The sequence below is a fragment of the Streptomyces hamibioticus genome, assembly GCF_047946815.1.
Lineage (GTDB): Bacteria > Actinomycetota > Actinomycetes > Streptomycetales > Streptomycetaceae > Streptomyces.
In genome coordinates, this window is sequence record NZ_JBKKQY010000001.1 from 6,183,358 (window position 1) to 6,632,303 (window position 448,946).

General features: G+C 72.7%; 413 protein-coding genes, 7 tRNA genes, 3 rRNA genes, 15 pseudogenes and 2 riboswitches (2 of these 440 only partly in view). Of the genes and pseudogenes, 263 read left to right on the forward strand and 175 right to left on the reverse strand.

Features of this window, described 5'->3' with window-relative positions; all coding sequences use genetic code 11:
- Both ACLGIH_RS28045 and ACLGIH_RS28050 read left to right on the forward strand, forming a co-directional pair.
- Positions 1-771 carry the 3' portion of an NsdA family TPR-like regulatory protein gene (locus tag ACLGIH_RS28045; protein WP_416528066.1) on the forward strand. It extends 570 nt beyond the left edge of the window, so 771 of the gene's 1,341 nt are visible here — the last part of the coding sequence; its start codon lies off the left edge, out of view; it ends in the stop codon at positions 769-771.
- 127 nt (positions 772-898) lie between these two features.
- On the forward strand, positions 899-1,450 hold the full coding sequence (locus ACLGIH_RS28050) for an NUDIX hydrolase (protein WP_416528067.1): 552 nt from the start codon (positions 899-901) through the stop codon (positions 1,448-1,450).
- On the opposite strand, the gene ACLGIH_RS28055 is transcribed toward ACLGIH_RS28050, so the two are convergent.
- On the reverse strand, positions 1,447-1,704 hold the full coding sequence (locus tag ACLGIH_RS28055; RefSeq protein WP_416528068.1) for a hypothetical protein: 258 nt from the start codon (positions 1,702-1,704) through the stop codon (positions 1,447-1,449). The two genes, ACLGIH_RS28050 and ACLGIH_RS28055, sit on opposite strands and share 4 nt — an antisense overlap.
- A 184-nt stretch (positions 1,705-1,888) precedes the next feature.
- Positions 1,889-2,761 (reverse strand): 3-hydroxybutyryl-CoA dehydrogenase, encoded by an 873-nt coding sequence (locus tag ACLGIH_RS28060; protein WP_416528069.1) that lies wholly within the window; start codon positions 2,759-2,761, stop codon positions 1,889-1,891.
- 173 nt (positions 2,762-2,934) lie between these two features.
- Here ACLGIH_RS28060 and ACLGIH_RS28065 point away from each other — a divergent pair, with 173 nt between their 5' ends.
- Entirely contained in the window at positions 2,935-4,242 is a 1,308-nt protein-coding gene (locus ACLGIH_RS28065) for a glycoside hydrolase family 10-like protein (protein WP_416528070.1), read from the forward strand.
- 21 nt (positions 4,243-4,263) lie between these two features.
- Here ACLGIH_RS28065 and ACLGIH_RS28070 read toward each other — a convergent pair whose 3' ends face one another.
- Together ACLGIH_RS28070 and ACLGIH_RS28075 are read right to left on the reverse strand one after the other, a co-directional pair.
- Positions 4,264-4,461, reverse strand: coding sequence for a DUF1918 domain-containing protein (locus ACLGIH_RS28070; protein ID WP_416528071.1), 198 nt, complete (start codon positions 4,459-4,461; stop codon positions 4,264-4,266).
- Between the two features lie 94 nt (positions 4,462-4,555).
- Positions 4,556-5,506: a DMT family transporter gene (locus tag ACLGIH_RS28075; protein WP_416528072.1), complete on the reverse strand. Its 951-nt coding sequence runs from the start codon at positions 5,504-5,506 to the stop codon at positions 4,556-4,558.
- On the opposite strand from ACLGIH_RS28075, the gene ACLGIH_RS28080 reads away from it, so the two are divergent.
- The 3 genes from ACLGIH_RS28080 to ACLGIH_RS28090 all read left to right on the forward strand — a co-directional run bounded on the left by ACLGIH_RS28080 (position 5,505) and on the right by ACLGIH_RS28090 (position 8,197).
- A complete protein-coding gene (locus ACLGIH_RS28080; protein ID WP_416528073.1) occupies positions 5,505-6,971 on the forward strand; it encodes an aminotransferase-like domain-containing protein in 1,467 nt (488 codons plus the stop codon). The genes ACLGIH_RS28075 and ACLGIH_RS28080 overlap by 2 nt on opposite strands.
- A 65-nt stretch (positions 6,972-7,036) precedes the next feature.
- Positions 7,037-7,513 carry a GNAT family N-acetyltransferase gene (locus ACLGIH_RS28085; protein ID WP_416528074.1) on the forward strand — a complete coding sequence of 159 codons (477 nt, stop codon included), beginning with the start codon at positions 7,037-7,039 and terminating at the stop codon, positions 7,511-7,513.
- A 90-nt stretch (positions 7,514-7,603) separates the two neighbouring features.
- The gene (locus ACLGIH_RS28090; RefSeq protein ID WP_416528075.1) at positions 7,604-8,197 is read left to right on the forward strand and encodes a histidine phosphatase family protein; all 594 of its coding nucleotides are present in this window, start codon (positions 7,604-7,606) and stop codon (positions 8,195-8,197) included.
- Here ACLGIH_RS28090 and ACLGIH_RS28095 read toward each other — a convergent pair.
- Positions 8,179-8,625 carry a DUF6314 family protein gene (locus ACLGIH_RS28095; protein WP_416528076.1) on the reverse strand — a complete coding sequence of 149 codons (447 nt, stop codon included), beginning with the start codon at positions 8,623-8,625 and terminating at the stop codon, positions 8,179-8,181. The two genes, ACLGIH_RS28090 and ACLGIH_RS28095, sit on opposite strands and share 19 nt — an antisense overlap.
- Positions 8,626-8,809: 184 nt before the next feature.
- Between ACLGIH_RS28095 and ACLGIH_RS28100 the strand changes: the two genes are divergently transcribed.
- The gene (locus ACLGIH_RS28100; RefSeq protein WP_416528077.1) at positions 8,810-11,284 is read left to right on the forward strand and encodes an alpha-L-arabinofuranosidase C-terminal domain-containing protein; all 2,475 of its coding nucleotides are present in this window, start codon (positions 8,810-8,812) and stop codon (positions 11,282-11,284) included.
- Between the two features lie 141 nt (positions 11,285-11,425).
- Here the strand turns inward: ACLGIH_RS28100 and ACLGIH_RS28105 are convergent, their stop codons facing one another.
- Positions 11,426-11,908, reverse strand: coding sequence for a hypothetical protein (locus ACLGIH_RS28105; RefSeq protein WP_416528078.1), 483 nt, complete (start codon positions 11,906-11,908; stop codon positions 11,426-11,428).
- 87 nt (positions 11,909-11,995) lie between these two features.
- On the opposite strand from ACLGIH_RS28105, the pseudogene ACLGIH_RS28110 reads away from it, so the two are divergent.
- Positions 11,996-12,472 (forward strand): annotated as a pseudogene (locus tag ACLGIH_RS28110) (wax ester/triacylglycerol synthase domain-containing protein); the annotation flags it as partial.
- 267 nt (positions 12,473-12,739) lie between these two features.
- Positions 12,740-13,243 (forward strand): WS/DGAT domain-containing protein, encoded by a 504-nt coding sequence (locus tag ACLGIH_RS28115; protein ID WP_416529500.1) that lies wholly within the window; start codon positions 12,740-12,742, stop codon positions 13,241-13,243.
- 36 nt (positions 13,244-13,279) lie between these two features.
- Here ACLGIH_RS28115 and ACLGIH_RS28120 read toward each other — a convergent pair whose 3' ends face one another.
- Entirely contained in the window at positions 13,280-14,017 is a 738-nt protein-coding gene (locus ACLGIH_RS28120) for a VOC family protein (RefSeq protein WP_416528079.1), read from the reverse strand.
- Positions 14,018-14,129: 112 nt separating this feature from the next.
- On the opposite strand from ACLGIH_RS28120, the gene argC reads away from it, so the two are divergent.
- From argC to ACLGIH_RS28145, 5 genes are read left to right on the forward strand one after another with little or no spacing between them, the layout of a single operon-like run.
- A complete protein-coding gene (gene argC, locus ACLGIH_RS28125) occupies positions 14,130-15,158 on the forward strand; it encodes an N-acetyl-gamma-glutamyl-phosphate reductase (RefSeq protein ID WP_416528080.1) in 1,029 nt (342 codons plus the stop codon).
- Entirely contained in the window at positions 15,155-16,306 is a 1,152-nt protein-coding gene (gene argJ, locus ACLGIH_RS28130) for a bifunctional glutamate N-acetyltransferase/amino-acid acetyltransferase ArgJ (RefSeq protein WP_416528081.1), read from the forward strand. Before argC ends, argJ begins: the two co-directional genes overlap by 4 nt.
- A complete protein-coding gene (gene argB / locus ACLGIH_RS28135) occupies positions 16,303-17,211 on the forward strand; it encodes an acetylglutamate kinase (RefSeq protein ID WP_416528082.1) in 909 nt (302 codons plus the stop codon). The genes argJ and argB overlap by 4 nt, the downstream gene beginning before the upstream one ends.
- The gene (locus ACLGIH_RS28140) at positions 17,208-18,416 is read left to right on the forward strand and encodes an acetylornithine transaminase (protein WP_416528083.1); all 1,209 of its coding nucleotides are present in this window, start codon (positions 17,208-17,210) and stop codon (positions 18,414-18,416) included. Before argB ends, ACLGIH_RS28140 begins: the two co-directional genes overlap by 4 nt.
- A gap of 7 nt (positions 18,417-18,423) precedes the next feature.
- A complete protein-coding gene (locus tag ACLGIH_RS28145; protein ID WP_416528084.1) occupies positions 18,424-18,969 on the forward strand; it encodes an arginine repressor in 546 nt (181 codons plus the stop codon).
- Between the two features lie 187 nt (positions 18,970-19,156).
- Here ACLGIH_RS28145 and ACLGIH_RS28150 read toward each other — a convergent pair whose 3' ends face one another.
- From ACLGIH_RS28150 to ACLGIH_RS28170, 5 genes and pseudogenes are all read right to left on the reverse strand, one after another.
- Positions 19,157-19,957 (reverse strand): FAD:protein FMN transferase, encoded by an 801-nt coding sequence (locus ACLGIH_RS28150; RefSeq protein WP_416528085.1) that lies wholly within the window; start codon positions 19,955-19,957, stop codon positions 19,157-19,159.
- 1 nt (position 19,958) lies between these two features.
- A pseudogene (locus ACLGIH_RS28155) lies at positions 19,959-20,396 on the reverse strand (FMN-binding protein); the annotation flags it as partial.
- Positions 20,397-20,420: 24 nt separating this feature from the next.
- The gene (locus ACLGIH_RS28160; protein WP_416528086.1) at positions 20,421-21,803 is read right to left on the reverse strand and encodes a ferredoxin reductase family protein; all 1,383 of its coding nucleotides are present in this window, start codon (positions 21,801-21,803) and stop codon (positions 20,421-20,423) included.
- A gap of 75 nt (positions 21,804-21,878) precedes the next feature.
- Positions 21,879-22,586 (reverse strand): L,D-transpeptidase family protein, encoded by a 708-nt coding sequence (locus ACLGIH_RS28165; protein ID WP_416528087.1) that lies wholly within the window; start codon positions 22,584-22,586, stop codon positions 21,879-21,881.
- Between the two features lie 3 nt (positions 22,587-22,589).
- Positions 22,590-23,177: a pyridoxamine 5'-phosphate oxidase family protein gene (locus ACLGIH_RS28170; RefSeq protein WP_416528088.1), complete on the reverse strand. Its 588-nt coding sequence runs from the start codon at positions 23,175-23,177 to the stop codon at positions 22,590-22,592.
- Between the two features lie 226 nt (positions 23,178-23,403).
- Here ACLGIH_RS28170 and ACLGIH_RS28175 point away from each other — a divergent pair, with 226 nt between their 5' ends.
- The 5 genes from ACLGIH_RS28175 (at position 23,404) to ACLGIH_RS28195 (ending at position 29,430) form a co-directional block, all read left to right on the forward strand.
- Positions 23,404-24,606: an argininosuccinate synthase gene (locus ACLGIH_RS28175; protein ID WP_416528089.1), complete on the forward strand. Its 1,203-nt coding sequence runs from the start codon at positions 23,404-23,406 to the stop codon at positions 24,604-24,606.
- A 121-nt stretch (positions 24,607-24,727) separates the two neighbouring features.
- Positions 24,728-26,161 (forward strand): argininosuccinate lyase, encoded by a 1,434-nt coding sequence (argH, locus tag ACLGIH_RS28180; RefSeq protein ID WP_416528090.1) that lies wholly within the window; start codon positions 24,728-24,730, stop codon positions 26,159-26,161.
- A gap of 111 nt (positions 26,162-26,272) precedes the next feature.
- Positions 26,273-27,244, forward strand: a complete 972-nt coding sequence (locus ACLGIH_RS28185) for an aldo/keto reductase (RefSeq protein ID WP_416528091.1) — start codon at positions 26,273-26,275, stop codon at positions 27,242-27,244.
- Between the two features lie 102 nt (positions 27,245-27,346).
- A complete protein-coding gene (locus ACLGIH_RS28190; protein WP_416528092.1) occupies positions 27,347-27,898 on the forward strand; it encodes a TetR/AcrR family transcriptional regulator in 552 nt (183 codons plus the stop codon).
- Positions 27,895-29,430, forward strand: a complete 1,536-nt coding sequence (locus ACLGIH_RS28195) for an MFS transporter (protein ID WP_416528093.1) — start codon at positions 27,895-27,897, stop codon at positions 29,428-29,430. Before ACLGIH_RS28190 ends, ACLGIH_RS28195 begins: the two co-directional genes overlap by 4 nt.
- Positions 29,431-29,518: 88 nt before the next feature.
- Here the strand turns inward: ACLGIH_RS28195 and ACLGIH_RS28200 are convergent, their stop codons facing one another.
- Positions 29,519-30,193, reverse strand: a complete 675-nt coding sequence (locus tag ACLGIH_RS28200) for a lysophospholipid acyltransferase family protein (protein WP_416529501.1) — start codon at positions 30,191-30,193, stop codon at positions 29,519-29,521.
- A 359-nt stretch (positions 30,194-30,552) separates the two neighbouring features.
- Here ACLGIH_RS28200 and ACLGIH_RS28205 point away from each other — a divergent pair, with 359 nt between their 5' ends.
- The 3 genes from ACLGIH_RS28205 to ACLGIH_RS28215 all read left to right on the forward strand — a co-directional run bounded on the left by ACLGIH_RS28205 (position 30,553) and on the right by ACLGIH_RS28215 (position 32,850).
- Positions 30,553-31,725, forward strand: a complete 1,173-nt coding sequence (locus ACLGIH_RS28205; protein ID WP_416528094.1) for a glycerophosphodiester phosphodiesterase — start codon at positions 30,553-30,555, stop codon at positions 31,723-31,725.
- Between the two features lie 75 nt (positions 31,726-31,800).
- Complete coding sequence (locus ACLGIH_RS28210; protein WP_416528095.1) at positions 31,801-32,295, forward strand: RNA polymerase sigma factor; 495 nt, start codon at positions 31,801-31,803, stop codon at positions 32,293-32,295.
- Positions 32,296-32,352: 57 nt separating this feature from the next.
- Complete coding sequence (locus ACLGIH_RS28215) at positions 32,353-32,850, forward strand: GNAT family N-acetyltransferase (protein ID WP_416529502.1); 498 nt, start codon at positions 32,353-32,355, stop codon at positions 32,848-32,850.
- A 93-nt stretch (positions 32,851-32,943) separates the two neighbouring features.
- Here the strand turns inward: ACLGIH_RS28215 and ACLGIH_RS28220 are convergent, their stop codons facing one another.
- Together ACLGIH_RS28220 and ACLGIH_RS28225 are read right to left on the reverse strand one after the other, a co-directional pair.
- On the reverse strand, positions 32,944-33,399 hold the full coding sequence (locus ACLGIH_RS28220; RefSeq protein ID WP_416528096.1) for a hypothetical protein: 456 nt from the start codon (positions 33,397-33,399) through the stop codon (positions 32,944-32,946).
- On the reverse strand, positions 33,380-33,739 hold the full coding sequence (locus ACLGIH_RS28225) for a hypothetical protein (RefSeq protein WP_416528097.1): 360 nt from the start codon (positions 33,737-33,739) through the stop codon (positions 33,380-33,382). The genes ACLGIH_RS28220 and ACLGIH_RS28225 overlap by 20 nt, the downstream gene beginning before the upstream one ends.
- 599 nt (positions 33,740-34,338) lie before the next feature.
- Here ACLGIH_RS28225 and ACLGIH_RS28230 point away from each other — a divergent pair.
- The 8 genes from ACLGIH_RS28230 to ACLGIH_RS28265 all read left to right on the forward strand — a co-directional run bounded on the left by ACLGIH_RS28230 (position 34,339) and on the right by ACLGIH_RS28265 (position 45,478).
- The gene (locus tag ACLGIH_RS28230; protein WP_416528098.1) at positions 34,339-35,382 is read left to right on the forward strand and encodes a methionine ABC transporter ATP-binding protein; all 1,044 of its coding nucleotides are present in this window, start codon (positions 34,339-34,341) and stop codon (positions 35,380-35,382) included.
- Positions 35,379-36,116 (forward strand): methionine ABC transporter permease, encoded by a 738-nt coding sequence (locus tag ACLGIH_RS28235; protein ID WP_416528099.1) that lies wholly within the window; start codon positions 35,379-35,381, stop codon positions 36,114-36,116. Before ACLGIH_RS28230 ends, ACLGIH_RS28235 begins: the two co-directional genes overlap by 4 nt.
- Positions 36,117-36,193: 77 nt before the next feature.
- Positions 36,194-37,030, forward strand: coding sequence for a MetQ/NlpA family ABC transporter substrate-binding protein (locus ACLGIH_RS28240; RefSeq protein ID WP_416528100.1), 837 nt, complete (start codon positions 36,194-36,196; stop codon positions 37,028-37,030).
- 157 nt (positions 37,031-37,187) lie between these two features.
- Positions 37,188-37,820, forward strand: a complete 633-nt coding sequence (locus ACLGIH_RS28245) for a GNAT family N-acetyltransferase (RefSeq protein ID WP_416528101.1) — start codon at positions 37,188-37,190, stop codon at positions 37,818-37,820.
- Positions 37,821-37,944: 124 nt separating this feature from the next.
- Positions 37,945-39,165 (forward strand): precorrin-6y C5,15-methyltransferase (decarboxylating) subunit CbiE, encoded by a 1,221-nt coding sequence (cbiE, locus tag ACLGIH_RS28250; protein ID WP_416528102.1) that lies wholly within the window; start codon positions 37,945-37,947, stop codon positions 39,163-39,165.
- 349 nt (positions 39,166-39,514) lie between these two features.
- Positions 39,515-43,120, forward strand: a complete 3,606-nt coding sequence (cobT, locus tag ACLGIH_RS28255) for a nicotinate-nucleotide--dimethylbenzimidazole phosphoribosyltransferase (RefSeq protein ID WP_416528103.1) — start codon at positions 39,515-39,517, stop codon at positions 43,118-43,120.
- Between the two features lie 202 nt (positions 43,121-43,322).
- The gene (gene cobA / locus ACLGIH_RS28260) at positions 43,323-44,555 is read left to right on the forward strand and encodes a uroporphyrinogen-III C-methyltransferase (protein WP_416528104.1); all 1,233 of its coding nucleotides are present in this window, start codon (positions 43,323-43,325) and stop codon (positions 44,553-44,555) included.
- Positions 44,556-44,659: 104 nt separating this feature from the next.
- Positions 44,660-45,478, forward strand: coding sequence for a TrmH family RNA methyltransferase (locus tag ACLGIH_RS28265; RefSeq protein WP_416528105.1), 819 nt, complete (start codon positions 44,660-44,662; stop codon positions 45,476-45,478).
- Here the strand turns inward: ACLGIH_RS28265 and ACLGIH_RS28270 are convergent.
- Positions 45,445-46,974: a serine/threonine protein kinase gene (locus tag ACLGIH_RS28270; protein WP_416529503.1), complete on the reverse strand. Its 1,530-nt coding sequence runs from the start codon at positions 46,972-46,974 to the stop codon at positions 45,445-45,447. The two genes, ACLGIH_RS28265 and ACLGIH_RS28270, sit on opposite strands and share 34 nt — an antisense overlap.
- Before the next feature lie 196 nt (positions 46,975-47,170).
- On the opposite strand from ACLGIH_RS28270, the gene ACLGIH_RS28275 reads away from it, so the two are divergent.
- Both ACLGIH_RS28275 and ACLGIH_RS28280 read left to right on the forward strand, forming a co-directional pair.
- On the forward strand, positions 47,171-47,446 hold the full coding sequence (locus ACLGIH_RS28275; RefSeq protein WP_416528106.1) for a hypothetical protein: 276 nt from the start codon (positions 47,171-47,173) through the stop codon (positions 47,444-47,446).
- Between the two features lie 202 nt (positions 47,447-47,648).
- Positions 47,649-47,858, forward strand: a complete 210-nt coding sequence (locus ACLGIH_RS28280; protein ID WP_416528107.1) for a hypothetical protein — start codon at positions 47,649-47,651, stop codon at positions 47,856-47,858.
- Positions 47,859-48,091: 233 nt separating this feature from the next.
- Here ACLGIH_RS28280 and ACLGIH_RS28285 read toward each other — a convergent pair.
- From ACLGIH_RS28285 to ACLGIH_RS28305, 5 genes are all read right to left on the reverse strand, one after another.
- A tRNA-Val gene (locus tag ACLGIH_RS28285) sits at positions 48,092-48,163 on the reverse strand.
- A gap of 30 nt (positions 48,164-48,193) precedes the next feature.
- A tRNA-Val gene (locus ACLGIH_RS28290) sits at positions 48,194-48,265 on the reverse strand.
- Between the two features lie 35 nt (positions 48,266-48,300).
- Positions 48,301-48,372: transfer RNA gene (locus ACLGIH_RS28295), tRNA-Val, on the reverse strand.
- Position 48,373: 1 nt separating this feature from the next.
- Positions 48,374-48,447 (reverse strand) — tRNA-Cys (locus ACLGIH_RS28300).
- A gap of 38 nt (positions 48,448-48,485) precedes the next feature.
- A tRNA-Gly gene (locus tag ACLGIH_RS28305) sits at positions 48,486-48,558 on the reverse strand.
- Between the two features lie 178 nt (positions 48,559-48,736).
- Between ACLGIH_RS28305 and ACLGIH_RS28310 the strand changes: the two genes are divergently transcribed.
- The 3 genes from ACLGIH_RS28310 to ACLGIH_RS28320 all read left to right on the forward strand — a co-directional run bounded on the left by ACLGIH_RS28310 (position 48,737) and on the right by ACLGIH_RS28320 (position 51,508).
- On the forward strand, positions 48,737-49,792 hold the full coding sequence (locus ACLGIH_RS28310) for a chorismate-binding protein (RefSeq protein WP_416528108.1): 1,056 nt from the start codon (positions 48,737-48,739) through the stop codon (positions 49,790-49,792).
- Positions 49,789-50,610, forward strand: a complete 822-nt coding sequence (locus ACLGIH_RS28315) for an aminotransferase class IV (protein ID WP_416528109.1) — start codon at positions 49,789-49,791, stop codon at positions 50,608-50,610. The genes ACLGIH_RS28310 and ACLGIH_RS28315 overlap by 4 nt, the downstream gene beginning before the upstream one ends.
- 73 nt (positions 50,611-50,683) lie before the next feature.
- On the forward strand, positions 50,684-51,508 hold the full coding sequence (locus tag ACLGIH_RS28320; RefSeq protein ID WP_416528110.1) for a GNAT family N-acetyltransferase: 825 nt from the start codon (positions 50,684-50,686) through the stop codon (positions 51,506-51,508).
- A gap of 27 nt (positions 51,509-51,535) precedes the next feature.
- Here the strand turns inward: ACLGIH_RS28320 and ACLGIH_RS28325 are convergent, their stop codons facing one another.
- The gene (locus tag ACLGIH_RS28325) at positions 51,536-52,057 is read right to left on the reverse strand and encodes a DsbA family protein (RefSeq protein ID WP_416528111.1); all 522 of its coding nucleotides are present in this window, start codon (positions 52,055-52,057) and stop codon (positions 51,536-51,538) included.
- Positions 52,058-52,264: 207 nt separating this feature from the next.
- Here ACLGIH_RS28325 and ACLGIH_RS28330 point away from each other — a divergent pair, with 207 nt between their 5' ends.
- Both ACLGIH_RS28330 and ACLGIH_RS28335 read left to right on the forward strand, forming a co-directional pair.
- On the forward strand, positions 52,265-52,714 hold the full coding sequence (locus tag ACLGIH_RS28330) for a hypothetical protein (RefSeq protein ID WP_416528112.1): 450 nt from the start codon (positions 52,265-52,267) through the stop codon (positions 52,712-52,714).
- A gap of 151 nt (positions 52,715-52,865) precedes the next feature.
- Entirely contained in the window at positions 52,866-53,033 is a 168-nt protein-coding gene (locus ACLGIH_RS28335) for a hypothetical protein (protein ID WP_416528113.1), read from the forward strand.
- A gap of 93 nt (positions 53,034-53,126) precedes the next feature.
- Here the strand turns inward: ACLGIH_RS28335 and ACLGIH_RS28340 are convergent, their stop codons facing one another.
- Positions 53,127-53,687, reverse strand: a complete 561-nt coding sequence (locus ACLGIH_RS28340; RefSeq protein WP_416528114.1) for a CGNR zinc finger domain-containing protein — start codon at positions 53,685-53,687, stop codon at positions 53,127-53,129.
- 308 nt (positions 53,688-53,995) lie between these two features.
- A complete protein-coding gene (locus ACLGIH_RS28345; protein WP_004002642.1) occupies positions 53,996-54,409 on the reverse strand; it encodes an SsgA family sporulation/cell division regulator in 414 nt (137 codons plus the stop codon).
- A gap of 191 nt (positions 54,410-54,600) precedes the next feature.
- On the opposite strand from ACLGIH_RS28345, the gene ACLGIH_RS28350 reads away from it, so the two are divergent.
- From ACLGIH_RS28350 to ACLGIH_RS28390, 9 genes are all read left to right on the forward strand, one after another.
- Positions 54,601-55,062 (forward strand): TIGR02611 family protein, encoded by a 462-nt coding sequence (locus tag ACLGIH_RS28350; RefSeq protein WP_416528115.1) that lies wholly within the window; start codon positions 54,601-54,603, stop codon positions 55,060-55,062.
- Between the two features lie 1,140 nt (positions 55,063-56,202).
- A tRNA-Val gene (locus tag ACLGIH_RS28355) sits at positions 56,203-56,274 on the forward strand.
- A gap of 370 nt (positions 56,275-56,644) precedes the next feature.
- The gene (locus ACLGIH_RS28360; protein ID WP_416528116.1) at positions 56,645-57,931 is read left to right on the forward strand and encodes an ABC transporter substrate-binding protein; all 1,287 of its coding nucleotides are present in this window, start codon (positions 56,645-56,647) and stop codon (positions 57,929-57,931) included.
- Between the two features lie 10 nt (positions 57,932-57,941).
- On the forward strand, positions 57,942-58,898 hold the full coding sequence (locus tag ACLGIH_RS28365) for a carbohydrate ABC transporter permease (RefSeq protein ID WP_416528117.1): 957 nt from the start codon (positions 57,942-57,944) through the stop codon (positions 58,896-58,898).
- Complete coding sequence (locus ACLGIH_RS28370; RefSeq protein WP_416528118.1) at positions 58,895-59,785, forward strand: carbohydrate ABC transporter permease; 891 nt, start codon at positions 58,895-58,897, stop codon at positions 59,783-59,785. The genes ACLGIH_RS28365 and ACLGIH_RS28370 overlap by 4 nt, the downstream gene beginning before the upstream one ends.
- Positions 59,786-59,794: 9 nt before the next feature.
- Complete coding sequence (locus ACLGIH_RS28375) at positions 59,795-60,385, forward strand: hypothetical protein (RefSeq protein ID WP_416528119.1); 591 nt, start codon at positions 59,795-59,797, stop codon at positions 60,383-60,385.
- Between the two features lie 119 nt (positions 60,386-60,504).
- Complete coding sequence (locus ACLGIH_RS28380; RefSeq protein WP_416528120.1) at positions 60,505-63,240, forward strand: exo-rhamnogalacturonan lyase family protein; 2,736 nt, start codon at positions 60,505-60,507, stop codon at positions 63,238-63,240.
- A gap of 39 nt (positions 63,241-63,279) precedes the next feature.
- A complete protein-coding gene (locus tag ACLGIH_RS28385) occupies positions 63,280-63,726 on the forward strand; it encodes an SRPBCC family protein (protein WP_416528121.1) in 447 nt (148 codons plus the stop codon).
- Positions 63,727-63,765: 39 nt separating this feature from the next.
- Positions 63,766-63,837, forward strand: a tRNA-Val gene (locus tag ACLGIH_RS28390).
- 56 nt (positions 63,838-63,893) lie between these two features.
- Here the strand turns inward: ACLGIH_RS28390 and ACLGIH_RS28395 are convergent.
- Complete coding sequence (locus ACLGIH_RS28395) at positions 63,894-64,622, reverse strand: 3'-5' exonuclease (RefSeq protein ID WP_416528122.1); 729 nt, start codon at positions 64,620-64,622, stop codon at positions 63,894-63,896.
- A gap of 169 nt (positions 64,623-64,791) precedes the next feature.
- Here ACLGIH_RS28395 and ACLGIH_RS28400 point away from each other — a divergent pair, with 169 nt between their 5' ends.
- The 4 genes from ACLGIH_RS28400 (at position 64,792) to ACLGIH_RS28415 (ending at position 69,336) form a co-directional block, all read left to right on the forward strand.
- Complete coding sequence (locus ACLGIH_RS28400; RefSeq protein ID WP_416528123.1) at positions 64,792-65,358, forward strand: DUF4365 domain-containing protein; 567 nt, start codon at positions 64,792-64,794, stop codon at positions 65,356-65,358.
- Positions 65,355-66,584: a hypothetical protein gene (locus ACLGIH_RS28405; RefSeq protein WP_416528124.1), complete on the forward strand. Its 1,230-nt coding sequence runs from the start codon at positions 65,355-65,357 to the stop codon at positions 66,582-66,584. The genes ACLGIH_RS28400 and ACLGIH_RS28405 overlap by 4 nt, the downstream gene beginning before the upstream one ends.
- 120 nt (positions 66,585-66,704) lie before the next feature.
- Complete coding sequence (thrS, locus tag ACLGIH_RS28410; RefSeq protein ID WP_416528125.1) at positions 66,705-68,681, forward strand: threonine--tRNA ligase; 1,977 nt, start codon at positions 66,705-66,707, stop codon at positions 68,679-68,681.
- Positions 68,682-68,787: 106 nt separating this feature from the next.
- Positions 68,788-69,336, forward strand: coding sequence for an HIT family protein (locus ACLGIH_RS28415; protein ID WP_416528126.1), 549 nt, complete (start codon positions 68,788-68,790; stop codon positions 69,334-69,336).
- A 132-nt stretch (positions 69,337-69,468) separates the two neighbouring features.
- Here ACLGIH_RS28415 and ACLGIH_RS28420 read toward each other — a convergent pair whose 3' ends face one another.
- Both ACLGIH_RS28420 and ACLGIH_RS28425 read right to left on the reverse strand, forming a co-directional pair.
- Positions 69,469-71,130, reverse strand: a complete 1,662-nt coding sequence (locus tag ACLGIH_RS28420) for a hypothetical protein (protein WP_416528127.1) — start codon at positions 71,128-71,130, stop codon at positions 69,469-69,471.
- 174 nt (positions 71,131-71,304) lie between these two features.
- Entirely contained in the window at positions 71,305-73,503 is a 2,199-nt protein-coding gene (locus ACLGIH_RS28425; RefSeq protein WP_416528128.1) for an elongation factor G-like protein EF-G2, read from the reverse strand.
- A gap of 278 nt (positions 73,504-73,781) precedes the next feature.
- Here ACLGIH_RS28425 and pgsA point away from each other — a divergent pair, with 278 nt between their 5' ends.
- The 16 genes from pgsA to ACLGIH_RS28505 all read left to right on the forward strand — a co-directional run bounded on the left by pgsA (position 73,782) and on the right by ACLGIH_RS28505 (position 89,361).
- Positions 73,782-74,453: a phosphatidylinositol phosphate synthase gene (gene pgsA, locus ACLGIH_RS28430; RefSeq protein ID WP_416528129.1), complete on the forward strand. Its 672-nt coding sequence runs from the start codon at positions 73,782-73,784 to the stop codon at positions 74,451-74,453.
- Positions 74,450-75,382, forward strand: coding sequence for a phosphatidylinositol mannoside acyltransferase (locus ACLGIH_RS28435; protein WP_416528130.1), 933 nt, complete (start codon positions 74,450-74,452; stop codon positions 75,380-75,382). The genes pgsA and ACLGIH_RS28435 overlap by 4 nt, the downstream gene beginning before the upstream one ends.
- On the forward strand, positions 75,379-76,542 hold the full coding sequence (locus ACLGIH_RS28440) for a glycosyltransferase family 4 protein (RefSeq protein WP_416528131.1): 1,164 nt from the start codon (positions 75,379-75,381) through the stop codon (positions 76,540-76,542). The genes ACLGIH_RS28435 and ACLGIH_RS28440 overlap by 4 nt, the downstream gene beginning before the upstream one ends.
- A 156-nt stretch (positions 76,543-76,698) precedes the next feature.
- Entirely contained in the window at positions 76,699-77,241 is a 543-nt protein-coding gene (locus tag ACLGIH_RS28445; protein WP_416528132.1) for a LemA family protein, read from the forward strand.
- A 113-nt stretch (positions 77,242-77,354) separates the two neighbouring features.
- Positions 77,355-78,266 (forward strand): pyridoxal 5'-phosphate synthase lyase subunit PdxS, encoded by a 912-nt coding sequence (gene pdxS, locus ACLGIH_RS28450; RefSeq protein ID WP_416528133.1) that lies wholly within the window; start codon positions 77,355-77,357, stop codon positions 78,264-78,266.
- A 7-nt stretch (positions 78,267-78,273) separates the two neighbouring features.
- On the forward strand, positions 78,274-78,885 hold the full coding sequence (gene pdxT, locus ACLGIH_RS28455; protein ID WP_416528134.1) for a pyridoxal 5'-phosphate synthase glutaminase subunit PdxT: 612 nt from the start codon (positions 78,274-78,276) through the stop codon (positions 78,883-78,885).
- Between the two features lie 47 nt (positions 78,886-78,932).
- A complete protein-coding gene (locus tag ACLGIH_RS28460; RefSeq protein WP_416528135.1) occupies positions 78,933-79,685 on the forward strand; it encodes a YebC/PmpR family DNA-binding transcriptional regulator in 753 nt (250 codons plus the stop codon).
- 105 nt (positions 79,686-79,790) lie between these two features.
- Positions 79,791-80,339: a crossover junction endodeoxyribonuclease RuvC gene (gene ruvC, locus ACLGIH_RS28465; protein ID WP_416528136.1), complete on the forward strand. Its 549-nt coding sequence runs from the start codon at positions 79,791-79,793 to the stop codon at positions 80,337-80,339.
- On the forward strand, positions 80,336-80,941 hold the full coding sequence (gene ruvA, locus ACLGIH_RS28470) for a Holliday junction branch migration protein RuvA (RefSeq protein ID WP_416528137.1): 606 nt from the start codon (positions 80,336-80,338) through the stop codon (positions 80,939-80,941). The genes ruvC and ruvA overlap by 4 nt, the downstream gene beginning before the upstream one ends.
- Before the next feature lie 18 nt (positions 80,942-80,959).
- A complete protein-coding gene (ruvB, locus tag ACLGIH_RS28475) occupies positions 80,960-82,030 on the forward strand; it encodes a Holliday junction branch migration DNA helicase RuvB (protein WP_416528138.1) in 1,071 nt (356 codons plus the stop codon).
- A 176-nt stretch (positions 82,031-82,206) separates the two neighbouring features.
- On the forward strand, positions 82,207-82,692 hold the full coding sequence (gene yajC, locus ACLGIH_RS28480; RefSeq protein WP_416528139.1) for a preprotein translocase subunit YajC: 486 nt from the start codon (positions 82,207-82,209) through the stop codon (positions 82,690-82,692).
- A gap of 135 nt (positions 82,693-82,827) precedes the next feature.
- Positions 82,828-84,606: a protein translocase subunit SecD gene (secD, locus tag ACLGIH_RS28485; RefSeq protein WP_416528140.1), complete on the forward strand. Its 1,779-nt coding sequence runs from the start codon at positions 82,828-82,830 to the stop codon at positions 84,604-84,606.
- Position 84,607: 1 nt separating this feature from the next.
- The gene (gene secF / locus ACLGIH_RS28490; RefSeq protein WP_416528141.1) at positions 84,608-85,729 is read left to right on the forward strand and encodes a protein translocase subunit SecF; all 1,122 of its coding nucleotides are present in this window, start codon (positions 84,608-84,610) and stop codon (positions 85,727-85,729) included.
- Positions 85,726-86,265, forward strand: a complete 540-nt coding sequence (locus ACLGIH_RS28495) for an adenine phosphoribosyltransferase (RefSeq protein WP_416528142.1) — start codon at positions 85,726-85,728, stop codon at positions 86,263-86,265. The genes secF and ACLGIH_RS28495 overlap by 4 nt, the downstream gene beginning before the upstream one ends.
- A 193-nt stretch (positions 86,266-86,458) precedes the next feature.
- Entirely contained in the window at positions 86,459-89,008 is a 2,550-nt protein-coding gene (relA, locus tag ACLGIH_RS28500) for a GTP pyrophosphokinase (RefSeq protein ID WP_416528143.1), read from the forward strand.
- A gap of 83 nt (positions 89,009-89,091) precedes the next feature.
- Entirely contained in the window at positions 89,092-89,361 is a 270-nt protein-coding gene (locus ACLGIH_RS28505; RefSeq protein ID WP_416528144.1) for a hypothetical protein, read from the forward strand.
- Between the two features lie 421 nt (positions 89,362-89,782).
- Here the strand turns inward: ACLGIH_RS28505 and ACLGIH_RS28510 are convergent, their stop codons facing one another.
- Together ACLGIH_RS28510 and ACLGIH_RS28515 are read right to left on the reverse strand one after the other, a co-directional pair.
- A complete protein-coding gene (locus tag ACLGIH_RS28510; RefSeq protein ID WP_416528145.1) occupies positions 89,783-91,012 on the reverse strand; it encodes a DUF349 domain-containing protein in 1,230 nt (409 codons plus the stop codon).
- Positions 91,013-91,148: 136 nt separating this feature from the next.
- Positions 91,149-91,976, reverse strand: a complete 828-nt coding sequence (locus ACLGIH_RS28515; RefSeq protein ID WP_416528146.1) for a peptidylprolyl isomerase — start codon at positions 91,974-91,976, stop codon at positions 91,149-91,151.
- 191 nt (positions 91,977-92,167) lie between these two features.
- Here ACLGIH_RS28515 and ACLGIH_RS28520 point away from each other — a divergent pair, with 191 nt between their 5' ends.
- The 5 genes from ACLGIH_RS28520 (at position 92,168) to rpsD (ending at position 97,328) form a co-directional block, all read left to right on the forward strand.
- On the forward strand, positions 92,168-92,884 hold the full coding sequence (locus tag ACLGIH_RS28520; protein ID WP_416528147.1) for an MBL fold metallo-hydrolase: 717 nt from the start codon (positions 92,168-92,170) through the stop codon (positions 92,882-92,884).
- A 14-nt stretch (positions 92,885-92,898) separates the two neighbouring features.
- Entirely contained in the window at positions 92,899-94,161 is a 1,263-nt protein-coding gene (gene hisS / locus ACLGIH_RS28525; RefSeq protein WP_416528148.1) for a histidine--tRNA ligase, read from the forward strand.
- Positions 94,162-94,326: 165 nt separating this feature from the next.
- The gene (locus ACLGIH_RS28530) at positions 94,327-94,983 is read left to right on the forward strand and encodes a vitamin K epoxide reductase family protein (RefSeq protein WP_416528149.1); all 657 of its coding nucleotides are present in this window, start codon (positions 94,327-94,329) and stop codon (positions 94,981-94,983) included.
- Between the two features lie 44 nt (positions 94,984-95,027).
- Positions 95,028-96,383: a replication-associated recombination protein A gene (locus tag ACLGIH_RS28535; protein ID WP_416528150.1), complete on the forward strand. Its 1,356-nt coding sequence runs from the start codon at positions 95,028-95,030 to the stop codon at positions 96,381-96,383.
- Positions 96,384-96,713: 330 nt separating this feature from the next.
- The gene (gene rpsD, locus ACLGIH_RS28540; protein ID WP_416528151.1) at positions 96,714-97,328 is read left to right on the forward strand and encodes a 30S ribosomal protein S4; all 615 of its coding nucleotides are present in this window, start codon (positions 96,714-96,716) and stop codon (positions 97,326-97,328) included.
- Positions 97,329-97,359: 31 nt separating this feature from the next.
- Here rpsD and ACLGIH_RS28545 read toward each other — a convergent pair whose 3' ends face one another.
- Positions 97,360-99,528 (reverse strand): ATP-binding protein, encoded by a 2,169-nt coding sequence (locus ACLGIH_RS28545; protein ID WP_416528152.1) that lies wholly within the window; start codon positions 99,526-99,528, stop codon positions 97,360-97,362.
- Positions 99,529-99,690: 162 nt separating this feature from the next.
- On the opposite strand from ACLGIH_RS28545, the gene ACLGIH_RS28550 reads away from it, so the two are divergent.
- From ACLGIH_RS28550 to nusB, 13 genes are all read left to right on the forward strand, one after another.
- The gene (locus ACLGIH_RS28550) at positions 99,691-100,134 is read left to right on the forward strand and encodes a DUF948 domain-containing protein (protein ID WP_416528153.1); all 444 of its coding nucleotides are present in this window, start codon (positions 99,691-99,693) and stop codon (positions 100,132-100,134) included.
- A gap of 7 nt (positions 100,135-100,141) precedes the next feature.
- A complete protein-coding gene (locus ACLGIH_RS28555) occupies positions 100,142-100,510 on the forward strand; it encodes a hypothetical protein (protein WP_416528154.1) in 369 nt (122 codons plus the stop codon).
- Positions 100,510-103,182, forward strand: a complete 2,673-nt coding sequence (gene alaS, locus ACLGIH_RS28560; RefSeq protein ID WP_416528155.1) for an alanine--tRNA ligase — start codon at positions 100,510-100,512, stop codon at positions 103,180-103,182. Before ACLGIH_RS28555 ends, alaS begins: the two co-directional genes overlap by 1 nt.
- On the forward strand, positions 103,182-103,646 hold the full coding sequence (gene ruvX / locus ACLGIH_RS28565; RefSeq protein WP_416528156.1) for a Holliday junction resolvase RuvX: 465 nt from the start codon (positions 103,182-103,184) through the stop codon (positions 103,644-103,646). Before alaS ends, ruvX begins: the two co-directional genes overlap by 1 nt.
- Positions 103,647-103,768: 122 nt before the next feature.
- Positions 103,769-105,475: an endolytic transglycosylase MltG gene (gene mltG, locus ACLGIH_RS28570; RefSeq protein WP_416528157.1), complete on the forward strand. Its 1,707-nt coding sequence runs from the start codon at positions 103,769-103,771 to the stop codon at positions 105,473-105,475.
- Positions 105,456-106,295: a shikimate dehydrogenase gene (locus tag ACLGIH_RS28575; RefSeq protein ID WP_416528158.1), complete on the forward strand. Its 840-nt coding sequence runs from the start codon at positions 105,456-105,458 to the stop codon at positions 106,293-106,295. The genes mltG (ACLGIH_RS28570) and ACLGIH_RS28575 overlap by 20 nt, the downstream gene beginning before the upstream one ends.
- A gap of 178 nt (positions 106,296-106,473) precedes the next feature.
- Positions 106,474-107,658 carry a chorismate synthase gene (gene aroC / locus ACLGIH_RS28580; protein ID WP_416528159.1) on the forward strand — a complete coding sequence of 395 codons (1,185 nt, stop codon included), beginning with the start codon at positions 106,474-106,476 and terminating at the stop codon, positions 107,656-107,658.
- Entirely contained in the window at positions 107,655-108,170 is a 516-nt protein-coding gene (locus ACLGIH_RS28585; protein WP_416528160.1) for a shikimate kinase, read from the forward strand. The genes aroC and ACLGIH_RS28585 overlap by 4 nt, the downstream gene beginning before the upstream one ends.
- Positions 108,167-109,258, forward strand: coding sequence for a 3-dehydroquinate synthase (aroB, locus tag ACLGIH_RS28590; protein ID WP_416528161.1), 1,092 nt, complete (start codon positions 108,167-108,169; stop codon positions 109,256-109,258). The genes ACLGIH_RS28585 and aroB overlap by 4 nt, the downstream gene beginning before the upstream one ends.
- Positions 109,259-109,392: 134 nt before the next feature.
- On the forward strand, positions 109,393-110,247 hold the full coding sequence (locus ACLGIH_RS28595; RefSeq protein WP_416528162.1) for a Pro-rich N-terminal domain-containing protein: 855 nt from the start codon (positions 109,393-109,395) through the stop codon (positions 110,245-110,247).
- 180 nt (positions 110,248-110,427) lie between these two features.
- Positions 110,428-111,540, forward strand: coding sequence for an aminopeptidase P family protein (locus ACLGIH_RS28600; protein ID WP_416528163.1), 1,113 nt, complete (start codon positions 110,428-110,430; stop codon positions 111,538-111,540).
- A 69-nt stretch (positions 111,541-111,609) separates the two neighbouring features.
- Positions 111,610-112,176 carry an elongation factor P gene (efp, locus tag ACLGIH_RS28605; RefSeq protein ID WP_416528164.1) on the forward strand — a complete coding sequence of 189 codons (567 nt, stop codon included), beginning with the start codon at positions 111,610-111,612 and terminating at the stop codon, positions 112,174-112,176.
- Between the two features lie 2 nt (positions 112,177-112,178).
- Entirely contained in the window at positions 112,179-112,613 is a 435-nt protein-coding gene (nusB, locus tag ACLGIH_RS28610; protein ID WP_416528165.1) for a transcription antitermination factor NusB, read from the forward strand.
- Between the two features lie 133 nt (positions 112,614-112,746).
- On the opposite strand, the gene bldD is transcribed toward nusB, so the two are convergent.
- Positions 112,747-113,250, reverse strand: a complete 504-nt coding sequence (gene bldD, locus ACLGIH_RS28615; protein WP_018570201.1) for a transcriptional regulator BldD — start codon at positions 113,248-113,250, stop codon at positions 112,747-112,749.
- Between the two features lie 287 nt (positions 113,251-113,537).
- Here bldD and pyrR point away from each other — a divergent pair, with 287 nt between their 5' ends.
- From pyrR to ACLGIH_RS28685, 14 genes are all read left to right on the forward strand, one after another.
- Positions 113,538-114,116 (forward strand): bifunctional pyr operon transcriptional regulator/uracil phosphoribosyltransferase PyrR, encoded by a 579-nt coding sequence (gene pyrR / locus ACLGIH_RS28620; RefSeq protein ID WP_416528166.1) that lies wholly within the window; start codon positions 113,538-113,540, stop codon positions 114,114-114,116.
- Between the two features lie 113 nt (positions 114,117-114,229).
- A complete protein-coding gene (locus ACLGIH_RS28625; RefSeq protein WP_416528167.1) occupies positions 114,230-115,210 on the forward strand; it encodes an aspartate carbamoyltransferase catalytic subunit in 981 nt (326 codons plus the stop codon).
- A 5-nt stretch (positions 115,211-115,215) separates the two neighbouring features.
- Complete coding sequence (locus tag ACLGIH_RS28630; RefSeq protein WP_416528168.1) at positions 115,216-116,502, forward strand: dihydroorotase; 1,287 nt, start codon at positions 115,216-115,218, stop codon at positions 116,500-116,502.
- Positions 116,499-117,065 carry a PH-like domain-containing protein gene (locus ACLGIH_RS28635; protein WP_416528169.1) on the forward strand — a complete coding sequence of 189 codons (567 nt, stop codon included), beginning with the start codon at positions 116,499-116,501 and terminating at the stop codon, positions 117,063-117,065. The genes ACLGIH_RS28630 and ACLGIH_RS28635 overlap by 4 nt, the downstream gene beginning before the upstream one ends.
- On the forward strand, positions 117,062-118,204 hold the full coding sequence (gene carA / locus ACLGIH_RS28640) for a glutamine-hydrolyzing carbamoyl-phosphate synthase small subunit (RefSeq protein ID WP_416528170.1): 1,143 nt from the start codon (positions 117,062-117,064) through the stop codon (positions 118,202-118,204). Before ACLGIH_RS28635 ends, carA begins: the two co-directional genes overlap by 4 nt.
- Positions 118,197-121,505 (forward strand): carbamoyl-phosphate synthase large subunit, encoded by a 3,309-nt coding sequence (carB, locus tag ACLGIH_RS28645; RefSeq protein ID WP_416528171.1) that lies wholly within the window; start codon positions 118,197-118,199, stop codon positions 121,503-121,505. Before carA ends, carB begins: the two co-directional genes overlap by 8 nt.
- Positions 121,506-121,586: 81 nt before the next feature.
- Complete coding sequence (locus ACLGIH_RS28650; protein ID WP_416528172.1) at positions 121,587-122,699, forward strand: quinone-dependent dihydroorotate dehydrogenase; 1,113 nt, start codon at positions 121,587-121,589, stop codon at positions 122,697-122,699.
- Positions 122,692-123,531, forward strand: coding sequence for an orotidine-5'-phosphate decarboxylase (gene pyrF / locus ACLGIH_RS28655; protein ID WP_416528173.1), 840 nt, complete (start codon positions 122,692-122,694; stop codon positions 123,529-123,531). Before ACLGIH_RS28650 ends, pyrF begins: the two co-directional genes overlap by 8 nt.
- 256 nt (positions 123,532-123,787) lie before the next feature.
- The gene (locus ACLGIH_RS28660) at positions 123,788-124,111 is read left to right on the forward strand and encodes an integration host factor (protein WP_190206445.1); all 324 of its coding nucleotides are present in this window, start codon (positions 123,788-123,790) and stop codon (positions 124,109-124,111) included.
- Positions 124,112-124,148: 37 nt separating this feature from the next.
- Positions 124,149-124,706, forward strand: a complete 558-nt coding sequence (gmk, locus tag ACLGIH_RS28665) for a guanylate kinase (RefSeq protein WP_416528174.1) — start codon at positions 124,149-124,151, stop codon at positions 124,704-124,706.
- Positions 124,707-124,764: 58 nt separating this feature from the next.
- On the forward strand, positions 124,765-125,037 hold the full coding sequence (rpoZ, locus tag ACLGIH_RS28670; protein WP_416528175.1) for a DNA-directed RNA polymerase subunit omega: 273 nt from the start codon (positions 124,765-124,767) through the stop codon (positions 125,035-125,037).
- Between the two features lie 104 nt (positions 125,038-125,141).
- Entirely contained in the window at positions 125,142-126,344 is a 1,203-nt protein-coding gene (gene coaBC, locus ACLGIH_RS28675) for a bifunctional phosphopantothenoylcysteine decarboxylase/phosphopantothenate--cysteine ligase CoaBC (protein WP_416528176.1), read from the forward strand.
- A 240-nt stretch (positions 126,345-126,584) separates the two neighbouring features.
- A complete protein-coding gene (gene metK / locus ACLGIH_RS28680) occupies positions 126,585-127,793 on the forward strand; it encodes a methionine adenosyltransferase (protein WP_416528177.1) in 1,209 nt (402 codons plus the stop codon).
- A gap of 378 nt (positions 127,794-128,171) precedes the next feature.
- Positions 128,172-130,373, forward strand: coding sequence for a primosomal protein N' (locus ACLGIH_RS28685; protein WP_416528178.1), 2,202 nt, complete (start codon positions 128,172-128,174; stop codon positions 130,371-130,373).
- Positions 130,374-130,452: 79 nt separating this feature from the next.
- On the opposite strand, the gene ACLGIH_RS28690 is transcribed toward ACLGIH_RS28685, so the two are convergent.
- Complete coding sequence (locus ACLGIH_RS28690; protein ID WP_416528179.1) at positions 130,453-131,019, reverse strand: hypothetical protein; 567 nt, start codon at positions 131,017-131,019, stop codon at positions 130,453-130,455.
- Positions 131,020-131,531: 512 nt separating this feature from the next.
- Here ACLGIH_RS28690 and fmt point away from each other — a divergent pair.
- From fmt to ACLGIH_RS28735, 9 genes are all read left to right on the forward strand, one after another.
- Complete coding sequence (gene fmt, locus ACLGIH_RS28695; protein WP_416528180.1) at positions 131,532-132,464, forward strand: methionyl-tRNA formyltransferase; 933 nt, start codon at positions 131,532-131,534, stop codon at positions 132,462-132,464.
- Between the two features lie 133 nt (positions 132,465-132,597).
- Positions 132,598-134,016: an RsmB/NOP family class I SAM-dependent RNA methyltransferase gene (locus tag ACLGIH_RS28700; RefSeq protein WP_416528181.1), complete on the forward strand. Its 1,419-nt coding sequence runs from the start codon at positions 132,598-132,600 to the stop codon at positions 134,014-134,016.
- A gap of 174 nt (positions 134,017-134,190) precedes the next feature.
- A complete protein-coding gene (rpe, locus tag ACLGIH_RS28705) occupies positions 134,191-134,877 on the forward strand; it encodes a ribulose-phosphate 3-epimerase (protein ID WP_416528182.1) in 687 nt (228 codons plus the stop codon).
- Positions 134,878-135,029: 152 nt separating this feature from the next.
- Positions 135,030-136,019 carry a sugar-binding transcriptional regulator gene (locus ACLGIH_RS28710; protein WP_416529504.1) on the forward strand — a complete coding sequence of 330 codons (990 nt, stop codon included), beginning with the start codon at positions 135,030-135,032 and terminating at the stop codon, positions 136,017-136,019.
- Between the two features lie 224 nt (positions 136,020-136,243).
- Positions 136,244-136,570 (forward strand): barstar family protein, encoded by a 327-nt coding sequence (locus ACLGIH_RS28715; protein WP_416528183.1) that lies wholly within the window; start codon positions 136,244-136,246, stop codon positions 136,568-136,570.
- Positions 136,571-136,711: 141 nt separating this feature from the next.
- Positions 136,712-138,154: a GuaB1 family IMP dehydrogenase-related protein gene (locus ACLGIH_RS28720; RefSeq protein ID WP_416528184.1), complete on the forward strand. Its 1,443-nt coding sequence runs from the start codon at positions 136,712-136,714 to the stop codon at positions 138,152-138,154.
- Positions 138,155-138,520: 366 nt separating this feature from the next.
- Positions 138,521-140,011: an amino acid permease gene (locus tag ACLGIH_RS28725; RefSeq protein WP_416528185.1), complete on the forward strand. Its 1,491-nt coding sequence runs from the start codon at positions 138,521-138,523 to the stop codon at positions 140,009-140,011.
- Positions 140,012-140,021: 10 nt separating this feature from the next.
- A complete protein-coding gene (locus ACLGIH_RS28730) occupies positions 140,022-140,474 on the forward strand; it encodes an Lrp/AsnC family transcriptional regulator (RefSeq protein ID WP_416528186.1) in 453 nt (150 codons plus the stop codon).
- Between the two features lie 132 nt (positions 140,475-140,606).
- Positions 140,607-141,818: an MFS transporter gene (locus ACLGIH_RS28735; protein ID WP_416528187.1), complete on the forward strand. Its 1,212-nt coding sequence runs from the start codon at positions 140,607-140,609 to the stop codon at positions 141,816-141,818.
- On the opposite strand, the pseudogene ACLGIH_RS28740 reads toward ACLGIH_RS28735, so the two are convergent.
- Positions 141,790-142,194 (reverse strand): annotated as a pseudogene (locus ACLGIH_RS28740) (Repetin); the annotation flags it as partial. The gene ACLGIH_RS28735 and the pseudogene ACLGIH_RS28740 sit on opposite strands and share 29 nt — an antisense overlap.
- Here ACLGIH_RS28740 and ACLGIH_RS28745 point away from each other — a divergent pair.
- The 3 genes from ACLGIH_RS28745 to ACLGIH_RS28755 all read left to right on the forward strand — a co-directional run bounded on the left by ACLGIH_RS28745 (position 142,169) and on the right by ACLGIH_RS28755 (position 145,187).
- Complete coding sequence (locus ACLGIH_RS28745; RefSeq protein ID WP_416528188.1) at positions 142,169-142,363, forward strand: hypothetical protein; 195 nt, start codon at positions 142,169-142,171, stop codon at positions 142,361-142,363. The pseudogene ACLGIH_RS28740 and the gene ACLGIH_RS28745 overlap by 26 nt on opposite strands.
- A gap of 275 nt (positions 142,364-142,638) precedes the next feature.
- A complete protein-coding gene (locus ACLGIH_RS28750; protein ID WP_416528189.1) occupies positions 142,639-143,427 on the forward strand; it encodes a carbon-nitrogen hydrolase family protein in 789 nt (262 codons plus the stop codon).
- Positions 143,428-143,480: 53 nt separating this feature from the next.
- Positions 143,481-145,187, forward strand: a complete 1,707-nt coding sequence (locus ACLGIH_RS28755; RefSeq protein ID WP_416528190.1) for a flavin monoamine oxidase family protein — start codon at positions 143,481-143,483, stop codon at positions 145,185-145,187.
- A gap of 55 nt (positions 145,188-145,242) precedes the next feature.
- Here ACLGIH_RS28755 and ACLGIH_RS28760 read toward each other — a convergent pair whose 3' ends face one another.
- Positions 145,243-146,172 carry an LLM class F420-dependent oxidoreductase gene (locus tag ACLGIH_RS28760; RefSeq protein WP_416528191.1) on the reverse strand — a complete coding sequence of 310 codons (930 nt, stop codon included), beginning with the start codon at positions 146,170-146,172 and terminating at the stop codon, positions 145,243-145,245.
- Positions 146,173-146,261: 89 nt separating this feature from the next.
- On the reverse strand, positions 146,262-146,957 hold the full coding sequence (locus ACLGIH_RS28765) for a DUF5995 family protein (protein WP_416528192.1): 696 nt from the start codon (positions 146,955-146,957) through the stop codon (positions 146,262-146,264).
- Positions 146,958-147,127: 170 nt separating this feature from the next.
- Here ACLGIH_RS28765 and ACLGIH_RS28770 point away from each other — a divergent pair.
- Positions 147,128-148,279: pseudogene (locus ACLGIH_RS28770) on the forward strand (glycoside hydrolase family 6 protein).
- On the opposite strand, the gene ACLGIH_RS28775 reads toward ACLGIH_RS28770, so the two are convergent.
- Positions 148,261-149,685: a uracil-xanthine permease family protein gene (locus tag ACLGIH_RS28775; protein WP_416528193.1), complete on the reverse strand. Its 1,425-nt coding sequence runs from the start codon at positions 149,683-149,685 to the stop codon at positions 148,261-148,263. The pseudogene ACLGIH_RS28770 and the gene ACLGIH_RS28775 overlap by 19 nt on opposite strands.
- A gap of 235 nt (positions 149,686-149,920) precedes the next feature.
- Here ACLGIH_RS28775 and ACLGIH_RS28780 point away from each other — a divergent pair, with 235 nt between their 5' ends.
- Complete coding sequence (locus tag ACLGIH_RS28780) at positions 149,921-150,379, forward strand: acyl-CoA thioesterase (protein ID WP_416528194.1); 459 nt, start codon at positions 149,921-149,923, stop codon at positions 150,377-150,379.
- Here ACLGIH_RS28780 and ACLGIH_RS28785 read toward each other — a convergent pair.
- The gene (locus ACLGIH_RS28785) at positions 150,339-151,550 is read right to left on the reverse strand and encodes an MFS transporter (RefSeq protein ID WP_416528195.1); all 1,212 of its coding nucleotides are present in this window, start codon (positions 151,548-151,550) and stop codon (positions 150,339-150,341) included. The two genes, ACLGIH_RS28780 and ACLGIH_RS28785, sit on opposite strands and share 41 nt — an antisense overlap.
- Positions 151,551-151,733: 183 nt before the next feature.
- Here ACLGIH_RS28785 and ACLGIH_RS28790 point away from each other — a divergent pair, with 183 nt between their 5' ends.
- On the forward strand, positions 151,734-152,927 hold the full coding sequence (locus tag ACLGIH_RS28790) for an ROK family transcriptional regulator (RefSeq protein ID WP_416528196.1): 1,194 nt from the start codon (positions 151,734-151,736) through the stop codon (positions 152,925-152,927).
- Positions 152,928-152,969: 42 nt separating this feature from the next.
- On the opposite strand, the gene ACLGIH_RS28795 is transcribed toward ACLGIH_RS28790, so the two are convergent.
- The 3 genes from ACLGIH_RS28795 to ACLGIH_RS28805 all read right to left on the reverse strand — a co-directional run bounded on the left by ACLGIH_RS28795 (position 152,970) and on the right by ACLGIH_RS28805 (position 156,734).
- The gene (locus ACLGIH_RS28795; RefSeq protein WP_416528197.1) at positions 152,970-153,284 is read right to left on the reverse strand and encodes a hypothetical protein; all 315 of its coding nucleotides are present in this window, start codon (positions 153,282-153,284) and stop codon (positions 152,970-152,972) included.
- Positions 153,285-153,440: 156 nt separating this feature from the next.
- Positions 153,441-154,193: an SDR family oxidoreductase gene (locus tag ACLGIH_RS28800; protein ID WP_416529505.1), complete on the reverse strand. Its 753-nt coding sequence runs from the start codon at positions 154,191-154,193 to the stop codon at positions 153,441-153,443.
- A gap of 177 nt (positions 154,194-154,370) precedes the next feature.
- Entirely contained in the window at positions 154,371-156,734 is a 2,364-nt protein-coding gene (locus ACLGIH_RS28805; RefSeq protein ID WP_416528198.1) for a chitinase C-terminal domain-containing protein, read from the reverse strand.
- 215 nt (positions 156,735-156,949) lie between these two features.
- Positions 156,950-157,080: riboswitch (FMN riboswitch) on the forward strand.
- A gap of 161 nt (positions 157,081-157,241) precedes the next feature.
- On the opposite strand from ACLGIH_RS28805, the gene ACLGIH_RS28810 reads away from it, so the two are divergent.
- From ACLGIH_RS28810 to ACLGIH_RS28850, 9 genes are all read left to right on the forward strand, one after another.
- Positions 157,242-157,892: a riboflavin synthase gene (locus ACLGIH_RS28810; RefSeq protein WP_416528199.1), complete on the forward strand. Its 651-nt coding sequence runs from the start codon at positions 157,242-157,244 to the stop codon at positions 157,890-157,892.
- Positions 157,889-158,533, forward strand: a complete 645-nt coding sequence (locus ACLGIH_RS28815; protein WP_416528200.1) for a nicotinamide mononucleotide transporter family protein — start codon at positions 157,889-157,891, stop codon at positions 158,531-158,533. Before ACLGIH_RS28810 ends, ACLGIH_RS28815 begins: the two co-directional genes overlap by 4 nt.
- Positions 158,530-159,819 carry a bifunctional 3,4-dihydroxy-2-butanone-4-phosphate synthase/GTP cyclohydrolase II gene (locus ACLGIH_RS28820; protein WP_416528201.1) on the forward strand — a complete coding sequence of 430 codons (1,290 nt, stop codon included), beginning with the start codon at positions 158,530-158,532 and terminating at the stop codon, positions 159,817-159,819. The genes ACLGIH_RS28815 and ACLGIH_RS28820 overlap by 4 nt, the downstream gene beginning before the upstream one ends.
- A 37-nt stretch (positions 159,820-159,856) precedes the next feature.
- Positions 159,857-160,342, forward strand: coding sequence for a 6,7-dimethyl-8-ribityllumazine synthase (gene ribH / locus ACLGIH_RS28825; protein WP_416528202.1), 486 nt, complete (start codon positions 159,857-159,859; stop codon positions 160,340-160,342).
- Positions 160,343-160,376: 34 nt separating this feature from the next.
- Positions 160,377-160,649, forward strand: coding sequence for a phosphoribosyl-ATP diphosphatase (locus ACLGIH_RS28830; protein ID WP_416528203.1), 273 nt, complete (start codon positions 160,377-160,379; stop codon positions 160,647-160,649).
- A 59-nt stretch (positions 160,650-160,708) separates the two neighbouring features.
- Positions 160,709-161,557, forward strand: a complete 849-nt coding sequence (gene hisG, locus ACLGIH_RS28835; protein ID WP_416528204.1) for an ATP phosphoribosyltransferase — start codon at positions 160,709-160,711, stop codon at positions 161,555-161,557.
- A 51-nt stretch (positions 161,558-161,608) separates the two neighbouring features.
- Entirely contained in the window at positions 161,609-162,073 is a 465-nt protein-coding gene (locus ACLGIH_RS28840) for a PH domain-containing protein (protein ID WP_416528205.1), read from the forward strand.
- Between the two features lie 247 nt (positions 162,074-162,320).
- Positions 162,321-163,652, forward strand: coding sequence for a hemolysin family protein (locus tag ACLGIH_RS28845; RefSeq protein WP_416528206.1), 1,332 nt, complete (start codon positions 162,321-162,323; stop codon positions 163,650-163,652).
- Entirely contained in the window at positions 163,649-164,686 is a 1,038-nt protein-coding gene (locus ACLGIH_RS28850) for a hemolysin family protein (protein WP_416528207.1), read from the forward strand. Before ACLGIH_RS28845 ends, ACLGIH_RS28850 begins: the two co-directional genes overlap by 4 nt.
- A 43-nt stretch (positions 164,687-164,729) precedes the next feature.
- On the opposite strand, the gene ACLGIH_RS28855 is transcribed toward ACLGIH_RS28850, so the two are convergent.
- Both ACLGIH_RS28855 and ACLGIH_RS28860 read right to left on the reverse strand, forming a co-directional pair.
- Positions 164,730-166,607: an AAA family ATPase gene (locus ACLGIH_RS28855; RefSeq protein WP_416528208.1), complete on the reverse strand. Its 1,878-nt coding sequence runs from the start codon at positions 166,605-166,607 to the stop codon at positions 164,730-164,732.
- Between the two features lie 513 nt (positions 166,608-167,120).
- Positions 167,121-167,717: a uridine kinase family protein gene (locus ACLGIH_RS28860; protein ID WP_416528209.1), complete on the reverse strand. Its 597-nt coding sequence runs from the start codon at positions 167,715-167,717 to the stop codon at positions 167,121-167,123.
- Between the two features lie 408 nt (positions 167,718-168,125).
- Between ACLGIH_RS28860 and ACLGIH_RS28865 the strand changes: the two genes are divergently transcribed.
- The 4 genes from ACLGIH_RS28865 (at position 168,126) to ACLGIH_RS28880 (ending at position 171,919) form a co-directional block, all read left to right on the forward strand.
- Positions 168,126-169,493 carry a peptidase C39 family protein gene (locus tag ACLGIH_RS28865; protein ID WP_416528210.1) on the forward strand — a complete coding sequence of 456 codons (1,368 nt, stop codon included), beginning with the start codon at positions 168,126-168,128 and terminating at the stop codon, positions 169,491-169,493.
- A gap of 100 nt (positions 169,494-169,593) precedes the next feature.
- Positions 169,594-169,734 carry an SCO1431 family membrane protein gene (locus tag ACLGIH_RS28870; protein WP_416528211.1) on the forward strand — a complete coding sequence of 47 codons (141 nt, stop codon included), beginning with the start codon at positions 169,594-169,596 and terminating at the stop codon, positions 169,732-169,734.
- A gap of 65 nt (positions 169,735-169,799) precedes the next feature.
- Entirely contained in the window at positions 169,800-170,462 is a 663-nt protein-coding gene (locus ACLGIH_RS28875) for a TetR/AcrR family transcriptional regulator (RefSeq protein WP_416529506.1), read from the forward strand.
- Positions 170,463-170,746: 284 nt separating this feature from the next.
- Positions 170,747-171,919, forward strand: a complete 1,173-nt coding sequence (locus ACLGIH_RS28880) for an acyl-CoA dehydrogenase family protein (protein WP_416528212.1) — start codon at positions 170,747-170,749, stop codon at positions 171,917-171,919.
- 507 nt (positions 171,920-172,426) lie between these two features.
- Here ACLGIH_RS28880 and ACLGIH_RS28885 read toward each other — a convergent pair.
- Positions 172,427-172,864, reverse strand: coding sequence for a hypothetical protein (locus ACLGIH_RS28885; protein ID WP_416528213.1), 438 nt, complete (start codon positions 172,862-172,864; stop codon positions 172,427-172,429).
- Positions 172,865-173,078: 214 nt separating this feature from the next.
- On the opposite strand from ACLGIH_RS28885, the gene ACLGIH_RS28890 reads away from it, so the two are divergent.
- From ACLGIH_RS28890 to fxsA, 4 genes are all read left to right on the forward strand, one after another.
- Positions 173,079-173,519 (forward strand): Lrp/AsnC family transcriptional regulator, encoded by a 441-nt coding sequence (locus tag ACLGIH_RS28890; protein WP_030867874.1) that lies wholly within the window; start codon positions 173,079-173,081, stop codon positions 173,517-173,519.
- A gap of 68 nt (positions 173,520-173,587) precedes the next feature.
- Positions 173,588-175,192: an amidohydrolase gene (locus tag ACLGIH_RS28895; protein ID WP_416528214.1), complete on the forward strand. Its 1,605-nt coding sequence runs from the start codon at positions 173,588-173,590 to the stop codon at positions 175,190-175,192.
- A gap of 536 nt (positions 175,193-175,728) precedes the next feature.
- Positions 175,729-176,523 carry a polyprenol monophosphomannose synthase gene (locus ACLGIH_RS28900; protein ID WP_416528215.1) on the forward strand — a complete coding sequence of 265 codons (795 nt, stop codon included), beginning with the start codon at positions 175,729-175,731 and terminating at the stop codon, positions 176,521-176,523.
- Positions 176,524-176,570: 47 nt separating this feature from the next.
- Positions 176,571-177,149 carry an FxsA family membrane protein gene (fxsA, locus tag ACLGIH_RS28905; protein ID WP_416528216.1) on the forward strand — a complete coding sequence of 193 codons (579 nt, stop codon included), beginning with the start codon at positions 176,571-176,573 and terminating at the stop codon, positions 177,147-177,149.
- Positions 177,150-177,274: 125 nt separating this feature from the next.
- On the opposite strand, the gene ACLGIH_RS28910 is transcribed toward fxsA, so the two are convergent.
- The 4 genes from ACLGIH_RS28910 to yczE all read right to left on the reverse strand — a co-directional run bounded on the left by ACLGIH_RS28910 (position 177,275) and on the right by yczE (position 180,864).
- Entirely contained in the window at positions 177,275-177,649 is a 375-nt protein-coding gene (locus ACLGIH_RS28910; RefSeq protein WP_003977404.1) for an RNA polymerase-binding protein RbpA, read from the reverse strand.
- Between the two features lie 278 nt (positions 177,650-177,927).
- Positions 177,928-179,298 (reverse strand): MFS transporter, encoded by a 1,371-nt coding sequence (locus ACLGIH_RS28915; protein ID WP_416528217.1) that lies wholly within the window; start codon positions 179,296-179,298, stop codon positions 177,928-177,930.
- Positions 179,299-179,350: 52 nt separating this feature from the next.
- A complete protein-coding gene (locus ACLGIH_RS28920) occupies positions 179,351-180,118 on the reverse strand; it encodes a glycerophosphodiester phosphodiesterase family protein (protein ID WP_416528218.1) in 768 nt (255 codons plus the stop codon).
- Positions 180,115-180,864 (reverse strand): membrane protein YczE, encoded by a 750-nt coding sequence (gene yczE, locus ACLGIH_RS28925; protein WP_416529507.1) that lies wholly within the window; start codon positions 180,862-180,864, stop codon positions 180,115-180,117. Before yczE ends, ACLGIH_RS28920 begins: the two co-directional genes overlap by 4 nt.
- A gap of 30 nt (positions 180,865-180,894) precedes the next feature.
- Here yczE and ACLGIH_RS28930 point away from each other — a divergent pair, with 30 nt between their 5' ends.
- The gene (locus ACLGIH_RS28930; RefSeq protein WP_416528219.1) at positions 180,895-182,394 is read left to right on the forward strand and encodes an SCO1417 family PLP biosynthesis transcription factor; all 1,500 of its coding nucleotides are present in this window, start codon (positions 180,895-180,897) and stop codon (positions 182,392-182,394) included.
- Positions 182,395-182,450: 56 nt separating this feature from the next.
- On the opposite strand, the gene ACLGIH_RS28935 is transcribed toward ACLGIH_RS28930, so the two are convergent.
- Positions 182,451-184,370 carry a hypothetical protein gene (locus tag ACLGIH_RS28935; RefSeq protein WP_416528220.1) on the reverse strand — a complete coding sequence of 640 codons (1,920 nt, stop codon included), beginning with the start codon at positions 184,368-184,370 and terminating at the stop codon, positions 182,451-182,453.
- 37 nt (positions 184,371-184,407) lie between these two features.
- Positions 184,408-184,602, reverse strand: a complete 195-nt coding sequence (locus ACLGIH_RS28940; RefSeq protein ID WP_030843336.1) for a hypothetical protein — start codon at positions 184,600-184,602, stop codon at positions 184,408-184,410.
- A 310-nt stretch (positions 184,603-184,912) separates the two neighbouring features.
- Between ACLGIH_RS28940 and ACLGIH_RS28945 the strand changes: the two genes are divergently transcribed.
- From ACLGIH_RS28945 to ACLGIH_RS28965, 5 genes are all read left to right on the forward strand, one after another.
- Positions 184,913-185,305: an ankyrin repeat domain-containing protein gene (locus ACLGIH_RS28945; RefSeq protein ID WP_416528221.1), complete on the forward strand. Its 393-nt coding sequence runs from the start codon at positions 184,913-184,915 to the stop codon at positions 185,303-185,305.
- Between the two features lie 333 nt (positions 185,306-185,638).
- Positions 185,639-187,057 carry a HEAT repeat domain-containing protein gene (locus ACLGIH_RS28950; RefSeq protein WP_416528222.1) on the forward strand — a complete coding sequence of 473 codons (1,419 nt, stop codon included), beginning with the start codon at positions 185,639-185,641 and terminating at the stop codon, positions 187,055-187,057.
- Between the two features lie 391 nt (positions 187,058-187,448).
- Positions 187,449-188,600, forward strand: a complete 1,152-nt coding sequence (locus ACLGIH_RS28955) for a glycosyltransferase family 4 protein (RefSeq protein WP_416528223.1) — start codon at positions 187,449-187,451, stop codon at positions 188,598-188,600.
- A complete protein-coding gene (locus ACLGIH_RS28960) occupies positions 188,597-189,760 on the forward strand; it encodes a glycosyltransferase (protein WP_416528224.1) in 1,164 nt (387 codons plus the stop codon). The genes ACLGIH_RS28955 and ACLGIH_RS28960 overlap by 4 nt, the downstream gene beginning before the upstream one ends.
- Before the next feature lie 299 nt (positions 189,761-190,059).
- Complete coding sequence (locus tag ACLGIH_RS28965; protein WP_416528225.1) at positions 190,060-190,830, forward strand: SGNH/GDSL hydrolase family protein; 771 nt, start codon at positions 190,060-190,062, stop codon at positions 190,828-190,830.
- 25 nt (positions 190,831-190,855) lie between these two features.
- Here the strand turns inward: ACLGIH_RS28965 and ACLGIH_RS28970 are convergent, their stop codons facing one another.
- The 5 genes from ACLGIH_RS28970 to ACLGIH_RS28990 are packed head-to-tail and all read right to left on the reverse strand — an operon-like array spanning position 190,856 to position 195,313.
- Positions 190,856-191,725 carry a 5-oxoprolinase subunit C family protein gene (locus ACLGIH_RS28970; protein ID WP_416528226.1) on the reverse strand — a complete coding sequence of 290 codons (870 nt, stop codon included), beginning with the start codon at positions 191,723-191,725 and terminating at the stop codon, positions 190,856-190,858.
- The gene (gene pxpB / locus ACLGIH_RS28975) at positions 191,722-192,357 is read right to left on the reverse strand and encodes a 5-oxoprolinase subunit PxpB (protein WP_416528227.1); all 636 of its coding nucleotides are present in this window, start codon (positions 192,355-192,357) and stop codon (positions 191,722-191,724) included. The genes ACLGIH_RS28970 and pxpB overlap by 4 nt, the downstream gene beginning before the upstream one ends.
- Complete coding sequence (locus ACLGIH_RS28980; protein ID WP_416528228.1) at positions 192,354-193,112, reverse strand: LamB/YcsF family protein; 759 nt, start codon at positions 193,110-193,112, stop codon at positions 192,354-192,356. The genes pxpB and ACLGIH_RS28980 overlap by 4 nt, the downstream gene beginning before the upstream one ends.
- A gap of 51 nt (positions 193,113-193,163) precedes the next feature.
- The gene (locus ACLGIH_RS28985) at positions 193,164-193,997 is read right to left on the reverse strand and encodes a putative hydro-lyase (protein WP_416528229.1); all 834 of its coding nucleotides are present in this window, start codon (positions 193,995-193,997) and stop codon (positions 193,164-193,166) included.
- Positions 193,994-195,313, reverse strand: coding sequence for an MFS transporter (locus ACLGIH_RS28990; protein WP_416528230.1), 1,320 nt, complete (start codon positions 195,311-195,313; stop codon positions 193,994-193,996). Before ACLGIH_RS28990 ends, ACLGIH_RS28985 begins: the two co-directional genes overlap by 4 nt.
- Before the next feature lie 171 nt (positions 195,314-195,484).
- Between ACLGIH_RS28990 and ACLGIH_RS28995 the strand changes: the two genes are divergently transcribed.
- From ACLGIH_RS28995 to ACLGIH_RS29010, 4 genes are all read left to right on the forward strand, one after another.
- On the forward strand, positions 195,485-196,180 hold the full coding sequence (locus tag ACLGIH_RS28995) for a GntR family transcriptional regulator (RefSeq protein ID WP_416528231.1): 696 nt from the start codon (positions 195,485-195,487) through the stop codon (positions 196,178-196,180).
- A 231-nt stretch (positions 196,181-196,411) separates the two neighbouring features.
- Positions 196,412-197,938, forward strand: coding sequence for a hypothetical protein (locus tag ACLGIH_RS29000; protein ID WP_416528232.1), 1,527 nt, complete (start codon positions 196,412-196,414; stop codon positions 197,936-197,938).
- 229 nt (positions 197,939-198,167) lie between these two features.
- A complete protein-coding gene (locus ACLGIH_RS29005) occupies positions 198,168-199,052 on the forward strand; it encodes a hypothetical protein (protein WP_416528233.1) in 885 nt (294 codons plus the stop codon).
- A gap of 68 nt (positions 199,053-199,120) precedes the next feature.
- Positions 199,121-203,809 carry a coiled-coil domain-containing protein gene (locus ACLGIH_RS29010; protein ID WP_416528234.1) on the forward strand — a complete coding sequence of 1,563 codons (4,689 nt, stop codon included), beginning with the start codon at positions 199,121-199,123 and terminating at the stop codon, positions 203,807-203,809.
- Positions 203,810-203,812: 3 nt separating this feature from the next.
- Here the strand turns inward: ACLGIH_RS29010 and ACLGIH_RS29015 are convergent.
- A pseudogene (locus ACLGIH_RS29015) lies at positions 203,813-203,984 on the reverse strand (SRPBCC family protein); the annotation flags it as partial.
- Positions 203,985-203,986: 2 nt separating this feature from the next.
- Here ACLGIH_RS29015 and ACLGIH_RS29020 point away from each other — a divergent pair.
- Positions 203,987-204,301, forward strand: a pseudogene (locus tag ACLGIH_RS29020) (bifunctional 3-phenylpropionate/cinnamic acid dioxygenase ferredoxin subunit); the annotation flags it as partial.
- Positions 204,298-205,512 carry an NAD(P)/FAD-dependent oxidoreductase gene (locus tag ACLGIH_RS29025; RefSeq protein WP_416528235.1) on the forward strand — a complete coding sequence of 405 codons (1,215 nt, stop codon included), beginning with the start codon at positions 204,298-204,300 and terminating at the stop codon, positions 205,510-205,512. The pseudogene ACLGIH_RS29020 and the gene ACLGIH_RS29025, both read left to right, overlap by 4 nt.
- 123 nt (positions 205,513-205,635) lie before the next feature.
- Here ACLGIH_RS29025 and ACLGIH_RS29030 read toward each other — a convergent pair whose 3' ends face one another.
- On the reverse strand, positions 205,636-206,127 hold the full coding sequence (locus tag ACLGIH_RS29030; protein ID WP_416529508.1) for a hypothetical protein: 492 nt from the start codon (positions 206,125-206,127) through the stop codon (positions 205,636-205,638).
- Between the two features lie 687 nt (positions 206,128-206,814).
- On the opposite strand from ACLGIH_RS29030, the gene ACLGIH_RS29035 reads away from it, so the two are divergent.
- The 4 genes from ACLGIH_RS29035 (at position 206,815) to ACLGIH_RS29050 (ending at position 211,335) form a co-directional block, all read left to right on the forward strand.
- Entirely contained in the window at positions 206,815-209,811 is a 2,997-nt protein-coding gene (locus ACLGIH_RS29035) for a nitrate- and nitrite sensing domain-containing protein (protein WP_416528236.1), read from the forward strand.
- Positions 209,808-210,242: a roadblock/LC7 domain-containing protein gene (locus tag ACLGIH_RS29040; protein WP_416528237.1), complete on the forward strand. Its 435-nt coding sequence runs from the start codon at positions 209,808-209,810 to the stop codon at positions 210,240-210,242. Before ACLGIH_RS29035 ends, ACLGIH_RS29040 begins: the two co-directional genes overlap by 4 nt.
- Positions 210,243-210,251: 9 nt before the next feature.
- Positions 210,252-210,647, forward strand: coding sequence for a DUF742 domain-containing protein (locus tag ACLGIH_RS29045; protein ID WP_416528238.1), 396 nt, complete (start codon positions 210,252-210,254; stop codon positions 210,645-210,647).
- Between the two features lie 85 nt (positions 210,648-210,732).
- Complete coding sequence (locus ACLGIH_RS29050) at positions 210,733-211,335, forward strand: GTP-binding protein (RefSeq protein WP_416528239.1); 603 nt, start codon at positions 210,733-210,735, stop codon at positions 211,333-211,335.
- Between the two features lie 157 nt (positions 211,336-211,492).
- On the opposite strand, the gene glpK is transcribed toward ACLGIH_RS29050, so the two are convergent.
- The 3 genes from glpK to ACLGIH_RS29065 form a co-directional block, all read right to left on the reverse strand.
- Positions 211,493-213,013 (reverse strand): glycerol kinase GlpK, encoded by a 1,521-nt coding sequence (glpK, locus tag ACLGIH_RS29055; protein ID WP_416528240.1) that lies wholly within the window; start codon positions 213,011-213,013, stop codon positions 211,493-211,495.
- Positions 213,014-213,085: 72 nt separating this feature from the next.
- Positions 213,086-213,835 carry an MIP/aquaporin family protein gene (locus ACLGIH_RS29060; RefSeq protein WP_416528241.1) on the reverse strand — a complete coding sequence of 250 codons (750 nt, stop codon included), beginning with the start codon at positions 213,833-213,835 and terminating at the stop codon, positions 213,086-213,088.
- An 829-nt stretch (positions 213,836-214,664) separates the two neighbouring features.
- Entirely contained in the window at positions 214,665-216,323 is a 1,659-nt protein-coding gene (locus tag ACLGIH_RS29065; protein WP_416528242.1) for an EAL domain-containing protein, read from the reverse strand.
- Between the two features lie 178 nt (positions 216,324-216,501).
- Here ACLGIH_RS29065 and ACLGIH_RS29070 point away from each other — a divergent pair, with 178 nt between their 5' ends.
- Together ACLGIH_RS29070 and ACLGIH_RS29075 are read left to right on the forward strand one after the other, a co-directional pair.
- A complete protein-coding gene (locus tag ACLGIH_RS29070) occupies positions 216,502-217,317 on the forward strand; it encodes a M15 family metallopeptidase (protein ID WP_416528243.1) in 816 nt (271 codons plus the stop codon).
- A gap of 70 nt (positions 217,318-217,387) precedes the next feature.
- A complete protein-coding gene (locus tag ACLGIH_RS29075; protein ID WP_416528244.1) occupies positions 217,388-217,924 on the forward strand; it encodes an NUDIX domain-containing protein in 537 nt (178 codons plus the stop codon).
- 80 nt (positions 217,925-218,004) lie between these two features.
- On the opposite strand, the gene ACLGIH_RS29080 is transcribed toward ACLGIH_RS29075, so the two are convergent.
- Positions 218,005-220,371, reverse strand: coding sequence for a glycoside hydrolase family 31 protein (locus ACLGIH_RS29080; protein ID WP_416528245.1), 2,367 nt, complete (start codon positions 220,369-220,371; stop codon positions 218,005-218,007).
- 212 nt (positions 220,372-220,583) lie between these two features.
- On the opposite strand from ACLGIH_RS29080, the gene ACLGIH_RS29085 reads away from it, so the two are divergent.
- Both ACLGIH_RS29085 and ACLGIH_RS29090 read left to right on the forward strand, forming a co-directional pair.
- Positions 220,584-222,551, forward strand: coding sequence for an acetoacetate--CoA ligase (locus tag ACLGIH_RS29085; RefSeq protein WP_416528246.1), 1,968 nt, complete (start codon positions 220,584-220,586; stop codon positions 222,549-222,551).
- A gap of 106 nt (positions 222,552-222,657) precedes the next feature.
- On the forward strand, positions 222,658-223,548 hold the full coding sequence (locus tag ACLGIH_RS29090; RefSeq protein WP_416528247.1) for a hypothetical protein: 891 nt from the start codon (positions 222,658-222,660) through the stop codon (positions 223,546-223,548).
- 73 nt (positions 223,549-223,621) lie between these two features.
- Here the strand turns inward: ACLGIH_RS29090 and ptsP are convergent, their stop codons facing one another.
- Together ptsP and ACLGIH_RS29100 are read right to left on the reverse strand one after the other, a co-directional pair.
- A complete protein-coding gene (gene ptsP / locus ACLGIH_RS29095; protein WP_416528248.1) occupies positions 223,622-225,292 on the reverse strand; it encodes a phosphoenolpyruvate--protein phosphotransferase in 1,671 nt (556 codons plus the stop codon).
- 115 nt (positions 225,293-225,407) lie between these two features.
- Entirely contained in the window at positions 225,408-225,857 is a 450-nt protein-coding gene (locus ACLGIH_RS29100) for a PTS sugar transporter subunit IIA (protein ID WP_416528249.1), read from the reverse strand.
- A 552-nt stretch (positions 225,858-226,409) separates the two neighbouring features.
- On the opposite strand from ACLGIH_RS29100, the gene ACLGIH_RS29105 reads away from it, so the two are divergent.
- From ACLGIH_RS29105 to ACLGIH_RS29165, 13 genes are all read left to right on the forward strand, one after another.
- A 16S ribosomal RNA gene (locus ACLGIH_RS29105) occupies positions 226,410-227,939 on the forward strand.
- Between the two features lie 312 nt (positions 227,940-228,251).
- A 23S ribosomal RNA gene (locus ACLGIH_RS29110) occupies positions 228,252-231,373 on the forward strand.
- An 87-nt stretch (positions 231,374-231,460) separates the two neighbouring features.
- A 5S ribosomal RNA gene (rrf, locus tag ACLGIH_RS29115) occupies positions 231,461-231,577 on the forward strand.
- Together the 16S, 23S and 5S rRNA genes form the textbook arrangement of a ribosomal RNA operon.
- Before the next feature lie 113 nt (positions 231,578-231,690).
- Positions 231,691-232,299, forward strand: a complete 609-nt coding sequence (locus ACLGIH_RS29120) for a cardiolipin synthase ClsA (protein ID WP_416528250.1) — start codon at positions 231,691-231,693, stop codon at positions 232,297-232,299.
- A 114-nt stretch (positions 232,300-232,413) separates the two neighbouring features.
- Positions 232,414-234,909 carry a sugar phosphate nucleotidyltransferase gene (locus ACLGIH_RS29125; protein WP_416528251.1) on the forward strand — a complete coding sequence of 832 codons (2,496 nt, stop codon included), beginning with the start codon at positions 232,414-232,416 and terminating at the stop codon, positions 234,907-234,909.
- 167 nt (positions 234,910-235,076) lie between these two features.
- Complete coding sequence (locus ACLGIH_RS29130; RefSeq protein ID WP_416528252.1) at positions 235,077-235,913, forward strand: DUF881 domain-containing protein; 837 nt, start codon at positions 235,077-235,079, stop codon at positions 235,911-235,913.
- Complete coding sequence (locus tag ACLGIH_RS29135) at positions 235,910-236,242, forward strand: small basic family protein (RefSeq protein WP_360225068.1); 333 nt, start codon at positions 235,910-235,912, stop codon at positions 236,240-236,242. Before ACLGIH_RS29130 ends, ACLGIH_RS29135 begins: the two co-directional genes overlap by 4 nt.
- A gap of 5 nt (positions 236,243-236,247) precedes the next feature.
- A complete protein-coding gene (locus tag ACLGIH_RS29140; RefSeq protein ID WP_416528253.1) occupies positions 236,248-237,105 on the forward strand; it encodes a DUF881 domain-containing protein in 858 nt (285 codons plus the stop codon).
- A gap of 148 nt (positions 237,106-237,253) precedes the next feature.
- Positions 237,254-238,126, forward strand: coding sequence for an FHA domain-containing protein (locus ACLGIH_RS29145; RefSeq protein WP_416529509.1), 873 nt, complete (start codon positions 237,254-237,256; stop codon positions 238,124-238,126).
- A 42-nt stretch (positions 238,127-238,168) separates the two neighbouring features.
- Positions 238,169-238,906 (forward strand): transcriptional regulator FtsR, encoded by a 738-nt coding sequence (gene ftsR, locus ACLGIH_RS29150; protein WP_416528254.1) that lies wholly within the window; start codon positions 238,169-238,171, stop codon positions 238,904-238,906.
- Positions 238,907-238,990: 84 nt separating this feature from the next.
- Entirely contained in the window at positions 238,991-239,464 is a 474-nt protein-coding gene (locus ACLGIH_RS29155) for a bifunctional nuclease family protein (RefSeq protein ID WP_030833746.1), read from the forward strand.
- 158 nt (positions 239,465-239,622) lie between these two features.
- On the forward strand, positions 239,623-240,267 hold the full coding sequence (locus ACLGIH_RS29160; RefSeq protein WP_416528255.1) for a MerR family transcriptional regulator: 645 nt from the start codon (positions 239,623-239,625) through the stop codon (positions 240,265-240,267).
- Between the two features lie 93 nt (positions 240,268-240,360).
- Entirely contained in the window at positions 240,361-241,824 is a 1,464-nt protein-coding gene (locus ACLGIH_RS29165) for a DNA polymerase IV (RefSeq protein ID WP_416528256.1), read from the forward strand.
- On the opposite strand, the gene ACLGIH_RS29170 is transcribed toward ACLGIH_RS29165, so the two are convergent.
- Complete coding sequence (locus ACLGIH_RS29170) at positions 241,746-242,117, reverse strand: PRC-barrel domain-containing protein (RefSeq protein ID WP_416528257.1); 372 nt, start codon at positions 242,115-242,117, stop codon at positions 241,746-241,748. The genes ACLGIH_RS29165 and ACLGIH_RS29170 overlap by 79 nt on opposite strands.
- A 125-nt stretch (positions 242,118-242,242) precedes the next feature.
- A riboswitch (glycine riboswitch) is annotated at positions 242,243-242,338 on the forward strand.
- A gap of 174 nt (positions 242,339-242,512) precedes the next feature.
- Between ACLGIH_RS29170 and gcvP the strand changes: the two genes are divergently transcribed.
- Positions 242,513-245,398 carry an aminomethyl-transferring glycine dehydrogenase gene (gene gcvP, locus ACLGIH_RS29175; RefSeq protein WP_416528258.1) on the forward strand — a complete coding sequence of 962 codons (2,886 nt, stop codon included), beginning with the start codon at positions 242,513-242,515 and terminating at the stop codon, positions 245,396-245,398.
- 46 nt (positions 245,399-245,444) lie between these two features.
- On the opposite strand, the gene ACLGIH_RS29180 is transcribed toward gcvP, so the two are convergent.
- From ACLGIH_RS29180 to ACLGIH_RS29200, 5 genes are all read right to left on the reverse strand, one after another.
- Complete coding sequence (locus tag ACLGIH_RS29180; protein WP_416528259.1) at positions 245,445-245,864, reverse strand: TOBE domain-containing protein; 420 nt, start codon at positions 245,862-245,864, stop codon at positions 245,445-245,447.
- A gap of 36 nt (positions 245,865-245,900) precedes the next feature.
- On the reverse strand, positions 245,901-246,992 hold the full coding sequence (locus ACLGIH_RS29185; protein WP_416528260.1) for an ABC transporter ATP-binding protein: 1,092 nt from the start codon (positions 246,990-246,992) through the stop codon (positions 245,901-245,903).
- Positions 246,989-247,780: an ABC transporter permease gene (locus tag ACLGIH_RS29190; protein ID WP_416528261.1), complete on the reverse strand. Its 792-nt coding sequence runs from the start codon at positions 247,778-247,780 to the stop codon at positions 246,989-246,991. Before ACLGIH_RS29190 ends, ACLGIH_RS29185 begins: the two co-directional genes overlap by 4 nt.
- A gap of 50 nt (positions 247,781-247,830) precedes the next feature.
- Positions 247,831-248,661, reverse strand: coding sequence for a molybdate ABC transporter substrate-binding protein (gene modA, locus ACLGIH_RS29195; RefSeq protein WP_416528262.1), 831 nt, complete (start codon positions 248,659-248,661; stop codon positions 247,831-247,833).
- Between the two features lie 199 nt (positions 248,662-248,860).
- Positions 248,861-249,253, reverse strand: a complete 393-nt coding sequence (locus ACLGIH_RS29200) for a TOBE domain-containing protein (protein ID WP_416528263.1) — start codon at positions 249,251-249,253, stop codon at positions 248,861-248,863.
- Positions 249,254-249,557: 304 nt separating this feature from the next.
- Here ACLGIH_RS29200 and ACLGIH_RS29205 point away from each other — a divergent pair, with 304 nt between their 5' ends.
- The 3 genes from ACLGIH_RS29205 to ACLGIH_RS29215 all read left to right on the forward strand — a co-directional run bounded on the left by ACLGIH_RS29205 (position 249,558) and on the right by ACLGIH_RS29215 (position 252,703).
- Positions 249,558-250,850, forward strand: a complete 1,293-nt coding sequence (locus ACLGIH_RS29205; RefSeq protein WP_416528264.1) for an extracellular solute-binding protein — start codon at positions 249,558-249,560, stop codon at positions 250,848-250,850.
- A 6-nt stretch (positions 250,851-250,856) separates the two neighbouring features.
- The gene (locus ACLGIH_RS29210) at positions 250,857-251,855 is read left to right on the forward strand and encodes a carbohydrate ABC transporter permease (protein ID WP_416528265.1); all 999 of its coding nucleotides are present in this window, start codon (positions 250,857-250,859) and stop codon (positions 251,853-251,855) included.
- 83 nt (positions 251,856-251,938) lie between these two features.
- On the forward strand, positions 251,939-252,703 hold the full coding sequence (locus tag ACLGIH_RS29215; RefSeq protein WP_416529510.1) for a carbohydrate ABC transporter permease: 765 nt from the start codon (positions 251,939-251,941) through the stop codon (positions 252,701-252,703).
- Positions 252,704-252,832: 129 nt separating this feature from the next.
- On the opposite strand, the gene ACLGIH_RS29220 is transcribed toward ACLGIH_RS29215, so the two are convergent.
- Together ACLGIH_RS29220 and ACLGIH_RS29225 are read right to left on the reverse strand one after the other, a co-directional pair.
- Positions 252,833-253,039 (reverse strand): DUF5999 family protein, encoded by a 207-nt coding sequence (locus ACLGIH_RS29220; RefSeq protein WP_416528266.1) that lies wholly within the window; start codon positions 253,037-253,039, stop codon positions 252,833-252,835.
- A 288-nt stretch (positions 253,040-253,327) separates the two neighbouring features.
- Positions 253,328-253,912, reverse strand: coding sequence for a hypothetical protein (locus ACLGIH_RS29225; RefSeq protein ID WP_416528267.1), 585 nt, complete (start codon positions 253,910-253,912; stop codon positions 253,328-253,330).
- Positions 253,913-254,469: 557 nt separating this feature from the next.
- Here ACLGIH_RS29225 and ACLGIH_RS29230 point away from each other — a divergent pair.
- Together ACLGIH_RS29230 and ACLGIH_RS29235 are read left to right on the forward strand one after the other, a co-directional pair.
- On the forward strand, positions 254,470-255,987 hold the full coding sequence (locus ACLGIH_RS29230) for a glutamate-cysteine ligase family protein (RefSeq protein WP_416528268.1): 1,518 nt from the start codon (positions 254,470-254,472) through the stop codon (positions 255,985-255,987).
- Between the two features lie 421 nt (positions 255,988-256,408).
- Positions 256,409-257,218, forward strand: a complete 810-nt coding sequence (locus ACLGIH_RS29235; RefSeq protein ID WP_416529511.1) for a CPBP family intramembrane glutamic endopeptidase — start codon at positions 256,409-256,411, stop codon at positions 257,216-257,218.
- 9 nt (positions 257,219-257,227) lie between these two features.
- Here ACLGIH_RS29235 and ACLGIH_RS29240 read toward each other — a convergent pair whose 3' ends face one another.
- Positions 257,228-258,037 (reverse strand): PhzF family phenazine biosynthesis protein, encoded by an 810-nt coding sequence (locus tag ACLGIH_RS29240; protein ID WP_416528269.1) that lies wholly within the window; start codon positions 258,035-258,037, stop codon positions 257,228-257,230.
- A gap of 115 nt (positions 258,038-258,152) precedes the next feature.
- Positions 258,153-258,293, reverse strand: a pseudogene (locus tag ACLGIH_RS29245) (VOC family protein); the annotation flags it as partial.
- A 244-nt stretch (positions 258,294-258,537) separates the two neighbouring features.
- Here ACLGIH_RS29245 and ACLGIH_RS29250 point away from each other — a divergent pair.
- Together ACLGIH_RS29250 and ACLGIH_RS29255 are read left to right on the forward strand one after the other, a co-directional pair.
- Positions 258,538-259,122, forward strand: coding sequence for a DUF3291 domain-containing protein (locus tag ACLGIH_RS29250; RefSeq protein ID WP_416528270.1), 585 nt, complete (start codon positions 258,538-258,540; stop codon positions 259,120-259,122).
- Between the two features lie 197 nt (positions 259,123-259,319).
- Positions 259,320-259,967 (forward strand): PadR family transcriptional regulator, encoded by a 648-nt coding sequence (locus ACLGIH_RS29255; RefSeq protein WP_416528271.1) that lies wholly within the window; start codon positions 259,320-259,322, stop codon positions 259,965-259,967.
- 129 nt (positions 259,968-260,096) lie between these two features.
- Here the strand turns inward: ACLGIH_RS29255 and ACLGIH_RS29260 are convergent, their stop codons facing one another.
- Positions 260,097-260,285: a hypothetical protein gene (locus ACLGIH_RS29260; protein ID WP_416529576.1), complete on the reverse strand. Its 189-nt coding sequence runs from the start codon at positions 260,283-260,285 to the stop codon at positions 260,097-260,099.
- Between the two features lie 198 nt (positions 260,286-260,483).
- Here ACLGIH_RS29260 and ACLGIH_RS29265 point away from each other — a divergent pair, with 198 nt between their 5' ends.
- From ACLGIH_RS29265 to ACLGIH_RS29275, 3 genes are all read left to right on the forward strand, one after another.
- Complete coding sequence (locus ACLGIH_RS29265; RefSeq protein WP_416528272.1) at positions 260,484-261,131, forward strand: Clp protease N-terminal domain-containing protein; 648 nt, start codon at positions 260,484-260,486, stop codon at positions 261,129-261,131.
- Between the two features lie 82 nt (positions 261,132-261,213).
- The gene (locus tag ACLGIH_RS29270; RefSeq protein ID WP_416528273.1) at positions 261,214-262,218 is read left to right on the forward strand and encodes an EamA family transporter; all 1,005 of its coding nucleotides are present in this window, start codon (positions 261,214-261,216) and stop codon (positions 262,216-262,218) included.
- A 196-nt stretch (positions 262,219-262,414) separates the two neighbouring features.
- Positions 262,415-263,371 (forward strand): DMT family transporter, encoded by a 957-nt coding sequence (locus tag ACLGIH_RS29275; RefSeq protein WP_416528274.1) that lies wholly within the window; start codon positions 262,415-262,417, stop codon positions 263,369-263,371.
- A 175-nt stretch (positions 263,372-263,546) separates the two neighbouring features.
- Here ACLGIH_RS29275 and ACLGIH_RS29280 read toward each other — a convergent pair whose 3' ends face one another.
- A complete protein-coding gene (locus ACLGIH_RS29280) occupies positions 263,547-264,233 on the reverse strand; it encodes a pyridoxamine 5'-phosphate oxidase family protein (RefSeq protein WP_416528275.1) in 687 nt (228 codons plus the stop codon).
- A 35-nt stretch (positions 264,234-264,268) separates the two neighbouring features.
- Here ACLGIH_RS29280 and ACLGIH_RS29285 point away from each other — a divergent pair, with 35 nt between their 5' ends.
- A complete protein-coding gene (locus ACLGIH_RS29285; protein WP_416528276.1) occupies positions 264,269-265,600 on the forward strand; it encodes an aminotransferase class I/II-fold pyridoxal phosphate-dependent enzyme in 1,332 nt (443 codons plus the stop codon).
- On the opposite strand, the gene ACLGIH_RS29290 is transcribed toward ACLGIH_RS29285, so the two are convergent.
- Positions 265,591-266,577 carry a DMT family transporter gene (locus ACLGIH_RS29290; protein ID WP_416528277.1) on the reverse strand — a complete coding sequence of 329 codons (987 nt, stop codon included), beginning with the start codon at positions 266,575-266,577 and terminating at the stop codon, positions 265,591-265,593. The two genes, ACLGIH_RS29285 and ACLGIH_RS29290, sit on opposite strands and share 10 nt — an antisense overlap.
- Before the next feature lie 75 nt (positions 266,578-266,652).
- Here ACLGIH_RS29290 and ACLGIH_RS29295 point away from each other — a divergent pair, with 75 nt between their 5' ends.
- The gene (locus ACLGIH_RS29295) at positions 266,653-267,555 is read left to right on the forward strand and encodes a LysR family transcriptional regulator (protein WP_416528278.1); all 903 of its coding nucleotides are present in this window, start codon (positions 266,653-266,655) and stop codon (positions 267,553-267,555) included.
- A 13-nt stretch (positions 267,556-267,568) separates the two neighbouring features.
- On the opposite strand, the gene ACLGIH_RS29300 is transcribed toward ACLGIH_RS29295, so the two are convergent.
- Both ACLGIH_RS29300 and ACLGIH_RS29305 read right to left on the reverse strand, forming a co-directional pair.
- Positions 267,569-268,036 carry a pyridoxamine 5'-phosphate oxidase family protein gene (locus ACLGIH_RS29300; protein ID WP_416528279.1) on the reverse strand — a complete coding sequence of 156 codons (468 nt, stop codon included), beginning with the start codon at positions 268,034-268,036 and terminating at the stop codon, positions 267,569-267,571.
- Positions 268,037-268,185: 149 nt separating this feature from the next.
- Positions 268,186-268,698: a Rieske (2Fe-2S) protein gene (locus ACLGIH_RS29305; RefSeq protein WP_416528280.1), complete on the reverse strand. Its 513-nt coding sequence runs from the start codon at positions 268,696-268,698 to the stop codon at positions 268,186-268,188.
- A gap of 147 nt (positions 268,699-268,845) precedes the next feature.
- On the opposite strand from ACLGIH_RS29305, the gene ACLGIH_RS29310 reads away from it, so the two are divergent.
- Positions 268,846-269,601 carry a HipA family kinase gene (locus ACLGIH_RS29310; RefSeq protein WP_416528281.1) on the forward strand — a complete coding sequence of 252 codons (756 nt, stop codon included), beginning with the start codon at positions 268,846-268,848 and terminating at the stop codon, positions 269,599-269,601.
- Positions 269,598-269,981, forward strand: coding sequence for a DUF3037 domain-containing protein (locus ACLGIH_RS29315; protein WP_416528282.1), 384 nt, complete (start codon positions 269,598-269,600; stop codon positions 269,979-269,981). Before ACLGIH_RS29310 ends, ACLGIH_RS29315 begins: the two co-directional genes overlap by 4 nt.
- Before the next feature lie 11 nt (positions 269,982-269,992).
- On the opposite strand, the gene ACLGIH_RS29320 is transcribed toward ACLGIH_RS29315, so the two are convergent.
- A complete protein-coding gene (locus ACLGIH_RS29320; RefSeq protein WP_416528283.1) occupies positions 269,993-270,364 on the reverse strand; it encodes an excalibur calcium-binding protein in 372 nt (123 codons plus the stop codon).
- Positions 270,365-270,624: 260 nt separating this feature from the next.
- Here ACLGIH_RS29320 and fabG point away from each other — a divergent pair, with 260 nt between their 5' ends.
- The 5 genes from fabG to ACLGIH_RS29345 all read left to right on the forward strand — a co-directional run bounded on the left by fabG (position 270,625) and on the right by ACLGIH_RS29345 (position 275,452).
- Complete coding sequence (gene fabG, locus ACLGIH_RS29325) at positions 270,625-271,386, forward strand: 3-oxoacyl-ACP reductase FabG (protein WP_416528284.1); 762 nt, start codon at positions 270,625-270,627, stop codon at positions 271,384-271,386.
- A gap of 21 nt (positions 271,387-271,407) precedes the next feature.
- Entirely contained in the window at positions 271,408-272,175 is a 768-nt protein-coding gene (locus ACLGIH_RS29330) for an SDR family oxidoreductase (protein ID WP_416528285.1), read from the forward strand.
- Between the two features lie 188 nt (positions 272,176-272,363).
- Entirely contained in the window at positions 272,364-273,950 is a 1,587-nt protein-coding gene (locus ACLGIH_RS29335; RefSeq protein WP_416528286.1) for an ABC transporter substrate-binding protein, read from the forward strand.
- Positions 273,951-274,055: 105 nt separating this feature from the next.
- Positions 274,056-274,739, forward strand: a complete 684-nt coding sequence (gene ung / locus ACLGIH_RS29340; protein WP_416528287.1) for a uracil-DNA glycosylase — start codon at positions 274,056-274,058, stop codon at positions 274,737-274,739.
- A 116-nt stretch (positions 274,740-274,855) separates the two neighbouring features.
- Positions 274,856-275,452, forward strand: coding sequence for a hypothetical protein (locus ACLGIH_RS29345; RefSeq protein ID WP_416528288.1), 597 nt, complete (start codon positions 274,856-274,858; stop codon positions 275,450-275,452).
- 16 nt (positions 275,453-275,468) lie between these two features.
- Here the strand turns inward: ACLGIH_RS29345 and ACLGIH_RS29350 are convergent, their stop codons facing one another.
- From ACLGIH_RS29350 to ACLGIH_RS29360, 3 genes are all read right to left on the reverse strand, one after another.
- Positions 275,469-275,993: a hypothetical protein gene (locus tag ACLGIH_RS29350; protein WP_416528289.1), complete on the reverse strand. Its 525-nt coding sequence runs from the start codon at positions 275,991-275,993 to the stop codon at positions 275,469-275,471.
- A gap of 107 nt (positions 275,994-276,100) precedes the next feature.
- A complete protein-coding gene (locus ACLGIH_RS29355; RefSeq protein ID WP_416528290.1) occupies positions 276,101-276,613 on the reverse strand; it encodes a DinB family protein in 513 nt (170 codons plus the stop codon).
- A 44-nt stretch (positions 276,614-276,657) separates the two neighbouring features.
- A complete protein-coding gene (locus ACLGIH_RS29360) occupies positions 276,658-277,245 on the reverse strand; it encodes a TetR/AcrR family transcriptional regulator (protein ID WP_416528291.1) in 588 nt (195 codons plus the stop codon).
- Between the two features lie 96 nt (positions 277,246-277,341).
- Between ACLGIH_RS29360 and ACLGIH_RS29365 the strand changes: the two genes are divergently transcribed.
- Together ACLGIH_RS29365 and ACLGIH_RS29370 are read left to right on the forward strand one after the other, a co-directional pair.
- Positions 277,342-278,526 carry an FAD-dependent monooxygenase gene (locus tag ACLGIH_RS29365; protein ID WP_416528292.1) on the forward strand — a complete coding sequence of 395 codons (1,185 nt, stop codon included), beginning with the start codon at positions 277,342-277,344 and terminating at the stop codon, positions 278,524-278,526.
- 11 nt (positions 278,527-278,537) lie between these two features.
- Positions 278,538-279,443, forward strand: a complete 906-nt coding sequence (locus ACLGIH_RS29370) for a Gfo/Idh/MocA family protein (protein WP_416528293.1) — start codon at positions 278,538-278,540, stop codon at positions 279,441-279,443.
- Here ACLGIH_RS29370 and lnt read toward each other — a convergent pair.
- The gene (gene lnt, locus ACLGIH_RS29375) at positions 279,367-280,941 is read right to left on the reverse strand and encodes an apolipoprotein N-acyltransferase (RefSeq protein ID WP_416528294.1); all 1,575 of its coding nucleotides are present in this window, start codon (positions 280,939-280,941) and stop codon (positions 279,367-279,369) included. The genes ACLGIH_RS29370 and lnt overlap by 77 nt on opposite strands.
- A gap of 315 nt (positions 280,942-281,256) precedes the next feature.
- Between lnt and ACLGIH_RS29380 the strand changes: the two genes are divergently transcribed.
- Complete coding sequence (locus tag ACLGIH_RS29380; RefSeq protein WP_416528295.1) at positions 281,257-282,003, forward strand: SDR family oxidoreductase; 747 nt, start codon at positions 281,257-281,259, stop codon at positions 282,001-282,003.
- A gap of 21 nt (positions 282,004-282,024) precedes the next feature.
- Here the strand turns inward: ACLGIH_RS29380 and ACLGIH_RS29385 are convergent, their stop codons facing one another.
- The 4 genes from ACLGIH_RS29385 to ACLGIH_RS29400 all read right to left on the reverse strand — a co-directional run bounded on the left by ACLGIH_RS29385 (position 282,025) and on the right by ACLGIH_RS29400 (position 284,387).
- Positions 282,025-282,594 (reverse strand): chloramphenicol phosphotransferase CPT family protein, encoded by a 570-nt coding sequence (locus tag ACLGIH_RS29385; RefSeq protein ID WP_416528296.1) that lies wholly within the window; start codon positions 282,592-282,594, stop codon positions 282,025-282,027.
- A 38-nt stretch (positions 282,595-282,632) separates the two neighbouring features.
- Positions 282,633-282,812, reverse strand: a complete 180-nt coding sequence (locus ACLGIH_RS29390) for a hypothetical protein (protein ID WP_416528297.1) — start codon at positions 282,810-282,812, stop codon at positions 282,633-282,635.
- A gap of 83 nt (positions 282,813-282,895) precedes the next feature.
- Positions 282,896-283,771, reverse strand: coding sequence for an undecaprenyl-diphosphate phosphatase (locus tag ACLGIH_RS29395; RefSeq protein WP_416528298.1), 876 nt, complete (start codon positions 283,769-283,771; stop codon positions 282,896-282,898).
- 139 nt (positions 283,772-283,910) lie between these two features.
- The gene (locus tag ACLGIH_RS29400) at positions 283,911-284,387 is read right to left on the reverse strand and encodes a winged helix-turn-helix transcriptional regulator (RefSeq protein ID WP_416528299.1); all 477 of its coding nucleotides are present in this window, start codon (positions 284,385-284,387) and stop codon (positions 283,911-283,913) included.
- Between the two features lie 167 nt (positions 284,388-284,554).
- Between ACLGIH_RS29400 and ACLGIH_RS29405 the strand changes: the two genes are divergently transcribed.
- Positions 284,555-285,724, forward strand: coding sequence for a thiolase family protein (locus tag ACLGIH_RS29405; protein ID WP_416528300.1), 1,170 nt, complete (start codon positions 284,555-284,557; stop codon positions 285,722-285,724).
- 116 nt (positions 285,725-285,840) lie between these two features.
- Here the strand turns inward: ACLGIH_RS29405 and ACLGIH_RS29410 are convergent, their stop codons facing one another.
- A complete protein-coding gene (locus ACLGIH_RS29410; RefSeq protein ID WP_416528301.1) occupies positions 285,841-286,626 on the reverse strand; it encodes a TVP38/TMEM64 family protein in 786 nt (261 codons plus the stop codon).
- 418 nt (positions 286,627-287,044) lie between these two features.
- Here ACLGIH_RS29410 and tuf point away from each other — a divergent pair, with 418 nt between their 5' ends.
- The gene (tuf, locus tag ACLGIH_RS29415; protein WP_416528302.1) at positions 287,045-288,223 is read left to right on the forward strand and encodes an elongation factor Tu; all 1,179 of its coding nucleotides are present in this window, start codon (positions 287,045-287,047) and stop codon (positions 288,221-288,223) included.
- A gap of 43 nt (positions 288,224-288,266) precedes the next feature.
- Here tuf and ACLGIH_RS29420 read toward each other — a convergent pair whose 3' ends face one another.
- Positions 288,267-289,892, reverse strand: coding sequence for an amidohydrolase (locus ACLGIH_RS29420; RefSeq protein WP_416528303.1), 1,626 nt, complete (start codon positions 289,890-289,892; stop codon positions 288,267-288,269).
- An 8-nt stretch (positions 289,893-289,900) separates the two neighbouring features.
- Positions 289,901-290,596 carry a TetR/AcrR family transcriptional regulator gene (locus tag ACLGIH_RS29425; protein WP_416528304.1) on the reverse strand — a complete coding sequence of 232 codons (696 nt, stop codon included), beginning with the start codon at positions 290,594-290,596 and terminating at the stop codon, positions 289,901-289,903.
- Between the two features lie 69 nt (positions 290,597-290,665).
- Here ACLGIH_RS29425 and ACLGIH_RS29430 point away from each other — a divergent pair, with 69 nt between their 5' ends.
- Together ACLGIH_RS29430 and ACLGIH_RS29435 are read left to right on the forward strand one after the other, a co-directional pair.
- Positions 290,666-292,117: a purine-cytosine permease family protein gene (locus ACLGIH_RS29430; RefSeq protein WP_416528305.1), complete on the forward strand. Its 1,452-nt coding sequence runs from the start codon at positions 290,666-290,668 to the stop codon at positions 292,115-292,117.
- 34 nt (positions 292,118-292,151) lie between these two features.
- Positions 292,152-292,997 carry a spermidine synthase gene (locus ACLGIH_RS29435; RefSeq protein WP_416528306.1) on the forward strand — a complete coding sequence of 282 codons (846 nt, stop codon included), beginning with the start codon at positions 292,152-292,154 and terminating at the stop codon, positions 292,995-292,997.
- Positions 292,998-293,015: 18 nt separating this feature from the next.
- On the opposite strand, the gene ACLGIH_RS29440 is transcribed toward ACLGIH_RS29435, so the two are convergent.
- Positions 293,016-294,038: a DUF8017 domain-containing protein gene (locus ACLGIH_RS29440; protein ID WP_416528307.1), complete on the reverse strand. Its 1,023-nt coding sequence runs from the start codon at positions 294,036-294,038 to the stop codon at positions 293,016-293,018.
- Positions 294,039-294,604: 566 nt separating this feature from the next.
- On the opposite strand from ACLGIH_RS29440, the pseudogene ACLGIH_RS29445 reads away from it, so the two are divergent.
- From ACLGIH_RS29445 to ACLGIH_RS29455, 3 genes and pseudogenes are all read left to right on the forward strand, one after another.
- Positions 294,605-295,041, forward strand: a pseudogene (locus ACLGIH_RS29445) (DUF4442 domain-containing protein).
- 218 nt (positions 295,042-295,259) lie between these two features.
- Positions 295,260-297,749 carry a beta-glucosidase family protein gene (locus ACLGIH_RS29450; RefSeq protein WP_416528308.1) on the forward strand — a complete coding sequence of 830 codons (2,490 nt, stop codon included), beginning with the start codon at positions 295,260-295,262 and terminating at the stop codon, positions 297,747-297,749.
- Between the two features lie 75 nt (positions 297,750-297,824).
- Complete coding sequence (locus ACLGIH_RS29455; RefSeq protein WP_416528309.1) at positions 297,825-298,448, forward strand: DedA family protein; 624 nt, start codon at positions 297,825-297,827, stop codon at positions 298,446-298,448.
- A 75-nt stretch (positions 298,449-298,523) separates the two neighbouring features.
- Here the strand turns inward: ACLGIH_RS29455 and ACLGIH_RS29460 are convergent, their stop codons facing one another.
- Positions 298,524-299,054, reverse strand: coding sequence for a gamma carbonic anhydrase family protein (locus ACLGIH_RS29460; protein ID WP_416528310.1), 531 nt, complete (start codon positions 299,052-299,054; stop codon positions 298,524-298,526).
- Between the two features lie 107 nt (positions 299,055-299,161).
- Here ACLGIH_RS29460 and ACLGIH_RS29465 point away from each other — a divergent pair, with 107 nt between their 5' ends.
- The 3 genes from ACLGIH_RS29465 (at position 299,162) to ACLGIH_RS29475 (ending at position 301,281) form a co-directional block, all read left to right on the forward strand.
- Positions 299,162-299,926, forward strand: a complete 765-nt coding sequence (locus ACLGIH_RS29465; protein WP_416528311.1) for an acyltransferase — start codon at positions 299,162-299,164, stop codon at positions 299,924-299,926.
- A gap of 181 nt (positions 299,927-300,107) precedes the next feature.
- Complete coding sequence (locus ACLGIH_RS29470; RefSeq protein ID WP_416528312.1) at positions 300,108-300,680, forward strand: helix-turn-helix domain-containing protein; 573 nt, start codon at positions 300,108-300,110, stop codon at positions 300,678-300,680.
- Positions 300,681-300,723: 43 nt separating this feature from the next.
- On the forward strand, positions 300,724-301,281 hold the full coding sequence (locus ACLGIH_RS29475; protein WP_416528313.1) for a YbaK/EbsC family protein: 558 nt from the start codon (positions 300,724-300,726) through the stop codon (positions 301,279-301,281).
- Positions 301,282-301,296: 15 nt separating this feature from the next.
- Here ACLGIH_RS29475 and ACLGIH_RS29480 read toward each other — a convergent pair whose 3' ends face one another.
- Positions 301,297-302,322, reverse strand: a complete 1,026-nt coding sequence (locus ACLGIH_RS29480; RefSeq protein WP_416528314.1) for a cation diffusion facilitator family transporter — start codon at positions 302,320-302,322, stop codon at positions 301,297-301,299.
- A gap of 90 nt (positions 302,323-302,412) precedes the next feature.
- On the opposite strand from ACLGIH_RS29480, the gene ACLGIH_RS29485 reads away from it, so the two are divergent.
- Entirely contained in the window at positions 302,413-302,772 is a 360-nt protein-coding gene (locus ACLGIH_RS29485) for an ArsR/SmtB family transcription factor (protein ID WP_416528315.1), read from the forward strand.
- A gap of 214 nt (positions 302,773-302,986) precedes the next feature.
- On the opposite strand, the gene ACLGIH_RS29490 is transcribed toward ACLGIH_RS29485, so the two are convergent.
- Positions 302,987-303,394: a CoA-binding protein gene (locus tag ACLGIH_RS29490; RefSeq protein WP_416528316.1), complete on the reverse strand. Its 408-nt coding sequence runs from the start codon at positions 303,392-303,394 to the stop codon at positions 302,987-302,989.
- Between the two features lie 208 nt (positions 303,395-303,602).
- Here ACLGIH_RS29490 and ACLGIH_RS29495 point away from each other — a divergent pair, with 208 nt between their 5' ends.
- From ACLGIH_RS29495 to ACLGIH_RS29520, 6 genes are all read left to right on the forward strand, one after another.
- Complete coding sequence (locus tag ACLGIH_RS29495) at positions 303,603-304,145, forward strand: SixA phosphatase family protein (RefSeq protein ID WP_416528317.1); 543 nt, start codon at positions 303,603-303,605, stop codon at positions 304,143-304,145.
- 80 nt (positions 304,146-304,225) lie between these two features.
- Positions 304,226-304,627: a hypothetical protein gene (locus ACLGIH_RS29500; RefSeq protein WP_416528318.1), complete on the forward strand. Its 402-nt coding sequence runs from the start codon at positions 304,226-304,228 to the stop codon at positions 304,625-304,627.
- Positions 304,624-304,944 carry a hypothetical protein gene (locus ACLGIH_RS29505; protein ID WP_416528319.1) on the forward strand — a complete coding sequence of 107 codons (321 nt, stop codon included), beginning with the start codon at positions 304,624-304,626 and terminating at the stop codon, positions 304,942-304,944. The genes ACLGIH_RS29500 and ACLGIH_RS29505 overlap by 4 nt, the downstream gene beginning before the upstream one ends.
- 20 nt (positions 304,945-304,964) lie before the next feature.
- Positions 304,965-305,591, forward strand: a complete 627-nt coding sequence (locus ACLGIH_RS29510; protein WP_416528320.1) for a YigZ family protein — start codon at positions 304,965-304,967, stop codon at positions 305,589-305,591.
- A gap of 115 nt (positions 305,592-305,706) precedes the next feature.
- Positions 305,707-306,870 (forward strand): exonuclease SbcCD subunit D, encoded by a 1,164-nt coding sequence (locus tag ACLGIH_RS29515; protein WP_416528321.1) that lies wholly within the window; start codon positions 305,707-305,709, stop codon positions 306,868-306,870.
- A gap of 34 nt (positions 306,871-306,904) precedes the next feature.
- On the forward strand, positions 306,905-309,910 hold the full coding sequence (locus tag ACLGIH_RS29520) for an AAA family ATPase (protein ID WP_416528322.1): 3,006 nt from the start codon (positions 306,905-306,907) through the stop codon (positions 309,908-309,910).
- 6 nt (positions 309,911-309,916) lie between these two features.
- Here the strand turns inward: ACLGIH_RS29520 and ACLGIH_RS29525 are convergent, their stop codons facing one another.
- Positions 309,917-310,363 carry an Lrp/AsnC family transcriptional regulator gene (locus ACLGIH_RS29525; RefSeq protein ID WP_416528323.1) on the reverse strand — a complete coding sequence of 149 codons (447 nt, stop codon included), beginning with the start codon at positions 310,361-310,363 and terminating at the stop codon, positions 309,917-309,919.
- Positions 310,364-310,485: 122 nt separating this feature from the next.
- Here ACLGIH_RS29525 and ACLGIH_RS29530 point away from each other — a divergent pair, with 122 nt between their 5' ends.
- The 3 genes from ACLGIH_RS29530 to ACLGIH_RS29540 all read left to right on the forward strand — a co-directional run bounded on the left by ACLGIH_RS29530 (position 310,486) and on the right by ACLGIH_RS29540 (position 312,436).
- Positions 310,486-310,962, forward strand: a complete 477-nt coding sequence (locus ACLGIH_RS29530) for a rhodanese-like domain-containing protein (protein WP_416528324.1) — start codon at positions 310,486-310,488, stop codon at positions 310,960-310,962.
- Between the two features lie 21 nt (positions 310,963-310,983).
- Positions 310,984-311,502 carry an immunity 21 family protein gene (locus ACLGIH_RS29535; RefSeq protein ID WP_416528325.1) on the forward strand — a complete coding sequence of 173 codons (519 nt, stop codon included), beginning with the start codon at positions 310,984-310,986 and terminating at the stop codon, positions 311,500-311,502.
- Between the two features lie 88 nt (positions 311,503-311,590).
- Complete coding sequence (locus ACLGIH_RS29540; RefSeq protein WP_416528326.1) at positions 311,591-312,436, forward strand: SDR family oxidoreductase; 846 nt, start codon at positions 311,591-311,593, stop codon at positions 312,434-312,436.
- Between the two features lie 30 nt (positions 312,437-312,466).
- On the opposite strand, the gene ACLGIH_RS29545 is transcribed toward ACLGIH_RS29540, so the two are convergent.
- Both ACLGIH_RS29545 and ACLGIH_RS29550 read right to left on the reverse strand, forming a co-directional pair.
- Positions 312,467-314,155 (reverse strand): DUF885 domain-containing protein, encoded by a 1,689-nt coding sequence (locus ACLGIH_RS29545; RefSeq protein ID WP_416528327.1) that lies wholly within the window; start codon positions 314,153-314,155, stop codon positions 312,467-312,469.
- A 78-nt stretch (positions 314,156-314,233) separates the two neighbouring features.
- Positions 314,234-314,716: an Lrp/AsnC family transcriptional regulator gene (locus ACLGIH_RS29550; protein ID WP_416528328.1), complete on the reverse strand. Its 483-nt coding sequence runs from the start codon at positions 314,714-314,716 to the stop codon at positions 314,234-314,236.
- Positions 314,717-314,776: 60 nt separating this feature from the next.
- Here ACLGIH_RS29550 and ACLGIH_RS29555 point away from each other — a divergent pair, with 60 nt between their 5' ends.
- Positions 314,777-316,006 (forward strand): trans-sulfuration enzyme family protein, encoded by a 1,230-nt coding sequence (locus ACLGIH_RS29555; RefSeq protein WP_416528329.1) that lies wholly within the window; start codon positions 314,777-314,779, stop codon positions 316,004-316,006.
- Positions 316,007-316,248: 242 nt separating this feature from the next.
- On the opposite strand, the gene ACLGIH_RS29560 is transcribed toward ACLGIH_RS29555, so the two are convergent.
- The 5 genes and pseudogenes from ACLGIH_RS29560 to pdxR all read right to left on the reverse strand — a co-directional run bounded on the left by ACLGIH_RS29560 (position 316,249) and on the right by pdxR (position 323,183).
- Positions 316,249-317,496: a GNAT family N-acetyltransferase gene (locus ACLGIH_RS29560; RefSeq protein ID WP_416528330.1), complete on the reverse strand. Its 1,248-nt coding sequence runs from the start codon at positions 317,494-317,496 to the stop codon at positions 316,249-316,251.
- A gap of 133 nt (positions 317,497-317,629) precedes the next feature.
- Positions 317,630-318,937, reverse strand: coding sequence for a DUF7825 domain-containing protein (locus tag ACLGIH_RS29565; RefSeq protein ID WP_416528331.1), 1,308 nt, complete (start codon positions 318,935-318,937; stop codon positions 317,630-317,632).
- 52 nt (positions 318,938-318,989) lie between these two features.
- Positions 318,990-319,842 (reverse strand): annotated as a pseudogene (locus ACLGIH_RS29570) (SWIM zinc finger family protein); the annotation flags it as partial.
- 162 nt (positions 319,843-320,004) lie between these two features.
- On the reverse strand, positions 320,005-321,591 hold the full coding sequence (locus tag ACLGIH_RS29575; RefSeq protein ID WP_416528332.1) for an alkaline phosphatase D family protein: 1,587 nt from the start codon (positions 321,589-321,591) through the stop codon (positions 320,005-320,007).
- Between the two features lie 137 nt (positions 321,592-321,728).
- Positions 321,729-323,183 carry a MocR-like pyridoxine biosynthesis transcription factor PdxR gene (gene pdxR / locus ACLGIH_RS29580; RefSeq protein ID WP_416528333.1) on the reverse strand — a complete coding sequence of 485 codons (1,455 nt, stop codon included), beginning with the start codon at positions 323,181-323,183 and terminating at the stop codon, positions 321,729-321,731.
- A gap of 194 nt (positions 323,184-323,377) precedes the next feature.
- Between pdxR and ACLGIH_RS29585 the strand changes: the two genes are divergently transcribed.
- The 5 genes and pseudogenes from ACLGIH_RS29585 to ACLGIH_RS29605 all read left to right on the forward strand — a co-directional run.
- The gene (locus tag ACLGIH_RS29585; protein ID WP_416528334.1) at positions 323,378-323,887 is read left to right on the forward strand and encodes a hypothetical protein; all 510 of its coding nucleotides are present in this window, start codon (positions 323,378-323,380) and stop codon (positions 323,885-323,887) included.
- The gene (locus ACLGIH_RS29590; RefSeq protein ID WP_416528335.1) at positions 323,871-324,833 is read left to right on the forward strand and encodes a bifunctional lysylphosphatidylglycerol flippase/synthetase MprF; all 963 of its coding nucleotides are present in this window, start codon (positions 323,871-323,873) and stop codon (positions 324,831-324,833) included. Before ACLGIH_RS29585 ends, ACLGIH_RS29590 begins: the two co-directional genes overlap by 17 nt.
- A 107-nt stretch (positions 324,834-324,940) precedes the next feature.
- The gene (locus tag ACLGIH_RS29595; RefSeq protein WP_416528336.1) at positions 324,941-326,074 is read left to right on the forward strand and encodes an acyl-CoA dehydrogenase; all 1,134 of its coding nucleotides are present in this window, start codon (positions 324,941-324,943) and stop codon (positions 326,072-326,074) included.
- A 59-nt stretch (positions 326,075-326,133) separates the two neighbouring features.
- Positions 326,134-327,252, forward strand: coding sequence for an SDR family oxidoreductase (locus ACLGIH_RS29600; RefSeq protein WP_416528337.1), 1,119 nt, complete (start codon positions 326,134-326,136; stop codon positions 327,250-327,252).
- Positions 327,249-328,118, forward strand: a pseudogene (locus ACLGIH_RS29605) (aspartate aminotransferase family protein); the annotation flags it as partial. The gene ACLGIH_RS29600 and the pseudogene ACLGIH_RS29605, both read left to right, overlap by 4 nt.
- On the opposite strand, the gene ACLGIH_RS29610 reads toward ACLGIH_RS29605, so the two are convergent.
- Entirely contained in the window at positions 328,045-328,320 is a 276-nt protein-coding gene (locus ACLGIH_RS29610; protein ID WP_416528338.1) for an FAD-dependent monooxygenase, read from the reverse strand. The pseudogene ACLGIH_RS29605 and the gene ACLGIH_RS29610 sit on opposite strands and share 74 nt — an antisense overlap.
- A gap of 47 nt (positions 328,321-328,367) precedes the next feature.
- The gene (locus tag ACLGIH_RS29615; protein ID WP_416528339.1) at positions 328,368-329,018 is read right to left on the reverse strand and encodes a hypothetical protein; all 651 of its coding nucleotides are present in this window, start codon (positions 329,016-329,018) and stop codon (positions 328,368-328,370) included.
- 376 nt (positions 329,019-329,394) lie between these two features.
- Here ACLGIH_RS29615 and ACLGIH_RS29620 point away from each other — a divergent pair, with 376 nt between their 5' ends.
- From ACLGIH_RS29620 to ACLGIH_RS29630, 3 genes are all read left to right on the forward strand, one after another.
- A complete protein-coding gene (locus ACLGIH_RS29620) occupies positions 329,395-329,961 on the forward strand; it encodes an SRPBCC family protein (RefSeq protein ID WP_416529512.1) in 567 nt (188 codons plus the stop codon).
- A gap of 145 nt (positions 329,962-330,106) precedes the next feature.
- Positions 330,107-330,760: an esterase/lipase family protein gene (locus ACLGIH_RS29625; protein ID WP_416528340.1), complete on the forward strand. Its 654-nt coding sequence runs from the start codon at positions 330,107-330,109 to the stop codon at positions 330,758-330,760.
- Positions 330,700-330,975, forward strand: coding sequence for a hypothetical protein (locus ACLGIH_RS29630; protein ID WP_416528341.1), 276 nt, complete (start codon positions 330,700-330,702; stop codon positions 330,973-330,975). The genes ACLGIH_RS29625 and ACLGIH_RS29630 overlap by 61 nt, the downstream gene beginning before the upstream one ends.
- Here ACLGIH_RS29630 and ACLGIH_RS29635 read toward each other — a convergent pair.
- A complete protein-coding gene (locus tag ACLGIH_RS29635) occupies positions 330,927-331,811 on the reverse strand; it encodes an alpha/beta fold hydrolase (protein ID WP_416528342.1) in 885 nt (294 codons plus the stop codon). The genes ACLGIH_RS29630 and ACLGIH_RS29635 overlap by 49 nt on opposite strands.
- A gap of 155 nt (positions 331,812-331,966) precedes the next feature.
- On the opposite strand from ACLGIH_RS29635, the gene ACLGIH_RS29640 reads away from it, so the two are divergent.
- Positions 331,967-332,848: an RNA polymerase sigma-70 factor gene (locus ACLGIH_RS29640; RefSeq protein WP_416528343.1), complete on the forward strand. Its 882-nt coding sequence runs from the start codon at positions 331,967-331,969 to the stop codon at positions 332,846-332,848.
- A 277-nt stretch (positions 332,849-333,125) separates the two neighbouring features.
- Positions 333,126-333,887, forward strand: coding sequence for a GntR family transcriptional regulator (locus ACLGIH_RS29645; protein ID WP_416528344.1), 762 nt, complete (start codon positions 333,126-333,128; stop codon positions 333,885-333,887).
- A 193-nt stretch (positions 333,888-334,080) separates the two neighbouring features.
- On the opposite strand, the gene ACLGIH_RS29650 is transcribed toward ACLGIH_RS29645, so the two are convergent.
- From ACLGIH_RS29650 to ACLGIH_RS29660, 3 genes are all read right to left on the reverse strand, one after another.
- The gene (locus tag ACLGIH_RS29650; RefSeq protein WP_416528345.1) at positions 334,081-335,235 is read right to left on the reverse strand and encodes an ROK family transcriptional regulator; all 1,155 of its coding nucleotides are present in this window, start codon (positions 335,233-335,235) and stop codon (positions 334,081-334,083) included.
- 133 nt (positions 335,236-335,368) lie between these two features.
- Positions 335,369-336,031 (reverse strand): response regulator transcription factor, encoded by a 663-nt coding sequence (locus tag ACLGIH_RS29655; RefSeq protein WP_416528346.1) that lies wholly within the window; start codon positions 336,029-336,031, stop codon positions 335,369-335,371.
- Positions 336,032-336,057: 26 nt separating this feature from the next.
- The gene (locus ACLGIH_RS29660) at positions 336,058-337,212 is read right to left on the reverse strand and encodes a sensor histidine kinase (protein WP_416528347.1); all 1,155 of its coding nucleotides are present in this window, start codon (positions 337,210-337,212) and stop codon (positions 336,058-336,060) included.
- Between the two features lie 106 nt (positions 337,213-337,318).
- Between ACLGIH_RS29660 and ACLGIH_RS29665 the strand changes: the two genes are divergently transcribed.
- Genes ACLGIH_RS29665 through ACLGIH_RS29675 form a run of 3 tightly spaced genes read left to right on the forward strand, consistent with a single transcriptional unit; the run spans position 337,319 to position 339,465 of the window.
- Positions 337,319-338,239 carry an ABC transporter ATP-binding protein gene (locus tag ACLGIH_RS29665; RefSeq protein ID WP_416528348.1) on the forward strand — a complete coding sequence of 307 codons (921 nt, stop codon included), beginning with the start codon at positions 337,319-337,321 and terminating at the stop codon, positions 338,237-338,239.
- Positions 338,240-338,241: 2 nt separating this feature from the next.
- Positions 338,242-338,967, forward strand: coding sequence for an ABC transporter permease (locus ACLGIH_RS29670; RefSeq protein WP_416528349.1), 726 nt, complete (start codon positions 338,242-338,244; stop codon positions 338,965-338,967).
- Positions 338,968-339,024: 57 nt separating this feature from the next.
- Complete coding sequence (locus tag ACLGIH_RS29675) at positions 339,025-339,465, forward strand: hypothetical protein (protein WP_416528350.1); 441 nt, start codon at positions 339,025-339,027, stop codon at positions 339,463-339,465.
- Positions 339,466-339,510: 45 nt separating this feature from the next.
- Here ACLGIH_RS29675 and mug read toward each other — a convergent pair whose 3' ends face one another.
- The 7 genes from mug to ACLGIH_RS29710 all read right to left on the reverse strand — a co-directional run bounded on the left by mug (position 339,511) and on the right by ACLGIH_RS29710 (position 345,626).
- Positions 339,511-340,056 (reverse strand): G/U mismatch-specific DNA glycosylase, encoded by a 546-nt coding sequence (gene mug, locus ACLGIH_RS29680; protein ID WP_416528351.1) that lies wholly within the window; start codon positions 340,054-340,056, stop codon positions 339,511-339,513.
- A gap of 14 nt (positions 340,057-340,070) precedes the next feature.
- The gene (gene purB / locus ACLGIH_RS29685) at positions 340,071-341,513 is read right to left on the reverse strand and encodes an adenylosuccinate lyase (protein WP_416528352.1); all 1,443 of its coding nucleotides are present in this window, start codon (positions 341,511-341,513) and stop codon (positions 340,071-340,073) included.
- Positions 341,514-341,648: 135 nt separating this feature from the next.
- Complete coding sequence (locus ACLGIH_RS29690; protein WP_416528353.1) at positions 341,649-341,897, reverse strand: hypothetical protein; 249 nt, start codon at positions 341,895-341,897, stop codon at positions 341,649-341,651.
- A 21-nt stretch (positions 341,898-341,918) separates the two neighbouring features.
- Positions 341,919-342,692, reverse strand: a complete 774-nt coding sequence (locus ACLGIH_RS29695) for an SGNH/GDSL hydrolase family protein (RefSeq protein WP_416528354.1) — start codon at positions 342,690-342,692, stop codon at positions 341,919-341,921.
- Positions 342,693-342,756: 64 nt separating this feature from the next.
- Positions 342,757-343,770, reverse strand: a complete 1,014-nt coding sequence (locus ACLGIH_RS29700; protein ID WP_416528355.1) for a hemolysin family protein — start codon at positions 343,768-343,770, stop codon at positions 342,757-342,759.
- Positions 343,767-345,113: a hemolysin family protein gene (locus tag ACLGIH_RS29705; RefSeq protein WP_416528356.1), complete on the reverse strand. Its 1,347-nt coding sequence runs from the start codon at positions 345,111-345,113 to the stop codon at positions 343,767-343,769. The genes ACLGIH_RS29700 and ACLGIH_RS29705 overlap by 4 nt, the downstream gene beginning before the upstream one ends.
- Positions 345,114-345,197: 84 nt before the next feature.
- The gene (locus ACLGIH_RS29710; RefSeq protein WP_416528357.1) at positions 345,198-345,626 is read right to left on the reverse strand and encodes a GNAT family N-acetyltransferase; all 429 of its coding nucleotides are present in this window, start codon (positions 345,624-345,626) and stop codon (positions 345,198-345,200) included.
- 651 nt (positions 345,627-346,277) lie between these two features.
- Here ACLGIH_RS29710 and ACLGIH_RS29715 point away from each other — a divergent pair.
- Positions 346,278-347,018 carry a peptidoglycan recognition protein family protein gene (locus ACLGIH_RS29715; protein WP_416528358.1) on the forward strand — a complete coding sequence of 247 codons (741 nt, stop codon included), beginning with the start codon at positions 346,278-346,280 and terminating at the stop codon, positions 347,016-347,018.
- A 377-nt stretch (positions 347,019-347,395) separates the two neighbouring features.
- On the opposite strand, the gene ACLGIH_RS29720 is transcribed toward ACLGIH_RS29715, so the two are convergent.
- From ACLGIH_RS29720 to bioB, 4 genes are all read right to left on the reverse strand, one after another.
- On the reverse strand, positions 347,396-348,082 hold the full coding sequence (locus ACLGIH_RS29720) for a class I SAM-dependent methyltransferase (protein WP_416528359.1): 687 nt from the start codon (positions 348,080-348,082) through the stop codon (positions 347,396-347,398).
- 273 nt (positions 348,083-348,355) lie between these two features.
- Positions 348,356-349,072, reverse strand: a complete 717-nt coding sequence (gene bioD / locus ACLGIH_RS29725; protein ID WP_416528360.1) for a dethiobiotin synthase — start codon at positions 349,070-349,072, stop codon at positions 348,356-348,358.
- 1 nt (position 349,073) lies between these two features.
- Positions 349,074-350,360, reverse strand: a complete 1,287-nt coding sequence (locus tag ACLGIH_RS29730) for an adenosylmethionine--8-amino-7-oxononanoate transaminase (protein ID WP_416528361.1) — start codon at positions 350,358-350,360, stop codon at positions 349,074-349,076.
- A complete protein-coding gene (bioB, locus tag ACLGIH_RS29735) occupies positions 350,353-351,552 on the reverse strand; it encodes a biotin synthase BioB (protein ID WP_416528362.1) in 1,200 nt (399 codons plus the stop codon). The genes ACLGIH_RS29730 and bioB overlap by 8 nt, the downstream gene beginning before the upstream one ends.
- Before the next feature lie 169 nt (positions 351,553-351,721).
- On the opposite strand from bioB, the gene ACLGIH_RS29740 reads away from it, so the two are divergent.
- A complete protein-coding gene (locus tag ACLGIH_RS29740) occupies positions 351,722-352,849 on the forward strand; it encodes an 8-amino-7-oxononanoate synthase (protein ID WP_416528363.1) in 1,128 nt (375 codons plus the stop codon).
- A 42-nt stretch (positions 352,850-352,891) separates the two neighbouring features.
- On the opposite strand, the gene ACLGIH_RS29745 is transcribed toward ACLGIH_RS29740, so the two are convergent.
- Together ACLGIH_RS29745 and ACLGIH_RS29750 are read right to left on the reverse strand one after the other, a co-directional pair.
- Entirely contained in the window at positions 352,892-353,131 is a 240-nt protein-coding gene (locus ACLGIH_RS29745) for a DUF397 domain-containing protein (RefSeq protein ID WP_416528364.1), read from the reverse strand.
- Between the two features lie 10 nt (positions 353,132-353,141).
- Positions 353,142-354,002: a helix-turn-helix domain-containing protein gene (locus ACLGIH_RS29750; RefSeq protein ID WP_416528365.1), complete on the reverse strand. Its 861-nt coding sequence runs from the start codon at positions 354,000-354,002 to the stop codon at positions 353,142-353,144.
- Between the two features lie 214 nt (positions 354,003-354,216).
- On the opposite strand from ACLGIH_RS29750, the gene ACLGIH_RS29755 reads away from it, so the two are divergent.
- Positions 354,217-354,681: an ATP-binding protein gene (locus ACLGIH_RS29755; protein WP_416528366.1), complete on the forward strand. Its 465-nt coding sequence runs from the start codon at positions 354,217-354,219 to the stop codon at positions 354,679-354,681.
- Positions 354,682-354,718: 37 nt separating this feature from the next.
- Here the strand turns inward: ACLGIH_RS29755 and ACLGIH_RS29760 are convergent, their stop codons facing one another.
- The 5 genes from ACLGIH_RS29760 to ACLGIH_RS29780 form a co-directional block, all read right to left on the reverse strand.
- A complete protein-coding gene (locus ACLGIH_RS29760; RefSeq protein WP_416528367.1) occupies positions 354,719-355,192 on the reverse strand; it encodes a C40 family peptidase in 474 nt (157 codons plus the stop codon).
- Between the two features lie 555 nt (positions 355,193-355,747).
- Positions 355,748-356,056, reverse strand: coding sequence for a hypothetical protein (locus ACLGIH_RS29765; protein ID WP_416528368.1), 309 nt, complete (start codon positions 356,054-356,056; stop codon positions 355,748-355,750).
- Positions 356,057-356,063: 7 nt separating this feature from the next.
- The gene (locus ACLGIH_RS29770) at positions 356,064-356,699 is read right to left on the reverse strand and encodes an ATP-dependent Clp protease proteolytic subunit (RefSeq protein ID WP_416528369.1); all 636 of its coding nucleotides are present in this window, start codon (positions 356,697-356,699) and stop codon (positions 356,064-356,066) included.
- A 114-nt stretch (positions 356,700-356,813) separates the two neighbouring features.
- Positions 356,814-357,035, reverse strand: coding sequence for a VOC family protein (locus tag ACLGIH_RS29775; RefSeq protein ID WP_416528370.1), 222 nt, complete (start codon positions 357,033-357,035; stop codon positions 356,814-356,816).
- Between the two features lie 63 nt (positions 357,036-357,098).
- A complete protein-coding gene (locus ACLGIH_RS29780) occupies positions 357,099-357,227 on the reverse strand; it encodes a hypothetical protein (RefSeq protein WP_416528371.1) in 129 nt (42 codons plus the stop codon).
- A gap of 62 nt (positions 357,228-357,289) precedes the next feature.
- Here ACLGIH_RS29780 and ACLGIH_RS29785 point away from each other — a divergent pair, with 62 nt between their 5' ends.
- Complete coding sequence (locus tag ACLGIH_RS29785) at positions 357,290-357,577, forward strand: type II toxin-antitoxin system Phd/YefM family antitoxin (RefSeq protein WP_416528372.1); 288 nt, start codon at positions 357,290-357,292, stop codon at positions 357,575-357,577.
- An 87-nt stretch (positions 357,578-357,664) separates the two neighbouring features.
- On the opposite strand, the gene ACLGIH_RS29790 is transcribed toward ACLGIH_RS29785, so the two are convergent.
- Positions 357,665-358,693, reverse strand: a complete 1,029-nt coding sequence (locus ACLGIH_RS29790) for an ABC transporter permease (protein WP_416528373.1) — start codon at positions 358,691-358,693, stop codon at positions 357,665-357,667.
- Between the two features lie 103 nt (positions 358,694-358,796).
- On the opposite strand from ACLGIH_RS29790, the gene ACLGIH_RS29795 reads away from it, so the two are divergent.
- From ACLGIH_RS29795 to ACLGIH_RS29830, 8 genes and pseudogenes are all read left to right on the forward strand, one after another.
- Positions 358,797-359,438 (forward strand): TetR/AcrR family transcriptional regulator, encoded by a 642-nt coding sequence (locus ACLGIH_RS29795; RefSeq protein ID WP_416528374.1) that lies wholly within the window; start codon positions 358,797-358,799, stop codon positions 359,436-359,438.
- Positions 359,439-359,570: 132 nt separating this feature from the next.
- Positions 359,571-359,873, forward strand: a complete 303-nt coding sequence (locus ACLGIH_RS29800) for an urease subunit gamma (RefSeq protein ID WP_416528375.1) — start codon at positions 359,571-359,573, stop codon at positions 359,871-359,873.
- Positions 359,874-359,886: 13 nt separating this feature from the next.
- Positions 359,887-360,198: an urease subunit beta gene (locus ACLGIH_RS29805; RefSeq protein ID WP_416528376.1), complete on the forward strand. Its 312-nt coding sequence runs from the start codon at positions 359,887-359,889 to the stop codon at positions 360,196-360,198.
- Entirely contained in the window at positions 360,191-361,912 is a 1,722-nt protein-coding gene (locus tag ACLGIH_RS29810) for an urease subunit alpha (protein ID WP_416528377.1), read from the forward strand. Before ACLGIH_RS29805 ends, ACLGIH_RS29810 begins: the two co-directional genes overlap by 8 nt.
- Positions 361,912-362,586, forward strand: a complete 675-nt coding sequence (locus ACLGIH_RS29815; RefSeq protein ID WP_416528378.1) for an urease accessory protein UreF — start codon at positions 361,912-361,914, stop codon at positions 362,584-362,586. The genes ACLGIH_RS29810 and ACLGIH_RS29815 overlap by 1 nt, the downstream gene beginning before the upstream one ends.
- Positions 362,587-362,590: 4 nt before the next feature.
- Positions 362,591-362,727, forward strand: a pseudogene (locus ACLGIH_RS29820) (FHA domain-containing protein); the annotation flags it as partial.
- 105 nt (positions 362,728-362,832) lie between these two features.
- Positions 362,833-363,510 carry an urease accessory protein UreG gene (gene ureG / locus ACLGIH_RS29825; RefSeq protein ID WP_416529513.1) on the forward strand — a complete coding sequence of 226 codons (678 nt, stop codon included), beginning with the start codon at positions 362,833-362,835 and terminating at the stop codon, positions 363,508-363,510.
- Complete coding sequence (locus ACLGIH_RS29830) at positions 363,507-364,283, forward strand: urease accessory protein UreD (protein ID WP_416528379.1); 777 nt, start codon at positions 363,507-363,509, stop codon at positions 364,281-364,283. Before ureG ends, ACLGIH_RS29830 begins: the two co-directional genes overlap by 4 nt.
- A gap of 181 nt (positions 364,284-364,464) precedes the next feature.
- Here ACLGIH_RS29830 and ACLGIH_RS29835 read toward each other — a convergent pair whose 3' ends face one another.
- From ACLGIH_RS29835 to proP, 3 genes are all read right to left on the reverse strand, one after another.
- Positions 364,465-365,187 carry a lysophospholipid acyltransferase family protein gene (locus ACLGIH_RS29835; RefSeq protein WP_416528380.1) on the reverse strand — a complete coding sequence of 241 codons (723 nt, stop codon included), beginning with the start codon at positions 365,185-365,187 and terminating at the stop codon, positions 364,465-364,467.
- A 152-nt stretch (positions 365,188-365,339) separates the two neighbouring features.
- A complete protein-coding gene (locus tag ACLGIH_RS29840) occupies positions 365,340-366,914 on the reverse strand; it encodes a pectate lyase family protein (protein WP_416528381.1) in 1,575 nt (524 codons plus the stop codon).
- Positions 366,915-367,285: 371 nt separating this feature from the next.
- Entirely contained in the window at positions 367,286-368,806 is a 1,521-nt protein-coding gene (proP, locus tag ACLGIH_RS29845; RefSeq protein ID WP_416528382.1) for a glycine betaine/L-proline transporter ProP, read from the reverse strand.
- A gap of 116 nt (positions 368,807-368,922) precedes the next feature.
- Here proP and ACLGIH_RS29850 point away from each other — a divergent pair, with 116 nt between their 5' ends.
- Entirely contained in the window at positions 368,923-369,381 is a 459-nt protein-coding gene (locus ACLGIH_RS29850) for an RpiB/LacA/LacB family sugar-phosphate isomerase (protein WP_416528383.1), read from the forward strand.
- A gap of 22 nt (positions 369,382-369,403) precedes the next feature.
- Here the strand turns inward: ACLGIH_RS29850 and rocD are convergent, their stop codons facing one another.
- From rocD to ACLGIH_RS29865, 3 genes are all read right to left on the reverse strand, one after another.
- Positions 369,404-370,624, reverse strand: coding sequence for an ornithine--oxo-acid transaminase (gene rocD, locus ACLGIH_RS29855; protein ID WP_416528384.1), 1,221 nt, complete (start codon positions 370,622-370,624; stop codon positions 369,404-369,406).
- Positions 370,621-371,451: a dimethylargininase gene (gene ddaH, locus ACLGIH_RS29860; protein ID WP_416528385.1), complete on the reverse strand. Its 831-nt coding sequence runs from the start codon at positions 371,449-371,451 to the stop codon at positions 370,621-370,623. Before ddaH ends, rocD begins: the two co-directional genes overlap by 4 nt.
- A gap of 127 nt (positions 371,452-371,578) precedes the next feature.
- Positions 371,579-372,094, reverse strand: coding sequence for an Lrp/AsnC family transcriptional regulator (locus ACLGIH_RS29865; protein WP_416528386.1), 516 nt, complete (start codon positions 372,092-372,094; stop codon positions 371,579-371,581).
- Between the two features lie 76 nt (positions 372,095-372,170).
- Between ACLGIH_RS29865 and ACLGIH_RS29870 the strand changes: the two genes are divergently transcribed.
- Genes ACLGIH_RS29870 through ACLGIH_RS29885 form a run of 4 tightly spaced genes read left to right on the forward strand, consistent with a single transcriptional unit; the run spans position 372,171 to position 376,257 of the window.
- Positions 372,171-372,935 carry a LytR/AlgR family response regulator transcription factor gene (locus tag ACLGIH_RS29870; RefSeq protein ID WP_416528387.1) on the forward strand — a complete coding sequence of 255 codons (765 nt, stop codon included), beginning with the start codon at positions 372,171-372,173 and terminating at the stop codon, positions 372,933-372,935.
- Position 372,936: 1 nt separating this feature from the next.
- Entirely contained in the window at positions 372,937-373,293 is a 357-nt protein-coding gene (locus ACLGIH_RS29875) for a DUF485 domain-containing protein (protein ID WP_416528388.1), read from the forward strand.
- A gap of 34 nt (positions 373,294-373,327) precedes the next feature.
- On the forward strand, positions 373,328-375,055 hold the full coding sequence (locus ACLGIH_RS29880; RefSeq protein ID WP_416528389.1) for a sodium/solute symporter: 1,728 nt from the start codon (positions 373,328-373,330) through the stop codon (positions 375,053-375,055).
- Positions 375,052-376,257 carry a sensor histidine kinase gene (locus ACLGIH_RS29885; protein WP_416528390.1) on the forward strand — a complete coding sequence of 402 codons (1,206 nt, stop codon included), beginning with the start codon at positions 375,052-375,054 and terminating at the stop codon, positions 376,255-376,257. Before ACLGIH_RS29880 ends, ACLGIH_RS29885 begins: the two co-directional genes overlap by 4 nt.
- Positions 376,258-376,260: 3 nt before the next feature.
- Here the strand turns inward: ACLGIH_RS29885 and ACLGIH_RS29890 are convergent, their stop codons facing one another.
- The 5 genes from ACLGIH_RS29890 to ACLGIH_RS29910 form a co-directional block, all read right to left on the reverse strand.
- The gene (locus ACLGIH_RS29890) at positions 376,261-376,395 is read right to left on the reverse strand and encodes a hypothetical protein (protein WP_416529577.1); all 135 of its coding nucleotides are present in this window, start codon (positions 376,393-376,395) and stop codon (positions 376,261-376,263) included.
- Between the two features lie 148 nt (positions 376,396-376,543).
- A complete protein-coding gene (locus tag ACLGIH_RS29895; protein ID WP_416528391.1) occupies positions 376,544-377,494 on the reverse strand; it encodes a cytochrome c oxidase assembly protein in 951 nt (316 codons plus the stop codon).
- A gap of 128 nt (positions 377,495-377,622) precedes the next feature.
- Positions 377,623-378,648: a 6-phosphofructokinase gene (locus ACLGIH_RS29900; protein ID WP_416528392.1), complete on the reverse strand. Its 1,026-nt coding sequence runs from the start codon at positions 378,646-378,648 to the stop codon at positions 377,623-377,625.
- A 179-nt stretch (positions 378,649-378,827) separates the two neighbouring features.
- A complete protein-coding gene (locus ACLGIH_RS29905) occupies positions 378,828-379,556 on the reverse strand; it encodes a type 1 glutamine amidotransferase (RefSeq protein WP_416528393.1) in 729 nt (242 codons plus the stop codon).
- 23 nt (positions 379,557-379,579) lie between these two features.
- A complete protein-coding gene (locus ACLGIH_RS29910; protein ID WP_416528394.1) occupies positions 379,580-380,818 on the reverse strand; it encodes a MurT ligase domain-containing protein in 1,239 nt (412 codons plus the stop codon).
- A gap of 177 nt (positions 380,819-380,995) precedes the next feature.
- Between ACLGIH_RS29910 and def the strand changes: the two genes are divergently transcribed.
- On the forward strand, positions 380,996-381,535 hold the full coding sequence (def, locus tag ACLGIH_RS29915; RefSeq protein WP_416528395.1) for a peptide deformylase: 540 nt from the start codon (positions 380,996-380,998) through the stop codon (positions 381,533-381,535).
- 69 nt (positions 381,536-381,604) lie between these two features.
- Here def and ACLGIH_RS29920 read toward each other — a convergent pair whose 3' ends face one another.
- Positions 381,605-382,249, reverse strand: coding sequence for a TetR/AcrR family transcriptional regulator (locus ACLGIH_RS29920; RefSeq protein WP_416528396.1), 645 nt, complete (start codon positions 382,247-382,249; stop codon positions 381,605-381,607).
- A 170-nt stretch (positions 382,250-382,419) separates the two neighbouring features.
- Between ACLGIH_RS29920 and ACLGIH_RS29925 the strand changes: the two genes are divergently transcribed.
- Positions 382,420-383,646, forward strand: a complete 1,227-nt coding sequence (locus tag ACLGIH_RS29925; protein WP_416528397.1) for an acyl-CoA dehydrogenase family protein — start codon at positions 382,420-382,422, stop codon at positions 383,644-383,646.
- Between the two features lie 49 nt (positions 383,647-383,695).
- Here ACLGIH_RS29925 and ACLGIH_RS29930 read toward each other — a convergent pair whose 3' ends face one another.
- The 3 genes and pseudogenes from ACLGIH_RS29930 to ACLGIH_RS29940 all read right to left on the reverse strand — a co-directional run.
- Entirely contained in the window at positions 383,696-384,217 is a 522-nt protein-coding gene (locus ACLGIH_RS29930; protein ID WP_416528398.1) for a cupin domain-containing protein, read from the reverse strand.
- Positions 384,218-384,224: 7 nt separating this feature from the next.
- Complete coding sequence (locus ACLGIH_RS29935; protein WP_416528399.1) at positions 384,225-385,466, reverse strand: cytochrome P450; 1,242 nt, start codon at positions 385,464-385,466, stop codon at positions 384,225-384,227.
- Positions 385,463-386,542, reverse strand: a pseudogene (locus ACLGIH_RS29940) (type III polyketide synthase); the annotation flags it as partial. The gene ACLGIH_RS29935 and the pseudogene ACLGIH_RS29940, both read right to left, overlap by 4 nt.
- A gap of 176 nt (positions 386,543-386,718) precedes the next feature.
- On the opposite strand from ACLGIH_RS29940, the gene ACLGIH_RS29945 reads away from it, so the two are divergent.
- A complete protein-coding gene (locus ACLGIH_RS29945) occupies positions 386,719-387,405 on the forward strand; it encodes a thiaminase II/PqqC family protein (protein ID WP_416528400.1) in 687 nt (228 codons plus the stop codon).
- Here ACLGIH_RS29945 and ACLGIH_RS29950 read toward each other — a convergent pair.
- The 5 genes from ACLGIH_RS29950 to ACLGIH_RS29970 form a co-directional block, all read right to left on the reverse strand.
- On the reverse strand, positions 387,393-387,629 hold the full coding sequence (locus ACLGIH_RS29950; RefSeq protein ID WP_416528401.1) for a DUF6213 family protein: 237 nt from the start codon (positions 387,627-387,629) through the stop codon (positions 387,393-387,395). The two genes, ACLGIH_RS29945 and ACLGIH_RS29950, sit on opposite strands and share 13 nt — an antisense overlap.
- A 26-nt stretch (positions 387,630-387,655) precedes the next feature.
- Positions 387,656-389,041, reverse strand: a complete 1,386-nt coding sequence (locus ACLGIH_RS29955; protein ID WP_416528402.1) for an NADP-dependent succinic semialdehyde dehydrogenase — start codon at positions 389,039-389,041, stop codon at positions 387,656-387,658.
- 77 nt (positions 389,042-389,118) lie between these two features.
- Complete coding sequence (locus ACLGIH_RS29960) at positions 389,119-389,580, reverse strand: NUDIX hydrolase (RefSeq protein WP_416528403.1); 462 nt, start codon at positions 389,578-389,580, stop codon at positions 389,119-389,121.
- Positions 389,577-391,115 (reverse strand): ATP-dependent DNA ligase, encoded by a 1,539-nt coding sequence (locus ACLGIH_RS29965; protein ID WP_416528404.1) that lies wholly within the window; start codon positions 391,113-391,115, stop codon positions 389,577-389,579. The genes ACLGIH_RS29960 and ACLGIH_RS29965 overlap by 4 nt, the downstream gene beginning before the upstream one ends.
- Before the next feature lie 170 nt (positions 391,116-391,285).
- Positions 391,286-392,278: an NAD(P)/FAD-dependent oxidoreductase gene (locus ACLGIH_RS29970; RefSeq protein WP_416528405.1), complete on the reverse strand. Its 993-nt coding sequence runs from the start codon at positions 392,276-392,278 to the stop codon at positions 391,286-391,288.
- Positions 392,279-392,355: 77 nt separating this feature from the next.
- On the opposite strand from ACLGIH_RS29970, the gene ACLGIH_RS29975 reads away from it, so the two are divergent.
- The 6 genes from ACLGIH_RS29975 (at position 392,356) to ACLGIH_RS30000 (ending at position 397,707) form a co-directional block, all read left to right on the forward strand.
- Positions 392,356-392,931, forward strand: coding sequence for a helix-turn-helix domain-containing protein (locus ACLGIH_RS29975; RefSeq protein WP_416528406.1), 576 nt, complete (start codon positions 392,356-392,358; stop codon positions 392,929-392,931).
- Between the two features lie 94 nt (positions 392,932-393,025).
- Complete coding sequence (locus ACLGIH_RS29980) at positions 393,026-393,997, forward strand: NADPH:quinone oxidoreductase family protein (RefSeq protein WP_416528407.1); 972 nt, start codon at positions 393,026-393,028, stop codon at positions 393,995-393,997.
- Entirely contained in the window at positions 393,994-395,193 is a 1,200-nt protein-coding gene (locus ACLGIH_RS29985; RefSeq protein ID WP_416528408.1) for an acyl-CoA dehydrogenase family protein, read from the forward strand. The genes ACLGIH_RS29980 and ACLGIH_RS29985 overlap by 4 nt, the downstream gene beginning before the upstream one ends.
- Positions 395,190-396,275, forward strand: a complete 1,086-nt coding sequence (locus ACLGIH_RS29990) for an acyl-CoA dehydrogenase family protein (protein WP_416528409.1) — start codon at positions 395,190-395,192, stop codon at positions 396,273-396,275. Before ACLGIH_RS29985 ends, ACLGIH_RS29990 begins: the two co-directional genes overlap by 4 nt.
- A 248-nt stretch (positions 396,276-396,523) precedes the next feature.
- Entirely contained in the window at positions 396,524-397,387 is an 864-nt protein-coding gene (locus ACLGIH_RS29995) for a phosphatidylinositol-specific phospholipase C/glycerophosphodiester phosphodiesterase family protein (protein ID WP_416528410.1), read from the forward strand.
- A 125-nt stretch (positions 397,388-397,512) separates the two neighbouring features.
- Positions 397,513-397,707 (forward strand): hypothetical protein, encoded by a 195-nt coding sequence (locus ACLGIH_RS30000; RefSeq protein ID WP_416528411.1) that lies wholly within the window; start codon positions 397,513-397,515, stop codon positions 397,705-397,707.
- A 20-nt stretch (positions 397,708-397,727) separates the two neighbouring features.
- Here the strand turns inward: ACLGIH_RS30000 and ACLGIH_RS30005 are convergent, their stop codons facing one another.
- Positions 397,728-398,948 (reverse strand): phosphodiester glycosidase family protein, encoded by a 1,221-nt coding sequence (locus ACLGIH_RS30005; protein ID WP_416528412.1) that lies wholly within the window; start codon positions 398,946-398,948, stop codon positions 397,728-397,730.
- 73 nt (positions 398,949-399,021) lie between these two features.
- Entirely contained in the window at positions 399,022-399,390 is a 369-nt protein-coding gene (locus ACLGIH_RS30010) for a DUF779 domain-containing protein (RefSeq protein WP_416528413.1), read from the reverse strand.
- 106 nt (positions 399,391-399,496) lie between these two features.
- Here ACLGIH_RS30010 and ACLGIH_RS30015 point away from each other — a divergent pair, with 106 nt between their 5' ends.
- Together ACLGIH_RS30015 and ACLGIH_RS30020 are read left to right on the forward strand one after the other, a co-directional pair.
- Positions 399,497-399,970, forward strand: coding sequence for a MarR family winged helix-turn-helix transcriptional regulator (locus ACLGIH_RS30015; protein WP_416528414.1), 474 nt, complete (start codon positions 399,497-399,499; stop codon positions 399,968-399,970).
- 103 nt (positions 399,971-400,073) lie between these two features.
- Entirely contained in the window at positions 400,074-401,675 is a 1,602-nt protein-coding gene (locus ACLGIH_RS30020; protein WP_416528415.1) for an MFS transporter, read from the forward strand.
- Between the two features lie 49 nt (positions 401,676-401,724).
- On the opposite strand, the gene ACLGIH_RS30025 is transcribed toward ACLGIH_RS30020, so the two are convergent.
- The 4 genes from ACLGIH_RS30025 to ACLGIH_RS30040 all read right to left on the reverse strand — a co-directional run bounded on the left by ACLGIH_RS30025 (position 401,725) and on the right by ACLGIH_RS30040 (position 406,019).
- The gene (locus ACLGIH_RS30025) at positions 401,725-402,114 is read right to left on the reverse strand and encodes a luciferase domain-containing protein (RefSeq protein ID WP_416528416.1); all 390 of its coding nucleotides are present in this window, start codon (positions 402,112-402,114) and stop codon (positions 401,725-401,727) included.
- A 131-nt stretch (positions 402,115-402,245) separates the two neighbouring features.
- Positions 402,246-403,328 carry a lytic polysaccharide monooxygenase gene (locus tag ACLGIH_RS30030; protein WP_416528417.1) on the reverse strand — a complete coding sequence of 361 codons (1,083 nt, stop codon included), beginning with the start codon at positions 403,326-403,328 and terminating at the stop codon, positions 402,246-402,248.
- 330 nt (positions 403,329-403,658) lie between these two features.
- Positions 403,659-404,702, reverse strand: a complete 1,044-nt coding sequence (locus tag ACLGIH_RS30035) for a LacI family DNA-binding transcriptional regulator (protein WP_416528418.1) — start codon at positions 404,700-404,702, stop codon at positions 403,659-403,661.
- Positions 404,703-404,846: 144 nt separating this feature from the next.
- Positions 404,847-406,019: a DNA polymerase III subunit beta family protein gene (locus ACLGIH_RS30040; protein ID WP_416528419.1), complete on the reverse strand. Its 1,173-nt coding sequence runs from the start codon at positions 406,017-406,019 to the stop codon at positions 404,847-404,849.
- Positions 406,020-406,308: 289 nt separating this feature from the next.
- Here ACLGIH_RS30040 and ACLGIH_RS30045 point away from each other — a divergent pair, with 289 nt between their 5' ends.
- Both ACLGIH_RS30045 and ACLGIH_RS30050 read left to right on the forward strand, forming a co-directional pair.
- Positions 406,309-407,496, forward strand: a complete 1,188-nt coding sequence (locus ACLGIH_RS30045; protein WP_416528420.1) for an MFS transporter — start codon at positions 406,309-406,311, stop codon at positions 407,494-407,496.
- A gap of 72 nt (positions 407,497-407,568) precedes the next feature.
- Entirely contained in the window at positions 407,569-407,829 is a 261-nt protein-coding gene (locus ACLGIH_RS30050; protein ID WP_416529514.1) for an ABC transporter permease family protein, read from the forward strand.
- Here the strand turns inward: ACLGIH_RS30050 and ACLGIH_RS30055 are convergent.
- The 5 genes and pseudogenes from ACLGIH_RS30055 to xylB form a co-directional block, all read right to left on the reverse strand.
- A pseudogene (locus ACLGIH_RS30055) lies at positions 407,768-407,971 on the reverse strand (aldehyde dehydrogenase); the annotation flags it as partial. The gene ACLGIH_RS30050 and the pseudogene ACLGIH_RS30055 overlap by 62 nt on opposite strands.
- A 271-nt stretch (positions 407,972-408,242) precedes the next feature.
- Complete coding sequence (locus ACLGIH_RS30060; protein WP_416529515.1) at positions 408,243-409,577, reverse strand: GAF domain-containing protein; 1,335 nt, start codon at positions 409,575-409,577, stop codon at positions 408,243-408,245.
- A 107-nt stretch (positions 409,578-409,684) separates the two neighbouring features.
- Positions 409,685-410,284 carry an N-acetylmuramoyl-L-alanine amidase gene (locus ACLGIH_RS30065; protein WP_416528421.1) on the reverse strand — a complete coding sequence of 200 codons (600 nt, stop codon included), beginning with the start codon at positions 410,282-410,284 and terminating at the stop codon, positions 409,685-409,687.
- Between the two features lie 279 nt (positions 410,285-410,563).
- A complete protein-coding gene (locus ACLGIH_RS30070) occupies positions 410,564-411,808 on the reverse strand; it encodes an ROK family protein (RefSeq protein ID WP_416528422.1) in 1,245 nt (414 codons plus the stop codon).
- A gap of 181 nt (positions 411,809-411,989) precedes the next feature.
- The gene (gene xylB / locus ACLGIH_RS30075; protein WP_416528423.1) at positions 411,990-413,435 is read right to left on the reverse strand and encodes a xylulokinase; all 1,446 of its coding nucleotides are present in this window, start codon (positions 413,433-413,435) and stop codon (positions 411,990-411,992) included.
- Positions 413,436-413,616: 181 nt separating this feature from the next.
- Between xylB and xylA the strand changes: the two genes are divergently transcribed.
- Positions 413,617-414,783 (forward strand): xylose isomerase, encoded by a 1,167-nt coding sequence (gene xylA / locus ACLGIH_RS30080; RefSeq protein WP_416528424.1) that lies wholly within the window; start codon positions 413,617-413,619, stop codon positions 414,781-414,783.
- A gap of 114 nt (positions 414,784-414,897) precedes the next feature.
- Here xylA and ACLGIH_RS30085 read toward each other — a convergent pair whose 3' ends face one another.
- Together ACLGIH_RS30085 and ACLGIH_RS30090 are read right to left on the reverse strand one after the other, a co-directional pair.
- The gene (locus tag ACLGIH_RS30085; RefSeq protein WP_416528425.1) at positions 414,898-416,166 is read right to left on the reverse strand and encodes an SWIM zinc finger family protein; all 1,269 of its coding nucleotides are present in this window, start codon (positions 416,164-416,166) and stop codon (positions 414,898-414,900) included.
- Positions 416,163-419,042 carry a DEAD/DEAH box helicase gene (locus ACLGIH_RS30090; RefSeq protein ID WP_416529516.1) on the reverse strand — a complete coding sequence of 960 codons (2,880 nt, stop codon included), beginning with the start codon at positions 419,040-419,042 and terminating at the stop codon, positions 416,163-416,165. Before ACLGIH_RS30090 ends, ACLGIH_RS30085 begins: the two co-directional genes overlap by 4 nt.
- A gap of 288 nt (positions 419,043-419,330) precedes the next feature.
- Between ACLGIH_RS30090 and ACLGIH_RS30095 the strand changes: the two genes are divergently transcribed.
- Complete coding sequence (locus tag ACLGIH_RS30095) at positions 419,331-419,513, forward strand: hypothetical protein (RefSeq protein ID WP_416528426.1); 183 nt, start codon at positions 419,331-419,333, stop codon at positions 419,511-419,513.
- 4 nt (positions 419,514-419,517) lie between these two features.
- On the opposite strand, the gene ACLGIH_RS30100 is transcribed toward ACLGIH_RS30095, so the two are convergent.
- The 3 genes from ACLGIH_RS30100 to ACLGIH_RS30110 all read right to left on the reverse strand — a co-directional run bounded on the left by ACLGIH_RS30100 (position 419,518) and on the right by ACLGIH_RS30110 (position 422,532).
- Entirely contained in the window at positions 419,518-420,909 is a 1,392-nt protein-coding gene (locus ACLGIH_RS30100; RefSeq protein WP_416528427.1) for a tannase/feruloyl esterase family alpha/beta hydrolase, read from the reverse strand.
- A 308-nt stretch (positions 420,910-421,217) separates the two neighbouring features.
- The gene (locus ACLGIH_RS30105) at positions 421,218-422,069 is read right to left on the reverse strand and encodes a hypothetical protein (RefSeq protein ID WP_416528428.1); all 852 of its coding nucleotides are present in this window, start codon (positions 422,067-422,069) and stop codon (positions 421,218-421,220) included.
- A 166-nt stretch (positions 422,070-422,235) separates the two neighbouring features.
- Positions 422,236-422,532, reverse strand: a complete 297-nt coding sequence (locus ACLGIH_RS30110; protein WP_416528429.1) for a hypothetical protein — start codon at positions 422,530-422,532, stop codon at positions 422,236-422,238.
- Between the two features lie 97 nt (positions 422,533-422,629).
- Between ACLGIH_RS30110 and ACLGIH_RS30115 the strand changes: the two genes are divergently transcribed.
- A complete protein-coding gene (locus ACLGIH_RS30115) occupies positions 422,630-423,526 on the forward strand; it encodes an oxygenase MpaB family protein (RefSeq protein ID WP_416528430.1) in 897 nt (298 codons plus the stop codon).
- Between the two features lie 123 nt (positions 423,527-423,649).
- Here ACLGIH_RS30115 and ACLGIH_RS30120 read toward each other — a convergent pair whose 3' ends face one another.
- Positions 423,650-424,249: a class I SAM-dependent methyltransferase gene (locus ACLGIH_RS30120; protein ID WP_416528431.1), complete on the reverse strand. Its 600-nt coding sequence runs from the start codon at positions 424,247-424,249 to the stop codon at positions 423,650-423,652.
- Positions 424,250-424,338: 89 nt separating this feature from the next.
- Between ACLGIH_RS30120 and ACLGIH_RS30125 the strand changes: the two are divergent.
- Positions 424,339-424,518, forward strand: a pseudogene (locus ACLGIH_RS30125) (ATP-binding protein); the annotation flags it as partial.
- 113 nt (positions 424,519-424,631) lie between these two features.
- On the opposite strand, the gene ACLGIH_RS30130 reads toward ACLGIH_RS30125, so the two are convergent.
- The gene (locus ACLGIH_RS30130) at positions 424,632-425,060 is read right to left on the reverse strand and encodes a PPOX class F420-dependent oxidoreductase (RefSeq protein ID WP_416528432.1); all 429 of its coding nucleotides are present in this window, start codon (positions 425,058-425,060) and stop codon (positions 424,632-424,634) included.
- A 105-nt stretch (positions 425,061-425,165) separates the two neighbouring features.
- Between ACLGIH_RS30130 and ACLGIH_RS30135 the strand changes: the two genes are divergently transcribed.
- Positions 425,166-425,579, forward strand: coding sequence for a roadblock/LC7 domain-containing protein (locus ACLGIH_RS30135; RefSeq protein WP_416528433.1), 414 nt, complete (start codon positions 425,166-425,168; stop codon positions 425,577-425,579).
- 137 nt (positions 425,580-425,716) lie between these two features.
- Positions 425,717-426,664 carry a DUF6397 family protein gene (locus ACLGIH_RS30140; RefSeq protein ID WP_416528434.1) on the forward strand — a complete coding sequence of 316 codons (948 nt, stop codon included), beginning with the start codon at positions 425,717-425,719 and terminating at the stop codon, positions 426,662-426,664.
- A gap of 1 nt (position 426,665) precedes the next feature.
- Here the strand turns inward: ACLGIH_RS30140 and ACLGIH_RS30145 are convergent, their stop codons facing one another.
- Entirely contained in the window at positions 426,666-427,532 is an 867-nt protein-coding gene (locus tag ACLGIH_RS30145; protein WP_416528435.1) for an acyl-CoA thioesterase, read from the reverse strand.
- Positions 427,533-427,551: 19 nt separating this feature from the next.
- Positions 427,552-430,065: a DEAD/DEAH box helicase gene (locus ACLGIH_RS30150; protein ID WP_416528436.1), complete on the reverse strand. Its 2,514-nt coding sequence runs from the start codon at positions 430,063-430,065 to the stop codon at positions 427,552-427,554.
- Positions 430,066-430,222: 157 nt separating this feature from the next.
- On the opposite strand from ACLGIH_RS30150, the gene ACLGIH_RS30155 reads away from it, so the two are divergent.
- Positions 430,223-431,017, forward strand: coding sequence for a metal-dependent hydrolase (locus tag ACLGIH_RS30155; protein WP_416528437.1), 795 nt, complete (start codon positions 430,223-430,225; stop codon positions 431,015-431,017).
- A gap of 50 nt (positions 431,018-431,067) precedes the next feature.
- On the opposite strand, the gene ACLGIH_RS30160 is transcribed toward ACLGIH_RS30155, so the two are convergent.
- The 3 genes from ACLGIH_RS30160 to ACLGIH_RS30170 all read right to left on the reverse strand — a co-directional run bounded on the left by ACLGIH_RS30160 (position 431,068) and on the right by ACLGIH_RS30170 (position 433,060).
- Positions 431,068-431,340, reverse strand: a complete 273-nt coding sequence (locus ACLGIH_RS30160) for a type B 50S ribosomal protein L31 (RefSeq protein ID WP_416528438.1) — start codon at positions 431,338-431,340, stop codon at positions 431,068-431,070.
- 195 nt (positions 431,341-431,535) lie between these two features.
- Positions 431,536-432,006 (reverse strand): DUF5709 domain-containing protein, encoded by a 471-nt coding sequence (locus ACLGIH_RS30165; protein ID WP_416528439.1) that lies wholly within the window; start codon positions 432,004-432,006, stop codon positions 431,536-431,538.
- A 439-nt stretch (positions 432,007-432,445) separates the two neighbouring features.
- Positions 432,446-433,060: a TetR/AcrR family transcriptional regulator gene (locus ACLGIH_RS30170; RefSeq protein WP_416528440.1), complete on the reverse strand. Its 615-nt coding sequence runs from the start codon at positions 433,058-433,060 to the stop codon at positions 432,446-432,448.
- A gap of 91 nt (positions 433,061-433,151) precedes the next feature.
- Here ACLGIH_RS30170 and ACLGIH_RS30175 point away from each other — a divergent pair, with 91 nt between their 5' ends.
- Positions 433,152-434,321 carry a cytochrome P450 gene (locus ACLGIH_RS30175; protein ID WP_416528441.1) on the forward strand — a complete coding sequence of 390 codons (1,170 nt, stop codon included), beginning with the start codon at positions 433,152-433,154 and terminating at the stop codon, positions 434,319-434,321.
- 318 nt (positions 434,322-434,639) lie between these two features.
- Here ACLGIH_RS30175 and ACLGIH_RS30180 read toward each other — a convergent pair whose 3' ends face one another.
- Positions 434,640-435,905, reverse strand: coding sequence for an MFS transporter (locus tag ACLGIH_RS30180; protein ID WP_416528442.1), 1,266 nt, complete (start codon positions 435,903-435,905; stop codon positions 434,640-434,642).
- A 529-nt stretch (positions 435,906-436,434) separates the two neighbouring features.
- Positions 436,435-437,112, reverse strand: coding sequence for an ArsR/SmtB family transcription factor (locus ACLGIH_RS30185; RefSeq protein ID WP_416528443.1), 678 nt, complete (start codon positions 437,110-437,112; stop codon positions 436,435-436,437).
- A gap of 87 nt (positions 437,113-437,199) precedes the next feature.
- Here ACLGIH_RS30185 and ACLGIH_RS30190 point away from each other — a divergent pair, with 87 nt between their 5' ends.
- Complete coding sequence (locus tag ACLGIH_RS30190) at positions 437,200-438,579, forward strand: MBL fold metallo-hydrolase (RefSeq protein WP_416528444.1); 1,380 nt, start codon at positions 437,200-437,202, stop codon at positions 438,577-438,579.
- Positions 438,576-439,850 (forward strand): MFS transporter, encoded by a 1,275-nt coding sequence (locus ACLGIH_RS30195; protein ID WP_416528445.1) that lies wholly within the window; start codon positions 438,576-438,578, stop codon positions 439,848-439,850. Before ACLGIH_RS30190 ends, ACLGIH_RS30195 begins: the two co-directional genes overlap by 4 nt.
- A 140-nt stretch (positions 439,851-439,990) precedes the next feature.
- Here ACLGIH_RS30195 and ACLGIH_RS30200 read toward each other — a convergent pair whose 3' ends face one another.
- Together ACLGIH_RS30200 and ACLGIH_RS30205 are read right to left on the reverse strand one after the other, a co-directional pair.
- Positions 439,991-441,808: an ABC transporter ATP-binding protein gene (locus tag ACLGIH_RS30200; protein WP_416528446.1), complete on the reverse strand. Its 1,818-nt coding sequence runs from the start codon at positions 441,806-441,808 to the stop codon at positions 439,991-439,993.
- The gene (locus ACLGIH_RS30205) at positions 441,805-443,625 is read right to left on the reverse strand and encodes an ABC transporter transmembrane domain-containing protein (protein WP_416528447.1); all 1,821 of its coding nucleotides are present in this window, start codon (positions 443,623-443,625) and stop codon (positions 441,805-441,807) included. Before ACLGIH_RS30205 ends, ACLGIH_RS30200 begins: the two co-directional genes overlap by 4 nt.
- 218 nt (positions 443,626-443,843) lie before the next feature.
- Between ACLGIH_RS30205 and ACLGIH_RS30210 the strand changes: the two genes are divergently transcribed.
- A complete protein-coding gene (locus ACLGIH_RS30210) occupies positions 443,844-444,584 on the forward strand; it encodes a hypothetical protein (RefSeq protein WP_416528448.1) in 741 nt (246 codons plus the stop codon).
- A gap of 24 nt (positions 444,585-444,608) precedes the next feature.
- On the opposite strand, the gene ACLGIH_RS30215 is transcribed toward ACLGIH_RS30210, so the two are convergent.
- Positions 444,609-445,073: a MarR family winged helix-turn-helix transcriptional regulator gene (locus ACLGIH_RS30215; RefSeq protein ID WP_416528449.1), complete on the reverse strand. Its 465-nt coding sequence runs from the start codon at positions 445,071-445,073 to the stop codon at positions 444,609-444,611.
- A gap of 143 nt (positions 445,074-445,216) precedes the next feature.
- Between ACLGIH_RS30215 and ACLGIH_RS30220 the strand changes: the two genes are divergently transcribed.
- Both ACLGIH_RS30220 and mltG (ACLGIH_RS30225) read left to right on the forward strand, forming a co-directional pair.
- Positions 445,217-447,019, forward strand: coding sequence for an ABC transporter ATP-binding protein (locus ACLGIH_RS30220; RefSeq protein WP_416528450.1), 1,803 nt, complete (start codon positions 445,217-445,219; stop codon positions 447,017-447,019).
- A 43-nt stretch (positions 447,020-447,062) separates the two neighbouring features.
- On the forward strand, positions 447,063-447,926 hold the full coding sequence (gene mltG / locus ACLGIH_RS30225) for an endolytic transglycosylase MltG (RefSeq protein ID WP_416528451.1): 864 nt from the start codon (positions 447,063-447,065) through the stop codon (positions 447,924-447,926).
- A gap of 12 nt (positions 447,927-447,938) precedes the next feature.
- Here the strand turns inward: mltG (ACLGIH_RS30225) and ACLGIH_RS30230 are convergent.
- Positions 447,939-448,946, reverse strand: a pseudogene (locus ACLGIH_RS30230) (NAD(P)-binding domain-containing protein) (it continues 74 nt past the right edge of the window).

The window sequence follows — 448,946 nt, forward strand, 5'->3', positions numbered from 1 at the left end:
CTGCTGCGCGGCGGCTACACCGACGCCACCGGCCGTCAACTGCACCGGGCGACCGGCGGGTTGGTCGCCGTCGCCGGCATCTGCGCGTACGACTCCGACGCGCACGGACTGGCCCAGCGCTACTTCCACCAGGCGCTGCGCCTGGCCAAGGCCAGCGGGGACCGGGGGCTCGGCGCCTACGTCATCGCGCTGCTGGTCAACCAGGCGCTGTTCATGCGGGAGTACCGCCAGGCGGTCGCCTTCGCCGAGGCCGCGCTGCGCGCCGCCGGACGGCACATCACCCCCGCGCTCGCCTCCGACCTGTACGCGATGCAGGCGAAGGCGTACGCCCACCTCGGTGACGGCACCAGCGCCCTGTCCTGCATCCGGCGGGCCGAGCAGGCCGCCGACCGCATCCGGCGCGGATACGAGCCCGACGAGACCGGCTATGTGCAGCCGGGGCTGGTCAACGTGCAGGTGGCGGAGGCGCTGCTCAGCCTCGGCGAGCTGGCCGCGGCGGCGGAGCACGCGGCGGCGGCCGTCGACAACCCGGCGCACGACCGCGGGCGGGTGCACCGGCTGGCCATGCTCAGCACGATCGAGCTGCGCCAGGGCAACGCCGACAAGGCGGTGGCCACCGCGGTGCAGATGGCCGAGCAGGCCCGGGGGATGGAGTCCCAGCGGCTGCGCGACAGACTCCGCGCGGTGCGAGAACACCTGGTGCGCAGCGGCTGCGCGGGCACGGCGGAGGCGGCCGAACTCATCGACGGGGCACTGCGCGTGCCGCTTTAGACACCCCGTGCCGTCCCTGTACGCGGGCCCTGCGCCCGGCCCTGCGCCCGGAGGGGCCCCTGTGCGCCTGCTGTCAGCCCGCTCCGGCTGCGATATTGCCATCTACTCGTCGGAAGGTGGCAGCACCGTGCAGTGGACGAAACAGAACGAACAAACTGTGTACTCAAACCGCTGGTTCAGCGTCAACCTGGCGGATGTCGAGCTGCCGGACGGCCGGCATCTCGACCACTTCCTCATACGGCTGCGGCCCGTCGCCGTGGCCACGGTGGTCAACGAGGCCAACGAGGTCCTCCTGCTGTGGCGGCACCGCTTCATCACCGACAGCTGGGGGTGGGAACTCGCGGCCGGTGTCGTCGAGGAAGGCGAGGACATCGCGGTCGCCGCGGCCCGGGAGCTGGAGGAGGAGACCGGCTGGCGGCCGGGACCCCTGCGCCACCTGATGAGCGTGGAGCCGTCCAACGGGCTCACCGACGCCCGGCACCACATCTACTGGGCCGACGAGGGCGAGTACGTCGGACACCCCGTGGACGACTTCGAGTCGGACCGCAGGGAATGGGTCCCGCTCAAGGTCGTCCCCGACCTGGTCGCCCGGGGGGAGGTCCCGGCCGCCAACATGGCGGCCGCGTTACTCCTGCTGCACCACCTCAGGCTCGGGCAGGACACCCTGCCCGGTCTCTAGTGCCCGAGGGCCTGCCAGACCGCCACGACCAGCGCGCCCACGGCCGTGACGACCGCCACCGAGGGCAGCGGCCAGCGGGCGTGCTCCAGGGTGGTCAGCCGTGTGTTCAGCTCCTCCAGCTCCTTGGCGGTCTCCTCGGTGCGATGGGAGAGCAGGGCCAGTCCGCCCTCGACGCGGGCGTAGGCCACATCCAGCCGGCGCCGTAACTCTGCGAGTTCTCCCTGGTGGACGGAATGCTCGGGCTCGGCGGTCACGAAACCGCTCCTTTCCGTAGTCGTCTCACGTCCCTTGCATGCGCATGATGAGTCAACTCGCCTGGTGGGCGCATGGGGAGAGTGTGTGAACGGCATATGCGGGCCCGCCGCGCACACGGTGTGTGAATGGCGCGGGCCCGGCACCTGGGAAGGTGCCGGGCCCGTGGGGCGTCGCGGAGCGTAATCAGCCGTAGGTGTAGAAACCCGAGCCGCTCTTGCGGCCGAGCCGGACGGCGTCGACCATCCGCTGGAGCAGCGGGGGAGCGGCGTACAGCGGCTCCTTGTACTCCTCGTACATCGAGTAGGCGACCGAGGCGACCGTGTCCAGGCCGATCAGGTCGGCCAGCTTCAGCGGCCCCATCGGGTGGGCGCAGCCCATCTCCATGCCGTTGTCGATGTCCTCGCGGCTGGCGATGCCCGACTCGAACATCCGGATCGCGGACAGCAGGTAGGGGATCAGCAGCGCGTTGACCACGAACCCGGAGCGGTCCTGGGCGCGGATGGCGTGCTTGCCGAGCACCTTCTCGGTGAACAGCTGGGCCCGGCTGAGCGTGCCCTCGGAGGTGGTGAGCGCCGGGATCAGCTCGACGAGCTGCTGCACCGGGGCCGGGTTGAAGAAGTGGATGCCGAGCACCTGGTCCGGCCGCGAGGTGGCGACCGCCAGCTTCACCAGCGGGATCGAGGAGGTGTTGGAGGCCAGGATCGCGTCCGGACGGGTCACGATCTGGTCGAGCACCTGGAAGATCTCGGTCTTGACCTGCTCGTTCTCGACGACGGCCTCGACGACCAGGTCGCGGTCGGCGAACTCGCCGAGGTCGGTGGTGAAGCCGAGGCGGGCCTGCGTGGCGTCCCGCTCCTCCTCGGTGAGCTTGCCGCGCTCGGCGGCCTTGGCGAGGGAGTTGAACAGCCGGGTCCGGCCGATCTCCAGGGCCTCGCCGGTGGTCTCGGCGACCATCACCTCAAGACCGGCGCGAGCGCAGACCTCGGCGATGCCCGCCCCCATCTGACCGCAACCGACCACTCCGACGCGTGCGATATCTCCCGAGATGCCGGTCACATCGTCCCTTTCGCTGTCCTACGGCTCTGGCAGGCCCACCGGGGTCGCCGGCGTCTGCTCCGATCGTGCACGTTACCCCCGCCGTGCCGGTGATCGGGCCCGAGGGTCGGGCATGCTGAGGCGCGGAGACGATCCGTGACCGAGCGGATCCGCAGCGTTGGGAGATCATCCACATGGGCCGAGTCTCACGTCGGGCGTTCGCGGTGGCCGCGCTGTCCGCCCTCACCATGGCGCCCAGAGCGTCGGCAGCACCCGGGCACGGCAGCGGGGCGGGACCGGAGATCCAGGGCGGGGAGGTACGGGGCGAGGAGGTGCGGGGCGCGGCGGCGCCGGAGCGGCGGGGCGGGGCCGCGGCGACCGAGATGCGCGGCATGTGGCTGGCGACCGTGGCCAACCGGGACTGGCCGTCCCGGCCGGGGCTGACCGCGGACGTGCAGCGCCGGGACCTGATCGCCCACCTGGACCTGGCGGTGCGGTACCGCCTCAACACGGTGATCTTCCAGGTGCGGCCCACGGCCGACGCGCTCTGGCCGTCGCCGCACGAGCCCTGGTCGGAGTGCCTGACCGGCGTCCAGGGCCGCGACCCCGGCTGGGACCCGCTGGGCACCGCGGTGCGCGAGGCCCACGCCCGCGGCCTGGAGCTGCACGCCTGGTTCAACCCGTACCGCGTCGCCGTGCACGCCGACCCGTCCCGGCTCGCGGCCTCGCACCCGGCCCGCCGCAACCCGGACTGGGTCGTGCCGTACGGCGGGAAGCTTTACTACAACCCCGGGCTGCCCGAGGTCCGCGCCTTCGTGCAGCAGGCGATGCTCGACGCGGTGCGCCGCTACCCGGTCGACGGCGTCCACTTCGACGACTACTTCTACCCGTACCCGGTGGCCGGCCAGACCTTCGACGACGGCGTCGCCTACCGCACCCACGGCGCGGGCGCCGGCAGCCGGGCGGCCTGGCGGCGGAACAACATCGACCTGCTGGTGCGCGAGACGGCGGCCGGCGTCAAGGAGATCCGGCCCGCCGCGCAGTTCGGCATCAGCCCGTTCGGGGTGTGGCGCAACGCCGGCACCGACGCGCGGGGCTCGGCCACCCGGGCGGGCGTCCAGACCTACGACGACCTGCACGCGGACACCCGCAAGTGGGTCAAGGAGGGCTGGATCGACTACATCGTGCCGCAGCTGTACTGGCACATCGGCCAGGACGCCGCCGACTACGCCGAACTGCTGCCCTGGTGGGCGGAGGTGGCCCGGGGCAGCCGGACCAAGCTGTACATCGGCGAGGCGCTGTACAAGGCCGGGGACCCCGCGCAGGACGACGCCTGGAGCGAGAAGGACGAGCTCTCCCGGCACCTGGCGCTGGCCGGCCGCCACGCCGAGGTGCGCGGGCACGTCTTCTTCGCCGCGCGGGACGTCGGCACCGACCGCATCGGGGCGATGGCGCGGGTCGCCGCCGACCACTACGCGCAGCCGGCCGGCGCCCCGCGCTGATCCCTCGCGGCCCGGCGCGCTCTACTGCCGGGTCTCCTTGTGGTGCCGGATCTCGGAGTCGGGGCCGGGTGAGCACACGGCCTCGTGCCCGTCCTCGAAGCGGACGCGGTACGGGGGGTTGCCTTCCTGGCCCATCACTTCGACGATCTCGGCGACCTTGTCGTGTTGCCCGACGACCCTGCCGTGCTGGACGAGCTGGTCGCCCACGGTTGCACGCATCTGCGGGGCCTCCTCACCATGTGCGGGAGCAGCGGTCCGTGGCCTCGAGTCTACGGCGCAGGCGGCCGGGTCGGGACCTGCGTGCACGCGCCGCTCAGCCTCGCGCCCGCTGGGTCACCGCGATGCACACGAGCACCGCCGCGGCCGTCAGCGGGGCGGCCACCGTCAGGTGCTCGCCAAGCAGCAGCACCGACCACACCAGTGTGAGCAGCGGTTGGGCCAGCTGCAACTGGCTGGCCTTGGGGACGCCGATCGCCGCCATACCGCGGTACCAGACGACCAGCCCGAGGAACTGCGACCCCGCCGCCACCCACAGCACCCCGGCGACGCTGTGCGCGGTGAGCTGCACGGGCTCGAGCGCGAGCGCCACGGCGGCGGCCGGCACGGCCGCCGGCAGGCACAGCACCAGCGCCCAGCCGATCACCTGCCAGCCCGGCATCACCCGGGCCAGCCGGCCGCCCTCGGTGTACCCGGCCGCGCACACCAGCAGCGCCGCGAAGAGGTAGGCGTCGGCGGCGGTCAGGGCGCCGCCGCTCTGCTGCACGGTGAAGGCGACCACCGCCGCCGCCCCCGCCAGCGCCGCCAGCCAGAAGGTGCGCGAGGGCCGGGTGCCGACGCGCAGGGCGGACAGCAGCGCGGTGGTCAGCGGGAGCAGGCCGACCACGACCGCCGCGTGCGCCGTGGTCGAGGTCTGCAGCGCCAGCGTGGTCAGCATCGGGAAGCCGATCACCACCCCCGCGGCCACCACCGCCAGCCCCGCCCAGTGCCGGCGGTCGGGCAGCGGCACGCTCCCCCACGCTCGGCTTCGCTCGCGCGGGGGGAACCCCACCACCAGCAGACAGCCCCCCGCGATCACCGCCGCCAGGACACTGCGCACGGCCACCAGGGACCAGGGCCCGAAGCCCTCCAGGCCCCACGCCGTGGCGGGGAAGGTGAGGGAGAAGGCGGTGACGCCCAGGGCCGCCTGGAGGGTGCCGACGGAGCGGCCGTCGGGGCCGCTGACCGCTATCCCGGTCGGAGTAGTAGCGCTACTCTGTGCTCTCATGCAACAGCGTAGCAGTGCCGGTGACCTGATGACTGAGCTGCGGAAGGAGCTGCACCGCTACTCACCAGGAGAGAAGCTCCCGTCCAGTCGTGCCCTGGTCGAGCGGTACCGGGTGAGCCCGGTGACCGTCTCCCGCGCGCTGGCCCGGCTGGCCGCCGAGGGACTGGTGGTGACCCGGCCCGGCGCCGGTGCGTTCCGTGCCGAGCCCCGCCCCGCCGCCGCGTCCGCCGGGGACACCTCCTGGCAGGAGGTCACGCTCAGCGCGGACGGCGCCGCCGACCTCGTACCGCGCACGGTCGACGCCTCCGGCGTCCTGGCGTCGCTGGCCGCTCCGCCACCCGGGGTCGTGGAGTTCAACGGCGGCTATCTGCACCCGTCTCTCCAGCCGGAGCGGGCGATGGCGGCGGCCCTGGCCCGGGCGGGGCGCCGTCCCGGGGCGTGGGGGCGGCCGCCGATGGAGGGGCTGCCGGAGCTGCGGGAGTGGTTCGCCCGGGGCATCGGCGGGCCGGGCGGGGCGGTCTCGGCGGCCGAGGTGCTGATCACGGCGGGCGGCCAGTCCGCGCTGACCACCGCCCTGCGCGCGCTGGCCCCGCCGGGCGCCCCCGTCCTGGTCGAGTCGCCGACGTACCCCGGCATGCTGGCGATCGCCCGCGCGGCCGGGCTGCGCCCGGTACCGGTCCCCGTGGACGCCGAGGGAGTGCGCCCGGACCTGCTCGCCGACGCCTTCCGCGCGACCGGGGCCCGCGTCTTCGTCTGCCAGCCCCTGTGCCAGAACCCGACCGGCGCCGTGCTCGCCCCCGAACGGCGCGGTGAGGTGCTGCGCATCGCCCGCGAGGCCGGGGCCTTCGTGGTCGAGGACGACTTCGTGCGGCGGCTCGTGCACGAGGACGCCGGGCCGCTGCCGCCCCCGCTGGCCGCCGAGGACGCCGACGGCGTCGTCGTGCACGTCTGCTCGCTGACCAAGGCCACCTCGCCCAGCTTCCGGGTGAGCGCGCTGGCCGCGCGCGGGCCGGTGCTGGAGCGGCTGCGGGCCATCCAGATCGTCGACACCTTCTTCGTGCCCCGGCCGTTGCAGGAGGCGGCCCTGGAGCTGGTCGGTTCGCCCGCCTGGCCGCGGCACCTGCGCACGATCGCCGCGGAGCTGAAGGCCCGCCGCGACGCGATGACGGCGGCGCTGCGCCGCCAACTCCCCGAATTCGCCCTTCCGCACATCCCGTGCGGCGGTTACCACCTGTGGCTGCGGCTGCCCGACGGCACCGCCGAGCCCGCCCTGACCTCCGCCGCCCTGCGCGCGGGCGTCGCGATCACGCCCGGCCGCCCGTACTTCAGCGCGGAGCCTCCGGCCGGGTACACGCGGTTGAGCTTCGCGGCGGTCGCGGGGGTGGGGGAGATCTCGGAAGGTGTACGGCGGCTGCGGGCGGCCTGTGACGAGCTCTCCGCCGGGAGTGCCGCGACAGACCGCTGACCGACGGCCACGGCCCCGGGCCGAAATCGCTCGACGCGGGCGCCCCGCCCTGCGAACCTCGCCGCATGACCGATGTGCCACCCCTCGCCGAGGGCTACGAGATCTCCACCGACCCCGCCCGCGTCGACGCCGAGCGCGTGCACCGCTGGCTGTCCACCGACGCGTACTGGGCGATCGGGCGGCCTCGGCGGCAGCAGGACGCGGCGATCGCCGGCTCGCTCAACTTCGGGGCGTACGAGACCGCGTCGGGGGAGCAGGTGGCGTACGCCCGGGTCGTCACCGACCGGGCGACCTTCGCCTGGCTGTGCGACGTGTACGTCGACCCCTCGGTGCGGGGCAAGGGCATCGGGACGGCGCTCGTGGGAGCGGTGCGCGAGCACCTGCGGCCGTACGGCGTCAAGCGCGTCCTGCTCGCCACGCACGACGCGCACGGTGTCTACCAGAAGCTCGGGTTCGCACCGCTCGAGAAGCCGGACCAGTGGATGGCGCTGTACTTCCCGGGCCCGCCACCGGGCCCGCTTTCCACCGACTTGCCCGCCTGATCCTGACCCTGAAGTAAGGTTCCGTCCACCCTCGGTGACTCCCCTGCAACGCCTCTTGACCTGCGCACTTTCGCGACACACCATCGCCGCATGTCGCTTCGGGTCACGTTCGTCGCCGCCGCGCGCAGCTCGCCGCTGCTCGCGGAGCGCTTCGAGGACGACCGGCCGCTGGACCAGGCCGGCTGGGACGAGGTGCAGCGCGTCGCCCGGGACCTGGTACCGCTGGCGGCGGCCGAGCTGCGCTACTGCTCGCCGACGCCCCGCAGCCGTACCACCGGGGACGGCCTCGGCTACGCGCCGCTGGTGCAGCTGGCCCTGCGGGACTGCGACATGGGCCGCTGGCGCGGGCTGACGCTCGGCGAGGCGATGGCCCGCGAGCCGGAGGCGGTGGACGCCTGGCTCACCGACCCGCGCGGCACACCGCACGGCGGTGAGTCGCTGGTGGCGTTCATCACCCGGGTCGGCGGCTGGCTGGACACCCGGCCCGTGGAGGACGGCTGCCGGATCGTCGCCGTGGCCGAGCCCTCGGTGATCCGCGCGGCCCTGGTGTACGTCCTGAAGGCGCCGCCCTCGACGTACTGGAACCTCGACGTACGCCCCTTGTCGACGACCACCGTGACCGGCGGAGCGGGCCGCTGGAACCTCCGCTTCGACGGGGCGCCGGTTCAGTCCTCGCGGGCGTAGTCGGTGGTCAGCAGCAGGTCCTTGGCCGGGCCGCCCACCCGCCACACCGTCCGCCAGTGGCCGGCGTCCCGGACGGTGAACTCGCCCCGGTAGAGGTCGGCGGCGCACGGATGGTCCGCCACGTGCCGTCCGGTGGTCAGGTCGAGGTCGTGGAAGGGGCGGCCGTCCGCGAAGCGCACGTCGGCCGTGCCGGGCGGACTCCCGGGCCGGAAGTGCAGCGTCCGTTCGGCGGGCCTGGCCACGCCCCGCCAGACGAACGTGCCGCGCTCCCGGTGCAGCAGCCCGGCGCCCTCGTCCGGCGGGGCGAAGAGCGTCGTCCCCTCGAAGCGGCCCTCGTCACCGGTGGTGAGGTCCCGTACCGACCGTCGTACCCGCCAGGTCCCGGCCAGGTACGCCAGCACGTCCGGCACCGGCCAGAACTCGCCCATCGGACTCCGCCCTCCGCATCTCCGGTCATCACCCGTCAGCATCCGTCGCCGCGCGACCCATTGACGCCCTTCGGCACTCTCCCTATCTTGCCGTTCGAAGTGCTGACCATCGTACGAAATATCGAACAGTTCCTCTGAGCGATCTCGCCACAGCTCCACTCCCTCCCAGAGCCGCGGAGTATTCATGTCACGCACCCGCTGGAGACTAGGTCTCGGCGCAACCGCCCTGCTCACGGCATCGGCCCTGCTGCCGATGCCGGCCCACGCCGAAGCCGTCACCGACTACACGATCACCGTCGACCCGGACGCCGAGGGCCCCGCGATCGACGACACGATGTACGGCGTCTTCTTCGAGGACATCAACCGGGCGGCCGACGGCGGCCTGTACGCCGAGCTGGTGCAGAACCGGTCGTTCGAGTACTCGACGGCCGACAACGGCTCGTACACGCCCCTGACCTCCTGGACGGTCGACGGCACCGCCGAGGTCGTCGACGACGCCGGACGGCTCAACGAGCGCAACCGCAACTACCTCTCCCTGGGTGCGGACTCGTCCGTCACCAACGCCGGGTACAACACCGGCATCCGGGTCGAGAGGGGCCAGAAGTACGACTTCTCCGTGTGGGCCCGCGTCGAGGCGCCCACCATACTCACCGTCACCCTGAAGGACACCGCGGGCACCCTGGCCCGCGCCCGCCAGGTGGCCGCGCGGGGCGGCTGGCGCAAGTACAGCGCCACCTTCACCGCGACCCGCACCAGCAACCGCGGCCGGCTGGCCGTCGCCACCACCTCCGCCGCCGCCCTCGACATGGTCTCGCTCTTCCCCCGCGACACCTACAAGGGGCAGCCCAACGGCCTGCGCAAGGACCTCGCCGAGAAGATCGAGGCCCTGAACCCGGGCTTCCTGCGCTTCCCCGGCGGCTGCCTGGTCAACACCGGTTCCATGGAGGACTACAGCGAGGCCTCCGGCTGGCAGCGCAAGCGCTCCTACCAGTGGAAGGACACGATCGGACCGGTCGAGGAGCGCGCCACCAACGCCAACTTCTGGGGCTACAACCAGAGCTACGGCCTCGGCTACTACGAGTACTTCCGCTTCGCCGAGGACATCGGCGCCATGCCGCTGCCCGTCGTGCCCGCGCTGGTCACCGGCTGCGGCCAGAACAGGGCCACCGACGACGAGGAACTGCTGAAGCGGCACATCCAGGACACCCTCGACCTGATCGAGTTCGCCAACGGCCCGGCGACCTCCGAGTGGGGCAAGGTGCGGGCCGAGATGGGCCACCGCAAGCCCTTCGGCCTCACCCACATCGGCGTCGGCAACGAGGAGAACCTCCCGCGGGAGTTCTTCGCCCGCTTCCAGGAGTTCCGGGCCGCCATCGAGGCGGAGTACCCGGACATCACCGTCATCTCCAACTCCGGCCCGGACGACTCCGGCACCGTCTTCGACACCGCCTGGCAGCTCAACCGCGAGGGCGGCGTCGACATGGTCGACGAGCACTACTACAACAGCCCGCAGTGGTTCCTGCAGCACAACGACCGCTACGACTCCTACGACCGCGAGGGCCCCGAGGTCTTCCTCGGCGAGTACGCCTCCCAGGGCAACGCCTGGAGGAACGGCCTGGCGGAGGCCGCCTTCATGACCGGCCTGGAGCGCAACGCGGACATCGTGAAACTCACCTCCTACGCGCCGCTGCTCGCCAACGAGGACTACGTCCAGTGGTCGCCGGACATGATCTGGTTCAACAACCACGCCTCCTGGGGCTCGGCCAACTACGAGGTCCAGAAGCTGTTCATGACCAACGTCGGCGACCGCGTCGTCCCCTCCGCGCAGACCACCACCCCGGACGTCAGCGGCCCCATCACCGGCGCCGTCGGCCTGTCGACGTGGGCGACCAGCGCGGCGTACGACGACGTGACGGTCACCGCGGCGGACGGCACGGAGCTGCTCAGCGACGACTTCTCGGGTGACGCCTCGCGGTGGACGCACACCGGCGGCGGCAGCTGGACCGTCCGGGACGGCGCCTACGTCCAGACCGACGAGACGGCCGAGAACACCATGGTCACGGCGGGCGACCCCGCCTGGAAGGACTACGACCTGCAGCTGAAGGCCACCAAGAAGTCCGGCAACGAGGGTTTCCTGATCGCCTTCGGCGTCAAGGACACCGGCAACTACTACTGGTGGAACCTGGGCGGCTGGAACAACACCCAGTCCGCCGTCGAACAGTCGGTGGACGGCGGCAAGTCGACTCTGATCTCCAAGGCCGGGTCGATCGAGACGGGCCGGACCTACGACATCGACATCAAGGTCCGGGGCCGGCAGGTCACCCTCTACCTCGACGGCCAGGAGTGGGGCAGCTTCACCGACGACAAGCCGGCCGAGCCGTTCCGCCAGGTCGTCACCGAGGACGAGCGGACCGGTGAGCTGATCGTCAAGGTCGTCAACGCCCAGGACGCCGCCGCCCGCACGGCGATCGACCTCGGCGGCGCCGAGGTCGCCCGCAAGGCCCGCGTGACCACGCTGGCCGCCGACCCCGACGCGGTCAACACCGAGACGGACACCCCGGTGACGCCGGTGACGTCGACCTTCTCGGGAGTGGCGGACGAGTTCACCTACACCTTCCCGGCGAACTCCATCACCTTCCTGCGGATCAAGCAGAGGTAGCCGGCAAATCCCCGGCCCGCCGGCCGGGGGCGCAGGGGCGGGGCCGGACACCGGACATGGCCGACCGGTCCCGCCCGCACCCTGCGTCCCACCGGCATCCCGGCCGGGGCGCTGTCGAGGGCTGCCGGTCGTCGCCGGTGCTCACCGGTGGCAGAACACGCAGCCCGCCCGGTACGGCAGCGCGCTCAGCACGCGGTGCGGCACGCAGCAGGCGACGACCGGGGCGTCCGGCAGGGCGTCGGGCCGCGGCTCGGCGCGGTCCGGGTCGAAGGCCGCGACCATCTCCCCGAACCGCCGCAGGTACCCCTCGGCGTACGGCGGCTCGTATCCCAGCTCGTCCCAGCGGTGCCGCCGCGCCGCCAGCCCGACGACGTCCAGCAGGAAGGTCTTCGCCGCGGCGCGTTCCGCGCCCGTGCCGCCCCAGTCCAGCTCCGCCAGGTCGAAGCCGACCGCGCCGCGCCCCATGACGTTCTGGTCCTGCATCGCGAGCAGGGCCGCGAACCGGTGGTCCCAGGGCCGCTCGGCCCGCGCCGCCACCGCGAGCGTCAGGACGTCGACGAACACCTCGGTGCCGCCGTTGGACAGATCCAGGCGGTCGGCCCCGGCGCGGAACGTGTTGCCCACCGGGCCAGGCTACCGATCGCCGTCCGGCACACCCGGTCGTAGGGTCGGTATGCGGAGGGATCGCATCGGCTCGGTGCCGACGACGCGCGGCTGCTGCGGACGGAGTCGCCCGCGATCGCCGGTCACACGCTGAAGATGGCCGTCCTCGGCCCGGGTGCGGCCCCGCTGGACGTGGACCGGCTGCGCGCGGGCGTCGACACGAGGCTCGCGGCGGGATCGCGCGGCCGTGAGCGCGTGGACCTGCCCGGCCTGCGCTGGGTCCCCGACGACGCGTTCGACGTCGCCGCCCACGTCAACCGCCGGGCCGGCACCGCGGGGATCGACGAGCGCGGTGCCTGGGCGGTGGCGGGTGGGCTGATGGCCGAGCGCCTCGACCACGGCCGCCCGCTGTGGGCGATCGACGTCGTCGGCCCGCTCGCCGACGGCCGCGAGGTGGTCGTCTCCCGCATCCACCACGCGATGGCCGACGGGATCAGCTGCCTGCGCTTCCTCGACGAGGTGCTGTGGGAGCCGTCGGGCCCGGTGCCGACCCGGCCGCCCCGCCCGCCCGGCGCCGCCGCGTGCGCAGCGCGCGGTCACGAGCTGCGGCGGCTCCCGGCGACGCTGCTCCGTGAGCTGGGGCACCGGGCGCGGGGCTCGGCGCTCGACCGCAGGATCGGCTCCGCCCGCGAACTCGCCTTCGCCGCGGCTGAGCTCGCCGAACTGAAGGCGATCGGTGCCGCGCGGCCCGGCCGGGTCACGGTCAACGACGTCCTGCGCGCCGTCGTCTGCGGTGGCCTGCGTGCCTGGCCGCCGGCCGCCGGCCGGCGCCTCGGCGGTCTCCGGGCCCAGGTGCCGGTCAGCCTCCACCACCGCGACGAGGACCCCGCCCGGCTCGGCAACCGTGACTCGTTCCTCAACGTCGATCTGCCGCTCGCCGAGCCCGAACCGCTGGCCCGCCTCGATCGCATCAGCGCCGAGACCGTCCTCGGCAAGACCGCCGGCGACGCCCAGGAGCTCTACGACCTCTTCCACGCGCTCGCCCGCTGCCCGCCGCTGGAGCGCGGCGTCCAGCGGCTCGCCGCCGGCCCCCACGGCTTCAGCCTCGCGATCTCCAACGTGCCCGGCCCGCGCTCGGCGCTCGCCGTGACCGGCCGGCCGGTCGAGTCACTGCATTCCGTCGCCGAACCGGCGCAGCACCACGCCCTGCGGGTCTCGGCGATCTCCTACGCGGGAACGGTCTGCGTGGGTTTCTGCACCGATCCCGAGGCGCTGCCGGGCATCTCCGGACTGGCCGACGCGATCGGCGGCTCGGTCGCCGAGCTGCGACGGGCGGCGCTCGGCCGAGGGTGCTGAGCGCCCCGGCCGGCGCCCCGTGTGCTCGCTCCGGCGTCAGCGGGGAGTGAGCACGTCGAACTCGTTGCCCTCCGGGTCGGCGAGGCACGTCCACGGCACGTCGCCCTGGCCGAGGTCGATGTCGGTGGCGCCGAGGGCACGCAGCCGGGCCACCTCCGCCGCCTGATCGTCACCGCGGTACGGCCGGAGGTCGAGATGGACCCGGTTCTTCACGGTCTTGGCGTCGGGTGTGCGCTGGAGCCTGAGATACGGGCCGGCACCCTGGGCGGAGCGCAGCACCGCGTGATCGTCGGTGACCTCGTGCAGGGTCCAGTCCATCGCCTCGTCCCAGAACCGGGCCATGGCCCGCGGATCGGCGCAGTCGGCCACGACCGCGGCGATCGGCCCGGTGCCGCGGTAGATCTCCCGGGGTTCCGCCACGCAGAACTCGTTGCCTTCCGGGTCGGCCAGGACCGTCCACGGGACGTCGCCCTGGCCCACGTCGGCGGGTGTCGCGCCGAGATTCCTCAGGCGCGCGACGAGTTCCGCGTGATGGGCCGCGGAGGTGGTGGCGAGGTCGACGTGCACGCGGTTCTTCACCGTCTTGGGTTCCGGGACGGTGATGATGTCGATGCAGACGGCGGCCGGGTCGGGATAGTCGAAGCCCTCGGGTTCGAGGTTGGTCACACCGGGTTCCTCGACGGCGGTGGTCCAGCCGAGCGCCTCCGCCCAGAACCGGCCGAGCGCGCGGTCGTCCCGGGCGTTCATCGCAATCTGCACCAGCCGCATTGTCATGCCCGCGATCCTATTCGGTCACCACGGGGAACACCGAGCGCCCACTCCGACCAGCCATTGCATAAAACTGCGGCGAAACGTATAGTCATGCCATCAAGGAGGAGGGTTTTCCATGGCGGTACGTGCGGCGGTGGCCGGAGCGAGCGGATACGCGGGCGGAGAGCTGCTGCGTCTGCTCCTCGCGCACCCCGAGGTCGAGATCGGTGCCCTGACCGGCAACTCCAACGCCGGGCAGCGGCTGGGCGCGCTCCAGCCGCATCTGCTGCCGCTGGCCGGCCGCGTCCTCGACGCGACGACGCCCGAGGCCCTCGCCGGTCACGAGGTGGTCTTCCTCGCGCTGCCGCACGGCCAGTCCGCCGCCGTCGCCGAGCAGCTCGGGCCGGACGTCCTCGTCGTCGACATGGGCGCCGACTTCCGGCTCGAGGACGCCGGAGCCTGGGAGGCCTTCTACGGCTCCCCGCACGCCGGCACCTGGCCCTACGGCCTTCCCGAACTGCCGGGCGCCCGCGCCGCGCTGGAGGGGGCCAGGCGCATCGCGGTGCCCGGCTGCTACCCGACCGCCGTCTCGCTGGCGCTGTTCCCGGCGTACGCGGCCGGTCTCGCCGAGCCCGACGCGGTGATCGTCGCCGCCTCCGGCACCTCCGGCGCGGGCAAGGCGCCCAAGCCGCACCTGCTGGGAAGCGAGGTCATGGGCTCGATGTCGCCGTACGGCGTCGGCGGCGTCCACCGGCACACCCCCGAGATGATCCAGAACCTCAGCGCGGCCGCCGGGGAGGCGGTGCGGGTCTCCTTCACCCCGACCCTCGCCCCGATGCCCCGCGGCATCCTCGCCACCTGCACCGCCCCGGCGAAGGACGGCGTCACCGGCGAGACCCTGCGCGCCGCCTACCAGAAGGCCTTCGCCGACGAGCCCTTCGTCCACCTCCTCCCGGAGGGCCAGTGGCCCGCCACGGCGTCCGTCCACGGATCGAACGCCGTCCACGTGCAGGTCGCGTACGACGCCGCCGCGAACCGCGTCGTCGTGATCAGCGCCATCGACAACCTGACCAAGGGCACCGCGGGCGGTGCCGTCCAGAGCATGAACATCGCCCTCGGTCTCGACGAGACCACCGGACTGACGACGATCGGAGTTGCGCCGTGAGTGTGACGGCAGCGAAGGGGTTCACGGCGGCGGGCATCGCCGCCGGGATCAAGGAGAACGGCAACCCGGACCTGGCCCTCGTGGTCAACAACGGGCCCCGCCGCGCCGCCGCCGGTGTCTTCACCTCCAACCGCGTCAAGGCCGCGCCCGTGCTCTGGTCCGAGCAGGTGCTGAAGAGCGGGCAGCTGTCCGCCGTGGTCCTCAACTCCGGCGGCGCCAACGCCTGCACCGGCCCCAAGGGCTTCCAGGACACCCACGCCACCGCCGAGAAGGCCGCCGAGGTGCTCGGCGTCGGCGCCGGCGAGGTCGCCGTCTGCTCGACCGGGCTCATCGGCGTACTGCTCCCGATGGACAAGCTGCTCCCCGGCGTCGGGACCGCCGCCGGTCAGCTGTCCGAGCACGGCGGCGAGAAGGCCGCCATCGCCATCAAGACCACCGACACCGTGCACAAGACGTCCGTCGTCACGAAGGACGGTTGGACCGTCGGCGGCATGGCCAAGGGCGCCGGCATGCTCGCCCCCGGCCTCGCCACCATGCTCGTCGTCCTCACCACCGACGCCGACCTGGAAGCCGAGGCGCTCGACCGCGCGCTGCGCGCGGCCACCCGGGTCACCTTCGACCGCGTCGACTCCGACGGCTGCATGTCCACCAACGACACCGTGCTGCTGCTGGCCTCCGGAGCCTCCGGCATCACCCCGGAGTACGCCGACTTCGCCGAAGCGGTACGGGCCGTCTGCGACGACCTCGGGCAGCAGCTCATCCGGGACGCCGAGGGCGCCAGCAAGGACATCAGGGTCGAGGTCGTGAACGCCGCGACCGAGGAGGACGCCGTCCAGGTGGGCCGCACCATCGCCCGCAACAACCTGCTCAAGTGCGCCATCCACGGCGAGGACCCCAACTGGGGCCGGGTGCTCTCCGCCATCGGCACCACCTCCGCCGCCTTCGAGCCCGACCGGCTCAACGTCGCCATCAACGGCGTCTGGGTCTGCAAGAACGGCGGCGTCGGCGAGGACCGCGAACTGGTCGACATGCGCTACCGCGAGGTGCACATCGTCGCCGACCTCGCCGCCGACTCGGAGTCCGCCACCATCTGGACCAACGACCTCACCGCCGACTACGTCCACGAGAACAGCGCCTACAGCTCATGAGTACGACGAGGAAGCACACCGCGCTCCCCAAGGCCCAGATCCTCATCGAGGCGCTGCCCTGGCTGACCCGGCACCACGGCAGGACCGTCGTCATCAAGTTCGGCGGCAACGCCATGGTGAACGAGGAGCTGAAGGCCGCCTTCGCCCAGGACGTGGTCTTCCTGCGGCACGCCGGCCTCAAGCCCGTCGTCGTGCACGGCGGCGGCCCGCAGATCAGCGCCGCCCTCGACCGGCACGGCATCGTCAGCGAGTTCAAGGCGGGCCTGCGCGTCACCACCGAGGACGCCATGGACGTCGTACGCATGGTGCTGGCCGGGCAGGTGCAGCGCGAGCTGGTCGGGCTGCTCAACCAGCACGGCCCGCTCGCCGTCGGCCTCACCGGCGAGGACGCGCACACCATGACCGCCACCAAGCACCAGCCACGGGTCGACGGCGAGCTGGTCGACATCGGGCGGGTCGGCGAGATCACCGAGATCGACACCGGCGCGATCGAGGCGCTGCTCGCCGACGGCCGCATCCCGGTCGTCTCGTCGATCGCCCGCTCCCAGGACGACGGGCACGTCTACAACGTCAATGCCGATACGGCGGCCGCGGCACTCGCCGCCGCGCTGGGCGCCGAGACCCTCATGGTCCTCACCGACGTCGAGGGCCTCTACGAGGACTGGCCGAACAGCGACGAGGTGATCAGCCGCCTCACCGCCTCCCAGCTGGAAAAGCTGCTGCCCGACCTGGCCAGCGGCATGGTGCCGAAGATGGAGGGCTGCCTGCACGCCGTGCGCAACGGCGTCACCACCGCCCGGGTCATCGACGGCCGGGTCCAGCACTCGATCCTGCTGGAGATCTTCACCGACGAGGGCATCGGCACCATGGTCGTGCCCGACGAGCGACAGGGGGAGCTCGCATGACGGGCAATCAGGAACTGACCGCGCGGTGGCAGGGCGCGCTCATGAACAACTACGGCACCCCGCGGCTGCCCCTCGTGCGCGGCGCGGGGGAGCGGCTGTGGGACGCCGACGGCAAGGAGTACCTGGACTTCGTCGGCGGCATCGCGGTCAACGCCCTCGGCCACGCCCATCCCGCCGTCGTGGAGGCGGTCGGCCGGCAGATCGCGTCGCTGGGCCACGTCTCCAACCTGTTCGTCGCCGAGCCGCCCGTCGCCCTGGCCGAACGGCTGCTCCAGCTCTTCGGCCGCGACGGCAAGGTGTACTTCTGCAACTCCGGGGCCGAGGCCAACGAGGGCGCCGTCAAGATCGGCCGGCTGACCGGCCGCACGCACATGGTCGCCACCGAGGGCGGCTTCCACGGCCGCACGATGGGCGCCCTCGCCCTCACCGGGCAGCCCGCCAAGCAGCAGCCCTTCCTGCCGCTGCCCGGTGAGGTCACCCACGTGCCCTACGGCGACGCCCAGGCGCTGGCCGCCGCGGTCACCGAGGACACGGCACTGGTGATCATCGAGCCGATCCAGGGCGAGAACGGGGTCGTGGTGCCGCCACCGGGTTATCTGAAGGCGGCCCGCGCGATCACCGCGGCGACGGGCTCCCTGCTGGTGCTGGACGAGGTGCAGACCGGCGTCGGCCGCACCGGGCACTGGTTCGAGTACCAGGCGCACGAGGGCGTCCTGCCGGACGTGGTCACGCTCGCGAAGGGCCTCGGCGGCGGGCTGCCGCTCGGCGCCACGGTCGCCTTCGGGCGGGCCGCCGAACTGCTCCGGCCCGGTCAGCACGGCACGACCTTCGGCGGCAACCCGGTCGCGTGCGCCGCCGGACTCGCCGTTGTGGACACCATCGCCGGCGAGGGCCTCCTGGACAACGTCAAGCGGCAGAGCGAGAGACTGCGTGGTGCGATCGAGGCGCTCGGGCACCCGTTGATCGGCCACGTCCGGGGCGCGGGACTGCTCCTGGGTATCGTGCTCACCGAGCCGCTCGCGCCGCAGGTGCAGCAGGCGGCTCAGGACGCCGGAATCCTCGTGAACGCGCCCGCACCCGATGTCGTACGGCTGATGCCGCCGCTGACCCTCGGCGACGACGTGGTGGAGGCCTTCCTCGGGGCGCTGCCCGGCATCCTTGACCACGCCGACCAGGCAGACGGGGACGGACGAGCCGGAGAATGAGACGACGATGAGTCAGGCGCAGGACGACGGGCAGAACGGGGCCGCCGGGCCCGCCGTGCCGCAGACCCGCACCGCACGCCACCGCCGGATCGTGGACATCCTCAACCGGCAACCGGTGCGGTCGCAGAGCCAGCTGGCGAAGCTGCTCGCCGACGACGGGCTGACGGTCACGCAGGCGACGCTCTCCCGGGACCTGGACGAGCTGAACGCGGTGAAGATCCGCAACACCGACGGCGACCTGATCTACGCGGTGCCGAGCGAGGGCGGCTTCCGTACGCCGCGCGCTCCGCTGGGGGAGTCGGCGAAGGAGGAGCGGATGCGGAGGCTCTCCGCGGAACTGCTGATCTCCGCGGAGGCGTCGGCGAACCTCGTGGTCCTGCGGACCCCTCCGGGGGCGGCGCAGTTCCTCGCCTCGGCGATCGACCAGGCGGAGCTGCACGACATTCTGGGGACGATCGCGGGTGACGACACGTTGCTGCTGATCAGCCGGGAGCCGACGGGGGGCCAGGCGCTGGCGGACCATCTGCTGCGGTTGGCCCAGAACGGCCACTGAAGGCCGCGGCCGGCCAGGGGGCGGCTGCTGACGGGGGCGGGGCTGTGGCCTGCCGGGTGCCGGTTGCGGGTGGTTGAGCGCGCAGTTCCCCGCGCCCCTTCGGGGGCGCCGTCGTGCTCGGTCGCACAGTGCCCCGCGCCCCGGTGCCCCCGGGCCGTGACCACCGTCCTGGCCGTGGGCCGGTGCGTCAGCCCAGCCGGGCCGCCAGCCCGTCGGTGCAGCGCACCTCGTCGCCCGCCGTCACCAGCAGGGCCTCCGCCCCGTCCAGTGACTCCAGCCACCGCAACCCCTCCCGCGACCCCATCGCGAACGCCGCCGTCGCCCAGCAGTCCGCCCAGGTCAGGGCCGGTGCCACCACCGTCACCGCCACCAGGTCCGTCACCGCGGAGCGCCCCGTGCGCGGGTCGACGATGTGCGTGCCCCGCTCCGCCGTACCGGACGTCGCCACCGCCAGCTCCTCCGCCCCCGCGGCGGAGACCACCGCCGCCAGCCCGCCCGGCCGCAGCGGGTCCGCCACCCCGACCCGCCACGGCCGGTGCTCCCCGGGCGTGCCGAGCAGCTGCACGTCCCCGCCCCCGTTGACGCTGACGCCGCTCGCGCCCGCCGCCGCAAGATGCCGCGCGGCGCGTTCCACGGCCCAGCCCTTGACGATCCCGGTCGGATCCAGGCGGCTCCCGTACGACGTGCTGAACCAGCCGTCGCTCAGCCGCTCCGCCTCGGCGCCCAGCTCCAGCACCTCGGCGACCTCGGGATCGCACGCGTCGAGCGTCACCGCTCCCCGGGACAGCCGGCTGACCTGGCTGTCGTCCCGGTAGGTGCTGAACACCTCGTCGACCCGGTGCAGCCCGGCGACCGCCTCGGCCAGCGCCGCGCGGACCGCTTCCGGTTCCCCGCCACGGACGTCGAAGGAGAAGACGGTCCCCATCGACTCCTCGACGTGACGCACCGCGGCGGGAGCCCCGGCCGGCTCGGCCACCGTGTCAGCCACCGGCCCTGTCCAGGGCCGACTGGAGGGACTGGCGGTATCCGGCGCTGGTGTAGGTCGCGCCCGAGACCGCGTCGATGTCGGCGTTCTGGGCGGTCAGGGCGGCCTGGTTGAGTTGGGGGACGGCGTTGGCGGTGATCTGGCCGGACTGTCCGCCCTCGGGTGCCCGGACCGCCTCCGCCCGGGTGATCCGCCCGCCGTCCACCGTCAGCCGGACCTGCACGGGCCCGTACTGGGTGCGGACCGCGTCGCCGGTCACCGTGCCGGTGCCGCCGCCCCGGCCGCCCTGCGGCGACTGGGCCGCCACCGGCGGGGCCGCGCCGCCCGCCGCCGCGGCGGAGCCCGGGTCCGAGGCCGGCTTCATGGACAGCAGCAGCACGATCCCGGACACGGTCGCGGCGCCCGCGAGCACGGCACGCCGGACGGGATGGCTCTTCCTCATCTTCCCTGGGCTCCTGGTTCTCGCTCACATCTCGAACGACTCGTGATGGATGCGGCGGGCGGGGACCCCGGCGCCGCGCAGTGCCTCGTAGACCGACTGTGCGAAGCCGGGCGGCCCGCACAGGAAGACGTCGTGGCGGTCGACGTCCGGGATCTTGCGGCTCAGGGTCTCCGCCGAGATGTCCGGTCGCTCCCCGTCCGGACTGTTGACCGCGTACATCAGCCGCGCCCCGCGCTCGTCGGCGATCGCGGCCAGTTCGTCCCACAGTGCCAGGTCCTGGGTGCTGTTGGCCCGGTAGAGCAGGGTGATGTCGCCGGCGGCGCCGGGCAGCGTCTCGAACAGGGCGCGCATCGGGGTGATGCCGACCCCGCCCGCGACCAGCAGCACCTTGCCGCGGCTGCGCCGCTGCGCGGTCAGCGCGCCGTACGGGCCCTCCGCCCACACGCGGGTGCCGGGCCGCAGCTCGCGCAGCCGGCTGCTGTGGTCGCCGATCGCCTTGACCGTGATCCGCAGCATGTCCGGGCGCGGCGCCGCCGACAGCGAGTACGGGTGGGAGCTGAACCGCATCCCCGGCGCCAGGAACCGCCAGCGGAAGAACTGCCCGGCCTCCGCGCCCATCCGGTGCAGCCGGCGTCCGCCGATCAGCACCGACACGATCCCCGGCGTCTCCTCGATGACCGCCTCGACCCGCATCCGGTGCCGCAGGTTCAGCCGGAGCGGGGTGAGGATCCGGTACCAGACCACCAGTGCGGTGACCGAGCCGTACAGCGCGTACCAGACGGTCTTCGCGACGGGCTCGACGGCGAAGTCGTTGCCCGTGGTCAGCTGGTGCCAGAAGGTCAGGAACACCGCCACGTACGTCAGCAGGTGGACGTGGTACCAGCCGTCGTACGGGATCCGCCGCCGGACCGGTCCGACGGAGATCAGGCCGATGAACACCAGCAGGCCGGTGCCGATGGCGGCCTTGCCCATGTCCGGCAACTGGTTGACGGAGTCGACGGTCTGCGTGGCGATGGCGCCGAGGCCCCGGCCCGACTGGAGGGCGTAACCCCACATGATCAGGAAGACGTGCGCGACCAGCAGGCAGAGCGTGTAGCGGCCGGTCATGGCGTGCCAGCGGGCGACCCGGTCGGAGCCCACCCGCCGCTCCAGGGCGGGCACCCTGGCCATCTGGAGCACGACGAGGGCCATGAGGTAACCGGCGAGCAGCCCGGTGATCCGTCCCGCGTTCAGGATCCGGCCGGTGTCGTCGGAGATGGCGGGCGTGTTGCGCCACCACAGCCACAACACGCCCGCCGCGCCCGCCCATACGGCGAGCAGCAGGGGGACGGCCGGTGAGCGGCGCGGACGGATGCGCCGCATGGTCTGGCGTCGGGCGGCACGGCCGCCGGCGAGCGTGGTGGTCACGGTTCCTCCGTGGGACAAGACCCTTGGCCCACAGATACGTGCCGTGTCCGCCGAGTGTTCAGCCCACCTCGCCGCTCAGTAGCGGGTCAGCGCCGTCGGCCCGTCCGAGGTGCCGATCGCGATGTGCGGAGCGGCCGCGGGGTCGGCCCAGTCGAGGATGCGGCGCATGGCGCCGGTCGGCACCGACACGCAACCGGCGGTCGCCCCGCGCCCGTTGACGTGCAGGAAGATGCCGGCGCCGCGCCCGCGCACCGGTCGGTCGTAGTTGAAGCCGATGACCATCGCGTACGCGTACTGCGTGCCGTACGTGATGAGGTGCTCGGCCTCGGCGGCGGCGCAGTCGGCCGGGCGGGGCTCGGTCCACCGGTTGTAGGACCGGGAGTCGTTGTCCTGGCACCACCAGGAGTTCTCGCGCACCGGCCGGTAGGGGTACGCCGTCCCGGGCGGCGCCGGTTCGATGCCGAAGGCGTACGGCAGGTCGTACAGCCCGGTGGGGGTGGTGTCGGTGCCCTGGCGGCGCGTGGCCCCGTCCGCCAGGCCGTTCGCGCCGAAGCGGGCGGGTGCGGAACCGGCCTTCACCCAGTCGTCGCCCTCGCGGTCCCACCAGGTGACCGTGCCCGTCGTGGACCCGGTGTCCGGGGCGAGCGCGGTGATCAGCTGGGTGCCGCCGCCGGTGTCCGCCATCCGGGCCGGCAGCGGCTCGGGTGCCCACGCGCCGGCGGGCGCGGCACCGAGCACGAGGAGGGAGGCGGAGACGAGGACGGCGACGACACCGGGGCGCATGGCTCAGACCGTAGACGGCGGCAGCGGCAACGGCAGCCCGGGTAGTCCGTCCAGGCTGGTCGCGATGTGCTCCTTCTTGGTGAAGTAGGCGTTGAGCGAGGCGTCGTCCTCACGCGCGAAGCGCTTGGCGTGCAGGTCGCGGTCCTCCTCGTAGGCCATGAAGGGCACGGCGTACCCGCAGGTGTCGCGGATCAGTTCGGCGGTCACGACGATGACGGCGCGCAGTCCGTGCGGGGTGGTGTCGATGTCCGGGAAGCGGGCGAGCAGGCCGGCGAAGCGCGGGTCGTCGCGGAAGACCGGCTCCCCGCGGCCGTGTACGCGCACGATGTTCGGCGGGCCCTGGAAGGCGCACCACATCAGCGTGATCCGCCCGTTCTCCCGCAGGTGCGCGATGGTCTCGGCGTTGGAGCCGGCGAAGTCGAGGTAGGCCACGGTGTGCTCGTCGAGCACGACGAAGGATCCCTTGAGGCCCTTGGGGGAGAGGTTGATCGTCCCGTCGGCGCCGAGGGGAGCGGTGGCGGTGAAGAAGACGGGCTGTTCCTCGATGAAGGAGCGGAGCCGGCCGTCTATGCGTTCATGAGTCTTTCCCATGACTAACGATTATGAGTGCTGATCGTTTGCCTGTCTAAGGAATTCGCTGTCCCGGCGGTGGTGCCGCCGGCCGTGGCCGCCCCGGCCGGCGCTTTCGCGGGACGGCCACGGTGCTGAGGAGGTACGCGCGCCCCGGCTCGCGCGTTCACCACCCTCCACGATTGACGAATCATGCGGAGTTCTGCATACTCATGCATGCCAGTGACTGCAGTGTGAGGAGAAACCCGTGACCGAGCGCGTCGTACTCGCCTACTCGGGCGGTCTGGACACCTCCGTCGCCATCGGCTGGATCGCCGAGGAGACGGGCGCCGAGGTCATCGCCGTCGCGGTGGACGTTGGCCAGGGCGGCGAGGACCTGGACGTCATCCGCAAACGCGCGCTCGCCTGCGGTGCCGTCGAGGCCGAGGTCGCGGACGCCAAGGACGAGTTCGCCGAGGAGTACTGCCTCCCGGCGATCAAGGCCAACGCCCTCTACATGGACCGCTACCCGCTGGTCTCCGCCCTGTCCCGGCCTCTGATCGTCAAGCACCTCGTCGCCGCCGCCGAGAAGCACGGCGCCACCACCGTCGCCCACGGCTGCACCGGCAAGGGCAACGACCAGGTCCGCTTCGAGGCCGGCATCGTCGCCCTCGCCCCCGACCTGAAGTGCATCGCCCCGGTCCGCGACTACGCCATGACCCGCGACCGGGCCATCGCCTTCTGCGAGGACAAGGGCCTGCCGATCGCGACCACCAAGAAGTCGCCGTACTCCATCGACCAGAACGTCTTCGGCCGGGCCGTCGAGACCGGGTTCCTGGAGGACATCTGGAACGCCCCGATCGAGGACATCTACGAGTACACCGAGAACCCGGCCCTCGCCCGGGAGCCCGACGAGGTGATCATCACCTTCGAGGAGGGCGTCCCGGTCGCGGTCGACGGCAGGCCCGTCACCGTGCTCCAGGCCATCCAGCAGCTCAACGAGCGGGCCGGCGCCCAGGGCGTCGGCCGGATCGACATGGTCGAGGACCGGCTCGTCGGCATCAAGTCCCGCGAGGTGTACGAGGCTCCCGGCGCGATCGCCCTGATCACCGCCCACCAGGAGCTGGAGAACGTCACCGTCGAGTGCGAGCTGGCCCGCTACAAGCGGGGCGTGGAGCAGCGCTGGAGCGAGCTGGTCTACGACGGCCTGTGGTTCTCCCCGCTCAAGCGCGCCCTGGACGGCTTCGTGAACGAGGCCGGCCGGCACGTGTCCGGCGACGTCCGGATGACCCTGCACGGCGGCCGCGCGGTCGTCACCGGCCGGCGCTCGCAGCAGTCGCTCTACGACTTCAACCTGGCGACGTACGACACCGGGGACACCTTCGACCAGTCCGCGGCCAGGGGCTTCATCGACATCTACGGCCTGTCGTCGAAGATCGCCGCGCGGCGCGATCTGGCAGGCGGCGCCTGACCCGGACCGGCGCGGGTCACGAGACGTCCGCCGGCCCCCGCACGCACTAGCCTGGCAGCCGCCTCCCCACGCACGGGTGGGGAGGCGGCGGCACATCCGGAACCCTTGAGGAGCAACGCAAGTGAGCAGCAACAGCGGTGACGTACGGCTCTGGGGCGGCCGGTTCGCCGACGGTCCCGCCGAGGCCCTGGCGAAGCTGTCCGCGTCCGTCCACTTCGACTGGCGGCTCGCGCCCTACGACATCGCCGGTTCCCGTGCGCACGCGCGCGTGCTGCACAAGGCCGGGCTGCTGACGGACGACGAGCTGACCCGGATGATCGCCGGGCTGGACCGGCTGGAAGCCGACGTGGCCTCCGGTGACTTCGTGGGCACCATCGCCGACGAGGACGTGCACACCGCCCTGGAGCGCGGCCTGCTGGAGCGGCTCGGGCCCGACCTCGGCGGCAAGCTGCGCGCCGGGCGGTCCCGCAACGACCAGGTGGCGACACTCTTCCGGATGTATCTGCGGGACCACGCCCGGATCATCGGCGGCCTGATCGCCGACCTCCAGGACGCGCTGATCGGCCTCGCCGAGGCCCACTCGGACGTGGCGATGCCCGGCCGCACCCACCTCCAGCACGCCCAGCCGGTGCTCTTCGCCCACCACGTCCTCGCCCACGTCCAGGCGCTGTCCCGGGATGCCGAACGGCTGCGCCAGTGGGACGAGCGGACGGCGGTGTCGCCGTACGGCTCGGGCGCCCTGGCCGGTTCCTCGCTCGGCCTGGACCCGGAGGCGGTCGCCGCGGACCTCGGCTTCGAGCACGGCAGCGCCGGCAACTCCATCGACGGCACGGCCTCCCGCGACTTCGTCGCCGAGTTCGCCTTCGTCACCGCGATGATCGGGGTGAACGTCTCCCGGATCGCCGAGGAGATCATCATCTGGAACACGAAGGAGTTCTCCTTCGTGACCCTGCACGACGCCTTCTCGACGGGCTCGTCGATCATGCCGCAGAAGAAGAACCCGGACATCGCGGAGCTGGCCCGCGGCAAGTCCGGCCGGCTGATCGGCAACCTCACCGGCCTGATGGCGACCCTGAAGGCGCTCCCGCTGGCGTACAACCGCGACCTCCAGGAGGACAAGGAGCCGGTCTTCGACTCCATCGACCAGCTGGAGATCCTGCTCCCCGCCTTCACCGGCATGATGGCCACCCTCACCGTGCACCGCGAGCGGATGGAGGAGCTGGCCCCGGCCGGCTTCTCGCTCGCCACCGACATCGCCGAGTGGCTGGTCAGGCAGGGGGTGCCGTTCCGCGTCGCGCACGAGGTGGCCGGCGAGTGCGTGAAGGTCGCCGAGGCCGAGGGCAAGGAGCTGGGCGACCTCACCGACGAGCAGTTCGCCAAGATCTCCGCCCGTCTGACCCCCGAGGTGCGCACCGTCCTCGACGTCCCCGGCGCCCTCGCCTCCCGCAACGGCCGCGGCGGCACCGCCCCGAGCGCGGTGGCGGCGCAGCTGGCGGAGGTGAAGGCCGACGTGGCGGCCCAGTACGAGTGGGCGAACGCGAAGAAGCAGGGCTGAGCGCGACGCGCCCGAGGCGAGCGGACATCGCGGGGTACGTTGACCGGAACCGGTCCGGACCGAACCGGACCGGAGCCGATCACACCGGAGCCGATCACACCGGAGCCCGCGATGCCCTTCGCCCGCCTCGCCACCGCGACGACCCCCACCTGCCACATCGGCCTCGGTCTCGCCGCCGTCGGACGCCCCGGCTACATCAACCTCGGCCGCGAGCACGACCTCGGGGAGGACCGCAGCGTCGAGGCGCTGCGCACCCGCACCCACGACCTGCTCGACGCCGCCTACGCCCAGGGCGTCCGCTACTTCGACGCGGCCCGCTCCTACGGCCGCTCCGAGGAGTTCCTCGCCGACTGGCTGAAGGAGCGCCCCGACGCCGCCGACGTGGTGGTAGGCAGCAAGTGGGGCTACACCTACACCGCCGACTGGTCCACCGACGCCGAGCGGCACGAGGTCAAGGACCACGGCCTCGCCACCTACGAACGGCAGCGCGCCGAGACCGAAGCCCTCCTCGGCGACCGTCTCGACCTGTACCAGATCCACTCGGTGACCCCGGACAGCCCGGCCCTCACCGACCAGGAGCTGCACGCCCGGCTCGCCGAGGCCGCCGACCGGGGAGTCACCGTCGGCTTCTCCACCAGCGGCCCCGCCCAGGCCGACGCCATCCGCGCCGCGCTCGCCGTGACCGTCGGCGGCGAGCCCCTCTTCCGTACCGTCCAGTCGACGTACAACGCGCTGGAGACCTCCGCGGGGCCCGCCCTCGCCGAGGCGCACGCCGCCGGGCTCACGGTGATCGTCAAGGAGGGCATGGCCAACGGGCGGCTGGCCGGGCCGCACGCGCCGGCGGCCCTCAAGGCCGTCGCCGAGGAGACGGCCCTCGGCTGCGACGCGGTCGCCCTCGCCCTGGTCCTGCGGCAGCCCTGGGCCGGCGTCGTACTGTCCGGCGCGGCGACCGTCACCCAACTCGGCTCCAACCTGCACGCCGCGGTCGTCGGCCTGGACGACGACCAGGCGGCCCGCCTCACCGCGCTGGCCGAGGAGCCGGGGGCCTACTGGGGGCGGCGCGGGCAGTTGCCCTGGCACTGAGCGCCCCTCCTGCGCACTCCCGGGACCCCTCATCACCTGCGGAGATGAGTGACGCATGCCCCATGTGAGACAAAGATGTCTCACATGGGCTATGGTTGTCTCATGGCTGTCGACCGTGATCACGTACTGCGCACCGCCGCGGCCCTGCTGACCCGCAAATCCACCGCGACCATGGACGAGGTCGCGCGGGCCGCCGGCCTCAGCCGGGCCACGCTGCACCGGCACTTCGCCGGGCGCGACGCCCTCGTCCGTGCGCTGGAGGCGCTCGGCATCGCCGAGTGCGAGGCCGCCCTGGAAGCGGCCCGCCTCGACGAGGGCCCGGCGTCCGAGGCGGTGCGCCGGCTGGTCCGGGAGATCGAACCCGCCGCCGGTCTGCTCGCCTTCCTCTACACCGAGAACCAGCTGTTCGAGGGCGAGGAGCAGCACGAGGGCTGGGCCCGCATCGACGCCCGGCTCGGCGCGCTCTTCCGGCGCGGCCAGGACAGCGGTGAGTTCCGCATCGACCTCACCCCGGCCTGGCTCACCGAGGCGCTGTACGGGCTGCTGGGCTCGGCCGCCTGGGCCATCGCGGAGGGACGCGTGGCCCGCAACGACTTCACCCACTCGATCGTCGAGCTGCTGCTCGGCGGCGCACTCCGAAGAGAGGAACCATGACCAGCACCCTGCGGCCGGCCGACGCGAACGGGGCGGTGAAGCGCCCCGGCCGCTGGCTGGCGCTGTCCGTCCTCGTCCTGGCCGTGCTGCTGGTGGCCGTCGACGCGACCGTCCTCGGTCTCGCGACCCCCTACATCAGCGAGGACCTGGCGCCCTCCGGCACCCAGCTGCTGTGGATCGGCGACGTCTACTCGTTCGTGATCGCCGGGCTGCTCGTCTCCATGGGCAGCCTCGGCGACCGCATCGGCCGAAAGAAGATCCTGCTCGTCGGCGCCACGGCGTTCGGCGCGGTCTCCGTGCTCAACGCCTACGCGACCACCCCCGAGCTGATGATCGTCGCCCGGGCCCTGCTCGGTGTCGCGGGCGCCACCCTGATGCCGGCCACGCTGGCCCTGATCCGCAACATCTTCCACGACCCCCGCGAGCGCAGCCTCGCCGTCGGCATCTGGGGTGCCGCGGCCTCCGCCGGTGCGGCGGTCGGCCCGGTCGTCGGCGGATTCCTGCTGGAGCACTTCTGGTGGGGCTCGGTCTTCCTGATCAACCTGCCCGTCATGGCCGTCCTGGTCCTGGTCGGCATCAAGCTGCTGCCGGAGTCCCGCAACCCGAACCCCGGCCCATGGGACCTGACCAGCGTCGCGCTGTCGCTGATCGGCATGGTCGGGGTCGTGTACGCGATCAAGGAGGCCGCGGCGCACGGGTTCGCCTGGGCGACGCTCGCCGCGGGCCTGACCGGTGCCGCCGCGCTCTACGGGTTCGTCCGGCGCCAGCTCACCCTGCCGGCCCCGCTGCTCGACATGCGGCTGTTCCGCAGCCGCGGCTTCAGCGGTGCCGTGCTGGCCGACCTGCTGACCATCCTGGGCCTGTCCGGGCTGGTGTTCTTCCTCTCCCAGTACCTTCAGCTGGTGCAGGGCAGGCGGCCGTTGGAGGCCGGCCTGGCCGAACTGCCCGCCGCCGTCGGCGCGGTGATGGCCGGTCTGATCGCCGGCCGGGCGGCCCGGCGGTTCTCGGTGCGGGCCGTGGTCTCCGGCGGTCTCGCCGCCGTCGGCCTGGCGCTGGCCGCGCTGACCGTCCTCGGCCAGTCCACCGGCTACCCGCTGCTCGGCGCGGCCCTGCTGGTCGTCGGCGTGGGCGCCGGGTTCTCGTTCACCGTCACCGCCGACGTGATCCTCTCCAGCGTGCCCAAGGAACAGGCGGGCGCCGCGTCCGCGGTCTCCGAGACGGCGTACGAACTCGGCGCCGCCCTGGGCATCGCCCTGCTCGGCTCCATCGTGACCGGCGTCTACCGGGACTTCACCGGCCCGGCCGGCACCCCGGCCGCCGCGCACGAGTCGCTGGGCGGTGCCGTGGAGGCGGCCGGCTGGCTGCCCGCCGACACGGCCGCGGCCATGCTGGACGCCGCCCGGCAGGCCTTCGTCGACGGACTGACCCTGGCCGCGGGCCTCGGCGCGGCGGTACTGCTGGCCGCCGCGGTCGCGGCCTGGTTCCTGCTGCGCGGACAGAAGCTGGAGGACGGCGTCGTCGAGCACGGCTGACGGCCTTGCGCCGGCCCGCTCGCACCGAACGCCGGCGGCGGGCCCCCTCCGCGGGGGCCCTCCGCCGGCGCTCCGAGCCGCGCCGCGGTTACGCGGCCTTCTTCGCCTTGGTGGCGTACATGTCCACGTACTCCTGGCCGGACAGCCGCATGACCTCCGCCATCACCGAGTCGGTGACCGCCCGCAGCACGTACCGGTCGCGGTCCATCCCCTCGTAGCGGGAGAACTCCAGCGCCTCGCCGAAGCGCACCGTGACCCGGCCCGGCCGGGGCAGGCCCGCGCCGCCCGGCTGGAGCTTGTCGGTGCCGATCATCGCGAACGGGACGACCGGCGCGCCGGTCATCAGCGTCAGCCGGGCGATACCGGTGCGGCCCCGGTAGAGGCGGCCGTCGGGGGAGCGGGTGCCCTCCGGGTAGATGCCGAACATCCGGCCCTCCTCCAGCAGCCGGCGCCCGGTCATCAGCGCCGCGACCCCGCCGTTGGCGCCGTCCCGGTCGACGGGGATCATGCCGACGCCGGTGAAGAACCAGGCCATCAGCCGGCCCTTGAGGCCCTTGCCGGTGACGTACTCGTCCTTGCCGATGAAGAACACCTGCCGCTTGGTGACCAGGGGCAGGACGATCGAGTCGATGAAGGTGAGGTGGTTGCCGGCCAGGATCACCGGACCGTCGCCGGGGATGTGCTCCGCGCCCTCCACCCGTGGGCGGAACATCAGGCGCATGATCGGACCGAGCACTGCCTTGATGAGCGCGAAGCGGGACAACGGGCCCTCCGTGGTCAAGGTATGAGTCTGTGCAGGTGAGGACATTACTCGCGGCCCGGGGGGTCGTGCACGTCGGGTTCACCGAGGTCTTACGCACTGTTGACCCCCGTTCACCTGCGCGGGGGTGTCGCCGCCCGCCGGAAACCCGGACGGAACATGTGAGGCAGGTCGCTTCCCCCGCGGGGGTGCCGCGGTCGCCGACCGGGTACCCATCTGCGGCACGGACAAGCCGATGAGCCGTCAGATAGCCCCGCATACGCCATCCGGTGTCATCCGCGCGTTCCGCACGAGGTCTCCCGCACGTCATGTACGCGCCCCTACGATCGGGCCGCCATCGACGGACCGGCAGGAAGGCGCTCATGGGAACGCAGGAGACGAACGAGCAGACGGGCGGGACCGGACGGCGGGCGCTCCTCGGCGCCGCGGTGCTCGGCGCGGGCGGAGCCGTACTCGGCGTGTCCGGCACGGCGAGAGCCGCCGAGGCCCGGCACGGTCGCGGCGGCGGGGGGCTCAAGGGCCTGCCCGTGCCCACGATCATCGGCCACCGCGGGGCGAGCGGCTACCGGCCCGAGCACACCCTCGGCGCCTACCGGCTCGCCCTCGACATGGGCGCCGACATCGTCGAGGCGGGCGACCTGGTGCCCACCAAGGACGGCCATCTGGTCTGCCGGCACGAGCCGGAGATCGGCGGCACCACGGACGTCGCGGACCACCCCGAGTTCGCCGACCGCAAGCGCACCAAGCTGCTCGACGGCGTCTCCACCACCGGCTGGTTCACCGAGGACTTCACGCTCGCCGAGCTGAAGACGCTCCGCGCGACCGAGCGCATCCCGGCCAACCGCCCGCACAACACCCTCTACGACGGCCGCTGGGAGATCCCCACCTTCGAGGAGGTGCTGCGCTGGCAGAACGAGCAGAGCCGGCGGCGCGGCAAGCAGGTGTGGATCTACCCCGAGCTGAAGCACCCCACCTACTTCCGCAAGCTCGGCCTCGGCCTGGAGGAGCGGGTCGCCCGGCTGCTGCGCCGGTACGGCAAGGACCGCAAGAACGCGCCGGTCATCCTCCAGTCCTTCGAGCCGACCAGCATCCGGCGCCTGAACAAGCTCGTCGACAACCCGCTCGTCGTCCTGCTGTCCGGCGCCGGCAGCCGTCCCTGGGACTTCGTCGAGACCGGCGACCCCCGCACCGTCGCCGACCTGATCACCCCCGAGGGCCTGGCGGAGATCGCCTCCTACGCGCAGGGCATCGGCCCGACCCTGGACCTGGTCATCCCGCGCGATGCGGCCGGGCGGCTGACCGAGCCGACCACCCTCGTCCGCGACGCCCACCGCGCGGGCCTGATCCTGCACCCCTACACGCTGCGCAACGAGAACCCGTTCCTGCCCGCCGACTTCCGCAGGGGCGGCGGGGCGGACGCCTACGGTGACGTCTTCGGCGCCTACCGCGCCTACTTCGCCACCGGCATCGACGGCGTCTTCACCGACCACCCGGACACCGGCCTGCTGGCCCGCGAGGACTTCGTCAACGGCTGAGCACCGAGGCCCCGGTTGGGGTGACGTTCGGCCGCCCGGGGCAACCACCGCCCGGGCGGCCGCGTCGCACTGCATATGACGCACGACCTGGTCACCGCCCTGCGCCCGCTGCTCACCGCCGAGGCCTCCGCGGAGGCATATGCGACCGGGGCCGAGCCCGGCGACCTGGAGCAGGCGGTCTGGCTCCGCCTCCTGGAGCGCCTGGAGGCCGACGGCCCGCCCCGCGATCCGCACCGCTGGCTGCGCAGCGCCGTCCGCATCGAGGTCCGCCGCACCCGCCGCACCGCCAGGGCCGAACGGCCGTACGAGAGGGAGCCCGTCGCCGCCGCCGACCGTGAGCCCGAGCAGCTCGCCCTCGCCGCCGCCCGCCGCCGTGCCCTGCGCGACGCCGTCTCCCGGCTCCCCGGCCGCTGCCCCCGGCTGATGGAGGCGCTGCTGTCGCCGAGGGACCTGACATACCGGGAAATCGCGGGGGAGTTGGGTATCTCACAGGGGAGTCTTGGACCGGAACGCTCCCGATGTCTGGGATGTCTGCGTCGATTGCTGACGCCGGAGGTTGCGGCTCGCTGACGAGGGGGATAGGAGTGAGGGACGACAGGCGATCAGATGAGCGGGAGGCATGCGCACATGGGCATGAGCGTGACCATCTCGGCGGCGGCCGACCAGGATGCCGAGCAGATCTTCCGGCTGCAGTACCTCTGCTTCCAGAGCGAGGCGGCGCTGTACGGCAACTACCGCATCGACCCGCTCGTCCAGCCCCTCGACTCCGTCCGCCAGGAGGTCGCCGCGGACTGCGTGTTCGTCGCGCGCCTCGGAGAGGAGGTCGTCGGCTCGGTGCGCGGCCATGTGGCCGAGGACGGCTCCGCGTCGATCGACAAGCTCTGCGTCCACCCCCGCCTCCAGGGGCACGGCATCGGCGCCCGTCTGCTGAAGGCGGCCGAGTCGGCCCTCGCCGAGCGGCACGGCGCCACCCGCTTCCGCCTGCACACCGGTCACCGCAGCGAGAGCAGCCTCCGCCTGTACCGCCGCGTCGGTTACCAGGCCGTGGGCACGGCCCAGGGCGCCGACGGGGTCCCGATGATCGTCCTGGAGAAGCAGGCGGGCGCTTACGCGGCGACGGCCTGAGCACGCCGGGCAGGGGCGCGGGGGCCGCCTCGGCCTGCGGCTTCGCCGCGGGGGCGCACCCCGCTCCGACGGCGAGGCCGCCGGCCGGTCACCTCATCGGGTGGCAGTCCCTTGCCGCCCCCATGCCCGCCGCAGCCAGTAGATCGCCGACAGGGGCAGCAGCACGGGGATGAACAAGTAGCCCATCCCGTAGTCCGACCACACGGTCGCGTCGGGGAACGCGGACGGATCGGCCAACGTCCACGTGCCGACCGTCAGCACCCCCACCAGCTCCGCGACGCAGCACACCAGCGCCGCACGCCGAGCCGTCTCCCCGCCGCGCACCAACGTGTACGTGATGAAGCCGTAGACCACCCCCGCGACGGCCGACAGCGCATAGGCCAGCGGCGCCCGGTCGAACTCGGTCGCGATCTGGTACGCCGACCGCGACACGGCACCGACCACCATCACCCCGTACAGCCACACCAGCAGCACACCGGGCCCGTTGATCAGCCGCGCCCGGGACTTCCCGTCCTGCGTCGCCGCCACTTCAGCCTCCCCAGATGTCATACAGCCGGACCTCGAGGACGGCGAGGACGAAGCCGCCGGCGGCCACCGTGACCGAGCCCCAGCGGGTGCGCTCGGCCAGCGACATGAAGCCGGCCGCCGGAACGCAGGCGAAGGCGCCCAGCAGATACGCCACGAAGATGGTCGTGCCCTGCTCCGGCTCCTGCCCGCGCGCCAGCAGCACGATCCCGGCCACCAACTGGACGAGGGCCAGCAGCGTCACCACGCCCATGCCGATGAAGTGCCAGTCCTTCGTCGGCTGGTCACGATGGGCGGCCCAGCCGCACCACGCGGCGAGCAGCAGCGCGGCGACACCGGTCGCCAGCGTCAGCACGTCAAGCATGGCGGCGAGCCTATTACGGCGGAAACGGACCGATGCCGTCGGCCCCGGGCAGTGCCCGCCACCGTGGCGTCGGCCACACTCCGCCCGGCCGGGCCGATCGTCGCCGCCCCGGTGCCGAGGGCCGCTCGGCGCCGTCGTCACCGGTCGTCGACGGGGTCCGGAGGCCGCTGTTCGCGCCCGGCCGGTACCTCCCGATTCACGCGCCGTCCACGTGCTGTCCACGTCCGTCCAGCATCCGGACGCGGTGTCCGATCGGAGGCAGACGTCTGCTTTACTGATCGTATGACCATGTCGAGCGACCGCACCCCTGCGACCGAGGCGTCCATGACGCCCGGTGCTCGTTGTCTGTGTCGTTCGCGCCGTATGTGCCGAATGTGTGCCTTCTAGAGGGCCCCTGCACCACTTGAGCCTCGCGCCCCGAAGCGAGCGCCCGCTCATGTCCGCCGCCGCGCCGAGCGCAGGCGACTGAGCCCCCTGCCCAGCGCACACGTTTCTCCCCGGTTCCACCCGCCCCCGCGAGAACCGTGCCGCGTCCCTGACCGAAAGCACCCGTGCCGGGCACACCCCCGCCCGCGCACTCGACAGTGACGGAAACCCACGTGATCACCACATCGGGCCTCACCAAGATCTATGGGGCCGACCGCTCGCGCGGCCGCGCGGTCGCCGCCCTCGACGGTGTCGACCTGCACGTCCGCGAAGGCGAGGTGTACGGCGTCATCGGCCAGTCCGGTGCCGGCAAGTCCTCGCTCATCCGCTGCATCAACCTCCTGGAGCGCCCCACCTCCGGCACGGTCACCGTCGCCGGCCAGGACCTCACCGCGCTCGCCGGCCGCGGCCCCCGCGCCGGCAAGGAGCTGCGGCGGGCGCGCAGCCGCATCGGCATGGTCTTCCAGCACTTCAACCTGCTGTCCTCCCGGACCGTGCGGGACAACGTCGAACTGCCCCTGGAGATCCTCGGCAAGTCCGGGAGGGAACGCTCCCGCAAGGCCCTGGAGCTGCTCGACCTGGTCGGCCTCGCCGACAAGGCGGGGGCCTACCCCACCCAGCTCTCCGGCGGTCAGAAGCAGCGCGTCGGCCTCGCCCGCGCGCTGGCCGGCGACCCCAAGGTGCTGCTCTCCGACGAGGCCACCAGCGCCCTCGACCCCGAGACCACCCGCTCCATCCTCCAGCTGCTGCGGGACCTGAACCGGCAGCTCGGCCTGACCGTCCTGCTCATCACCCACGAGATGGACGTCGTCAAGAGCATCTGCGACTCGGCCGCCCTCATGGAGAAGGGACGCATCGTCGAGTCCGGCACCGTCAGCGACCTGCTCGCGACCCCGGACTCCGAACTGGCCGCCGCGCTCTTCCCGGTGGGCGGCGAAGCCACCGGCGCGGACCGCACCGTCCTCGACGTCACCTTCCAGGGCGAGGCCGCGACCCAGCCCGTCATCTCCCAGCTGGCCCGCACCTACAACATCGACATATCGATCCTCGGCGCCGCCATCGACACCGTCGGCGGCCTCCAGGTCGGCCGGATGCGCATCGAACTGCCCGGCCGCTACGAGGACAACGTCGTCCCCGTCGGCTTCCTGCGCGAGCAGGGCCTCCAGATCGACGTCGTGAACGACGAGCCCGCACTGGCGAAGGAAGGTGCCCGGTGACCTGGTCCGAGATGCAGCCCCTGCTGGAGCAGGCCGGTACCGAGACACTGATCATGGTCGGCTGGTCTACCCTGATCGCCGTCGTCGCCGGCCTGCCCCTCGGCGTGCTGCTCGTCCTCACCGACAAGGGCGGCCTGCTTCAGAACACCGTGGTGAACAAGGTGATCGGGCAGATCGTGAACATCGGCCGGTCGATGCCGTTCATCATCCTGATGGTCGCCCTGATGGACTTCACCCGCTGGGTCACCGGCACCACCATCGGCAGCACGGCCGCCATCGTGCCCCTCGCCATCGGCGGCATTCCCTTCTTCGCGCGTCTGGTCGAGACGGCCGTCCGCGAGGTGGACCACGGCCTCGTCGAGGCCGTCCAGGCGATGGGCGGCAACACCTGGACGATCGTCCGCAAGGTCCTCGTCCCGGAGGCCCTGCCGTCCCTGATCGCCAGCACCACGACCACGGTCATCGCCCTCATCGGCTACTCCGCCATGGCCGGCACCGTCGGCGGCGGCGGCCTCGGCGACCTCGCCGTCCGTTACGGCTACCAGCGCTTCGAGACCGGCCTGATGTGGGTCACGGTCGCGATCCTCGCGATCGCCATCTCCGTCATCCAGTTCGCCGGCGACTACGCCGCCCGCGCCCTGCACCGCCGCGGCGGCCGCTCGGGCCCCGCGCCGGCGCTGCGGCTGCTCAAGGCCAAGGACCCCGCGGCGGCCGACGTCGGCAAGGTCGCATAGCCCTCGCCTTGGACCAGGCCGCACCACCCGCCCCTTGGACCAAGGGGTCGTATCACCCACCAGGAAAGGCACTTTTCGTGCGTAACACCGCCAAGATCGCCACCACCGTCCTCGCCGCCGGAGCCCTCACCCTCGGGCTCACCGCCTGCGGTGCCGGCCAGGACTCCGCCTCCGACCCCTCCGACACCTCCGGCCCGCTGGTCGTCGCCGCGAGCCCCGTCCCGCACGCCGAGATCCTCACCTTCGTCAGGGACGAGCTGGCCAAGGACGCGGGCCTCGACCTCAAGGTCCAGGAATTCACCGACTACGTCACGCCGAACACGGCGACCGAGGACGGCTCGGTGGGCGCCAACTTCTTCCAGACCCAGCCGTACCTCGACGACTTCAACAAGAAGAACGGCACCCACATCGTGTCCGTCGTCGACGTGCACCTGGAGCCGCTCGGCCTGTACTCGGACACGGTGAAGAAGGCCGACGGCCTGAAGAGCGGCGCGACCGTCGCCGTCCCGAACGACACCGTGAACGAGGGCCGCGCCCTGCAACTGCTCGCCGCCAACGGGCTCATCGCCCTCAAGGACGGCGTCGGCAACGCGGCCACCCCCGCCGACATCACCGAGAACCCCAAGAACCTGAAGTTCAAGGAGGTCGAGGCCGCCGCCACGCCGCGCCTGCTGAAGGACGTCGACGCCGCGGTCGTCAACGGCAACTACGCCATCGAGGCCGACCTCAAGCCGTCCGAGGACGCCCTCGTCCTGGAGTCCGCCAAGAACAACCCGAACAGCAACCTGCTCGCGGTCAAGGAGGGCAACGAGGACGACCCGCGCGTCAAGAAGCTCGCCGAGCTGCTCACCTCGCCCGAGGTGAAGAAGTTCATCGAGGACAAGTACGCCGGCTCCGTGATCGCCTCCTTCTGACCGGGGCCGCCCGACACGCACGGGGTCGACTCCCACACGAGCCGACCCCGTGGTGCGGTCCGGTGCTTTCATGCTGCATGCTGGGCAGTTCAGCATGACCCGACGGTGTGGGCGCCCACCGGGTGCCGACGGTTTTACGAAGGTTACGGAGTGGCGCATGACGAGCACCTTCCCCAACATCTCCCTCAGCACGGAGCGGTTGGTGCTGCGCGCCCTGGAGGAGTCGGACGTCGAGGCGTTCGCCGAGATGATGAACGACGAACACGTCGCCGCCTGGACCTCCGTCCCGCACCCCTACACCGAGGGCGACGCCCGGGCCTGGATCACCGAACTCGCCCCCGAGGAGCGCACCGAGGGCCGCGGCATCGTCTTCGCGGTCACCGAGTTCCTCACCCAGCGCCTGGTCGGCATCGTGCACCTGCGGAACACCGACTGGCGCGTCCGCTCCAGCGAGATCGCCTACGTCGTCGCACCCTGGGCGCGTGGCGAGGGATACGCCTCCGAAGCGGCCCTGGCGGCCGCACAATGGCTCTTCCACGACCAGAAGTTCGAGCGCCTCGAGCTGCGCACCGCGGCCGGCAACACCGCCTCCCAGCAGGTGGCCCAGAAGATCGGCTGCATCAGTGAGGGCGTCCTGCGCAACGCCTGGATAGTGCGGACCAGAACGGAGGGCGGCGAGTGGACCGACGTCCGCACCGACCTCATCGTCTGGAGCCTGCTGCCCGAGGACCTGGAAGGCGTCGGCGACCAGCTGTCCGGCGGCTTCACGTCGTTCGACGACTGGAACTGACCGGCGGCGGCCGTACGGGCGGCGGACCGCCGCTCGCCTCCCCGGCGCCACGGGATACCCTCACGGAGCCCGCCCCCGGGCACTGTCCGCAACGACCTGCGCAAACTCCTGGAGACTGACAACGATGGCCGACCGGGTCACGGTGATCGGCTGGGACGGTTCGCCGCTGACGGCCGCGGCACGTTCCGCCCTCGCCGCCGCCACCCTGGTGGCGGGCGCCGGCCACCACCTGGCGCTGCCCGAGGTGCCGCCCGCCGCCGAACGCGTCCGCCTCGGCAGCGTCGCCCTCGCCGCCCGGCGCATCGCCGCCCACCGCGGCACCGCGGTCGTGCTCGCCGACGGCGACCCCGGCTTCTTCGGCGTCGTACGCACCCTGCGCGCGCCCGAGTTCGGCCTGGAGGTCGAAGTCGTCCCGGCCGTCTCCTCCGTCGCCGCCGCCTTCGCCCGGGCCGGCATGCCGTGGGACGACGCCCATGTGGTCGTCGCCCACCCCCGCACCCTGCGGCGCGCGGTGAACGTATGCCGGGCTCACACCAAGGTCGCGGTCCTCACCTCGCCGGGCGCCGGCCCCGCGGAACTCGGCCTGCTCCTGGAGGGCGTCCACCGCACCTTCGTCATCTGCGAGGAACTCGGCACCGTACGCGAACAGGTCACCGTGGTGACCTCGGAGAAGGCCGCCGACCACACCTGGCGCGACCCCAACGTCGTCATCGTCGTCGGCGGCTCCGTCGGGCAGGGCGGCACGGGCGACGGCGGCGGCTGGATCGCCGGCCGCGACCCCGCCGCCGGACCGCGCGGCTGGTCGCTGCCCGCCGAGGCGTACGGCGGCGGCCTCGGCGAGGGCGAGACGGACCTGCTCCGCACCGCCCAGCTCGCCCGGCTCGGCCCGCGCACCGGCGACCTCGTGTGGGACATCGGCTGCGGCAACGGCGCCTTCGCCACCGAGGCCGCTCGCGCAGGTGCCGCCGTCCTCGCCGTCGACCGGGACGCGGCCGCCTGCGCCCGCACCGAGTCCACCGCCCGCCGCCACGGCGTCCAGCTCCAGGTGGTGCACGGCACCGCCCCGCACGTGCTGGAGAACCTCCCCGAGCCCGACGTCGTCCGGGTCGGCGGCGGGGGCGCCGCCGTCGTCTCCGCGGTCGCCGACCGCCGCCCGCAGCGCATCGTCGCCCACGCCGCCACCCGGGACGCGGCCGAACTCGTGGGCCGGGACCTGACGGAGCACGGCTACCGCGTCGAGTGCGCCCTGCTCCAGTCCGTCGGCCTGGACACCCGGGCCTGGACGGAGACGGAACGGAGCGTCGCGTTCCTGCTCAGCGGGGTCATGCCGGACCGCGCCCCGTGATCAGGTTGTCGTACCGCGCGCGGTAGGCTGGCCGATCGTTGTACCGCACTCGGGCATCCGGCGCTTCGTCGGTCAATGTCCAAAAAAGCCCACCTGTTTCGGGGCGAGTGTGGTACGGCAGAACCTGAGGACGCGCAACGTGGCGCAGTCCACAGCGGACCGTCGCGGATCGAGCTGTCGTGGCGGGCGAACGACCGCGAGAATGCCACTCAGTGGCTTTGTCGCCTTTTCCGGCGCGTCGTTCGTGCCGCTGGGCACGCACGCTCGTTCTTCACTGCGGGGGCGGTCGGTGCGCCGTTCCGGGTGAGCTGGTCGTAGGAAGCACTAACCGATTGGGCGAGGGGTACGCATGACCGACACCGGCCAGGTCCCGGGCGAGGGACTGCCGGAGAACGCAGGCATGGGTGAGCAGCCGGGCGCTCCCGCGCCCGACGCGTACGCCTACCTCTCCGACGACACCGCCGAGGACGACGACCTGTTGCTGCTGCCCGGTGCCCAGGGCGCCTGGGGCAACGAGGTCGCGCCGCCTGCGCCCGAACCGGTCGTCGAGGCCGTGCCCGAGCCGGCCGTCGAGCCCGTGTACGAGCCGGGCCCGCACGAGGTGTCCGGCCGGGACAGCGGCTCGGTCGACCTCGGCGGTGTCCGCCTGCCGGACCAGGCTCCGGACCACGCTCAGCTCCAGGCTCAGGCGCAGGAGCCGGCCCCGGCCGTGCCGCCGCGCAGGCCGCTGCACCTCGGACCGCCGATCCCCAGCACCGCGGCGAGCCCGGTCCGCTCCCTCGCCGACCGCGGCCCGGCCGCCGCGCCGTCGCGCCAGTCCGGCGCCCCCGCGCCCGCGCCCGCCCCCGAATACCTCGACGCACCGCAGGCCGCCGCCATGCCCCCGCAGGGAGCGGCTCCCTGGGGCGCGCCGGCGCCCGCGCCGACGCAGGAGCCGACGAGCGCCGCGGCGGAGCCAGCGGAAACGGTTGTCCCGACTCCGGAACACACCCCCGACGCCGGGGGCGCCGCCGAGGCGGTGGTGGCCCGCGTGGCGACGGAGGCGGTCGCGGCGACGGGCGGGGCACCGGCGGACGCGCGTGGCGACGGTGTCACCGGGGACGCCGCGGGTCCCGGCGGTCCCGATGACTCCGGCAACGACTCCGGCGACCCCGCTGACTCCGCCCCGCCGGTGCAGGCCCCGGCCGTCCCCGAGGCCACCCCTGCCGCCGGGCCCGCCCCGGAGGCGGGGGCGCCCCAGGAGGCGGAGCCCTACGCGGCGGAGTCCCGGGTACCGGAGACTCCGCAAGCTCCCGAGGCGGTTGAGACCGCGGAGACGGTCGAGCCCCCGGCACCACAGGGGGCCCCGGAGGACGCGGAGCAGCAGGCCGTCGCCGCCGCTCCCGCCATGGAGCAGCCCTCCGACGCGCCCGAGCCCGCGCCCGGCCCCGCTCCGGCCGTCGAGGCACCCGGCGTCGAGGCCGTGGGCGAGGAGGCCGCCGCGCAGCAGGTCGCCGCCGACCAGCCCGAAGCCGTCGTACCGGAACCCGTCGTACCGGAACCCGTCGTACCGGAACCCGTCGTACCGGAAGCCGTCGCACCGGAACCCGTCGGGCCCGGACCCGTCGCACCGGAGGAGGGCACGCACCCCCACCCGGAGACGCAGCCGGCCCAGGGCCCCCAGTCGGCGCCGGACGCGCAGGCTCACCCCGGGGCCGCCGCCACCGACGTACCGCAGGCCCCCGGTCCGCAGCCCGCGGTCCAGCAGGCCGACCAGGGCGCCCCGGCGGAGGTGCCCGCCGAGCCCGCCGCCTCTGCGGAACCGGTCGCGCCGGTCGAGCCGGTCGAGTCCGCGCAGCCCGCCGTCGCCGAGGCGCCCGCCGGACCCGCCGACGCCCCCGCCGACGCACCCGTCCACACCCCGGCCGAGGTGCCCGTCGGCCCCGGCCCGGTGCCCCACCCGGACGCGAGCCTCGGCCAGTTCGTGCCGGTCGAGGGCCAGGTGCCCACCACTCCGCAGCTCGCACCGACGCCCCCGCAGGCCCTCACCGTGCCCGCGGAGCCGGAGACGGACGCCGCGGTACCGGCCCCGCGCGAGGCCGAGTCCGAGCAGAGCCCCGAACTCGCGCAGAGCGCGGACGACCTGGACACCCGGGACGCCGATCAGGAGGAGCCGGAAGCGCAGGAGGAGCAGGCGGCGCGGGAGGCGCAGCAGCCGGTGGCCGAGGTACGGCAGTCCACCGGCCCGGCCGCCCCCGCCTACGACGACGCCGAGCGCGAGGCCGTCCTGAAGGTCATGCGCGAACGCCGGGACATCCGCAACGGCTTCCGCAGCGACCCCATCCCGCACGAGGTGCTGCTCCGCGTCCTGGAGGCCGCCCACACGGCCCCGTCGGTCGGCCACTCGCAGCCCTGGGACTTCGTCGTCATCCGCTCCGCCGACACCCGGCGCGCGATGCACGAACTGGCGACGCGACAGCGCGAGGCGTACGCCAAGTCGCTGCCCAAGGGCCGGGCCAAGCAGTTCAAGGAACTGAAGATCGAGGCCATCCTCGACACCCCGGTCAACATCGTCGTCACCGCCGACCCGACCCGCGGCGGCCGGCACACCCTCGGCCGCCACACGCAGCCGCAGATGGCGCCGTACTCCTCCGCGCTGGCCGTCGAGAACCTCTGGCTCGCCGCCCGTGCCGAGGGCCTCGGCGTCGGCTGGGTCAGCTTCTTCGACGAGCGCGAGATGGTCCGCGCCCTCGGCCTGCCCGAGCACCTGGAGGTCGTCGCCTACCTGTGCGTCGGCTACGTCGACGAGTTCCCGGACGAGCCCGAGCTGATGCAGGCCGGCTGGTCCAAGCGCCGCCCGCTGTCCTGGGTGGTGCACGAGGAGACCTACGGCCGCCGCGCCCTGCCCGGAGAGGAACCCCACGACCTGCTCGCCGAGACCGTCGCCCAGATCCGCCCGCTCGACGCCAAGGCCCTCGGTGAGGCCTGGGAGCGCCAGAAGCGCATGACCAAGCCGGCTGGCGCGCTCGGCATGCTGGAGATCATCTCCGCGCAGCTGTCCGGCCTGTCCCGGCAGTGCCCGCCGCCGATCCCCGAGCCCGCCGCCGTCGCGATCTTCGCCGGCGACCACGGGGTGCACGCCCAGGGCGTCACGCCCTGGCCGCAGGAGGTCACCGGCCAGATGGTCGCCAACTTCCTCGGCGGGGGAGCGGTCTGCAACGCCTTCGCGACCCAGGTGGGCGCCGAGGTCTGCGTCGTGGACGTCGGTGTCGCCACCGACCTGCCCGCCACCCCGGGCCTGCTGCCCCGCAAGGTCCGCGCGGGCACGGCCGACATGACCGCCGGGCCCGCGATGACCCGCGAGGAGGTCAAGCAGGCCATCGAGGTCGGCATCGAGACCGCCCGCGACCTGGTCGCCGCCGGCAACAAGGCGTTGCTCACCGGCGAGATGGGCATCGCCAACACCACCGCGTCGGCCGCGCTGATCTCCGTCTTCACCGGCGCCGACCCGGCGGAGGTCACCGGCCGCGGCACCGGCATCAACGACGAGACCCTCGCCCGCAAGACCGAGGTCGTGCGCCGCGCGATCGAGGTGCACCAGCCCGACCCGGCCGACCCCATCGGCGTGCTCTCCGCGATCGGCGGTCTGGAGCACGCCGCCATGGTCGGCCTGCTGCTCGGCGGTGCCTCCCTGCGGACGCCGGTGATCCTGGACGGCGTCAGCGCAGGCGCCGCCGCGCTCGTCGCCCGCGCGATCGCCCCCGAGGTGCTGGCCGCCTGTATCGCGGGCCACCGCAGCGCCGAGCCGGGCCATGTCGCCGCGCTCAACAAGCTGGGCCTGCGCCCCCTGGTCGACCTCGACCTCCGCCTCGGCGAGGGCACTGGCGCGCTGCTGGCCCTGCCGATGGTGCAGAGCACGGCCCGGGCCATGCACGAGGTGGCGACGTTCGACTCGGCGGGGGTGACCGAGAAGTAGCCGCAAGGCAGCTGCGGGACCGCCTGCAGGGCAGCTCCGGAAACCGTCGCCGGTACGCCGGTGCCCGGCGCACAACCACCGCGAGCCCGCACCCGGCAGCGAAGTCCAACCACCGGACCAGCTGTGCCCCGCGGACCCACCGCGCCTTAAAATCCGCACGTCAGCGCCACCGCACCGCCGCCCCAAGAGGAGCCGCACCCTCATGGCCGAACATCCCGCCTACCCCGTAGGCCTCCGCCTCACCGGCCGTCGCGTGGTCGTCCTCGGCGGCGGTCAGGTCGCCCAGCGCCGCCTCCCGGCCCTCATCGCGGCCGGCGCCGACATCGTCCTCGTCTCCCCCGGGGCCACCCCCTCCGTCGAGGCGATGGCGGACGCGGGCGAGATCGCCTGGGAGCGGCGCCCGTACGCGGACGGCGACCTCGCGGACGCCTGGTACGCCCTGATCGCCACCAGCGACCCGGAGGCCAACCGCGCCGCCTCCGCCGAGGCCGAACGCCACCGCGTGTGGTGCGTCCGCTCCGACGACGCCGACCAGGCCACGGCCTGGACCCCCGCCACCGGCACCAGCGAGGGCGTGACCGTCGCCGTCCTCACCAGCAACGCGCGCGGCCGGGACCCCCGCCACACCGCCGCCATCCGCGACGCGGTCGTCGAGGGCCTGCGTGACGGCACCCTCGTCGCCCCGCACCACCGCACCCGTACGGCGGGTGTCGCCCTGGTCGGCGGCGGCCCCGGCGACCCGGACCTGATCACGGTCCGCGGGCGCCGGCTGCTCGCCGAGGCCGACGTGGTCATCGCCGACCGCCTCGGCCCGCGCGACCTGCTCGCCGAGCTGCCGCCGCACGTCGAGGTGATCGACGCGGCGAAGATCCCGTACGGCCGGTTCATGGCGCAGGAGGCCATCAACAACGCGCTGATCGAGCACGCCAAGCAGGGCAAGTCCGTCGTACGGCTGAAGGGCGGCGACCCGTTCGTCTTCGGTCGCGGCATGGAGGAGGCGCAGGCGCTCGCCGAGGCGGGCATTGCCTGCACGGTGGTCCCCGGCATCTCCAGCTCCATCTCGGTGCCGGGCGCGGCCGGCATCCCGGTCACCCACCGTGGGGTCGCCCACGAGTTCACGGTGGTCAGCGGCCATGTCGCCCCCGACGACGAGCGCTCGCTGGTCGACTGGCCGTCGCTGGCCAAGCTGACCGGCACGCTGGTGATCCTCATGGGCGTCGACAAGATCGGGAAGATCGCCGAGACGCTGGTCGCGCACGGCAAGTCCCCGGACACCCCGGTCGCCCTGGTCCAGGAGGGCACCACCGCCGCCCAGCGCCGGGTCGACGCGACCCTGGCGACCGTCGCCGAGACGGTCGTGGCCGAGGAGGTCAAGCCCCCGGCCGTCATCGTCGTCGGCGAGGTGGTCGGCGTGGGCCCGCGCGGCCTCGCGTGACCCCTGACACGCTTGACAACGCCTGACAACCCCTCGTAGTCCCTGGTAACCCCGGTGCGGTCCGAACCGCTCGCACCGCCCCCGCGACAAGGCAGTATCACCCTGTGGCCGATCTCATCACCGTCGAGGACCCCGACGACCCGCGCCTGCGCGACTACACGGGCCTGACCGACGTCGAACTGCGCCGCAGGCGCGAACCCGCCGAGGGCCTGTTCATCGCCGAGGGCGAGAAGGTCATCCGGCGGGCCGGGGAAGCGGGCTACGAGATGCGGTCCATGCTGCTCTCGGCCAAGTGGGTCGACGTCATGCGCGACGTCATCGACGAACTGTCCGCCCCCGTGTACGCGGTCAGCCCGGAACTCGCCGAGCGGGTCACCGGCTACCACGTGCACCGCGGCGCGCTCGCCTCCATGCAGCGCAAGCCGCTGCCCACGGCGGCCGGCCTGCTGCACACCGCCCGGCGCGTGGCGGTGCTGGAATCGGTCAACGACCACACCAACATCGGCGCGATCTTCCGCTCCGCCGCCGCCCTCGGCATGGACGCGGTCCTGCTCTCCCCGGACTGCGCCGACCCGCTGTACCGGCGCAGCGTGAAGGTCTCGATGGGCGCCGTCTTCTCCGTGCCGTACGCCCGTCTGGACAGCTGGCCCAAGAGCCTGGAAGCCGTCCGGGAGGCCGGCTTCACGCTGCTCGCCCTCACCCCCGACGCCAAGGCCAGAACTCTCGACGAGGCCGCCCCGCACCGTATGGACCGGGTGGCGCTGATGCTCGGCGCGGAGGGAGAGGGCCTGTCCGCCCGGGCCCTGAGCGCCGCCGACGAGTGGGTGCGCATCCCCATGGCGCACGGCGTCGACTCGCTCAACGTCGGCGCGGCGGCGGCCGTCGCGTTCTACGCGGTGGCGACGGGACGTCCCACGGCCTGACCGACGGGAGCCCGCTGCTGCTCGGTTCCCACGGCCCTCTGTACGCCGTCCCCGTGGGCGCCGAGTCCGCGCGCGGGGCCCTGGCAGCCCTGCGCCACGGCGATGCCGAGCGCGACCAGGATCGTCACCACGACGAAGACGAACAGCCGCTGACGCAGCAGCCGGGGGTTGGCGGGCCGTCGCCCGGTCCCCGTGGGCCGCGGCGCCGGACGCCCGCCTGCACCGCGCGACGGCGTCGGCCGACCGCCGCTGCCGGGGCGGGTGTTCCGGCCGGTGGTGCTGGTGCCGCCGGTGTTGCGGCGTGCCGCGGGCGTCGGCCGCGCACCGGAACGCGGCCCCGAACCGCTGCCGCGGGAGGCACCGCCACCGCTCCGTGACGGCGTGGCGCCGCGCGACGGGGCGGCACCGCGCGAGGACGGCGTGCCCCGCTCGGGCGTGCCACCGCCTGCGCCGGCGCGTCCCGGCCCGGAACCACGCGGGTCGGAACCGCGCGGGTCGGAGCCGCGCGGGTCGGCGGGGCGGCGTGGTGCGGGGGTGCCGAGCCCGCCCGGCCCACCCTGGTGGCGCCGGTGCGCGCGCTCCGGGTAGGTGTCCGCGAGCCGCCCGGCGGCCCGGTCCGACTCCGCACCGCGCGGCGCGGGCGGGCGTACGTCGGTGAGCCCCAGGCCCTGGGCCTCGCGGGCCGCGATCTCCTTCAGGCGCAGCGACAGCTGGAGGGTGCTGGGCCGCTCCTCGGGATCCTTGGCCAGGCAGGCCTGGACGAGCGGGGCGAGGGCGTCCGGGACGCCGTGCAGCTGCGGCTCCTCGTGCACCACGCGGTACAGCATCACCTCGGAACTGCCGTGACCGAAGGGCGAGTCGCCCATCGAGGCGTACGCCAGGGTGGCGCCGAGGGAGAACACGTCCGTGGCCGGGGTGACCGCCGCGCCGCGCACCTGCTCGGGGGCGAGGAACCCGGGGGAGCCCACCGCCGTTCCGACGTGGGTGAGGGTCGAGGCGCCCGTGGCCCAGGCGATGCCGAAGTCGATGATCCGCGGGCCCTTGGGGGAGAGCAGGATGTTGGACGGCTTGAGGTCGCGGTGCACCACACCGGCCTCGTGCACGGCGACCAGGCCCTCGGAGAGGGCGGCGCCGACGGCGGCGACGTCGGCCGCGCCGAGCGGGCCCTCGTCGGCGACCTTGTCGTGCAGCGAGGGGCCGGGCACGTACTGCGTGGCGAACCACGGGCGGTCCGCCTCCAGGTCCGCCGCCACCAGCCGTGCGGTGCAGCCGCCTCTGATCCGCCGTGCCGCCGAGACCTCACGGGCGAAACGCGAGCGGAACTCCTGGTCCTCCGCCAGGTCCGGCCGGATGACCTTCAGCGCGACCCGCTGCCCCTTCTTGTCGGAGCCCAGGTAGACCACGCCCATTCCACCCGCGCCGAGCCGCCTGTGAAGCCTGAACGAGCCGACGACGCGCGGGTCCTCGCGCCTCAGGCGCATCATCGCCATGTTCATCCCCGCTGCCCGGTCCCTGTGACGTGCCACAGCTTACGTTTCCACGGCCGCCTGCGCGCAGAGGCCGCGCCCTCTCGGCCCGGTCGATTGTCAGTGGCGGGTGGGAGACTTGAAAGGTGGTCAGCGGCGGGGAGAGCGGGGCCGGTTGAGGTCGATGATCGACTCAACCATCCGCCGCGGAAGGGGGATTGGGCCGATGAAGGGTGACCGGGTGGAGATAGTCGTGGACGCCGGGGACACGACACGGACGTACGAGGTGGTGGCGAGCAGGGCGGGGCGCCGGGTGGAGACGGCGGTGCGGCGCGGGGTGGTCGAAGTGAGCGAAGTCACCCGCACCGGGGCCGTCGTGCGTACGGCACGCTTCATGGCGAACCGCGTGCTGGCCCTGGTCGAGCAGCCGGTTCCCAGGGAGGACGGCTCGGAGCGGGCGGGGCGTGCGGGAGGGCCCCTCCGGGAAGACCCCGAGACCTAGGCCCCCGTCTCCACCCAGGGGAGTACGCCGTGCGGCATGGCTCATCCTCCGGGAGGCCCGGCAATCGGTACGCGGGCATGACGCCCCGGGCGGGCCGGACACCTAGATTTGGGGTCAAGCGGCGGGTGGAGCACTCGTCCCCCGAGGTCAGACACCCGCCGCTGCCGACGACACACGCAACCGAACGGTCAGGAGAGGGGCCATGGCCCAGACGGCACTGCGGACGCTGGTCCGCATGCGGGAGCGCAGGGTGTACGCCGCCCCGCTCCGCGCCCGCCGCCAGGGCCGCCGCCACCCGCTGGTGGCGACGCTGATGGCCCTTCCCCTGGCGGTCCTGCTCCTCCTCGTCTTCGACGGGTGGGAGACAGTGACCGAACAGGCGTCGTCCGTGGGTGTGGTGCTGGGGCGCTGAGCGGCGACCCCAGGCCCGGAAGAGCGGTCCGGGCGGGGACATCCATCCATGAAACCCCGTGGGGACGGGGGTGCGGCGGACGGCACAGATGCCGGCGCAGCTGGGGAGCTGCGCCGGCATCGCTGTGCCGTCATCCATTGCCGTGCCGTCATCGCCGCGTCGGCCTCGCTCGCCCTCGGACCACCGCACGACGAAGCCCCCGGCCGTACGAGACGGCCAGGGGCTTCGGGCTGTGGACGATACTGGGATTGAACCAGTGACCTCTTCCGTGTCAGGGAAGCGCTCTCCCGCTGAGCTAATCGTCCTCGGGACCGTGACCAGCCGACCACGGATCGTGCGCGATACTGGGATTGAACCAGTGACCTCTTCCGTGTCAGGGAAGCGCTCTCCCGCTGAGCTAATCGCGCGGGGACCCTCATGGATCAAGGTCCTTGCGGACCAGTGGACGATACTGGGATTGAACCAGTGACCTCTTCCGTGTCAGGGAAGCGCTCTCCCGCTGAGCTAATCGTCCTTGGAGGTGGAGACGGGATTTGAACCCGTGTAGACGGCTTTGCAGGCCGTTGCCTCGCCTCTCGGCCACTCCACCAGGAGTGCAGGGGACCCGGAGATCCCCCTCTTCCTTCGAGCGGACGACGAGGCTCGAACTCGCGACCTCAACCTTGGCAAGGTTGCGCTCTACCAACTGAGCTACGTCCGCCTGTCGGTTCGGTTCGCTTCCGCGTCCCGGCGACGTGTTGAACTCTAGCGGATTCCCGGGCCAGTACAAAAACGCGTTTGTGCAGCGTGCTGCACTGCCTCCCGCCGCCGACCTGGTCAAGGCGTCCGGAAGGACACGTTCGGGTCACCTCCGCGACACCGGTCATAGACTCGACGGCGTGCACGACCTGCTTCCTCTCGCCCGGTTCGGAGACCTTCTGGCCACCGGTCTCCGCGATGTGACCAGCGACCCCGCGGCCCTCGACTCCAGCGGCTTCTGGGCCGTGGCCGCGGACTTCGAGGGGCGTCTGACCTGCGCCCGCTTCTCGGACGTACGCGAGGAACCGGTTCCGGCTCCGGTGCCGGGCCGGTGGCGAGGGCCGGACGTCGGTGACTGGACGTCGTCGCTGGACCGCGAAGCGTACACGGCGGCCGTGCGGCGCATCCGTGAGCACATAGCGGCCGGCGAGGTCTACCAGGCCAACCTCTGCCGCGTGCTGTCGGCGCCCGTACCGTCCGACGCCGACGTGGACGCCCTGACCGCTCTGCTGGCCCGCGGCAACCCGGCGCCGTACGCCGGAACGATTCGGCTGCCGGACCACGGGGTGGAGACGGCCACCGCGTCCCCAGAACTGTTCCTGCGCCGCGACGGCCGGGTCGTCGAGTCGGGGCCGATCAAGGGCACGGGGCGCACCGAGGCGGATCTCCTGGAGAAGGACTACGCCGAGAACGTCATGATCGTGGACCTGGTCCGCAACGACATCGGGCGCGTCTGTGCCACGGGCTCGGTGACGGTGCCCGACCTGTGCGTCGTCGAGAAGCACCCGGGGCTGGTCCACCTGGTGTCGACGGTGCGCGGCGCACTGCGGGACGGGGCGGGGTGGCCCGAGCTGTTCGGCGCCGCCTTCCCGCCCGGGTCGGTCACCGGCGCCCCCAAATCCAGCGCCCTGCGGATCATCGACGCGCTGGAGACGGCGCCCCGGGGGCCGTACTGCGGCGGCATCGGCTGGGTCGACGCCGACCGGGGCGTCGGAGAGCTGGCCGTCGGCATCCGTACCTTCTGGGTCGACCGCACCGCCGGGGACGGCGCCCTGCTGCGCTTCGGCACCGGCGCCGGCATCACCTGGGGCTCCGACCCCGAGGGGGAGTGGCGGGAGACGGAACTGAAGGCGTCGCGGCTGCTCGCGGTAGCGTCGGGGGCCTACGAGGTGAGTGGAGAGGGAATACCGACGTGAGGATCTGGTTCGACGGCGGGTTGCGGGACATCGACGCAGCCCGGGTCTCCGTCTTCGATCACGGCCTGACGGTGGGCGACGGCATCTTCGAGACCGTGAAGGCACGGGACGGCAAGCCGTTCGCGCTGACCCGGCACCTCGACCGGCTGGCCCGCTCCGCCCGCGGGCTCGGACTGCCCGACCCCGACCTCGACGAGGTCCGCCGTGCCTGCGACGCCGTGCTGGCGGCCAACCCCATGCCGCTCGGCCGGCTGCGCATCACCTACACCGGCGGCCACGGCCCGCTCGGCTCCGACCGCGGCGAGCACGGGCCGACCCTCGTGGTCGCCATCGGCGAGACCGCCCGTCGCCCCGACTCCACGGCCGTGATCACCGTCCCCTGGGCCCGCAACGAGCGCGGGGCGCTGACGGGCCTGAAGACGACCTCCTACGCCGAGAACGTCGTCGCCCTCGCCCGGGCCCATGAACGCGGTGCCTCGGAGGCGCTGTTCGGCAACACCGTGGGACAGCTGTGCGAGGGGACCGGGTCGAACGTCTTCGTCGTCGTCGACGGCGAGATCCACACCCCGCCGCTCGCCTCCGGCTGCCTGGCGGGCATCACCCGTGCCCTGACCGTGGAGTGGACGGGCGCCAGGGAGACCGACCTGCCGCTGGACGTCCTGGAGCGGGCCGACGAGGTCTTCCTGACCTCGACGCTGCGGGACGTGCAGGCCGTGCACCGGGTCGACGACCGCGAACTGCCGGGCGTGCCGGGTCCGGTGACGGCCAAGGCCATGCGGATCTTCGAGGAGCGGTCCGGCGACGACCTGGACCCCTGATCGCCGGAAGGGGCCCCACCAAGACCGGGAAATCAGGCTGACGCCCGGCCCGCCGCCGGGTAGAAACCCCTTGATGACCACGACCCTGCGGCCGACCGAGCCGCTTCAGCGCGCGGCCGACGGGACGCGTTCACGGCGCTACCAGGTGTGCGTGAACAGCCGTCCCGTCGGTGCGATACATCTCGGCACCTCGCCCGCCCTCGGCGACTCCGTGGCCCGTGTCCTGCACCTGCGCATCGACGAACCCGATCGCCGGCGCGGCCGGGGCACGGTCGCCGCGCTGGCGGCGGAGGAGGTGGCCCGGGGCTGGGGCTGCCGGCAGATCGAGACGACCGTCCCCGCCGAGGCGGAGGCGGCGCTCCGGCTGGCCGGGATGCTCGGCTACGTCCTGCGCAACCGCCGTATGGAGAAACCGCTCGACGGCACCCCGCCCGCACTGCCGGCGGGCAGCGGGCCGCGGCCCATGACGGCGGCGGAGTTCGACGCGTGGGAGGCCCACGAGTCCGAGCAGTACGTGCGCACCTGGACCGACCGGGGCGTGCCCGAGGCCGAGGCCCGGGCCAAGGCCCGGCGGGACCGCGAGACGCTCCTGCCGGACGGCGCGGCCACCCGGGACATGCTCTTCAGCGTGCTGGAGCACGAGGGCGTCCGGGTCGGCACCCTGTGGCTGGCGCTGCGCGGCGAGGTCGCCTACGTCTTCGACGTCGAGACCGACCCGGCGCACCGCGGCCGGGGGCACGGCCGCGCCCTGATGCTCCTGGCGGAGGCCCAGGCGATCACCGCCGGCCGGCGTGTGCTGGGCCTCAACGTGTTCGCCGGCAACACCGCGGCCGAGCGGCTCTACGAGTCACTGGGCTACCGGACCACGCAGTACAGCCTGTACAAGCCGCTGGTGTAGCGGCCCGCGGGGGAGTCGCGCCGCCGCTCAGGCCTGCGGCCCGGACAGCAGCCGGTCCGCGATCTCCTCGATGCGCTCCCGGAGCCCCTCCTGGCTCTTTCCGCCGTCGAGCCGCTCCCCGCCGATGACGTACGTCGGCGTGCCGGTCACGCCGATCGCCTTGCCCTCGGCCTGATCGGCGTCGACGATCAGGATGTGCCGGCCGTCGATCAGCGCCGTGTCGAACTCCTCGGCGTCGAGACCCAGTTCCCGGGCCGTCTCGACGAGGAGGGCCTCCCCCTCGCGGTCCAGCTCCTCGACCCGGCCGAGCACGGCCTCCACGTACGGCCAGCCCCGCCCCTGCGCGACGGCCTCCTCGGCGGCCTGGGCGGCGGCGAAGGCGTGCTTGTGCTTGTCCAGCGGGAAGTGCCGCAGCCGCACCTCCAGACGGTCGCCGTAGCGGGCGCGCAGGGCGCGGACGTCGTCCAGGGCGGTACGGCAGTCCGGGCACTGGAGCTCGCACCAGACGTCGAGGACGGCGGCGGGACGGGCGGGGGAGGAGTCGCTCATGGACAACAGTCTCCCAGCCCGGCTTCCGGCGGCCCAAACGGACCTCTCGCCCGGCGCGGGGCGTACGGCCCCTCCGGGACCTGGGAAGGAGCGGACCCGGAGATCTCCCTGATGTCGGGCCCGGGCATGGCCCCACGGGGTCCGGACGGTGCAGGATGGAAGGGACGAAGTACTCCCTGCCCGAGCGAGCCCAGCCTGGAGGACCGGATGATTGCCGAGACCGTCTGCTCCGCCGTGTCCGCGGCGGGCCTGGGCATCGCGGCGATCACCGCGTACCGCAGGCGCTTCCTCACGGCGGCCCGCATCGCCGCCTACGCACTGATCCCTCTCGGCCTGGTGATGACCGGCGTCGTGCAGTGGCTGGCGGACACCGCCTTCAGCCTCACCGCCTGGGCGGGCTTCGGGGTGCTCGGTGTCTCCTGGCTGCTGTTCCTGACCACCCGCGCCGTGGAGCGCCGGCGTGGCGGCACCCGCAAGGAGCGCAAGCAGGCGCGTGCCGCCGCCAAGGGCGAGGCGGTCGCCCCGGCGGCCTCGGCGCCCTCCCTGGGCTCCGGCTCCGCCTCCGCTTCCCGGCCGGCGGCCCGGCCCGCGGCCGAGCAGGGTGCCGACGAGGACTTCAGCGACATCGAGGCCATCCTCAAGAAGCACGGCATCTGAAGCGTTCCAGCGGGTTCGGACACAGGGGATCCGCCGCCGTCCGTAAGTGATCACAACCCGAACCGAAGATCGCGGTTAGCGGCGAACTCCGGCGCACAAGGTGTGTGTTGATCGCGCCGGAAGGGCGCACTGCGTCATCATCGCCCGCGAGATGCTGGACACGACACAGCTGGACACGACAGAGAGCGACGCCGCGCCGCGCAAGGACGAGCCGCGCGGCTGCCTCTTCGCCCTTTCCCAGCCACCGCTGATGATCTTCCTTGCGGTGATCGGGTGTCTGCTGCTCATGGCTTCGTTGCACGATCTGCTGTTGCTGTGAGCCGTACCCGCGTTCCCCGGCGACACCCGCCGGGGGGCGCGTCGGGCCGGTCTCCCCGGTGGGCCCGCCGTCCGGTGCCGCGGACGGCAGCCGTCAGCCCGCGGCCTCCTTGCGGCGCGCGCGGTAGGCCGCCACATGCAGGCGGTTGCCGCAGGTGCGGCTGTCGCAGTACCGCCGTGAGCGGTTGCGGGAGAGGTCGACGAAGGCCCGCCGGCAGTCCGGGGCCTCGCAGCGGCGCAGCCGCTCCCGCTCCCCGGCGACCACGAAGAACGCCAGGGCCATCCCGCAGTCGGCGGCCAGGTGGTCCGCGACGGAGGCGCCGGGGGCGAAGTAGTGGACGTGCCAGTCGTAGCCGTCGTGGTCGGTGAGCCGGGGGGTGGTGCCCGCGGCGGCGACCAGTTCGTTGATCACCCCGGCGGCGGCCCGGGGGTCCGGTGCGGCGAAGACCGCGGCGAAGCGCCCGCGGATCTTGCGCACCGCCGACAGATCGAGCTCCGAGAGCACCCCGACATCGCTGATCTGGTGGTTTCGTACGAAATCCTCGAGGGCGGCGACGTCCGCCAGCCCGTCCGGCGTCGACTCGTCCTCCGGTGCGGTGTTCACCAGATCGACCACGGTGTCGAGGGCGCACCGGGTGTCGTGGGTGATCAGCACGTTTCGCTCCCTGGCCTGGGGGTCGGGCGGGCGCCCGCCGATGCTGGCCGATGGTAGTGGCTCCCGGAGCCGCCGTACCGGCCTCGATTCCGCCTCCCGCTCGCGGAGGGCGGCCCCGGCCAGGGCCGCCCGCTCGCCGATGCCCGTACAACGCCGGCCGCCCGTCCCCGGTTCCCGTGGCCACACGCACACCGGCGCCGCCCCGCGGAGATCCGCGGCGACGGCGCCGGTGCGTGCCGTATGCGGTTGTCCCGGCCCGAGCCGTCACCCCGAGTCGACGGCGCCGGGCGGCTTGCGGGGCCCTCGCCCTAGCTTTCCGCCAGGATGTGCGAGAGCTCCTGGTCGAGGTCGAAATGCCGGTGCTCCGTGCCCGGGGGCACGGCGGCGTCGGTCCGCTTCAGGAAGGACTCCAGGGCCCGCGCCGGGGCCTCGAGCAGAGCCTCCCCTTCCGGGGAGCTCAGGGCGATGCACACGACGCCCTGACCGTGGCTGCGCGACGGCCAGACACGGACGTCGCCGGTGCCGGTGGGACGGTGAAGCCCCTCGGCGAGGAGGTCGCGGGCGAACACCCACTCGACGGTCTCCTCGGCTCCGGTGTGGAAGGTGGCGTGCACGGCGTAGGGGTCGGCCGTGTCGTACCGCAGGCCTGCGGGGACAGGCAGGGAGGACTCGCTCGACACAACGAGGCGCAGGTGCAGCTCGCAGCTGACCGTGGTGTTCATAAGCGCCAGGGCCTTTCGCTCAGTGTGCGCTCGGGGATTCGCACGTCGGCGAAATCGACATGCCACCTACGGTGCCGTTGTAAACCCCTCTGAGTGTTTTGCGTGCGTTTACGTAACTCATCCGGCGGAGGGATCGTTGTCGAGGTGCGGCCATTCCGGTGACTCGTTTCGCTCGGGTAGGGTTTGGCCGTATGAACACGGGGAGTGACAAGCTGGGCGAGGTGGCCGTGGCGTCGAAGGAGACCGGTACGGCCAGTGCGGCCGGCTCGGAGACCGAGCGGCCACTCGGCTCCAGGGCGCCGGAATTCATCAAGTCCAGCCGCATGCTGCACCTCAGCTGGCAGGTGGGCGTCTTCATCATCGGGCTCGCGGTCGTGATCACCGGCATCATCATGTTGCCGCTGCCCGGGCCGGGCTGGGTCGTGATCTTCGGCGGCATGGCGATCTGGGCGACCGAGTTCGTCTGGGCCCAGCTGGTGTTGCGCTGGACCAAGCGCAAGGTCACCGAGGCGGCCCAGCGGGCACTCGACCCCAAGGTGCGCCGCCGCAACATGATCCTCACGGCGGTCGGCCTGGTGATCTTCGCTGTCATCGCCGGGTTCTACCTGTGGGAGTTCGGCTTCGTGATGCCCTGGAAGATCGAGAACCAGTGACGCCGCCGGGGTGCCGGGGCGGGCGCCGAGCCGCTCCCTGACCAGGGGCGCTCCGTTTGCCGCGTGCCTTTCGGGCTGCCGCGGGCGCGACGGCTGCCGGCCGTCCGCCGGCCGTCCGCCGGGTGTCGTGCGCCCGTCGTCGTCCCGCGCCCGTCGGCCGACGCCTCCCCGGCGCCCTCGGGTGTCCCGAGAGGCGTCCGTCGGGCCTGCTCCCGCCCGGCGCGGCTTGGCCGAGCCGACGGCTGCCGCCACTGCCGGGGGCTGCGACGATCGGGGGACGCCTTCCCGTCGTCCGGGCGGCCGTCCCGGCTGTTGCCGGGGGCTCGGCGAGGGCCGCGGCCACGGTCCTCGCCATCACCGGCGATACCGCCCTCGACGCCGCCGGCGACACGCTCCTCGCCGTCACCCTCGACGCCGCCGACGACACGCCATCGCCATCGACGCCGCCCTCGCTCGGGAAGCCGCAGGCCACCAGTGAGGCCGTAGGCCGCCAAGTGGTCCGTAGGTCCTCAACGGGCCGTCAAGGGGTCCCCAGGCCGTCAGGGAAGCCGCAGATCGCCAGGGAGGCCATCAGGCCGCCAGAGAGGCCGCAGGGCGCCTCACCAGGGCCATAGGGACTCTCCCGCCGTTGCCGGTGCCGACCTCCCGACCGCCGGAGGCGCCGGCCCGTGACGCCCGGTGGTCGGTGGGCCCGCTCACGGCGACACGGGTCTGCGCCGGCCGCGAGCCCCTCCGGGGCGGACGCGTACCGTGCCCCACCGGCGACGAGCGCTGTCACGCACCGTGATGGCCCACCCGTCCAGCGGGCCGGGGCCCCCGTGCCGAAACGCCGTCTGGGGCGTGGGCCGGTGCGGCCGGCAGCGCATCCCGCGCCCTTCAGGGCGACAGCCGTTCACGCCCGGTGGTGGACCGCACCCGCCTGCGGACGTGCACCGTCGTCGCAAGCGGCCGTTTCGGCCTCTCATGTGCCCGGTGCGGCGCTCAGGGACAGTGCCCTCCTCGACGGTCGGCGCGGCTCGCCGGCCTGCCCGGATCCGGCCGGGCGAGCCTCGCCGCCGCCCGCGCCGCCGCCCCGGCCGCAGGTCGGCCCACCGCTGTCACGGGCACCCCCTGACATGCGGTAATGTTCTTCCTGCGCCCGGGCGATTAGCTCAGTGGGAGAGCGCTTCGTTCACACCGAAGAGGTCACTGGTTCGAACCCAGTATCGCCCACCCGAAGACGGCGGCCCGCCTGCGACAGAGCAGGCGGGCCGCCGTCGTATGCGTACGGGTCGCCCGCTCCGTGCGCAGGTCGTCTCCACTGCGCGCAGGCCGCGTCCCCTGTCCGCAGGCCGTGTCCCCCGTCCGCAGGTCGTCTCCTCGCGCCGGTGTTCGGCCGGCCGATCGCACTCGCCCCCACCTGCGCCGTCGCCGTCAGCGCACCGCCCGCCCCGCCGGCCCCGCGGCACCTCCGCCGACGTGCCTGGCAAGAAAAGTGTGCCGGACTCATTGACGCACCCCGGGCCCCTCCGTAACTTGTGCCAGCAAGCGCTTACTTGAAACGATTCATCAACGCTGCGACGAGACGCGGGGAGGCCTGACGGTGGGAACCAGCAGGAATGTTGAGAGGCGCACGATCCTGAAGGCGGCGGGGGCCTCCGCGGCCGCGCTCGGTCTGGCCGGCACGGCGGCCTGCGGAGGCGGCGGCGCCTCGGCGGACGGAACGGTGACGATCCGTTACTCCTGGTGGGGGGCCGACGAGCGGGCCAAGCGGATCAACGAATCCATCAAGCTCTTCGAGAAGAAGTATCCGAAGATCAAGGTGAAGACGGACTTCCAGGACTATGTCTCTTTCTGGGAGAAGTTCCAGACGCAGGCCGCCGGTGGAAATCCCCCGGACGTTTTCCAAAACTCCGTCACTTTCCTTCGGAAATACGACAAGAGAGGGATTCTGCTCGACCTCAGGACGCAGACCGAAGCGGGGAATCTGAGCCTCGACAACTTCCGCGAGGGCGTCGTCGAGGTCGGCCAGGTCGACGGCAAGCAACTCGGTGTCCCCGTCGGCTCCAACACCATGGCGCTGGTCATCGACGAGAAGGTGTTCCGCAAGGCCGGTGTCGCACCCGAGTTCGGCTGGACCTGGGACGACTACTTCAAGGCCCTCAAGACCATCCACGACAAGACCGGCGTCCCCGGAGACACCGGCTACTTCGGCATCATGTACCTCTACGACCTCTACCTCCGCCAGAACGGCAAGGCGTTCTTCACGCAGGACGGACTCGGCTTCGACCAGGCCGATCTGACGGAGTGGTGGCAGGACGGCTACAACCGCATCAAGGCCGGCATCGTCACCGACCCGAAGGTCGTCGAGCAGGACAAGCCCAAGTCCTCCCTCGCGGCCGGGCACGGCGCCTCCGAGTTCACCTGGGACAACTTCGCCGTCCGCTACACGGCGGAGGGCGACAGCGAGTACGGCCTCGCCCCGATCCCCACCACCGACGGCAAGAACACCGGGCAGTACCTCGCCTCCCTGATGCTCAGCGCCTCCTCGCGCACGGAGCACCCCAAGGAGGTCGCCCAGTTCATCGACTTCATGGTCCACGACCCCGAGGTCGGCAAGATCATGGGCTACGACCGCGGCATCCTCGCCGGCACCGAGCAGTACGCGGCGTACAAGCCGACCGACCCCATCGGCAAGGAGATCGCGCGGTACGAGGAGGACACCGCGAAGGCCGGTGTGCTCGGCACCATCACCCCGCACCCCTCCGGGGCCGACACCGTCGAGGCCGCCTTCCTGCGCATCGGCGGCGACATGGCGCAGGGCAAGACCAAGGTCTCCGACGCGGTGAAGCAGTTCTTCTCCGAGTCCGAGACCGCCTTCCAGCAGTGAGGGGCACCCCGTGACGCTCGTCAAGGACTCCCCGCCCGCGACCCGGAAGGCCCGGCCTGCGGCGCCGGCCGCCGACAAGCGCCGGGGCCGCAGGGACAACCTCGCCGGCTACCTGTTCATGTCCCCGTGGATCGCGGGCTTCCTGCTGCTGACCGCGGGCCCCATGGCCGCCTCCCTGTACTTCGCGTTCACCGACTACAACCTCTTCAACACCCCGCAGTGGATCGGCTTCGACAACTTCACCCGGATGTTCGACGACCCGCGGTGGCAGAAGTCGGTCGAGGTGACCGCCAAGTACGTGATCATCGGCACACCGATGAAGCTGCTGCTCGCGCTCGGCATCGCCCTGCTGCTGGCCCAGAGCCGACGCGGTCAGGCCTTCTACCGGGCGGCGTTCTACGCCCCCTCGCTCATCGGCGCCAGCGTCTCCGTCGCCTTCGTCTGGCGGGCGATCTTCTCCGACGACGCGATCGTGGACCGGACGATGTCCGTCTTCGGCTTCGAGGTCGGCGGCTGGGTCGGCAACCCCGACTGGATCCTCTACTGTCTGGTCGCGCTGACCGTCTGGCAGTTCGGGGCGCCCATGGTCATCTTCCTGGCCGGCCTCAAGCAAGTGCCCCGGGAGCTGTACGAGGCGGCCGAGATGGACGGCGCCGGTCCCTTCCGCCGGTTCTGGAGCATCACCCTGCCGATGATCTCCCCGGTGCTGTTCTTCAACGTCCTGCTGGAGACCATCCACTCGTTCCAGATCTTCGGCTCGGCCTACGTCGTGTCCAACACCTACTGCGGTCCGGCCGACGCCACGCTGGTCTACACCTGCTACCTGTACCAGAAGGGCTTCAAGGAGTCCCAGATGGGCTTCGCCTCCGCGATGGCCTGGATGCTGCTGCTCGCCGTGGCCCTGGTGACGATCGTCCTGTTCTGGTCGCAGAAGAAGTGGGTGCACTACGAGGAGGACGCCCGATGAGCGCCACCACGTCCACCCGTCCGGCCCCGGTCCCCAGGACGCACGGCCCCGGCCGGCGGCGCACCGGATCGCTCGCCTGGCACCTCGGCGCCCTGCTGGTGCTCGCGGTCGTCCTCTATCCCGTGGTCTGGGTGATCGGCGCCTCGTTCAAGCCCAGCCGGGAGATCATCGGCAGCCTGGAGCTGTTCCCCACCAGCCCGATCCTGGACAACTTCAAGGGCCTGGCCGACGGCATCGCCGACATCTCCGTCCTGACCTTCTTCGAGAACTCCCTCTTCTACGCGCTCGGTTCCGTCGTCGGCATCCTCGCCTCCTGCTCGCTCACGGCCTACGCCTTCGCCAAGATCAGGTTCGCCGGCCGGAACGTGCTGTTCTCCCTGATGATCGGCACGCTGCTGCTGCCGTACCACGTGCTGCTCATCCCGCAGTACGTCATGTTCCAGAAGATGGAGCTGGTCAACACCTACGTCCCGCTGCTCATCGGCAAGTACCTCGCCACCGAGGCGTTCTTCGTCTTCCTCATGGTGCAGTTCATGCGGAACCTGCCGAAGGAGCTGGACGAGGCCGCCCGGATCGACGGGTGCGGGCACTTGCGCATCTACTGGTCGATCGTGCTGCCGCTGTGCCGGCCCGCGCTCATCACCAGCGCGATCTTCACCTTCATCAACGCCTGGAACGACTTCATGGGCCCGTTGATCTACCTCAACGAACCCGGCAAGTACACGGTCTCGCTCGGCATGATGATGTTCCGCGACCAGGAGAGTGTCGCCAACTACGGCGGCATGATCGCCATGTCGCTGGTCGCCCTGCTGCCGGTGCTGCTGTTCTTCCTCGCCTTCCAGCGGTACCTGATCGACGGCATGGCCACGTCCGGACTGAAGGGCTGAGGGGCCGTCATGGCAGAAGCACGCGCCCGGGCGCGCAAGGAGCCCGCACTGGCCGAGCGCTTCGCGGTCTTCGCCGAATGCCTGCTCACCGGTGTGTGGATCGCGGTCGCCTCGCTCGGCGTGGTCACCTTTCCGGCCGCCTTCGCCGCGGGCGCCCGGCATCTGCGGCGCCGGGCCGCGCACCAGGGCGGCGGGTGGCGGGAGTTCGCGGCCGACTTCCGGGCGGCGCTGCGCGGCGGGTGGCTCGTCGGGCTCGCCGGGTGGTCGGCGGCGGCCGCGGTCTGGGTGGACGTCCAGGCCGTGCGGGCCGGGCTGCCCGGCGGACCGTTGATCGGAGCCGTCGGCCTGGCCGCGCTGATCGGGTGCGTCGTCGCCGGGCTCCGTGCGGCGGCGGTCTGGACGCCCGGCGCCGGCTGGCGGGCGCTGCTCGCGGCCGCCGGCCGCCGGACGGTCCTGGACCCGGCCGGGTCCTTCCTGCTCGTCGCCGGGCTGGCCGTGGTGGCCCTGTCCGGCTGGTTCATCGCGCCGCTCGCCGTCCCCGTCCTCGGTGCCGTCGCGGCGGCGGCCGTCGCCGTGGAGGAGCGCCACCGCCGCCGCTGACCGACGGCTCCTGGTACCGGGTCGGCGCCCTCGGCACCGTACCTACCTCTGTCATGCCCATGCCCTCGCTGAGTCAATCGCTCCCGCCCGGAACACGTCCCCCGAGGAAAGGAAGGGCCATGTCCCCCATCCCCCGCAGGTCCCTGCTCAAGGCGGCCGCCGTCGCCGGAGCCGCCGCCCAGTTCAGCTGGGCGTCGGTAGCCCAGGACGCCCAGGCGGTTCCCCGGGCCGAGCCCGCCGACGCCGACCCCGTGACCCTCGACTGGCTGGAGGAGGGCGGACTGGGCGCCGCACCCGGCTCCACCGTCGGCGTGCCCTGGCCGAAGGGCGCCCTCCAGGAGGACCAGGCGTTCGCGCTCACGGACGCGGACGGCAAGGCCGTGCCCGTGCAGTCGTGGCCGCTGGCGTACTGGCCGGACGGTTCCCTGAAGTGGACCGCGCACGCCGTGAGCACCGGCTCCGGCGAACTGACCCTCACCACCGGCACCCCCGCCCCGCCCGAGAAGAAGGTCACCGTCGACCGGCGCGGCGGCACCATCGACATATCGACCGGCGTGATCACGGCCAGGATCGGCAAGTCCGGCGCCACCCTGATCAAGTCGGTCACCAGAGGCTCCACCGAGATCGCCAAAAACGGCAGACTCGTCCTGCTCCGCCAGCCCGAGATCGAGGACGGCGACCAGGGCACGGTGAAGTACGAGCGCTTCGACGGCGCGATCTCGGAGGTGAAGGTCGAGCAGGAGGGCCCGGTCCGCGCCGTCGTCCGCATCGACGGCAAGCACCGCAAGGGTCACCGCGGCTGGCTGCCCTTCTCCATCCGCCTCTACTTCTACGCGGGCGCCGACTCCTTCCGCATGGTGCACACCATCACCTACGACGGGAAGCAGGAGCCCGGCAAGACCAGCGGCGACTTCGTCCGCGGCCTCGGCGTCCGCTTCACCGTGCCCATGCGCGACGAGTCCTACGACCGCCACATCCGCATCGGCGGCGAGGGCACCGGCATGCTCCGCGAGGCCGTCAAGGGCATCACCGGACTCCGCCGCGACCCCGGAGCGGCCGTACAGGCGGCGCAGTTCGCCGGCGAGAAGCTGCCCGACCCGGCCACCTGGGACCAGCGGGTCACCACTCGCCTCCAGTACATCCCGGAGTGGGGCGACTACACCCTCTCCCAGCTCTCCGCCGACGGCTTCACCGTGCGCAAGCGCACCAAGAAGGGGCACGGCTGGATCGGCGCCGGCGGCGGGCGGCGCGCCTCCGGCTTCGGCTACGTCGGCGGGGCGAGCGGCGGGCTCTCCTTCGGGCTGCGCGACTTCTGGGAGAAGTTCCCGGCCCAGCTCGACATCCGCGAGGCCCACACCGACGAGGCCGAGGTGACCCTCTGGCTCTGGTCGCCCGAGGCCCAGCCCATGGACCTGCGCTTCTACCACGACGGCATGGGCCAGGACACCCACCCCGAACAGCTCGAGGGCCTCAACATCACCTACGAGGACTACGAACCCGGCTTCGGCACCCCGTACGGCATCGCCCGCACCTCGGAGCTGATGTTCTGGGCCAACGCCACCACCCCGAGCGCCGAGAGGCTCGCCGAACAGGTCGAGGCCGTGCGCGTCCTGCCGCAGCTGGCCGCTCCGCCGAGGCAGCTCATCAGGTCCAGGGTCTTCGGCCCCGGCCTCTACTCCGAGCCCGACCGCTCCACACCCGCCAAGGCGAGGATCGAGGACCACCTCGACTTCCTCTTCACGTACTACAAGGACCAGGTGGAGCAGCGCCGCTGGTACGGCTTCTGGGACTACGGCGACATCATGCACACTTACGACACGGCACGGCACCAGTGGCGGTACGACGTCGGCGGCTACGCCTGGGACAACTCCGAGCTCTCACCGGATCTGTGGCTCTGGTACGCGTACCTCAGAAGCGGCCGCGCCGACATCTTCCGGTTCGCCGAGGCCATGACCCGGCACACCGGGGAGGTCGACGTCTACCACCTGGGGGAGTGGGCCGGCCTCGGCACCCGGCACGGCGTCCAGCACTATGCCGACAGCGCCAAGCAGCAGCGCATCGCCAACACCACCTACCGTCGCCACTACTACTTCCTCACCGCCGACGAGCGCGTCGGCGACCTCATGCACGCCAACGTCGACTCCGACGAGACCTTCCTCGTCCTCGACCCCATCCGCAAGATCCGCACCGAGCCGTACACCCCCGACCGGCACGCCCTGTCGATCGGCTTCGGCACCGACTGGAGCGGCCTGGTGTCGGCGTGGCTGACCGAGTGGGAGCGCAAGGGCCCCAAGTGGGAGAAGGCACGCGCGCGCGTGCTGTCCACGATGGAGACCATCGCCGCCCAGCCCAACGGCTTCGTCCAGGGCAGCGGCCTGTACGACCTGGACACCGGGAAGTTCGCCGTGGCCGACACCCCGAAGGTCGAGGTCTCCCACCTGTCCGCCGTCTTCGGCCTCAACGAGTTGTGCGCCGAGCTGATCGACCTCGTCGACATGCCGGAGTTCAAGGCGGCCTACCTCGACTACTGCCGCTACTTCAACGCCACCAAGACCGAGCAGGCGGCACGCTACGGCCGCAACTTCGGCAGCCTGATCCTCTTCCAGGGCCATTCGCGCCTCGACGCCTACGCCGCCGTGCAGACCGGCGACGAAAAGCTCGCCACGCGCGCGTGGGAGAAGTTCTACAACTCCGACGGCTACCGGGAGTCGGCCCCGTGGAAGACGGAGAAGCTCACGGGACCGGTCGCGCTCGTGCCGGGCAGTGAGGCGAGCTGGGTGTCGACGAACGACACCGCGCTGTACGGGCTCGCCGCGATCGAGAACCTCGCCCTGCTGGGGGACCGGATGCCGTAGCCGTACCCGAGGGCGCCCCGGCGCGGGCACACTGCCGTCATGGACTGGAACCACTACCGCTTCCTGAGTCTGTGGGCCGTGCCCGCGCCCGTCCCGGCCGTGTACCAGGCCCTCGAGCACATCGAGGACTACCCCCGCTGGTGGCCCCAGGTGCGCGAGGTCACCCGGCTCGGCGACACCAGCGGGCTCATCCGCTTCCGTTCCTTCCTCCCGTACGACCTGACCCAGACCATGCGGGAGCAGCGGCGCGACCCGGCGGCCGGGGTGCTGGAGGTCGCCTTCGCCGGGGACATGGACGGCTGGGCCCGCTGGACCGTCACACCGCGCGGCTCCGGCACCCTAGCCCGGTTCGAGCAGGAGGTCGACGTCCGCAAGCCGCTGCTGCGGCGGCTGGCCGTACCCGGCAGGGCCTTCTTCCGTGCCAACCACGCGCTGATGATGCGGGCGGGGCGGCGCGGACTGGTCAGGTATCTGGAAGCGGTTTGAAGACTTCGCGGCGGTACCTGTATTGTTCAGTGCGTTCCCGGGCGATTAGCTCAGTGGGAGAGCGCTTCGTTCACACCGAAGAGGTCACTGGTTCGAACCCAGTATCGCCCACCCGGAGAAGCCGGTCCGTCGACGACGGTCCGGCTTTCCGCTTCTCCCGCGGCGGGTCAGGCGGCCGCCGCCGGCTGGTCCGGACGCAGCGGCCAGGCCGGGTCCACCGCCTCCTCCGTGCCGCTCAGCGCGAACCACGCCTGGAGCCCCCGTGCCTGCGCCGCGTGCCACACCGCCTGCAGGGTGTGCAGTTCGGCGGGGGACAGGCGCTCCAGCCGCCCCGCGAAACGCCGCCCCACCGCCCGCACCACCTCCAGCGCCGCCTGAGCGTCGGCCGCCGCGTCGTGCGCGCCGTCCAGCGGGACGCCGTAGTGCGCGCACAGGTCGGTGAGGGTGCGCCGCCCCTTGCGGTAGCGGTCCAGGTGCTTGTCCAGCACCCGCGGGTCCAGGACGCACAGCGGCGTCCGCTCCAGCCAGCGGGTCAGCGACGAGGCGCGATGCCGTCGCAACTCCCGGTCCAGCAGCGTCAGATCGAACGGCGCGTTCATCACCACGAGGGGCCGTCCGGCACGGGCCTGTTCCGCCAGCACCTCGGCTATCTCGTACATCACCGGCGCCGGCCAGCGGCCGTTGCGCTGCAGATGCTCCTCCGTCAGCCCGTGCACGGCCGTCGCCGTCTCGGGCACCGGCACCCCCGGGTTCACCAGCCAGCGGCTCACCCGCGGCCTCAGGCCCGGGGCGTCCTGTACGACGACGGCGGCCGACACGATCCGGTCGGACTCGACGTCGACGCCCGTGGTCTCCGTGTCGAACGCGGCCAGCGGCCCCTCGTACCAGCACGTCATGGTCCCACAACCCCTCGATCACCCACGGCAGCTGACGCGCCGTCCACTGCCCGATTCGGTGATACCCGGGCTGTTTGCGGCGTACGCCGGAAGGACACAACAGGAGTACGGGTCTTTGCAGTTCAGCGGCCCACGGCGGGGAATCACCAGTTCTGGAAGGCTGTTGGCCATGGCCATAGCGCAGCCCGAACGGGGCGGGCTGCTGCCCGAGCGCGCGGCACCCACGCGCGGCACGCTCGCCACCACCGCCTGCATGGAGACGTTGCAGGTCGGCTATCTGCACGCGGTCGCCGCGGCGGCGGGCTGCTCGCTGTCCCAGCCCTTCCCGGACAACGGCATCGACTGGCACGTCAGCCACAGCGCGCCCGGGCACACCGTCGACGACGAGGTCACCATCAAGGTGCAGCTCAAGGCGACGTACCAGATCTCGCCGAGCCCGCCGGGCCGCTCCTTCTCGTTCACGCTCGACAACGAGCACCTGGCGAAGCTCGCCCGCACCCCGGTCTCGGTGCACAAGATCCTCGTCGTGATGATCGTCCCGCGGTCCCGGGACCAGTGGCTGCGGGCCGGCCACGACCGGCTCGACCTGCGGCACTGCTGCTACTGGACCAACCTCGCCGGACATCCGGTCACCGGCCGGCGCCGCACCACCGTGCGGATACCGACCTCACGCATCTTCGACGACCGGGCGCTGTGCGAGATCATGACGCGGGTCGGGACGGGAGGGAAACCATGACGCACCGCCCGACCGACGAGCCCCTGCGGGCCGCGCGCCCCCACCCCGCCGGCACCCCCTGGGACGGCCCGCCGCCCGAGCCCGGCACGGTGGACCCGGCCGTGCTCGCCGCCCTGCTGCACCGGCACGGCTGGCAGCGCCGCGGCGGCGCCCCCGGCCGGTACGGCCGCTGGACCCCGCCCGGGCCCGGCCACGGCGGCACCAGTCTGCTCGTGCCCGAGACCCGCGCCTTCCCGGACAGCGACGACCTGCTCGCCGAGGCTCTGCTCGCCCTGTCCCGCAGCGGCACGCCGTCCGCCCGCGAGGTCCTGGTCGCCCTCGCCGTACCCAGCGACGAGATCCGCTGGTGGCGCGATGTACCGGCCGGGCCCGGGGACGCCGCGACCTGGACCGTGGAGGACCGGCTGCGCACCGCCGCCCGCGCCGTGCTGCTCGCCGCGGCGCTCGCCACGCGCGCGCGGGCCGGCTACTTCGGGGCCCGGCACCGCCGCGCCGCCGCCGCGTTGCTGGAGAACGTCCTGGTCGCCCCCGACCCCGGCGGTCGCCGGCTGACCGCGTTCGTGCCCGTCGCCACCGGCCGCCCGCTCGCCGTCCGCCTCCACCAGGCGCTGCACGCCGCCCGCGAGGCCGTCGACTACCGGCGGGCCACCGGCGGTATGGACGCCTTCGACTCGGCCGTCGAGGCGGGCGTCAGCCGGGAGTTCACCGAGGCACTCGTCGCCCTGGTCCAGGGCACGGAGGGCGCCCGGATCGCCGTCGAGTGGGCCCCGGCCGCCGGGGATCCCGAGGGCAGCGCGGCCCCGCCCGAGCCCGTCGAGTTCTCGCCCGGCGACCTGCCCGCCCTGCGCGAGGCCGGCGTCCGCTATCTGCACGCCGAGCCGTCCGTGCCCGTGCGGATCACCGGCACGGTCGTCCGGATGCGCAGGTCCGGGCCGCGCGGCCCGGGCACCGTACGGCTGCGGGTGCTGGCCGGCGCGGAGATCCCGCACGTCCGGATCGCGCTGGAGGAGGACGCCTACCGCATCGCCGGCCACGCCCACCTCGTCGGGCTGCCGGTGCGGGTGCACGGCCGGCTGGAGAGCCGGGGCGGCTTCCGCCGGCTCACCGGCGCCGGCGAGGTGGTGCCGGTGCAGGTCGACGACGCCGAGCGGGACCGGCTGGTCAAGGCGCTCCAGGAGAACCAGGAGAGCATGGCCTTCTTCGAGGAGGTCTGCGGCGGGGACTGACGGCGGGGCGGCAGCGCCGAGGGACGGATTTCGCGGTGGGCGCCCCCGGGTCGGTACGATCCCAGGGATGCGTGCGCTCCGGTATGGCGCCGCGACCCCACCTTCAGTCAGGAGAGACCGGTGTCAGACGTCCGTGTGATCATCCAGCGCGATTCCGAGCGGGAAGAACGCGTGGTGACGACGGGCACCACTGCCTCCGAGCTCTTCGCCGGCGAGCGCTCGATCGTCGCCGCCCGGGTGGGCGGTGAGCTGAGGGACCTGTCGTACGCCCTGTCCGAGGGGGACGAGGTCGAGGGCGTCGAGATCTCCTCCGAGGACGGCCTGAACATCCTGCGCCACTCCACCGCGCACGTCATGGCGCAGGCCGTGCAGGAGCTGTTCCCCGAGGCCAAGCTGGGCATCGGCCCGCCGGTCAAGGACGGCTTCTACTACGACTTCGACGTCGAGAAGCCGTTCACGCCCGAGGATCTCAAGGCCATCGAGAAGAAGATGCAGGAGATCCAGAAGCGCGGCCAGCGTTTCTCCCGCCGCGTCGTCACCGACGAGGCCGCCCGTGAGGAGCTGGCCGGCGAGCCCTACAAGCTGGAGCTGATCGGCCTCAAGGGCTCCGCCTCCAGCGACGACGGCGCGGACGTCGAGGTCGGCGCCGGCGAGCTGACGATCTACGACAACCTGGACGCCAAGACCGGCGAGCTGTGCTGGAAGGACCTCTGCCGCGGTCCCCACCTGCCCACCACCCGGAACATCCCGGCGTTCAAGCTGATGCGCAACGCCGCCGCCTACTGGCGCGGCAGCGAGAAGAACCCCATGCTCCAGCGCATCTACGGCACCGCCTGGCCGTCGAAGGACGAGCTGAAGCAGTACCTGGAGTTCCTCGCCGAGGCCGAGAAGCGCGACCACCGCAAGCTGGGCAGCGAGCTGGACCTGTTCTCCGTCCCGGAGCAGATCGGCTCCGGCCTCGCCGTCTTCCACCCCAAGGGCGGGATCGTCCGCCGGGTCATGGAGGACTACTCGCGCCGCCGCCACGAGGAAGAGGGCTACGAGTTCGTCTACACCCCGCACGCGACCAAGGGGAAGCTCTTCGAGACCTCGGGCCACCTGGACTGGTACGCCGACGGCATGTACCCGCCCATGCAGCTCGACGAGGGCGTGGACTACTACCTCAAGCCCATGAACTGCCCGATGCACAACCTGATCTTCGACGCGCGCGGGCGTTCGTATCGTGAACTGCCCCTGCGCTTCTTCGAGTTCGGGACCGTGTACCGGTACGAGAAGTCGGGCGTCGTGCACGGCCTGACCCGGGCCCGCGGCTTCACCCAGGACGACGCGCACATCTACTGCACCCGTGAGCAGATGGCGGAGGAGCTGGACAAGACGCTCACCTTCGTCCTCGGCCTGCTGCGCGACTACGGCCTGACCGACTTCTACCTGGAGCTGTCCACCAAGGACCCGGAGAAGTTCGTCGGCTCCGACGAGGCCTGGGAGGAGGCCACCGAGACGCTGCGCCAGGTCGCCGAGAAGCAGGGGCTGCCCCTGGTCCCGGACCCGGGCGGCGCCGCCTTCTACGGCCCGAAGATCTCCGTCCAGGCCAAGGACGCCATCGGCCGCACCTGGCAGATGTCGACCATCCAGCTCGACTTCAACCTGCCGGAGCGCTTCAACCTGGAGTACACGGCCGCGGACGGCACCAAGCAGCGCCCGGTCATGATCCACCGCGCGCTGTTCGGATCGATCGAGCGCTTCTTCGCGGTGCTCCTGGAGCACTACGCGGGAGCCTTCCCGGCCTGGCTGGCCCCGGTCCAGGCGATCGGCATCCCGGTCGGCGACGCGCACGTCGAATACCTGGAGAAGTTCGCCGCGGCGGCGAAGAAGCGGGGTCTGCGGGTCGAGGTCGACTCCTCCTCCGACCGCATGCAGAAGAAGATCCGCAACGCCCAGAAGCAGAAGGTGCCGTTCATGGTCATCGCGGGTGATGAGGACATGGCCAACGGTGCCGTCTCCTTCCGCTACCGCGACGGCTCCCAGGAGAACGGCATCCCCGTCGACGAGGCCATCGCCAAGATCGCCAAGGTCGTCGAGGAGCGGGTCCAGGTCTGACCCACCGGCATCCGCCGGCCCGCACCGGCAGCCACCGGTTTCGGGGCCCCCGGGAGATCCCGGGGGCCCCGCCCTTCCGTCCGCCGGAACGCCATATGCTGCACGCATGACGAGTGAGCCGGAGCAGCAGTTGGGAGTGGGGACGCAGGACGCGTTCCAGCGCCTGTGGACGCCCCACCGGATGGCCTACATCCAGGGCGAGAACAAGCCGAGCGGCCCCGGGGCCGCCGACGGCTGCCCCTTCTGCTCGATCCCGGCCAAGTCCGACGAGGACGGGCTGGTCGTCCGGCGTGGGGAGCAGGTCTACGCCGTGCTCAACCTCTACCCCTACAACGGCGGTCACCTGATGACCGTCCCGTACCGCCACGTCGCCGACTACACGGACCTCACCGACGCGGAGACCGCCGAGCTGGCGCTGCTCACCAAGCAGGCGATGACGGCCCTGCGCACCGCCTCGGGCGCCCAGGGCTTCAACATCGGCATGAACCAGGGCTCGGTGGCCGGCGCGGGCATCGCCGCCCACCTCCACCAGCACATCGTGCCCCGCTGGGGCGGCGACACGAACTTCATGCCGGTCGTCGGCCACACACGGGTGCTGCCGCAGCTACTGGGCGACACCCGGAAGATGCTGGCGGAGGCGTGGCCGACGGACTGATCCGGTGCCGGGCGCCTGCACCGGCCGCCCGCCCGTCCGGCGCCTGAGAACGAGGCCGTGCGGGCCGGCGGGGGCCGGGGGCCGCAGCCCCCGGCGCGCGGGACGCCGCCCCACCGTTCGGCCGCCGGCGCCCTACGCGTCGTACAGGTCGGCCTTCTTCGGCGCCGGATCCTGTACCAGCCCGCTGAGCACCGCCGACCTCGCCCCGAACTTCTCGGTGTCCGCGCCGTTCTCCTCCAGCACCCGCATCGCCGCCGAGTGCACCACCCGCAGCACCGGTGTGGCCGCCCGCAAGGCGTCGTCGGCCATGAACCGGTGCCGCCACGGCTGGTCGGCCCAGGCGTGCCGCAGTCCGAACGGCTCGGGCAGCGTGATGGTGCCGCCGAGCCAGTTCAGCAGCGGCGGATAATAGGTCAGCGGCGCCCGCACGGCCAGCCGTACCACCTCGTTGGTGTTGACCAGCGGCAGCATCACCTTCCGTGTCTCCCACGGCTTGAAGGACTTCGCGACCTCCTTCGACGGTGCCTCCGGCTTGCCCATGAACAGCGGGTTCACCGGCCCCAGCGCGTGCCCGGTGACCTCGATCCGCAGCGTGGAGTGCAGCACCGTCACCGTGATCAGCATGGTGATGACCAGCTGCCCGTCCCACAGCGTCCACTGCACGCCCAGGTAGTGCCGGTCACCCGCGCCGAACTGCTGCTTGTTGCAGATCTCCTGTATCGCGTGCGGCTTGACCTGGTAGGCCTCGACGTCCGTGCCCTCCGGCCGGGACACCGCCTTGGCGTTCTCGCCGACCGGTGTGACGATCCAGTGCCGGACGGACGGCTTGGGGAAACCCCCGGTGTGCAGCGGGCCGCGCTCCAGCAGCGCCAGCTGGTCGTGGATGGACCGGATGACGTCCCAGCTGCGGAACGGGTGGATCTCCCGGTCGGGGTCGGCGGGCACCAGGTCCTCGGCGAGCTGCCAGCTGCCCCAGCGGGTGCCCATGCCGAGTATGCCCTTGGGACCGGCGTAGAAGACCGAGTTGGACTGCTGCTCGGCGCCGAGTCTGGCCAGGGACTGGCGCAGCTTCTCGGCCGCCGTCTCGTTGGGGTTGCTCGGCACCGCCTCGGGCACCTTGGCGCCGACGCTGCTCCCCGAGAGCAGGCCGTCCCACCGCTCACGCATGTCCCTGGCCGTGTGCTCGCAGATCCGCTTGGCCACGAACCAGCCGATCACCGGCGCCACGACCGCCGCGCGCGCGTACCAGCCCCAGAAGCCGCCGAAGGGCATCTTCAGCAGGAAGAGCACCGCGAGCGCGCCGACCGCCACGAGCACGGCGGTGGCGAGGGCGCCGGCCTGCTTGTTGTCCGTCTTGGAGACCGTGGTGCGGATCTGGAAGGCGAGCAGCCAGAGCAGCATGCCCGGCAGGAACAGCAGACCGCACACCGCCATCACGGCGGTCAGCCGGCTGTCCCGCTCCTTGCGGATGCGGTGGGCGGCCAGGCAGTGCTCGACGACCACCTGGGGCTCGGTGCCGAAGGACTGGATGAGCGGCTTGCGGTCCTCGCCCAGCATCCGGTCGATCACCGCGCGGGAGAACGCCTCGCCGAGGTTGGGGCGGAAGATCGTGGCCCACGACCGGCCGGGGTTGACGGTCGTCCGGTGCCATTCGTTGTCGGCGTTCTTGATGTCCGCGACCGGGTTGTCCCGGTAGGCCGCCGAGGCCAGCGCGAAGGTCGCCGTCTGGCTGGTGTCTCCCGTCCGCGGCACCTGTGGTCCGAAGAAGTCCGCGTAACCGTTGCCCACGGTCATTCCCGCCCCCGATCGCAGCCGCTCTCGCTCATGCGGCCTTCCCGACTTGCCCGCTCCGCACACCTGTTGATCAGGTCATCAGCGTATCCGCAGGCGCCGGCATACGTCGGCGGACGGCCGAAGCCGCCCACCGACGCCCGGTGAACGCGCCGTGCGAGCCGCGCTGTACAGCGACTACGCGCCGGCGTGCGCCTCTTCGCGGACCCGTTCCGCGATCTGCGGCGGCATCGGCTCGTGCCGCGCGTACCGGCGGCTGAAGCGCGCGGTGCCGTGGGACAGGGAGCGCAGATCCACCGCGTACCGGCCGATCTCGATCTCCGGTACCTCGGCCCGGATCAGGGTGCGCCCGCCGGCGGTCTGCTCGGTGCCGAGCACCCGGCCGCGCCGGCCGGACAGGTCGCTCATCACGGCGCCCACGAAGTCGTCACCGACCAGGACGCTCACCTCGGCCACCGGCTCCAGCAGATGGATCTTCGCGTCGGCCGCGGCCTCCCGCAGCGCCAGCGCGCCGGCCGTCTGGAAGGCGGCGTCGGAGGAGTCCACCGAGTGCGCCTTGCCGTCCAGCAGCGTGACCCGCACGTCGATCAGGGGATGGCCCGCGGCCACGCCCTTGGCGGCCTGCGCCCGCACGCCCTTCTCGACCGACGGGATGAACTGCCGGGGCACCGCGCCGCCGACCACCTTGTCCACGAACTCGATGCCCGAGCCGCCGGGCAGCGGCTCCACCTCGATCTCGCAGATGGCGTACTGGCCGTGCCCGCCGGACTGCTTCACGTGCCGCCCGCGCCCCGCCGCCCTGCCGCCGAACGTCTCCCGAAGGGCCACCTTGTGCGGTACGACGTCCACCTGGACGCCGTACCGGTTGCGCAGCCGCTCCAGGGCGACGTCGGCGTGGGCCTCGCCCAGGCACCACAGGACCACCTGGTGGGTGTCCTGGTTCTGCTCCAGCCGCATCGTCGGGTCCTCGGCGACCAGTCGGGCGAGGCCCTGGGAGAGCTTGTCCTCGTCCGCCTTGCTGTGCGCCTGGATGGCGAGCGGCAGCAGCGGGTCGGGCATCTCCCACGGCTCCATCAGCAGCGGGTCGTCCTTGGCGGAGATCGTGTCGCCGGTCTCCGCGCGGGCCAGTTTCGCCACGCAGGCCAGATCACCCGCGATGACGTGGCCGACCGGGCGCTGCTGCTTGCCGAACGGCGTCGACAGGGCGCCGATCCGCTCGTCGACGTCGTGGTCCTCGTGACCGCGGTCGGCCAGACCGTGCCCGGAGACGTGCACCGTCTGGTCGGCGCGCAGGGTCCCGGAGAACACCCGGATCAGCGAGATCCGGCCTACGTAGGGGTCGGAGGAGGTCTTCACCACCTCGGCGACCAGCGGCCCGCCGGGATCGCACACCGGTATCTCGCGCGGGGCGCCGTCGGGGGTGGTCACCCGTGGCGCCTCGCCCTCCAGCGGCGTCGGGAAGCCGCCGGTGATCAGCTCCAGCAGCTCGACCGTGCCGAGCCCCTGCCGGGCGCCCTGGGCCGCCGGGGCGGCGGCCAGCACGGGGAAGAACACCCCGCGCGCGACGGCCCGCTCCAGGTCCTGGACCAGCGTCTTGACGTCGACCGGCTCGCCGCCGAGGTAGCGGTCCATGAGGGTCTCGTCCTCGCTCTCGGCGATGATCCCCTCGATCAGCCGGTTGCGGGCCTCCTCGATCAGCGGCAGCTGGTCCTCGACCGGCTCGGACTCCTTGCGCTCGCCGGTCGAGTAGTCGAACAGCTTCTGCGACAGCAGGCCGATCAGACCCGTCACGGGCGCGTGCCCGTCGGGTGCCTGCGGGCCGCGCAGCGGCAGGTACAGCGGGAGCACGGCGTCGGGGTCGTCGGCGCCGAAGGCCTCCGCGCACATCCGCGTCATCTCCTCGAAGTCCCCCCGCGCGGACTCCAGGTGCGTGATGACGATGGCCCGGGGCATGCCGACGGCCGCGCACTCCTCCCACACCATGCGCGTGGAGCCGTCCACTCCGTCGGAGGCCGAGACGACGAAGAGGGCCGCGTCCGCGGCCCGCAGACCGGCCCTGAGCTCACCGACGAAGTCGGCGTATCCGGGGGTGTCGAGGAGGTTGACCTTGATGCCGTCCCACTCGACGGGCACCAGGGAGAGCTGTACGGAGCGTTGCTGCCGGTGCTCGATCTCGTCGTAGTCCGAGACACAGCCGCCGTCCTCGACGCGGCCCGCCCGGTTCACCGCTCCCGCCGTCAGGGCGAGAGCCTCCACCAACGTGGTCTTGCCCGATCCGGAGTGGCCGACCAGCACCACATTCCGTACGGACGTGGGATGGTCGGCCGCCTGTGCCCTGCCGGCGGCTCCGGGGTGTGTGTGCGCCTTGTCGCCCATAACCTTGCCTCCCGTGCACGGGTGAGGTCCTGTGGGCGCGGACACGCGGGAGACACCCCCAGAGGGGGCACCCCCGGCTGGGCGGCTCCGGCGACGCCCGCGGTTCTTCGAGCTTTCCACTCCCGTCACGCCGCGTCCATACGAGCGACCCGGTCCCGCCGCCCGCCGGGCTCCCGGACGGGCCTCGGGTCCCGGCCGTCGGCCAGGCGCGCGCGTGACTACGATGGGCCAGCCGACGGCCACCAGGGGCCGCGGCGACACCGACCGTCGGGAAGGCCATGCTGAACAAGTACGCGCGTGCATTCTTCACGCGTGTCCTCACACCGTTCGCCGCGTTTCTCATCCGCCGGGGAGTGAGCCCGGACACGGTCACGCTGATCGGCACCGCCGGTGTGGTGGCGGGAGCCCTGGTCTTCTACCCCATGGGCGAGTTCTTCTGGGGCACGGTCGTGATCACGCTGTTCGTGTTCTCCGACCTCGTCGACGGCAACATGGCCCGCCAGCTCGGCCGCTCCAGCCGCTGGGGCGCCTTTCTGGACTCCACACTGGACCGGGTCGCCGACGGCGCGATCTTCGGCGGCTTCGCCCTGTGGTACGCGGGCGGCGGGAACGACAACGTCCTGTGCGCGGTCTCGATCTTCTGCCTGGCCAGCGGCCAGGTGGTGTCCTACACCAAGGCGCGCGGCGAGTCGATCGGTCTGCCGGTCGCCGTCAACGGGCTGGTCGAACGCGCCGAGCGCCTGGTGATCTCGCTGGTGGCGGCCGGACTCGCGGGCCTGCACGCGTTCGGGGTGCCCGGGATCCAGTACCTGCTGCCGGTGGCGCTGTGGATCGTGGCCGTCGGAAGCCTGGTCACGCTGATCCAGCGGGTCGTCACGGTCCGCCGGGAGTCCGCCGAGGCGGAGGCCGCGGACGGGCAGGAGACGCAGGGGAGCGAGGCCGCGAAGTGAGCGCCCAGGAGCGGCTGACCGACGCGCTGTACGGCGTCGGCTGGAGCACGGTGAGGAAACTCCCCGAGCCGGTCGCCGTCCGGCTCGGCCGGACCATCGCGGACGTCACCTGGAAGCGGCGGGGCGCGGCGGTACGGCGCCTGGAGAGCAACTACGCGCGCGTGGTGCCCGGCGCGAGCCCGGAGCGGCTCGCCGAGCTCTCGCGCGCGGGCATGCGCTCGTACCTGCGCTACTGGATGGAGTCCTTCCGGCTGCCCGCCTGGAGCCCCGAGCGCATCAGGGCGGGGGTCGACGTGAAGGACCTGCACCTCCTGACCGAGGGCATGGCCGCGGGCAAGGGCGTGATACTGGCCCTTCCCCACCTGGCCAACTGGGACCTGGCTGGCGCCTGGGTCACGACCCGGCTGGGCATCCCGTTCACGACGGTCGCCGAGCGCCTGAAGCCGGAGACGCTCTACGACCGATTCGTCGCCTACCGCGAAGGCCTCGGCATGGAGGTCCTGCCGCACACCGCCGGCGGTGCCGCCTTCGGCACGCTGGCCCGGCGGCTGCGCGGCGGCGGCCTGGTCTGCCTGGTCGCCGACCGCGACCTGTCGGCCTCCGGCGTGGAGGTCGAGTTCTTCGGCGAGGCGGCCCGGATGCCCGCGGGGCCCGCCCTGCTCGCCCAGCAGACCGGCGCCCTGCTCCTGCCGGCCACCCTCTGGTACGACGACTCGCCCGTCATGCGGGGCCGGGTCCATCCGCCGGTCGAGGTGCCCGGGTCGGGCACGCGCGCGGAGAAGACGTCCGTCATGGCACAGGCGCTGGCCGACGCCTTCGCCACGGGGATCGCCGAGCACCCGGAGGACTGGCACATGCTGCAGCGCCTGTGGCTGAAGGACCTGGACCCCGCGACGGCTCCCTCGGACTCCGGGAAGGGGAGCCTGTGAGGATCGGCATCGTCTGCCCGTACTCCTGGGACGTACCGGGTGGCGTCCAGTTCCACATCCGTGACCTGGCCGAGTACTTCATCCGGCTCGGGCACGAGGTGTCCGTCCTCGCGCCCGCCGACGACGACACCCCGCTGCCGCCGTACGTCGTCTCCGCCGGCCGCGCGGTGCCGGTGCCGTACAACGGCTCGGTGGCCCGGCTGAACTTCGGCTTCCTGTCGGCGGCCCGGGTGCGGCGCTGGCTGCACGACGGCGCGTTCGACGTGATCCACATCCACGAGCCGACCTCGCCGTCGCTGGGCCTGCTGACCTGCTGGGCGGCGCAGGGCCCGATCGTGGCCACCTTCCACACGTCCAACCCGCGCTCCCGCGCGATGATCGCCGCGTACGCCATCCTCCAGGCGGCCCTGGAGAAGATCAGCGCGCGCATCGCCGTGAGCGAGTACGCCCGCCGCACGCTCGTCGAACACCTCGGCGGTGACGCGGTCGTCATCCCCAACGGCGTCGACGTCGATTTCTTCGCCGGGGCCGGTCCCAGGCCCGAGTGGCAGGGCGAGACCATCGGGTTCATCGGTCGCATCGACGAGCCCCGCAAGGGCCTGCCGGTGCTGATGCGGGCCCTGCCGAAGATCCTCGCCGCCCGCCCGAAGACCCGGCTGCTGGTCGCCGGGCGGGGCGACGAGGAGGAGGCCGTGGCGAGCCTGCCGGCGGAACTGCGCTCCCGGGTCGAGTTCCTCGGGATGATCAGCGACGAGGACAAGGCCCGCCTGCTGCGCAGCGTCGATCTGTACGTGGCCCCCAACACCGGTGGCGAGAGCTTCGGCATCATCCTGGTCGAGGCCATGTCGGCGGGCGCCCCCGTCCTCGCCTCGGACCTGGACGCCTTCGCCCAGGTCCTGGACCAGGGCGGGGCCGGGGAGCTGTTCCCCAACGAGGACGCGGACGCCCTGGCGGCGGCGGCCGTACGGCTGCTGGCGGACCCGGTGCGACGGGAGGAACTGCGGGCACGGGGGAGCGCCCACGTGCGGCGGTTCGACTGGTCGACGGTGGGAGCCGACATCCTCTCCGTCTACGAGACGGTGACGGCCGGCGCGGCGGCCGTGGCGACGGACGACCGGGCGACGGGGCTGCGGGCGAGGCTCGGGCTGGCGCGGGACTGAGGTGGCGGGCGCTCCTGAGCGGACCTCCGCGAAGCAGCCCGTCCGGCTTCCGAGGACACGGCCGTCCGGGCAGCAGCGCGGGTCCGGGGGCGGCAGCCCCCGGCGACGTTCACCACGGGAAACCCGGCGGACCCACCCCCGGTAGATTGACCGCCCGTGACCGCAACCCTGATCTGGATCCTGGTCGTCCTCGTGGCGATCGGCCTGTACCTGAGCTGGACCGCCGGACGGCTGGACCGCCTGCACGCCCGGATCGACGCCGCCCGGGCCGCCCTCGACGCACAGCTGCTGCGCCGGGCCTCCGTGGCCCAGGAACTGGCCACCTCGGGAGTCCTCGATCCGGCCGCCTCGATCGTGCTGTACGAGGCCGCGCACGCCGCCCGGCAGGCCGAGGAGGAGCAGCGCGAGGTCGCCGAGAGCGAGCTGAGCCAGGCCCTGCGCGCGGTGTTCGCCGAGCCGCAGCAGGTCGACGTGCTCCGCGAGGAGCCCGGCGGGGAGGAGGCGGCCCACGAGCTGACCGAGGCCGTGCGGCGCGTCCCGATGGCCCGGCGCTTCCACAACGACGCCGTCGGCGCCGCCCGCAGGCTGCGCGAGCACCGCAAGGTCCGCTGGTTCCGGCTGGCCGGGCACGCCCCCTTCCCACTGGCCTTCGAGATGGATGACGAGCCACCGACGGCACTGACGGACCGCTCGGCCTAGCCGCCCTCAGCCGGAAAACAATCCACCGGCTTCCCATTGGCCCTTGCTGTGGCCTGCACCCTTCACGTTTCCTCGGTGCTGCAGAAACCCTCTTTCTCTTCAGCGAGGTACCCGTGTCCAGCACGCTCTCCGAAAACCAGGCCCCCGAGACCGGCACCGCGCGCGTGAAGCGCGGTATGGCCGAGCAGCTCAAGGGTGGCGTGATCATGGACGTCGTCACGCCGGAGCAGGCCAAGATCGCCGAGGACGCGGGCGCCGTCGCGGTCATGGCCCTCGAGCGCGTCCCCGCCGACATCCGCAAGGACGGCGGTGTGGCCCGCATGTCCGACCCGGACATGATCGAGGGCATCATCGAGGCGGTCTCCATCCCGGTGATGGCCAAGTCCCGCATCGGTCACTTCGTCGAAGCCCAGGTCCTGCAGTCCCTCGGCGTCGACTACATCGACGAGTCCGAGGTGCTCACCCCGGCCGACGAGGTCAACCACTCCGACAAGTGGGCCTTCACCACCCCCTTCGTCTGCGGTGCCACCAACCTCGGCGAGGCCCTGCGCCGCATCGCCGAGGGCGCGGCCATGATCCGCTCCAAGGGCGAGGCCGGCACCGGCAACGTCGTCGAGGCCGTCCGCCACCTGCGCCAGATCAAGAACGAGATCGCCAAGCTGCGCGGCTTCGACAACCACGAGCTGTACGCCGCCGCCAAGGAGCTGCGGGCCCCGTACGAGCTGGTCAAGGAGGTCGCCGAACTGGGCAAGCTCCCGGTGGTGCTGTTCTCCGCCGGTGGCGTCGCCACCCCGGCCGACGCCGCCCTGATGCGCCAGCTCGGCGCCGAGGGCGTCTTCGTCGGCTCCGGCATCTTCAAGTCCGGCGACCCGGCCAAGCGCGCCGCCGCCATCGTCAAGGCCACCACGTTCTACGACGACCCGAAGATCATCGCGGACGCGTCCCGCAACCTCGGCGAGGCCATGGTCGGCATCAACTGCGACACCCTCCCCGAGACCGAGCGCTACGCCAACCGCGGCTGGTAACACTCCTATGCCGAACGAAGCCCCTGTCATCGGCGTCCTGGCCCTCCAGGGCGACGTACGGGAGCACCTCGTCGCCCTGGCCGCGGCCGACGCCGTGGCCAGGCCGGTGCGGCGCCCCGACGAACTCGCCGAGGTGGACGGCCTGGTCCTGCCGGGCGGCGAGTCCACCACCATCTCCAAGCTGGCCGTCCTCTTCGGCCTGATGGAGCCGCTCCGCGCGCGCGTGCGGGACGGCATGCCCGTCTACGGCACCTGTGCGGGCATGATCATGCTCGCCGACAAGATCCTCGACCCGCGCTCGGGCCAGGAGACCATCGGCGGCATCGACATGATCGTGCGCCGCAACGCCTTCGGCCGGCAGAACGAGTCCTTCGAGGCCGCGGTCGGCGTCGAGGGCATCGCGGGAGACCCCGTGGAGGGCGTCTTCATCCGCGCGCCCTGGGTGGAGTCGGTCGGGGCCGGGGCCGAGGTGCTCGCCGAGCACGACGGCCACATCGTCGCCGTCCGCCAGGGCAGGGCGCTGGCCACGTCCTTCCACCCGGAGCTGACGGGCGACCACCGCGTGCACCGCCTGTTCGTCGACATGGTGCGCGCCGACCGGGCGGCGGGATCCTTGTAGGATTCTGGAGTTCGTACAGAGATGGGTAACGCGAAGGAGACAGGCAGATGTCCGGCCACTCTAAATGGGCCACGACGAAGCACAAGAAGGCCGTCATCGATGCCAAGCGCGGCAAGCTCTTCGCGAAGCTGATCAAGAACATCGAGGTCGCGGCGCGGATGGGCGGCGCCGACCCCGACGGCAACCCGACGCTGTACGACGCCATCCAGAAGGCCAAGAAGCAGTCGGTTCCCAACAAGAACATCGACTCCGCCGTCAAGCGTGGCGCGGGCCTCGAGGCCGGCGGCGCCGACTACGAGACGATCATGTACGAGGGCTACGGCCCGAACGGCGTCGCGGTGCTCATCGAGTGCCTCACCGACAACCGCAACCGCGCCGCCTCCGACGTCCGCGTGGCCATGACCCGCAACGGCGGCTCCATGGCCGACCCGGGCTCGGTGTCGTACCTGTTCAACCGCAAGGGCGTCGTCATCGTCCCCAAGGGCGACCTGTCCGAGGACGACGTCCTCGCCGCCGTCCTGGACGCGGGCGCGGAGGAGGTCAACGACCTCGGTGAGAACTTCGAGGTCCTCAGCGAGGCCACCGACCTCGTCGCGGTCCGCACCGCCCTGCAGGACGCCGGCATCGACTACGAGTCGGCGGACGCCAACTTCGTCCCGACCATGCAGGTCGAGCTGGACGAGGAGGGCGCCAAGAAGATCTTCAAGCTGATCGACGCGCTGGAGGACAGCGACGACGTGCAGAACGTCTTCGCCAACTTCGACGTCAGCGACGAGGTCATGGAGAAGGTCGGAGCGTAACGCGCGCACTGGCTCAACGGGCCGACGGGACACACCCCGTCGGCCCGTCGCTTTGTCAGTGCTACCCGATAGCCTGCACAAACAGGTGATCGATGGGAGGGGCGCGTGCGCGTACTGGGGGTGGACCCGGGACTGACCCGCTGCGGGGTCGGGGTCGTGGAAGGCGTCGCCGGACGGCCGCTGACCATGCTGGGCGTCGGTGTCGTCCGCACCCCCGCCGACGCCGACCTGGGCCGGCGCCTCGTCGCCGTCGAGCGGGGCCTGGAGCATTGGCTGGACGAGCACCGGCCGGAGTTCGTCGCGGTGGAGCGCGTCTTCAGCCAGCACAACGTCCGCACGGTCATGGGCACCGCCCAGGCCGGCGCCGTCGCCCTGCTGTGCGCCGCCCGCCGCGGCATCCCCGTCGCCCTGCACACGCCCAGCGAGGTCAAGGCCGCCGTCACCGGCAGCGGACGCGCCGACAAGGCACAGGTCGGAGCCATGGTCACCCGCCTGCTGCGACTGGACACACCGCCCAGGCCCGCGGACGCCGCCGACGCCCTCGCCCTCGCCATCTGCCACATCTGGCGGACCCCCGCGCACAACCGCCTCCAGCAGGCCGTCGCCCTGCACGCAGCCAAAGCACCCACCGCACCGAAAGGCCGTAGGTCATGATCGCCTTCGTCAGCGGCACGGTCGCCGCCCTCGCCCCCGATGCCGCGGTGGTCGAGGTCGGCGGCGTCGGCATGGCCGTCCAGTGCACGCCGAACACCCTGTCCACGCTCCGCCTCGGCCGGCCGGCCAGGCTCGCCACCTCGCTCGTGGTCCGGGAGGACTCCCTCACCCTGTACGGCTTCGCGGACGACGACGAGCGCCAGGTCTTCGAGCTGCTCCAGACCGCCAGCGGCGTCGGCCCCCGCCTGGCCCAGGCGATGCTGGCCGTGCACAGCCCGGACGCCCTGCGCAGAGCGGTCTCGACCGGCGACGAGAAGGCGCTGACGGCCGTCCCGGGCATCGGCAAGAAGGGCGCCCAGAAGCTGCTGCTGGAGCTCAAGGACCGCCTCGGCGAGCCGATCGGCGCCCCCGCCGTCGGCGCGCCGGCCGGCACCGGCTGGCGCGACCAGCTGCACGCGGCCCTGATCGGCCTCGGGTACGCCACCAGAGAGGCCGACGAGGCCGTGGCCGCGGTGACCCCCCAGGCGGAGGCCGCCGAGGGCACGCCCCAGGTGGGGCAGCTGCTGAAGGCGGCCCTGCAGACGCTCAACCGCGCCCGATAGCCGGCTAGGAGACTTTCAGTGAACTGGGACGACACGACCGACACCGACGCCGGGGAGCGCCTGGTGGGCCCTGTCGCCGACCGCGAGGACCAGGCCGTCGAGGCCGCGCTGCGCCCCAAGGACCTGGGCGAGTTCATCGGCCAGGAGAAGGTCCGCGAGCAGCTCGACCTCGTCCTGCGCGCCGCACGCGCGCGTGGCGCCACCGCCGACCACGTGCTGCTCTCCGGCGCGCCCGGCCTCGGCAAGACCACCCTGTCGATGATCATCGCGGCCGAGATGGACGCTCCCATCCGCATCACCTCCGGCCCCGCCATCCAGCACGCCGGCGACCTCGCCGCGATCCTCTCCTCCCTCCAGGAGGGCGAGGTCCTCTTCCTCGACGAGATCCACCGCATGTCCCGGCCCGCCGAGGAGATGCTCTACATGGCGATGGAGGACTTCCGCGTCGACGTCATCGTCGGCAAGGGCCCGGGAGCCACCGCCATCCCGCTGGAACTGCCGCCGTTCACCCTGGTCGGCGCCACCACGCGCGCGGGCCTGCTGCCGCCCCCGCTGCGCGACCGCTTCGGCTTCACCGCGCACATGGAGTTCTACGAGCCCGCCGAGCTGGAGCGCGTCGTGCACCGCTCGGCGAGCCTCCTCGAGGTCGAGATCGACACCGCCGGCGCCGCCGAGATCGCGGGCCGCTCCCGCGGCACCCCCCGCATCGCCAACCGCCTGCTGCGCCGCGTCCGCGACTACGCCCAGGTCAAGGCCGACGGCGTGATCACGCAGGAGATCGCCGCGGCGGCCCTGGCGGTGTACGAGGTCGACGCCCGCGGCCTGGACCGGCTGGACCGGGCGGTCCTTCAGGCCCTGCTGAAGCTGTTCGGCGGCGGACCGGTCGGCCTGTCGACGCTCGCCGTCGCGGTGGGGGAGGAGCGCGAGACGGTCGAGGAGGTCGCCGAGCCCTTCCTGGTCCGCGAGGGCCTGCTGGCCCGCACCCCACGCGGCCGGATCGCCACGCCCGCCGCATGGTCGCATCTCGGCCTGACCCCGCCTTCCTCGCAGGCGGCGGGAAAGGGACAACAGGACCTGTTCGGTGCGTGACGGCGCCGCCACGGCGAGCACACTGGCCGGAGCAGGAACTCCGGTGCCATGCTGGGCGTTGTTCCATGCGCGCGGACTCGCTTAGACTCCGCCGATGCCGCCTTTGCCGGCGGCGCACAACACCCCCAACCATCAGGCCGCTCACCATCGCGGTCGTGTGAAGGAAGTACCGACCCGTGAGTCTCGTGACCCTCCTCCCGTTCATCGTGCTCATCGGGGCCATGTTCCTGATGACCCGGTCGGCGAAGAAGAAGCAGCAGCAGGCCGTCGAGATGCGGAACCAGATGCAGCCCGGTTCCGGCGTCCGCACCATCGGGGGCATGTACGCCACGGTCAAGGAGGTCAACGAGGACACGGTCCTCCTCGACGCCGGCCCGGGCGTCGAGCTGCTCTTCGCCAAGAACTCGATCGGCGCCGTCCTGTCCGACGACGAGTACAACCGCATCGTCCACGGCATCGAGCACGACCTGAAGGCCGACACGGACGTCGTCCCGGACGACGCCTCCTCCCTCACCGGGACCGACGCCGCCGTCGCCGATGACGAGCCGGCCGTCGACCTCGGCAAGAAGGACGCCGACGAGGCCACCGCCGACGCCGCGACCACCCATGCGGCCAAGGACGAGCAGGCCAAGAAGTCGGACGGCGACTCCGAGGCGAAGTAGCAGCCGTGCTCCGGGGCGCGCGGGCCGTACCCGCGCGCCCTCGGACATGCGCGGCTCCCACGGGAACCCGACACCATGTCATGGCCGCCGGCACGCCGACCCGGCACGAGGCGGCCCGAGAGGGAGTACGAGAAGGTGGCAGCACCTAAAAAGGGGCGGGGCGCGGGCGCCCAGAGCAAGCCGTGGCGCGCACTGGCCCTGATCCTGATCGCCATTGTGGCGCTCACCGGGGGAATGTTCGCCTCCGGACACACCACTCCGCGTCTCGGCATCGACCTGGCCGGCGGCACCAGCATCACCCTGCGGGCGGTCGCGGAGCCCGGTCAGGAGTCCGCGATCAACCCGACCAACATGGCCACGGCGGTCTCCATCATGGAGCGCCGGGTCAACGGCCTCGGCGTCCAGGAGGCCGAGGTCCAGACGCAGGGCCAGCGGAACATCATCGTCAACATCCCCAAGGGCACCGACTCCAAGGAAGCCCGGGAACAGGTCGGCACCACCGCGAAGCTCTACTTCCGCCCGGTCCTCGCCACCGAACTCTCCGGCGGCCCCACGACGGGCAGCCCCACGCCGACCCCCTCCGGCAGCGCCTCGGACAAGGCCACCGACAAGGCCGAGGACGAGGCGACCGACCCGTCCGCCTCCGCCTCGGCCGACCCGTCGGCGAGCGCCACCACCCAGGGCCGCGCCGCCAGTGACGCCCTGAAGGCCGACCCGACCCCGTCCGCCACGGGCTCCGACAAGGCCTCCCCGTCCCCGAGCGGCAGTGCCTCCGGCGGCGCCAAGGACGACACCGCCAAGCTCCAGGAGGCGTACGCCAAGCTGGACTGCACCGACGCCGAGGCCCGTGCCGAGGCCGGAGCCGGCGTCAAGCCGAGCGAGCCCACGGTGGCCTGCGGCGAGCCAGAGCCAGGGCAGTGGCAGAAGTACCTGCTCGGCCCCGCCGAGGTCGACGGCACGGACATCGACGAGGCCCAGGCCGTCCTGAACACCCAGTCCGGCGCCGGCTGGACCGTGACGATGAAGTTCACGGACAAGGGCGCCGACAAGTTCGCGAAGATCACCGGCAAGCTGGCGCAGAACCAGTCCCCGCAGGACCAGTTCGCCATCGTCCTCGACAACGAGGTCGTCTCCAGCCCGTACGTCCGCCAGGCGCTCACCGGCGGCCAGGCCGAGATCTCCGGCAGTTTCCAGCAGCAGGAGGCCGAGAGCCTCGCCAACATGCTGTCCTACGGTGCGCTGCCGCTGAGCTTCAAGGAGGACAGCGTCACCACCGTCACCGCCGCCCTCGGCGGTGACCAGCTCAGGGCCGGACTGATCGCCGGTGCGATCGGCCTCGCCCTGGTCATCATCTACCTGCTGGCCTACTACCGCGGTCTGTCCTTCATCGCGATCATCTCGCTGTTCGTCTCGGCCGCCCTGACGTACACGATCATGTCCCTGCTGGGACCGGCCATCGGCTTCGCGCTGAACCTGCCGGCCGTGTGCGGGGCCATCGTCGCCATCGGCATCACCGCGGACTCGTTCATCGTCTACTTCGAACGCGTCCGCGACGAGATCCGCGAGGGCCGCTCGCTGGCCCCCGCCGTCGAGCGGGCCTGGCCGCGCGCCCGGCGCACCATCCTGGTCTCCGACTTCGTGTCGTTCCTCGCCGCCGCGGTGCTCTTCGTGGTCACCGTCGGCAAGGTGCAGGGCTTCGCCTTCACGCTCGGCCTGACCACGCTGCTCGACGTGGTCGTCGTGTTCCTCTTCACGAAGCCGCTGCTGACGCTGATGGCCCGCAGGAAGTTCTTCGCCAGCGGCCACAAGTGGTCCGGTCTCGACCCGAAGAGCCTGGGTGCGAAACCGCCGTTGCGCCGTACCCGCCGTCCCGCCCGCCCGGCCGTCGGCCCCGTCGAGACCAAGGAGGCGTGAGATGTCGAAGCTCGGCAACATCGGCGCCCGACTGCACCATGGCGAGATCGGCTACGACTTCGTCAAGAACCGCAAGATCTGGTACGGCATCTCGATCCTGATCACCATCACGGCCATCGTCGGCCTGGCGGTGCGCGGCCTGCACATGGGCATCGAGTTCCAGGGCGGCGCCGTCTTCACCACGCCGAAGAACGTGAGCGCCTCGGTCTCCCAGGCCGAGCAGTACGCGGAGGAGGCCTCCGGCCACGACGCGATCGTCCAGAAGCTCGGCGACGGCACCCTGCGCATCCAGGTGGCGGGCACCGGCACCGAGCAGTCGGACCGGATCAAGGAGGACCTCGCCAAGGACCTCAAGGTCGAGGCGGAGAGCATCAACGCCGAACTGGTCGGCCCCAGCTGGGGAGACCAGATCGCCAACAAGGCGTGGCAGGGCCTCGGCATCTTCCTCGTCCTCGTGGTGATCTATCTGGCGATCGCCTTCGAGTGGCGCATGGCGCTGGCCGCGTTCGTCGCGCTGATCCACGACATCACCATCACGGTCGGCATCTACGCCCTCGTCGGCTTCGAGGTCACACCGGGCACGGTGATCGGTCTGCTGACCATCCTCGGCTACTCGCTCTACGACACGGTGGTCGTCTTCGACAGCCTCAAGGAGCAGACGAGGGACATCACCAAACAGACCCGCTGGACCTACGGCGAGATCGCCAACCGCTCGATCAACAGCACCCTGGTCCGCTCCGTCAACACCACGGTGGTCGCGCTGCTGCCGGTGGCGGGCCTGCTGTTCATCGGCGGCGGCGTCCTCGGCGCCGGCATGCTCAACGACATCTCGCTGTCGCTGTTCGTCGGCCTCGCGGCCGGTGCCTACTCCTCGATCTTCATCGCCACGCCGCTCGTCGCCGACCTCAAGGAGCGCGAGCCGCAGATGAAGGCGCTCAAGAAGCGCATCCTCGCCAAGCGGGCGCAGGCGGCGGCGAAGGGCGAGTCCCCGGACGCGCCGTTCGCCGACGAGCCGGCCGACGACGCCCCCCTGGAAGCCGCCGCGCCCGCGGTCGTCGGCCCGCGCAGCCAGCCCGCGTCCCGCGCCCGGGGCCGTGGCCGACCCTCGGGGAAGCGCCGGTGACCGACATCAGGGAGCTGCTGCTCAGCCGCATCCGTGACGTGGCCGACTATCCGCAGCCGGGCGTGGTGTTCAAGGACATCACCCCGCTGCTGGCGGACCCGGCGGCGTTCACCGCGCTCACGGACGCCCTCGCCGAGACCGCCGAGCGCACCCGGGCCACCAAGATCGTCGGTCTGGAGGCCCGCGGCTTCATCCTCGGCGCCCCGGTCGCCGTCCGCGCGGGCCTCGGCTTCGTCCCCGTACGCAAGGCCGGCAAGCTCCCCGGAGCCACGCTCGGCCAGGCCTACGACCTGGAGTACGGCTCGGCCGAGATCGAGGTGCACGCGGAGGACCTGACCGCCGACGACCGGGTCCTGATCGTCGACGACGTCCTCGCCACCGGGGGCACGGCCGAAGCCTCCGTGCAGCTCATCCGCAGGGCGGGCGCCCAGGTCGCCGGCCTCGCGGTGCTGATGGAGCTGGGCTTCCTGGGCGGCCGGAGCCGAGTGGAGCCGGTCCTGGACGGCGCCCCTCTCGAAGCGCTGCTCACGGTGTAGCGACCCGGCGGGGGACCGGCGACACCGGTACGACATCAAAGGGGCGGGCCCGGAGGAATCCGGCGCCCGCCCCGCGCGTTTCTCCGGTAGACGTCCCTCACATCTGCCTGAAGGCGATCCCGGGGCGCAGGATCGCTACCATGGGGTGTCCGGAGCCTGACCGGGGGACCCGGATCGCGCACGAGGAGTCCTCTTGCCAGACGAGGCCCAGCACCTGACCGCCGCCAAGCCCGAGTCCGCCTCGGCGGCCGCGGCGAAGTCCGCACCGCGGGCGACGCAGGCGACGAACGACCCCCGCGGGCCGGTCGAGCACGCCCAGTCGGCGCCCGTCGACAAGCCGGCCGAGCACTCGCGCCCCAAGCCCGCCCCTCCCGAGCGCCCGCAGAACGCGCCCGTCGTCCGCGCACCCGCCGGCCCGCCCACCCGCTCCGGTTCCTCCAACCGCGTCCGCGCCCGTCTCGCCCGCCTCGGCGTCCAGCGCGCCAACCCCTACAACCCGGTGCTGGAGCCGTTGCTGCGCATAGTGCGCAGCAACGACCCCAAGATCGAGACCGCGACCCTCCGCCAGATCGAGAAGGCCTACCAGGTCGCCGAGCGCTGGCACCGCGGCCAGAAGCGCAAGAGCGGCGACCCGTACATCACGCACCCGCTCGCCGTCACCACCATCCTCGCCGAGCTGGGCATGGACCCGGCCACGCTGATGGCTGGCCTGCTGCACGACACGGTGGAGGACACCGAGTACGGCCTGGAGGACCTGCGCCGCGACTTCGGCGACGTGGTCGCCCTGCTCGTCGACGGCGTCACCAAGCTGGACAAGGTCAAGTTCGGCGAGGCCGCCCAGGCGGAGACCGTGCGCAAGATGGTCGTCGCCATGGCCAAGGACCCGCGCGTCCTGGTCATCAAGCTCGCCGACCGCCTGCACAACATGCGCACCATGCGCTACCTCAAGCGCGAGAAGCAGGAGAAGAAGGCGCGCGAGACCCTGGAGATCTACGCGCCCCTCGCCCACCGCCTGGGCATGAACACCATCAAGTGGGAGCTGGAGGACCTCGCCTTCGCGATCCTCTACCCCAAGATGTACGACGAGATCGTCCGCCTGGTCGCCGAGCGCGCTCCCAAGCGCGACGAGTACCTCGCCATCGTCACCGACGAGGTCCAGCAGGACCTGCGGGCGGCCCGCATCAAGGCGACCGTCACCGGCCGCCCCAAGCACTACTACAGCGTCTACCAGAAGATGATCGTCCGCGGCCGGGACTTCGCGGAGATCTACGACCTGGTGGGCATCCGCGTCCTGGTGGACACCGTCCGCGACTGCTACGCGGCGCTCGGCACGGTACACGCGCGATGGAACCCGGTTCCCGGCCGGTTCAAGGACTACATCGCGATGCCCAAGTTCAACATGTACCAGTCGCTGCACACGACGGTCATCGGCCCCAACGGCAAGCCGGTCGAGCTGCAGATCCGCACGTTCGACATGCACCGCCGCGCCGAGTACGGCATCGCCGCGCACTGGAAGTACAAGCAGGAGGCCGTCGCCGGTGCCTCCAAGGTCCGCACCGATGTGCCGAAGGCGCCGGCCGGCAAGGCCGGCAAGGACTCGGCCGCCATCAACGACATGGCGTGGCTGCGCCAGCTGCTGGACTGGCAGAAGGAGACCGAGGATCCCGGCGAGTTCCTGGAGTCGCTGCGCTTCGACCTGTCCCGCAACGAGGTCTTCGTCTTCACGCCGAAGGGTGACGTCATAGCGCTCCCGGCGGGCGCCACCCCGGTCGACTTCGCCTACGCCGTCCACACGGAGGTCGGCCACCGCACGATAGGAGCCCGGGTCAACGGCCGCCTGGTGCCCCTGGAGTCCACTCTGGACAACGGCGACCTGGTGGAGGTCTTCACCTCCAAGGCCGCCGGAGCGGGCCCGTCCCGTGACTGGCTCGGCTTCGTGAAGTCGCCGCGCGCCCGCAACAAGATCCGGGCGTGGTTCTCCAAGGAGCGCCGTGACGAGGCGATCGAACAGGGCAAGGACGCCATCGTCCGCGCGATGCGCAAGCAGAACCTGCCGATCCAGCGCATCCTGACCGGCGACTCCCTGGTCACGCTCGCGCACGAGATGCGCTACTCGGACATCTCCGCGCTGTACGCGGCGATCGGTGAGGGGCACGTCTCGGCGCAGAACATCGTGCAGAAGCTGGTCCAGGCGCTCGGCGGCGAGGAGGCCGCCACCGAGGAGATCGACGAGTCGGTCCCGCCGTCGCGCGGCCGGAGCCGCAAGCGCCGCACCAGCGCCGACCCGGGCGTCGTGGTCAAGGGCGTCGAGGACGTGTGGGTCAAGCTGGCCCGCTGCTGTACACCGGTCCCCGGCGACCCCATCATCGGCTTCGTCACCCGCGGCAGCGGCGTCTCCGTCCACCGCAGCGACTGCGTGAACGTCGACTCGCTCTCCCGCGAGCCGGAGCGCATCCTCGAGGTCGAGTGGGCACCCACCCAGTCCTCGGTCTTCCTGGTCGCCATCCAGGTCGAGGCCCTGGACCGCTCCCGGCTGCTGTCGGACGTCACCCGCGTCCTGTCCGACCAGCACGTGAACATCCTGTCGGCGGCCGTCCAGACCTCCCGCGACCGCGTCGCCACCTCCCGCTTCACGTTCGAGATGGGCGACCCGAAGCACCTCGGCCACGTCCTGAAGGCCGTACGCGGCGTGGAGGGCGTGTACGACGTGTACCGCGTGACGTCGGCGCGGAGGCCGTCGTAGCGCGGCCGCAGGACGGGAGACGGGGGAGTCGACGGAGGAGCGCGTCGAACAGGCGGGCTCAGCCGGCGTACCCGCCGAGCGCCGTGGCCTACCGGCACCTGCGTACCGCACTGCGCACCGCCCGCGCCCGACGCGAGATCGTCGTGCTCGACTGCTGCTTCAGCGGCCGCGCGGCCCGGTCCCTGGCCGGCGACGACCAACTGGCCGCCCGGGCCGCGGTGGACGGCGCCTACGTCCTGGCCGCCTCGCCACGGGACCGCATCGCGCCGGCACCGGACGGCGAGCGCTGCACGGCGTTCACCGGCGAACTGCCGGGCATCCTGCGGGACGGGGTGGAGGACGGCCCGACCTGATCGACCTCGACACCGTCCACCGGGTCCTGGAGGAACGCCTGAGCGCCAGGAACCGGCCCCTGCCGCAGCGCTCCCAGGAGAGCGCCTGGCGCTTCAGGAGCAGCGCACCGGCGACCGGCAGGGCGACCTGGTCGACGTACAGCTGGAGCTGTCCGAACTGCTCGCGGAGACCGGGCAGGTGCGGGAGGCGATCGAGGTGCTGAAACCCGCCTTCCAGCGGGTGCACAAGGTGTACGGGCCGGAGGCCGTGCTGGTCTGCCGCCGGCTGGCCGACCTGCTCCAGGAGTCCGGGAACCACCTGCAGGCCTGCGAGGTGCTCCAGCACGCCCTGGACATCAGCGAGCACGCCGGAACCGCGGTGAACGACGAAGTGCCCCGGCGGTGCCCCACCGCCGGGCCGCTTCGCTGCACGTCGAGAAGGTCAGCCGCCGAACTCGTGGAGGCCCTTGAGCGCCTGGTCCAGCAGCGCCTGCCGGCCCTCCAGCTCCCGCTCCAGCTTCTCGGCCCGCGCCGTGTTGCCCTGGGCGCGCGCCTGCTCGATCTGGCCCTTCAGCTTGTCCACGGCCGCCTGGAGCTGGCCGGTCAGCCCCTCCGCACGCGCGCGTGCCTCCGGGTTGGTCCGGCGCCACTCGGCCTCCTCGGCCTCCTGGATCGCCCGCTCCACCGCGTGCATCCGGCCCTCGACCTTCGGCCGGGCGTCGCGCGGCACATGGCCGATCGCCTCCCAGCGCTCGTTGATCGAGCGGAACCCGGCGCGGGCCGCCTTCAGGTCGGTGATCGGCAGGAGCTTCTCGGCCTCCCCGGCCAGCTCCTCCTTGAGCTTGAGGTTCTCGGCCTGCTCGGCGTCGCGCTCGGCGAACACCGCGCTACGGGCACCGAAGAAGACGTCCTGGGCACCGCGGAAGCGGTTCCACAGCTCGTCCTCGTGCTCGCGCTGGGCGCGGCCCGCGGCCTTCCACTCGGCCATCAGCTCGCGGTAGCGCGCGGCCGTCGCGCCCCAGTCCGTCGAACCCGACAGCGCCTCGGCCTCGGCGACCAGCCGCTCCTTGATCCGGCGCGCCTCCTCGCGCTGCGCGTCCAGCTGCGCGAAGTGCTGCTTGCGCCGCTTGGAGAACGCCGACCGGGCGTGCGAGAAGCGGTGCCACAGCTCGTCGTCGGACTTGCGGTCCAGCCGCGGCAGGCCCTTCCAGGTGTCCACCAGCGACCGCAGCCGCTCGCCGGCCACCCGCCACTGGTCGGACTGGGCCAGTTCCTCGGCCTCGGCGACCAGCGCCTCCTTGGCCCGGCGGGCCTCGTCGGACTGCTTGGCCCGCTGCGCCTTGCGCTCCTCGCGGCGCTTCTCCACCAGCTCGACGAGCTTGTCCAGCCGCACCCGCAGCGCGTCCAGGTCCCCGACCGCGTGGTGCGCGTCGACCTGCTCGCGCAGGTGCTCCACGGCGGCCAGGGCGTCCTTCGCCGACAGGTCGGTGGTCTTCACCCGCTTCTCGAGGAGGCCGATCTCGACAACCAGGCCCTCGTACTTGCGCTCGAAATAGGCCAGCGCTTCATCGGGGGAGCCGGCCTGCCAGGAACCGACGACCTTCTCGCCGTCGGCCGTACGCACGTACACGGTCCCCGTCTCGTCGACGCGGCCCCACGGGTCGCTGCTCACAGCGCCTCCTCCACATGATGCCTGCGGAGGGTTCGAAGCACCCCCGGGCATCGTCCACAGTTTCGTCACCGCCAACATAGGCGACCGGCGGGCGGCCTGTCCGCATCCCGCGCGACCGAAGTTCCGCAGTTGGGGGTCAGGATTTCGCGACCGTCGCCTTGTTGATCACGACCGTCGCGTTGGGTGCGGTGTTCCCGCTCGTCGGGTCCGGAGCCTGGGCCCCGGCAGCCGCGATTTTCTTCAGCACCTTCATGCCCGCGTCCGAGACCGTGCCGAACGGTGTGTAGCTCGGCGGCAGCGGGCTGTCCTGGTAGACGAGGAAGAACTGGCTGCCGCCGCTGTTCTTCTGCCCGGTGTTCGCCATCGCGACGGTGCCCGCCGGATAGGTGTTGTCCTTGAGGCTCTTGTCCTTCAGATTCTCGTCCGGAATCGTGTAGCCCGGCCCGCCGGTGCCCTGGCCCGTGGGGTCGCCGCACTGGAGCACGTAGATGCCCTCGGTGGTCAGGCGGTGGCACTTGGTGTGGTCGAAGTAGCCCTTGCCGGCGAGGAAGGCGAACGAGTTCACCGTGTGCGGCGCGGCGTCCGCCTTGAGGGCGATGTCGATCTCACCGCACGTGGTGTCCAGCTTCATCGTGTACTTCGCCGACTTGTCGATGGTCATCGCCGGTTCCTTCTTCCAGGTCTCCGACTTGACCTTGCCCTCGGCCGGCTTGTCGCAGGGGTCCGGGGCCTTGCTGGTCTCCGAGGGGCTCGGCGAGACCTCGGCGCTCGCGTTCTCCTTGCCGTCGTCCTTGAAGGGCTCGGTCGCGTACAGCGCCACGCTGCCGATCACCACCACGCCGAGCACCGAGGCGATCACCGCGTTGCGCATGCGCGTCTTGCGCCGCGCGGCGGTGCGCCGCTGCTGCTGGCGCAAGAACTTCTCCCGGGCGAGCTGACGCCGCCGCTGCTCCTGGCTGACCACCGGGTTCTCTCCTCATGCGTCTTCGTGCTCTTCGTGTGCCGACCGGTACGCCTGCGTGCCCATGGGCCGACCGCTTGCGTGTAGCCCCGTACCGTATATGGGTTCGCTGAGGATCTGGCACCGCCGGTAGGCTCTGACCACGGGCGCAGCGCGCTCAAGAGCCCACCGAACCGACACAACAAAGGACGAACGTGCTCATTGCCGGGTTCCCCGCCGGGGCCTGGGGGACGAACTGCTACCTCGTCGCCCCCGCCGCCGGTGAGGAGTGCGTGATCATCGACCCGGGCCACCAGGCGGCCCCCGGAGTCGAGGAAGCGATCAAGAAGCATCGGCTCAAGCCCGTCGCCGTCGTCCTCACCCACGGCCACATCGACCACGTCGCCTCGGTCGTCCCGGTGTGCGGTGCCCACGACGTGCCGGCCTGGATCCACCCCGAGGACCGGTACATGATGAGCGACCCCGAGAAGGCGCTCGGCCGGTCCATCGGCATGCCGCTGATGGGCGAGCTGACCGTGGGGGAGCCGGACGACGTCCGGGAGATGACCGACGGCGCGAAGCTCCGGCTGGCCGGTCTGGAGCTGACGGTCGCGCACGCGCCGGGCCATACCAAGGGGTCGGTGACCTTCGGCCTGCCCGAGGCGGGGGACATCCCGCCGGTCTTCTTCTCGGGCGACCTGCTGTTCGCCGGCTCCGTCGGACGCACCGACCTGCCCGGCGGTGACATGGCCGAGATGCTCGACTCGCTGGCCCGCGTGTGCCTGCCGCTCGACGACTCGACCGTGGTGCTGTCCGGCCACGGCCCCCAGACGACCATCGGCCAGGAGCGCGCCACCAACCCGTATCTGCGGCAGGTGGCCGCGGGCCGCCGGGAGCAGGAAGCCCCTGGCGCTCCCCGACGAGGAATGTGACGAGAGACGTTTCCGTGAGCACCTTCACCGCCCCCAAGGGCACCTACGACCTGTTGCCGCCGGACTCCGCCAAGTACCTGGCCGTCCGCGAGGCGATCGCCGCCCCGCTGCGCAACTCCGGCTACGGCTACATCGAGACGCCCGGCTTCGAGAACGTCGAGCTGTTCGCACGCGGCGTCGGTGAGTCCACCGACATCGTGACCAAGGAGATGTACGCCTTCGAGACCAAGGGCGGCGACCGCCTCGCCCTGCGCCCCGAAGGCACCGCCTCCGTGCTGCGCGCCGCCCTGGAGGCGAACCTGCACAAGGCGGGCAACCTCCCGGTCAAGCTCTGGTACTCCGGCTCGTACTACCGCTACGAGCGCCCCCAGAAGGGCCGTTACCGCCACTTCTCGCAGGTCGGCGCCGAGGCCATCGGCGCGGAGGACCCGGCACTGGACGCGGAACTGATCATCCTGGCCGACCAGGCGTACTGCTCCCTGGGACTGAGCGACTTCCGCATCCTGCTCAACAGCCTCGGCGACAAGGAGTGCCGGCCCGTCTACCGGGCCGCGCTCCAGGACTTCCTGCGCGGTCTGGACCTGGACGAGGACACCCTGCGCCGGGCGGAGATCAATCCGCTGCGCGTGCTGGACGACAAGCGCCAGGACGTCCAGAGGCAGCTCACCGACGCCCCGCTGCTGCGGGACTACCTGTGCGACGCCTGCAAGGCGTACCACGAGGAGGTCCGCGAGCTGGTCACGGCGGCCGGAGTCTCCTTCGAGGACGACCCGAAGCTGGTGCGCGGCCTGGACTACTACACGCGCACGACCTTCGAGTTCGTCCACGACGGCCTCGGCTCCCAGTCCGCGGTGGGCGGCGGCGGCCGCTACGACGGCCTGTCCGAGATGATCGGCGGTCCCGCGCTGCCGTCCGTCGGCTGGGCCCTCGGCGTCGACCGTACGGTGCTCGCCCTGGAGGCGGAGGGCGTCGAACTGGACATCCCCGCCACGACCGCCGTCTTCGCCGTCCCGCTCGGCGAGGAGGCCCGCCGGATCCTGTTCGGCAAGGTCACCGAGCTGCGCAAGAACGGCATCGCCACCGACTTCTCCTACGGCGGCAAGGGCCTCAAGGGCGCGATGAAGAACGCCAACCGCAGCGGCGCCCGCTACGCGATCGTCGCCGGCGAGCGGGACCTCGCCGACGGCGTCGTCCAGCTCAAGGACATGGAGTCCGGCGAGCAGACGGCGGTCGGCGTCAACGAGATCGTGGCGGAACTGGAGTCGCGGCTCGGCTGAGCACGGAGGACGGGGTACCGGCGGTCCGGTGCCCCCGTCAACCTCCGTCCACGGGCGTCCCCCCTGTGTTCAGGCCTTTATGTTCCGCGAACGGTGCACACACGCCCGGGTACGGCACAATGTCTGTGCCCGAAGCACTCCCGCTCCAGTGACGGAATCGGCGTGATGAGCAAGACGACAGTGAAGGACGTCTCCGCAGTGTCCGAGCCCCCGCACGCCGCTGCCGCGCCCAGCAGGGTCGGCGGCAGCCGGGCCCTCGCCCTGCTGCTGGTGATCACGGGCGCGGCGGGAGTGCTCGCCGCGTGGGTCATCACGCTCGACAAGTTCAAGATCCTCGAGGCCAAGGCGGAGGGGAAGACCTACAACCCCAGCTGCGGCATCAACCCGGTCGTCTCCTGCGGCAGCGTCATGGAGAGTGCCCAGGCCTCCGTGTTCGGCTTCCCCAACCCGATGCTCGGGCTGGTCACCTACGGCATGGTCGTCTGCGTCGGCATGAGCCTGCTCGCCGGGGCCCGCTTCCCGCGCTGGTACTGGCTCACCTTCAACGCCGGTTGCCTGTTCGGCGTCGGGTTCGTGACCTGGCTGCAGTTCCAGTCCCTGTACCGGATCAACGCGCTGTGCCTGTGGTGCTCGCTGGCCTGGGTGGCCACGATCTTCATGTTCTGGTACGTGACCTCGCTCAACATCCGCACCGGCCACCTCCCCGCGCCCGGCTGGCTGAAGCGCTTCCTCGCCGAGTTCACCTGGGTGCTGCCGGTGACGCACGTCGGCATCATCGCCATGCTGATCCTCACCCGCTGGGGCAGCGCGCTCTGGGCCTGACCCGGCCCCGGGGCATTGTCGGTGCGGTGATTTAGGGTTTTGACGTGGAGCCCGATCTGTTCACCGCCGCCGCAGAAGAACGCCAGGAGAAGGAGCCCGCCGGCAGCCCTCTGGCCGTCCGGATGCGCCCGCGCACCCTCGACGAGGTCGTGGGCCAGCAGCACCTGCTGAAGCCAGGCTCACCGCTGCGCCGGCTGGTCGGCGAGGGCGCCTCCGGTCCCGCCGGCCCCTCCTCGGTGATCCTCTGGGGCCCGCCCGGCACCGGCAAGACGACCCTGGCGTACGTCGTCTCCAAGGCCACCAACAAGCGCTTCGTGGAGCTGTCGGCGATCACCGCGGGCGTCAAGGAGGTCCGCGCGGTCATCGACGGCGCCCGGCGCGCCGTCGGCGGGTACGGCAAGGAGACGGTCCTCTTCCTCGACGAGATCCACCGTTTCAGCAAGGCCCAGCAGGACTCCCTGCTCCCGGCCGTCGAGAACCGCTGGGTGACCCTGATCGCGGCCACCACGGAGAACCCGTACTTCTCGGTGATCTCCCCCCTCCTGTCCCGCTCCCTCCTGCTCACCCTCGAACCCCTCACGGACGACGACGTCCGCGGCCTGCTCCGGCGCGCCCTCGCCGACGAGCGCGGCCTGGGCGGCGCGGTCGCCCTCCCCGCCGAGACCGAGGACCACCTGCTGCGGATCGCCGGCGGCGACGCCCGCCGCGCGCTGACCGCCCTGGAGGCCGCCGCCGGGGCCGCTCTGGACAAGGGCGAGACGGAGATCGGCCTCACCACACTGGAGGAGACGGTCGACCGGGCCGCGGTGAAGTACGACCGCGACGGCGACCAGCACTACGACGTCGCCAGCGCTCTGATCAAGTCCATCCGCGGCTCCGACGTCGACGCCGCGCTGCACTACCTGGCCCGCATGGTCGAGGCCGGCGAGGACCCGCGCTTCATCGCCCGCCGGCTGATGATCTCCGCCAGCGAGGACATCGGCCTCGCCGATCCGAACGCCCTGCCGATCGCGGTCGCCGCCGCCCAGGCCGTCGCCATGATCGGCTTCCCCGAGGCCGCCCTCACCCTCAGCCACGCCACCATCGCCCTGGCCCTGGCCCCCAAGTCCAACGCCGCGACCACGGCGATCGGTGCCGCCCTGGACGACGTGCGCAAGGGCCTGGCCGGACCGGTCCCGCCCCACCTGCGCGACAGCCACTACAAGGGCGCGGGCAAGCTCGGCCACGGCCAGGGGTACGTCTACCCGCACGATCTGTCCGAGGGCATCGCCGCCCAGCAGTACGCCCCGGACGCCCTGAAGGACCGCGAGTACTACGCCCCGACCCGGCACGGAGCCGAGGCACGGTACGCGGACGCCGTGGAGTGGACCAGGAAACACCTCGGTCGAAAGCGGCCCTGAGCACCCTGTAGACTGGACGGAAGTGCTGAGTCCCGTGTCCGGCCCTCACCGAGGAAACCGGCGCCACCAGAGCGGGACATCCAGCCGGAACCCTCGCGGGTTCCAGGAGCGTCGCGCACCGGCGATCGGTGTCGCGGGCAGCCCACCACCACCCGGAGTCCCGGGAGCGGTCGGTGGGCCACTCGCGTGCTGCACGTATGTGCCCAGACCAGGGGAGCGGCTGCCCGGCAGGTCCCGTTGCGGACCCGCAGGGTTTCCCCGGCTGCGGATGCGACCTCCCCTAACCCTGGTGAAGCCGTATTCGCACTAAGAACACGAGGTGTTTGGTTCATGGCGAACCAGTCCCGCCCCAAGGTCAAGAAGTCGCGTGCCCTCGGTATCGCGCTGACCCCGAAGGCCGTCAAGTACTTCGAGGCCCGCCCCTACCCGCCGGGTGAGCACGGCCGCGGCCGCAAGCAGAACTCGGACTACAAGGTCCGTCTGCTGGAGAAGCAGCGCCTGCGCGCTCAGTACGACATCTCCGAGCGTCAGCTGGTCCGCGCCTACGACCGCGCGTCCAAGGTCCAGGGCAAGACCGGTGAGGCCCTGATCGTGGAGCTGGAGAAGCGCCTCGACGCGCTGGTCCTGCGCTCGGGCATCGCCCGCACGATCTACCAGGCCCGTCAGATGGTCGTCCACGGCCACATCCAGGTCAACGGCAAGAAGGTCGACAAGCCGTCCTTCGTCGTCCGTCCCGACGACGTGGTGCAGGTCCGCGAGCGCTCCAAGGAGAAGACGCTCTTCACGATCGCCCGTGAGGGCGGCTTCGCCCCCGACGGCGAGACCCCGCGCTACCTCCAGGTGAACCTCAAGGCCCTGGCGTTCCGCCTGGACCGCGAGCCGAACCGCAAGGAGATCCCGGTGATCTGCGACGAGCAGCTCGTCGTCGAGTACTACGCCCGCTGACCTCGGCCGGACGCAGTACCGAAGCGGTACCTCAGCCCGCCGTCTCCCCGCCCTTCCGGGCGCGGGAGGCGGCGGGCTTCGCCATGCGCGCCTCCGCCGTCGGGGGCCGGGCCGGCCCGTACGGCGCCGGTACCGCGGCCGGTGCGCCGCAGCGGCGCACCGCCCGGGACACCGCCTCCTCCCGGCCGAGCAGCGCCCCCCGCCGCACGCAGTCCTCGTACCGGGCGTCGCCCAACTGCTCCCGGGCGGTCGCCTCGCACAGCTCGTGCGGCGCGTTGTAGTGCGCCGAACCGAACAGCGGCAGACCCACCGACGGCCACATCCGCCCCGCCGCCCCCTGGAGCACCGCCGCCTCCGCCGGATCGCCCTCCGTCACCGTGACCAGCGCCAGCAGCTCCACCGTCAGCACCGAGGCCAGCAGATCGCGGAAGCCGTGCGCGCTGGTCAGGCACTCGGCCAGCAGCTCCCGCGCCCGCAGCGACCGGCCCTCGCTCCACGCCGCGTACGCCAGCACGTACAGCGCGTACGACCGGGCCCACCGCTCCCCGTGGTCCTCGCACACCCGGCGGACGTCCTCGCACAACCGCACCGCGCCGGGCAGGTCGCCCCGGAACGCCCGGGTCATCGCCAGTTCCACCTGGGCCATCAGCACATTGCTGTTGAGCTCGCCGATCTCCTGATAGCGCTCCAGCGCCGAGCGCAGCAGCGTTTCCGCGCCCTCCATGTCGTCGGTGACCAGCGCAAGACACCCCGTGCGGTGCTCGGCGTAGGCCACCGCCGTGGCGTTGTGGGCCCGCTCCGCCTCCTGGCGGCACTCCCGGAGCGCCGCCAGCGCCGGCACCGTGTCGCCCTGCAGGACCGCCACGTACCCCAGCACCCACAGGGCCTTCAGCCGCGACTGCTCCTTCGCCGTCCGCTCGGCCTCCAGCCCCACCGCCAGCTCCAGCCAGTGGCGTCCCTCCGACAGCCGTCCGCAGCCGACCCAGTAGAACCACAGGGAGCCCGCCAGGTACTGGCCCAGGTGTGTGGCCTCCGGATCGGCCAGGGAGTGCTCCAGGGCGGCGCGCAGGTTGGGCAGCTCGGCCTCGACGCGCGCGGCGACCTCCCCCTGACGCGGCGAGAACCAGTCCAGCTCGCACCAGGTGGCCAGGCCTACGTACCAGTCGCGGTGCCGCCGCCGCAGCCGGGCCGCGTCACCCGTCGCCTCCAGCCAGCCGGCGCCGTACTCGCGCACCGTGTCGAGCATCCGGTAGCGCACCCCGGCCGGGGACTCCTCGCGCGTCACCACCGACTGGGCCAGCAGGGCGGACAGCACGTCGAGCACGTCCTCGGCGGGCAGCCCGTCACCGCTGCACACGTACTCGGCGGCCTCCAGGTCGAAGGGGCCGGCGAACACCGACAGCCGCGCCCACAGCAACCGCTCCGCGGGCGTGCACAACTCGTGGCTCCAGCCGATCGCCGTGCGCAGTGCCCGGTGCCGGGGCAGCGCCGTCGGATCGCCGCCGGCCAGCAGCCGGAACCGGTCGTCCAGCCGCTCCAGCACCTGCCCCGGCGACAGCACACCCAGCCGCCCCGCGGCCAGCTCGATCGCCAGCGGAATGCCGTCCAGCCGCCGGCACAGCCGCCGTACCTCGCCGTCGTCGAGGCCCGCCACCCGCTGTTGCGCCGCCCGTACCCTGAGCAGGTGCACCGCCTCTTCCTCGCTCAGCGGCGCCAGCGGGAAGAGCCGTTCACCACCCACGCCCAGCGGTCTGCGCCCCACCGCCAGCACCGTCAGGCCCGGGGCGCGGCCCAGCAGGTCGGCCACCAGCGCGGCGCAGGCGTCCACCAGGTGCTCGACCCCGTCGAGGACCAGCAGGACTTCCCGCTCGGCGAGGTGAGCGTGCAGGGTCTCGCGCGGCAGCCGTGTCGTGTGGTCGGTCAGCTCCAGCGCCTCCACGACCGCGTAGTCCACGAATTCCGCGTCGCGCAGCGGCGCCAGCTCCACCCGCCACACGCCGTCCCGGGGTGCCGACCGGGCGGCCGCCCGCGCCGCCAGCCGCGACTTCCCGACCCCGCCGACCCCGGTCACCGTCACCAGGCGCGCGGCCCCCAGCGCGTCGGTCAGAGCGGCGAGTTCCGCCGTCCGGCCCACGAACGCGTCGAGTTCCAGGGGCAGGTTTCCCTGCGGGGACGTGCCGTCGCGGCCATGATCTCGCATGGAACACGGAGCGTACTGAAGCGTATTCACTCCGTACAATCGCTTCGCACAACTCCGCTCCCCGCGGACGGATATCCGGTACGGAGCCCGACGCCCGGCGCGATAGGCTCGGGGGACGACTTTTTCGATGTTCTCGATGTTCAGGCACGTTTCAGGGAGCGGGTGCACACAGTGTCCGGTGGAGAGGTTGCCGGGATCCTGGTGGCCGTCTTCTGGGCGATCCTGGTCTCCTTCCTCGCCGTCGCACTGGCGAGGCTGGCCCAGACGCTCAAGGCGACCACCAAGCTCGTGGCGGACGTGACCGACCAGGCCGTCCCGCTGCTGGCCGACGCCTCCTCGGCGGTGCGCTCCGCGCAGACCCAGATCGACCGGGTCGACGCGATCGCCTCCGACGTCCAGGAGGTCACGTCGAACGCGTCCGCGCTGTCGACCACCGTCGCCTCCACCTTCGGCGGCCCGCTGGTCAAGGTCGCGGCCTTCGGCTACGGCGTGCGCCGGGCGATCGGCGGCCGCAAGGAGGACGTGCCGGCCGGGCAGTCGAGGCGTACCGTGCTCGTGGGCCGGACCGTCCCGGCCGCACGGCGGATGAAGCGGAAGAAGGACTGAGCCCAGGATGTTCCGCCGTACGTTCTGGTTCACCAGCGGCGTCGCCGCCGGAGTGTGGGCCACCACCAAGGTCAACCGGAAGCTGAAGCAGCTGACCCCCGAGAGCCTCGCCGCGACCGCGGCCGACAAGGCGATCGAGGCGGGCGGCCGGCTGAAGGACCGCGCGGTGGGCTTCGCCCTCGACGTCCGCGACAACATGGCCCGGCGGGAAGCCGAACTGGGCGACGCGCTCGGGCTGAACGCCTCCGTCGACCCGGACCGCGAACTCCCCGCACCGCGGCACCACGCCGTGATCGAGAACCGCAACGACCCGAAGTCCGCCCTGTCGCACCCGGACAGGACGACGTACTCGTACAACCGGAATGAGGACCACTGATGGAGTCGGCCGAGATCCGCCGCCGCTGGTTGAGCTTCTTCGAGGAGCGCGGGCACACCGTCGTGCCTTCGGCGTCGCTCATCGCGGACGACCCGACTCTGCTCCTGGTCAACGCGGGCATGGTGCCCTTCAAGCCGTACTTCCTCGGCGAGGTCAAGCCGCCCTACGCCCGCGCCACCAGCGTGCAGAAGTGCGTGCGCACGCCGGACATCGAAGAGGTCGGCAAGACCACCCGGCACGGCACGTTCTTCCAGATGTGCGGCAACTTCTCCTTCGGTGACTACTTCAAGGAAGGCGCCTGCAAGCTGGCCTGGGAGCTGCTGACCGGCGCCCAGGACAAGGGCGGTTACGGCCTGGACCCCGAGCGCCTGTGGATCACCGTCTACCAGGACGACGACGAGGCCGAGCGGATCTGGCGCGAGGTCGTCGGCGTCCCCGCCGAGCGCATCCAGCGCCTGGGCAAGAAGGACAACTTCTGGTCCATGGGTGTCCCCGGTCCCTGCGGACCCTGCTCCGAGATCAACTACGACCGCGGCCCCGAGTTCGGCGTCGAGGGCGGCCCGGCCGTCAACGACGAGCGGTACGTGGAGATCTGGAACCTGGTCTTCATGCAGTACGAGCGGGGCGAGGGCACCGGCAAGGAGGACTTCGAGATCCTCGGTGACCTGCCCGCCAAGAACATCGACACGGGCCTCGGCCTGGAGCGGCTCGCCATGATTCTGCAGGGCGTGCAGAACATGTACGAGATCGACACCTCCATGGCCGTCATCGACAAGGCCACCGAGCTGACCGGCGTGGCCTACGGCGACACCCACGAGTCGGACGTCTCCCTGCGCGTGGTCACCGACCACATCCGCACCGCCGTGATGCTCATCGGCGACGGCGTCACCCCCGGCAACGAGGGCCGCGGCTACGTGCTGCGCCGCATCATGCGCCGCGCCATCCGCAACATGCGCCTGCTCGGCGCCACCGGTCCGGTCGTCAAGGACCTGATCGACGTCGTGATCGGCATGATGGGGCAGCAGTACCCCGAGCTGATCACCGACCGCGAGCGGATCGAGAAGGTCGCCCTGGCCGAGGAGAACGCCTTCCTCAAGACGCTGAAGGCCGGCACCAACATCCTCGACACCGCCGTCGCCGACACCAAGGCCGCCGGCTCCACCGTGCTCCCCGGCGACAAGGCCTTCCTGCTCCACGACACCTGGGGCTTCCCGATCGACCTCACCCTGGAGATGGCCGCCGAGCAGGGGCTGTCCGTGGACGAGGACGGCTTCCGGCGCCTGATGAAGGAGCAGCGGGAGCGGGCCAAGGCCGACGCCCAGGCCAAGAAGACCGGCCACGCCGACCTCGGCGCCTACCGCGAGATCGCCGACCGGGCCGGTGCCACCGACTTCATCGGCTACACCGACACCGAGGGCGAGTCCACGGTCGTCGGCATCCTGGTCGACGGCGTCTCCTCGCCCGCCGCCACGGAGGGCGACGAGGTCGAGGTCGTCCTGGACCGCACCCCGTTCTACGCCGAGGGCGGTGGCCAGATCGGCGACACCGGCAGGATCAGGACCGACTCCGGTGCCGTGATCGAGGTCCGCGACTGCCAGAAGCCGGTCCCGGGCGTGTACGTCCACAAGGGCGTCGTCCAGGTCGGCGAGGCCACCGTCGGCGCCAAGGCCCACGCCTCGATCGACGCCCGCCGCCGCACGGCCATCGCCCGCGCCCACTCGGCCACCCACCTCACCCACCAGGCCCTGCGCGACGCCCTCGGCCCGACGGCCGCCCAGGCCGGTTCCGAGAACCAGCCCGGCCGCTTCCGGTTCGACTTCGGCTCGCCGTCCGCCGTCCCGACGGTGGTGATGACCGACGTCGAGCAGAAGATCAACGAGGTGCTCGCCCGCGACCTCGACGTGCGTGCCGAGGTCATGGGCATCGACGAGGCCAAGAAGCAGGGCGCCATCGCCGAGTTCGGCGAGAAGTACGGCGACCGGGTGCGCGTGGTGACCATCGGCGACTTCTCCAAGGAGCTGTGCGGCGGCACCCACGTGCACAACACCGCCCAGCTCGGCCTGGTCAAGCTGCTCGGCGAGTCCTCCATCGGCTCCGGTGTGCGCCGGATCGAGGCCCTGGTCGGCGTGGACGCCTACCACTTCCTCGCCCGTGAGCACACGGTCGTCAACCAGCTCACCGAGCTGCTCAAGGGCCGCCCGGAGGAGCTGCCGGAGAAGGTCTCCGCCATGCTCGGCAAGCTGAAGGACGCCGAGAAGGAGATCGAGAAGTTCCGCGCCGAGAAGGTCCTCCAGGCCGCCGCCGGTCTCGCCGAGTCCGCCAAGGACGTGCGCGGCGTCGCCCTGGTGACCGGGCAGGTCCCGGACGGCACCGCCGCCGACGACCTGCGCAAGCTGGTCCTCGACGTGCGCGGCCGCATCCAGGGCGGCCGGGCCGCCGTGGTGGCCCTGTTCAGCACGGTGGGCGGCAAGCCGCTGACGGTCATCGCCACCAACGACGCCGCCCGCGACCGCGGCCTGAAGGCCGGTGACCTGGTCCGCACGGCGGCCAAGACCCTCGGCGGCGGCGGTGGCGGCAAGCCGGACGTCGCCCAGGGCGGCGGCCAGAACCCGGCCGCCATCGGCGAGGCCGTCGAGGCCGTCGAGCGCCTGGTCGCGGAGACGGCCAAGTAATGCGCCGAGGACGCCGGCTCGCGATCGACGTCGGGGACGCCCGGATCGGGGTCGCCTCGTGCGACCCCGACGGGATCCTCGCCACCCCGGTCGAGACGGTCCCCGGCCGTGACCTTCCGGCGGCGCACCGCCGTCTGAAGCAGCTGGTCGAGGAGTACGAACCGATCGAGGTCGTCGTCGGGCTCCCGCGCTCACTCAAGGGCGGCGAGGGCCCAGCCGCGGCCAAGGTCCGCGGCTTCGCCCAGGAGCTGGCCAAGGGCGTCGCGCCGGTCCCGGTCCGGCTGCTCGACGAGCGGATGACGACCGTGACGGCCAGTCAGGGACTGCGCGCCTCGGGCGTGAAGTCCAAGAAGGGACGCTCCGTCATCGACCAGGCCGCCGCTGTGATCATCCTCCAGCAGGCACTGGAATCCGAACGGGTGTCAGGGGAAGCACCCGGCGAGGGCGTCGAAGTGGTCATCTGATCGCGATACGGTAACGTTCCGCGCGATGCGGCGGCATTCGAACAGCCACCGCACAGCAAGAGGCGGAACGGAGGCCGGCCGCATCAGCCGCGCGCCCGCCGTCTCGCGGCTCTAGGGGATCGATGACTGAGTATGGCCGGGGCCAAGGCTCCGAACCGTGGCATCCGGAGGACCCGTTGTACGGGGACGTCGGATGGGGAGGACAGCAGGCCCAGCAGGGTCCGCAGTCCCCCTACGGCGGCCAGCCACAGCACTATCCGGAGCAGCCGCAGCAGTCGCAGTACGGCGACTGGGGCGACGGCGGGCAGTCCGCGTACGGCCAGGAGCAGCAGCAGTACGGGCAGCACCACGGCGGGCAGCACCACGGCGGGCACTACGACCAGCCGTACCCGGCCCAGGCCCAGCACCAACAGCAGTACGGCGACGGAGGCTGGCCCACCGGCGCGCAGTACCCCGATCCGGCCGACCCGTACGGCCAGCCGGCCGCGGCCGGCTACGGAGCCGAGCAGCACGACTACTACGGCACCCCGGACGCGTACCCGCCGCCGGAGCCGCCCGGCCGCCGGCGCGCGGAACCGGAGCCGCAGGCGACCGACTGGGACCCGGGCCCCGACCAGGGCGAGCACGCCTTCTTCGCGGGTGCCGACGACGACCGTGACGGCGACCGCGAGGACGACGGCGACGTCGGCGAGCGGGCCGGCGGCGGACGCGGCGGCCGCGGGGGCGGCCGTGGCGGCGGCAAGCCGAAAAAGAGCCGGAACGGTTTTGCCTGCCTCGTGGTGTGCCTGGTGCTCGGCGGCGGCGTCGCGGGCGTCGGCTACTTCGGCTACCAGTTCTACCAGGACCGCTTCGGGTCGGCCCCGGACTACGCGGGAGCCGGCAACGGCGAGCAGGTGACCGTCACCATCCCCAAGGGCGCCGACGGCTCGGCCATCGGGCAGGAGCTCAAGCGCAAGGGCGTGGTCAAGAGCGTCGAGGCGTTCGTCGTCGCCCTGCAGACCAACCCCAGGAGCAAGAGCATCCAGGACGGCGTCTACACGCTGGAGAAGGAGATGTCGGCCGACGCCGCGGTCGAACTGATGCTCAGCCCCGAGAGCCGCAACAACCTGATCATCGCCGAGGGCAGGCGCAACGCCACGGTCTACGAGCTGATCGACAAGCGCCTGGAACTGAAGGCGGGCACCACGGCCGAGGTCGCCGAGACCGAGTACAAGAGCCTCGGACTGCCCGACTGGGCGCTGGAGCACAAGAACGTCAAGGACCCCCTGGAGGGCTTCCTCTACCCCTCCAGCTACGCGGTCGCCAAGGGCCAGAAGCCCGAGGACGTGCTGAAACAGATGGTGGAGCGGGCCGCCGAGAAGTACGAGGAACTCGGCTTCGAGAAGAAGGCCGAGAGCCTCGGACTCGAGAGCCCCTGGGAGCTGGTGACGGTCGCCAGCCTGGTGCAGGCCGAGGGCAAGACCCACGAGGACTTCCGCAAGATGTCCGAGGTGGTCTACAACCGGCTCAAGCCCACCAACACCGAGACCAACCAGTTGCTCCAGTTCGACTCGACGTACAACTATCTGAAGAAGCAGAGCAACATCCACATCAGCGAGTCCGAGATCAACAGCAACAAGGACCCGTACAACACCTACACCAACAAGGGACTGCCGCCCGGGCCCATCGGCAACCCCGGTGAGGAAGCACTGCGGGCCGCGCTGAACCCCACCGACGAGGGCTGGATCTACTTCGTCGCCACCGACGGGGTGCACAAGACCGAGTTCGCCAAGAACTACAAGGACTTCCAGAAGCTCAAGGAAAAGTTCGATGCCAACGCCGGCAACTGACGCGCGCCGGGCGGCCGTGCTCGGTTCCCCGATCGCCCACTCCCTCTCCCCGGTGCTGCATCGCACGGCATACGCCGAGCTGGGCCTCCGGGGCTGGTCGTACGACCGTTTCGAGGTCGACGAGGCGACGCTGCCGGGCTTCTTCGAGGGACTGGGTCCCGAGTGGGCGGGACTGTCGCTGACCATGCCGCTGAAGCGGGCGGTGATCCCGTTGCTCGACGAGATCAGCGCGACGGCCGCCTCGGTCGACGCCGTGAACACCGTCGTCCTCTCCGAGGACGGGCGCAGAACCGGCGACAACACGGACATACCCGGCATGGTCGCGGCCCTGCGCGAGCACGGCATCGAGGAGGTCGGCACCGCGGCCATCCTCGGCGCCGGGGCCACGGCCTCCTCCGCGCTGGCGGCACTGGCCCGGGTCTGCACCGGCCAGGTCGCCGTCTACGTACGCAGCCGGGCCCGCGCCGCCGAGATGCGCGGGTGGGCCGAGCGCCTGGACGTCGACGTACGCATCGCCGACTGGGCGGACGCCGCGGAGGCGCTGCGCGCCCCGCTGGTCGTGGCCACCACCCCCGCCGGCGCGACCGACGCGCTCGCGGCCTCCGTCCCGGAGATGCCCGCGACCCTCTTCGACGTGCTCTACGAGCCGTGGCCGACCGCGCTGGCCGCCCGCTGGTCGGCGCACGGCGGGGCCGTCGTCAGCGGCCTCGACCTGCTGGTGCACCAGGCGGTGCTCCAGGTGCAGCAGATGACGGGCCGCGTCCCGGCCCCGCTCGCCGCCATGCGCAAAGCGGGCGAGCAGGCGCTCGCCGCCCGCTGACCGCGCCGTCCGCCGTCCGCGTGTCCGTCCGCCTGGTGGACCGGCGGCCGGGTCCGGGCGCCGGACGTGGGAGGATCGTAGGTGGCGGACCGGAGCCGCGCACCCGGTCACGCCGTCGCCGTACGCGAGGACACGCGTACACAGGGCAGTACCGGGGCGCGAGCACTGAGGAGCACCGTTGAGCAGGTTGCGCTGGCTGACCGCGGGGGAGTCCCACGGTCCCGCACTCGTCGCGACGCTGGAGGGTCTGCCCGCCGGCGTGCCGATCACCACGGACCTGGTGGCGGACCATCTGGCGAGGCGGCGGCTGGGCTATGGGCGCGGTGCCCGGATGAAGTTCGAGCGGGACGAGGTCACCTTCCTCGGCGGGGTGCGGCACGGCCTCACCCTGGGCTCGCCGGTGGCGATCATGGTCGGCAACACGGAGTGGCCGAAGTGGGAGCAGGTGATGGCGGCCGATCCGGTGGACCCGGAGGTGCTGGCGGGCCTGGCCCGCAACGCGCCGCTGACCCGGCCGCGCCCGGGCCACGCCGACCTCGCCGGCATGCAGAAGTACGGCTTCGACGAGGCCCGGCCGATCCTGGAGCGCGCCTCGGCGCGCGAGACCGCGGCCCGTGTGGCGCTGGGCGCCGTGGCCCGGTCGTACCTGAAGGAGACGGCCGGGATCGAGATCGTCTCCCACGTGGTGGAGCTGGCCGCCGCGAAGGCGCCGTACGGCGTCCTGCCGACCCCGGCGGACGTGGAGCGGCTGGACGCCGACCCGGTGCGCTGTCTGGACGCGGACGCCTCGAAGGCGATGGTCGCGGAGATCGACCAGGCGCACAAGGACGGTGACACCCTCGGCGGCGTGGTCGAGGTGCTGGCCTACGGGGTGCCGGTCGGCCTGGGCTCGCACGTGCACTGGGACCGGCGGCTGGACGCCCGCCTCGCCGCCGCGCTGATGGGCATCCAGGCCATCAAGGGCGTGGAGGTCGGCGACGGCTTCGGCCTGGCCCGGGTGCCGGGTTCGAAGGCGCACGACGAGATCGTCACGGGCCCCGAGGGCATCAAGCGCGCGACCGGCCGCTCCGGCGGCACCGAGGGCGGGCTCACCACCGGTGAGCTGCTGCGCGTCCGCGCCGCGATGAAGCCGATCGCCACCGTGCCGCGTGCGTTGCAGACGGTGGACGTGGCGACGGGCGAGGCGGCCCAGGCCCACCACCAGCGCTCCGACGTCTGCGCCGTGCCGGCCGCGGGCATCGTCGCGGAGGCGATGGTCGCGCTGGTGCTCGCCGATGCGGTGGCGGAGAAGTTCGCCGGCGACAGCGTGACCGAGACCCGCCGCAACGTGCGGTCCTACCTCGACTCCCTGGCGATCCGATGACCGCACCGCTGCTGGTCCTGGTCGGTCCGATGGGGGTGGGCAAGTCCACCGTGGGGCAGCTGCTGGCCGAGCGCCTGGACGTCGGCTACCGGGACACCGACGAGGACATCGTCGCCGCCGCGGGCCGTTCCATCGCCGAGATCTTCGTGGACGAGGGCGAGGACGCCTTCCGTGCCATGGAGAAGCGGGTCGTGGCCCGCGCGCTGGCGGAACACGACGGTGTCCTCGCCCTCGGCGGCGGTGCCGTGCTGGACGACGACACCCGGGCGCTGCTGGCGGGGCAACGGGTGGTGTACCTGTCGATGGACGTCGAGGAGGCGGTCCGGCGCACCGGCCTGAACGTCGCGCGCCCGTTGCTGGCGGTCAATCCGCGCAAGCAGTGGCGGGAGCTGATGGAGGCCCGCCGCCACCTGTACGAGGAGGTCGCCACCGCCGTCGTCGCCACCGACGGGCGTACGCCCGAAGAGGTCACCGAAGCCGCCCTGGAAGCACTGGAGTTGAAGGAAGCATGAGCGAGGCAGTCACCCGGATCGCCATCGGCGGCACCGCGGGCACCGATCCGTACGAGGTGCTGGTGGGCCGTCAGCTGCTCGGCGAGCTGGCCGGGCTGATCGGGGAGAAGGCCAAGCGGGTCGCGGTGATCCACCCCGAGGCGCTCGCCGAGACCGGTGAGGCGCTGCGCGCCGACCTGGCCGGGCAGGGCTACGAGGCGATCGCGATCCAGGTGCCGAACGCGGAGGAGGCCAAGACGGCGGAGGTGGCCGCCTACTGCTGGAAGGCACTGGGCACCTCCGGGTTCACCCGCACCGACGTGATCGTCGGTGTCGGCGGCGGCGCCACCACCGACCTGGCCGGGTTCGTGGCGGCCACCTGGCTGCGCGGGGTGCGCTGGATCGCGGTCCCGACCACCGTGCTGGCGATGGTCGACGCCGCCGTGGGCGGCAAGACCGGCATCAACACCGCCGAGGGCAAGAACCTGGTGGGGTCCTTCCACCCGCCGGCCGGGGTGCTGTGCGACCTGGCGGCGCTGGACTCGCTGCCGGTCAACGACTACGTCTCGGGGCTGGCGGAGGTGATCAAGGCCGGTTTCATCGCCGACCCGGTGATCCTGGACCTGATCGAGGCCGACCCGCAGGCCGCGCGTACCCCGGACGGCCCGCACACCGCCGAGCTGATCGAGCGTTCGATCCGGGTGAAGGCCGAGGTGGTCTCCTCGGACCTGAAGGAGTCGGGGCTGCGGGAGATCCTCAACTACGGTCACACGCTGGGCCACGCGATCGAGAAGAACGAGCGCTACCAGTGGCGGCACGGGGCCGCGGTCGCCGTCGGGATGCACTTCGCCGCCGAACTGGGCCGTCTGGCGGGCCGGCTGGACGACGCCACCGCCGACCGGCACCGCACCGTCCTCGAAGCGGTCGGCCTGCCCCTGCACTACCGCCACGACCAGTGGCCCAGGCTCCTGGAGACCATGAAGGTCGACAAGAAGTCCCGCGGCGACCTGCTGCGCTTCATCGTCCTCGACGGCCTCGCCAAGCCCACCGTGCTGGAAGGCCCCGACCCGGCCGTTCTCCTCGCCGCCTACGGGGAAGTCGGCGAGTAGGCACGGGCACTTCGCACCGCCCCCGGCCGTTCACCAAACGACGACCGGGGGCGGTACCGTTCGGTACCGGCGGGCCCGTCCCGCCGTCAGCGCCCATCGCCTGAGTACTGAAGAACGAGACGGAGTGGCACCGGATGCAGCACGCAGTGGGTTCTCCGCTGCCGCCGCCCCACCAGCCGGGGCACGGACCGGCCTTCGGCTGGTCACCGGCCGCACACCACCCGGGAGCGCACCAGAGCTCCGCCCCCGTGCCCCCGCCTCCGCCGGCACAGGGCTACCCCGGGCAGCAGCCGCCGCACCCCGCGGGGGCGCCGCGCCCCGCCCAGGGCCCGCCCCCGCGGGACACCACAGGTCATGTACCACTGCCCCCCGGCGGTCCCGTCGCCGCGCCCAGCGCACCGCCCGCGGCGGCCGCCGCCCCGGACCCGTCCGGCACCACCCTCGCGGTGCTGCTCATCGGGCCTGCGGGCGCCGGCAAGACCAGCGTCGCCAAGTACTGGGCGGACCACCGACGCGTTCCCACCGCCCACATCAGTCTCGACGACGTACGCGAGTGGGTCCGCTCGGGCTTCGCCGACCCGCAGACCGGGTGGAACGACAACTCCGAGGCCCAGTACCGCCTCGCGCGGCGCACCTGCGGTTTCGCCGCGCGGAACTTCCTCGCCAACGGCATATCGTGCATCCTCGACGACGCGGTCTTCCCCGACCGCCCCGTCGTCGGCCTCGGCGGCTGGAAGCGGCACGTCGGCCCCGGCCTGCTCCCGGTCGTCCTGCTGCCCGGCCTGGACATCGTCCTGGAGCGCAACGCGGAACGGTCGGGCAACCGCCGCCTCACCGACGAGGAGGTCGCCCGCATCCACGGCCGCATGGCCGGCTGGTACGGATCCGGCCTCCCGATCATCGACAATTCGCAACTGGACGTCCCGGAGACGGCGAGGGTCCTGGACGAGGTCCTGGCGAGGTCGATAGCCAGCCCGCCGAACTGGTGACGAAGGGGACCGAGCCACCCTGAAGGGGCGCGGGGAACTGCGCGAGCACCCCCGCCGTCCCGCAGACACCACGCGACAGCCCCCGCACCCCCAGGGGCGACCGGACCCGCACAACCCGCACACCGCCCACTCGGCCTCTCCCGAACGGCGTGACCCGTGCGGAGCGCATACGCTCGGCACATGTCAGAGGTGTACGCGGCCCGCCGAACCCGCCTACGCGAACGCTGCACCGCGGGCGGCAGCGCGGCGGCGCTGGTCTCCCGCCCCGCCAATGTGCGCTATCTCGCGGGCGCCGCCCCGCACGGCGCCGTCCTGCTGCTCGGCAGGAGCGACGACCAGGACCTGCTGCTGTGCGCGGGGCCCCCCGAGGACCGCCCTGCCCAGGGCCGCCCCGACGAGGCCCTGCGCGTGCGCGCCCTGCCCGGTTCCATCGGTGACCCGGCCGTCGCCGCCGCCGGCATGGCCGCGGGCGAAGGCACCGAGTCCCTCGCCGTGGAGGAACACCACCTGACCGTCGCCCGGCACCGGGCACTGCGCTCCGTCGCCCCGGACCTGCGGCTCACCGACCTCGACCGCGCCGTCGAACAGCTCCGGGTGGTCAAGGACGAGGAGGAGATCTCCTGTCTGCGCATCGGCGCCGAGATCGCCGACCAGGCCCTCGGTGAACTCCTGGAGTCCATCCTGGTCGGCCGTACCGAACGGCACCTGGCCCTGGAGCTCGAACGCCGCCTGGTCGACCACGGCGCCGACGGCCCCGCCTTCCCGACCTCGGTCGGCACCGGCCCGAACGCCGGGCGGCCCGGCCACCGCCCCACCGACCGGCGGGTGGAAGAAGGCGACTTCCTCACCGTCTGCCTCGGCGCGACCTACCGCGGCTACCGCTGCGAGATCGGCCGGACCTTCGTCATCGGCACCTCGCCGGCCGACTGGCAGATCGAGCTGTACGACCTCGTCTTCGCCGCCCAGCGGGCCGGCCGTGAGGCCCTCGCCCCCGGCGCGGCCTGCCGCGAGGTGGACCGTGCCGCACGGCAGGTACTGGACAGCGCCGGGTACGCGGAGCACCTTCCGGCGCTCACCGGTCATGGAGTCGGACTCGAAATCGACGAGGACCCTCAGCTGGCCCCGTCGGCCATGGGTAAACTGGACGCTTGCGTGCCGGTCACCGTCGAACCGGGGGTCCACCTCCCGGGCCGGGGTGGTGTCCGGATCGATGACACGCTCGTCGTACGCCCCGAGGCGGACGGCGGACCCGAGCTACTCACCATCACGACCAAGGAGCTGCTCGCGCTCTAGCCTTCGCGCTGTGCGCATCGCCTGCCCCGGGGTCGTCCACGTCAGTCCAGTCCAGGAGATTCCTCAACCGTGGCTTCCACGAACGACCTCAAGAACGGCATGGTGCTCAAGCTCGAAGGCGGCCAGCTCTGGTCCGTCGTCGAGTTCCAGCACGTCAAGCCCGGCAAGGGCCCGGCCTTCGTGCGCACCAAGCTCAAGAACGTGCTCTCCGGCAAGGTCGTCGACAAGACCTTCAACGCCGGTGTCAAGGTCGAAACGGCCACCGTCGACAAGCGTGACATGCAGTTCTCCTACATGGACGGCGACTACTTCGTCTTCATGGACATGGAGACCTACGACCAGCTGCACATCGACCGCAAGACGGTCGCGGACGCCGCCAACTTCCTCGTCGAGGGCTTCACGGCCACCGTCGCCCAGCACGAGGGCGAGGTGCTCTTCGTCGAGCTGCCCGCCGCCGTCGAGCTGACCATCCAGGAGACCGAGCCGGGCGTCCAGGGCGACCGCTCCACCGGCGGCACCAAGCCGGCCACCCTGGAGACCGGCCACCAGATCCAGGTCCCGCTCTTCATCACCACCGGTGAGAAGATCAAGGTCGACACCCGCACCAGCGACTACCTCGGCCGGGTGAACAGCTAACCGTGGCTGCCCGCAACACGGCCCGCAAGCGCGCCTTCCAGATCCTCTTCGAGGGCGACCAGCGCGGTGCCGACGTCCTGACCGTCCTCGCGGACTGGATCCGGCACTCCCGGTCCGACACCCGGCAGCCGCCGGTGAGCGAGTACACGATGGAGCTGGTCGAGGGATACGCGGCGCACGCGACCCGGATCGACGAGCTGATCGCCCAGTACTCGGTCGGCTGGACGCTCGACCGCATGCCGGTCGTCGACCGCAACATCCTGCGCCTCGGCGTCTATGAGCTGATCTGGGTCGACGGGACCCCGGACGCCGTCGTCCTCGACGAGATGGTGCAGCTGGCGAAGGAGTTCTCCACGGACGAGTCGCCCTCGTTCGTCAACGGACTGCTCGGCCGGCTGAAGGACCTCAAGCCCTCGCTCCGCAGGGACGAGGCCTGAGAGGCACCGGGACACGCAGGCGCGAGACACACAGACGCCGGAGGGCCCGCAGCACGCTCGCTGCGGGCCCTCCGGCGTCGTCTCCGTCTTCCGCAAGGGCGACGGCACGTTTCTGCTGATGTGTGCCGAACGGTCAGGCCTCTTCGTGGGACGCCACCGCACGGCGGGCGTCCGCGTCCAGCACGCCCCAGCTGATCAGCTGCTCGGTGAGGACCGAGGGGGACTGGTCGTAGATGACGGCGAGGGTGCGCAGGTCGTCCTGGCGGATCGAGAGCACCTTGCCGTTGTAGTCACCGCGCTGCGACTGGATCGTGGCCGCGTAGCGCTGCAGGGGGCCGGCCTTCTCGGCCGGCACGGTGGCGAGCCGCTCCAGGTCCAGGACCAGCTTCGGCGGCGGCTCGGCGGCGCCGCCGGGGGTGGTCCCCGGAAGGAGCTCCTGCACGGGAACGCCGTAGAAATCCGCCAGCTCGGCGAGGCGCTGCACGGTCACCGCACGGTCGCCGCGCTCGTACGAACCGACCACCACGGCCTTCCAGCGTCCCTGGGACTTCTCCTCGACACCGTGGAGGGAAAGGCCCTGCTGGGTGCGGATCGCACGGAGCTTGGCCCCGAGCTGTTTGGCGTATTCGCTGGACATATGGCTCCCCGGACACTGTGTCGACGCGGCCGGCTCGAATTCCATGCCGCGCAGTTGGTAACTCACTGTGAGGTTACGCAGCGTTACTCTTCTGCGTCAAGCCGAATGGTCCGCACCGACTCTTCCGTGCTATCAGCACCTGGTTCGGCCAAAGGAGTGACAGGGCTGCGCCAATGGGGTGACGGGGGCGCGAGCCGGCCGGCCGTCGGCACCTGCTACGGTGGGTGGCGCAATCCCGACGTCCTTTAAGGTCCGTCCCGTGAGGCGGAGAAGGAGGTCCGTTTCGTATGGACAAGCAAGACACGCAGTCCGACGCGAGGCCCGTTCTCGAAGGGCCCGACATCGCGCGCGTGCTGACCCGCATCGCCCACGAGATCGTCGAGCGCGCCAAGGGCGCCGACGACGTGGTGCTCCTCGGCATTCCGACCCGAGGCGTCTTCCTCGCCCGGCGGCTCGCCGCCAAGCTGGAGCAGATCACCGAGCGCAAGGTTCCGGTCGGTTCGCTCGACATCACCATGTACCGCGACGACCTGCGCATGCACCCGCCGCGCACGCTCGCTCGCACCGAGATCCCCGGTGACGGCATCGACGGCCGCCTGGTCGTCCTCGTCGACGACGTCCTGTTCTCCGGCCGCACCATCCGCGCCGCCCTCGACGCCCTGAACGACATCGGACGTCCCCGCGCGGTGCAGCTGGCGGTCCTGGTCGACCGCGGCCACCGGGAACTGCCCATCCGCGCCGACTACGTCGGCAAGAACCTCCCCACGTCGCTGCGGGAGACGGTCAAGGTGCAGCTCGCCGAGGAGGACGGCCGGGACACCGTGCTGCTCGGTGCCAAGCCGGCCGCCCCGGGCGCGCAGCAGTAGGGCACGGGCGGCCGTACCCCACCACGGGGGCGTACCCACCGCCGCACGTCTGCCGTCGCGTGCCCTCGCACGCCCGAATCCTCCTGAATGAACTGCCTTACGGAGCCTGACAGATGCAGCGTCATCTCATCTCGGCCGCCGACCTCACCCGCGACGACGCCGTCCTGATCCTCGACACCGCCGAGGAGATGGCCCGGGTCGCCGACCGGCCGATCAAGAAGCTGCCGACCCTGCGCGGCCGCACCGTCGTCAACCTCTTCTTCGAGGACTCCACGCGGACCCGGATCTCCTTCGAGGCCGCCGAGAAGCGCCTGTCCGCGGACGTCATCAACTTCTCCGCGAAGGGGTCGAGCGTCTCCAAGGGCGAGTCCCTGAAGGACACCGCCCAGACGCTGGAGGCCATGGGCGTCGACGCCGTGGTGATCCGGCACGGCGCCTCCGGCGCCCCCTACCGCCTGGCCACCTCCGGCTGGATCGACGCCCACGTCATCAACGCCGGCGACGGCACCCACCAGCACCCGACCCAGGCCCTGCTCGACGCCTTCACCATGCGCCGCCGGCTGATCGGCCCGGACGCCGGTCTCGGCAGGGACCTCGCCGGCTGGCGCATCACCATCGTCGGCGACGTCCTGCACAGCCGGGTCGCCCGCTCCAACGTCGACCTGCTGCACACCCTCGGCGCCGAGGTCACCCTCGTCGCCCCGCCCACCCTGCTGCCGGTCGGCGTCGGGACCTGGCCGTGCGAGGTGTCGTACGACCTGGACTCGACGCTCACCAAGTCCGACGCGGTGATGATGCTGCGCGTGCAGCGCGAGCGGATGAACGCCGCGTTCTTCCCGACCGAGCGCGAGTACTCGCGCCGCTACGGCCTCGACGGCGACCGCATGGCGCGGATGCCCGAGCACGCCATCGTGATGCACCCCGGCCCGATGGTGCGCGGCATGGAGATCACCGCCGAGGTCGCCGACTCCGGCCGCTGCACCGTCGTCGAACAGGTCACCAACGGCGTCTCCATCCGGATGGCCGTCCTCTACCTGCTGCTGGGCGGCAACGAGCCCGCCGTCACCCGGCCCCGTACCACCGAGGAGAAGTAAGACAGATGAGCAAGACCCTGATCCGTGGTGCGAAGGTGCTCGGCGGCGAGCCGCGGGACGTGCTGATCGACGGCTCGGTCATCGAGGCGGTCGGCCAGGATCTGTCCGCCGACGGCGCCGAGGTCGTCGAGGCCGGCGGCAAGGTGCTGCTGCCCGGCCTGGTCGACCTGCACACCCACCTGCGCGAGCCCGGCCGCGAGGACTCCGAGACCGTGCTGACCGGCACCCGCGCGGCGGCCACCGGCGGCTACACCACCGTGTTCGCCATGGCCAACACCTTCCCGGTCGCCGACACCGCCGGCGTGGTCGAGCAGGTGTGGCGGCTGGGCAAGGAGTCCGGCTACTGCGACGTGCAGCCGATCGGCGCCGTCACCGTGGGCCTGGAGGGCAGCAAGCTCGCCGAGCTGGGCGCCATGCACGACTCCGCGGCCGGCGTCACCGTCTTCTCCGACGACGGCAAGTGCGTGCACGACGCCGTGATCATGCGCCGCGCCCTGGAGTACGTGAAGGCCTTCGGCGGCGTCATCGCCCAGCACGCCCAGGAGCCGCGGCTGACCGAGGGCGCCCAGATGAACGAGGGCGTCGTCTCCGCCGAGCTGGGGCTCGGGGGCTGGCCGGCCGTCGCCGAGGAGTCGGTCATCGCCCGGGACGTGCTGCTCGCCGAGCACGTCGGCTCCCGCGTCCACATCTGCCACCTCTCGACCGCCGGGTCGGTGGAGATCGTCCGCTGGGCGAAGTCCCGCGGCATCCAGGTCACCGCCGAGGTCACCCCTCACCACCTGCTGCTCACCGACGAGCTGGTGCGCACGTACAACCCGGTCTACAAGGTCAACCCGCCGCTGCGCACCGAGCGGGACGTCATGGCGCTGCGCGAGGCGCTCGCCGACGGCACGATCGACATCGTCGCCACCGACCACGCCCCGCACCCGCACGAGGACAAGGACTGCGAGTGGGCCGCCGCCGCCATGGGCATGGTCGGCCTGGAGACCGCGCTGTCGGTGGTCCAGGAGACCATGGTGGACACGGGCCTGCTGGACTGGGCCGGCGTCGCCGACCGGATGTCCGTCAAGCCCGCGCAGATCGGACAGGCCGCCGGCCAGGGCCGTCCCGTCTCGGCAGGTGAGCCCGCCAACCTCACCCTCGTCGACACGGCATACCGTGGCCCGGTGGACCCCGCGGGCTTCGCCTCGCGCAGCCGCAACACCCCCTACGAAGGGCGTGAGCTGCCGGGCCGTGTGACGCACACGTGGCTGCGGGGCAAGGCCACGCTCGTCGACGGGAAGCTCACGTGACACCTGTAATCCTGCTGGCCGCCGAGAAGGAATCGGCGCAAGTGACCGACTGGGCCGCCCGCATCGGCTGGGTCGTCGGCCTAGGCCTGTTCGTCGCGCTCGTGTACTGGCTGATGCGCGAGGGCTGGAAGTGGCGCAGCACCCTCCAGAGCGACCTGCCCGAGCTGCCCAGCGCGCCGGACGCCCCCGGCCCGGTGAAACTGAGCATGAGCGGCCGCTACCACGGCTCCACCACCGCCGGGCAGTGGCTGGACCGCATCGTGGCGCACGGCCTGGGCACCCGCAGCCGGGCCGAGGTCACCCTGACGGACGCGGGAGTCGACGTCGTACGCCCCGGCGCGACCGACTTCTTCGTCCCCACCGCCGCGCTGCGCGGCGCCCGGCTCGACAAGGGTATCGCCGGCAAGGTCCTCACCGAGGGCGGACTGCTGGTGGTGACCTGGGAGCACGGCGACAAGCTGATCGACTCCGGCTTCCGGTCCGACCGCGCGGCCGAGCACACCGAGTGGGTCGACACCCTGAACGAACTGATCAACAAGACGGAAACGGAAGGCGCACGATGACGACCTCCACCAGGGGAGCTGCCAGAACTCCCGCCGTACTCGTCCTGGAGGACGGCAGGGTCTTCCGCGGCCGTGCCTACGGGGCCGTGGGGGCCACCTTCGGCGAAGCCGTGTTCTCCACCGGCATGACCGGTTACCAGGAGACCCTCACCGACCCGTCGTACCACCGCCAGGTCGTCGTGATGACCGCCCCGCACGTCGGCAACACCGGCGTCAACGACGAGGACATGGAGTCGAAGAAGATCTGGGTCTCCGGCTACGTCGTGCGCGACCCCGCGCGCGTGCCCTCCAGCTGGCGCTCGACGCGCACGCTGGACGAGGAGCTGGCCGCCCAGGGCGTCGTCGGCATCTCCGGCATCGACACCCGCGCCCTCACCCGGCACCTGCGCGAGCGGGGCGCCATGCGGGTCGGCATCTTCTCCGGCAACGCGCTGCCCGACGAGGGCACCATGCTCGCCGAGGTCCGCCAGGCCCCCGAGATGTCCGGCGCCGACCTCGCCGCCGAGGTCGCCACCACCGAGCCGTACGTCGTCCCCGCGATCGGCGAGAAGAAGTTCACCGTCGCCGCCGTCGACCTCGGCATCAAGGGCATGACCCCGCACCGCATGGCCGAGCGCGGCATCGAGGTGCACGTGCTGCCCGCCACGGCGACCGTCGAGGACGTCTACGCGGTCAACCCGGACGGCGTGTTCTTCTCCAACGGCCCCGGTGACCCGTCCACCGCCGACCACCCCGTCTCCGTCATGCAGGGCGTCCTGGAACGCGGCACCCCGCTGTTCGGCATCTGCTTCGGCAACCAGATCCTGGGCCGCGCCCTCGGCTTCGGCACCTTCAAGCTGAAGTACGGCCACCGCGGCATCAACCAGCCGGTGCAGGACCGTACGACCGGCAAGGTCGAGGTCACCGCGCACAACCACGGATTCGCCGTCGACGCCCCGCTCGACAAGGTCTCCGACACCCCCTACGGCCGCGCCGAGGTCTCCCACGTCTGCCTCAACGACAACGTGGTGGAGGGGCTCCAGCTCCTCGACAGGCCGGCCTTCAGCGTCCAGTACCACCCCGAAGCGGCAGCGGGCCCGCACGACGCCGCATACCTGTTCGACCGCTTCGTTTCCCTGATGGAGGGCCAGCGTGCCTAAGCGCACCGATATCCAGTCCGTCCTGGTCATCGGCTCCGGCCCGATCGTCATCGGCCAGGCCGCCGAGTTCGACTACTCCGGCACCCAGGCGTGCCGCGTGCTCAAGGCCGAGGGCCTGCGCGTCATCCTGGTCAACTCCAACCCGGCGACGATCATGACCGACCCGGAGATCGCCGACGCGACCTACGTCGAGCCGATCACCCCCGAGTTCGTCGAGAAGATCATCGCCAAGGAGCAGCCCGACGCCCTGCTGCCCACCCTGGGCGGCCAGACGGCGCTGAACACCGCCATCTCGCTGCACGAGAACGGCGTCCTGGAGAAGTACGGCGTCGAGCTGATCGGCGCCAACGTCCAGGCGATCCACAAGGGCGAGGACCGCGACCTCTTCAAGGAGGTCGTGGAGGAGGTCCGCAAGAAGATCGGGCACGGCGAGTCCGCCCGGTCCTACATCTGCCACTCCATGGACGACGTCCTCAGGGGCGTCGAGGAGCTGGGCGGCTACCCGGTCGTCGTCCGCCCGTCCTTCACCATGGGCGGCGCCGGCTCCGGCTTCGCGCACGACGAGGAGGAGCTGCGCCGCATCGCCGGGCAGGGCCTGACCCTCTCGCCGACCACCGAGGTGCTCCTGGAGGAGTCCATCCTCGGCTGGAAGGAGTACGAGCTGGAGCTGATGCGCGACAAGAACGACAACGTCGTGGTCGTCTGCTCCATCGAGAACTTCGACCCCATGGGCGTCCACACCGGCGACTCGATCACCGTGGCGCCCGCGATGACGCTGACCGACCGCGAGTACCAGGTGCTCCGTGACGTCGGCATCGCGATCATCCGCGAGGTCGGCGTCGACACCGGCGGCTGCAACATCCAGTTCGCGGTCAACCCGGCCGACGGCCGCGTGATCGTCATCGAGATGAACCCGCGCGTGTCGCGGTCCTCCGCGCTCGCCTCCAAGGCGACCGGCTTCCCGATCGCGAAGATCGCGGCCAAGCTGGCCGTCGGCTACACGCTGGACGAGATCCCCAACGACATCACGCAGGAGACTCCGGCCTCCTTCGAGCCGACGCTCGACTACGTGGTCGTCAAGGCGCCTCGCTTCGCGTTCGAGAAGTTTCCGTCGGCGGACTCCACGCTGACCACCACCATGAAGTCGGTCGGTGAGGCCATGGCCATCGGCCGCAACTTCACCGAGGCCTTCCAGAAGGCGATGCGCTCGCTGGAGAAGAAGGGCAGCCAGTTCACGTTCGTCGGCGAGACCGGCGACAAGCAGGCGCTGCTGGAGGAGTCGGTCCGCCCCACCGACGGCCGGATCAACACGGTCATGCAGGCCATCCGCGCGGGCGCCACGCCGGAGGAGGTCTTCGAGTACACGAAGATCGACCCCTGGTTCGTCGACCAGCTCTACCTGATCAAGGAGATCGCCGACGAGCTGGCCGCCGCGCCCGAGCTGACCGCCGGCCTGCTCGCCGAGGCCAAGCGGCACGGCTTCTCCGACCAGCAGATCGGCGAGATCCGCGGCCTGCGCGAGGACGTCGTCCGCGAGGTGCGGCACGCGCTCGGCGTCCGCCCGGTCTACAAGACGGTCGACACCTGCGCCGCCGAGTTCGCCGCGAAGACGCCGTACTTCTACTCCTCCTACGACGAGGAGAGCGAGGTCGCGCCGCGCGAGAAGCCCGCGGTGATCATCCTGGGCTCCGGCCCGAACCGCATCGGCCAGGGCATCGAGTTCGACTACTCCTGCGTCCACGCCTCCTTCGCGCTCAGCGAGGCCGGGTACGAGACCGTGATGGTCAACTGCAACCCGGAGACCGTCTCCACCGACTACGACACCTCCGACCGGCTGTACTTCGAGCCGCTCACCCTGGAGGACGTGCTGGAGGTCGTCCACGCCGAGCAGCAGGCCGGCCCGGTCGCGGGCGTGGTCGTCCAGCTCGGCGGGCAGACCCCGCTGGGCCTGTCCCAGGCGCTGAAGGACAACGGCGTGCCGATCGTCGGCACCTCGCCCGAGGCCATCCACGCGGCCGAGGACCGCGGCGCCTTCGGCCGAGTCCTGAAGGAGGCGGGCCTGCCCGCCCCCAAGCACGGCACCGCCACCACCTTCGCCGAGGCCAAGGCCATCGCCGACGAGATCGGCTACCCGGTCCTGGTGCGCCCCTCCTACGTCCTCGGCGGACGCGGCATGGAGATCGTCTACGACGAGACCCGCCTGGAGTCGTACATCGCCGAGTCCACCGAGATCAGCCCCTCCCGGCCGGTCCTGGTCGACCGGTTCCTCGACGACGCCATCGAGATCGACGTCGACGCGCTCTACGACGGCGAGGAGCTGTACCTCGGAGGCGTCATGGAGCACATCGAGGAGGCCGGCATCCACTCCGGCGACTCGGCGTGCGCCCTGCCCCCGATCACCCTCGGCGGCTTCGACATCAAGCGGCTGCGCGCCTCCACGGAGGCCATCGCGGCCGGCGTCGGCGTCCGCGGCCTGATCAACATCCAGTTCGCGCTGGCCGGCGACATCCTCTACGTCCTGGAGGCCAACCCGCGCGCCTCGCGCACCGTGCCCTTCACCTCGAAGGCGACCGCGGTGCCGCTGGCCAAGGCCGCCGCCCGCATCTCGCTCGGCGACACCATCGCCGAGCTGCGCGCCGAGGGCCTGCTCCCGGCCACCGGCGACGGGGGCGAGCTGCCCCTGGACGCGCCGATCTCCGTCAAGGAGGCCGTGATGCCGTGGTCCCGCTTCCGGGACATCCACGGCCGCGGCGTCGACACGGTGCTCGGCCCGGAGATGCGCTCCACCGGCGAGGTCATGGGCATCGACTCCGTCTTCGGCACGGCCTACGCCAAGTCGCAGGCGGGCGCCTACGGCCCGCTGCCCACCAAGGGACGGGCGTTCATCTCGGTCGCCAACCGCGACAAGCGCTCGATGATCTTCCCGGCCCGCGAGCTGGTCGCCCACGGCTTCGAGCTGCTCGCCACCTCCGGCACGGCCGAGGTGCTCAAGCGCAACGGCATCCACGCCACGGTGGTGCGCAAGCAGTCCGAGGGCACCGGTCCGAACGGCGAGAGGACCATCGTCCAGCTGATCCACGACGGCGAGGTCGACCTCATCGTCAACACCCCGTACGGCACCGGCGGCCGCCTCGACGGCTACGACATCCGTACGGCGGCGGTGGCGCGGTCCGTGCCGTGCCTGACGACGGTCCAGGCGCTCGCGGCGGCGGTGCAGGGCATCGACGCCCTCAACCACGGCGACGTGGGGGTCCGCTCCCTCCAGGAACACGCCGCGTTCCTGACCGCGGCCCGCGACTAGCAGCCCCGAGGGGGACACCGGAAACGGTGTCCCCCTCTTCATGAGCCCCGACGGGCTCTGCACGAGGCTTCACGAGGACACATGTACAAGATCTTCTTCAGGCTGTTCTTCTCCCGCATGGACCCGGAACAGGCCCACCACCTCGCCTTCCGCTGGATCCGCCGCGCCGCCCGCATCCCGGTACTGCGCACCTTCCTCGCCGCCGCCCTCGCCCCCCGCCACGAGGAGCTGCGCACCGAGGCCCTCGGCCTGCGGATGCACGGCCCCTTCGGGCTCGCCGCCGGCTTCGACAAGAACGCCGTCGCCATCGACGGCATGGCCATGCTCGGCTTCGACCACGTCGAGATCGGCACGGTCACCGGGGAACCGCAGCCGGGCAACCCCAAGAAGCGGCTGTTCCGCCTGGTCGAGGACCGGGCGCTGATCAACCGCATGGGCTTCAACAACGACGGCTCGCTCGCCGTCGCCGCCCGCCTGGCCTCCCGTACGCCGGTCTTCAGGACCGTCGTGGGCGTCAACATCGGCAAGACCAAGGTGGTCCCGGAGGAGGAGGCCGTCGGCGACTACGTGAAGTCCGCCGAGCGGCTGGCGCCGTACGCCGACTACCTGGTCGTGAACGTGTCGTCGCCCAACACGCCCGGCCTGCGCAACCTCCAGGCCACGGAGGCGCTGCGCCCCCTGCTGAGCGCCGTCCGCGAGGCCGCCGACCGCGTGGTCACCACGCGCCGCGTGCCGCTCCTGGTCAAGATCGCCCCGGACCTCGCCGACGAGGACGTCGACGCGGTCGCCGACCTGGCCGTCGAACTGGGCCTGGACGGCATCATCGCCACCAACACCACCATCGCGCGCGAGGGACTCGGACTGGCCTCCGCACCCGGCCTGGTCCAGGAGGCGGGCGGCCTGTCCGGCGCCCCGCTCAAGGCCCGCTCCTTGGAGGTGCTGCGCCGCCTGTACGCGCGCGTGGGCGACCGGATCACCCTCGTCGGGGTCGGCGGCATCGAGACCGCCGAGGACGCCTGGCAGCGCATCCTGGCCGGAGCCACGCTGATCCAGGGCTACAGCGCCTTCATCTACCAGGGACCTTTCTGGGGCCGCGCCATCCACCAGGGCCTCGCCGCGCGCCTGCGCCGGAGCCCGTACGCCACCCTCGCCGACGCGGTCGGCGCCGACGTGAGGAAGACGACACGTGACTGAATCCTTCGGCGCGCGGCTGCGCCGCGCGATGGACGAGCGCGGTCCGCTCTGCGTCGGCATCGACCCGCACGCCTCCCTGCTCGCCGACTGGGGCCTGAACGACGACGTGACGGGCCTGGAGCGGTTCAGCCGCACGGTCGTGGAGGCGATGGCCGACCGGGTCGCCGTCCTGAAGCCGCAGAGCGCCTTCTTCGAGCGCTTCGGCTCCCGCGGCCTCGCCGTCCTGGAGAAGGCGGTCGAGGAGGCCCGGGCGGCCGGCGCGCTGGTCGTGATGGACGCCAAGCGCGGCGACATCGGCTCCACCATGGCCGCGTACGCCGAGTCGTTCCTGCACAAGGACGCCCCGCTGTTCTCGGACGCCCTGACCGTCTCGCCGTACCTCGGCTACGGCTCCCTGAGGCCGGCCGTCGAGCTGGCGCGGGCCAACGGCGCCGGGCTGTTCGTGCTGGCGCTGACCTCCAACCCCGAGGGCGGGGAGGTCCAGCACGCCGTCCGGGCCGACGGGCGCAGCGTCGGGGCGACGATGCTGGCGCACCTGGCGGCGGAGAACGCGGGGGAGGAGCCCCTCGGTTCCTTCGGCGCCGTGGTCGGTGCCACACTGGGTGACCTGTCCTCGTACGACCTGGCGATCAACGGTCCGCTGCTGGCCCCCGGCATCGGTGCCCAGGGCGCCACCCCGGCGGATCTGCCGCGGGTCTTCGGGGCGGCGGTGCGCAACGTGGTGCCGAACGTCAGCCGGGGTGTGCTGCGGCACGGCCCCGACGTCGGGGCGCTGCGCGCGTCCGCGGACCGGTTCGCACAGGAGATCCGGGACGCCGTGGTCTCCGCCTGAGTCTGGATAGAGTCCCAAATCCGAGGCAGTATGTCCTAAATGTCCGTCCTGACAAAGGCTGACCAGGACTTTTCCGCTGTTCTCGCTGACTCTGGCGGCCTTGACCGCTAGTCTCCGTCGAGTGGGGCCACCTCCCACGCCCTCGAGGCAGTGGGGGAGAACGGGCAAGCGTGTTGCTCGTGGCTCCCCAGGTGTGGGGCGACTAGGTTCCTCACCGGTCCGTATCCGACAGTTCGACATCCGAGGTGACGTAGGCGTGGCTCTTCCGCCCCTTACCCCTGAACAGCGCGCAGCCGCGCTCGAAAAGGCCGCCGCGGCTCGCCGGGAGCGGGCCGAGGTCAAGAATCGACTCAAGCACTCCGGCGCCTCCCTCCACGAGGTCATCAAGCAGGGCCAGGAGAACGACGTCATCGGCAAGATGAAGGTCTCCGCCCTCCTTGAGTCCCTGCCGGGCGTGGGCAAGGTCCGCGCCAAGCAGATCATGGAGCGACTGGGCATCTCCGAGAGCCGCCGCGTGCGCGGCCTCGGTTCCAACCAGATCGCCTCCCTGGAGCGCGAATTCGGCAGCACCGGCAACTGAGTCCGGACCACTCCGGTTCAACTGGAATAATCGCTGCATGAGTGAACGTCCGCGGCTGACCGTGCTCTCCGGCCCCTCGGGGGTCGGCAAGAGCACGGTCGTCGCCCATATGCGCAAGGAACACCCCGAGGTCTGGCTCTCGGTGTCGGCGACGACCCGCAAGCCCCGCCCCGGCGAGCAGCACGGAGTCCACTACTTCTTCGTCACCGACGAGGAGATGGACAAGCTGATCGCCAACGGCGAGCTGCTGGAGTGGGCCGAGTTCGCCGGCAACCGCTACGGCACGCCGCGTGCGGCCGTGCTGGAGCGGCTGGAGGCGGGTGAGCCGGTGCTGCTGGAGATCGACCTGCAGGGCGCGCGGCAGGTCCGCGAGTCCATGCCGGAGGCCCAGCTGGTGTTCCTGGCTCCGCCCTCCTGGGAGGAGCTGGTGCGCAGGCTCACCGGCCGCGGCACCGAGCCGCCCGAGGTGATCGAACGACGGCTGGCCGCGGCGAAGACCGAGCTGGCGGCCGAGCCGGAGTTCCACACGACGCTGACCAACACCTCCGTCGAGGACGTGGCGCGCGAGGTGCTAGCCTTGATGGACGTCGTGTGATCGCTGATCGTCGCTGATCGGCTCGACTTAATCTTTCCCATCCATCGGAAGGTAGAGCGTGTCCTCTTCCATCTCCGCGCCCGAGGGCATCATCAACCCGCCGATCGACGAGCTCCTCGAGGCCACCGACTCGAAGTACAGCCTCGTGATCTACGCGGCCAAGCGGGCCCGCCAGATCAACGCGTACTACTCGCAGCTCGGCGAGGGTCTCCTCGAGTACGTCGGTCCCCTCGTCGACACCCACGTCCACGAGAAGCCGCTCTCGATCGCCCTGCGCGAGATCAACGCGGGGCTGCTGACGTCCGAGGCCGTCGAGGGTCCCACGCAGTAGTATTTTCGGCTTTCAGCTGGCTTTTCCACAGGCCCGGCAGCGTGTCTGCCGGGCCTGTGGTGTGTGATGGGTGCATACGTTCTTCGAGGTCCCGGGGAGAGACGGTGGACAAGCCCAAGGTCGTTCTGGGGGTCAGTGGCGGCATCGCCGCCTACAAGGCCTGTGAGCTGCTGCGCAGGTTCACGGAGTCCGGACACGACGTCCGGGTCGTGCCCACCGCCTCCGCGCTGCAGTTCGTCGGGGCCGCCACCTGGTCCGCGCTGTCCGGCAACCCGGTCTCGACCGAGGTGTGGGACGACGTGCACGAGGTCCCGCACGTTCGCATCGGCCAGCACGCGGACCTGGTCGTGGTCGCCCCGGCCACGGCGGACCTGCTCGCCAAGGCCGCCCACGGCCTCGCCGACGACCTGCTGACCAACACGCTGCTCACCGCCCGCTGCCCCGTCGTCCTCGCCCCCGCCATGCACACGGAGATGTGGGAGCACCCGGCCACCCAGGAGAACGTGGCGACGCTGCGCCGCCGTGGCACGGTCGTCGTCGAACCGGCAGTCGGCCGCCTCACCGGCGTCGACACCGGCAAGGGCCGGCTGCCCGACCCGGCCGAGATCTTCGAGGCCTGCCGCCGGGTCCTCGCCCGGGGCGCGGCCGCACCGGACCTCGCCGGCCGGCACGTCGTCGTCAGCGCCGGCGGCACCCGCGAGCCCCTCGACCCCGTCCGTTTCCTCGGCAACCGCTCCTCGGGCAAACAGGGCTACGCCCTGGCCCGCACCGCCGCCGCGCGGGGCGCCCGGGTCACGCTGGTCGCGGCGAACACGTCCCTGCCGGACCCGGCCGGTGTGGACGTGGTGCCGGTGGGCACGGCGGTGGACCTGCGCGAGGCGGTGCTGCGGGCCGCGGCGGACGCGGACGCGGTCGTCATGGCCGCCGCGGTCGCGGACTTCCGGCCCGCGGTCTACGCCGCCGGGAAGATCAAGAAGAAGGACGACCGGGAACCCGAGCCCATCACCCTGGTACGCAATCCGGACATCCTCGCGGAGATCTCCGCCGACCGCGCCCGCCCCGGACAGGTCGTCGTCGGCTTCGCGGCCGAGACGGACGACGTCCTGGCCAACGGCCGCGCGAAGCTGAAGCGCAAGGGCTGCGACCTCCTCGTGGTGAACGAGGTGGGGGAGCGCAAGACCTTCGGAGCCGAGGAGAACGAGGCCGTGGTCCTCGGCGCCGACGGCAGCGAGACCCCCGTCCCGCACGGCCCGAAGGAGGCTCTGGCCGAGACGGTCTGGGACCTCGTGGCGGAACGGCTCGGCTGAACGCGCCGGGTCGCCGTGCCGCGCGCTCGAACCCCGCACATTCGAGCGTGGCGCCCCTGGCCAAGGGCGCTTGCGTTGGGCAGAATGCCCGTGCCGCAGGTCACAGCGTTTCCGAGGGACGAGACGGGTGGGGCCGCGGCCGAGTGCGACCGATAAACTGTTCCAGGACGTCGCCGGGTGCAGCTCCCCGCGCCGTCCACCAATGATCAGCCAGCAGCCGCTGCAACCCCAGGGAGCGTTGTGTCCCGTCGCCTGTTCACCTCGGAGTCCGTGACCGAAGGTCACCCCGACAAGATCGCTGACCAGATCAGCGACACCATTCTCGACGCGCTTCTGCGTGAGGACCCGTCCTCCCGGGTCGCCGTCGAAACGCTGATCACCACCGGCCTGGTGCACGTGGCCGGCGAGGTCACCACCAAGGCCTACGCGGACATCGCGACCCTGGTCCGCGGCAAGGTCCTGGAGATCGGCTACGACTCCTCCAAGAAGGGCTTCGACGGCGCGTCCTGCGGTGTCTCGGTGTCGATCGGCGCGCAGTCTCCCGACATCGCGCAGGGCGTCGACACGGCCTACGAGAACCGGGTGGAGGGCGACGAGGACGAGCTGGACCGCCAGGGCGCCGGTGACCAGGGCCTGATGTTCGGCTACGCGTCCGACGAGACCCCGACGCTGATGCCGCTGCCGATCTTCCTGGCGCACCGTCTGTCCAAGCGCCTGTCCGACGTGCGCAAGAACGGCACGATCCCCTACCTGCGCCCGGACGGCAAGACGCAGGTCACCATCGAGTACGACGGCGACAAGGCCGTCCGCCTCGACACGGTGGTCGTCTCCTCCCAGCACGCGTCCGACATCGACCTGGACTCGCTGCTCGCCCCGGACATCCGCGAGTTCGTCGTCGAGCCGGAGCTGAAGTCGCTCCTCGACGACGGCATCAAGCTCGACACCGAGAACTACCGCCTGCTGGTCAACCCCACCGGCCGCTTCGAGATCGGTGGCCCGATGGGCGACGCCGGCCTGACCGGCCGCAAGATCATCATCGACACCTACGGCGGCATGGCCCGCCACGGCGGCGGCGCCTTCTCCGGCAAGGACCCGTCGAAGGTCGACCGCTCGGCCGCCTACGCCATGCGCTGGGTCGCCAAGAACGTGGTCGCCGCGGGCCTGGCCTCCCGCTGCGAGGTCCAGGTCGCCTACGCCATCGGCAAGGCCGAGCCGGTCGGCCTGTTCGTCGAGACGTTCGGCACCGCCAAGATCGACGCGGAGAAGATCGAGAAGGCGATCGACGAGGTCTTCGACCTGCGTCCGGCCGCCATCATCCGCGACCTCGACCTGCTCCGCCCGATCTACGCGCAGACCGCCGCGTACGGTCACTTCGGCCGCGAGCTTCCCGACTTCACCTGGGAGCGCACGGACCGCGTGGACGCGCTGCGGCAGGCGGCGGGGCTGTGACGGGGTTGTAGGAGGAACGGTGCGTCGCCAGGCCCGGTGCCCTTCGGGGTACCGGGCCTCGGCGTGCCCGGCACCCGCGGGGACATCGGCTCCCGGTCGGCGGGTATTCGGGTTGCGGTCGGCGGGTCGGATGGGCGGTCGGCCGCTATTCGGGTGCGGGTGGCGAACCGGGGCTCGTAGTCTGGGCCCGCTGACGCCGGGAGCGCCCGGTGCGAAGGCGACGGATACTTCGGGGTACACCCCTCGCGGGTTCGAATCCCGCCGCCGGCCGGCCCGGTCCGGCCGGTGTGGCCGAGTGGTCCAAGGCAGAGTCGCGCCGTCGCCGCCCAGGACCTCGGGCGCCGACGGTTGTCAGTGGGCTTTGGTAAGAATGCAAGCGTGAGCAGCGACAACGGGCAGGCGGGGGGCGGCGCCGAGGGGGCGCCGCCCGAGCAGCTCGCGCTCATTCGGGAGAGCGTCCGCAAGGCGTCCGTGCCCCGGGCCAAGCCGCGGACCTGGCGGGGAGCGGCCCTCGCCAAGGAACTGCCGGTCGCCCGGGTACTGGTCGACAAGGGTGTGCTGCACCTCGACCGGTACTTCGACTACGCCGTCCCCGAGGAGCTGGACGCCGACGCCCAGCCGGGCGTGCGCGTACGGGTGCGCTTCGGGGCCGGGCGGCACCGGGTCAGGGAGGGGCGGCGCGAGGGCGGCGGGCTCGTCGACGGCTTCCTCGTCGAGCGGCTCGCCGTGTCCGACTACTCCGGGCCGCTCGCGGCGCTGGCCCAGATCGTCTCCCCCGAGCCCGTGCTCAGCGAGGAGCTGCTGGGACTCGCCCGTGCCGTCGCCGACCGGTACGCGGGCAGCCTCGCCGACGTGCTGCAGCTGGCCGTGCCGCCGCGCAGCGCCCGCGCCGAGCGGCGGCCGTCGCCGGAGCCGCTGCCACCGCCGCCCGCCCCGCAGGCCGGCACCTGGGGGCGGTACGAGCACGGACCGGCGTATCTGGAGGCGCTGGCCTCGGGCGGATCGCCGCGGGCCGTGTGGAACGCGCTGCCCGGTCCGGCGTGGAGCGAGGAGCTGGCGCGGGCCGTCGCGGCCACGCTGGCCTCCGGACGCGGTGCGCTCGTCGTCCTGCCGGACGGGCGGGCGGTGGCGCGGGTCGACGCCGCGCTGACCTCCGTGCTGGGCGAGGGACGGCACGCGGTGCTCACCGCCGACGCCGGGCCCGAGAAGCGGTACGCGCAGTGGCTCGCGGTGCGGCGCGGCGCCGTACGGGCCGTGATCGGCACGCGCGCCGCCATGTTCGCCCCGGTGCAGGACCTCGGCCTGGTCGCCCTGTGGGACGACGGCGACGACAGCCACAGCGAACAGCACGCCCCGCAGCCGCACGCGCGCGAGGTCCTGCTGCTGCGTGCCGCCCAGGACAGGTGCGGCTTCCTGCTGGGCGGCTTCGGCTGCACGGTGGAGGCCGCCCAGCTGGTGGAGAGCGGCTGGGCCAGGCCGCTGGCCGCCGCGCGTGAGCAGGTGCGGACCGCGGCGCCGCTCGTCCGCACCGTCGGGGACGCCGATCTGGCCAGGGACGAGGCCGCCCAGTCCGCGCGGCTGCCGACCCTCGCCTGGCAGGCCGTCCGGGACGGGCTGCGGCACGGCCCGGTGCTGGTGCAGGTGCCCCGCCGGGGGTACGTGCCGCGGATGGCGTGCGCGGCCTGCCGGGCACCGGCGCGGTGCCGGCACTGTTCCGGACCGTTGGAGGGGCAGGAGTCCGGGGCGGCGCTGCGGTGCGGGTGGTGCGGGCGCGAGGAGAGCGGGTGGCACTGCCCGGAGTGCGGGGCGCTCCGGTTGCGGGCCCAGGTCGTGGGGGCGCGGCGCACCGCGGAGGAGCTGGGGCGGGCCTTCCCCGCCGTTCCGGTGCGGACCTCGGGACGCGAGCATGTGCTCGACACCGTGCCGGGGACGCCGGCGCTGATCGTGAGCACGCCGGGTGCGGAACCCGTCGCCGAGGGCGGTTATGCGGCGGCCTTGCTGCTCGACGGCTGGGCCATGCTGGGCAGGCCCGACCTGCGGGCCGGTGAGGACGCGTTGCGGCGCTGGCTCGCGGCCGGTGCGCTCGTCCGGCCGCAGGGGGCCGGCGGGACCGTGGTCGTCGTGGCGGAGCCGACGCTGCGGCCGGTGCAGGCGCTGGTGCGGTGGGACCCGGTCGGGCACGCCGTGCGCGAGCTGGCCGAGCGCGCCGAGCTGGGGTTTCCGCCGGTGTCGCGGATGGCGGCGGTGTCGGGACCCGGCGAGGCGGTGGCCGACTTCCTCCGTACGGCCGAACTGCCGCCGGAGGCCGAGGTGCTGGGGCCCGTGCCGATGCCGGTCACGGCCGCCGGGCGGGCGCGCAGGCCGGGGGCGCCGCCGCCCGGGGAGCACTGGGAGCGGGCACTGGTGCGGGTGCCGCCCGGGAGCGGGGCCGCGCTGGCCCGTGCGCTGAAGGCCGCGCAGGCGGCGCGGATGGCGCGGGGCGGTGCCGGGGGTGCGGGTGGCGCGGGCGGTGCCGGGGGCGCCGGCGGTGCCGGTGGTGGGGCGGTTCGGGTGCGGATCGATCCGCCGGACATCGGGTGACGCTGTTCCGGACGTGCGGCCGCCCTCCCGGAGGCTTCCGGGAGGGCCGGATGGGCGAGGGCCGGATGGGGGGCGGGCCTCAGCCGTTGCGGGGGCCGGGGAAGGCCGTGGGCCGGGCCTCGTCGCGCAGGGACGGGCTGCCCGCCGTCGGCTGGGTCGGCATGGAGCGGGCGGCGGGGACCGTGGGCACCGTGGGGACGCCGGTGCCCACGGTGACCGTGCGGGTGCCCGACGGCTCCCCGGTGCGCTCGGCCGGTTCGGTGGCGGTGGCGGTGGCAGTGGCGGCGGTCTGGGCCGGGGCGCGGCGGGCGCCGTAACGGCGGTGCACGGCCTGCTTGGTGACGCCGAGGGCCGAGCCCACCGCGTCCCACGAGAAGCCGAGCGAGCGGTCGAAGTCCACGGCGGCCGTGACCAGTGTCTCGACGCTGTCCCGCAGCTCCTGGGCGAGACGGACGGTCGGGGCGGGGGCGCGTCCGTAGACGACGAAGCCCGTGGAGGGGCCGGAGCGGCGCGGGCGGTAGACGTTTCCCAACTGGGCGGTGAGCGTGCGCAGTGCGTCCACCTGCCGGCGGACCCGCTCGATGTCCCGCACCAGCAGGTGCAGGCTGGCCCGAGCCTGGGCGTCGTGGGTTGCGTGGTCGGCCATGAACAAGCCTCTCGAACCGGCGTTGAAAGGAATCGGGCCGCTGGGCGGCCCGTTGGTCAACTCTTTCTTGACCAACGCGGATTCGCTCCGCGGGTCACGGGGTGGGGGCGTGGCGGCATATGCGTACGCCCCCTCGGCCTTCGGCCCCTGGGCTTGTTCCCCGCCCGTGCACCACCCGTTTCCAGTCGGCCGAGAGGTGAACGTCGCCCGTGGGGGCCGTGCGCCGTCGGCGGCTTTCCGTCAGCGGTCCGCCCGCAGCGGTTCCCCACCGGTGGCCTGCCACCAGCGGGCCTCGCGCCGGTGGTTTCCTACCGGCGGGCCTCGCTCCGGTGGCTTCCCACCGACGGGCTCCGCGCCGGTGGCTTCGCGTCAGGCGCTTGCCGTCGGTGACTTGCCCGTCGGGGGCGGGTGGTGCGGCTCGTGGGTGCCGGGGAGGTGGTACGGGCTGTGGAGGGCCGCACATAGACTTGTGCGTTGCCCCACCGTCCCCGCCCGAGAGGCCCCTCCCGCCCATGAAGCTCGTCTTCGCCGGTACCCCCGAGGTCGCCGTTCCCGCCCTGGACGCCCTGATCGCCTCCGGGCGGCACGAGGTGGCCGCCGTCGTCACGCGGCCCGACGCGCCGGCCGGGCGGGGGCGCAGGCTGGTCGCGTCGCCCGTGGCCGAGCGGGCCGAGGAGGCCGGGATCGAGGTGCTGAAGCCGGCGAAGCCGCGGGACCCGGAGTTCCTGGAGCGGCTGCGGGAGATCCGGCCCGACTGCTGTCCCGTCGTCGCCTACGGTGCCCTGCTGCCCCGCGTCGCCCTGGACATCCCCGTGCACGGCTGGGTCAACCTGCACTTCTCGCTGCTGCCCGCCTGGCGCGGAGCCGCTCCCGTGCAGCACGCCATCATGGCCGGCGACGAGATCACCGGCGCGTCCACCTTCCTCATCGAGGAGGGGCTGGACTCCGGGCCCGTCTACGGGACGGTCACCGAGAGCATCCGGCCCACCGACACCAGCGGCGACCTGCTGACCCGGCTCGCCTTCGCCGGCGCCGGGCTGCTCGCCGCGACCATGGACGGCATCGAGGACGGCACGCTGAAGGCGGTACCGCAGCCGGCGGAGGGCGTCACCCTCGCCCCCAAGGTGTCGGTCGAGGACGCGCACGTCGACTGGAGCGTCCCCGCCCTGCGCGTCGACCGGGTGGTGCGCGGCTGCACCCCCGCGCCCGGCGCCTGGACCACCTTCCGCGGTGAGCGGCTCAAGATCGTCCAGGCCGCGCCGGTGCCCGACCGGACGGACCTCGGCCCCGGGCGGATCGCCGCCGGCAAGAACGACGTGTACGTCGGCACCGGCTCGTACGCCGTGGAGCTGCTGTGGGTGCAGGCCCAGGGCAAGAAGCCGATGCGGGCGGCGGACTGGGCCCGCGGGGTGCGGATCGCCGACGGCGAGCGCCTCGGCGGCTGATCCACCGATCCGCCCGGACCGTCCCGGGCCCCCTCGACCGTCCCGGACCGTCCGGCACTTGCGTTCGGATCGTCCCGCCCCGCGGACGTACGCTGGTGGCGCACGTCTTCACATCCACCCGGAGCACCTTTTCGTGAGCGACCAGCCCCGTCGTCCCCGCAAACCCGGCAAGCCCTACCGCCGGCCCAGGAAGGACCCCGTCCGCGTCCTCGCCTTCGAGGCGCTGCGGGCCGTGGACGAGCGGGACGCCTACGCCAACCTCGTCCTGCCGCCGCTGCTGCGCAAGGCACGGGACGCAGGTGACTTCGACGCCCGGGACGCGGCCCTCGCCACCGAGCTGGTGTACGGGACGCTGCGCCGGCAGGGAACCTACGACGCGATCATCGCGGCCTGCGTCGACCGGCCGCTGAGCGAGGTCGACGCGCCCGTGCTCGACGTGCTCGGCCTGGGCGTGCACCAGTTGCTCGGCACCCGGATCCCGACCCACGCCGCGGTGTCCGCCTCCGTCGAGCTGGCCCGGGTCGTGCTCGGTGACGGGCGGGCCAAGTTCGTCAACGCCGTGCTGCGCAAGGTGGCGCAGGACGACCTCGACGGATGGCTGGCGCGGGTCGCGCCCCCGTACGACGAGGACCCCGAGGAGCACCTCGCCGTCGTGCACTCGCACCCGCGCTGGGTCGTCTCCGCGCTGTGGGACTCCCTGGGCGGCACCCGGGCCGGCATCGAGGACCTGCTGGCCGCCGACAACGAGCGGCCCGAGGTGACCCTGGTGGCCCGGCCGGGGCGGGCCGCGCCCGATGAGCTGCTCGGGGCCGAGGCCGCCGTACCGGGGCGCTGGTCGCCGTATGCCGTGCGGCTGACCGAGGGCGGTGAGCCCGGTGCCCTGGACGCCGTGCGTGAGGGGCGGGCCGGCGTACAGGACGAGGGCAGTCAGCTGGTCGCGCTGGCCCTGGCCAACGCCCCGCTGGAGGGGCCCGACCGGCTGTGGCTGGACGGGTGCGCCGGGCCCGGCGGCAAGGCCGCGCTGCTCGGGGCGCTGGCCGCCGAGCGCGGGGCCGCCCTGGTCGCCTCCGAGAAGCAGCCGCACCGGGCCGGGCTCGTGGCCCGGGCGATGGCCGGGAATCCGGGGCCGTACCAGGTGATCGCCGCCGACGGGACCCGCCCGGCATGGCGGCCCGGCAGCTTCGACCGGGTGCTCGTCGACGTGCCGTGCACCGGGCTCGGCGCGCTGCGCCGCCGCCCCGAGGCCCGCTGGCGGCGCCGGCCGGAGGACCTGGACGGCTTCGCCCCGCTCCAGCGCGGCCTGCTGCGCGGCGCCCTGGAGTCGGTGCGCGTCGGCGGCGTGGTCGGCTACGCCACCTGCTCGCCGCACCTCGCCGAGACCCGGGCGGTCGTCGCGGACGTGCTCAAGCAGTACCCCGGCACGGACCTCGTCGACGCCCGCCCCCTGTTCCCCGGCGTACCCGACCTGGGCGAGGGCCCCGACGTCCAGCTCTGGCCCCACGTCCACGGCACCGACGCCATGTACCTGGCTCTCATCCGCCGCACGTCATAACACCGGGGGGCCGCTCCCGACCGCGGCGCGCGGGGACCGCGTGCCCGGCCGAGGGGCCGGAGCGGCGCAGGCGGTAGACGTTTCCCGACTGGGCGGACGGCCCGCGGCGCAAATCCGGCCCGCAGTCCCGGGACCGATGCAAGGCACCCCCCGAGGGCATGGCAGGCTTGGGTCATGGCCGTGCAGATCAACCCCAGCATCCTGTCCGCCGACTTCGCCCGCCTCGCGGACGAGGCCAAGGCGGTCGAGGGAGCCGACTGGCTCCACGTCGACGTGATGGACAACCACTTCGTCCCCAACCTCACACTCGGCGTGCCGGTCGTGGAGTCCCTGGCCCGGGCCACGGACACCCCGCTGGACTGCCATCTGATGATCGAGGCCCCCGACCGCTGGGCGCCCCAGTACGTGGAGGCGGGGGCGGGTTCCGTCACCTTCCACGTCGAGGCGGCCGCCGCCCCGGTGCGGCTCGCCCGCGAGATCCGGGCCAAGGGCGCGCGCGCCTCCATGGCGCTCAAGCCCGCGACGCCGATCGAGCCGTACGAGGACCTGCTCCCCGAGCTGGACATGCTGCTGATCATGACGGTTGAACCGGGCTTCGGTGGGCAGGCGTTCCTGGACATCATGCTGCCCAAGATCCGCCGCACCCGTGAGCTGATCGGCAAGCACGGTCTGGAGCTGTGGCTCCAGGTGGACGGCGGGGTCTCGGCGTCCACGATCGAGCGGTGCGCCGACGCCGGCGCCGACGTCTTCGTCGCGGGTTCGGCCGTGTACGGGGCGTCCGACCCGGCCGAGGCGGTACGTGCACTGCGCACGCAGGCCGAGGCGGCGACGGCCAAGGCGTCGTGGGCGTGCGCCCACTGAAGAACGGGAAGTGAACGGCGTCCATCAGGGCTGATCACGCGTGCAGGATCTGCAAGGATGAACGGCGAATCCAGTGTGTGAACAGTTGAACAGCCCAGTATGTGAACAGTGAGGAGAACGCCGTGTCGGGTATGTCGGCGGGCCGGTCAGCCATGCGGATGGGACCCGCTGAGCTGGTGCAGGCGGCGGCCATGGCCCGCCGCTTCTACCTCGAGGGCAAGTCCAAGATCCAGATCGCGGAGGAGTTCGGCGTCAGCCGCTTCAAGGTGGCCCGGGTCCTGGAGACCGCCCTCGAACGGGACCTCGTACGGATCGAGATCCGGGTGCCGGCCGAACTGGACGCCGAGCGCTCGGACGCGCTGCGCGCCCGGTACGGACTGAGGCACGCGGTCGTCGTGGAGTCCCCGGCGGACGCCGAGGAGACACCTGACCCGGAGAACCTGGGAGAGGTGGCCGCCGATCTGCTCGGCGAGCTGGTCAACGAGGGGGACGTGCTGGGCCTGGCCTGGGGCCGGTCCACCATCCACATGGCGGCGGCGCTGAACCGGCTGCCGCCGTGCACGGTGGTGCAGCTGACGGGCGTGTACGACGCCGGGACCGCCGAGCGCGGCTCGGTCGAGGCCGTGCGCCGGGCCGCCCAGGTGTCCGGCGGCGACGCCCACCCCATCTACGCGCCGATGCTGCTGCCGGACGCGGCCACCGCGCAGGCGCTGCGCCACCAGACCGGCATCGCGCGGGCCTTCGAGTACTTCGACAAGGTCACGGTCGCCTGTGTGTCCATCGGCTCCTGGGAGCCGGGCATCTCGACGGTGCACGACATGCTCAGCGACGAGGAGCGCGCGCACTACGCCTCGCTCGGTGTCGCCGCCGAGATGTCCGCGCACCTCTTCGACGCCGAGGGGCGGCGGGTCGGCCGGGACCTGGGGGAGCGGTGCATCACGGTCAAGGCGGACCAGCTGCGCCGTATCCCGGAGGTCGTCGCGATCGCCGGGGGGCAGCGCAAGGCGGCGGCCATCGACGCGGTGCTGCGCTCCGGTCTCGTCACCAGCCTGGTGACGGACACCTCGGCCGCGGACTATCTCATGGCGGCCGGCCCGACGCCGCGCCCGGCACTCAACCGCGCCGACCCGGACGGCCCCTGACGACGGGTCATTCGCCGGACGGCCGTGGCGGCACCGGCGGCATGCTGCCGGGGTGCGCCCAGCGGACGGCCGCCGTCCGGGAGGGCGAGCCGTCCGCCGTGGCCCGCCGGACGCCGGAGCGCATCGACGCGGGCGGCCCGTTCCCGTACGACCGTGACCGTCACCGGGCGGGGAGACGTACCACACCGACGACCACGACCAATCGTTCAGGGCGGTGCTCAGACATGACGACGACGGATGACCCGGCCGGCCGGATCGTGGTCACGGTGGACCTCGACGGGGTCACCGACAAGGCGGGGCTGATGGACCGGTGCGCCCGGGCCCTGGACCTGCCCGACTGGTTCGGCCGCAACTGGGACGCCCTCGCCGACTCGCTGGCCGACCCGGCCCTGTGGCCCGAGGAAGCCGCGGACCGCGGGCTGCTGGTCGTCGTGCGGGGCTGGCGGGCGTATGCGCAGGCGCGGCCCGAGGAGTGGCAGGTCGCCGAGGAGGTGTTCGCCGAGGCGACGGACCGGGGCCCCGGGCTCTTCGTCACCCTCGGTCTTGGATGATCCTCCGAGAGGGGTTCTGACCAGCCTGGACGATCTGCCGGGGCATGATGCGGCCCGGGCCATGGGAGAATGAAGTACGTGCTCTTTCCCCCTGGCTGACCTGTCCGGGGGCCACCTCTGAACGACTGGGATGTGCAGCACGTGCGTTTCCTCAATGACATCCAGCCCTCGTACGACCTGACGTACGACGACGTCTTCATGGTGCCGAGCCGGTCCGCCGTCGGCTCGCGGCAGGGCGTGGACCTCAGCTCCCCGGACGGCACGGGCACCACCATCCCGCTCGTCGTGGCCAACATGACCGCCATCGCGGGCCGCCGGATGGCCGAGACGGTGGCCCGTCGCGGCGGCCTCGTGGTCATCCCGCAGGACATCCCGATCGAGGTCGTCACCGAGGTGGTCTCCTGGGTCAAGGGCCGGCACCACGTCCTGGACACCCCGATCATGCTCGCCCCGCACCAGACCGTCGCCGACGCGCTGGCCCTGCTGCCCAAGCGGGCGCACAACGCCGGTGTGGTGGTGGACGAGGACCACAAGCCGATCGGCGTGGTCACCGACACCGACCTGACCGGCGTGGACCGCTTCACCCAGCTCGAAGAGGTCATGTCCAAGGACCTGCTGCTGATCGACGCGGACCTGGACCCGCGCGAGGCCTTCAACACCCTCGACCACGCCAACCGCCGCTACGCCCCGGCCGTCGACAAGGACGGCAGGCTGGCCGGCATCCTCACCCGCAAGGGCGCCCTGCGCGCCACGCTGTACACGCCGGCCGTCGACGCGCAGGGCCGGCTGCGCATCGCCGCCGCCGTCGGCATCAACGGCGACGTGGCGGGCAAGGCCAAGCAGCTGCTGGACGCGGGTGTGGACACCCTCGTCATCGACACCGCGCACGGCCACCAGGAGTCGATGATCAGCGCCCTGAAGCTGGTGCGCGCCCTCGACCCGCAGGTTCCGATCGTCGCGGGCAACGTCGTCGCCGCCGCGGGCGTGCGCGACCTGATCGAGGCGGGCGCGGACATCGTCAAGGTCGGCGTCGGCCCCGGCGCCATGTGCACCACCCGGATGATGACCGGCGTCGGCCGGCCGCAGTTCTCCGCGGTACTGGAGTGCGCCGCCGAGGCGCGGAAGTACGGCAAGCACGTGTGGGCCGACGGCGGCGTCCGGCACCCGCGCGACGTGGCCATGGCGCTCGCGGCCGGCGCCTCCAACGTGATGATCGGCTCCTGGTTCGCGGGCACCTACGAGTCCCCGGGCGACCTCCAGCACGACGCGAACGGCCGCGCCTACAAGGAGTCGTTCGGCATGGCCTCCGCCCGCGCGGTGCGCAACCGCACCTCCGAGGAGTCGGCGTACGACCGGGCCCGCAAGGCGCTGTTCGAGGAGGGCATCTCCACCTCCCGGATGTTCCTGGACCCGGCCCGCCCCGGCGTCGAGGACCTGATCGACGCGATCATCGCGGGCGTCCGCTCCTCCTGCACCTACGCCGGTGCCGGCTCCCTGGCGGAGTTCGCCGAGAAGGCCGTGGTCGGCGTCCAGAGCGCGGCGGGCTACGCCGAGGGCAAGCCGCTGCACGCCAGCTGGAACTGAGCCGCCGAGCCGGTTCCGTACGGCCCCCGTTCCTCCCGTTCGCGGGAGGGCGGGGGCCGTCGGCGTTCGCACCTGGCCGGCCGCCGGGCGTCCCGGCGTACGGGTCCGGCGGGCCCGGTCGCACCGGTCCGGCAGCCCCGGTGCAACGGTCCGGTGACCCCGCGCAACGAACGTACGTCACCCCCCGGCCAACGCAACGATCTTGCGGAAGTGCGCAAGGTTGCTGCATTACACGGGCAACCGCTCGGCTTCTAGAGTTCTGCGCTGTACGTGGCGCGGCGGGTACCCCGCTCGGTGGGTCCCCGCATGCGCGGGTCTCCGCCAGGTCTCCGCCGCCCGACATCGGCAGCGACAAGGAGTCCACGCGTGCTCGACCAAGGCGCACCCCCGCAGCAGGGCGCATCGGCCGCCCCACCGTCCCCGGGCCCCGCCGCCCGACTGATGCGCCGCAAACCCGTGGAACGCCTGGTCGCGGAAGGCGGCCAGGGCGAGGGCGGCTCACTGCGCCGCTCCCTCGGCCTGTGGCAGCTGACCATGATCAGCATCGGCGCCACCCTCGGCACCGGCATCTTCGTGGTCCTCGGCGAGGCCGTCCCCAAGGCCGGACCGGCCGTCACGCTCTCCTTCGTCATCGCCGGTCTCACGGCGCTCTTCTCGGCCCTGTCCTACGCCGAGCTGGCCGGCACCATCCCGGTCTCCGGCTCCTCCTACTCGTACGCGTACGCAACGATGGGCGAACTGATCGCCTGGGTCTGCGGCTGGTGCCTGGTCCTGGAGTACGGCGTGTCGGTCGCCGCCGTCGCCGTCGGCTGGGGGGAGTACCTCAACGAGCTGCTCGACGGCACCATCGGCGTCACCATCCCGGCCGCGCTGTCCGCCCCGCCCGGCGACGGCGGCATCTTCAACCTGCCCGCGCTGGTCGTCGTCCTGCTCGCCATGGCGTTCCTGCTGGGCGGCGCCCGCGAGTCCGCCCGCGCCAACACCATCATGGTGATGGTGAAGATCGGCGCGCTGGTGCTGTTCTGCGCCATCGGCGTCCAGGGCTTCCGCTCCGGCAACTACGAGAACTTCATGCCGCTCGGCATGGCCGGCGTCAGCGCGGCCGGGGCGACGCTCTTCTTCTCGTACATCGGCTTCGACGCCGCCTCCACCGCCGGTGAGGAGGCCAAGAACGCCCAGCGCGACCTGCCGCGCGCGATCATGCTGTCCCTGGTCATCATCACCACGCTGTACGTGCTGGTCGCGGCCGTCGCCGTCGGCGCCAAGCCCTGGCGGAGCTTCACCGACTCCGAGGCCTCCCTCGCTCAGATCATGAGCGACGTCACCGGCCAGAGCTTCTGGGGCACCCTGCTGGCCTTCTGCGCGGTCATCGCCATCGCCAGCGTCGTGCTGACGGTGCTCTACGGCCAGACCCGCGTCCTGTTCGCCATGTCCCGGGACGGGCTGGTGCCCAAGGTGTTCTCCAAGGTCCACCCCAGGACCGGCACCCCCCGCACCAACACCCTGATCGTCTCCCTGTTCTGCGGTGTCCTGGCCGCGGCCATCCCGCTGGGCCAGCTGGCCGACGCCACCAGCATCGGCACCCTCTTCGCCTTCGCCCTGGTCAACGTGGCCGTCGTGGTGCTGCGCCGGACCCGCCCGGACATGCCCCGCAGCTTCCGCGTGCCGCTGTCACCGATCCTGCCCGCCCTGGGCTTCGCCTTCTGCCTCTGGATGATGGGCAGCCTGTCCACCGTCACCTGGGTGGTGTTCGGTGTCTGGATGGCCGTCGGGCTCGTGTTCTACTTCGTGTACGGCTACCGCCGCTCCCGGCTCGCCGCACCGGAACCATCGGACATCCCAGCAGAAGCGAAGTGAACAACCCCCCGTGCTGAACGATCTCGACGAACGCATCGTGCACGCCCTCGCCGAGGACGCCCGCCGCTCCTACGCGGACATCGGGCAGCTGGTCGGCCTCTCCGCGCCCGCCGTCAAGCGGCGCGTGGACCGGTTGCGCGCCACCGGCGCCATCACCGGCTTCACCGTCCGGGTCGACCCGGCCGCACTCGGCTGGGAGACCGAGGGGTTCGTCGAGATCTTCTGCCGCAGCAACACCTCGCCGGAGACCATCCAGCGGGGCCTGGAGCGCTATCAGGAGGTCGTGGCCGCGTCCACCGTCACCGGGGACGCGGACGCGGTCGCCCAGGTCTTCGCCTCCGACATGCGGCACTTCGAACGGGTCCTGGAGCGGATCGCCGGGGAGCCGTTCGTGGAGCGGACCAAGTCCGTGCTGGTGCTGTCCCCGCTGCTGCGGCGCTTTTCCTCGGGTTCTCCCACCTGAGCCCACCCGAGGCGAGACAGGCCGTAACATCTGTGTCATGACCTGGCGACATTGATCCACCCGCCGTGCCTCCCGAGGACCGCCTCGGACACCGCGCATCCGGTGTCCGATCCGCCCCCTCGGGAAGGCCTCATGACTCTCTCACCCGAGCGTGCGCCCGCCACCGCCGGTACCCGGCGGCTGACGCGCACGCTGTACGCCTCCGCGTTCTGCGACGAGTTCGTCCTGCTCTACCCGGTGTACGCGCTGCTGTTCAGCGACACCGGCCTGTCCGTCTGGCAGGTCTCCTCCCTGTTCGCCCTGTGGTCGCTGACCGGCATGGCGCTGGAGGTGCCCTCCGGCGCCTGGGCCGACGCCTTCTCGCGGCGGCTGCTGCTGGTGCTCGGACCTCTCCTCACCGCCGCCGGCTTCGCCCTGTGGGTGCTCGTGCCGTCCTACGGCGCCTTCGCCCTCGGCTTCGTGCTGTGGGGCGCCGGCGGAGCGCTCGGCTCGGGCGCGCTGGAGGCGCTGGTCTACGACGAGCTGGACCGGCTCGGCGCGGCCGGCCGCTACGCGGCCGTCATGGGCCGGGCCCGCGCGATCGGCATCGCGGCGACCATGACCGCGATGGGCCTGGCCGGTCCGGTGTTCGACCTGGGCGGCTACGAGGCCGTGGGCGCGGCGAGCGTGCTGATCTGCCTGCTCGGCGCGGTGGTGGCGACCCGGTTCCCCGAGCACCGCGAGCCGGACGCCGGCGCTGACCGCTGGACCGCGACCCTGCGGGCGGGACTCGCCGAGGCCCGCGCCGACCGGTCGGTGCGCGGTGCCCTGCTGCTGGTGCCGGCCGTGACCGCGGTGTGGGGCGCGCTCGACGAGTACACACCGCTGCTGGTGCGCGACACCGGTGTGGCGCACGAGACGGTCCCCTGGCTGTTGCTGGTGATCTGGGCTGGCGCCACGGCCGGCAGTCTGCTGGCCGGGATCGCCGAACGGCTGACCACGACCGGGTTCGCCGCCCTGCTCACCGGCTCCGCGCTCGCCCTGGCGGCGGGTGCCGTGGCGGGCACCCCGGTCGCCCTGCTTCTGGTGGCGGTGGCCTTCGGCGGCTTCCAGCTGGCGACCGTGCTGGCCGACGCCCGCCTCCAGCGGCGCATCGACGACACCGGCCGGGCCACGCTGACCTCGGTCGCGGGCCTGGGCACCGAGCTGGGCACCCTCGCCACCTACGGCGCCTACGCGGCGGCGGCCACCGTGACGGGGCACGGCACCGCGTTCGCCTGGTCCGCGGTGCCGTACCTGCTGACGGCGCTGCTCCTGGTGACCGCCGGCCGGGCTGGAGCCGCGGCTGCCAGGGCACGACCCTGAAGTCGCCGGTGCCCTTCTCGACCTTCTCGAAGGGCGACGACCCGACGCACCGGGGCAGCTCCCCGCCTTCCGCGGAGCTGCCCGTCGCGGCCCAGCCGCAGCCGAGCCGGTCGTGGCGGCCGAGGTCTTGGACGGTGATGCCGACCCGTTCGCCCTCGGCGCCGGGCAGGTCGGAGTCGGTGATGACGCCGGAGACGACGGCGACCTCACCGCCGGTCAGGAGGCGGTCGACCTCGGCCTTCGCCCTCGCCCCGTTGCCGTTCACGTAGTGGCCGAACTCGAAGGTGCCGGTGGCCCTGAGCGGATCGTCGTTGTGCCGCGCGGCCAGGTGGGCGTCGAAGGAGAAGGTGATGTCGTCCCCGGCCGACCGGTACAGCCCGGCGGTGCCGGTGAGCGCGGCCGCCTGTCTCGGGTGCCGCTCCTCGTGGGGGCCCGAGGCGACGGCGGCACCTGTCGTGGCGGCGGTGAGCAGCAGTGCGGCGCACAGCACGGCAGTCGTCGTACGGCGTTTCATGGCGGTCCTCTCCGCAGGCGGAAGCGGCTGAACGGAACGGTCACCACTGTTCCGGCGCCGCGCCCGCGGCACATCGCGCCCGGGGCGGGAGCGCCCTCCCCCGCGCGACGGGGACCGGGCGGCAGCTCTGCGCCCCCGAGAGGAGGGGAGGTACGCCGCGAGGCGCGCAATGAATCGCCGGACGCCGTCCGGCGAACGCAACGAACCGCTCACCGGCGCGCAACGGCTCCTCCTTGTCCGGCCCGGACCACCGACCGTACGGTCTATCTGGCCCCCGAATCCCCCGCCCACCGGTGAGGAACACGCATGCGCACCGCCCTGCTCCAGAGCTCCGGCCACCCCGGCTCCACCGTCGAGAACCTCAAGGTCCTCGACGAGGCCGCGGGCCGGGCCGCCGCCGCGGGGGCCGGGCTGCTGGTGACGTCGGAGATGTTCCTGACCGGGTACGCGATCGGCGACGGCATCGCCCGGCTGGCCGAGCCCGCCGACGGCGACTCGGCGGACGCGATCGCGGAGACCGCCGCCCGGCACGGCGTCGCCGTCGCCTACGGCTACCCCGAGCGGGACGGCGACGCCGTGTACAACGCGCAACAGCTGATCTCCGCCGACGGCACCCGGCTCGCCAACTACCGCAAGACGCACCTCTTCGGCTGCTTCGAGCGGGAGCACTTCACGCCGGGCGGGCAGCCGGTCGTCCAGACCGAGCTGAACGGCCTCACCGTCGGCCTGATGATCTGCTACGACGTCGAGTTCCCGGAGAACGTCCGCGCCCACGCCCTCGCCGGCACCGACCTGCTGCTCGTCCCCACCGCGCAGATGCACCCGTTCCAGTTCGTCGCCGAGCACGTGGTGCCGGTGCGGGCCTTCGAGAACCAGATGTACGTGGCGTACGTCAACCGGGTCGGCCACGAGGGCGGGTTCGAGTTCGTCGGGCTCTCCACGCTCGCCGGCCCCGACGGAGTCGCCCGCACCCGGGCCGGGCGCGGGGAGGAACTCGTCCTCGCCGACGCCGACCCGGAGTTCCTCGCCGCCTCCCGGGAGGCGAACCCGTATCTGAAGGACCGCCGCCCCGGCCTCTACGGGTCCCTTCTCTGATCTCCGCCCAGAACCCCCACCCCCGCTTCACCCGTGCAAGGAGTCCGTACCCCATGACGTCCACCGTGCCCAACGCAGTCGAGCACGCCGACGAGCAGCAGCCGCCGATCACCATGTTCGGCCCGGACTTCCCGTACGCGTACGACGACTTCCTGGCCCACCCGGCCGGCCTGGGCCAGATACCCGCGACCGAGCACGGCACCGAGGTCGCCGTCATCGGCGGCGGTCTGTCCGGCATCGTCGCCGCGTACGAGCTGATGAAGATGGGCCTGAAGCCGGTCGTGTACGAGGCCGACCAGATCGGCGGCCGGCTGCGCACCGTCGGCTTCGAGGGCTGCGGCGACCGGACGGACGGGCTGACCGCCGAGATGGGCGCCATGCGCTTCCCGCCGTCCTCCACCGCGCTCCAGCACTACATCGACCTGGTCGACCTGAAGACCAGGCCCTTCCCGAACCCGCTGGCCGAGGCCACCCCGTCGACCGTGGTCGACCTCAAGGGCGAGACGCACTACGCCGAAACGCTCGACGACCTGCCCCAGGTCTACCGGGACGTCGCCGACGCCTGGGCCCGGTGCCTGGAGGAGGGCGCCGACTTCTCCGACATGAACCGCGCCCTGCGCGAGCGCGACGTCCCGCGCATCCGCGAGATCTGGGCGAAGCTGGTCGAGAAGCTCGACAACCAGACCTTCTACGGCTTCCTCTGCGACTCCGAGGCGTTCAAGTCCTTCCGGCACCGCGAGATCTTCGGCCAGGTCGGCTTCGGCACGGGCGGCTGGGACACCGACTTCCCGAACTCCATCCTGGAGATCCTGCGCGTCGTCTACACCGAGGCCGACGACCACCACCGCGGTATCGTCGGCGGCTCGCAGCAGCTGCCGCTCAGGCTCTGGGACCGCGAGCCGGAGAAGATCGTCCACTGGCCGCACGGCACCTCGCTCAAGTCCCTCCACGTGGACGGCGAGCCGCGCCCGGCCGTGACCCGGCTGCACCGCACCGCCGGCAACCACATCACGGTGACGGACGCGGCCGGCGACATCCGCACCTACCGGGCGGCGATCTTCACCGCCCAGTCCTGGATGCTGCTCTCCAAGATCGACTGCGACGACTCGCTGTTCCCGATCGACCACTGGACCGCGATCGAGCGCACCCACTACATGGAGTCCAGCAAGCTCTTCGTGCCCGTCGACCGGCCCTTCTGGCTCGACAAGGACGAGGACACGGGCCGGGACGTCATGTCGATGACGCTCACCGACCGGATGACCCGCGGCACCTACCTGCTCGACGACGGTCCGGACAAGCCCGCGGTCATCTGCCTCTCCTACACCTGGTGCGACGACAGCCTGAAGTGGCTGCCGCTGTCCGCGAACGAGCGGATGGAGGTCATGCTGAAGTCGCTCGGCGAGATCTACCCGAAGGTCGACATCAGGAAGCACATCATCGGCAACCCGGTGACCGTCTCCTGGGAGAACGAGCCCTACTTCATGGGCGCGTTCAAGGCCAACCTGCCCGGCCACTACCGCTACCAGCGGCGCCTGTTCACCCACTTCATGCAGGACCGGCTGCCCGAGGACAAGCGGGGCGTCTTCCTGGCCGGCGACGACATCTCCTGGACGGCCGGCTGGGCCGAGGGCGCCATCCAGACCGCGCTGAACGCGGTCTGGGGCGTCATGCACCACTTCGGCGGGACCACCGATCCGGCCAACCCCGGGCCCGGCGACGTCTACGACGAGATCGCGCCGGTGGAACTCCCGGAGGACTGAGCCAGGGCCGGAGTCCGGCTCGGATGCCGGCCGGGGCCCCTGCTCGGGTCCCGGCTCAGATCCCGGCCGCCCGCGCCTTCTCGTAGACCTCGGCGGCGAGATCCTTGAGCTCCTCGGCGTCCCGCGGGCTGTCCTGGAGGTCGATCAGGATCTCGTCGAGACCGATCTCGGCGTGGGCGGCCAGATCCGCGACGATCTGGTCGACGCTGCCCTGGAACGGGCGGCGCCGTCCCTGGTCGTGGGCCTCCTTGCGGTACTGCGCGTTGACCCGCAGCACCGTCTGGATCGGCTCCGTCCGCCCCCGCTCGGCGGCCAGGTCGCGCAGCTGCCGCCACTCCTCGGCCACCGCCTCGGCTCCCATGCCCACCGGCAGCCAGCCGTCGGCGTGGTCGACCAGCCGGCGCCGGGCCCTGCCACTGCCCGCCGCCAGCAGGATCGGGATCGGCCGGGCGGGCTTGGGCCCGACCACGGCGGGCGCGATCCTCGTCAGGTGCCCCTCGTACGTCACCGGGTCCGGGCCCCAGACCGCACGGCACACCTCGATCAGCTCGTCCAGCGCCTGCCCGCGCTCCTCGAACGGGCGCACCGACGCCGCCGCGTACTCGTCGTGCGACCAGCCGGTGCCGAAGCCCGCGATCACCCGGCCGCCGCTCGCCGCGTCCAGCGAGGCCAGGGCCTTGGCGAGCTGGAACGGCACGTGCAGCGGGGCGACGAGCACGCTGGTGCCCAGCCGGGCCCGTTCGGTGGCCGCCGCGGCGAGGGTCAGCGTGACCAGCGGCTCGGCGACGCCCCGGTAGGTATCCGGCCAGGGCTGGCCCTCGATGCCGTACAGCCCCTGGGTAGCGGGCTCCGGGAACAGGGCCCGCTCGAACACCCACAGGCTGTCGTATCCGGTGCGCTCCGCGGCGCGGGCCACGTCGGGGACGTCCTTGCCGAGGTCGTACTGACGCATCTGGGGGAGGCCGAGTCCGAGCCGGGTCGCCATACCTGTGCTCCTTCGCCGTCGAAGTTCCCGAACCGCCAACGTACAGCGCACACCGGGGAATTCCGGGCGGTGCAGGGCGGATGGCCGGATCAGTCCGGCAGCGGCGTGAGGAGCATGCGGCCCGCGAAGCCCACCGCCGCGTCCAGCCGCTCGGTGAACTCCCCGGCCACGTCCGGCAGTCGGCGCAGCGCCCACAGCGCGCGGGCCGCCGCCCAGGTGGCGTCCCGGGCGCGCTCCAGGCTCCAGGAGCCCAGCAGATGGGTGAGCGGGTCGGCGATCTGGAGCAGATCGGGGCCCGGCATCAGATCTTCGCGGATGCGCTCCTCCAGCGACACGAGGAGATCGCCCACGCGGTCGAACTCGTCCTCCAGGTCGGCGGGTTCGCAGCCGAGCGTACGACAGGTGTCCACGACGGCGAGCGCCAGGTCGTGGCCGATGTGCGCGTTGATGCCCGCGAGCGCGAACTGCAGCGGCCGTACGCCGGGATGCCGGCGGAACTGGAACAGCGGGCGCCAGCAGGCCGGTGGCCGCCGGTCGGCGGCCACCGCGTCGACGGCGGCCAGGTACCGCTCCGCGAACCGCACGTCCAGTGCGATCGCCGCCCGCGCGTCCGTGAACCGCCCCGCGTCGATGTGCCGGTCGACGGCCTCCGTGACGGCCAGGTAGACGCGGTTGAATACGGCGACCCCGTCCCGTCCGGGCAGGTCGGTGTCCAGGGCGCGCATCCGGGACAGGACGGTGTCCACCGTGCCGACGGCCGTGGTGACTCGCTCGCAGTGCGCCATGGCGGCAGGGTCGCAGCTTTAGGGTGGCGGGAGTACCGGCGGGCCCGGTGCTTCCCCGGAACGGGGTAACGCCCGCCGCGTGGGGGGAGGGGGACGCACGTTCAGGCCTTCGTGCCCGGCGCCCGGCCGCCCGCCGGGCCGAGCGCAGGCGCGCCTCCCGGCGCGGCGCGATGGCCGCCGCGGCGTCCTTCGTGGTCGCCGTCGGCACCCTGACCGGGATGGTGTCCGCGCTCGACGAGGGCCGCACCGACGAGGCCCGGCCGGAGGTGACACGCTCGCCGCGCCCGGCGTCCCGGCCGCCGGCCCCGCCCTCGCCGCCGGCCACGACGGCGGCACCGCCGGCGTCCCCGTCCGCGTCGTCCGCGTCGTCCGCGTCCGCCTCACCGTCGCCCACGAAGCGGCGGGCGAGCCCCGCCCCGCCCCCGGAGCAGACCCCGCGCGAGGAACGCACCGCGGCCGCCGCCGCCCGGCTCTGCCGCCACCCCGAGTCCCAGGTGCTCGCCAGGGTCCGCGCCCCCCGACGATCCCCGGCGACCGGTCGTCGCCTCCCGCATCGCCGACCACCCGGCCGCCGTGTGGTTCGCCGACTTCACGCCCGAGACCATCACCGCGCGGGTGCGGGCCGTGACCTCCGGCGGGGCCGCCGAGGGCCGGGTGCCGGTCGTCGTGCCCTACGCGATACCCGGCCGGGACTGCGGCGGGCACTCCGAGGCGGAGCGCCCGGCCTCGACGCCTACGACGACTGGATCGACCGCTTCGCCGCCGGGCTCGGCTCCGGCGAGGTCATCGTGATCCTGGAGCCCGACTCGGTCGCCCAGGCCGAGTGCCTGTCCGCCGGGGCCCGCGCCGACCGCTTCGCCTCCCTCGCCCGCGCCGGGCGCGTGATGAAGGACGCCAACCCCCGGGCCCGGGTCTACTACGACGCCGGCCACTCCGGCTGGCACGCGCCCGCCCGGCAGGCGGGCCGGCTGCGGCAGGCCGGCGCCGCCTCGGCCGCCTCCTCCGACGGCGTCTTCAGCAACGTCTCCAACTTCCACACCACCGCGGACGAGATCGCGTACGACCGGGCGGTCCTGGACGCCCTCGGCGGGCCGGAGAGCCTGGGCGCCGTCGTCGACACCGGTCGCAACGGCAACGGCGCCCCGGCCGACGGCGGGTGGTGCGACCCGGCGGGCCGCGCGCTCGGCCGCCCACCGACGCTGCGCACGGGTGAGGCGCGCATCGACGCCTACCTGTGGGTGAAGCTGCCGGGGGAGTCGGACGGCTGCCAGGGCCGGCCGGGCACGTTCACGCCGTCGTACGCCTACGACCTGGCGCGCTGAGCCCCGCCTTCGTCGCCCTCCGCGCCTTCGCCGCCCTCCGTGTCGTACGAGGAGGTGCCCTCGTCCATCAGCGGCTCCTGCGTCTTGAGGTGGGCGGGGGCGAAGGCCCGCAACGCGTGGTAGCCGGTGATCACGACGAGCGTGCCCAGGGCGATGCCGCTGAGGGAGAAGTTGTCGGTGATCTCCATGCTGACGTTGCCGACGCCGATGATGATGCCCGCGGCGGCCGGGACCAGGTTCAGCGGATTGCGCAGGTCGACCCCCGCGTTGAGCCAGATCTGGGCGCCGAGCAGGCCGATCATGCCGTACAGGATGACGGTGATCCCGCCGAGGACGCCGCCGGGGATGGCGGCCACCACCGCGCCGAACTTCGGGCAGAGGCCGAACAGCAGCGCGAAGCCGGCGGCGGCCCAGTAGGCGGCCGTGGAGTAGACGCGGGTCGCGGCCATCACGCCGATGTTCTCGGAGTACGTGGTGTTCGGCGGGCCGCCGACCGCGGTGGACAGCATGGAGCCGACGCCGTCCGCGGAGATCGCCGTGCCGAGCTTGTCGTCGAGCGGGTCGCCGGTCATCTCGCCGACCGCCTTGACGTGCCCGGCGTTCTCGGCGACCAGGGCGATCACCACCGGCAGGGCGACCAGGATCGCCGACCACTCGAAGCTGGGCCCGTGGAAGGACGGCAGGCCGATCCAGTCGGCCTGGCCGACGGCGGAGAAGTCCAGCCGCCAGTGGTCGGTGACCTTGCCGCTGCCGTCCATCGAGTGGATCCGGCCGAAGACCCGGTCGAAGACCCACGAGACCGCATACCCGAAGACCAGCCCCAGGAAGATCGCGATCCGGGACCAGAAACCGCGCAGGCACACCACGGCGAGGCCGGTGAACAGCATCACCAGCAGGGCCGTCCACTGGTCCTGCGGCCAGTAGGTGGAGGCGGTCACCGGCGCCAGGTTGAAGCCGATCAGCATGACCACCGCGCCCGTGACGACCGGTGGCATCGCGGCGTGGATGATCCGCGCTCCGAACCGCTGCACGGCGAGCCCGGCCAGGAACAGGGCGACACCGACGACGAGGACCGCGCCGGTCACCGTGGCGCTGGTGCCGCCCTGCGCCCGGATCACCGCGGCGACGCCGACGAAGGAGAGCGAACAGCCGAGGTAGCTCGGCACCCGGCCGCGGGTCGCCAGCAGGAACACGGCCGTCGCGACACCGGACATCATGATCGCCAGATTGGGGTCCAGGCCCATGAGCACCGGTGCCACGAAGGACGCCCCGAACATGGCCACCACGTGCTGGGCGCCGAGCCCGGCCGTACGGGGCCAGGAGAGCCGTTCGTCGGGGCGGACCACCGCTCCGGGTGCGGGCGTCCGCCCGTCGCCGTGCAGCCTCCAGCGGACGCCGAGATCCATGGGGTGTCGCTTTCCTTGTCTGTGCATATGCCGGGAACCATTGTCGGGGTTCGCCGGGCGTGCTCCGGACACCGGGGCGCCCGGTGGGCGCGACCGCTCAGGGCACCCGGGCGCCCGGTGAGCGCGACCGCTCAGGGCACCCGGGCGGCCCGCTCAAAGCGGCCGCTTAGGATGATGGGCGTGCCGCCGGTCCACGGAGGCGGCACGTGTCTCGTACGTTCCAGGAGCACCGCCCATGACCGCCGAAGCCCCGGCCGCCCCCGCCATGTCCTACGGCCGGCTCGTCCCCGTCACCGTCCACTTCGACGACCTGGACGCACTCGGCCTGCTGCACAACGCCCGCTACCCCGTGATGGTCGAGCGGGCCTGGGCCGAGCTGTGGCAGGAGCACGGCTTCCGGTTCGCCGGGGACTGGGCGGCGGCCGGCGACGCCTGCAACGCGGTGAGGGAACTGCGCATCGGCTACGAGGCGCCGGTCACCGAGCCGGGCGCCTACGCCGTCCACCTGTGGCTGGAGCGGCTCGGCAGGACCGGGCTGACGTACGGCTTCCGTTTCTGCTCGGCGGACGGCGCCACCACGTACGCCCACGGCACCCGGGTACTGGTCCGGCTGGACGCCGGGACGCTGCGCCCGGCGCCGTGGAGCGAGGCGTTCAGGGCCGCGGGCCGGGAATTGCTGCGCCCGGCGGGCTGATCTTCGGGCGGTCCCGGTCCCCGGCGCGCAGCACCCCGGCGAACGCGGCCAGCCCGCAGGACAGCAGCGTCACCAGCGCGAACGACACCACCAGGCTGGTCAGCTGGGCCAGCCCGCCGATCGCGCTGGGCGCGACGAGCCCGGAGGTGTACGTGATGGTGGCGACGCCCGCGATGGCCAGGCTGGGGTTGGAGCCGCTGCGCCCGGCAGCCGCGAAGCACAACGGGACGACCACGGCGATGCCCAGACCCATCAGCGCGAAGCCGGTCATCGCCACCGCCGGGTGCCCGCCGAACACGATGAGCAGCCCGCCGAGCGTGGCCAGCACGCCGCTCACCCGGACCGTGCGCACCGAGCCGTACCGGTCCACCACCCGGTCGCCGGCCAGCCGGGCCACGGCCATGGTGAAGGTGAAGCCGGTGGTGCAGGCCGCCGCCAGCCCGGCCGAGGTCTCCAGCTCGTCGCGCAGATAGACCGCCGACCAGTCCAGGCTCGCGCCCTCCGCGAACACCGCGCAGAAGCCGACCGCGCCGATCAGCAGCGCCGACTTCGGCGGCAGCGCGAACCTCGGCGGCGGGTCCTCGTCCTCGGCCGGCTGGAGGTCCAGCACCCGGCCGCAGGCGAGGACGCCGAGCACCGTCAGCACCGCGGCGGCCAGCGCGTGGTGCAGCCGGGCGTCGGCGCCCAGGTGCGCGGCGAGCGTGCCGCCGGCCGAGCCGAGCAGTGCGCCGGCGCTCCACATGCCGTGCAGGCTGGACATGATCGACTTGCCGAGACGGTTCTCCACCTCGACGCCCAGCGCGTTCATCGCCACGTCCGACATGCCGGCCGTGGCCCCGTAGACGAACAGGGCCAGGCAGAGGGTGAGCAGGCCGGGGGCGAGGGACGGCAGGACCAGCGACAGGGTCCACAGGGCCATCAGGCCGCGCAGGGCGGTGCGGGCGCCGAACCGGTGGCTGATGCGGCCTGCCAGCGGCATCGCGATCGAGGCGCCGAGCGCGGGGAAGGCCAGAGCGAGCCCCAGCTGGCCGGCGCTCACCCCGGCATGGTCCTGGATCCACGGCACGCGGGTCGCGAACGAACCGGTGACGGCGCCGTGCGCGGCGAACACGGCCGCCACCGCGTACCGCGCGTGCCTCACCTCGCGCTGCCCATAGGTCACTGCACTCATTCTCGGGGCCCTCCCTGGCCTGCGCTCCCGACGGTCCGACGGTCCGGATGCCCGGTCGCCCGGTCGCCCGGTCGCCCGGTAAACTATCAGGGTCCCTGCCTGATAGATAGCGATTAAAGGCCGGGGAGGGCCGGGGTCGTCGGCCGCGGGCTCCCTCGCCCGTCGATCTGGAAGGATCCCGGCATGCCCGCATCCCCGAGCACCGCCCGGGCCATCAACGACCGGCTCGCCCTGCGCCTGCTCCAGCAGGAGGGCCCGTTGACGGCCACCCAGTTGAAGCGGCTCACCGGCCTGTCCCGGCCGACGGTGGCCGACCTCGTCGAGCGGCTCACCACCGCGGGTCTGATCGCCGTGGTCGGGGAGTCGGGCGAGCAGCGCCGAGGGCCCAACGCCAGGCTGTACGGCATCGTGGCCGACCGGGCCCACCTCGCCGCCCTCGACGTGCGCACCGAGGGCGTCTCCGTGCTCGTGTCCGACCTGGTCGGCCGGGTGCTCGCCGAGGCGTCCGTGCCGATCGGCGGCGGCACCGGCACCGGGCCCGCGGTGGACCAGGCGGTCACGCTGGTCGAGCGCGCGGCCAAGGAGGCCGGTGCCGACCGGCTGCACACCGTCGGCATCGGCGCTCCCGGCCTGATCGACCCGGCCAGCGGCGAACTGCGGGACACCACCGGCCTGCCCGCCTGGCACCGCCGTCTGGTGGCCGCCCTCCAGGAGCGTTTTCCGCGGGCCCGGGTCAGCGTCGAGAACGAGACCAACCTCGCCGCGCTCGCCGAGCAGCGGGACGGCGCCGCCCGGGACCGGGACACGTTCGTGCTGCTGTGGCTGGGCCTCGGCATCGGGGCCGCCGTCGTCCTCGACGGCACCCTGAGACGGGGCGCGTCCGGCGGAGCGGGCGAGGTCGGGTTCCTCCCGGTGCCGGGCACGTCGGGGCTGCCGTCGGCCACCGACTGCGACGGCGGCTTCCACTCGCTGGCCGGGGCGGCGGCGGTGGTCGCCCTCGCGGCGGAGCACGGACTGACGGGGCCCACGCCGGACGGCCTGCCGCAGGCCGCGGCCCTGGTACGGGAGGCGGTGCGCGTCCTCGATACCGAACCGGACGCCGAGCGCTTCGTCGACGCCCTCGCCGAGCGGGTCGCCCTCGGCGCAGCCGCCGTCGTCGCGGTCCTGGACCCCGGCTGTGTGGTGCTGGCCGGCGAGGTCGGCCGCGCGGGCGGCGACGCCCTCGCCGGCCGTGTGGAGGCCCGTCTCGCCCGGATGTCGCCGCTCGCCACCGAGGTCAGGGCCGGGGCCCTGGGCGGCGGCGCGGTGCTGCGCGGAGCCCTGCTGACCGCCCGGGACGCGGCCCAGGAGGAACTGTTCGCCCCGCCGGAGAGGTAGCCGGGGCGCGGCGCCGGAGAGGAAGTGGTCCGCGGGGCCGGATCAGTCGCTCTCGGCGGGGGCTCCGGTCGCGAACACCGTGCCGTCCGCCGCCAGCCACAGCAGGACGGACGGCAGCAGCACCGCCGTGCCCAGCAGCGCCATGAACCCGGCGGCGCTCGCGGCCGACAGGGGCTGGAGGTGCTGGGCGTGGAAGACGAGGTGCGGCACGGACGACGCCAGGTAGGCGACCAGCGCGGTCAGGACCAGCCGGCGGTCCATCGTCGCCACCGCCGCGCACAGCACCACGGCTAGCGCCAGTCCCGCCCCGCCGAAGTCCCGCAGCAGGTGCTCGTTGTACGGCGGCAGATGCGACACCCAGGGCCACTTCCAGAACTACTCCGGCAGCAGCAGGACCCACAGTCCCAGCAGCACCTGCGTCCCGGCGAGCACGCCCAGCCCCGCCCGCAGACCGCTCCGTCCGGTCATCCGCCCCGTCCCGGTCATCCGCCCCGTTCCGTCCTCGGCCCGTCCTCAGCGGCGCCGCTCGCCGCCGGACCGCCGCGCCAGGTACTCCTCGAACGTGCCCTTGCCGACCGCCCGCTCCGGCGCGAGATGCCCGCCGGCACGGAACGCGCGGTAAGCCTTCCCCGCGAGCGGCACGTTCACCACCGCCCGCCGGCGTCCCGTCGCCGCCAGATGGGCGCGGGCCAGCGACTCGAGGGTCCGCACCTCGGGACCGGCCATGTCCGCCACGCGCCCGGCGGGCCCGCCCACCGCCAGCTCGGCGAGCCGGTCCGCGACCTCGGCCACCTCCACCGGCTGGTCCCGCACCCCGGCCGGCAGCAGCATGACCGGCGGCTTGGCCAGCGCCTGGAACAGCGACACCAGCAGATCGTGGAACTGCGTCGCCCGCAGCACGGTCCAGCCCAGCCCCGACTCCTCGACCAGCCGCTCCACGGTGTGCTTGGACCGGTAGTAGCCGAACGGCACCCGGTCCACGCCGACGATCGAGATGTAGACCAGGTGCGGCACCCCGGCCCGTCGCGCCGCCGCGATCAGGTTCGTGGCGGCACGCTCGTCACCGCGCGGCGAGGTGGCGCAGTGCACGATCGCGTCCACGCAGGTCACCGCCGTGTCGAGCGCGGGCCCGCCCTCGCGCAGATCGACCGCGTAGGGCCGGGCGTGCCGGCTGAGCACCCGCACGTCGTGCCCGTCCGTCCGCAGCCGCTCGGCGACGAGCCGGCCGAGGGTTCCGGTGCCGCCGGTCACCAGGATCGTGGTCATGCCGTTCAGCCCCTTCGCCATGGTGGACGCCCCGGACGGAGCGCCCTGTCGTCGGCTGGGACGGATCGGCCGGTGCGGAATGTGACAGGCCCCGGCGGGGGAGCGCCGGGGCTGCTGGGAGGCCCGACGGCGGGCAAGGGCCGTCGTCACCGCCGCCGGGCCGGTCTCGTCGAGGGGTCAGCAGGCGCCGAGGTCCTGCCAGACCCCCCATTCGCCGGTGGTGCCGGGCTCCTCGCCCTTCGTCCACCACTTGGTCTTCCACGTGTGCCCCTGGTGGGACACGGTGATGCCCCCGCCGTACGCCGTGCCCGCGTTCCAGGCCGGGGCGGTGCACTCCCCGGGGCCGTCCGTCGGGGTGGGCGTCGGAGTCGGGGTGGGCGTCGGGGTGGGCGTCGGGGTCTGCGTACCCGGGTCCACCACGGTCGTGCCGCGGGCCAGGTCGCCCTTCAGGGCGTACGTCTTCCCGCCGAACGTCACCGTCCAGTTCGACGGGGTGGACACCGGCAGGTAGTACACGAAGTCCACCTCGGCCGAGGCGCCCGGCGCCAGCGACTGCCAGGACGGCAGCTTCAGCGAGACCCGGTGGTGGTCGCCCTTCAGCCCGCCCACGTTGTTCCCGGTGTGGTCGCTGCGGACCACCGAGGTGCCCCAGCCGGACTGGTCCTTGGCGTTGCCGGGCGCGGAGGTGGCGTAGTCGAACCGGAACTCCGTACCGCCGGGCAGGGTGGTCCCCGTGTTGTTGGTGATCTTCAGCTTGGGACTGATCGGGTAGTTCGAGTCGCCGAGCGGGAACTGCCCGAACTCCACGTCGATGTCGAGCGCCTCGGCCGGCATGTCGGTCGTCGCGCGCGTGGCGCCGTACGGGGAGGCGGCCTTGAACTTCTCGTACATGGCCGTCGTCAGCGTCGAACCGGGTTCGTACTGCCCCGTGGCCGGGTTCCAGGCGTAGTCGCCCGCCAGTTCCCACACCATCGTGCCGCCGATGCCGCGGTCGACGACGTAGTCCGCCTTGGCCTTCACCGACTGCTCGTCCTCCGTGGACAGGAAGACCTTCTTCTGCGCGTTCCACAGCCAGGGCGCGACCAGCGTGGCGTCGTACTTGCGCGTGTACGTCCCGGTCAGCTCGGTGCCGGCGGGGAAGCCGTAGTCGGTGACGTAGTCGCCGACGATGCCCTTCTCCAGGTTCTTGGCGTGCCACATCGGGTTGGAGCCGGCGGGCGACTCCTTGCCGTCGGTGTCCAGGTCGTGCCACAGGTTGTCGATGCCGGTGGCGCCGTCACCGCACTTGGTCAGCCCGGACCCGGCCGGACAGTCGGTGGAGGGAGCCCGGCCCCAGAGCCCGTCGGTGCCGCCGGTGACGTTCTTGTGCCCGCGCGTGTAGTAGGGCAGGCCGATGTTGATGCGCCCGGCGGGCATCGAGCCGCGGAAGTAGTGGTAGGCCCAGTCGGTGTTCAGGTAGCCGATCCCGCCGTACTGGGAGGTGGTGTACACGCCCGCGGCGGCCAGTTCGACGTCCTTGCCGTCGTCGAAGAGCGAGGCGTTCGGGCCGACGTACTCGTTCCACGCGCCGTGCAGGTCGTACGACATGATGTTGACGTAGTCCAGGTACTTCTGGACCTGGAAGGTCTCCATGCCGCGCAGCAGGTAGCCGGACGAGGGAGCCGCCACCGTCAGCAGGTAGTGCCTGCCGTCGGCCGCACCCGCGCGGTCGAGCTTCTCCCGCAGCGTCTTCATCAGCGCCGCGTAGCCCTTGACCAGCCCGGCCCGGCGGGCGTTGGCGATCGACCAGTCGAGCGGGTTGCCCGCGTCCTTCATGGTCGTCGGGTACTCGTAGTCGATGTCGACGCCGTTGAAGCCGTACTTCCGGACGAAGTCGACCGCCGAGTCCGCGAAGGTGTCGATGCCGGCCCGGTTGACCGAGCCGTCGGCGTTGGTGGCCATCGAGTAGAAGCCGCCCGAGTCGACGCGCGTGCCGTCCTCGGCGAAGTAGCCGCCCGTCTCGGCCCAGCCGCCCACCGAGACCAGCGTCTTCACGTCCGGATGCTGCTTCTTGAACTTGTTCAGCAGGTTGAAGTGCCCCTTGTAGGGCAGCTCCGGGTCCATCTCGGCCCCGGCCACCCCCGGCCACGTCATCCCGGTCGCCGGGTTGGCCGCGGTGTCCTTCCCGACGGAGAGCCTGTTGCCGGAGTCGACGTGGGCGAAGGCGTAGTTGATGTGGGTGATCTTGTCCCAGGGGATGTCGGAGGCCAGGTAGGCGGGCCGGCCGTCCTTGCCGGTGCGCCAGCCGGTGAAGTAGCCGATCACCCGGCGCTGGTGGTCGGCGCCCATCTTCTCCCGGCCGTCGGAGTCGTAGACCGAGCAGTAGGGGACGTCGACGCCGGGGGTCCCGTAGAGGCCGTCGGGGCGACAGGACTCCTGGTCCGCGGCGTGCGAGGCGGTCGCCGGGAGGCCGGCGAGCACCAGGCCGGCCACGGCCGCGGCGGCCGCGAACAGTGCGGGTCTCGCTCGTCGGGGCGCTGGGGGGCGTGAGGGGGAAGGCACGGTCGGTTCCTCTCCACGGAAGTTGCGCAGACCCTAGAGAGGACTAGACCAGTGAGTCAATAGGTATGGACCAATCGCAAGGCGGGGTGCGCGGGGGCGAGTTGGAGCAGCGGTGACACGCGCAGTGAAGTCCGCGGGACGGAGTGTGAGCCACTCCACACGCCTCACCCGTATGGGCGTGGATCAGTCGTGGCACACTGGCTCTGTACCAGAAGCAGCGCACTCCGGGGTCGGTGAAAGTCCGAACCGGCGGTTACAGTCCGCGACCCGGTCGCCTCCAGCGGCCGGTTGACCAGGTGAAATTCCTGGACCGACGGTTAAAGTCCGGATGGGAGGCAGTGCGCGGCGGGCGGGCACACGTGCGCGCCGCCGTACCCGTACGTCCATGGGTCCACCCATGGGACGACCGGCATCCGGCGTCGTCGTCACCGTGAGTCCGTACCCGCTCCTTCTGTCGTCATCGACAGCCCCGGAGTCCGTGCCCGAAGAGGCAGGAGGACCCGGGAAGTGTTCACCGGAATCGTCGAAGAGCTGGGCGAGGTCACCGCCGTCGAGACCCTCGACGACGCCTGTCGCTTCCGGCTGCGCGGCCCCGTCGTCACCGAAGGGGCGAAGCACGGCGATTCCATCGCCGTCAACGGCGTCTGCCTCACCGTCGTCGACCACGAGGGCGACGAGTTCACCGCCGACGTGATGGCCGAGACCCTGAACCGGTCCAGCCTGGGCGCCCTGACCGTCGGCTCCCGGGTCAACCTGGAACGCCCCACGGCCGTGGGCGCGCGCCTCGGCGGGCACATCGTGCAGGGCCATGTCGACGGCACCGGCCGGATCCTGGACCGCAAGCCGTCCGACAACTGGGAGATCGTGAAGATCTCGCTGCCCGCCGGCCTCGCCCGCTACGTCGTCGAGAAGGGCTCCGTCACCGTCGACGGCATCAGCCTCACCGTCGTCGACGCCGGCGCCGACTTCTTCACCGTCAGCCTGATCCCGGCGACGCTCGCGCTGACCACGCTCGGCACCAAGCAGCCCGGCGACCCGGTCAACCTCGAAGTGGACATCATCGCCAAGTACGTCGAGCGGCTGACGGCCTTCGGACAGGGAGCCGCCGGGCAGCAGGACTCCGCGCAGCGGTCCGCCGGGCAGGAGGCGGCCCGGTGAACTGGCTGAACTCCGAGGCGTTCACCCTCTTCGACCAGCACATCAAGTGGTCGGACATGATCGGCAACGTGATCGGCCTGCTGGCCCTCGCGCTCGGCTGGCGGCGCTCGATCTGGACCTGGCCGGCCCAGTTCGTCTCCGGCCTCATCCTCTTCGCGGCCTTCGCCACCGCCCACCTCTCCGGCAGCGCGGGCAAACAGATCGTGGTCATGGCCGTCGCCGCCTACGGCTTCTGGCAGTGGAACCGCGGCCGGCAGCAGGCGCAGGACGGCTCCATCGCCGTCCGCTTCGCCACCTGGCGCGAGCGCGCCGTCCTCGCCGGGGGCGCAGTCCTCGGCACCCTCGCGGTCGGCGGCCTGTTCACCGCCTTCCCGACCCTGTCCTGGGACCCCTGGCCGGACGCCTACATCTTCGTCGGCACCGTCGTCGCCATGTACGCCCAGGCGCGCGGCATGGTCGAGTTCTGGTTCGCCTGGCTGCTCGTCGACCTGGTCGGCGTGCCGCTGAACTTCGCCAACGGCTTCGCCTTCTCCGGCTTCGTCTACATCCTCTACGGCGCGCTCGTCCTGTGGGGCATGCGCGACTGGTGGCTGCGCTCCCGCAGGGCCGCGCAGCCCGTCCTGGAAGGAGCCCCCGCATGACCACGGCCCCCATCCTCTACAGCACCGACGGCCCCGAGGACCTCATGCTCGACCCCGTCGAACAGGCCATCGCCGACATCGCCGCGGGCCGCCCGGTCGTGGTCGTCGACGACGAGGACCGCGAGAACGAGGGCGACCTCGTCATCGCCGCCGAGAAGGCGACCGAGGAGATCGTCGCCTTCATGATGACCGAGTGCCGCGGCCTGATCTGCGTCCCCATGGAGGGCGAGGAGCTGGACCGGCTCCGGCTGCCGCAGATGGTCGAGGACAACACCGAGTCGATGAAGACCGCCTTCACCGTCTCCGTGGACGCCTCCGCCGCACACGGCGTGACCACCGGCATCTCGGCCTCCGACCGCGCCACCACGCTGCGGCTGCTGGCGAGCGGTACCGCCGAGCCCACCGACCTGGTCCGCCCCGGCCACATCTTCCCGCTGCGCGCCCGGGCCGGCGGCGTCCTCGTCCGCAACGGCCACACCGAGGCCGCCGTCGACCTCGCCCGGCTGGCGGGCCTGCGCCCGGCCGGCGCCATCGTCGAGATCGCCGGGGAGGACGGCCGGATGCTGCGGCTGCCCGAGCTGATCCCGTTCGCCCGCAAGCACGGCCTGACCATCATCTCCATCGAGGACCTGATCGCCTACCGCCGCAGCGAGGAGCCCACCGTCCGCCGCGAGGCCGAGGTCCACCTGCCCACCGCCCACGGCACCTTCACGGCGTACGGCTACCGCTCCACCGTCGACGGCGTCGAGCACGTCGCGCTCGTCCACGGCGACATCGGCGACGGCACGGACGTCCTCGTCCGCGTCCACTCCGAGTGCCTGACCGGCGACGTCTTCGGCTCCCAGCGCTGCGACTGCGGCCCCCAGCTGGACGCCTCCCTCGCCCGCATCCAGGCCGAGGGCCGGGGCGTGGTCGTCTACCTGCGCGGCCACGAGGGACGCGGCATCGGCCTGATGTCCAAGCTGCGCGCCTACGAACTCCAGGAGCGCGGCCGGGACACCCTCGACGCCAACCTGGAGCTGGGCCTGCCCGCAGACGCCCGCGACTACGGCGCCGGCGCCCAGATCCTGACCGACCTCGGGGTGCGCACGGTACGTCTGATGACCAACAACCCCGAGAAGTCCGACGCGCTCGCCCGGCACGGCGTCGAGGTCGTGCGGCGCGAGCCGATGCCCGTCCAGGCGGGCGAGCACAACCTCCGCTACCTGCGCACCAAGCGGGACCGGATGGGCCATGACCTGCCCTGGCTGGACACCACCGCCGTGTCCACCTGCGGCAACCAGTAGAGCTTCGCACCCGTAACAGAAGGCACCGAGGAGAGACGTGAGCGGCAAGGGCGCACCGGAGCTGTCCGTACGCAATGTGGGTGACCTGCGGGTCGCCGTCATCGCGGCACAGTGGCACGAAAAGGTGATGGACGGACTGGTGGACGGCGCCCTGCGCGCCCTGCACGACCTCGGCATCGACGAGCCGACCCTGCTGCGGGTCCCCGGCAGCTGGGAACTCCCCGTCGTCGCCAAGGCCCTCGCCGGCCGCGGCTACGACGCGATCGTCGCCCTCGGCGTCGTCATCCGCGGCGGCACCCCCCACTTCGACTACGTGTGCCAGGGCGTCACCCAGGGCCTCACCCAGGTCTCCGTGGACACCGGCGTCCCCGTCGGCTTCGGCGTGCTCACCTGCGACACCGAGGAGCAGGCCCTGGACCGGGCCGGCCTGGAGGGCTCCCACGAGGACAAGGGGCACGAGGCGGTGACGGCGGCGGTCGCCACGGCGGCCACCCTGCGTTCCGTATCCGAACCCTGGCGCTGACGGCCGCGGGTTTGCGCGTAGGGTAAGGACCACCATGTCCAAGAAGACGTTCGAGGAGCTGTTCACCGAGCTCCAGCACAAGGCCGCCCACGGGGACCCCGCCACCTCCCGCACCGCCGAGCTGGTGGACAAGGGCGTCCATGCCATCGGCAAGAAGGTCGTCGAGGAGGCCGCCGAGGTCTGGATGGCCGCCGAGTACGAGGGCAAGGAGGCGGCCGCCGAGGAGATCTCCCAGCTGCTGTACCACGTCCAGGTGATGATGGTCGCCCGCGGGATCGGCCTCGACGACGTCTACGCCCACCTGTAAGCCGCACGCTCCGCCAGAACCTCCGGAAAACCCCCTTCACCGCAAAGGAAGCCGACCTCATGCTGCGCATCGCCGTCCCCAACAAGGGTTCACTGTCCGGCCCTGCGGCGGACATGCTGCATGAGGCCGGCTACCAGCAGCGCCGCGAGTCCAAGGAACTGCGCATCGTCGACCCGGTGAACGAGGTCGAGTTCTTCTACCTCCGCCCCCGCGACATCGCGATCTACGTCTCCTCCGGCATGCTCGACATCGGCATCACCGGCCGCGACCTGCTGATCGACTCGGGCGCCGACGCCGAGGAGATCCTCCCGCTCGGCTTCGCCCGCTCCACCTTCCGCTACGCCGGCAAGCCGGGCACCGCGAAGGGCGTCGCGGACCTGAAGGGCATGACGATCGCCACCTCCTACGAGGGGATCGTCGCCAAGCACCTGGCCGACAACGGCATCGACGCCTCCGTCGTCCACCTCGACGGCGCCGTCGAGACCGCCATCGAGCTGGGTGTCGCCGAGGTCATCGCCGACGTCGTGGAGACCGGCACCTCGCTGCGCAACGCGGGCCTGGAGGTCTTCGGCGAGCCGATCATGAAGTCCGAGGCGGTCGTGATCCGGCGCACCGGGGCCGACCCCGAGGAGGCCAAGGTGCAGCAGTTCCTGCGCCGCCTCCAGGGCGTCCTGGTGGCCCGGACGTACGTGATGATGGACTACGACTGCCGGGTCGAGCAGCTGGAGAAGGCCGTCGCTCTCACGCCCGGCCTGGAGTCCCCGACCGTTTCCCCGCTGCACAACGAGGGCTGGGTCGCCGTGCGGGCCATGGTCCCGTCCAAGGACGCCCAGCGGATCATGGACGACCTGTACCACATCGGTGCCCGTGCCATCCTGACCACGGCCATCCACGCCTGCCGTCTCTGAGCGCACGACGAGTTCCCGACGAGCGCACCACGATCCGAGAGACCCGCGACGATGTCCGACCTGCCCGACCTGCCCACGCTCCCCGTCACCTTCCGGCCGGGCCGTACCCGTGCCGTCCTGTACACCGCCGCCGTCGCGTGCTTCGTCGCCATCACGGCGGTCGCGGTGCTGCTGGACCGGCTCGGGCCGGGGGAGCGGATCAGCTTCGTGCTGACCGCCCTCCTCCTGGACGGCGTCCTGGTCCTGCTGGCCCGGCCCAAGGTCGTCGCCGACGAGACCGGGGTGACCGTCGTCAACCTCACCAACAAGCGCCGGCTGGAGTGGGCGGAGATCGTCCGGGTGAACCTGCGGTCCGGTGACCCCTGGGTGTTCCTCGACCTCAGCGACGGCACCAGCCTGCCCGCGCTCGGCATCCAGCCCGGCATCGCCAAGGCCCGCGCCGTCGCCGACGCGCGCGCCCTGCGCGCACTCGCCGAGGCCCGTTCCGCCGCGGGGCCCGCGCACCGTCCGGGCTGATCGGGCCGTTCCCGGAGCGCGGCGGGGGGAACGCAGGGGGCCGATCGGGGCCGCGTACCCTGCCGCCCCCCGCCCGGTCGCCCTTAATCTGGGTGCGGAGCCGCACCCGTCGCGACTCCGCCCCTGTCGCTCCGCCCGGAGCACGGGGGCCCCTGCTACCCGAGGAGTGACCCTCTCCGGCGATGGACGGATCGTCCTGTAGTACCTGCGCCGCCCCCTGCCGGCCCTGCGCCCGGGCGGCGGCATCATGACCCTCCCCCTGCTGCTCCTGGCAGCCGCCTTCCTGCTGATCCTCGCCAACGGCTTCTTCGTCGCCGCCGAATTCGGCCTGGTGACCGTCGAGCGCCCCGACGCCGAGCAGGCCGCCGCGGGCGGCGACCGCCGCGCCCGGCGGATCGTCGAGGCCCTCAGGGAACTGTCCTTCCAGCTCTCCGGCACCCAGCTCGGCATCACCCTCACCTCCCTGGCCGTCGGCATGCTCGCCCAGCCGGCGCTGGCCCGGCTGCTGGACGGCCCGGTCACCGCGGCCGGCATCCCCGAGGGTGCCGTTCCGGGTGTGGCGGTGGCCGTCGGGATGCTGCTGGCCTCGGCCGTGCAGATGGTGATCGGCGAGCTGGTGCCCAAGAACTGGGCGGTGTCCCGGCCGCTCCAGGTCGCACGGTTCGTGGCCGGCCCGCAGTACGCCTTCGCCCGCCTGTTCCGGCCGGTGATCGCCGCACTCAACGCCGTCGCCAACCGCCTCGTGCGCGCGCTCGGCTTCGAGCCGGCCGAGGAACTGGCCTCCGCCCGCACCCCCGGCGAACTGGTCTCCCTGGCCCGGCACTCCGCCCGGGCGGGCGCCCTGGAGCAGGACACGGCGGACCTGTTCGTACGGACCCTGTCGCTCGGCGAGCTGACCGCGCAGCACGTCATGACGCCGCGCGTGAAGGTCAGCGCGCTCCAGGCGTCGGCGACCGCCGAGGACGTGGTCACCCTGACCCGCGCCACCGGCCTGTCCCGCTTCCCCGTCTACCGGGAGCGGATCGACGAGATCGCCGGCATGGTCCATCTCAAGGACGCCCTGGCGGTGCCCGCGCACGAGCGGCTGCGCACCCCGGCCGGCCGGATCGCCCGGCCGGCGCTGCTCGTCCCCGAGACGCTGCCGGTACGCCCGCTGCTGGCCCGGCTGCGCAGCGAGCAGCCGATCGCCGTGGTCGTCGACGAGTACGGCGGCACGGCCGGTGTGGTCACCCTGGAGGACATCGTCGAGGAACTCGTCGGCGAGGTCCGCGACGAGCACGACGGGCACGACCTCCCCGACCTCGCCCCCGCCGCGCCGGAGGACGGCCGGCCCGCCTGGGACGCCGACGGCGGCTGCCGCGTCGACGCCCTGCGGCGCATCGGTCTGGAGGTGCCGGAGGGCCCGTACGAGACCGTCGCCGGGTTGGTCGCCGACCTGCTCGGACGGATCCCGGCCGTCGGCGACCGCGCGGAACTGCCGGGCTGGCGGCTGTCCGTCCGCCGGGTCGGCCGCTACCGCGCCGAGCGGGTCCGGCTGGTGCGCACGGTGCCGGCGCCCGTGCTGGAGGGCGTTCGATGAGCGTTCTGCAACTCGTGTTCGCGGCGCTCCTCGTGCTCGCCAACGGCTTCTTCGTCGGTGCCGAGTTCGCCCTCGTCTCCGTGCGCCGCAGCCAGATCGAACCGCTCGGCACCGCCCGCGCCCGCCGGGTGCTGTACGGCCTGGAGCATCTCCCGCAGATGATGGCCGCGGCACAGTTCGGCATCACCGTCTGCTCGCTCACCCTCGGAGCGGTCGCCGAGCCGACCGTCGCCCGTCTGCTGGAGCCGGTCTTCGCGTGGCTCCACGTGCCGCACGGCGCGATCCACCCGCTGGGCTACGTCATCGCCCTGGCCGTCGTCGTCTTCTGCCACCTCGTCATCGGCGAGATGGTCCCGAAGAACCTCGCGATGGCCGCGCCGGAGAAGGCCGCGCTGTGGCTGAGCCCCGGCCTGGTGGCCTTCGCCCGCCTGTGCCGGCCGGTCACCTCCGGCCTCGGCGCCTGCGCCCAGGGCATCCTGCGGCTGTTCCGCGTCGAGCCGAGGGACGAGGTGGCGGCCGTCTTCACCAGCGAGCAGCTCAACCGCCTGGTCGAGGACGCCGGCCAGGCCGGGTACCTCGACCCGGAGGAGCGCGAGCGCCTGGGGGACGCCCTGGAGCTGGGCTCCCGCACGGTGGCGGACGTGCTGCTGCCCCGCCGGTCGCTGGTGACGGTCGGCCCCTCGGTGACCCCGGGCCGGATCGTCGAGCTGACCGCCCGCACGGGGTACTCCCGCTTCCCGGTCGCCGCACCGGGCGGCGCCTTCCTGGGCTATCTGCACGTCAAGGACGTCCTGGACCTGGAGGACGCCGACCGGGCGGTACCCCAGCGGATCTGGCGCCCCATGACGACCCTGCGCCCCGACCTGCCGCTGGACGACGCCCTCACCGTGATGCGCCGAGCGGCCACGCACCTGGCCCAGGTGGCGGACGGGTCGGGGAAGGCGCTGGGGCTGGTGGCGCTGGAGGACGTACTGGAGTTGCTGGTGGGAGAGGTGCGCGACCCGGCCCACCGGGAGGTGACGCTGGCCACGTAGCACCGGGACGGGGGCGCCTCTCCCCGGTCCGGGTTCCGGGACCTCATGCCCCCGACGGATCCTGCGGCCCCCTCCCCGACAGCACCTCCCCGTACGCCTGCATCAGATCCGGCAGCCGCAACGTCGCCAGGTCCTCCCGGGTCAGGTCCCCGGGATACACGGACAGCCGCAGATCCCGGTAAGCGCAGCTCTTCTCGTACAACGTCCGCAGGAACCGCCCGTTCCCCAGCTCGTCGATCCACCCCTGGTCCACCACGTGCCCGGCGATCGACCGCAGCTCGTCGAGGGCCTCCTCGTCCCACACGTCACCGTTCTCGGCGGCCAGCACCTCCCCGATCGCCGTCAGCTCCAACGGCCGGTACGACGGAAAGTCGACCCGCGTGGTGAACCGGGAGGACAGCCCCGGGTTGGCGGCCAGCAGGCGGTCCATCCCCTCCGGGTAGCCGGCCAGGATCACCACCAGGTGGTCCCGGTTGTCCTCCGCCCGCTTCAGCAGCACCTGCAGGGCCTCGTCGCCGTACGCGTCCCCCTTGCCGTAGCCGGAGTTGGACAGCGAGTAGGCCTCGTCGACGAAGAGAACGCCGCCGAGCGCGGAGTCGATCAGCTCGTTGGCCTTCACGGCGGTCTGGCCGAGGTACTCGCCGACCAGGTCCGCCCGCTGTGCCTCCACGAGATGGTCGCCGCCCAGCAGGCCGAGGGCGTAGAAGACGCGGCCCAGGATGCGGGCCACCGTGGTCTTGCCGGTCCCGGACGGGCCCGAGAAGACGAAGTGCCGTTTGGGCGGCTGCACCGGCAGGCCCTGCCCGGCCCGCAGCCGCGCCATGTTCAGCTGCGCGGACAACGCCTTGACCTGCCGTTTCACCGGCTCCAGGCCCACCATGCGCTCGAGCTCGGCGAGCGCCTCCTCCAATAACGCCGGGTCGGTCGGTCCGGCGGGCAGCGACGGCTCCGGTGCGCCGGTCCGTTCGCGCACCGGCGCGCCGGTCATCGACACCAGGGGAACGGAAGCGGGCGGCTGGGGCTGCTGAGGCTCGGAGAGTCTGAGGTCCCGCCCCTCGGTGCCGAACAGCGGGTCGAACCCGTCCGGTGTGCCGTCCACCCCGTCCTGTCCGGCCCCGGTCAGTGTGAGCGCCGCCAGGTCGGCCGCGTCCTCGTACCCGTCGCCCTCGGCGATGGCCGCGAGCCGGGCCGAGGTGTCCATGAAGCCGGGGTCGACACGGTGCACGGCCCGGTACAGCGGCAGCGCGGCGGCACTGCGGCCGGTGCCCTCGTGGGCCCGGGCCAGCCAGTAGCGCAGCTCCTTGCGTTGTGGCTGCTCGCTGCGGCACCGCATCAGAGCCGCCGACAGCAGCGGCTCGGCCTGCCCGTACATCTCCAGCCGGACCCGGGCCATGCCGCCGAACAGTCCGGCCTCGATGCCCAGCATCGGATCGCCGAGCAGCGGGTCGGTGTGCCGGACGAGCTGCTCCCAGTCCTTGACGAGGTAGGCCCGGCAGGCGTGCAGGAAGCGGACCTGGGCGTCGGTGTCGACCGGCGGCAGTCCGGCCAGGGCCCGGTCCAGCTCCGGGACGTGGCGGCCGTCGAGCCAGTGGGAGGCGTGCGCCAGCAGCAGGTCGCGCGGGCTCTCCAGCACGGGTTGCACCCACCAGCCCAGCCAGTACCACGAGTTGAGGGTGCGGCGGTGGCGGGCCCGCTGCTCGCCGAACCGGTCGCGGTGCCGGAACATCCTGAGCAGCGCCGTCGTCGTGTCCACACGCAGCGCGTGCAGCCCGAGCCAGCCGTCGGCCATGCCGGGATCGATGCGCACCGCGGTCCGGAACTCCTCCTCCGCCTGCGGGTAGGAGCCCATGGTGTAGGCGTCCACGCCGCGCAGCCAGGCGAGATCGGCCGGGGCGGGCGGGCTCTGCGTGCCGAAGTCCATCACGTCCCCCACAAACCGTGCCCCGTCGGTTTACCGCCGAGCCGTCACCGGCCGGCCGTCCGGCCGAACCGCTGAACCGTGGTGCCACAGCCCGGAGTTGCAGGTGCGCGGCAGCCTTCCACGGGTCGCACCGAGGGCATCGTACCCGCGCGGGTGTCCCCTCCGAAGGGGGCCGTGAAGGGCCGTTCACCGAGGCGGCGGCAGACAGGGTGCACGCGGAGCGGTGACCGAGGGTGAGCGTTCGGCGTCGCGTGGCGGCCGGAAAACGGGCGAGGACAGAACGAAGCCCCCGATCACGGGGGAACAACCGGGGGCTTCGCGTCTGTCGGCGGCTCCCAAGGGCCGCACATTGAGAACGTAAGACCTGTACGGCCCTTGGGTCAAGCCGAGTTGGAGCACTCCGAAAAGTTGCCCGAGGAGATCTTCACAAGGTCAGCACATTGCGGATGCATCGTTACGCTGTGTCATATTCAGGTCCGGTCCAAGCCCCCTCTGACCGGCCCCTCCAGCACCTCATAGCACCTCATACCCCTCTTTCCTCTGGCGCACCAGCAGGTCGGCAAAGGGGCGCGAGGGGTCGTCCGTGAAGTGCGCGCGTTCGGCCGGTACCCACCGGTCCCAGAACTCCCGCTGTTCCGCGCCGTCCCGCGCCCGTCCGCGTGCCCACGCCTCCTCGGCGGGCAGTTCCATCCACAGCAGCGCGGCCAGGTGCGGACGCAACGCCCGGCGGCCCGCGCCGACGCCCTCCAGCAGGATCAGCGGGGCGGGCGGCAGCGGCCGGGGCGGGCCGAAGCGGCGGGCCCGCCAGTCGTAGGGCGCATAGTGCGCGCTTTCGCCGTGGCTCAGGGGTTCGATCACCTGGCTCAGCAGCCGGCCGGTCCAGTCGAACAGCTCCGCATGACTGGCGACGTCGTCCAGGTGGAGGACCGGCGCGCCGCCCAGCGCCTCGGCCAGGCGCCCCGCGAACGTGGACTTCCCGGAGCCGGCGTGCCCGTCGACGCCGATCAGGCGGACGGGGCCGCAGGACGGGGGGAGCCGGCGGAGGCGGGAGGCGAGGTGGTGAATGACGGGTCCCGGTGCGGAGCGGGGCGGACGACTGACGCGCAGCACTCTAACCGGGGGCGGTCGGCCCGCCGGCCCGTCCGTCCGTCCGTTCGGCCGGTCCGCCGGTCCGCCGGTCCGTCCGAGGGTCCGCCGGTCCGCCCGCCGATCCGTCGGCCCGCCGCCCGGCGCCGCACGGCGCCCCGGAACGGGCTCACGGCGCCCCGGACCGGCTCACGGCGCCCTGGACCGGAGCTCCGGACCGGCGTCCGGCGTCCGGCGTCCGGCGTCCGGCGTCCGGCGTCCGGCGTCCGGACCACGGTGCCCACCCGCACGGCTCATGCCAGTGGTCGACACCAATATTGATGGGCGCGGCATGCGTCGAAGTGCTGGCAGGAGCAGGCGCCTGCGGCCATAGTTGGCGCACCACCGTGCAACGGACCTGCCCCGACTCGGACACCTGGGAGCCTTCCGCCCATGAGCAGAGCCGAACAGCCGTCCCGCAGAACCGTCCTGGCCGCCGTGGCCGTCGCCGCCATGGCGGGCGGCGCGGTCCCGGCCGTCGCCGCCCCCGGCGGGACGGCCGCCGACGGGGACTCCGACCGCACCCGCGACCGTCAGGTCGACTACCGGGCCTGGACCTCCTTCCGCGACTGGCGCGCCGGCGGCGCACAGGGCACCCGGGCCGTCGCGGGCCGCCGGCCCGGCGTCGTGATCGACGCCCCGGCGGGCACGATGGAGTACACCGACCCGCACACCGGCAGGACGGCGGACTGGGAGTACGCGACCTGGACCTCGCCCGCCCACCGGCTCGCCGTCCCCGCCACGGAGGTGATCGCCTCCTGGAACGCCGACACCCCGGCCGGCACCTGGCTCCAGGTGGAGCTGAAGGGCACCTACTCCGACGGCAGGGCCACGCCCTGGTACGTCATGGGCCGCTGGGCGGCAGGGGACCAGGACATCCGGCGGACCTCGGTCGACGACCAGGGCGACGGCAAGAGCAGCGTGTGGACGGACACCTTCGCCATCGACGACGCCTCCACCGGTCTGCGCCTGGTCGCGTACCGGCTGCGGCTGACCCTGTACCGACGCCCCGGCACCCGCGCCACGCCCGTGGTCCGGCGGCTCGGCGCCATGGGCTCGGACGTCCCGGACCGCTTCACCGTCCCGGCCTCCACCCCCGGCCTGGCCCGGGAGCTGATCGTCCCGCGCTACTCGCAGGAGATCCACAAGGGCCAGTACCCCGAGTACGACAACGGCGGCGAGGCCTGGTGCAGCCCCACCTCCTCGCAGATGATCATCGAGTACTGGGGCGGCCGGCTCACCGAGGAGCAACTGGCCTGGGTCGACCCGTCCTACGCCGACCCGCAGGTGTGCCACGCGGCCCGGTACACCTACGACTACCAGTACGCCGGCTGCGGCAACTGGCCCTTCAACGCCGCCTACGCGGCCACCTTCGACAACCTCCAGGGCGTGGTGACCCGCCTCGGTTCCCTGACCGACCTGGAGACGCTCATCGCGGCCGGCATCCCGGCCATAACGTCCCAGTCGTTCCTGAAGGAGGAGCTGACGGGCGCCGGGTACGGCACCTCCGGCCATCTGATGACCGTGATCGGCTTCACCGCCGACGGCGACGTGATCGCCAACGATCCGGCCTCGGACAGCAACGAGGCGGTGCGGCGCGTCTACCGGCGGCGCGAATGGGAGAACATCTGGCTCAGGACCAAGCGGTACAACGCCTCCGGCAAGGTCGTCTCCGGCACCGGCGGCGTCTGCTACCTGTTCTTCCCGGCACATCCGAGCCCGCGCCAGCGCAGGGCGCTCGCGGCGGTGGGGGTGCGCTGAGCCGCCCCCTGTGACGGACATCTCTGCCGCAACGGCTCATTTCGGTGGCAGGGTGGACGGGCCGGTGTCCACCCTGCATGCCCGAGATCAGCGAGAAACCATGAGCGCACACACCGCCACCGCCGCCCGAACCCGCACCGGCGGCCCCCAGGATGACGGCCCGAAGATCGTCGAACACGTCGCGGGCTGGACCCTCGTCGTGGTGCTCGCCATGCTCGTGGCCCAACTGGGCCTGATGTGACCTGACCCACGAGGCGACCTGCCATACTGCGGATGTCCCGCCGCCCGCAGGAGACCAGGGTCGAATTGAATATCAGTCAGCAACCTCCGCCGCCCGCCCGCCCCCGTGCGCGCGGTACCGAGCGCTCGCTGGCGCGCCGCGCCGAACTGATCGCCATCGGACGCAGGCTGTTCGCGGACACCTCCTACGACGCGCTCTCGATGGACGACATCGCCCGGCAGGCGGGCGTCGCCAAAGGGCTGATCTACTACTACTTCCAGTCCAAGCGCGGCTATTACCTGGCGATCATCCAGCACGCCGTGGAGGAGCTGGTCAGCTCCGCCGCGGGCGGTCTGGACCGGCCCCCGCTGGAGCGGGTCCACCGCACCATCGACGGCTATCTGCGCTACGCCGAGCACAACCAGGCCGCGTACCGCACGATCGTCAGCGGCGGGGTCGGTTTCGACACCGAGGTGCAGGCCATCCGGGACGGGGTGCGCGAGGCGATCGTCACGACCATCGCCGAGGGCGCGTACGGCAGCGGCGACATCTCGCCGCCGGCCCGCATGGGCCTGCTCGCCTGGGTGTGCAGCGTCGAGGGTGCCACCCTCGACTGGATCGGACGTCCCGAACTGCCTCGCGAGACCCTGTGCGAGCTGCTGGTCAAGACGCTCGGCGGCGCCCTGCGCGCCATCGAGGAACTGGACCCGGCCCACCCGGCACCCGCACCCGCCCGCCGGGACGACTGACAGCGTGAGCGGGGGAGCGTCAGTCCCCCCGTCGAGTGCCCCCTCGGGAATCGAGCGGCTCCTCGTGAGGGAAAGGAGTGATGCCGCCAGGTTTCCTGAAGTAAGCGGTCGTTAACTGGTGACTCGGTGCCCTCGATCGGGCATACTCACAGCGCACAGCCGCTGGTCAGCAGCTTCCGTGACCCGGAAGTGCGGGCTTCGGCCAGGCCACGGAACGACCCGGCGGAGCCGCCCACCCAAGGCGCACATCCGCCGATGTGCCCAACAGGGAGGAGAGCGTCGCCATGCCCGATCGCGCCCCGCAGCCGGTGGACCGTCAACTGCCCACGGACGAGGCACGGGATCTGATCTCGCTCGTCCGTGACATCGCGCACCGCGAGATCGCACCCAGGGCGGCCGAGGAGGAGGACGCCGGGCACTTCCCGCGCGAGGTCTTCTCCCTGCTGTCGGAATCCGGACTGCTCGGTCTGCCGTACGACTCCGAGCACGGCGGCGGCGACCAGCCGTACGAGGTCTACCTCCAGGTCCTGGAGGAGCTCGCCGCCGCCCGGCTCACCGTCGGCCTCGGTGTCAGTGTGCACACCCTGGCCTCCTACGCCCTCGCCGCCTACGGCACCAAGGAGCAGCAGGTCGAGCACCTGCCCGCGATCCTCGGCGGCGGCCTGCTCGGCGCCTACTGCCTCTCCGAGCCCGCGTCCGGCTCGGACGCCGCCTCGCTGCGCACCAAGGCCGTCCGCGACGGCGACGACTGGGTGATCACCGGTACCAAGGCGTGGATCACGCACGGCGGCATCGCCGACTTCTACACCGTCATGGCGCGCACGGGTCAGGAGGGCCCGCGCGGGATCACCGCCTTCCTGGTCCCCGGCGACGCCGAGGGGGTCGGCGCCGCGGCGCCCGAGAAGAAGATGGGCATGAAGGGCTCGCCCACCGCCCAGGTCCACTTCGACGGGGTCCGGGTCCCCGACTCCCGGCGCCTCGGCGACGAGGGGCAGGGCTTCGCGATCGCCCTGTCCGCGCTCGACTCCGGGCGGCTCGGCATCGCCGCGTGCGCCATCGGGGTGGCCCAGGCGGCACTCGACGAGGCGGTGGGCTACGCCCGGGACCGGCGGCAGTTCGGCAGGCCGATCGCCGACTTCCAGGGGCTGCGCTTCATGCTCGCCGACATGGCGACCCAGATCGAGGCCGGCCGCGCGCTGTACCTGGCGGCGGCCCGGCTGCGGGACGCGGGGCGGCCGTTCGCCAAGCAGGCCGCCATGGCCAAGCTGCACTGCACCGACACCGCGATGCGGGTCACCACCGACGCCGTGCAGATCCTCGGCGGCTACGGCTACACCGCGGACTTCCCGGCCGAGCGGTACATGCGCGAGGCCAAGGTGCTGCAGATCGTCGAGGGGACCAATCAGATCCAGCGCATGGTCATCGCCCGTCACCTCGCGGGTCCCGAGACGCGCTGAACCCGTCGCCACGCCGGTCCCGGGATGCGCCGAACCCGTCGCCGCGCGAGTCCCGCGGGACGCCGTACGCCTCGCCTCCCGGGTCCGGCGGGAGACCGAAGTCGCCGAGCCCGCGCGGGGGTGCCGCGAGCCTGACCCACTCGGGGTCGTGCTGCCCCGGCAGGGTACGGCCGCGATCGGCCCAGGTCCGCATCAGTTCGCGGTAGATCGGCGGGTCCGGAGGCTGCGGCGGCGCCGGCGGAGCCACTCCCGCGGGCGCCGGGACGAACACCCGCCGCCGACGCCCGGTCGCCGAGTACGTGAGGGTCATACCAGGGCAACGCGGGGAACTGCGGACAGGTCACCGGCCCCTGGAATCGGGCGTGAGTTCGCGGGGGTATCTGCTCGCGGCGCACGCGACGGGTGCCCGGGGACGCCCGCGCCGGTGCCACACCGCACCGCGTCGGCCCGCGGACCGGTGGGGTGCTGTGTGGCACGAGCGGGCGGCGCCGCCCGGACGGCGGACGGTCAGGCGGCGTCGCGACGCATGGTCGGCACCCGCATCGGGCGTGAGCCCGGGCCGCCGACGTGCGAGAACGGCTGCGTCCGCCAGTCGAGCCCCTGAGGGAGCGTCAACAGCAGGGCTGTGTCCTGCTCCTGGGGCCGGAAGGACTCGTCCGCGGGACGGGCGTCGGTGGCCCGGCGGCCCGTGCCCGGGCAGACCGTGAGGCCGAACGGGTTCCACGGCGAGGCGCACAGCGCGTGTTCCGGCAGCACCTCCTCGTCCGCCAGCAGGGCGATGGGCTGCGCGCAGTCCGGGCAGATCACCCGGTACATCTCGAAGGTGTCGTAGGCGTCGAGTTCCTCGTCGTCGAGGGCGTCGGGTTCGACACCCTCCGGCGCGGGCTCGACGACCGGCTGCTGCCGCTTGGCTGCGGTACGACCAGGGCGCTTAAGACTCTGCATGGGATTCTCCCCCTCGGGCTGGGCCGTGAAGGCGCTGCGGCCTCGACCACAGCAAGCACTTCCCTTCGCCCATCGGCGGTAATCACGAGAGCATCACGGAGACCGTTCGGGGGATGTGGCGTTCGTCACATGCCGTGCGCAGGTGCCTCACCTCGGGGCCGGAGGGGCCATTGAGGTATCCGGAGAGATCAACCGCCCTGTAGGTTCTTGCGCCATGGAGGAGCTGGATCGACAGATCGTGCAGCTGCTCGTCAAGGACGGGCGGATGAGCTACACCGACCTGGGCAAGGCCACGGGCCTGTCCACGTCGGCCGTGCACCAGCGGGTGCGCCGGCTGGAGCAGCGCGGCGTCATCCGCGGCTACGCCGCCGTCGTCGACCCGGAGGCCGTCGGGCTGCCGATGACCGCTTTCATCTCGGTGAAGCCGTTCGACCCCAGCGCCCCCGACGACATCGCCGACCGGCTGGCCGGGGTCCCCGAGATCGAGGCCTGCCACAGCGTGGCCGGCGACGAGAACTACATCCTCAAGGTCCGCGTCTCCACCCCGCACGAACTCGAGGAACTGCTCGCCCGGGTGCGCTCCCTGGCCGGGGTGTCGACCCGCACGACGGTGGTGCTGTCCACGCCCTACGAGGCACGCCCACCGCGGATCTGAGGGGCCCGTTCCCGCCCCGGGGCGACCTGCGTGCGGGGCGCGGCGGTCCAGGGGCGAAACTGGTGCCCATGAGTGAGTCCACCGCCCCGCCCGAGACCGTCCTGCTGCGCCGTGGAGAGGTCCACAGTCCCGCCGACCCCTTCGCCACGGCCATGGTCGTCGAGCGCGGCCAGGTCGCCTGGGTGGGCTCCGAGGGCGCCGCGGACGCCTTCGCGGACGGCGTGGACGAGGTCATCGACCTGGACGGCGCCCTGGTCACCCCGGCCTTCACCGACGCGCACGTGCACACGACCTCCACCGGCCTCGCCCTGACCGGGCTGGATCTGACCGGCGCCGCCTCCCGTGCGGACGCGCTGGCGCTGGTACGGGACTTCGCCGCCGCCCGGCCGGACGACCGGGTCCTGCTCGGGCACGGCTGGGACGCCGCCCGCTGGGCCGACGGGCGCCCGCCCACGCGCACCGAACTCGACGAGGCAACCGGCGGCCGTCCCCTCTATCTCAGCCGCATCGACGTCCACTCGGCGGTCGTCACCACCGCCCTGCTCGACCTGGTCCCGTCGGACCTCGCCCGCGTCGACGGCCCGCTCACCGCCGACGCCCACCACGCGGTACGGGCCGCCGCCTTCGCCGCGGTCACGCCCGCCCAGCGCACCGAGGCCCAGCGCGCCGCCCGCGCGCACGCCGCCTCCCTCGGCATCGGCACCCTCCACGAGTGCGCGGGCCCGGAGATCTCCTCCGAGGACGACCTCACCGGCCTGCTGCGACTGGCCGCCGAGGAGCCGGGGCCGCGCGTCCTCGGCTACTGGGCGGAGCGGAACGTCGACCGCGCCCGGGAGCTGGGGGCGATCGGCGCGGCCGGTGACCTGTTCGTCGACGGCGCCCTCGGCTCGCACACCGCGTGCCTGCACCGGCCGTACGCCGACGCCGCCCACACCGGCACCGCATACCTGGACGCCGCCGACGTCGCCGCCCACGTCGTGGCCTGCACCGAGGCCGGTCTCCAGGCGGGCTTCCACGCCATCGGGGACGCCGCCGTCACCTCCGTCGTCGAGGGCGTGCGCGCCGCCGCCGAGAAGGTGGGCCTCGCCCGCGTCCGCGCCGCCCGCCACCGCGTCGAGCACGCCGAGATGCTCACCCCCGACACCGTCGCCGCCCTCGCCGAACTCGGCCTGACCGCCTCTGTCCAGCCCGCCTTCGACGCCCTGTGGGGCGGCGAGGACGGCATGTACGCACACCGCCTGGGCGCCGAACGCGCCCGTACCCTCAACCCCTACGCCGCCCTGCTGCGCGCCGGCGTCCCGCTCGCCTTCGGCTCCGACAGCCCGGTCACCCCGCTCGACCCGTGGGGCACCGTCCGGGCCGCAGCCTTCCACCGCACCCCGGAGCACCGGATCTCCGTGCGCGCCGCGTTCACCGCGCACACCCGCGGCGGCTGGCGCGCGGTCGGCCGGGACGACGCGGGGGTCCTGGTGCCGGGGGCACCCGCGGACTACGCCGTGTGGCGCACCGGCGAGCTGGTCGTCCAGGCCCCCGACGACCGGGTCGCGCGCTGGTCGACCGATCCCCGCTCCGGCACCCCCGGCCTGCCCGACCTCGGCCCGGGCCGGGACCTGCCGGTCTGTCTGCGGACCGTCGTCGGCGGACGGACGATCTTCGTACGGCCGGGCGAGTGATCCGCGCGTCCGACGGGGCGACGATCTTTCGCCCGTCGCTGTGTCGTAGCACCTGCGCGGCCGACCCGCTGACCAGGGGTTTGCCGAGATAGCCGCAGGTCGAACGGCTGTTGACAGGCGACGGCAGGGGGCCGATAGGTTCGGCCGAGTCCACCACCGGACGCCCGACCGGGGAATCTCCGCGCACCGTCGCGGCGCCGCTGGGTCAGGGACGGTGTGCCGCACCGGGGCACCGCCACTGGCAGCCAGGCTCAGCGCTCGCGCCGCGACGAGGGAACGTTCCGGCCGGTCGGGAGGTGTGACCCGGGTGGGGCCCGGGCGCTCAGTAGACAACGGCTCTCGGTCGATCCGCAGCCAGCGGGTCCCAGGTCGGCCCGAAGGGCGCCGGGCCCCCATCCGCAGTACCGGACGGCCCGAAGATCACATTCCTGCCCGGCTCTCGCGGAATCACACCGCCTGTCGCACGTCCTGTCGCGTCACCGCAGGCCGGGGCCACTATGGTGGTCCTCTGCGTTTATGGACGTGAAGGGGCAGCAGTGAACGACGGCGACGGGACGCGCGAGACATCGGGCCAGGACAGAAGGTTCGGTCCGCTCGGCACGGCCCTGGTGATCATCCCGACCTACAACGAGGCGGAGAACATCAAGGCGATCGTCGGCCGGGTGCGCGAGGCCGTCCCCGACGCGCATGTGCTCGTCGCCGACGACAACAGCCCCGACGGCACCGGCAAGCTCGCCGATGAACTGGCCGCCCAGGACGACCACGTCCACGTCCTGCACCGCAAGGGCAAGGAGGGGCTGGGCGCCGCCTATCTCGCGGGCTTCCGCTGGGGTCTGGAGCGGGACTACGGCGTGCTGATCGAGATGGACGCCGACGGCTCCCACCAGCCCGAGGAGCTGCCCCGGCTGCTCACCGCGCTGAAGGGCGCCGACCTGGTCCTCGGCTCCCGCTGGGTGCCCGGCGGACGGGTGGTCAACTGGCCCAAGTCCCGCGAGTTCATCTCCCGCGGCGGCAGCCTGTACTCGCGCCTCGCCCTGGACCTGCCGCTGCGTGACATCACGGGCGGCTACCGCGCCTTCCGCCGGGAGACCCTGGAGGGCCTCGGCCTCACCGAGGTCTCCTCCCAGGGCTACTGCTTCCAGGTCGACCTGGCCCGCCGCGCGGTCAAGGCCGGCTACCACGTCGTCGAGGTGCCCATCACCTTCGTCGAGCGGGAACTCGGCGACTCCAAGATGAGCCGGGACATCCTGGTGGAGGCCCTGTGGCGGGTCACGGTGTGGGGCGTGGGGGAGCGGGTCGGCAAGATCCGGGACCGCGACAGGAATTCCTGATCCCACCCTTGTCCCGCACCGAACCGGGGCCAGGCACACTGGGGAGTATGACGACTGGCGCTCAGACCCCCAGGTATCCGACCCGGCCCCGGCGCTCCCGGCTGCGCACCTTCCTGCCGCTGGGCCTCGCCGTGTGGCTCGTGCTGGAGATCTGGCTGCTGACGGTGGTCGCGGGGGCGGCCAACGGCTTCGTGGTCTTCCTGATCCTGCTGGCGGGCCTGCTCGTCGGTTCCGTGGTCATCAAGGCGGCGGGGCGCCGGGCCTTCCGCAACCTGACGGAGACGCTGCAACAGCAGCAGTCCGGCACACCGCCGACGGCCCGTCCGAACAGCGAGGGCAACGGCCTGATGATGCTGGGCGGTCTGCTGCTGATCATCCCCGGGCTGCTCTCGGACGCCCTGGGCCTGTTGCTCGTGCTGCCCCCGGTCCAGAAGGCGGTGAGCCGCTACGCGGAGCGCACGGTCGACCGCAAACTCCGCGAGGCCGGCACCGGCACCCTCGGCGACGCCTTCCGCCAGGCCCGGATGCACCGCCCCGACGGCAAGGTGGTCCCGGGCGAGGTCGTCCGAGACGAGGAGCGCAGCGACGATGCCCCGCAGGATCCGCGCCCCCCTCTGACGGGCTGAGAGGCGCACGGAAGACGCGCTGAGAGGCGCACAGAGAAAAGATCGCGGGCGCCGTACGTGAGTACGGCGCCCGCGATCACTTACCTACTTACGTGCGCTGAAATCCAGCCCGAGCCCCGCGGGGCTCACGCACTCTTGCGACTGTCCCGCGGATGAACCGCGATATTCATCGCACCGGAACGCAGAACGGCCAGTCGCTCCTCGAGGACCTCTTCGAGCTCCTCGCGGGTGCGCCGCTCCATCAACATGTCCCAGTGCGTACGCGCAGGCTTGGCCTTCTTCTCCTCCGGACCGTCGCCGTCCACCAGGAGTGCCTGGGCCCCGCAGACCTTGCACTCCCACTCCGGCGGGATCTCCGCCTCTACCGAGAAGGGCATCTCGAATCGATGACCCTTCTCGCATGCGTACTCCACGGCCTGGCGCGGGGCCAGGTCGATGCCGCGGTCCGTCTCGTAGCTGGTCACCACGAGGCGCGTGCCGCGAAGAGCTCGCTCACTCATGAATCGTGCCTCCCGGGCTTGTCGCCCACAGGACAGGTGTCGCTGTCGTCGTCATCCGGTCAACGTCCGGTCGGCGGTAAAGATTCCCGTCCCGAGTCCCGTTCCGGGCCATGTGTCGCCGTCGTAGCCGCAGCCTTGTCAACCAGTGCAGTACCCACAGGCGTCCGGTTTGTCACATCTGCTGGCAGTTGTCACCCAGCGTTTCGGCACCTTTGACGCGCAGTAACGGTACGCCTGGCAGGCCAAACGCGTACACTACAGCCCTTTCGCGCCGAGTGCTAAATCCTTTCGGGTACCGGGTTGCCCGCGTCGCCGATGGCGCGCCGTACCGGAACCCGGGCAAGCAGGACGAAACCGAGCACGAAGAACGCCACCAGCGAGATGATCGCGTCCCGGTAGCTCCCGGTCAGCTGGTAGGTCAGCCCGAACAGCAGCGGGCCCAGCCAGCTCATGCCGCGGTCGCTCAGCTCGTACGCGGAGAAGTACTCGGCCTCCTTGCCCGGCGGCACGAGATGCGAGAACAGCGAGCGGGACAGCGCCTGGCTGCCGCCGAGGACCAGCCCGATCCCGGCGGCCAGTACGAAGAACCACACCGGCTCCCCGGCCGGCAGGAAGTACCCGGCCGCGAGCGTGACCGTCCAGGCGACCAGCGAGCCCAGGATCGTGCGCTTCGCGCCGTGGGTCCGGGCCAGCCGGCCGAGCAGCAGCGCGCCCGCCACCGCCAGCACCTGCACCAGGAGCACGGCCACGATGAGCGTCGACTGCCCCAGCCCCAGTTCCTTGGAGCCGTACACCGAGGCCTGGGAGATCACCGTCTGGATGCCGTCGTTGTAGACCAGGTACGCCAGCAGGAAGGCCAGCGTCAGCGGGTGGCGGCGCATGTCGCGGACGGTCGCGGCGAGCTGCCGCCAGCCGGGCAGGGCCGCCTCCCGCGCGGGAGCACCGGGCTCCGGCGAGCGCGCCCGGCGGTCGCGCAGCCGGCGCAGTGGTACGAGAGCGAAGGCGCCCCACCACAGACCGGCCGAGGCCAGGCAGATGCGGACCGCCGCGCTCTCGCTCAGCCCGAAGGAGTCGTGTCCGGTGTAGAGCACCAGGTTGGCGACCAGGACCAGGGCGCCGGCCGCGTAGCCGAAGGCCCAGCCCCGCGACGAGACCGCGTCGCGCTCCTCCGGCTCGGCGATCTGCGGCAGGTAGGAGTTGTAGAGCATCATCGCCACGGACTGCGCGGCGTTGGCGACGACCAGGAGCGCACCGCCCAGCAGATAGCGGTCGCCGTCCAGGAAGAACATGCCGGTCGTCGCGGCGGCCCCCGTGTACGCGGCGGCGGCGAGCAGCGGCTTCTTGCGGCCCGAGCGGTCGGCCGCGGCACCCACGAGCGGCATCGCCAGCACGGCCACGATCACGGACAGGGAGACGGAGTAGGCGAAGAACGACCCGGCGCGCACCGGTATGCCCAGCGGGTGGACGAAGCCGTCCGCGTCCGCCGCAGACTCGGCGACCGAGGTCAGATAGGGCCCCAGGAACACGGCGAGGACGCTCGTCGAGTAGACCGAGCACGCCCAGTCGTAGACGTACCAGCCGCGTTGCTCGTACCGCCGCTCGGCGGCGGCCCCGTCGCCCGCGTCCCTCCGCACGGTGCCGATGCCCACCCGTGCCCTCGCTTCCCCGTGAACGCGCGACGCCCCCGGCCCCCGGCCCGGGTCAGACCCAGACGCCGCGGTCCTCCATGACCTTGCGCAACGTGTCGATGTGGTCGGTCATGATGCCATCCACGCCCAGGTCCAGGAGCCGGTGCATCCGGTCCGGATCGTTGACGGTCCACACGTGCACCTGGAGCCCGCGCGCGTGTGCGGCGCGGACGAAACGGTGGTCCACCACCTGGATGCCCGACTGTGTCTCCGGTACCTGGGCGGCCACCGCCGAGCGGCGCAGCGCCGCCGGGACGCCCCAGGAGCGCAGCCGCAGGTTGAGCACGCCGCGGGTGCCGTACGAGGTGGCCAGTCGCGGCCCGGCCAGCCGCTGGGCGCGCACGACGCGCGCCTCGGAGAACGAGCCGAGACAGACGCGGTCCCAGGCATCGGCGCGCTCGATCAGCTCCAGGAGCGGCAGCAGGGCCGGCTCCGCCTTGACGTCGATGTTCCAGCGGACCCCGGGGAAGGCCTCCAGAAGCTCCTCGAACAGCGGCACCGGCTCCTCGCCCGCCACACGCGCGTGCCGCACGTCCGCCCAGCGCAGATCGGCGATGCGGCCCGTGCCGTCCGTCATCCGGTCCAGCGTCGCGTCGTGGAAGGCCACCAGCCTGCCGTCCCGGGTGGCGTGCACGTCGGTCTCGATGTACCGGTAGCCCGCCTCGACCGCCCGCCGGAACTGGCGCAGCGTGTTCTCCAGGCCGTCCGCGGCCCCGCCCCGGTGGGCGAAGGCGATCGGGCCGGGGTGGTCCAGGTAGGGGTGGCGTATCCGCGTGGTCACCGTCGCAGTATCGCGCGGCGCGGTTGCCCCACGGCAACCACCGTGCTGCCGGCGGATGCCGGGGGAACGGCGAACACGCGCAGGAAGGCCTGGGCGAGCGGGCCGATGGCCACCGCGTACAGCAGCGTGCCGGCGCCGACCGTGCCGCCGAGGACGAAGCCGGTGGCCACCACCGTGATCTCGATGGCCGTGCGCACCAGGCGCACGGACAGTCCGGTGCGCCGGTGCAGTCCCGTCATCAGCCCGTCGCGCGGCCCCGGGCCGAACCGCGCCGCGATGTACAGACCGGTGGCCGCGCCGTTCAGCACGATGCCCGCGACCAGCAGCGCGACGCGCGGCGGCAGACCGTGGGCGGCGGGCAGCACGGCCAGGGTCGCGTCCATCGCCGCGCCGATCACCAGCACATTGGAGACCGTGCCGAGGCCCGGCCGCTGGCGCAGCGGGATCCACAGCAGCAGCACCGCCGCGCCGACGATGGTCAGGACCAGGCCCATGGACAGGCCGGTCCGCTCCGCGAGGCCCTGGTGCAGTACGTTCCACGGCTCCAGCCCGAGTCCGGACCGGACCAGCAGCGCCGAACTCGCGCCGTACAGCGCGAGACCGCCGTAGAGCTGTGCCAGCCGTCGCGTGAGTCGTCCCTCGGCGTGCCGTGGTCCTCGGCCGGACTGCTCGGACAAGACGTGCCCCCTGTGGTGGTAGTGGCCTGATGCATGACACCCTGTGGCGTGGAAGCAATCGCCATCCATGGCCAATCCGGGGAAGGTGGACTGATTTAGATGGTTCAGTGGACCTCTGCTGTGGGGGCCGCGCAGCTCGCTCGGCTGCTCGGCTCCCAGCAGGACCGTCCGGCCGGACCCGGCACCCGCCGCCCGCCCGCCTATCGCGCGCTCGCCGACGGCATCCGGCTGCTGGTGCTCGAAGGGCGGGTGCCGGTCGCCGCCCGGCTGCCCGCCGAACGCGAGCTGGCGCTCGCCCTGTCCGTCAGCCGCACCACGGTCGCCGCCGCCTACGAGGCCCTGCGCACCGAGGGATTCCTGGAGTCCCGGCGCGGCGCGGGCAGCTGGACCGCCGTCCCGGCCGGCAACCCGCTGCCGGCCCGCGGCCTGGAGCCGCTCCCGCCCGAGGCCCTCGGCTCCATGATCGACCTGGGCTGCGCGGCGCTGCCCGCCCCCGAGCCGTGGCTCACCCGGGCCGTGCAGGGCGCCCTGGAGGAACTCCCGCCGTACGCGCACACGCACGGCGACTATCCGGCCGGCCTGCCCGCGCTGCGCGCGATGATCGCCGACCGCTACACCGCACGCGGCATCCCGACCATGCCCGAACAGATCATGGTGACCACCGGGGCCATGGGCGCCATCGACGCCATCTGCCACCTCTTCGCGGGGCGCGGTGAGCGCATCGCCGTCGAGTCCCCGTCGTACGCCAACATCCTCCAGCTGATGCGCGAGGCCGGGGCGCGGCTGGTGCCGGTCGCGATGGCCGAGGGGCTGGCCGGCTGGGACATGGACCGCTGGCGCCAGGTACTGCGGGACGCCGCCCCCCGTATCGCCTATGTCGTCGCCGATTTCCACAACCCGACTGGCGCGCTCGCCGACGACGACCAGCGGCGGCGGCTGGTGGACGCGGCCCGGTCGGCGGGGACCGTGCTCGTCACCGACGAGACGATGAGCGAGCTGTGGCTGGACGAGGACGTCAGCATGCCCCGGCCCGTGTGCGCCTTCGACCCGGCCGGTTCCACGGTCATCACCGTCGGGTCGGCCAGCAAGGCCTTCTGGGCGGGGATGCGCATCGGCTGGGTGCGCGCCGCGCCCGATGTGATCCGCAGCCTGGTCGCCGCGCGCGCGTACGCCGACCTGGGCACACCGGTGCTGGAGCAACTCGCGGTGAACTGGCTGTTCGGCACCGGTGGCTGGGAGCAGGCCGTCGAGGTGCGGCGCCGGCAGGCCCGGGAGAACCGGGACGCCCTGGTGACGGCCCTGCGACGGGAGCTGCCCGAGTGGGAGTTCGAGGTGCCGCGCGGCGGGCTCACCCTGTGGGTGCGCAGCGGGGGCCTGTCCGGCTCGCGGCTCGCCGAGGCCGGGGAGCGCGTGGGCGTGCGGGTGCCGTCCGGCCCGCGGTTCGGGGTCGACGGGGCCTTCGAGGGGTATGTGCGGCTGCCGTTCACGGTCGGCGGCGCGGTCGCGGAGGAGGCGGCGGCGCGGCTGGCGGCGGCGGCCCGGCTGGTGGAGAACGGAGGCGGCGGACCGGCGGAGACGCCGCGCACCTTCGTGGCCTGACCGACGCGACGGACGGCGCCCCCCGAGTGATGCGGGGCGCCGTCCGTCGGCCGGAGCTACGGCTTGGTGAGCGTCGGGACCGGTTTCTTCGGCTTCGACTCCGGCTTGGTCAGGACCGGGACCGGCTTCTTGGGTGCGGGTTCTGCGTCGGTGAGGACCGGGACCGGCTCCTTGGGTGCGGGTTCTCCGTCGGTGAGGACGGGTGCCGGCTCCTTGGGTGCGGGTTCTGCGTCGGTGAGGGTCGGGGCCGGCTTCTTCGGCTTCGACTCCCGCTTGGTGAGGACCGGGACCGGCTTCCTGGGCGCGGGTTCCGGGTCGGTGAGGACCGGGACCGGCTCGGGGGACGCCGGCTCCGCTTCGGCCGGGTCGGTGACCGCGTCGGCGGGCACCGGCTCCGGCTCGGTGTGGTCCGGGTCCGCCGGGTCGGCGATCGGGTCCTCCGGGACGTGCTCGCCGTCGGCCGGTGTGGTGCGCGGCGGGAGCAGGGCCATGACCGCCTTCCGATGGGCGTCGCTCGTCGCGTCGTCGTACGGGTCCGGGGTGGCCGGGACCTGGATGCGGTGGACCGGCCCGTTGCCCAGACGGGCGTAACCGCGGCCGGGCGGCACCTGGTCGACGGGCGTGGTGTGCGGGGGAGCGCCGAGCACGGTCGTCAGCTGCTCCGCGGTGGCCGGGCCGAGGACGACACGCGCGCGCGTGTGCTGCCGTACGGCGTCGCCGAGGGCGTCGAGGCCGTCCAGCTGGTCGGCGACGACCACCGTCACGTGGGCCGCGCGGCCGTGCCGCAGTGGGACCTGGAGCAGGGACTGCGGGTCCCGGCGGCCCTCGGCGGCCGCCAGATGGGCGAACGCCCCGGGCCGGTCCAGCAGGATCCACAGCGGCCGCTTGGTGTCGTCCGGCGGCGGGTGGCCCTCCTGGCGGGCCCGGTTCAGGGAGATCAGCCGGCGCTCCGTCTCCTGCGCGGCCCACTCCAGACTGGCCAGCGCTCCGGACAGGCCGCACTCGACGGCCAGGACGCCGTCGCGCCCGGTCAGGCAGGCGTACTCGCCGGTGCCGCCGCCGTCGACGATCACCAGGTCGCCGCCGTGGTGCAGGGCCTGCAGGGCGAGGGAGCGCAGCAGGGTGGAGGTGCCGGTGCCCGGCTGGCCCAGGACCAGCAGGTGCGGCTCGGTGGAACGGACGCCCGTGCGCCAGACGACCGGCGGTACGTCCCGCCGCTCCTCGCCGTGGGTGAGCGGGAGCGTGCGCTGCACGAGGGTGGGGTCGGTGAACCCGAGGACCGCCTCGCCGGGCGCGGTGACGAAGCGCTGGGCGGCGATGTCGGTGGGCAGCGGCGCGAGGACGGTCACGGTGAGGTGGTTGGCCTCCTCGTCCCAGGTGTAGTGGTACTCACGGCCCCGGCCGGCCTTCGCCGTGAGCAGGTGCTCGATCCGGGCACGCGCCCCGGGCTCGCCGTCGGTGAAGTACGCGGGGTAGCGGATCACCAGGTGGGAGAACCGGCCGGTGTCGTCGAACTCGTACGCCGGGAAGGCCTTCTCCCAGGCGCCGCCGTGGGCGTAGAGCGGGTCCGGGTCCTCGGGGATCGAGAAGTACGGCACCAGCGCCTCGTACAGCGAGGTCAGGCGTCGGCTCCGGGACTCGTCGGGCCCCTCGGGCGCCGGCGGGGTGCGGTCCCGGCCCTGCCAGGCCGCCGCCGCCATCAGCGTGACGACGGCGAGCAGCGGTCCGTACGGCACCAGCGCCACGACCAGGATCACCGAGGCCACCAGGAACAGCAGCGCACCGCGCCGGTCCTTGGGGGTGTCGGTCCACCTGCGCCGCGCGGCCGAGGCCAGCCGGCGCAGGCCGCGCGCGATCGTGATCAGCGGCTGGAGGACGTCGGTGGCGCTGTCGGCCGCCGTCCGGGCCAGCTCCCGGCTCCGGGCGAGCTGTGCGCCGCCGTTGCTCAGAATGCGGGGGAAGGGGCGCCGGGCCACTGCTGCCTCCTGGGAGTGCGTGCGGGAGAGGGGTCGGTCAGAACTTGATTCCGCCGAGGAGGCTCGCCAGGCTCTCGCCGCCCGCCTTGATGCTGGGGGCGATGGCCGTGCTCGCCAGGTAGAAGCCGAACAGCATCGCCACCACGGCGTGCGATGCCTTCAGCCCGTCCTTGCGGAAGAAGATGAAGACGACGATGCCGAGCAGGACCACGCCTGAGATCGAGAGGATCATGTGAGTTCTCCTGGTTCGCGGGGACAGTCACCATGAGTACTTCCAGGCTCACAGGATGTATCCATACGATAAAAGGTGCAAGCGGGTGAAAATCCGTACATTTCGCCCGCGTGGCGCAGCACTCGGCAGGTCGGCCGGATCGCGAGGTTGCGTCCGGCCCCGTCTGTGGTGATCTTTACCTCCGGCGCATCCGGTCATGTGCCGCGCGAGCCAGTACCCTGGCGATTCACTCGTACGGCCGCACCGCTCGCGGCCGTGCGCACACGGTTCCCCAACGTTCGTACGTTCGTAGTGAGAGGCGGTCCGGCCGATGAGTGAAGCCCCCGACCCCGAGGTCGTGGAGCTGGCGACCAAGATCTTCGATCTGGCCCGGCAGGGGCAGACCGAAGCGCTGGTGGCGTACGTCGACGCCGGCGTCCCGGCCGACCTCACCAACGACCGCGGCGACTCCCTCGTCATGCTCGCCGCCTACCACGGCCACGCCGAAGCGGTACGCGCCCTGCTGGCCCGCGGCGCCGAGGCCGACCGGGTCAACGACCGCGGCCAGACCCCGCTCGCCGGGGCCGTCTTCAAGGGGGAGACGGAGGTCGTCAAGGCGCTCCTGGAGGGCGGCGCCGACCCGTCCGCGGGCACGCCGTCGGCCGTCGACACGGCACGCATGTTCGGCCGGACGGAGCTGCTGGAGCTGTTCGGCGCCCAGTGACGCCGAGTCGAACGAACCGTGACGCCGGACTGAAGCCGGCGTTCTGACCAGGGAAATCACAGAAAACGGGGGAGGCGGTACGGGGCCGCCGAAATATCGGTCGCGGCAGCTGTGACCGCCGGGCCATCATGACGACGTGGTTCACGGACGTGATGGCTGGGCAGGTGTTGCCGCACCGCGCGGGCCGTGACGCGGTCCGCAAGGGCCACGGACGAGAGGCAGAGGAAGATGGTCTTCAGCGAGCAAGAGACGGCGGGCGCTCCGACGTGTTGTTGCGCGGCCAGGTAACGCGTTTCCCCGGTTGCGTCGACGCTTGATATGAGGCTGTTTCCCATGTTCGATCCGGTCATAGCGCCCAGCGGCACCCTGCTCGGCCTGCTCCAGCGCGGCCGCGGCGACGGCACACTGCACGCGCTCACCGCCCCGCGGGCGGAGGCGCTCGCGGCCCTCAACCACTGCGTGCTGCGCGACCCCCGCCACGACTGGCAGGTGGAGAACCGCTCCCTCTACTACGCCCGCCTGTACCTCGACCTCAACGGCGAACTGGACGCCGTCGAGGCCCACCTCTTCGACACCGAGGACATCCTCGACACCGAGGAGTCACGCACCGGGCTCTCCCTCGCCGTCCTCGGCCACCTCGCCTCCTACGGCAGGCGGGACGCCCTGGAACTGCTGCGCAGGTACGCCGCCGAGGGCAGCAACTGGGCCTGGGCCCTGGACGAGCTGGCGCTGCGCGACGACGACGCCGGACTACGGGCGCTGGCCGTCCCCGTCCTGGCGCGCTTCCCGCGCGACGCCGAGGGCGAGGCCGAGCTGGCCGCCGCCGTGCGCGACGCCTTCGAGCCCCGGCCGTGGCGGCTGTGGGCCGAGGACCCGCGCGAATCGATCGCCGCACGCGTGCGTGCCGCCCACGAGGCCGGCTGCTTCGACCGCTGGCAGCGGCAGATGAACCCCACGGGCCCCCGCCCCGGCTGGAGCGTCCAGGCCGTCTTCGAATGGGCCCAGCAGGGGCTCGAACGCGGCGCGGCGCTGCATGTCCCGGCCGCCCGATGTCTGACCGCCGTCGCGGGACCCGAGGACCGGTCCGAGATCGTCGAGGCCGCCCGGTCCGGCAGCGACGGCGCCCGGTGCACCGCCCTGCGCTATCTCGCCGGCGGACACGATCCCGAGGCCCTCGACCTGATCGAGGGCGCCGTGGCCACCGGCTCGACGGTCGTCGTGGAGGCCGCCGTCGACGCCTTCGAACGGATGCGCAGCACCGCCGCCGTCGACCGGGCGCGCGGCTGGATCCATCGGCCCGACGCGCTGGGCGCCGCCGCCGGGCGGGTCCTCGCCTGCCGGGGCGGCGCGCACGACCGGGACCTGGTCCTCGCCGCGCTGCGCGAGGCGGTCCGCGGCGAAGGCCCCGACGCCCCGACCCTGTGGACCCTCGTGGATGGTGCCGGACGGCTCGGCATCGCCTGCGCCGCACCCGTCCTGCGCCACGTCTACCGCGAAACCGCCTCCTCCCACCTGCGCGGCCGGGCCGCCCGGGCACTGGCCGCCACCGATCCCTCCTTCGCCACCGGCTTCGCGGTGGAATGCCTGTGGGACTGCGAGGAGTCCACCCGGGAAATCGCCGCGCGGCACGCCGAGACCGGCGACAACCGCGTCGTCGAACGCCTGCGCAGGCTCGCCGCCGACCCCGCGGAGGAGGCCGAGGTCCAGACGGCCGTACGGAGCCGGATCGGGCCGGACGCGTCGGCCGTGTGACGCACGGCGCGGTCCGCCGTGCGGCGGTTCCGGGCCGGCGCGGGCCGGGGTGGCCGTCCGCCGCGGGCGTCGTGGACGGTCGTGCGTGTTGCCCGGGGTGGCTCCGCCGTGGGAGCCGGAAGCCGAGGGTGGGGTGCCGGAAGCCGGAAGCCGAGGCACGGGGGCCGGGGCCGCGGGCTGCCGGGCCGTGGGACGGCGACGTCAGGGGCGGCCGCCAGGCACTGAGGTGTGGCCGCGACGTGACCCGCGTGAACGCGGCATGACACCCGGGTCAGGCCGGTGTGGACGCCGTCCGGCCTGCCCGGGGGCACAGCGCAACGCTCATGGGCCGTTCCTCGGCGCGAAAGATCCACGTTGACGCGGCCACGTCCAGCCCGGCGACAACACCGGTATGCGTGTCGTCATCGTGACCGAGTCCTTTCCCCCCGATGTGAACGGCGTGGCCCACTGCGCGCTCCAGACCGCCCGGCACCTCGTCGACCGCGGTCACGCCCCCGTCGTCGTCGCCCCGGCCCCGGCCCCGGCACCCGGCAACCGGTCCGACCGGATCGCCCCGAGCCCGGTCGCCCCCGCCGTCCCGGTGGTCCACGTTCCCTCCCTGCCGCTCCCCGGCTATCCCCAGGTCCGCGTCGCCCTCCCCAGCCGGCGCCTGGCCGCGACGATCGCCGAGCACCGGGCCGACATCGTCCACCTGGCCAGCCCCTTCGTCCTCGGCGTCCGCGGCATGGCCGCCGCCGCCCGGCTCGGTGTGCCCGCCGTGGCCGTCTACCAGACCGACCTCGCCGGTTACGCCCGCACGTACATGGGCGCCGGCGAGGCGGCGGCCTGGCGGCGCATCCGCTCCGTGCACTCCGCCGCCGACCTCACCCTCGCCCCGTCCAGCGCGTCCCGGCACGACCTGGAGACGCACGGCGTACCGCGGGTCAGGCTCTGGCCGCGCGGCGTGGACACCGTCCGCTTCCGGCCGGACCTGCGCGACGAGGCGCTGCGCCGGGAACTCGCCCCCGACGGCGAGCTGATCGTCGGCTACGTCGGGCGGCTCGCCCCCGAGAAGCGGGTCGAGCTGGTGGCCGGCGCGTGCGCCCTGGACGGCGTGCGTGTCGTGATCGTCGGCGACGGGCCCAGCCGGCCGCACCTGGAGCAGTCCCTGCCGGGCGCGGTCTTCCTGGGCCGTCGCACCGGCGGGGACCTGGCCCGGGTGTTCGCCTCACTGGACGTCTTCGCCCACACGGGCCCCTTCGAGACCTTCTGCCAGACCGTGCAGGAGGCCATGGCCAGCGGTGTGCCCGTCGTCGCGCCCGCCGCCGGCGGCCCGCTGGACCTGGTCGACCACGGCCGCACCGGGCTGCTGGTGCCGCCGGACGACGCCGCCGCCGTACGGGACGCCGTGCGGGTGCTGGCCGCCGACCCCGCGCTGCGCACCGCCTACGGTGCCGCCGGGCGGGCGGCCGTCGAGGGGCGCACCTGGGCGGCCGTCGGCGACCGGCTGATCGACCACTACGCCGATGTCCTCGCCGCACGGAAGGCGGTGCTGGTGGCATGAGCGCGCTCAGGATCGTCCGGCTCGCCAACTTCGTCGCACCCGCCTCCGGCGGCCTGCGCACCGCGCTGCGGGAACTGGGCAAGGGGTTCATGGCGGCCGGCCACGAACCCGTCCTGATCGTGCCCGGCGAGCGTGCGAGCGACCGCGAGACCGAGCAGGGCCGGGTGATCACCCTGCCGGGGCCGCTGCTGCCCGGCACCGGCGGTTACCGCGTCCTGACCGACAAGCGGCGTGTCGCGGCCCTCCTGGAGGAGCTGGCTCCCGACCGGCTGGAGGTGTCCGACCGGACCACGCTGCGCTGGACCGGGAGGTGGGCCCGGCGCGCCCGGGTCCCCGCCGTGATGGTCTCCCATGAGAGCGCCGACGGCGTCCTGCGCACCTGGGGCCTGTCCGGCAAGGCGGCCCGGCGCACCGCCGACGCCCTCAACACCCGTACGGCGCACAGCTATGCGCGGGTGGTGTGCACCACGGAGTTCGCCGAGCGCGAGTTCGTGCGGATCGGCGCGCGCAACGTCGTACGCGCTCCGCTCGGCGTCGACCTGACGGCGCGGCACCCGGTGCTGCGCGATCCGGCGGTACGGGCGCGGCACGCGCGCGTGGGCGAGTCGCTGCTGGTGATGTGCTCACGGCTGTCCGTGGAGAAGCGGCCCGGGACGGCGCTGGACGCGCTTCAGTCGCTGCGCCGGCGCGGGCGGCGGGCGGTGCTGGTGGTGGCGGGGGACGGGCCGCTGCGCCCCCGGCTCGAACGGCGGGCGCGGGAGGACGGGCTGCCGGTCACCTTCCTCGGGCACGTGGCCGACCGGGGCGCGCTGGGCGCGTTGCAGGCGTCCGCCGACGTGTGCCTGGCGCCGGGGCCCGCCGAGACGTTCGGGCTCGCCGCGCTGGAGGCGATGGCGTGCGGCACGCCCGTGGTGGCCAGCGCTTCGTCCGCGCTGCCCGAGGTGATCGGTTCCGCCGGGGCGGTCGCCGTCGACCACGGGGACGCGTTCGCGAACGCGGTCGAGCTGCTGCTGGACCGCCCGGAACCGGCCCGGCGGGAGAGGGCACGCGCGCGTGCCGAGTGCTTCGGCTGGGACGCGGCGGTCTCGGCGTTCCTCGACGCGCACGACGCGACCGTCCCGGCGCGTCCGCGGCCCCCCGTGCCGGGGGGCGTGGCGTGAGACGGCGGAGGTACGTGGCGCTCGGCGACTCGCTGACCGAGGGGGTGGGGGACCCTGTCGGCAACGGTTGGCGCGGCTGGGCGGCACTGCTGGCCGCCGGGCTGGCCGCCGGACCGGCGGGCGCCGTGGGGCCCGCCGGGTTCGTCGCGGCCGCTGAGGCCACTGGGTCCCCTGGGCCCCCTGGGTCTCCTGGGTTGGCTGGGTCCCCCGGGTTCGCCGGGTCCCCCGGGACCGCCGGGCCTGCTGAATCCGCAGGATTCGCCGGGTCCGCCGTGTCCGCCGGGTCCGCCGTGTCCGCCGTGTCCGCAGGGTCAGCCGCGTCCGCCGGGGCGTGGGCGTCCGTGGAGTTCACCAATCTCGCCGTCGGCGGGGCGCAGACCCGTGACGTCCTGGAGGCGCAGCTGCCCGCCGCGCTGGCGCTGCGGCCGGACATGGCGTCCGTGATCGTCGGTGTGAACGACACCCTGCGGTGCACCTTCGACATCCACGCCGTGGCCGCCCGGCTGGACCGGGTGTACGCGGCGTTCCGCGCCCAGGGCGCGGTCCTGCTCACCGCCTGCCTGCCCGACCCCGGCGCGATGCTCGGGCTGCCGGGAGCCCTGGCCCGCCCGCTGGCCCGGCGGCAACGGGCGGTCAACGCCGTGGTGCACGAGCTGTCCGACCGCTACGGGGCGCTGCACCTGCATGCGTGCGAGGGCGGCTGGGTCACGGACCGTGCCATGTGGAGTGCGGACCGGCTGCATCCCGGGGAGCGGGGCCACCGGCAGCTGGCCGCGCGCTTCCACGCCCTGCTCGCCGAGCACGGCCTCGCCACCGGTCCCGGGCCCTCGCTCGAACCCGAGTTCCCGGCCCCCACCAGGTCGGCGAGCCTGTGGTGGCTGGCCACCGCGGGCACCGGCTGGGTGGCCCGGCGCTGCACCGACCTGCTGCCGCAGCTGCTGACCCTGGCCGCCGACGAGCTGCGGCACCGCGCACGCGGGACGAGCGCCCGCCTCGACCTGCGCGCGTCCGCCGCCGCGACGGCGGCGCTCACGGCGCTGTCGGTGCGGGAGCCGGCGGACGCGGCGTGAGAGGGCGTCGCAGGTTTCGCCGGGGTCAGCGCGGCCCGGTGCCCACGAAGCGCACGGGCGTGCCCGGCACCGCCTGGGCGGCGGCCGGGAGGTCGGCGGCGCGGACCACGCCGATCACCGGGTAGCCCCCGGTGGTCGGATGGTCCGCCAGGAACACCACCGGCCTGCCGTCCGGCGGCACCTGGACCGCGCCCAGCACCATGCCCTCGCTGGGGAGTTCGCCCGCCCTGGAGCGCTCCAGGGCGGGCCCTTCCATACGCAGGCCGATCCGGTTGCTCGCGGGCGAGACGCGGTACGCGCGCGAGGTGAACGTCCGGACCGCCTCCGGCGTGAACCAGTCCGCTCGCGGGCCCGGCGTCACTCGCAGGACCAGCTCGGACGGCGGCGCCGGCTGCGGGGCGACGTCCACGCGCGTGTGGAGCGCGCCCGGACGCCCCAGGGGCAGCACCGCGCCCTCCGCCAGGGGCGGCGGGCCGAGGCCGGACAGCAGGTCGGTGGAGCGGCTGCCGAGCACCGGCTCGACCGTGATGCCGCCCGAGACGGCGACGTAGGAGCGTACGCCGGTGACGGCCCGGCCGATCTCCAGCAGCGCCCCGGCCGGCACACCGAACGGCGCCCCCCAGGGGACCGGGCGTCCGTCCACCCCGACCGCGCAGTGCGCACCGGCGACCGCCACCGTCACGGCCGAACGGGGGCGCAGCGCGCAGCCGTCCAGCGTGGTCTCCAGCAGCGCCGCCTGCGGAGGATTGCCGACCAGGCGGTTGGCCAGTGCCGCCGCGGGCGCGTCGAGCGCGCCGGAGCGCGGCACGCCGAGATGGGCGTTGCCCGGCCGGCCCGTGTCCTGCACGGTGGTCAGGGCCCCGGCCCGGACGACGGCGAGCGCACGGTCGCTCATGGCGCCTCCTCCCGCCCGTCGGGGCCCATCGCAACGAACCGCACGCGCGTGCCCGGCGACAGCAGCGCCGCCGGTACGCGCGTGTGGTCCCACAGCACGGCGTCCGTGCTGCCGATCAGCTGCCAGCCGCCCGGGGACGAGCGCGGGTAGACGCCGGTGTACGGGCCCGCCAGGGCCACCGAACCGGCCGGGACGGCCGTGCGCGGCGTGGGCCGGCGCGGTACGTCGTAGCGCGCCGGCAGGCCGGTCAGATAGCCGAAGCCCGGAGCGAACCCGCAGAAGGCGACCACGAATTCGGTCCCGGCGTGGATGCGGGCCACCTCCCGCTCCGCCACACCCCAGTGCGCGGCGACGTCCGCCAGGTCCGGGCCGTCGTAGCGGACCGGGATCCGTACGATCCGCCCCGCGTGCGAGGGCGCGGGCGGAACCTCGGCCGCGGCCAGCTCGGACGCCAGCCAGGCCCGGTCGGTGACACCGTCGAGGAGGACCGTACGGGCCGCCGGGACGATCTCCCGGGCCGTCAGCGCACCCTCCGCGCGGCGCCGCAGCAGCTCCGCGTGGAGCGCCTGCGCCTCGTCGCCCGAGGACACCTCGACGAGCAGCGCGTCGTCGCCGACCGGCAGCACCTTCATGCGAAGGCCTCCACCCGGACCCCCGCCGCCTCCAGCCGCTGACGGACCCGGCGTGCCAGCTCCACCGCGCCCGGCGTGTCGCCGTGCACGCACAGGGAGCGCGCGCGGACCTCGATGCGCGTTCCGGAGAGGGCGGTGACCGAGTCCGAGCGGGCCAGCTCGACCGAGCGCTCCACGACCGCCTCGGGGTCGGTGACCACGGCGCCCTCCCGGCCGCGGGGCACGAGCGTGCCCTCGTCGGTGTACGCCCGGTCGGCGAACGCCTCCGTGACCACCGGGAGCCCGGCCTCGCCGGCCCGCTCCAGCACCCGCGAACCGGGCAGGCCCAGCACGGGCAGCGCCCCGCCCGCGAGGAGTACCCCCTCGACGACCGCCGCGGCCTGCTCCGCGTCGTGCACCACCCGGTTGTACAGCGCGCCGTGCGGCTTCACGTACGCCACGCGCGTGCCCGCCGCGCGCGCGAAGACGTCCAGGGCGCCGATCTGGTACGCCACCTCGGCCGCCAGTTCGCCGGGCGGCACGTCCATCGTGCGCCGCCCGAACCCGGCCAGATCCCGGTAGGACACCTGCGCCCCGACGGTCACGCCCCGCTCGGCCGCGAGCTCGCACACCCGGCGCATCGTGGCCGGGTCCCCGGCGTGGAAGCCGCAGGCCACGTTGGCGCTGGTGACGACCGACAGCAGGCCGGCGTCGTCGGTGAGCCGCCAGCGGCCGAAGCCCTCGCCGAGATCGGCGTTCAGATCGATCGGGGTCATACCTCAAGTGTCTCCGGTTTCCGTGGTCGCGTCGGATCTCTCACGCAGGTGTCAGGCCACCCGGTACTGCTCGTCGCGCGCGTCGGTGACGAACATCTGCCCCGGCGCGTGGGTGATGGCGAACGGCGGACGCGAGGCCATCACCGCGGCCTGCGCGGTCACCCCGCAGGCCCAGAACACCGGGATGTCGTCCGGCTCGGCGTCCACCGGATCGCCGAAGTCGGGCCGGGCGAGGACCTCGATGCCGAGCACCGAGGGATCCCCGCAGTGCACGGGGCTGCCGTGCACCGCGGGCAGCAGACCGGTCTCGCGGAGCGCCGCCGACAGGTGCCGCGGCGGCACCGGGCGCATGGACACCACCATCGGACCGTGCAGCCGCCCCGCCGGGCGGCACGGCCGGCCGGTCACGTACATCGGGACGTTGCGGCCCTGCTCGACATGGCGGATCGGGACGCCCGCCGCGGCCAGCGCCCACTCGAAGGTGAAGCTGCACCCGATCAGGAACGACACCAGGTCGTCGCGCCAGTGGGCGCGCACGTCCGTGGGCTGGTCGACCAGCACGCCGTCCCGCCACACCCGGTAGCGCGGCAGGTCGGTGCGCAGGTCCGCGCCGTCGGCCAGCACCGTGGTCCAGGACCCCGCGTCCGTCACGTCCAGCACCGGGCAGGGCTTGGGGTTGCGCGTGCAGAACAGCAGCATGTCGTACGCCCAGTCGGCGGGCACCGCGATCAGATTGGCCTGGGTGTGACCCGCCGCGACCCCGGCCGTCGGGCCGGTCAGCCCCTCCCGGAAGCGGGCGCGGGCCACGGCCGGGCGCCACGCACGCGCGTGCTCGTCGGCGAGGGCGAGCGGACGGTCCTCGGCCGTGCTGCGCGGGCGGCTCATGCCAGCTCCCTTCCGCGCGTCTCGGGCAGCCCCAGCAGCGCCAGGGCCGCGATGCCGTAGCCGATCGCGCCGAAGACCAGCGCGCCGCCCACGCCCCAGCTGTCGGCCAGGAAGCCGACCGTCGTGGGGAAGACGGCGCCGACGGCGCGTCCGGTGTTGTACGTGAAGCCCTGGCCGGTGCCGCGCACCGCCGTCGGGTACAGCTCGGACAGATACGAGCCGAAGCCGCTGAAGATCGCCGACATGCAGAACCCGAGCGGGAAACCGAGCACCAGGAGCAGCGAGTTGGCGCCGGCGGGGATGTTCGCGTACGCCAGGATGCAGATCCCCGACAGCAGGGCGAACAGCCAGATGTTGCGCCGGCGGCCCAGCCGGTCGGTGAGGTAGCCGCCGGTCAGGTAGCCGATGAAGGCACCGGAGATCAGGAACGTCAGATAGCCGCCGGTGCCGACGACCGACAGGTCGCGCTCCGTCTTGAGGTACGTCGGCACCCAGGTGGCGAGGGTGTAGTAGCCGCCCTGGACACCGGTCGAGAGCAGCACGGCGAAGAGCGTGGTGCGCAGCAGCCCGGGCGAACCGGCGGTGCGCGGCCGGAAGATGGCCGCGAACGAGCCCTTCTCGGCGCTCTTCTCGCGTGCGGCCGCGGCCTCGGGAGCGTCGTGCACACTGCGCCGCACCCATACCACCAGCAGCGCGGGCAGCGCGCCGGTCCAGAACATGATGCGCCAGGCCAGGTCGTCGCCGGCCAGCGAGAACACCAGCGTGTAGACGACCGCGGCCAGCGCCCAGCCCACGGCCCAGGAACTCTGGATGGCGCCGAGGGTGCGGCCCCGGTGCTTCGCGCTCGCGTACTCGGCGACCAGGATCGCGCCGACCGCCCATTCGCCGCCGAAGCCGAGGCCCTGCAGGGCCCGGAAGACCAGCAGTGTCTCGTAGTTCGGCGCGAAGCCGCAGGCCACCGTGAACACGGCGTAGGTGATCACCGTGAGCAGCAGCGCCTTGACCCGCCCGATGCGGTCCGCGAGCACGCCGGCGAGGGCGCCGCCGATCGCGGAGACCACCAGCGTGACGGTGGTGAGCAGGCCGGTCTGGCCGCTGTCCAGGCCGAAGTACGCGGCCAGCGCCACCATGCTCAGCGGCAGCGTGAAGTAGTCGTACGAATCGAGCGCGTAGCCGCCGAACGCGCCGCCGAAGGCGCGGCGGCCCCGCGGACCCAGGGCGCGCAGCCAGCCGAACGCGCCGTCGTCGCCGGTGGGTTCACCCTTGCCGGGGCCGACGTCGGTGGCCGGGGCCTGCGGTGGAGGGGTTGTGCTCATGGGCACCTCGCAGTGGGAGGACGGAGGGTGCGTGCGGACCGAGCAGGTCGGTGCGTGAGCACGGCGGCACCGTGAGCGAACGAGCCGCCGTGTCAGCACCGTAGAGGATTGTTCAACGATCCCTCAATACCCCTGTTGTTTCGTTCTGAGGTCTGCGGTTGAATTCCGGGCATGGCAGAGCAGCTGGCGCAACTCGCCGACGACCGGGCGCTCCTCGGGCGCACCAGCACCGCGGAGCGGGTGTCGGACATCCTCAGGAGCCGCATCGCCGAGGGGTTCTTCCCGCCCGGCACCCGGCTGTCCGAGGACAGCATCGGCGGCGCGCTCGGCGTCTCCCGCAACACGCTGCGCGAGGCGTTCCGGCTGCTCACCCACGAACGCCTGCTCGTCCACGAGCTGAACCGGGGGGTCTTCGTCCGGGTCCTGACCGTCGAGGACGTCGAGGACATCTACCGCACGCGCGCCCTCGTCGAACGCGCCGTCGTCCGGGGCCTCGGGGAGCCGCCGTACGCCGTGGACGGGCTCGCCGGAGCCGTCGACGAGGCGCTGCGGGCGGCCGGCGAGGACGACTGGAAATCAGTGGGCACCGCCAACATCCACTTCCACCGGGAACTGGTGGCCCTCGCCGGCAGCGAGCGCACCGACGAGCTGATGCGCAGCGTGTTCGCCGAACTCCGCCTCGCCTTCCACGTGGTGGACGACCCGCGCACCCTGCACGAGCCGTACATCGCCCGCAACCGCGAGATCCTGGCGGCCCTGCAGGCCGGGGACCGCGAGACGGCCGAGCGACTGCTGTCGGTCTACCTGGAGAACTCGCTGCAGCGAGTGGTGGAGGTGTACCGGAGGCAGGTCGGCGAGGAGGGCTAGCCGCCGCCGGCGTCGGCCGGACCGAAGCCGGACGGGCCCCGGGGCTGGTTGGTGTCTACGGGGCCGTGCCGTCCCGCGGCGGACCGTGCCGTCCCGCGGCGGACCGGTGCCGGACCGCGCGTCGGCGGCAGGGCCCGCCGGAGGCCGGTGTGCGGCCCCGTGTGCTCTGTGCCGCGGGGTGCGTCTGCGTCGTTTGGGTCGTTGTCAGACCGAGGACCTAGTCTGTGCACCGTGACTTCGCCTGCATCGACGGACAGGGTTCCGCCCCAGCTCAGCGCGGGGCCGCGGCCCGCCATGGGCCCGGCCGCCGACGAGGGACTGGCGCGGCGGCTGCGCGCGCTCGCCTGCACGGCACCGCTGCACGACCTCGACGCGCGCAAGGCCAACCTCGCGGGCGAGTACTCCGTCTACGGCATGGCGGAGGTCGCCCTGGCCGCCATCGACCTCGTCACGCTGAACATGGACTTCGACACGGGCGCCGACCACGACCAGATCGTGGCCCGGCTCATCCCGCGCATCGCCGCCCAGGCGCCGCGCCGGCCCGCCGCCGAGCACGAGCGCGTGGCCCGCTGGGTGCTGGAGAACCTGATCAACGTCGGCAGCGTCGACCGCGGCTTCCGCGCGGTCTACGGCACCTTCGGGGCGGACGGCACCTATGTGCGCCGCGACTACGACTTCAAGCTGATCGAGGAGGTCCCCGGCCCCGGCGGCACCGTCTACCTGCGCACCACCGACGAGGCGGTCAACGTCCTCGTCGGCGCCCTCGACACCGATGTCACCAGCGCCCAGATCGCCGCCGAGGTCAAGCTGGAGGTGCTGATCAGCCGCGGCCGGCTCGCCGACGCGCAGCTCGCCGCCGAGCAGGCCCGGTACCGCACGGTGCAGTACTCGGAAACCCTCCGCAAGGCCCTCGACGCCACCCGGCGCAACGTGCGCGCGGTGGACTGGCTCAACGCCGTGCCCGACATGATCGCCGAGGCCCTCGACCACGTCGCCGACCGGTACCGCCACGAGAACGCGATCCTCACCAACATCCGCAAGGCACGCGACGAGTCCGAGGACCCGGAGCACAAGCGCCGCGCGGCCGAGCTGGTCGACATCGTCAAGGACTGCATCCGCCGCCACACCCAGCTCCAGTCCCGGCTGCTGGAGGCGGGCCCGCTGTTCCGCGCCGAGCAGGACCGGCAGGCCTTCGCCACGCCCCTGGCCGCGTCGGGCATCGACCTCTACGGCCACCTCGTCGCGCCGGTCCTGCCGCTGCCCGTGGAGCAGGCGCTCCGCGTCACCGACGCCTTCTTCGCCCACGGCACCGGACTGCGCACCCCGGTGTCCGTCCGGGTCGGTGACCTCGTCGACATACTGCTGACGCCGCCCGTGGAGCGCGAGCACCTCGGCGCCGAGATGCCCGAGCCCGACCTCATCGCGACCCCGGACGACAGCCGCTTCAGCGAGGAGCAGCTGGCGGCGGCCATGGAACTGCTCGACCTGCCGCACGACGCGCCGCGCCGCCTGTCGGGACTGCTGGCCGACGCCCGCCGCCAGGACCCCGACCTGCCCTACCTCGTCGCCCTGCTGGCCGTCCACGCCGCCAGCCCCCCGGTCGGCACGGCCTACCGGCAGGGCGAGCAGAAGCTGCTCTTCGCCGTGGACGACGGGGCCGAGCTGGAGGACCCCGAGTTCGGCGGCGCGGACCTGATCGTCGGCACGGCCCTGCTGGACGCGGCCGGCATGGCGGCCGACCGGACGGAGGCGGCATGAACGTCGGCAAGCACCCCGGGGCCGACGCCGACGCGTGCCGAGGCAGCAACGCCGGCGAGCCCCGACAGGGCAGGCCCGGCAAGACCCGACAGGCCGACGCCGGCGTGCCCCGGCACGGCACCCCCGGCAAGACCCGGCACAGGACCCCCGGCACATGCCGACACGGCAACGTCAGGAAGCGCGCACGCATCCTCACGAGCACGCGAGACCGCAGCAAGGAGCACCGACCGTGACCGAGCACGCCGACCGGAGCGAACCGGAGACCGGCGACCCCGCACCGGCCACCGCGGCCGTCACGCCCGCCGACGCCGCCGACGCGGCCCGGCTCGTCGCCTTCGGCCTCCAGCCCAAGCTGCTGCCCGCCCGCGACCAGGAGTACGCCGACCTGCTGCGGCGCTACCGCGAGGACCCGCCCTTCGCCCGGCTCGCGGACGCCGTGGCCGCCGGACTGGGCCTGGTCGTCCTGGAGGTGTCCCCGCGCGCGGGCATGGCCGTGACCGCGGCCGAGGACTCGGTCTTCGCCGTGCGCATGGGCGACTACGCGCGTCGCGCCTCCGCCGACTCCGGCGACCGCTTCCTGCACGGCCTGGCCCATCTCGCCGCCGCCGCCATGGCGTTCCCGCGCCCCGAGGACCTCGCCGACGACGGCTACATCGGCCGTGTCACGGTCAACGGCGTCGACGCCTTCGTCCGCCAGGCCTGCCACCGCCTGGAGGAGCGGGCCGCCGAGCAGGGCGAGAACACCGACCCCGCCACCGACGCCCCGGGACTGGAGGCCGCCTGGCGGATCTGGGCCAGACGCAGCGCGACGGGCGCCACCAAGGACGCCCGCCGGCTGCCCGGCTCGACCACCGGCATCGTCGGCAAGGCCCTCGCCTTCCTCACCGACTCCGGGTTCCTCCAGCGCACCGGCGACGACCACGGCGGCACCTACCGCACCACCGCCCGCTACCAGCTCCAGGTACGCGACATGGCGGGCAGCGCCGCCATGGCCGAGCTGCTGGAGCTGGGCGTCGTCCCGGTCACCGACGGCACGGCGACCCTGCTGCCCGCGGAGGACACCGACGACCTGGAACTGGTCGCCGACGCCGGGCTGCCGTTCCACTCCTCCTGAACCCCGCTCCTCCTGAACCCACTCCTCCCGAACTCCCTCCACCCGAAGAAGACTTACGAGAGTCCGCCATGTACGAGCTGTCCCGGGTCCGCCTCTACTCCATCGGACCCGCCGGTGCGCGCTACGCCGACACCGTGCTTGACCTGCGTGGCGTGGGCGAGCCCGTGCCCGACCCCGCGCCCACGCAGGCGGAGTTCTTCGAGGAGGAGCCCGTCGGCCCGCCGCGCCGCCCCGCGCCCGCCGGCGTGCTCTTCCTGGAGAACGGCGGCGGCAAGTCCGTCCTGCTCAAGCTGATCTTCTCGGTGATGCTGCCGGGTCACCGCAACACCCTCGGCGGCGCCAGCTCCGGCGTCCTGCGCAAGTTCCTGCTCGCCGACGACTGCGGCCACGTCGCCCTGGAGTGGCAGCACGTGCAGACCGGCGAGTGCGTCGTCGTCGGCAAGGTCAGCGAGTGGCGCGGGCGCCAGGTCTCCAACGACCCGCGGAAGTTCGCCGAGGCCTGGTACTCCTTCCGGCCCGGCCCCGGGCTCACCCTGGACAACCTGCCGGTCGCCGAGTCCACCGCCGTACGCCCGCCCGTCGAGGGCGCCTCCGGAGCGCAGGGCCGGCGGCGCACCATGAAGGGCTTCCGCGACGCGCTGACGGAGGCCGGAAAGGCGTACCCGCACCTGGAGGTGCACTGGGAGGAGATCCACGAACGCTGGACCGAACACCTCGGCGACCTCGGCCTCGACCCGGAACTCTTCCGCTACCAGCGGGAGATGAACGCCGACGAGGGCGAGGCGGCCGGCCTCTTCGCCGTGAAGAAGGACGCCGACTTCACCGACCTGCTGCTGCGCGCCGTCACCGACACCCGGGACACCGACGGACTCGCCGACCTGGTCAGCGGCTTCGGCAACAAGCTGGGCCGCCGCGCCGAGCTGATCGCCGAGCGGGACTTCACCGCCGGGTCCGTCGACCTGCTGGGCCGGATCGTCGAGGCCACCGAGGCCCGCGCCCGCGCCCGCGACGTCCACACCGCCGCCGAACGCCGCACCAGGACCCTGGCCCGCCGCCTGGCCGCCCGCGGGGTCCGGGAGCGGGCCCGCGCCGCCGACCTGGCCCAGCGCGTCACCGGCGCCGCCCGCGCCGTCACCCACGCCGAGTCGGCCCGCGAGCGCAGCGCCCTGATCGCCGCCGAACTCGCCTATCGGCACGCCTCCCTGGCACTGACGGCCGCCGAGAAGTCGGCCGCCGCGCAGAAGCGCGAACTGGCCGACGCGCGCACCCTGCACTCCGCCTGGCAGGCCGCCGAGGCCGTGCTGCGCCACCGTGCCGCCGCCGACCGCGTGGCCCGTGTGTCCGCCGCGATCCGGGAGGCCGAGCGGGACGCCGCCCCCGCGCTCGCCGCCCGCGCCGAGGCCGCCGTCGATCTGGTCCGCGCCCTGCAGGCGGCTGCGGCGAACGCGGAGAACCACGCCAACGAGGAGGAGGAGCGGTCCGCCGCTCTCCAGGAGGTCAGCGACACCGCCTACCGGGACTCCACCACCGCCGCCACCGAGGCGCAGCGCGCCCGCAGCGAGGCCGGGCACCTGCGGCAGCGGCTCACCGAGGTCGAGCAGGAGACCGCCGAGGCGGTCCGGGCCGGCTGGCTCGACGACAGCGCACCCGACGCCGACCCGGCCCGCGCCGCCCTGGCCGCGAGCGACGCCGAGAAGAGCGCGGTCGAGGCCTGGGACACCGCCCGCGAGGCGGCCCGCCGGGCCACGGAGCACGCGCGCGAGGCGGCCGCGGCCGAGACCCGCGCCGAGCTGACCGCGGCCCGCGCCGCGGACGCGGCCGGTGCCGCCACCCGCGCCCACGAGGCCGAGCGCCGCACCGCCGAGGCGCTGGCCGCCGAGGAGCGGCTCATCGAGCTGCTCGGCCTCGCCTCCGTCGCCCGCCCCGGGATCCCGCAGCCCCGCCAGGACAGCGAAACCGGCGGCGACACCGACAGCGACGTCCCCAGGACGGGCGACGACGGCCTCACCGCCGAGGAACTCGACCGGTTCGCCGACGAGCTGCGCGAACTGCTCGACGACGCCGTCTCCTCCGCCGAACGCCAGCTGTTCGAGCTGCGCACCGCCGCCGCCGACGACGCCCGCATCCTCGGCGCGCTCGGTGACGGTGGCCTGCTGCCGCCCGGACCCGACGTGCTGGCCACCGTCGAGTTCCTCGGCGAGCACGGCATCCCGGCACTGCCCGGCTGGCGCTACCTCGCCCAGGCCGTCGACCCCGCCGACCACGCGCGCGTACTGGCCGCCCGGCCGGAACTGGTCGACGGCGTGATCATCACCGACCCCGACTCGCACGCCCGGGCCCGCGAGACCCTCGGCGACGCGGCCCTGCTCCCGCGGTCGGCCGTCGCCGTCGGCACCGCCGCCGCCCTGCTCGCCCCGACGCCGGCCGACGGCACCGACGACGGCGCCGTGTTCCTCGTACCGCCGAACCCGGCCATGCACGACGAGCACGCCGCCGACGAGGAGCGGCAGGCGCTGCGCGCGCGGGCCACCGAGCGGGACGAGGAGATCCGCACGCTCGCCGCCCGGCTCGGCAAGGACCGGGAGCTGGCGGCCCGCCTCGCCTCCTGGCGCACCGGCTGCCCCGCCGGACAGCTCGCCGAGCTGGCGCGGACCGCGGAGGAGGCCCGCACCTTCGCCGAGGAGACCGAGGCGGAACTCGCCGAGGCCCGGACGGCGCGGGCGGAGGCCGAGGAGGCCGCCGCCGAGGCCGTACGGGTGCGCGACGAACGGCAGGAAGCCGCCCAGAAGGCGCGCCGCGCCGCCGACGCCCTCGCCGGTCTCGCCTTCCGGCTGCGCGAACGCGCGGGCTGGCAGGCCAAGGTCCGGGAACTGGCCGACGAGGCCACCGAGGCCGAGGCCCGCGCCCAGGCCTGCCTGGAGCGCGCCCGGGCCGCCGACGAGGACCGCCGCGCCGCCCAGCGTGCCGCCGACGACGCCCGCCGCACCGCCCGCGCGCTGCGCGCCGAGCGCTCCGAGATCGCCGGCGCCCCCGACGACGTACCCGACGACGGCACCGGGGAGGGCACCGAGGACGGACACCAGGACGGCACGGCGGCGCCCAGGGCGTCCCTGCCCGCGCTCCGCGAGGCCTACCGGGCCGCCTCCCAGGTGTACGAGAAGGTCGGCGTCGGCGCCGACCTGCGCGCCGAGCAGGCCCGCGCGGAGAGCGACGAGAGCGCGGCCCGCGCGGAGCTGGACCGGCTCAGCAACAAGGTCCGCACCCGCGCGGCCCAGCTCCTCGAATCGCCCGACGGCTCCGACGGACCGTCCCGGCAGGCCGCCGCCGCCCGCGCCGAGGAGCTGGTGCAGCTCCTGGAGACCCGGATGACCGGCGCGAGCGAGCAGCTCGGCCGGCTGCGGGGCGAGGCCGAGCGGCTCGCACCCGAGGACGGCGACGCGCACACCGAGCTGCCCGAGGACCTCCTCCCGCGCGACGCCGAGCACGCCCAGGCCCTGCTGCGCACGGCCACCGCCGAACTCGCCTCCCGTACCGAGGCGCTGGCCCGGGCCCGCGAGGCGCACGCCGAGCTGCTCGACGCGCATCGCGCCGCCGAGGACGCGGCCGGCGGCTTCGACGAGATCGCCGCCATGCTCCGCGACCTGCTGCGCGAGCAGGCGCCCGAGGAAGAGCAGGCGGAGCCCGAGCCCTGCCCCGGCACCCTCGACGAGGCCCGGAACTCCGCCGCCGAGACCCGCCGGTCACTGCGCGGCTGCGCCGGCGACCTCTCCGCCGCCGAGGCCGCCGTCCGCGAGGCCTGCGACGTCCTCGTCCGGCACGCCAACTCCACGCGCTACGAGCAGGTCCGCACCCCGGCCCGGCAGCAGATCCGCGAACTGCCCGCCGCCGCGCTGCCCGAGCACGCGGCCACGTGGGCGGACGCCTTCGCCCCCCGGCTCCGCGTCCTCACCGACGAGCTGGCCCAGCTGGAGCGCAACCGCGACTCGATCGTGGACCGCCTGCGCGGGCTGGTCGAGTCGGCCCTCGCCACGCTCCGCTCCGCCCAGCGGCTCTCCCGCCTCCCGGAAGGGCTCGGCGAGTGGTCCGGGCAGGAGTTCCTGCGCATCCGCTTCGAGGAACCGGACCAGGCCACCCTCACCGAGCGGCTCGGCGAGGTCGTCGACGAGGCGACCCGCGCGGCCGTGAAAAAGAACTCCGACCTGCGCCGCGACGGCATGTCCCTGCTGCTGCGGGGCGTCGCGGCGGCCCTCCAGCCCAAGGGCGTCGCGGTCGAGATCCTCAAGCCGGACGCCGTGCTGCGCGCCGAGCGCGTCCCCGTGGGGCAGATGGGCGACGTCTTCTCCGGCGGCCAGCTGCTCACCGCCGCCATCGCCCTCTACTGCACGATGGCCGCACTGCGCGGCAACGACCGGGGACGCGACCGGCACCGGCACGCCGGCACGCTGTTCCTCGACAACCCCATCGGCCGCGCCAATGCCACCTACCTGCTGGAGCTCCAGCGGGCCGTCGCGGACGCGCTCGGCGTACAGCTGCTGTACACCACCGGCCTGTTCGACACCACGGCACTCGCCGAGTTCCCGCTGGTCATCCGGTTGCGCAACGACGCCGACCTGAGGGCGGGCCTGAAGTACATCAGCGTGGAGGAACACCTGCGGCCGGGACTGCCGAAGCAGGCCCCGGCCGGGGAGGGGGAGACGGCACACAGCGAGATCACGGCGACGCGGATGTTCAAACGCCCGGCGCCGAGTGCTCCGTAGGGGCTACGGCTCGCCGCCCAGCCGCCGCAGCAGCCACTGGTGGAACAGGCCGATGTGATGCTCGTTGCACCAGCACACCGCCCCGGCGGTACGCCCGGGACGCCATGGCCGGCTGGGTCCGCTCGCACGCCGCGAAGTCCTGCGTGTTCACCCGGTGGAACAGCTCCACGGACTTCCGTCTGCCGCCTCGAAGACCTCCCCGAGGGCGAGTCCGTCCGCGTCGCGACGACCCCGCCCGTCGCCGTCTTCCGCACCGACGACGGCGAGCTGTACGCCATCGACGACACCTGCACCCACCAGGACGCCTCCCTCGCCGACGGGTGGCTGGAGGGCTGCCTGGTCGAATGCCCGCTGCACGCCGCCTCCTTCGACCTCCGCACCGGACAGCCGACGTGCCTGCCCGCCCGCCGTCCCGTGCGCACCCATCGCCTGACCGTGGACGACGGCATCGTCCACCTCCACCTCGCCGCTGAGGAGGGCAGCGCCGCATGAGGACCGTGACCGTCGTCGGCGCCTCGCTCTCCGGCCTGTACGCGGCCCGGGAACTGCGCGCCCGGGGCTTCGACGGACGGCTGGTGATCGTCGGCGACGAGCCCCACCGCCCGTACGACCGGCCACCGCTGTCCAAGGACTTCCTCACCGGCCGGATCGGCGAGGACCAACTCGCCCTGGCCGACGCCGAGGAGACCGCCGAGCTGGACGCCGAGTGGCTGCTCGGCACCCGGGCCCGTGGCCTGGACGCCCGCGGCCGCACCGTGTTGCTCGACGGCGGCCGCACGGTCTCCACCGACGGCGTCGTGATCGCCACCGGTGCCTCCGCCCGCCGCATGCCCGGCGACGGCCTCGTCGGCGTCCACACCCTGCGCACCCTGGACGACGCCCGGGCCCTGCGCGCCGGCCTCTCCGGCGGACAGCGCCGGGTCGTCGTCATCGGCGGCGGCTTCGTCGGAGCCGAGACCGCCTCCTCCTGCGCCGCCCTCGGCCATGGCGTCACCGTCGTGGAAACCGCCCCGCTCCCGCTCCTGCCCCAACTGGGCACCGAACTGGCCGCCGCCTGCGCGGCGCTGCACCGCCGGAACGGGGTCGAACTGCTCACCGGCACCTCCGTGGCCGGGCTGCTCGGCACGGCCACCGTCACCGGCGTGGCCCTCGCCGACGGCCGCGTCCTCCCGGCCGACGTGGTGATCGCCGGCATCGGCGCCGTACCCAATACCACCTGGCTGGCGGGCTCGGCGCTCGCCCTGCACGAGGGGGTCCTGCGCGGGGGTGTCCGCGGGGGTGTCCTGTGCGACGACGGCTGTGTGACGGCCCTGCCGCAGGTGGTCGCCGTCGGCGATGTCGCCCACGTCGGGGGCACCCGCGCCGAACACTGGACCGCCGCCACCGAGCAGCCCCGGGTCGCCGTGGCCAACCTGCTCGCCGGGCGGACCGTCGAGACGGCGCGCTCGGTGCCGTACTTCTGGTCCGACCAGTACGGCGTGCGCATCCAGTTCGCCGGGCGGCACCGGAAGGGGGACACGGTCCGCGTCGTCGAGGGGCGGATCGCCGACGACGGTGCACCGGCCGAGGACGGCTTCCTGGCGCATTACACGCGCGACGGTCGCACGACGGCGGTGCTCGCCGTCAACCACCCCCGTCGCTTCATGCGGGCCCGCCGTGAACTGAGGGAAGCGGAGGGGAGACTGCAGCCGACCGCCCTGTGACCGGCCGCAGGGTGACCGCTCCGGCGGTCACCGGCCGCCTTGTGGCGGACCGCCCTGTGGCAGCTCCGGCGGTGTCCCGCCGCCCTGTGCACCCTCCGGTGGCGCCCGGAAGGAGCGCCGCCGTCACGGGTGCGACAACTGCCCCGTGCCGCCGCGTCGCCGTATTCGCTCCTGGCCCCGCTCGACGGCCCGCGCCTGCCGTCGAGCACGGCGCCGCTCCCTGCGCAGGGCCCGCGCGGTGCTGCTCGGCATCGACACCACCCCGTGGCGCTGGTTCCAGACCTGCCGGGTGACCCAGACGTCGAGCACGCCCCAGGTCGCCACCACGGTGCTGGCCACGCTGCTGATCACCATGGGGAAAGCCAGCCAGGACTCGGCCATCGTGCACAGGAACGCCACCATCGCCTGGATCAGCGTCACGGACACGATGAGCACCGCCCGGACGGCCGCCGTGCGCACCGGGTCGGGCAGCCGGCGCCGCCGGGCCGGTTCCTCCGTCCACAACGGCCGGTACACCGGCCGCTCCCGCGCCTCGCCGCCCGCGATGCCCGGCTCGACGGCCCGGGTGCCGGGCCCCGCCCCGGCGACGTCCGGCTCCGCGCCCCTGACGTCCAGCGCTGCCTTCGCGACCTCCCGCTCCGCGCCCCCGGCATCCGGCTCCGCGGCCTCGACGTCCGGCTCCGCGGCCCCGGCATCAGGCTCCGCGCCTTCGATGTCCGGTTTCGTGCCGGCGTTTCCGCCGGCCTCCCCGCCCCTGTCGGCTCCCGTTGCCCTCCCGGCTGCCGGAAGGCCGTGATCCGGTGCCGCGGGTCCCGGCTTCGGCCTCAGCCGAGCCGTCCCGCCGTCCCCGGGCGCCTCGCGCCGCTCCACCGTGCCCATCAACGTGTCACTCCCCACCGCCTGGCAGACCTCCGCCGGTTCCGGGAACCGGTTCCCCTCTGGCTGCCCGGCTTGCGCTGTTTTACGCAGCCAGAATCCGGGATGCGGCTCCTGCGGCCGATTCCGCCTCCATATCCCGTATGAAGGACGAACGACGCCCCCACAAGATTCCCCAGTACCCCCGACAAGCAAAGAATTCCGGCCAACCGGCCCGTACGGCGGCGCGAAACCGGCCCGCTCCGGCCTGCCGATCCCGGGAGCAATCTCCCGCAATGACCGGACAACTGACCATCCCCGCGACGCCGGCAGGGGAGTTCGCCCTCCGGACAGGTCTTCGAGTTCGCCGCGCGTCGGTAGTAGGCTCGCGCCGTTTGTTGACGCACATGTGTACCCCCTGATGGTGGGGGCGAGCTGGGGGAGGCCATGCGCTTTCGCGGGAAGTCCATCCGCCGGAAGATCGTGGCGCTGCTCCTCGTGCCGCTGCTGTCCCTGACGGCGATCTGGGCCTTCGCCACGGTGCTCACCGGACGCGAGGCAGCCCGGCTGTTCAACGTGTCGTCCGTGGTGGAGAAGGTCGGCTACCCCGTCGAGGACACCGTCCGCGTCCTGCAGCAGGAGCGCCGCCAGACCCTCGTCCACCTCGCCGACCCGCGTGCCTCCGACGGGCTCGCCAATCTCCGGCGCAGCCGGAGCGCGACCGACGAGGCCATCGCCGAGATCCGGCGGAACGCCCGGAACGCCGAGGTCCGGGACGCGCTGAGCCGGTCCGAGGACGAACGCCTCGCCGCCGTCCTGGACGCCTTCGACGGCATCGCGTCCCTGCGCCGCAGCGTCGACGACGGCACCGTAGGCCGGGCGCAGGCCCTCGGCCTCTACAACCGCCTGGTCGACCCCTGCCACGTGCTGCTCGCCAACCTCCACGTCGTCGACAACGTGGCGCTCGACAAGCAGTACCGCGCGCTGGTCAACCTCTCCCGCGCGCGCGAGCTGCTCGCCCGCGAGGACGCCCTGCTCGGCTCCGCCCTCGTCGCCGGCTGGCTCACCCCCGCCGAGGTGCGCAAGGTCTCCGATCTCGCGGCCCAGCGCACCCTGATGTACGACATCAACCTGCCGCTGCTGCCCGCGTCCGAACGCGGCCGCTACGAGCGCTTCTGGAAGAACGCCTCCTCCGCTCCGCTGCGCGTGGCCGAGGAAGCGGCCGTATCCTCCGGAGCGGGCACGCCGAACGGAGTCACCGCCAAGAGCTGGGACACCGCCGCCGGAGACGTGCTCGACGAACTCGGCGCCCTCGACGACCAGGCCGCCGACCGTTACCAGAACCGCGTCCGCCCGGTCGCGATGGGCGTCATCGCCAAGGCGGTCGTCGCCGGAGTCCTCGGCCTCATCGCCCTCCTGCTCTCCCTCTTCCTGTCCGTGCGCGTCGGCCGGAGCCTCATCCGGGACCTCCGCCAGCTCCGCCTGGAGGCGCACGAGGCGTCCGGCGTGCGCCTGCCCAGCGTGATGCGCCGTCTCTCGGCGGGCGAACAGGTCGACGTCGAGACCGAGGTGCCGCGCCTGGAGTACGACAAGAACGAGATCGGCGAGGTCGGCCAGGCCCTCAACACCCTCCAGCGGGCCGCCGTCGAGGCCGCCGTCAAACAGGCCGAACTCCGTTCCGGCGTCTCCGAGGTCTTCGTCAACCTCGCCCGCCGCAGCCAGGTGCTCCTGCACAAGCAGCTCACACTGCTCGACACCATGGAACGCCGGACGGAGGACACCGAGGAACTCGCCGACCTGTTCCGCCTGGACCACCTGACCACCCGTATGCGCCGGCACGCCGAGGGCCTGGTGATCCTCTCCGGCGCCGCCCCCTCCCGGCAGTGGCGCAAACCCGTCCAGCTCATGGACGTGGTGCGGGCCGCCGTCGCCGAGGTCGAGGACTACGAGCGCATCGAGGTCCGCCGGCTGCCGCGGCTGGCCGTCACCGGCCCCGCCGTGGCCGACCTCACCCACCTCGTGGCCGAACTCCTGGAGAACGCCACGGTGTTCTCCCCGCCGCACACCGCCGTCCAGGTCGTGGGCGAGCGGGTCGCCAACGGCTTCACCCTGGAGATCCACGACCGGGGCCTGGGCATGACCGCCGACGCCCTGCTCGACGCCAACCTGCGGCTCGCCGAGACGCCGGAGTTCGAACTGTCCGACACCGACCGGCTCGGTCTGTTCGTGGTCAGCCGGCTCGCGCAGCGCCAGAACGTCCGGGTGTCGCTCCAGCCCTCGCCGTACGGCGGCACCACCGCGGTCGTCTTCATCCCGGACGCGCTGCTCACGGAGGACGCCCCGGACACCAACGGCGTCGGCTTCCGGCTCGACCGCCCCCAGCGCCCGCGGGGGAACGAGCGGGAGGAGAGCCGCCGTACCGCCCTCTCGCAGGTTCCGGTACACCTTCCGGGGCTGCCAGCCTCGGTGCTCGACGGCCCGGTCGAACTGGAGCCGCCCGTCGACCTGGACGCCCTCGACGACATCCCGGGCGCGCTGGGCGACGAGGAGGGCGAACGCGGCGGGCTGTTCAACCCGCGCCGCTCCCTCGTCCCCGCGGAGGGAGAGCCGACCCGTCGCGGTCCGTCCCCCCGCCGTGCGGCCGGCCGCGGAGGCCCCCGCCACCAGACGCCCGAGCAGCACGACGAGACCCGCGCAGCCGGCACCGAGGACGACCCCGGCGCGCCGGTACCGCTGCCGCGTCGCCGGACGCCCAAGCTGGTCAGCTCGCACGGGCGCCCGGTCCCCGACCGGCACCGGCCGGCGGACCGGCAGGCGAAGCCGGGGGAGCGGGCGCCGACGGACGGGACGGTGCCGCCGGACGCCGCCTCGCGGCACGGAGGGCAGGCACCGGACGCACTGCCGGCCCTGCCCAGGCGCTCCCGGCCGGCCGGGACGTCGTCGAGCCGCCCGGAGGAGCCGGCCGGCCGACCGGTCTACGAAGCCCGCGACACCGGCTCCGAAGCCCGCGACGCCGACCCCAGGACCGGCGACACCGGCCACGGCACCGGCGACACGGGACCGGAGACCGGCCCCGGCCCGGACGCCGGTTACGGAGCCCTGCCGCGACGCGTACGGCAGGCCAGCCTGGCGCCCCAGCTCAAACGGGGCCCCGAACGGCGCAGCGAGGACCCGACCGGCCTCGCCGACCGCGACGCCGACGAAGTGCGCAGCCGTATGGCCTCGCTCCAGCGGGGCTGGCAGCGCGGCCGCCGGGAGAACGCCGCGACCGACGAGGCCCCCGGAGCCACGGGATCCGACACGGGACGGCAGGGAACATCCGCACCAGGAGCAACAGAGGCGCCACCACAGGCACCACGACAATCACCGCAGACAACGCAAGCACCCCAAGCACCAGAAGCACCACAAGCACCACAAGGAACAACTAAGGGGGACGGTCGATGACCGCACCGAAGGCGACCGGCCACGCCACGACCCACGCCGGAGAACTCAACTGGCTCCTCGACGACCTGGTGGCCCGCGTCGCGAGCATCCGCAAGGCCGTCGTCCTCTCGGGCGACGGCCTGGCCACGGGCGCGTCCAAGGACCTGACCCGGGAGGACAGCGAGCACCTGGCCGCCGTCGCCTCCGGGTTCCACAGCCTCGCCAAGGGCGTGGGCCGGCACTTCGAGGCGGGCAACGTCCGGCAGACGGTCGTCGAACTCGACGACGCGTTCCTGTTCGTGACCGCGGCGGGAGACGGCAGCTGCCTGGCCGTCCTCGCGGACGCCGACTCGGACGTCGGCCAGGTCGCCTACGAGATGACCCTCCTCGTCAAGCGGGTCGGCGTGCACTTGGGCACCGCCGCGCGTACCGATCTGCCCGCGGGCGGGTAGTGGGATGACATGAGCCCAGACGGTCAGGGAAGAAAGCACTGGTTCGACGACGAGGCGGGACCCGTCGTTCGTCCGTACGCCATGACGCGGGGCCGCACCACCAGTGCGGCCCAGCACCGTCTCGACCTGATCGCGGTGGTCGTCGCGGAACCCCAGGCGGACGATCCGGAGGCCGACGCGACGCTGTCCCCGGAACACGTCGACATCGTCGGACTGTGCCGGGACGCTCCGCAGTCGGTCGCCGAACTCGCCGCCGAACTCGATCTGCCGGTCGGCGTGGTGCGGGTGCTCGTGGGCGACCTCGTCGACGTGGAACTGGTCCACGTCAACCGGCCCGTCCCGCCGGCCGAGCTGCCGGACGAGAGCATTCTGCGCGACGTGATCAACGGCCTCCGGGCGCTGTGAACGGCCCGGAAGCGAGCACCGCCGGGACGGGCCGGCGGCAGCCACGGGGGACCCACCAACCATCAGCAAGCAGGAGAAGAGACCGATGATCTTCGGGCGTTCCCAGCGCGGCAAGCCGCCGGTCGAGCCCGTCACGCTCAAGATCCTGGTGGCCGGCGGCTTCGGGGTGGGCAAGACCACCCTCGTCGGCGCGGTCAGCGAGATCCGGCCGCTGCGCACCGAGGAACTGCTCACCGAGGCCGGGCGGCCCGTGGACGACGTCAGCGGCGTGGAGGGCAAGCACACCACCACCGTGGCCATGGACTTCGGCCGCATCACGCTCCGCGAGGACCTGGTGCTCTACCTCTTCGGCACGCCCGGCCAGGAGCGGTTCTGGTTCATGTGGGACGAGCTGTCCGAGGGCGCGCTGGGCGCCGTCGTGCTCGCCGACACGCGCCGCCTGGAGGACTGCTTCGCCGCCGTCGACTACTTCGAACGCCGCTCCATCCCCTTCGTCGTCGGCATCAACTGCTTCGAGGGCGCGGCCCGCTACCCGGCCGACGCCGTCCGCCAGGCCCTCGACCTCGACCCGGACGTACCGCTGCTGATGTGCGACGCCCGCGACCGCGAGTCGGTCAAGGAGGTCCTCATCGGCGTCGTCCAGCACGCGATGGACGCGGCGGAGCACCGCCGGGCCGTACCCACCTGAGCCCGACGGCACCGGCCGGGCCGTGCGTCGTACGGCCTGGGCACCGCGCCGTGTCACCGACTGCCGCGCGCACGGCCCGTACCCCCGCCGACCGGGGTACGGGCCGCGATCGTGGACCGGCCCGGAAGGAAGCCGGTACGTCCGCCACGCGCGTGTGCTAGGAGTCCTCGTCCGCCTCCCAGCCGAAGCTCTTCTCCACGGCCTTGCGCCAGTTGGCGTGCTCGCGCTCGCGCTCCGCGGCCTCCATGGCCGGCACCCACTCGACGTCCCGCCGCCAGTGCTCCTTGAGCTCGTCGAGGCCGTTCCACACCCCGGTGGCCAGCCCGGCGGCGTACGCCGCGCCCAGACACGTCGTCTCGGACACCTTCGGGCGGATCACGGGCACTCCGAGCACGTCCGCCTGGTGCTGCATCAGCAGGTTGTTCTTCGTCATGCCGCCGTCGACCTTCAGGGACGTGATCCGCACCCCGGAGTCCTGGTACATGGCGTCCACGACCTCGCGGGTCTGCCAGCTCGTCGCCTCCAGCACCGCGCGCGCGAGGTGCGCCTTCGTGACGTACCGGGTGAGCCCGGTGACGACGCCGCGCGCGTCCGACCGCCAGTAGGGAGCGAACAGCCCGGAGAACGCGGGGACGATGTAGGCGCCGCCGTTGTCCGCCACGCTCGCCGCGAGCGGCTCGATCTCGTCGGCGGTACGGATGACGCCGAGCTGGTCGCGGAACCACTGCACCAGGGCGCCCGTGATGGCGATCGACCCCTCCAGGCAGTAGACGGGCGCCTCGTCGCCGATCCGGTAGCCGATCGTCGTCAGCAGCCCGCTCTTGGACGCGACCGGCCGGTCACCGGTGTTGAGCAGCAGGAAGCTGCCCGTGCCGTAGGTGTTCTTGGCCGTGCCCACGTCGTAGCAGGCCTGCCCGAACACGGCCGCCTGCTGATCGCCCAGCGCCGAGGCCACGGGCACGCCGGCGAGCTGGCCGACGGCCGTGCCGTACACCTCCGCGGAGGACCGGATCTCGGGCAGCACGGCCTCGGGGACGTTCATCGCCGACAGGATCGACGGGTCCCACTGGAGGGTCCGCAGGTCCATCAGCATGGTGCGCCCGGCGTTGGTCACGTCGGTGACGTGCCGTCCGCCGTCGGTGCCGCCGGTGAGATTCCAGATCAGCCAGGAGTCGATGGTGCCGAAGGCGATCTCCCCGCGTTCCGCGCGGGCCCGGAGACCGGGCACGTTGTCCAGCAGCCAGGCCGCCTTGGGCCCCGAGAAGTAGCTGGCCAGCGGCAGCCCGGTCGACTCGCGGAACCGGTCCTGCCCGTCCGGGCCGCCCAGTTGGCGGCAGAGCGCCGCGGTACGCGTGTCCTGCCACACGATGGCGTTGTGCACCGGCTTGCCGGTGGCCCGGTCCCACAGCACCGTCGTCTCGCGCTGGTTGGTGATGCCGAGCGCGCTGAGCCGGTCGGCCCGCAGCCCGGCCTTGGCGAGTGCGCCCGCGACCACGGCCTGCACCTTGGACCAGATCTCGGTGGCGTCGTGCTCCACCCAGCCGGGCTTCGGGAAGATCTGGCGGTGCTCGCGCTGGTCGACGGCGACCATCGCGCCGTCGTGGTCGAAGATGATGCAGCGGCTCGAGGTGGTGCCCTGGTCGATGGCGGCGACGTACTTCGCTGCGTGGTCCGTCATGGCTACCCCTTGGGCTGGGTTCGTAGGGCTGCTGAGGGGACTTCCGCGGGGACTGCCGGGACGACCGCCCGTTCAGAAGGCCGCGTTGTAGATCAGGCCCGCGAGCCCCCCGCCGATCAGTGGGCCGACGACCGGGATCCAGGCGTAACCCCAGTCGGAGGTGCCCTTGTTCGGGATCGGCAGGAATGTGTGCACGATGCGCGGTCCGAGGTCGCGCGCCGGGTTGATGGCATAGCCGGTCGGCCCGCCGAGGGAGAGGCCGATGCCGACGACGAGCAGGGCGACGATGAGCACCAGGGTCCCGGACTCGCCGAGTCCCTTGGTCAGACCGAAGGCGAGGATCGGCAGCACCAGCCCGACGGTCGCGATGATCTCCGTGATCAGGTTCGCGACCGGGTTCCGGATCTCCGGAACGGTGGAGAAGACGCCCAGCGTCGGGATCGGTTCCTCCGCGGTGCCGTCCGTGGTGCCCGTCCTGCGCACGTTGGCCTGGAACTGCGCGAAGTACGTGAGGTAGCACAGTACGGCGCCGAGCACGGCGCCGGCCATCTGGCCCAGCACGTACACCCAGACCTGCCCCCACTTGCCGGTGTCGACGGCGATGCCGAGGGTGACCGCGGGGTTCAGATGCCCGCCGGAGAGCGGCGCGGCGGTGTACGCGCCGGCCATCACCCCGAGGCCCCAGCCGAATGCGATCACCACCCATCCCGCGGCCCGGGCCTTGCTGTACCGGAGGGTGACGGCGGCGCAGACGCCCGCGCCGAACAGGACGAGGATCGCCGTACCGATGACCTCGCCGACGAAGATGTCTCCGTTGCTCATGGCGGCTCCTAGGCCCACGTGCGGGGTGCGTTTCCCATGGCGACTTCGGCCGGGGACAGGGAGGTGCCACGCCCCGCCCGGCGTCCGTGACGAGCGTGCCGTCGCAGCCGAACCGCCCGTGGGGGACAGGGCCTTGACACAGGAGAGCCCGCGCGGCGCGGTGCCGCAATGCGCCGAGATGTACGGCGATGTCGACTGACACCGGAAGTGTTCCCCCGCGCCCAGGGACCGTCAAGGTCGCCGACACCGACGTTTCGCCGGCCCCCCGGCCCCGCCGCACACCCCCGACCACGCCCCCCGCTCTTGCCCCGGGGCGAGAGCCGACGTCAGCCTCGGCCTCGCTCCGGTCACCGTGCCTGCCGCGGGCCCGCCGACGTCAGCCTCGGCCTCAGCCTTGGTCCGCCCACGCCACCCGCTCCCGGTACAGCCCGGTGATGCCCGCCGACGTCGCCCCTGGCCTCGCCCACGCCCGTCACCCGCTCCCACCGCCGCCCCGCGGACACCTGCCGTCGCCGGCCCCAGCCCCGGTCAACCCTGCGGGGCCCGCCGACCTCGGCCTCGGCTTCCGTCCGGCCACGCGGCGCACACGGCCCGGCCCGGCCGGCGCTTGCCGCCGCTGCCCCTGACCTCGCCCAGTCACGCCGTCCACCCGGCCCCAGCCCCGCAGGCGCCTCTGGCCTCAGCTCCCCCTTGGCCTTCCGTAGGCGCCCTCGAGCTGAGCCTCCGCTCGGCCTTCCGTAGGCGCCCTCGAGCTGAGCCTCCCGGTCGGGCCTCCGCAGGCGCCCCCGGCCTCAGCCTCTCCCTCGCCCCGCCACAGCGCCCCTCGGCCTCACCCCCAGCCCCGCTCCACCCCCGCGCACTCCGGGGCCCCCGACGCCGCAGTCCGCGCCGCACCCCGCCGTACCTCGTGCCCCTGCGCCCCCGCCCGTCCCAGCACCCAGCTCGCCCCCCGCAACGCCTTCGCGGCCTTCTTCAGCGGAGCCAGGCAGGCCGCCGCCTGCCGGTGGTCCGTCACACTCCCCGGCGCGCACAGCACCGTCGCCAGGGACAGCGTCACCGGCCGCCCACCCGCCGACCAGTGCGTGTCCAACACAGCGGCCGCCAGCGGATCCAGCCCGTCCGGATCCGCCAGTACGAGGAAGTCGTCACCGCCGATGTGCCCCACCCGCGCGGTCCCGGAGGCGGCCTGCTGCAACGCCCGCCCGACCGCCCGGATCAGCTCGTCGCCCGCCGCGAACCCGGCCCCGTCGTTCACCTGCTTGAAGTGGTCGACGTCCAGCCAGCTCAGCGCGAACCCGCGCCCGTCCGCGATCCGCCGGTCCACCTCCGCGGTGATCGCGTCCGAACCGGGCAGCCGGGTCAGCGGATTGAGTCCCGCCGCCTCCTCCACCCGCGTCTCGGCCAGCGCCCGCACCAGATCCGCCAGCCGCACGACCCCCACACACCGCCCGTAGGCGTCCACGACGGCCACATCGTCCGACGTGCGGTCCCGCCCGCCGACCGCGACCACGTCCAGCACCTCCCACGCCGTCGCGTCGACGCCCACCGTCCGCGGTGGGTCCCCGAGCCTGACGGCGGGCCGGTCGGCGTACAGCGCGTGCCCGTACCGCCCCGACATCGACAGCAGGAACCGGGACCGGTGCACCGACCGCACCGGCACTCCGCCGCGGTCCACGAGCAGCACCCCGGACACCTCCTGCGACCCGGTCAGCAGCGCCCGCACCTGCCCCGCGGAGGCCGTCGCGGGCAGCAGCGCGGCCGGCCGTACGAACTCCCGCACCGACGGCCCCGACCGCGGCACCGGCACGACACCGGGGGAGCGGGGCGGAACGTAGACGTCCGCCGCGGGCAGCCGCGCCGGCGGCGCGAACAACTCGCCCTGGGCCAGCTGCGCCCCGGCCGACCGCGCCGCCGCGCACTGCGACTCCGTCTCCACGCCCTCCACGGCCAGCAGCGCGCCGAGCCCGTCGCACAGCGTCCGCATCGCCCGTACGACCGCGGGCCGCGCCAGCAGCGATGCGTCCAGCTTCACCAGCTCCGGCGCCACGTCCGTCAGCAGCCGCAGCGGTACGTCCCCGTCCCCGACGCCGTCCGCGCAGATCCGGAAGCCCTGCCCGCGCAGCACACCCACCGCCTCCAGCAGCGCCCGCTGCGGCACGTGGGTGTAGGGCGGGCAGATGTCGATCGTCACCTCCCACGGCAGCCGTCCGGCCTCCCGCACGGCGTCGTGCAGCGGTGTGAGCCCGCCCAGGTCGGCCAGCGTGCCCGCGAACACGTTCACATGCAGCGGCAGCAGCGTCTCCTGGTGCGCGGCCGCACGGACCGCCGACACCGCGAGCCTGCCGTCGAGTTCGGGATCGCGACGGGCCTCGGCCAGGATGTCGCCGGCCTCCGGTCGGGCGAGTATCTCCAGCGCCACGACCCCGCCGGTCGTCAGACCGACCACCGGTTGGAAGGCGAAGCGGAGATCATCCGTCCAGGAGAGCACGGGAGCATGATGGCGCCACCGGCGCGGGCGCTGGCCCAGTTCATGAGACGTTCACGCAGGATTCCGGATCGATCACCGTACGTAGGAGGACCGGTCCACCCCCGCCCCCGTCCCCGCCTCGCCCCATCGGTCACGTCCGCTTCCGCCGGCACACCACCTCCTGATAGACGCAGGAGACATGACACGTCTCTCCACCGCGGTACGCGGACTGGTCACCACCCTCGCCGCCCTGATCGCCGTGGCCACCGCCCCCGCCCCCGCCACCGCCCGGGCGAAGACCGAACCCGACGCCCCGAAGGACTTCGTGGCCCTCGGCAGCGTCGCCCCGACGATCATCCAGGAGATGCGCTACGTCACCCGGCACAACTTCGTGGGCGAACGCATCGACGGCTACCGGCAGCCCCTGTGCATCCTGACCCGCCCCGCCGCCGAGGCCCTCCGCAAGGCCCAGCTCCGGCTGCTGCGCCAGGGCTACTCCCTCAAGGTGTACGACTGCTACCGGCCGCAGCGCGCCGTCGACCACTTCGTCCGCTGGGCCGAGGACCTGGACGACCAGCGGATGAAGGCCGAGTTCTACCCGAACGTCGACAAGACCCGCCTGTTCGCCGACGGCTACATCGCCGAAAAGTCCGGCCACAGCCGCGGCTCCACCGTGGACCTGACCGTCGTCCGGCTCCCGGCGAAGCCCACCCGCCCGTACACCCCCGGCCGGCCCCTCGTGCCGTGCACCGCGCCCCAGGACGAGCGCTTCCCCGACAGCTCCCTCGACATGGGCACCGGCTTCGACTGCTTCGACACCCTCTCCCACACCCTCGACCCGCGCATCCAGGGCGAACAGCGCGCCAACCGGCTGCTGCTGAAGAACACCCTGGAAGCCGTCGGCTTCGTCAACCTCCCCGAGGAGTGGTGGCACTTCACCTACCGCCCCGAGCCCTACCCGGACACCTACTTCGACTTCCCGGTGTCCAGGAAATCCCTGGCCGGCAGGGGCTGAACGGCCCACGGCGGCAGCGCGGAGCCCACAGCCGGGCACACCCTTCCCCTGATCGGATACAGTCCGCCGCGTGTCCGAGACCCGAACCTCCGTCCCCGACTCCGCGCCGGGCAGTCACTGTTCGAGCTGCGGCACGCCCTACGGGGAGGGCGTCTCCGGCTGGCCCCGCACCTGCCCGGCGTGCCGCACCGTGTCCTACCGCAACCCGCTGCCGGTCGCGGTGGCCCTCCAGCCCGTGTACGACACCCAGGGCACCGCCCTGGTCGTCGTCACCCGAACCGTCGCCCCCGCGCGCGGGGGCACCGCACTGCCCGGCGGCTACATCGACGACCGCGAGGACTGGCGGCAGGCCGTCGTCCGCGAACTCAAGGAGGAGACGGGCATCGACGCGGCCGGCCGCGACGTACGCCTCGTGGACGCCATGAGCGCGCCCGACGGGCACCTGCTGCTGTTCGGCCTCCTCCCCGAACGCCCGGCCGAGAGCCTCCCGCCCTCCGCCGCCACGGACGAGACCGAGGGATGGCACCTCCTGCGCCGGGCGGAGGAACTCGCGTTCCCCCTGCACACCCTCGCCGTACGCGCCTGGTTCGAGGGCCGGTACAGCTGAATCCGGCCTGCCGAGGGCGGTCGACGCGAGGCCGGCCGCCCGCGGCCGGCACCGCCGTGCCTGGCGCCGCCGTTGCCGGGTCACAGCCCGGCGAGCCCCCGCACCCGCACCGGGTACGGCGGCTCGCCCGCACCGTCCTGGCCCTCCCGCTCGACGACCACCCGCCGGCCCACCCAGCGGGCCACATAACGCTCGATCTCCGGCTCCTCCCAGCCGTCGCCCGCGTCCGGCACCACCAGCCCGCCCCCGGTCCGTCCGCGCGCGGGCGCCCACACCTCCAGCTCCACACCGCCGTCGGCGCCGCATACGGGCAGCACGGCACCCGCGCGCGCGAACACCGGAATCCGCGACAAGGGCGCGTCGACCAGCACCTGCGCCGGCCCCTCGTACGCCGCTCCCGTCGCTGTGTCGTACCACCGCCCCCTCGGCAACTGCACCGCACGCCGGTCCGCCCCCGGCACCAGCACCGGCGCCACCAGCAGACAGTCGCCCAGCAGGAACGCGTCCTCGCAGTCCCGCAGCGCCCGGTCCTCGGGAGCCGACCACCACAGCGGCCGCACGTACGGAGCCCCCGTGCGCCGCGCCAGGTGCGCCAGCGTCACGAAGTACGGCAGCAGCCGGCGACGCTCGACGAGCGCCACGCGCGCGTGCTCCAGCACCTCCGCGCTGAACTCCCACGGCTCCCGGCGCCCCGCCTGCAGACTCGCGTGCGTCCGGAACAGCGGCAGCCAGGCGCCGAGCTGGAACCACCGCAGATAGAGCTCCGGCGACGGACTCCCGTCGAAACCCCCCACGTCCGGCCCCGAGTACGGCACCCCGCACAGTCCGAGCCCCAGCACCAGCGCCAGCGACGCCCGCAGTCCCGGCCAGCCCGTCGCCACGTCCCCGGACCAGGTCCCGCCGTAGCGCTGCATACCGGCCCACCCGGAGCGCGAGAACACGAACGGCCGCTCCCCGGGCACCAGCTCGCGCAGCCCCTCGTACCCCGCCCTGGCCATGCACAGCGCGTACACGTTGTGCGCCTCCCGGTGGTCGCCGCCCCGCCCCTCCAGCGCGTGACGCGCCGACCGCGGCAGCGTCGTCTCCCCGAACGCGGCGAACGACGTCGGCTCGTTCATGTCGTGCCAGAAACCCGCGAACCCCTGCGCCAGCCGCTCCTCGTAGAGCCCGCCCCACCACGCGCGCACGCGCGGGTGCGTGAAATCCGGAAAGACCGCGTCCCCCGGCCACACCACCCCGCGTACCACCCGACCCGCACGGTCCCGCACGAACGCGTCCTCGGCCGCCCCGCTGTCGTACACCGCGTTGCCGGGCACGGCGGGCACCGCCGGATCGACGATCGACACCAGCCGGACCCCGTCCCGCCGCAGCTCCTCGGCGAGCTGCGGCAGCTTGGGAAACCGCTCCTCGTCGACCGTGAACACCTGGTGCCCGTCGTAGTGGTCGATGTCCAGGTGCACGGCGTCCAGCGGCAGCCCGTGCTCCTGGTAGCCCGCCACGATCCGACGGACTTCCTGCTCGCTGCCGAAACCCCACCGGGCGTGATGGTGACCGAGCGCCCACGCGGGCGGCAGCGCCGGCGCCCCGGTCAGCGACGCCCAGGCGAGCAGCACCCGCGCCGGAGTACCCACCACCACCCAGCACCGCAGCGGACCCCCGTCCATCCGCAGCACACTCGCCCCCGGCCGGTCGTGCCCCGACCCGGCGCCCTCCTCGCCCTCCCGCAACGCCACCGTGCCGTCCCACGAACTGTCGTGGAACACCAGATGCGTCCCGGCGTCGGCCACCACCATCTGCACCGGCATCGTCACGTACAGCGGATCGTCACCCGGCGCGAAGGCCGACCCGGGGTCCGTGTTCCACAGCCGGTACGTCCCGTCCCGCAGCCGCGGACCCGAGGCACGGCCCCCCAGACCGAAGAAACGGGCGTCCGCCGCCACCTCCGACCGCTGCATCCACCGCGCCGGGCCACCGCCGACCGGCTCCCACCACCGGGGCGGCAGATCACGACGCAGAGTCACGCCCCCGGGAGTGCGCACCTCGACCGCGCCGTGCCGCGAGACGGCCACCGTCACCCGCTCGGCCACCACCCGCCAGCCGCCCTGCTTGTCCGGCTCCAGCACCGCCCGCGGGTCCGGCTCCGGACAGCGCCCCGCCAACGCGTACGACGGCTCCGGACCGGCCCCGTCCCACCCCCAGAAGACGGCACCGTTGACCGCGACCAGAATCCGCAGCTCCGAGCGCTCGAAGCGGACCACACCCCCGCCCGGCCCGTACTCCACCTCCCGCACCGGCCCCGGCACCCGCGCCCGCTCCGCGCCCCGCGGCGGCAGACCCACGGCATCGGCACGCCGCCGACGCCACGCGGCCCGTACGGTGCGCAACCCCTGGGCCGCCCCCACCGAACCGACCGCCTTCACCGAACGCACCAGGTCACGACCGTCCATGCCGCTCACCCTGCCACCGACCGGTGCCCGCGCGGGTGTCGTTCAACTGCCGTTCACCCATGCCGGGCCCACATCTTCACGACACGGACTATGTGGGGTGCGCCCTGGTGTACAAGTCGATCACATGGCATCGTCCGTGTCAGCCGCGTCACGCGCACACCCCAGCCCGTGCGCGGAGGACGCACACGACGCGCACAGTCCAGGAGCCGCCCATGTCGACCGTGAACCCCCAGCCGCTCTGGCAGCCGGATCCGCACCGCATCGCGCGAGCCAGGATCACCGCCTTCCAGTCCTGGGCCGCCGACCACCACGGCGCACCCGCCGAGGGCGGATACCCGGCCCTGCACCGCTGGTCCGTCGACCAACCGGACACCTTCTGGAAGGCCGTCACCGAGTGGTTCGACGTCCGGTTCTCCACCCCCTACGCGCGCGTGCTGGGCGACCGCGGCATGCCCGGCGCCCAGTGGTTCCCCGGCGCCACCCTGAACTACGCCGAGCACGCCCTGCGCGCGGCGGCCACCCGCGCGGACGAACCGGCCCTGCTGTACGTCGACGAGACCCACGACCCCCGCCCCGTCACCTGGGCCGGACTGCGCCGCCAGGTCGGCTCCCTCGCCGCCGAACTGCGCTCCCTCGGCGTACGCCCCGGGGACCGCGTCAGCGGCTACCTGCCGAACATCCCGCAGGCCGTGGTCGCCCTCCTCGCCACCGCCGCCGTCGGCGCCGTCTGGACGTCCTGCGCCCCCGACTTCGGCGCCCGCAGCGTCCTGGACCGCTTCCAGCAGGTCGAACCCGTCGTCCTGTTCACCGTCGACGGCTACCGCTACGGCGGCAAGGAACACGACCGCCGCGACACCGTCGCCGAACTGCGCCGCGAACTGCCCACCCTGCGCGCCGTGGTCCACATCCCCCTCCTGGGCACCGACGCGCCCGAGGGCGCCCTCGACTGGTCCGCCCTGACGGCCGCGGACACCGACCCCGTCTTCGAGCAGGTGCCCTTCGACCACCCCCTCTGGGTGCTCTACTCCTCCGGCACCACCGGCCTGCCCAAGGCGATCGTCCAGTCCCAGGGCGGCATCCTCGTCGAGCACCTCAAGCAGCTCGGCCTGCACTGCGACCTCGGCCCCGAGGACCGCTTCTTCTGGTACACCTCGACCGGCTGGATGATGTGGAACTTCCTCGTCTCCGGCCTGCTCACCGGCACGACGGTCGTCCTCTACGACGGCAGCCCCGGCCACCCCGACACCGGCGCCCAGTGGCGCGTCGCCGAACGCACCGGCGCCACCCTCTTCGGCACCTCCGCCGCCTACGTCATGGCCTGCCGCAAGGCCGAGGTCCACCCCGGCCGCGACTTCGACCTCTCCCAGGTCCAGTGCGTCGCCACCACGGGCTCCCCGCTCCCGCCCGACGGCTTCCGCTGGCTGCACGACGAGGTACGCGAGGACCTGTGGATCGCCTCCGTCAGCGGCGGCACCGACGTGTGCTCCTGCTTCGCCGGAGCCGTCCCCACCCTCCCCGTGTACATCGGTGAACTCCAGGCCCCCTGCCTCGGCACCGACCTGCAGTCCTGGGACCCGTCCGGCAAGCCCCTCGTCGACGAGGTGGGCGAGCTGGTCGTCACCAACCCCATGCCGTCCATGCCGATCCACTTCTGGAACGACCCCGACGGCAGCCGCTACCACGACAGCTACTTCGACACCTACCCCGGCGTCTGGCGGCACGGCGACTGGATCACCGTCACCTCACGCGGCTCCGTCGTCATCCACGGCCGCTCCGACTCCACCCTGAACCGCCAGGGCGTCCGCATGGGCTCGGCCGACATCTACGAGGCCGTCGAACGGCTCCCCGAGATCAAGGAATCCCTCGTCATCGGCGTCGAGCAGCCCGACGGCGGCTACTGGATGCCCCTGTTCGTCCACCTGGTCCCCGGCGCCGTCCTCGACGACACGCTGCGGACCGTCATCAAGCAGACCATCCGCGAACAGCTCTCCCCCCGCCACGTCCCCGACGAGATCGTCGAGGTGCCCGGCATCCCGCACACCCTCACCGGCAAGCGCATCGAGGTCCCGGTCAAGCGCCTCCTCCAGGGCACCCCCCTGGAAAAGGCCGTCAACCCCGGCTCCATCGACAACCTCGGCCTCCTGCACTTCTACGAGGACCTCGCCCGCAAACGCGCCTGACCCGACCACCCCGCGGCCCGGCCGACGCACCGTCGGCCGGGCCGTTGTCAGTGCCGCCGATTACTGTGAGTGAGCACCGATCGACTGCGCACAGGGGGAAAGACACATGGCGCACACCGACCAGACCATGCGACGCGTCCTGCGCCGCGAAATCGCCGGCACCATCGGCCTGCTCACCGACGAACACGACTTCCGCGCCATGCGGCGCTACCGCAGCTTCACCTTCGACGACCACGCGGCCTACCTGCGCCAGGTGGAAGCCCTCCTCAGGACCCGCGCCGCCCAGGGCACGCACACCACGATCGCCCTCTTCGACCCCGAGGAGTACGCCGAGTTCTGCTCGGCCACCGGCATCGACCCCGACATCCCGTCCAGCCGCACCCGCTTCACCGCCGAACTCGCCGCCACCGGCCCCACCGTCCCCTACGACGGCCGGCCCCTGGCCGACCTCCTCCCCGCCCTCATCGACGAAGCCGTCCGCCAGGCCACCTGGGAGTACGCCACCACGCTCCTGGCCCGCCTCGGCAGCTGCGCCCTGTGCGGCGAGGACATCGGCCGCGCCGCCTTCACCCGCGCGGCCGCCCTCCTCACCCGCGTCCTCGACACCGCCCCGCCCGGCGACCGCCACCTGGTGTGCAGCGTCTCGGCCACCCCTCAAGCCCTCGCCTCCGTCCTCCACGCGGACGACGACCCGGAGGGCACCGCGCGACCGGACGAGGCCGAGCTCCTGGAGTTCACCAGCGTCCTGGCCCTCGGCCTGGCCACCCACAGTCCCGGGGGCCTCGTCATGCGCACCAGCACCCCCGGCACCGCCGACCGCGTCTACGGCTGGCGCCTGCGCGGCTACGGCCTGGAGCCCCTGACCGCCGGCGAGGTCTTCGACGCCTACTGCACCGACATCGAATCCGGTGACCTCATCTCCCCGGAATCCAACGTCGACTACTGCGAGCCACCCGACCTGGGCGACGAGCCCCCGACAGCGGACCACCGGCACTGACCGAACGCCGGAGGGGCGCCCCACCCGCAGGCGGAGCGCCCCTCCACGACCGGACCGGCAGCGGTCCGCCCGACTATTCGCCGGACAGCACCGCCTGAGCCGCGTTCCGCGCCTCCTCGGCACTGTCCGCCGCCCGCGCGGCAGCCGCGGCCCGCTCACACTGCGCGAGCGTGAACTTCGCCAGCGTCGCCCGCACGTAGGGAATCGACGCCGCACCCATGGACAGGGAGGTGACACCGAGACCGGTCAGCACACAGGCCAGCAGCGGGTCGGACGCGGCCTCACCACAGACACCACAGCTCTTGCCCTCGGCCCTCGCCGCCTCCGCGGACAGCGCGACCAGGTCGAGCAGCGCGGGCTGCCAGGGGTCCTGCAGCCGGGACACCGCACCCACCTGCCGGTCCGCGGCGAAGGTGTACTGCGCCAGGTCGTTCGTCCCCAGCGACAGGAACTCCACCTCCTGCAGCACCGAGCGCGCCCGCAGCGCGGCAGACGGGATCTCGACCATCGCACCGAACTTCGCCCGCAGCCCCGCCGCCCGGCACGCGTCCGCGAAGGCCTTCGCATCGGCCCGGTCCGCCACCATCGGGGCCATCACCTCGAGGTAGACGGGCAGTCCCTCCGCCGCCTTCGCCAGCGCCGACAGCTGCGTGCGCAGCACCTCGGGGTGGTCGAGCAGCGTCCGCAGCCCGCGCACGCCCAGCGCCGGGTTCGGCTCGTCGGCGGGGGTGAGGAACTCCAGGGGCTTGTCGGCACCCGCGTCCAGCACGCGCACCACGACCCGGCCCTCGGGGAACGCCTCCAGAACCTCCCGGTAGGCGGCGACCTGCTTCTCCTCGGACGGCGCGTTCTCGTTGTCGTCGAGGAACAGGAACTCGGTACGGAACAGCCCGACGCCCTCCGCCCCGGCCGCGACGGCGGCGGCCACGTCCGCCGGCCCACCGACGTTGGCCAGCAGCGGCACCTTGTGCCCGTCGGAGGTGGCGCCCGGACCCGTCGCGGCGGCCAGCGCGGCCTTCCGCTCGGCAGCCTGCGCCTCCAACTGCGCCTTCTTCTCCTCCGCCGGGTTGACGAAGATCTCGCCGGTGCTGCCGTCCACGGCGATCACCGTGCCCTCGGGCAGCTCACCGGCGCCCGGCAGCGCCACCACGGCCGGCACGCCCAGCGCCCGCGCCAGGATCGCGCTGTGGCTCGTCGGCCCGCCCTCCTCGGTCACGAAACCGAGGACCAGAGCCGGGTCCAGCAGCGCCGTGTCGGCGGGGGCCAGATCACGGGCGATCAGCACGTACGGCTCGTCACTGTCCGGAACACCCGGCATCGGAACGCCCAGCAGCCGGGCGACGATCCGGTTCCGCACGTCGTCGAGGTCGGCGACCCGGCCGGCCAGGTACTCACCGGCACCCGCCAGCAGCGCCCGGTACGCGGCGAACGCGTCGTACACCGCCCGCTCCGCCGTGCTGCCCACGGCGATCCGGCGCTCCACGTCCGACATCAGCTCGGGGTCCTGGGCCATCATGGCCTGCGCCTCGAGCACGGCCTGGGCCTCGCCCCCCGCCAGATTGCCGCGCGCCATCAGATCGGCCGCCACAGCCTCCACGGCCTTGCGGGCGCGCCCCTGCTCACGCTCCGCGTCCTCCGCCGGGATCTGCTTGGCCGGCGGCTCGAGCACCGCCGTTCCCATGTGCCGAACCTCGCCGATCGCCACCCCGTGGCTCACGCCGACGCCTCGCAGCGTTGTCTCCATCTCACCCGTCTCCGATAGTGCGGCGGGTCCCGCCGCCGCGATGGTTGTCCTACCAGCCGTCACAGGACGGCGCCGACGCCGCTGAATACCACTGACGCCACTGTCAGAGATGGCGTCACTGCCAGAGGAAGAGGCTCTCGCCGGCCTTCACGTCGCCGCTCTCACGGAGTTCGGCGAGGGCATCGGCGGTGGCCTCCAGCGCCACGACGGGGCACACCGGCGACTTGCCCGCGGCCTCCACGTCGGCGGGGCTCCAGCGCACGATGGCCTGCCCGCGCACGACGGTGTCGCCCTTGTTCACGAGCAGTTCGAAACCCTCGCCGTTGAGCTGCACGGTGTCGATCCCGAGATGCGTCAGCACACCGTGACCGTTCTCGTCGACCACGACGAAGGCGTGCGGGTGCAGCGAGACGATGACCCCGTCCACGGGGGAGACGGCCTCGGAGGGTTCACGCACGGGGTCGATCGCGGTGCCCGGGCCGACCATGGCCCCGGAGAAGACCGGATCCGGCACGGCGGCCAGTCCGATGGCGCGTCCTGCGAGCGGGGACGTCACGGTGGTCATGGGGAGCCTCCCAGGGATGGAGAGTCGTACGAGCCGCCACTGCCTGTCCCGGACGGCACGTTGGGCAGCAGCGTATGTCATAGGAAGTACCGGTTCCGCACGATGGTACTGGTTAGAGGTCTAGACCACACTCGCCATCGATTTGCGTACGTTGTGAGGGCCCGTGTACAGTCGTAGATCCTGCTTGGGACTGAGCGGCGCCCGCAAGCGCCCCCAGCCCGCAGGCATCCAACTCACCAGATCCTATCTTCGGATCTCTTTCTGCATGCCCGCAGGAGGGTGGTCAGAGGGGTCGGAAAAGCCTGGTAGTGTTGGAAGCACCGAAGGGAAGCGCCCGGAGGAAAGCCGCGAGAGAGTCTCTCGGGTGAGTACAAAGGAAGTGTCCGTTCCTTGAGAACTCAACAGCGTGCCAAAAGTCAACGCCAGATATGTTGATACCCCGTCTACCGGACCATTTTGGTCTGGTGGCGAGGTTCCTTTGAAAAAATACAGCGAGGACGCTGTGAACGGCCGGGGATATTCCTCCTGGCTGTTCCGCTCCCGTGAAAAGCATTCACGGAGAGTTTGATCCTGGCTCAGGACGAACGCTGGCGGCGTGCTTAACACATGCAAGTCGAACGATGAACCTCCTTCGGGAGGGGATTAGTGGCGAACGGGTGAGTAACACGTGGGCAATCTGCCCTGCACTCTGGGACAAGCCTTGGAAACGGGGTCTAATACCGGATACAACCACTGGGGGCATCCTCTGGTGGTGGAAAGCTCCGGCGGTGCAGGATGAGCCCGCGGCCTATCAGCTAGTTGGTGAGGTAATGGCTCACCAAGGCGACGACGGGTAGCCGGCCTGAGAGGGCGACCGGCCACACTGGGACTGAGACACGGCCCAGACTCCTACGGGAGGCAGCAGTGGGGAATATTGCACAATGGGCGAAAGCCTGATGCAGCGACGCCGCGTGAGGGATGACGGCCTTCGGGTTGTAAACCTCTTTCAGCAGGGAAGAAGCGAAAGTGACGGTACCTGCAGAAGAAGCGCCGGCTAACTACGTGCCAGCAGCCGCGGTAATACGTAGGGCGCAAGCGTTGTCCGGAATTATTGGGCGTAAAGAGCTCGTAGGCGGCTTGTCACGTCGGTTGTGAAAGCCCGGGGCTTAACCCCGGGTCTGCAGTCGATACGGGCAGGCTAGAGTTCGGTAGGGGAGATCGGAATTCCTGGTGTAGCGGTGAAATGCGCAGATATCAGGAGGAACACCGGTGGCGAAGGCGGATCTCTGGGCCGATACTGACGCTGAGGAGCGAAAGCGTGGGGAGCGAACAGGATTAGATACCCTGGTAGTCCACGCCGTAAACGGTGGGCACTAGGTGTGGGCAACATTCCACGTTGTCCGTGCCGCAGCTAACGCATTAAGTGCCCCGCCTGGGGAGTACGGCCGCAAGGCTAAAACTCAAAGGAATTGACGGGGGCCCGCACAAGCGGCGGAGCATGTGGCTTAATTCGACGCAACGCGAAGAACCTTACCAAGGCTTGACATACACCGGAAACATCCAGAGATGGGTGCCCCCTTGTGGTCGGTGTACAGGTGGTGCATGGCTGTCGTCAGCTCGTGTCGTGAGATGTTGGGTTAAGTCCCGCAACGAGCGCAACCCTTGTCCCGTGTTGCCAGCAGGCCCTTGTGGTGCTGGGGACTCACGGGAGACCGCCGGGGTCAACTCGGAGGAAGGTGGGGACGACGTCAAGTCATCATGCCCCTTATGTCTTGGGCTGCACACGTGCTACAATGGCCGGTACAATGAGCTGCGATACCGCGAGGTGGAGCGAATCTCAAAAAGCCGGTCTCAGTTCGGATTGGGGTCTGCAACTCGACCCCATGAAGTCGGAGTCGCTAGTAATCGCAGATCAGCATTGCTGCGGTGAATACGTTCCCGGGCCTTGTACACACCGCCCGTCACGTCACGAAAGTCGGTAACACCCGAAGCCGGTGGCCCAACCCCCTTGTGGGGAGGGAGCTGTCGAAGGTGGGACTGGCGATTGGGACGAAGTCGTAACAAGGTAGCCGTACCGGAAGGTGCGGCTGGATCACCTCCTTTCTAAGGAGCACTTCTCACCGAGTCCTTCGGGACGCGGTCAGAGGCCAGTACATCAGCGAGTGTCTGATGCTGGTTGCTCATGGGTGGAACGTTGACTACTCGGCACACTCGGTCTGTTCGGGCCGCTAGTACTGCTCTTCGGAGCGTGGAACGCGGACCACGGGAGGCGCGGGGGTGTCGGGCACGCTGTTGGGTATCTGAGGGTACGGCCCGTGTGGCTGCCTTCAGTGCCCCAGTGCACTCGGGAGTTTTTCCGGGGTGATGGGTGGTTGGTCGTTGTTTGAGAACTGCACAGTGGACGCGAGCATCTGTGGCCAAGTTTTTAAGGGCGCACGGTGGATGCCTTGGCACCAGGAACCGATGAAGGACGTGGGAGGCCACGATAGGCCCCGGGGAGTCGTCAACCAGGCTTTAATCCGGGGTGTCCGAATGGGGAAACCCGGCAGTCGTCATGGGCTGTCACCCGCTGCTGAACACATAGGCAGTGTGGAGGGAACGCGGGGAAGTGAAACATCTCAGTACCCGCAGGAAGAGAAAACAACCGTGATTCCGGGAGTAGTGGCGAGCGAAACTGGATGAGGCTAAACCGTATACGTGTGAGACCCGGCAGGGGTTGCGTGTACGGGGTTGTGGGATCTCTCTTCCACGGTCTGCTTGGCCGTGGGACGAGTCAGAAACCGTTGATGTAGGCGAAGGACATGCGAAAGGTCCGGCGTAGAGGGTAAGACCCCCGTAGTCGAAACGTCAGCGGCTCGTTTGAGAGACACCCAAGTAGCACGGGGCCCGAGAAATCCCGTGTGAATCTGGCGGGACCACCCGCTAAGCCTAAATATTCCCTGGTGACCGATAGCGGATAGTACCGTGAGGGAATGGTGAAAAGTACCCCGGGAGGGGAGTGAAATAGTACCTGAAACCGTGTGCCTACAAGCCGTGGGAGCGTCGCTGATGGGCTTGCTCATCAGTCGTGACTGCGTGCCTTTTGAAGAATGAGCCTGCGAGTTTGCGGTGTGTTGCGAGGTTAACCCGGGTGGGGTAGCCGTAGCGAAAGCGAGTCCGAATAGGGCGTTTTTAGTAGCACGCTCAAGACCCGAAGCGGAGTGATCTAGCCATGGGCAGGTTGAAGCGGAGGTAAGACTTCGTGGAGGACCGAACCCACCAGGGTTGAAAACCTGGGGGATGACCTGTGGTTAGGGGTGAAAGGCCAATCAAACTCCGTGATAGCTGGTTCTCCCCGAAATGCATTTAGGTGCAGCGTCGTGTGTTTCTTGCCGGAGGTAGAGCACTGGATAGGCGATGGGCCCTACCGGGTTACTGACCTTAGCCAAACTCCGAATGCCGGTAAGTGAGAGCGCGGCAGTGAGACTGTGGGGGATAAGCTCCATGGTCGAGAGGGAAACAGCCCAGAGCATCGACTAAGGCCCCTAAGCGTACGCTAAGTGGGAAAGGATGTGGAGTCGCAGAGACAACCAGGAGGTTGGCTTAGAAGCAGCCACCCTTGAAAGAGTGCGTAATAGCTCACTGGTCAAGTGATTCCGCGCCGACAATGTAGCGGGGCTCAAGCGTACCGCCGAAGTCGTGTCATTCACATATTAGCCCCAACGGGTGTGTGGATGGGTAGGGGAGCGTCGTCTGCCGGGTGAAGCAGCCGCGTAAGCGAGTTGTGGACGGTTGACGAGTGAGAATGCAGGCATGAGTAGCGATACAAACGTGGGAAACGTTTGCGCCGATTGACTAAGGGTTCCTGGGTCAAGCTGATCTGCCCAGGGTAAGTCGGGACCTAAGGCGAGGCCGACAGGCGTAGTCGATGGATAACCGGTTGATATTCCGGTACCCGCTGTGAAGCGTCAAACATCGAATCCAGTGATGCTAAGCCCGTGAAGCCGTCGGCTGAGTCTTCGGACGAGGTCGGAGTGGTGGAGCCGGTGACCCGAGCTGGTAGTAGGTGAGTGATGGGGTGACGCAGGAAGGTAGTCCATCCCGGGCGGTGGTTGTCCCGGGGTAAGGGTGTAGGACGTCAGGTAGGTAAATCCGCCTGGCAATAGTCTGAGACCTGATGCCGAGCCGATTGTGGTGAAGTGGATGATCCTATGCTGTCGAGAAAAGCCTCTAGCGAGTTTCATGGCGGCCCGTACCCTAAACCGACTCAGGTGGTCAGGTAGAGAATACCGAGGCGTTCGGGTGAACTATGGTTAAGGAACTCGGCAAAATGCCCCCGTAACTTCGGGAGAAGGGGGCCATTTCTGGTGATGAGTCTTGCACTCTGAGCTGGGGGTGGCCGCAGAGACCAGCGAGAAGCGACTGTTTACTAAAAACACAGGTCCGTGCGAAGCCGTAAGGCGATGTATACGGACTGACGCCTGCCCGGTGCTGGAACGTTAAGGGGACCGGTTAGTCACTCTTCGGGGTGGCGAAGCTGAGAACTTAAGCGCCAGTAAACGGCGGTGGTAACTATAACCATCCTAAGGTAGCGAAATTCCTTGTCGGGTAAGTTCCGACCTGCACGAATGGCGTAACGACTTCTCGACTGTCTCAACCATAGGCCCGGTGAAATTGCACTACGAGTAAAGATGCTCGTTTCGCGCAGCAGGACGGAAAGACCCCGGGACCTTTACTACAGTTTGATATTGGTGTTCGGTTCGGCTTGTGTAGGATAGCTGGGAGACTGTGAAGCTCGCACGCCAGTGTGGGTGGAGTCGTCGTTGAAATACCAGTCTGGTCGTGCTGGATGTCTAACCTGGGTCCGTGATCCGGATCAGGGACAGTGTCTGATGGGTAGTTTAACTGGGGCGGTTGCCTCCTAAAGGGTAACGGAGGCGCCCAAAGGTTCCCTCAGCCTGGTTGGTAATCAGGTGTTGAGTGTAAGTGCACAAGGGAGCTTGACTGTGAGACCGACGGGTCGAGCAGGGACGAAAGTCGGGACTAGTGATCCGGCGGTGGCTTGTGGAAGCGCCGTCGCTCAACGGATAAAAGGTACCCCGGGGATAACAGGCTGATCTTCCCCAAGAGTCCATATCGACGGGATGGTTTGGCACCTCGATGTCGGCTCGTCGCATCCTGGGGCTGGAGTCGGTCCCAAGGGTTGGGCTGTTCGCCCATTAAAGCGGTACGCGAGCTGGGTTTAGAACGTCGTGAGACAGTTCGGTCCCTATCCGCTGTGCGCGTAGGAGTCTTGAGAAGGGCTGTCCCTAGTACGAGAGGACCGGGACGGACGAACCTCTGGTGTGCCAGTTGTCCTGCCAAGGGCATGGCTGGTTGGCTACGTTCGGGAGGGATAACCGCTGAAAGCATCTAAGCGGGAAGCCTGCTTCGAGATGAGGACTCCCACCCACTTGATGGGGTAAGGCTCCCAGTAGACGACTGGGTTGATAGGCCAGATATGGAAGCCGGGTAACCGGTGGAGTTGACTGGTACTAATAGGCCGAGGGCTTGTCCTCAGTTGCTCGCGTCCACTGTGTTGGTTCTGAAACCACGAACGACCCGCCCATGTTTGGGTGGCTGGTTGGTTGTTTGTTTCATAGTGTTTCGGTGGTCATAGCGTAGGGGAAACGCCCGGTTACATTCCGAACCCGGAAGCTAAGCCTTACAGCGCCGATGGTACTGCAGGGGGGACCCTGTGGGAGAGTAGGACGCCGCCGAACAATTTTTGATGAGAAGCTCTGGCTCTCGGGCGCCCAGCCCGAGAGCCAGAGCTTTTTTGCGTTGAGGTAGGGTCAGGGGGCATCGTTGGTTCGTTTCCCCAGGAGGCTCCCGGGTGGAGGTCCAAGAGACCCGCGTCCAGACTGACCGGGTCCTCACCATCCCGAACATCCTCAGCATGGCGCGTCTCATCGGCGTGCCCCTCTTCCTGTGGCTCATTCTCAGGCCCGAGTTCGGGGGTCCGAAGAGCGACGGCTGGGCGCTGTTGGTGCTGGCCCTGAGTGGTATCAGCGACTACCTGGACGGCAAGCTCGCGAGGCGATGGAACCAGATCAGCAGCCTGGGCCGGCTCCTGGACCCCGCGGCCGACCGGCTCTACATCCTGTCGACGCTGGTCGGGCTGACCTGGCGCGAGATCCTGCCGCTGTGGCTGACCCTCGTACTGCTTGCGCGGGAGCTGGTCCTGCTGGTGATGGTGGGTATTCTCCGGCGGCACGGGTACCCGCCGCCGCAGGTGAACTTCCTGGGGAAGGCCGCGACCTTCAACCTGATGTACGCCTTCCCGCTCCTCCTGCTCAGTGACGGAACTGGATGGATCTCGTCACTCGCTGCTATTTTCGGATGGGCGTTCGCCGGATGGGGTACAACCCTGTACTGGTGGGCAGGTGTTCTCTACGTGGTGCAGGTCCGCCGTTTGGTTCGTGCGGACGCCATGGCTGATTGAACCCGCTGTTCAGGTGGCCCTCTGGGCCCGATGGCCCGCGCTGGAAAAGTGCGGGACAATCAGGGCGGGTGAAGTCGGCTAGACCGTCGTCTCTTGGAGGAGGACGCTTCCGACATGAAGGCCGTCGTGATGGCCGGAGGCGAAGGTACGCGCCTTCGCCCCATGACCTCGAGTATGCCCAAACCGCTCCTGCCGGTGGCCAACCGGCCGATCATGGAGCACGTTCTGCGGCTGCTCAAAAGGCATGGGCTCAATGAGACAGTCGTCACCGTCCAGTTCCTGGCCTCGCTGGTCAGGAACTACTTCGGTGACGGTGAGGAGCTCGGAATGGAGCTCACCTATGCCAACGAGGAGAAGCCACTCGGTACCGCCGGAAGCGTCAAGAACGCCGAAGAGGCGTTGAAGGACGATGCCTTCCTCGTCATTTCCGGTGACGCCCTGACCGACTTCGACCTCACTGAACTCATCAATTTCCACAAGGAGAAAGGCGCGCTCGTCACGGTGTGCCTGACGCGGGTGCCCAACCCGCTGGAATTCGGCATCACCATCGTCGACGACGACGGAAAGGTCGAGCGCTTCCTCGAGAAGCCGACCTGGGGCCAGGTCTTCTCCGACACCGTGAACACCGGCATCTACGTCATGGAGCCCGAGGTCTTCGACTACGTCGACCCCGACGTGCCCGTCGACTGGTCCGGTGACGTCTTCCCGCAGTTGATGAAGGAAGGCAAGCCGATCTACGGCTACGTGGCCGAGGGCTACTGGGAAGACGTCGGCACGCACGAGAGCTACGTCAAGGCCCAGGCCGACGTGCTCGAGGGCAAGGTCGACGTCGACATCGACGGCTTCGAGATCTCCCCGGGCGTGTGGGTGGCCGAGGGTGCCGAGGTGCACCCCGACGCCGTGCTCCGCGGCCCGCTCTACATCGGCGACTACGCCAAGGTGGAAGCCGGCGCCGAGATCCGCGAGCACACCGTCGTGGGCTCGAACGTCGTCGTGAAGAGCGGCGCCTTCATGCACAAGGCCGTCGTGCACGACAACGTGTACGTCGGGCCGCACAGCAATCTGCGGGGCTGCGTCGTCGGGAAGAACACCGACATCATGCGCGCGGCCCGGATCGAGGACGGCGCCGTCATCGGTGACGAGTGCCTGATCGGTGAAGAATCGATCGTCCAGGGCAATGTCCGCGTCTACCCGTTCAAGACCATCGAGGCCGGTGCCTTCGTCAACAACTCGGTGATCTGGGAGTCGCGCGGGCAGGCGCACCTCTTCGGCGCCCGTGGGGTGTCCGGCATCCTCAACGTCGAGATCACGCCTGAGCTGGCCGTACGGTTGGCCGGCGCCTATGCGACGACGCTGAAGAAGGGCTCCACGGTCACCACGGCCCGCGACCACTCCCGAGGCGCCCGTGCGCTGAAGCGGGCGGTCATCTCCGCGCTGCAGGCGAGCGCCATCGACGTACGCGACCTGGAAAACGTCCCGCTGCCCGTGGCGCGGCAGCAGACCGCGCGCGGCAGTGCCGGCGGCATCATGATCCGGACCACGCCCGGCGTTCCGGACTCCGTGGACATCATGTTCTTCGACGGGCAGGGTGCCGACCTGTCGCAGGGCAGCCAGCGCAAGCTGGACCGGGTGTTCGCGCGGCAGGAGTACCGGCGCGCGTTCCCCGGCGAGATCGGCGACCTGCACTTCCCGGCCAGCGTCTATGACTCCTACACCGGATCGCTGCTGCGGAACATCGACACGACGGGCATCGCCGAGTCCGGGCTCAAGGTCGTCGTCGACGCCTCGAACGGCAGCGCCGGGCTCGTGCTGCCCAGCCTGCTCGGCAAGCTCGGTGTCGACTCGCTCACCGTCAACCCCGGCCTCGACGAGGCCAGGCCGACGGAGACGGCCGACATGCGACGGTCGGGACTGGTGCGTCTCGGCGAGATCGTGGCGTCCTCCAGGGCCGCGTTCGGCGTGCGCTTCGACCCGGTCGGCGAGCGGCTTTCGCTCGTCGACGAGAAGGGGCGCATCATCGAGGACGACCGGGCGCTGCTGGTCATGCTGGACCTGATCGCCGCAGAGCGGCGCAGTGGCCGGGTCGCGCTGCCGGTGACCACCACCAGGATCGCTGAGCAGGTGGCCGCCTATCACGGCACCCAGGTCGAGTGGACCACGACCTCTCCCGACGACCTGACCCGGGTCGGCGGCGAGGAAGGTGCGATCTTCGGCGGCGACGGCAAGGGCGGCTTCATCGTCCCCGAGTTCAGCAGCGTCTACGACGGTACGGCGGCCTTCGTGCGGTTGATCGGGCTGGTGGCGCGGACGCAGCTCACCCTCAGCCAGATCGACGCGCGCATTCCGCGGGCACACGTCCTCAAGCGCGATCTCGCCACTCCCTGGGCCGTCAAGGGCCTGGTGATGCGGCGGGTCGTCGAGGCGGCCGGAGACCGCTCCGTGGACACCACCGACGGTGTGCGGGTGGTGGAGTCCGACGGGCGCTGGGTGATGGTGCTGCCCGACCCGGCCGAGGCGGTCACCCACCTGTGGGCCGAGGGCCCCGACGACGCCTCCGCGCAGGCCCTGCTCGACGAGTGGTCCGCCGTGGTGGACAGCGCGGGCCGCTGAACCACGCAGCACGCGCGCGTGCCGGACAAGTGCCCCCGAGGGGGCCTGTCCGGCACGCCGGTGGGGCCGTTCGGAGGTAGCGGCGGCGGCGTGCGACGATGTGCGGCATGCCGCAGCAACCCCCCGTTCGGAGCACATCCACGCGGCCTGCCCGCCCTGACGCATCCATGTCGTTGATCACCAACGTCATGGATCACAGCCTCGACGACGGTTACGCCGAAGCCGCCGCACGGAAGCGGGCCGAGGGCGCGAGTGGCCTGCCCAAGACGCTGCGGGCCAAGCTCGGCCTGGCCGTCGGGCTGGTGCTCGCGGCCCTCGTCGTGACGGTCGGCGCGGCACAGGCGCGGGTCGCGGCCCCGACCGTGGCCAAGGAGCGCCAGGAGCTCATCGACCGTATCGACGAACAGAGCGAGACCGCGGACGAACTCGAGGAAAGCATCGACGAGCTCCGCGCGGAGGTGAACGCCCGGCAGCGCGAGGCGCTGGAGCGCAGCGGCGGCGGTGGCCACTCCGACCTGGTGGGCATCCTCGCGGGGGCCGTCGCCGTGCACGGGCCCGGGGTGAAGCTCGTGGTCGACGACGCCAAGGACGTCGGCGCGGGCGGTGACGGCAATCCGCGGGGCGCCTCCGGATTCTCCGACACCGGTCGGGTGCGTGACCGGGACATGCAGCGGGTGGTGAACGGGCTGTGGGCCTCGGGCGCCGAGGCGATCTCCATCAACGGGCAGCGGCTGACCGCCCTGTCCGCGATCAGGGCCGCCGGTGACGCCATACTGGTCGACAACAGGCCGCTGGTGCCGCCGTACACGGTGCTGGCGGTGGGGGACGGTGAGCGGCTCGCCACCAGGTTCCAGGACAGCGCGGACGGGCTGTATCTGGATGTCCTGCGGGAGAACTACGGAATCCGCACCAGCATTTCCGCCGAGGACGATCTCGAGCTGGCCGCCGCACCGCGTGTGATCGTCCGTACCGCGCAGCCGAAAACCGAGAAGGGCACATCGTGATCGCCGTACTGGGCCTCGTCGTGGGAGTCGTGGCCGGGCTGTTGGTCCGGCCGGAGGTTCCGGCGGCCGTCGAGCCCTACCTCCCCATCGCCGTCGTCGCGGCGCTCGACGCCGTGTTCGGCGGTCTGCGGGCCATGCTCGACGGCATCTTCGACGACAAGGTCTTCGTGGTGTCGTTCCTGTCGAACGTGGTCGTGGCCGCGCTGATCGTGTTCCTCGGCGACGAGTTGGGCGTGGGGGCCCAGCTGTCCACCGGTGTCGTGGTCGTCCTCGGCATCCGGATCTTCTCCAACGCCGCGGCGATCCGCCGGCACGTGTTCCGGGCGTGAGGCCGATGAACGACCAGGACAACGACCAGGGCCGCAAACCGGGCGGCGGGCTGCGCAAGGAGCTGCCCGAGGAGGTGCCCGCGGCGCCCGGCCCGGCCCCGGAGGGCGTGCAGGCCGCCGGGGAGGAGCCGCAGCCGGCGCTCACCGGCCGCCAGCGACTGGTGAAGGGGCTGTGGCCGCCGCGCGTCACCCGAGCCCAACTCATCGTCGCCCTCCTGCTGTTCGGCCTCGGATTCGGGCTGGCCGTCCAGGTGGCGTCGCACAGCGACGGCGACAGCGCCCTGCGCGGCGCCCGACAGGAGGATCTCGTCCGCATCCTCGATGAACTCGACGACCGTTCGGAGCGTCTTGAGGACGAGAAGCAGGGCCTGGAGAAGCAGCGCCAAGAGCTGGAGAACAGCTCCGACCAGGCCGAGGAGGCGCGCAGACAGACGCTCGAGAAGGAGCGGCAACTCGGCATCCTGGCGGGCACGGTGGCGGCGCAGGGGCCCGGCATCACGATCAGGATCGACGACACGAAGGGGACGGTCGAGGCGGACATGCTGCTCGACGCGATCCAGGAGCTGCGCGCGGCCGGCGCGGAAGCCATCCAGGTGAATGGTGTGCGGGTCGTCGCGAGCACCTATCTGACCGACTCGGGCGGCGATGTGAGCGTCGACGGGAACAAGATCAACGCCCCCTATCGTTTCCAGGTCATCGGCAAGCCGCAGGACCTGGAGCCGGCGCTCAACATCCCCGGAGGCGTGGTGCAGACTCTCGAGAAGGAACAGGCCACCGTTACTGTTGAGCGGTCGAGCAAGATCGTCGTGGACGCCTTGCGAGCGGCGAAGCGGCCTGACTACGCTCGGTCGTCCTCCCAGTGAACCGGGGGCGCATGGGGGCCGTCCGACGAGGGCATGAGGTTGCGGGGGGTCGGCGCACCGATTGGGTGGTGCGTGATGGAAACTGTCTGGTGGAGACGGACGTTGTGAGGATGTCCGGGTCGGCCGGTAGGTTCAGTGAGGGTTCGTCCTGCCCCACGGGCGGGTCTGTTTCGGTCAAGGGGAATCGCCCGTGAAGTTGTTTGCGAAGTTGTTCGGCAAGAGCGCGCGAGAGGGACGCGACAACGCGACCGCTCGTCATCGCGCACAGCCCGACGCGGAAGGCGGGCGCCCGCTCTTCCGCGACCAGGTGGCTGGTCCGGGCGGTGACATTTCCGGTGGTCAGGGCGCGCCGTCGGTTGACCCTGCACAGTCCGGCGGCATAGGTTTCGGGCAACCGTCAACCTCAAGTACGGGTGGAGGGTTCAGCCCAGATCCGTACGCGTCCAATGTCCCGGCGGGGCAGCCGCGGCAGGAGGATCCGTCCATGTCGGCCCTGGTCTGTACGAGGTGCGGTAACCGCAACGCGGAGAACAGCCGCTTCTGCTCCAACTGCGGCGCGCCGCTGCGCCCGGGCGTTGCGGCGGAGCGTTCGTCCGAGACGACGTCCACGATCTCCATCTCGGGCCTCGAGGCCTACGACGCCGAGGCCACCGGCCAGACGCCGGTGCCGACGCTCTCGCCCGAGGCACAGGCGGCGGTCGAGGCCCTGCCGATGGGCTCCGCGCTTTTGGTCGTGCGGCGCGGTCCGAACGCGGGGAGCCGCTTCCTGCTGGACGGCGAGCTGACCACGGCCGGGCGGCACCCGCAGAGCGACATCTTCCTGGACGACGTGACGGTCTCCCGACGGCACGTGGAGTTCCGCCGCGGCGCGGACGGCACCTTCACGGTGGCCGACGTCGGCAGCCTGAACGGCACGTACGTCAACCGCGAGCGGATCGACCAGGTCGCCCTGTCGAATGGAGACGAGGTGCAGATCGGCAAGTACCGGCTGGTGTTCTACGCGAGCCAGCGGGGCTACTGACCGTCCCCCGGACACGCTCCGGGGGGACCCCAGGGAAGGTCCATGCTTCAAACACCGAGCGGCGGGGCCGGGCACGGTACCGCCGCCACGGACAGTGGGCTGATGAGCATCGGCACGGTGCTGAACGTGCTGCGCGACGAGTTTCCCGACATCACCATCTCCAAGATCCGTTTTCTGGAGTCCGAGGGCCTGGTCGAGCCACAGCGGACCCCGGCCGGGTACCGCAAGTTCAGCGCCCACGACGTCGAGCGCCTCGGCCATGTGCTGCGGATGCAGCGGGACCACTATCTGCCGCTCAAGGTCATCCGCGAGCACCTGGACGCCATGGAGCGGGGCGAGGCGGTCCCGCTGCCGGCGCTCGGCCGCCAGCGGGACGGGGAGGCTCCGGCGGGGGCCGGGGACGGGCCCACGGCGGCCCGGATCGGGCGGTCGGAGCTGCTGGCCGCGGCCGGCATAGGGGAGCAGCAACTGCACGAGTGGGAGTCCTACGGGCTGATCACTCCGCTGTCCGACGGCGCCTACGACGCGGAGTCCGTCACGGTGGCCTCGCTCGTCGTCGAACTGGGACGGTTCGGGATCGAACCACGCCATCTGCGGGTGATGAAGGCCGCCGCCGACCGGGAGGCCGGGCTGGTGGACCAGGTGGTGGCCCCGCTGAAGCGCCACCGGAACCCGCAGACCAGGGCGCACGCGGAAGCCCGGGCCAAGGAGCTGGCGGGGCTGGCCGTGAAGCTGCACGCGGCGCTCGTGCAGAGCGCGCTGGGCGTGCGCCTGCCCTGAATCGGGTGGCGGTGGGGGGCCGGATCGGCCACCCGTTCCCTGCTCGACTACCCAAACGTCCCGAGCACGGCCTAGGGTTGCTGTGTGAACGAGCTCGATGTCGTAGGTGTCCGGGTCGAGATGCCCTCCAACCAACCGATCGTGCTGCTGCGCGAAGTGGGAGGCGACCGTTACCTCCCCATCTGGATCGGCCCGGGGGAGGCGACGGCGATCGCCTTCGCCCAGCAGGGCATGGCTCCCGCCCGGCCGCTGACCCACGACCTGTTCAAGGACGTGCTGGAAGCCGTCGGCCAGGAGCTCACCGAGGTACGCATCACCGACCTGCGTGAGGGGGTCTTCTACGCCGAGCTGGTCTTCGCCAGCGGTGTCGAGGTGAGCGCCCGTCCGTCCGACGCCATAGCGCTGGCGCTGCGCACCGGAACGCCGATCTACGGCAGCGACACGGTGCTCGACGACGCCGGTATCGCGATCCCGGACGAGCAGGAGGACGAGGTCGAGAAGTTCCGCGAGTTCCTCGACCAGATCTCACCGGAGGACTTCGGCAGCAGCAATCAATGACGCACCTCACGAGCGCATTCGGCTAGCCTTACCCCGCGGTGGGACACGGCAAACCACTCGTAGGGTGATTATCACTCGGCGTGCCGAGTGTGGCGATCGTTGACGCACCCTTGGTGACTGCCTACCGTCGAGGAGGCAGGTCAAGGACGGAGGTCGGCGTGAGAATCAGCGGCGACGGTACGGCTGGGGGTGCCCCCGGACGCAGTCTCGGGTCGAGTGGCCCGTACCGGCTTCCCAACGGCGCGGCCGATCACGTTCCGCAGCGTCCCACGGTCATGCCGAGCAGCGGAGGGGCGACGTCCATGGCGTCCGAGCAGATCGGCTACCGAGGCCCGACGGCCTGCGCGGCGGCTGGTATCACCTACCGGCAGCTGGACTACTGGGCCCGCACCGGACTGGTCGAACCGAGCGTGCGACCGGCCTACGGCTCCGGGACGCAACGCCTGTACAGCTTCCGTGACGTCGTCGTCCTGAAGATCGTCAAGCGGTTCCTCGACACCGGGGTGTCGCTGCAGAACATCCGCACCGCCGTCCAGCACCTGAGGGAGCGCGGCTTCCGCGACCTGGAGCGGATGACGCTGATGAGCGACGGCGCCACCGTGTACGAGTGCACGTCGCCGGACGAGGTGCACGCCCTGCTCCAGGGCGGACAGGGCGTCTTCGGCATCGCCGTGGGTGTGGTGTGGCGGGACGTGGAGAGCGCGTTGTCGCAGTTGCACGGCGAGCGGATCGACACCGGAGAGACCCTGGTCGGACACAATCCGGCGGACGAGCTGGCCCGGCGGCGCAACCGGGCGGTCTGAACCGCCCCGAACCACCCTGGCTCCCCGGTCCGCGGGCGAATTCCCCGGCCCGGGGACAGGGCGTTGTCAGTGGCGTAGGGCAGCATCGGAGATGTGAGGACCGCGCCCACGATTCTGCATCTCGACATGGATGCCTTCTTCGCCTCGGTGGAGCAGGCGTCCAAGCCGAGCCTGCGTGGCAAGGCCGTCGTCGTGGGCGGGCTCGGGCCCCGCGGAGTGGTCGCCACCGCCTCGTACGAGGCACGGGTCTTCGGCGTCCACTCGGCGATGCCCATGGCGCAGGCCCGGCGCCTCGCGCCGAACGCCGCCTATCTGGTGCCGCGCGGCGCCCTCTACCGGTCGATCAGCGAGCAGGTGATGGAGCTGCTGCGGGCGCTGTCGCCGCTGGTGGAGCCGCTGAGCCTGGACGAGGCGTTCGTGGACCTGGAGGCCGGCGGGGCGGCCTGGGACGCGGAGTCGGCGCGGCTGGCCGGGGCCAGGCTGCGCGCGGACATCCGGGCCGTGACCGGGCTCTCGGGCTCGGTCGGACTGGCCGCCTCCAAGATGCTCGCCAAGATCGCGTCGGAGCAGGCCAAGCCCGACGGGCTGGTCCTGATCGAGCCGGGCACCGAGCGGGCGCTGCTGGGCCCCATGTCCGTGCGGACGCTGCCCGGGGTGGGACCGGCGACGGGCGACCATCTGCGGCGGGCCGGCATCACCACGGTCGACGAGATCGTCGAGGCGGGCGAGGACGAGCTGGTCCGGCTGCTCGGCAAGGCCCACGGGCACGGGCTGTACGCCATGGCGCTGGCCCGCGACGACCGGCCGGTGGTGGCGGAGCGGGAGACGAAGTCGGTGTCGGTGGAGGACACCTACGACGTCGACATCCACGACCGGACACGGGTCGGCCTGGAGGTGCGGCGGCTGGCCGACCGGTGTGTGCGGCGGCTGCGCGGGGCCGGGCTGTCGGGGCGCACCATCGTGCTCAAGGTGCGGCGCTACGACTTCTCCACCCTGACCCGGTCCGAGACCCTGCGCGGGCCCACCGACGACCCGTCGGTGATCCGGGACGCGGCGGCGCGGCTGCTGGACTCGGTGGACACCACGGGCGGTGTGCGGCTGCTCGGGGTCGGCGTCAGCGGGCTCGCCGACTACACGCAGGAGGACCTGTTCGCGCAGGCGGCGGGGGAGCGGGCGGAGGAACTCGCCGAGGAGCCGGACGCCGAGCCCGCCGAGGAGCCGCGGCAGCCGCCCGCCGAGCGCCGCTGGCCCTCCGGGCACGATGTGCGGCACGCCGTCCACGGACACGGGTGGGTGCAGGGCAGCGGCCTCGGGAGGGTCACCGTGCGCTTCGAGACGCCCGGCTCGGAGCCGGGGCGGGTGCGCACCTTCCGGGTCGACGACCCCGAGCTGGCGCCGGCGGAGCCGTTGCCGCTGGTGGGCCCGCCGGCGTCGGCGCAGCGAAGACCCGCGGCGCCCGGCATCCGGCCGCCGGTCGGTCAGGCCTCCTCGGAGCCCGCCAGCTTGCCGAAGTCGCGGTCGGGCGGCGGGGGAGGGGCCGCCACGTCGAGACCGTAGTGGTGGTAGAGCTGGAGTTCCTGCTCGGGAGACAGGTGCCGGCCGACGCCGAAGTCGGGGGCCTCCTTGATCAGCGCCCGGTCGAAGGGCACGCGCAGGGTGCCGTCGACCAGCTCGCTGGGCTCGAGAGGGACGAAGGCGTCCCTGCTGAACAGGCCGGTGCGTATGGCCGCCCATTCGGGAACGCCGGTGGCGTCGTCGAGGTAGACCTCGTCGATGGTGCCGAGCTTGGTGCCGTTGCGGTCGAACGCCTTGCGGCCGATCAGGTTGCGCGGATCGATGTCGGTGCGCACGGTCCCTCCACGTGGTCGCAAACCATCCGGTAAATCATCCGTAAGCACTACAAAACGGCACATTCGTGATGGCGGCCACTCGAAGGTGGGGGCGTTGACCTCGCTGGTAGGCTGACAACGGCTGCTGACCCTGTGCGGGAGAGTCCTCCGAACTCCATCGGAGGCGCCGAAGGAGCAAATCCTCCCCGGAATCTCTCAGGCCCCTGTACCGCACGGACGAGGTCACTCTGGAAAGCAGAGCGGGTGTCGACGGCTTCCGCTCTCACCGACGGTGAAAGCCGGGAGCCCTCGGGCGGCCCGGTGAAGCTCTCAGGTCGAGATGACAGAGGGGGAGGCCGTCCGGGTACCCGTGCCGTGGTGCCCCTCGAAGGTCGTCAGACCAGGAGGCCTCCGCAATGACCGCCCATCGCACCCCGCTCTCCGAGCTCGAACAGGGAACGCCCTTCGAGCAGCGCCACATCGGCCCCGACCACGAGGCCCGGGCCAAGATGCTCGCGCAGGTCGGTTACGGCTCGCTCGACGAGCTGACCGCCGCCGCGGTGCCGGATGTGATCAAGAACGCCGAGGCGCTGGACCTGCCGGGCGCCCGCACCGAGCCCGAGGTGCTGGCCGAGCTGCGTTCCCTCGCCGACCGCAACCAGGTCCTCGACTCCATGATCGGCCTCGGCTACTACGGGACGTTCACCCCGCCCGTCGTCCTGCGCAACGTCATGGAGAACCCGGCCTGGTACACCGCGTACACGCCGTACCAGCCGGAGATCTCCCAGGGCCGCCTGGAGGCCCTGCTGAACTTCCAGACCATGGTCGCCGACCTCACGGGCCTGCCCACCTCCGGCGCCTCACTGCTGGACGAGGGCACCGCGGCCGCCGAGGCCATGGCCCTGTCCCGGCGCATGGGCAAGAACAAGAAGGGCCTGTTCCTGGTCGACGCGGACGCGCTGCCGCAGACCATCGCGGTCATCCGGACCCGCGCCGAGCCGACCGGCGTCGAGGTCGTCGTCGCCGACCTGAGCGAGGGCATCCCGGCCGAGGTCGCCGAGCGGGAGATCAACGGCGTCCTGATCCAGTACCCGGGCGCCTCCGGTGCCGTACGCGACATCAAGCCGGTCATCGACCAGGCGCACGAGCTGGGCGCGCTCGTCACCGTCGCCGCCGACCTGCTCGCGCTCACGCTGCTGAAGTCGCCCGGCGAGCTGGGCGCGGACATCGCCGTCGGCACCACCCAGCGCTTCGGCGTGCCGATGGGCTTCGGCGGGCCGCACGCCGGCTACATGGCCGTCCACGACAAGATGGCCCGCAGTCTGCCCGGCCGCCTCGTGGGCGTCTCCGTGGACGCCGACGGCGACAAGGCCTACCGCCTCGCCCTGCAGACGCGTGAGCAGCACATCCGCCGCGAGAAGGCCACCAGCAACATCTGCACCGCGCAGGTGCTGCTCGCCGTGATGGCCGGTATGTACGCCGTCTACCACGGTCCCGAGGGGCTGAAGACCATCGCGCGCCGCACCCACCGCTACGCCACGGTCCTCGCCGCGGGCCTGACGGCCGCCGGTGTGGAGATCGTCCACGGCGCCTGGTTCGACACGGTCACCGCCCGGGTGCCGGGCCGGGCCGCCGAGGTCGTCGCCGCCGCCCGCGACAACGGCGTCAACCTGCGGCTGGTCGACGCCGACCACGTCTCCTTCGCCTGCGACGAGACCACCCTGCGCGCCCAGGTCGGCGCCGTGTGGTCGGCGTTCGGCGTCGAGGGCGACATCGAGGCGCTGGACGCGGCGACCGAGGACGCCCTGCCCGAGGCGCTGCTGCGGACCGACGACTACCTCACCCACCCGGTCTTCCACCAGTACCGCTCCGAGACCGCGATGCTGCGCTACCTGCGCCGCCTCGCCGACCGCGACTACGCGCTGGACCGCGGCATGATCCCGCTGGGCTCCTGCACCATGAAGCTCAACGCGACCACCGAGATGGAGCCGGTCACCTGGCCGGAGTTCGGGCAGCTGCACCCCTTCGCGCCCGCCGAGCAGGCCCAGGGCTACCTCACGCTCATCCGCGAGCTGGAGGAACGTCTCGCCGAGGTCACCGGCTACGACAAGGTCTCCCTCCAGCCCAACGCCGGGTCGCAGGGTGAGCTGGCCGGTCTGCTCGCCGTCCGCGGCTACCACCGCGCCAACGGCGACGAGCAGCGCACGGTGTGCCTGATCCCGTCCTCCGCGCACGGCACCAACGCGGCCAGCGCCGTGATGGCCGGCATGAAGGTCGTCGTCGTCAGGACCGCCGAGGACGGCGAGATCGACATCGAGGACCTGCGGGCCAAGATCGAGCAGCACCGCGACGAACTGGCCGTGCTGATGATCACCTACCCGTCCACGCACGGCGTGTTCGAGGAGCACGTCGCCGACATCTGCGCCCGGGTGCACGACGCGGGCGGCCAGGTCTACGTCGACGGCGCCAACCTCAACGCGCTGGTGGGCGTCGCCAAGCCGGGCCACTTCGGCGGCGACGTCTCGCACCTGAACCTGCACAAGACCTTCTGCATCCCGCACGGCGGCGGCGGCCCCGGCGTCGGCCCGGTGGCCGTACGGTCGCACCTGGCGCCCTACCTGCCCAACCACCCGCTGCAGCCCGCGGCCGTCCCGGAGACCGGCGTGGGGCCCATCTCCGCGGCTCCCTGGGGCTCGGCGGGCATCCTGCCCATCTCCTGGGCGTACGTCCGTCTCATGGGCGGTGAGGGGCTCAAGCGGGCCACGCAGGTCGCCGTGCTGTCCGCCAACTACATCGCCAAGCGGCTGGAGCCGCACTACCCGGTGCTCTACACCGGCCCCGGCGGACTGGTCGCGCACGAGTGCATCATCGACCTGCGCCCGCTGACCAAGGCGACCGGTGTGAGCGTCGACGACGTCGCCAAGCGGCTGATCGACTACGGCTTCCACGCGCCGACGATGTCGTTCCCCGTCGCCGGGACGCTGATGATCGAGCCGACCGAGTCCGAGGACCTCGCCGAGCTCGACCGGTTCTGCGAGACGATGATCGCCATCCGCGCGGAGATCGAGAAGGTCGCCTCCGGCGAGTGGCCCGCGGAGGACAACCCGCTGCGGGGCGCGCCGCACACCGCCGGCGCGCTGAGCGGTGACTGGGAGCACGCGTACACCCGTGAGGAGGCCGTCTTCCCGGCCGGGGTGTCCGCCGCCGACAAGTACTGGCCGCCGGTGCGCCGGATCGACCAGGCCTTCGGCGACCGGAACCTGGTCTGCTCCTGCCCGCCGCTGGACGCGTACGAGGACTGACCGAGGTACGGAAGGAAGGGCCTCGCCGGTGGGCGGGGCCCTTTCGTCATACCGCCGCCAGCGACACCTCGGTGGACTTGATCAGGGCGACGACGGAGCTGCCGGTCGACAGCCCCAGGTCGTCGGCGGCGTCCCTGGTGATCGCGGCGGTCAGCTCGCCGCCCTCCACGGCGATCCGTACGGACGCCATCGCGTCGCCGGGGGCCAGGCCGGTGACCGTGCCGGGGAGCCGGTTGCGGATGGACAGGCCCTCGACGGGGGCGGTGGCCAGCGAGACCTCCGTCGACTTCACCAGGGCGCGTACGGCGGTGCCCGGTCGAAGACCGAGGTCGTCGGCGGCGTCGCGGGTGATCGCCGCGGTGAGGTCCTGGCCGCCGGTGAGGCGGACCATGACCGTCGCCATGGCCTCGCCCGGGGTGACGGCGGTGACGGTGCCGGGGAGCTGGTTGCGGATGCTCAGGCTCATGGCGGCACGGTAGCCCGGTGAGTGCCGTGCGCCGCCTTACGCCGGGTATGCGTGTGTCTGCGTCGCTTTGACCGTCGCCCACACTCGCGCGCCCGGATGGAGGCCGAGTTCCGCCGCGGCGACGGTGGTGAGGTCGGCGGCGAGGCCCAGGTCGCCGGTGAGGTCGGCGCGGATCCGGTCGCCGTGGGTCTCCAGGCCGGCGACCTCGCAGCGCCACAGGTTGCGGGCGCTGGAACCGGCGGGGCGCTCCCCGTACAGGGTGACCGCGCCGGGCGGGAAGGCCACGAAGACCGGGCCGGTGAGGTTTTCGGTGGTGGTGATGGCGGGGCCCGCGTCCAGCCGGACGGTGTGCCCCTCCGCCCGCCCCCGGTAGAGGTTGAGGCCGACCAGCTGGGCGATGTAGTCGGTGCGCGGCCGGCGGGCGATGTCGGCCGGGGCGCCCTCCTGGACGATGTGGCCGTGCTCCACGACGACCAGCCGGTCGGCCAGCACCATGGCGTCCAGCGGATCGTGTGTGACCAGGACGGCGACCGCCTCGAACTCGGCCAGGTGGCGCCGGAGCTGAGCACGCACCTCCAGGCGGGTGCGGGCGTCCAGCGCGGCGAGCGGCTCGTCCAGGAGCAGCAGCCGGGGGTGGGTGGCCAGGGCGCGGGCCAGGGCGACGCGCTGGGCCTGCCCGCCGGAGAGACGGCGCGGCCTGGCGCCGGCGTGCTCGGCCAGCCCCATCCGGTCCAGCCAGGCGGCCGCCTGCGCCCGGGCCGCCGCCTTGCCCGCGCCCCGGCAGCGCGGCCCGAAGGCCACGTTGTCGAGCGCGCTGAGGTGCGGGAAGAGCAGGTAGTCCTGGAAGACGACGCCGACCGGCCGGGACTCGGGCGGCGTACGGTCCAGGTCGGTGCCGTCCAGACGCAGGTGGCCGTCCGAGAGCGGTACGAGACCGGCCAGTGCGCGCAGGGCGGTGGTCTTGCCGGCGCCGTTGGGGCCGAGCAGGGCGACGACGTCGCCGGGGGCCGCGGTCAGGGTGACGTCGAGGCGGAAGGCGCCGCGGTCGACGACCAGGCGGGCGTCGAGGCCCTCGGCGTGCGGGGCGGTGCCCGCGGGATCGGCGGTGAGGGGGCGGGGCCGGGTCATGAGGTGGTCATCCAGCGGTCGCGCAGCCCGGCCAGGACGGCGATGGAGACGGCCAGCAGCACCAGGCTGAGGGCGATCGCCGCGGCCGGGTCGTTCTGCAGGGCGAGGTAGACGGCGAGCGGCATGGTCTGGGTACGGCCCGGGAAGTTCCCGGCGAAGGTGATCGTCGCGCCGAACTCGCCCAGGGCGCGCGCCCACGCCAGCACCGCGCCCGCCGCGACGCCCGGCGCGATGAGCGGCAGTGTGACGCGGCGGAACGCGGTGAAGCGGGAGGCGCCGAGGGTGGTGGCGGCCTCCTCGTAGCGCGGGTCGGCGGCCCGCAGGGTGCCCTCCACGCTGATGACGAGGAAGGGCATCGCCACGAAGGTCTCGGCGAGGACGACACCGGTGGTGGTGAACGGCAGCGTGACGCCGAACCAGGCGTCCAGGTACTGCCCGACGACGCCGTTGCGGCCGAACGCGAGCAGCAGCGCGACACCGCCGACCACCGGGGGCAGCACCAGCGGCAGGGTCACCAGGGCGCGCACGAAGCCGCGGCCGGGGAAGTCGGTGCGGGCCAGCAGCCAGGCCAGCGGGACGCCGATGAGCAGGCTCAGTACCGTCGCCGACGTGGCGCACACCAGTGACAGCCGCAGGGCCTGCCACACCTCCGCGCTGGTCAGCTGCTCCGGCAGGCTGGTCCACGGGGCCCGGACGAGCAGGGCGATCAGCGGCAGCAGCAGGAAGGCCAGGCCGACGACCGCCGGGACCAGCAGGGGCAGCGGCGCTCCCCGGCCGACTGTGCTCATCCGGCCGCTTCCGCCCGTCCGGCCGCCGCGGCGCTTGGGCCCGGTGGCGGTCACGGCTTCAGGAACCCGGCTTCGCCCAGCACCCTCTGGCCCTCGGCGGAGCGAACCAGGTCGATGAAGGCCTGTGCCGCCTCGGGGTTGGGGCCGTTCTTGAGCGGGGCGATCGGATAGTCGTTGACGGCCTCGGCCGCTTCGGGGAAGGACACGCCCTCCACCTTGTCCCCGGCCGCCGTGACGTCGGTCCGGTAGACAAGGGCGGCGTCGGCCTCCTTCAGCTCGACCTTCGTCAGGGCGGCCTTGACGTCCTCCTCGTAGGAGACCGGCGTGAGCTGGACGCCGCCGGCCTCCAGCGCCTTCTGCGCGGCCGAGCCGCAGGGCACCGTCCTGTCGCACAGCACGACCTTCAGGCCGGGCCCGGCGAGGTCGTCGAGGGAGGAGATCCGGTCGGGGTTGCCCGGCAGGGTGGCGATCTGCAGCTGGTTGCGGGCGAAGGTGACCGGCGCGCCGGCCGTGTCGCCGGCGTCGGTGACGGTCTTCATCGTCCTCGGGCTGGCGGCGGCGAACACATCCGCCGGGGCGCCGCTGGTGATGCCGGCGGCCAGGCTGTCACTGCCGTTGAAGTTGAAGGCGACCTCGGTGCCGGGGTGCTCCTTCTCGAACTGCCTGCCGAGCGCGCCGAAGCTCTCCTTGAGCGAGGCGGCGGCGAAGACCGTGACCGTGCCGGAGAGGTGCGCGGACGAGCCGCCGGAACCGGAAGCGGCGGCGGGGCCCGGGCCGGACGAGGAGCAGGCGCTCAGGGTCAGCAGCGCGGCGGCTCCCACCACGGCGGGCCGCAGCGTCCGGCGGGTGCGGTGCGTCCGGCCTGTGGATCGGGTCGTCACGGGGCCACTCCTCTACGTCCTTGGGGAGCCCGGGGGCGAGGCGGCCGAGCCCTTCCGGCCGGGGCGCTCCGCAGGTCTCCTCCGATGCGTCGATCATACTTCCGCATCTGCGAGGGGTAAGTCTGCTGTCGCATCGCATGAGCCAGCCCAAGAGGTCACAGGGGCCGCATGTGCGTTCCTACGGATGACCCGTTGTGCGTCAGGCGCGGTCGATGTGGACGTTCGTCGACTTCACGCGGGCGGTCGCCTCCACGCCGACCTCCAGGCCGAGTTCCTCGACGGCTTCCCGGGTCAGCAGGGAGACCAGTCGGTGCGGACCGGCCTGGATCTCGACCTGGGCGGCGACGTCGCCGAGCTTGATGGCGGTCACGATGCCGGGGAAGGAGTTGCGGACCGAGGTGTACGGGGTGTCCTCGTCCGCGCCCGAGCCGGCCAGTTCGACCGAGAACGCGGCCAGGTCCCGGCCGTCGATGAGCCGCCGCCCGCTGTCGTCGCGGTGTGTGGTGATCCGGCCCGCGTCCGCCCAGCGGCGTGCGGTGTCCGGGCTGACGCCGAGCAGCCGCGCCGCCTGGCCGATCGTGTAGGACTGCATGCCGGTCACGATAGGCCGGGTGCCGGGGAGCGCACGCTCGCGGGGCGCAGGCCGCACGCTCCACACTTCAGCCGCTCTCTGCGGATCGCTTCGTAACGATCGATTGTTTAGTCGAAAGTTTCGGGACCGTTGCCGCCCCTGAATGGACGGCGGACGCGTGTCCGTAGTCAGCCCTGCGTGCCTCCGTCGCGGATTGGTTTCGCCCGAGGGGTTGCCACCCTTCACGGGCTGTCTTTAGGGTGCGGCAGCAACGCAGCTTTCTGGATTGACTCCGAAACTTTCGAGACTCTTCGAGGAGCACACAATGGGCGACCCGGCACTGTCCCGCCGCGGCTTCCTGGCGGCCTCCGCCGCGGCCGGCCTGGGCATGACGGCACTCAGCGGCTGTGGCGGTGACTCGGACGGAGGGGCGTCGGGGACGACCACCATCGAGTGGTGGAACATCTCCACCACCCAGCCGACCAAGGACGTCTGGGCCGCCCTCGCCAAGGAGTTCGAGGCACAGAACCCCAAGGTGAAGGTCAAGATCGTCCAGCTGGAGAACGACGCCTACAAGTCGAAGATGACGGCGCTCACCGCCTCCGGAAAGCTCCCGGACATCTTCCACACCTGGGGCGGCGGCGTACTGCGGCAGCAGGTCGACGCCGGACTCGTCGAGGACCTCACGGACCGCACGAAGGAGTGGGCGGACGGCCTGCTCCCGGTCGCCAAGGAGCCGTACCTGATCGACGAGAAGGTGTACGGCATCCCGTTCGACATCGGCATGGTCGGCTTCTGGTACAACAAGGCGCACTTCGCGAAGGCGGGCATCGGCTCCCCGCCCACCACGTGGAGCGGCTTCCTGGACGCCGTGCGCGCGCTGAAGGCCGAGGACATCACCCCCATTGCCCTGGCCGGCAAGGAGAAGTGGCCCGGCATGTACTACTGGGCCTACCTCGCCATGCGCACCGCCGGTGCCGACGCCCTGGAGAAGGCCGCCGAGGACCAGGACTTCACCGGGCCCGGGTTCGTCGCGGCCGGACGCCACCTGGAGGAGCTGGTCGAACTTCGGCCGTTCCAGAAGGGCTTCCTGGGCGCCGCCTATTCCACGCCCACCGGCCAGGCCGCGGCGGTCGGCAACGGCAAGGCGGCGATGGAGCTGATGGGCCAGTGGGCCCCGGTGGTGCAGGCCGACGCGGGCAAGGGGCTCGGCGACGATCTCGGCTTCTTCCCGTTCCCCGCCGTCGAGGGCGGCAAGGGGGCCGTCAGCGAGGTGTTCGGCGGGGGCGGCGGGCACGCCCTGCGCCGCGGCGCCCCGCAGGCCGCGGTCGACTTCCTGGAGTTCTTCGCCTCGGCCGCCACCGACCGCAAACTGGTGAAGGAGACCGGTGTGCTCCCCGTGGTCCCGGCCGCCGAGGACGCGCTCACCGACCCCAACCTCATCGCCGTCCAGAAGCAGCTGAAGGGCGCCACCGGCTTCCAGCTCTACCTCGACCAGGCCTACGCGCCCGCCCTCGGCCAGGAGGTCAACGACAGCGTCGCCGCGCTCATCGCCGGTTCCAAGTCCCCCGAGCAGGTCACCGAGTCGATCACGCAGACCGCGAAGGAAGCGCAGTAGCCGCCGATGACCTCCACCTTCCTGCCGGACAAGCGGACCGGGCCCGAGGCCGGCCCGCCTCCCCCGTCCCCCGCCGCGGTCCGGGAGCGGTCCCGGCGCCGCGCGGCTCACTGGTTCACCGCGGTCGGTTTCCAGCTGCCGGCCCTGGTGCTGTTCCTGGTCCTCGTCCTGCTGCCGATCCTGTTCGCCCTCTACGCCGCGTTCTTCCGCTGGGGCGGCTTCGGCATGCCCTCCGACTTCATCGGCGTGGAGAACTTCAGCCGGCTGTTCGCCGATCCGGTGTTCCTCGGCGACCTGTGGCGCTGTCTCGTCCTGGTGGTGCTCTCCCTCGCCCTGCAACTGCCGTTCGCGCTCGCCATGGCGGTGCTGCTGAACCAGCGGGTGCGCGGCCGGGCGGTGTACCGGATGCTGTTCTTCGCGCCGTACGTGCTCTCCGAGGCCATCACCGGCGTGCTGTTCGCCATGATCTTCGCCCCCGGCGACGGCCTCGCCGACCGGATCCTGGGCGGTGTCGGTCTGGACGGGCTGGGCGGCGAGTGGTTCGCCGACCCGTCCATGGTCATGGCGACCCTGTTCCTGGTCATGACCTGGAAGTACTTCGGCTTCCACATGATGCTCTACCTCGCCGGGCTGCAGTCCATCCCGGCCGAGTTGAACGAGGCGGCGCTGATCGACGGCGCGAACGCCTGGCAGCGCTTCCGCAACGTCACCCTGCCCCTGCTGGCCCCGACGCTGCGCATCAGCGTCTTCCTGTCGGTCATCGGCGCCATCCAGCTGTTCGACCTGGTCTGGGTGGTCACCCAGGGCGGACCCGACCATCACTCCGAGACCATGGCCGTGACCATGTTCCAGTTCGGCTTCCAGCGCTACCAGGTCGGCTACGCCAGCGCGATCAGCGTGGTCATGTTCGGCATCAGCCTCGTCTTCGCCCTCGCCTACCAGCGGTTCGTGCTCCGGCGCGACCTGGAAGGAGCCACCACGACCATGCGAGGAGGCGGGAAGTGACGCTCGCTCCGAAACCGGCCCCCGGCAGGCGGAGGCTGCGCACCCTGCCCCTGCACGCCGTCCTGGTCACGGTCGGCGCCGTGATGGCCGTACCGCTGCTGTACGCCGTCCTGTCCGGGTTCAAGTCCACCGACCAGCTCTCGGACAACCCCGTCGGGCTGCCGGACCCATGGGTGGGGGCCAACTACACCGGCATCCTGGGGTCCGGTTCCTTCTGGCGGCTGGTGGGCAACAGCACGCTGATCGCGGTGGCCACCACCGTGCTCGTCGTCGCGGTGTCCGCGCTCGCCGCCTTCTCCTTCGCCCGGTTCGCCTTCCGCGGGCGGGAGCTGTTCTTCACTCTGTTCACCATGGGGCTGATGTTCCCGTTCGCGGTGGCCGCGCTGCCCCTGTTCCTGCTGCTGCGCGCGCTGGGCCTGCTGGACAACCCGCTCGGTGTGATCCTGCCGCAGGCCGCCTTCGGGCTGCCGATGACCATCATCATCCTGCGCGGCTTCTTCCGGCAGATCCCCGGCGAGCTGGAGGAGGCGGCCACCCTCGACGGCTGCGGCCCGTTCGGCTTCTTCTGGCGGGTGCTGCTGCCGATGGCCCGGCCCGCGCTCGGCACCGTCTCGGTCCTCGCGGTGGTCACCAGCTGGAACAACTTCTTTCTGCCGCTGCTGGTGTTCACCGACTCCACCTGGTGGACCATCCCGATCGGGGTGCAGCAGTTCCAGGGCCAGTACTCCGCGGACACCGCCCGGGTCTTCGCCTACCTGGTCCTCGCGATGGTCCCCGCGCTCGCCTTCTACTCGGTCGCCGAACGCCAGCTCGTCGGAGGCCTCACCGCCGGTGCCACGAAGGGGTGAACCGCCGGTGTTCCCTGGGGGCCACGGTGAGTGACCGGCCCCGGACACGCAGCGGGGCCGGTCCGCAGGGAGTGCCTGCGGGCGGCCCCGGGGTTCGCCGGACGGTGTCGCGCGCCGCCCGGCCGGTGCTCAGGCGGCCGTCATCACCTGGCCGGCACCGAGCGGTCGGTGCGGCGCGATGACCCGGCCGTCCGGCAGCAGCTCACCGGTGTCCTCGAAGAGCACGATGCCGTTGCACAGCAGGCTCCAGCCCTGCTCCGGGTGGTGCGCCACGAGGCGGGCGGACTCCCGGTCGGCGGACTCGGCGGACGGGCACGGTGGCTGGTGCTGGCACATGGAAGGGATCTTTCGCTCTGTCGTGATGTTCATGGCCGCCCCCGTTTGCAATACGTCGGTGTGAAACCAGTGTTGCCCTACGGGTGCCGATCCGCAGGGATTTCACGGCACTGGGTCTTACAGATTGATGACGCATCACCCGCGCGGGCGGTTCATTTCAAGTGCGCTGTCACTTCGGATGGTTCGGCATGGCCGGAAAGGGCTAGCCCGGCTCGTACGAGCAGTGAAATGCTCGTACGAGCACGGGTCATGAGGGCGTGACGCGCACCGGCACTGCGGGCCGTTCGGTCAGGCGGGGGAGCGCAGCAGTCGCGTCGGCGTGACCCGGTGGCTGAGGACCGGGAGCAGGTCGGCCACCCGGTGGGCCCGGTGGGCCGCGATGCCGGGCGGTGCCGGCGCCAGGGGGACCAGCAGGTCCGTCGGGGCGGGGTGCCCGGCGGACGGGTCCGCGGCGCGGTCGCCGTGCAGCCACAGCGTGAGCATGTACAGGCCGGGTACGGACAGCAGGCGCGGCTGGTAGGGCTGCGGCACCGACTCGGCCTGGCGCAGCGCTCGCTCGGTCGAGGCGATGTAGGGGCCCTCGAAGAAGTGCGAGAAGGCCCAGCCGTCCGGCGTCAGCATGGTGTCCGCCGCGGCCACCGCCCGGTCACCGCAGCGGATCAGGAACCGCCACGCGGCCAGCCGGGTGACCGGCACACCGTCGGCGGTGACCCGGTCCAGCACATGCACGGGCAGCGGCAGCTCGGGCGTTGCCGGGCCCTGGGCGCGGAGCAGGGCGGGAGTTCGGGCCTCGTGGACCGCGGTGGGGGAGGAGAGCGCGGTGACGACCGAGCGGAGGGCGGGCGCGGGAGCCGGGGGGACATGCAGCGGCATGATGGGTCGCCTCTCATTCGAAGGCACGGTGGCGCGAGGGCGGGGGCGGACGACGCTGTCAGCTCAAAGGGATGGGAGACCAGGGGCCGAAGGTTCGGCTACCGAAAGAGAGGGGGTGAGGCCTGTCGTACGCCATCGCGACGGCAGGGTCCTGTGACCGAGGCTCGCCGGCCTTCTGCCCTGTCCGGCGAGTTTATACGACAAGTGTTCACGCTGTGTTTCCGCTAGCCTTTTTCGGCAACCAGAACAAGAGTACATTCGGTCGGCGAAATGCGGACTTCATCCTGATTCCCGGACGGGTGTACGGCCGTGACCTCGGCAAGGGCCCGCGGTGCGGTCGGCCTATTGTCGTCGGCGTTTTTCACGAGTATCCGGAGCCCGGAAACTGCGCGATGCGCCTTGCCGGGTGAATGTGCCACCGGTCGCGGCGCTTCAGCGTAGCGGGTGCCGAGGCGGCGCGGGGACGTTATCGATCGCTTTCCCGGGGCATCATCCCACCTGACCCGCACACCGGTGGCCCGCCCCGGTGGCCCACTGATCCGAGAAGGGACGCTTCCATGGGCGAGAAGGTCGTGGCAGGTCGGTTCGACCTGTCCGATCGCCAGCGCTACCGCGACAAGCTCCGGCGCTGCCTGACGGGCCTGGAGCGGCTCCTGGCGGAGCAGCGGTTCGACCGTCCCAAGAACCTGATGGGGCTGGAGATCGAGCTGAATCTCATCGGGGCCGACGGCATGCCCAAAATGTTGAATGCGCAAGTCCTCGAGCGCATCGCCAGCCGCGACTTCCAAACAGAACTCGCCATGTTCAATCTGGAAGTCAACATCGCCCCGCACCGGCTCGGCGGCCGGGTATTCGACCGGCTCGCCGAGGAAATACGGACCTCCCTGGCATATGCCGACCGTAAGGCCGGCGAGCTGGCGGCGAGCGTGGTGATGATCGGCATCCTGCCCACCCTGGACCGGGACGACCTGGTCTCCTCCAACCTCTCCGACGTCGACCGCTACGCCCTGCTGAACGAGCAGATCGTGGCCGCCCGCGGCGAGGACTTCCACCTCGACATCGACGGCGTCGAGCGCCTCACCTGCACCTCGAAGTCCATCGCCCCGGAGGCCGCCTGCACCTCCGTGCAACTGCACCTCCAGGTCACCCCGGACCGTTTCGCGGACGTGTGGAACGCGGCGCAGGCGGTCACCGCCGCGCAGATCGCCGTCGGGGCCAATTCGCCCTTCCTGTTCGGCCGCGAGCTGTGGCGCGAGTCCCGGCCCCCGCTGTTCCAGCAGTCCACCGACACCCGCCCGCCCGAGCTCCAGGCGCAGGGCGTGCGTCCGCGCACCTGGTTCGGGGAACGGTGGGTGTCCTCGGCGTACGACCTGTTCGAGGAGAACCTGCGCTACTACCCCGCCCTGCTGCCGATCTGCGACGACGAGGAGCCGCTGGAGGTCCTGGACGCCGGCGGGGTGCCGTCGCTCGCCGAGCTGGTGCTCCACAACGGCACCGTCTACCGCTGGAACCGCCCGGTCTACGACATCGCCGACGGTGTCCCGCACCTGCGGGTGGAGAACCGCGTGCTGCCCGCCGGGCCCACGGTCACGGACGTCCTCGCCAACGCGGCCTTCTACTACGGCCTCGTTCGCGCCCTCGCCGAGGACTCCCGGCCGGTGTGGACCCGGCTGCAGTTCGAGGCCGCCGCCGCCAACTTCGACGCCGCCTGCAAGTACGGCATCGACGCGCGGTTCGAGTGGCCCCGGCGCGGCCGGCACGGCGGCACGGCCCAGGTCGACGCCGCCGCCCTGGTGCGCGACGAACTGCTGCCGCTGGCCGAGGCCGGGCTGGACGCCTGGGGCGTGGAGCCCGCCGACCGGGACTTCTACCTCGGCGTGATCGAGGAGCGGTGCCGCCTCCGGGTCAACGGCGCGTCCTGGCAGGCGGCCACCTTCCACCGGGGGCTGGAGGCCGGCCTGACCAGGGAGGCGGCGCTGGCCGCCACGATGCGGCGCTACCGCGAGCTGACCTATCAGGGCGACCCCGTGCACCTGTGGCCGGTGGGTCTTCCGCAGCCGGTGCCTACGGGCTGAGGCGCGGTGATGCGTTGAGGCGCGGTGCTCCGTGGAGCCGCGGTGACGCGTAGCGGCTGAGGCGCGGTGACGAGTAGAGGCGTGTTCGTGGGCTGAGGCGCGCCGGCTGCCGGGGCCGGTCCTGTGCCGGGCGGTCCGGGCCGGTTCTGTGTCGGGCGGGGCGCTGTCAACGGGATTCCGGCCGCACGGGATTCCGGCCGCAGAGGACTCCGGCTCCGCGTCGGGTGGGGCCGGGGCATTTCCTTCCGGGACGGCCGGCCCTGTGCCGGGCAGCGTGCCCGTGGTGTGCCCGCGCCGCAGCCGCGCCGGGCGGGGTCCGGGCACACCGCGCCGCAGCCTCGCCGGGCCGGGGCCCGCCCGCGCCCGCCTCATACTGATCGGGCAAGCTGTGATGTCCCGAGTGGCGGCAGTGGAGGCAGGTGTGCAGGCGGAGGCGGGCCCGGTGGGCGATTCGATCCCTGAACAGCCGCGGGAGCGGCTCTCACGACGGGCCCTGCGCGACGAGACGCTGCTCGTCCTGGCCCTCTCGCTCGGCGCGAGCGGTGTGTCCGCCCTGATCAGCTTCATCGGCTCGGTCACCCGGCCGGGCGGCCTGAAGGACCAGGCGGCCACCCTCAACGCCTCCGCGGCGCCGGGCCGCCCCTGGCTGGACCTGGCCTGGCAGCTGTTCGGTATCGCCACCGCGCTGGTGCCCGTCGTGCTCGTCGCCCACCTGCTGCTGCGCGAGGGCCGGAGCCTGCGCACGCTCGGCTTCGACCGCACCCGGCCCTGGCCGGACCTGGGGCGCGGCGCCGCGGTCGCGGCCGTCATCGGCAGCACGGGCATCGCCTTCTACCTGGCCGCCCGGGGCCTCGGCTTCAATCTCACCGTGGTGCCCGAGGCGCTGCCCGAGGTCTGGTGGAAGTTCCCCGTGCTGATCCTCTCGGCGGCGCAGAACTCCGTACTGGAGGAGGTCATCGTCGTCGGCTACCTGCTGCGCCGGCTGGACCAGCTGGGCTGGTCGGCCGGCGCTTCGCTGGCGGCCAGTTCGGTGCTGCGCGGGTCGTACCACCTCTATCAGGGCATCGGCGGTTTCATCGGCAACATGGTCATGGGCGTGGTGTTCGTGTTCCTGTACCGGCGCTGGGGCCGGGTGGGCCCCCTGGTCGTGGCGCACACGCTGCTCGACATCGGGGCGTTCGTGGGGTACGCGCTGCTGGCCGGCAAGGTGGGCTGGCTGCCGACGGCGTGAACGACCCGGCTAGGCGAGCAGCTCGCCCTCGATGACGGTGACCGCGCGTCCGCTCAGCAGCGTGCGGTCGCCGCGCAGTGCGGTGCGGACCAGGCCGGAGCGGCGGGAGGCCTGGAGCCCGGTGAGGTCGGTACGGCCCAGCCGCTCCGCCCAGTAGGGGGCGAGCGCCGTGTGGGCGCTGCCGGTGACCGGGTCCTCGTCGATCCCGACGTTCGGGAAGAAGCACCGGGAGACGTAGTCGTAGCCGCCGGACGGGTCCTCGGCGCGGGCGGTGGCGATGACGCCCCGCTCGGAGTAGGCGGCCAGCGCCTTGTGGTCCGGGTTCAGGGTGTGGACCGTCTTCTCGTCGGCGACCTCGACGAGCAGGTCGCCGACGTTCGGGCCGGTGTCCAGGACGGCGCGCGGCGCGGCGCCCAGTGCCTCGGCGACCCCGGCGGGGACGTCGACCGGGGTGAGCGGGGCGGTCGGGAAGTCCAGCGTGATCGAGCCGTCCGTCTCGGGCGTGGCGACGAGGACACCGCTGCGGGTGGCGAAGCGGACCGGGCCCTCGTGGGCGCCGGTGGTGCGCAGCACATGGGCCGTGGCGAGCGTAGCGTGGCCGCACATCGCGACCTCGCAGGCGGGCGTGAACCAGCGCAGCGCCCAGTCGGCCTCGCCACCCTCGGGCAGGCGGTGGGCGAAGGCGGTCTCGGCGTGGTTGACCTCCAGGGCGACCTTCTGGAGCCGGTCGTCGTCCGGGAAGGCGTCGAGGAGGAGGACCCCGGCGGGGTTGCCCGCGAAGGGCCGGTCGGTGAAGGCGTCGACGATTCGGATGCGCATGGGCCGACGCTAGGGCCTCGGCCGAGTCGCAGGCCAAGGCCAATTCGACAGTACTGGACCGGAGGTGGCGGGAAAGCCGGCCCGTCCCGACGAGGAGTACGTGAGGCTCGGTGAAGGCGAACGGGCTGGTGGCCAGGTCGGGGTGCACACGGTTCTTCGTCGGTGTCTTGGGTTCCGGGACGGGAACGACGTCGGTGCCGACGGCCACCGGGTCCGGCCGGACGAGGCCGCCGGAGGGTCCGACGTAGGTGGTCACGAGGCCACTTGAACAGGGAAAAGGCAACTTCGACAGGGCCTGCGGGCGGGGCTATCTTCTCCTGGCATTCGGCGCCGCCCGCAGTCGCACAGGGGCTCCAGCAGCCTGAGTCGCCCGCAAGGGGATGGGTCGATCACGCCCACGGCTCCCCGCCCTCACGGGCAGGCCACCGAATCGAGTCCACGCCCGGACAGCGAAAGCGTCAGGGACTTCCGCACCAGGCCCCTCGGCCAGGGAGAGACGCATGCCCCATCTTGCTCTGTACACGTTCGGCGTCCTGAAGTCGCCCCTCACCGATCCCGCACGTCTTACGCGGGAGTTCCACGAGAGCGGTGAGGCCGTCTACCGGGAGATCGGCCGGCACCCCGGATATATCGCTCGTGCCGAAGCGGCAGATCGCAGCCTGGGCGCGCGGACGGATTTCGACTCGGACTGGGGTGAGTGGGGAGAGTTCGCTGTTCCGGCCTGGTACGGGAAAGGCCGCACTGTGGAAACCACCGCCCTGGCCGCGACCCTCTCACTCTGGACCGACCTGCGATCCGCCCTCGACTCCGTCTACACCGGTCTGCACCGCGCGGCGCTCAACCGGCGTTACGAGTGGTTCGAGAGGACGGGACACCCGGGTCACGTGTTCTGGTGGGTCGCCGACGGCACGATACCCACCTGGCAGGACGGGGTTTCCAGGCTGGAACACCTCCACGAACACGGCTCCGCGCCGTACGCCTTCACCTTCCACCACTCGTTCGATCCGGGCGGAACACCGACCGGGCTCCAAGGCATCGGGCCGAGGAGCGACTTGTCCGTGCCCGACTCGCCTACGGGCAACTGACGATGTTCGAGGTGGCGTGCGCACTCTGTGGGGCTGACGCCGGAGACCCTTGCCGGTCGAGCACGGGAAAGGTCCTGGCTCCCGTCAGAGCCATGCCGGGTCAGCCCGCACGGATCACGCGGTGGCTTGTCAGAGGAACTGTTCCGATATATCGTTGAAGCATCGCGACAGATCAACGATGGAATGGAGTGAGTTCGATGCGTACGCACGGATTCGAGCGTGGACACGGCGGCCACGGACGCGGGCACGGGCAGGGCGGTGCTTTCGGCCGGGGCTCGTTCGAGGGCCTGCGCGCCGCCTTCGGGCCCTTCGGGCCGGGTGGTCCCGGCGGTCCCGGTGGACCCTTCGGGCCGGGCTTCGGTCCCGGTCCGTGGGGTGGACGAGGGCGCGGCGGACCGAGAGGGAGGGCGCGGCGCGGCGACGTACGCGCGTCGATCCTGGCCCTGCTCAAAGACCGGCCGATGCACGGCTACGAGATGATCCAGGAGATCGCCGAGCGCAGCGGCGGGGCGTGGAAGCCCAGCCCCGGCTCGGTCTACCCCACCCTCCAGCTACTGGAGGACGAGGGCCTGATCGCCAGCGAGAGTGAGGGCGGCAAGAAGTTGTTCTCGCTCACGGAGGCGGGCCGCGCCGCGGCCGGCGAAGGCCCCGAGGCGCCCTGGGAGGAGGCCTCGCGAGGGGTCGACTGGGAGGCCCTGAACGACGTCCGGCAGGCCGGTTTCGGCCTGATGGAGGCCTTCGGTCAGGTCTGGAAGACCGGCAGCAAGGAGCAGCGGGAGAAGGCGCTCGCCGTCATCAACGAAACCCGCAAGAAGCTGTACCTGATCCTCGCCGACGAGGACTGAGGGCCGGACGGCCGGACGGCCGGACAACGGGCGCCCCGCGGACCACTCCGCGGGGCGCCTTCGCGTCTCCGGCACGCCCTCGCGGTCCCGGCGCCGTGCGTGGCGCCGGTGCGCCGTCCGGGGCGGGCGTCACTCGACCCGTCGTATCACCGCCGCGTCGAACAGGTCCCAGGCACGCGGGAACGCGCTCTCGTCGTGGCAGTGCCACGCCTCCCAGAACAAGTCGGCGAGCAGCGCGCCCTCCGGGGCGTCCACCCGGTACACGTACTGCCTGCCGTCCACCGCCGGCAGGCCCACCAGCCAGCACCTGTTCCTCATGCCCTGGTTCGACCCACGGCACCGCACTCGGGTTGCCCGAAGGGGCGTGAAGCAAGGCGGCGCGCGCCGGTCCGGAGAATGGGCCTGATCTCATCCGCAAGGAGGAGATTGCGGCACCCGGTGTCCACTCCGTGTGGGACGCGAAGATGCTCCCCTCCGGGGATGACCAGGACCGACGGGACTGATGGGGTGGGGGTCGTGCAACCCCGAATCCCCCGGCAGTCGGCCGGCGAGCAACACGGCCGCCGCCCGGAAGGCACCGACAACGCTGTCGGCGGCGGGCGCGATGGCGGCAGCGGCGGCGACGCCCCGCTGAGTGCCGAGCTGGCCGCGGTGGTCTCCGGTGCGCGCCGCAGGGCGGTGCGCGACGGGGACCGGCAGGTCGACACGGCCCATCTGCTGCACTCACTCCTGGAGTGCGACCCGCAGGCGCGAGCCGTCCTGGGCGACGGCCCGCAGCTCGCCCGGCTGCTCGGCTACCTCGTGCAGCGCAGCATCGGCTACGGGTTGCGCTGGCAGAGCACCGTCGAGGATTCCGGCGCCGTCCCCTCGGTGGCCGAGGCCGCCGGCTTCTCGCCACTGGCCGCGGCCTGCCTGGAGTACGCCCGGACGCGTGCCGCCCGGCGCGGCGGCGTACAGGCCGGCGGTGCCGACCTGCTCGCGGCCCTCCTCATGGATCCGGGAGCGCGGGCCGTCGAGGTGCTCGGCCGGGCAGGTGCCGACCCCGCGGCGGTGCTCGCCCGCGTGGAGAACGCCGAGAACGCCGAGAACGCCGAGAAGGCGGGGAACGCCGATCACGCCGATCGCGACGAGAGCGCGGCGAATCGCGTCGAGCCCATGCCATGAGCCGGCCATGGCGCACCCCGGGCGTCCAGCCGGTGAGACAGGTGTCAATGGGGGTGACGCTCATGTCGTCGCCTGTCATCATGTGCCGGTGCATACGTCTGACAGCGTTCAGGGCAGCCGTGTCAGGGGTGTCGGGCTCGGTCTCGCGCTCGCGTCCGCGGTCGCCTTCGGCGGATCCGGTGTAGCGGCCAAGCCGCTGATCGAGGCGGGACTCGACCCGCTCCACGTGGTGTGGCTGCGGGTGGCCGGCGCGGCCCTGGTCATGCTGCCGCTCGCCGTGCGCCACCGCGGGCTGCTGCGCCGGCGCCCGGGCCTGCTCGCCGGGTTCGGACTGCTCGCCGTAGCCGGTGTGCAGGCCTGCTACTTCGCCGCGATCTCCCGCATCCCGGTCGGGGTCGCGCTGCTCGTCGAGTACCTGGCACCCGCCCTCGTCCTCGGCTGGGTGCGATTCGTGCAGCGGCGGCCGGTGACCCGGGCCGCGGCGGTCGGCGTGGTCCTCGCCGTCGGCGGCCTGGCCTGTGTGGTGGAGGTCTGGTCGGGCCTCGGCTTCGACGCCCTGGGCCTGCTGCTCGCCCTCGGTGCCGCCTGCTGCCAGGTCGGCTACTTCGTCCTGTCCGACCAGGGCAGCGAGGCCGGCGACGACGCTCCCGACCCCCTCGGCGTCATCGCGTACGGACTGCTCGTGGGCACGGCCGTGCTCACCGTCGTCGCCCGGCCCTGGGGCATGGACTGGTCCGTGCTCGCGCACACCGCGTCGATGAACGGCACGCCGGTGGCCGCCGCCCTGCTGCTCGGCTGGATCGTCCTCGTCGCCACGGTCCTGGCCTACATCGCCGGCGTCGTCGCCGTGCGCCGCCTCTCGCCGCAGGTCGCCGGTGTCGTGGCCTGCCTGGAAGCGGTCGTCGCCACCGTGCTGGCCTGGGTGCTGCTCGGTGAGCACCTGTCGGCACCGCAGATCGTCGGCGGTGTGGTGGTCCTGGTGGGCGCGTTCATCGCCCAGTCGTCGACGCCCGCGAAGGGCTCCGCGGAGCCGGTGGCCGGCGGCGGACCGGAAAGGGAGTTGTCCTCCCGGGGAACGGCGGCCTAGGGTGCGGATCATGCATTCGGACGCACTCGTTCTTCCGCCTCCGGCCCGCTAGGGCGGGCCCTCCGGAAACGCCCGGCGCACTCCCGCCGGGCCGAACGGTGCTGCCCGCGGACGCAGTCCAGGGACCCCGCGCACCCGCACGGGTCCGGGTCCTTCCGTCCTTCCGCGCCACGCGCGCGTCTGCGGAGAGAAACTCGTGTCGAATGCCGTCTCCGGCCTGCCCGTCGGGCGAGGCCTCCTCTATCTGATCGTCGCCGGTGCCGCCTGGGGCACCGCGGGTGCCGCCGCCTCACTGGTCTACCGGGCCAGCGACACGGGACCGGTCGCCCTGTCCTTCTGGCGCTGCGCCGCCGGGCTCGTCCTGCTCCTCGCCGTCCGCCCGCTGTCCCGCCGGCCGCGCGGCCGGGGCGCCGTCTCCGCGCCGCTCGGGGCCAGGGTGCGGCGGGCCGTCGTGACCGGCCTCGGGCTCGCCGTGTTCCAGACCGCCTACTTCGCCGCGGTGCAGGCGACCGGGCTCGCCGTGGCCACCGTCGTCACCCTCGGGGCCGGTCCGGTGCTGATCGCGCTCGGCGCGCGCTCGGCGCTGGGGGAGCGCCTCGGCCGGGGCGGCTCCGCCGCCGTCGCCGGCGCGCTCACCGGGCTCGCCGTGCTGGTCCTCGGCGGCGGCAGCGCGACCGTACGGCCTTGGGGGGTGCTCCTCGCGCTGCTGTCCGCCGCCGGATATTCGGCGATGACCCTGCTCACCCGCTGGTGGGGACGCGACGGCTCGGCGGACGCCGCCGACACCTCCGTCGGGGCGTTCGCCGTGACCAGCCTGTGCCTGCTCCCGTTGGCGATGGCCGAGGGGCTGGTGCCGCACACCGCCGACCCCGTCCGGCTGCTGTGGCTGCTGGCGTATGTCGCGGCCGTCCCGACCGCCCTCGCCTACGGCCTCTACTTCGCGGGTGCCGCCGTCGTACGGTCCGCCACCGTGTCCGTGATCATGCTGCTGGAGCCGGTCTCCGCGGCCGTCCTCGCGGTGGTGCTGCTCGGTGAACACCTCACGGCCGCGACCGTGGCCGGCACTCTGCTGATGCTCGGCTCGGTCGGCGGGCTGGCCGTCGCGGAGGCGCGGGGCGCGCGGGCGCCGCGGGAGCGGACGGCCCTCGCCTGAGCGGCTGATCGGCGGGCCCTCGCCTGATCTGCTGGGGCTCTCGCCCGATCCGAAGGCGGGCTCCTGCCCGATCCGATGATCCGAAGGCGGGCTCTTGCGACCGAAGAGCCCACGCCCGACGTGAAGGGAGCCTCTACCGCGGGAGGGGCTCCCTTCGCTCACGGCCGGACCGGTGTCACAGCGCCGCCAGGTAGTCGGGCAGCTCGGTGCCCGGGGACAGGTCCGCGTCGGGCACCGGGGCGGTGTAGCCCTTGCGCAGCGGGAGGAGGCCGGCCCAGTGGGGCAGGGCGAGGTCCTCCGGCTCGTCGTTCACTCCGCCCGTCCGGAGCTTGGCGGAGACCTCGTTCAGGTCGAGGCGGAGCACGGCGGTGGCGGCCAGTTCCTTCTTGTTGGCCGGCCGGGAGTCGTGGACGCGGCCCGGCACCACATGGTCGACCAGGGCGTCCAGGGCCGTGCGCTTCTCCTCGGGGTCGGTCACGTCGTACGCGGTGCCGTGCACCACCACCGACCGGTAGTTGATCGAGTGGTGGAAGGCCGAGCGCGCCAGCACCAGCGCGTCGACGTGCGTGACCGTCAGGCACACCGGCAGACCGGGGTCGGCCTGACCCGCCATCCGCAGCGGGCGCGAACCCGTCGAGCCGTGTACGTACAGCCGCTCGCCGACCCGGCCGTACAGCGTCGGCAGCACCACCGGGGCGCCGTCGCGGACGAAGCCGAGATGGCAGACGTAGCCCTCGTCGAGTATCGAGTGCACCAGCTCCCTGTCGTACGACGCACGGTCCGGGGAGCGGGTGGGGACGGTGCGGTCGGTCGGGGCGTAGGCGGTGGCGGGCTGCGATTGCGTCTGATCGGTCCCCTGCATGGCGCTCTCCATTGCACTAGTGCATAATTGTCTTTGTGCTAGGAGAGTATCGGATCAAAGGGCGGCGTGCAGCGGAGATTGCGGCGAGCGTCGAGCGCGCCGTGGGCGCCGGCGAGCTGGAGCCGGGCCAACTGCTGCCGCCGATGAGGGAGTTGGCCGAGCGGCTCGGGGTGAACCCCAACACGGTCGCCGCCGCGTACCGCACCCTGCGGGAGCGCGGGGTCATCGAGACCGCCGGGCGCCGGGGCAGCCGGGTGCGGTCCACGCCGGCCACCACCGGGCGCGAGTTCATCCGGGTGGACGTGCCCGAGGGTGCGCGGGACGTGTCCGACGGCAACCCGGACCCGGCGCTGCTGCCCGCGCTCGGCCCGGTCTTCGCCGCCGCCGCCGAACAGGGCGACCGGGAGCCGGTGCTGTACGGAGCCGCGCCGGTGGACCCGGAGCTGGAACGCCTGGCGCGGGCCGGGATGGACGCCGACGGGGTGCCGGACGGGCCCGTCGCCGTCACCTCGGGGTCGCTGGACGCCATGGAGCGGGTGCTCGCGGCGCACCTCAAGCCGGGCGACGCCGTCGCCGTCGAGGACCCCGGCTGGGGGAGCCTGCTCGACCTGGTCCCGGCGCTGGGCCTGCGCGCGGTGCCGGTCGGCGTCGACGACGAGGGGCCGCTGCCCGACGACGTGCGCCGCGCGCTGGCGGCGGGCGCCCGCGCCCTGATCGTCACCGACCGGGCGCAGAACCCGACGGGCGCCGCGCTGACCGCCACGCGCGCGCGTGCCCTGCGGTCCGTGCTGCGGGGACACCCCGAGACCCTGCTGATCGAGGACGACCACGGCCACGGCATCGTCGACCTGCCCCTGCACCCCCTCGCCGGGACGACGCACCACTGGGCGCTCAGCCGCTCGGCGGCCAAGGCCCACGGTCCGGATCTGCGGCTCGCCGTGCTCACCGGGGACCCGGTCACCCTCGACCGGGTGCGCGGCCGTCAGCGCCTCGGCCCCGGCTGGGTCAGCCTTGTCACCCAGCGGGCGGTGGCCCGGCTGTGGGCCGACGGCGCGGTGGACGCGGCACGGGTGGCGGCGGCGTACGGGCGGCGCCGGGACGGGCTGCTCGGCGCCCTCGCGGAGCGCGGGATCACGGCCCACGGCCGCAGCGGCATGAACGTCTGGCTCCCCGTGCCGGACGAAACCGGCGCCGTCGCCCGGCTGCTGCACGCGGGCTGGGCCGTGGCGCCCGGCGCCCGCTTCCGGATCAACGCGCGCCCCGGCATCCGCATCACCGTCTCGACGCTGACCGAGGACGACATGGAACCCCTGGCCGACGCGGTCGCCTCCGCGCTGGGGCCGGGGCCGGTGCGCAGCTACGTCTGATCGCGGCCGCCGCCCACTGCGACTGCCCGCCGGGCCGGTGCCGCGTCGACCGGTCCGGCGGAACCGGTCGACGCCCTGGGCCGCACCTGCGTCAGCGCCGCCCCCGCCAGCACGACCAGCGCGCCCACCGGCGTCGACCAGGTCAGCGACTCGCCGAGGATCGCCACGCCCGCGGCCGTGGCGATCACCGGGACGAAGTACGTGACCATCTGGGCCGTCGTCGGACCGACCTCGGCGACCAGGCGGTACTGCACGAGGAAGGCCAGCCCGGTGCCGAGCGTGCCCAGCGCCGCGATCGCCAGCAGCGGCACGACGGCCGGCTCCGTCGGGAACGTGGTGAACAGCGGGGTGACCACCGCCAGTTGCAGCGTGGCCAGCAGCAGCTGCGCGCCCGTCATCGACACGTGGGAGTTGCCCGTCCCGGCCAGCGTGCGGCGGACGTAGATCCAGCCGACCGGATAGCTGAGGGAGGCCAGCAGGGCCAGCCCGGTGCCCGTGGCGTCCAGGCCGGTGAAGCCCTGCCAGGCGCCCAGCACCGTCAGCACGCCGAGGAAGCCGATGCCGAGGCCGGCCACCCGCAGCCGTGTCGGCCGGTCCTCGGAGAGGGCGAGCAGCGACAGGGCCATGCCCCACAGCGGCGAGGTGGCGTTGCAGATGCCGGCGAGCGTCGACGGGATGGTCAGCTCCGCGTAGGCGAACAGCGAGAACGGCAGCGCGTTGAGCAGGAAACCGGCGACCGCCAGATGCGCCCAGGTCCGGGCCCCGCGCGGCAGTCGCTGCCGCCGCACCGCCATCACCACCGCCAGCACCGCCGTACCGAACGCCAGTCGGCCGAGCGTCACCTGGAGCGGGGCGTAGCCTTCGGTGCCCACCTTGATCAGCAGGAAGCTGAAGCCCCAGACCAGGGAGAGGGCGGCGAAGCGCAGCCGCCAGTCGAGGGCGCGGCGGGAGGCGCGGGGGAAGGGGACGCTGCTCATGGGCCCCACGATGGAACAACCCGACCTCGTAGCACAATCGAGATTTCGCGCCCGGTACCTCGTAGTATTGCTTACATGTTGAACCTGGACCGGCTGCGCACCCTGGACGCCCTCGCCCGCCATGGCTCGGTCAGCGGTGCCGCGGAGGGCCTGCACATCACCACGTCGGCCGTCTCGCAGCAGATGTCCAAGCTGGAGCGGGAGGTCGGCCAGCAGCTGCTGGCCAAGAACGGCCGGGGGGTGCGGCTCACGGACGCGGGCCGGCTGCTCGCCGAGCACGCCGCACGCATCCTGTCCCAGGTGGAGCTGGCCCAGTCGGACCTGGAGGCGCACCGCGGGCAGGTGGTGGGCGAGCTGCGGCTGTCGGCGTTCCCGACCGCCGCGCGCGGGCTGTTCCCCACCGTCCTCGCCGACCTGCGCGCCGCCCACCCGGCGCTGCGGGTCCGCTCCTGCGAACTGGAGCCCGAGCGGGGCATCTCCGGCGTCGTGCGCGGCGACCTCGACCTCGCGGTGGTCCTCGACTGGTACAACAAGCCGCTGCCGCTGCCCGACGGCCTGGTCAAGGCGTCCATCCTGGACGACCCCGCCGACGTGGCGATGCCGGCCGGCCACCGGCTCGCCGGGCGCGCGGAGGTGGACCTCGCCGAGTTCGCCGAGGACGAGTGGATCACCTGGGGCGAGGGCGAGTTCTGCCACGAGTGGCTGCTCTACACCCTGCGCTCCCGGGGCATCGAGCCGATCATCGGCCACCGCGCCGCGGAGACCCACACCCAGCTCGGACTGGTCGCCGCGGGGCTCGGTGTGTGCATCGTCCCGCTGCTCGGCCGGCACCCGATGCCCGCCGGTGTCGTCACCGTCCCGCTCGAGCAGCGCGTGCGCCGGCATGTGTACGTCGTCTGGCGGGCGGACGCCGACCGCCGCCCGTCGATCCGGGCGGCGGTGCGGGCCCTGCGGTCGGCGGCGGAGCGGCTCGGCTGACGCTGCGCCCGCCCTACGGCTTCCCGAGCTTGCGGAAGTCCCAGGAGACCACCTTCTGCGGCGTCAGCCGCAGCCAGGCGTGCCGGCCGTCGTGCGGCATCTCCGCGAGCCCGAAGTACTTGCGGGCGAACAGCGTCTCGGGCAGGCCCAGTTCGGCGCACAGCTCGCCGGTGCGCGGCACCTCGCCCACGCGCTCGACCCGGCCGGACAGCTCGACGCCGCGCAGCTCGTCGTACTCCTCGCCCGTGTCGACCACGACCGCCACCCGCGGGTCTCGGCCGAGATCGGCCCAGCGCCTGCTGCGCACCACGGAGTACAGCCACACCGAGGTGCCGTCCCAGGCGAACCACAGCGTGCTCACGTGCGGTGCGCCGTCGGCCGAGACCGTGCCGACCCGGCAGGTGCGCTCGGCGGTGAGGAACGCGTCCAGTTCCCCGGGCGTCATCATGATCTTCCGGCCCCGGCGCTGAGTGACGGTCATCCGGCCCTCTCCTCTTCTCCCATGCCGTGCCAGAGGAGAGCCCGGGCGGCTCCCCTGGAGAGCCGCCCCCCTGCTGACAAGGCGTCAGCAAAGAATGGGTCCTCTTCCGTCCGTACGCAACGGCGCTGCCGGCCCGCCCGCGGCGGAGGTCACGCCAACGTGATCGAGTCCCCGTTGACGCTGATCTGCACGGCGGGCAGCGGTTTGGGCGCCGGGCCGCTCTGCACACTGCCGTCCGTGATCGAGAAGTTGCTGTTGTGGCAGGGGCAGTTGATGACCCCGTCGGTGATGCTCTTCACCGCACACCCCTGGTGCGTGCAGGTCGCCGAGAACGCCTTGAACTCACCGGCGGTCGGCTGCGTGACCACCACCTTCCGGTCGGGGAAAACCTTGCCGCCGCCCTCGGGAATGTCGGCCGTCGTCGCGAGCACGGCTCCCGCCCCGGCGTTCCCGCCGCCGTCCGAACCGCTGCCGTCACCGGCCGAACCCCTGCCGTCACCGGCCGGACCACTGCCGTCACCGGCCGGGACGGCCCCGTTCGAGGCGTCGTCGTCCGAGCCTCCGCAGGCGGTCAGCGCGACGGCGAGGCCCGCCGCTCCGGCCGCCGCCACGACGGTACGACGGGCCGGTCCCGATGCGGGCTGAAGCGATGCGCTGGTCATGCTGAGGTTCCCTTCCAGGGTCGGATACGTGATCTGCCGAGAGGTACGGGCCGAAGGCACCCGCCGTTCAGCCCCTGGGGAGATGATGCCCCCGGCGCGGGCCGGGCGGGCGTGAACCACCGCTGCCGACGCCGGTAACCTGGCGCGATGCTCAAGGAAGTCACCGCGACCCGCTACATCACGCCCCTGCGTGAGGGCGGTTCGCTGCCCGGACTCGTCGAGGCCGACGACCTCGGGACGTACGTCCTGAAGTTCACCGGCGCCGGGCAGGGCCGCAAGACCCTCGTCGCCGAGGTCGTCTGCGGCGAACTCGCCCGGCGGCTCGGCTTCCGGATGCCGCGCCTGGTGACCGTCGGCCTCGACCCGGTGCTGGGGCTCGGCGAACCCGACCCCCAGGTGCAGGAGCTGCTCAAGGCCAGTGCCGGGGCCAACCTGGGCATGGAGTTCCTCTCCGGGGCGCTCGGCTTCGACCCGCTGGCCTTCGCGGTGAGCCCTGAGGAGGCCGGTCGGATCGTCTGGTTCGACGCGCTGGTGAACAACGTCGACCGGTCCTGGCGCAACCCCAACCTGCTGCGGTGGCGTGGTGAGATCTGGCTCATCGACCACGGGGCGACCATGATCTGGCACCACAACTGGCCCGGCGCCGAGGCCTCCGCCGCCCGCCCCTACGACGCCTCCGACCACGCGTTGCTGCCCTTCGCCCCGGATGTGCGCGCCGCGGCCGAGACCCTCGCGCCCCTGGTCACCGAGGAACTCCTCGCCGAGGTCACCGCCGAGATCCCGGACGTCTGGCTGGCCGGCGAGCCGGGTTTCGCGACCCCCGACGACCTGCGGCACGCCTACGCCCGTCCGCTGCTGGCCCGCGCGGCCGGCGTCCACGACCGCATCCAGGGGCTGAAGTGACCGACCGGCACGTCTTCGAGTACGCGCTGCTGCGCGTCGTCCCCCGCGTCGAGCGCGGCGAGTGCGTCAACGCCGGCGTGCTCGTCTACTGCCGCGCCGCGTCCTTCGTCGCCGCACGCACCCATCTCGACGAGGCCCGGCTGCTGGCCCTCGACCCGCACGCGGACGTGCCCGGCGTGCGGGCCGCCCTGCGCGCCGTCGAGGGGGTGTGCACCGGCGGCGAGGCCGCGGGCCAGGCGGCCCAGGACGACCCCGGCCGCCGCTTCCGCTGGCTGATCGCCCCCCGCTCGACGATCGTGCAGCCCGGCCCGGTCCACACCGGCCTCACCGCGGACCCGGTGGCCGAGCCGGAACGGCTGCTGGACCTGCTGGTCCGCTAGGCGGACGGAGGTCAGGACCGTCGGCGGCGCCGCAGCACGTACCCGCCGGCGAACGCGGCGCCCGTGACGAACGCCAGGCCGATCCCGACGTCCCAGCCACTCGGCCCGCCGTCCACCGCCCCGCCGACCCCACCGCGCACACCGCGCGTGGGGGCGGTCGCCGGGGGCGCAGCGGGGATGGCGGGAGCCGTGGTCGGGGACACCGGAGGGGGCGGGGGACTCGGGGGCAGGCTCGCCGCGGGGTCGGGACGACGGGTGGCGGAGATCGTGGGATCGGTGCCGCCCCGGGGCGGCGACTCGTCCTGGGCGTGCGCGGCACCGGCCACCGGCACCGCGGCCGCGAGGGCGATCAGCAGACCCGCGGCAGTTTTACGAGGGCGCATGGACGCCTCCTTTCCGGCCCCGAGTGGCTCGCGCCTCGACGCTATGGGCCGGTCGGCGCAGCAGCGCGTCACCCTGGGCCGAACGGGGGATGCACAGGGAGGTACCGCGGCGGCGGACCAGGTAATGGATCACACCCACCCGGTGTCCCGTTGACACCGGGTGCCAGGGCTTCTAGCGTCACGTCTGCCGAAGGTACTAAGCGGTCGCTCACCGCAGGGCGGGCCGCGCCAGCCGCATCCCCAGGACGAGGAGAAGCAGCATGTCCACCACTGAGCAGCGGGTCGCCGTCGTCACCGGTGCCGCACGCGGCATCGGTGCCGCCACCGCCGTACGCCTGGCCGCCGAGGGCCGTGCCGTCGCCGTCCTCGACCTCGACGAGGCCGCCTGCAAGGACACCGTCGAGAAGATCACCGCGGCCGGCGGCAAGGCGATCGCGGTCGGCTGCGACGTCTCCGACGAGGCACAGGTCGAGGCGGCCGTCGCGCGGATCGTCGAGGAACTGGGCGCCCCGACGATCCTGGTCAACAACGCCGGCGTGCTCCGCGACAACCTGCTGTTCAAGATGAGTGTCTCCGACTGGGACACCGTCATGAACGTGCACCTGCGCGGTGCCTTCCTGATGTCGAAGGCCTGCCAGAAGCACATGGTGGACGCCGGCTTCGGGCGCATCGTCAACCTGTCCTCCTCCTCCGCGCTCGGCAACCGCGGCCAGGTCAACTACTCCGCCGCCAAGGCCGGCCTCCAGGGCTTCACCAAGACCCTCGCCAAGGAGCTGGGCAAGTTCGGCATCACCGCCAACGCCGTCGCCCCCGGCTTCATCGCCACCGAGATGACCAAGGCCACCGCCGACCGCGTCGGCATGGGCTTCGAGGACTTCAAGGCCGCCGCCGCCACCCAGATCCCGGTCCAGCGCGTCGGCGAGCCGGACGACATCGCCAACGCGATCGCCTTCTTCACCGGCGAGGCGGCCGGCTTCGTCTCCGGCCAGGTGCTGTACGTGGCCGGCGGACCGCTCGACTAGCAGGACGGGGCACCAGACACCATGACTTCTCAGGAACTGCCCGAGCTCTCGGGCAAGGTCGCCCTCGTCACTGGCGGCAGCCGCGGCATCGGCTACGGCGTCGCCGAGGCGATGATCGCGCGCGGCGACCGGGTCTGCATCACCGGCCGCAACGAGGACTCCCTGAAGGAGGCCGTCGAGCGGCTCGGCGCCGACCGGGTGATCGGCGTCGCGGGCAAGGCGCACGACGAGGCCCACCAGGCCGTCGCCGTCGAGCGCACGATGGAGGCCTTCGGCCGCGTCGACTACCTGGTCAACAACGCCGGCACCAACCCGGTGTTCGGCCCCATCGCCGACCTCGACCTGAACGTCGCGCGCAAGGTCTTCGAGACCAACGTGATCTCGGCCCTCGGCTTCGCCCAGCGCACCTGGCACGCGTGGCAGAAGGACAACGGCGGCGCGATCGTCAACATCGCCTCCGTCGCGGGCCTGTCGCCCTCGCCCTTCATCGCCGCGTACGGCGTCAGCAAGGCCGCCATGATCAACCTGACCGCACAGCTGGCGCACGAGTTCGCGCCCAAGGTGCGGGTCAACGCGATCGCCCCGGCCGTGGTGAAGACCAAGTTCGCGCAGGCCCTGTACGAGGGCCGGGAGGCGGAGGCCGCGGCGGCCTACCCGCTGGGCCGGCTCGGGGTGCCCTCCGACATCGGCGGCGCCGCCGCGTTCCTGACCTCCTCGCAGTCCGACTGGGTCACCGGTCAGACGCTGGTGGTCGACGGCGGCATCTTCCTCAACGCGGGCGTGGCCTGATCTGCGCATTCGCGAGCACGGGCGCCGTCGATCCGGACGGCGCCCGTGTCCGTGTGCCGAGACCGCGGGCGCTGACAACGTAGTCATCGCCCAGTTGATCAAAGCGGCTGCTCAGGAGGGGGTTCAGGGGGGCTGGTGCTGCGGTATCGTCTGCCGACCCTTGGTACGGCAGATCGAGGAGCGTGCGCGTGTTCAACCGGAACCGATGCCTGCGGCGGATGGCGGCGATCGCGTCCATATCGTCTCTGGTCACCGGATGCGGCATTCTGTCCTCCGACTCCTCGGACGAGGGGGCGCCCATCCTCGTGGGGACGACCAGCGCTCCCAGCACCCTGGACCCTGCCGCCTCCTGGGACAGCTCCTGGGAGCTGCTCCGCAACATCTACCAGACGTTGCTGAGCTATCGGAGCGGGGCGAGCGCCCCGGAGCCGGACGCCGCCGAGAAGTGCGCATTCACCGACGCCTCCTACCAGGTCTACCGCTGCGAACTGCGCGAGGGCCTGACCTTCTCCGACGGTGACGCGCTGGACGCCAAGGCCGTCAAGTACTCGATCGACCGCATCAGGAAGATCAACCTCAACGGAGGCCCGGCCGGCCTGCTGGGCAGCCTCGACCGGGTCCGGGCGCCGAGCGACCGAGAGGTCGTCTTCCACCTCAACAAGCCCGACGCCACCTTCCCCTTCGTGCTCGCCACGCCCGCGATGTCGATCGTCGACCCCGACAGCTACCCGGCGGACAAGGTGCGCAAGGACGGCTCCGTCGTCGCCTCCGGGCCGTACCGGCTGCAGTCCTACGAGGACGGCAAGAAGGCCGAACTCATCCGCAACGACCGCTACGAGGGCCTCGCCGAGCACCGGAACAAGGCGGTGACCGTCCGCTACTTCCAGGACTCCGGCGCCATGGTGAAGGCGCTGCGCGGCGGCGAGATCCAGGTGACCTACCGCGGCCTGGCCGCCGACGACATCATCGACCTCCAGAGCGTGTCCACCAAGGACGGCAACCTCAAGCTGATCGAGGGCTCCGCCGCCGACATCAGCTACCTGGTCTTCAACCCGGAGGACCCCTGGGCGAGCAGGAAGCCGGTGCGCCGGGCCGTCGCCCAGCTCATCGACCGCGCCGCGATCGCGCACAAGGTCTACCAGGACACCGTCGACCCGCTGTACTCGATGGTCCCCAAGGGCCTGGTCGGACACACCGCGGGCTTCTTCGACGAGTACGGCGACCCCAGCGCCGACAAGGCCCGCAAGATCCTCGCGGACGCCGGCATCACCGAACCGGTGCCGCTCACCCTCTGGTACACCACCGACCGCTACGGCTCCGAGACCGGCCGGGAGTTCAAGGAGATCAAGCGCCAGCTGGAGTCCTCGGGCCTGTTCACCATCACCCTCAAGGGCCGCCCGTGGAAGACGTTCGCCGAGGGCTACCAGAAGGGCGAGTACCCGGTGTTCGGCCGTGGCTGGTCCCCGGACTTCCCGGACGCCGAGAACTTCATCGCGCCGTTCGTCGGCAAGCAGAACGCGCTCGGTACGCCGTACGAGGCGCCGAAGATCACCGATGAACTCCTGCCCAGGTCCCGCCGGGAGGCCGACCGCGGCGGCGTGAAGAAGGAGTTCGAGGCGGCACAGGAGATCCTGGTGGAGGACGCACGGCTGCTGCCGCTGTGGCAGGGCAAGCAGTACCTCGCCGTCAGCGAGGACATCTCGGGCGCGGAGCGGGCGCTGGACCCGTCCACGATCATGATGATGTGGTCGCTGGGGCGGAAGACGAGCTGGTAGCCCTCCGCCGCCGTCCCAGCCCGGCAGTCCGGCAGCCCGGTTGTCAGTGGTCACCGGTAGGTTCTGTGGCACTGGGAAGTGACCGCACACCGTAAGGAAGTTGACGTGACCGACATCGCCATGCTGCCCGAGTCCTGGCGTGATGTGCTGGGTGGCGAACTGCAGGAGCCCTACTTCAAGGAGCTGGTGGAGTTCGTCGAGGAGGAGCGGGCGAAGGGCCCCGTCTACCCGCCGCGCGAGGAGGTCTTCGCCGCGCTGGAGGCCACGCCGTACGACCGGGTGAAGGTCCTGGTCCTCGGCCAGGACCCGTACCACGGCGAGGGTCAGGGCCACGGCCTGTGCTTCTCGGTCCGCCCGGGCGTGAAGATCCCCCCGTCCCTGCGGAACATCTACAAGGAGATGCACGAGGAGCTGGGCACGCCGATCCCGGACAACGGCTATCTGATGCCGTGGGCGCGCCAGGGCGTCCTGCTGCTCAACGCCGTGCTGACCGTCCGGGCCGGCGAGGCCAACTCGCACAAGGGCCGCGGCTGGGAGCTGTTCACCGACGCGGTGATCCGCGCGGTGGCGAACCGGCCCGACCCGGCGGTGTTCGTGCTGTGGGGCAACTACGCGCAGAAGAAGCTCCCGCTCATCGACGAGACGCGGCACGTGGTGGTCAAGGGCGCGCACCCCTCCCCGCTGTCGGCGAAGAAGTTCTTCGGCTCCCGTCCGTTCACGCAGATCAACGAGGCCGTCGCCCGGCAGGGCCATGAGCCGATCGACTGGACCATCCCGGACCTCGGCTGACCGGCACGGGCACCGGACCACCCCGGCCCGGTGCCGCACGGAGCCGCCTCACGGGGATCGGCGGCGGGTGCGGTTAGCGTCGTCGGCAACAGCCGGCGAGTGGTGCGGAGGACGTGGTGGCGCAGGGGCAGGAGCAGGCGGCGCCGGATGCCGTGCTGACCCGGATCGGACAGGTCGTCATGCTGCATCACGCGGGCGACCGGGAGGAGGCCCGGCACCGTTTCCTCGGCCTGTGGGCGGAGATCGGCGAGCACGGCGACCCACTGCACCGCTGCACGCTCGCCCGCTACCTGGCCGACACCCAGGACGACCCGGCGGACGAACTGGCCTGGGACCTGCGGGCGTTGTCGGCGGCGGAGGAGTTCACCGACGACCGGCTGGCCGGCCACGAGAGTGCCCCGGCGGCGCGCGTTCTCCGTCCCGCCCTGCACCTGGACCTGGCCGCCGACTACGACCGGCTCGGTCACCGCGAGGCCGCCCGGCTGCATCTGCGGCGGGCCCGGAGGGCGGCGCACACCCTCGCCGACGACCGGTACGGCCGCGGACTGCGCGCGGCCATCGGACGGCTGGCGGCCCGACTGGGCGACGACGGTTCCCCGGGCGATGCGGAGGGGGGCGGTGACCCCTACGGTGGCGGCCCGGGCGGTGGACGGCCGGGCAGTGGCCCTTGGGGCGGCGGCCCGTCGGGGCCGCCCCGATCCTCCCGGCCGTGACGGGCGGGCGCCCGCCTCAGCGGCCGTACGCCTGCTCGCAGATCCGGGCCTGCGGACTGTCCGGCCGCCACCTGCCGTACTGCCTGCCCAGCGCGCACACGTCCGCGTTCCCGCCCGCGCCCCCACCGACGGCCTCCGGGGCCGGGGGAAGGGCGGGGACGGCGGGGGCCTCGACGCGCGGCTTCCGGGAGGCGGGCGGCGCGGCCTCGCGGGCCTCCGGGCGCTCCCGGCGCGGCCGCTCCTCGGGGGCGGCCGCCGATGTCCGCCGCGGCCCCGGTACCGAGGGCGCGGCACGGCGCGGCTGTCCGTCGGCGCGCTCCTCGCGTTCCTCGGTCGGTGCGGGGTCGATCATCTCCAGTGCCTCACGGGCCGGGGCCTGCACCACCCGCGGTTCGGGGACACCGTCCGGGCGAGGCGCGGACGGCCGGGCCTCGGCCGTCGCCGGACCCGTCGCGGGCGGGCGCTGGACCGTCACACAGCCGGTCAGGGCCGAGACGGCCACGGTCACCAGGAGCGTTGCGGTGGTCGTCGTTCGATGCACGCGCGCCACTCTGCTGCGTCCGGCGCCGTCCGCGACGCCGGACGGGCGGAGGATGCCCCGCACGGGTGACCCCCGGCCCGGTACGGACGCGCCGGCCCCGGGTGACGTCAGTCGCCGGTGGCGCCGTCGACGCGCTCCCGGATCAGGTCGGCGTGGCCGTTGTGCCGGGCGTACTCCTCGATCATGTGCGTGTAGATCCAGCGGAGGCTGAAGGGCTCGTCGGTGGACCTGTGCTTCCCCCGGGAGAGTTCGTCCAGCCCGACCCGCGCCGCGTTGCGCCGGGCCGCGTCGATCTCGGTCTGCCAGGTGGTGTACGCCTCCTGCCAGGTGTCGGCCTCCGTCATGTGGAACTCGCCGTCGCGGTCCTCGTCGCTGTAGTAGATCGGCCCGGCGTCCTCGCCCGTCAGCACCCGGCGGAACCACGACCGCTCCACCTCCGCCATGTGCCGCACCAGCCCCATCAGGGACAGCTCGGACGGGGCCACGGACGCGGTCCGCAACTGGGCGTCGGTCAGGCCCTCGCACTTCCACGCCAGGGTCTGCCGGTGGTAGTCCAGCCAGCCCTCCAGCATGCTGCGTTCGTCGGCGTTGCCCGCGGGTTCACTGCGTTCGGAGGTCATGCCCCGCATCCTCGCGTACCGCGCCCCCACCGCACCACGGGGTTTCAGCCCACCATGCCGCCCAGCAGCTCCCGCAGTCCCGCCCGGACCTCCTCAAGGCCCGGGACGTCGGCGTGGAAGGATCCGGCCACGCAGCTGAACATCAGTCCGTCGGCCCACGCCACCAGCGACAGCACGTGCCGGTCCGGGTCGGCCGAGCCCATGCCCGTCAGGAGGGCGCCGAGCTGCTCGCGGAAGCGGGCGCCGGCCGCGTCGAAGTGGGCCCGCAGCTCGGGGCGGCGCGTCGCCTCCAGGGCCAGTTCGTAGCGGGCCAGCGTCAGGTCCCGGTTGCGGGTCAGGGCCCGGTGTGCGGCCAGGGCGAGCGCGTCCACCAGGGAGTCGAGACCGGCGGCCGGGTCCGGCATCTCGTGCAGCGCGAGTACGCGTGCCTCCCGCTCGGCCAGCCGCCGCACCGCCAGCTCCAGCAGCGCCTGCCGGGTCCGGGCGACGTTCGACGTCGACCCCTGCGGAAGACCGGCCGTCTCGTCGACCGCCCGGTGCGTGAGCCCGCGCATCCCGCGTTCGGCGAGCAGCGCGAGCGCGGTGTCGGCGACGAGATCGGGCCGGGAGGTGGCGGCGGTGTGTACGGGCATGGAGGTCAACCTACCCGCCGCACTACCGCTGTAGTACAGTCGAGGCACGAGCTGACTACAGCTGTAGTGAGCGGGTGCGAGGCGCGAGGAGGAGCCATGGCACAGGCACAGCGGGTCGTCGTCATCGGGGGCGGGATCGGCGGACTGACCGCGGCGGTCGCCCTGCACCTGCGCGGCTGGCAGGTCACCGTGCTGGAGCGCGCCCGGTCGCTGGAGCCGGTCGGCGCGGCCATCTCCCTCGCCCCGAACTCCCTGCGGGCACTGGACGTCATCGGCCTCGGCGACGAGATCCGCGCCCTGGCCGGCTGGCAGGGCGACGGAGGGCTGCGCACCCCCGGCGGCCGCTGGCTGTCCCGCTCCGGCGTCGAGGTGGCGGCCCGGCGGTTCGGCGGCCCGCTGGTGCTGCTGCACCGGGCCACGCTCATCGACCGCCTCGCCGAGCGGCTCCCGCCCGGCACCGTCCGCACGGCCGCCGCCGCGAGCGTCGCCGACCCCGGCGAGGCGGACCGGCCCGCCCGGGTGCGCACGCCCGACGGCGACCTGGAGGCCGACCTCGTCGTGGCCGCCGACGGCATCCGCTCCGCCGTGCGCCACACGCTGTTCCCCGGTCACCCCGGCCCCGTCTACTCGGGCTTCACCACCTGGCGGGTGGTGATCCCCGTGCCCGGCGCGCGCTTCGCCTCCCACGAGACCTGGGGCCCGGGCCGCATCTGGGGCACGCACCCGCTCAAGGACGGCCGCGTCTACGCCTACGCCGCGGCCGTCACCCCCGCCGGCGGGCGCGCCCCCGACGACGAGAAGGCCGAACTGCTGCGCCGCTACGGCGACTGGCACGACCCGATCCCCGCCGTCCTCGCCGCCGCCCGCCCCGAGGACGTCCTGCGCCACGACGTGCACCACCTGGCCGAACCGCTGCCCGCCTTCCACCGGGGCCGGGTCGCCCTCCTCGGGGACGCCGCGCACGCCATGCCGCCCACCCTCGGACAGGGCGGCAACCAAGCGGTGGAGGACGCCGTCGTCCTCGCCCACCACTGTGACGACCTGGCCGCCTACACGGCCGCCCGGCTGCCCCGGACGACCGACGTCACGCGCCGGGCCGTCAGGGTCGCCCGGCTGAACATGATGAGCAACCGCGCCGGGATCGCGGTCCGCAACGCCGCGGTCCGCACCCTGTCCAAGGCCGGGCCCGCCCTGTTCCTGCGCAGCTTCGACGGCATCGCCGACTGGCGGCCCCCGCAGCCGCCGTATGCTTCCCCGCAGACCCAGGTCGGCGAGCGCTAGGAGAACACACCGTGAAGGTCGGCTGCATCGGACTCGGCGACATCGCGCAGAAGGCCTACCTGCCGGTGCTCGCCGTCCAGCCCGGCGTCGAGCTGCACCTGCAGACCCGCACCCCCGCCACCCTCGCCCGGGTCGCCGACGGCCTGCACCTCCCGCCCGGCCGGCGGCACGCCGACCTCGACTCCCTCCTGGCCGCCGGTCTCGACGCCGCCTTCGTGCACGCGCCGACCGCCGTCCACCCGGAGATCGTCACCCGGCTGCTGGAGGCCGGCGTGCCGACGTACGTCGACAAGCCGCTCGCCTACGAACTCGCCGACTCCGAGCGGCTGGTGGCGCTCGCCGAGGAGCGCGAGGTCGGCCTCGCCGTCGGGTTCAACCGGCGCCACGCACCCGGCTACGCGCAGTGCGCCGAGCACCCGCGTGAGCTGATCCTCATGCAGAAGAACCGCATAGGCCTGCCCGAGGAACCCCGCACGATGGTCCTCGACGACTTCATCCACGTCGTCGACACCCTGCGCTTCCTGGTGCCCGGCCGGATCGACGACGTGAGCGTCCGCGCCCGCACCGAGGGCGGCCTGCTCCACCACGTCGTCCTCCAGCTCGCCGGCGACGGCTTCACCGCGCTCGGCGTGATGAACCGGCTCAGCGGATCCAGCGAGGAGATCCTGGAGGTCTCCGGGCAGGACACCAAGCGGCAGGTGGTCAACCTCGCCGAGGTGATCGACCACAAGGGACAGCCCACGCTGCGGCGGCGCGGCGACTGGGTGCCGGTGGCCCGGCAGCGCGGCGTCGAGCAGGCGGTGCTCGCCTTCCTCGACGCCGTGCGCGCCGGCAAGGTGCTCAGCGCCCGGGACGCGCTGGCGACCCATGAGCTGTGCGAGCGGGTCGTTCGCGCGGTGCAGGAGCCGACCGCCTGAGCCGCAGCGCCCGTACGCCGTCGGAGGCGGCCCACGCGGCCAGGATCAGCAGCGCCGCGTGCACCGTCCAGTCGCCCAGCCGGACGTAGGGCGTGGTGCCGTCGGCGAGCGGCACGTCGTAGATGTGCGCGGTGCTCGCGTCGGTGCCGAGCCAGGGACCGACGCGCGCCCCGCTCGCGTCGTACACGGCGGACACGCCGGTCAGCGTCGCGTGCACCATGGGGCGGCCGGTCTCGGCGGCGCGCAGCGCGGCCAGCGACGCATGCTGCTCGGGAGCCCAGCTCTGCTGGAACGTCGACGTCGACGACTGGGCCAGCAGCACCTGGGCGCCGTCGGCGGCCAGCCGGCGGCTGATGTCGGGGAACGCGCTCTCGAAGCAGACCATCGGCCCGATCCGCAGTCCGCCCCCGTTCCCCCCGGTGTCCATCACCACTTGTTCATTGCCCCGCCGCCGGTCCTCGGCCGCCGCCTCGCCCACGGAGGTGGCCCAGCCGAGCAGCGAGCGGAACGGGACGTACTCGCCGAACGGGACCAGCCGCATCTTGTCGTACCGGTCGCCGGTCGGACCGTCCGGACCGATCAGCACCGAACTCTTGTAGATGCCGGGCTTGTCCGAGCGTCGCGCGTCCACGTTGACCAGGACGTCGGCGCCGGTCTCCCGCGACAGCGCCGCGATGCGCCGCGCCAGGTCGGGCCGGTCGCTCAGGTCGAAGCCGACGCTGCTCTCGCCCCAGACGATCAGGTCGGCGTCCTGGCCGGCGAGCCGCCGGGTCAGCTCCTCCTCGCGGTCGAACCGGCGGTCCGGACCGCTCACGACTCCCGGCTGGACCACGGCGATCCGGGCCCGGTCCTCGCCGTCCGGCCGCGGCGCCCCGGCCCAGGCCGCGGAACCGGCGGCGGCGACCGCGACGAGCCCGGCCACCGCGGGCACCCGGGCCCGGCGGACGGCGATCAGGACGGCGAGGGCCACGTTGACGGCCACCACCAGGAAGCTGATCAGCCACACCCCGCCGACCGACGCGACCCGCAGGGCCGGCGCAACCTGCCACTGGCTCGCGCCGAGCATGCCCCAGGGTCCGCCGAGCCCCTCCCAGGAGCGGACCAGCTCGGCCGCCAGCCAGCCCGACGGCAGGACCACCAGCGCCGCCGCGATCCGCGCCCGGGTGGGCGAGCCGCCGAGCAGACGGCGGACCAGCCAGCCCCACGGGGCCCACAGTGCACCGAGCAGAGCCGCGATGACGAAGGTGAACACGTGCAGGTTCGGCAGCAGCCAGTGGTGCATGGCCAGCATGAAGCCGAAGCCGCCGCACCAGCCGTCGTACGCTGCCCGCCGCCCGGTGGGCGCGGCGCGGGCGAGCAGCAGCCAGGGGACCAGGGCGACGTACGCCCACCACCACAGCGCCGGGGCCGGGAAGGCGAGGACGGGCAGGGCGCCCGTCAGCGCGGCGGCGGCCGAGCGGCGCCACGGGGAGGCGAGCCAGTGGCCGAACGACTTCATGGGCGCCTCCTACCCGCGGTGCCTCCAGTGTGCGCCCCCGCCGACGAGCCGGGAGAAGCACGTCCGGTCAGTTGATCACACCGCTCGTCCGTCCGTGGGGAGGGCGCCGCGGTTTCTGCCGTGCGACCGCGTCGCGCAACCGCGGCCGCCCGGTGGTGTCCGCGGCCGGGCGAAGGCGTGCCGGCCGCCGCTCGCCAAGTCCGGCTCAGGGGGCCGTCCTGCGCGGGCCGGGGCGGTGACCCGGCGGGGGCCTCGTGGCTAGACTGATCGATGATCGATCAAAACGCTTGAGGATGCTCAGCCAGGAGGGCACTCATGTCGCGTCCCATCACCGTGGTCACCGGTGGCAGCCGAGGGATCGGCGCGGCGACCTGTCGGCGCCTGGCGGCGGACGGGCACGACGTGGTCGTGGGCTACGTGCGGGCCGCCACCGCCTCGGCCGCCGAGGCGGTGGCGGCCGAGGTGCGCGAGGCCGGCGGGCGCGCGCTCACGGTCCGGGGGGACACGGCGGCCGAGGCCGACGTCGAGCGGATCTTCGAGGTCGCCGAGGCGCGGCTCGGGCCGGTCACGGGGCTGGTGAACAACGCGGCGGTGACCGGTCCGCTGGGCCGGCTCGCCGACAGCGACACCGCGGACCTGCGCCGGGTGCTCGACGTCAACCTGCTGGGCACGCTGCTGTGCGCCCGGCGCGCCGCGCAGCTGATGACTCCGCGGGGGAGCGGCGTCATCGTGAACGTGTCGTCGGGCGCCGCGACCCTCGGCAGTCCGGGTGAGTACGTCCACTACGCGGCGACCAAGGCCGGGATCGACGCCCTGACCGTCGGCCTGTCCAAGGAACTCGGCCCCGACGGCATCCGGGTCAACGCGGTCGCCCCCGGCCTCGTCGACACCGAGATGCACGCCGCCATGGGCGCCCCGGACCGGGCCCGGCAGATGGCCCCGGGCATCCCGCTGCGCCGTGCCGCCCGGGCGGAGGAGATCGCCGCGGCCATCGCGTGGCTGATGTCGCCCGACGCCTCGTACACCACGGGGGCGGTGCTGCGGGTGGCGGGCGGACGCTGAGCCGGGTCCCCCCGGGACGCCTCAGCCGGCGGCGCGCAGCCGCTCGAACGCCGTCGGCGTGGGCCGGTCGGCCAGGAACGCGGCGATGCGCCGGGCGCACTCGGCCGGGGTGGCGCGGGAGGTGTCGCAGGTGAGGTCGTAGCAGCCGTGCGCGTGGACCTGCTTCAGCTGGCGGGCGGCGAGCCCCGGCGGCCGGTCACCGCGCCCGCGCTCCCGGCGCTCGAGTTCTTCCGGCGGGCAGTGCACGCCGACGAACACCACGTCCTGCGGGACGAACAGGGACAGGCAGTCGGTCAGCCGCCACTCGGCGCTCAGCACGTGGTCGACGACGACGTTGTTGCCGGCCGCGGCCATGCCGGCGACGGCCCGGTGGTAGCCCCGCCAGGTGCGGTGCAGGACGGTGCCGAGCCGGTCCGCGGGTACCGGGGCCGGCGAGCGCATCGCGTGGAAGGCGTCGACGGGCATGTGGAAATACGGCTCGTCGAGAATCCGCAGCAGTTCGGCCGCGATGCTGGACTTGCCCGAGCTGGATGTGCCGTTGAGGAAGATGACGGTGCCGCGTCGCGGCGGCGCCGTGGTGAGATGCTCCACGACCGAGATCGTAGGGCGCCGTCCGCGCGGCCGGTCGCTCAGGCCGCCTCGATGACCTCGCCGCGGATCGCGGCGGCCCACTCGACCACCAGTAACTCGTACTCCGCGCGCTCCTGGGCCGACAGCGTGCCGCCCGCGCGGAGCCACAGAGCGCGGATCTGCTCGTTCAGTTCGGCGGCAGACCGCACGGAACCAGGGGACAGGAGTTCGGGGGACATGCGGACAAGCCTAGGGGCAAGCACTGACACTGCGCTACCGGACAGCTACACACACGGCCGGAACGGCTCGCCCCGGTCGTCGGTCAGTGCGCCGGCTCGCCCGCGTCGGGGGACAGTATCCCCATGCTGACCAGCACGATGATCACTATGCCGAGCGCGACCCGGTACCAGACGAACGGCATGAAGCTCCTGGTCGAGATGAACTTCATGAACCAGGCGATGACTGCGTAGCCCACCCCGAAGGCGATGATCGTCGCGAAGATCGTCGGTCCCCAGGAGATGTGGTCGCTCTCCATGGCGTCGTTCAGCTCGAACAGGCCGGAGGCGAGCACGGCGGGGATCGCCAGGAGGAAGGAGTAGCGGGCCGCGGCCTCCCGGCGGTAGCCCATGAAGAGGCCGCCGCTGATGGTCGCGCCGGACCGGGAGACGCCCGGGATCAGCGCGGCGGCCTGGCAGAGACCGTAGATCAGGCCGTCCTTCACGCCCAGGTGGTGCAGTTCCTTGCGCTGCTTGGGGGCCCGGTGCCGGCCGCCGCCCTCGTCGCGCGCCGCCATCCGGTCGGCGATGCCGATGATCAGGCCGACCAGGACCAGCATGGTCGCGGTGATCCGCAGGTCGCGGAAGGGGCCCTCGATCTGGTCCTTCAGGGTCACGCCGAGCACACCGATCGGGATCGAGCCGACGATCACCAGCCATCCCATGCGCGCGTCCGGGTCCTGGCGCATGGCCTTGTCCGTGAGCGACCGCGTCCACGCCGAGAGGATCCGCCCGATGTCGTTGCGGAAGTAGATCAGTACGGCGGCCTCCGTACCGATCTGGGTGATCGCCGTGAAGGCCGCGCCCGGGTCGTGCCAGCCGGAGAACGCCGCGGTCAGCCGCAGGTGGGCACTGGATGAGACCGGAAGGAACTCGGTCAGCCCCTGGACGAGTCCGAGGACGAGGGATTCAAACCAAGACATGGAGTTACGGAGTCCAAGTGCCGATCGAGGAACGGGCGATGGACACACCGAGCCGCCCCGTGCGGTGATCGGCTTCGAGCGTGTCGAGGGGCAGCGTAGCGCCCTTGGGTGAAGACGACGGCACAGGGGCCGACGCGGGTCACGCCGCCGTCGGACCCCTCAGCGTCCAGCCGGGCGCCTGCGGGTGGGCGGTCAGGTCCTCGTGGCGGACCGGGTCGCCGCAGGCCCGGCAGGTGACCTGCGGCACGAGTTCGTGGCCGCAGGAGTGCTCCAGCACCATCGGGCGGTCGGCGTCCCCGCGCAGGTGGCGGTCGCCCCACGCCATCAGGGTCATCAGGACCGGCTCCAGCTCCAGCCCCGCCCGCGTCGGCCGGTACTCGAAGCGCTGCGGGCGCTCGCTGTACGGGTGCCGGTCCAGGATCCCGGCGTCGACGAGCCGGCGCAGCCGGGTGGCCAGGACGTCTCTCGGCGCACCGATGTTGCGTACGAGCTGGTCGAAGCGGCCGTTGCCGAGGCAGACCTCACGCAGGACGAGCAGCGAGTACTTCTCTCCGACGAGTGCCAGGGCGTCGGCGATGGAGCAGGGGCGGGGGGTCTTCTTCGGGGCGGCGGCCATGCCGGCCAGTGTAGGTGAGAGTCCGGATTTCCAACTTTCTCCGGCCTGCCCCACCCAGTGGGTTTGATTTTCCAACTCATCGGGCTAAGGTGAGTCCGGATTTCCTACTCACCGGTAGTCGTCGCGGCGGACCGGTCAGACGCTCCGGCGGCCAAGGAGGCCCCACCATGCGAGACGCAGTCATCGTCGAAGCCGTACGCACCCCCATCGGCAAGGGCAAGCCGAACGGCGCCCTCGCCCACGTCCACCCCGTGGAGCTGCTCGCGCACACACTGCGCGCCCTCGTCGAGCGCTCCGGCGTCGACCCGGCGCTGATCGACGACGTCATCGGCGGCACCGTCGACCAGGTCGGCGAGCAGGCCATGAACACCACCCGCTACGCCGCCCTGTCGGCCGGCTTCCCCGAGTCGGTCCCGGCGACCACCGTGGACCGTCAGTGCGGCTCGTCCCAGCAGGCCGTGCACTTCGCCGCCCAGGGAGTGCTGGCCGGGGCGTACGACGTCGTCGTCGCCTGCGGGGTCGAGTCGATGAGCCGGGTGCCGATGTGGTCCAACGTGCCGCCCGGCGCGGACCCCTTCGGCCCCGGCATCGCCGAGCGCTATCCGGAGGGGCTGGTACCGCAGGGCATCAGCGCCGAACTCATCGCCGCCAAGTGGTCGATCGGCCGCGAGCAGATGGACGACTTCGCCGTCTCCTCGCACCGCAAGGCCGCCGCGGCCTGGGAGGCGGGCCGGTTCGACACCGAGATCGCGGCCCTGGACGGCGTCGCCCGCGACGAGTGCGTACGGCCCGGCAGCACCACCGAGATCCTCGCCGGCCTCAAGCCCGCCTACCGCGACCCGGCCTTCGCCGAGCGCTTCCCGCAGATCGAGTGGGACGTCACCGCGGGCAACGCCAGCCCGGTCAACGACGGCGCGGCGGCCCTCCTCATCACGTCCGGCGAGACCGCCGCCCGCCTGGGCCTCACCCCGCTCGCCCGGCTGCACAGCTTCGCCGTCACCGGGTCGGACCCGCTGCTGATGCTGACCGGCGTCGTCCCCGCCACCGAGAAGGTGCTCGGCCGGGCTTCGCTGTCCCTCGCCGACATCGACCTGTTCGAGGTCAACGAGGCCTTCGCGAGCGTCGTCCTGGCCTGGCAGCAGGAGACCGGCGCCGACCTCGCCAAGGTCAACGTGAACGGCGGGGCGATCGCCCTCGGCCATCCGCTGGGCGCGAGCGGAACCCGCCTGACGACCACCCTCGTCCACGCGATGCGGGAGCGCGGCGCGCACTACGCCCTGCAGACCATGTGCGAGGCGGGCGGACTCGCCAACGCGATGATCCTGGAAGCGGTGTGACACATGAGCGTCGTGACGCGGACGATCTGACGCACGGCGGTCGTGGGAGCGTTCCGGGCAGGCGGCCTGAGCAGGCGGTCCGGGCAGGCGGTCCGGGCAGGCGGAGTGACCCGCCGTCAGTGCCCCCGCAGCCGGTGCCGCTTGCGCCAGGCCACCACCGCGCCCACCAGGCCCGGTACGGCGATGCAGGCCAGCGCGATGAGGAAGGCCGGTGACGTCGGTGTCGAGGCGCGGGCGCCCGCGACGACGTAGGCGGCGGTGTTCGGGATCGACCCGAGCCCCGTCGCCAGCAGGAACGGCAGCAGGCCCATGCGGGAGACGGCGGCGCAGTAGTTCGACGCGGCGAAGGGGATGCCCGGGAACAGCCGCGCCGCCAGCATCGAGCGGAAGCCGTGCCGGCTGAGCTGCCCGTCGGCGGCCTTCAGCCATGTGCCGCGCAGCAGCGGGCGCAGCGCGTCCTGGCCCAGCACCCGGCCCAGACAGAAGGCGATCCCGGCGCCGAGCACCGTGCCCGCGATCGCCGAGCCGAGCCCCAGCTGGGAGCCGAACAGCGCACCGGCCGCGAGATTCAGCAGCGGGCGCGGCACGAACGCGACGGTGCACAGCCCGTACGCCACCGCGTAGGCGACGGCCGCCGCGGCGCCGCCGAGCTGCGCCGGCAAGCCGTCCACCAGCAGCTTCTGCGGCTGGAACAGCAGCACGGCCGAGGCGGCCGAGGCGAGCAGCAGGACGAGCAGGCCGAGCCGGGACCAGGGAGAGAGCAGCACTCTCGCCGTGCGTGCGGCGAGTGTGGCCGGGGCGGGCGGGCAGGCCGGCCCACCGGCGGCGAGAGCGAGTTCCGTGGCGGCGGCCCGGGGAGAGGCCGTGGCGGTGCCCCCAGAGCGGGTGGTGGCATCGAGCATTCGGTGACAGTAACCGACACATATGTGTGATCGCCGTATGGTGCGTCTCATGGGCGTCACAGGTGCCCGAACTCACGCCGCGCCGCCCGCCCGGCCGGTGCGCGAGGTGCGGAAGGGCATCGACGTGTGACGGACCGCCGGCCGACCGGTCCCGAACCCGTCCGCCCACCGGCCGCCCCCGAAAATCATTCGACGCCGGACCCGCCGGCGGCAATGATCGACGCCATGTTCCGGTACGCCTTCCACCTCGCCGCATCCGCCGCCGCGGATGCCCCGAAGGCTGCCGTTCCCACCGTCCTGGCCGCCGTCGACGGCGCCCGAAGCTGACCCTCTCCGGATCGTCCGGCGGACCCCGCAGGGGGAGGGTCGGCGAGTGACCGGGGTCCCCACCACCATCACCAGGCTTCGAGGTACCGCCATGTCCAAGACGGCGTACGTCCGCACCAAACCGCATCTGAACATCGGCACGATGGGTCATGTCGACCACGGCAAGACCACCCTGACCGCCGCCATCACCAAGGTGCTCGCCGGCCGCGGGTCCGGCAACACCACCCGGTACGTTTCGTTCGACCGCATCGACCGCGCCCCGGAGGAGGCGGCGCGCGGCATCACGATCAACATCGCGCACGTCGAGTACGAGACCGACACCCGGCACTACGCACACGTGGACATGCCGGGCCACGCCGACTACGTCAAGAACATGGTCACCGGCGCCGCCCAGCTCGACGGGGCGATCCTGGTCGTCTCCGCGGTGGACGGCATCATGCCGCAGACCGCCGAACACGTGCTGCTCGCCCGACAGGTGGGCGTCGACCACATCGTCGTCGCCCTCAACAAGGCCGACGCCGGGGACGAGGAGCTTACCGACCTGGTGGAACTGGAGGTCCGCGAGCTGCTCACCGCGCACGGCTACGGCGGCGACGCCGTGCCCGTCGTACGGGTCTCGGGGCTGAAGGCCCTCCAGGGGGACTCGCGGTGGACCGCGTCGATCGAGGCGCTGCTGGACGCCGTGGACACCTATGTGCCGATGCCCGAACGGTACCTGGACGCGCCGTTCCTGCTGCCGGTGGAGAACGTGCTCACCATCACCGGCCGGGGCACGGTGGTCACCGGCGCGGTCGAGCGCGGCACGGTCCGCGTCGGCGATCGTGTCGAGGTGGTCGGTGCGGACGTCGAGACGGTGGTCACCGGCGTGGAGACCTTCGGCAAGCCGATGGAGGAGGCGCAGGCCGGTGACAACGTGGCCCTGCTGCTGCGCGGGGTACCGCGCGACGGCGTCCGGCGCGGGCACGTGATCGCGGCGCCGGGCAGCGTCACGCCGGCCCGGAGGTTCACCGCGCAGGTGTACGTCCTGTCGGCGCGCGAGGGCGGCCGGACCACGCCGGTCTCCACGGGGTACCGGCCGCAGTTCTACCTGCGCACCGCCGACGTGGTCGGTGACATCGACCTCGGCGAGGCGGCGGTCGCCCGGCCCGGCGACACCGTCGCCATGGCGGTCGAGCTGGGGCGTGCGATGCCGCTGGAGCCCGGCCTCGGCTTCGCGATCCGCGAGGGCGGCCGGACGGTCGGCGCGGGCACCGTGACGACGGTCGACTGAACCGGCGGTGGGCCCGCCTCCCCGCGGAGGCGGGCCCACCGCGTCACAGGCTCGCGTCGCGGTGGGTCGGCCGGCCGTCCACGACCGTGAGCAGGACCGGCACGTCGGGCAGCTCGGTGGCCGCCGTGGTCAGCGGGTCGGTGGCCAGGACCGTCAGGTCGGCGCGCTGCCCGACGGCGATCCGGCCGGCCCGGTGCTCCTCGCCCGCCGCGTGGGCGGCGCTGACCGTCATGCCCTGGAGCGCCTCCAGGGCGCTGAGCGCCTGTTCGGGGCCGTGCGGGGCCTGCGTGAGGTCCCGGGCCGGGCGGCGGTGGCGGGCCCCGGCCATCACACCCAGCGGCGGATAGGGGGCGATCGGCCAGTCCGAGCCGAGCACCACCGTGGCGCCGGAGTCGAGCAGATCGCGGCAGCGCCAGGCACGGGAGGCGCGCTCCTCGCCGAGCCGGCGCGACCAGTTGTCGGTGTGGTCGGCGCGGGTGAAGTCGCAGCAGTGCGTCGGCTGCATGGAGGCGATCACCCCCAGCCCGGCGAACCGGCGCAGCGTGTCGTCCGGCACGGTCTCGATGTGCTCCACCCGGTGCCGCACCCCCCGCCCGCCCTCGGCCTGCGCCTTCTCCACCGAGTCGAGGACGTGCCGGACGGCGGCGTCGCCGATGGCGTGGGTCGCGGTGGGCACCCCGGCCCGGTGCAGCTCGCCGACGATCCGGGTGTAGACCTCGGGGTCCGGCCAGAAGGCGTGCGTGGATTCGCCGTGGCAGTCCGGGCGCTCCAGCCAGGCGGTGCCGTTGTCGATGGTGCCGTCCATGAAGATCTTGACGCCGGCCGTCCGCCACAGTGTGCCGCCCGCCCCCTGCTGCTCGATCAGCGCGCGCACCCCGTCGGTGCCGGTGCCCGGCTGGCACCAGGGCGCGACCCGCAGCCGCAGCGGGAGTTCGCCGGCGGCGTCCAGTTCGGCGAGGAAGGCGAGGCTGTCGCCGTTGGCGTCCATGACGTGCCCGCCGGTGAGACCGGCGGCGGCCATGCCGCGCAGGGTCGCGGCCAGCCGTTCGCGGCGCTCCTCGCGGGTCGGCTGCGGGGCGACGCGCTCCACCAGCTCACCGGCGGCCTCCTCGAGCAGCAGCCCGGTGGGCTGGCCTTCGCCGTCGCAGACCACCTCCGCCGAGGCCTGCTCGAAGGTGCGCGGCCCGTCCACCCCGGCCAGCTCCAGCGCACGGCGGCTGGCCAGCATGGAGTGCGCGTCGAAGAGCAGCAGCAGCGCGGGTACGCCGTCGAGCACGTCGTCGAACGGCGCGATGCCGACGGGCCGGTCCCCGAAGGCGTTCGGGTCCAGGCCCCAGGCGCGCAGCCATGCCCCGCGGGGGAGCGAGCGCACCTCGGCGGCCAGCGCCGCGCGTACCTGGTCCAGGTCGGTGCAGGCCGACAGGTCGAGGCCGTGGGTGAGGTCGGAACCGTGGACGGGGTGGAGGTGTCCGTCCACCAGGCCCGGGGTCACCACCGCGCCCTTGAGGTCGACGACCGTGGTGGAGGGGTCCGCGAGCGCCCGGATCTCCCGGTCGTCGCCGAGGGCGGTGATCCGGCCGTCGGCCGCGGCGAGGGCGGTCTCGGGCAGGAACCGGCCGGTTACCGGGTCCAGCAGACGGGCCGACAGCAGGACGAGACGGGTGCGCACAGGGGCTCCTAGGAGACGGGACGGCCGGAGGCGGGACGGCCGAAGGCGGGACGGCCGGGGTCGGGGTCATCGGCGGCGCCGGTCAGCGTGCCCGGCGCCAGTCCGAGTTCGCGTTCGGCGGTGATGGCGGGGAGGTGGCGGACGGCGGGCGGGTCGTCGGCGGTGGAGCCGCTGTTGACGAGCATGCCGATGCCGTCGAGGACGACCAGGATGTGCACCGCCGCCAGCAGCGGGTCGGCGGTGCGGAACTCGCCCCGCTCCACCCCTTCCCGGACGGCCCCTGCCAGCCGGTCGCGCCAGGCGTTCTCCTGGACGGCGACGCGCTCGCGCAGGGCCGGGCGGTAGCGGCTGAGGTGCCGGGCGTTGAGCCACAGCCGGCTGATGTCGTCGTAGGCCGGACCGGATGCCCGGGCCAGGAACCGCGCCAGGTGCCGGGTGGACGTGGCGTCGCCGCGGTCGGCCGGAAGGAGGTCGTCGAGTTCGGAGCCGACGGCGCTGCCGTAGGCCTCGGCGACCAGCTCCTCGGCCGCGGGGAAGTAGTGGCTGATCAGTCCCGGCCGGACGGCCAGCTCCTCGGCGATCCGCCGGAGCGTGATGCACTCCAGCCCCTCGGTCAGTGCCACCTCGGCGGCTGCCGCAACGATTTCCGTACGTCTGGCGGCGGGAGACTTGCGGATTCGCTTGTTCGGAGTGCTTGACGGCATGGAATCGATGCTATTGAGTGTGCGACCAACAAGCAAGCAGGTGGGGAAATCCAGCACCCGGAGGGGCCCATGGCGTCCACGATCGACGACCCGCAACCCGGCACCCGCGCCGCGCACCAGGAGACCCGGCCCCCGTCGGACCGCGCGAGTCGCGTCGAGGCGCACGGCATCGACCACATCCCCGACGGCGAACGCCACGGCCGGCCCCGGCAGTTGTTCTCCGTCTGGGCGGCGGCCAACGTGAACTACCTCAGCCTGGTCATCGGCGGGGCCCTGGTGCTCATGGGCCTGAGCCTGTGGCAGGCCCTCGCGGTGATCGTGGTGGGCAACCTGTTCTGGCTGCTGACCGGGCTGCTGTCGATATCCGGCCCCGCCGCCGGGGCACCCAGCGAGGTGATCACGCGGGCGGTCTACGGAGTCCGCGGCAACCGCGTCAACAACGCCGTCGTCGGCTGGCTGATCTCGGTCTGCTACTTCGCTCTCAACCTGGCCGCCGCCGCGACCGCCGCCTTCGCCCTGGTCGAGAAGGCCGGCCTCCCGGCCACCACCGGCGTGCGGATCGCCGTGGTGCTGGTGGTCGCCGCGCTCACCCTGGCCATCGGCGTCTACGGCCACGCCATGATCATGAGGCTGTACCTTCCGATCACCCTGGTCCTGACCGCGGTCTTCGCCGTCGTCGCGATCGCCGTGTTCGGGCACACCGACTTCGCGTACGCGCCCGCCGAACCACTGACCGGCGTCGACCTGTGGGCGGTGCTGATCGCCGGGGTCACCCTGGTCGGCTCCGGCCCGCTGTCGTACACCACCAGCGCCGACTTCTCCCGCTACCTGCCCCGCACCACGCCGGCGAAGGCCATCGTCGGCTGGACCGCGCTCGGCGGCTTCCTGCCCGGTGTGGCCGTGTGCTCCCTGGGCGCCCTGGCCGCGACCGCGGTCGACATGAGCGACCCGCAGGCCGGGCTGCAGCAGATCCTGCCGGGCTGGTTCCACCCGGTCTTCCTGCTCGCCCTGGTCCTGGGCACCATCGCCATCAACGCCCTGACCGCCTACAGCGCCGGACTCGCCCTCCAGGCCGTCGGCCTGCGCATCCGCCGCTCGCGCAGCGTGCTCGTCGACGGCACCGCCGCGGTCGCCCTCACCCTCTACGGACTCCTGGTCTCCGACTTCCTCGACACCGTCAGCAACGTCCTCCAGCTCACCGTCGTGCTGCTCGGCCCCGCCATGGCCGTCTACGCCACGGACATCGTGCTGCGCCGCAACCGCTACGACGGCCCCGCCCTCACGGACGAGACCTCCGACAGCGCCTTCTGGTACACCGGCGGCTTCGGCGCGGCGGGCGCCCTGGCCCTCGCCGGCGGCGTCACGGCGGCGGCCCTGTGCGTCGACACCCTCTACACCGGGCCGGTCGCCCGCGTCCTCGGCGGCGTGGACCTCGCCCTGCCCGCCGGCCTCGTCGTCGCCTCCGCCCTCTACGCGGCGCTCACCCGGGCCGACCGCACCTGGACCCGGACCCGGACCTGATTCCACCGTCGTGCGCCCCGGCACAATGGTGCCCGTGAACGAGCCGATCCCCGTCAGCCGAGTCGTCGATCACGGCACCGCCAAGCTGATGCCCGACGTCGACCGGAAGCGGGCCTGGCTGCTGACGGTCGACGGGGCGCCGCAGTCGTACGTCGACCTGGACCGGCCGACGCACCTGGAGTTCGAGTACGCGCGCCGGCTCGGGCACGTCCTGGACACCGTCGCCGAGCCGGGCCGCCCGCTGGACGTGCTGCACCTGGGCGGCGGTGCGCTCACCCTGCCCCGGTACCTGGCCGCGACCCGGCCCGGCTCGCGGCAGGACGTGGTGGAGGCCGACCGGGGCCTGCTGGAGCTGGTCGCGGAGCACCTGCCGCTGCCGGACGGCACCGGCGTCGCCCTGCACCCGGCCGACGCCCGCGCCTGGCTCGTGGCGGCGCCGTCGGACACGGCCGACGCGCTGGTCGCCGACGTCTTCGGCGGTTCCCGCGTGCCCGCGCACCTGACCTCCGTCGGCTACGCCCGCGAGGCCGAGCGCGTGCTGCGGGCCGACGGCGTCTACCTGGCCAACCTGCCCGACACCGCGCCGTTCGCCTTCCTCCGCTCCCAACTCGCCACGTTGGCGACGCTGTTCGAGGAGCTGGCGCTGATCGCCGAGCCGGGGGTGCTGCGCGGGCGGCGCTTCGGCAACGCGGTGCTGGTGGCCGCGCACCGCCCCCTGGACACGGCCGCCCTGGTCCGGCTCACCGCCGCCGACGCCTTCCCGGCCCGCGTCGAGCACGGGCCCGCCCTCAGGGACTTCATCGGCGACGCGCGACCGGTGCGGGACGAGGACGCCGTACCGTCACCGGAGCCTCCCGGCGGCGCCTTCGGCATCGGCTGAGGGCGCCTGCCGGGCACGTCACGACTCCGTGGGCGGCTCCTCGGTGAGACGCACGGTGCTGAGGATCTTGTCGATGGTCTTCTGCGGGATCTCGTCGTCGACGCCCTTGGCGCCGTACAGGTTCCACGTGACGAAGTCGCCCGCGGCGTTCTCGAACGCGAAGGTGACCGCCTTGCCGTCGGTGGCGCACTTGCCCTTCTGCGGGGTGTTCACCGAATGCGCCGTGGCGAGGCTGCCTTTGATGCCCGACTTCGTCGTGTACGGCTTCGGCTTGGAGTACTTCACGCTCTTCTTGTCGGGCTGGGTGTACCCGCCGTAGATCCACCACGGCACCCGGGTCTCGGCCGCCTGGTCCGTGGTCTTCGCGCCGTTCTCGCCGCGCGTGCCGGCGGTGACGAGGGCGGTGTGCTCCTCGCGGCCGTCCTTGTTGTCGTCGGTCGTGCACCACTCGGACTTCAGATAGGCGGGAGCGGTGACGGTGGTGCGGTCCATCTTGCCGTCCTTCTCCTCCCACTCGAAGCCGACGCTCGTACCGGTGTTCTCGATCTCCCACTCCGCCGGGACGTCGAACATGGTGCCGAAGCGCGGGTTGGCGACCACCTTCCAGCCGGGAACGGTCGGCTTCAACTCACCGTCGCCGCGGGGGTTGTCGCCGGAGTCGGACTCGCTCGGCTCCGCGGACTCGCTCGGCTCGGTGGACGCGCTCGCGGACGGCTTGGCGTCCTTGCCGCCGCCCGCCTCGTCGTCCTTGTCCCCGCCCAGCACCAGAAAACCGGTCACACCGGCGGCTACCACCACGGCCGTGGCCGCCACGATCGCGACCAGCTTGGTCCGGTTCCCACCGCCACCGCCGCCGCCCTGGGTGGGCGGCTGCGGGGCGCCCGCCGGCTGGGCGGGGCCCCACTGCGGCTGCTGCGCATAGGCGTTGGGCTGCTGATAGCCGGGCTGCTGATACGGATTCGGCTGCTGGTACCCCGGCTGCTGGTACGGATTGTTCTGCGGGTTCTGCTCGCCCCCGGGCGGCTGCTGTCCTGGCCACATGGGCAGCAACCCTAGCCGCGTCCGGGAAACGATTCGGTCACCGCCCCTTGTCAGGGACGTACCGAAACTTCCGCCAAGGGTCGGCGGGGCGCCGTCAGGAACCAGCCGGCGAGTACTCCCGGACCGTACCGGGGATCTTCCGGACGACGGCGTCCGGCACCTCCTCACCGACGCCCGCGGCGCCCACGACCCGAGGTTGCCGCCGGCGGCCGGGAACGCGAACGTCGTCGCCTTGCCGTCCGAGCCGCACCCGTCGCCCCTCTCCACCCCGGCGGACCGGGAAGTGGCCAGGAGCGGACGATCTCCTCGGTGCCGCGCGCAGGCCTTCATGGCGACCAGGGGCTTGTCGCCGGGGTCGGCGCGGGCGCCGGGGCGGTGCGGGCGTGCCACGCGGCGGGCGGCTGTCCGCCGGGCCGCCCGTAGGGGCCGGGTGGGTGTCGCGAGTCCGGAGCCCTGGCGGGGGACTGATCATCGGGCCGCATGCGCGGCAAGCGCACGGCGATCGCCACAGGGATCTGGCCCCGGAAGCTACTCACGGGTAACCTGTCGTTATGAGCGCAGATCAGATGTCGATCGGCGAGTTGCTCGCCGCCACGGTGCCGATGGTCCGACCCTGAACCTCCAGTACCTGGAGACCACTCCGGAGCAGGCCGTGCTGGCCCTGCCGGACCAGAGCGAGTACCGCAACCACGTCGGCGGACCGCACGCCGGGGCGATGTTCACCCTCGGCGAGTCGGCGAGCGGCGCCATCGTGCTGGCGGCCTTCGGCGAGCAGCTCTCGCGCGCCGTCCCGCTGCCCGTCACCGCCGAGATCGCGTTCAAGAAGATCGCACTGGGCCCCGTCACCGCGACGGCCACGCTGGGCCGCCCGATCGACGAGGTCGTCGCAGAACTGGACGCGGGCGAGCGGCCCGAGTTCCCGGTGGCCGTCGCCATCCGGCGCGAGGACGGCGCCGTGACCGGCGAGATGACCGTCGTGTGGACCCTGCGTCCCAACGGCTGAGCCGCCGACGAGGACCGCGTCCTCGGGGCCCCGGCCCGGGCACACCGCCCCGGCCGGGGCCTTCGGGTTTCGCAGGCCGTCACCCCCGCCACCCCCGTCACCGCCGTCACCGCGTCGGCCCACAGGACCCGCCGGGCCGACGGCTCCTCACGGGGTGTCAGGTCACTCCTGGCGCATAGTGCGCGCAGAGCCCGCACGCACCGAAGGAGCCACGGCTCATGACCGACACCGTCTCCCGGCACCCCTCCCGACGCTCCGCCCTGCGACTCCTGGCCGGTGCCGTCGCCGTCGCCGCGGCGGCCACCGGCGGGTTTCCCCGGCCGGCGTACGGCACCGCCCCGGACGGACCGGCCGACCGTGGCGCCGGGCCGCGCGTCGAAGGGCTGCTGGCCCGGCTGACCCTCGCCGAGAAGATCTCCCTGCTGCACGGCGCCACCGACCCCGAGCCGCTGGGCCAGGCGGGTTACGTCCCCGGAGTGAAACGCCTCGGCATCCCGCCGCTGCGGCTGGCCGACGGCCCGGCCGGCGTCCGGGTCACGGCCCACGCCACCGCCCTGCCCGCCCCGGTCCTGCTGGCCTCCGCCTTCGACCCGGAACTGGCCCGCCGCTACGGCCGGGTCATCGGACGCGAGGGCCGCGCCCTCGGCCAGGACGTGCTGCTGTCCCCGATGGTCAACCTGATCCGCACCCCGTACGCGGGCCGCAACTTCGAGACCTTCGCGGAGGACCCGCTGCTCGCCGCCGACCTGGTCGCCGCCGAGATCGAGGGCATCCAGCGCGAGGGGCTCATCGCCACCGTCAAGCACTTCGCGCTGAACAACCAGGAGAAGGACCGCGAGACCATCGACGTACGCGTCGACGAGCGCACTCTGCACGAGGTCGAACTGCGCGGCTTCGCGGCGGCCGTCGCCGCCCGCACCGGCGCGGTCATGGCCGCGTACAACAAGGTCAACGGCGTGCACGCGTGCGAGAACCCGGCGCTGCTCACCGAAGTCCTGCGCGAGCGCTGGGGCTTCGACGGGTGGGTGATGAGCGACTGGTCGGCCACCCACAGCACCGCCGCCTCCCTCACCGCGGGCCTCGACATGGAGATGCCCGACGGGAGGTTCTTCGGGGCGGCGCTCACCAAGGCCGTCGAGAACGGCGGCGTGCCCGAGCGCCACGTCGACCGCGCCGTGCGCCGCGTCCTGACCGTCATGGACCGCTTCGGGCTCCTCGACGGCACCCCGCCGCCGCGTCCCGCACGGGACGCCGCGGCGGGTGCCGCCGTCGCCCGCGAGGTCGCGGAGGCGGGCGCCACCCTGCTGCGCAACGAGCGCGGCACCCTGCCCCTGGCACCGGGCCGCCGCGTCGCGGTGATCGGCCCGACCGGCTCCCGGCCCCTGGTCAGCGGCGGCGGCAGCGCCCATGTCGTCCCCGACCGCGCCGACAGCCCGCTCGACGCCATCGGGTCGCGTGCGGCACAGGTGACGTACGCGCTCGGCGAGGACGTCTACGGCAAGCCCCTGCCCGCCGCCGCGCTGGCCCCGCCCCTCGGCACCGGGGAGCGGCGCGTCGCCGCCGGGCGGACCTGGACGTACGACGGCACGCTCACCGTCGGCGAGGCCGACGAGTGGACCTTCGTCCTGCACTACTCCGCCGAGCCGGCCCGCCGCCCGCAGGTGCTGCTCGACGGCGAGGACCTCTTCCCGATGGCACCGGGATACACCGAGTACTTCGCCGGCGGACTGGTCACCACCGCGCCCGACGGTCTCTCCGTGCGCCGCAGGACCGTGCGGCTCACCCCGGGCCGGCACCGGCTGCGCATCACCGCGCGGGGCGGGGACGGCGGGCAGACCTTCCGGCTGCGCCACATCACCGGCGCCACCCGGGCGGACGACGTGGCCGAAGCCGTGCGGGCCGCCCGCGAGGCCGACGACGTGGTCCTCTTCGCCTACGAGGACGCCATGGAGGGCCAGGACCGCACGACCCTCTCCCTGCCCGGCAACCAGGAACGGCTGATCGAGGCGGTCGGCCGCGCCAACCCGCGCACCACCGTCGTCCTCAACACCTCCTCGGCCACGTCGATGCCGTGGCTGGAGCGCACCGGCGCGGTGCTCCAGATGTACTACCCGGGCCAGGAGGGCGCCGCGGCCACCGCCGCCGTCCTGTTCGGCGGCCGCGATCCCGGCGGCCGGCTCACCCAGTCCTTCCCGGCCGACGACGACCACCACCCCGTCGCCGCCGACCCGCTGCGCTACCCCGGCACCGACGGCGTCCAGCGGTACTCGGAGGGCGTCCACACCGGGCACCGCTGGTACGACGCGCACGGAGTGCGTCCGCTGTTCCCCTTCGGGCACGGGCTGTCGTACACGTCCTTCTCCTACGCGCAGCCGGAGGCGCGGCCGGCCCGCGGGGGCCTCGACGTCAGCTTCACCGTCCGCAACACCGGTGCGCGCGAGGGCGTCGCGGTGCCGCAGGTGTACGTCGGGCCCTCGCCCGACCTGCGGCTCGACCAGCCCGTGCGGGCGCTGGCGGGGTACCGACGGCTCACCCTGCGCGCGGGGGAGCGGCGGCGGATCACCGTGCACATCGCCGCGCGCACGCTGTCGTGCTGGGACCCCGAGCGCCACGACTGGGTGCCAGGCACCGGCCGGCGCACCGTGTGGGTCGGGGCGTCGTCGGGCGACCTGCGGCTGCGGACGAGCGCGGACCTCGGTTCCGTGTAGCTACCACGTAGGCTTCCTGGGGCAGCCGGACCAGCCGGACCGGCTGGTGTTTCGGCTTGGAGAGGATGGGGCGCGGTGCACGTCCAGGAGTGGCTCGACACGGTGCCCGCGGCGGCCGTCTACGCCGTGGTGGGCCTGGTCATCGGACTGGAGAGCCTGGGCATCCCGCTGCCCGGCGAGATCATCCTGGTCTCGGCGGCGCTGCTGTCCTCCCGGCACACCGGCATCGACCCGCTGGTCCTCGGGATCTGCGCCAGTGCCGGTGCGGTGGTCGGGGACTCCATCGGCTATGCCGTCGGCCGCAAGGGAGGCCGGCCGCTGCTGTCCTGGCTGGGCCGGAAGTTCCCGCGGCACTTCAGCGAGGCGCACGTCGCCACCGCCGAGCGGTCCTTCCGGAAGTGGGGCATGTGGGCGGTGTTCTTCGGCCGCTTCGTCGCCCTGCTGCGCATCTTCGCCGGACCGCTCGCCGGCGTGCTGCGGATGCCGTACTGGAAGTTCCTGATCGCCAACGTCCTCGGCGGCGTCGTCTGGGCGGGCGGCACCACGGCCGTCATCCACTATGCCGGCGTCGTCGCCGAGTCCTGGCTCAAGCGCTTCTCCTGGCTGGGCCTGGTGGCGGCGGTGCTGATCGGCGGGGCCTCGATGCTGGTGCTGAAGAGGAGGGCGACGAAGGCCCGGCCTCTCCCGGCCGCCGAGTAGCAGCTTCCCGAGAGGGGCGGGGGAACGGCGCGAGCAACCGTCCGCCACTCGCCCGCCGCCCGCCGCCCGCGGCCGTCAGCCCCCGTGCACGTCCCGGTGCTCCCCGGCCAGCGCCGCGTACATCGTGCCGTTCAGGGTGACGCCCTGCCGCTCCTCCTCCGACAGTTCGCGCCGCACCTTCGCCGGCACCCCCGCGACCAGCGAGCCCGGCGGCACCTCCATCCCCTGCGGCACCAGCGCCTGCGCGGCGACCAGCGAACCCGCGCCGATCACCGCGCCGTTGAGCACCGTGGCGCCCATGCCGATCAGGCAGTCGTCGCCGACCGTGGCGCCGTGCACGACGGCGTTGTGCCCGATGGAGACCCGCTCGCCGACGGTGACGGGGAAGCCGGGATCGGCGTGCAGCGTGCAGTTGTCCTGGACGTTGCTGTTCGCGCCGACGGTGATCCGCTCGACGTCACCGCGCAGCACCGCCCCGTACCAGACGCTGGCCCCGGCGTGCAGCGTCACGTCCCCGATCACCGTGGACGTCGGCGCCACGAACGCCTCCCGGTCCACCTTCGGGTCCTTGCCGCCGATGCCCGTGATCAGCGCCTTGTGCGTCATCGTCGCCTCCTGCTCGGGTGATGTACGGCACGGTACGCCACCCGGTGGGGTGAAGATCACAGGGATCCCGTCCCATGACCGCGCGCGGTGCTGAGTACCGTGAGCGGGTGCCCATGCGCAAGAACACGTTCTCATCCTGGCGGCGCCGCCTCGCGCAGCGGGCCGTCCACGCGGGCTGGGCCTGGGCGCAGCGCGCGGGCTCCGTCACCGCCGAGCACCCCGGACGCCTCCGCTTCCGTGCGCTGGGCACCGGCACCCGGCTCGCCTTCCCGCTCGGCACGGTCTTCGGCGAGCCCTGGATCGAGCTGGGCGCCCACTGCATCATCGGCGAGCAGGTCACGCTGACCGCCGGGCTCATGCCCGATCTCGACCTCGGCCCGGAGCCGATCCTGCGCATCGGCGACGGCGTCGTCCTGGGCCGGGGCAGCCATGTCATCGCCGACACCGCCGTCACCATCGGCAGCGACTGCTACTTCGGGCCGTACGTGTACGTCACCTCCACGAACCACTCCTACGACGACCCCCACCAGCCCATCGGCAAGCAGTGGCCGCGGATGGACCCGGTGGAGATCGGCCCCGGCTGCTGGATCGGTACCGGCGCGGTGATCCTGCCCGGCGCGCGGATCGGGCGGAACGTGGTGGTGGCCGCGGGCGCCGTCGTCCGGGGCGCGGTGCCCGACCACTCCGTGGTGGCGGGCGCGCCCGCCCGCGTCGTACGCAGCTGGACCCCCGACGGCGGCTGGCAGCCGCCCCTGCGGACGCCGGCGCCGGTCCCGATACCGGACGGGGCCACACCGGACCAGCTGCGCGCCCTGGCCGGGCTGGACGAGGCCACGGTTGCGGACCTGGCCCGGCCGGACACGGAGTCCTGACGCGGCCGGTCCCCGTCCCCCTCCCGGCCCGCCGCGCCTCGGCCCGTGGCCGGGGCGAAGGGCGCTGTGACGACGAGGTGGCCCCGCAGTACAGTTCGGTGAACGATCAGGTGCAGCAGACGGCAGTTCACTTCACTGCACTGTGTCACCCAAGACAGTGGACGCAACCAACGGACGGAACGTGTCGGACCTCGACCTGCTGACCCAGTCCCTGGCGCGCAACGTCAAGCGCTGGCGTGCCGAGCGCGGTTTCACCCTGGACGCGCTCGCCGCTCGCGCCGGCGTCAGCCGCGGCATGCTCATCCAGATCGAGCAGGCCCGGACCAACCCCAGCCTCGGCACGGTGGTCAAGATCGGTGACGCCCTCGGCGTCAGCATCACCACCCTCCTCGACTACGAGCAGGGCCCCACCGTCCGCATCGTCCCCGCCGAGCAGGCCGTGCGGCTCTGGCACACCGACGCCGGCAGCTACAACCGGCTCCTGGCCGGCACGGAGGCCCCGGGCCCGCTGGAGATGTGGGACTGGCGGCTCATGCCGGGCGAGAGCAGCCCCTCCGACCCGCACCCCGCGGGCACGGTCGAGCTGGTGCACATCACCGCCGGGGAGCTGACCCTCACCGTGGACGGCACCGAGTACCGGGTCCCGGCCGGCGCCAGCGCCTCCTTCGAGGCCGACACCCCGCACACGTACGCCAATACGGGCGAGGTGCCGATGGGCATGGTCATGGCCGTGTCGGTGCCGCCCGTCCGCTGAGACGGCCGGCGGCGAAGCCGGCCGCCCTTGCTAGCGTGCCGCCATGGACGCGCCCATCGGACACTTCGACACCGCCACGCCCGCCCCCGAGGCGCTCGGCGAACTGACCGCGCCGGTCGCCGACGCCGTACGCCACTGGAGCGGCAGCGTCCCCGCCGACCAGATCGTCTACGTCGACACCGACCCGCGGTGGGCCGACACCGCCGTCTTCGTCGAGCACTACGGCCGCGAGCTGCTCGAACAGTCCGCCAACTGTGTCGTCGTCACGGGCAAAAGGGGCGGCGGGAGCACGCTCGCCGCGTGTGTCGTGCTCTCCACCACCCGTGTCGACGTCAACGGCGTCGTCCGCCGCCACCTCGGTGCGCGCAAGGCTTCCTTCGCCCCGATGGACACCGCCACCGGCGAGACCGGCATGGAGTACGGCGGCATCACCCCGATCGGACTGCCCGAGGGCTGGGCCGTGCTGGTCGACTCGGCCGTCGTCGACCTGCCCTACGTCCTGGTCGGCAGCGGACGCCGGCGCGGCAAGCTGCTGGTGCCCGGCAAGGCCTTCGCGGAGCTGCCCGGCGCGGTGGTCCTGGCGGGCCTCGGCGTGTCCTGACGCGCGGGATCGGCGTCAGGCGTGGGCCGCGTGGTGGGCCAGCGCCAGATGCGGGTCGGCCTCGCCCGGTGCCGGTGCCGGGTCGGCGTGCACCAGGGCGGCGGTCAGCCGGGGCACGGCGTGCAACAGCGCGTGCTCGGCGTCCACGGCGATGCGGTGCGCCTGGCGGAGCGTCGCCTCGCCGTCCACCACGACCGCCACCTCGGCGCGCAGCCGGTGCCCGATCCAGCGCAGCCGCAGCTCGCCGACCTCACGGACGCCTGGCACCTCTGCCAGGGCCCGCTCGGCGCGGTCCACCAGCGCCGGGTCGACGGCGTCCAGCACTCGCCGGAACACCTCGCGTGCCGCGTCCCGCAGCACCAGCGTGATCGCGGCCGTGATCGCCAGTCCCACCAACGGGTCGGCGAGCCGCCACCCCAGGGCCGCCCCCGCGGCGCTCAGCAGCACCGCCAGTGAGGTGAAGCCGTCGGTGCGGGCGTGCAGGCCGTCGGCGACCAGCGCGGCGGAGCCGATGGCGCGGCCGACCCGGATGCGGTAGCGGGCCACCCACTCGTTGCCGGCGAAACCGACCAGGGCGGCCACCGCGACCGCCGGGACGTGCTCGACGTCGCGCGGGTCGAGCAGCCGGTCCACCGCCGTCCACGCCGCGAAGGCCGCCGACGCGGCGATCGTCAGGACGATGACGATGCCCGCCAGGTCCTCGGCCCGCCCGTAGCCGTAGGTGAAACGGCGGGTGGCCGCACGCCGGCCCAGCAGGAAGGCGATGCCCAGCGGGACGGCGGTCAGCGCGTCCGCGGTGTTGTGCACCGTGTCGCCGAGCAGGGCCACCGACCCGGAGGCCGCCACGACCACCGCCTGGGCCAGCGCCGTGGCGCCGAGCACGGCCAGCGACACCCACAGCGCGCGCAGTCCGCGGGCCGACGACTCCAGGGCGGAGTCCACTTTGTCGGCGCTCTCATGGGAGTGGGGGGTGAGGAGATGTGCGAGGCGGTGCCGCAGGGCGGCGGTGCGCGGACGGCCCTCGTGGTGGTGGTCGCTCACGGGTTCTCCTTCCGGTCGCGTGGGCGGACGCGCGGGAGCCCGGCGTCACACGGGTGGACGTGCGGGCGCCCACGGCGCCATTATGTGCGTATGAGCGCACGCATGCACCTATCACCTGCGCACGATGCGCATCCGCGCACCCCGAGCGAGGAGCAGCTGGCGCTTGCCGCAGAGGTCCTCGCCCTGCTCGGCGACCGTACGCGGCTCGCGCTGCTGCACACGCTGACCACGAAGGAGGCCGACGTCACCACGCTCACCGAGGCGTGCGGCGCGGCGCGGCCGGCCGTCAGCCAGCACCTGGCGCGGCTGCGGCTGGCCGGTCTTGTCGAGACCCGGAAGGAGGGCCGCCGGGTGGTCTACGCGCTGCGCGACGGCCATCTGCGCCGCCTGGTCGGCGAGGCGCTGAACGTGGCCGACCACCGGCTCGGCGACCGGCCCCCGCACGACTGAGGCCACCCGGGGCTGAGCCGGTGGGTGAGTCCCGCCGGGGGCGCCGGGTGCTCGGCCGGTGGACGGGCGCGGCCGGGTTCGCCGTGCGCTCGGCCGGTGGTCGAGTCCGGCACCGGCGGAACGGGCGCGCGGGCGTCGGCAGAAGGGGCGCGGGCATCGGTGGAACGGACGGGGGGAGAAAGCGCTCGACGGCCGGGGGCGGTCGGCGGGCGGGCTACCCCAGCCGCGGTATCTCGATCGCCGGGCAGCGGTCCATCACCATCGGCAGACCCGCAGCCCGGGTCCGGTCGTACGCCGCCTCGTCGATGACGCCGAGCTGGAACCAGACCGCCCCGGCGCCCTTGGCGACCGCCTCGTCGGCGACCTGCCCGGCCAAGTCGCTGTTGACGAACACGTCGACCACGTCCACGTCGAAGGGAATCTCGGCCAGGGAGGCGTACCCCCGTTCGCCGTGCACCGTCTCCGCCTTCGGGTGCACCGGGACGACGCGCTTGCCGAAGCGCTGCAGAACCTCCGCCACGCCGTACGCCGCGCGCCGCCGGTTCGTGGACAGGCCCACCACGGCCCAGGTGTCGCCGAGGTCGGTGAGGATCTTGCGGACGGTTGCCTCGTCGCCGTACACCGGCGGCCTCCTTGGACTCCTGGATGTGCTCTCGCCCCGCACAACGGCCCGGGGCGTGCGGAGATTCCCGGCCGCCCACGCCTGCGCGCCCCGGCCCGGCCGCCTACGCTCGCCCTGTGCTGTCCGTCATCGATGCCGGTACCGGCCGACCGATCCGTACCGGCCGACCGATCCGTACCGCCCCCGCGGGCCGCCCGGGGGCCGCGGCGTGATCCAGCGTGCGGGAGCGGGCCCGCTGCGCCGGCTCGTCGTCCTGCGCCACGCCAAGTCCGCCCGCCCCGAGGGCGTCGCCGACCACGACCGTCCGCTCGCCGGGCGGGGACGCCGTGACGCCCCGGCCGCCGGGCGCGCGCTCGCCGAGGCCGACTGCCTGCCCGACCTCGCGCTGTGCTCCAGCGCCACGCGCGCGCGTGCCACCTGGGAACTCGCCGCGGCCCAGTGGGGCACCCCGCCGCCGGTACGCATGGAGCCGCGGCTGTACGGCGCCGACGTGCCGGACCTGCTGGCGGTGGTGCGCGAGGTGCCCGACGAGGTCGGGACACTGCTCGTGATCGGCCACAACCCCGGGCTGGAGGACCTGGTCCTGGAACTGGCCGGCGACGGCCTGGACGACGCCCTGGACCGGGTGCGGGCGAAGTTCCCCACCTCGGCGATCGCCGTCCTGGCCTGGCGCGGCCCCGCCTGGTCCGCCCTGGCCCCCGGCGCGGCCCTGCTGACGGCCGTGCTGGTGCCCAGGGGCGGGAAGCGGTGAGCGCACCCGGCAGGCTGCCCTCCAAGGCTCGGCCGCGGGGCGGTCGAGGGGCCGGGATCACCTGGCGCCAGCATCACCGCATGGTCATGGCACGGCGTTGGTACGCCTCTTCTCCCGTGGTGGACGGTCTGCCGCTGCCGGCGGAGGCGGAGTTCTGGGCCGCCCATCTGGTCGACCTGTACGACGGTGCGTCGGTGGAGTCCTTCGGTGTGGACCCGGCCGACGTCGAGGGCATGCTGGAGCGCCTGTGCGACAAGGCCGCCTGGCCGGTGTTCCGTGTGCCGCTCGCGGGCGGGCACAGCATCCTCGTGCACTACAACAGCGGTGAGCAGTACACCTCCACCGCCTACTTCATCGTCCACCCCGACTGGGGGACGAACGATCTGGTCCTCGCCGGCACGGACGAGGACCAGATCGGTCCCGCCTGTGCTGGTCCGAGCCGGCCGCGCTCCTCGACGCCCCGGGGGACGGGGAGGGAGTGACCGATCCGCACGCCCGGCTGCTCCTGCTGCTGCCCGTCCTGGGCGACACCGACGTCCCGCCCGAGGCCGTCACCCTGGTGCAGGAGGCGCTCGTCGCCCAGGGTGCCCCGGACGACTGCGAGGCCCTGGCCCGCCGTCTGCTTCGGGGACACCCCATGCGGGGAGCCGCCTCCTGGTCCTGGGACGCGGACGAGTGCGCCTGGATCTGCGAAGGAGAACACAGCCCGCGCAGGACGCCACTGGGAGACCACCTCCCGGCCGCCCGGCGCACGGCCCTGGAGGACTGCCTCGCGCCGCTCCGCCGGGGACGCCCGTGACCACGGATTACGCTGGCCGGATGCAGGACGAGTACCGCACGGTCGCCCGCGCGGGCGTGCACGAAACCGAGGTCAACCGCTCGCGCTTCCTGTGCGCCCTCGCCCCGGCGGCCACCGAGCAGGAGGCCCAGGAGTTCATCGCGGCCGTGCGCAAGGAGCACGCGGACGCCAGCCACAACTGCTGGGCCTACGTCGTCGGCGCCGACGCCGGGATCCAGAAGGCCGGCGACGACGGCGAGCCCGGCGGAACCGCCGGCGTGCCCATGCTCCAGATGCTGCTGCGGCGCGACATGCGCTACGTCGTCGCCGTCGTCACCCGCTACTACGGCGGGGTCAAGCTCGGCGCGGGCGGCCTCATCCGCGCCTACGGCGGAGCGGTCGGTGAGGCGCTCGACGCGCTCGGCACGATCACCCGGCGCCGGTTCCGGCTGGCCACGGTCACCGTCGACCACCAGCGCGCCGGCAGGCTCCAGAACGACCTGCGGGCCACCGGACGGGAGGTGCGCGACGTGCACTACGGGGAGGCGGTCACCCTCGAGATCGGCCTGCCGGACGCCGACGTGGACGCCTTCCGCGGCTGGCTCGCCGACGCCACCGCCGGGACGGCGGAGTTCGAGGCGGGCGGGGAGGCGTACGGGGACGCGTGACCCGCCCGGACAACGGGGCAAGACGGGCATAGGGGGAGCAAGTGCCGGTGCGTGAACGGTCGATACGGGAGCAACCGCCCGTGGTGTCGGACCCGGCAGTTAGTCTCGGGGGATCATGAGACTGCTGCACACGTCCGACTGGCATCTGGGCCGGGCCTTCCACCGGGTGAACATGCTCGGTGCCCAGGCCGCCTTCGTCGACCACCTGGTGGCGGCCGTGCGCGAGCACGACGTCGACGCCGTGGTCGTGTCGGGCGACGTGTACGACCGGGCGGTGCCGCCGCTGGCCGCGGTCGAGCTGTTCGACGACGCCCTGCACCGGCTCGCCGGCCTCGGCGTCCCCACCGTGATGATCTCCGGGAACCACGACTCGGCACGCCGCCTCGGGGTGGGCGCCGGGCTGATCGGCCGGGCCGGCATCCACCTGCGGACCGCGCCCGCCGAGTGCGGCACCCCCGTGCTGCTCCGGGACGCCCACGGGGACGTGGCCCTCTACGCGCTGCCCTATCTCGAACCGGCGCTGGTGCGAGGCGAGCTGGGGGTGGACAGAGCGGGACACGAGGCCGTGCTCACCGCCGCCATGGACCGGGTCCGCGCCGACCTCACCACGCGCGCGCGGGGCACCCGCTCCGTCGTCCTGGCGCACGCCTTCGTCACCGGCGGCGAGCCCAGCGACAGCGAACGGGACATCACCGTCGGCGGGGTCGCCGCCGTCCCCGCCGGGGTGTTCGACGGCGTCGACTACGTGGCCCTCGGCCACCTGCACGGCTGCCAGACCATCACCGAGCGCGTCCGCTACTCCGGCTCCCCGCTGCCGTACTCCTTCTCGGAGGCCGCGCACCGCAAGAGCATGTGGCTCGTCGACCTGGCCGCCGACGGGTCGGTCACCGCCGAGCGGCTCGACTGCCCGGTGCCGCGCCCGCTGGCCCGCCTGCGCGGCACCCTGGAGGAGCTGCTCGCCGACCCGGAGCTGGCCCGGCACGAAGGGGCCTGGATCGAGGCGACGCTCACCGATCCGATCCGCCCCGACGACCCCATGGCCCGGCTCACCGAGCGCTTCCCGCACACGCTCAGCCTCGTCTTCGACCCCGAGCGGGCCCCGGACGACCCAGCCGTCTCCTATGCCAGGCGGCTCGCCGGGCGCAGCGACCAGCAGATCGCCGAGGACTTCGTCGCCCATGTGCGCGGCGCCGGACCCGACGCCCACGAACGGGCCGTGCTGCGCGACGCGTTCGACGACGCGCGCGCCGACGAGGCCGTCCGGGAGGTGGCGCGGTGAGGCCGCTGCCCACGGCGGACGCGCGGGAGGCCCGATGAGGCTGCACCGGCTGGACGTCACGGCGTTCGGACCCTTCGGTGACCCGCAGACCGTCGACTTCGACGAGCTGTCCGCGGCCGGCCTCTTCCTGCTGCACGGCCCGACGGGCGCCGGCAAGACCTCCGTCCTGGACGCCGTCTGCTACGCCCTCTACGGTTCCGTGCCGGGCGCCCGGCAGACCGCCCAGGGCCTCACCCTGCGCAGCGACCACGCCGCCCCCGGCACCCGCACCGAGGTGCGCCTCGACCTCACCGTCGCGGGCCGGCGACTGGAGATCACCCGGCAGCCGCCCTGGGAACGGCCCAAGAAGCGAGGCAAGGGCACGACTGTCGACAAGGCGCAGACCTGGCTGCGCGAGTACGACGCCACCACCGGGACCTGGCAGGACCTCAGCCGCTCCCACCAGGAGGTCGGCGAGGAGATCACCCAGCTGCTCGGCATGAGCCGAGAGCAGTTCTGCCAGGTGGTGCTGCTGCCCCAGGGCGACTTCGCGCGCTTCCTGCGCGCCGACGCCGAGGCCCGCGGCAAGCTGCTCGGCCGCCTCTTCGACACCCGTCGGTTCGCCGACGTGGAGAAGCGCCTCGCCGACCGCCGTCGCGCCACCGAGGCCCAGGTGCGCGACGGCGACGCCGACCTGCTCGCCGACGCCCACCGCATGCAGCAGGCCGCCGGCGACGCCATGGAGCTGCCGGAGCTGGCGCCCGGCGACCCGGGCCTTGCCGAGGCCGTCCTGATCGCCGCCGCCGTCGCTCGCAGCACCGCCCGCGAACAGCTCACCGCCGCCCACCTCCGGCTCCGTGCCGCCGAGTCCGCGCAGTCCGCCGCCGAGCGCGACCTCGCCGAGGCAAGGGAACTGGCCCGGCTCCAGCGGCGGTTCGCCGAGGCGCGGGAGCGGGCGGCGCGGCTGGCGGAGCGGGCCGACGCCCACCGGGCCGACCAGGAGCGCATGGACCGGGCCCGCAAGGCCGAGACGGTGGCTCCCGCGCTGGAGCTGCGGGAGGCCGCCGACGCCGAACACCGGCGCGCGGCCACCGCGGAGGCACGCGCGCGTGCCCTGCTGGCCGACGCCCACGCCGAGGCCCACGCCGAGGCCGGGGCCACCGGGCTGGCCGCCGCCGCCCGCCGGGCCGCCGAGGAACTGGGCGGCCTGGAGTCGGCCCGCCGCGCCGAACGGCGCCTGGCCGACCTGCTCGCCGAGCGCGCCGGCCTGGACCGCGACGAGCGCGCCGACCAGGACGTCCGGCAGGAGGCGGAGGGCTGGCTCGCCGACTGGGAGACCACCCGCGACGCCGTCCGGCGGCGCATCGAGGACGCGCAGGATGCCGTCACCCGCGCCGAACGGCTCGCCGACCGGTGCGAGACCGCCGGGCGGCGGCTGACGGCGGCCCGGCAGCGGGACCGGCTCGCCGGCGACACCGACGACGCCCAGCGCCGTGCCCTCGCCTCCGCCGAGCGTGCCGTACAGGCCCGCGCCCACTGGCTCGACCTCAAGGAGCAGCGCCTGACCGGCATCGCCGCCGAACTGGCCGCGGGCCTCACCGACGGCGAACCGTGCGCCGTCTGCGGCGCCACCGAACACCCCGCACCCGCCCGCAAGGCCGCCGGACACATCGACCGCGCCGCCGAGGAACGCGCCCTCGCCGCCTACCAGGCCGCCGACGAGCGGCGCGCCGAGGACGAGCAGCGACTCGGCCGCCTGCGCGAGGCACTCGCCGCCGCCACCGCCGAGGCCGGGGACACCCCCACCGACCGCCTGGCCCGGGAAGCGCAGGATCTGGAGGACCAGTACGCGCGGGCCCGGGCCGCGGCGTCGGCGCTGCACGCCGCGCAGGAGGAGCTGCGCCGGGCGGAGCAGGAGCGCGAACAGCGGATCGCGGCCCAGCAGGAGGCCGCCGTCCGGGCCGCGTCGCGAGTGGGGCACCGCGAGCGGCTGGACCGCGAACGCGCCGCACTGGAGGAGGAGTTGGCGCGGGTCAGAGGCGACGCGGACAGCGTGGCCGCGCGGGCCGCCCGCCTGGAGCGGCAGGCCGCGCAGCTCGCCGACGCAGCCGAGGCCGCCCGCGTCGCCGAGGACACCGCGCAGCGGCTCAAGGACGCCGACGCCCGGCTCGCCGACGCCGCATTCCGCGCCGGGTTCCACACACCGCAGGAGGCGGCCTCCGCACTCCTCGACGCCGCCGCCCACCGCGAACTGCAACGCCGCCTCGACGCCTGGCAGACCGAGGACGCCGCGCTCCGCGCGGTGCTCACCGAGGCGGACACCGCTGCCGCCGCCCAGCAGCCGCCCGCCGACCCGGCCGCGGCGGAGGACGCGGCGCGGGAAGCCGGCCGGCGGCTGCGGGAGGCCGCCTCCGCGCGCGACGCCGCCGCCCGGCGCTGCGCGGAACTCGACCGGCTGTCCGCCCGTGCCACCGCCGCGGTGCGCCGGCTCGCCCCGCTGCGCGAGGAGTACGAGCGCGTGGCCCGGCTCGCCGGCCTGGCCGCGGGCACCTCGGCGGACAACGAACGCCGGATGCGCCTGGAGTCGTATGTGCTGGCGGCCCGCCTGGAGCAGGTCGCCGCCGCCGCGACCGTACGGCTGCGGCGCATGTCGTCCGGGCGCTACACCCTCGTCCACTCCGACGACCGCACCGGCCGCGGACGCAGCGGTCTCGGCCTGCACGTCGTCGACGCCTGGACCGGGCGCGAGCGCGACACGGCGACGCTGTCCGGCGGCGAGACGTTCTTCGCCTCCCTGGCCCTCGCCCTCGGGCTCGCCGACGTCGTCACCGACGAGGCCGGCGGGGTCCGACTGGACACGCTCTTCATCGACGAGGGCTTCGGCAGCCTCGACGACCAGACCCTCGACGAGGTCCTCGACGTGCTCGACTCGCTGCGCGAGCGGGACCGCAGCGTCGGCATCGTCAGCCACGTGGCCGACCTGCGGTGCCGTGTCCACGCCCAGCTGGAGGTGGTCAAGGGACGGACGGGGTCCGCGCTGCGCCGGCGGGGGGCGGGCTGAGGGCCGTCAGCGGCCCAGGGGGCGCCGGGCGAGCGGCGAGGAGTAGACGACGCTCGTGGTCACCGAGCCGAGGGCGCCGATCTTCCCGGAGACCTCCTCCAGGTGCCGCATGGAGCGGACCGCGACCTTGATGACGAAGCAGTCGTCGCCGGTGACGTGGTGTGCCTCCAGGATCTCGGGCGTGACGGCGACCAGGTCGTGGAAGGGCTTGTAGTTGCCGTTCGGGTAGCGCAGCCGGACGAACGCCAGGATCGGCAGCCCCAGCCGGTCGGGGTCGACGACCGCCGCATACCCCTGGATCACACCGGCCTCCTCCATGCGGCGCACCCGCTCGGTCACGGCGCTCGCGGACATGGAGACGGCACGCGCCAGCTCGGCGAAACTGGCCCGGCCCTCCCGCTGGAGGACGTCGAGGATGCGCCAGTCGGTGGCGTCCGGGGAATACGCGGTCATCCCGGATGGATAGCAGGGCGATCCCCGGTGGATCAAGGGTTGTGCCGGAGATGGTCCCTTCTGGCCGCGGTGGGCCGCCCGTAGATTTCCGGTCAGGAGATCCACCGAGGAGAGGCCGGACCATGAGTGCCCCCACCGTCAACCCCGTGCTGCGCGTCGCCCCCGCGCCCCCGGCCGAGGCCGCCGCGTACTTCCGCGCGAGCCTGGCCTTCCACGCCGATGTCTCCGACGTCGCCGCCGCGCTCGCGGCCGGCGGCGACCCCGGATTCGTCGTCGTGGACTCCCGCTCCGCCGAGTCCTGGAGCCAGGGCCACGTCCCCGGCGCGATCCATCTGCCCACCGCGCTCGTCGCCGAGCGGGCCGGGCAACTCCTCGACAGGTCGGTCCCCGTCGTCACCTACTGCTGGGGCCCCGGCTGCAACGGCGCCACCCGCGCCGCGCTCGCCCTCGCCGAACTCGGCCACCAGGTCAAGGAGATGCTCGGCGGCTTCGAGTACTGGGTGCGCGAGGGCTTCGCGTACGAGACCCGGCAGGGCCGCGAGCAGCGCCCCGCCGATGCCCTGACCGCCCCGGTGGACGCGGCGGACTGCGGCTGCTGACGGGCGTGTAGGTTCTGCCGCATGGTGCGATACGCGGAACCGGGCGTGGTGGAGTGGGTGGAATCGGGCGGCGGGCCGCTCATCGCCGTACCGGAGACGGTGCTGCCGTTCTGGACCGGCGCCGACGGCGAGGAGGCGGCCTCCGACTACGACCGGGCCTGTGAGGTCGACGGGCACGTCGGGTTCCTCCCGGTCGGCGACTCCACCGCCCTCGTCCTCGGCGACGAACCGGTTTCCACCGCCTTTCTGCCGGACCACGGCACTTTCGTGCGGTGGTGCGCCGCGGACGCCGAGGACGAGCTGCTGGCGAGTGTCCCGGCCGCGCTGCGCACCGCGGAGTGGGAGCCGGAGGCGCGCTGGGAGGTGCCCGGCGCGGTGCGGCTGTTCGACGCGGCCTGGCCCGGCGGCGAGTCGACCGGTACCGACCATGTGACGGTGGCCCTGGAGCCGGGGCGGTACGCGGTGCGCGCCGCCCATGTGCGGCCCGGCCCGGAGACCTGGCTGGGCCTCGTACAGCTGCGGCGGCTCGGCCACCGGTAGGCGCGGCGCGCAAGAGCGGAACGCGGGGAGCCCGGCCGTCGCCGGAAAACCGTTTGGTCCGCCCCCGCCCTCCGACGATCATGGGGCCATGCCGAAGCTCTCGCACCCCGCCCCCGAAGACCTGCGCCGCGACCCCCTGCCGCTGCGCGGCCGCACCGCCCTCGTGACCGGCGCCAGCCGGCGGAGCGGTATCGGCCACGCGGTGGCGCGCAGGCTCGCCGCGTACGGCGCGAGTGTCTACCTGCACCACCACGTTCCGCACGACGCCGCCATGCCGTGGGGCGCAGACCGGACCGACGACGTGCTCGCCTCGGTCCGGGAAGCGCTCGGCGACCCCGGCGCGACGGTGGTCGCGGGGCCCGGTGACCTCTCCGACCCGGCCGCGCCCGCCGCCCTCGTCGCCACGGCCGCCGACGCGCTCGGCGGACGGCTCGACATCCTGGTCGCCAACCACGCCCTCAGCGGGTCCGACGGCACGCTGGACGCGATCGACGCCGACATGCTCGACGCGCACTGGGCCGTCGACACCCGCTCGGTGCTGCTGCTCGTCCAGGCGTACGCCCGCCACCGCGCCGCCCTCCCGCCGCGCACCCCGGGCGGGCGCGTGATGATGATGACCTCCGGGCAGGACATCGCGGGCGGCATGCCCGGCGAGATCGCCTACGCGCTGCAGAAGGGAGCGCTCGCCTCCATCACGCGCTCCCTCGCGACGACCCTCGCCGAGCACGCCGTCACCGTCAACGCCGTCAACCCCGGCCCCGTGGACACCGGCTACCTGTCCGGCGCGGACTACGACGCCGTCGCCGAGCTGTTCCCCGCCGGGCGGTGGGGCATGCCCGACGATCCGGCCCGCCTCGTCGCATGGCTCGCCACGGACGAGGCGGAGTGGATCACCGGTCAGGTCATCGACTCGGAGGGCGGCTTCCGGCGCTGAGCCCCTGCCCCGCCCGGTCGCCGAGCCGGGTCAGAGTCGCGCCAGCTCGTCGACCAGGTCGTCCAGGCCGAGCGAGCCCTGCGAGAGCGCGGCCATGTGCCAGGCCTTGAGGTCGAAGGCCTCGCCGTGGCGCGCGCGGGCCTTCTCCCGGCCCAGCAGCCAGGCCCGCTCACCGAGCTTGTAGCCGATCGCCTGGCCAGGGATCGTCAGATACCGGGTCAGTTCGCTCTCCACGAAGTCCGCCGGCCGGCTGCTGTGCGCGCCGAAGAACTCCTGCGCCAGCTCCGGTGTCCAGCGCTCGCCCGGGTGGAAGGGGGAGTCGGCGGGGATCGGCAGCTCCAGGTGCATGCCGATGTCGACGATCACCCGGACGGCACGCATCATCTGCGCGTCCAGGTAGCCGAGCCGCTGCTCCGGGTCCGTGAGGAAGCCCAGCTCGTCCATCAGCCGCTCCGCGTACAGCGCCCAGCCCTCGGCGTTGGCGCTGACCATGCCGACCGAGGCCTGGTAGCGGGACAGGTTCCCGGCCACGTGGGTCCACTGCGCCAGCTGGAGGTGGTGGCCCGGAACGCCCTCGTGGTACCAGGTCGAGACCAGGTCGTAGACCGGGAACCGGGTCTGGCCCATCGTCGGCAGCCAGGTGCGGCCCGGACGCGAGAAGTCCTCCGACGGGGGCGTGTAGTAGGGCGCCGCCGCGCTGCCCTGCGGGGCGATGCGCGACTCGACCTTCCGCACCCGCTCGGCGAGTTCGAAGTGGGTGCCGTCCAGCGTCTCGATCGCCTGGTCCATCAGGCCCTGGAGCCAGTCGCGGACCTCGTCGACGCCCTCGATGTGCCTGCCGTGCTCGTCGAGGTGGGCCAGCGCCGCCCACGGCGTCTCGGCGCCGGGCAGGATCTTCTCGGCCTCCTTCTTCATCTCGCCGAGCAGCCGGTGGTACTCCTCCCAGCCGTAGGCGTACGCCTCGTCCAGGTCGAGGTCGGTGCCGTTGAAGTAGCGCGACCAGCGGGCGTAGCGCTCCCGGCCCACCGTGTTCGGCGCGCCCTCGATCGCCGGCGCGTACACCTCGCGCATCCAGTCCCGCAATCCGGCCACGGCCGCCGTCGCCGCCCGGGCCGCCTCGTCCAGTTCCGTACGCAGCGCGTCGGGGCCGGGGGAGGCGAAGTCCTCGAACCAGCCCCGGCCCTCGCCCGTGTCCGCCCACTCGCCGAGCTGCTCGGTGAACGTGGCGGTCGGCCGCGGCCCCGCGAACAGCCCGCGCTCCAGGCCCAGCGCGAGGGACTCGCGGTAGCCCGCCAGCGCGCCCGGCACCGCGCGCAGCCGCTCGGCGATCCGGGACCAGTCCTCCTCCGTCTGCGTCGGCGTCACGGTGAACACCTCGCGCACCGAGTGCGCGGGCGTTCCCATGTTGCCGACCGAACGCAAGCCCTCGCCGGCCTCGTGCACGGCCAGCTCCGCGGTGAGCCGCTCGCGCAGCAGCCGGGCGCAGCGGCGCTCGATGTCACTGGCGCCGCCCGGCCGGCGCTCCGCCTCGTCCAGCCGGGCCAGCGTGGTCCGGGCCAGTGCGGCCAGGGCCTCCTGGCCGGCGGGCGAGAAGTCGGGCAGCCGGCCGGAACTCTCCGGAACGCCGAGATACGTACCGGTCACCGGGTCGAGGGCGATGAGCTCGTCGACGTAGGCGTCGGCGACCTCGCGGGGCAGCGGGCTCTTGGTCTCTGACATGCGGACATCCTGGTACGGATACCGGCCGCGCGTCAGCCCGGTCTCACCGGGCCGGGGGCTCCGGCGGCCCGATTTCGCTCATGGCGTGGCGGCGGGCGGCAGCAGGGGGCCGCAGTCCCACTGCTGGAAGATCAACCGGGTCTCGACCCGGGCCACCTCGCGCCGCGATGTGAACTCGTCCAGAACCAGCCGCTGCAGATCCGCCATGTCGGCCACCGCGACATGCACCAGATAGTCGTCCGGGCCGGTCAGATGGAAGACGGTCCGCGACTCCGGCAGTGCCCGGATCCGCTCCACGAACGGACCCACCAGCTCCCGCCGGTGCGGCCTGACCTGCACCGACAGCAGCGCCTGGAGCCCTCGGCCGAGCTTGGCCGGATCGAGCTGGAGCCGGTGGCCGAGGATCACCCCGGCCCGGCGCAGCCGGGTCACCCGGTCCAGGCAGGTGGACGGGGCCACTCCGACCTGGGCGGCGAGGTCGCGGTACGTGGTCCGGGCGTCGTTCTGCAACAGCCGCAGCAGATGGAGATCCACCGGATCCAGTACGACAGATTCGGCCATTGGCCGAACGTAGCACGTTCTTCGGGCCCCGGAACCCGTTCGGTGTTCACTCTTCCGGCCATGGACTCTGCGCGCACGCACACGTCACCCACCGACGACGTACGCACCACCGCACGGGCCGCCGCCCCCACCCGGGCACTGGCCACCGAGGCAGTACACGCCGGCCGCGACGACCTCGCCCGGCAGGGTCTGCACGCCCCGCCCATCGACCTGTCCACCACCTACCCCTCCCACGACAGCCGCGGCGAGGCCGAGCGCATCGACGCCTTCGCCACCACCGGCGCCGAACCGGACGGCCCGCCGGTCTACGGGCGGCTGGGCAACCCGACGGTCGCCCGGTTCGAGACCGCCCTGGCGCGGCTGGAGGGCACCGAGGCCGCGGTCGCCTTCGCCAGCGGCATGGCCGCGCTGAGCGCCGTGCTGCTGGCCCGCGGCTCCATGGGGCTGCGGCACGTCGTCGCCGTACGCCCGCTGTACGGCTGCAGCGACCATCTGCTCACCGCGGGGCTGCTCGGCTCCGAGGTGACCTGGACCGACCCGGCCGGCATCGCGGAAGCGCTGCGCCCGGACACCGGCCTGGTCCTGGTGGAGTCCCCGGCCAACCCGACGCTCGCCGAGGTCGACCTGCGGGCGGTCGCCCAGGCCTGCGGTTCCGTACCGCTGCTCGTGGACAACACCTTCGCCACGCCCGTCCTCCAGCGGCCCGCCGAGCACGGCGCCCGGCTGGTGCTGCACAGTGCCACCAAGTACCTCGGCGGGCACGGTGACGTACTGGCCGGTGTGGTGGCCTGTGACGAGGAGTTCGCCGGGCTGCTGCGGCAGATACGGTTCGCCACCGGCGGGGTCCTGCATCCGCTGGCCGGCTATCTGCTGCTGCGCGGCCTGTCCACCCTGCCGGTCCGGGTCCGGGCCGCCTCCGCGAACGCCGCCGGACTCGTCCGCCGGCTCGCCGCCGACCCGCGCATCGCCCGCGTCCACTATCCGAGCATCGGCGGCGCCATGGTCTCCTTCGAGGTGCACGGCGACCCGCACGAGGTGATCGGCCGGGTACGGCTGATCACGCCGGCCGTCAGCCTCGGCAGCGTGGACACGCTCATCCAGCATCCGGCGTCCATCAGCCACCGCATCGTGGACGCGGACGACCGGCGGGGCGCCGGGGTCAGCGACCGGCTGCTGCGCATGTCGGTGGGCCTGGAGGACGTCGACGACCTGTGGGCCGACCTGGACCGGGCGCTCGGCGAACAGACCCGGGCGCTCCCGCTGCGAGAGGCGCTCTCCGGGGCCGAGTGACGTCTCCTGGAGCCCCGGCCCGGGGGCCCGGGCGCGGGTACCGGGCCGGGGCCAGCCCGGTACGGGATTCAGCCGGGTCGGCACGGGATCCGGGCAAGCCCTTCGGCCCTGGGGGCTGGGCATGCTGTTCGGCCCAGGTCCTGGGTAAGTCGCTCGGGCCTGGGGCCGGGCGTGCCGTTCGGTCCAGGGGCCGGGCGTGGGGCTCGGCCCGGTGTCGCGGGCGTGGGGCTCGGCCGTGCGTCTCAGTCCCGGGCGATGCGATCGCCGTGCGGCAGCCGGGAGACGGCCGGGGCCGTGTGCAGCCGGGCCGTGATGACCAGGGTCCCCTCCTCGATCTGGTAGTCGAGGGGGAGACCCAGGCCCCGCATCGCGGCGACCATGCCGGTGTTGGACGACTGCGTCACGGCGTACACGCTCTCGCAGCCCGCCTCGGCGGCCATCGCCACCAGCCGGCCCAGAAGTTCGCCGCCGATGCCACGCCGCTGCCACGCGTCCTCGACGAGCAGGGCGACCTCCGTCTCGTCGCCGTCCCACAGCAGATGACCGAGCCCGACCAGCCGCCCCGACTCCGTCTGCGCGGCGAGGGTCCGGCCGAAGCGCGGGCCGAGCAGGTGGTTCAGATACCGGTCGGCGTCCTTGACCGGCCCGTGGTAGCGCATCCCGAGCGTCCGCGGCGAGCACCGCTCGTGCATCGCCCTGGCCGCCGCCAGATCACCGGTGTCCGCCCGGCGGACGGTGATCGCGCCGCCCCCGGACAGCGTCAGCACGTCCCGGCCGCGCGGCACGCGCGGACCGAGCCGGGCGTCCAGCTCGACCAGGGCCCGCGCCCGCGCGAACTCGGCCGGTGTGAACGGCAGATGCGGACGCTCCACGCTGATCACCCCGCCCTCGGGCGCGCGCAGCCGCAGCACCGTGTCCTCGAGGGACCCCTCCACCGGTACGCCGTCCGCGTCCCGGCCGCCACCGGCGGCGGGCAGCGACCGGATCGTGCACCGGCCGAGCAACTGGCGCAGCGCCAGCGGAAGTTCCGCCCCGTCCAGCGCCGTGCGGGTGGCGAGCCCGAGCACCCGGGCCGGGGCGTCCACCAGGTCGTGCGCGTCGGCGCGCTCGGCCCAGGTGTCGGCGCCGCCCGCCGCCGACACCACCCGTGCCAGCTCGGACGCCGACAGCTCACCCGGCGCCCGCAGCAGGAACTCGTCCACCGTGCCCTCGGCCAGCGGATGCGTCTGCAGGCTGAGGATGTCGACCCGCCGCTCGGCGAGCGCCGTGCACAGCGCGGCCAGCGACCCCGGCTCGTCCCGCACCGTGGTCCGCATCCGCCACAGGGTGCTGGGGACCTGCTCCGACGGCCCGGCCTGCCGCTCGGCGGAGGGCGGCCGGGCGCCGGTATCGTCCGTGGGCGGGGCGTCCCCGTGGCGCCGTGACCACCAGGAGCGGAAGCCCGCGGAGAGCGCGGTGGCGACACGTGCGGCGGGGGTCGCGTCAGACATGTCTCGACTCATGCAGCCACGGTGAAGGAACGGTGTTGCGTGATCACGAACGCCTTGTGACAGGTGAGTAAAAGGTCCTTCAGCGTGCACTTGTTGAGCTTTTGCCTAGGTCGTCCGCCGGGTCGTCCGGCGGTCAGGCGGCCACCTCCTCCGTGAGCGCCGTGCGCAGCCGACGAGCCTGGGTCACCAGCCGGGACGAGCCGCCCCGGTCCGCCGCCCCGTCCAGATGGGGCAGTTCGCCGCGGGCCCCGGACCGTTCGGCGCACTCGGCGGCCACGGCCAGCAGATCCCCGAGCCCGCGGACCGGCGGGGCCGCCCGCCCGGTGCCGAGGCCGGCGAGCAGCGCGGGCAGGGTGTGCCGCAGCACGCCCCAGATGGTGGCGTTGGCGCCGGTCGACGCCGCCGTCCGCACCGACTCGGCGAGCCGCAGCGCCTTCACCGCACCGTCCCGCACCAACTCCCCGAGGCCCGAACCCAGGAGACCCGCGTCGAGCCGGCCCCGCGCCGCCAGGACCAGCAGGGCGTCCACGGCGGCGAGCCGGTCCTCCGGGTGCCGTGCCCCGAGCCCGTACGCCACGCACAGGTGCACAGCCTCACCCGGCTCGCCGTCCGTCTCGGCGAGCCGGGGCAGCACCTCGGCGGCCCCACGGGCGTCGTCCACCGCGCCCGCCGACAGGTCGCGCAGCATCCGGGCGGCCACCGGCTCCGGCAGCTCGGGCAGGAGTGCGAGCCAGTGCTCCGCCATCCCGCCCCTGCCGTGGTAGCAATACCAGCGCTGCCCGGCCTCGCTCACCGGCTGCCCCAGCGCGCTGAAGGGCGCCGGGAAGGCCTCCCGCAGCTGCGGTATCTCCCCGTACTCGACCAGGACATGGGGGCCCGGGGTCCGCTGCGACACCGTCGGCACGGGAGCGGGCGCGGTCAGCCACGCCGCGAGCCACGCGCCCTCGGCCGTGCCCAGGCCCGCGGCGCGCCGAGCCGCTCGCCGAGCCACCGCGCGGTCGGCCCGCCGCACCCGCAGCAGGGCCTGCGCGAAGTCGGCCGGGGCGACCCGTGCGCACAGCCGCCCGTACGTGTCCAGGCGCTCCACCAGCTCGTCCGGTTCCAGCAGGCCCGTGCTCCAGGTGGGCGTCGACAGCAGGAACGGCAGGGGCTGAGTGCGCAGCCGGTGGGCGATCTCCCACAGCCGGGCCTCGAAGGCGCGGGACAGGTCCTGGTGGGGGCAGCCGCGCTCCCCGGCTCCGCCCCCGGCGGCCGAGCCGGGGCCGGAGGCGCGCAGGCCGGCGGTGCGCAGCGTGGACGTGCGTATCCCGCCGTGCAGTGTCGCGAGGAGGGCGTCGAGGCCGGAGGCCGCGTCGACCAGGCCGTGGGGTGCGCTGAAGTGATCGTCCGCGTTCGGCCCGTAGGGGTGGTTCCCGTCGGCCCACCAGCGGCGCGCGATCACCGGTCCGCGGGCGGTCAGCAGGGCGTCCCGGTCCCGGTACGCGTGCCGGACGCCGCATGCCGGGCAGGACGGCCTCCCAGGCGGAGGCCGTGGCGGCGGCGCCCGGCGCGAGCGCGGGGCCGTACACCCGCAGGGCCGTCGCGTGGCGCAGCACTCGCCGGAACGCGGTCAGCCGCTCGGGCCCGGGCAGGCACACCCCGCCCGGCACCCGCCCGGGTGGTCGGTCGCAGCACCCGCCCGGCCGGCACCACCCACCGCGGTCCGGCCACGGCGCCCCGGCTTCCGGCGCGAGGCAGGGAGCGCAGGAACCGCACCGCCTCCGCCGCGTCCAGCTCGGCCCGCAGGTCGAAACCGGCCGCGATCACCTGCGCCTCCGCGAAACCGCGCAGCCACCGGTCCGGGAGCGGCACCTTCTTCTCCACCACCGGGCCGTCCACCGTGGTCACGGCCAGCTCGTCGGGGCCGACCCGCAGATGCAGCGGGTCGTCGGCGCCGATCCGGGACAGGGCCTCCCGCAGCGGGTCGTTGACGTCGACGTTGGTCGTGCCGTGGCCGGCCTCGCCGCCGTCCAGGCCCGCCGTCAGCACGTCGAGGCGGGCGTAGACCCCGCCGCAGCCCGAGAAGGACTCGAAGCGCAGCCGGTCGCCGTTGCCCGTCACCACCGGGTCGAGCGAGGCCCGCAGCTGCCGCTGGTGGTACCGGGCCGCCGCGACGTCGGCCACCGCGAGCAGTCCGGCCGACGCCACCTGAGGCCACGTCAGGAAACCCGCGAAGAACTGCGGATGGGCCACGGCGCCCTGCGGCGTCGCACCCCGGGACGTCTCCAGTCCCAGGCGCCGTCCGCCCGCGGCGGATTCCAGCACGGAGGGTCGTCGATAGGCCACGGCGTGCAAAGATCGCGTCATGCGAAAAACCGTAGAGGCGGCCACTGACAATCCGCTGCGACCTGCGAAAACGCCTCGCCACAGGGAGAGTTGGCGGCTCCTCACACCAGTGCCGCGCACCAGGGGATGACGCCGGTGCGCGGCACAGGGGACAGGCTACGGCAGGCTACGGCCTCACCAACCTCACTGCCCGACCCGGCCGGGCTGGAGCACCCGGGTGAACAGCACCGTGCCGTCCTGCTCGCGCAGCCGCACCGTCAGCTCGCCGCTGCCGCCGTCGATGTCGACCTCGCCGAAGAACTGGTAGCCGCCGGCGGGCGAGACGTTCGCCGCGGCCGGCGCCTTCACGAACACCCGCTCCGGCCCGAAGGTGCCGTCGAGCGCACTGGCCGGGAACGCCCCCGCGTTGAGCGGACCGGAGACGAACTCCCAGAACGGCTCGAAGTCGGTGAACGCCGCCCGCGACGGCTGGTAGTGCTGCGCCGAGGTGTGGTGCACGTCGGCAGTCACCCACACGGTGCCGGTGATCCCGCGGTGCTTGACGAACCGCAGCAGCTCCGCGATCTGCAGCTCGCGCCCCAGCGGAGCGGCCGGGTCGCCCTGCGCAACCGCCTCGAAGTGCGGCTCGCCCTCCGTGGAGTCGGGCACCACCAGCCCGATCGGCAGGTCGGCGGCGATCACCTTCCACACCGCCCGCGACCGCGCCAGCTCCCGCTTGAGCCAGTCCAGCTGCTCGCGGCCGAGGACGCCCTGCGGGTCCGCCGTCCGGTCGTTGGCCGAGTTGGCGTTGCGGTACGTGCGCATGTCCAGCACGAACACGTCCAGCAGCGGGCCCTGCCGCAGCACCCGGTACATCCGGCCCTGGCACGCGCCGGGCCGCGGCGTGGCGAGCGGGAAGTACTCGGCGAACGCGCGCCGGGCCCGGGCCGCCAGCACGTCCACCCGTTTCTCCGTGTAGCGGTCGTCGGTGTCGGCGATGATCTGCCCCGGGTACCAGTTGTTGCGTACCTCGTGGTCGTCCCACTGGACGATCGACGGCACCCGGGCGTTGAACCTGCGCAGGTTCTCGTCGAGCAGGTTGTAGCGGAAGTTGCCGCGGAACTCGGCCAGGGTCTCGGCGACCTTGGACTTCTCCTCCGTGGTGATGTTCCGCCAGGTGCCGCCGCCGGGCAGGGCGGCGGTCGCCGCGATGGGGCCGTCGGCGTAGACGGTGTCGCCGCTGCACAGGAAGAAGTCCGGGTCCAGCGCGGCCATCGCGTCGTAGATGCGGTAGCCGCCGAGGTCCGGGTTGATGCCCCAGCCCTGCCCGGCCAGGTCGCCCGACCAGACGAAGCGCACCCCGTCGCGCCGGCGCACCGGGACCGTGCGGAAGGTGCCGGCGACCGGCTCGCCGGTGCGGCGCGGGTCGTCCGGGTCGGCCAGCAGCACCCGGTAGTGGACCTGCTCGCCCGGGGGCAGCCCGCGCAGCCGGGTGGTGCCGGTGAAGTCGGTGTCCGGACCGAGCAGCGGACCGTGCCACCTGCGCGGATTCCGGAACGACTCGGTCGCGGACGTCTCGACGATCATCCGGGCGGGCCGGTCGGAGCGCACCCACACCAGGCCGGAGCGGGAGGTCACGTCTCCCGTCTGTACGCCCCAGCCCGCCTGCGGCCGCCCGGAGCGGGCGAACGCCGGGGCGGCGCCGAGCGCGCCGGGCAGGGACAGGGCCGCCGACGCGGCGAGGGAACCGCGCAGCACGCTGCGCCGGTCCGGGAACGGACGGTGGGACATGGACGCGCCTCCAGGGACAGGATCCGGCCAGTGGGCAGTGCCACACCTACTGGGACGTCACGGCGGCCACGCAAACCCCGGGTGAACAACCGGCCGCGTGGCCCGTGGACGACCGGCGTCGGCACCGCAGAACCGTCTCACGTGGCCGCGGCCCCGGCCATCATCCGCACCCCCGCCCGGATCCGCCCCGGCGTCAGATGGGCGTACCCCAGCACCAGACGCACCGGCTCGTCCGTCTCCTCCCCGGCCGCCGCGTGCGCGTACTCCGTCAGCGCGCGCACCGCGACCCCGGCCGACGCCACCCGTGCGAGGAACCGCCGCCGGGGGCCGAACCGCGCCGGCAGCGCGGCGATGACGTGCAGACCGGCGGAGATCCCGGAGACCTCCGCGCCCGGGAAGTGCTGCTCCAGCGCGGCGACCAGCGCGTCCCGGCGCTCGCGGTAGGCGCGCTGGCAGCGGCGCAGCTGGCGGTCGTAGTCGCCACGCTCCACGAACCGGGCGAACAGCTCCTGGTCCAGGGCCGGATGGCCGAGGTCCATGGTCCGCTTGCGCTCGACGACCTCGTCCGCCAGCCGCTCCGGCACCAGCAGCCAGCCCAGCCGCAGCCCCGGGGCCAGCGACTTGCTGACCGAGCCCGTGTAGGCGACGTGCTCGGGATCGAGCCCCTGGAGGGCGCCCACGGGAGCGCGGTCGTAGCGGAAGTCGCCGTCGTAGTCGTCCTCCAGCACCAGCCCGTCCACCGACCGTGCCCAGTCCAGCAGTTCGGTGCGCCGCCGCGCCGAGTAGGCGATCCCGGTGGGGAACTGGTGGGCGGGCGTAGTCACCACCGACCGCACGCCCGACGCGCGCAGCGGGCCGAGGGCGAGCCCCTCGCCGTCGAGGGGGAGCGGCACGGCGGTGACGCCCGCCGAGGCGTACAGGGCGTCGTGCTGCGGACTGCCGGGGTCCTCCACGCCGACCGTGCGCATCCCGCGCGCGTGCAGCACGGAACCGAGCAGCGTCGTCGCCTGCGCCACCCCGGAGACCACGACGATCCGCTCCGGGTCCGCCACCACGCCCCGGCGCCGGGCGAGCAGTTCGGCCAGTGCCGTCCGCAGCCGCGGCAGCCCGCGCGGATCGGGGTAGCCGAGGCCGTGGTGCGGCAGCTGGGCCAGCACGGACCGCTGCGCGGCCGACCACGCCGAGCGGGGGAACAGCGACAGGTCCGGCGTACCGGGTACGAAGTCGGCGCGGGCGCCGGGGGAGCGCGGGGCGAGGTCACGCGCGCGCGGGCGGGCGGCCCGTGCGGCGTCGCCCACCCAGGTCCCCGCTCCCCGGCCGCTGCGCAGATAGCCCTCGGCCGTCAACTGCTCGTACGCCTCCGTCACCAGTCCGCGTGAGACCCCGAGGTCCGCGGCCAGGTCCCGGCTCGACGGCAGCCGGGTGCCCGGCGCGAGCCGGCCCGAGCGCACCGACTCCCGCAGCGCCTCCTGCAACGCGCGCCCACGCGCGCGTGCCGGTGCGGACGCCGCCGGGAGCAGCAGCTCCCAGGCGGCGGCCCCGTGGCCGCCCGGCCGGCCGGTCCCGGACCGGCCCCCGTCCGGTGATGTCATGAAGGAGCCCCCCGTGGATCGTGCCGAGTCAATCGCCCCCACTTTACGAGGGGTTGCCCGCGCTGCGCCGTAAACAGAAGTGACAGACCGCAGCGAGGGGGCAGGCTGATGCCGGCCCAAAATCGCTCACCAATGCCCCGGAATCGCACGCCCAACACCTCCGGAATCGTACGTCGCGCAATCCTGGAGCGCCCGTGGACGCCAAGAACCGATTCGAGACGAAAACCACCTTCGCGCTCTCCAGGCTCGAATGGCTGGGCTTTCTCGCCGTATCGCTCGTACTCGCCTTCCAGCACCTCTCGGAGATCCGGTGGTGGGTTTTCGTGCTGCTGTTCGCGGTGATCGACGTCATCGGCTACATCCCCGGTGCGATCGCCTTCCGGCGCAGCCCCGACCGCCGCGTCGCCCGTGGCTACTACGTCGCCTACAACGTGATGCACAGCCTGGTCACGGCGGGTCTCCTGGCCGGCGCCTGGGCGCTGTTCGTCCGGCCGGAGTGGGCGCTGCTGGCCCTGCCCATCCACCTGATGGGCGACCGGGCCCTCTTCGGGAATTCCCTGAAACCCTTCGGCGTCGCCTTCGAACCGGAAACCGACCCGGCCTTCCGCGAATTCCAGCAGCGGTACCGGCCCACGTTCCCCGGTGCGAAAAGCGCGGCCGAACCGCGGACCATCGTGGAGGGCAAGAATGCCGTCCGTGCTTGACACCGTCGCCGCCAACAGCGACAACCCCAGTGCCTTTCTCGCTCTCAACAGCGGGAACGCCTACTTCCACGACGACCGGTTCGACGGCGCCTGCGCGTATCGCACCTCGGGGCGTTACGTCCTGCAATTCGGTGGCCCGTTCACGGCCCCGGAACACCGCGCCCGGCTGCTGGAGGCGTTCGTCGCCCACGCCGGCCGGCGCATCGTCGCCGTGCAGTTGCAGCGGTCGGACGCCGAGCTGTACGCCGCGCACGGATTCACGGTCAACCAGATCGGGGCGTCGTACGCCGTCGACCTGTCCCGGTTCACCCTGCGCGGTTCCCGCTTCGTCCGGCTGCGGAACAAGATCTCCCGTGCCCGGCGGGCGGGCCTGGAGGTCGCCGAGGTGCGGGCCGGCGACGACTGCGCCGAGCTGGACCGCCTCGACCGGAGCTGGCTGCGGGACAAGGGCCGGCACGTCAAGGAGCTGCGTTTCCTCGTCGGCCAGCGGGACGGCCCGCTCCAGGCGCACCGCAGGCTGTTCGTCGGCCGGATCGACGGCGAGGCGGTCGGCTACATCAACTACTCCCCGGTGTACGGCAGCCGCCCCGGCTGGCTGCACGACCTCAGCCGGCGCCGCCCCGACGCGCCGCCCGGCGTGATGGAGGCTCTCAACGCGACCGTGATGGAACGCCTCACCGCAGACGGCGCCGGCTGGCTGCACTTCGGGTTCACCCCCTTCACCGGCCTCGACGCACAGCACGAACTTCCCGGCGCCAGCCGCATGTTCACTCGCTGCACGCGTCTGCTGGCGGAGCGCGGCGAGGCGATCTACCCGGCGGCCTCCCAGCTCGAATACAAGGAGAAGTGGGCCCCGCACGCCGTCCTCCCCGAGTACATCGCCTTCCTCGGCAAGCCCCGTATCGGCGTCTTCTGGCAACTGCTGCGCGCCACCAACGCCGTCTAGGCCCCGGCAGCGGCCGCCGCACCAGTCCCCGGGCCCCCGGGCCCGTCCCGCCCTGCCCTTTCCCGTCCCGCCTGTTCCGCCCGTCCGTCCAGGAGGACCGCGCGCCCATGAGATTCCTCGAGCGTGAACGCACCACCCTCGCCAAGCTGCTGCCGGACCTCGACCCCGCCCTGCGGGAGGTCCCCCTCATGGAGCTGGAGCGGCCGGGCAGCCCCGGCATCCGGCTGTTCCGCGACAGCGGCGGCCCCGGCCTGCTGGTCCCCGTCTCCCACCAGGGCCGCGGCGCGACCGCGCTCGACGCGCTGCGCGTGCAGCGGGCCATCGGCAGCCGCTCGCCTTCGCTGGCCGTGGCGACCACCATGCACCACTTCTCCATGGCCACCCTCGTGGGCCTCGGCGCGCTCGGCGACGGCCTGGAGTGGATGCTCATCGAGGGCGTGGCGTCGAGCAACCGCATCGTCGCCTCTGGATTCGCCGAGGGCCGCAGCGGCGCCGGCATCCTGGAGCCGTCGATGACCGCCACGGTCACCGACGACGGCATCCGCATCAACGGCGTCAAACGCCCGTGCAGCCTCGCCCACTCCATGGACGTCCTCACCGCCAGCGTCACCGTCCCGCGCGCGGACGGGCCCGGTGTGGAACTCGCCGTCGCCCTGGTCCCCGCCGAGAACGAGGGCATCTCCGTCACCGGCTTCTGGTCCAGCGCCTTCCTCGCCGGGGCCGAGAGCGAGCAGGTCACCCTCACCGACGTCCTCGTGCCCCCGGAACTCCTGCTGCGCACCGCGACCGCCGCCGGAGACCACCTCGACGAACTGCAGACCGCCGGGCTGATCTGGTTCCAGGTCCTGATGACCGGCAGCTACCTCGGCGCCGCCAGCGCGCTGGTGGAACGGGTGCTGCTCAACGACCGCATCCCCGAGCACGACCGCGTCCGGCTCTTCGTCGAGACCGAGGCCGCGATGTCCGCCGCCGAGGGCATCGCCCGCCGCGTGGACGCCGGCGACCTCGACGAGTCCGCGCTGGCCCAGGCGCTGTACACGCGCTACGGCGTCCAGGACGCCCTCGCCCGCATCGTCCCGCGCGCCGTCGAACTGCTCGGCGGACTCAACTTCATGACCTCCGACGAGGTGGGACACCTGGCCGCCTCGGCCAACGGCCTGTCCCTGCACCCGCCGTCCCGCTCCCGCATGACCGGGCCGTTCTCCGCCTACCTGGCGGACCGGCCCCTCGCCATCGCCTGACCACCCGCCGGAGCCACCGTCCCGCCTTCGGCAGCCGAGACCTCCTGGGAGAGCCCCTGATGCCGCCAGACATCCCGCGTCCCACCGCCCTGCCCGCCGGCCGCACCGGGCGCGACCGTCCCACCCTGCTGCTCACCGGCGGCTCCGGAGTCCTCGGACGCGCTCTGATCGACGAGCTGTCCGCCGACTTCGACCTGCTGTGCCTGCGCCGCAACACCCCGCTGCACGACCCGCGGGTGCGGGAACTGGAGGGCGACCTCCTCGCGCCCCGCCTCGGGCTGAGCCCGCTGGCCTGGCACGAACTGGCCCTCACCGTGGACGTCGTCCTGCACTCGGCCGCCGAGACCAACTGGCGCACCCAGCCCGAGCACATCGTGTGCACCAACATCCGGGGCGCGGACACCATGCTCGACCTGGCCGCCCGGGCCGACGCCCCGCTGTACCTGGTGAGCACCGCGTTCGTCGCCAACACGCCCACCGAGGAGGACCACTGGCGGTTCCCCGGAGCCGCCGCCTACCTCGGCTCCAAGGCCCGGGCCGAGCAGATGTTCCGGGACGCCGGAGTGCCCGGGGCCATCGTGCGCCCCTCGGTCGTGATGGGCGACTCCGGCACCGGGCGGATCGCCGGACAGCAGGGCCTGACCAGGACGATCGGCTCGATGCTGCTGGGCCAGGTGCCGGTGCTCCCCGGCGCGCCCGAGGCACGGATCGACATGGTGCCCCAGGACTGCGTCTCACGAGCCGTCGGCGACCTGATCCGGGGCGGCGTGCGCAGCGGCGAGTACTGGCTGACGGCGGGCAAGGAGGCCATCGAACTGCGGGAGTTCGCCGACGTCTGCGCCGACGTCGCGGTACGCCACGGCCTGCCCCGGCCGCAGCGGCCCCGGCTCATCCCCGTCGAGGCGGTGCACCGGCTGCTGCTGCCCATGCTGGAGGGCACCTCACTGCCGGCCTCGCTCCGCCGCCGCCTGGAGCACTACGCGGAACTGCTCCTGGTGTTCCAGCGGGAGCTGCCGTTCGACACCTCCCTCGGCGAGCCCGACTGCGGCACCCGTGTGACGCACGCCGACATCCGCGCCGCGCTCGACCGCAACGCCGAGCGCTGGGCCGAGGAACACTCCGGCCTGCTCGCCCGGCACCGAGCCGCCGCGACCGCCCCGACGGAGGTGGCGTCATGACCGTCTCACCCCCCGAGACCCGGCACACCGCCACGGGAGGCGATGTCGTCGACCTGTACCTGAAGCACATCAGCTCCGGCCGGGCCGTCATGGGCCGGGTCATGGGCGGCATGGCCGAGGTGCGCTCCGAAGGCCTGTGGATCCACGCCGACGACGGCCGCCGCTTCCTGGACTTCGGCGGCTACGGCGTCTTCATCCTGGGCCACCGCCACCCCGCCGTCGTCGAGGCCGTGCACCGGCAGCTCGACACCCACCCGCTCGCCAGCCGCGTCTTCCTCGAACCCGTCGCCGCCCACGCCGCACAGGCCCTGGCCGCCCACACCCCGCCCGGCATCGACTACGTCCACTTCGTCAACTCCGGCGCCGAGGCCACCGAGGCGGCCCTGAAGCTGGCCCGCGCCCACGGCCGCACCTCGGTGATCACCACGCACAAGGGCTTCCACGGCAAGACGCTGGGCGCGCTCAGCGTCACCGCCAACGCCCTCTACCAGAGCCCCTTCCAGCCCCTGCTCCCGGACGTCACACAGGTCGGCTACGACGATCCCGCCGGCCTCGAAGAGGCCCTCGCCGCCCGCCGGGACCGCGCCTGCGTCGTCCTCGAACCGGTGCAGGGCGAGGGCGGGGTGCGCATCCCCCGCCCGGGCTACCTCCGCCGGGTCGAAGCCCTGTGCCGGGCGTACGGCGCCCTCCTCGTCGTCGACGAGATCCAGACCGGCATGGGCCGCCTCGGCACCTGGTGGGGGGTCGACACCGAGGGCGTGACCCCGGACATCATGCTGGTCGGCAAGGGACTCAGCGGCGGACCCCGCAGTTGGACGACACATGACGGCGCACGGCAGCGTTGGTCGCCAGATGTTCGAGCTCCGGCACGTCGTAGCGGCGGGCCAGGACCCGCAGGCCGAAGGTGGTCTCCGGGACGGTGGACTCGCCGATGGCGAACCGGGGGTGCCCGCTGCCCTCCAGCAGCAGCGTCCGCACGCCGTGGCGGGCGAGGATCGCCCCCAGCATCGTCCCGCCGATGCCCCCTCCGACGATGGCGACATCGAAAACGCGCTGGTCCTCTTGCATGTCTACGGTCCTTTCGCGACGGGAAGAGCGAGCTGCCGGGCCGGCGGTCACCGGTGGGCGGCCGAGGGAGCCGGCAGCACCCGGCGCAGCCCGCAGGCGGCCATCCGGGCGGAGAAGGAGACGGCGAAGAAGGGGGTGGGCGCGGCCGCGTGCAGCAGCCGTCGTTCACCGGGGATCCGGCGGTCGCCGCGCCCGGTGACGTCCAGCCAGGCCCCGAAGTGCAGCAGCCGTGCCTCGGGCCCGGCGCCCCGCGCGGGGAACGGCCGCATGTGCTCGCGCACCGTGCGCGTCAGGGCCCGGCGCCGGCGGTCGTCCACCCGGTGTCCGGTCAGGAAGCGGTCGAGCAACTCGGCGGAACGGCAGGGGAATCCGCCCGGACCCAGCGGCGCGCGCCCCACCAGCCCGGCGTCGTGGAAGGCCGCGGCGGCCAGCAGACCGACCCGGTCGTAGGCCGTGCCCCGGGCCCGGGCCCAGGCGTCGGCCAGCAGGAACGTGCGCAGCGAATGCAGTGCGACCCGCCGCGGAAGCAGCCGGGACATCTCCGTCAGGGCGGCACCCGCCAGAGGGTGTCCGAGCAGCTCCGCGAGGGGCGGCCGGCCGAGCAGCGGGCGCCATGCCTCGGGCAGCGCCTCCGGAGGTACCGGTCCCGGGCGGGCGCCATCGTCACCCGAACCCGGCACGCCGGACCGTGCGGCCATGACCAACCCCCTTGTCTCCGCTCCGTATTGGTGCGTCTGTCTCATCCCTCTTTACGCTCCGGAGCGGGCTTCCCCCCTCCACCCCGTCGCGGCCGGGGTCCCGCGCCGTGACCGGTCTTCGCCCCAGCACCGGCCGAACGCGGATGCGGGCCACCCGTCGAGAGCCCGTCGGCGGGGAGCCGACGCCCTGCTCGGCCGCCGTCCGCCGGGGCGGCCCGGACGGCTGGAACCGGCCACCTCACAAGTGCCCGTCCGGGAAAGCGCGTTGTGGTGAATCCGGCGGCGCACGGTGCGGCATGCGCGCTCGGAGCGTGCGTACGGGCTCCCCGATCGAGGGAGTTCCCGGTGCGGGCGCCCGGGCAGGCTGCCTTCTGTGATCGCCGTACTCAATGTCCACGAACGCACCCTCGGCGCCGCTCCGGAGGAGGTCGGTGCCCTGCTCGACGGCCTGGGCGGCGCGGACGACCGGCTCTGGCCGCCGGGCTGGCCGCCCATGCGTTTCGAAGGGCCCCTCGCCGTCGGCGTGTGCGGGGGCCACGGGCCCGTGCGGTACGTGGTGAGCCACTACGTGCCCGGCCACTGGGTGAGGTTCCGGTTCACCGGCCCGCGGGGCTTCGAGGGTTTCCACGAATTCGCCGTCGAGCCGCCGGACGAGCGGTCGGACGCGGCGGATCGGAGTGCTACCCGGACCGTGCTGCGCCACACGCTGGTGCTGCGTCCGCGAGGGGTGCGGTGGCTCGGCCGGCGGCTGTTCTTCCGGCCGCTGCACGACGCGGTCTTCCGGCATGCGCTCGACTGCGCCGAGCGTGCGCTCACGGGCCGGGCGGCCCGTCCCGTCACCTGGAGTCCGTACGTGCGTCTGCTGCGCGCCGTGACCGTCCGGGTGGCGCCGGGCCTGGCCGGGGGCGTGGCTCCGGTCGCGGATACGGGCCCGAAGGAGTGACCTCTATTCACGCGAAAGGGGGGATTCTTTCCCTCGTGCGAGGGATCGTTACGGAAATCCCTGGACGTCACACTGGGAAGCCAGCGGGGAATCGCCGGATTTCCCGCCCGAGCCGGATTTCCGGCAGGAAAGGAGGCGGCACGTCGTGAGTTTCCTGAACCCGCGTATGCCGGGGAGGAATTCGGACGACGTCACCACGGACCTCACTGAGGCCCCGCACCGGCTGACCGCCCTGGCCGAGACCGCTGGCGCCCATGTCGTCGCCGCCGTCGACGTCGACGGCGGCGAGGACGACTGGGACCTACCGCTCACCGAGGAGCACCCCCGCCCGGTGGTGCTCGTCCACGGTACCTTCGGCAACCGCGGCTACACCTGGACCGCGGCCACGCCTCTGCTGCGCGAACAGGGCTACCGGGTCTTCCGCCCGGACTACGGGCAGTACCTCAACCCCGCCATCTTCGGGCTCGGCGACATCAAGCGCTCCGCCCAGCAGCTCGCGGACTTCGTCGACGAAGTGCTGCGGCGCACCGGCGCCCCGAAGGTGGACCTGGTCGGCTTCTCGCAGGGCGGCATGATGCCCCGCTACTTTCTCAACGCCCTGGGCGGCGGCCCGAAGGTGCACAACTTCATCGGCATCGCGCCCAGCAACCACGGCGTCACCGCACAGGGCCTGATGAACCTCGCCCGCCAGATCCCCGGCGCACTGGAGATCGTCGAACAGGGCGCGTCGGGCAGGTCGTGCCGGCCTGGCCCCAGCTCCAGCACGACCACCCCTTCCAGCGGGAACTCGCCGAGCTAGGCGAGACGACGGAGGGCGTCCGCCACACCGTCATCGCCACCCGGTACGACGACGTGGTCACGCCGTACACCTCGTGCGCCCTGGAGGAGACCGAGGGCCGCCACGTCCGGAACATCGTCCTGCAGGACATCGACCCCGATGACCACACCCCGCACGTGAGCATGCCCTACAACGCCACGGTGCTGAACGAGGTGCTCAAGGCGCTCGACTCCTGACGGCGGCTCCGGCTGCCGTCGAGGACGACGCGGGCGACCAGCGCCGGGTCGTCGTTCATCGGCACGTGGCCGCAGCCGGGCAGCCGCACCAGACGGGCCCGGGGGATGGCCCGCTTGGCGCGCACGCCCTGCCGGGGTGCGAGCAGCCGGTCGCGGCTGCCCCACGCCACGGTGACCGGTATGCCGGGGACGTCGTCGGCGAACCGCACCTCGCGCCCGGAGCGGAGGGTCTCGGTGAAGCCCTCGGCTCCGGCCAGCGCCAGGGTCTCGGCGACCACGGCTTCGGGCGAACGGCGGCCCGGCCGGGCGTATATGGTGCTCGTCAGGGCCGTGCGGCCGGCCGCGGTGCGGGACAGCCGCTCGACCAGCGGCAGCGGCAGCCGTCGGGCGGTGGCCCGCATGCCCTTGAGCACACCGAAGGCGTAGCGCCGCTCGGCCTCGGACCAGAAGCCGGCCGGGGACAGCGCGGTGACGGACCGCGCGAGACCTTCCCGCCCCAGCTCCAGGGCCAGCAGGCCGCCCAGGGAGTTGCCGGCCACGTGCGGGCGGTCCAGCCCCATCGTCGCGCAGAAGCCGGTGAGCACGGCGTTCATCGTCGCCAGGTCGTGCGGCAGGCCGTCCGGAAGCGCCGGGGAGGCACCGAATCCCGGCAGGTCCAGGGCGATCACGTCGCGTTCGGTCGCCAGGATGTCCACCACCGGGTCCCAGGCCTGGCGGTGATGACCGATGCCGTGCAGCAGGAGCAGCGGTTCACCGTCGCCCACGCGCGCGTAGGCGACGGTCAGGCTCTGCGGGCCGTGCGGAGTGGGGACCGTGAAGGAGGCGGTGGCGGACATGGATCTCCTCTGGGACGCCTGACGGGGTCTGTGTAGACAGGGTGTCAGCAAAAGCTACCGACGGGTAGACCCTTGGCCATGGTTTTGCCCGCCCCGGCCCGGGCCCGCGGCGATCCGGCCTGGACAGGGCCGGATGCGTCCGCTGGGATGGAGCGGTGACCACCGACACCGCCACCGACGTCTTCGAAGAGCACCGTTCCGTCCTCCTCGGCGTCGCCTACCGCATGCTGGGACGGCTCGCCGACGCCGAGGACGTGGTCCAGGAGGCCTGGCTGCGCTGGTCCGGCGCCGACCGGGCGGCCGTCCGCGAGCCGCGCGGCTACCTGGTGCGCGTCACCACCCGCCTCGCCATCGACCGGCTGCGCCAGATCAAGGCACGCGGCGAGACGTACGTGGGCCCCTGGCTCCCCGAGCCGTACGTCACCGACTTCGGCGACACCGCCCCGGACACCGCCGAGCGCGCCGTGCTCGCGGACTCCGTCTCCCTCGCCGTCCTCGTCGTCCTGGAGTCGCTGTCTCCGCTGGAGCGCGCGGTCTTCGTCCTGCGGGAGGCGTTCGGCTACCCGTACGCCGACATCGCCGCGGTGCTCGACCGGAGCGAGGCCGCCGTGCGCCAGCTGTCCGGCCGGGCCCGCAAGCACGTCGACGAGCGGCGGCCCCGCTACGACGTCGACCCCGCCCAGCGCCGCGACCTCACCGAACGCTTCCTCGCCGCCGCGGCCGAGGGCGATCTCGAGGGGCTGATGTCGGTGCTCGCGCCGGACGTCCGGCTGGTCGGCGACAGCGGCGGCAAGGCCAAGGCCCCGCTGCGGGTCGTGGAGAGCGCCGACAAGGTGGGCCGCTTCCTGCTGGGCGCCGCGCGGAAGGGCATCCCGGACTTCTCCTACCGCTTCCTGGAGCTCAACGGCGGGCCGGCGCTGCTGGCCCTGTCCGGGGGCAAGCCCGACTCGGTCTTCCAGGTGGACGTCGCGGACGGACGCATCCAGGCGGTGTACATCGTCCGCAACCCGGACAAGCTGCGGTCGCTGGCGGCCTAGCCGCACAGCCCCACAGCCCCACAGCCGCGCATCCGCACACCGCCGTCGGCGCGAAGCCCCCGTCCCGTGACGGGGGCTTCGCCGTCCCGTCACTCACCCGGCCCACCGCGAACGCGCCGTGAACGCTGTGCCGCGCCCCGCCCGCGCGGGGCCCAAGGGGCCAGGATTGGTCTTGACCAAGGGCGAGGGCCGTCTTATGGTCGCAGAGAAGTGAAACAACCTTTAATAAACAAGGGCGCTAAAACGCCGCCGGACCACGGCGATTGCGGAGGACAGGGTGGGGACCACGCAGTTGGAATCGGTGCCGGAGCCGAAGTACTGGCATCTGAAGACCGTGCTCAGCGAGGCACTGGACTCGGAGTTCTCGGTGGGCGAGATCCTGCCCAACGAACGGGACCTCGCCGCGCGCTTCGGCGTCGCCCGGGCCACGCTCCGCCAGGCCCTGGAGCAGCTCGAACTGGAGGGTCGGCTCCAGCGCCGCCGCGGTGTCGGGACGACCGTCGCCCCGCCGCGCGTGGGCGTGGCCGTCGGCACCCGGCAGCACGCCTGGTCCGGAGCGTCCGGCGACGCCTGGCAGCCGCAGGACAGCACCCTGGCGCCCCCGCCCGCGGCCGTCGCCGAGGCGCTCGGCACCGGTCGCGAGGAGCCCGTCCACACCGTGCGCCGGTTCCGGGTCACACACGGCCAGCCGGTCGCGGCGGAGCTGCTGTACATCCCGCCGTCCTCCGTGCCCGACCTGTCCGCGATCGACGCGCCGTCCGGTACGGCACGCGCGCGTGCCGTCCTGCGCGAGCTGCAGCGTCTGGAGCTGGAGCGGCAGGAGAGCGCCGTGGAGCTGGGGTCGGCCCGCGCCGACGACGCCAGGGAACTGGACCGGCTGCCCGGCGCGCCCGTCCTCGTCGTCACCACCCGCTATCACGCCGAGGGACGCACCGTGGCGCTCTCCGTCGCGACCTACCGGGCGGACACCTGCCGGCTGACCTTCGGGGACTCGGGCGACGTGGAGATCCACCACGGCCCGGAGACCCGCGCCTCCTGACCGACCGGCGCGGGCCGACGGCCCGGGTCCGACACCCGTAATCACCGGGCTCTCGCCCCTGCGGACCCGGCCGTGTCCCGGACCCGCCCCTCCCGGGGACCCCCCTCCGCCGCAGACGGGTCCCGGGGCCGCTGACCGGCCGGGGAGCCCGAGGGGCCCGGGGTTTCGGTGGCGGCCCCCTGCGTCGCCGGTGTCAGCGGCGTGCCGTGGTGCCCTCCACCGCGAACAACTGCTCCTCGACGTGGTCGAGGGCAAGCCGCAGGGCGCCCGTCGCCACCGCCGCCTCGCCGAGCAGCGACAGCGTCACCTTCGGCGGCCGCAGGCAGTAGCGGGCCAGCTCGCGCCGCAGCGGCTCCAGCACCCCGTCCAGCCCGGCCGCCCAGCCGCCGATGACGACCAGCTCCGGGTCCAGGGCGAGCACCAGCGCCGCCACGTCGTGCACCAGCCGGCGGATGAAGCGGTCGACCGCCGCGCGGGCCCGCTGATCGCCGTCCCGCGCCTGGGCGAAGACCTTGGCGACCGCCTGCTCGTCCAGCGGGTGCAGTGGCTCGTCGGTGGTCGACAGCAGCGTCTCCGGCGTCGCCTCCCGGCCCAGCAGATGCAGCGCGCCGATCTCGCCGGCCGCCCCGCCGTACCCGCGGTGCAGCCGCCCGTCGATCAGCGCACCGGCCCCGGGGCTCAGCCCGGCCAGCACGAACACCACGTCGTCGGACTCGGTGGCGGCGCCCTTCCAGTGCTCGGCGACCGCCGCCGCGTTGGCGTCGTTCTCCACCAGCACCGGGCACTTGAAGGAGCGGCCCAGCCGCTCCCCGAGGCGCAGCCCCGTCCAGCCGGGCAGCGCGGTGCCCAGCCGCACCGTGCCGTCCGCCTCGACGATCCCCGGCGTCGCCGCGCCCACGGCCCGCAGCGAACTGCGGGCGACTCCGGCCCGGCGCAGCAGCTCGGCGACCGCGCTGCGCAGCCGCTCCAGGCGCTCGTCGGCCGACGCGGTCTCGTCGACGTCCTTGGCCTGCGCGCCGATCACCCGGCCGTGCAGGTCGGCGAGGAGCGCGGCGACGCGGTGCGGCCCGATCTCCAGACCCAGCAGATGCCCCGCCTCTGCCCGGAACCGGAACCGCCGCGCGGGCCGCCCCTGCCTGCGGGCCGCACCCTCCTCGGCCGCCGCCTCGACGACGAGACCGGCCTCGATCAGCCCCTCGACGACGCCCTCCACGGTCGGCCGGGACAGGCCCGTCACCCGGGTGATCTCGGTCAGCGTCGCGCAGTCCGTGGCACGCAGCGCGTGCAGCACCACCGCGGAGTTGATCCTCCGCAACAGCGAGGGATCCCCGCCGGTCAGCCGCCCCACCGTCCGTCCTCCCAGCTCGTGCGCGTGTTGGCCGGATCGTACTCGGCCCCCGGTCCCCGGGCGAGCGCCGGTCCGCTCACCTGTGCCACGCCAGGCCGGCGGCAGACCCCACGCCCCGGCCGGGCAACAGGACCTAGCCCGGAGCGACGAAACCCGACTCGTACGCGGCGATCACCGCCTGGGTGCGGTCCCGCGCCCCCAGTTTGGCCAGGACGGCGCTGACATGCGACTTCACCGTCTCCGTGCCGACGACCAGCCGGGCGGCGATCTCCGCGTTGGACAGCCCTCGCGCCATCAGCCGCAGCACCTCGCCCTCCCGCTCGGTCAGCTGCGCCCGCTCCATCGCCGCGCGCGCCGCCCGGTTCCCGCCGTCGTCCCCGTACTCGGCGGCCAGTTGCCGCACCGACGCCGGGAACAGCAGCGAGTCGCCCTCGGCCACCAGCCGCACCGCGTGCACGATCTCCGCCGGACGGGCCCGCTTCAACAGGAAACCGTCGGCGCCCGCGCGCAGCGCCTCGTACACGTACTCGTCGTTCTCGAACGTCGTCACCACCAGGATCTTCGGCGGATCGGCCACCGTCCGCAGCAGTGTGCGGGTGGCCTCGATGCCGTCCACCAAAGGCATCCGCACGTCCATGGCCACGACATCGGGCCGGGCCTGCCGCACCAGCGGAATGACCGCCGCCCCGTCGGCCGCCTCCCCGACCACCTCGATGTCGGGCTGGGCCTCCAGCACGGCCCGCAGACCCGCCCGTACGAGGGGTTCGTCGTCGACGAGGAGAACGGTGACCGGCATCCGGCCAGCCTAGAGCCTGCCCCTGATCAGCCCAACGGCAGCTCGACGCGCACCTGCCAGTCACCGCCGTCGGGACCCGTGCGGGCACGTCCGCCGAGGAGCGCGGCCCGCTCGCGGATGCCGCGCAGACCGCTGCCCCGGCCGGGTCCGGGGCGCCCGGCGGACAGGGGGTTGCGCACCTCCAGGGTGAGCACGTCGTTCACCACGTCGATGTGGACCCGCGCCGGGACGGCACCCGCGTGCCGCAGCACGTTGGTGAGCGACTCCTGGAGGATCCGGTACCCCTCCCGGGACACCGGCCCCGGCACCGAGTCCAGCGGACCGGTCACCTCGGCGACGACCTTCGCCCCCGAGGACCGCGCGGACTCCAGCAGCCGGTCGGCGTCCGCGAGCGTGGGCCGGGCGCTCGCCGGCTGCCCCGCCTCCCTGAGGACGCCGAGCACGCGTTCCAGGTCCTCCAGCGCGGCCCGCCCGGTCTCCTCGACGGCGGTCAGCGCGCGTTCGGTGAACTCCGGGCTGTTCGCCGCCCGGGCGGCCCCCGCCTGCACGACCGCCACGGTCAGGGCGTGACCGATCGAGTCGTGCAACTCGCGCGCGATGCGGTTGCGTTCCAGCAGCTGCTCGGTGCGCTCCTCCAGAGCGGCGAGCCGTTCGGCCGCCGAGGGGCCGAGGAGCGTGCGGGCCGCCGCCGTCGCCAGGGCTCCGAGGCCGACGACGGCGCCGTACAGCGCGAGGAGGGGGAGCGGCGCCAGGAACGCGTACGCCCAGTGGGGGTCGGCGTCCCACACCACGGGTGCGCCGTCGCTCGGGTACCCGAGGGACAGGCCGATCAGCTCGGCGGCGAGGATCGGCATCCAGACGCACGCGAACGCGGCGCATCCGCCCAGCGCCATGCGCACTTCCAGCCACACCACCGTGCGGAGCCGGTCCCGCCAGGTCGCCGACGGAGCCACCGAGAAGGCCGTGTCCTCCCGTCCCAGCGCGAGCAGCCACCGCGCCTGCATCCCTTCTCCGGACCGCACCGCCGGGACGAGCCCGACCGGGACCAGCACGACCAGGGACCACCACATCGTCGGCCCATCGACCAGCGCCCACACACTCACGATGAGCATCGGCACCCACAGGTGGATCAGTCGTGTGTACGTCCTCCACCGGACGAGCGGGCGCAGCAGCCGGACCATTCCCTCATCCTCGCAGCGGTCCCGGTGACGGACCTCCCCCGCAGGGGGGAGACGATCTCCACCGGCGGGGGAGGACCGGCCCCGCACGCACCGGCACGCTGCTGCCATGACCGACATCGACGTCCACGCCCTCACCAAGGAGTACGGCACCCGACGCGCCGTCGACGACCTCACCTTCAGCGTGCGGCCGGGCCGCGTCACCGGCTTCCTCGGCCCGAACGGCGCCGGCAAGTCGACCACCATGCGGCTCGTGCTCGGCCTGGACCGGCCGACCTCCGGGACCGCCACCGTCGGGGGACACGCCTACGCCGCACTCCGTGAACCCCTGCGCCGCGTCGGTGCCCTGCTCGACGGCGGTGCCGCCCACGGCTCGCGCACCGCCCGCGACCATCTGCGCGCCCTGGCGGCGAGCAACCGCATCCCGACCGGCCGAGTGGCGGAGGTGCTCGAGGAGACGGGCATCGCGGCGGTGGCGCACCGCCGGGTGAAGACCTTCTCCCTGGGCATGCGCCAGCGGCTCGGCATCGCCGCCGCACTGCTCGGCGACCCGGAGGTGCTGATGCTGGACGAGCCGTCCAACGGCCTCGACCCCGAAGGCATCATCTGGATCCGGGAGCTGGTGCGCCGACTCGCGGCGGAGGGGCGTACCGTTCTGGTCTCCAGCCATCTCATGAACGAGACCGCGTCCTTCGCCGACCACCTCGTGGTCCTCGGCCGGGGCCGTCTGCTGGCGGACACCCCGATGCGGGACTTCATCCACGCGCGCGTGCGGCCGCGCGTCCGTATCCGTACGCCGGACGCCGACGCCCTCAAGGACGTCCTCGGCCGGCACGGTCACGACGTCACGGAGCACGAGGACGGGCACTGGACCGTGTACGACGCGCGCGTGGACGACATCGGGCGGCTGGTCTCGGAGGCAGGCGTGCCGATCCTCGAACTGGCCCCCGAGGAGGGCACGTTGGAGCAGGCGTATCTCGGCCTGACCGAGGCCGAGACCGAGTTCACCGCACAGCCGCAGGAGGCCTGACCATGGAGTTCACCCCCGTCCTCCGCGCCGAGTGGATCAAACTCTGTTCCCTGCGGTCGCTGTACGGCGCACTGTTCGCGGTGTTCGCCGCCACCACCGCCTTCTCCGCGCTGGCCGGAGTCTCCGACACCTCGGACCCGGACTTCGATCCGCTGTACACGGCCCTGTCCGGCGTCATGCCCGGCCAGATCGCCGCGATCTCGTTCGGCGCCATGGCGGTGTCCGCCGAGTACCACTCGGGAGCCATCCGGCTCTCGCTGGCGGCGGTTCCGCAGCGCGGGCGGTGGTTCGCGGCGAAGCTGACGGTCGTCGCGCTGCCGGCGCTCGCCGTCGGGCTCGTCACGGCGCTCGCCGCCCTCGCCGCGGCGCGGGGCGGCCTCGGTTCGGCCGCGAGCGGACTCACGACCGGTGAGCAGGTGCGCGGCGTCGTGGGCTGCGGGATCTACCTCATGCTGATGGCCGTGTTCGCGGCCGGCCTCACCGCCCTGTTCCGCAGCGGCGTGGCCACCCTGTCGGTGCTGATCCCGTTCATCCTCATCATCTCGTTCGTGATCGGGAACGCGGCGGGCGGCGTCACCGGCTTCCTGCCCGACAAGGCGGGGCAGGTGGTCCTGCACCAGACCTGGGACGGGACCCTCGGCCCTTGGTCGGGGCTGGCGGTGACCGGGGTGTGGACGGCCGCCGCCGTCCTCGCCGGCGCCTGGCGGCTGAAGCGGTACGACGCCTGAGCCCGGGCCGCGGCTGACTCCCCGCCAATTGTCAGTGGCCGCCGCTTTACTGGACCCATGGACATCGCGCGGCACATCGCCCTCGTCGACGAGCTGTGCCACCGCCCCTTCACGGTGGGGCACGGCCCGTCGGCCGGAGGCAGGGGAGGACACGGCCACTTCGTGGTGGCGTTGGAGAGCAGCCACGGGCTGCGCGGCGGCGACCGGGCGGAGCGGGCGGCCACGGTCGAGCAGTACGAGAAACACCGGGACGCCCTCTACGAACACTTCGCGGCGCGCTGGGGGGAGACCGACCCGTGGAACCTGCAGACGGTCCTGCTGCGCACCGAACACGAGGAGATACCCGAGCCCTGGGCCGGACTCGCGGCACGAGCGCCGATGGCCTACCTCTGGGAGGCGCAGGGCACCGCGCGCTGGCTGGCGATCGCCGTCGCCGACCGGGACGAGGAGGACGAGGTGGAACTGCTGGCGGTCGTCACGGAGACCGCCCCGCCGTGACCGGCTACGTCTCCATCGCCGAGGACACGGACCCGCCGTGACCGGCTACGCCTCCGCCGCCACCCGCAGCCGTGCGAACTCCTCCGCCATCGTCTGCGCCGTCCAGTGCGCGTTCAGCCCGCTGGGATTGGGCAGCACCCACACGCGCGTGCCCCCGATGAGCCGTTGCTGCGGGCCCACCCGGGCCTTGCGGTCGTCGAACGCCGCCCGGTACGCGGTCACCCCCACCACCGCCAGCCAACGGGGGCGCAGCCGGGCCACCTTCAGCGCCAGCTGCCGGCCGCCCTCGCGGTACTCCTCGGCGGACAGTTCGTCCGCGCGGGCGGTCGCCCGGGCGACGACGTTCGTGATGCCGAGCCCGTACGACAACAGCTCCCGCTGCTCCGACGGCTTCAGCAGCCTCGGGGTGAAGCCGGACAGGTGCAGCACCGGCCAGAAGCGATTGCCGGGGCGGGCGAAGTGATGGCCCGTCGCGGCCGTCATCAGACCGGGGTTGATGCCGCAGAAGAGGACGCGGAGACCGTCCGCGACGACGTCCGGTACCAGACGGTCGCGGGCGGCCTCCAGCTCCGCCGGGGTGAAGCGCGCCATGCGGGACGGGCTCCTCAGAGAATGGCTCCGGGCGTGTAGCCCGCGGCCTCGGGGTGCTGCTTGACGATCTCCTCGATGCGCCCGGCCACGACGGCCACCTGGTCGGCGGCGGCACCGGTGAAGGACAGCTTGTCGGCCATCAGGTCGGCCAGCTGCGCGCGGTCGAGCGGGATGCGCTCGTCGGCGGCGAGCCGGTCGAGGAGCTCGTTGCGCTCGGCGCCCTGCTCGCGCATCGCGAGGGCGCACGCCACGGCGTTCTCCTTGATCGCTTCGTGCGCGACCTCTCGGCCGACGCCCGCGCGCACCGCGCCCATCAGTACCTTGGTGGTGGCGAGGAAGGGCAGATAGCGGTCCAGCTCCCGGGCCACGACGGCCGGGAAGGCGCCGAACTCGTCGAGCACGGTCAGGAACGTCTCCAGCAGCCCGTCCAGCGCGAAGAACGCGTCCGGCAGGGCCACCCGGCGCACCACCGAGCAGGACACGTCGCCCTCGTTCCACTGGTCGCCCGCCAGCTCCCCGGTCATCGAGGCGTAGCCGCGCAGGATCACCATGAGGCCGTTGACGCGTTCGCAGGAGCGGGTGTTCATCTTGTGCGGCATCGCCGAGGAGCCGACCTGGCCGGGCTTGAAGCCCTCGGTGACCAGTTCGTGTCCGGCCATCAGCCGGATCGTCTTCGCCAGCGAGGACGGCGCCGCCGCCAGCTGCACCAGCGCGGTCACCACCTCGTAGTCCAGCGAGCGCGGGTAGACCTGGCCGACGGAGGTGAAGGCCTGCGAGAAGCCCAGGTGCCCGGCGATCCGGCGCTCCAGCTCGGCCAGCTTGCCGGCGTCGCCGCCGAGCAGGTCCAGCATGTCCTGGGCGGTGCCGACCGGGCCCTTGACGCCGCGCAGCGGGTAGCGGCCGAGCAGCTCCTCCACCCGGCCGTGGGCGACCAGCAGCTCGTCGGCGGCGGTGGCGAAGCGCTTGCCCAGCGTGGTGGCCTGGGCGGCGACGTTGTGCGAGCGGCCGACCATGACCAGCTCGCCGTACTCGCCGGCCAGCTTGCCGAGCCGGGCCAGCACGGCGACCGTGCGGTCCCGCATCAGTTCCAGCGACAGCCGGATCTGGAGCTGCTCGACGTTCTCCGTGAGGTCGCGGGAGGTCATGCCCTTGTGCACGTGCTCGTGCCCGGCGAGGTCGTTGAACTCCTCGATCCGGGCCTTCACGTCGTGCCGCGTGACCTTCTCGCGCTCGGCGATGGAGGCCAGGTCGACCTGGTCGAGCACCCGCTCGTAGGCGGCGATCGCCTCGTCGGGCACCTCGATGCCGAGGTCCTTCTGGGCGCGGAGCACGGCGAGCCAGAGCTGCCGCTCCAGCTTCACCTTCTGCTCGGGGGACCAGAGCGTGGCGAGCTCGGCGGAGGCGTACCGTCCGGCGAGGACGTTCGGGATGCGGGGCTTGGCGGCAGCGGAAGTCACGTGTACGGAGTGTACCGGGCGCCCGGACCGGCCCCGGAACGCGCACGCAGGCCGGAGAGCGCCGGGGAGACGCCCTCCGACCTGCGACGACAGCGGGCCCTCAAGGACGGCGGTGGGTCCTTGCGGCGGGCACCGTCACCTGCCGGCGATGCCCGTGGGGAGCAGCGACTGCAGTGAGGTGGCCGGGTTCCCGATCTCCAGGGACCCGAGCAGACCGTCCAGCAGCGCCCCTCCGGGAACGCCGGCGGACGTCCCGTGGGCCGGAGCCGCCGGAGCGGCGGGGGCCGACGCCAGCAGGGCGACGGCGACGCCGGAGACGAAGCCGAGTTGCTTGATCGGGCCCGGCTCAACGACGGTCCCGTCCGTGGGTGGCGCTCGGGTCACCCGATTCCCCCGGGCGGAATCTCACGCCTCGTAGGGCAGCAGCTCCGGACGCTTCGGCGGCAGCCCGTCCCCGGAGGAGCGGCCGGTCAGCCGGCGGCCGACCCACGGCAGCAGGTGCTGCCGGGCGAACCGCAGGTCCGCGGCGCGCCGCAGGACCCAGCCCGGCGGCAGCGCCGTCGGCGGCGGGGTGCGCCAGTGCGGATCCTCGGCCTCGTACCCGAGGGCCTGCCACACCGCCTCGGCCACCCGGCGGTGCCCCTCGGCGGTCAGGTGCAGCCGGTCCACGTCCCACAGCCGCGGGTCGCCCAGGGCCGGCGCCCCGTACAGGTCGACGACGACCGCGCCGTGCCGCTCCGCCAGCTCGTCGATGCAGGCGAACAGTGCCTCCATGCGCGGCCGGAACCGCTCCAGCACCGGGCCCCGGCGGCCGGGGCTGCGCATCAGCACCAGCTGCTTGCAGTTGGGGGCCAGCCGCTCCACGGCCTCGGTCAGCAGCCCCCGTACGCGGCCCATGTCGCACTTGGGCCGCAGTGTGTCGTTGAGTCCGCCGACCAGGGTGATGACGTCGGCGCCCATGGCCGCCGCGAGGTGCGTCTGCTCGTCGACGATCTGCCCGATCAGCTTTCCGCGCACCGCGAGGTTGGCGTAGCGGAAGCCGGGCGTGCGGGCGGCCATCCGGCCGGCGAGGACATCGGCCCAGCCCCGGTAGGAGCCGTCGGGCAGCCGGTCCGACATGCCCTCGGTGAAGGAGTCGCCGACCGCGACCAGGCTGGAGTAGGTGGGGTTCGTCTGCATGGCGACAGAAATGGTAGCGCCTGCACATACCCACCGGTCGGTCGCCCGGTGCCGGTGCCGGGCCTCAGGTCCGCTGCCCGAACAGCTCCCGCAGTACGTCCTCCATGGTCACCAGCCCCGCCAGCCGCCCGTCGGTCCCCAGGACGGCCGCCAGATGCGTACGGCTGCCCCGCATCGCCGTCAGCACGTCGTCCAGCGGTGTGGTCTCCCGCACCCGCGCGATGGGCCGCATGTCGCGCAGCCGGAACGGCTCCCTGCGGGGCGAGGCGTCCAGGGCGTCCTTCACATGCAGGTACCCGACGATCTGCCGTCCGTCGTCCACCACCGGGAAGCGGGAGAACCCCGATTCCGCCGACAGCCGCTCCAACTGCTCCGGCGTGATGCCCACGCGCGCGTGCACGACGCGTTCCAGCGGCAGCACCACGTCCCGCACCGAGCGCCGGACCAGCTCCAGCGCGTCGTGCAGCCGTTCCTGGGCCCGGTCGTCGATGAGGCCGGCCTCGCTCGCGTCCTTCACGATCTGGGCCAGCTCCCGGTCCGTGAACGTCGCCGCGACCTCGTCCTTCGTCTCCACCCGCAACAGCTTCAGCAGGGCGTTCGCGAAGGCGTTGATCGTGAAGATCACCGGTCGCAGCGCCCGTGCCAGCGCCACCAGCGGCGGGCCGAGCGCCAGCGCGCTGCGCACCGGCTCCGCCACCGCGATGTTCTTCGGCACCATCTCGCCGAGCAGCATGTGCAGATACGTCGCGAGGCTCAGCGCGATCACGAACGACACCACGTGCCCCGCGCCGGACGGCACGCCCATGGCGTGGAACGCCGGCTCCAGCAGATGCGCGATCGCCGGCTCCGCGACGACACCCAGCACCAGGGTGCACAGCGTGATGCCCAACTGGGCCGCCGCCATCAGCGCGGACACGTGCTGCAGTCCCCACAGCACGCTCTTCGCCCGCCGGTCGCCGTCCTCCGCGTACGGCTCGACCTGGCTGCGGCGCACCGAGATCAGCGCGAACTCGGCGCCCACGAAGAAGGCGTTCAGGACCAGTGTCAGCAGACCGATCAGCAGCTGTACGGCGGTCACCGCCCGACCTCCCCGTCCGCGTCGCCGGCCGGCTCGTCGTCGAGCGGGGCGTGCAGCAGCACCCGGGCCGCCCGGCGGCCCGTCGCGTCCACGACGTCCAGCCGCCAGCCGGCCACCTCCACCGTGTCGCCCACCGCCGGGATCCGTCCCAGCCCGGCCGCGACCAGCCCGGCCAGCGTCTCGTACGGCCCCTGAGGCACCCGGAACCCCAGCCGGGCGAGCCGGTCCACCCGGGCCGCGCCGTCGGCCCAGTACAGCGCGTGGCCGCTCTCGTCCGTGCCGGCCGGGTCCAGCTCGGGCATCTCGTGCGGATCGTGCTCGTCCCGCACCTCGCCGACGACCTCCTCCACGATGTCCTCCAGTGTCGCCACCCCCGCCGTACCGCCGTACTCGTCGATGACGACGGCCATCGTGCGCCGCCCGGACAGCCGGTCCAGGAGCCGGTCGACGGTGAGTGTCTCCGGCACCAGGAGGGGCTCGCGCATCAGCTCGGCGACGGCGGCCCGGGGCCGGCGCTCGGCCGGCACCGCCAGCACGTCCTTGATGTGCGCGGTGCCGACCACCGTGTCGAGGTTCTCCCGGTAGACGGGGAACCGGGACAGGCCGGTCGCCCGGGTCGCGTTCGCCACGTCCTCGCACGTCGCCCGGTCGTCCAGGGCGATGACCTGCACGCGTGGTGTCATCACGTTCTCCGCGGTCAGGTCGGCCAGGTTCAGCGTCCGCACGAACAGCTCGGCGGTGTCCGCTTCCAGCGCGCCCTCCCGGGCGGAGTGCCGGGCGAGCGCGGCCAGTTCCTGCGGCCCGCGCGCGGACGCCAGTTCCTCGGCGGGCTCCACGCCGAGGCGGCGCACGATGCGGTTGGCCGTGTTGTTCAGATGGGTGATGAACGGCCGGAAGACCGCGCTGAACCAGCGCATCGGGGACCCCACCCGGCGGGCCACCGCGAGCGGCGAGGAGATCGCCCAGTTCTTCGGCACCAGCTCGCCGACCACCATCAGCACCACCGTCGACAGTGCCGTGCCCAGCACCAGCGCCAGCGAGGAGGCGACCGACCGGGAGACGCCGAGGTCCCGCAGCGGGCCCGCGATCAGCGCGGCGATCGACGGCTCGGCGAGCATGCCGACCACCAGGTTGGTGACCGTGATGCCGAGCTGCGCCCCGGACAGCTCGAACGTCAGGTTCCGTACCGCCTTCAGGGCGCCCGGCGCGCCCCGGTCACCGCGCGCCGCGGCCCGTTCCAGCTCGCCGCGCTCGACGGTGGTCAGGGAGAACTCCGCCGCGACGAAGGCACCGCAGATGAGCGACAGCAGGATCGCCACCAGCAGCAGGAGCACTTCGGTCATCGGTTCACCTCCGTCCCATGATCGGCCAGAGCGGGGCGCACCGCGCGCTGCCACGCGCCGGACGGATTTCCGGCGCGCGCCGGCTCACGCCTGGGCCAGGGGCTTCACCCAGCGCCGCCACCGCTCCTCCGGCGTGTACCCGGCGGCCCGCCAGGCGTGCTGGGCGTCTTCGTTGCGCACCAGCACCATCGCGTCCGCACGCCGCCCCCCGAGCCGTGCGAAGCGTTCCTCGGCGGCGGCCAGCAGGGCCGAGGCGATGCCCTGACGGCGGTGGCCCGGATGCACCGCCAGCCGGTACAGATGGCAGCGCCAGCCGTCGAAGCCCGCGATCACCGTGCCCACCGGCTCGCCGCCCCGCTCGGCGAGGATCAGCGCCTCGGGGTCGCGGGCGACCAGCCGCTCCACGCCGTCCAGGTCGTCGCTGATGCTCGTGCCCTCGGCGGCCGTCTTCCAGAAGGCCAGCACGGCGTCCAGGTCCTCGGGCCCGGCGGCCCGTATCCGCAGCTCACTCATGCGGTGATCCCATCACCGCGGGGAGGCGGCGGAAGCGGAATTCCGGCATCTGGACGCTCCGGCCCCGCGCGACGCCGCCACGACCGGCGCGAACGCCTCCCTGTACGGCTCCGGCACGGACAGGCACGAGCACCCGGGACCGGATGTCTCTCTCGGCGTCCGGCTGCTCCCCGGGAGTTCGCCGGACGTGTTCCGGACGCGGCACTCGTCCGGCGGCGGACCGTCCGGGGCCTCGCGGCACAGCCCCAGCCGGCCCCGGCGGCCGGCGGCACGGGCCGCGGCCAGTGACCGCGACGACCTGAAGTCGGCCGGCCGCTTGCGAGTTGGGGTGCTGCGGACACCTTGACGGTGCATTGTTGAGTTCCTGACAATCACTGTTCCCCCACAGTCACCTGGAGGCCCGTTGAGACACGGCCCGTCACGCCGCGCCGCTCTGCTCGCCGCAACCGGCTGCGCACTCGCGCTACCTGCCATATGTACCGGCACCGCTCGTGCCGCGACCCCCGTCCCGGCGCCGTTACGCGAACTGCCCCTGGTCACCCACCCCCGTCACCCCGCCGCCCGCTACGCGCCCGAAGCGGCCCGCAGTGCGTACGCGGAGCCCCTCAACGCCGCGGTGGACTGCGCCGTGAGCCGGGGAGACCGCGACTGATGGCCACCTTCGTCTCCCGCTCCCAGTGGGGCGCCCGCGCGCCCCGCAGTGTGAGCGGCAACATCACCCCCGCGCAGGGCGGCGTCGTCGTGCACCACGTGGACGCGGTCAAGGTCGCCAGGTCGAACCACGCGGACTGCGCCGCCCAGGTACGGGGCATCCAGAACCATCACATGGACTCCAACGGCTGGTCGGACATCGCCTACAGCCACCTCGCCTGCGTGCACGGCTACGTCTTCGAGGGGCGGGGCGAGAAGGTACGTACCGCCGCGCAGGGCACCACGCAGGGCAATGACGACTGGTACGCGGTATGCGCGCTCACCGGCGGCACCCCCGGCAACTACGACACGGTCACCCCGCAGCTGATCGACGCGATCCGGTACGGCATCAACCGGCTGCGGGTGTCGGGCGGTGCGGCCCGCGCCATCACCGGACATCGCGACCACCGTGGGACGGAGTGCCCCGGCGCCCTCTACGCGCGGGTACTCAGCGGTGAGGTGAACCCCGGCGGCGGACCGCTGCCGTATCCCGGGGTGAGTTTCCGGCAGCCTCCGACGTTCGTGCACGCGAGCGTGGCCACCTGGCAGCACCGGATGAACACGCGGTTCGGGTACGCGCTGTCCGTGGACGGCCAGTACGGCCCCGGCTCCGACGCCGCGTGCCGCGACTTCCAGGCGAAGCGGGGCCTGACGGCGGACGGCATCGTCGGCCCGAACACCTGGGCCGCCGCCTTCTCCTGATCGGCGCGCCCCCGCCCGAGCCGCTGCCGTACGGCTCGGCCGGGGGCCGCGGAGAACCGCAGAACACGTCCTGCAGGGCGCCGGCTGCCGCTCGCCGCACCCGTGGAGAAGTCGGCGGGCGCCGGCGTGCCGGGCATCCCACGGCACCACACCCCGGCCGCGCTCCAGGCCGGTCCCGACGGCCGGTCCCGACGGCCGGTCCCGACGGCCGGCTCGGTGCGGCCGAGGACGGGCAACCGCTCGCCGTGCGCGGCAACGGCACCAGTACGTCCGACCGGGCAGGGGAGAACGGCCGCGGCCGCGCTCACCCATCACGCGCGGGCCTCGGCCGAGGACGGCGGCCCACCGCACCCGACAACCGGGGACCGCACGACGCCTCAGTCCCCGTCCGCGGCCCGCCAGGCCGTGCCCAGCGCGCAGTACGAGCTGGGCAGCCGCGGCCCCTGCTCCGGTACCAGGACCTGCCGGTAGGGGCCCAGGGTGAACCCGGCCTCCCGCAGGCCGGTGACCGGCTCCCGGGACAGGTGGCAGCCGCCGGACACGAGCGGCCAGACCGTCCGGTCCAGGGCGCGCTGGGTGAAGGTCATCACCCGCCCGCCGCCCACGCCGTGCTCCAGGAACCGCACCTCGCCGCCCGGCCGCAGCACCCGGCGCACCTCCGCGAGGGCCCGCGGCACGTCCCGCACGCTGCACAGCACCAGGGACAGCACGGCCGCGTCGAAGGCCTCGCTCTTGACCGGCAGCGCCTCGGCCGCACCCGGCACCACGTCGACCGGTACCTGGGAGCGCACGGCCGCCTCCACGGCCAGGTGCCGCAGCAGCCGCTCCGGTTCGATGGCGACGACCTCCGAGACGCCGCTCGGATAGTGCGCGAAGTTCAGCCCGTTGCCCGCGCCGATCTCGATCACCCGCCCCGAGAGCCCGGCGAGCATCCGGTCACGCAAGGTGCCCATGCCCATGCGGGTCTCGGCGCGGACACTGAACCGGGCGTAGCAGCGGGCGAACAGCGGGTGGTGCACGGCATCCCGCGGCACCGGGCCGGAACGGGCGGGCAGGAACGGCATGGGACCTCCCTCACGAGGCGGCGCCTTACCGCGATTGTCCCCCGTACCGCCCCGGCGCACCCCCGCTGCCGGGCACCGCTTCACGCCCCGCCGCCGGGCGCCGTCCCGCCCCAGCACCGGGCTCACGCCCCGCAGGGGCACCACCTCAGCCCCGCAGAGGGCACCGCCTCACGCCCCTGACGGGCGCCGTCGTACGCCTCGCCGGGGCCCCTTCACGCCCCCGCCGGGGAGCCGTCGCCACGTCCCGCGGGGGCCGCCGTCACGCCCCGCCGCTCAGGGCGCCTCCCGCGCCCGGAACGCCTCCGCGTCCCACGTGCCCTCCAGCCGGGGCGCGAGCCACAGCGGCGCCGCCGCCCGGAAGGCGTCCGGGGCCAGGGACCCGGCGCCGGCGGGCAGGGCACCGAGCAGCGGCACGCCGGAGACGTCCGGAAGGTCGCCGAGGTTGCAGCGCGAGGCCAGGTCCGGCTCCTCGGGCCAGCTGCCGATCACGACGCCGGCCGGCTCCAGTCCGCGACCACGGAGCTCACGCGTCGTCAGCTCCGTGGTGTTCAGCGTCCCCAGGCCGGCCGCCGCGACGACCAGCACCGGCGCGCCCAGCAGCGCGGCGGCGTCCGCCAGGGTGCCGCCCGCCGCGTCGAACCGCACGAGCAGCCCGCCCGCGCCCTCGACCAGCACCAGGTCGTGCTCGGTGGCCAGCTTGGCCGCGGCGTCCGCCACCTCCTGTGGACGCACCGGCGGCCGCCCGGCCCGGCGCGCGGCCGTCGCCGGCGCCAGCGGCTCGGGGTACCGGGCGAGTTCCGCGGCCGTCACGGGCCCCGCCAGGCGCGCGACCTCCTGTGCGTCCCCCGGCTCGCCGGGGCCCACGCCCGTCTGCGCCGCCTTCAGCACGGCCACCGACCGGCCGGCCGCCACCGCGGTCGCGGCGACGGCGGCCGTCACCACCGTCTTGCCGACCTCCGTGCCCGTGCCCGTGATCACCAGTACCGGCATCTCATCCCTCCCGCGCCGCCGCGCACACCGCACGCGCGATCGCCGCCACGTCCGGGTCGCTCGTGACGTACGGCGGCATGGTGTAGATCAGGTCGCGGAACGGCCGCAGCCAGACGCCCTCGCGCACGGCGGCTTCCGTCGCCGCCTTCATGTCCACGGCGTGGTCGAGCTGCACCACCCCGATCGCGCCGAGCACCCGGACGTCGGTCACATGGGGCAGCTCGGCCGCGGGCGCCAGCCCGTCGCGCAGCCCCGTCTCGATGCGCTTGACCTCGGTGTGCCAGTCCTGGCCGAGCAGCAGCTCGATCGACGCGCACGCCACGGCCGACGCCAGCGGGTTGCCCATGAACGTCGGCCCGTGCGCGAGCACCGGCACCTCGCCCCGCGAGATGCCGTCGGCCACCCGCGAGGTGCACAGCGTGGCCGCCAGGGTCAGATAGCCGCCGGTCAGCGCCTTGCCCAGGCACATCACGTCCGGCGTCACCGCCGCGTGCTCCGCCGCGAACAGCGCGCCGGTGCGGCCGAAGCCGGTCGCGATCTCGTCGAACACCAGCAGCACGTCGTGCGCGTCGCACGCCTCGCGCAGCACCCGCAGATACGCGGGGGAGTGGAACCGCATCCTGCCCGCGCCCTGCACCACCGGCTCGACGATCACCGCGGCCAGTTCGTCCGCGTGCTGGGCGACCATCGCGCGCAGGTGCTCCGCGTACGCCTCCTCGTACCCGGCCGGCGGCGCGTCCGCGAACACCTGGCGGGGCAGCACGCCGGTCCACAGCTCGTGCATCCCGCCCTCGGGGTCGCACACCGACATCGGCTGCCAGGTGTCGCCGTGGTAGCCGCCGCGCCAGGTGAGCATCCGCCGCTTGCCCGGGCGGCCGAGCGAGCGCCAGTACTGCAGGCACATCTTCACCGCGACCTCGACCGACACCGACCCGGAGTCGGCGAGGAACACGTGCTCCAGGCCTTCGGGCGACATGTCGACCAGGAGCTTCGCCAGCCGCACGGCGGGCTCGTGGGTGAGCCCGCCGAACATCACGTGGCTCATCCGCTCCAGCTGCCCGCGCGCGGCCTCGTTCAGCACCGGGTGGCTGTAGCCGTGGATCGCCGACCACCACGACGACATGCCGTCCACCAGCTCGCCCGTGCCGTCGGCGAGCCGCAGCCGCACCCCGCTCGCCGACTCCACGACCAGCGGGTCCTGCCGGCCGGGCATCGGGCCGTACGGGTGCCAGACGTGCCGCCGGTCCAGCGCGAGCAGGTCGTCCACGCTCAGCTTCGGGTCAGGCATTGGGCGCGAGATCCGTTCCGGCACCCCGGCGGCGTACGGCGACCAGGTCCGTGCGCGGCTCCTCGGCGGTCCGCGCGGCGGCCGGGGCGGAGCCGCAGACACCACCGCCCTCGTGCGTGCCGCAGCCACCGCCGGTCTCGTGCGTGCCGCAGCCCGCACCGCCCTCGTGCGCACCGCAGCCGGCGCCCGCCCGGTGCTCCGGCAGCGTCACCTGGCCGGTGCCCTCGACCTCGAAGCCGGCGTCCGCGATCATCTCCAGGTCGGCCTTGCCCGCCTGCCCCTCGCTGGTGAGGTAGTCGCCGAGGAAGATGGAGTTGGCCAGGTGCAGGGCGAGCGGCTGCATCGAGCGCAGATGGACCTCGCGCCCGCCCGCGATGCGCACCTCCACGTCCGGGCACACGAACCGGGTCATCGCCAGGATGCGCAGGCAGCGCTGCGGGGTGAGGTGCCACTCCTCGGCCAGCGGTGTGCCGTCCATCGGGATCAGGAAGTTCACCGGCACCGAGTCCGGGTCCAGTTCGCGCAGTGAGAAGACCACGTCGACCAGGTCCTCGTCGCTCTCGCCCATGCCCGCGATCAGCCCCGAGCAGGCCGACAGCCCGGCGGCGTGCGCCTTCTGCACCGTGTCCACCCGGTCGGCGTACGTGTGGGTGGTCGTGATCTCCCCGTACGTCGCCTCGGAGGTGTTCAGATTGTGGTTGTAGGCGTCCGCACCGGCCGCGCGCAGCCGCTCCGCCTGCCCGTCGGACAGCAGCCCGAGGCAGGCGCACACCTCGACGCCCTCGTTCTGCTCCTTGATGGTCCTGATGGTCTCCGAGACCCGGTCCACGTCCCGGTCGGTCGGACCGCGCCCGCTGGCCACCAGGCAGACCCGCTTGGCGCCCCCGGCCACACCCGCCGCCGCGGCCTCGGAGGCCTGCCCGGGCTTCAGCCAGGTGTACTTCAGGATCTCGGCCTTGGAGCCGAGCCGCTGGGAGCAGTAGGAGCAGTCCTCCGGGCACAGGCCGGACTTGAGGTTGACGAGGTAGTTGAGTTTCACCCGTCGGCCGAACCAGTGCCGGCGCACCTTGCCGGCCGCGGCCACCACATCGAGCAGGTCGTCGTCGGAAGTCGCGAGGACGGCCAGCGCCTCCTCGCGGGTCGGCAGCTCGCGCCGCAGCCCCTTGTCCACCAGCGTGTTCAGCAGGTCCATGGGAGCCGATCCTGTCCTACTCAAGGCCCTCGGGCCAAGGAGACTTCGCACAACAGAGGCGGTTCACCGTGTGGGTATCGCCACACCGTGCGTCGCCGGTGCTGCCGCTAGTGTCTGTTCACTGCCTACAAAACACCGTCTGAGCAACCCGTCCGGGGAGGACCGACCCATGGCGTTCGGCTGGATCGACGAGCAGGCGGCGCTGCGCCGCCGCGCAGGGCTGGTACGGACCCTGCGCCCGCGCCCGGCCGACTCCGCGCTCCTCGATCTGGCGAGCAACGACTATCTGGGCCTGGCCCGGCACCCGGAGGTCACCGAGGGCGCCGCCCGTGCCGCGCGCACCTGGGGCGGCGGTGCCACCGGCTCCCGGCTGGTCACCGGGACGACCGAGCTGCACGCCGAGCTGGAGCGCGAACTGGCCGCCTTCTGCGGTGCCGAGGCGGCACTCGTCTTCTCCTCCGGGTACGCGGCCAACCTCGCCGCGGTCACCGCGCTCGCGCCGCACGGCTCCGTCGTCGTCTCCGACGCGGGCAACCACGCCTCCCTGATCGACGGCTGCCGGCTCGCCCGCGGCAGCACCCAGGTCGTGGCGCACGCCGACCCGGAGGCGGTGGGCAAGGCGCTGGCGACGCACGACGGTCCCGCGGTCGCCGTCTCGGACACCGTCTTCTCGGTCGACGGCGACGCCGCTCCGCTGGCCGCCCTGGCCCGGGTGTGCCGGGAGCACGGCGCCGGACTGGTGGTCGACGACGCGCACGGCCTCGGCGTCCTCGGGGACGGCGGTCGGGGCGCCCCGCACGCCGCGGGGCTCGCGGGCGCCGACGACGTCGTCGTCACGGTGACGCTGTCGAAGTCGCTCGGCAGTCAGGGCGGCGCCGTGCTCGGCCCCGCCCGGGTGATCGAGCACCTGGTCAACGCGGCCCGGACGTTCATCTTCGACACGGGCCTGGCCCCGGCGTCGGCCGGAGCGGCGCTCGCGGCGCTGCGCCTGTTGCGTCGCGAGCCCGGGCGGGCGGCCCGGGCTCGCGAGGTGGCGGCCGAACTCCACGCACGGCTCACGGCCGCGGGCCTGGACTCGGTGCGTCCCGACGCCGCGGTCGTGTCCGTGCGCGCGCCCTCCCCGGAGGGGGCCGTGCGGTGGGCGGCCGACTGCCGTGCCGCCGGCCTGGCCGTGGGCTGTTTCCGCCCGCCCTCCGTGCCCGACGGCATCTCACGGCTCAGGCTGACGGCCCGTGCGGACCTCTCCGGGGATCAGATCGAACGCGCTGTACGGGTGATCGGCGAAACGCGGCCATGAGTCGGCGTGGCACGGCCGTGCGTCGCCCGGTGGCGAGCGGATCTACGAGCGGACCCGGCTGCGCAGCCCCGCGGTGAACCCCGCCCAGCTCCCGGGGGAGAAGAGCAGCGCGGGACCCGCCGGGTTCTTGGAGTCGCGCACGGCGAGCAGCCCCGCCCAGGGCCCGGCCGCCGGCCGGGCGGTCTCCACGCAGTTGTTCGCTCCGGTGCTGTAGCTGCTGCGCAGCCACCGCACTCCGTGCAGTCGGGTACTGGATGTGACGTGCCCAGGCAGTGCGGGCATGGTGGCCTCCTTACGCGCCGGCCGCTGTCGCGGCGATGAAATCCAACGAGTCGTCGGGCGAAAGGGCGTGTTTCCGAAGGGCGTTGAAGGCCTCGGTGTAGGCCTCTAGGTCTTCTTTCCGTTCGAGATGGAGGCTACTCGTCAAGTGGTCGAGAACAACCACGTCCAGATCAGAAGTGCTCGAAAAGGAGAAGATTACGAAAGGGCCGGTGACTCCGATGTGCGCCCCGGCGGCGAACGGCAGTACCTGGAGGCGTACGTGGGGCAGCCGGGCCGCCGTCACCAGCCGCTGTAGCTGACGGGCCATCACGCCGGGGCCGCCGACCTCGCGGCGCAGCACCGCCTCGTCCAGGACGGCGCTCAGCCGCAGCGGCGGGTCCGCCCGCAGCACGTCCTGCCGGGCCAGCCGCACCTCCACCAGGGTGTCCAGCCGCTCTTCCGGCAGCCCGTCCGCGGCGGCCCGGGTGACCGCCCGGGCGTACTCCGGCGTCTGCAGCAGCCCGGGGACGACCGTGGTCTCCAGCGTGCGCATCGCGCTGGCCTGGGACTCCAGGCTGATGAAGTCCCGGTAGGTGGGCGGCAGCACCCCGCGATAGGCGTGCCACCAGTGGTGGCGGCCGCCGTCGCCGTCGGAGCCCGCCAGCGTCAGCAGCAGTTCCCGCAGCTGGGGGTCGGTCACGCCGTACGCGTCCAGGAGCAACCGCACATCGGCCGGTTTGGCCCCGCTCGTGCCGGTCTCGATCCGGCTCACCTTCGACTGGTGCCAGCCCACCAGCCGGGCGGCCTCGCCGCTGGTGATGCCCGACGAGGTGCGCAGCGCACGCAGCTCGGCGCCCAGTTTCCGGCGGCGCACCACGGGACCGTGCTGCATGGGCCACTCCTCTACTCCTTATGAGCCGCCCGAATACGGTCTGCCGTCGCAGAGTTCACCGCTTCGAGCGACAGATATATGCATATCTTGGCGGATCGCCACCCTTCACCGGTGTGCTGATGGCAGTCTGGCGGGCGAAGCACCAGTCCGGGACCGTACTCGAACCATCCGCTCCATGTCGGACTGCGGTCCCGTGGGAAGGGACGACGTCGCCATGGCAGACCATCTGGAAGCATCCGTCACTCTGCCGAGCGATCCCGCCTCGGTCTCCGCCGCCCGCACCTACGTGGTGGGAACCCTGGCGGAGTGGGGCCTGCCGGCGGAGACGGACGTGTCCGACACGATCCGGCTCATCGTCTCCGAGCTGGCCACCAACGCCGTCCAGCACACGCTCGGGCAGTCGCCCACCTTCACGGTGGACCTCGCCCTGGACCGGGACGAACGGCTGCGCATCGGCGTCACGGACAGCCATCCCCGCTTCCCCAAGCGGCTGCCCGCGGCCGTGCAGCAGGACAACGGACGGGGCATGGTGATCATTCGCTGGCTGACCGCCGAGTGCGGCGGCAGACTGAGAGTCAGGCCCACGCGCGAGGGCGGCAAGACCGTCTCCATCGAACTGCCGTGGACCAACCCGGCCACCGAGCCGGTCCCCACCGCGGGCCGGCGTCCGAGGGGGTGAAGGGCCGCTCCGAGCGGCCGTCACCCCCTCGGACGGATCAGTTCACGCGCCCGTACCAGACGCTCTTGGACCAGATCTTCTGCAGCCGCACCACGTCCCCGGTCTTCGGAGCGTGCCAGATCTTGCCCTTCCCGGCGTAGATCCCGACGTGGTACACGCTCCGGCCCGAGTGGAAGAACACCAGGTCTCCGGCCTTGCGGTTCTTGGCCGAGATGTGACGGGTCTTGTTGTACTGCTGGGCGGCGGTGCGCGGCAGCTTCTTGCCGGCCTTCTTGAACGAGTACAGCGTCAGCCCCGAGCAGTCGAACCGGTGCGGCCCGGTGGCGCCGTACTTGTACGGGGCGCCCTTCTTGGCGGCCGCCACCTGCAGCGCCTTGGTGGCGTGACTCGCGGCGGCGGCCTCGGAGGCGGCACCGGGGACCACGATGGAGCCGCCGACGGCGGCGAGCGTGAGGGCGGAGGCCGTACCGGCCCGGGCCATGAGAGACGGGACACGATTGAGCGCGGTCATGCGCAACCCTTCGTCAGCCGCCTGTGAAGGATGACCTGTCGGATTCGGGCTGGCGAAGTTGCCCGGCCGCACGAGTGCGGCTTCACCCCAAGGGCTGCTCGGCCCGGCGCCTCCTGCGCGGAGACGTCGTCCCGGCGACCCGTCGTGCTTGGGTCCTCCACTCCTGCCGATCCACTCCTGTCGACCGGTCATCCGGACGGCGGCAGGACTCGGCGTCCGCCCGGATCGCCCCGCCGCTGTGGCGGGGTCTTGTCGTCAGTCCGGATCTTGCTCCACCGAAGTCGGAAAATCCCAACGGAACCGGGGATTTGTGTTGTTACTCACCGCTCGCCCGTTCAGGTGGACGGCGTGGTGTTCGAGGTGGTGCCGGGCGGGCCGAGGAGCGCCGGACCAGCAACGGAGGGGTCGGTCACGCCTCTTGGCCGGACGGGACGCGCAACCGCGACGGGCCCGAAGAACGAGGACTTTCTACGCCGAAAGGGGGTAAGCCGTTTGGTCCGTTTCACCGCCGGTCCCGACGCGGGGGGCCGGCGGGGGCCCGTGTCGGGCCCCGCGTCAACCGGCGGGGGGCGGCGGCAGCGCGACCCGGGCCGTGCGCCGTTCGCCGTCCAGCACGCGCAACGCCCGGGCCAGGGTGGCGGCGTGCAGTTCCGTCTCCCCCCGGTGGTGCATCAGCGCCAGTGCGTCACGCAGGTCCGCCGCCCGGCCGACCAGGGCCTGTGCGGCGCGCAGGCCGCGGTAGGTGTCTCCGTGGTGCGCGGGGTTGATGCGGCCCACCAGGTCGACCACGTCCAGGTATCGGTCGATCAACTCGGCCTCGGCGCGCGTCAGGGCGGGCAGCGGTGGCAGCTCGGGCGGCAGCATCGGCGGTTCACCTCGCGCCGGGTGCGGGCCGGGCGTCCCTGCGGCCGGGCACCACACGGTCCACCAGGCCGTACTCCAGGACCTGCCGGGCGTCCAGGACCAGGTCCCGTTCGATGTCCGCGCGCACCTGCTCCGGGGTCCGGCCGGTGTGGCGTACCAGCATCTCCTCCAGGCGGGCCCGGACGCGGGTCAACTCTTCCGCCTGGATGGCCAGATCGTCGGCCTGCCCCCGCACCGGCTCGGTCAGCGCGGGCTGACCGAGTACGACGCGGGCCCCCGGCAGCACGGCGCGCTTGCCCGGCGTGCCCGCGGCCAGCAGCACGGCGGCAGAGGAGCCCGCCTGGCCCAGGCAGGTCGTCTCCACGTCGCAGGAGACGTACCGCATCGTGTCGTAGATGGCCGTCATGGCGCTGAAGGAGCCGCCGGGGGAGTTGACGTACAGGGCGATGTCGCGGTCCGGGGCCTGGTGCTCCAGGTACATGAACTGGGCCATCACGTCGTTCGCCGACGTCTCGTCGATCTCCGTGCCGAGAAGGACGATCCGCTCCTCCACGAGCTTCGAGTACGGGTCCCGCGTCCGGTTCCCGAGGCTCGTGCGTTCGGTGAACTCGGGCAGGACGTGGCGGGCGGACGGTCGGGTCATGGCGAACCCCTCCTCGCGGCAGAGCCGGCTCCGTACGGTCTTGCAAAAATGTACAGGACGTACGTTGCGCTCGTGGGGCGATCCGCGGTTCGCCCGCAACGGACGGCCGGAGCTTCAGGTGCCCTCCGGCGGCTCGTGCAGGCCGAACCGGGAACCCTGGTCGTCGCGGCAGAGCGTGAACCGGCCGGACCGGGTCACCGCCCCGGCGTCCTGACCGTCCTCCTCACCGATGCCCTCCACCGATCCGCCCAGCTCCCGCACCTTGGCCACGGCGGCGTCCAGGTCGTCGACCCGGAAGAAGAGATGCGGGGACGCCCTCGGGTCCCCGCCGTGCATTCCGCCCGGCACCCCGTCGGTGCCGGCCGAGAGACCCCGGCCGGCCGGGCCCGGTTCCAGGGTTCAGCCGAACAGGGCGCCGTAGAAGGCGCGCCCCCGCTCGGGGTCCCGCACGCCGAGTTCGAAGAACGGCGGTTCGCCGGCCATGGGGACCTCCTGCTGCCCAGAGCGCTGCCGTGCCCCCCGTCCCATGGTCCTGCGCGGGTGGCCGCAGCGCAGCCGGGTGGCCGTGACCGCCGCCGTAAGCTGGGGTCATGGCCTACGAGATTCCGGTGACGCAAGCCAGGGCTGAGCTCGCCGACCTGATCAACCGCGTGGTGTACGGCGGTGAGCGCGTCGTCGTGACGCGGCACGGCAAGCCTCTCGTCGCCCTCGTCTCCGCCGCCGACCTCGAGCGCCTGGAGGAGGCCCAGGAGCCCTCGGGGGACCAGGTCGTCACCTCGGTCTCCCGCGTCCGCGACGCCGCCGCCGGCGTGCCCGGTGAGCGCCCGTCGCACCGCTTCGGCATCGCGGCGGAGCACCGGGGGCCGAACCCGTCCTGACGCGGGACACACGCGCAGCACCCCGGCCGCAGGGTGCCCACCGTCCTGCCGGACGGGGCGCCCGGCAGGACGGGCGCCCTCCCGGAATCAGCCGATCGGCGCCGGCTCGCGCCCGGCCACGGGGGCCGCGCCGGACGCACGGCTTCGCAGTGCGCCGCCGAGCAGTACCGCGCCCAGACCCAGCGCCGCCCACCAGGCCAGGGTGAGCGCCGGTCCGGTGGCCCCCGCGCCGCCGAAGAAGGACACCGAGCGCAGCAGCGAGACGCCCGCACCCGGCGGCAGCCACTGGCCGATCGCCCCCACCGGCTCGGGCAGCATCTCCGGCGCCGACGCCGCGCCCGAGAACGGATTGCCCAGCAGCATCACCAGGAACGCCCCGAGCGCGGTGCCCGGCCGGCCCAGCAGCGCCCCGAGCCCGGCCACCGCGCCGGCCACCGCCAGCGTCGACAGCCCGAGCACCCCGGCCACGGCCCACCAGCTCCCCGCGGCCGCCTCCAGCCAGCTGTGCGCGATCCCTGCGGCGACCACGCCGACCAGGGTCGCGGCGCCGACGAGGAAGCCCACCGCGCGCACCCCGCGCAGGCCCAGCAGGGACACCGCGGCGCCGGTGGCGATCCCGGCCAGGGCGAGCGGCAGCACGCTCGCCGTCAGGGCGGCGCCCCGCGGGTCCGACGCGGGCGCGGGCACCACGTCGACCGTCTCCACCCCGGCGCCGGTGCCGGCTGGCCGCTCCGCCACGGCCTGCCGCAGCAACTGGGCGACGGCGGGGCTCGCCGCGGACGCGGTGAGCAGCTTCGGGCCCTGCCCGGTGACGACGACAGCGCCGTAGACCGTCCGGTCCTCGATGGCGGCTCGGGCGGCGGCCTCGTCGGCGTAGCGGTGGATCTCGAAGGCCTCCCCCTGCCGCCCGAGTTGCTGTTCGGCCTGGGCGGCGGCGCTTGCCGGTCCCGCCACGCCGAGCGGCAGATCGCGGGGGGCGGTCCGGGCGGCGGGCCAGGCGAAGGCCCACAGGGCCAGCGCGACCAGGGCGGGGACCAGGAGGACGACGGCGATCGCGCGGCGGCCGGGGGCGGCCGGCCGCGGCGGTGCCGGTGACGGTGGCGGTGACGGGGGCATGAGCTCCTCCGTTAAAAAGAAGGATCGTTCGTTTTGGGTGCTTCCACCGTCCTGCGGTCCGTGCGCCTTGTCAAGAAGGAACGTTCGTTTTAGCTTGGGGGCCATGGCTCGTGTATCCCAGCAACACCTGGACGCCCGCCGCCGGCAGATCCTCGACGGCGCCGCCCTGTGCTTCGCCCGCAACGGCTTCCACGCCACCTCCATGCAGGACGTGCTGAAGGAGACCGGACTGTCCGCGGGCGCCGTCTACCGGTACTTCAAGGGCAAGGACGAGCTGATCGCGGCGATCGTCACCGAAGTCCTCGGCGTGGTGCGGGACATGTACGAGCGCGCCGCCGAGGAGAGCCCGCCGCCCACGCCCGACGTCCTCATCGCCCGGACGCTGGCCCACATGAAGGAGTCGCGTCCGACGGTCCTGGAGGGCGGCGAGTGGATGTTCCCGCGCCTGATGATGCAGGTCTGGGTCGAGACGGTGCGCAACCCCGAACTGACGGCCCTGCTCAAGGAGGGGTTCGGCACGGTCCGTGCGGCCTGGGTCAAGGTCGCCGACAGCTACCGGGAGGCCGGGCTGATGTCCGCCGAAGCCGACGCGGACGCCCTGGCCCGGGTGATGATCGCCGTCGTGCAGGGCTTCGCCGTCCAGACCGTCCTCTTCGGCGAGCCGGCCGAGGAGACGCTGCGTGACGGTCTGCGGGCGCTCATGAGCCTGCAAAGAACCGACCAAGAAGTCGCCCCGGGCAACTGAAACGGATCTTCGTCGGGTTAACGTGACCGAAACTCGGCACAACTAGCCTGCCGACCCGGCCATCTGCGCTTCCGTTCGTGGCCGCGGCGACCGGACCCCGCACGGTCCGGAGCGAGATCTGTGAGGTGGCACGTGCAACTGACCCCGCACGAACAGGAACGGCTGCTGATCCATGTGGCGGCCGACGTCGCCGAGAAGCGCCGGGCCCGAGGTCTGCGGCTGAACCATCCCGAGGCGGTCGCGCTCATCACCTCGCACATCCTCGAAGGCGCGCGGGACGGCCGCACGGTCACCGAGCTGATGTCCTCCGGACGCAAACTGCTCACCCGGGACGAGGTCATGGACGGCGTCCCGGAGATGATCCACGACGTCCAGGTCGAGGCGACCTTCCCGGACGGCACCAAGCTCGTCACCGTCCATGACCCCATCGTGTGAAAGGGCCGGTGCCGTGATTCCCGGAGAGATCCTCTTCGCCGACGGGCCGATCGTCTGCAACGAGGGCCGCGAGGTCACTCGGCTGACCGTCCTCAACGCCGCCGACCGGCCCGTCCAGGTCGGCTCCCACTACCACTTCGCCGAGGCCAACCCCGGCCTGGAGTTCGACCGCGCCGCGGCGCGCGGCAAGCGGCTCGACATCGCCGCCGGTACGGCCGTGCGGTTCGAGCCCGGCATCCCCGTCGACGTCGAGCTGGTCCCCGTGGCCGGGGCCCGTGTCGTGCCCGGACTGCGCGGCGAGACCGGAGGTGCCCTCGATGCCTGAGCTGTCCCGCGCCGCCTACGCCGACCTGTTCGGCCCCACCACCGGCGACCGCGTCCGGCTCGCCGACACCGACCTGCTGATCGAGATCGAGGAGGACCGCTCGGGCGGGCCCGGACTCGCCGGCGAGGAGGCCGTGTTCGGCGGCGGCAAGGTCATCCGCGAGTCGATGGGCCAGTCCCGGGCCACCCGCGCGGACGGCACCCCGGACACCGTCGTCACCGGCGTGGTCATCGTCGACCACTGGGGGATCGTCAAGGCCGACGTCGGCATCCGCGACGGCCGGATCACCGGCATCGGCAAGGCCGGCAACCCCGACACCATGGACGGCGTCCACCCGGACCTGGTCATCGGCCCCGAGACCGAGGTCATCGCGGGCAACGGGCGGATCCTGACCGCCGGTGCCGTCGACGCGCACGTCCACTTCATCTGCCCGCAGGTCGCCGAGGAGGCCCTGGTCTCCGGCATCACCACGCTGGTCGGCGGCGGTACGGGACCGGCCGAGGGCTCGAAGGCCACCACCGTCACCCCGGGCCCCTGGCACCTGGCCCGGATGCTGGAGGCGATGGAGGCCCACCCCGTCAACGTCGGCCTGCTCGGCAAGGGCAACACCGTCTCGCACGAGGCGATGCTGTCCCAGATCCGGGGCGGCGCGGTCGGCCTGAAGATCCACGAGGACTGGGGCGCGACCCCGGCCGCCATCGACGCGGCCCTCACCGTCGCCGACCGCACCGGTGTCCAGGTCGCCATCCACACCGACACCCTCAACGAGGCCGGGTTCGTGGGCGACACGCTCGCCGCGATCGGCGGTCGCGGCATCCACGCCTACCACACCGAGGGTGCGGGCGGCGGCCACGCACCGGACATCATGACCGTGGTCTCCGAGCCGCACGTGCTGCCCAGCTCCACCAACCCGACCCGCCCGTTCACCGTCAACACCGTCGAGGAACACCTCGACATGCTGATGGTGTGCCACCACCTCAACCCGGCGGTGCCCGAGGACCTGGCCTTCGCCGAGTCCCGCATCCGGCCCTCCACCATCGGCGCCGAGGACGTGCTGCACGACCTGGGCGCGATCTCCATCATCTCCTCCGACTCCCAGGCGATGGGCCGGGTCGGCGAGGTGATCATGCGGACCTGGCAGACGGCCCACGTGATGAAGCGGCGGCGCGGCGCGCTGCCGGGCGACGGCCGCGCGGACAACCACCGCGTCCGCCGCTATGTCGCGAAGTACACGATCAACCCGGCACTCGCGCAGGGCCTCGCCCACGAGATCGGCTCCGTCGAGACGGGCAAGCTCGCCGACCTGGTGCTGTGGGAACCGGCGTTCTTCGGCGTCAAGCCGCTGCTCGTGCTCAAGGGCGGGCAGATCGCCTACGCGCAGATGGGCGACGCCAACGCCTCCATCCCGACCCCGCAGCCGATCCTGCCGCGCCCGATGTACGGGGCGATCGGGCGGGCACCGGCCGCGAACTCCGTCAACTTCGTCGCCGGCGCGGCGCTCGAGGACGGGCTGCCGGAACGGCTGGCGCTCGGCAAGCGGTACGTGCCGATCGCCTCGACGCGCGGCGTCACCAAGGCCGACATGCGGGAGAACGACGCGCGGCCCGACGTGCGGATCGACCCCGACAGCTTCGCCGTGCACATCGACGGCGAACTGGTGGAGGCGGAGCCCGCCGCGGAACTGCCGATGGCCCAGCGCTACTTCCTCTTCTGATGTCCCGGGCGACGCTGCTGGTACTGGCCGACGGGCGCTTCCCCGCCGGCGGGCACGCCCACTCCGGCGGGGCCGAGGCGGCCGTGCGGGCCGGCCGGGTCACCGACGCGGCGAGCCTCGCGGAGTTCTGCCGGGGACGGTTGCACACGACGGGGCTGGTGTCGGCCGCGATCGCGGCGGCGGCCGCGGTCGGTGCGGATCCGGTGGAGCTGGACGCGGCGGCGGACGCGCGGACGCCGTCGCCCGCGCTGCGGGGCGCCGCGCGGCGGCTCGGGCGGCAGCTGCTGCGGGCCGCGCGGGCGACCTGGCCGTCCGGTGAACTCGACGCCCTGGCACGGGAGTTTCCCAAGGGAGCGCATCAGCCGGTGGTGCTCGGAGTCACGGCGCGCGCGGCGGGGCTGGGGGCCGCCGACGCGGCGTACTGCGCGGCGTACGAGAGTGTGAGCGGGCCGGCGACGGCGGTGGTGCGGTTGCTGAGCCTGGATCCGTTCGAGGCGACGGGGGTGCTGGCCCGGCTGGCGGGGGAGGTGGACCGGGTCGTCGACCGGGCGGTGGAGGCGGGACGGGGAGCAGCCGAAGACGGGGTCGACGCGCTGCCCGCGGCGTCGTCGCCGTTGCTGGAGATCGCCGCGGAGCAGCATGCGGGGTGGGGTGTGCGGTTGTTCGCGTCCTAGATTCTCGCCCCCGCCGCCCCTTCCCGTCCCGACCCCGGGGGCTCCGCCCCCGGACCCCCTGGTCGGCCCGGACGGCCTCGTCCTCAAGCGCCGGACGGGCCGAGAGGCCGGTCCGGTCCCGGCACGGATGCCGGACGGACTGGGAGAAGCCCGGCCGGTCCCGGCCGCGGATGCCGGGCGGGCCGTGTCAGGTCAGTCAATTCAGGCCAGTCGATCCAGTCGATCCAGTCGATAAGGAGCCGTCTCATGCATCTGGACCACTCGCACTCCGCCCCCGCCCTGAGCGCCGACGCCCGGCGGCCCGACGGGAGTCGTCGGGCGTTGCGCATCGGGCTCGGCGGGCCCGTCGGGTCCGGGAAGACCGCGACCGTCGCCGCGCTCTGCCGGGCACTGCGCGACGAGCTTTCCCTCGCCGTCGTCACCAACGACATCTACACCCGGGAGGACGCCGAGTTCCTGCTCCGCGAGGCCGTGCTGCCGCCCGAGCGGATCAGCGCCGTGGAGACGGGCGCCTGCCCGCACACCGCCATCCGTGACGACATCTCCGCCAACCTGGAGGCCGTCGAGGACCTGGAGGAGGAGGCCGGGCCGCTGGACCTGATCCTGGTGGAGTCCGGCGGGGACAATCTCACCGCCACCTTCTCCAAGGGCCTCGTGGACGCGCAGATCTTCGTCATCGACGTGGCCGGCGGCGACGACATCCCGCGCAAGGGCGGGCCCGGCGTCACCACCGCCGACCTCCTCGTCGTCAACAAGACCGACCTCGCACCGTACGTCGGCTCCGACCTCGCCCGGATGGCCGCCGACGCCAAGGAGCAGCGCGGTGAACTGCCGGTCGTGCTCCAGTCGCTGCGCGCGGAAGCGGGGGTTCGGCAGGTGGCCGACTGGGTGCTGGGCCGGCTTGCCGTGTGGACGTCGGCATGAGGGTGCCGGGCGGGGTGCGGGCGACCGCGCGGATCGTCGCGCGCGGTGACGGGCGGGGAGGTACGTCACTGCCCGTGCTGGAGGGCGAGGGGCCGCTCGCCCTGCGGCGCACCCGGGGGAGCGGGGCCGAGGCCCGGGTCATGCTGGTCGGCGCCATGAGCGGACCGCTCGGCGGTGACCGCCTGGCCGTCGAGGCGGACGTGACCGCGGGCGCCCGGCTGCGGGTCGGGTCGGCCGCCGCCACCATCGCGCTGCCGGGAGCGCACAAGGGCCCGGCCCGCTACGACGTCCGGATCGGCGTCGCCGACGGCGCCGAACTGTGCTGGCTGCCCGAGCAGTTGATCTCCGCAGGCGACAGTGAGCTGTACGTCACCACGCGCGTCGATCTGGCAGCCACCGCCCGGCTCGTGCTGCGCGAGGAACAGGTGCTCGGCCGGGCCGGTGAGGAACCCGGGCGGCTCGCCGGCCGTCTTGCCGTGCGGATCGCCGGGCGGTGCGTGCTCGACCAGGAGCTGGCCTGCGGGCCCGGCGCCCCGGGCGGGTGGGACGGCCCCGCCGGGCTCGCGGGCCACCGCGCCGTCGGTCAGCTGGTCGTCGTACGGCCGGAGTTCGGTGCGGCGCCCGCGGCGGCCCGTGTGCTGCCGGCGGGCGCGGCCGTGATGCCGCTGGCCGGGCCGGCGGCGCTGGTGACGGCCGTGGCGCCGGACGCGCTGCGGCTGCGCCGGGTGCTGGACGAGGGGTTGGCCGCTCTCGACGGGCACGCGACGCGCTGAGACGCCGGTGAAACGGCCCACTTCGCGCCCCCCTCCGCGCCACTTCGCCCCCCTGCGCCGCCTCGCGGCTGTCCGCGCCGCCCTCGGCGAGCGGCACCCCGGCCTCACCGGTGTCGGGAGCCGACAGGCCCGCCGCCCCTCACGCCGCCCGTGCCGCCGGCCGCGCTGCCCGGCGCGGAGGTCAGCGGCGCGGCAGGCGCGGGAACCGGCGGCCCTGCGCCGCCCGCTGTTCCTCCTCGGCCTTGACGACGGCCGCATACCGGTCGACGTACTCCTGCCCGGACAGCGCCAGGATGGCGTACATGATCTCGTCGGTGATGGCGCGCAGCACCGCTTTCTCGTCCTCCATGCCCGCGTAGCGGGAGAAGTCCAGCGGCTCACCGAAACGGATCACCACGGGATGGAGGCGTGGCACGACCTTGCCCGGCGGCTGCGCCTCGAAGGTGCCGATCATCGCGCAGGGGACGACCGGCACGCCCGCCCTGAGCGCCATCACGGCGACCCCCACCTTGCCCTTGTAGAGCCGGCCGTCGTGGGAGCGGGTGCCCTCGGGATAGATGCCGAGCAACTCGCCCCTGCCCAGCACGCCGAGCCCCTCGCGGATCGCGGCCCGGCCCGCCTCCTTGCCGGAGCGGTCGACCGGGATCTGCCCGGCGCTGCGGAAGAAGAACGCGGTCAGCCGCCCCTTGAGGCCGGGGCCGGTGAAGTACTCGGCCTTGGCGAGAAAGGTGATCCGGCGCCTGAGCACCGCGGGCATGAGGAAGTGGTCCGAGAACGACAGGTGGTTGCCGGCGACGATCGCCGGCCCCGCCGCGGGTACGTTCTCCCGCCCCTCGATCCGCGGCCGGAAGACCAGTCGCAGCAGCGGACCCAGCAGCACGTACTTGAGCAGGTAGTAGAACATCGCGCGCCCCTCACTCCGCCGTGACCCACGTGCACGTGCGGATCCGTATCCGCGTTCGGGGCAGGCTAATGCCGGACCTCTCGCCGAGTCACTGACGCGTGGGGGGCGTGCCGCCGTCCGTCCGGACCCGGACGGACGGCGGGAGTCCGCCGTTATCCGGCGTAGGTCTCGAACTCCGCGATCCGCGGTGTGCCGCTCGAGCCGGTGATCTCGAAGGTGATCTTGCGCAGCGTGGTCTCGGGGAAGGTGATGACCCCCGCTCCGCTGCCGGAGGCCAGCACCCTGCCGGCGTCGGCGTCGAGGACCCGCCAGGAGCCGACGGTGCCCGCGGAGTCCGCCGTCTCCCGGATATTGATCTTGGACACGGTGGTGGCGGAACCCCACTTGATCGAGACGGAACCGGTCGAGCCGGTCGGCGACCAGTAGGTGCGCATGTCACCGTCTCGCACGTTGCCGTAGCTGGTCCCGGCGGCCTTGCTGGAGCCGTCGGAGCCGGCCCCGATGCTGAGGTTGGTCCCGGTCGGGCCGGTCGGGTCCGGCGTGGGATCGGTCGGGTCCGGCGTCGGGTCGGTCGGGTCCGGTGTGGGGTCGGTCGGCGTGGGTGTCGGTGCCGGCGTCTGCGGGGAGCAGCTGCCGTCCGAGACCCGCAGGCCCTTGCCGGCGCCCGCAGTCGCCCGCACCACGTCCGGCACGCAGCCGGCCGCGTCGAGGCGGTGGGAGTACGGGATGCTCACCGTGGTGTTGGACTGCGGGTCGGGCCCGGCCGGGTTGTTCTCCGCACCGGGTTCGGACCAGGTGACGTTGTCGAAGATGTTGCCGCTGACCTGCCAGTAGCCGGCCTCGTCCGTGTAGAAGGTGCCCAGGACGTCCTTGGAGTCCTCGAAGTAGTTGTTGTCCACCTTGGCGCGGGCGCCGGCCCGGGAGTTGATGCCGGAGTCGTTCACGCTGACGTAGTGGTTGTTGTAGATGTGGGCGATGCCGCCGCGCAGCAGGGGCGTACGGGAGTCGATGTTCTCGTACAGGTTGTGGTGGTACGTGATGAAGCCGTTGGAGCGGTCGCTCTCGCTGGACCCGACGAGGCCGCCGCGGCCGGAGTTGCGCAGGATGCTGTAGGACAGCGTCACGTACTGGGTGTCGTTCTTCATGTCGAAGAGGCCGTCGAAGCCCTCCGACTCGCCGCCCGACGCCTCCAGGGTGGTGTGGTCGACCCAGACGTTGCGGACGCCGCTCTCCATGCCGATGGCGTCACCGCCGTTGGACGTGGGCGAGCCCGACTTCTTGACGTTCCGGACGGTCACGTTCTGGATGATGATGTTGCGGGCCTCGCGGATGTGGATGCCCACCTGGTCGAAGACGGCTCCGCCGCCGACGCCGACGATCGTGACGTTGCTGATCTGCTTGAGCTCGATCACCCCGTCGGCCGTGTTGCAGCTGGCGCCCGAGACCTTCTTGGTGTTGCCGTGGTTGATGGTCCCCTCGACCTCGATGGTGATCGGCGTGCCGCTGTCGGCCCGGTTGCACAGGGCCGCGTGGATCGCGGTGCCCGTGGTGGCGCGCACCGTCTGCCCGCCGGCACCGCCGGTGGTCCCGCCGTTCTGGGTCGCGTAGCCGGTGGCGCCACCGGCCGCCGCCGACGCCTCGGGCATCGACAGAACGACACCGGCGGCGGCCGCCGTGGCCATGGCGGCCAGCGCCGCGTGGAATCGTCGTACGACTGGTCGTCTCATTCTCGTCTTCCCGTTCGCCTTCGGAATTGGTCCTGCGCGTGCTCCGTGCGTGTCGCGCAGGGTCCATGAATGACGTGCGCATGCCAATGAGCCGCCGAGGATGTTCCGACCTGTCGTGCGGCAGGTCGCGTCGGCCCGGGTGCGGGTGCTGCCACCACCGCGGATCGGCTCTGCGGATCCGCGGCGGCCCGAATCTCCGAGCCGTGCGGCATGGCGACGTCACCGTGCCCTCGCCTGGTGCGTGCGGGGACCGGCGCCGCGTCATCGCGGGCTCGGAAAGCGCTTTCTGGGCTGGAGAATAAGACGGCGCCCACCGGGCTGGCAAGGTTCCGCGCACGGTCCGGGCGAGGACTCCGTGGGCACCGGCGAGGTCAGAACCTCGGCGTCGGTGCCTGCGCCTCCACGAGGTCGGCCGCCTCCTCCTCGGTCTGCACCGAGGGCGGCGAGCCGGCGAGCGGCTGCTGTGCGGTCTCCTTCATGCAGGCCACCGCGATGACACCGACCACCGCCGCGGCCATCGCGTAGTACGCCGGCATCATGTCCGAGCCGGTCGCACTGATCAGCGCCGTGATCACGAGCGGTGTGGTGCCGCCGAACAGGGACGCCGACAGGTTGTAGCCGACCGACAGGGAGCCGTAGCGCACCGAGGTCGGGAACATGGCCGGCAGCGCCGCCGACATCGTGCCGAGCAGGCAGACCAGGGAGAGGCCGAGCATCAGCATGCCGGTCGACACGGCGAGCAGGCTGCCCTGCTGCACCAGCAGGAACGCCGGGGCGGACAGCAGAAAGAAGCCCAGCATGCCGGTCATCAGCAAGGGCTTGCGGCCGAACCGGTCGGACAGTCGGCCCACCTGGTTGACGACCAGCATCAGCACCACCATGGTGGCCACCAGGATCAGCAGGCCGTGGGTCTCGGAGTAGTCCAGCTCGTCCGAGAGGTACGTGGGCATGTACGACAGCAGCATGTAGTCGGTGATGTTGTAGGCGCCGACCAGCGCGATGCACAGCACCAGCGTCCGCCACTGCTCCCGGAAGATCTTGAGCAGATCGCCGCGGGCGGTGGTCTCCACCGCGTCCGCGGCCTCCGAGGCGTGCACCTTGCCCTCCTCCAGCTTCAGGTAGGCGGGGGTGTCGTCCAGCTTCAGCCGCAGGTAGAGGCCGACGAGGCCGAGCGGCCCGGCGACCAGGAACGGCAGCCGCCAGCCCCAGGCGTCCATGGCGTCGGTGCCGAGCCAGGCGGTCAGCGCGGTCACCAGCCCCGCCGCGCCGGTGTATCCGGCGAGCGTTCCCAGCTCCAGGAAGCTGCCGAAGAAGCCGCGCCGCTTGTCGGGTGCGTACTCCGCGATGAAGGTGGAGGCCCCGCCGTACTCGCCGCCGGTGGAGAAGCCCTGGAGCAGCCGGAACGCGATCAGCAGCAGCGGGGCCCAGAAGCCGATGCTGGCGTAGCTCGGGATCAGCCCGATCGAGGCCGTGCCGATCGCCATCAGGATCATCGTCAGCGCGAGGACCTTCTTGCGTCCGACCTTGTCACCCATCGGTCCGAAGACCATGCCGCCCAGCGGACGGACCAGGAAGGCGACGGCGAAGGTGGCGAAGGACGACAGCAGCTGTGCCGTTTCGCTCCCGGACGGGAAGAAGACCCGGCCGATGGTTCCGGCCAGGTAGGCGTAGATGCCGAAGTCGAACCACTCCATGGCATTGCCGAGGGAGGCCGCCTTCACCGCGCGTTTGACGACCCGCTCGTCCGTCACCGTGATGTCCGACCGGCGCAGGCGAGGGTTCTGCCGGCGCTTGACGGCGCGGAAGAGCAGGGGGTGACGCTTGATCGCTGGGGAATCGGGCACGGGCCCGTTGTCGCTGGGGGACGTGGCTGCGTTCCTTTCCGGGGGCATATCGCTCCAAACGGAACTTATGCGCGTTCATCTGCATATCGACAGAACCTGCCACAAAATACCAAGTTCAGTCATGTTCATCGGCAGTTGATCGGCAGATGTGTAGGCTCCCGGACATGCGGATCTCCGTCTCCTCCGACATGGACGAACCCGTGGCCCGTCTCCTCGTCGAGGAGCTGCGCAGGCGCGGCCACGAGGTGCGCACGCACGGCGCGCTGCGGCCCGGGGCGGACCCCCGGTGGGCCGCCTGCTCCGAGCGGGCGGCCCGGGACGTCGCCGAGGGCACGGCCGACCAGGCGGTGGTGTGCTGCTGGACCGGCACCGGCGCGTCGATCGCCGCCAACAAGGTGCCGGGCGTCCGCGCGGCCCTGTGCGCGGACGCCTACACGGCGGACGGGGCCCGCCGCTGGAACGACGCCAACGTCCTCGCGCTCAGCCTGCGGCTGACGTCCGAGCCGCTGCTCAAGGAGATCCTCGACGCCTGGTTCGCCGGCGAGGCCGGCGCGGACGCCGAGGACCGGGAGAACGTGGCACACGTCGAACGGCTCGACCGGGAAGGCCGAGCCGTTCGGTAGCAAGCCGGGACAACGAGCGCGATCAGGACGTCAGGACCTTCTCCAGCGTCCCGAGCGCCCCCCGCAGCTCCTCCTCGGTGATCGTCAGCGGCGGTGCGATCCGGATCGTCGAGCCGTGGGTGTCCTTGACCAGGATGCCCTCGCGCATCAGACGCTCGCTGACCTCACGGCCGGTGCCGAGCGCCGGGTCGACGTCGACGCCGGCCCACAGCCCGCGCGCCCGGAAACCGACGACACCCTTGCCGGTCAGCTCCGTCAGCCCCTCGCGCAGCACCGCGCCCAGCTCGGCAGCCCGGCGCTGGAACCCGCCCGTCTCCAGCAGCTCCACCACCGCGGTGCCGACCGCCGCGGCGAGGGGGTTGCCGCCGAACGTCGAGCCGTGCTCGCCCGGGTGCAGCACACCGAGCACCTCGCGCCGGCCGACCACCGCCGACACCGGCACGATGCCGCCGCCCAGCGCCTTGCCGAGCAGCACCACGTCCGGCACCACCGACTCGTGCTCGACGGCCAGGGTGCGCCCGGTGCGGCCCAGGCCCGACTGGATCTCGTCCGCCACGAACAGGCAGCCCGCGCGCCGGGTCAGCTCCCGCACTCCCGCCAGATAGCCGTCGTCCGGGATGAGCACCCCGGCCTCGCCCTGGATCGGCTCGATCAGCACCGCCGCCGTCGTCTCGTCGATCGCCTCGCCGAGCGCCGCCAGGTCGTTGTACGGCACGATCCGGAAGCCGGGGGCGAAGGGGCCGAAGCCCTTCCGGGCCGTCTCGTCCGTGGAGAAGCCGACGATCGTCGTCGTCCGGCCGTGGAAGTTGTCCGCGGCGACCACGATCGTCGCCCGGTCCTCCGGCACGCCCTTGACGTCGTACGCCCACTTGCGGGCCACCTTGATGCCGCTCTCCACCGCCTCGGCGCCGGTGTTCATCGGCAGCACCATGTCCGTGCCGGTCAGCGCGGCCAGGCGCTCGGCGAAACCGGCGAGGCGGTCGTTGTGGAAGGCCCGGGAGGTCAGCGTCAGCCGGTCCAGCTGGCGGTGGGCGGCCTCGATCAGCGCCGGGTGCCGGTGGCCGAAGTTGAGGGCCGAGTAGCCGGCCAGCATGTCGAGGTAGCGGCGGCCCTCGACGTCCTCCACCCAGGCGCCCTCCGCACGGGCGACGACCACGGGCAGCGGATGGTAGTTGTGCGCGAGCACGGGCTCCTCGGCACGGATCAGCTCCGCCGAGCTGCGGGTGCGGGCGGGTGCGGTCATGAGCGGGTCTCCCGGATCTCCTGGGTGCAGCACTTGATGCCGCCGCCGGCCTTGTGGAACTCGGACAGGTCGACGGGGACGGGGACGTAGCCGCGGTCGGCCAGCCGGGCCGCCAGGCCCGTCGCCCCCGGTGAGATGAACACATGGCGGCCGTCGGAGACGGAGTTCAGTCCAAACGCCATCGCGTCCTCCCGGGTGGCGATGACCGCGTCCGGATACAGCCGGGCCAGCACCTCGCGGCTGCCCGGCGAGAACGCCTCGGGGTAGTACGCCACATTCCCCTCGCCTTCCCCGTCCAGCACGAAGAGCGCCGTGTCCAGGTGGTAGAAGTACGGGTCCACCAGCGTCAGGGATATCACCGGCACGCCGAAGAACTCCTGCGCCTCGCGGTGTGCCTCACGGGTGGTGCGGAAGCCCGTGCCGGCCAGGATCCACCGCCCGGCCGGGACCAGGTCGCCCTCGCCCTCGCACACGGACTCGGGACGGTGGACGTCGAAGCCCTCACCCTTGAACCACGCCTCGTAGGGCACGGACTCGGGCCGGCGCTCGGGCGCGTGGAAGAGGGAGCCGAGGACACGGCCCTCGACGACGACCGCCGCGTTGGCGGCGAAGACCATGTCGGGCAGGCCGGGGACCGGTCCGACGTTCTCGACGGTGTGGCCGTGGGCGCGATAGGCGTCGACCAGGGCCTGCCACTGGTCCAGGGCGCGGATGACGTCGACCGGCCGGTCGGGACGCATCCACGGGTTGATCGCGTACTGCACGGCGAAGTGTCTGGGTTCGCAGACCAGGAAGCGCCGCCGGCGCGGCACACGGGAGTCGGGCACAGAGGGGTTCCTCCGCTTCACTCACGGTTGGTGACTGGGGGGTGACACCACGGTAGGAAGCGACGCCGACGGGCGACAAGGAAGAAAAGCTGCGCGTTCGCGCAGGATCGCTGCGTTGCCGGCCCGTTCAGCGCACGTCTGCTGCGCCCGTGGCGGCGCCCTCCGGGGCAGGGTGACTCGCACCCGCCTCCGGACTGTCCGGGATCAGATGGGACAACACCATCACACTGATCGTCTTGCGGATGAACGGCTCCGCTCGGATGCGTTCCAGCACCTCCTCGAAGTGCTCCACGTCCCGCGCCCGCACGTGCAGCAGCGCGTCCGCGCCGCCCGTCACCGTCATCGCCGCCGTGATCTCCGGATGGTTGCGCACCACCTCCGCCAGCCGCCGCGGCGGCGCCGCCCCCTCGCAGTACACCTCCACATACGCCTCGGTGCGCCAGCCCAGCGCCGACGGCTTCACCGTGGCCGTGAACCCGGTGATCACCCCGGTCTCCCGCAGCCGGTCCACCCGGCGCTTGACCGCCGTCGCGGACAGCCCCACCTCCGCGCCGATCTCGGCGAAGGACGTCCTGGCGTTCGCCATCAGCGCGGTGATGATCTTCCGGTCGAGTTCGTCGAACGGAGCGGGCCTGCTGTTCATGCGGGCACTGTATCCAGCGGATACGTCCGCGCCGGGCACGTGTGCCGGCGTCGGATCGCCCCTACACTCCACGTTCATGCTGCGCGTCCTGGCTGTCGACGACGAACGCCCCTCGCTCGAGGAACTGGTGTACCTGCTCACCGCGGACCCGCGGATCACCGCCGCCGAGGGCGCCGGCGACGCCACCGAGGCGCTGCGCCGCATCAACCGCGCGCTGGAGTCCGGCCCGGACGGCCCCGAGGCCATCGACGTCGTCTTCCTCGACATCCAGATGCCCGGCCTCGACGGACTCGACCTCGCCCGGCTGCTCACCGGGTTCGCCCGGCCCCCGCTGGTCGTGTTCGTCACCGCGCACGAGGACTTCGCCGTACAGGCCTTCGACCTCAAGGCCGTCGACTACGTGCTCAAACCCGTCCGCAGGGAACGCCTCGCCGAGGCCGTCCGCCGCGCCGCCGAACTGCGCGGCACCGCCCTCGCCACCGCCGCCCCGAACATACCCGTGCACGAGCCCGACCCCGACCACATACCCGTCGAGCTGGGCGGCGTGACCCGGTTCGTCGCCGTCGACGACATCACCCACGTCGAGGCCCAGGGCGACTACGCCCGACTGCACACCGACAAGGGCAGCCACCTGGTCCGCATCCCCCTGTCCACCCTGGAGGAGCGCTGGCGCTCCCGCGGCTTCGTCCGCATCCACCGCCGCCATCTGGTCGCCCTGCGCCACATCGGCGAACTCCGCCTGGACGCCGGCACCGTCAGCGTCCTGATCGGTACCGAGGAACTCCAGGTCAGCCGCCGCCACGCCCGCGAACTGCGGGACCTGCTGATGAGGAGGCCCTGACATGCCGAACCCCGCCGAGCGCCGCGTCGTCGTCACCGGCCCGCCCCGGCGCAGCCGCCCGGTCTCCGGCTACTACCGCCCCCGCACCGAGATCGAGGAGCAGACCACCCTCGGCCACACCTACGTCCGCTCCCTGATGCGCACCCAGCTGCGCGCCGCCCTCGCCGTCTGCGCCGTCCTGGTGCTGCTCATCGGCCCGCTGCCGCTGGTCTTCGCGGCGGCCCCGGACGCCCGCCGCCTGGAGTGGGCGATCCTCGGCTTCGGCCTGTACGTCCCGCTCGTCCTGCTCGCCCGCTGGTACGTGCGCCGCGCCGAACGCAACGAGCGCGCGCTCGTCCGCCTCGTCGAAGACCGATGAACGTCACGAACGTCATGAACGCGACGCCCGCCCCATGAACTCCAGCTACGCCGTCACCGCCGTCGCCCTGGTCGTCGTCGCCACCGTCCTCGTCGGCGCCTTCGGCCTGCGCATCTCCCGCACCACCTCCGACTTCTACGTCGCCTCCCGCACCGTCGGGCCCCGCCTCAACGCCGCCGCCATCAGCGGCGAGTACCTCTCCGCCGCGTCCTTCCTCGGCATCGCCGGCCTGGTCCTGGTCCAGGGCCCCGACATGCTCTGGTACCCGGTCGGCTACACCGCCGGCTATCTGGTGCTGCTGCTGTTCGTCGCCGCCCCGCTGCGCCGCTCCGGCGCCTACACGCTGCCCGACTTCGCCGAGGCCCGGCTCGCCTCCCAGGCCGTCCGCCGCCTCGCCGGAGCCTTCGTCGTCGGCGTCGGCTGGCTCTACCTGCTGCCCCAGCTCCAGGGCGCCGGGCTGACCCTCACCGTGCTCACCGACGCCCCCGACTGGCTCGGCGGCGTGATCGTCGCCGTCGTCGTCACCGCCACCGTCGCCGCGGGCGGCATGCGCAGCATCACCTTCGTGCAGGCCTTCCAGTACTGGCTGAAACTCACCGCCCTGCTGGTCCCCGCCCTCTTCCTGATCCTGGCGTGGCAGGGCGACGGAGCGCCCAGCCGCGCCTTCGACGAACCGGCCACGTTCCGCGAGCAGCGCTCGGTCCGCGTCGAGGACAGCCTCACCCTGAAGCTGGAGCAGCCGCTCACCGTGACGGTCGACGGCACCGTCGACGGCCGCACCCACGACGGCACCCGCCTCGACCTGCCCACCGGCACCCACCACATCGACGCCGGCACCCGCCTCACCTTCGCCGAGGGCACCGCCGTCCCGCCCGCCGGACGCGGCGCAGACGACGCCCTGTCGCCCTCCCGGGCCGAGAGCCGCACCGAACGCCCGCTGTACGCCACGTACGGACTGATCCTCGCCACCTTCCTCGGCACCATGGGCCTCCCGCACGTCGTCGTCCGCTTCTACACCAGCCCGCACGGCGTCGCCGCCCGCCGCACCACCGTCGCCGTCCTCGGCCTGATCGGCGCCTTCTACCTGCTCCCGCCCGTCTACGGCGCCCTCGGCCGCCTCTACGCCCCCGAGCTGACCCTCACCGGCGACGCGGACGCCGCCGTCCTGCTGCTGCCCGACCGGATGATCGGGGGAGTGGGCGGCGACCTGCTCGGGGCGCTGGTCGCGGGCGGCGCCTTCGCCGCGTTCCTGTCCACCGCGTCCGGCCTGACCATGGCCGTCGCCGGGGTGCTCACCCAGGACGTGCTGCCCTCCCGCGGCGTCCGGCACTTCCGGCTCGGTACCGCGCTGGCCATGGCCGCGCCGCTGGCGGCGAGCGTCCTGGTCGGCGGGCTGCCGGTGGCCGACGCCGTCGGCCTCGCCTTCGCCGTGTCCGCCTCCTCCTTCTGCCCGCTGCTCGTCCTCGGCATCTGGTGGCGGCGGCTGACCCCGCCGGGCGCGGCGGCCGGGATGCTGGTCGGCGGCGGGTCCGCGCTGGTCGCCGTCGCCGCGACCATGGCCGGCTTCCCGGGCGGCGGCGCGCTGCACGCCCTGCTGGCCTGGCCCGCGCTGTGGTCGGTGCCGCTGGGCTTCCTCACCATGGTCCTGGTGTCGCTGGCCACGCCGGGCCGGGTCCCGGCCGGGACGGCGGCGATCCTCGCCCGGTTCCACCTTCCCGAGGAACTGCGCACCGAGGAACTGCGCACGGAGGTGACGGCATGAGCGGCTTCCTGGCGGGCCTGTGCGTCGCGGCGCTGCCGCTGCTCGCGGCCGGCTTCTGGCTGGGCCGGCGCACCGCCCGCCCGCAGAGCCTCGGCGGCCTCGGCACCCCCGTCGAGCACGCCACCTTCCAGACCCTGCACACCGCCTCGCTCGCCGCACCCCCGCTGCGTGCCGGACTGACCGAGGACACCGCCCGCAGATCGGCCCGCAAGCTGCGCTCCCTGCTCGGCACCGACGCGCTGTGCCTGACCGACGAGAAGGAGGTCCTGGTCTGGGACGGCGTCGGCGGCCACCACCGCACCGAGATCATGGACCGCCTCGCCGGACCACTGGAGACCGGCCGCGGCGAGGCCTTCCCGCTCAGCTGCGACACCCCCGACTGCGCGGCCCGCTGGGCCGTCGTCGCCCCGCTCACCGTCGACGACCGGGTACTCGGCACCCTGGTGGCCTGCGCGCCCCGCGAGTCCGCCGTCCTGGTCCGCGCCGCGGGGGAGGTGGCCCGCTGGGTCTCCGTCCAGCTGGAGCTGGCCGACCTGGACCAGTCCCGCACCCGCCTCATCGAGGCCGAGATCCGCGCCCTGCGCGCCCAGATCTCCCCGCACTTCATCTTCAACTCGCTCGCGGTGATCGCGTCCTTCGTCCGCACCGACCCCGAGCGCGCCCGGGAGCTGCTGCTGGAGTTCGCCGACTTCACCCGCTACTCGTTCCGCCGGCACGGCGACTTCACCACCCTCGCCGACGAGCTGCACGCCATCGACCACTACCTGGCACTGGTGCGGGCCCGCTTCGGCGACCGCCTCGCGGTCACCCTCCAGATCGCCCCGGAGGTACTGCCGGTCGCCCTGCCCTTCCTCTGCCTCCAGCCGCTCGTCGAGAACGCCGTCAAGCACGGCCTGGAGGGCAAGTCCGACCGCTGCCACATCCAGATCACCGCGCAGGACGCGGGCGCCGAGGCCCTCGTCGTCATCGAGGACGACGGCGCCGGCATGGACCCCGGCCTGCTGCGCCGCATCCTCGCCCGGGAGGTCAGCCCGTCGGGCGGCATCGGCCTGTCCAACGTCGACGACCGGCTCCGCCAGGTGTACGGCGACGACCACGGCCTGGTCATCGAGACGGCCGTCGGCGCGGGCATGAAGATCACCGTCCGGCTGCCGAAGTACCAGCCGGGCGTGCACTCGGGTGGCTGGCTCAGCGGCCCGTGAGGATCAGGGCCGGGTGGCGACCATCCCCAGCGTGAGCAGGCCCAGAACGACCCAGCCGAACCACAGCCAGCCGTTGCTGCCCAGCGCGACCGTATAGGCCGTCACCGCCACCAGGCCGCCGAGGGTCAACACCCCCATCGTCTTCGTGGAACTGTCCGTCGCACCGGGCATCACGGCACCCTCCTCGTCGTCCGTTCCCCTCCATGGTGCCCCGGTTTCGCGCCGGTGCGCCCGGGACGGCGAGAACGTGCGCCGGCCGCGCCCGCTTCCCCCGGGGCGCCGCCGCTCAGTTCCCCCGGGCGTTCAGCGAGGCCAGGTAGGCGTTGTAGGCCTCCAGCTCCTTGTCGCCGTCACGGTCGGCGGCGCGGTCGGAGCGCCGGGCCTGCCGCTGGTCGGAGGCGTACCACTGGAACAGCAGCGCGATCAGCACCAGCACCGACGGGATCTCGCTGAACGCCCAGGCGATGCCGCCGGCCGCGTTCTGCTCGGAGAGCGGGTCGACGCCGAGCGAGGCGGGCGGGTTGTCGAACGTCTTGACCATGGTCGTGGACGCCATCATCAGCGCGATGCCGAAGAAGGCGTGGAACGGCATGCCCGCGAACAGCTCCAGCATCCGCATCAGGTACCCGGGACGGTGCGGACCCGGGTCCACGCCCATGATCGGCCAGAAGAACACCAGGCCGACGGCGAGGAAGTGCACCATCATCGCGATGTGCCCCGCCTTGGAGCCCATGAGGAAGTCGAAGAGGGGCGTGAAGTACAGCCCGTACAGGCTGGCGATGAACAGCGGGATGGTGAAGGCCGGGTGCGTGATCACCCGGATGTAGCGGCTGTGCAGCAGCATCAGCAGCAGCTCGCGCGGGCCCTTGCGGCCCCGGCCCGCCGGCGGCAGCGCGCGCAGTGCGAGCGTGATCGGGGCGCCGAGCAGGATCAGGATCGGCGACACCATGCTGATGACCATGTGCTGCACCATGTGCACGCTGAACATGACCATGCCGTAGTCGTTGAGCTTGGTGCACATCATCAGCACGACGCTGAGCACACCGACGACGTACGCGACGGTCCGCCCCACCGGCCACCGGTCGCCGCGCCGCACCAGCCGGGCGACGCCCCAGCCGTACAGCGCCAGTCCGAGCAGGCAGGCGATCAGGAAGAACGGGTCGGTGGACCACTCCAGGCCCCGCCCCAGCGTGAACGGCGGCAGATCCATCGTCATGCCGTGCCCGCTGTGATCCATCCGCCGGCTCCTGTTTCGTGGGGGTTGAGCGCTGTCTGTCCGAGCCAAGACTAGAACCGCCCCCGGCCGCTGTTGCGACCGGGGGCGGGAAAGCCGGCCTCAGGGGGCCGGGCTCGACGCGCCAGGGGTCAGAGCACGCACTCCGCTTCCGCGTACCGGGCGTCCGGCACCGTCTTCAGCGTCTCGACCGCGTCGGCGAGCGGCACCGTCACGATGTCCGTCCCGCGCAGCGCCGTCATCCGCCCGAACTCGCCCCGGTGCACCGCCTCCACCGCGTGCCACCCGAACCGCGTCGCCAGCACCCGGTCGTACGCCGTGGGCGTCCCGCCGCGCTGGACGTGTCCCAGGATGACCGGTCGGGCCTCCTTGCCGAGCCGGTGCTCCAGCTCGACCGAGAGCTGCCGGGCGATACCGGCGAACCGCTCGTGGCCGTAGATGTCCTTGCCGCCCTCGTCGAAGTCCATGGTGCCCGGCCTCGGCTTGGCCCCCTCCGCGGCGACGACGATCGCGAACCGCTTGCCCGCCGCGAACCGCTCGCCGACCTTGGCGGTCAGCTCGTCGATGTCGAAGGGCCGCTCGGGCACGACGACGGCGTGGGCGCCGGCCGCCATGCCGGAGTGCAGCGCGATCCAGCCGGTGTGGCGGCCCATGACCTCCACGATCAGCACCCGCTGGTGGGACTCGGCGGTGGTCTTCAGCCGGTCCAGCGCCTCGGTCGCCACCGTCACGGCGGTGTCGAAGCCGAAGGTGACGTCCGTGACCGCGATGTCGTTGTCGATGGTCTTCGGCACGCCGACTATCGGCAGACCGTTGTCGGACAGCAGCCGGGCCGCCTTCAGCGTGCCCTCGCCGCCGATCGGGATGATCGCGTCGAGGCCGAGTTCCCGGACGTGACCCCTGGCCCGCTGCACACCGTCCCGCAGATGCTCGGGCCGGACCCGGGAGGAGCCGAGGATGGTGCCGCCGCGGGCCAGGATGCCGCCCACCGCGTCGAGGTCGAGCTTGAGCCAGTCACACTCCAACAGGCCCTTCCAGCCGTCCCGGAAGCCGATGACCTCGTCGCCGTGGTCGGCGACGGCGCGGTGTACGACGGACCGGATGACGGCGTTCAGGCCGGGACAGTCGCCGCCGGACGTGAGGACACCAATGCGCATAGCCCGATAAACCTTCTCAACTGGGCACGGGGACCGGACCGCGCTGTCCGGCTCGATCCCCGCCACCCTAGCGGCACCGAGCGGCGGGGCCGAACAACGCGTCCGCCAGCTGGACGCGCCCGCTCACCTGTGCGAGCCGCTGCGCAACGGTGTCTACGCAGGCTGCTGCGCAGCGGTGCCTACGCAGGCTGCTGCGCAGCCGCGATGCGCTCGTTGCGGAGCGCCTCGTACCAGCGGTCGTCGGTCGGCGGCAGCGCGTTCACGTCCAGGGCCAGCTTCAGCAGCAGGTCCGCGATCTGCGGGTTGCGGGCCAGCACCGGCCCGTGCATGTACGTCCCGAAGACCGTGTCGTTGTACGCGCCCTCCGTGCCGTCGCCCGTGCCGTTGCCGTTGCCGAAGCGGACCTGGGCGAGCGGGCGGGCGGTCGGGCCCAGATGGGTGACGCCCTGGTGGTTCTCGAAGCCGGTCAGCGGGGGCAGGCCCAGGCGCGGATCGATGTCGCCGAGCACGTCACCGACACACCGGGCGCCCTCGCCCCGCACCGAGACCACGTCGAGCAGACCGAGGCCCGGCTCGCGCTGGCCGAGGTCGTTGACGAACTCGTGGCCGAGGATCTGGTAGCCGGCGCAGACCGAGAAGACGATGGCGCCGTTCTCCACGGCCCGGTGCAGCCCTCCGTCGCGGCGCAGCCGCTCGGCCGCGAGCCGCTGCGGCCGGTCCTCACCGCCGCCGATCAGGTAGATGTCGCCGGAGGTCGGGATGGCCTGGTCGCTGCGCACGTCCAGCCGGGCCACGTCGAGGCCGCGCTGCCGGGCCCGGCGCTCCACGACCAGGACGTTGCCCTGGTCGCCGTAGGTGCTGAGCAGGTCCGGGTAGATCCAGACGACCCGCAGTTGGTTGTCGCTCACGAAAGTCCCCTGAAGTCGTGCGGTCAGTTGCCGACGCGGCGGCGCAGGTCCTGGAAGGCGGTGTAGTTCGCGATGACCTCGATCCGGCCGGGCGGGCACTGCTGCACCGCCTGGTCGAGGGTCTCGCACACCTGGAACTGCTGGTTCGCCACCTCCAGGCGCACCGCGAGGTCCAGCCGCCGGTCACCGATCACGCAGATCGGATGGCCGGACAGCCGGGTGTAGTCGACGTCCCACAGCCAGGAGGTGTCGGTGCCGTCGGCGCCGCGGGCGTTCACCGAGAGGATCACGGGGGTCGGCGGCGGGTCGATCAGGGAGAACGTCTCCAGCCAGCCGGCAGGGTTCTTCGCCAGCAGCAGCCTGAGGTCCCGTCCCTGGAACTGCACGACGTCGTACCGCCCGGCCACCGCCTGCACCTGGTACATGCGTTCCAGGGCGACCTGCGGCGGCACCCCGAAGACGGCCGCGACGGCGGCCGACGAGGCGGCGTTGGCCTTGTTGGCGCGGCCCGGCAGCTGGAGGTGGATCGGCCAGGCGGAGCCGTGCGGGTCGAGGACGTGGTCGCCGGACAGTGCCCAGCTCGGGGTGGGCCGGCGGAAGCCGCACTCGCCGCAGAACCAGTCGTCGCCGGGGCGCTGCATCACACCGCCGCAGGACGGGCAGGACCAGGCGTCGTCCTTCCACATCTGGCCCGCGGCCACCCAGACGACGTTGGGCGAGGAGGAGGCGGCCCACACGACCAGCGGGTCGTCGCAGTTGGCGACGACGACCGCCTTGGAACCGGCCAGGCCCTCCCGCCAGTTCTCGGCGAGCATCCGGGTCTCGGCGGCGCGGTCGAGCTGGTCACGGGAGAGGTTGAGCAGCGCGATGCACTTGGGGTCGGTGTCCCTGGCGACCCCGGCGAGGTACTTCTCGTCGACCTCGATCACGCCGTAGCGGGCGTCCGAGTTGCCGGCGAGGGCCGAGGTGATGCCGGCCGGCATGTTGGCGCCGAGCGCGTTGGACACGACCGGGCCCGCGGCCCGCAGGGCCTCGGCGATGAGCCGGGTGGTGGTGGTCTTGCCGTTGGTCGCCGAGACCAGCACGACGTCCAGATTCTGGGCGAGCCGGGCGAGGAGGTCGGGGTCGAGTCTGAGCGCGACCCGGCCGCCGATCACCGAACCGCTGCCGCGTCCCGCGGCGCGCGATGCCGCCGCGACCGCCTTGCCGGCGGTCACGGCCAGCTTGGCCCGCGGCGAAAGCGGGTCCGAGTTGCCTGCCATCAGTTCTCGATCCTCCTTGCGTACGCGCCGCGCCTGAAGCCTGTGAAGCCTGACGGCCACGTGGTGTGGACGTCAGCCTATCGAGATCCATTCGCGCGCCCGAATCGCGGCACCGCCCCGCGGCCCCGCGCGGTCCGCGAGGCGGGCGCGGACCGTGGGGACCGTACCCTGGCCGCCATGCGACACGGCTCGATCCCGGGCGCCCGCGGGCGCGTACGGCCCCTGACCCTGCTCGGTGACACGGTACTGCGCGAGCCGTGCCGCGAGGTCACCGACTTCGGCCCCGAACTGGCGGGTCTCGTGGAGGACTTGTTCGCGACCATGTACGCCGCGCGCGGCGTGGGCCTGGCCGCCAACCAGGTGGGCGTACCGCTGCGGGTCTTCGTCTACGACTGCCCGGACGACGAGGACGTGCGCCACCTGGGGCACGTTGTCAACCCGCGTCTGGTCGAGACCGACGGTGTGGTCCTGCGCGGGCCGGAGGGCTGTCTGTCCCTCCCGGGCCTGGAGGCGGGCACGGAGCGTCACGACCACGCCGTGGTCGAGGGCGTCACGGTGACGGGTGAGCCGGTCACCGTGCACGGGACGGGCTTTTTCGCGCGGTGCCTCCAGCACGAGTGCGACCATCTGGAGGGGCGCCTGTACGCCGACCACCTCACGGGCTGGCGTCGCAGAAGGCTCATGCGCCAGGCGGCCCGGGCCTCCTGGCGCCGGTGAGCGGGGCCGCCCGGGGGTACGGGGAACCGCGCGCCCGGCCTGGGACCACCCGCGCCCGACGCGCAGCGGTCAGAACGCCGGCCCCCCTGCTCTGTCCCCCGCCGCGGCCAGCCGCCCCCACAGCAGATCGGCAAGGCTGCGCACCAACTCCTGCCGGGAACAGGGGCGTTCACCGAGCCACCAGTCCCCGGCCGCATGCATCATCCCGACGATCCCGTGCCCCCAGACCCGCGCCAGCCGCTCGCTGCCCGGCCCCAGGTCCAGCCGCTCCTCGATGACCTTGCCCAGTTCCTCGCCCATCCGGCGCAGCAGCGGCGCCGAGTGCTTGCCGACGTCGAAGCCCGGTTCGCCGGACTGGCCGGCCTCCGCCGGATGCATCAGGAACCGGTACACCTGCGGGCGTGCCTCGATGGCCGCCAGATACGTGTCCAGGGTGGACTCGACGCGCTCCCGCCGGTCCGCCGGGGCGTCCAGCGCGGCCCGCAGCGAGTCGAGGAGGGCGTCCGTGTGCCGCTGGGCGAGCGCGGCGTACAGGCCGCCCTTGTCGCCGAAGTGCCGGTAGAGGATCGGCTTGGTGATGCCCGCCTCGGCCGCGATGGCGTTCATCGAGGCCTGTGGGCCGTCGCGCAGCACCACCCGGTCGGCGGCCTCCAGCAGCTCCCGTCGCCGGCGGTCGGCCGACCGCTGCTGATCGGTCCGCTGCGTGGTGTCCATGTGCTCTCCCCACCCGTGGTCATTCGGTGACGCCTGCGCAAACTAGCACCTGGGATGCCCCGGACATCGAACGGGCTGCCGACGGGTCTCCGGGAGTTGACTTTTCTTACCCGCGGGTAACAGACTGCCTGTTACCGCAAGTAACACGCATGTGCACCGCTGGAGGGGACATGGCCGAGTTCACCATGGAGCTCAACGACGAACAGAAGGAGGTACGGGACTGGCTCCATGGCTTCGCCGCCGATGTCATCCGTCCCGCCGCCGCCGAATGGGACGAGCGTGAGGAGACTCCCTGGCCGGTCATCCAGGAGGCCGCCAAGGTCGGCATCTACTCCCTCGACTTCTACGCCCAGCAGTACTTCGACTCCACCGGCCTCGGCATCCCGATGGCCATGGAGGAGCTGTTCTGGGGCGACGCCGGCATCGCCCTGTCGATCGTCGGCACGGGCCTGGCCGCCGTGGGCGTCCTCGCCAACGGCACCGAGGAGCAGATCGGGACCTGGATCCCGCAGATGTACGGCGACGCGAGCGACGTCAAGGTCGCCGCCTTCTGCTCCTCCGAGCCCGACGCCGGCTCCGACGTGTCCTCCATGCGCACCCGCGCGGTGTACGACGAGGCCAAGGACGAGTGGGTGATCAACGGCACGAAGACGTGGGCGACCAACGGCGGCATCGCCAACGTCCACGTGGTCGTCGCGGTCGTCGACCCGGAGCTGGGCTCCAAGGGCCACGCCTCCTTCATCATTCCGCCGGACACACCCGGTCTGTCCCAGGGCCAGAAGTTCAAGAAGCACGGCATCCGCGCCTCGCACACCGCCGAGGTCATCCTCGACAACGTGCGCGTGCCCGGCTCCTGCCTGCTCGGCGGCAAGGAGAAGCTGGACGAGCGGCTCGCCCGGGCCCGGGAGAAGGCCAAGAAGGGCGGGGAGCGTGTCAAGAACGCGGCGATGGCCACGTTCGAGGCGTCCCGCCCCGCCGTCGGCGCGATGGCGGTGGGCACCGCACGCGCCGCCTACGAGGTCGCCCTGGAGTACGCCCAGACGCGGGAGCAGTTCGGGCGGCCGATCATCGACAACCAGGGCGTGGCCTTCCAGCTCGCCGACATGCGGACGTCGATCGACGCGGCGCGGCTGCTGGTGTGGCGGGCCTCGTGGATGGCGATCAACGGCAGGCCGTTCACCGCGGCCGAGGGGTCGATGTCGAAGCTGTTCGCCAGCGAGACCGCGAAGAAGGTGACCGCCCAGGCCATTCAGATCCTGGGCGGCAACGGGTACACGCGGGAGTATCCGGTGGAGCGGATGCACCGGGACGCCGCGATCTACACGATCTTCGAGGGAACGAGTGAGATCCAGCGGCTGGTGATCGCCCGGACGGTTTCCGGGATGCCGATCCGGTAGCGACGGGGAGGCGCGGGCGGGCTCACCCGCCTCTGTCCCGCGGGCTCACTCACCTGTGTCTCAGAGGCGTGAGCTGCTCGATGTCGTACTTGGCACGCAGCGCCTCGATCGCCTCGTGATCCGGGGGGCCGCCCTCGCTCAGGATTTCCAGCAGCTCCTCGAAGTAGCGCTCGTGGTCCGGGGGAGGGGACGCCTGGAAGAACATCTTCGCCGGGTCGTCCGTCGGGTTCGCGAACGCGTGCGGGCAGCCGGGGGGCACGACGATGACCGTGCCCGGGGTGGCACGGACCACCCGGCTGCCCGTCGAGGACTCCCACTTCTGCCAGTTGTCGGGAGTGCGGACCCGCGGCTCGAAGGCGAGCACGTCCAGCTCGCCCTCGAGCACGTAGAACAGCTCCTCGCTGCGCGTGTGCACATGGGCGCCGACGTCGAAGCCCGGCGGCACGATCACCTCGAAGGTGGACGCCATGCGTGAATGCGTGCCGGTCACCTTGAAGGTCACGTGCTGGGCCGGCGCCTCGACGACCCGGCCGTGACCGGGCGGCACGAGCAGCCCCTCCGTCGTCGTCATCGGCGGCTCACCAGGTCACGGGCAGGGCCTCGGGCCCGCGGATCAGCGCGCCCTTCTTGAAGGGCACGTCCTCGGGCGGCACCGCGAGCTTCATGCCGGGCACCCGGTCCAGGAGCGTGTCGACCAGCAGTTCGGACTCCAGCCGGGCCAGCATGCCGCCCGGGCAGTAGTGCGGGCCGAAACCGAAGGAGACGTGCGGGTTCGGGCTGCGGGAGAAGTCGATCGTCTCCGGGTCCGGGAAGACGTCGGGGTCGCGGTTGGCGGCCAGGTACGAGACGTAGATCGCGTCGCCCGCCCGGATCCGCACCCCGCGGATCTCCACGTCCTCCAGGGCGATCCGGGACAGCCCGACGGCGTTGCGGTGCGGGATCCAGCGCAGCAGCTCGTCGATGGCCTTCGGCCGCAGCTCCGGCTCCGAGCGCAGGCGTTCGGCGAGGTCCGGCCGGGTCAGCAGAACGTAGAACATCTGCCCGCTGTTGTTGGTGACCGCCTCGCCGCCGATCTGGAGCAGCACCGCGAGTCCGACGGCCTCCTCCAGCGTGATCTCGCCCCGGCCCACGGCCGTGCCCAGCAGTGAGGTCACGTCCTCTCCGGTGCTGTCCTCGCGGACGCCGATGAGATCGGCGAAGTAGGCACCCATCTCCTGCTTGGCCTTCTCGCTGACCTCGGCGCCGTGCGAGGAGGACAGGATCAGCTGGGTCCAGGTGTGCATGCCGTGCCGGTCGGCCGCCGGAACGCCCATCAGCTCGCAGATCACCGCGATGGGAAAGGGGCTGAGCACTGCCTCGGTGAGATCGGCGGGCGGTCCCTCCGCCAGCATCGCGTCGACCAGCTCGCCGAGAACGGCACGGGCCTGCTCGCGCACCCGCTCCACGCCCCGGGCCGTGAAGGCCGCGGCCACCGAGCGGCGCAGCCGGGTGTGGTCGGGCGGGTCGAGGAAGCCGACCGCGCCCCGGGCCGGGATGAAGTGCGGAGCGAGCCGGGTCACCTGCCGGTCCATCACGGCCTCCCGGCCGAACCGGGGGTCGTTGGTGACCATGCGTACGTCGTCGTAGCGGGTCACCAGCCAGGCCCAGCCCTCGCCGTTGGGCAGCGAGATCCGGGTGACGGGACCCTCGGCCATGAGTTCGCGCAGCACCGGGTCGAAGTCCGTGCCGGGCAGATCGAGAGCCGGCCAGTCCCGCACGGGCGGTGCCGTACCCGGTCCGGGATCGGGCGGCGCCGTCTTGGGGATCGTCTCTTCACTCACGTTCGCACGCCCCGTGTCTCGTCGGCGGTCACCCAGCGGCCCAGGGACATCTCCGCGGTGATACCGGGACCGAATCCGGCCAGCAGCCCGCGCGCCCGGGGCTCGGCGCCGCCCTCGTCGAAGAGCCGGCGCAGCGCGTCCAGGACGACCGCGCTGGCGATGTTGCCGTACTCCGTGAGCGTCGCCCGGCTGAACCGGAACGCGTGCGGATCGACCTGGAGGAACTTGCTGAGGTCGTCCAGGATGCGCGGCCCGCCCGCGTGGACGACGTAGAAGTCCAGGTCGGACGCGTCCCAGCCGTGATTGCCCGCCAGTTCCATGAGTGCGGGAGCGAGCGGCTCCATGGTGGCCGGCACTCGCTTGTCCAGCAGGAAGTGGAAGCCGGTGGCCTTGACGTCGTACATGATCCACTCTTCGGTCTTGGGGATCAGGTACGAGCCGTTGCGCTCCAGCCGGACGCCGGTGCCGCCCTGGCCGCGAACCACCGCGGCGGCCACGCCGTCGCCGAAGAGGCCGTTGGAGAGCAGGGAGCCGACACCGATGTCGGTGGGCTGATAGCACAGCGAGCAGAACTCGCAGGCCACGATCAGCGCGTTGGCCTCGGGATAGGCCGTGCAGAAGTCGTGGGCCCGGTTGATCGCCGCGCCGCCCGCCGCGCAGCCCAGCTGGGCGATGGGTATCTGCCGGGTGGTGCTGTGGAAGCCCATCTCGTTGATCAGCCACGCCGTGAGCGAGGGCATCATGAACCCCGTGCACGACACGTAGATGATCACGTCGATGTCGGTGGTGAGCAGCTCCGCGTCGTCCAGCGCACGCTGGATCACCGCCGGGACCCGGGCCTTCGCCTCGGCCTCGTAGAGGTTGTTCCGCTCCTCGAAGCCGGGATGCTTCAGGGTCTCCTCGATGGGCTGAACGATGTGCCGTGTGCGTACACCGGTGTTCTCGATCAGCCGGAGCGCAAGCGGCAGTTGGGGGTGGTCGGCGTGGCGCTCACGCGCCAGGTCCAGCGTCTCCTCCATCGTGATCACGTGCTCTGGAACGGACACCGAGGGTCTGCACAAAGTCGCCATGAACCGTGCCTGCTTTCGCCTCCCGGGAGGCCCTTCGCCCCCCGGTCAGAAAGTGGTCCACCTCTAGGGGTGTTCACTCCACACTCACCCGCCGGGGCGCCGATCTCTCGCCGGACTACTCCGTCTCGGGGACCGTGGCAGGGTGGAGGGACGACCACACGGCTCGGGCGACGGAGGAAGCGATGGCGCGCACGGCTCGGGAACTGCTGGAGACGACCACCGGAAAACTGGCCCCCGATCCGCACGCCAACCGGCTGGTGCCGCTGGTGGCGCGCGGGGCGGCCGGCCGGGACACGCTCGCCGCGCTGGCACTGGAGCAGCGGTGGGTGATCGCCGCCGACCGCCGCGCCTTCGAGTACCTGGCCCACCGCACCGCCGAGGCACCGCGGATCACCGCGTACTTCACCGCGCTGGCCGAGTCGGAGGCGGTGGCTGGCCGGCGGCTGGAGACGTTCGCCGCGGCCTGCGGCGTGGACGAGACCCGGTCGGTGTCCTACGCGCCGCTGCCGGGCTGCCAGGCCTACCCCGCGTACGTCGCCTGGCTCGCGCTGAACGGCTCACCCGCCGAGACCGTGCTCGCGCTGCACGCCAACTTCTCCGCCTGGGGCGGCTACTGCGCGACGATCGCCGACGCCCTGCGCCGCCACTACGGCTTCCCCGACGAGGCCTGCGCCTTCTTCGACCTCTTCGCCGAACCCGACCCGGAGCTGGAGGGGAAGACCACGGCCGCCGTACAGGCGGGCCTGGACGCCGGTCACCTCAGCGAGGACCTCGTGCGCCGCTACGGGGTACTGCTGCAGAGCTACGAGCGGATGTTCTGGCACACACTCTGGGAGCGGGACCAGGGGCGGCCCGGTCAGGTCGACTGACCGCTGCTGTGGGCGATGCACGCCACGTCGATCCGGTCGGCCAGCTTGGCCAGTTCGATGGTCAGGGCCGCCACCGTGTCCTCGTCCAGGCTCTCCTCGCCGGTCTCCACCAGACGCAGCCACCGGCCGCCCACGGTGCGCAGCAGCTTGCTCACGTCGGCCGCGGCCACCTGCAAGGTGCCGCGGTCGTCGACGATCAGAGGGAGTGTCACTTCGCGGGTCACAAAAAGGGATCGTAGCCCCGGAACGCTCACGCTCCGTGCCATACCGTGGTGATGTTGCAGAACTCGCGGATTCCGTGTCCGGACAGCTCACGCCCGTAGCCCGACCGCTTGACCCCGCCGAAGGGGAACGCCGGGTGGGAGGCCGTCATCCCGTTGACGTACACGCCGCCCGCCTCCAGGTCGCGCACGAAGCGGTCGACGTCGGACTCGTCCCGCGTCCAGACGTTGGAACTGAGCCCGAAGTCCGTGTCATTGGCGATCAGCACGGCCTCGTCCAGGTCGGCCGCCCGGTAGAGCGTGGCGACCGGTCCGAAGGCCTCCTCACGATGGATGCGCATCCCCCGGGTGATGCCGGCCAGCACGGTCGGCGGGTAGTACCAGCCCGGCCCGTCCGGGCGCTGCCCGCCGCACAGCACGGTCGCACCGCCGCGCACGGCGTCGTCGACCAGCTCGGCCAGGTCGGTCAGGCCCTGCTCGCTGGAGAGCGGGCCGACCTCGGTGTCCTCCTCCATCGGGTCGCCGACCTTCAGCGCCTTCATGCCCGCGGTGAAGCGCTCGGCGAAGGCGTCGTGCACGTCCGTGTGCACGATGAAGCGCTTGGCGGCGATGCACGACTGACCGGTGTTCTGCGCCCGCGCGTTCACCGCGACCTCGGCGGCCCGGTCCAGGTCGGCCGAGGGCATGACGACGAACGGGTCGCTGCCGCCCAGCTCCAGCACCGTCTTCTTGATCATCTCCCCGGCGGTGGAGGCCACCGCGCGGCCGGCGGGCTCGCTGCCGGTGAGGGTGGCCGCCCGGACCCGCTCGTCGCGCAGCACGTCGTCCACCGCGGCGGAGCCGATCAGCAGCGTCTGGAAACAGCCCTCGGGGAAGCCGGCCCGGTGGAAGAGGTCCTCCAGGTACAGGGCGGTCTGCGGCACGTTCGAGGCGTGCTTGAGCAGACCCACGTTGCCGGCCATCAGCGCGGGCGCCGCGAAGCGCACCACCTGCCACAGCGGGAAGTTCCACGGCATCACTGCGAGCACCGGACCCAGCGGCCGGTAGCGCACCAGCACCCGGGAGGCGCCGGAGTCCTTCACATCGGCCTCGGCGGGCTCCTCGTCGGCGAGCAGTCCGGCGGCGTGGTCGGCGTACCAGCGCATCGCCTTGGCGCACTTGGCCGCCTCCGCGCGGGCCTGCTTGACCGGCTTGCCCATCTCCGTGGTGATGACCCGGCCGATCTCCTGCTGGTCCTGCTCCAGCAGCTCGGCGGCCCGGTGCAGCATCCGGGCACGTTCCTCGAACGTGGTCGTCCGGTACGTGCGGAAGGTGGCCTCGGCGAGCTGGAGCCGGCGCTCGACCTCCTCCTCGCCCATGGCCTCGTACGTCCTGACCGTCTCGCCGTTCGCCGGATTGACCGTCGCGATGGGCATGGCTGACCTCCCTGGCAGCGGGCTGTGCTCCGACCCTCGCGCGCGGCGGCGGGCACCGCAACGCGGGAGGGTTCGTCTCACGCCGAGTGCTCCGCCAGCCGGTCGAGAAACGCGGACTGGGCCGTGACGATCACCTCCCGGGCCCGGTCCAGCGGAAGCCACGCCACCCGGTCCAGCTCCGGGAACTCCCGCGTCCGACCCGAGCGCGGCGGCCACTCCATCAGGAAGGTGCCGGGGTCGACGGCCGCCGGGTCGAGGTCGGCCTCCACCGCCCAGACCGTGACCAGCTTGCCGCCGGACTGGCGCACCTCGCCGAGCGGCACCGCTCCGTCCCCGGCGGGCGGCGGCACCCCCAGCTCCTCCCGGAACTCGCGCCGGGCCGCGTCCCAGGCCGGCTCACCGGGCTCGTACTCGCCTTTCGGGACCGTCCACGCCCCCTTGTCGCGGCGGGCGAAGAACGGGCCGCCCATGTGACCGAGCAGCACCTCAAGACCCCGGTCGGTGCGCCGGTAGAGCAGCAGGCCCGCGCTGCGTCTCACGGTGCCGCCTCCGGGTGCGCGGCCAGCAGCGTCTCCACCGTGTCCGCGTCCTCGGGCCGCTTGTCCTCGCGGTAGCGGACCACGCGGGCGAAGCGCAGGGTGACGCCGGCCGGGTAGCGGGTGGAGCGCTGGAGGCCGTCGTAGGCGATCTCGACGACCAGTTCGGGGCGGACGGTCACCCCCCAGCCGTGTTCCTGGAGGGCCAGCTCGCGCAGCCGCTCCGTCTGCCAGGCCAGCATCCGGTCGGTCATGCCCTTGAACGTCTTGCCGAGCATGGCGAAGGAACCGTCGGCGGTGCGGGCGCCCAGGTGGAGGTTGGAGAGCTTGCCGGTGCGGCGGCCGTGCCCCCACTCGGCGGCCAGGACGACCAGGTCGAGGGTGTGGACGGGCTTCACCTTCAGCCAGGACGCGCCCCGCCGGCCGGCGCTGTAGGCGGCGTCGGTGCCCTTGACGACGACGCCCTCGTGGCCCCGCTTCAGCGTCTCGGCGAGGAAGTCCTCGGCCGCCGGGACGTCCTCGACCCCGGACACGACCGTACGGCGCACCCGCATCGGCTCCGGGACCAGCCGGGCCAGCTCCGTATGCCGCTCGGTCAGCGGCAGGTCGAGCAGGTCGCGGCCGTCCACGGAGAGCACGTCGAAGAAGACGGGGGAGACCGGCACCGCCTTCGCCGCGGTGGCGACGTCGACGCGGGAGCCGACCCGCCCGGCGGTCTCCTGGAACGACCGGGGGCGCCCGCCCGGGTCGAGGGAGATCACCTCGCCGTCCAGCACGAACCGCTCGCCGGGCAGCTCCCGCACGGCCGCGGTCACCTCGGGCAGCCGGTCGGTGATGTCGTCCAGGGTGCGCGTGTACAGCCGCACGGTGCCGCCGTCGCGGTGGGCCTGGACCCGGATGCCGTCCAGCTTCTCCTCCACCGCCGCGGTACCGAGTTTCTCCACCGCCTCGGCCACCGAGGACGCGCTGTGCGCGAGCATCGGCAGCACCGGGCGGCCCACGGTGAGCCGGAACCGCTCCAGCGCGGGCGGCCCGTCGGCGAGCAGCGCCTCGGCCACCGCCTGGAGCGAGCCCGCCAGCATCACCGCCCTGCGCACGTCCGCCGCCGGCGCGCCGGTCGCCTGCGCGAGTCCCTCGACGGCGACCGCGTCCAGCGCCCCCTGGCGCACCTCGCCGGTGAGCAGCCCGAACAGGAACCGCTGCTCGTCCCCGGTGGCCGCGCCCAGCAGCTCCCCGACCAGCCGGGAGCGCTCGGCCTGCGAGCCGGTGCCGGACACCCCGGCCAGCTCGGTCAGCCGGGCGTCCACCTCGCGCACCGTGAGCGTCGGCTCGCCGGCCGGTGCGACGGGGCGGCTCAGCACCTTCCAGCCGATGCCGATCCGCCCCTGCGGCAGCCGGCCCGCGAGGTAGGGGATGACGATCGGCACGTCCTCCGCCTCGGCCTCCCGGAACAGCTGGGCGAGCAGGGCGGTCTTCCGGGAGCGCGCCGAGGCGGCGGCGACCTCCCGGGACACCTGGGCGAGCCGGGCGAGCAGCATGCAGCCATGGTGCACCGGTACGGGCGGTCCCACACCTGGCCGGTGCCGGTGCCGGGGGCGGGCGGTTCTGTGTCCGGTCGGTGGCCGTACCGGGTGGCCCCGCACCCGGCGTGTGCCGCGGCCGGGCGGGCGGCTCGGTACCGGGCCAGGTGCCGCGCCCGGCCGGTGCCTCACCCCGTCGGCCGGTCCGGCAGGGCCGCGTCCAGGTCCGACATGATCAGATCCCCGACGATCGCGGAGGCCGCGCGGTAGCCGCCGCTCGCCGCGTGCACGACCTGCTCGGCGAAGCCGATCGCGTTGCCCGCCGCCCAGACGCCGGGCACGCTGGTCAGACCGGTCGGGTCGACCACCGGGTAGGCCCCGACCGGGCTGTCCTTCAGCTCGGCGCCCAGCCGTTCCAGCAGCCCGGTCTGCGGCACCGCACGCGGCGCCACGAACACCACCGACCGCCCGTGCACCGAGCCGTCCTCCAGCCGGACGCCGGTGACCCGGTCCTCCTCGACGACCACCTCGGCCACCTCGCCGGGCACCACCTTCACGCCGGCCGCGGCCAGCCGGCGCAGGTCCTGGTCGGACAGCTCCGCCTCGTCGACCGTGTGCAGGAACAGGGTCACGTCCTTGGACCAGCCGGACACCATCAGTGCCTGGTGCACGCTCAGCGGACTGGTCGCGAGCACCCCGAAGGCCTCGTCGCGCACCTCCCAGCCGTGGCAGAACGGGCAGTGCAGGACGTCCCGGCCGAACCGGTCGGCGACGCCGGGCACCCGGGGCAGCTCGTCCTTGAGCCCGGTGGTGACGATCAGGCGCCGGGCGCGCACGGTCCGCCCGCCGGCCAGCTCCACGGCGAAGTCCTCGCCCCTGACGACGTCCACCGCGCGGTCGCGGACGAGTTCGACGCCGTACCCGGCGATCTCCTGACGGCCCACGGCCAGGAACTCCGCGGGCGACATGCCGTCCCGGGTCAGGTAGCCCTGCATGTGCGACGAGGGCGCGTTGCGCGGCTCGCCCGCGTCGACGACCAGGGTGCGCAGCCGCGCCCGGCCCAGGACCAGCGCGGCGGACAGCCCGGCCGCACCGCCGCCGACGACGATCACGTCGTACCCGCCGGTGCTCTCGGTGCTCTCCGTGCTCTCGGTCTGGGTCTTCTCGGTCTGCTCGGTCATGGTGACCACCTCCACCGAAAAGGTCGCTCGGGCATCACGGGATTGACAAACAAGTTTGCCGGTTCTGCAATAAGCGCATGACGACGGACGACGTTCTCGCGGGCGTGGGCCCGCGGCTGCGGCAGATCAGGAAGGAGCGCGAGGTCACCCTCGCGGCCCTCTCCGAGTCGACCGGTATCTCGGTGAGCACCCTCTCGCGCCTGGAGTCCGGGCTGCGCAAGCCGAGCCTCGAACTGCTGCTGCCCATCGCCCAGGCCCACCAGGTGCCGCTGGACGAGCTGGTCGGGGCGCCTCCGGTGGGCGACCCCCGGGTGCGCGCCAAGCCGATCACGCGGCAAGGCCGCACCTACTGGCCGCTCACCCGGCAGCCCGGCGGACTCCAGGCGTTCAAGGTAGTGGTTCCGCGGAGCACGGAGGAGCCCGAGCCGCGCACCCACGAGGGCTACGAGTGGCTCTACGTCCTGTCCGGCAGGCTGCGGGTGGTGCTGGGCGAGCACGACGTGGTCCTCACGGCCGGGGAGGCCGCCGAGTTCGACACGCGGGTGCCGCACTGGTTCGGGTCGACGGGGGAGGGGCCGGTGGAGTTCCTCAGCCTGTTCGGCCCGCAGGGCGAGCGGATGCACGTCCGGGCGCGGCCCGCCGCCCGCTCGTGACGCACCCGACCGCGGGAGGCTGTTCCCTTCCCGGCAAGCGACCGCTTAGTATGCGGTGGACCCGGTCGGACGACGCAGTCGGTGGAGGCCCCGCATGCAGGCATGGCAGGTGCACGAGAACGGCGAGCCGGGCGAGGTGATGCGCCTCGCGGACGTGGCGCCGCCGGCGCCCGGTGACGGCCAGGTCCTGCTGAAGGTCCGCGCCGCCAACATCAACTTCCCCGACGCACTGCTGTGCCGGGGCCACTACCAGGTCCGGCCGCCGCTGCCGTTCACGCCGGGCGTGGAGATCTGCGGCGAGACCGAGGACGGCCGGCGGGTCATCGCCAACCCGGCACTGCCGCACGGCGGCTTCGCCGAGTACGCCCTCGCCGACGCCCGCGCGCTGCTGCCCGCGCCCGAAACCCTGGACGACGCCGAGGCCGCCGCCCTGCACATCGGCTACCAGACCGGCTGGTTCGGCCTGCACCGCCGGGCCCGGCTGGAGTCCGGCGAGACCCTGCTCGTCCACGCCGCCGCCGGAGGGGTCGGCAGCGCGGCCGTGCAGCTCGGCAAGGCCGCGGGCGCCACCGTCATCGGGGTCGTCGGCGGCACCGACAAGGCCGCCGTCGCCCGGGAGCTGGGCTGCGACGTGGTCGTCGACCGCAAGAGCGAGGACGTCGTCGCCGCCGTGAAGGAGGCCACCGGCGGACGCGGCGCCGACGTGATCTACGACCCGGTGGGCGGCGCCGCCTACGCCCAGTCCGCCAAGGTCGTCGCCTTCGAGGGCCGGATCGTGGTCGTCGGCTTCGCCAGCGGCACCATCCCCAGCCCTGCGCTCAACCACGCCCTGGTGAAGAACTACGCGATCCTCGGCCTGCACTGGGGCCTGTACAACACCAAGAACCCCGCGCTGGTGCAGCAGTGCCACGAACAGCTCACCGAACTGGCCGCCCAGGGGGCGATCAGGCCGCTGGTCAGCGAGCGCGTGCCGCTGGAGCAGGCGTCGGCCGCCGTGCAGCGCGTCGCCGACGGCGTCACCACCGGCCGGGTCGCCGTCGTCCTGGAGAAGGGAGCCGCCGCATGACCGACACCCGCCGTGCGACCGACGCGGACGAACTGCGCCGGCGCACACAGGAGTTGCTGGCCGCGCACCCGCCGGCCACCACCGGCCGCCTGGACTTCCTGAGGGCCCGCTTCGACGCGGGGCTGGCCTGGGTCCACTTCCCCGAGGGCCTCGGCGGGCTCGGCGCACCCCGCTCCCTCCAGCCCGTCGTGGACGCCGAACTGGCCGCCGCCGGCGCCCCCGACAACGATCCGCGGCGCATCGGCATCGGCCTCGGCATGGCCGCGCCGACGATCCTCCAGTACGGCACCGAGGAGCAGAAGCGCCGCCTCCTGCGCCCGCTGTGGACGGGGGAGGAGGTGTGGTGCCAGCTGTTCAGCGAACCCGGCGCCGGCTCCGACCTCGCCGCGCTCGGCACCCGCGCCGTGCGCGAGGGCGACACCTGGGTGGTCGACGGGCAGAAGGTCTGGACGTCCAGCGCGCACCTCGCCCGCTGGGCCATCCTCATCGCCCGCACCGACCCGGACGTGCCCAAGCACCGCGGCATCACCTACTTCGTCTGCGACATGACCGACCCGGGCGTCGAGGTCAGGCCGCTGCGCCAGATCACCGGCGAGGCCGAGTTCAACGAGGTCTTCCTCACCGGCGTCCGCATCCCCGACTCCCGGCGGCTCGGCGAGGTCGGCGACGGCTGGCGGGTCGCCCAGACCACGCTGAACAACGAGCGCGTCGCCATCGGCGGCGCCCGGCTGCCCCGCGAGGGCGGCATGATCGGACCGGTCTCGAAGACCTGGCGGGAGCGCCCCGAGCTGCGCACCCACGACCTGCACCAGCGGCTGCTGAAGCTGTGGGTCGAGGCCGAGGTCGCCCGGCTCACCGGCGAGCGGCTGCGCCAGCAGCTGGTGGCCGGCCATCCCGGCCCCGAGGGCGCCGGCATGAAGCTGGCGTTCGCCCGGCTCAACCAGGAGATCAGCGGCCTGGAGGTGGAACTCCGCGGCGCTCAGGGCCTGCTGTACGACGACTGGACCATGCGCCGCCCCGAGCTGGTGGACTTCACCGGCCGCGACGCCGGCTACCGCTACCTGCGCTCCAAGGGCAACAGCATCGAGGGCGGGACCAGCGAGGTCCTGCTGAACATCGTCGCCGAGCGCGTCCTCGGGCTGCCCTCCGAGCCGCGCACCGACAAGGACGTCGCCTGGAAGGACCTCGCCCGATGAGTGGACAGCCGGATCTCCTGTACACCGAGGAGGAAGAGGCGCTGCGCGCCGCCGTGCGGGACCTGCTCACCGACCACTGCGACGCCGCGGGCGTGATCGCGCGCATCGAGTCGGACACCCCGCACGACCTCTCCCTGTGGAAGAACCTGACCGACGGGATGGGCCTGGCCGGCCTCCTGGTCCCCGAGGACCGGGGCGGCCAGGGCGCCACCCACCGCGAGGCCGCCGTCGTGCTGGAGGAACTGGGCCGGGCCGTGGCACCCGTGCCCTATCTCGGCAGCGCCGTCGTCGCCACCGAGGCGCTGCTGGCCTGTGACGCGGCCGGCGACCTGCTCGCCGAGCTGGCGTCCGGCCGGCGCATCGGCGTCCTCGCCGTCGGCCTGCACACCGCGCCGACCGCGGACTTCGCCACCGTACGGCTCCAGGACGGCGCACTGCACGGCAAGCTGACCGGCATCGCCGACGCGGCCGTCGCCGACGTGCTGCTGGTGCCGGCGGACGACGGCGGGCTGTACGCCGTGCGGGCCGACGCCGCCGCGGTCACCCCGCAGACCTCCCTGGACCTCACCCGGCCGCTGGCCGAGGTCGTCCTCGACGGGGCGCCGGGGGACCGGCTCGGCGACGCCGAGCCCGCCGTACGACGGGCCCTGCGGGCCGGTGCCGGACTCCTCGCCTCCGAACAGCTCGGCCTGGCCGAGTGGTCGTTGACCGAGACCGTGCGCTACCTGAAGGAGCGCAAGCAGTTCAACCGCCCCGTCGGCGGCTTCCAGGCGCTCAAGCACCGGCTCGCCCAGCTGTGGCTGGAGGTCGTCCACCTCCGCGCCGCCGCCCGCAACGCCGCCGACGCGCTCGCCACCGGGCAGGACGCCGACGTGGCCGTCGCGGTCGCCCAGGCCTACGCGGCTCCCGTCGCCGTCCGCGCCGCCGAGGAGGCGCTGCAACTGCACGGCGGCATCGGCATGACCTGGGAACACCCCGTCCACCTGTACCTGAAGCGGGCCAAGGCCGACTCCATCGCCCACGGCACGGCGGGCGCCCACCGCTCGACGCTGGCCGGACTGGTCGACCTGCAAGCACCCTGACGCGAACACCCCGAACGCTTCGGACGGCCCGAACACCCCTGACGCAACGTGCGAAGAGCCCGCCCGGGCCCGGGCGGGCTCTTCGCGTGTGCGCCGCCACCGACGTGAACGAACGGCGGCGCTCCGGCCAACTCCCTCCACAGCTCTGCTTCTTGGCCCCACACGGGCCGCATACTCTCCCCAGTCCCGGACTTCGCCCGACCGAGCGGGACCCATCGGTCCCGCAAGGCCCACCAGGGAGGCAGAGCATGGCCCTCACCACCCGTCGCAGAGCCCTCACCACCCTCGGCGCCGCCCTCGCGGCCTCCGTCGCCCTGCCCGCCGGCACCGCGCTGGCCGGCGAACGGGCCCACCGCCCGCGCCCGTTGTGGCGCGCCCACGCCCACAACGACTACGAGCACCCCCGCCCCCTCCTCGACGCCCTCGACCACCGCTTCGGCAGCGTCGAGGCCGACATCTTCCTCGTCGGCGACCAGCTCCTCGTCGCCCACGACCCGGCGGACCTCGACCCCTCCCGCACCCTGGAGTCGCTCTACCTCGCCCCGCTCGCCGCCCGCGTCCGCGCCCATCACGGCTCCGTCCACCGCGGCCACCGCCGCCCCCTGCAACTCCTCGTCGACATCAAGACCGAGGGTGCGTCGACCTACCTGGAGCTGGACCGTCATCTGCGCCGCTACCGGTCCCTGTTCACGACCTACGCCCACGGCCGGGTCCTCCCGGGCCCCGTCACCGCCGTCGTCTCCGGCGACCGGGCGGCCCGCGCACCCATGGAGGCGCAGCGGGTGCGACGGGCGTTCTACGACGGCCGGCTCTCGGACCTCGGCAGCTCCGCCCCGGCCTCCTTCATGCCGCTGATCAGCGACAACTGGAACCTGAACTTCACCTGGCGGGGCACAGGCTCCTTCCCGGACGCCGAACGCCGCAAGCTGCACGGCATCGTCGGCGCCGCGCACGCCCGCGGACAGCGGGTCCGCTTCTGGGCCACGCCCGACCTGCCCGGCCCCGCCCGCGAGGCGGTCTGGAGCGAGCTGCTCGCCGCCGGTGCCGACCACCTCAACACCGACGATCTCGCCGGGCTGGAGGCGTTCCTCGACGCCCGCCGCGCCGGGTAGCGCCGGCGCCGGGACACCACACGTTCGGAGGACAGGTCAGCCGCCCGGACGAACCCTCCGCTACGCCACACTTACGGCCGAACGCCGCGAACCGGACGTGGCGGCGTGGCGGAGGAGGTTGACGCATGGCCATTTCCATCTCTGTGGTGCTGTTGCTGGCGATCCTGGCGGTGATCTTCCTGCGCAACGGCGGGCTGAAGTTCTCCCACGCGCTGGTGTGCATGCTGCTCGGTTTCTACCTGGCCAGCACGAGCATCGCCCCGACCATCCAGAGCGGCCTCACGGCGACGGCGGACATCGTCGGCAGCCTCAGCCCCTGACCGGGTCGCCGCCGCGCGGTTCACGGTGCCGTGAAGACGCCGATGCCGTTCGGGACGGCGCGCTCGGCACCGGCGCTGGGATGGTTGCGCACCGACACGCCGGACGCGCCCGGCTCCCGGGCGACCAGTGTCGAGGACCCGCCGCCGTCCAGGCTGAACGCGTCCACCGAGCCCACCGACCGCATGACGTCGGCGACTTCGGCGACGGTCAGTCCGGTGCGGTAGCCGGGCGAGCCGTCGACGGCCAGCAGCAGCACCCGTTGCCCGCCGTCCGCGACGCCGACCGCGGTGCGTACCGCCGACGCGCGCGCGTCCAGGCCCGGCAGCGGCCGTCCGCCGGTGAGCACGGGATAGCCGCCGAGTGCGAAGCGGTACGGCACCTGCGACTCCGGGGCCGTCAGCCGGTGGGTCACCCGCACGGCCTCCCCGGCAGAGACCTTGCGCAGCTGCCGGGCGCCCTCCTCCCGGCCGACCAGCACGGTCGTGTCCGGCGCGATCGGCCCGGCGCCGGGGGTGTCGGAGACGGACACCACCCGCCCGGCGCGGACCGTCACCTCGTAGGTGTCGGTGCTGCACGGTGCGGCCCGGTCGGTGTCCGTGCCGCAGGTGGCGCGCACCCGCGAGGCCTCGCCCCAGTCGCTGGTGAACGCCCCGACGGAGCCCACCGGCAGCGCGTACTGGTTGAAACCGCCGAGCGGCAGCCGCGCCTCCTCGGTGTCGACCGCGCCGTCGAGGGAGAGCCGCCCCAGCCGGGCCCGCCCGTCGGTGCCGACGCCGACCACGTCCTCGGTGGTCGTACCGGGCGGCAGGGCCGGGCCGAAGCGCTGGCCGTCCGGCACCGCCGCCTTGAGTGCCCGGCCGTCCGCGATCGCCGGGCCCACGCTCGCGCCGGTCGCCGCCACGCCCGGGTGCTGCGTCTCCGTGATGTTGAAGAAGTCGCCGTTGACGCCCGCGACGGCGCCCTGCGCGTCGGCCAGGCGCGAGACCGGGGCCCGCGCGGCCACCGCCCCCGGGTACAGCAGCCCGAGCCGGACGTGCGGGTCGCGCAGATCGACGCGGAGCAGGTGCGCGTGCGTGACCCCGCCCGCCGCCCGGATGTCGAACTCCTCGTACGTCACGCCCGGCGCGATCCGGACGGCCTTCTGCACGGCGCCGGCCGGTGCCGCCCCCGTGAGGGCGGCACCGGCCAGCGCGCCGAGTGCCGTGATGAGCGCCAGCGCCGATCTGTAACGGGTTGTCACCGAACCCCCTGATGCCTGGTCAACTGCCGCGGGACAGGGGCAGTGCACCAGACGGGGACGGCCGCGGAGGGGGTTACGCGCCGACGAGACGAGAACGGACGAGGAAGCGCACCCCCTCGGGCGCCTCCAGCGAGAAGCCGTTGCCCCGGCCCTCGACGACGTCCACGATGAGGCGGGTGTGGCTCCACACCTCGTACTGGCTCCGTGACATCCAGAAGGTCACCGGCTCCGCCACGCCCTCGACGTCCAGCTCCGCGAGCGGGACGTCCGCCCCGCCGGTGCGGAACTCGCCGGCCGGGCAGCACATGGGGGAGCTGCCGTCGCAGCAGCCGCCGGACTGGTGGAACATCAGCGGGCCGTGCTCCGCGCGCAGCCGGCGCAGCAGACCGGCCGCCGCGGGGGTCAGCTCGACGCGGGGCGTCTCCTCGTAGGTGTCCTCCATGCCGTACAGGCCACCACGGGGAAGGTTGCGACGGGGTTGCACGGGCGCGCACCCGGACCGCTTAGCTCTTTTGACATACCTATAGCGCCATATGTATTGTGTCCGGGTGACCGAATCCAGCCGCCCCCGCAGGGACGACGACCGCATGGCCTCCGGGCTCGCGGCCTGCATCCCCGCGCTCTACCGGGCGCTGGACCGGCAGGTCGCCGCCGAGTACCCGCACCCCAAGCCGCCCGAGGGTCAGCTCGCCCTGCTGCGGTTCGTCGCCCAGCGCGAGGGTGCCACCGTGCGCGAGGCCGCCGAGGTGCTGCTGATGAAGCCGAACAACGTCAGCACCCTGGTCTCCCAGCTCACCGAGCGGGGGGACCTGGAGCGCAGGCAGGACAGCGCCGACAAGCGCATCGCCCACCTCCACCTCACCGACCGGTCCCGCCGGCGGCTGGCCGAGGTGCGGGAACTGGAGACGGCGTTCCTCCGCCACGCCCTGGCGTCCCTCACCGAGGGCGAGAAGGACGCGCTCGGCTCCGCCCTGGGCGCCCTCCAGGCACTGGCCCAGCGGCTCCACCGCACCGCCCGCTGACCGCGCGGCCTCGCACCGTCCGCTGACCGGGCGGCCTCCTCGCACCGCCCGCCGGCCGGGCGCCCCCGCACCACCCCTCGCATGCACCGAAGAAGGCTCATCCATGCCGTCCACGTCCGTGGATCACTCCGCCCTGCCCGCGTCCGATCCCGCCCCGCCGGCCGCCGCCGGCCGGCGGTCCAACCCCTGGCTCACCCTGTGCGCCGTCGCGTTCGGCCTGTTCATGGTCCAGCTCGACGCGTCCGTCGTCGCCATCGCCAACCCGGAGATCGGCAGCGACCTGCACGCCTCGACCGCCGAACTCCAGTGGGTCACCAACTCCTACCTGCTCGCCCTCGCCGCCACCCTCATCCTGGGCGGCAAGCTCGGTGACCGCTTCGGCCGCCGCACCTACTACCTCGTCGGCGTCACCGGCTTCACCCTCGCCTCGGTCGCGATCGGGCTGTCCGGTTCGATCGAGGGAGTCATCGCCTTCCGTGCCCTCCAGGGCCTCTTCGGCGGCCTGCTGATGCCCAACACCCTCGGTCTGCTGCGGTCCGTGTTCCCGCCGCGGAAGTTCGGCATGGCGGTGGGCATCTGGGCCATGGTCTCCGCCGTGTCCACCGCCCTCGGGCCCATCGTCGGCGGCCTCCTGGTCGAGCACGTCAACTGGGAATCGGTCTTCTACATCAACGCCCCCATCGGCGTGGCCGCCCTCGCCTTCAGCGCCTGGGTGCTGCCGCAGAGCCGGAACTCCACCGGGCACCACCGGTTCGACGTCCCCGGAGTCGTCCTGCTCGCCCTCGGGCTCCTGGCCGTGGTCTTCGGTGTCGTCAAGGGCGAGACCTGGGGCTGGACCGCCGGCGGCACCTGGGGCACCATCGTCGCCGGCCTGCTGATCCTGGTGGTCTTCGGCTGGTACGAGACCCGTGTCGAGCACCCGCTGCTGCCCATGCGCCTGTTCCGCAGCCGCGCCCTGACCGTCGGCGCCGTCATCACCGCGCTGAACTTCTTCGTCCTGCTCGGCGTGATCTTCTTCGTCATGCTCTACCTGCAGAACGTCCGCGGCTTCACGCCCGTGCAGGCGGGTGTGCGGACACTCCCGCTGAGCCTGGCCTCCCTGGTCGCCTCGCCGCTGGGCGCGGCCCTGACCCAGCGCTTCGGTCCCCGGCTGACCATGCCGGTCGGCATGGGGCTCCAGTCCGCCGCCTGCTTCGGCATGCTGACCTGGCAGACGGATTCCTCGTACGCCACCATGTGGCCGCCGTTCATCGCGCTCGGCCTCGGCGTCGGCATGGTGCTGGCCGCCTCCTCCGACGCCATCGTCGGCAACGCCCCGGTCAGGGACGGCGGTGTGGCCGGTGGCCTGCAGGCCACGACCCTGCAGATCGGCGGCGCGCTGGGCACCTCCGTGCTGGTCTCCCTGATCAGCGGCAAGGTCGGGGCCACCCTCGTGGCGGAGCTGACCGGCGCGGGCGTCCCCCCGGGCGTGGCGCAGGGTCTGGAGGGGGCCCGGGACGCGGTCGCCATGGGCGTCGCGCCCGTCTCCGCCGCCATGCCGGCTGGCCTGAGGGCGGCGGTCGTCGAGGGCAGCGGGCAGGCCTTCCTCAACGGCGTCCACGCGGCCGTGGTCCTCACCGGTGTCCTCTGCGTGCTCGGCGCGGTGCTGGCCGCGGCCGGGCTGCGCCGCCCCGCGGGCCGGACGTCCGCGCACCGAGGCGGGTGACGGCGGCGATGTCCTGTGCTGTGGGACATCGCCGCCGTCGCCGTGCGGGTCAGTCCTCCGGCGCGCCGTCGCGGGTCAGCACGGTGACCCGGTGGAAGTTGCAGCCCGACGGGACGTCGGGGGAGGGCGGCGCCTGGTGGGCTTTGAGCGCGATGCTCACCAGGCTCAGCAGCAGGTCGACGTCCGCCTGGCAGTCCAGGTGCACGGTCACCCAGCGGGAGCCGGGGACCAGATGGATCGCGCTGGAGCCGCCGAGGTCGTAGTGGAAGCGCTGGATGACCCGGCGGGTGAGGTGGAGGTCCACGTCCCGGTCCGAGTGGAAGTGGGCGATCTCGCCGCCCGCGGAGCGGAGCGCCTGCCCGGTACCGCAGCTGGCCGGCCCGGCGGTGAGGTCGGGCCAGGCCTGCAGCCGCTGCAGGGCGCGCTGAGCCAGTGTCATGGCCCCATCGTCGCCCGATCACCGCGCCGCAACCAGAGGTTGAGCGATTTGTAACCGGCACGTGAGGTGGGCGGGGCGGCGGGAGCGCCGCGCGCGGGCGGCACGGCACTCCCTTCAGGGGGGAACGAAGGTCACGGAGTGACGCAGCCGATCGTCCCCGCGGGGAAGTCGTTGCCCGTGGACGTGGCCGTGAATCCGAACGTCACGGTGGCGTCCGGGGCGATGACCCGGTTGTGGTCCACGTTCCGGACCGTGACCGTGCCGTCGGACCCGGTGGACAACGAACCGTTCCAGACGCTGTTGATCCTGGTCCCGTCCCCGGGCTTCCACCGCACGGCCCAGCCGCTGCGCGGCTCCGCCGCGTGGTTCATGACCTCCACGGAGCCCTGGAAGCCACCGTTCCAGGAGTTCACGACCTTGTAGACGGCCATGCAGGAACCGGTGTGCGGCGGGTCCGTCGGGCCGGGCTCCGTCGGGTCCGGGCCCGGCGTGCCGCCCGGGCCGCGGATGCCGGTCACCTCGCCGTTGCCGCCGTCGAAGACGATGTCGGAGCAGGAGAAGAAGTTCTCCTGGCTGTCCGAGCGCACCCACTGGATGAAGAGCACCGCGTCACCGGTGCGGCCCGAGGGCAGCGCCAGGTCCCAGTGGTAGTGGCCGCCGTTGCTGCCCGCCCCGCCCTGCTGCGGCGGGTCGGTGACGGTCTGGATCAGTTCCAGGTCGTCCCAGCCCAGCTCGGAGGTGGGCGACCAGCCGGGCTTGGTCAGATACACCCGGAAGTCCCCTGGATGCGCGGCCCAGTTGCTGTAGCGCACCTTCATCGTCGCTCCCGACGTCAGGTGCGTCCTCGGCCAGTCGGCGCGGGCGGCGTTGTAGGCGGAGAAGTCGTACGGGGAACGGTCACCGGCGCTGCACAGGGTGCCGTCCGGCACATAACCCGGGCCCCGACCACCGGCGTTGGAGTCGAGCACCGCGAACCAGTTGTACAGCGCCGTGGCGCCGCTCCGGTTCAGCGCGTCCCGGCAGGCGGGGTTGGTCGGGTCCGGCGCGCCGGTGCCGGTGAGGGCGTCCAGCTGGCAGAGGTAGGTGCGCGAACCGGACATCATCGCGACGCTGTGCGCCTCGGCCCTGCCCTGGCCGAGGACGCTCAGGCCGAGTGCGCCGAGCAGGGTGGCCAGCACCGCCGCGAGGGTGAGGAGTCTGCTGCGTCGAGCCATGGGGTCTGCTGTCGGGATGATCAGTCCATGACATCCGGGGGTCGTGCTGGAGCCCCCGCCCGCCCGGGGAGACGGACCGACCGGACGGGCGGGGGAGCGGGTGGGGGGTGACCGAGTGCGGGAGCGCTCCCGACTCCCCCGTGTTGGGAGCGCTCCCACAGCTCGGCTCGATGGGGACTGTAGAAGCGGTCGTTGTCCCTGACAAGACCGTGCGCAGCGGATCGTGGAAGGAAATCGGAGGGAATGCGCAGGGCGAGGCGGGAAGAGGGCTTCGGCGGATCCGCCCAGGGGCGTGGCCGACCTGCTCGGAGGGCTCTCGGTCCGCGCTTCTCAGGCCGAGCCGCGCAACACCAGCTCGGTCCGGAGGATGACGTGCCGCCAGGCCACCGCGGAGTCCCCCGTCTCCTCCTCGATCTCCTCCAGCAGCAGTCGCACCATCGTCCGGCCCACCTCCTCCAGCGGCTGCCGGACCGTGGTCAGCGGCGGATCCGTGTGCTGGGCCAGGTGGAAGTCGTCGAAGCCGATCACCGCGACGTCGTCCGGTACCCGCCGCCCCGCCGCGCGAAGCGCTTTCAGCGCCCCCGCGGCCATGGTGTCCGAGGCGGCGAAGACGGCGTCCAGCCCCGGGTTCCGCCGGATCAGCTCGGTCATCGCCCGGCTCCCGCTCTCCTCCGAGAAGTCCCCCTCGGCCACCAGGGAGGGCCGGACGCCGATGCCCGCCCGCCGCAGCGCCTCGCGGTAGCCGCGCAGCCGGCATTCGGCGACGTACATGTCTGCGGGCCCGGTGATGGTCGCGATCGCCGTACGGCCGCTCTCCAGCAGGTGCGTGACCGCGTCGCGGGCCCCGCCGGCGTTGTCCGCGTCGACGTAGGTGATCCCTTCGTCGCCCGAGCGCCGGCCCAGCATGACGGTGGGCAGACCCGCCTCGGCGAGCATGTCCGGCAGCGGGTCCTCGGCGTGCACGGACATCAGCAGCACCCCGTCGACCCGGCCGCCGCGCGCGTACTCCACGAAGCGCCGGCGCTCGGTGTCCGTGCGGACCTGGGTCAGCAGCAACTGCAAGGGTGCGACCGGCGCGTCGGTCAGCGCGTCGCCGACGGTCCGGACGATCTCCGTGAAGAACGGCTCCCCGAACAGCCGCCAGTCCGTCTCGGTCATGACCAGCGCGACGGCGTCCGCCCGCCGCCCGGCCAGCGAACGAGCCGCCAGGTTGGGCACGTATCCCAGCTCCGCGATGGCCTGTTGCACCGCACGCCGCGTCGACTCGCGCACGCCCGCCGCGTTGTTGACGACCCGTGAGACGGTGCCGCGCCCGACACCGGCGCGGGCCGCCACTTCCTCCAGCGTCGGTGTGCCGGGCCGCTGCTTGCCCATGACCGCCTCCCCCCGCCACGCGATCAACCGATACTACGGCGGGCGCGCGTGCGCACCACCACCCAGGCGCGGCCCGGGGGGTCGTCCGGCGGAAAGACGCCGCCTGCGCGGCCCCGTCCGCCGGACGGGGCCCGGCCCCGGTGCTCAGTCCTCCAGACGCACCGGCATCAGCAGCGAGAACGCCCCCTCGTCACCGGGGCCGTCGGGGCCGTCGGGCCGACGGATCGCGAGCGGTGCCGTGGGGGCGCCGACCTCCAGGATCAGCCGGTCGCGGGCGCCGGCGGTGAGCGCCTGGAGCAGGAACTCGCGGTTGACCGCGACGCGGTCCGGAGCGTCGTCACCCTCCCCGCAGAGCAGCACCGTGCCGTCGTCCGCCACCCTGAGCACGCTGAGGTCGCAGGAGACGCCGTCCTCCTCGCGCGCCTCGCTCCCGCGGACGGGACCGGCCTCCAGCGCCTGCCGGAACCCGGCCACGTCGACGAGGGCCCGGCGTCCGGACGGCAGCTCGGTCAGCCGCCGGTAGTCGGGGAAGTCGTGCGCGAGGCACTGCCCGGCCGTCTGCCGGTCGCCGGTCTCCAGCGTCACACGGTCACCGTCGGCCGTGAGCCGGACCGGCTCCTCGCCCGTGAGCAGGGCCCGCATGGCGTCGGCGAGCGGGGCGGGCACGACAACCCGCATGCGGGTCCTGTGGTGACCGGTGACGGACGCGTGCGCGGCACCGGTGGCGGATGCCTGAGTGACGTCGGTGGCGGACGCTTGCGTGACCTCGGTGACGGGCGCCTGTGCGACGGCCAGGCGGTACCGGTCGGTGGCCACGACCCGGAGGCGGTCGCCCTCGGCGTCGAACAGGACGCCCCCGAGCACGGGCAGACCGGGGTCGGTGCCGACCGCGAAGCGGACCGCGTCCAACGCGGCGGCCAGCGCGGGCGCGGCGACGGACAGGGCGCCGACGGCGGTGCGGAGCGATGTCATGGGGTTCTCCCGGCGGTCGAGTAGGGATCGGAGCGCGGAGAACTCGGTGCGGGCGTCGGACAGCCCTCGTTCGAGACGGCGCAGGTGCGCCCGGAGCAGCCCCCGCACCAGATCCGGGTCGGGGCCGGCCCAGCCGGCCAGCACCAGCCGGATGTCCGCCAGCGGCATGCCGGCCCGGCGCAGCGCGGCCAGCAACCGGGCCTCCGCCAGCTGCTCCGGCTCGTACCACCGGTAGCCGCTGACCGGGTCCACCCAAGCGGGGACCAGCACCCCGGCCCGGTCGTAGAACCGCAGCGCACTCACGCCCAGTCCGCTGTCCCGGGCCATCTCCCCGATACTGCGCATGTCGTTCTCCACACCCGAGGACCCTGGACCCTTGACCAGGTCGAGGGTCAAGCGCGACGTCTGCGGAGGCCGCCGCCCTGTCGCCGGTCATTGTCGTTCAGGCCGGAGGGTCCGGCGGGTCCGGAGGGGCCGGGAGCCGGTACCGGGGCGCTGGCGCCCTCGCGTCCTCGGCCGGCGCCGGTACAGCCCGACCAGCGTGCCGCTCGCCGCCTGCCCGGCATACGCGTACATGCCGGACGCGCCACGCTCCTCGCGCGTCCGGGCCGCGGGCGGCGCTACGGTCGGCGGCATGGACGGTGATCTCCCAAAGTGGCGCGGGTGTCTGCTCAGCGGGGCCGTGTTCGCCGTCTGCATGGCCGGCACCACGCTGCCCACGCCGCTCTACGGCCTCTACCAGGAGAAGTTCGGCTTCGGCGAACTGACGGTCACCGTCGTGTACGCCGTGTACGCCTTCGGGGTCATCGGCGTCCTGCTGCTGGCCGGAAACGCCTCGGACACCCTGGGCAGGCGCCCGGTGCTGCTGTGGGGCCTCGGGTTCGCGGCCGTGAGCGCCGTCTGCTTCCTGTGCGCCACCGGGCTGGACTGGCTGTACGCGGGGCGGCTGCTGTCGGGACTGTCCGCCGGTCTGTTCACCGGTGGCGCCACGGCGTACGTGATGGAGACGGCACCGGCCTGCGGCGCCTCGCGCGCCACCTTCGTCGCGACCGCCGCGAACATGGGCGGACTCGGCTGCGGTCCGCTGCTCGCCGGAGTGCTCGCGCAGTACACGGCCTGGCCGCTCCACCTGCCGTTCGTCGCGCACCTCGCCCTGGTGGCCGCCTCGGCCGCCGTCCTGGCGCGGCTTCCGGAGACCGTGCGGGAGCGGCGTCCGCTGCGTACCGTACGGCCGCGGCGGCCCGGCGTGCCGCCGCGAGTGCGGGCCGTGTTCGGGCCTGCGGCGACCGCCGCGTTCGTCGGGTTCGCGCTCTTCGGGGTGTTCACCTCGGTCGGCCCCGCGTTCCTCGCCCAGTCCCTGAGCGTGCACGACCACGCCGTCAGCGGCCTGGTCGTCGCGCTGGCGTTCTTCGCCTCGACCACCGGGCAACTGGCCGTCGGCCGCGTCGGGGCGGGGCGATCGCTGCCGCTGGGCTGTGCCGGACTCCTCACAGGACTGGCCCTGCTCGCCGGCGCGCTGTGGTGGGACCTGCTGTCCCTGGTGTTCCTGAGCGCGGTCGTGGGAGGGACCGGGCAGGGGCTGGCGTTCCGCGGGGCGCTGTCCGCGGTGGCCGGGGCGTCCCCGGCTGACCGGCGCGCCGCGGTGATCTCGACCTTGTTCGTGGTGGCGTACGCCGGTATCTCGGTGCCGGTCATCGGCGTCGGGGTGCTGTCGGGACCGATGGGCCTCGAAGGCGCGGGGCTGGTGTTCATCGCGTGCATGGCCGGCCTGGTCGTGACCGCGGCCGTGTACCTCCTCCGGCGGCCGGTACCGGCCGGGTGAGGTCCGGGGGGCCTTCTGGAGGAGGCCGCCGAGATCGACGGCTGCAACCGCTGGCAGATCTTCGCGCGCGTGGTGCTGCCGCTGACCAAGCCGGCCCTGGCCACCCTGGGTCTGCTCGCCTTCCTGGCCAACTGGAACGACTTCCTGTGGCCGCTGTACGTCCTGCTCAGCCCCGAGACCCTCACCCTGCCCGCGGGCCTGGCGAACTTCCAGAGCGCGAACGACATCCACTACGAGCTGCTGATGGCGGGAGCCGTCATCGCCAGCGTCCCGCGTGCGCGGCGTCGAGCGCCCGCTCCACGTCCTCCGCCGTGCCGCGCGCGACCTCCGTGAACGGCTGCCCGTTCACCGGAGACGGGTTCTCGAAGTACCGCCCGCGCACCGGCGGTACGTACTCCCCGCCGACGAAGTGGTCGTAGCGCGACCGGTAGGAGACGATCGCGCCGTCGGTGCCGGGCGCCGCGTAACGGGTCATCCTGGTCTGCCTCCCTCGACAAGTGCTGCCCGCCCTTGGGCAGCGTCTGGCGTGAGGGTAGGAACCGGGACGTTGCAGCGACGTTGCGTGAAGCCGGTGAAGCCGGTGAAGCCGGTGAAGCCGGTGAAGCCGGTGAAGCCGGTGAGGCCGGTGAGGCCGGTGGCCTCGGTGAGCCGGGCATCGGGGCACGCGTGCGTGGGGCGATTCAGAGAGCGGGTGGGCGGGCGGGCGGTTCGCCGGGCACACCGCCTCGAAGACACGGTGCCGATGCTCACCGTGTGCCCGGTGCCGCTGCTCGCCGCACGTCCGGCGCTGCTGCCCGCCGTACGTCGGGTGCCGTTGCTGCTCGCCGTACGTCGGGTGTCGCCAGCTCAACTTCGAGTGCCGCCAGCCGGGAGCGCGTCGCGGCCGTCGGCCGTAGCGCGGCCAGGGCCCGCCAGACGTCGAGGTCGTCCTCGCCCCACGGCGCGTGTGCCCAGTCGGCCAGCAGGTCCGGGTCACCGCCCGCGATCAACGCGCTGCGCAGCCCGTCGGCGAGCCGGCGCCGCAGCCGGACCACCGACGGCGCCTGGGAGCCGGGCAGCAGCGGTCCGCCGTAGGCCGCGGCCGCCGCCGAGACCGCACCGGCGCGCAGCCGCCGCTCGACGACGGCGGCGTCGGACTCGACGGGCACCGTCAGCCGGTACGGGCGCGACGCCATCCGGCCGGGTCCCAGAACGCGGCGCAGCCGGGCCAGTTCGGCGCGCAGCGTCACCGGCGTGACCGTCTCGTCCTCGTACAGGGCGCACAGCAGCTCGTCACCGGTCAGTCCCTCGGAACGGCGGGACAGCAGCACCACGATCTCGCTGTGCCGCCGGCTGAGCCGGAGCCTGCGCCCGGCGGTGCTCAGCACGGCTTCGTCGCGGCCCAGGGCGGTCAGTTCGGCCGTGTCGGCGGCGGGTGGCCGCGGTGTCAGCAACGCCAGTTGGGACTCGGCGGCCCGGGCGACCGCCTGGACGAAGCCCAGGCTGTGCGGATGCGCGAGCCGGTCCCCGCCGGTGATGTCGACGGCACCGAGCACCCGCCCGGTGCGCGGATCGTGCACCGGAGCCGCCGCGCACGCCCACGGCTGCGCCTGCCGGACGAAGTGCTCGGCCGCGAAGACCTGCACCGGTCGGCCCACGGCGACCGCCGTACCCGGCGCGTTGGTTCCCACCGCGCTCTCCGCCCACCGCGCGCCCGGCACGAAGTTCATCAGTCCCGCCCGGCGCCGGGTGGCCGGATGCCCCTCCACCCAGAGCAGCCTGCCGTGCGCGTCCGAGACGGCGAGCAGGTGCTCGCCGTCGGCGGCGAACGTGCCCATGAGTTCACGCGCCAGGGGCATCACGCGGGCCAGTGGGTGCTCGGCCCGGTAGGCGCCGAGGTCGCCGTCCCCCAGCTCCACGTCCGCGGTGCCGTCCGGGCCGACACCGGCGCGGACCGAACGTCGCCACGACTCCACCACCACCGCGCGCACCGGCCGCGGGACGGTGCCGACCCGGGTGAACGTCTCGTGCGCACGCCGGAGCACCCGCGCATGCTCGACGGGGTCCGCTCCTGGCTCCAGAGCCACCCATGGATCGCTCAGCTCGGCCTCCCGGACGGCGACGCTGCCGGGGACATCGTCACTCCGGGGATGCCCGCCGACAACCACTTCGCCCGGCCCGGCCACCCGAACGTGGCGTTCTCTGGCGGTCAGGCGAAGTTGACCAGTCTGAGGTAGCGGGTCCAGTCCCACAGCGGGCCCGGGTCCGTGTGGTCGCTGCCGGGCACCTCGTGGTGCCCGATGATGTGCGCCCGGTCCCTGGGGATGCGGTACTTGGTGCAGATCGCCGCGGTGAGTCTGGCCGACTGCTGGTACATGGCGTCGGTGAAGTAGGCGGGACGGTCGACCCATCCCTCGTGTTCGATGCCGATGCTGCGTGTGTTGTAGTCCCAGTTCCCCGCGTGCCAGGCGATGTCGGCCTCGCGGACGCACTGGGCGACATGACCGTCGGCGGAGCGGATCACATAGTGCGCGGACACCTTCTTCTGCGCGTTGCGGAAGATCGCCAGGGTGTCGGCGTAGGTCTCCTGCGTGACGTGGACGACCACGTAGTCGACCGAATGGGCCGTGGGACGGCTCGACCTGGTGTAGTTGGCGGTGCTCGCCGGCTGCCACTCGGCGAGCGGGTAGTCGACGGCCTGGGGCCGGGCGTCGGCCCGGGCGCCGGGCAGGAGTGTGTGGGGGACTGCCGCGAGCGCGGCGCCGGTCAGGAGCCGCCGCCTGCTGGGGAGCGGTCGTGCTCGTTCCATGGAGGGCCGCCTTTCGGAGCTTGCCACGCGGGTGGGAGGGGTCGGACAGCCTGGGCAACGGCGGTGCGATGCCCCGGGTTGCGAACCGCTGATGCGTCCGGCTCAGCGAAAGTCACGCTACGGCGCCGGGCAGTTGCGCAGAAGTACGCGTCCCGGTCCGGTGGATGGCCCGGCGACTGTGAAGAACTCGGCCACTCGATCGAGTGATGGCGGCCGCTCAGTCCCGTCCCACGTCTCCTCGGAGCCGTCTCGGAGCCCCCGGACCGGCCCCGGGGTTTCTCAGGCCCGTTCCGCCACCGACGCCGGGTCGTCCAGCACGGCCCGCACCACCGAGTGCGCGGCTCCCAGCAGCGGGCCCTGGGGCCCGAGTCGCGACACGGTCACGGGACAGGCCGGACCCGCCGTCCGCCGGGCCAGTTCCTCCCGCAGCGATGTCAGCAGCCAGGGCGCGAGCCCGGACAGCGCGCCGCCGAGCACCACACACCGGGGGTCCAGCAGATTGACCGCTCCGGTCAGTGCGATGCCGAGCGCGGTCCCCGCATCACGCAGGGCCCGGCGTACGTCCTCGTCACCCTTCTCGGCGCGCTCGGCCAGCAGATCCACGCGGTCCTCGCCCGCTGCCAGGCCGGCCGCCCGCAGCAGCGCCCCCTCACCGGCGTACTGCTCCAGGCATCCGCGCCCGCCGCACGGGCACTCCGGACCGTCGGGATACACCGGTACGTGTCCCAGCTCGCCCGCGAAACCACGCGTTCCGCGCAGCAGCCTCCCGTCCACGACCACGGCCGCGCCGATACCGATCTCGGCGGACACGTGCAGGAAGTCCGCAGGCGTGCCGTCGGCGAGCCACAGCTCGGCGAGCGCACCGAAGTTGGCCTCGTTGTCCACGGTCAGCGGCACGTCCCGGGCGGGCGTCAGCTCCCCGGCCGGCGTCACGTCGACGGGCAGCAGGGTGCCGAGGTCCACATCGCGCCAACCGAGGTTGGGAGCGCGTACGACGGTCCGGGCGTCCCGTGCCACCAGACCGGGCACCGCCACGGCGAGCCCGGCCGGCCACAGGCCCTCGGCCTCCGCCTCGGCCACCACCCGCCGCACCAGGACGGTGAGCTGCTCGACCACCGGTTCGGGGGAGCGGCCTCGGTTGCTGCCGTGCCGCACCGCCCGCGCCCGCACCCGGCCGCGCAGATCGACCGCGCAGACCGCGAGATGGTCGACGCCGACCTCGGCGCCGATGCCCGCGGGGCCGCGCGCGCTGACGGCGAGCGCCGAGCCGGGGCGGCCCACCCGCCCCGGACGCTCGGGACCGAGCTCCTCCAGCAGACCGGAGCGGACCAGCTCGTCCACCAGCGTCGACACCGCCGCCCGGGTCAGCCCGATCCGGGAGGCGACGGCCGCGCGGGACAGCGGTCCCTCGGCGCTCACGGTGTGCATCACCCGGGCCAGGTTGCGACGGCGCATGCCCTGCTGGGTGTCCGGCAGGGCACGCCCGGAGCCGCCCGGGCGTGCCTCGTGCAACGGTGCGGTCATGCCTCCTCAGTCCTCGGTCGGGGGCCGCGGAGGGCCTCGGCCGGCGTCCACGGACGTCCTCGGCGGGGGAGGCCGCGGACGTCGCAGGTGGGTGCCCGGGGTGTCCCCGGTGCGTGCCGCCGGCGTCCTCGGTGGGTGCCCGCGGGCGGGGCCACCCAGGTGTTGTCCGGGCCCGTCCCGGTCAGCGGGCGTCCGTGCCCCGCTCCAGCAGCGGGGCCGCGTCGGAGAGTACCCCGGCGATCCTGGTCAGCGCCGCCTCGTCCCGTTCCACCGCATCCAGCACGGGCCCGGCGGCCGTGTTCCAGCGCCGGGCCACCGCGGCCGGGTCCTCTCCGGTGAGCAGGCCGGCCGCCTGGGCCGCAGCCCCGAGGGCGACCAGTTCCCGGGCCTCGGGGATCTGCACGGGGCGCCCCGACAACCGCCGCACGGTCTCCTGCCAGGCCGCTCCGCGGGCGCCGCCGCCGATCAGCAGCAGGGGCGCGGCGGGATCGGCGTCGGCGTCGAGGACCAGGTCCAGCGCGCCGAGCAGCGAGTGGACGGCACCGTCGTAGGCGGCCTGGAGCAGTTGCCCGGCGGTCGTGTCGTGGCGCAGGCCGTGCAGCAGCCCGGAGGCGTTCGGCAGGTTCGGGGTGCGCTCGCCGTCCAGGTAGGGCAGCAGCGTGACACCCGTACCGGGTTCGACGGCGTCGCGGTCCAGACCCAGCAGCGTCGCCACCCGGTCGACGGCGAGCGTGCAGTTGAGGGTGCAGGCGAGCGGGAGCCAGTCGCCGCGCGCGTCGGCGAAGCCGGCCACGGTGCCGGTCGGGTCGGCGGGCCGCCGCTGCGACACGGCGTAGACGGTGCCCGACGTCCCGAGGCTCATCACCGGCATCCCGGGTCGCAGTCCGAGTCCCAGCGCGGCGGCGGCGTTGTCGCCGGTGCCGGGCGCGACCAGGGTCCCCCTGGCGAACGGCAGGTCGTGGCTGTCGCGGACGGTGCCGGCCACTTCGCCGGGCCGGACCACCCGGGGCAGCAGCGCCGGGTCGAGCCCCACGCGCGCGAGCGTTTCCTCGTCGTACGCCTCCGTCCCGGAGGCCCACCAGCCGGTGCCGGACGCGTCGCCGCGGTCGGTGGTGCCCTGCCCCGTCAGCCGCTCGGTGAGGTAGTCGTGCGGGAGGCGTACGGCCTTGGCGGCGCGGACGGCCTCCGGCTCGTGCTCGGCCAGCCACGCCCACTTGGTGACCGTGAAGGAGGCACTGGGCACACTGCCCGTCCGCTCGGCCCAGGCCTGGGGCCCGCCCAGTTCCCCGACCAGACGGCGCGCCTGCGGCGCCGAGCGCACGTCGTTCCACAGCAGGGCCGGGCGCACCGGATCGCCGTGGGCGTCCAGCGTCACGAGGCCGTGCTGCTGTCCGCCGATCGACACCGCGGCGGCCTCCCGGGCCGCGTCGCCGCACTGCCGCAGCGCCTCGCACAGGGCGTCCCACCACTGGCGCGGGTCGCTCTCCCGGCCCGCCCCGGAGGACACGGTGTGCGGGGCCTGGCCGCCGGCGACGACGCGGCCGGTGGCAGCGTCGACCACCAGCGCCTTGGTGGACTGGGTGGATGTGTCCACGCCGACGACGAGCGGACCCTCGGCTGCTGACATCGGACTTCTCCCTCTTCCGCGGCTCTGCGGGATCTGACCTGGGCTCTTGCCGTGTGCCCGAGCCCTGCCGGCCCGGGCATCACTCCTTCGGGGACACCTTGTCCCTTCCCAGGGATGCGCCCGCATACTAATTTGTAAAGCGCCATGACGAAATAGTCGCAAGCGAGCAAGGAGCCGCGGCATGAGCTACCAGCCCACACCCGAGGACAGGTTCACGTTCGGTCTGTGGACCGTCGGCTGGCAGGGCCGGGACCCGTTCGGAGACGCCACCCGGGCCGCCCTGGACCCGGTGGAGTCGGTGCGGCGCCTGGCCGAGCTGGGCGCGTACGGCGTGACCTTCCACGACGACGACCTGATCCCCTTCGGCGCGAGCGGCACCGAGCGCGAGGCGGCCGTCAAGCGCTTCCGGCAGGCCCTGGACGCCACCGGCATGAAGGTGCCGATGGCCACCACGAACCTGTTCACCCACCCGGTCTTCAAGGACGGGGCCTTCACCGCCAACGACCGGGACGTGCGCCGCTACGCGCTGCGCAAGACCATCCGCAACATCGACCTCGCCGTCGAGCTGGGCGCGCGCGTGTACGTCGCCTGGGGCGGCCGGGAGGGTGCCGAGTCCGGCGCGGCCAAGGACGTGCGCGATGCGCTGGAGCGGATGAAGGAGGCCTTCGACCTGCTCGGCGAGTACGTCACCGCCCAGGGCTACGACCTGAAATTCGCCATCGAGCCGAAGCCGAACGAGCCGCGCGGGGACATCCTGCTGCCCACCGTCGGACACGCGCTGGCCTTCATCGAGCGGCTGGAGCGCCCGGAGCTGTACGGCGTCAACCCCGAGGTCGGGCACGAGCAGATGGCCGGGCTGAACTTCCCGCACGGCATCGCCCAGGCCCTGTGGGCGGGCAAGCTGTTCCACATCGACCTCAACGGCCAGTCCGGCATCAAGTACGACCAGGACCTGAGGTTCGGAGCCGGTGACCTGCGGGCCGCGTTCTGGCTGGTCGACCTGCTGGAATCGGCCGGTTACGAGGGGCCCCGGCACTTCGACTTCAAGCCGCCGCGGACCGAGGACCCGGACGGGGTGTGGGCATCCGCGGCCGGCTGCATGCGCAACTACCTCATCCTCAAGGAGCGAGCCGCCGCCTTCCGCGCCGACCCCGAGGTGCAGGAGGCGCTCCGGGCCGCCCGGCTGGACGACCTGGCCCGGCCCACCGCGGCCGACGGCCTCCAGGCCCTGCTGGCCGACCGCTCGGCGTTCGAGGACTTCGACGTCGATGCGGCCGCCGCCCGCGGCATGGCCTTCGAACGCCTCGACCAGCTGGCCATGGACCACCTGCTCGGGGCGCGCGGCTGAACGCACACGCGCGCGGAGCGCTCTGCATGCCGGGAGGAGTGCTCCGCAGGCCGGGTCGGGGGAGCCGCCCGCACACCGCGGGACGGCGGAGCGCGGGCGGCCCGGGACCCGGCCTCAGGACTTGTCGCCGGACATCGGCGTCGCCGAGGCCAGTGCCGTCGCCGGGTCCTGGGCCGCGGCGCCCGCCGGTACCCAGCGGCCGCGTTCCTTGCGGTACGGCCACCACCTGCCGTCCCGGCCCAGCCGGATCTGGTGCGGTGCGCCGGCGACCGTCCACCGGTTGGCGCGCGCCCGCAGCGACGGCCGCTCGTCCTCCTCCCAGGCCGCTTCCAGAGCGGCACGCGCGCGTGCGAGCGCCTCGCCCGTCACCGCCCATTCCTCCTCCAGCACGGACAGACCCGCCGCGCCTCCGTGCCGCCACGCCTGCACGGCCGCCGCGAACGCCTCCCGGCCGCGTCCCGTTCCGCCCGCGAGCCGGTCGGCGACGGCCGGCCCCGCCGCGTCCGCGGCCAGTCGTACGGCATCCTGCGCGATGGTCGGTTCGTCCTGCGGGGGCTGCCGGGCGTGGTCCGTGCGCAGGGCCTCGGCGAGCAGGTGGTGCGCCTGCGCCGCGGTGCGGGAGGCGAGGAACGCCAGCGCGGCCGGGTCGACCCCGGGCGGGGGAGCGGTCCCGGTGTCCAGGGACGGCGGCACGCCCGGCTCCCGGGGGAGTTCGGGAAGGGCGGGCAGCGCGGGCAGCATCTGCCCGGTCGCGTACGCCTCGGCGGCATCCACGCCCTCCGGCCGGGAGGCCGCATCCGCCGCGGGTGCCGGGTGGCTCGCCTGGAGAGCCTCCACCACGGCACGCTCGCCGCGCCCCCGCAACAGCAGCAGGACGAACGGATCCTGGTCCAGCAGCCGGGCCATCTGGTAGCAGAGCGCCGCGGTGTGGCCGCAGTGGTCCCAGTTGCCGCAGTCGCACTCCGGTACCAGGTCGCCCATGCCCGGCAGCAGTTCGACGCCCGCCGTCGCCGCGTCCTCCACCAGGTGCGTCGGCATCTCCCGGTCCAGCAGGGCCGCGACATGCCCGGCCCGCTCGACCGCCAGGTCGACGAACCGGTCCCACTGCGCGTCGGACAGCTCCGCCAGCAGGACGTCGGCCCGGTGCGCGGTGCGGTCCCGGTCGTGGACGACCGCGGTGATGCGCCCCGGACGCACCGACACCGCGCCGACCGCTCCCGCGCGCGCCAGGCGGCGGCCCGTCCGCACCTGCTCGCCGTCGAGTGCCGTGTCCTCCAGTGCCTTCAGCCAGGCCTCACCCCACCAGGTCTGTGCGAAGCCGCGCCCCCGCGCGGGCGGCAGCGCGGCGAAGGTGCGCTCCATGCCGTCGTCGTGCCGGGTCATCGGGCACCCCCTCGAAGTTCCACCAGATCGGCGAGTTCCGTATCGGTCAGTTCGGTGAGTGCCGCCTCGCCGGAGCCGAGTACCGCGTCGGCCAGTTCCCGTTTGCTGTGCAGGAGGGCGGCGATGCGGTCCTCGATGGTCCCCTCGGCGATCAACCGGTGCACCTGCACCGGACGGGTCTGGCCGATGCGGTGGGCGCGGTCGGTGGCCTGCGCCTCCACGGCCGGGTTCCACCAGCGGTCGTAGTGGATGACGTGCTCCGCGCGCGTGAGGTTCAGCCCGGTGCCCGCCGCCTTCAGCGACAGCAGGAAGACGGGGACCTCACCCTCCTGGAAGCGCCGCACCATGGCCTCGCGCTCGGTGACGGACGTGCCGCCGTGCAGGAAGAGCGAGGCCACGCCCCGGGACCTCAGGTGCCGTTCGAGGAGCCGCGCCATCTGCACGTACTGGGTGAAGACCAGCACGCTCGACTCCTCGGCGAGGATGGTGTCGAGCAGTTCGTCGAGCATCTCCAGCTTCCCCGAGCGGCCGGCGACGGTGGGGCGGTCCTCCTTGAGGTACTGGGCCGGGTGGTTGCAGATCTGCTTCAGGCCCGTCAGCAGCTTCACGATCAGTCCGCGCCGCTGCATGCTGTCGGCGCCGGAGATGTCCGCGAGCGCCTCGCGCACCACCGCCTCGTACAGGCCCGTCTGCTCCGCGGTCAGCGACACGGGGTGGTCGGTCTCCGTCTTCGGCGGCAGCTCGGGTGCGATGCCGGGGTCCGACTTGCGGCGGCGCAGCAGGAACGGCCGCACGAGCCGGGTCAGGCGCTCCGCCGCGGCCGGGTCCTGGCCGCCCTCGACGGCCTGCGCGTAGCGCCTGCGGAAGGTGCCGAGCCGGCCCAGCAGTCCGGGGGTGGTCCAGTCGAGGATCGCCCACAGCTCCGACAGGTTGTTCTCCACCGGCGTTCCGGTGAGCGCCACGCGCGCGCGTGCTCCGATGGTGCGCAGCTGCCGTGCGGTCGCCGAGTACGGGTTCTTCACGTGCTGGGCCTCGTCCGCCACGACCATGCCCCACGGCACCCCGGCCAGGCGGTGCGCGTCGAGCCGCATCGTGCCGTACGTCGTCAGCACGAACTCCCCGTCGGCGAGGTCCCCCAGGTCGCGCCGCGTGCCGTGGAACCGGCGCACGGGCGTACCGGGTGCGAACCTCTCGATCTCCCGTTGCCAGTTGCCCATCAGGCTGGTCGGACAGACCACGAGAGTGGGTCCGGCGGCCGCCGCGTCGGTCTGCCGGTGCAGATGCAGGGCGATCAGCGTGATGGTCTTGCCCAGGCCCATGTCGTCGGCGAGGCAGCAGCCCAGGCCCAGCGACGTCATCCGGGCCAGCCAGCCCAGCCCTCGCCGCTGGTAGTCCCGCAACGTCGCGGACAGCGCGGCGGGCTGCTCGACGGGCGCGAGCCCTTCCGGTTCGGCGAGCTGCCTGCGCAGGGCCGCCAGCCAGCCGGTGGGCCGCACCTCGACCCGGTGCCCGTCGACCTCGGCCGAGCCCGCCAGGGCCGCGGCGAGCGCGTCGACGGGCGTCATCTTGCGGTCCTGCCGCGCACGGGCACGGCGTGCCTCCTCGGGGTCGATGAGGACCCATTGGTCCCGCAGGCGCACCACGGGCCGGTTGGCCTCGGCGAGCCGGTCCAGCTCCTCGCGCGTGAGCCGTCGGCCGCCCAGGGCGAACCACCAGTCGAAGGCGAGCAGCGCATCGGCGGACAGGAACGACGGCCCTTGGCCGAAGAAGGCCCCCGCCGGGCCGGACTCGTCGTCGGGTGGCCCGACCTCCGCGCGGGCGCTCAGGTCCCGGGCCAGCTCCCGGGGCCAGTGCACGTCGACGCCCGCGCCGGCCAGCGCCCGGGTGCCCCGGCCGAGGAGATCGGTGACCTCCTCGTCGGCCAGTTCGACGGCGTCCGGAACGGCCGCCGACAGCAGGGGTGAGAGCGGGGGCCAGGCGCGGGCGGCCCGCCGCAGCGCCAGCAGGGTGTCCATCCGGGCGCGTGGGCCGAGTCCGTCGCCCGCGGTGCCGGCCCAGATGCCGGCCGCGTCCGCGACGAGCGCGGCGTCGCTCACGCTGTGCACCTGGAGCACGGCCCGGAACGACAGCGCCGCGTCGCCCGCCGCCTCCTCGATCGCACCGGCCGCCAGACCGGGCACCTCGATCCGCAGGGACAGCCGCACGCCCGCGTCGTGTCCGGCGGCGACGTCGTCCGCCCACGCCCGCAGCTCGGGCAGGCGTCGCGGCTCGCGGCCCGCGTACGCCGGGCCGCCCGTGGCCAGGGCGGCGGCGGGGGAGCGGGGCAGGGTGTCGGCGACGGCGTCCAGGAAGGAGCGCACCAGCCGTTCCGGGTCGGGCAGCCGCGGGGGCCGGGCATCGTCCACCGGCACGGCATGGGCCTCGGGCGGCATCGCGGCGGCGAGATGGCGGATCCGCTCGATCTCCGCCGACCGCAGCGGGCCGGCGCGCCAGGCGTCGTGGCCGCCCGCCGACAGGCCCGGCAGCAGCAGCCCGCGCGCCACGAAGGCCAGCGCCTGCACGGCGGCCGTACCCCAGAACACGGCCGCCCGGTGTGCGTCCGTGCGGGCACGCGCACGCGTGAGCACCGGCAGGGCCGCCCGCACCGGGAGCAGCACGGCGGGAACGCACGCCGCCTCGACACCGTCGTCGCCGGGCACGACGACCGTCAGCTCCGTCGGGGAGCCCGACGGGACGGCCGGAGGGGCCTCGCCGTCCGGGCGCCAGAAGGCGACGGCACCGGTGCGGGCCGGATCGCCGGGCACGAACACGGCACAGCACCGGGCCAGTTCGGAGGATGTGGCGGCAGTTGCCGGGGAGGTCGTCTGTCCGGCGATGGCGTATTCCTCAAATTTGACTAGCTGGTTTTGGAATCGCCGATTATACAGATTCTCGGATGCTGATCAGGTGTGATCGGCTGTTAAGTGCGTCACCCCTCAGGGGAGGGGTGCTGCTGCCCTCTCCGGCGGAGTCGCCGACATGCTCTCAGGGGCGAAGCGCGCCTCCCGTCTCAGGGACGACTCAGGGACTCTCAGGGACGTCTCAGGGTCGCGGTGCGGAACCACGGGAAGCGCGGGCCCGTTTTCAGGACAGAGAGCGGCAGAGGCCGCGAAGGAGGCGACAACATGTCGAAGAACGCCAAGATCGCCGCGGGAGGTGTGGCGGCCGGGCTCCTTCTGCTGATCTGGCTGCCCTGGTGGGCCGCCCTCCTGATCATCCTGGGGGTCCCGGCCGCCGCGTACCTCACGCTGGACCCGTCACAGCGGCGCAGGCTGCGCCGCACCACCCGCAAGGAGCTCGGCCGCTGAGAGGCTAGCGCCGCGCGGCAGGTCCGCCGGTCAGGGCGCAGGAATTGACCACGCCGCCGCCGGCGGGCCTGTCGACGGTGTGGTCCGCGGGCGGCGCCGTTCCCTTCTCGACCCACGCGACCAGCGCGTCGAACGACGCGCGGTAGCAGGGCAGGATCGGCCGGAGCCGCTCCGGATGGCTGTCGTACAGCCCGTCGACATGGGTGCCGCCCCGGACCGTGTAGTAGCGGTGCAGTGCGCCCCGTCCGCGCGCGTCGACCATGCGCGCGTAGACATCGGAACCGGCCGTCTTGGGCAGCAGTGCGTCGAGGTCGCCGTGCAGCGTGATCATCGGCTTGCCGATACGGCCGGTCAGTGCCACCCGGGCCACGGCGCGGTGGACGGACGCGGGACGCGAGGCGTAGTCGTACGTCGCGTCGGCCGGGCAGGGGGAGAGGATCTCTTCGAGGGTGCCGCCGGCGGACGGACCGGGGCAGCCGGGGTCGTACGACGGGTCGAACTCGGCCCGGTAGATCTTCTGCGTCACCCCCCAGTAGGCCTTCTCGTGATACGGCCAGAGGAACGCGGACCCCGGCGCGAAGCCCGCCGCGTGCAGGTCCTCGTCCCGCGCCGCACCGAGCGTCCACGCCACCGCGGTGGGCAGCGACGTGAGGAGGCTGGGGCCCTTCCCGGTCCACAGCGCGCCCTCCCAGTCCACGCCGCCGTCGTACAGCTCCGGGTGGTTCTCCAGTTGCCAGCGGGTGAGGTAGCCGCCGTTGGAGATGCCGGTCATGTACGTGCGGCGGGGTGCCTGTCCGTAGCGCTGGGCCACCGCCCGCCGGGCCGCCCGGGTGAGCTGCGTGGTCCGTGCGTTCCACTCGGCGACCGCGTCACCGGGCCGGGTCCCGTCCCGGTAGAAGTCCACGCCGCTGTTGCCCTTGTCCGTGGCCGCGTACGCGTACCCCTGCGCGAGCACCCGGTCGGAGATCGCCGTGTCGGTGGCGTACTGCTTGCGGGTGCCCGGCGCGCCCGTCACCACGAGACCGCCGTTCCAGCGGTCGGGCAGCCGGATCACGAACTGCGCGTCGTGCCGCCAGCCGTGCGTGTCGTTGAAGCGCGAGGAGTCCGGGAAGTAACCGTCGACCTGGATTCCGGGGACTCCGGACGGCTTGTGGGTGGCCGCGGCCGTCAGCCCGGCCTGGTCGGCCATGTCGGTGTACGGGGTACCCGCGAGCCCCGTGGTGGTCAGGTCGTTCAGGCAGGCGGTGCGCTGCAGGGCGGCGCCGGGCACACGGACGCGCTCCTGACGTGCGCAGTGATCACCGCCCGCCGTGGTCGCGGCGGCGGGTGCCGGACCGGTGAGCACCGCCGCCGTCAGGGCGGCGGCCACGAACGGAACACCACGGGACACAGGCATCACGGCCTCCAGGGCGCAAGGGGGGAGCGGAGCTGAGTGCTGCCCCATCGTGCGGGCCGGTGGACGGGCCATCCATGGGTGGGCAACACATTGCTCGCGACCGGGACATAGGAGACCGAGACACAGGGTCTGAAGACAGTCTGAAGACAGTCGACAGCGCCGCTCAAGGAGGGCGTGCCCCTGCCTGGTAGCCGGCTGCCGCGGTGTCGATCCGCCGACCGCTTCGGTGTCGGCCGCCACGGTGTCGATCTGCCGGGGTGCCGATCTGCTGCGGTGCCGATCTGCTGCGGTGCCGGACGGGCGGCGGATCAGCTGGGACGTACGGCCATCCGGTCGAGGGCCTCCAGCAGGCCCGGCAGCTCGGGCCCGCGGCCCACCGGAAGAACCTCACCGGGTTCCTCGTCCAGCAGCACGAAGGCGATGTCGTCCGTCCTGGCCACCAGCGACCACCCGGGGCCGTCCGCGCGCAGCGTGCGCGCGCCGCCCGGTGCGAACGACGACCGGACCCGGCCGAGCGGCGGTGGCGTGTCCACGTAGGCACGCGCCTCCGCGAGCACCCGTCGGACACCGCTGTGTCCCTCGGCTTCCCCCTCGCCGTCCCCCTCCGCGCCCTCGGCAGCGCCGGAGCCGCCGGTCGCCACCTGGAACGCCACCTGGAACTCGGTGTCGTCGATCTGCTCCCGCCACTGCGCCCACTGCAGCGCGATCTCGTCGGCGCCCAGACGGCGCTGGGCGGGCCCCCAGACGGTGGTGTCCGGCGGCGTCAGCGCCGGCTGATCACCGGGTTCCGGAGCCGGATCGTGCGGCGCGGGGACCCCGGGAGCCGCCACCGCCACCGCGAGCGGCCAGCCGGGCAGGGCGGCGACCACCGTGCGCTCGTCCGGCGACAGTTCGTACTCCATGCCGCAGTCCCATGACGCGATGGCGACGGCGACCAGCGAGACGTCGTCGATGGCGACGGTCCACCGGGCACCGGCGCCGTCCTGGCCCAGCACCAGCCCGTAGCCGTCGGCGAGCGGTGGGAGACCGAGCGCGGCACACGCCTCCGGGTAGTCGTCACCCAGCACGCTCGGGAACTTCGCCGGTGTCAGCAGCACCGCCGTGAGCACATACAGCGCGTCGTCCGCGGCGGCGACGGCGCTCTCATCCGGTCCGGCCATCACTGCCTCCCCATCGGTTCTCCCAACGGCGCGCACCCTAGTGCGACCGGAAGGGGCTTGTCACGACTCCGCGGCCCACTCGGACGCCCACGAGCTGCAGTTTTCCGGGTGGACGGGGCGAAACCGACCACTCGGGGTGTCCGGCGGGTCCGGCGGGTCCGGTGCGTCAGGCCGCCGGCAGCCCGAGGAGCGCGCGGGCCACGTCCCTCGGCGACTCGCCCCGTTCGCGCGCCAGGGCGACGACGGCGCGGCACGCCAGCTCGTTCACCCCGAACGACAGCGCCTCCGGGGACACCCAGCCCGCCGCCTCGTCGATGCGTGCCTGATCGTCCTCCGCACATGCCGACACATAAGCGGCGGCGGCCTCGAAGAGGTTGTGCGTGCGGGTGTCCCGCCCCTGCCCGCCCTCCGTGCGCCAGGCGCCGAGGAATCCGGCCCAGGCCTTGCGGACCCGGCTCATCATGCTGACCACCTACCCCTGAGTGCTTCCCCGGCTGACGGCACATCCCCCGCTGTTCAACGTAGAGTTGGAACCTCCACGGCAGAAGGGGACGGTTGCGGTGAAGCGCTTCGAACGGCTGGCACGGATCCGGCGGATGGACCCGTACGAGGACGCTTCGGAGATCTACCGGCTCGTCTCGGCCTACGAGTTCCCGTGGGACGTCACCCGCGCCCTGGAACTGGCCCTCTACCGCACCTACGCCGTACCGAGCATCGGCCGGCTGCTCGCCGAGACGGCGGAGCTCACGGACCGCGCACAGCGGCGCTACGACGACACCTCGCTCCTCCTCGACGCCGTCGTCGAGCACGGCTTCGCCAGCGAGCAGGGGCGCACGGCGATCCGGCGCATCAACCAGATGCACCGCAGCTACGACATCTCCAACGACGACATGCGCTACGTCCTGTGCACCTTCGTCGTGATGCCGAAACGCTGGATCGACGCCTACGGATGGCGCCGGCTGTCCCGCCACGAGACGGTCGCCTGCGCCGTTCACTACCGCACGCTCGGCAGGCACATGGGGATCAGGGACCTCCCCGAGTCCTACGAGGAGTTCGAAGCCTGTCTCGACGCCTACGAGGAGGCCCACTTCGACTGGGACGAGGGCGCGCGGCGGGTCTCCGACGCCACGCTCGACCTCATGGCCTCCTGGTACCCGCGCCCTCTGGCCCCGCTGCTGCGCACCGCCACCCTCGCACTGCTGGACGAACCTCTGCTGCGCGCCTTCCGCTACGACCCGCCGGGCTCCACCACGCGCGCCGTCGTGCGCCGCGCGGTGCGCCTGCGCGGGCGCGCGGTCCGGCTCATGCCGCCCCGGCGCGCCCCGCACTACGCCCGGCAGAACTGGGAGATCAAGAGCTACCCGAACGGCTACCGGCTGGCGGAGCTGGGCACGCGCCCGGTGCCGGGTGTAGGGGGCTGCCCGGTCCGCCACGTCGACACGTCAACCGCCGAGTGAGCCGGTCGCTCAGCTGAACCGGTGGCTCAGCCGGGTCGGTGGCTCAGCCGAACCGATGGTCCAGCCGAACCGGTTGCCAGCCGAACCGGTCGCTTCGCCGAGCGGCCGGTTTCCGCTGTGACCTCAGTCCTCGCGGACCGCCAGCGCCAGGAAGCGCGCGTCCTCGTCGACGTACGACGTCATGCGCCATCCCGAACCCGCCAGCAGTGGCCGCAGGTTGGGCTCGGCACGCAGGTCGTCCGGGGAGGTCTGCCGCCCTTGCCGGGCCGCGAGCGCCGCCCTGCCAATGGGGTGGAACAACGCCAGCAGACCACCGGGCCGCACCACTCGCGCCAACTCCCGCAGATTAGCCGCCGGTTCGGGCAGATGTGCGACGAGGCCCGCCGCGAACACGGCGTCGAGCGACTCCGGGCGCAGCGGCAGCGCGGCGACGTCGGCCAGCAGCAGCCGCCCGTCGCGGTCCCGGCCGGCCCGTACGGCGGCCTGGAGCATGGCCGGGGTCAGATCGACCCCGAGGACGACCCCCGAGGGCCCCACGGCCGTCCGCAGCGGCGTCAGCGCGCGACCGGTGCCGCAGCCCGCGTCGAGCACACGGTCACCCGGGCGCAGGCCGAGTTCGGCGACCGCCGCGGCATAGGCGGGGCCGTCGTCGGGAAACCGGGCGTCCCAGTCGGTCGCGCGGGCGGTGAAGAACTCCTGGACGTGTGTGTGGTCGTCGCTCATGGTCCGCATGATTCCTCACCGGCACGGATGACGCCGCAGTGCACACGTTCGAGCGGGACGCGATCGTTCCAGCACACCTCTGCGCCGGCTTCGCCGGCGCACGCCACTACGGTACCCAGGACGTCTCCCGCGCCCTGGACCACGACCGGGGCACACCCGTCGTGCTGTGCGACGCACGGGACCGGGACTCCGGCAAGGAGGTGCTGATCCGCCTGGTCGACCACACCGGGCGGATGCGCACCGCCCGGCTGCTCGACTCGGTCGGGTGACGCGATGCCCAGGTGCCCCACCGGGGGCACCGGTCGGGCCCCGGCGGCCGCGCCGCCGGCCCGTGGGGCCCGGCGCGCCGAACCGGCGGCACTCAGCGGCCTGCGGCCGTCCCTCAGCCCGCCACGTTCTTCTGCGCCAGGACCTTGTCGACGGTGACGCGGACGAGGAGTTCGCCCGGGACGCCGTTGCGGGCGCCGAACTCCTCGGCGCGGTCCTCGCCCATGTAGCGGGCCCCGATGCGGGCGGCCCAGCGCCGGAGTTCCCCGAGCTCCTCCGAAATGCGGGCGCGGCCCTGAAGGATGACGTAGTCGAAGGGCGGCCGGTCGTCGTCCACACACAGGGCGATCCGGCCGTCCCGGGCCAGATTGCGTCCCTTCACGGAGCTCTTGCCGGTGTTGAAGACGATCTCGTCCCCGTCGAGCAGGAACCAGATCGGCGTCACATGCGGACTGCCGTCGGCGCGGACGGTGGACAGTTTGCCCGTCCGGGTGCCGTCCGAGACGAACGCCCGCCATTCCTCGTCGGTCATCTTCTGTGCCATGTCCCCATCCTCCCTTGCCGGGAGCCGGGCGGTGGGGAAGGCTGGCGGAAGGTCTCCCGGCCAGGGGGGACCGCACGCACGGGGACGACACGGGGAGACCGGAGCATGGGGCAGAACCAGGGACTCGGCTGGCTGCTGGACGACCTGACCGAGCGCGTCGAACACGTACGGCACGCGCTGATCCTGTCCAACGACGGGCTGGTGACGGGCGCGAGTACGGGCCTGCGCCGCGAGGACGCCGAGCACCTCGCCGCCATCTCGTCCGGACTGCACAGCCTGGCCAAGGGCTCGGGCCGCCACTTCGGCGCCGGGCAAGTGCGCCAGACCATGATCGAATTCGATGACGCCGTGCTGTTCGTGACCGCCGCGGGCTCCGGCAGCTGCCTGTGCGTGCTGAGCGGCGCGGAGGCGGACATCGGGCAGATCGCCTACGAGATGACGCTGCTGGTGAACCGCGTCGGCGAGCACCTCGGCGTCGATGCGCGCAAGCCCGGGCGAACTCCGGTCATAGAGCTGTGAGCTGCCTTTACGCCTGCTCGTGGGCTCGTCCGCGGAGTTATCCACAGGCCGGCCACGGCAGTCGTCCGGGCGGCTACGGTTTTCCGTGAGGCGGGCGCACGGGGCGCCGGCCGCGCACACTCCACGGGGGAGACGGCATGTCCGGCAGCACATCGGCGTACGAGAAGACGGATGCGGAGCGTCAGAGCGCCGCTACGCACGGCATGTCACTCACGGCGAGCCGCGCCGCCCGGGAACTGGGCCTGAAGCGCTCCGAGTTCGACATCGGCGTGTGCCTCGGACGCATCCGTATCGCACCCGACGACGCGGGCGGCGGCGTCCGGCGCGTCACGCACGCCGAGCTGGAACGGCTGCGCGGCCAGGAGGACTTCCCCCAGGGCCTGCGCGAAAGCGTGCGGACCGTGGGCACCACGGAGGGCGCGGCCCTCATGGGAGTACCGAAGGCCCGGTTCACGCGCCTGGCGCGGCTGGGACCGCTGGTGCCGGTGAAGTTCTACCTGAACCGGTACCGAGCCGTCGTCTGGCTCTATCCGGCCGAGGAAGTGCGGCAGTTCGCGGCCGACGAGAAGAACGCCCCACTGCTCAAGGGCCGTACGCCCGAAGAGATGCGGGATCGCCTGGCGGCGGGAGCGGACCTGCGTCCGCGCAACTGGCGGGGCCGCCACCTCGGGTTCCTCCTCCGGCAGGCGCGCGACCCATGGGCGCGTGCCGCCGCCGTGGCGGCGCTGCTGGACAGGGTCCAGGTCGCGGAGGCCGTGCCGGACCCGTACGAGCGCGCCCGCCTGCACCGGCTCCGTCCGGCCGCACCGTCCCACGGCTCACCGGGCTCGCCCACGGCACGGACGGCCGAGGACATCATGACGGCGGCCGACCCCGACGAGATCGACTGGCTCCGCGCCGACCTGGCGCGCGCGGTGGATGCCGCCCGAGAGCACGACCCGGCACCGCGGGCGGTCCCTCGGCCGCCGGGCACGGCCGCCGCACCACCCGCGGCCGTGGACGACGGGGAAACGCCTGCGCGGCCGGCCTCGGACCCTCCGCGGAGCCGTGGACTGCTGGGCTGGCTGCGCCGCAGAGGCGCGTGACCTAGAGGGCCCGGAAGAGTCCTTCCTGGACGACGGACACCAGCAGCCGCCCCTCCACGTCGTAGATCCGGCCCCGGGCCAGGCCCCGCCCGCCGGTCGCGATCGGCGACTCCTGGTCGTACAGGAACCACTCGTCCGCGCGGAAGGGCCGGTGGAACCACATCGCGTGGTCCAGCGACGCCATGTCGAAGCCCCGAGGGCCCCACAGCGGTTCCACCGGGATGCGCACGGCGTCCAGGAGGGTCATGTCGCTGGCGTAGGTCAGGGCGCAGGTGTGCACGAGCGGGTCATCGCCGAGCGGTCCCACCGCGCGCATCCACACGGCACTGCGCGGATCGGCGTCCTTGATCTCCTCGGCGCTCCAGCGCAGCCGGTCGACGTAGCGGATGTCGAAGGGCTGGCGCCGGGCCATCCGCTCGAACTGCTCGGGCAGCGTGCCCAGATGCTCCCGGACCTCGTCGGCGACCGTCGGCAGGGAGTCGGGGTCCGGCACCACGCGGGCCGGCGGCAGCTGGTGCTCGAAGCTCCCTCGCTCAGGCTGGTGAAAGGAGGCGGTGAGATTGAAGATCGTGCGGCCCTGCTGCACGGCGGTGACCCGGCGGGTCGTGAAGGACCGCCCGTCCCGGACCCGCTCGACCTGGTACACGATCGGCACGCCCGGACGCCCCGGGCGCAGGAAGTACGCGTGCAGCGAGTGCACCGGGCGGTCGCCGTCCGTGGTGCGCCCGGCGGCGACCAGGGCCTGGCCGGCCACCTGGCCGCCGAAGACCCGCTGCAGGGATTCCTCGGGGCTGCGACCCCGGAAGATGTTGACCTCGATCTGCTCCAGGTCGAGCAGGGCGACGAGGCTCTCGGCCGGATTCGTCATGGGCGGGATTCTCCTTGGCTCACAGCTGGCCGACGTCGCTGACACGGACGACCGCCCGGCCCTCGGCGTCGGAGGCCGCGAGGTCGACCTCCGCGCTGATGCCCCAGTCGTGGTCGTCGTTCGGGTCGTCGAAGATCTGCCGCACCCGCCACAGGCCGTTCTGCGGCTCCTCCTCGATCAGCAACAGCTTGGGGCCGCGGGCGTCGGGCCCGGTGCCGAGGTCGTCGTACTCGTCCCAGTACTTGTCCATGGCCTCACCCCAGGCGTCGGCGTCCCAGCCGGAGTCGGCGTCCATCTCGCCCAGTTCCTCGACCTGGTCGAGGGCGGCCAGTTCGACCCGGCGGAACAGGGCGTTGCGGACGAGGACGCGGAAGGCGCGCGCGTTGGTGGTGACGGGGCGGACCTGGTCGGCCTTCTCCTGGGCCTCCTCGGCGGTCATCTCCTCCGGGTTGGCGAGCTGCTCCCACTCGTCCAGCAGGCTGGAGTCGACCTGGCGGACCATCTCGCCGAGCCACTCGATCAGGTCCTGGAGGTCGTCCGACTTCAGGTCGTCGGGGACGGTGTGGTCCAGGGCCTTGTAGGCGCCGGCGAGGTAGCGCAGCACGATGCCCTCGGTGCGGGCCAGTTCGTAGTGGGAGACCAGTTCGGTGAAGGTCAGCGCCCGCTCGTACATGTCCCGGATCACCGACTTCGGCGACAGCGGATGGTCGCCGACCCAGGGGTGGCTGTGGCGGTAGGTGTTGTAGGCGTGGAAGAGCAGCTCCTCCAGCGGCTTCGGGTACGTGATGTCCTGGAGGCGCTCCATGCGCTCCTCGTACTCGACACCGTCCGCCTTCATCGCGGCGACGGCCTCGCCGCGCGCCTTGTTCTGCTGAGCGGCCAGGATCTGCCGCGGGTCGTCGAGCGTGGACTCCACGACGGACACCATGTCCAGCGCGTACGACGGGGACTCCGGATCCAGCAGTTCGAACGCGGCCAGGGCGAAAGTGGACAGCGGCTGGTTCAGCGCGAAGTCCTGCTGCAGGTCCACGGTCAGCCGGACGATGCGGCCCTCGGCGTCCGGGGTCTCCAGCTTCTCGACGATGCCGCCGTCGAGCAGCGAGCGGTAGATGGCGATCGCCCGCCGGATGTGCCTGAGCTGGTGCTTGCGAGGTTCGTGGTTGTCCTCCAGCAGGCGGCGCATGGCCTCGAAGGCGTTGCCGGGCCGGGCGATCACCGACAGCAGCATGGTGTGCGTGACCCGGAAGCGGGAGGTCAGCGGCTCGGGCTCGGAGGCGATGAGCTTCTCGAAGGTGCTCTCCGTCCAGCCGACGAAGCCCTCCGGGGCCTTCTTGCGGACCACCTTCCGACGCTTCTTCGGGTCGTCACCGGCCTTGGCGAGCGCCTTCTCGTTCTCGATGACGTGCTCGGGCGCCTGCGCCACCACGAAGCCCGCCGTGTCGAAACCGGCACGCCCGGCCCGGCCGGCGATCTGGTGGAACTCCCGGGCGCGCAGGGTGCGCACCCGGCTGCCGTCGTACTTGGTCAAGGCGGTGAACAGCACCGTCCGGATCGGGACGTTGACGCCCACACCGAGCGTGTCCGTACCGCAGATCACCTTCAGCAGCCCCGCCTGCGCGAGCTTCTCCACCAGCCGCCGGTACTTGGGCAGCATGCCAGCGTGGTGCACGCCGATGCCGTGCCGCACGTAGCGGGAGAGGTTGCGGCCGAACTTCGTGGTGAAGCGGAAGTTGCCGATCAGCTCGGCGATCTTGTCCTTCTCCTCGCGCGTGCACATGTTGATGCTCATCAGCGCCTGTGCCCGCTCCACCGCCTGCGCCTGCGTGAAGTGCACGATGTACACGGGGGCCTGCTTGCTCGACAGCAGGTCGGTGAGCGTCTCGGTGAGCGGCGTGTACCGGTACTCGTAGGACAGCGGCACCGGACGGGTGGCCGAGCGGACGACCGCCGTGGGGCGGTCGGTGCGGCGGGTGAGGTCCTTCTCGAAGAAGGAGACGTCGCCGAGCGTGGCGGACATCAGCACGAACTGCGCCTGCGGCAGTTCCAGCAGCGGAATCTGCCAGGCCCAGCCCCGGTCCGGCTCCGCGTAGAAGTGGAACTCGTCCATGACGACCTGGCCGATGTCCGCGTTCTTGCCGTCACGCAGCGCGATCGACGCCAGCACCTCGGCGGTGCAGCAGATCACGGGGGCATCGGCGTTCACGGACGCGTCGCCGGTCAGCATCCCGACGTTCTCGGTACCGAAGAGCTTGCACAGCTCGAAGAACTTCTCGGACACCAGCGCCTTGATCGGCGCCGTGTAGAAGGTGACCTCGTCCCGGGCCAGGGCGGCGAAGTGCGCGCCCGCCGCGATCATGCTCTTGCCGGACCCGGTGGGCGTCGACACGATCACGTTGGCGCCGGAGACCACCTCGATCAGCGCCTCCTCCTGGTGGGGGTAGAGCGTGAGACCGCGTTCCTGGGCCCACGACTCGAAGGCTTCGTAGAGGGCGTCGGGGTCGGCGGTCTGCGGCAGCTGATCGATGAGGGTCACGCCCCCATCTTGCCTGGCCCGGTCCCGGATGCGGGAATCGGATGCCGGGCCGAAGATCATGAACGCTACGCTGGGTCGCCGACGACACGCCGGACGACACGTCAGCGGACCCTGACAACTGGACAGCGGCACACGAGGGATGGGGCGGGCAACGGGGATGATGGGACCAGCACACTCACTGTCGGGTGCCGCGGCCTGGCTCGGCGTGGGGGCGGCGACCGCCGCGGCCGGGCACGCGATGCCCTGGCCGGTCCTTCTCGCCGGTGCCCTGATCTGCGCCGGCGCCGCTCTCGCCCCGGACCTGGACCACAAGGCGGCCACCATCTCGCGGGCCTTCGGACCGGTCTCCCGGGGGCTCTGCGAGATCGTCGACAAGCTGTCGTACGCCGTCTACAAGGCCACCAAAATGCCGGGCGACCCGCGCCGCTCCGGAGGGCACCGCACGCTCACCCACACCTGGCTGTGGGCGGTCCTGATCGGCGTGGGCACCTCCGTCCTGGCGATCACCGGCGGCCGGTGGGCCGTGCTGGCGATCCTCTTCGTGCACATGGTGCTGGCCATCGAGGGCCTGTTGTGGCGGGCGACCCGCGGCTCCAGCAGCGACGTGCTGGTGTGGCTGCTGGCGGCGACCAGCGCATGGATCCTCGCCGGCATCCTGGACCGGCCGGGCAACGGCGCGGACTGGCTGTTCACCGCGCCGGGCCAGGAGTACCTGTGGCTCGGGCTGCCGATCGTGCTGGGCGCCCTGGTGCACGACATCGGGGACGCGCTGACCGTCTCCGGCTGCCCGATACTCTGGCCGATCCCGATCGGCCGCAAGCGCTGGTACCCGGTGGGCCCGCCGAGGATCATGCGGTTCCGGGCGGGCAGCTGGGTGGAGCTCAAGGTGCTGATGCCGGCGTTCATGCTCCTCGGGGGTGTGGGCGGCGCGGCGGCGCTGAACTTCATCTGACGCCGATCCGTCCGGGGCGCCCGCACCCTGGCCGGCGCGGAGGGCCGAGGTCAGCCGGCGTCCGCGGTGCCGGGTCCGGTGTCGCCGCCGTAGCGCCGCTCGAACCGCGCGATGCGCCCCTCCGTGTCCACCGTGCGGGCCCTGCCGGTGTAGAACGGGTGGCTCTCCGAGGAGATCTCCACGTCCACGACCGGGTAGGTCTCCCCGTCGTCCCAGTCGATGGTCTCGTCACTGGTCGCGGTGGACCGGGTGAGGAAGGCATACCCGGCGGCGCGGTCGCGGAAGACGACGGGGTGGTAGCCGGGGTGCGTGTCCTGCTGCATGGCTGCTCCTTGTCCGCGGCATCTCGGATGGCCGAGTCGTATCGGATGGCCGAGTCGTATCGGATGGGCGAGTCGTATCGGATGGGCGAGCCGTTCGGCGCCGTGAGTGCCGGGCCGGTCGGACCACACGGACCCGCCGCTCCGGCGGGGACACGGTGGTCGGCGTGCGGGCAGCCCCGGTGCGCACCGGCGGGCTCAACCGGGCAGGGTCTCCTCGTCGACGACGTGCACGGCGGCCTCCTCGGCGGACGCCGCCGCACCGTCGATGCCGACGTCCCGGGCCACCAGTGCGGGCTCCTCGTCCTCGTGCGTTCCCTCGTCGGGCGCCACCAGCCGGCCGGAGCGGGCGGCGCCGACCTCGTTGTCCAGCAGTTCGCCGTCGGTGCCCTGCGTGTCGCCGAGTCCGTCGCCGTCGGGCGCCAGGGAGTCCGGCTGCTCCTCGGCGAGCCGCTGGTCCAGCGTCTCGCCCCGGCGTCGCTCCGCCGCAGTCACGCCGGTGTGCTCCACGGCCCACGGCCGCTCCGGCGGGGACCAGCCCCGGTCGAGGGGATCGTCGACACCGTCGTACTCCAGGGTGTCCTCGGCGTCGAGCAGCCCGGTGTCCTCCCGCTGGTCGTCGTTGTCGGGCTGGTAGACGTCGTCTCCCCATCCGTCGGCGCTGTTCACGGGTACCTCCAGGGGGTGGGGACGGGCCCCTCGTCACCGCGGCCGCGGCGGGCCGCCGCTGCACGGGGTGGCACAGGCGTCGCCCGGTGCCGAGCCTGGCGGCGGTGGGGCGCTCCCCGAGCCGGTGCCTTCTCCCAGCCTTCCACTCCCGTTCGGGACCGCGCAACGGCACGCAGCCCGGTCGGGAAGGCGGCGCCGCCGACCTGCCCCCGGCCCCGCCTCCGAGGACTCGGCTCACTCCCCGGCCGGCCACGCGACGGGCCCCGGGGAGCGCCCGGCCCGGTTCTGTCGGCCGTGGGACCGGCGCGGCGAACGCCCCCTCCGGTCTCTCCGGCTCCGTCGGCCCTGGGACCGGTGCGGGAACGCCCGGCCCGGCCGGCCCCGCAGGCCCGGGGACCGGCGCGGGAATTGCAGCGTCCGCAGCGCGAGACGCCCGTGTTCAGGATGGAGTGGCCGCCGAGGGGTGTGCGGCCTGGATGATGCCGTGGACGGCTTCACTGATGCGGGCGCCGGCGAGGTCGGGGTCAGGCTGTCCGGCGTCGAGCCAGCCGATGACGGCGTCGATCGTGAACCTGGGGATCACGCCTGCTGCCCAGTCCAGCCAGGGCCCGGCCGGGATGCGCTGGGCGAGGTTCTGCTGCGTGATCTCCTTCGACGCCGCGGTGAGGGTGTCGACGAGGTCCCGGAACTCCGGTTCCCGGGCGGCATGGCGAAACAGCAGGCGGAAGCCCTCGGGATCGGCTGAGGCAGCCCGGAGCAGGGCGGGGATCGAGTCGTCGTCGAACGTGTCCGCGCCGACGGCGTCCGCGAGCCGGGTGCAGGCACGGTCGAGGACCGCGCGGTACATCCCGGCCTTGGACTCGAAGTGCCGGTAGAGCATCACGCGCGTGAGCCCCGCCTCGTCGGCGACGTCGTCGAGGCTGGTGGCGGCGAACCCGGCGCGGGCGAACGCGCGGGTCGCCGCGTCCAGGATCTGCTCCCGTCGCTCCGCCCGGCGCATGCGTTTGACCGGCTCCCGGGGCGTAGTCGGGGCCTTCGGGCTCTGTGCCGCCATAGGCTCACCACCTCCTCTTGTTAACTCGGCAGTATACAAGTAGAGTTGTTTGCTCTCGGATATACATTCTGGGATCCGCTTAGGGGGTCTCGTGACCGCTCGGCTTCCCTTCGACCAACCCGGTCTGCTGGACGTGCCGCCCCTCCTGCGCACGCTGCAGCGGCAGGGCACGATCCACCGCATCCGCACTCGGGTGGGGGACGACGCCTGGCTCGTCACCGGCTACCAGGAGGTACGCCGGCTCCTCGACGACGACCGGCTCGGCCGGTCGCACCCCGACCCCGCGCACGCGGCCCGCTCCGGAGAGTCGGCGCTGTTCGGCGGGCCGCTCGGGAACTACGAGACCGAGAAGGCCGACCACGCCCGCATGCGTTCGCTGCTCCAGCCGCACTTCACCCCAGGCCGGATGAGGGCCTTCCGCCGGCGAGTGGAGAGCCTGACCGCCGGACTCCTCGACGCGCTCGAAGCGCACGGGCCGCCGGCCGACCTGAACACCGCACTCGCCCTCCCGCTGCCGATCCTTGTGATCTGCGAGCTGCTGGGCGTTCCGTACGAGGAGCGGACCCAGTTCCGCGCGTGGACGCAGGCCGCCGCGGACGTGACCGACCGTGCCCGCTCAGAGCAGGGGCTGGGTGATCTGTTCACCTACGGCCAGGAGCTGGTGGTCCGCAAGCGCCGTGACCCCGGCGACGACGTGATTTCCGCCCTGTGCGCGACCGAGGGGGTGCCCGACGACGAAGTCGCCATGCTCTCCATGGCCCTGTTGTTCGCGGGCCACGAGACCACCGTCGTCCAGATCGGCCTGGGCGCACTGCTTCTGCTCACCCACCAGGACCAATGGCAGGCCCTGCTGAGGGATCCCGGCCTGGTCGCAGGTGTGGTCGAGGAAGTCCTGCGCGTGCCGGGCAAGGGCGGCGGAGGCATCCCGCGCTACGCCCGTACGGACATCGAGATCGACGGGGCCACGATCGGGGCGGGTGACCTCGTCATGCTGGACAACGGTGCCGCCAACCACGACGCGGCCGTCTTCGCCGACCCCGACCGCTTCGACGCGGCCCGTGAGGCGCCCGGACATCTGACCTTCGGACACGGCGTCCGCTACTGCATCGGCGCGCCGCTGGCCCGGATGGAACTGCAGGTCGCCTTCGGCCGGCTCGTCCCGCGATTCCCTCGGATGAAGCTCGCCGTGCCCGTCGAGGAGTTGCGCGTCCGTAGAGACATCCTGACCGGTGGTCTGGAGACGCTGCCAGTGACGTGGTGAGCCACGCGGCCGGGGCGATTGGCCGTCGACGACGTGCCAGGGGGCGTCCGGGCGGGTCCGGCGAGCCTGGGCGGTGAGGCGCACAGCGCAGCCCGGCGGCTCTTCCTCGGCCAGGAGCCCGAGGTGGGTGTGGCCGGTCATGCGACACCAGGCGGGCAGATCGAGCGTGGCGGCGGGGTCGGTGGCGATGACGTGCACAACGGTGCCTGGAGCGGCGTTGCCGATCTCCTTGCGCAGGCGGAGCAGGAGGGTGACGCGGAGCAGGCCCGGTGCCGTCGACGGTGATGTCGGGTGCTGGGACGGGGTGGTCCTGGCGGGTCATCGGCGATGGGCGGTGGCGATGACGGCGGGCAGGACGGCGAGGGAGAGGACGCCGCCGGCCAGGGCGAGCATGGGGTAGCCGGCGGCGTCGACGACGATGCCGGAGGCCATGCCGCCCGTGGCGCCGGCGATCGCGATGGAGACGTCCACCAGGCCCTGGGTCTTGGCACGGGTGGCCAGCGGCACGGTGTCCGTGATGATCGCGGTACCGGAGACGAGGCCGAAGTTCCAGCCGAGTCCGAGCAGGGCGAGCGCGAGCGCAAGCAGGGCGACGGAGTCCCCGGGCGCGGTGGCAGCGAGAATCCCGGCGGCCAGCAGGGTGATGCCCGAGGCGGCGGCGATCGTCATGCGTCCGTAGCGGTCGACGAGCCAGCCGGTCAGGGGCGAGGGCAGGTACATGGCGCCGATGTGGATGGCTATGACGAGGCCGGAGGCGGCGGTGCCGTGGCCGTGGTCGTGCATGTGGACCGGGGTCATCGTCATGATCGCGACCATGACGAGCTGAGTGAGGACCATGACCAGCGCGCCGAGAACGACGCCCCGGCGGCCTTCCTGGGTGTCCGCGACGTCGGCGGCGGCCGGGTCGGCAGCGGCGTCGGCTTCCTTCGCTGCGGCGAGGGCGCGGGCCAGGTTGAGCGGGTCGGGCCGAAGCCAGAGGGCGAGGACGAGCGCAGCCAGGGCGTAGGCGGTGCCGGAGAGGATGAAGAGTCCGGCCAGGTCGGGGATGCCGAGGGCTTCGGCGAGGGTGCCGGTGGGGGCTGCGAGGTTGGGTCCGGCGACGCCGCCGAGGGTGGTGGCGACCAGGACGGTGGACACGGCCCGGGCCCGGTGGCCGGGTGCGGCGAGGTCGGCTCCGGCGTAGCGGGCCTGGAGGTTGGTGGCGGTTCCGGCGCCGTAGACGAACAGAGCGATGAACAGCAGTACGGGGTTGTCCAGGACGGCGGCGGCGATGACGCCCGCGCTGCCGATGGCGCCGGTGAGGTATCCGGCGGCGAGGGCGGGGCGTCGGCCGCGGGCCTGGGAGATGCGGCCGACGGTGACGGCGGCGAGTGCGGATCCCGCGGTGAACAGGGCGCTGGGCAGTCCGGCGAGGCTGGTGGCGCCGAGCATGTCCTGGGCGAGCAGGGCGCCGACGGTGACGCCGGCGGCGAGGCCGGCGCCGCTGAGGACCTGGGAGGCGACCAGGACGCGCAGGATACGGCGCTGTGCTTGGCCGGTGTCGGCCATGGAGGCCGTCGTGCTGACTGGCGCGGTGCTGGTCATGTCTCTCCGGGCGGCAGGGAGTGGAAGGGGCGGGGCCGGTGGGGTCGGAAGGCCGGGGGTGTCACTGCTGGTCGTGCCGGGCCGGGGCGACGGGAGTGCCAGGGTTTTCGTACCGACGGTCGCTCACCAGCCCGGTGTGCTCGGGAACCGGGGTGGTGAGCAGGAGGAACGGCAGCCCGCGTTGAGGGTCTGGAGGGGGCCGGCGATGAGGCCGTCGGCGTCTCCCGGGCCGACGGACAGGCGGATCATGCTGTCGGCGATGCCGCGCCGGGCGTGCTCGTCCGCATCCAGGCCGTGGTGGCGGTGGGACGGGCTGGGTGATCAGGGACTTGACACCGCCGAGGCCGGGGGCGATGGCGAACAGCTTCAGCCGGTCCGCCACCGCCGCGGTTTCGGTCGCCTCCGCGTCGAGGACGGCGCTGGGCATCCCGCCGCCACCCCGCATCTGCAGGTCCACGATCCGCTTCTGCCCGCCCGTGGCCGGGCCCGGACAGTGCTCGGGCCACGCGCGCCCCGCCGCCCGGGGCGCTCACGTGAGATCCGCCGCGTCGACGGGCATCTCGGACAGGCGCCACTCGAGCATGCCGTCGTCGAGGCGGATCGCCCGGCGGCCCCGGTCGGTCAGCAGCCGCACCGCGTCGTAGGCGAGGACGCAGTACTCGCCACGGCAGTACACGACGATCTCGGTGTCCTCGGGCAGCTCGTTGATCCGCCCGGCCAGTTCCTCGACCGGGATGGAGACGGCGCCGGGGATGTGCCCGGCCTGGTACTCCTCCGTCGGTCGCACGTCGAGCACGACGACGTCGCCGGCCTCGATGCGGGCCCGGAGCTCCTCGCGGGTGACCTCGGCCGCGCCGTCCCGGCCGAGGTAGGCGTCGCGAGCGGCGGGGACAGCGGCCTGGTGGGCCTCGGCGACCTTGCGCAGCAGCGCGAACAGCTGGGCGACGTCATCGCCGGCGAGGCGGTAGTGGATGCGTACGCCTTCACGGCGGGTGGTGACGAACCCGGCCTGCTTGAGGGTCTGCAGGTGCGCCGAGGCGGTCGTCAGATTCAGCCCGGACGCCTTGGCCAGCGCGTCCACGGTGCGCTCGCCCTGGGCCAGCAGATCGAGCAGCTCCAGGCGCTTTCCGCTGGCCAGCGCCTTGCCGCTGGCCGCGAACGCGTCATACAACCGCGCCTTCGTCGCGCTCTTCGTGTGCTCCGCCATGACATCCTCCATAAATCCATGGATTATTGTAGTTGAGTCTGGTGGGTGTGACCGCACGCCTCCGTTCCCGAGATCCTGGAGGACGCCGTGGGCTTCGCGGACGATCACTTGATACCGCTGGTCGACGAAGGGCTGGGCAACAGCGCCTATCTGCTCGACCTCGGCGACGGACGCGCCCTGGCCATGGACGCCGGCCGTGACCTGCGCGCGCTGCGGGCGGCAGCCGAGCGGCGGGGGCTGCACATCGCGTTCGCCGCGGATACGCACTTGCACGCCGACTTCCTCTCCGGCGCCGTCCAGCTCGGGCACGACACCGGCGCCACGATCCTGGCCTCCGCCGCCGGACGGCGCGCCTTCGACCACCAGCGCCTGGCCGACGGCGACGAGGTCGACCTCGGCGGGCTCACGCTGCGGGCCCTGGCCACCCCCGGTCACACCGATGAGCACCTGTCCTTCCTGGTCCTCGACGGCTCCCACCAGCTCGGGGTGTTCACCGGCGGGTCGCTGATCGTGAACTCCGCCGCCCGCACCGACCTCCTCGGCCCGGAGCGCACCGAGGAACTCGCCCGCGCCCAGTACCGGTCGCTCAAGCGGCTGACCGCGCTGCCGGACGAGACCGCGGTCTGGCCCACCCACGGCGCCGGATCCTTCTGCTCCGCTCCGCCCGGCACCGAGCGCACCACCACCATCGGCGCGCAGAAGCAGGCCAACCCGCTGCTTGCCGCACCCGACGAGGACAGCTTCGTGGCCCAGCTGATCGCGAGCCTGGGCACCTACCCCGCCTACTTCGACCGCCTCGGCGAGATCAACCGGCGCGGCCCGGCTGTGCTGACCGCGCAGCCGACGCTGCCCGCCCTGTCCGCGCAGCAGGTCCGGGCCCTGATGGACGACGGCGGTCACGTCGTCGACGTCCGCCCGGCCGCCGACTACGCCGCCGGCCACATCCCCGGCTCCCTGTCCATCCCGTTGCGCGACCAGTTCGCCACCTGGCTCGGCTGGCTCCTGCCCGACACCGCGCCCCTCGCGTTCGTCACCGACGACGGCCAGGACCTGAGCGAGATCGTCTGGCAGGCGTACAAGATCGGCCATGAGCGTCTCGCCGGCCGTCTCGCGGGCGGCATGACCGCCTGGCTCGCCGACGGCAACGCCCAGGCCGCCACTGCGTTCCTCACTGCCGACCGTGCCGCCGGCCGCCCCTACGTCGATGTCCGGCAGGAAGCCGAGTTCGCCGCAGGGCACGTCCCTGGCGCGGTGCACATCGAACTCGGCGCCCTGAACGAAGCCGCCGCCGACGCCCCGACCGGACCGGTCGTGGCCTGCGGGCACGGAGAGCGCGCCATGACCGCCGCCAGCCTCCTGGAGCGCGCCGGCCACACCGATGTCGCCGTCCTCGACGGCGGACCGGACGACTACACCGCCGCCCACGGCCAGCAGCTTGTCCAGGACCCGCAGGACGCGCGCTCGTGAACGTCACGCCGCCCACCACCACGACCGACGCGTCCGGGCGGCCTGTCCAGTTGGGTCTGCGGCAGAACTGGCTGCAGTTCACCCTGCTGGTCATCGTCAACATCTGTGTCGGCGGCCTGGTCGGCCTGGAACGCACCACCGTCCCGCTCATCGGCTCCGAGACCTTCGGCCTGACCAGCGACCTGGCCATCTTCTCCTTCATCATCGCCTTCGGCCTCACCAAGGCGTTCACCAACCTCGCCGCCGGGGCGCTCACCGCCCGCTTCCACCGCAAGCAGCTGCTCGTGGCCGGCTGGCTGCTCGGCATCCCCGTCCCCTTCGCCCTCGCCTACGCACCGTCCTGGGGCTGGATCGTCGCCGCCAACGTCCTGCTCGGCCTCAACCAGGGCCTGACCTGGTCGATGACCGTCAACATGAAGATCGACCTGGTCGGCCCCTCCCGCCGCGGGCTCGCCACCGGCCTGAACGAAGCCGCCGGCTACACCGCGGTCGGCGTCACCGCCCTGCTCACCGGCTACCTCGCCACCGGCTACGGCCTGCGCCCCGTGCCCGAACTCATCGGCGTCGTCTTCGTCGCAGCCGGCCTCGCCCTTGCCCTCGCCGTCCGCGACACCGCCGCCCACGTCGCCCTGGAACTGGCCAACCACACCAAGCCCCTGCCCACCGACGAAGACACCGGCCTGAAAGCCACGTTCGCCCGCACCTCCTGGCGCAACCGCTCCCTGCGCGGCACCAGCCAGGCCGGGCTGATCAACAACCTGAACGACGGCCTCACCTGGGGCGTCTTCCCGCTCCTCTTCACCCACCACGGCCTCGGACTCGCCGCCGTCGGCCTGATCAAGGGCCTCTACCCGATCCTGTGGGGCCTTGGGCAGATCTCCACCGGCCACCTCGCCGACCGCATCGGCCGCAAACCGCTCATCGTCTACGGGATGCTCGTCCAGGCCGTCGGCTTCGTCCTCGCCCTGGCCCTGCTGGACCGTCCGCTGCTCGCGGGCATCCTCTCTGCGGTCTTCCTCGGCCTGGGCACCGCCATGGTCTACCCGGCCCTCATCGCGTCCATCTCCGACCACGCCCACCCGGCGTGGCGGGCCAACGCCCTGGGGACGTACCGGTTCTGGCGGGACATCGGCTACGCCGCCGGGGCTCTCGTAGCCGGCGTCCTCGCCGACGCCCTCGGCCTGAACGCCACCGTCATCGCCGCCGCCGTCCTCACCGCGGCATCCGGACTCCTCGCCGCCCGATGGATCACCGAACAACCTGTTCGTTGAAGGCGGCGAGGTTCACAGAGAGGGCCGCGCGCGGGAGCCGAGCAGCTGAAGCAGCTGCCGGGTCCGCCGAGGAGTGCATGCCCCTCCGCAATGACTCCGAACAGTAGCTGCCACTGTCCCTTCCGGCACTGCGGAACCGGTCAGCCGTGCCACGAGCGCCACAGGGCCGCATAGGCGCCGTCCGCCGCGACCAGTTCGTCGTGGCTGCCCAGCTCGCTGATCCTGCCGTTCTCGACCACGGCGATGACGTCCGCGTCATGGGCGGTGTGCAGGCGGTGGGCGATGGCGACGACCGTCCGGCCGTCCAGCACCCGCGCCAGGGACCGCTCCAGGTGACGGGCCGCCCGGGGGTCGAGCAGCGACGTCGCCTCGTCGAGCACCAGGGTGTGCGGGTCGGCCAGCACCAGCCGGGCCAGCGCGATCTGCTGGGCCTGCGCCGGAGTGAGCGCGAAGCCGCCGGAGCCGACCCCGGTGTCCAGACCGTCGTCGAGGGCGCGCGCCCAGCCGTCCGCGTCGACCGCGCTCAGCGCCGCCCACAGTTCGGCGTCGTCGGCGTGGACGGGTCTCTCCGCGCCCGGGTGGAGCCGGGAGTGGGGGAGGGCGAGCCGGAGGTTGTCGCGCAGGGAGCCCACGAACACGTGGTGCTCCTGGTTGACCAGGGCGACGTGCGAGCGGACCCGTTCGGCGGTCATCCGGGACAGCTCCGCGCCGCCCAGGGTGATCCGTCCGTCGCGGGGTGCGTAGATGCCGGCGAGCAGCCGGCCCAGGGTGGACTTGCCGGCGCCCGACGGGCCGACCAGCGCCAGCCGGGTGCCGGGGGCGACCTCCAGGGACACCTTGCGCAGCACGTCCACGCCTTCGAGGTAGCCGAAGCGCACCCGGTCGGCGTGCACGTCGCGACCGCGCGGTGCCAGTTCCGTGTCACCGGCGTCCGGCTCGATGTCCCGGACGCCGACCAGCCGGGCCAGCGACACCTGGGCCACCTGCAGCTCGTCGTACCAGCGCAGGATCAGGCCCACCGGGTCGACGAGCATCTGGGCGATCAGCGCGCCCGTCGTCAGCTGACCGACCCCGATCCAGCCCTGAAGGACGAAGACACCGCCGATCAGCGTGACGGAGGCCAGCACCGTCACATGGGTGACGTTGATGACCGGGAAGAGGACCGACCGGAGCCAGAGGGTGTAGCGCTCCCAGGCCGTCCACTCCTTGATCCGGCGGTCCGACAGCTCCACCCGGCGGGCGGCGAGGCGGTGCGCTTCCACGGTGCGCCCGGCGTCCACGGTCTCGGCGAACGCGGCGGCCACGGCGGCGTATCCGGCGGCCTCCGAGCGGTAGGCGGCGGGAGCCCGCCGGAAGTACCAGCGGCAGCCCACGACCAGCAGCGGCACGGCGAGCAGCACGGCCGGCGCCAGCGGCGGTGCCGTGACGACGAGCCCGCCGAGCAGCAGCACCACCCACACCACGCCGATCGCGAGCTGGGGCACGGCCTCGCGCATGGCGTTGCCCAGCCGGTCGATGTCCGTCGTGATCCGGGACAGCAGATCACCGGTGCCCGCCCGCTCCAGCACGCCCGGCGGCAGACCGACCGAGCGGACGAGGAAGTCCTCGCGCAGATCGGCCAGCATCCGCTCGCCGAGCATCGCGCCCCGCAACCGCACCTGGCGCACGAACGCGGCATGGACGAGGAGCGCCAGCACGAACAGCGTGGCGGTGAGCCCCGGACGCAGCTCGCGGGCTCCGTCGGAGACCCGCTCCACCAGCCCGCCCAGCAGGTAGGGACCCACCATCGAGGCGATCACGGCGATGGTGTTGACGGTGACGAGGAGCAGGAACGCGCGGCGGTGCCGCCGCAGCAGCTCCGCCACGTACGCCCGTACGGTCGCGGGGGCGCCGATGGGCAGGGTGCTCGCCGTCGTCGGTGCCGCCGGGTCGTAGGACGGTGGCGCCACGCCGATCATGCCGTCTCCTCGATCTCTTCCAGTCGGTGCAGTACGTCCTCGTCGAGCACGCCGTGGCCGCCCAGGACCTTCCGGGCCGCGGCCTCGTCGCCGGTCTCGCGGGTCACCACGGCGCGGTACCGCGGCTCGGTGTGCACGAGGTCGCGGTGGGTGCCGACGGCCGCGGCCTCGCCGTCGTGGAGGAACACGACCTGCTCGGCGCGGTCCAGCAGCAGCGGCGACGAGGTGAAGACCACGGTCGTGCGCCCCGCGCGCAGTCCCCGCAGCCCCTCCGCGATCCGCGCCTCCGTGTGCGAGTCGACGGCGGAGGTCGGCTCGTCCAGGACCAGCACCTGCGGGTCCGTGATCAGGGACCGGGCCAGCGCGAGCCGCTGGCGCTGGCCGCCCGACAGCGAGCGGCCGCGTTCGGTGATCCGGGCGTCCATCGGGTCCTCCGTGCCGAGCGAGCCCTGCACGAGCGCAGCCAGGATGTCCTCGCACTGTGCCGCGGCCAGCGCCTCCTCGGCGCCGACGGCACCGGAGGCGGGCACGTCGAGCAGCTCGCGCAGGGTGCCGGACAGCAGTACGGGGTCCTTGTCCTGGACCAGGACGGCGGTGCGCGCGGAGTCCAGCGGCAGTTCGTCCAGCGGCACGCCGCCCAGCAGCACCGACGGGCTCTCCTCGGCGGGGTGCCCGCCGAGCCGTTCCGCCAGCCGGCCCGCCGCGTCCGGGTCGCCGCACACCACGGCCGTGAGCCGGCCCGTCGGCGCCCGCAGACCGGTGGCCGGGTCGTACAGGTCGCCGGACGGGGCGTCGGCCGCCCGCGAGCCGGCGGTGTCCGTGGCCCGTTGCAGCGACAGCACGCGCGCGGCCCGCTTGGCCGAGGGCCGTGAGAAGGAGTACGCCATGGCGATCTCCTCGACGTGCCGCAGCGGGTAGGTGAGGATCATGACGGAGCTGTAGACGGTGACGAGTTCGCCGACGCCGATGCGGCCCTGGCGGGCCAGGTGGACGCCGTACCAGACCACGGCGATCAGCAGCAGCCCCGGCAGCAGCACCTGGATCGCCGAGATCAGGGCCCACATCCGGGCGCTGCGCACGGCCGCCCGGCGGACCTCCTGCGAGGCGCGGCGGTAGCGGCCGAGGAACAGCTCCTCGCCGCCGATGCCGCGCAGCACCCGCAGCCCCGCGACGGTGTCCGAGGCGAGTTCGGTGGCGCGGCCGGCCTTCTCGCGCTGGATGTCGGCGCGCCGGGTGGCCCGGGGCAGCAGAGGCAGCACCGCGAGGGCCAGCACCGGCAGCCCCAGGGCGACGACGGCGCCGAGGGCCGGGTGGTAGACGACGAGGCCCACGCAGACCAGCACGATGGTCAGCGCCGCCGCCGTGAAGCGGGACACGGCCTCGACGAACCAGCCGATCTTCTCGACGTCACCGGTGGACACGGCGACCACTTCACCGGCGGCGACGCGCCGGGTGAGGGCGGAGCCCAGCACGGCCGCCTTGCGGGCCAGCAGCTGCTGGACGCGGGCCGCGGCGGTGATCCAGTTGGTGACCGCGGCGCGGTGCAGGAAGGTGTCGCCGAGGGCGTTGCCGACGCACGCCAGCGCCATCAGGGCACCGGCCAGGGCGAGGCCACCTCCGTCGCGGTCGACGACGGCCTGAACGGCGAGACCCACGCAGAAGGGCAGCGAGGACACGGAGGCGAAGTGCAGCAGCCCCCAGGCCAGGGACCTGAGCTGACCGCGCAGCTGGTTCCGGAAGAGCCACCACAGGAAGCGGGGTCCGGAGCGTGCGTCCGGCACCCCCGGGTCGGGATACGGAAGGTCTTGGATCTGCATGACGTCCCAGTGGCTCGGGTCGGGGGATGCCGTGGCGCACGGCAGCAAGTGCTTGCAAACCGTGAAAGGTTCGCGCCGCAGCGTGCCGGAAGGCAACCGGTTTTCCGCGGGGGCGTGCGGATCCGGCTGCCGTGCGGCACGGTCCGGCATGGTGCGCGAGCCACCACTCGGCGGGGGCGCCCGGCGACGAGTGCGACGCCGGGTGCGACGATGGGGCGATGCAGAACGGCGGTGCTGTGCGGACGAGGGTCGCTGCGGTGGCCCTGGGGGCCCTGCTGACGCTCTCCGGCTGTGGCGGCGGGGACGGGCCCGCCCCGGATCCCGGAGCGCACCGGCCCTCGGGCGGTGCCACGGCCGAATCCCGCGGCACCGCCGGCCCGACGCGCCTCCCGGGCATCGGCGAGCGGTACCGGCAGCGCATCCCGGCCGCGTCCCGCCAGGTCGTCGCGGTGTACGGAGACGGCAGGAACTCCGCGGACTCCACGGTCGTGCTCTACACGAAGCAGGGCTCCCGCTGGCACCGGTCGCACAGCTGGCCGGCGCACAACGGCACCAAGGGGTGGACGACCGACCACCACGAGAACGACAAGCGCAGCCCCGTGGGCGTGTTCACGCTCAGCGACGCCGGCGGCGTCCTGCCGGACCCGGGCGCCAGGCTGCCGTACACCCGGTCCGCCGCCTTCGCGGCGCCGCGCTGGTGGGACAAGGCGTACTGGCACGACTTCGACTACGTCATCGCCATCGACTACAACCGCGTCAAGGGCACGCCGCCGAACGACCCGACCCGCCCCGAGGGCGCGTCCAGGGGCGGCGGGATCTGGCTGCACCTGGACCACGGCAGCGGCACGTCGGCGTGCGTCAGCCTCCCCCGGCCGGCGATGGAGCACCTGCTGCGCACCCTGGACCCGGCCCGGCACCCCGTCATCGTCATGGGAGACCGGGCGGAACTGAAGTCCTGACCCGGCCTTCCGGCCAGGGCCGGACTACGGTCCCGCAGGCCGGCCGTGCGCCACGGCGTCCCCGTCGACCAGCGTGTCCAGCAGTCCGCCCAGCGTGCCCCGCTGTTCGTCCGTCAGCGGGGCGAGGATCTCCTCCGCCGCCGACCGTCGCGCGGCGTGCAGCTCCCGCAGGGTCGCGAGCCCGTCGTCGGTCAACTCGATCCGGATCACCCGGCGGTTGGCCGGGTCCGGCACCCGTCGCACCTTCCCGGCCGCCTCCAGCCCGTCCACCAGCGTCGTCACCGCACGGGGCACCACCTCCAGGCGCGCGGCCAGATCGGCCATGCGCGGCGGCGAGCCGTAGTGGGCGAGCGTGCGCAGCAGCCGGGACTGGGCCGGTGTGACGCCCAGGCCGCGCCGCTCCAGATGGTGCTTCTGGATGCGGTGCACACGGCGGGTGAGCCGCAGCAACTGCTCGGCGAGCAGGCCGTCGTGGTCGGAGGCGGTCATGCCGGAACAGTATCAGGACGACGTTCATTGTGAGTATAGGTAACAATGAGCTACGATCCGTAAGGTCCTCGCTCGGCGCGGACGCCGCCCGCCGCAAGGCTGCGCCTGCCTCCCTGTCGACATGTCGCCCCTCGTAGGAGCCCATGCACCCCGATCACGAACCCGCCTGGAGCCCGCCCGCCGGCGCGAAGGAGCAGCCCCGGCAGGTGCGTCGCATCCTGAAGCTCTTCCGTCCCTACCGGGGCCGGCTCGCCGTCGTCGGACTGCTGGTCGGCGCCTCGTCGCTGGTGTCGGTCGCCACGCCCTTCCTGCTGAAGGAGATCCTGGACGTCGCGATCCCCGAGGGGCGCACCGGCCTGCTCAGCCTGCTCGCCCTCGGCATGATCCTCGGCGCCGTGCTCACCAGCGTCTTCGGCGTGCTGCAGACGCTGATCTCCACGACGGTCGGCCAGCGCGTCATGCACGACCTGCGCACCGCGGTCTACGGCCGTCTGCAGCGCATGTCGCTCGCCTTCTTCACCCGCACCCGCACCGGCGAGGTCCAGTCCCGCATCGCCAACGACATCGGCGGTATGCAGGCCACCGTCACCTCCACCGCCACCTCCCTGGTCTCCAACCTCACCAGCGTGGTCGCCACGATCGCCGCCATGGTCGTCCTCGACTGGCGCCTGACCGTGGTCACGCTCCTGCTGCTGCCGGTGTTCGTGTGGATCAGCCGCCGCGTCGGCAACGAGCGCAAGAAGATCACCACCCGGCGCCAGAAGCAGATGGCCGTCATGGCCGCCACGGTGACCGAGTCGCTCTCCGTCAGCGGCATCCTGCTCGGCCGGACCATGGGCCGCTCCGACTCGCTCACCCGCGCCTTCGCGGAGGAGTCCGAGGGCCTGGTGGACCTGGAAGTGAAGGCCAACATGGCGGGCCGCTGGCGCATGGCCGTCATCACGATCGTCATGGCCGCCATGCCCGCCGTCATCTACTGGACCGCGGGCCTGGCTCTCCAGCTCGGCGGCCCCGGCGTCTCCATCGGCACGATCGTCGCCTTCGTCTCGCTCCAGCAGGGCCTGTTCCGGCCGACCGTCAGCCTGCTGTCCACCGGTGTCCAGATCCAGACCTCGCTCGCGCTGTTCCAGCGCATCTTCGAGTACCTGGACCTGCCGATCGACATCACCGAGCGCGAGAACCCCGTCCGTCTCGACCGCATCAAGGGCGAGGTCCGCTTCGAGAACGTCGAATTCCGCTACGACGGCAAGGGCGGGGCCGTCCTCGACGGCATCGACATCACCGTCCCCGCGGGCGGCAGCCTGGCCGTCGTCGGCCCGACCGGCGCCGGCAAGTCCACCCTCGGCCACCTGGTGCCCCGGCTCTACGACGTGACCGGAGGCCGGGTCACCCTGGACGGGGTCGACGTGCGCGACCTGGACTTCGACACCCTCGCGCGCGCGGTGGGCGTCGTCTCGCAGGAGACGTACCTCTTCCACGCCTCCGTCGCCGACAACCTGCGCTTCGCCAAGCCGGACGCCACCGACGGGGAACTGGTCGAGGCGGCGAAGGCGGCCCAGATCCACGACCACATCGCGTCCCTCCCCGACGGTTACGACACGGTCGTCGGCGAGCGCGGCCACCGCTTCTCCGGTGGCGAGAAGCAGCGCCTGGCCATCGCGCGCACCATCCTGCGCGACCCGCCCGTCCTGATCCTCGACGAGGCCACCAGCGCGCTGGACACCCGCACCGAGGCCGCCGTGCAGCGGGCCGTCGAGGCGCTGTCCGTCAACCGCACCACGCTGACCATCGCCCACCGCCTGTCCACGGTCCGGGCCGCCGACCAGATCGTGGTCCTCGACTCCGGTCGCGTGGCCGAACGCGGCACCCACGAGGAGTTGCTGGAGCGGGACGGGCGCTACGCCGCCCTGGTCCGGCGCGACGCCCGACTGGAGCCGACAAAATGACGATATGCCAGGTTTGTGACGATATGCGGGTTACCGTGCCCGCATGCAGATGAACACTCCGCCACGGAGCACGAGGAGCACGATTCGACTGACGCGCCGGGGCCGTATCGCCCTGATCGCGACCGGAGCCGTCGTGGCCGGCACCGCCGTGGCGGTGCCGCTGCTGACCATGGGCGGGGAGGAGGACTCCCGTCCCACCTCGCTGGTGATTCCCGAGGGCTGGCGCGCGACGCAGGTCTACCAGGCCGTCGACAAGGCACTCGAACTGCCGCCCGGCACCACCAAGAAGTCCCTCCCCAAGGCGCGTCTGAAGCTGCCGAACGACGCGGAGGGCAACCCCGAGGGCTACCTCTTCCCGGCGACGTACCCCCTGGAGGAGAAGGGGAAGCGGGCCACTCCGGAGCAGCTGCTGTCGGCCATGGTCGACAAGGCCAACGAGAAGTTCCACGGGGCCCCGGTCGCCGCCGGCGCCCAGCGCAACGCCATGAACGTCTACCAGGCCGTCACGATCGCCAGCATCGTCCAGGCCGAGGCGGCCACCGAGGCCGACATGGGCAAGGTGGCCCGAGTCGTCTTCAACCGGCTGGAACGCGGTATGCCGTTGCAGATGGACTCCACCATCAACTACGCGCTGAACCGCTCCACGCTGACGACGACCGTCAAGGACACGAAGATCGACAGCCCCTACAACTCGTACCAGCGCATGGGACTGCCGCCCACGCCGATCGACAATCCGGGCGAGGAGGCGATGCGCGCCGCCATCAACCCGACGCCGGGGGACTGGCTCTACTTCGTCACGGTCAAGCCGGGCGACACCCGCTTCACCGCCGACTACAAGGAGCACCAGCGCAACGTCGCGGAGTTCAACGAGAACCAGCGCAAGGCCGCGCCCAAGGCGGCCGGCTGACCCGGCGGGGCATCACGCGGCGGCCCGTTCCGTCATGGCCGGCAGCCGCTTGATGTCCCGCACGGCCGCGCGCCCCGCCCGGTTCGCGCCGATGGTGCTGGCCGACGGCCCGTAGCCCACGAGGTGGACCCGCGGATCGGCGACCGCGCGCGTGCCGTCGACGCGGATGCCGCCGCCCGGCTCACGCAGGCGCAACGGCGCCAGATGGTCGACAGCGGCCCGGAACCCGGTCGCCCACAGAATGACGTCGGCGGCCACCCGCCGCCCGTCCGCCCACGCGACGCCGTCGGGCGTGATCCGGTCGAACACGGGCCGGCGGTCCAGGACACCGGAGTCGATGCCCGCCCGGATCGCGTCGTTGAGCGGCAGCCCCGTCACCGACACCACGCTCGTCGGCGGCAGCCCCCGCCGCACCCGCTGCTCCACGAGCGCCACCGCCGCCCGGCCCGCGTCCTCGTCGAAGGGCCCCTCCCGGAAGACGGGCGGGCGCCCCGCGTCACCCAGGTGGTGGCAGCGGCGTGCGGAGCGATCTCCAGCAGGTGCTGGGTGCCCGAGGCGCCCCCGCCGACCACGACCACCCGCTGCCCGGCGAACTCCTCGGGACCGGCGTACTGCGCCGTGTGCAGCTGTCGGCCCCGGAAGGTCTCCTGCCCCGGGTAGCAGGGCCAGAAGGGCCGGTCCCAGGTTCCGGTCGCGTTGATCAGCGCCCGGGTCGACCAGACCCCGGCCGATGTCTCGACACGCAGCCGCCCACCGTCGCCCTCGCGCACCGCACGGACGTCGACGGGCCGTCGTACCCGCAGGCCGAAGGCGCGCTCGTACGCGGCGAAGTACTCGGAGACGACATCCGCCGACGGCCGGTCCGGATCGGCGCCGGTCAGCTCCATGCCCGGCAGGGCGTGCATCCCGTTCACCCTGCCGTACGTCAGCGACGGCCAGCGGAACTGCCAGGCGCCGCCCGGGCCGGGGGAGTGGTCGAGCACCACGAAGTCGCGCTCCGGCTCGAAACCGGCGCGGCGC

Bases quoted from the DNA above. Each gene is read 5' to 3' on its own strand.
- ACLGIH_RS29885 (WP_416528390.1), top strand. From the start codon at position 375,052: ATGAGCGGCTTCCTGGCGGGCCTGTGCGTCGCGGCGCTGCCGCTGCTC.
- ACLGIH_RS30205 (WP_416528447.1), bottom strand. From the start codon at position 443,625: ATGCAGATCCAAGACCTTCCGTATCCCGACCCGGGGGTGCCGGACGCA.
- ACLGIH_RS29300 (WP_416528279.1), bottom strand. From the start codon at position 268,036: ATGACCGTCACTCAGCGCCGGGGCCGGAAGATCATGATGACGCCCGGG.
- ACLGIH_RS30160 (WP_416528438.1), bottom strand. From the start codon at position 431,340: ATGCAGCAGGACACGCACCCCGGCTACCACCCCGTCGTCTTCCGCGAC.
- ACLGIH_RS30045 (WP_416528420.1), top strand. From the start codon at position 406,309: ATGGACGGTGATCTCCCAAAGTGGCGCGGGTGTCTGCTCAGCGGGGCC.
- ACLGIH_RS28690 (WP_416528179.1), bottom strand. From the start codon at position 131,019: ATGGCCGACCACGCAACCCACGACGCCCAGGCTCGGGCCAGCCTGCAC.
- ACLGIH_RS30020 (WP_416528415.1), top strand. From the start codon at position 400,074: ATGCCGTCCACGTCCGTGGATCACTCCGCCCTGCCCGCGTCCGATCCC.
- ACLGIH_RS29240 (WP_416528269.1), bottom strand. From the start codon at position 258,037: ATGCGCATCCGAATCGTCGACGCCTTCACCGACCGGCCCTTCGCGGGC.
- ACLGIH_RS29090 (WP_416528247.1), top strand. From the start codon at position 222,658: ATGGCGCACACCGACCAGACCATGCGACGCGTCCTGCGCCGCGAAATC.
- ACLGIH_RS28895 (WP_416528214.1), top strand. From the start codon at position 173,588: ATGAGTGAGTCCACCGCCCCGCCCGAGACCGTCCTGCTGCGCCGTGGA.
- ACLGIH_RS29910 (WP_416528394.1), bottom strand. From the start codon at position 380,818: ATGGCAGGCAACTCGGACCCGCTTTCGCCGCGGGCCAAGCTGGCCGTG.
- ACLGIH_RS29635 (WP_416528342.1), bottom strand. From the start codon at position 331,811: ATGTCCGCCACCGCCTCCTTCACGGTCCCCACTCCGCACGGCCCGCAG.
- ACLGIH_RS29395 (WP_416528298.1), bottom strand. From the start codon at position 283,771: ATGTCTTGGTTTGAATCCCTCGTCCTCGGACTCGTCCAGGGGCTGACC.
- ACLGIH_RS30170 (WP_416528440.1), bottom strand. From the start codon at position 433,060: ATGGCGGCACAGAGCCCGAAGGCCCCGACTACGCCCCGGGAGCCGGTC.
- aroB (WP_416528161.1), top strand. From the start codon at position 108,167: ATGAGCGAGGCAGTCACCCGGATCGCCATCGGCGGCACCGCGGGCACC.
- ACLGIH_RS28220 (WP_416528096.1), bottom strand. From the start codon at position 33,399: ATGACATCTGGGGAGGCTGAAGTGGCGGCGACGCAGGACGGGAAGTCC.
- pxpB (WP_416528227.1), bottom strand. From the start codon at position 192,357: ATGAAGGTGCTGCCGGTCGGCGACGACGCGCTGCTCGTCGAGGTGTCC.
- ACLGIH_RS29745 (WP_416528364.1), bottom strand. From the start codon at position 353,131: ATGCCCGCACTGCCTGGGCACGTCACATCCAGTACCCGACTGCACGGA.
- ACLGIH_RS30220 (WP_416528450.1), top strand. From the start codon at position 445,217: ATGCACCCCGATCACGAACCCGCCTGGAGCCCGCCCGCCGGCGCGAAG.
- ACLGIH_RS29520 (WP_416528322.1), top strand. From the start codon at position 306,905: ATGAGGCTGCACCGGCTGGACGTCACGGCGTTCGGACCCTTCGGTGAC.
- ACLGIH_RS30130 (WP_416528432.1), bottom strand. From the start codon at position 425,060: ATGGCACAGAAGATGACCGACGAGGAATGGCGGGCGTTCGTCTCGGAC.
- ACLGIH_RS30085 (WP_416528425.1), bottom strand. From the start codon at position 416,166: ATGACCCGGCACGACGACGGCATGGAGCGCACCTTCGCCGCGCTGCCG.
- ACLGIH_RS28750 (WP_416528189.1), top strand. From the start codon at position 142,639: ATGCGCACCGCCCTGCTCCAGAGCTCCGGCCACCCCGGCTCCACCGTC.
- ACLGIH_RS29430 (WP_416528305.1), top strand. From the start codon at position 290,666: ATGGCGTCCACGATCGACGACCCGCAACCCGGCACCCGCGCCGCGCAC.
- ACLGIH_RS29280 (WP_416528275.1), bottom strand. From the start codon at position 264,233: ATGCAGGGGACCGATCAGACGCAATCGCAGCCCGCCACCGCCTACGCC.
- ACLGIH_RS28885 (WP_416528213.1), bottom strand. From the start codon at position 172,864: ATGCAGAGTCTTAAGCGCCCTGGTCGTACCGCAGCCAAGCGGCAGCAG.
- ACLGIH_RS29790 (WP_416528373.1), bottom strand. From the start codon at position 358,693: ATGCCCCCGTCACCGCCACCGTCACCGGCACCGCCGCGGCCGGCCGCC.
- carA (WP_416528170.1), top strand. From the start codon at position 117,062: ATGACGACCTCCACCAGGGGAGCTGCCAGAACTCCCGCCGTACTCGTC.
- ACLGIH_RS29440 (WP_416528307.1), bottom strand. From the start codon at position 294,038: ATGTGGCCAGGACAGCAGCCGCCCGGGGGCGAGCAGAACCCGCAGAAC.
- gmk (WP_416528174.1), top strand. From the start codon at position 124,149: ATGAGTGAACGTCCGCGGCTGACCGTGCTCTCCGGCCCCTCGGGGGTC.
- ACLGIH_RS29035 (WP_416528236.1), top strand. From the start codon at position 206,815: ATGCGCTTTCGCGGGAAGTCCATCCGCCGGAAGATCGTGGCGCTGCTC.
- ACLGIH_RS29925 (WP_416528397.1), top strand. From the start codon at position 382,420: ATGGCCGAGTTCACCATGGAGCTCAACGACGAACAGAAGGAGGTACGG.
- ACLGIH_RS29525 (WP_416528323.1), bottom strand. From the start codon at position 310,363: ATGACCGCGTATTCCCCGGACGCCACCGACTGGCGCATCCTCGACGTC.
- ACLGIH_RS28840 (WP_416528205.1), top strand. From the start codon at position 161,609: ATGTCCGACCTGCCCGACCTGCCCACGCTCCCCGTCACCTTCCGGCCG.
- ACLGIH_RS29775 (WP_416528370.1), bottom strand. From the start codon at position 357,035: ATGCACGGCGGGGACCCGAGGGCGTCCCCGCATCTCTTCTTCCGGGTC.
- ACLGIH_RS28910 (WP_003977404.1), bottom strand. From the start codon at position 177,649: ATGAGTGAGCGAGCTCTTCGCGGCACGCGCCTCGTGGTGACCAGCTAC.
- bioB (WP_416528362.1), bottom strand. From the start codon at position 351,552: ATGGACCTGCTGAACACGCTGGTGGACAAGGGGCTGCGGCGCGAGCTG.
- ACLGIH_RS29740 (WP_416528363.1), top strand. From the start codon at position 351,722: ATGGCGTTCGGCTGGATCGACGAGCAGGCGGCGCTGCGCCGCCGCGCA.
- ACLGIH_RS30110 (WP_416528429.1), bottom strand. From the start codon at position 422,532: ATGATGAGCCGGGTCCGCAAGGCCTGGGCCGGATTCCTCGGCGCCTGG.
- ACLGIH_RS30030 (WP_416528417.1), bottom strand. From the start codon at position 403,328: ATGGCTCGACGCAGCAGACTCCTCACCCTCGCGGCGGTGCTGGCCACC.
- ACLGIH_RS29970 (WP_416528405.1), bottom strand. From the start codon at position 392,278: ATGACCGAGCAGACCGAGAAGACCCAGACCGAGAGCACGGAGAGCACC.
- ACLGIH_RS29985 (WP_416528408.1), top strand. From the start codon at position 393,994: ATGACCGACACCCGCCGTGCGACCGACGCGGACGAACTGCGCCGGCGC.
- pgsA (WP_416528129.1), top strand. From the start codon at position 73,782: ATGCTGAACAAGTACGCGCGTGCATTCTTCACGCGTGTCCTCACACCG.
- argC (WP_416528080.1), top strand. From the start codon at position 14,130: ATGGCGGTACGTGCGGCGGTGGCCGGAGCGAGCGGATACGCGGGCGGA.
- ACLGIH_RS29850 (WP_416528383.1), top strand. From the start codon at position 368,923: ATGCGGATCTCCGTCTCCTCCGACATGGACGAACCCGTGGCCCGTCTC.
- ACLGIH_RS30105 (WP_416528428.1), bottom strand. From the start codon at position 422,069: ATGGCCGGACCGGATGAGAGCGCCGTCGCCGCCGCGGACGACGCGCTG.
- ACLGIH_RS28850 (WP_416528207.1), top strand. From the start codon at position 163,649: ATGAGCGTTCTGCAACTCGTGTTCGCGGCGCTCCTCGTGCTCGCCAAC.
- ruvX (WP_416528156.1), top strand. From the start codon at position 103,182: ATGCGCCGAGGACGCCGGCTCGCGATCGACGTCGGGGACGCCCGGATC.
- ACLGIH_RS28995 (WP_416528231.1), top strand. From the start codon at position 195,485: ATGGCAGAGCAGCTGGCGCAACTCGCCGACGACCGGGCGCTCCTCGGG.
- bldD (WP_018570201.1), bottom strand. From the start codon at position 113,250: ATGTCCAGCGAATACGCCAAACAGCTCGGGGCCAAGCTCCGTGCGATC.
- ACLGIH_RS28985 (WP_416528229.1), bottom strand. From the start codon at position 193,997: ATGAGCCGCCCGCGCAGCACGGCCGAGGACCGTCCGCTCGCCCTCGCC.
- ACLGIH_RS29210 (WP_416528265.1), top strand. From the start codon at position 250,857: ATGACCTCCACCTTCCTGCCGGACAAGCGGACCGGGCCCGAGGCCGGC.
- cbiE (WP_416528102.1), top strand. From the start codon at position 37,945: ATGGCCGACCGGGTCACGGTGATCGGCTGGGACGGTTCGCCGCTGACG.
- ACLGIH_RS29965 (WP_416528404.1), bottom strand. From the start codon at position 391,115: ATGCTGCTCGCCCGGCTCGCCCAGGTGTCCCGGGAGGTCGCCGCCGCC.
- ACLGIH_RS29380 (WP_416528295.1), top strand. From the start codon at position 281,257: ATGTCGCGTCCCATCACCGTGGTCACCGGTGGCAGCCGAGGGATCGGC.
- ACLGIH_RS29025 (WP_416528235.1), top strand. From the start codon at position 204,298: ATGAGGACCGTGACCGTCGTCGGCGCCTCGCTCTCCGGCCTGTACGCG.
- argB (WP_416528082.1), top strand. From the start codon at position 16,303: ATGAGTACGACGAGGAAGCACACCGCGCTCCCCAAGGCCCAGATCCTC.
- xylA (WP_416528424.1), top strand. From the start codon at position 413,617: ATGAGCTACCAGCCCACACCCGAGGACAGGTTCACGTTCGGTCTGTGG.
- ACLGIH_RS28830 (WP_416528203.1), top strand. From the start codon at position 160,377: ATGTCCAAGAAGACGTTCGAGGAGCTGTTCACCGAGCTCCAGCACAAG.
- ACLGIH_RS28065 (WP_416528070.1), top strand. From the start codon at position 2,935: ATGGGCCGAGTCTCACGTCGGGCGTTCGCGGTGGCCGCGCTGTCCGCC.
- ACLGIH_RS28855 (WP_416528208.1), bottom strand. From the start codon at position 166,607: ATGGACTTCGGCACGCAGAGCCCGCCCGCCCCGGCCGATCTCGCCTGG.
- ruvA (WP_416528137.1), top strand. From the start codon at position 80,336: ATGATCGCCTTCGTCAGCGGCACGGTCGCCGCCCTCGCCCCCGATGCC.
- ACLGIH_RS28990 (WP_416528230.1), bottom strand. From the start codon at position 195,313: ATGAGCACAACCCCTCCACCGCAGGCCCCGGCCACCGACGTCGGCCCC.
- ACLGIH_RS29250 (WP_416528270.1), top strand. From the start codon at position 258,538: ATGCCCCATCTTGCTCTGTACACGTTCGGCGTCCTGAAGTCGCCCCTC.
- mug (WP_416528351.1), bottom strand. From the start codon at position 340,056: ATGGCGCGCTTCACCCCGGCGGAGCTGGAGGCCGCCCGCGACCGTCTG.
- ACLGIH_RS28405 (WP_416528124.1), top strand. From the start codon at position 65,355: ATGACGCACCGCCCGACCGACGAGCCCCTGCGGGCCGCGCGCCCCCAC.
- ACLGIH_RS29900 (WP_416528392.1), bottom strand. From the start codon at position 378,648: ATGCGCATTGGTGTCCTCACGTCCGGCGGCGACTGTCCCGGCCTGAAC.
- ACLGIH_RS29330 (WP_416528285.1), top strand. From the start codon at position 271,408: ATGACTTCTCAGGAACTGCCCGAGCTCTCGGGCAAGGTCGCCCTCGTC.
- ACLGIH_RS29795 (WP_416528374.1), top strand. From the start codon at position 358,797: ATGGCTCGTGTATCCCAGCAACACCTGGACGCCCGCCGCCGGCAGATC.
- ACLGIH_RS29060 (WP_416528241.1), bottom strand. From the start codon at position 213,835: ATGAGCAACGGAGACATCTTCGTCGGCGAGGTCATCGGTACGGCGATC.
- ACLGIH_RS29670 (WP_416528349.1), top strand. From the start codon at position 338,242: ATGGAGTTCACCCCCGTCCTCCGCGCCGAGTGGATCAAACTCTGTTCC.
- ACLGIH_RS28960 (WP_416528224.1), top strand. From the start codon at position 188,597: ATGAGCGCGCTCAGGATCGTCCGGCTCGCCAACTTCGTCGCACCCGCC.
- ACLGIH_RS28955 (WP_416528223.1), top strand. From the start codon at position 187,449: ATGCGTGTCGTCATCGTGACCGAGTCCTTTCCCCCCGATGTGAACGGC.
- ACLGIH_RS29485 (WP_416528315.1), top strand. From the start codon at position 302,413: ATGAGCGCACGCATGCACCTATCACCTGCGCACGATGCGCATCCGCGC.
- fmt (WP_416528180.1), top strand. From the start codon at position 131,532: ATGAAGCTCGTCTTCGCCGGTACCCCCGAGGTCGCCGTTCCCGCCCTG.
- ACLGIH_RS29750 (WP_416528365.1), bottom strand. From the start codon at position 354,002: ATGCAGCACGGTCCCGTGGTGCGCCGCCGGAAACTGGGCGCCGAGCTG.
- pdxR (WP_416528333.1), bottom strand. From the start codon at position 323,183: ATGACATCACCGGACGGGGGCCGGTCCGGGACCGGCCGGCCGGGCGGC.
- ACLGIH_RS29590 (WP_416528335.1), top strand. From the start codon at position 323,871: ATGCCGTCCGTGCTTGACACCGTCGCCGCCAACAGCGACAACCCCAGT.
- ACLGIH_RS29660 (WP_416528347.1), bottom strand. From the start codon at position 337,212: ATGGTCCGGCTGCTGCGCCCGCTCGTCCGGTGGAGGACGTACACACGA.
- ACLGIH_RS28790 (WP_416528196.1), top strand. From the start codon at position 151,734: ATGCCCGCATCCCCGAGCACCGCCCGGGCCATCAACGACCGGCTCGCC.
- ACLGIH_RS29720 (WP_416528359.1), bottom strand. From the start codon at position 348,082: ATGCCGTTCCTGCCCGCCCGTTCCGGCCCGGTGCCGCGGGATGCCGTG.
- ACLGIH_RS29540 (WP_416528326.1), top strand. From the start codon at position 311,591: ATGCCGAAGCTCTCGCACCCCGCCCCCGAAGACCTGCGCCGCGACCCC.
- ACLGIH_RS28145 (WP_416528084.1), top strand. From the start codon at position 18,424: ATGAGTCAGGCGCAGGACGACGGGCAGAACGGGGCCGCCGGGCCCGCC.
- ACLGIH_RS28100 (WP_416528077.1), top strand. From the start codon at position 8,810: ATGTCACGCACCCGCTGGAGACTAGGTCTCGGCGCAACCGCCCTGCTC.
- ACLGIH_RS28575 (WP_416528158.1), top strand. From the start codon at position 105,456: ATGCCAACGCCGGCAACTGACGCGCGCCGGGCGGCCGTGCTCGGTTCC.
- ACLGIH_RS28375 (WP_416528119.1), top strand. From the start codon at position 59,795: ATGGCAGAAGCACGCGCCCGGGCGCGCAAGGAGCCCGCACTGGCCGAG.
- ACLGIH_RS28755 (WP_416528190.1), top strand. From the start codon at position 143,481: ATGACGTCCACCGTGCCCAACGCAGTCGAGCACGCCGACGAGCAGCAG.
- ACLGIH_RS30145 (WP_416528435.1), bottom strand. From the start codon at position 427,532: ATGACGAATCCGGCCGAGAGCCTCGTCGCCCTGCTCGACCTGGAGCAG.
- ACLGIH_RS29050 (WP_416528239.1), top strand. From the start codon at position 210,733: ATGATCTTCGGGCGTTCCCAGCGCGGCAAGCCGCCGGTCGAGCCCGTC.
- ACLGIH_RS28395 (WP_416528122.1), bottom strand. From the start codon at position 64,622: ATGACGTGCTGGTACGAGGGGCCGCTGGCCGCGTTCGACACGGAGACC.
- ACLGIH_RS28945 (WP_416528221.1), top strand. From the start codon at position 184,913: ATGAGTGAAGCCCCCGACCCCGAGGTCGTGGAGCTGGCGACCAAGATC.
- ACLGIH_RS30065 (WP_416528421.1), bottom strand. From the start codon at position 410,284: ATGGAACGAGCACGACCGCTCCCCAGCAGGCGGCGGCTCCTGACCGGC.
- ACLGIH_RS28820 (WP_416528201.1), top strand. From the start codon at position 158,530: ATGACCACGGCCCCCATCCTCTACAGCACCGACGGCCCCGAGGACCTC.
- ACLGIH_RS28330 (WP_416528112.1), top strand. From the start codon at position 52,265: ATGATTGCCGAGACCGTCTGCTCCGCCGTGTCCGCGGCGGGCCTGGGC.
- ACLGIH_RS29615 (WP_416528339.1), bottom strand. From the start codon at position 329,018: ATGGCCGCACGGTCCGGCGTGCCGGGTTCGGGTGACGATGGCGCCCGC.
- ACLGIH_RS29185 (WP_416528260.1), bottom strand. From the start codon at position 246,992: ATGACCCGGCCCCGCCCCCTCACCGCCGATCCCGCGGGCACCGCCCCG.
- ACLGIH_RS29715 (WP_416528358.1), top strand. From the start codon at position 346,278: ATGGCCACCTTCGTCTCCCGCTCCCAGTGGGGCGCCCGCGCGCCCCGC.
- pyrR (WP_416528166.1), top strand. From the start codon at position 113,538: ATGGACAAGCAAGACACGCAGTCCGACGCGAGGCCCGTTCTCGAAGGG.
- ACLGIH_RS28460 (WP_416528135.1), top strand. From the start codon at position 78,933: ATGTCCGGCCACTCTAAATGGGCCACGACGAAGCACAAGAAGGCCGTC.
- ACLGIH_RS28075 (WP_416528072.1), bottom strand. From the start codon at position 5,506: ATGAGAGCACAGAGTAGCGCTACTACTCCGACCGGGATAGCGGTCAGC.
- ACLGIH_RS29755 (WP_416528366.1), top strand. From the start codon at position 354,217: ATGGCAGACCATCTGGAAGCATCCGTCACTCTGCCGAGCGATCCCGCC.
- ACLGIH_RS28095 (WP_416528076.1), bottom strand. From the start codon at position 8,625: ATGGGCGAGTTCTGGCCGGTGCCGGACGTGCTGGCGTACCTGGCCGGG.
- ACLGIH_RS29320 (WP_416528283.1), bottom strand. From the start codon at position 270,364: ATGCGCCCTCGTAAAACTGCCGCGGGTCTGCTGATCGCCCTCGCGGCC.
- ACLGIH_RS30135 (WP_416528433.1), top strand. From the start codon at position 425,166: ATGGGGCAGAACCAGGGACTCGGCTGGCTGCTGGACGACCTGACCGAG.
- rpsD (WP_416528151.1), top strand. From the start codon at position 96,714: ATGGCGAACCAGTCCCGCCCCAAGGTCAAGAAGTCGCGTGCCCTCGGT.
- ACLGIH_RS30155 (WP_416528437.1), top strand. From the start codon at position 430,223: ATGATGGGACCAGCACACTCACTGTCGGGTGCCGCGGCCTGGCTCGGC.
- ACLGIH_RS28870 (WP_416528211.1), top strand. From the start codon at position 169,594: ATGAGCGCACACACCGCCACCGCCGCCCGAACCCGCACCGGCGGCCCC.
- ACLGIH_RS29125 (WP_416528251.1), top strand. From the start codon at position 232,414: ATGAAGGCCGTCGTGATGGCCGGAGGCGAAGGTACGCGCCTTCGCCCC.
- ACLGIH_RS29360 (WP_416528291.1), bottom strand. From the start codon at position 277,245: ATGCCCGTACACACCGCCGCCACCTCCCGGCCCGATCTCGTCGCCGAC.
- ACLGIH_RS29405 (WP_416528300.1), top strand. From the start codon at position 284,555: ATGCGAGACGCAGTCATCGTCGAAGCCGTACGCACCCCCATCGGCAAG.
- proP (WP_416528382.1), bottom strand. From the start codon at position 368,806: ATGCCCCCGGAAAGGAACGCAGCCACGTCCCCCAGCGACAACGGGCCC.
- ACLGIH_RS28745 (WP_416528188.1), top strand. From the start codon at position 142,169: ATGTCGTCCCCGGCCGACCGGTACAGCCCGGCGGTGCCGGTGAGCGCG.
- ACLGIH_RS29410 (WP_416528301.1), bottom strand. From the start codon at position 286,626: ATGCTCGATGCCACCACCCGCTCTGGGGGCACCGCCACGGCCTCTCCC.
- ACLGIH_RS29200 (WP_416528263.1), bottom strand. From the start codon at position 249,253: ATGCAGTCCTACACGATCGGCCAGGCGGCGCGGCTGCTCGGCGTCAGC.
- cobT (WP_416528103.1), top strand. From the start codon at position 39,515: ATGACCGACACCGGCCAGGTCCCGGGCGAGGGACTGCCGGAGAACGCA.
- secF (WP_416528141.1), top strand. From the start codon at position 84,608: ATGTCGAAGCTCGGCAACATCGGCGCCCGACTGCACCATGGCGAGATC.
- ACLGIH_RS28775 (WP_416528193.1), bottom strand. From the start codon at position 149,685: ATGGATCTCGGCGTCCGCTGGAGGCTGCACGGCGACGGGCGGACGCCC.
- ACLGIH_RS28555 (WP_416528154.1), top strand. From the start codon at position 100,142: ATGTTCCGCCGTACGTTCTGGTTCACCAGCGGCGTCGCCGCCGGAGTG.
- ACLGIH_RS28085 (WP_416528074.1), top strand. From the start codon at position 7,037: ATGACCGATGTGCCACCCCTCGCCGAGGGCTACGAGATCTCCACCGAC.
- ACLGIH_RS29880 (WP_416528389.1), top strand. From the start codon at position 373,328: ATGAACTCCAGCTACGCCGTCACCGCCGTCGCCCTGGTCGTCGTCGCC.
- ACLGIH_RS30095 (WP_416528426.1), top strand. From the start codon at position 419,331: ATGTCGAAGAACGCCAAGATCGCCGCGGGAGGTGTGGCGGCCGGGCTC.
- ACLGIH_RS28785 (WP_416528195.1), bottom strand. From the start codon at position 151,550: ATGAGTGCAGTGACCTATGGGCAGCGCGAGGTGAGGCACGCGCGGTAC.
- ACLGIH_RS29290 (WP_416528277.1), bottom strand. From the start codon at position 266,577: ATGAGCAGCGTCCCCTTCCCCCGCGCCTCCCGCCGCGCCCTCGACTGG.
- ACLGIH_RS29655 (WP_416528346.1), bottom strand. From the start codon at position 336,031: ATGCCGGTCACCGTTCTCCTCGTCGACGACGAACCCCTCGTACGGGCG.
- alaS (WP_416528155.1), top strand. From the start codon at position 100,510: ATGGAGTCGGCCGAGATCCGCCGCCGCTGGTTGAGCTTCTTCGAGGAG.
- ACLGIH_RS28185 (WP_416528091.1), top strand. From the start codon at position 26,273: ATGCCCTTCGCCCGCCTCGCCACCGCGACGACCCCCACCTGCCACATC.
- ACLGIH_RS29770 (WP_416528369.1), bottom strand. From the start codon at position 356,699: ATGACCCGACCGTCCGCCCGCCACGTCCTGCCCGAGTTCACCGAACGC.
- ACLGIH_RS28425 (WP_416528128.1), bottom strand. From the start codon at position 73,503: ATGGGCGACAAGGCGCACACACACCCCGGAGCCGCCGGCAGGGCACAG.
- ACLGIH_RS29730 (WP_416528361.1), bottom strand. From the start codon at position 350,360: ATGCCTGACCCGAAGCTGAGCGTGGACGACCTGCTCGCGCTGGACCGG.
- ACLGIH_RS29785 (WP_416528372.1), top strand. From the start codon at position 357,290: ATGGCCTACGAGATTCCGGTGACGCAAGCCAGGGCTGAGCTCGCCGAC.
- ACLGIH_RS28950 (WP_416528222.1), top strand. From the start codon at position 185,639: ATGTTCGATCCGGTCATAGCGCCCAGCGGCACCCTGCTCGGCCTGCTC.
- ACLGIH_RS29560 (WP_416528330.1), bottom strand. From the start codon at position 317,496: ATGTCTGACGCGACCCCCGCCGCACGTGTCGCCACCGCGCTCTCCGCG.
- ACLGIH_RS29255 (WP_416528271.1), top strand. From the start codon at position 259,320: ATGCGTACGCACGGATTCGAGCGTGGACACGGCGGCCACGGACGCGGG.
- ACLGIH_RS28205 (WP_416528094.1), top strand. From the start codon at position 30,553: ATGGGAACGCAGGAGACGAACGAGCAGACGGGCGGGACCGGACGGCGG.
- ACLGIH_RS28385 (WP_416528121.1), top strand. From the start codon at position 63,280: ATGGACTGGAACCACTACCGCTTCCTGAGTCTGTGGGCCGTGCCCGCG.
- ACLGIH_RS29515 (WP_416528321.1), top strand. From the start codon at position 305,707: ATGAGACTGCTGCACACGTCCGACTGGCATCTGGGCCGGGCCTTCCAC.
- ACLGIH_RS30070 (WP_416528422.1), bottom strand. From the start codon at position 411,808: ATGACCGCACCGTTGCACGAGGCACGCCCGGGCGGCTCCGGGCGTGCC.
- ACLGIH_RS28195 (WP_416528093.1), top strand. From the start codon at position 27,895: ATGACCAGCACCCTGCGGCCGGCCGACGCGAACGGGGCGGTGAAGCGC.
- ACLGIH_RS29365 (WP_416528292.1), top strand. From the start codon at position 277,342: ATGGCACAGGCACAGCGGGTCGTCGTCATCGGGGGCGGGATCGGCGGA.
- def (WP_416528395.1), top strand. From the start codon at position 380,996: ATGCGACACGGCTCGATCCCGGGCGCCCGCGGGCGCGTACGGCCCCTG.
- ACLGIH_RS28280 (WP_416528107.1), top strand. From the start codon at position 47,649: ATGGCCCAGACGGCACTGCGGACGCTGGTCCGCATGCGGGAGCGCAGG.
- ACLGIH_RS29760 (WP_416528367.1), bottom strand. From the start codon at position 355,192: ATGACCGCGCTCAATCGTGTCCCGTCTCTCATGGCCCGGGCCGGTACG.
- ACLGIH_RS28400 (WP_416528123.1), top strand. From the start codon at position 64,792: ATGGCCATAGCGCAGCCCGAACGGGGCGGGCTGCTGCCCGAGCGCGCG.
- hisG (WP_416528204.1), top strand. From the start codon at position 160,709: ATGCTGCGCATCGCCGTCCCCAACAAGGGTTCACTGTCCGGCCCTGCG.
- ACLGIH_RS28715 (WP_416528183.1), top strand. From the start codon at position 136,244: ATGACGACGACGGATGACCCGGCCGGCCGGATCGTGGTCACGGTGGAC.
- ACLGIH_RS28800 (WP_416529505.1), bottom strand. From the start codon at position 154,193: ATGACCACGATCCTGGTGACCGGCGGCACCGGAACCCTCGGCCGGCTC.
- ACLGIH_RS29220 (WP_416528266.1), bottom strand. From the start codon at position 253,039: ATGTGCCAGCACCAGCCACCGTGCCCGTCCGCCGAGTCCGCCGACCGG.
- ACLGIH_RS29975 (WP_416528406.1), top strand. From the start codon at position 392,356: ATGACGACGGACGACGTTCTCGCGGGCGTGGGCCCGCGGCTGCGGCAG.
- yczE (WP_416529507.1), bottom strand. From the start codon at position 180,864: ATGGATGGCGATTGCTTCCACGCCACAGGGTGTCATGCATCAGGCCAC.
- ACLGIH_RS28545 (WP_416528152.1), bottom strand. From the start codon at position 99,528: ATGCGAGATCATGGCCGCGACGGCACGTCCCCGCAGGGAAACCTGCCC.
- ACLGIH_RS28530 (WP_416528149.1), top strand. From the start codon at position 94,327: ATGAGCAAGACGACAGTGAAGGACGTCTCCGCAGTGTCCGAGCCCCCG.
- ACLGIH_RS29190 (WP_416528261.1), bottom strand. From the start codon at position 247,780: ATGAGCACAGTCGGCCGGGGAGCGCCGCTGCCCCTGCTGGTCCCGGCG.
- ACLGIH_RS30215 (WP_416528449.1), bottom strand. From the start codon at position 445,073: ATGACCGCCTCCGACCACGACGGCCTGCTCGCCGAGCAGTTGCTGCGG.
- ACLGIH_RS29295 (WP_416528278.1), top strand. From the start codon at position 266,653: ATGTTGAACCTGGACCGGCTGCGCACCCTGGACGCCCTCGCCCGCCAT.
- ACLGIH_RS28190 (WP_416528092.1), top strand. From the start codon at position 27,347: ATGGCTGTCGACCGTGATCACGTACTGCGCACCGCCGCGGCCCTGCTG.
- ACLGIH_RS29895 (WP_416528391.1), bottom strand. From the start codon at position 377,494: ATGGATCACAGCGGGCACGGCATGACGATGGATCTGCCGCCGTTCACG.
- ACLGIH_RS30210 (WP_416528448.1), top strand. From the start codon at position 443,844: ATGCAGAACGGCGGTGCTGTGCGGACGAGGGTCGCTGCGGTGGCCCTG.
- ACLGIH_RS30180 (WP_416528442.1), bottom strand. From the start codon at position 435,905: ATGACCAGCACCGCGCCAGTCAGCACGACGGCCTCCATGGCCGACACC.
- bioD (WP_416528360.1), bottom strand. From the start codon at position 349,072: ATGCCGGTACTGGTGATCACGGGCACGGGCACGGAGGTCGGCAAGACG.
- ACLGIH_RS28245 (WP_416528101.1), top strand. From the start codon at position 37,188: ATGACGAGCACCTTCCCCAACATCTCCCTCAGCACGGAGCGGTTGGTG.
- ACLGIH_RS29355 (WP_416528290.1), bottom strand. From the start codon at position 276,613: ATGACCTCCGAACGCAGTGAACCCGCGGGCAACGCCGACGAACGCAGC.
- ACLGIH_RS28415 (WP_416528126.1), top strand. From the start codon at position 68,788: ATGACGAGTGAGCCGGAGCAGCAGTTGGGAGTGGGGACGCAGGACGCG.
- ACLGIH_RS29475 (WP_416528313.1), top strand. From the start codon at position 300,724: ATGGACGCGCCCATCGGACACTTCGACACCGCCACGCCCGCCCCCGAG.
- ACLGIH_RS28165 (WP_416528087.1), bottom strand. From the start codon at position 22,586: ATGCGCCCCGGTGTCGTCGCCGTCCTCGTCTCCGCCTCCCTCCTCGTG.
- ACLGIH_RS29830 (WP_416528379.1), top strand. From the start codon at position 363,507: ATGAGGGTGCCGGGCGGGGTGCGGGCGACCGCGCGGATCGTCGCGCGC.
- tuf (WP_416528302.1), top strand. From the start codon at position 287,045: ATGTCCAAGACGGCGTACGTCCGCACCAAACCGCATCTGAACATCGGC.
- ACLGIH_RS29955 (WP_416528402.1), bottom strand. From the start codon at position 389,041: ATGCCCATCGCGACGGTCAATCCGGCGAACGGCGAGACGGTCAGGACG.
- ACLGIH_RS29865 (WP_416528386.1), bottom strand. From the start codon at position 372,094: ATGAACAGCAGGCCCGCTCCGTTCGACGAACTCGACCGGAAGATCATC.
- ACLGIH_RS29080 (WP_416528245.1), bottom strand. From the start codon at position 220,371: ATGGACGGTCGTGACCTGGTGCGTTCGGTGAAGGCGGTCGGTTCGGTG.
- ACLGIH_RS28225 (WP_416528097.1), bottom strand. From the start codon at position 33,739: ATGCTTGACGTGCTGACGCTGGCGACCGGTGTCGCCGCGCTGCTGCTC.
- ACLGIH_RS29870 (WP_416528387.1), top strand. From the start codon at position 372,171: ATGCTGCGCGTCCTGGCTGTCGACGACGAACGCCCCTCGCTCGAGGAA.
- ACLGIH_RS28970 (WP_416528226.1), bottom strand. From the start codon at position 191,725: ATGAGCGACCGTGCGCTCGCCGTCGTCCGGGCCGGGGCCCTGACCACC.
- ACLGIH_RS29675 (WP_416528350.1), top strand. From the start codon at position 339,025: ATGGACATCGCGCGGCACATCGCCCTCGTCGACGAGCTGTGCCACCGC.
- glpK (WP_416528240.1), bottom strand. From the start codon at position 213,013: ATGACGGACCACGCAGCGAAGTACGTCGCCGCCATCGACCAGGGCACC.
- ACLGIH_RS28585 (WP_416528160.1), top strand. From the start codon at position 107,655: ATGACCGCACCGCTGCTGGTCCTGGTCGGTCCGATGGGGGTGGGCAAG.
- ACLGIH_RS28275 (WP_416528106.1), top strand. From the start codon at position 47,171: ATGAAGGGTGACCGGGTGGAGATAGTCGTGGACGCCGGGGACACGACA.
- ACLGIH_RS28170 (WP_416528088.1), bottom strand. From the start codon at position 23,177: ATGGGAAAGACTCATGAACGCATAGACGGCCGGCTCCGCTCCTTCATC.
- ACLGIH_RS29180 (WP_416528259.1), bottom strand. From the start codon at position 245,864: ATGAGCCTGAGCATCCGCAACCAGCTCCCCGGCACCGTCACCGCCGTC.
- ACLGIH_RS29810 (WP_416528377.1), top strand. From the start codon at position 360,191: ATGCCTGAGCTGTCCCGCGCCGCCTACGCCGACCTGTTCGGCCCCACC.
- cobA (WP_416528104.1), top strand. From the start codon at position 43,323: ATGGCCGAACATCCCGCCTACCCCGTAGGCCTCCGCCTCACCGGCCGT.
- ACLGIH_RS29230 (WP_416528268.1), top strand. From the start codon at position 254,470: ATGGGCGAGAAGGTCGTGGCAGGTCGGTTCGACCTGTCCGATCGCCAG.
- ACLGIH_RS28650 (WP_416528172.1), top strand. From the start codon at position 121,587: ATGTACAAGATCTTCTTCAGGCTGTTCTTCTCCCGCATGGACCCGGAA.
- ACLGIH_RS29140 (WP_416528253.1), top strand. From the start codon at position 236,248: ATGAACGACCAGGACAACGACCAGGGCCGCAAACCGGGCGGCGGGCTG.
- ACLGIH_RS29205 (WP_416528264.1), top strand. From the start codon at position 249,558: ATGGGCGACCCGGCACTGTCCCGCCGCGGCTTCCTGGCGGCCTCCGCC.
- ACLGIH_RS28630 (WP_416528168.1), top strand. From the start codon at position 115,216: ATGAGCAAGACCCTGATCCGTGGTGCGAAGGTGCTCGGCGGCGAGCCG.
- ACLGIH_RS28140 (WP_416528083.1), top strand. From the start codon at position 17,208: ATGACGGGCAATCAGGAACTGACCGCGCGGTGGCAGGGCGCGCTCATG.
- ACLGIH_RS28765 (WP_416528192.1), bottom strand. From the start codon at position 146,957: ATGGCGCACTGCGAGCGAGTCACCACGGCCGTCGGCACGGTGGACACC.
- gcvP (WP_416528258.1), top strand. From the start codon at position 242,513: ATGACCGCCCATCGCACCCCGCTCTCCGAGCTCGAACAGGGAACGCCC.
- ACLGIH_RS28930 (WP_416528219.1), top strand. From the start codon at position 180,895: ATGGTTCAGTGGACCTCTGCTGTGGGGGCCGCGCAGCTCGCTCGGCTG.
- rpe (WP_416528182.1), top strand. From the start codon at position 134,191: ATGGCCGTGCAGATCAACCCCAGCATCCTGTCCGCCGACTTCGCCCGC.
- ACLGIH_RS28735 (WP_416528187.1), top strand. From the start codon at position 140,607: ATGACTCTCTCACCCGAGCGTGCGCCCGCCACCGCCGGTACCCGGCGG.
- ACLGIH_RS30010 (WP_416528413.1), bottom strand. From the start codon at position 399,390: ATGGAGGACACCTACGAGGAGACGCCCCGCGTCGAGCTGACCCCCGCG.
- ACLGIH_RS30040 (WP_416528419.1), bottom strand. From the start codon at position 406,019: ATGCGCAGTATCGGGGAGATGGCCCGGGACAGCGGACTGGGCGTGAGT.
- fabG (WP_416528284.1), top strand. From the start codon at position 270,625: ATGTCCACCACTGAGCAGCGGGTCGCCGTCGTCACCGGTGCCGCACGC.
- ACLGIH_RS29920 (WP_416528396.1), bottom strand. From the start codon at position 382,249: ATGGACACCACGCAGCGGACCGATCAGCAGCGGTCGGCCGACCGCCGG.
- ACLGIH_RS29510 (WP_416528320.1), top strand. From the start codon at position 304,965: ATGCAGGACGAGTACCGCACGGTCGCCCGCGCGGGCGTGCACGAAACC.
- ACLGIH_RS28710 (WP_416529504.1), top strand. From the start codon at position 135,030: ATGCGGATGGGACCCGCTGAGCTGGTGCAGGCGGCGGCCATGGCCCGC.
- ACLGIH_RS30120 (WP_416528431.1), bottom strand. From the start codon at position 424,249: ATGAGCGACGACCACACACACGTCCAGGAGTTCTTCACCGCCCGCGCG.
- ACLGIH_RS29425 (WP_416528304.1), bottom strand. From the start codon at position 290,596: ATGCCGTCAAGCACTCCGAACAAGCGAATCCGCAAGTCTCCCGCCGCC.
- ACLGIH_RS28325 (WP_416528111.1), bottom strand. From the start codon at position 52,057: ATGAGCGACTCCTCCCCCGCCCGTCCCGCCGCCGTCCTCGACGTCTGG.
- ACLGIH_RS29550 (WP_416528328.1), bottom strand. From the start codon at position 314,716: ATGGCCGAATCTGTCGTACTGGATCCGGTGGATCTCCATCTGCTGCGG.
- ftsR (WP_416528254.1), top strand. From the start codon at position 238,169: ATGCTTCAAACACCGAGCGGCGGGGCCGGGCACGGTACCGCCGCCACG.
- ACLGIH_RS28370 (WP_416528118.1), top strand. From the start codon at position 58,895: ATGAGCGCCACCACGTCCACCCGTCCGGCCCCGGTCCCCAGGACGCAC.
- ACLGIH_RS29815 (WP_416528378.1), top strand. From the start codon at position 361,912: ATGTCCCGGGCGACGCTGCTGGTACTGGCCGACGGGCGCTTCCCCGCC.
- ureG (WP_416529513.1), top strand. From the start codon at position 362,833: ATGCATCTGGACCACTCGCACTCCGCCCCCGCCCTGAGCGCCGACGCC.
- ACLGIH_RS29780 (WP_416528371.1), bottom strand. From the start codon at position 357,227: ATGGGACGGGGGGCACGGCAGCGCTCTGGGCAGCAGGAGGTCCCCATG.
- ACLGIH_RS29040 (WP_416528237.1), top strand. From the start codon at position 209,808: ATGACCGCACCGAAGGCGACCGGCCACGCCACGACCCACGCCGGAGAA.
- ACLGIH_RS28780 (WP_416528194.1), top strand. From the start codon at position 149,921: ATGACCGCCGAAGCCCCGGCCGCCCCCGCCATGTCCTACGGCCGGCTC.
- ACLGIH_RS29500 (WP_416528318.1), top strand. From the start codon at position 304,226: ATGGTCATGGCACGGCGTTGGTACGCCTCTTCTCCCGTGGTGGACGGT.
- ACLGIH_RS28070 (WP_416528071.1), bottom strand. From the start codon at position 4,461: ATGCGTGCAACCGTGGGCGACCAGCTCGTCCAGCACGGCAGGGTCGTC.
- ACLGIH_RS29260 (WP_416529576.1), bottom strand. From the start codon at position 260,285: ATGAGGAACAGGTGCTGGCTGGTGGGCCTGCCGGCGGTGGACGGCAGG.
- ACLGIH_RS29100 (WP_416528249.1), bottom strand. From the start codon at position 225,857: ATGACCACCGTGACGTCCCCGCTCGCAGGACGCGCCATCGGACTGGCC.
- ACLGIH_RS30035 (WP_416528418.1), bottom strand. From the start codon at position 404,702: ATGGGCAAGCAGCGGCCCGGCACACCGACGCTGGAGGAAGTGGCGGCC.
- ACLGIH_RS29545 (WP_416528327.1), bottom strand. From the start codon at position 314,155: ATGTCAGAGACCAAGAGCCCGCTGCCCCGCGAGGTCGCCGACGCCTAC.
- ACLGIH_RS29085 (WP_416528246.1), top strand. From the start codon at position 220,584: ATGTCGACCGTGAACCCCCAGCCGCTCTGGCAGCCGGATCCGCACCGC.
- ACLGIH_RS29710 (WP_416528357.1), bottom strand. From the start codon at position 345,626: ATGAGTGAGCTGCGGATACGGGCCGCCGGGCCCGAGGACCTGGACGCC.
- ACLGIH_RS29530 (WP_416528324.1), top strand. From the start codon at position 310,486: ATGAGTGCCCCCACCGTCAACCCCGTGCTGCGCGTCGCCCCCGCGCCC.
- fxsA (WP_416528216.1), top strand. From the start codon at position 176,571: ATGACGACTGGCGCTCAGACCCCCAGGTATCCGACCCGGCCCCGGCGC.
- ACLGIH_RS28090 (WP_416528075.1), top strand. From the start codon at position 7,604: ATGTCGCTTCGGGTCACGTTCGTCGCCGCCGCGCGCAGCTCGCCGCTG.
- ACLGIH_RS29890 (WP_416529577.1), bottom strand. From the start codon at position 376,395: ATGGGGGTGTTGACCCTCGGCGGCCTGGTGGCGGTGACGGCCTATACG.
- ACLGIH_RS29990 (WP_416528409.1), top strand. From the start codon at position 395,190: ATGAGTGGACAGCCGGATCTCCTGTACACCGAGGAGGAAGAGGCGCTG.
- ACLGIH_RS29840 (WP_416528381.1), bottom strand. From the start codon at position 366,914: ATGAGACGACCAGTCGTACGACGATTCCACGCGGCGCTGGCCGCCATG.
- ACLGIH_RS29070 (WP_416528243.1), top strand. From the start codon at position 216,502: ATGACACGTCTCTCCACCGCGGTACGCGGACTGGTCACCACCCTCGCC.
- ACLGIH_RS29600 (WP_416528337.1), top strand. From the start codon at position 326,134: ATGCCGCCAGACATCCCGCGTCCCACCGCCCTGCCCGCCGGCCGCACC.
- ACLGIH_RS28760 (WP_416528191.1), bottom strand. From the start codon at position 146,172: ATGGCGACCCGGCTCGGACTCGGCCTCCCCCAGATGCGTCAGTACGAC.
- ACLGIH_RS30100 (WP_416528427.1), bottom strand. From the start codon at position 420,909: ATGCCTGTGTCCCGTGGTGTTCCGTTCGTGGCCGCCGCCCTGACGGCG.
- ACLGIH_RS29610 (WP_416528338.1), bottom strand. From the start codon at position 328,320: ATGCAAGAGGACCAGCGCGTTTTCGATGTCGCCATCGTCGGAGGGGGC.
- ACLGIH_RS28270 (WP_416529503.1), bottom strand. From the start codon at position 46,974: ATGAACATGGCGATGATGCGCCTGAGGCGCGAGGACCCGCGCGTCGTC.
- ACLGIH_RS29535 (WP_416528325.1), top strand. From the start codon at position 310,984: ATGGTGCGATACGCGGAACCGGGCGTGGTGGAGTGGGTGGAATCGGGC.
- ACLGIH_RS29995 (WP_416528410.1), top strand. From the start codon at position 396,524: ATGGCCCTCACCACCCGTCGCAGAGCCCTCACCACCCTCGGCGCCGCC.
- ptsP (WP_416528248.1), bottom strand. From the start codon at position 225,292: ATGGAGACAACGCTGCGAGGCGTCGGCGTGAGCCACGGGGTGGCGATC.
- ACLGIH_RS28350 (WP_416528115.1), top strand. From the start codon at position 54,601: ATGAACACGGGGAGTGACAAGCTGGGCGAGGTGGCCGTGGCGTCGAAG.
- ACLGIH_RS28420 (WP_416528127.1), bottom strand. From the start codon at position 71,130: ATGACCGTGGGCAACGGTTACGCGGACTTCTTCGGACCACAGGTGCCG.
- ACLGIH_RS29460 (WP_416528310.1), bottom strand. From the start codon at position 299,054: ATGACGCACAAGGCGCTGATCACGGGCATCGGCGGCAAGGACCCGAAG.
- ACLGIH_RS29225 (WP_416528267.1), bottom strand. From the start codon at position 253,912: ATGCCGCTGCATGTCCCCCCGGCTCCCGCGCCCGCCCTCCGCTCGGTC.
- ACLGIH_RS29045 (WP_416528238.1), top strand. From the start codon at position 210,252: ATGAGCCCAGACGGTCAGGGAAGAAAGCACTGGTTCGACGACGAGGCG.
- xylB (WP_416528423.1), bottom strand. From the start codon at position 413,435: ATGTCAGCAGCCGAGGGTCCGCTCGTCGTCGGCGTGGACACATCCACC.
- ACLGIH_RS29305 (WP_416528280.1), bottom strand. From the start codon at position 268,698: ATGACCAGCGCATCGCTTCAGCCCGCATCGGGACCGGCCCGTCGTACC.
- ACLGIH_RS29555 (WP_416528329.1), top strand. From the start codon at position 314,777: ATGGACTCTGCGCGCACGCACACGTCACCCACCGACGACGTACGCACC.
- ACLGIH_RS29575 (WP_416528332.1), bottom strand. From the start codon at position 321,591: ATGTCCCACCGTCCGTTCCCGGACCGGCGCAGCGTGCTGCGCGGTTCC.
- ACLGIH_RS28880 (WP_416528212.1), top strand. From the start codon at position 170,747: ATGCCCGATCGCGCCCCGCAGCCGGTGGACCGTCAACTGCCCACGGAC.
- ACLGIH_RS29765 (WP_416528368.1), bottom strand. From the start codon at position 356,056: ATGCTGCCGCCCGAGCTGCCACCGCTGCCCGCCCTGACGCGCGCCGAG.
- ACLGIH_RS29390 (WP_416528297.1), bottom strand. From the start codon at position 282,812: ATGTCCCCCGAACTCCTGTCCCCTGGTTCCGTGCGGTCTGCCGCCGAA.
- ACLGIH_RS28215 (WP_416529502.1), top strand. From the start codon at position 32,353: ATGGGCATGAGCGTGACCATCTCGGCGGCGGCCGACCAGGATGCCGAG.
- ACLGIH_RS30000 (WP_416528411.1), top strand. From the start codon at position 397,513: ATGGCCATTTCCATCTCTGTGGTGCTGTTGCTGGCGATCCTGGCGGTG.
- ACLGIH_RS29215 (WP_416529510.1), top strand. From the start codon at position 251,939: ATGGCCGTACCGCTGCTGTACGCCGTCCTGTCCGGGTTCAAGTCCACC.
- ACLGIH_RS28890 (WP_030867874.1), top strand. From the start codon at position 173,079: ATGGAGGAGCTGGATCGACAGATCGTGCAGCTGCTCGTCAAGGACGGG.
- ACLGIH_RS29930 (WP_416528398.1), bottom strand. From the start codon at position 384,217: ATGACGACGACGGAGGGGCTGCTCGTGCCGCCCGGTCACGGCCGGGTC.
- ACLGIH_RS29835 (WP_416528380.1), bottom strand. From the start codon at position 365,187: ATGTTCTACTACCTGCTCAAGTACGTGCTGCTGGGTCCGCTGCTGCGA.
- ACLGIH_RS28120 (WP_416528079.1), bottom strand. From the start codon at position 14,017: ATGACAATGCGGCTGGTGCAGATTGCGATGAACGCCCGGGACGACCGC.
- ACLGIH_RS28210 (WP_416528095.1), top strand. From the start codon at position 31,801: ATGACGCACGACCTGGTCACCGCCCTGCGCCCGCTGCTCACCGCCGAG.
- ACLGIH_RS29130 (WP_416528252.1), top strand. From the start codon at position 235,077: ATGTCGTTGATCACCAACGTCATGGATCACAGCCTCGACGACGGTTAC.
- ACLGIH_RS29400 (WP_416528299.1), bottom strand. From the start codon at position 284,387: ATGGCCGCCGCCCCGAAGAAGACCCCCCGCCCCTGCTCCATCGCCGAC.
- rocD (WP_416528384.1), bottom strand. From the start codon at position 370,624: ATGACCGCACCCGCCCGCACCCGCAGCTCGGCGGAGCTGATCCGTGCC.
- ACLGIH_RS28335 (WP_416528113.1), top strand. From the start codon at position 52,866: ATGCTGGACACGACACAGCTGGACACGACAGAGAGCGACGCCGCGCCG.
- ACLGIH_RS30200 (WP_416528446.1), bottom strand. From the start codon at position 441,808: ATGATCGGCGTGGCGCCACCGTCCTACGACCCGGCGGCACCGACGACG.
- ACLGIH_RS28845 (WP_416528206.1), top strand. From the start codon at position 162,321: ATGACCCTCCCCCTGCTGCTCCTGGCAGCCGCCTTCCTGCTGATCCTC.
- ACLGIH_RS29695 (WP_416528354.1), bottom strand. From the start codon at position 342,692: ATGCAGACGAACCCCACCTACTCCAGCCTGGTCGCGGTCGGCGACTCC.
- ACLGIH_RS28380 (WP_416528120.1), top strand. From the start codon at position 60,505: ATGTCCCCCATCCCCCGCAGGTCCCTGCTCAAGGCGGCCGCCGTCGCC.
- ACLGIH_RS28320 (WP_416528110.1), top strand. From the start codon at position 50,684: ATGACCACGACCCTGCGGCCGACCGAGCCGCTTCAGCGCGCGGCCGAC.
- mltG (WP_416528157.1), top strand. From the start codon at position 103,769: ATGACTGAGTATGGCCGGGGCCAAGGCTCCGAACCGTGGCATCCGGAG.
- ACLGIH_RS28595 (WP_416528162.1), top strand. From the start codon at position 109,393: ATGCAGCACGCAGTGGGTTCTCCGCTGCCGCCGCCCCACCAGCCGGGG.
- ACLGIH_RS28865 (WP_416528210.1), top strand. From the start codon at position 168,126: ATGAGCAGAGCCGAACAGCCGTCCCGCAGAACCGTCCTGGCCGCCGTG.
- ACLGIH_RS30140 (WP_416528434.1), top strand. From the start codon at position 425,717: ATGTCCGGCAGCACATCGGCGTACGAGAAGACGGATGCGGAGCGTCAG.
- ACLGIH_RS28600 (WP_416528163.1), top strand. From the start codon at position 110,428: ATGTCAGAGGTGTACGCGGCCCGCCGAACCCGCCTACGCGAACGCTGC.
- ACLGIH_RS28080 (WP_416528073.1), top strand. From the start codon at position 5,505: ATGCAACAGCGTAGCAGTGCCGGTGACCTGATGACTGAGCTGCGGAAG.
- pdxT (WP_416528134.1), top strand. From the start codon at position 78,274: ATGCCGAACGAAGCCCCTGTCATCGGCGTCCTGGCCCTCCAGGGCGAC.
- ACLGIH_RS28940 (WP_030843336.1), bottom strand. From the start codon at position 184,602: ATGATCCTCTCGATCTCAGGCGTGGTCCTGCTCGGCATCGTCGTCTTC.
- ACLGIH_RS29450 (WP_416528308.1), top strand. From the start codon at position 295,260: ATGACCGACACCGTCTCCCGGCACCCCTCCCGACGCTCCGCCCTGCGA.
- ACLGIH_RS29595 (WP_416528336.1), top strand. From the start codon at position 324,941: ATGAGATTCCTCGAGCGTGAACGCACCACCCTCGCCAAGCTGCTGCCG.
- ACLGIH_RS29310 (WP_416528281.1), top strand. From the start codon at position 268,846: ATGCTCAAGGAAGTCACCGCGACCCGCTACATCACGCCCCTGCGTGAG.
- ACLGIH_RS28980 (WP_416528228.1), bottom strand. From the start codon at position 193,112: ATGACCCCGATCGATCTGAACGCCGATCTCGGCGAGGGCTTCGGCCGC.
- ACLGIH_RS28625 (WP_416528167.1), top strand. From the start codon at position 114,230: ATGCAGCGTCATCTCATCTCGGCCGCCGACCTCACCCGCGACGACGCC.
- ACLGIH_RS29010 (WP_416528234.1), top strand. From the start codon at position 199,121: ATGTACGAGCTGTCCCGGGTCCGCCTCTACTCCATCGGACCCGCCGGT.
- ACLGIH_RS29665 (WP_416528348.1), top strand. From the start codon at position 337,319: ATGACCGACATCGACGTCCACGCCCTCACCAAGGAGTACGGCACCCGA.
- ACLGIH_RS29875 (WP_416528388.1), top strand. From the start codon at position 372,937: ATGCCGAACCCCGCCGAGCGCCGCGTCGTCGTCACCGGCCCGCCCCGG.
- ACLGIH_RS30185 (WP_416528443.1), bottom strand. From the start codon at position 437,112: ATGGCGGAGCACACGAAGAGCGCGACGAAGGCGCGGTTGTATGACGCG.
- ACLGIH_RS29705 (WP_416528356.1), bottom strand. From the start codon at position 345,113: ATGACCGAAGTGCTCCTGCTGCTGGTGGCGATCCTGCTGTCGCTCATC.
- ACLGIH_RS29980 (WP_416528407.1), top strand. From the start codon at position 393,026: ATGCAGGCATGGCAGGTGCACGAGAACGGCGAGCCGGGCGAGGTGATG.
- ACLGIH_RS29945 (WP_416528400.1), top strand. From the start codon at position 386,719: ATGGCGCGCACGGCTCGGGAACTGCTGGAGACGACCACCGGAAAACTG.
- lnt (WP_416528294.1), bottom strand. From the start codon at position 280,941: ATGAAGTCGTTCGGCCACTGGCTCGCCTCCCCGTGGCGCCGCTCGGCC.
- mltG (WP_416528451.1), top strand. From the start codon at position 447,063: ATGCAGATGAACACTCCGCCACGGAGCACGAGGAGCACGATTCGACTG.
- ACLGIH_RS28345 (WP_004002642.1), bottom strand. From the start codon at position 54,409: ATGAACACCACGGTCAGCTGCGAGCTGCACCTGCGCCTCGTTGTGTCG.
- ACLGIH_RS30025 (WP_416528416.1), bottom strand. From the start codon at position 402,114: ATGACACTGGCTCAGCGCGCCCTGCAGCGGCTGCAGGCCTGGCCCGAC.